Here is a 461,373-nt window from a genome sequence, read left to right as displayed (position 1 = left end):
TGCCCATCACACGAGCCAGTTCTTCTAGCCAGTGTGCTACCTGATATTTGTATTTCGATTCGAGAATACTGGTTTTTAGCCCTTTTGGTCCTGTCACTATAAAGATAATGGTAATGAGACCCAGTAGAACGATACCAAAAAATACGAAGAAGGGGTGGTATAGCGAAAGTAGCAGCATCCCAAATACGATCTGCAGTGTAGAACTGGATACATCGATCAGGATTTTAGATAGCCCTTTTTGAATATTTAAAGTATCAAAGAAGCGGTTCATCAACTCCGGCGCATAAAAACTGGAAATGGATTCCATTTTGAATCGTGGGATTCGATAAGCAAACTCGAAGGAGGAGCGAGTGAATATTCTTCGTTGCAAAAGTTCCGTTAATGACAATTGCAAAATTTGAATAATACCGGCAGCAGCTACCCCGACCACTACTATAAATATCAAAATACCTAATGACGCAGAGTATTCTGCACTTATCACAAAACCGATGATTGCCTGAACACCTAATGGCAGGGTCAGGTTGATGAGTCCATTGAAAATGGCATAGGCATAGATGATAAATATCTCACTCTTGTCTAGCGTAAGCATATTGAAAAGCCGCTTGAATGGGGTGAGTTTGCCTTCGTATATGGATTTGTTTCCGTTCATTTTTCTTATGCTTTCTCCGTTGGATTGGTTTTGCTGCTGAGTACTTTAAATGCCAAGTCTTCTATGAAATCACAAACCTGGGTGTTAAGACCTTCTTTTTTGTCCATGGACACATCTGTAATAGATGGTAAGTGCTGTGCAAAAAAAGCCTGTTGATGAGAGGCTTCCAAAATGCTACTGCCCAATGCATGTGGATATTTGTAATCTGGGTCCAATTCAGAAATCACCGTAGCGATTTTGTTACATAGCTTTTTGAACCCTCTGAATAACCCTTGATGATTGTTCTGGTCTACTTGTTTGTTGAGATAAGTCTTGTCGGACTCACTCATCACGATTCTTCGTAGGACTGAGGTTTCTGCACCTGGCAGATTCACTTGCTCTATTGCTGACTGTGATTGACTGATGATTTTTATGATGATTTTCAATTTTTCATCAGGATTGGACAAGTGATGTGTGTTGTAATCAATCTGATACTCCAGCCATGCCCAATACCAATTGGTGAGATAGAGTAGCAGTTTCAGTTTGTTGTCGAAGTAGCGATACACCGAGGCTTCCGTCGACTGAATTTTGGTCGCTAATTTCTTAAAAGTAAAATGTTCGAACCCCAACTCGTCCATCAGCTCGATGCTGGCAGATATAATACTCCTTCCTAGATCTGTTGATTGTGGATCTTTGTTGAAGTACTTTTCCTCTATGACTAGTGAGATATCTAACACATAGCAATACTACAACCGATTTCTCAATGATAGTAATACTATTGATGTTAAAAGTAATGGCTTTTTGACCAACCCGACAATTTTAATCTGGTTTTAATCTCGCTCTAATGCGGTTTTATTGAGAATGAAAAGCATATTAGAAGACTTGTCTGATTGAGGGTCGATACTCAATTCATAGCCATAGTCCTTCGCCCACGTCTCGATCGTCTCCTGACTGATGAAGTGCAGATCCCCATCAGTTTTGTTGAACTTGATGAGCTGAGTAGACCACTTTTCTGATTTTTTGGTCCATTCATGTTTGTCTTCTTGATCTAATACTCCGTCTCTGATCAAAATGAGTCCATTCTCTTTCAATCCCTGATGACAATTGCTCAATAACTGGAGTTGCTTTTCTGGATTTAAATAGTGAAGCACATCTGCCAAAACTATGGCGTCTGCATCTTTGATTTCCAATTCTTCTGCTTTGCCGCTGATGAAGTTGATTTGATCGTTTTTCAAATAACTGTTGGCTGCCAATGCGACTTTTTCTTCGTCATAGTCGAGTCCGATGATTTCTCTATCTTCATTTCTCAACCAGAGGAAATAGCTCAGGTAGCCATAGCCACAGCCGAGATCATAGATTTTTTTTGATCCCGTGCCTATGAGTTGGTGGTAGTTTTCGTAGTTTTTCTTCTCAAACTTCCATTTCACTCTAAAGTACCAGGGCAGAATTGGACTCTTATAATAGAAGCTATAGATCAGCGCTGCATAAGCATGCTGCATACAAAATTCACTTTCCTTGTATTTGTTGAATTCGGACTTGAAGTAAGCAGAAATCTTTTTGGTTCTCTGTCTGTAGCCTTCACCAAATGTCAAATCACCATATTTGATTCGAGGCAAGACGACCGTGTCGCATGGGGCACTTTTGAAGTAGTACTCATGCTTGGGCATTACATATCCATGACCGTAAAGGATGATAGGTGTTATGTCTAGTTTTAATTCTTCGGCCAGATAAAAGGCTCCTTTATGAAATCTTGTGAGCTTCCCGTCTACGGATCGCTTTCCTTCCGGGTAGATTGCGATGCTGTATCCCTTCTCCACCAGTTCCTTCATTTTAGGAATTTCTTCCTCCATGTTTTTGAAAGAGGGGATGTAATCTGCATATCGGATGGCAGGCCCAAAAAGCGGCGATTTGTAAACCCACTCGTTGACTACCAGTACGAGCTTAGGGTGAAGTCTGACAAGTGCCAAGATGTCAAAAAATGAGCTATGATTAGCAATGATGATTGAGGGAGAGGAAAAATCAAGATTTTCCATTCCCACATATCGCTTTTTGGTTTTCCAAAGAATATCTAATTGGAAGCCTGATACGACCTGCAGCACGCGATGGGTCAAATGCTTTTTTCTTTGAGTAGAAAGGGGGCTGATTCTAAGCAGGTAGTTGAGAAATACACTAAATAAACTTCCTAGTATGAACATACCATAACCCCAAGTACTAAAGAGAATATTGCCGATAGAGTAAGGAGGTTTCCCTTTTTCTGTCCTGTTAATAATCAGTAATCTGAACAGCACGGGCTGTATGAAAAAGGTAATCGGGACAATGATAATGATCCCTATCACACTTAATACCGCGATGGACTGCAGAGCCGGATGTTTAGCAAAGATCAGTACTCCTGTGCCTATCACAGTCGATATTGAGGAGAGTATGATTCCTGTTTTGTATTGTCCAATTACCTCCTTGCGGTACTTGTATCTATGAAGCAATCCATCAGTCACGAATATGCTAAAGTCGTCTCCTAAACCGAAGATGAAAGTAGTAAGGATAATATTGATGAAGTTGAATTTGATGTCCAACAAAGCCGCAGTACCCAGCACCCACACCCAACTAAGGATCATCGGGATGAATGAAATTAAAGTCAACTCCAGGTTGCCATATATCAATAGGAAGGCGATGAAAACCGCTGCGCTCGCATAAATCAGAAGGAAGTTGAAATCGTCTTTGACACTTTCTACAATTCGGGCCACTACGCTGGCATTATCTATCACTACTATGCCGGGAGTTTGTGCCAGTTGATCCTTGATGGAGCTACTCTCCTGAATAGGACAAATTAAAGTGCTGAGGATGTTGACTCCTTCGTCTGATCTGACCGTCAGATCACTGAGATTCTGACTTTGATCAATGAATGAATAAATGTCAGCTGAATCGGCATTCTCTTCGATCAGCTGATAGAAGTTTTTGAAATAACCTGGTTTCCAGTTTTGCTCGAGTGCTACTTTCTCAAAGCTGGAAAGGAAAGTGTCTCGTTTACCCTTCCAGTAATCATTCCAGCGTTCAATTCGTTTTTTCTGCTCTTCAGCTGAGATTAAAATAGGAGCAACAGAAAAGAAGTTTTTGATCTTTCCAGACGCATGTAGCGAATCGAGTTTTCGATTCAATCGCTCATTTACATGTTCTGCGCTTTTGTCTTTAGTAGCTCTTGCTAAAATAGTAATGCGCTGTTCTGTTTCTGGATCTATATTTTGGATGGATTGCTCTCTTTCTTGCAGCGATTCGGGATAGTAATTGATCTTACGCAGATCGTTTTCGAACTGTACATCCATACCGAAATAGAGCATCAATGCTGAAAGTGCCAAAAAGCCCAGCATGGTCCATTTGCCTGGAGTGGTTTTTCCAATCTTGATTTTATCAACCCATTTATCCAGTAGATTGTCCGAGGCAAAAGAGATTTTCTTTTCGAAAATTCGAAGGATATATGGCAATCCAGCCAAAATAAAAAACAAGGTGCCTGCTAAACTGAAAGAGGTGAAAAGGCCAAAATCCTTGAGTGTTTTAGAGTCTGCAAAATACAGGGATAGAAAAGCTACAATGGTTGTTCCTCCGCTGATCAAGAGCGGAAACATAATTTCGTTTCTACTTTTGATGGCATCCCCATTCTCCTTGAAATGGGTAAAAAAGTGGAAAGAGTAGTCAGCCACTATCCCAAAAACAATGGCGCTGGCAGCCAGTGCCAATCCAGAAATCTGCCCCTGCAGTAAATAAATAAGTAAAGCAGCTGTTAATACCCCGAACAAACCTGGGACGAGGAAAAAAGCCAAAATAACCCATCTGCGATAGTAATAAATCAAGAGAAGCAAAATGGCAGAGACAGCAATGGATACCGTTACACGTACGTCTTTTTGGATTTGCCGGGCATTGACATCTGCGATCAGGAATGTGCCAAAATAATCCAGTTCAGCATTCGATAGATTGTTGTTCCATTCATTTACAATCTGATCCATCTTTTCAGTAGCCATGCGATTGGCCTCACTGTTGGCAATATCGAAATTGACTCGGGCTTTGATCAACAATTTGCTGCGATCCTTTGATAAGAAATACCCGCCATTTTGAATGATCTCTTCGGTCATTTGCATTTTACTGAACCCCTTAAATGCGAGGTTCGAAAAGCCAAGTGGATCATCGAGGAGTCTTTTTCTCTGGCCAATACCCTCTGGTGAGAGCAGCGTTTTTTTGTTGGCCTGTAGCTTGCTGGCCATTGTTTCAGGCTTTAGCAAGCTGTCTAATTGATTATAGTCCTTCTCCTCCAGGTAGATGGGGAGGTTGTCATAGATCAGGTTGAAAAACTGCTGTGGATCTATGTCATTTTTATACTGAATTGATTCAACCAATTGGCTCTTCTGAAGGATTGATTTCAAAGAGTCAGCTTTCGTTTCTACCTCTTCCAATGAATTAGTAGGGTCTAGTTTCAATGAAAAAACAACCAGGTTCTTTTGTTTGTCCATCCAGGACTGAAGGGTAGAAAAACCTTTTTGATTGGGTAGAGTTTCGTCGAGGTTTTCATTAATTTTCACATTCAGCAATGCGTATAGACCTCCGAAAAAAATACCGAGGATCAAAACGAATATAGGGAGACGGTTGAAGCGCATGAATCTATGCTTGTTCTTAAGGTTTAATCTGTGGCAATATTAAAGGATCGCAGTGGAAATTTCAGAATTGGAAAGGTGAAACTAGGACCTGCCAATTAAATCATTAGATTTGTGGGTTGACAAAAAATATGTTCAAATCGTTGGTAAAATTTACGATAGTTGGGAAGACTTACAATTGAAAAAATAGAAGAAATATTCGATAGAAAAGATAGCTATCGTTTAAGTTCAGAGCAAAAAGAGAAAATTCAAAATTCTTACGATTTTCTTAAAGAGTTTTCTAAAAATAAAGTCATTTATGGGATTAACACAGGATTTGGGCCAATGGCTCAATATCGAATCTCTGATGATAAACTAGAAGAACTTCAATACAATCTGATACATAGCCACTGTAATGGCACGGGAGAATACATCTCCGAAGAGTATGCGCGAATCGTGATGGTTTGCCGCCTCAATACCTTGGCATTAGGGTATTCAGGCTCTAGTCTACAGTACCTGGAAACTTTGGAGAAGTTTTTGGAAAAAGACATCATCTCTTGTATTCCAACCCATGGTGGAGTAGGAGCCAGTGGTGACTTACTTCAATTGGCTCATGTGGCTCACACCTTGATTGGTCACGGGCAGGTTTATTACAAAGGCGAAGTGGTGGATACTGCTGTAGCCCTTAAGGCTGAAGGGATAGAGCCGGCCAAGCTGATGCTGAGAGATGGTCTGGGTGCGATCAATGGTACGTCATGTATGTCCGGGATTGCGGCAGTCAATTTGATCAAAGCGAAGAAGTTGATCGGTTGGGCCATTCATGCTTCCTCTATTATGAATGAGTTGACGTCTTCATACGATGACTCTTTCTCGTCAGAGCTCAACAACTCGAAGCTGCACAAAGGCCAACAAAAAGTGGCCAGTATCATGCGCGACTTGGTGAAGGATGGTAGTGTTCTAAAACAAAGAAATGCTCACCTGTTCAACGAAGAGCATATCGAGGGGCAGGAGTATTTTTCTGAAAAAGTTCAGGAGTACTACTCACTTAGATGTGTGCCGCAAGTGATAGGTCCAGTATTGGAAACCTATGAATATTGTAAGCAAATCGTAGAGGACGAAGTGAATTCAGCAAACGATAATCCTATCATTTGCATGGATACTAAAAATGTCTATCACGGTGGGAATTTCCATGGCGACTATATTGCTCTGGAAATGGATAAATTAAAAATCGCAGTGACCAAACTGACTATGTTGATGGAACGTCAATTGAACTTCCTGATGCATTCTAAATTGAATCAGATATTCCCTCCATTCCTGAATATGGAAAAGTTAGGGTTTAATTTTGGTCTTCAGGGTATGCAATTTACAGCTGTGTCGACAACAGCTGAGAACCAAACCTTGTCCATGCCAATGTATATCCATAGTATTCCAAACAATGGGGACAATCAGGATATCGTGAGTATGGGTACAAATGCGGCAGTGATGACTCAAAAGGTCATAGACAATGCATTTGAGGTGTTGACCATATTGACAATTTCAATTGCACAGGCCATTGATTTGAGCAATAAGATTGATCAAAAGGCCTCATCCACAAGAGAGTTTTACAACTTTGTAAGGGAGATCGTGCCAACTTTGAAACAAGACATTGCGCTTCATCCGCATCAGATGAAGTTGAAGAAAAAATTATTGAACGCAGAAAAGAATTTATTTTGAGAAAGTGTGCATTAGTAACCGGTGGTTCTAGAGGTATAGGTAGAGCAGTGGCTGTGACTTTAGCAGCTGATCTTGGCTTGCATATACTCATCAACTATGCCTCCAATGATAGCGCTGCAGAAGAAACCAAAAAGCAAATAGAAGAAGTAGGAGGTACAGCCGAATTGCTGAAGTTTCAGGTGCAGGATCATGCTGAAGTTGAAAAGACGTTGAGCGACTGGTTGGCCAACAATAAGGAGTCTAAAGTAGAGGTACTTGTAAATAATGCAGGTATTACGAGAGACAACCTCATGGTTTTCATGGAAGAAAAGGATTTTGATGACGTAGTACAGACTAGCCTAAAAGGTATGTATAATGTGACACGTCATTTGCTTCAGCATTTTGTGAGAAATCGCGCTGGGCGAATCATTAATATGGCTTCACTTTCAGGATTGAAAGGGGTGCCAGGTCAAGTCAATTATTCTGCTGCAAAAGGTGGAATGATAGCGGCAACTAAAGCATTGTCTCAAGAATTGGCCAAAAGAAAAATAACTGTTAATGCAGTAGCTCCTGGATTTATCACCAGTGATATGACTCAGGATTTGAATGAGGATGAATTGAAGAAATTGGTACCAATGAATCGTTTTGGTTCGGCTCAGGAAGTAGCCGATCTCGTTTCCTTTCTTGCCTCGCCTAAAGCTAGCTACATTACGGGTGAAGTAATCAATATCAACGGAGGATTGTATTCATAATAATATGAGAGTCGTAATAACAGGATACGGTGTTTATTCCTGCATTGGCAAAAATGTAGATGAAGTAACTGATTCCCTCAGGCAAGGAAAGAGTGGAATAGGACTTGATCTGGAAAGAAGAGAATTTGGCTATCGGTCTTGTTTGACAGGTATCGTGTCAGAACCAGATTTGAAAAAAGACTTACCTAGAAGAGCCCGTTTAGGCATGTCGGAAGAAGCCAAGTATGCCTATGTTTCTACCAAAGAAGCATTAGATATGGCAGGGGTAAGCCAGGATTATTTAGATCAAAATCGTGCGGGAATCCTTTTTGGTAATGATTCTACAGCAGGGGCTGTGATCGATGCAGTAGATGTGATTCGCGAAAAGAAAGATACCATGCTGGTGGGTTCTGGATCGATTTTTCAATCTATGAACTCGACTGTTAATATGAACCTGGCTACCATCTTCAGATTGCGCGGGATCAACTTTACGATTAGTGCTGCCTGTGCTTCAGGTTCGCATGCGATTGGTGTGGGGTATCATATGATTAAGTCTGGACTAGAAGACATGATTATCTGTGGAGGAGCTCAGGAAGTGAATATGTATGCTTTTGGTAGCTTCGATGGTTTGGGCGTGTTCTCTACTCGGGAAGATGATCCAGCTAAATCCTCACGTCCCTTTGATAAGGATAGAGATGGTTTGATCACCAGTGGAGGAGCTGCTACAGTAATCATTGAATCATTGGAATCGGCACAGCGCAGAGGCGCTACCATACTCGGTGAGATTACAGGGTATGGTTTTTCGTCCAACGGCGATCATATTTCTAATCCAAATACCGAAGGTCAGGTAGATTCTATTACCCGTGCACTCAAAATGGCGGGCATCAAGGCAAGCGAGGTGGATTATGTCAATGCGCATGCCACATCCACTCCTAAGGGGGATATGTTTGAGGCTCAGGCTATTCTCGACGTTTTTGGAGGGAAAACTCCAGTGAGTTCTACCAAATCTATGACTGGGCATGAATGCTGGATGGCAGGAGCTAGCGAAATAGTGTACAGTATGATCATGATGCGCAATTCCTTTATCGCTCCAAACATCAATTTTGAGAATCCCGATGAAGTATCCCGAAATCTTAATATTATTGCAGAATCAAAAAAGTCGAATTTGGATACGATAGCTTCTAACTCTTTTGGGTTTGGGGGCACGAATTCAACCCTTATCATTAAGAATTATGACTAGAGAAGAAGTAGTTGAAACGGTGAACGGATTTTTGGCGGAGGAATTTGAAGTGGAGGTGGAATCTCTCGATCCTAACGGTGTGCTTCATGAAACGCTGGATTTGGACAGTCTGGACTATGTGGATTTGGTGGTGGTAATCGAAAGTCATTTTGGTTTTAAAGTGACTGGAGAGGACTTTAAGTCTATTTCTACACTCAATGACTTTTACGATTTCATCGTCAATAAGCACGAGCATGCCTAATGAGCAAATGGACAGGACGTACTAGAGGTACCCTTTTGGGGTACCGTATTATTGTATGGACACTGAAATTTGTAAATATAAAAGCCGCCTACTTATTACTTAGAGGGGTATCTTATTATTACTATCTATTCGGGTCAGCCCCAAAGGAAGCTCTTATTTCATTCTACACAAAGGCATTGAAGTTGTCCAAAAAGGAAGCCAAGCCTATTGTCAGAAATAATTTCCTGAATTTAGCCCAATCCTTGCTAGACAAAATTGCCTTTTCGGCAGGGAACAAGTCTTTGTATAGCTATTCTAACAGTGGTGAAAGCAAACTCATAGAGTTGGCCAATGAAGGTAATGGGCTCATCTTGGTTTCGGGTCACTATGGCAATTGGGATATAGCAGGTCAGTTACTAGATGGGATCAACCGAAAGATCAACATTCTCATGTTTGACAATGAACATGAAAAGATCAAAGATTATCTGGCTAGCCAGGGAGTTCAGAATTACGAAATCATAACACAGAATAACGATCTGGGGCATTTGATCAAAATCTACAATGCGCTCAAAAATGGGGAGGTATTGTGCCTGCATGCAGATCGATTTTTGCCAGGAGCACCTACACTGGATTTAGACTTTTTTGGACAGAAGGCTCTGTTTCCATTAGGACCGTTTCAGTTGATTTCAAAATTGAAATCTCCATTTGCGTTTGTTTTTGCACACAAGAAAAGCGATTTTCACTACTTCTTTTCAGCTCACTTTACCGATGCGGATAGAAAGGACCCCCAAGCCATTGGGCAAAGCTTCGCCGACATTTTGGAACAAAAGGTGAGGGAAAAACCCGATCATTGGTTTAATTACTATAACTTTTTTCATCACGAATGAAAGCACTAATCGACCGAGAAAATATTACCGACTATATACCACAAAAAGCTCCGATCGTCATGATAGACGAGGTGATCAGCTGTGGAGAAAAAGAAATTGTTTCTCGTCTGGAGGTGAGCGAGAATAATATGTTTGTGCTGGATGGGAAATTGACTGAATCAGGACTGATCGAAAATATTGCCCAAACGGCTGCTGCCAAGGTCGGATATGAGTGTCATTTAAGGAATATCCCTGTGCCTGTTGGGTTCATCGGGGGTGTGAGCAAAGTAGAAGTAACTGACCTGCCACCAATCGGCGCACAAATAGAAACCACCGTAACCATAAAGAATGATGTGATGAATGTAACTATTATCTCAGGTAGTAGCAAAGTAGGAAATCAGGATTTGATTTCTTGCGAGATGAAAATCCTCATTCAGCAAGAAGACTAATGGAGTATCTGGAAGTAAGCATATCTGTAAGAGCGAGATTTTCTGAAGTGGATGCCATGGGTGTCGTTTGGCACGGCAACTATTTGAAGTATTTTGAAGATGGCAGAGAAAAACTAGGTGAGAGCATCGGGATGTCCTATATGGATATAGCAAACAATGGGTATTTTGTTCCGATTGTACATGCAGACATCAACTACAAGTCGCCACTTACATTTGGTGAGAACTTGGAGATTAGATGCAGATTGATCAAATCAAGATCCGCCAAACTGATCCATGAATATGAAGTAATCAATCTGGAAAACGGACAGGTAAGCTGTATTGGGAAAACTGAGCAGGTGTTTCTCCATGCCAAATCTAGAGAGTTGGAATTATCCTATCCGGAGTTTTATACCGAATGGATGAATCAAGCAGATTGGAAAGAAGGATGAGTTATATAGGAGCCGAACATATCATCTCTCCGCTGGGAGTAGGTGCCCATGTCAATTTTGCAAAGGCACAGCAGGGCATCTCCGGTTTGAAAAAGCATGAACACTACGATCATGCCCCTTCTAACATTCCTTTTGGTATAATAGAAGATTATAATCTTGAAAAAGGCCTTACCAAATTAGAGTCTCTGGTCCTTCAGAGTTGTCAATACTCCTTATCCAGAATGAATGATTTGGAAGGGAAGTGGTTGATGATATTTTGTACTACGAAAGGTGATGTCGATCGATTAGCAGCCGGATTAAGCAAGGAGGTAAGACCCCAGTTTGTAGCTGAAGTCGTGGCGTCCAAACTGGATATTCAGATGGATATCGAGGTGGTGTCCAATGCTTGTATATCTGGCTTGCTTGGGGTAGTTATGGCCCATGATTATATAGCGACCAACAATTATGACAAGGTAATGGTCATTGGGGCGGATGTGTTCTCTGAATTTACTTGTAGAGGATTCGAGTCCTTTATGGCATTGAGTGACAGGGAATGTAAGCCATTTGATGCCAATAGAAATGGGCTGTCTCTGGGTGAAGCGATTGCTACGGCAGTGGTGACAGGAGATAAAAAAGATTTTATGGCTTGCCCCAAAGAAGTATTAGGTGGAGCGAGTGCCAATGATGCCAACCACATCTCAGGACCCTCCCGTACTGGAGAAGGGCTTTATAGATCCATAACCAAGGCACTAAAGCAGTCGGCTCTGCAAGTGGGACAGATCGATGCGATCTCGGCCCATGGTACGGCTACTCGCTACAATGATGACATGGAGTCCATTGCTTTTCATCGAATGGGGCTAACCAAGCAGCCTGTCAACAGCATGAAAGGCTATTTTGGGCATACACTCGGAGCAGCAGGTCTGCTAGAGCTTGTGATGTGCATGCAATCCATGGATAACAACGAGATGTTGGCTACCAAGGGGTGTGAAAGCCCAGGTACTACAGAAAAAATCAATGTCTTAACAGAAAATAAAGCAATGCAGCTAAATACCATACTAAAGACCACTTCGGGATTTGGGGGATGTAATGCTGCTGCTGTGATAAGAAAGGTTGAATGTTGAAAGCAATTAGTTCTATAGTAATAAAGAAGGACCTCTTCGAAATCAATGGCAAGTCACAGCCATTGCCTGAGAATGATGGTACGCTCAAAGGATTGATGTCGGCATTCTATCATTCATTAAATATGAGCTATCCCAAGTTCCATAAAATGGATAATTTATCTAAGTTAGGAGTAATAGGGGTGGAGCTTCTGAAACAGGAGCACGATCTTGAATCCTATCAAGATGATGCGATCGCCCTTCACTTTCAGAATGCATCGGCCAGTTTGGATACGGACTGGGTTCATCAGCAAAATATCAATGAGGGAAAGGCTGCCAGCCCAGCGAATTTTGTCTACACTTTGCCTAATATTGTGTTGGGTGAAATAGCGATTCGCAACAAGTGGTATGGAGAAAATTTATTCACTCTGGCGGATCAGTTTGATCAGGATCGCTGGATGAAAACCAATCAAGTGCTAGTGGCACAAAATAAGGCTGAAGCCGTGCTGGGAGGCTGGGTGGAAGTCTTGGAAGAAGCGTTTGAGTTAGAGCTATATTTCGTAGCAAAGGAGTAAAAGAGAGCATAATGGAGTTAAAACAAGAATTAAAAGAAAAGCTGATCGAACAGCTAAACCTGGAAGAGGTAACCCCGGCGGACATCAAAGATGATGAGCCATTGTTTGGTGATGGTTTGGGACTTGACTCTATCGACGCGCTAGAGATCATCGTGATTCTGGACAACAACTATGGATTGAAAGTAGGCAATCCAGAAGAGGCAAGAGATATTTTTTATTCAATAGAAACACTAGCCAAATACATCGAGGCAAATAAGAATTGATGGAAGCATTCGTGACCGGTATGGGAGTGGTGACTGCCCTTGGGATAGGCGTAGAAGAAAATCTACGTGCCCTAAAGGCAGCCAAAACAGGTGTGACTCTTTTCAAAACAAACAAAGGGCCTAAGCTGAAAGGAGGACTACTCAAGTCTGACGAGGAGCTGAAGACTTTGCTTGGATTAGATGCAGAGGCGCAGGTGCCACGTACTGGCTTGATCGCGATGCTAGCCTGCAAGGAGGCCATAGCCGAAACGGACCTAGACCAAGATTTGCGAACTGGCTTCATCAATGGAACCACGACCGGAGGCATGGATTTGAGTGAAAGACATTTTCAATCCCTCTACATGCGTCAGGATCCCACTCAAATACGAAACTTATTAACTCATGATCTGGGGACAGTCACTGATATGGTGGCGCAGCTGCTGGGTATCACTCATTACGTGAATACCTTGAGCACGGCCTGTTCTTCGGCAGCCAATGCTATCATGCTTGGCGCTAGAATGATCAAGGCAGGTATGCTGGATCGAGTCGTGGTTGGAGGTACAGATGCATTGACAGATTTTACCGTCGATGGATTTGGGTCACTCATGATCTATGATACGGAGTATTGCAGACCATTTGATGAAAACCGGGTGGGACTGAATCTGGGTGAGGGTGCAGGGTTTCTACTGCTGGAAAATGAAAAAAGTCTGGCAGCTTCAGGGAATAAAAAAATGGGTGTCTGTAAAGGCTGGGCTAATACCAACGATGCCTACCATCAGACCGGCACTTCCCCAGAGGGGAATGGTGCCTATCTGGCGATGCAGGAGTCGCTAAAGCTAGCAGGTCTGCAAGCTGCAGATATCGACTATCTCAATGCCCATGGCACTGCCACGAAAAATAATGACAATTCGGAACTGAGTGCGATTGATCGTGTATTTGGTGATCTGGATCTTTCCTTTAGTTCTACCAAGGCTTATACAGGTCATACATTGGCAGCTGCTGGTGGAGTAGAAGCAGTCTACTCGATCATGAGTATTCAAAATGGTTGTGTGTTTCCTAATCTGCACTGGAAGGATAAAATGACCAGTAGCGAACGAACACCAACTACTGAATGGGAAAACAAAGAAATTAATGCGGTCATGTCTAACTCCTTCGGTTTCGGAGGCAATAGTACTTCTTTGATCTTTACAAAAGCATGAGAAAAGTATTCATCCAATCCGCGGTATCGATCACCTGTCAGCCAAGTTTTCTCAACGAAAATTTATATGAGCTGAAAATTGGGAAGGCCAATGATTTGGCACTTCTAGAACCCAATTACAAGGACTTTATCCCTCCAGCTATGATCAGAAGGGCTTCTAAAATGATGAAAATGTCTTTGGCTTCCAGTCAGGCATGCATGCAGCAGGCTGGAGTGGAAGATTTGGGAGCGATCATCGTAGGTTCTGGATTGGGCTGTTTGATGGATACTGAAAAGTTTTTGAAATCCTCAATTCTTGCCGAGGAGGGGAGTTTGATTCCTCCACTGTCTTTCATCCAATCGGGCCACAACTCAGTCTCTGGTCAGATTGCATTGCAACTGAAGAACCAGCGCTACAATATGACACACGTGCAGAAGGGACTGTCCTTCGAATATGCACTGATGGACGCTATGCTTCGAATCAAAGAAGGTGATCAGGCAGTAATGCTAGGCGGAGTAGACGAAAAAATAGATGTGCTAGACGAGCTGGCTAAAGCGGTAGATTGGCCTGAAGACATGCGAAACGAACTGGCTGAAGGTTGTAGTTTCTTCGTGCTGAAGGATGAGTCCGATGCAGGAATCGAAGTAGCTGATGTAAAGATTGTTTCTACTTCGAAGATTGAAGTAGAGCTGGAGGCCTTGCTACAGGCGCATGACCTGCGTGTCGATGACAGTATTGGTAATTTTGTAGGCTTGAACGAGGTACAAGAAGCAGATCTGGATATCAATCATCAGCTATATACGCAATGGATAGGCCGATACTTTAGTAGTTCGGCATTTGGATTTCACCTTGCCTACGACAAGTTGAAGAATGAGGGGAAAGCAGGTGATTTCTCAGTAGTGATCAACTTGAGCAATGCGCAATATACTGGACTGACCCTTCTCAGACGTGTCTAAATTTCATTGGAGCTTAATCATTTTTTTACTTCTTGAATTAGGACTTTGGATCATGGTGGCCAGAGGAATGAGCTCCTATGCCTCGCCATTCATCTTGATTTTCGTTTATTCCCTGTTTTTGTTCGCCATGTCTATGATGCCAGGGGTCAATTTTTTTGTGAAGGCACAAAATCATGTGGCTAGTGATCGGGTCATGTTGACCTTTGATGATGGGCCGCACCCAGAGCTCACTCCCTTGACTTTAGACATCCTAAAAGAGAAACAAGTCAAGGCCATGTTTTTCCTGATCGGTAAAAATGTAGAGGCTCATCCCGAGTTAGTCAAAAGAATCATCGCAGAAGGACATATGGTAGGTGGGCACACCTATCTGCACGAACCGGCATTTGGATTTAAGTTTGGGTCAGCCCTGGATAAAGATATTATGCGGGCACAAAATCTACTAACTGACTTGAGTGGAAAGGAGGAAGTCTATTTTAGACCTCCATTTGGTGTCACCAACCCGAATGTCGCTCAGGTGATCAAGAAGCGCGGGCTGCAAATGATTGGTTGGTCGCTACGTACCTATGATACAGCTTATGATTTTGATTCTTTGAAGGTGCAAAAGGTGATTACTCAAACGAAACCCGGGGATATCGTGCTGATGCACGAGCGAGTCAAGAGTACTTGTGAGGCTTTGCCAGAGTTGATTGATGGAATTCGAAAAAGAGGTATGGAATTTGGTGTTTTGTCTCAATAACAGAACGAATATGAAAAAGAGGATATACAGCTTGATGCTTGGGTTGGCAATCATTTGCCTGACAGTAGAGGTTGAAGCGCAGGATAGAGTAGAGAAGTTTCTTTCTCGATTGGAAGCTTTCAATGCGAAGACGACATCAATAGTGAGTGATTTTGATCAGGAACAGGAGTTTTCATTTCTAGATGAAACCATGGAAGCTAGTGGTCAATTTTACTTCATGAAACCTGGAGTGATGAAGTGGGATCAAAAGTCACCTGAAGCTTATGCTTTTGTGATCAAAAGTGATGAAGCCTATAAAATGGAAGGTGGAAAGAAAAAGAACATTCCACTCAATAGCCCGCAGATTGCAGGTTTTAAAAGGTTCTTGCTTACTACCATGGATGGTTCGATTTTGCAGAGTGGAGATTTTGATGTGAATATTGGGTTTGCTAATGGAGTAGTGGAGGTAGACCTGCTACCAACGAAGAAGACCATGAAACGCATGTTCGAAAAAGTAAGTCTGAAGTTTGATGAAGAGTCGCTCCTCTTGAAAGAATTGGTTTTCTTTGAGACAGAAACGGATTTTCGACGGATTCAATTTTCGAATCATCAGCTGAATACGCTGACAGATGCAACCGTTTTTACCGAATAATTATCGCCATGAATAAAGAAAATTTTGAAAAGCTAATATCCTTTGGAGAGTTGGTGGAGTCGGAAGGGCAGTATGAGATTGCTCTGACTATCGATTCAGCCCATGAAGTTTTCAAAGGACACTTTCCTCAGCAGCCGGTTTTACCGGGTGTGGTGACTATGGAGATTTTAAGACGAGCCATAGAAAAAGCTACTGGTAAGAAAGTGAAGCTGCAAAAAGCCGCCAATGTGAAGTTTCTCCGAATGATCGATCCTACTGCTACTCCTGAGCTGGTCTTGAGTTTCAACTGTGCAGAATCGGAAGAGGGGCTAAAAGTGAAGGCAAGTCTTAAAGCAAAAGAAGGCGAGGATATCATGTTCAAACAGCAAGCGACCTTCGATGCAGCCTGAGGTAGATACGCTGACATATTGCGTTTTAGTTCCTACCTACAACAATGGTCCGAAGATCCGACCGGTGCTCGAAAAGCTGAGTATGTACACCGATAATGTCATCGTGATCAACGATGGCGCTACGGATGATACGCCTGAGATATTAAAAGAATTTCCTGAGTTCGAAATCTTGACCCATGAGGTGAATCAGGGCAAAGGAGTGGCGTTAAGAAATGGCTTTGATCGAGCGATCGAACTGGGATATGACTATGCCATCACCATAGATTCGGATGGGCAGCACGATCCGGATGATCTACCTAAGTTACTGAAGGCCATTGGCGAGAATCCCGGTGCAGTGATCATGGGATCTAGAAATATGGCTCAGGCAGATGTGCCCAGCAAGAGTAGCTTCGGAAACAAATTCTCTAACTTTTGGTTTTGGGCGGAAACAGGGATCTCCTTACCTGATACCCAGACAGGCTACCGAGCTTACCCTCTAGAGCCAATCAGCAAAAAGAAATGGATCACTTCCAAATTTGAATTTGAGATAGAAGTGATTGTTCGCCTGGCATGGTCCAATGTACAGTTTGTGCCGGTGCCTGTCAGTGTGAAATATGAAGAGGATCGCATCACGCATTTTAGAATGGTGCGGGATTTTGCTAGAATCTCTGTGCTCAATACCTTTTTGGTCTTTTTGGCTTTGATTTTCTTTTTGCCAAGACTGATGATCATGCGCTTTTCGGTCAAGAACTCACGAAAGAAAATCAAAGAAGAGTTTAAGAAACACAAGGACAGTCCCGGCAAGATGGCCTTTTCTGTGGGGTTAGGATTGTTTTTTGGCATCTTTCCGGTTTGGGGTTTTCAGATGTTGGTGGCATTTGGGATTGCCAGTGTTTTCAAGTTGAACCGAATTATCGTGCTGTTCTTTTCCAATATCAGCATTCCCCCCATGGTGCCGATTATCATATTTGTTAGTTTCCTATGTGGAGCCCCCTTTGTCGCTGACCCAGTCAGGTTTGAGGATTTTAAGCACCTCAATATGGATTCGATCTACGAGCAATTGGTTCAATATGTGATTGGTTCAGTTTTGTTTTCTGTCCTCGCAGGAGGTCTTGGAACTTTGATCACCTATTTGATTTTAAAGCCATTTAAGAAGGGCTGATCATTACATAAGATTTCTCTTTCTGCTTTAGGAACATGGGATATCTTTGCGATCCATCAAAAAGGAAACCATGCAAAAATGCCCTTGTTGTTCTGGTAAAAGCTATGAAGAATGCTGTGAGTCTGTGATTGCGGAGCAGTCTGCGCCTACTGCGTTGGCTCTAATGAGATCGCGATATAGCGCCTATACATGCGTCGATGGCGAATACCTGATGGCTACCACTCACAGTCGCACGCGAAGCAAATACAACAAGGAGGACCTGGAGAACTGGGGGCGAGAGAATCAATGGACCCAGCTTGAGATCGTGAGTGTGGAGCATGGTCGCATCAACGATGACCGAGGGATCGTGGAGTTCAAGGCTTATTTTGAGGATGTGAAAGGTCAGAAGCATATTCATCACGAGCGATCTAATTTCATCAAAGAAAACGGAAAATGGTACTATGTCGATGGGCAGATCAATCCACAGGAGGTGCCATTGGTAAAGAAGGTTTCGCGCAACGATCCCTGTCCCTGTGGAAGTGGAAAAAAGTATAAGAAATGTTGTGGATGATCGGTTGATTTTATTCATTCGTAAATTGCCTGATTGCCTATGAAAGTTTGTATTGCAGAGAAACCCAGTGTAGCCAAGGAGATCGCCCAGGTCATCGGTGCGACGGATCGAAAGGATGGCTACTATGAGGGCAATGGCTATCAGGTGACCTGGACATTTGGGCATTTTTGCACGCTTTACCCTCCCGAAGATTACAAGCCTCACTGGAAATACTGGGACTTCAATACCCTACCTATGCTGCCGGAGCGATTCGAGACGAAGGTGATGGACGATGCGGGTGTGCAAAAGCAATATGCCATCATAGAAAAGCTCTTTGAGAATGCCTCGCTGGTGATCAACTGCGGGGATGCCGGGCAAGAGGGAGAACTAATCCAACGATGGGTCTTGAAACAAGCCAACTATCAAGGTGAAGTCAAGCGGCTTTGGATATCTTCACTGACTACCGAGGCGATCAAGGCAGGTTTTGATTCCCTAAAACCTGCAGAAGAATTTGATAATCTGTACTATGCCGGTAGCTCGCGGGCGATTGGTGACTGGTTGCTCGGGATGAACGCGACGCGGCTCTATACGCTGAAGTACGGCGCATCTAAGCAAGTGCTGTCCATCGGTCGGGTGCAGACGCCAACCTTAGCCATGCTGGTCAATCGCCATTTGGAGATCGTCAACTTCCAACCTCAGCCCTATTGGGAATTGCAGACGATCTATCGGGATACCAAATTCAATAGTTCGGAAGGAAAATTCTTGAAGAAGGAGGATGGCGAAAAGCTTCTGAATCAGGTGTTAGACAAAGATCTGCTGATCACTGATGTCCAGAAAAAGGAGGGAAAGGAATATGCGCCCAAGCTCTTTGACCTGACGGCTCTACAGGTGCATTGCAACAATAAATTTGGCTTCACGGCAGAGTCCACGCTCAAGTTGGTGCAGGGGCTGTACGAACGAAAAGTAGTGACCTATCCTCGTGTGGATACGACTTTCCTCCCTAATGATATGTATCCCAAAGTACCGGGTATTCTCAAGGGCATGGGGACCTATTCAAAATATACAGTGAGTATACTGGCAGGTAAAATTCCAAAATCCAAAAAGGTCTTTAATGACAACAAGGTGACGGATCACCATGCTATCATCCCTACAGGTGAGGAGCAGCACCTCAGTCCAGACGAGCAGCGTGTGTATGACGCCATTGCCAGACGGTTTTTGGCGGTTTTCTATCCCGACTGTGAAGTGGCCAAGACGCAAGTCAGTGCAGAAGTAGAGGGGGTAAAGTTTCATGCGAATGGAAAGGAAATACTGAAAGAAGGTTGGCGTGTGCTTTTCCCAAAGGAGAAGAAGAAAAAGGACGATGAGGAAAATAAAGAGGAGGAAGAAAGCATTCTGCCTTCATTTGAGATAGGGGAGCAGGGGCCGCACGAGCCGTCCTTTACGGAGAAAACAACCAAGCCACCCAAGAACTACACCGAGGCGACCCTACTGCGTGCCATGGAGACTGCTGGCAAGAATGTGGAGGACGAAGAGCTGCGCGATTTGATGAAAGCGAATGGTATCGGTCGTCCTTCTACTCGTGCGAACATCATCGAGACTTTGTTCAAGCGCAAGTATGCAGTCCGTCAAAAAAAGAATATCATACCCACAGACATGGGGATTCAGTTGATCGGTACGATCGAAAATCAACTGCTGAAATCAGCCGAGCTTACCGGACACTGGGAGAAGAAACTCAAGGAGATCGAAGATGGCGAATTTGGTGCTGGGCAGTTCATTCACAACATGAAAAAGATGGTGGATGATCTGGTGTATGAGGTGCGCAGTGAGACGGGCAAGCCCAGACTATCCTTGGGAGGTGCTCCTAAGCCTAAAAAAGCAGCGGCAACAAGCAAAACTCTGATCGGTCATGCCTGTCCCAAATGTCAAAAGGGCCGAATCCTCAAAGGCAAGGAGTTTTATGGCTGTAGCGACTGGAAGGCAGGATGTGATTTTCGTATGCCTTTTGTGATCCTGGAGAAGAAGCTGACCGAAAAGCAGTTGCTGCGACTGGTCGAGAAAGGAGCGACTACCAAGATCAAAGGCTTCATGATCAATGGTGAGAAAGGGGAGGGAATCGTCAAATTGAACGGCGATTGTGTCGTGGAGTTTGAGAGTAAATCCAAGCCGAAGAAGAAAGCCTCTGATATGCCGAATTGCCCCAAATGCAAAGAGGGCGAGTTGATCCGTGGCAAGACGGCCTATGGCTGTTCGCGCTGGAAGGAAGGCTGTGATTTCAAGTTTCCCTTCGATCAGATCAAGGCCCAGGCCAATGGCCAGAAGCTGACCAAGGAATTGGTTTTGGAGATCATATCGAGGTGAACCCACCCCTATGTCCCCTCCGAGGAGGGGATTACTGCGGATTGGATTTGCTGCATGGATTTTAAGCTGCAAATGTATCTGCTCAATCCTTCCCTCGGGAAGGTGCCGAAGGCGGAAGGGGTAAATTAGATTTAAAGAATTGAAGGTTTTCTTTATCTTGAAGTCAGCATATAGATTGATGTAATACTAGCCTAATGAATATTTTTTTAGAGAAGTTTAAGAACAAGTCAAACGCAGAACTACAGCAAATTCTTGATAACTCAGGACAATATTCTGATCAAGCCTTAGAGGCAGCACGCGAATTGCTTGGTAATGAGGCGCGAGAACCCAAACAATCAGTAGATACTGCAGTGAGCAAGCTAATATTTCCTACTGATGAAGACGAATTGCCCCAGCTGAGATATGTTGGGTATGCATGTTTGGCTGTTGGATTGTTTACCTTGACATCCAATTGGGTAGTTGGGTTGGTAGTTATAGTGGTTTCCCTCTCATTGATTCTTGTTTTTCGGCCGGTTCAAAGAAAACTTGATATCAGAAAAAGAACAGTAAGTAACATGTCTACCTTCTCTAAGGAAGTTGAAAGTTTTGATAGGGTTGAGAAATTAGAATTAAGTTCGACTCAAGTCAGTCAAAGGGTTAGCTCCAGGGGTTCATCGAGTGTCATAAGGTATGAACTTTACCGCGCATTTCTCATCTCGGGTGGTCAAAGAATATTACTAGGAGAATCCAAAAAGAGGGAAGAGCTTTTAACAAAACTGAATCAATTAGCCGTAATTGAAAAAGTGGAAGTGAATGAAGAAAAATAAATATTTATCGGTCAAAGTGATTCATCTCTTAATTCTTCTCTTATCCTTAGGTCGGTATTATGTCTCGGCTCAATTGAATCTGGATAGTCTTTTTCTGTCTTCAGACTCTCTGGTTTTTCTTCACAAGGGATTTTTTGAAGAGGAGTTGCCGAATGAGGGGATAGGGCCGGTATTCTGCTATGAATCCAATATGTATTTTTTTACAGAATCCAGAGAGCAGATCAATGGAGCCTTTGCTACTTTGAATTTTAGGCCTTCTGATGATGTGCTCTTTTGTGGTTATGACTTTGATATTCTTGGGTATAATCAGGGACGAGAGGTGTTTGATTTAAACTATAACTCAGAATGTAATTTCGCGAGTATAGGGATAGAACACTATTGGACAGATAGCTTAGATATGCAAAACTTGCTTCGAGATTTCATTCGTTTCAAAGCATTGAATTGTGAGTTTAGATCACAATTGATTGCTGACTGCTACACCGAATCGCTAATGCAAGATGAAAGTCTATTACTACTGCGACTGGAAAGAAAGCGTGAACTAGAGCTAAGGTATTGGCTGATGTTGAAGTGAACCTACTTCCACAACTCTAATCTTCCCTATATGCTCTGAAGAGGCGAAACCACAACTGAAGCACTCTTGACACCCCCTAGCAACCCCGCCGCAAATGGCAGCAACGGATTACATGTTCTAGCAAGGCCGCTGCAATTTGTGGCGAAGGATTTCATGCCGTAGCAAGGGCCCTACAAATTGCACGGGCCGATTTATCATAGCAGGCTTCCTGCAATTTGCAGGAGACTTGCTACATCCTAAATTGCTTCCTGCAATCTGCGTGAAGCTTGCTACACCATGCGATGGCTTGCTGCCGATTTTTTTCATTTGCCATCGCTTATAGAAATACCGCTAATATTGAGCGAAGAAATGATGCTGTCTAATGTTGCGATGATTCAATGGCTAGTAGATATCAACAGATTAAATACGAGTAATGAATGAAGACCTGGGTTTAATAAAAGAGAAAGTCTACGCCCCACTGCGGATGGAGGTGACAAACTATCAGGCAGAGACCGAAAGTCAGGACTATGAGGCTTGCCGTTATCAGCTGAATGGTAAGAAGATCATTAGCCGAAGTGCAAAGGAGACACCTAAGAAGCCAGGTCAGTTTGTGACCTTTTGGAAGCGTCCTGCTCCTGGGCCGATCGAGCCATTCCACGAAGCGGATGACTTTGACTATTATATCATAACCGTTCGGTCTGGAGATCGATTGGGGCAGTTTGTTTTTCCTAAGTCGGTGTTGATCGCTAAAGGTCTGGTGTCGACCCCTCGCAGGGAGGGCAAACGTGGATTTAGAGTCTATCCCGTATGGGATACAGCGACCAATCCTCAGGCCATAGGCACCCAGCGCTGGCAACTGAACTATTTCTTCGAAATGGGAGAGGACTTGAGTAGGGTGAGGGAGTTGTTTAAGGCCTGAGTAAAAAAAATCCAGCACCCGAGATGGATGCTGGATCACTTATTTATTCATTACGCCTGTTGGCTCATTACATGCTGATTGATGTCCTTGATCGCTCTCAGGGTAGGTATTGGGTTCCCCTCGACATCCAGAAATTTCACTTTCTTTTCTGAGATCAGGTGTACCCGATCCAGAGGTCTGATTTCCCGATATTTTTCAACGCTGATCAAGTTGTATCCGGTTTTTACTTTTATTGATATTTGGTGTACGGTCATAATACTTTGTCTTATTTCATTAACTCTAACAATTCGGCTTCTGACATGCCGATTTCCTCTTCTTCCTCTGCGGCTACTTCTCCGCCTATGATGATGCCTGTTTTTTCCTCTTCAGGAGAAACACGCAGTCCGACTGTTTTTTCCAAAACAGAGAACATCACATAAGAAACAATCGTGGTGAAGCCAAAGGCTACCCCACACCCAAGGAGTTGGATGCCAAACTGGGTCAATCGGGAAGTCTCAGGAGAGAGCTGCCCAAACAACGCGACACAGAGTGTGCCCCATACCCCACAAAAACCGTGGACAGGGATGGCACCTACTGGATCGTCCAGTTTGCATTTGTATAGAATTAAATCATAAGCATAGTTATGAATGAGTCCGGCAGTTAGCCCTACTGCCAGAGCACCGAGGTGACTGACCATCGAGCAACATGCCGTGATGGCGACTAGCCCTCCGATGATCCCACCCAAAAATTTAGGGTAGAGGTCTTCGCGTTTCTGAAACCAATAGCAGTGGAAAAAGGCCACAAGACCTGCCGCTGCTCCTGCTATGTTGGTGTTGAGGATGATCTCACCTACTGCACCGTCTAGAGCGAGTTGGCTACCGCCATTGAATCCCCACCAACCCAGCCATAGGATCAAAAGTCCCATTACGCTATAGGCATAGCTTGATGCTTTGAAAGCAACGGGGTTTCCATTTTCATCGAATCTGCCCAGTCTGGGGCCGATTTTCCAAATCCCTACCAGAGCCACCCAGGCACCGATAGAGTGTACCACCGTCGATCCGGCAAAATCGATGAATCCCAAATCTGCCAACCAGGCCGGATTGTCAGCATAAAACAAGTTGCCCCATGCCCAATGTCCAAACACCGGATAGATCAATAGTGCCACCAATGCTGAAGCAGTCATGTAGGGGATGAATCCCGTACGCTCCGACATGGCACCAGATACGATCGTCAATGCCGTAGTGGCAAAGGCAATCTGGAATAGGAAAAAGATCGATCCCAGTGGCGAGCCATCAGGGTTGTCCTGAATCCCCATCCCAAAGAATAGATCCGTACCGATGATGCCATACGATGACTTACCAAACATGACACCAAAGCCCAGAAAAAGGAAGATCAAACTTCCGATGATCCAGTCGATGATGTTTTTGATTGCCACGGCATTTCCATGTTCATGCCTGACCATCCCCACTTCAAATGCCTTGAATCCCGCCTGCATAAAAAATACCAATGCTGCGGATAACAATACCCAGACGTGATCGATGTTGATAGGAAATGAAAATGTGGGGTCGGGTGTGTCTGCTGCTACGCTCACAGTTGCCCACCCAAGCAACAGTGTCGTTACTACAATTTTTCTCTTCATTGTCAATAATATTCGTGAGTTACTACTTAGTTCACTGCGAATATTAGGATTAAATCGGTGTGTGCGAAAAAGAGAAATACTTATTCGCTGTTTCCTGATATAAGACAGAAATCAACGTGACAGTTGGTCAAAACTAACCGTGTCATTGCAACAGTTTTCGATACTAACAACTGTTAGGAAAGCGATTGTGATAATCCAGTTGCTAGAACTCCAGCAACTGCTCCACTTGTTCCTCGAGCAAGCCGTGATAGAGCTCTGAGAGTTTGTTTTCCGAGAGGTTCTTTTCGATGTGGTAGAGTTTGGGCTTTTGGGCCAGGACATGCATGCCACAGTAGTTGAAGATGTCTGTCAGGTGAGACAGGGCCAGACCTGCTCCCTGGATGCCAGAGGATAGACCTACCAGTGCCGCCTTTTTGTTTCGAAAGGCATGAGGATATTGCATCCCATCGATGAAGGCTTTGAGCACCCCAGGAAAGGAGCCATTGTACTCAGGTACCACAAAAACCATTTTCTTGGAATCTTTGATCTGCTGACGGTAGGGATTGAAGTCTTTGTTCTTTCCTGAATTTTCGTACAGGGCGGTTTCTATGAAGTCATGCGGCAGGTCTTCCAAATTCAATATCTCAGCTTCTTCTCCTTTTTCTCTTAGGATGCTCTGATAGATGTGAGCAATTTTGAGCGAAACTGCATTTTTTCTGTTGGTGCCGCTGATGATTGTGATCATAGATGTAATTCCTTTTGCCGCAAATAAACAAAGCTTTGCCTTTCGATTCCAAACCCTGTCATGATTCTTAGCTATTGCACCATTGTTTTTATCGATACCTGTCCAACTTTTCTGCAAGCATGGGTGTCTTAGCGTTGAACAAATGGAATAAATCATGAAAAGACTTCAACTGCTTTGGATTGCGCTGCCCTTGATATTTGCCTCGTGCGAGGAGGAAAATTTTCTCAGAGAAGAACAAGTGCGCATAGATCACTATCAAACCGTGGCTTCTGGAGAGGGCTTACAGTTGGTCTATAGGGTGCAGATAGATGAGCAGATAGGAAGTGACAACTGGAGCTATCGATACGACCCGATAGAAGGCCTTGATTATGAATGGGGCTATGTCTATGATGTAAAAGTGGAGGTGATCAAAGTAAATGACCCTCCAGCTGACGGTTCGAGCAGACGCTATAAATTGAAGGAATTGATTTCTAAAACACCGGTAGAATCCAATGTGTCATTTGAAATTGGGCTGAAGAATGTTGATTATTCATCTGAGAGCTTTGTTCAATTACATATTGAGGAGGGGTATCAACTTCTGTCTGAGGTGCCTATTGCCTGTGATGCTGAGGTGTGTAATGAGCTGTATCCTACATTGGAGTCTGAATCTTATGTTCAGGGCAAATTTCATCATGTAGGAGATGGTAGTATCTATCTGGATCAAATTATCGTGTCCGCTATGAAATGATATAAAGAAATGGACCTAATAAAGCGATTAGGTCCATCCTTACTATTATGAAAGACATTACTATTGACTATTCTGCATATACTTCCATCCCCAGGGCTTTTAGTTGATGGGGATTTTGTTTTAGGGCCTCACGTGCAGTTTCGATAAACTCAGTCATCCAATCTTGCAATTCGTCTATGGCGATATCTCGATCTTCAGATTCGTCTTGCATGGTTTCTGATTTGAACTTGTTTTCCAAATTACCGATTTCGCTTAGTATCTGTATGAGTTGATCCTGTCTCACCCCAAATCGAAACATCGAAAGGATGTACTTCTTGTCATTGAGTAGGGTGGTGTAGAAAGTCATGGCTTGTTTTAGCCAGGCTTTTTTGCTTTGCTTTCTCGCTCCATTGAGGCCTAGCTTGGCCCATGCGTTTTCATCAGTGATGAATATCATCCGGGCGAGCTTGGTATGACGGAGAAATAAATTGCGTAGGTGAGTCAGTTTGAGTTCTTCCTGAGTTTCTTTTACCTCACTGTTGAGTTTTTGGGCTTTTTCTATCAGTTTTTGCCCTTTAATGAGAGAGTCTTTTTGCAAACCAAAAGAAGTGAGTGCTTCAGTGATTTGAGGATTGTGCATGGCATTGATGACTGCCATCTCGCTAGTGGTCAGGAGATTGTTAATAGAGTGGTTCATAATTGGGTTATTAGTTTAGGTTAAAAACTAATTTCCTCGAATCTCCAACCTGTCCATCTGACAGGTTAATTACTGCTGCGTTATGAATCTACTCTATCTTTTTGATAGATCAAAGAAAATACGATTGTAATTAACTGAGATGTCCCAGTTAATTACATGTGATTTCTTGTTTGTTATTGGAATAGTGCCTGGAATTCGGCGTAAGTCATATTGTTGACATTGTCTGGACTCAAGCTAGTGCTACAACCTAGTTCACTTGCCTCGGCATTGATGTCGGCTATTCTATTTTCTGGAGAGGGGTGCGTACTCAAAAATTCCTCTAAACCTGAAGTAGTTCCCTGACCATCAGCTTCTAGTTTTTCGAAGAAAGAAGCAGCTCCATTGCAAGCGAATTCGGTGCCCGACAAATAAAGAACAGATTTATCATCTGATTCAGCCTCAAACTTCTTAGAGAACTGAAGTGCGCTTACGTTTCCTGCTAAATCAGCTGCTATTTGCTCTAATGTACCAGCATTGTCACCAAGTAAGATGGCCAAAAGCGTGCTGATCCCATATTGGTTTTGCATCTGACGGCTGGTATGTCTTAGGTCTGCATGAGCGATTTCGTGTCCCATCACACCTGCCAGGTCATCCACATTGTCCAGATATTTAATCAAACCGGTGTAGACATAGATATAACCACCCGGTGTACAAAAGGCATTCAAGACATCGTCCTCGATGATGTGCACTTCCCAGGCAAACTCGCTGCGATACTGAACCTCACCTGAATTCAGGATCTCATCCGTCATGGCCTGAATATAGGCGTAGGCCTGCTCGTTTCCAGCTTCTGGAAGCAAAGGGTAGTTGGCAGGATCAGAAGCGATTTCTGCAGCCACTTGAGCTCCAAGGGCTATATCATCCTGTACAGAAAAGAGTGAAATGTTATTGTTCTTGTCACAAGCTCCTAGGCCAATGAACAAAAGGGAAAATAGGGTGAGGGTAGCAGCTCTTTTCATCTTGATATACGTTTTAGGGTTTTATAACTTTAACAAATCTAACACTTCGCTGTAATTCGGCACATCATTGTAATGCCATTTTCCTTTGACAGTACCGTCTTGTAGCAACCAAAGTCCTGGATTTGACCTTGTGATCGTCTTTAAAACTGTCGCGTCTGTGTAGTAATAGGGAATCTCCAATTGGTTTTCTGCCGCAAACTGCTCATAAGTGGGGCCTGCAGATGCAGTGAGTGAATAGATCTCTAATTTTCCTCCCAGTGCCCGAATCAATTCATTGATGGCTCCCAGGCTTTCTGTATCGGATTTGCTCACATCGTACAATATCAAAAATAGTTTGTTGCCTGTTAGCACTTCCTGCGTATAGTCCCCCTCATCGTTCCATACGGCAAAGTCAGTAATCTTGGGACTCGCCTCTGGGTTGATGTGTGTCATAGAGACAAATTTGAATGACTTGTCGGTAGGATATTCATTGAAGGTGTATTCTTTCCCATCTTTTTCCACCACATATTCATAGATGAATTCTTCAGAGGGCTGCATATTCGTTTGGATGTTGTCGCCCACTTTGTAAGCGCGGAAGTCGATGAAAGGTAAATGATTGATGGCGGTGACCGAAAGGATCAAACTCAAAACGGAAGTCGCTCCGATTACTGCATGGCCCAGTGCTTTGGTCTGGTCTTCCTTGTTCTTGTCGATGATAATGATCGCTACGATCATCACTAATAGGATAATGTCCTTGGTGAAAGACTCCCATGGAGTCAGTTTGATGGCATCTCCAAAGCAACCACAGTCAGTAACTGTATTGGTGATGGCCGAATAGCCAGTTAGGAATGTGAAAAATACAATCAAGCCCAAAATGGTGTATTGTGTCCATTTGGGTTTGTAATCCATGATTAGCGCCACTCCTAATACGACCTCTAGTACCACTAAAAATACTGCCAGTGGCAGGGCTATAGGTACGAACAAATGAAAGAAAGAAGCAAACTCCACAGAGAATACCTCGAAGTATTCTTCCAGTTTGATGGAGGTACCTATTGGGTCATTGACCTTGATCAGTCCTGAGAAGATGAATAAGCCTCCGACTAAAACTCTTAAAACGGTATTGAGATGTTTGAGCATTTTCTTTGTGGTTTAAAATCCTAATTACGCCTTTCCAGTCTTCAGGTTATGATTGGGTAAAGCCCATAAGGATGAGGCAAAATACAGAATAATTGATCATGTCCTGATAGTTGGCATCTACGCCTTCAGAGATTAGGGTCTTGCCCTGATTGTCTTCGATCTGTTTAGTCCGTAGTATTTTCATCAAAATGATGTCGGTCATGGACGAAACTCTCATGTCGCGCCAAGCTTCGCCATAGTCATGATTCTTGTTCATCAGCAGCTCCATGGTATCGTGGGCGATTTTGTCATAGAGGGGTTCCAACTCGCTGTAAGGGATTTCTAGCTTGGTTTCATCTTTCCAATCCAATTGGATGATGGCCATGATGCAGTAGTTGATGATGGCTATGAATTCACCGCTGATGTCTTCTTCTACTTTTTGAGATCCCTTTTCCTGAATAGATCGAATCCTTTTGGCTTTGATAAAAATCTGGTCGGTAAGAGAAGAAGCCCTCAATATTCGCCAGGCAGTGCCATAGTCCTTGGTTTTCTTTTCGAAAATATCTTTACAAGCCTTAATAACTTCTCTATATTCGCTTACAGTTTTTTCTTCCAATGATTTGCTGTTTTCATCCGTGTTGAGCGGCTAAAATTAATCAATTTGATTGCAACACCTACTCCAAAGTTTATAAATGTAAAGGGTCGATTGATGGATTTGTCCATCCCTAAAATCATGGGTATTGTGAATGTAACGCAAGACTCATTTTATGATGGAGGTAAAATCAAGACTGACAGGGATTTGCTGCAAAAGGCCGAAAAAATGTTAAGCGAAGGAGCCGATATTTTGGATATTGGCGCTTACTCTAGCAGGCCGGGAGCCAAGGATATAGCACTGGAAGAAGAGCAACAGACTGCTGCTCAGGCAGTGGTACAAATCATGAAGGAGTTTCCAGAGGCAGTGATTTCGATTGATACTTTTCGATCTGAAGTCGCGGAGACTTGTGTTCAGGAAGGGGCAGCCATCATCAATGATATTTCGGCAGGTGAACTAGACGATGACATGTTCGATTTGGTGATTCGGCTCAATATCCCCTATATCATGATGCACATGCGAGGAAATCCACGCACTATGTCGCAAATGACCGATTATGGGGATTTGGTTTCCGATGTTATTGATTATTTTAACCTGAAGATCACGCAGCTCAGACGAAAGGGAGTAAAGGATCTGATCATCGATCCGGGTTTTGGTTTTGCTAAGACCCGAGAGCAAAATTTTGAGTTGATGGCCAAATTGGAGCTGCTATGGATGCTGGATGTGCCCATGTTGAGTGGGGTGTCGAGAAAGTCGATGATTTTCAAAACGCTGGATTGCACGCCTGATGAAGCACTCAATGGAACTACTGCTCTGAATATGGCGAGTCTGATGAAAGGGGCTTCAATTCTGCGCGTGCATGATGTGAAGGAGGCGAAAGAGACAGTGACACTGTTCGAACAATTAAAGAAAAAGGATTAAGTGATTTTAGGATTTCATATAGGATTTTTGGAAGTCGGTTGGGTGGATCTGATCGATATATTCTTCGTGACTATACTGCTGTATCAGGTGTACAAACTGATGCGCGGGAGTGTGGCAATCAAAATTTTCCTTGGTTTCTTATTGCTCTACTTGATCTATCTGGTGGTGCAGGCTGCCAATATGGAGTTGGTGAGTTTGATCCTTGGTCAGTTTATGGGCGTTGGGGTCATCGCAGTGATTATTCTGTTTCAGCAGGAGATCAGAAAGTTCCTGTTGCTGATTGGTCGTACCACGATCTTCGAGGAGGGGAATTTGTTCAACAACTTCAAGCAATTGTGGAGAGAGAAGTTTGACGAAAGTCACCTGACCATTCTTACTCCACTGATAGATGCAATCAAAACCATGAGTGGTGCCAATACTGGTGCCTTGATTGTTTTTTCTAAAGATTCAGAACTTAAATTTTTTGCCGATTCGGGCGATAGGATGGAAGCAATCGTATCCAAACGACTGATTCTAGCGATCTTCAACAAACTGTCGCCGCTCCACGATGGAGCCATTATCATCAATAACAACAAGATCGTGGCAGCTAGATGTATTCTACCCGTGTCAGAGCGAGATGATATCCCTGCCATGTTTGGGCTGAGACACCGTGCCGCGATTGGTATGTCTGAGAATACAGATTCTCTAGTCGTGATCGTGTCAGAAGAGACGGGTCAGCTGACCATCGCACGAAATGGCGGCTATGAGCATAACCTCTCGACCAAGGAAGTGAAAAGCCGCATCTATGACTACCTGATGTCGGATAACAAAAAAGCCAAGCGACGCAACGAGGAGGCCAAAAAGAAACTGATCAAAGAAGCTGAGGCTACCTCTAAGATCAGTTCTACTACAGATGCATAATTGGCTGGCATTGCCTAGATTTGCGCAAAATTTTTAGAGTCGATTATCATGATACAAAGAATACAATCTGTGTTTTTACTTTTTACTGCCATTTCTTTGGTGGTACTGGTGTTTTACCCACTATGGAACAAGGTAGATGCAGAAAAAAGTGAAGTACTAACCCTAACTGCTTTAGAAATGACCCATGTAAAAGTGGACATTGATACAGGTGAGGAACAAGTCATTGCCCAAAAGCCTACCTACTACATAGCAGCAGTAGCCTTATTGGCCGCATGTGTGGCTTTGTTTTCCATCTTCAAATTCAACAACCGTTTGCTTCAAATCAAATTGGGAGCATTGAATTCTCTTTTGATGGCGATCGCATTGGGACTGGCAGTTTATTTGATTTTTCAGGGAGAGAAGCAGATTTTACCAATGGAGCAGGGCAACTACCTTTTTGGCTTCTATATGTTCGTCTCTGCGATGATGTTCAACGCATTGGCTAATCGTTTTATCCGAAAGGATGAGCAACTCGTAAGGTCTGCCGATCGATTGAGATAAGCACTATGCTTTTTAAAGACTTATTTTAAGAAGCTGTCTCAAAAGGTTCAAAAAATAGAGTTTGTCACATTGAACCTTTTGAAACAGTCTCTTTTTCATGCTTTTACAGACCTAAACTAGGCAGTACGAATGATTGCGTATTGGGGTGCAGTCTGACCCATAGTCCAGGGTTAGCATTCAACTGTTGTTTGGCTTCTTCCACGTCAGTACTCAAAGTAGTATTCAGCACTTTGGCATAGGTCTTGATTTTGGCTGGAGCGGTATCTGCATCCACCACTGACTGTACGATCTTTTTGGCTTGCAAAATGGCTGCTGGTCCTAAGGTCAGAATGTACTCCGCTGATCGACATTCTTTTTCATCGCTTTCGCTCACTACACTTCCACCTGCTTTGAATTTGCTGATGTGGTGCTCTAAGATGCTACTGGATATCGGAATGATTCCGGCCAAATGATCATGCTGCGCTCCGGAGAAAGGCTTGATGTAAGCCAGGTGTGAAGCCTCATTTTCCTCAGGGCCATGACCGATGAAAAAGATATCCAAACCGCCCAGGGATTCTAGTTTAGTGAGATATTCAATCAATGCAGATTCCAAATCTTCGGTATCTGTCTGCATAGGGGTAAAGCTTTTGATCTTTTGGAAGAAGGCATCTCCTAAAATGCGCTCGAAATCTCTCACAAAGCTGAAGCCGTTGTTCATACCCATAGGGGCAAGTGCATCTTGGGTGAATACGTTCAATCGAGACAGTAATTCATCCTTTTCACCCGATTTTGCGAGTTCGCCTAATAATCGGTGCAGTTCTTGAGCGCCTCTTCCACCTAATAGTGCGATGTTGATATCACCTTCTTTTGCTTCAGCAGTTTTATAAAGCTCGTTGAGCATGGCTTTGCCTACTTCAGCTTCTGTCGCGAGTACAGTTGGGTTGATGCCCTGGTCCTTGATGCTGAGGGATGGACTGTTTTTTTGGGACAGCCAGATATTGTTGTTTTCTTCGGTTCTTGTGAATTGGGAATGCATGGTACTCATTTTGATTTTCAAGTTAAATTTAGCACTTGACTTATTTACTGAATGTGAAATTAGAATGAACCTGGTGAATTGGCTATTCTGATTCTCACATTTTCTTCTCCAATATGGTAAATTCAAGTTTCGAGGTAAATTAAGCTGGTTTTTCATCAATTAGTAGGGAGATGTTTTATTCAATTCTCCATTGATTTGATATAAATAAGCCTAGCTTTAGTTTTCTGAATCATTTAAATCAAATGACGCTATATGTGGTTAAGAACAAGCTGTTCACTTAGTTTTTATTTTGAAGTACAAACTGTATTGATATTCATGCTGAGGCCAAGGAGTGGTGCCCAGCAATGGGTGGCAAGAGAAGAGTACAACCTGTCTCCTATGGTGAATGTAGTGGAGTATGCAGATGCCTACGGCAACCTTTGCCAAAAGCTGATAGCTTCACCAGGACATTTTTCGATCACAACGAATGCAGATGTGAAGACGGATAATTTCGTGCGAAAAAATCCTGGGGCGCCCTTTGTAGAAATCCAGCATTTGCCTGAGACGATGCTCCATTTTTTATTGCCGAGTAGGTATTGCGAATCGGATCTGTTCAACCAAATGGCCATGTCGATTACGGCTGGTTGTCTCCCGGGATATGATCAGGTGGTGGCGATCGAGTCTTATCTACGCGATAATGTACAATACACGCCTGGGAGTAGTTCGTTTCCTATTTCGGCGGTAGAGGTGAATCAGCAGGGGCATGGGGTATGTAGAGATTTAGCACATTTAGGGATTGCACTGTGCAGGAGCATCAGTATCCCAGCTCGAATGGTGGTGGGATATCTGCATGGATTAGTGCCCATGGATATGCATGCCTGGTTTGAGGCCTATGTCGATGGCAAGTGGTACACCTTTGATGCTACTCAGCTCGAATCGAAAGGAGGCTATGTGGCCGTGGGTTATGGGAGAGATTCTTCTGACGTGGCAATTTATAATCAATTCGGGCCAGCCTCCTATCCTTTGGAGCAAAGTGTCAATGTAGTTTCTATAGAGGATAAGGTGTAGAAACAAGGATGCATTTTTGACCTTGATGCTTAATCTTGTAAGTGTTTAGGTCTTCTGACTCTTTAAAAGCTGTTTGATTTTTTTCGAAGGTTTTACCTTGTTGTTTTCATCTGCACAATAGTCCACTACCATGGTTTCAGACAGCTGATAAACTTCCGCGTTGGTCAACGAAGAACCATTGTTTTCTAAAACGACTTTCGACATGGAGGCTAAAAACAAGGATAATAGTTCTGTATTTCCTTTGGTTAATTCTGCCGCTTCTGGCCCTATTTCAAAAGTGTAGTCTGGTGTTCCTTCCATCCATTTTAGTATGAATTGAATAGCCAGTAATCTTTGGGGTTCTTGTTGGCTAGCTGGTGTCCCCAATAAGAATTCAGCGCATTGAATGATCGTAGGCTCTTGGGTTTTAAAGTCTTCAGCAGATTGAAATTTGTAATTAGCAATTTGGTTGAAATCCTGAGCTAAAGCCAATTGACAGCATGCGGCCAATGAAAGAGTTAGAATAAATTTTTGCATGAGTTGATTCTTATTTGATTAAGTCTATAAAGCCACATATTAACATATTTAGAATCAATCTCCTAAAATACTAATACTCAGTATGTGAGATTTTTTCTTTGATCTGTGTCCCATATTTCAAAGAAATAGTCTATTTTGAGGCACGTAAAACCGACTCATTCCATGTTTGATAATTTTCCTGAATGGTGGCAATCCCTTGAGCTCTTGGAGCAGATTTATTGGGGTATAGCCATCCCCTTTACCGTCTTCTTTGTCTTACAGCTTATTCTGACCATGTTCGGTGGTGATATCGATCACCATGGCAGTACGGATATGGAAATCGAGGCAGATGATGGGATTGGATTCCAGTTTTTTACCCTCAAAAACCTAATTGCCTTTTTTACCATTTTCGGATGGACAGGTATTGCCAGTCTGGATTCCGGAATGAGCAACGGCTTATCCATTGCCATCTCTATGGTATCAGGCATTATTATGATGCTGATTATGGGTAGCATCTTTTACTTCCTGGGTAGGGCCAATGAGAGTGGAACGCTAAAAATGAAAAATGCCATCGGTGGTATAGGTGAGGTATATATGCTCATCAAAGGAAGCCGTGGCAATATCGGTCAGGTGCAAATCCAGGTGCAGGGAACGCTGAGAACACTGGAAGCCATCACCGATGACGAAGAAGACTTAATCCCCGGCAATGTGATCACAGTAGTAGCCATAGCCAACAATAACATACTAATCGTAGAAAAATCAAAATCATGAGTGTTTTATTTTTACCAGCCCTCGCCATTGCGGCGCTCTTTGTATTTATCGTTTTAATTACCTTTTTCAGAAGGTACAAGAGGTGTCCTTCGGACAGAATCCTTGTGGTCTATGGTAAGGTCGGAGGAGGATCCGCTCGGTGTATCCATGGGGGAGCAGCCTTTATTTGGCCTGTATTCCAGAGTTATGAATTCCTGGATCTGACACCTAGCTCTATTGAAGTAATGCTGACCAACGCACTGAGTAAGCAGAACATCCGTGTAGATGTTCCTTCTCGTTTCACCGTCGGTATCTCTACCGAGCCGGGCATCATGAACAATGCTGCTGAGAGACTTTTGGGTCTGACTCAGGAAAATATCCATGATCTGGCCAAGGACATTATTTTCGGTCAGTTGAGATTGGTTGTAGCGACCATGGATATCGAAGAGATCAATAGCAACAGAGATAAATTTCTGGCCAATGTAGCATCCAACGTGGAGGCGGAATTGAAGAAGATTGGTCTCAAGCTGATCAACGTGAACGTAACGGATATCAAGGATGAATCTGGGTATATCGAGGCGCTAGGTAAGGAAGCAGCTGCGAAAGCCATCAACGACGCGAAGAAGTCAGTGGCAGAAAAAGACAGAGATGGAGCTATCGGTCAGGCCAATGCTCACCAGGATCAAAGGGTGCAGGTGGCAGATGCTGATGCACGCGCAGTAGAAGGGGAAAACACGGCGAAGATCAAAGTCGCTATGTCTGATGCTTCGAGGAATGAAAAAGAAGCGGAGGCTTTGAAAATATCTACAGTAGCTGAGAAAGTACAAGCAGCCAAGGCGCTAGAAGAGGCCTATGCTGCAGAGCAAATTGCGGAAAATGCAAGAGCAACCAGAGACAAGGCGGCTCAAACAGCAGATATCATTGTGCCCGCGCAGATCGATAAAGAAAAAGTGGAGATCGCTGCAGAGGCGGAAGCGGAAATGACCCGTAGAAAAGCAAAAGGGGATGCAGATGCGATCCTATTCAAAAAGCAAGCGGAAGCACAAGGTCTCTATGAAGTATTGACCAAGCAAGCACAAGGTCTGAAGCAGATTGTGGATGCTGCGGGTAATAACTCCAAAGACGCTGTCTTGCTACTGGTAGCAGACAAACTGCCTGAATTGGTAAGACTGCAAACAGAAGCCATCAAAAACATCAAAATTGATAAAGTCACCGTTTGGGATGGAGGCAATGGTGCTGGTGAAAAAACTTCTACAGCTAACTTCATTTCCGGATTGTACAAATCTGTGCCTCCGTTGCAAGAGATGTTCAACATGGCGGGGATGGATCTGCCAGAATATCTGAAGGGTAAATCCTCAGAGGAAATCACCCAAATGGCTGAAGAGGTGATGGAGGAAAGTAAATCAGATGAACCAACAGAAGAGACTGGTTCAGACGAAAAAGGGAATAAAGGAAAGAAGTAAGCAATACTGAAAATAGTTAAAAGGCTTCCTTGGATTAACGCTTTTGTTTTTCTGAGGAAGCTTTTTTTGTGAAGGAGAGGAAAGTAAGAGCCAATTAGTGTTCTGTTATTTTCATAATGAATAGTCCCATTAGTGGGCGAGAAAGTCTTGTTTGCCCAAATAGAGCATGGATTGCTCTCTGCCTACTTTATCATTGGGAAGCTCACATTAACCCGGGTTCCTTGCCCTACTTCCGAATCGATTTTTAGTTTGCCATTTTGAGATTGAATGATTGATAAGGTGATTGAAAGCCCAAGACCAGTACCAATGCCCGCCTCCTTTGTTGTGAAAAATGGATCAGTAACCTTGGGAAGATTATCTTTGACGATTCCACATCCATTGTCTATTATTTCTATTTCAGCCATTTTTTTGTGGACTCTTGTGCTAATTTGAATTAAGCCCTTTTTGTCAATGGCTTGAATGGCATTGGTGAAAATGTTGATGAATACTTGATGCATCTGACCTACATTGGACTTGAAAAAAATGGGTTCGCTGGCGAATCTTTTTTCTACTATTATTGAATGCTTCAATTGATTTTGCATCATGATCAGACAGTTGTCCAGAATGGTGTGTAAATCGCACTGTTCGTCGTGGGAGTCATTGCTTCTGCTAAATTGGTTTAGACCTTTGACTATACCCGTCGCTCTATCTACGCCCGTTCCAATACATTCTAGCATCTTGTTGATCGTTTCATCCTTATGATAAACGTCCAATTCTTTTTTTAACCCAAGATATCCACCTCTAATAAAATTGAGTGGATTGTTGATTTCATGGGCTACCCCTGAGGTTAAAACACCCAGAGAAGCCATCTTTTCGGATTGAACTAGCTGGGTTTGGGCACTTTTTAGTTGCTGGAGCGTAAACTTTAATTCTTCATTGGCTTTTTGAAGCGCATCATTCTTTTTTTTCAGTTCTTTAGTTCTTTCAAAAACCTTCTTTTCAAGCTCTTTTTTGTTTTGTTCTAATTCGCCAAACAATTTCATGTGTTCTAGTTCAGCTCCAGCTCGAGAGGCGAAAATCATTAAAATAGATTCCTTTGCATAGACTTCCTCTATTGGTTTTTTATAAAGGCAGACTATGATGCCAGTGGGGTTAGATTTAGAATCATATAGTGGAACCCCAACATATCCTTCGATACCCATATCAATAAGCAATTGATCCTTAGGGAATAAAGTAGTAATTCCTTCTGGGTAGGAACATGGAGTTTGACCTACTACGTTTTCGCAAGGTGTATCGTGTAGCAAGTAGGTGAAATTATCAAGTAATTGATCTTTGCCGGTAATGGCGATGGTTTCAATGGCAATTCTAGCTGGATCTACCTTTCCGATGAAGGTATAATCTGCATCTAAAGAAGAATTTAACTTTTTTACTGTGGTTTCAAAGAAGCGATCTCCTAGATTATAGGTGTCTGACGAAACAATCTCATTGATCATTTTGATCTGATTGCGCAATTTTATGAGCTCAGAATCCTTCTTGCTTTTGGTCTCGGACATTGGGTCATGCTTGTGTTTAATTGGGCTAGGCCTCTTATAATAAGACTCTATTAAGTTCTTGGATTTTTTCCAGAATGCCAAGAGAAATACGGAGGAAATAGGCCGTATGCATTTGACCTTCGAGGCTTTCTTAGTAATCCTGTTAGGAGACTCTTAGGAAGTTTTTTTAAGCTACAGAAAGAATCACTTGTTCATCTTATTTTTTGGATGCGAGGAGCGGACTACTGAATGTAGAAGCCTAAAAGAATAAGGCTGGTTGCTATATATAACAAGCTCATGCCACCATTCATGAGGCTAAATTCTTTTACTCGTTTGATGCTCCGATATCCTTTTATCAAAATGATGAAACCTAATATGATTAATATACCTCCTGTAAATGATGTCATGGTTTGAATGATTAAAAGTTTAAGTTGAGTTTGATTTAATATACTAATGTAATGAAAAAATAGGGGTTTTGTAGCTTTTCAATGGTTATAGTTGGGATTCAACTGGATACATTCAGATCTATTATGAAGCGTTTCTCATATTATGATTAATATTATAATTGTAAAACCTAAGCCAGGAACTAATTGAAAAAGAATATAAAGAAGCACGAAGAGAAAGTAGGATTCACACTCCGTGGATTGGAGAACACCAGAATAGAATCTCTTAGTGATGGCATTTTTGCTATAGCCATCGGTCTACTCTTGATGTCCTCAGACCCTCCGAGTAATTTCAGTGAGCTGATGGAGTTTACTCGTGATCTACTTCCCTTCGCTGGTACGATTGCGATTCTCATGTGGATTTGGTACCAGCATTACTTGTTTTTTATCCGGTTTGGATTGCGTGATGCGGGGACCACTGCCATCAATACCATGCTGATGTTTTTGGTGCTTTTCTATGCTTACCCGCTCAAGTTTATGTTCAGATTGCTCATCAATTTGTATCAAGCCTTATTGACTCAGGATCAGGCCATGTTGAATCATATTTTTACAGACACAATCGCCCCACAGGATACGCCGACACTGATGGTAATCTATGGTCTGGGAGCAAGTGCGATTTTCTTTGTCTTTGTATGGCTCAACAAGAGAGCTTTGAATAGAGCAGAAATACTCGACCTCTCCGAATTGGAAATTCGCCTGACCAAAAATTCAATCATCATGAATGTTACGTCGGGTGTCATTCCCTTCCTATCGGTACTCATTGCCCTTTTTCGAGTAGGAGGGAAATACACCTTCATGATCTCGGGTTTCGTTTATATTCTCTACACCATCGCCATGCCATTGGCCAGTCGCTATGGTCGAAAGAAACTGGCGGAGTTGAAAGCGGATTGATAAGGGTACTACAATTTGAAAAGGGGGTAGAATTCATTCGTCAAGCCAATTCCAGTGACTGCTGATCTTTGTTCTTTTCTATGGCCTCAGTGATGCCGTCCCAGAGGGCGATTCTTTTTTGCAGGGATTCTCTGGCGACCGCTAGTGTTTCAGACCATTTCTGCTCGTCATCACCGCAAAGCTCGGAGATCATTTGAAGTGAAAGGGGGCCATGCTCATCACCATCTAATTCGATATGCCTCTCGAGGTAATAGGCCAGTTTGTTGTATTGTTGATTGTCTGAATCGGCACTTTTCAGAATCTCGATGAACATATCTGGAATCACATCTTCACGCCCGAAAGTGAATGCAGAGGCTATCTTGTGCACTTGGCCAGTAGCAATGATGTCAAAGGTGTATCGGACAAAATCGGTCGTTGCTTGATCAATAGAGATCATACTCAGCCCTTCTTCAATGCTTTTTCCTTCCCTCAGGTGTTGAAGGAAAGCTTGAATCTCGGAGGTGCTGGCTCCCATCTGTTGCATGGCATCCAGGTACATTTCGTAGTGACTTTTGGGCTCACCTCGTTCGTTGATGTCGCTTTCTTCACCATGTACGATTTCGTTGATGAAACGAGCCACCACCGGGCTGCTGGCGGGTATCCATGGGGTTTGCACACAGGTTAACTTTATCTGAAGCGCCTTGAGCAAAGACATGAAATCCCAAACGGCAAAGACGTGGTTTTCCATGAAGACTTTGATGTCCTCTACATCGTCCAGGATTTGATAAAGCTTATGGTTGCTTAGTGTAGTTCTTAATTCAGCAATTTCGCTCTCAATCTGTGCAGGGGTGTTGATCATGGTCTTTCTATGTTGCGGTTTTTTCGAGGCGCAAAGTTGAATAATCTATTAATTATATGGGTTGGGGAATGCTAAATTATTGAAGGGAATTGGCTGCTGGGTGACCAATGAATGGGTTTGGCTTCAATTTTCTATTCTTCTTTGACGCCTTAGTCGCCAATGGAAATGGCTATGAAAGATAAATCCACCCTCATCCCAAAAGGGACAAGGGAGGGGAAATATTATTGCTGGCCAGCCATGAGTTGTTTCATCAATTCACTAAAATCAAATGTAGCCGCCTTTTGGACAGGTGGGTATTCGATCAGGGATTGAATGTGTTCGCCTAGCAGTTCTTGAATCGGCTCGTTCAAAAATTGCTTGCGCTGTATGATATCAGATCGATCTGTGATATTGTCAAAGCTTTCGTAAGGATCGAAATGCAAGTTGTACATGATTGGGAATTTCTGCTTGACATAGGTTGCGTAGTAGTTTTCACTCGTTTGAAAATGCAACTTCCATTGATTAATTCTAACGGCTCTAATATCCGACTCATGATAGTAGATGAAGTTGTTTCTGGCACTAACTTCTGTATCACCAGTCCAGTAATCCAGGTTGTTGACACCATCGATGTACTGCTTGCGCTCTTTGATCATCTTTTCTCCGACATTGTCTACTCCGGCCGCAGCAGCCAGTGTGGTGAATATATCCATATGTGCCTGAATACCACGCAGCGTTCTTCCTTCCGGGATTTGATCCTTCCACATGACCATCATTGGAACGCGAACACCTCCCTCGTAAGTGGTCATCTTTTCGCCCCTGAATGGGGTCGTGCCACCATGGGTGCGAGCGCTATGTTCGGGTCCATTGTCCGTAGAGTAAATAACAATGGTATTGTCCAGCACGCCCATTTTTTCCAGTTCATCCAGGACCATTCCTACATGCTGATCGTGCTCCATCATCCCACTACCATAGAAGTCATGCTCAGTAGTGTATGGAGCTGCCAGGTAACGGTTTTCTTCCTTGAGATGCGTAAACATATGCATACGACTCGGGTTGAGCCATACGAAGAAAGGCTTGTCGTCATCTTTGGCTCGCTTCATGAAATCCAAAGAAGCTTCAATGAACTCTTCATCCACAGTTTTCATTCTTTCGCGAGACAGTTGACCTGTATCTTCTATCTTTTGTTTTCCTACTCGGCCAAATCTTGGATCAACAGTAGGGTCATCCTTTTTGGTCGCCCAGGTATGTAGTACGCCACGTGTTCCATATTTTTTGAAATACTCAGGGTCTTGTGGGTAATCTACTTGCTGGTATTCCTCCTGCGTGTTGAGGTGGTAAAGATTGCCGAAGAACTCGTCGAATCCATGGACGGTTGGCAAATGCTCGTTTCTGTCTCCGAGGTGGTTTTTGCCAAACTGTCCAGTGGCATAACCCTGTTCTTTTAGCACTTCAGCCAAAGTAGGAGATTCTTTTTTCAGCCCTAATTCACCTCCTGGTCTACCCACAGTAGTCATGCCACTTCGGATGGGGTATTGGCCAGTGATTAGTGCAGCCCGTCCTGCAGTACACGACGGTTGGGCATAGTGCTCGGTAAACATGACACCTTCTTTAGCGATGCGATCGATATTAGGAGTGGTATAGCCCATCACGCCATTGCCATAGGCGCTGACATTGCTCCAGCCTACATCGTCAGGGAATATGATCAGGATATTGGGTTTCTTTTGTGCCTGGGTATGAAATTGAAGAAGGATGGCTACTAAAAGTAGCACCATCCTGAGATTGGTCTTTTTTCTCATTTTTTTACGGGATTGATTGAATAACTAAGTTAAATGATTCAAAAGTATAGATCACAACCTGTGATGAAATTTATGTTTATTATTTTGTTAATTTTTATGAACATAAAATGGGTTATATGTTTCCAAACACTAATTGAATATGGGAGACTCAAACAGCCATCATATATAAAACCCATAGGGATCAAGTAGCGGCAGTTATTAAGTGCTACCTTTGGTGGGGAGAGATAGCCATTCTACTCCGCATCAATTCATTAACCATTCTGGTGAATTAGTGTTTGGTGACTCATTGATGTATGAGCTCACCAACTCTCCCCTGTTATCTACATCAAAAGGGATTCATAGCTCATTCTATTGGTGAGCAGGCCCGAAATTTATACTACTATTTTATGAACACTTTTGGTGTAATTGGAACTTCCAAAAAGGAAGGCGAACGAAGATTGCCTATTCATCCCGACCATTTGCTTAGGCTTCCTCAGGAGGTCAGAAAACATCTGATATTCGAAAAAGGATATGGAAAACCTTTCAATGTCGGAGATGATGAGATGAAAGGACTGTCTGGTGGAATCGCTTCCCGAGACGAAATACTGGAGGATATAGGAGCGGCGATCATAGCCAAACCGGTCCTCACAGATCTGGAGCAACTGAAGGTGAATGGGGTACTTTGGGGCTACCCTCACTGTGCGCAACAGCGGGCCATTACTCAGGCGGCTATCGACAGGAAGTTGACCCTCATTGCATTTGAGGATATGTTTGTTTGGTCGCCTGGTGGCGAACGCGGCAGACATACCTTCTACAAAAACAACGAAATGGCGGGCTATTGTGCGGTGATCCACGCGCTGCAACTGAAGGGCATAGATGGTCACTATGGCAATCAGCGAAAGGTGATCATTTTTAGTTTTGGTGCAGTGAGTAGAGGTGCTATCTACGCCCTGAAAGCTCATGGTTTTAGAGATATAACTATTTGCATCCAAAGGCCCGATCATGAGGTGAGGGAGGAAATATTGGATGTGCACTATGTACGTATCAGGAAAGGAAGTGCATCCGAGGCACGCTTGATAGTAGTAGAACACGATGGATCTGAAAGGCCCTTGACTGATTTAATTTCTGAATCTGAGATCATTATCAATGGAACCTATCAGGACACCAATGATCCCATCGATTTTGTGACCTACGACGAAAGGTCATGTTTGAAGAAAGGCGCCATCATCATAGATGTGAGCTGTGACGAAGGAATGGGCTTTTACTTTGCCAAGCCTACGACATTTAAAGCGCCCATGTTTTCGGTGGAACAGGTAGACTACTACGCGGTGGATCATACACCTAGCTACTTATGGGAAAGTGCAAGTAGGTCTATATCAGCCGCTTTGGTGGTGCACTTGCCGACCTTGCTCGAAGGCAAAGAGGCATGGAAGACTAATGCAACACTCCAGGAGGCCATCAATTTGGATCAGGGAGTCATACAAAAAAGTGAGATCCTGAAATTTCAAAATAGAGAGCCAGTCTATCCCCATGAGGCTCGATAAATGCGGGGGTGAGTTTTGAAATAAATTCTTGAATTACACAGGTTGGTTTACTCACTCATGTCTGAGTTGAGTTTGATTTTTAGGGAAGGGTGAATGGAATCACTCATCCCTAAAATTCAGTAGAATCTAAGTACTATAGTTAACAGCACTAGGAAAAGCACTTAGAGGGAATTACCCATTTTTAGTGTCTCGGCGATCATAGCTCTTTGATTAGCTGGTAATCCTTATATCTTTTCTTTCTTTTGTCCATGATTGACCATTCAGGTGAATGGACTTTAATCTATTAAATCAAACAGACTATGGTAAAAACAAAACCGATACTCGGTGGGGTAGTGGTGTTGTTCCTGTTGCTGGTGAGTTCGGGGCTTCAGGCCCAGAGCATCAAGCGCCAGACGATCAGTTCGGCCAGTGCGAGTACGCAGACTGGGGACTTAATCGTCAGGCAGACAGTAGGCCAACCCTATCAGACCCAAACTTCGACAGTCGATGGTTTGCATGTGAGGCCGGGCTTTGAGCAGCCCAATACTTTCAATGTGACCTACAAGGCCATCTCATCCGACTTTGAGTTCAATGTCTCTCTTTATCCTAACCCTGCTAGCAGTCAGATCACACTGGCCAGCGACAGAGGATTGGACTATGCAGATGTCCGTGTGTTGGATATCAATGGACACTTGATCTATCAGGAGGCTTTCGACGGCTTCAAAGGGGCAGAGATCAGCTGTAGCGAATGGCGACAAGGGGTGTATTTCCTCATCGTTCGCAACTCAAGTAATCAAAAACACACTTCTAAATTGATCATTACCAAATAAACAGACATGAAACATCTATACATAAAAACATTAATCATCTGCGCAATGGGCCTGTTGGCGAACAGCCCGCTGATGGCGCAGCAGAGTGTAACCATCGATGCATCACAGGTGGTTTCTACTTTTAGCTATCAGGATAGCAACTCATCCAAAAACTTTGACATGTTCGGTAGCTCGGACTACAATGCGATCAACTCGGGTGCTTACAGCCTCGGTTACAGACGCACGACGGACATGGGCTGGATCTTTAGAGGGAGTCTGGGGATGAGAAGAGCCGGTGCGACGACCATCATCGATGAGACCAACTACCGTTGGGATTTTCAGTACATGACCCTGCAAGTAGGAGCGGGATACGAATTTATTACTATGGACAAGTTGGGCGTGTATGCCACACTTTCGCCTTATGCCGCTTACATGCTAAAGGCCAACCAAAGACTGGACAATGAGGATTTTGACATCAAAAAATCTGGTGAGATCAATGCATGGGATTTTGGATTGCAGTTGACCCCTGGGGTGCAGTTTGTCGCTTCAGATTTCGTGACGCTTTACGGTGAGTTCAGCATGATTCAGGGATTGAAAAACCTGGAGTCAGAAGACAACGGGCAAAACTCCTACAATGTAGGATATGCTTTCACACTCGGACTAGCCTTTACCATTCAATAATCCTTAAACAGATACAAAGATGAAATTAAAGATATATACACTCATCCTTCTTTCTTTTTTTGCTCACAACCTGTTGGCACAAAGAATCGGAAACCTCGACGGAATCAACTATCAGGCAGTAGCACTCGCAGCTAATGCACAAGAGATCGTCGGCAAAGACATAGAAGCAAAACCGCTATTCGAAGAAGAAATCGAAGTGCGTTTTACCATCCAAAAAGGAGCTGCTGATGACGCAGTGATCGAATATCAGGAAACTGCCAATACCATCACAGATGCAGATGGTCTGTTCTCATTGGTGATCGGACAGGGGACGACTACAGGCGAGAGCACTTACACACGACTGTTGGATATTCCATGGATCGATGCAGATCAGTTCCTCAAAGTAGAGATTGCTTTGGTGGGAGAGGCTTTCAGAACAGTGAGCATTGAGAAGTTTCAGTCTGTACCTTACTCTTTCTACACAGATGATATCGCCGACGATGCGATCACTACTGAGAAGATTCTAAATGAGGAAATCCTGGCGGAGGACATCAGCACAGGTGCTGTAACTAGCGACGAGATCCTGGACGCTACCATCGACAATGTGGATATCGCTGACAATACCATCGATCTGACTACCAAAGTAACTAATCAATTGGGCGTAGCAAATGGCGGTACTGGACTAGATGCGTCGACAGTTACAGATGGTCAGGTGCTGGTAGGTGACGGTACCAACGGCAACTTTCAGTTGACTACTCTGACGGCTGGTACTGGTGTGGATATCACCAATACACCAGGAGGTATCGAAATCTCTTCTCCTCCGGTAGGAGTGGATTCTGATGGTAGCTTTACCATCCCGGTAGGTAGCAACGGTACGATCTCTGCAGGTGAGGCATGGTACTCGCCTAACAGCCTGAAAGTAACTCCATCGCCAGACAAGCCTTTCGTGATGGGAGATATCTTTCTGGTATCTGCTGACAAGGACCTGAAAGGAGTGATCCTGTCTGCTTACCTACAGAGTATCGATGGTAGCGGAGATGCCAACGTACAGGTGATCCTGTTCAACCCTAAAGGAACTGACGTGACATTGGAGACTCCAATGACCTTCAAATTCCTTTTGGTGAAGTAATCCTCACCAGACAAGAAATGACAAAGCCTCGGGGTATCCCGGGGCTTTTTTGATTTCAGTTGATTCTATCGAGTGTCGCTTTCTCAAGTTCGCGCCAGTAGAGTATTGAAACCATCCATTATCCCCTTATCTTTATATAGTTAGATGAAGTTACTTTTTGGAGCGCTTAGCGGAAACTGGAAAACAGTTTAGTCGTAGGAATAACAAACTGAAGGAATATGAAAATAACAGGAGTGATCATATCATGGGCGGTAGCCGTTCTGATGGTGTTCGATGCGGTGATGAAGTTCGTCAAGCATCCCATCATGGTGGAGTTGTTGAGCAATATTGGCTATCAAGAGAGTGACTACAATGCCATCGGGGTGTTGGGGCTGGCTGCTGGTTTGCTCTACCTTATCCCACGTACCACGGTGCTGGGCTTGTTTATGATGACGGGCTATCTCGGCGGTGCACTTGCTTCTAATTTTCGCACCGAGGCTTCACCCACCTCACATCTATGGTTTGCCTTGATCGTCCTGATGCTGGTGTGGATCGGGGCGTTGCTGCGTTTTCCTAAGCTGAAGGGGATTTTTAGTTTTCCTTTGAAGTGATCGTAGGCTTAGGTCTTAGCGGACGCTAAGACCAGATGGAGTTTCCTTTGAAGTAAAAACGGACGTACGGTTATCCGCAACAGTTGCTTTGCTGTTGGATGGGAGGGCACTTTGCAGAGCCATAGCTGCAGTACACACAGCAGTCTCCCTGCTTTGGTTTGAGCACCTCATGGCAGTTGGCACATTCATAAAAGTACTGACAAGCATCGGTGGGCATGGTTTCCGTTTTTTGGTGCCCACACTTAGGACATGTTATCGTCGATTCAAGAATTAATTGGCTCATGCTACTGCTGTTGCTTAATCAAAGATCGTACTATTGGGAGACTAATAAAATTATCAGATTGCAAATGTCTTCGTAGACTAGTCTTGATGCAGATAGGTGTGAGGTAGTTGATGCAACCTTATTTTAGTCAATCTGCTCCATAGCTATATCTGCAAGTGATGATATGCGCTGTTTGTGATATTCAAAATCTTCTGTATTTGTATTCATATACGTTCCGTCTGGCTGGATGCAGCGAATCATATTGTTGTTCCAAAAGTAGTAGCGATATTCCTCTTTTGTTGTTTTAGTGTGGTCATATTCAGGTTGAGTTGGAGGTGCGTTGTAGCGATAATTTTTGACAAAAGCGAAATACAGCTGACCCTCAGCGAAGTAATATTCGTTTTCGCTCTTACCGAGGTGGCCGTAATAGATTGTTTCGATCAACCTTATTCCATTGACATCTTTGAAAGCAGTAATCTCTCCACCTTCGGAGGAGTTTTCAAAATCATTTTGAGTCGTTCGAGAATAACTATCCTTATTAATCTGAGTTTCGTTATAGAGTTTCCTTATTTCAAGTATTGCTTGATCCTGGGCGGACAACCCGTTAAGAAGTGAAAGTGAGAGTAAAAATGTCAAAAGTAGTTTCATGAAGTTTGCTCTTTTTGTCTATCCCCGCTGTTTTAAGTGTTCCGAAGGGGCACTTAAAACTAACTGATAAATTCAAGTCTTCAGACTTGATGATCAAAAAACCATCTATCCCTTTCAGCAGACAGGCTGGGACTTCACCATGGCAAATGTTAGGTAATGTCTATCTTTCTGATTTCTTATTTGATAGCCAGATGTACTCATGCTTTAGATTGATGGTCAATCCTATGAATTTAGCAATTTTAACCCAACAAGTCTGGAGACTTGCCATCATCTATGCTTTCAAGTCACGCTTCGCTAAGACTTAAAAGAGCAGAGCAATCCTTTTGAATATTACAAAACGAAGTTAGATAGATGCGAGATTATAGACCCTAAAGCCATGAATCAGACCTGTTTTAACTTTCTATCTCTTTTTTTAATTGCTTCTTCAAGAAGTCTAAAACTTGAATGGTGTTGCCCAAATTACCCGACTCGGTAATTAAAGATTCAAGTTTGAAAGTAATGATATTCCATAATTCAAGATTGTTCAGCAAGTCTTCATATTGAGTTTCGGGCCCTCCCTGAATTAACCCTTTCGCATATCTTGGCAGAACGGTTTCACTGTAATTGATGTGTTGAATGAAAAACGGTTCGATGGTGTTGACATACTGCGAAATGTTATAATCGTTCAAGGTTTCAGAATGTTGAAATGAACTGTTCAGGAGTTCAAAACCTAGTTTTAATGAATCATTTTCAATTTTAGACAAATAATTCTGATTGATAAACTCTCGGGTGATCGGGAATTCGTAAATCAAACCCCAGGATGTAGCGGTAGCTCCCAGAAGTTTCTTTAGTGTCATTAAAGAATCAATATTATTGGAATCAATAATCTTAAGTGCCCTTTGGTTATAATCTATGAGTGAGTCTAATTTTTTCTTTTGATATTCGGCGTTATTGGCCTCTGATTCTAATTCTACTATGATGCGTTTGTAATAATTTTTGAGACTGTTTTTCTCTATTCTATCAGTATTCCACCCGTCGATCCCCAGTGCTATTAATATCCCTACGACCACCAAAAAGATTTCGCCTATTGCATATTTGAGATACTTTCCAGTTTTACCCGTAGCAAGCAAGTTTTGTCTGTTTTTTCGAAAGAATGATATCATTGGTCAAAAGTTGGTGGTGTAAAAATAAAAGCCCGTGCTGTTTTAAGTGTTCCGAAGGGGCACTTAAAACTAACTGATAAATTCAAGTCTTCAGACTTGATGATCAAAAAACCATCTATCCCTTTCAGCAGACAGGCTGGGACTTAACCATGGCAAATGTTAGGTAATGTCCATCTTCCTGATTTCTTATATGATATCCAGATACACTCATGCTTTAGATTGATGGTCAATCCTATGAATTTAGCAATTTTAACCCAACAAGTCTGGAGACTTGCCATCATCAATGCTTTCAAGTCACGCTGCGCTAAGACTTAAAAGAGCGGGATACAGTTTGACCTTAGACTGATTCGAACTTTCCATCTTTAATTTTCGTGTAGCTATCGGTGATACTCCACAGACAGAAATTTGAATACAAGGGCAGGGCCCTGATCGAGAAGATTCGGATTCAGGCTCCCTTTCGATACGAAGCGCTTTTCGAGGACGAGGGTTGCTTTTTGTATGTCAATGGATCGCCGGCTCATTTTCATGCGGCAGATCAGAAGATCACGCTCCCTTCCAATGAATCCGTTTTGCTCAAATGTGGGACATATTTCGTAGACTGGCTACAAGGTTCGGAGGCGGAGACTTGCGAGGTATTGGCTGTGCATCTGCCTACCGAGCTGTTGCGGGATATTTACCGAAACGAAGTGCCGTCTTTTTTGCGAGAGCGACAGGAGACGCCCTATATCCAAAAGATCCTTCCTGAACTGACGCTGTCCAAGTTCATCGAAAGTCTGGATTTCTATTTTGACACTCCGGCCCTGGTCACCGACGAGCTGTTGGAACTGAAAATCAAGGAGCTGATTTTGATCCTGGTGCAGACCCGAAATGCCGAATCTATTTTGGAGTTGTTTTCTGCGCTATTCGCTCCGCGCAAGGTTACCATGCAGGAGGTCATCCAGACGCATCTCTATTCAGACTTGACAGTTAGCCAGTTGGCAGAGCTGTGTCACATGAGTCTCTCTTCCTTCAAGAGGGAGTTTGTGAAGCACTATGGGGACAGCCCGAAAAACTACCTCAATGGCCAGAAGCTGGAGCGTGCCAGGGAGCTACTACAAGTATCCGAAGAGGGCATTGCCAGAGTGGCCTATCAGGTAGGCTACTCCGACCCGGCCTATTTCTCCCGCCTGTTCAAGAGCAAATTTGGTTACTCTCCCTCTGAGGTCCGCCAGTCCTGAGCCAATCCTCCAAGGCTTTGAGCTTTTACTCCAAGTCCTTGCCCTTCCGTAATTCTAGCTTTGTTTCCATCAAACAAATCACAGACAAGATGAAAATTAAATCAAGCAGATCGATCACAGTATTTCTAGCTGTGTCGATGTTTATGGTAGGGTTTTTAAAGTTTTTCGATCCCTTCAAAGGATGGTATGCCGAGCAAATCTCGAGCAGTGGATTTGGAGAGCTGGAGTATGCCATGGGGATAGCAGGAGAGCTAGCAGTGGGACTCGCACTTCTTGCTGTTTTGTTTATTCAGAGGGGCTTTTCGCCGATGGCCATTTACTGGACGAAGATGGCTGCCTCGGCTCTGGTAGTGATCATGATGGCTGTGGGTATCTTTGTACACCTGCACCCAGATGTGCCGGCTGCTGTGCTACCGCTGAAGATCAAACCTCCATACATCCCTGGATTTTTCCTGCTGCTGGCGGTGATCCACGCACGCTTGATTACAAAGGAGCTTTCGTCTACTCAAGGTCTGGCCACCGCAGATCATGATTAGAGTGTTCACATGGATTGTGCTGGGCAGCTTACCTGTATTAGGGCTGGCTCAGGACTGGCAATATGCCAAAACAGAAGATGGGATCAAGGTATATACGCGTTCTTCGGAGCTCTCTCCGGTCAAGGAGTTTCGTGCCACGGGATGGGTTCAGGCTGATCCGGGGGAGGTGCTAAAGGCACTTTTGGATTTTGAACATTATCGGCAGTGGTACGACCATTGCGAAAAGGCTGAGCTGCTGGAGAAGCAGTCGGATAGTACTATGACCTACTATCTGGAGTTGGCCATGCCTTTTCCCTTTAGCAATCGCGATGCAGTGCTGGATTTGACGATTCAAAGAACAGAGGAGGAGATTCGCCTGAGCTATATGCGGAATGCCACAGCACGCGAAGAAATAGATGGGGTCGTACGGATGCCGGTATCAGAGGGGATTTGGATATTGAAACCTAAGGAACAGGGAACAGAAGTGCTACATCAGTTCAAAGGAGATCCTGCTGGGAATGTGCCTCCCAGTATGGCCAATCTGTTCGTAGTGGCAGGGCCTATTAGTACCCTGACGGAGTTGGGGGAGTATTTGGATCGGATGGAGTGATGACAATGAATCTGTCTCAAAAGCATCGTATTGTCATGTTGAGACCTAACATTTGGTACCCAACCGCACAAAATGGAATGACGAAAGCTGATGGGGTCATAGGTGGTAGCAATTCAAAAGCTAAAACTGTTGTGTCATCTCGACCAGAGGGAGAGATCTATAAGCGATCCTCAGATCAAGAAACGCAAATTATTTTAGTGTCTTTAAAAAACTGTCGGATTTGCATTTGTCGCATAGATTCCTCCTGCGTCGGAATGACACAACGACTGTGGCATATGCTAGCATTTGCGATAGAAAAAACTAAACAGTTCTGTTCTTCCAACGAAAGGAGGAACCTGAGGTGATCCACAGATCAAAAAACACAAGTTTTACTAACACGTCATTGGTAGCACCGTCGAAACATTGATTCTACCTTTCAAAGGTACATTTCCTGACCGTCCGGCAGGCGGGCGACTTGGCTCAATGTGACAAATTCAATTAATTGAACCTTTTGAGACAGATTCGTTGAACGATTTACTCTAAATCCCAGAAAACAACTCCGCCAGTTTTGCTGCCAATTCCTCTCCGTGTAGGTCTTTACCTATGATGATGCCGTTTTCGTCCACCAGGAAGTTTTTGGGTAGGGAGGTGATGGAGTACTCCTTCGAGACCTCATTCTTGTATCCGTCTAGCGTGGACACGTTGATCCAGTTCCTGTTGTCTTTTTGGATGGCCTGCGCCCATTTGTCTTTTCTAGTTTCTACCCCAAAGCCAAAGATTTCGAATCCAGCATCGTGGTATTGACTGTACATTTCGTTGAGAGATTGGCTTTCGGCTCGGCAAGGCGCACACCAGCTGCCCCAAAAGTCAATCAAGGTGTATTTACCCAGGTTGGAATAGAGTGTCAGTTCTGTGCCTGTGCTGTCCTGAGCCACGATATCGCTCACCTTGCCTCCGATAGATACCTGCTTCAATACACGGACCTTTTCGTTGATCTCTTCAGCTACTTTTAGGCCGTCGTATTTTTGGGAAAGCTCTGAAGCCAGTTGGTCATAGTAGGCCATGTCTTTGTCGCCATTCCAACGGACCGTGGTAGGATAGACCGCGATAGAGGGGCCCATTTTCTTTACGGCATGGATCAGCGTGTCCCGGTATTTTGCTTCTGCTGCCTCTAATCTCTGTCCCAGTTCACCGATTTGGGGTCCAAGGTTGGGATCGTTCTGACCGAGCATGGAGTAGAGCTGTCCACGGAGAGGATAGACCGTTTGTTTTAGGATGTCATTCCTGAATTTTTCGTACTGTTCGAAGCGTTCGGTGTCTGGCGAACCTGAGACAATGGCTCTTCCGTCAGTCGGGAACTCTATCTTGATCTGCTGACCTGAATCTGCTATGAAAGGGACTTTTAGAGAGTCATAAAAATTTAAAACATAGTAATGAGGCTCCAGGTTGTAGCTGGCCTGAAAGCTGCTGTCAGGGGCAATGGATAGGGTGTCTATTACCTCGAACTCCTTTTGGTTGATGTCCGTGGCTTGGGTCAAAAGTACCTGGCCTGGATAGAGGTTTGGCACTTTGCCTTCAATAGAAAAGACGTACTGTGGCTCTTCGGGCTGACAGGCAATTAAGGAAAATAAAACAATGACGAGGAGGCAAGGGAAGACTTTGTATTTCATGGCTGTTGTTTTGGGTGAATCTGTGTTTGTGCAATTTGTTTTCATGCACGATACGTCAATTAAAGGTAGGGAGTTCGGTTGGGGAAAGCAAAAGTGGGGAATGGTGATGATAGTTAGTAATGAGAATCAGGTTGGTTTATTAGTTTTCTGAATAGTTCATACGATATCCAAACCAATAGGGAGCAAAGCAAAGGGTGCCATAGCCATTCCCAATCACCGAGATTTATATTTATCATAAAGACGAAAACTATGATTGAAATACCTGAAATAGGTGCATGAATTAGTGTGGATAGGATAGAACTTATTCGATAATTTTTGATGGCTATGAAATAGAAAAGTACGGTCGAAAAGAAGATGACAGGAACAAGGTGATATTCATGAGGGATTTTCGAAATGACGGTTTCTTTTAAATTCTCAATGTGAAACTCAGAGTAAAGCTGGAGGAAGAACACCACCATTAATCCAATAATAATTCTGTTTCTGTGGTTGAAAAAGGCCATATCAGTTTTAACTATGGTTAGGTTGTTTTAAGCCCAAAACTTCCAAAGATTAGAAAAAGGCAGGATTATTTCGATTAGGGCGAGAATAAGGGAGATGAGTATATGAATCCTTTTTTCCTTTCGAATCATTGAAATGACAGAGAATATCAAAGCAAAAAGCCCAAACCAAAGCCATTGGCTTCCCATTAAAAAAACCTTTACTCCATAGAGTGCCTGGGTTTTACCATCGGCATATTGATAGGCTAGCCCTAACTTGTATTGGCCTATGATGATGAAGATGATTCCAATTAGGCTTAATAGCAAGGAAAGTACAATAGACCAAGAATGTACTTTATGACTAGTCATCCTAGTATTTGCTCCGATACTAATAGAATAAAGGCAACAACAAGCATAATGGGTATAGCTCTATAAAGCACTAAGGCTGTCTCTTCTAGATATCTGGTTCCCGAAACTTTCAATAACAGCAGTACAATTGATCCAATCAATAGGGAGGTCCCTCCAATCGTCAGCATATTGAGGTAGCCCGGTAAATCTAGGGTGTAAAACATGATCCCAACTGTTGAGACTGAGGCGCTCATCCAAAGTACTTTTGGTATGACAGTAGTGCCGAGCAGTTCGGCTAGACTCGAGGTTTCGTCTTTTGGTCGCTCTAGATCCAAAGGTTTGTAGGCATGGAGAAAAAACGTGGCTGCCAGTCCTGTCAGTCCGATACTTAAAATCATCGGGAAGTTCAGTCCAATGAGCAGATTGATATACCCCACTGCCGTGATTGCCAAAAATGCCTTTTCGAAGTAGGGCAGTAATTGGAAGATTTTTTGTTTAGTCATAGTGTGCTAAAACTAGGCCCTTCCATTGAGCTATGCAAATAGAGAACGGATGGAGAAACAAGGTGTTCATTGGCTAAAAATGTCCAATTAATAAAACTTGATCAACCTTTTTGTTACAGCATTGTGAACAACCCCATCATTTTGACAGGTCTAGGTGTAACCAGAGTTTCAACTTGCTAAATCTTAAAAGCAGGCTTCCATGTTGGATGAATGGGAAATAGTTATGAGATCAGAATAATTTATATTTGAATATTTAATTAATACTGAGTGGACTATTATTCATTAGTTAGAGCGTCACCCCATATTTATCCTCAGGCAATATTCCTCAACCAGGAGTTTGCACATCAAATTAGCAATGAGATAGTTCTTACTGGCTCAGAGAAACTCAAGATGAGAATGGAGGGTGGGGCAGAAGAAACGGATTGTTTGTCTCAGACAACAATTTCTGCAACTGGGCTATTGGTTAGCCAAAGATTGCTCAAGGTACTTTCCAATTATAAATTGATGGAAAAGCAAATTATCCCTGTAGAATCAGATTCAAAGACTCCATATTACTGGCTGAGCTTTCTTGGTAGCATTGAAGAAGTAGATTGGTTGAATTATAGTCAATCTTCTTTCTATTACAGACAGTTTGGAGTTAGGAAGGGGTGGTTTACTTGTGGTTCTTCTGAGGAACTCATTCAATTCAAGAAGAATGTAGTTGGGAATATGGGGAGTGTACATGTTGAAGAAAAAATTCTAACTTCAGATTTTAACTTGGACATGTTTTTTATTCCCTATCTAGACTCGGCTATTTATGTGTCTAATAAATTGAAAAATGCATTAGAGGAAAATGGAATATCAGGTTTAGCATTCAAAGAGGCAGCTTTTAGAGTAGAAGGCTAGATCTACCAATTAAATAATCATCACTGAAACCCTCATGGCATTGGAGTTCCGTCGATGATTGATGTAAAGCTTTTGTACTGTCATTAATTGCCATCAGGCAGTGCCTCAAATTCTTTCTTTTTGCTCTCAAACCACGCCTGCATGGCTTCAGGGTTTTGCATCAATTCCTGCATCTCTCCCATAGCGGCAAGATGTTTAGGATCTTTCTTTTGATACATGTCCATGCCATGTTGTTTGCTCAATTCGGCCATTTGCTCGAAGGATTCGGCGTGAAATTCCAGATCACAGGCACCGCCTAGTTGTTTGCAAGTCATTGTTTTCATAGTTGATATTGGCTATCGGGTCTAGTATATACCTCTAAATATAGCGGAAAGAACTCGGTACTGCTATATCTACCGAAATGGCATCCCGATTAGTGGATGCTAATTTCCCCTCACTTAATTTCAATTTTGTCTCCGAGAAATTTGGGTTCAACGCCCAGGCAGATATCCAGAACAGCCTTGGCACGTGCCAGATATTCTCTCAGGTGAGTTTTGCGTCCATAGTTGGAGGACAAGTCCCGAGCATTGAACCCGACGGCCGATAGTCCGTTTTGTTCGGCCAGAAAGATGGCTCTTTCGTTATGGAATTTTTGTGAAATCACTGTGATGCTGCTTTGCCTCCACTAGTTGTAGATTGCAAATACAATTCAATATATCCTGCCAGCAGTTAGGTTGATTTGCAGTTGTTTTAAGTCTTCCGAAGGGAGAATTTAAACAGGGAGATTGCTGCTTGGGCTCTGACCCGGTTGGCTATCTTCTTCTCTCACCCGAGTTAGAGACCCTGCCTTGGTTGAGCTTAAAGAACAGGGAAATGCGACCGAGTGGAAATGATGCTAAAGTAATCAGGTTACTTCAAGTAACCTGATTACTGGATTCTCGATTATTAACTGTTCTTGGTCACTACTGAGACCCCGATTCGCCACCAGGTGATTATTTCCAGTATTTGCACATTGAGCTCAGAATTCTACACAAAGCGCCCCTCGCCGTACATAGCATACTCGATAGACGGCACAAAGCCCTCGACTCCATGCATAGAATGCATCCAGGTCTGCAAACTATTCTCGATGATTTGCACAAAGCACTCCACGCCTTGCACAAAACCCTCGGTACTCTGTATAGAGGTCTCGATAGTCTACACGGGCATCTCCTCGGTTTGCATGGAGGCGTACTAGGTCTATTCAGTGTACTAGAGTAATCCGATTACTCCGAGTAATCCGATTACTCCGAGTAATCGGATTACTGGCATCAGGATCGACTAGCATTTCCTGATTTTTACTCCTGATTTTACCACCGTTTCACCCTTTTCTGCTTAGGTCTTTCACCTTCTCCCACCTTGCCCCACTTTTCTTTCGAGTACTGGATTTTCCTCCTTTTTCAGGCTAGTACGCCAGAAGAGGTGGGGAATTGTAGTCGTTTTTTAGTTCCGAAATGGCTGGATTTGGGGTTTTTTGGTAGTTTGTGGTGAAAAGTGTAGAAAAGTGGTGATTTGTGGAAAATATGTTTTAGGTTTGTAGTGGTGGTTTATATTTTTCTATAACTCTATGGCTTTTTTTACAAGCGAATATGAGTGTAAGTTGGATGCTAAGGGTAGATTGGCCTTGCCTGCGAAGATCAAGGCTAATCTACCCGAGGTGTCTGGCAATGAGCTAGTTGTAATGAAGGGGTTCGATCCGAACCTCGTCGTTTACACCATGATGGAGTTCAAGAAAATCCAAAGCAAATTCGCTTCGCTAAGTGATTTTGATGCCGCCCAAAGAAGATTGAAAAGAAACTTTTTCCGCAGTGTTGCTCCCGTAGAACTAGACAGTGCAGGACGTTTTTTGATACCGAAAGCCTGGATCGAACATGCCAAGCTCGAAAAGAACGTCATCGTGATAGGGACAGGCAGTACCGTGGAGATCTGGAATCCGAAATTGTACGACGAGTATTTGATCGAAGACAGTGAGGAGTATTCAGATTTGGCTAAAAAATTCCTAGATGAATGAGTGAGTATCATAACCCTGTCATGTTACAAGAATGTATCGAAGGGTTGGATATTAAATCTGACGGAGTTTATGTGGATGTCACTTTCGGTGGCGGAGGACACAGCCAGGAGATTCTCAAACATCTGGATGAAAAAGGTCGCTTGTTTGGTTTTGATCAGGATGATGATGCCAAAGCAAACGCTAATAATATAGAGAGTCGTTCTTTCACTTTTGTTCAGGCCAACTTCAGATACCTAAAAAAATACCTCAGACTACATGGCGTCAAGAAAGTGGATGGGATATTGGCGGATCTGGGGATTTCGTCTCATCAGATCAATACGCCAGGTCGTGGGTTTTCTACCCGATTCGATGGTCCATTGGATATGCGAATGGATACTTCTCAAGCGATATCTGCTCGGGAGGTTCTCAATGATTATGATGAAAAGGCGCTTCACAAAATACTCGGGCAGTATGGTGAGGTGAAGAACGCAAAGACACTAGCGGCTGCTATCGTGACAGCCAGAGGGCAAAAGCCGCTGGAGACGATAGAGCAATTTTTGGACGCGATCCGAAAGCTGGCACCCAGAGGGAGAGAAAACAAGTATTTCGCTCAGGTGTTTCAGGCGATCCGAATCGAGGTAAACGAAGAGCTGAAAGCCCTCGAAGAGTTTTTGGTCCAAAGTGCTGAGGTGCTGAAAGAGAATGGAAAATTGGTCGTGATGTCTTACCACTCGCTGGAGGACAGATTGGTCAAAAATTATATAAACAAAGGGAAGTTTTATGGTGAGGTAGAAAAGGACCTGTACGGCAATCAGATCAAGCCACTGCAGTCCATCACCAGAAAACCGATCATAGCAAGTGATGAAGAAATAAATGAAAACAACCGGGCACGCAGTGCCAAACTAAGAATAGCAGAAAAAATATAGCAATGGCTTCTAATACCTACAAAAATCCCGCTTCTTCCCGTACAGGAAAGAGAAGCTTTTTTTCGTTGCTAGAGAGTTTTATCAATGTAGAAAGACTCTTTGAGAATGGTCTGCCCATTCAGTTTTTGATGCCGATTCTATACGTGACGGTGCTTTGTATCATTTATATCGGCAACCTACACTTTGCTGAAAAGAACATCCGAAAAATATCTAAGTTGAGAGTACAGGTCGAGGACTTGCGTGCAGACTATACCACGCTCAAGGCCGACTATATGTATACCAGCAAACAATCCGAGGTGGCCAAGAAGGCGGCCAAACTGGGATTGAAAGAAACCATTGATCCACCCTACAAAATCGTCGTAAAAGCCAGTGAATAACCGATTGACCATATTATTGAGGGTCAGGTTGGCTTTTTTAGTCGTCCTGATTTTTTCGTTTGGGGTGCTCTACAAAATCGTCCGAATCCAGACTGTGGATGGGGGCAAGTGGAAGAAGAAGGCCGAAGCGATCGGTCTGCAGTACCGCAATGTCAAGGCGACCCGAGGCAATATCTATTCAGACAACGAGAGTTTGTTGGCTACTTCGCTGCCTTTTTACAAGTTGGCGATAGATCCAGCGATTGCTTCCGAAGACTTGTACAAGTCCAATATCGATAGTTTGTCCTATTTGCTTTCGCGCTATTTCAAAGACTTGTCGGCGAGGGATTACAAAAGGAAAATCAACAATGCCCGGCTGGAGGGCCGGCGCTATCTCCGGCTCAATAGGCAGAAGATCAATTACCTGGCAAAAAAGGAAATGAGCACTTGGCCACTCTTTAGGGAGGGTCGAATGGAAGGCGGGGTTTTGTTTGAGAAGGTGGATGAGAGGTTCCACCCTTTTTCGTATCTGGGCTATAGAACAATTGGTACGACTGACGAAGAGAACCGCGGTGTAGTAGGATTAGAGTACAGTTTCAATAATTATCTGCAAGGACGCAACGGAAAGGCACTTTATCAGAAGTTTTCTGGCGGTAGCTGGAAGCCTGTTTTTGACGGTACGGAGGTGAAACCGCAAAATGGTTTGGACATCGTGTCGACGATCAATGTCGATCTGCAGGATGTGGCTGAGTCAGCGCTGGTAAAGGCACTCTATGCCAACGACGCGGATTATGGCTGTGTGGTGGTGATGGAAGTGGCCACTGGAGAGATCAAAGCGATTTCGAATCTGAGCAAAAACAGCCGTGGCGAATATTATGAGAGCTACAACTACGCGGTAGGCAGTCAGGGATCACGAGAGCCTGGATCGACCTTCAAGCTGGCCAGTATGATAGCGCTTTTCGAGGAATCTCGCATCAGCTTGTTGGATAGCATCGATACGGGAGATGGCGAATATGCCTTTTACGATCAGGTGATGAAAGACCACAAGCCAGGCGGATATGGTATGCTGTCCGTTCAGCAGGTGTTCGAGAAATCATCCAACATCGGTACCGCCAAATTGATCGTGAATGAATTCGGAGATGACCCAAAAAGATTTACGGATCATCTGGAAAGAATGGGACTGACCAAACCATTGGGATTTCAAATGGTGGGAGAGGGTAAGCCTTACATCAAAACACCAGAGGATTCGACATGGTCGGGCGTTTCATTGCCCTGGATGTCACATGGGTATGAGTTGACCATGACACCCTTGCAAACCCTCGCGCTCTACAATGCGGTCGCCAACAATGGTAAAATGATTCAACCCATGATCGTGAAGCAAGTGAAGAATGCAGATGCGACAGTGAAGAAATTTGAAACCCGAGTGATCAATGAAAAAATCTGCTCGGACATCACACTGGTCAAGGTGAAGGAAATGCTGAAAGGGGTGGTGCAGCGTGGTACCGCCAGCAACATCAAGGATTCTTACTACCAGATCGCGGGTAAAACCGGGACTGCCAAACATGTGGTAAATGGTAAATACACCAACAAGTACTACACTTCTTTTGCGGGGTTCTTCCCAGCTGAGAAGCCTAAGTATAGCGCCATTGTGGTTATAGACAACCCGAAGAGATACCGTATCTATGGTAGCGATGTAGCGGCTCCAGTGTTCAAAAATATCGCGGACAAGATATATGCACTGGATATGGAGTTGAACAACCCATTTGAGGGCAAGGAAGTAATGGCAGGCATTTTTCCTGTGATTCAGGCGGGCAACCAGGACGAGTTGAAAGAAATCTGCAATGAGTTCGGGATCTCCAACTATGTGAAGGGTGAAACGACATGGACCAAAGCGAGCATTGCCAATAATTCCATCGCCTGGAAGCCAATGAAATTTCACGATATGGTGGTGCCAGATGTGAGAGGGATGACCCTGAGGGATGCCTTGTTCATTCTGGAAAACAAAAATATTAAAGTGAGCTACTCAGGATTGGGTAGAGTGAAGCAACAGTCGGTTTTGCCTGGTGTGAAAATCGACGGGCAATTGAAAATTGAATTAGATCTGGGATAAGTGAAGACACTCAAAGACATATTGTATAACGTAAAGCTGACCTCTGTTTCGGGCAACACCGGGATAGAAGTGGTAGACGTATGTTTTGATTCCAGAAAGGTTCAAAAAGGCAGCTTGTTCGTGGCGGTCAAAGGCACGCAGGTAGATGGACATGACTACATCGAGAAGGCCATCAAAAGTGGTGCAGTCGCTGTAGTCTGTGAGGAAATGCCGCTCTTGCCGGATATTCATGTGACTTTCGTTGAGACGGGAGATTCTGCTGCTGCTTTGGGTGTGATTGCTTCTAACTTTTTCGACAATCCATCTAAGAAAATCAAATTGGTAGGTATCACCGGTACCAATGGCAAGACGACCACAGTAACGCTGCTTTACAGCCTGTTCAGGTCTCTGGGCTACAATGTGGGCTTGCTTTCTACGGTGCAGAACAAGATCAACGATGAGGTGATTCCTTCTACGCATACGACTCCAGATCAGATCAGCCTCAATGCCTTGTTGAGCGAGATGGTCAAGCAGAAATGTGAGTATGCTTTCATGGAAGTGAGTTCTCATGCGATCGATCAGGGGAGAATCGCCGGGCTACAGTATACAGGTGCCGTGTTCATGAATATCAGCCACGATCACCTGGACTACCACGAGACCTTTGATAATTATATCAAGGCGAAAAAGAAATTATTTGACGGCTTGCCATCCTCAGCTTTTGCGCTGGTCAATATGGATGACAAAAGAGGTCAGGTCATGCTACAGAACACCAGGGCACGTCAGCTGGCTTTTGGGTTGAAGTTCATGACAGACTACAAGGCCAAGATCATTACCAATAGCTACCAGGGATTGGAGCTGGATATCAACGGACGCAGTGTTTGGTTCCGATTGATTGGAGCATTCAATGCATACAATCTGTTGGCTGCCTATGCAGTGGCAGATATCCTGGAGCAGGATGTAGAGGAGGTGCTGTTGATGCTCTCGGGGATAGAGACTGCTCCTGGACGCTTCGAGTCGGTCAATGCAGACAGTAATGTGCGAGCGATTGTGGACTATGCCCACACACCCGATGCGCTGGAAAACGTGCTGCAGACCATCGACAGTTTCCGGTCTGGAAATGAAAAAGTAATCACGGTAGTAGGCTGTGGTGGGGATCGCGACAAGGACAAGCGCCCAGTGATGGCTTCCATCGCGGCTAAGTGGAGCGACAAGGTGATATTCACCGACGACAATCCCAGAACAGAGAATCCAGATACGATCATCAAGGAGATGATGGGCGGGATCGGGCCAAGCATGGTCAAAAAGACTTTAATCATCAGAGACCGAAGAGAGGCAATTAAAACGGCCTGCTCATTGGCCAATGATGAGGATATAATTCTGGTGGCTGGAAAAGGCCATGAGACTTATCAGGAGATTAATGGAGTAAGACATGATTTTGATGATCGTGCCGTGCTCAAGGAGATGTTAGAATTATTCAAAGATTAGAGAATGCTGTATTATCTATTTGATTATCTGGAAAATGAATTCAACCTGGCAGGTGCGCAGGTCTTTCAGTACATATCGTTTCGTGCTGGATTGGCCATTGCATTGTCCTTGTTGATTACCATCTTTTTCGGAAAGCGAATCATCGAGATGCTACAGAGACAGCAGATGGGTGAGACCATTCGTGATTTGGGACTGCAGGGGCAGCTCGAAAAGAAAGGTACGCCTACGATGGGTGGGATCATGATCATAGCTGCGATTGTCATTCCTACTTTGCTTGTCGCTAAACTGGACAACGTCTATGTGATCCTGTTGGTGATTACTGCGATTTGGATGGCACTAATAGGATTTTTGGATGATTATCTCAAGATCAAAAAGAAGAATAAAGAAGGCCTTTCTGGCAAATTCAAGATTGTTGGGCAGGTAGCCATTGGATTGGTGGTAGGTGTCACTATGGTGACCAACGATGAGGTAGATGTGCGATATTTTCCGAACGCCAAAGACCACACCATGGAGTTTGAGCAGCGTTTTGCAGACTACGAAGACCAGCAAAGCACCATTACGACCATTCCATTTGTCAAGGACAATGAGTTCGATTACGAGTGGTTGCTACCAGATTTTCTCGATCAGTTCACAGATGTGCTTTATGTGCTGGTGGTGATTTTCATCGTGACAGCCGTATCGAATGGTGCCAATATCACCGACGGTCTGGATGGATTGGCGGCAGGTACCTCGGCGATTATCGGGATTACTCTGGCGATTTTGGCCTATGTATCGGGTAACGTCATCTTCGCGGATTACCTTAATATCATGTACATCCCAGGATCGGGTGAGACGGTAATTTTTGCTTTGGCCTTTGTGGGAGCTTGTATTGGCTTCCTCTGGTACAATTCTTATCCAGCCCAGGTTTTCATGGGAGACACGGGCAGTTTGGCACTGGGAGGTGTGATTGCCGTGATGGCCTTTTTGATCAGAAAAGAATTATTGATTCCGATTTTGTGCGGGGTCTTTGTGATAGAAAATCTCTCTGTCATCATACAGGTGAGCTATTTTAAATACACGAAGAAGAAATACGGTGAAGGCAAGCGCATCTTTTTGATGGCACCTCTTCACCACCATTACCAAAAGAAGGGGATTCACGAAACGAAAATTGTGACTCGATTTTGGACGACTGCCATTTTATTGGCGATTGTGACATTGGCAACATTGAAACTAAGATAATTGAGCAAGCAAGACTTACATAGCGTAGCAGTACTGGGAAGCGGCGAAAGCGGCATGGGTGCGGTGCGTCTGGCAGTAAAGCAGGGATTGTCTGTGTTTTTGTCTGACGGATCGGCTATTGCAGAGGCCAAAAAAGACGAGTTGACGAAACTAGGAGTAGCCTTCGAAGAGGGAGGTCATAGCCTGGACAAAATCGTAGCATATAAGGAAGTTGTGAAAAGCCCAGGAATTCCGAATAGCGCAGCGATTATCAAAGAAATCAAGGCAGCAAGTGTTCCCGTGATTTCTGAGATTGAATTCGCCAGTAGATATACAGGGGCGAAGTTGATCGGGATCACTGGATCTAATGGTAAAACGACTACCACACTTCTGACGACACATATTTTGAAGTCAGCTGGATTGAACGCTGCCTCAGCAGGCAATGTAGGCAATAGCCTATCCGACTTGTTGGCAAGTGGCGCTGCGCATGATATCATCGTTTTGGAATTGAGCAGTTTTCAGTTGGATGACATTGATACCTTCAAGCCAGATGTAGCTGTATTACTCAACATCACGCCAGATCATCTGGATCGCTACAACTACCAAATGGCTGAATATGCAGCTGCCAAGTATCGTCTGTTCGAAAATATGGGCGAGAGCGATTTGATTATCCTGAATCAGGACGACTCATGGGTAGTGAAAGGCGCACAATCTTCACCTGCTCGAATTCAACCTGTCTCTGTTCAGGGTAGAGTGCTGGGCCATGGTGCCTTTAGCGAGGCGGATTGTTTGATCCTCGATACAGAAAAAGAAATAGAAGTGATACCGACAGGCTACTTGCCTTTGATTGGAAAGCATAACCACTACAATCAGATGGCGGCCATCCTGGCTGCTCTGGAAGTAGGCGTTTCCTTCCCTGAAATCATCAATGCACTCGGGTCATTTAAAAATGCCGCTCACCGGCTGGAAAATGCCGGTGTGGTTAATGATATCACCTTTATCAACGACTCCAAGGCCACTAATGTGGATGCTGTATTCTATGCTTTGGATGCCATCGAGGCACCTATCGTTTGGATCGCAGGAGGAGTGAATAAGGGCAACGATTATAGTCAAATTAAAGCACTGGTACAGCAGAAAGTTCATACGCTCATTTGTATGGGCAAGGATAACGCACATCTGAAGGATGAGTTTTCCGGAGATGTATCAGTGCTTACTGAAACCCTGTCAGCAGCGGAAGCAGTGAAGGCTGCTTTTGAACATGCGCAGGAAGGCGATGTGGTTTTACTTTCACCGGCCTGTGCCAGTTTCGATCTATTCAAGAACTACGAGGACCGAGGGGATCAGTTCAAGGCGGCAGTGAAGGAATTAAAGGATGTTCAACCTAAAATGAAGCAGATATGAATGGAATAAAGCTTTGGTTGAATAAAAATCTGAAGGGCGATCCGGTAATCTGGACGATCGTTATCATTTTGTCTGTGTTAAGTATTATGGTGGTTTACAGCGCTACTGGTACTTTGGCTTATAACAATATGAAGGGAGATACAGAGCATTATCTGTTGAAGCATTCTTCCTTGGTACTTCTAAGTTGGGGAGCGATGTGGGTAGCGCATAAGATCGATTACCGGTACTATGCAAAATTGAGCCGTTTGGCCCTCTTCATCTCCGTGCCTTTGCTTTTCGTGACCTGGAAATTCGGGATGAACATCAATGAGGCCTCACGATGGATCACTGTCCCATTCATCAATCAGGCCTTCCAGCCTTCTGATTTGGCCAAGTTTGCCTTGATCGTTACACTGGCTGCTATGCTGGCTAAGAGACAGGAAAACATTGAAGACATTAAGGAATCGCTGATTCCTATGCTGTTGTGGATCGGAGTGATCTGTGGTTTGATTGCCATGACCAACCTATCCAGTGCAGCTTTGATTTTTACTACTTGTATGGTGGTGATGTTCATCGGTCGTGTGCCGGTGAAGTACCTCGCTATGTTGGTGCTGGTAGGGATATTGGCGGGAGCCACAGCCCTGGCCATTGGACAAAGGGGAAGTACGGCGGTCAGTCGTATCGAATCATTCCTTTCGGAGGATGACATTCCCTTCCAGGCAGAGCAGTCTTATATCGCCATAGCGAATGGTGGCTTGGTTCGCTTTGCGCCTGGTAAGAGTCAACAAAAGAATTTTCTTCCTCATCCCTATTCGGATTTCATCTTCGCCATCATCGTGGAGGAGTATGGGATGCTAGGAGGGGCACTTGTACTGTTTTTGTATCTGGCCTTGCTCTATAGAGGCATGCGGATAGTAGCGACAAGTGAGCGAACCTATGGAGGCCTACTGGCGGCTGGACTCAGTTTCGCACTGGTACTGCAAGCACTGGTCAATATGGGAGTGGCAGTGGGATTGGTGCCGATTACAGGTTTGACACTTCCTCTGGTAAGTATGGGGGGGACATCTCAGCTTTTTGTAGGAGTGGCCATTGGAATCATACTGAGTGTGAGCAGAGGAGAAATAGAAGAAATAGGAACGCCGCAAGGCAATCAAGTGAGAGAGGATAAGCTGGAACTAGCACAATGAGTGAGAAGAAAAGAACATATCGTATCATGATCAGTGGTGGAGGAACCGGAGGACATATCTATCCGGCGATATCCATTGCCAACGCACTGAAGGAAATGCATCCGGATACGGAGTTTTTGTTCGTCGGAGCGAAGGGGAAAATGGAGATGGAAAAAGTGCCTGAGGCAGGTTATAAGATCGTAGGTCTCAGAATCAGCGGTCTGCAAAGAAGCCTAAAGCTGAGCAACCTCATGTTTCCTTTTAAAGTGCTTTTCAGTGTGGCGAAGGCTTTCAAACTACTGAAGCAGTTCAAGCCAGATGTAGTGATCGGTGTGGGTGGCTATGCGAGTGGACCGCTGCTTCATGCGGCGACCAAAAAAGGCATTCCGACTTTGATTCAGGAGCAAAATGGATTTGCAGGTCTGACCAACAGACTGCTAGCCAAGAAAGTAGATAAGGTCTGTGTGGCCTACGAAAATATGGAGCGTTTCTTCCCTAAAGATAGAATCGTGATGACGGGTAACCCGGTTAGAACGGATATTCTGTCTACAGAGGGCAAGCGTACAGAGGCACTGAAGCATTTTGGTTTGAGTGCTGATAAGAAAACGCTTTTGATCATAGGAGGTAGTCTCGGTGCTCGCACCATCAACAATGCGATTGCCGAAGGAGCTGAGAGATTGGTCAACGAAGGCATACAAGTCCTGTGGCAAACCGGAAAATTCTACATCGATGAGATGATGGAGCGCACCAAGGACATTGATTCGAAGAGTCTAAAAGTATTACCATTCATCAAGGAGATGGATCTGGCTTATGCAGCTGCGGACGTGATCATTTCGAGAGCGGGCGCTTCCTCAATCTCTGAATTGAGTCTGGTGGGCAAGCCAGTGATTTTTGTTCCGTCACCGAATGTGGCCGAGGATCACCAAACGAAAAATGCCATGGCGATGGTGTCCAAAGAGGCGGCTGAGCATGTGTCTGATTCAGAAGCACCGGAGCATCTGGTGAAGGAATCAATCCTGCTGCTCATGGACGGGCAGCGTCAGGAATTATTGAAAGAGAATTTGAAGCCATTGGGGAAACCCAATGCGGCTAAAGATATAGCTAACGAAGTGATAGCACTGATCGAAAAATGAGATTAGAAGAAGTACATAGCGTTTATTTCCTCGGTATCGGGGGCATCGGTATGAGCGCCATTGCGAGATGGTTTCATGCCAATGGCTATGCCGTGTCTGGCTATGACCGCACTTCGACCGTCCTTACCAGGCGATTGGAAGAGGAAGGAATTGCGATTCATTATCAGGATGATGTGTCACTGATATCTGATCGTGTGCAGGAGGATAAGCAAGGCAGTTTGATCATCTACACCCCTGCTGTCCCAAAAGACTTGAAGGAGCTGAATTATTTTCAGTCCGAAGGCTATGAGATATACAAGCGCTCGCAGGTGCTGGGGATGTTGACCCAATCGAAATTCACCATCGCAGTGGCGGGTACGCACGGCAAGACGACTACTTCATCTATGGTTGCGCATTTGCTCAAGGCCATGGGAGTGGATTGTTCTGCTTTTGTCGGTGGTATCATGAGCAACTACGACTCTAATCTTTTGATTGGGCAGAATGATGATGTGATGGTCGTAGAAGCTGATGAATTCGACCGCTCATTCCTGACTTTGCATCCAGATGTGGCGATCATCACCGCGACAGATGCAGATCACTTGGATATCTATGGCGACAGGGATGCCCTGAAAGATTCTTTCAAGGCTTTCATTCAGAATATCAAGAAAGATGGCAAACTGTTCTTGGAAGATAAAGTCGCAAAAGACCTGGACCTGAAAGAACAAGAGGGTTTGACCATCCAGACTTATGGATTGAAAACCGGAGACATACAGGCGAGCAATCTAACGATAGATCAGGGAGACTTTTGCTTCGACTATATCAGCGAGGATCGAAAAGTGGATGGGCTCAAGCTATCCATGTCGGGCTTTCACAATGTTTCGAATGCCATTGCTGCTTTGTCCACGGTGTTGCCATTCGAAAAGGAAAATGAAAAAGTACAGCAGGCTTTGGCCAGCTACAAAGGGGTGAAGCGAAGATTCGAATACATCATCAAGTCGGAGGACATGGTGTTTATCGATGATTATGCGCACCACCCAGAGGAAATCAATGCCCTGCTGAAATCGGTAAGGGCGATCTATCCTGAGAAGGAAATGACAGTGATTTTTCAACCGCATTTGTTCAGCAGGACGAGGGACTTTATGGATGGATTTGCAGAGAGTCTGTCTTTGGCAGATCGTGTGTTGCTATTGGATATCTATCCAGCACGGGAGCTGCCGATCGAGGGAGTGACTTCAGCAGTCATAAAGGAGAAAATTGAAAACACAGAAGTACTTTCTTATGTGAAGGACGATGTGTTGCAATACTTTGATAACAAGCGCCCAGAGCTGTTGTTGACAGTAGGGGCGGGAGATATAGATACTTTGGTTCAACCTATTAAAGAGAAGTTGTTGGCATGAAGTGGATCTTGAAAATATGGAAATCATTTAAGTATGGCCTGATCGGAATGGGGCTGTTGGTCATCATTGGCTTCAGTTCTGCACGTCATCAGGACAGGTACATCAGCGATGTGATCATCTCTGTCGACAACCAGTTTCACAACTACTTCATCGATCAGCAGGATGTGCTGGATCTGATCAACGAACGTGGTAAGGACTATTTGCTAGCCAGTGACATGGGAGCTTTGGATCTGAAAGAGCTAGAGCAGCGTATCGAGAGCCATCAGTTTGTGGAGGATGCTCAGGCTTATCTTGACCTGAATGGCAAGTTGTCGATCGACGTGAAGCAGAATCGTCCGATTGCGCGTGTGATCAATCCCAATGGAAAGGATCTCTACATCGGGACCAAAGGAGATGTGCTGCCTGAGTCGGAGCACTATACGGCACGTGTGGTGTTGATCGAGCTGGAAGATGAGTTTTGGCTGCCAGAGTACGATATCAAAGATGCCAAAGGTGGCGAGCAGGTATTCGAGCTGCTCAGCTTCATCGTGGAGGATAAATTTTGGCAATCCCAAATCGCGGGAATGCGCATCAAAAAGGATATGGACATAGAACTATTCCCTCAAGTGACAAAGCAGTTGGTGGAGTTCGGTCCGGCGGAAAATATTGAAAGTAAGTTCATGAGACTGAAGACCTTTTACAAGGAGATTTTGCCTTACAAGGGTTGGAATACTTATGAAACTGTGAATTTGAAATACAAAGATCAAATAGTCTGTAAATAATAAATGGTATGGAAAACAACGACATTATCGTAGGTCTTGACATTGGTACAACTAAGATTTGTGCCATTGTAGGACGAAAAAATGAGTTCGGCAAGCTCGAGGTTTTGGGCATGGGCAAGGCAGTCTCTGATGGAGTGATCCGCGGGATTGTGACCAACATCGACAAGACCATCAATGCGATCCGAAAGGCAGTATCTGAGGCTGAGGAGCAATCAGGTATTGATATCCGCGTGGTAAACGTGGGGATAGCAGGTCAGCATATCCGCAGCTCGGTACATCATGGGTCGATCATCAGACACACGTCTGACGATGAGATCACGATCGAGGATGTAAATAGACTGATCAATGACATGTACAAGATCGTGATTCCACCAGGGAGCGAGATCATCCATGTGATGCCGCAGGACTATATCGTAGACTATGAAGAAGGAATCAAAGACCCAGTAGGAATGTCTGGCGTTCGATTGGAGGCAGATTTTCATGTGATCACAGCGCAGACTAACGCGATCCAGAACATCAACAAGTGCGTGCAGAGAGCCGGACTGGAGATTGACAATCTGGTACTGGAGCCATTGGCATCTAGTCTATCTGTGCTAAGCGACGAAGAAAAAGAAGCCGGTGTTTGCCTGGTGGATATTGGAGGCGGTACTACAGACATCGCGATCTTCCACGAAAACATCATTCGCCATACCTCTGTGATACCATTCGGAGGCAACATCATTACGTCGGACATCAAGGATGGCTGCAATGTACTGAATCATCAGGCGGAGATCTTAAAGACAAAGTTTGGTCAAGCCCTGAGCGAAATGGCCAACGAAAATGAAGTGGTTTCTATCCCAGGTCTGAAAAACCGCGATCCAAAGGAGATCTCGGTTAAGAATCTGGCGCGCATCATCGAAGCGCGTATGGAAGAAATCATCGAGATGGTGCATACCAAGATTATTACCAGTGGCTATGAAAACAAACTGGCTGGCGGGATTGTGATCACCGGAGGTGGTTCGCAGCTCGTGTCTATCAAGCAGTTGTTCGAGTACATGACTGGATTGGATGCACGTATTGGCTTCCCTAACGAGCACTTAGGTAAGAGCAAGATCGAGAGCGTGAAAAGCCCAATGTATGCGACATCTGTTGGTCTCGTACTTTGCGGATACAAGGCGCTGGACGATAGAGACAATAGATTCCTGACCACTGAAGCTGGCATCAAGAACTATGACAAACGAGGTAAGCATCTGGGTGATGGCTCTGACAGTATTTTCAAGAAGATTCTTGAGAAGACGAAAGGCATCCTGATCGATGACTTTGAAGAAAGGAAATAAATGTCCCATTCGTCGAGAGACGAGAGCGCTGACAATAGGCTCAACATTTTGTCTTCGCTCTTTGGGTCAAATTGATAATTAATTTTTGACAGAATTAAACATAACAGACATGACAGAAGGTAGTATTAAATTTGATTTGCCTACGCATCACAAGTCGATCATCAAGGTGATCGGTGTAGGAGGGGGCGGTAGCAATGCCGTCAACCACATGTATAACCAGGGCATCACGGGAGTGGAGTTCATCGTATGTAATACGGACTCACAAGCGCTCAACGTTAGTGCCATTCCGAACAAACTCCAGATAGGAGTCAACCTCACAGAAGGTTTGGGAGCGGGGGCGAATCCTGAAAAAGGAAAGAACGCCGCACTGGAAAACAAAGAAGAAATTAGAAACATGCTGAATGAGGACACTAAGATGGTCTTCATCACTGCAGGTATGGGTGGAGGTACCGGTACAGGTGCGGCTCCAGTCATCGCTCAGGTAGCCAAAGAGCTGGGCATCCTGACAGTGGGCATCGTGACTGTTCCTTTCAAATTCGAAGGGAAGAAGAAAATGCGTCAGGCCATGGCCGGCGTAGAATCACTGAAAAACAACTGTGATACTGTACTGGTCATTCTCAACGACAAGTTGCTGGAGACTTTTGGTAATCTGTCCTTGAATCAGGCTTTCGCTCAGGCCGACAATGTATTGACCACTGCGGCCAAGGGTATCGCAGAGATCATCACTGTACCAGGCTATGTCAACGTCGATTTTGAGGATGTGAAGACAGTAATGAAGGACAGTGGTGGAGCTGTAATGGGCTCATCAGAGACCTCTGGAGAAAACAGAGCTATTCGTGCGATCGAAGAGGCGATCAACTCTCCATTGCTCAACAACCAAAATATTCAGGGTGCAGAAAAGATCCTCTTGTCTATCATTTCCGGCGATCAGGCCGAGTTGAAGATGGACGAGTTGAACGAGATTACCGAATTTATGCAGGACATCGCTGGCGATGATGCAGAAGTGATCTTTGGTCATGGTGTGGATTCTGAATTGGGTGAGGGTATCCGAGTTACGATCATCGCTACTGGTTTTGACAGAGCGGATGTTCAGGAGCCTGCCATCCCTAATACGGTAAAGGAAAACACCAACCCTAATACAGCCCCGATCAATCAGGCGCCTGTTCAGGAGGAAGAAGAGGATATAGACAAAAAAGTCTATGAACTCGAAAGAGATAAGACTCGCGCGCAGTTCGAATTGTTCTCACAAGAGGCAAGAGAAAAAAGCCGTGAGCAGAAGCTGGAAGAGGATTTTCAGTTGAAGATGAAATCTTTCCAATTTGAGAAGCCAGAGCCAAGAGAGAATGACCGGGAGACTTTCCATAAGTCATTTGATCGTCCTGCGGCAGATCACCACCAAAACGATGATTTTGATCTGGAGATGAGAAACATCTTTTTGGAATCACAAAAAAACAACGATCCACTGGATGAGCCGCTAGAAGAGCTGGATGGCATGGCGCATCCACCTTCACGCAAAATCATGTTGATGGAGCAGTCAGAGCAGCGCAGACAAAAGCTCAATAACCTCAACAGCGATTCGGATGGATATGATGCTTCTTCGTACAAAGAGAAGTTTGATGTGCCAGCTTATCAGCGCAAAAAGGTGGATTTGAAGAACGTTCCGCTTTCTTCAGAAAGCTTCGTGTCCAAGTACAATCTGAATGAAGATCAGCAACTGGGCGGGAACAAGTTTTTGCACGATAACGTGGACTAAGTCCAATCAATCGGGAGCAGGTTTGATAGTTTGTACCTGTATCCCTTCATTTATTTATGCTGGATGAAAATTCCAGAAACCCTGGTTGGTAGACTATGGGGTTGGTTTATATGATTCCAACTCCAGTAGACTTACTGACTATTGAACGAATAAATCCTGCTTGTCAAAAGCGGGTTAAAAGTAAATGCTTCGAGAGTTTGCTCTGAGCGATCTATGGTCAGTCTGTTATGGAATGGCTCATGAGCATGCGTCTGGAAGTTTATTTTCTGTCAAGTTTTCTTCTATGCGGGATGAGATGCCTTTGAGCGGGCGCTCTCATCCTGGCATAGTTGAAACTACTGTTGATGAAAGCACCCGATGAGGTGCTTTTTTGGTTTTACTCGAGGATTATTTTTTCGTATTTCGGGTACTTTACTTCATAGTTCAAATTCAACTTCCTTTGTTCCTGGGGTTGTAGTTCGAGTTGCCATGATACCTCTCCTGTTTTTTCTTCTAGGATTCCGTTTGAAAGTTCAGTGGGTGTTACTGAAATGTCGCTGATTGCTGAAACCGGAATCTGATCGAAAAGTGTCAAATTGATCCTTTGGCTTTTTTTGTTTCTAGCGATAATTCTATAGCCTCGGCTTTCCATTTTGTTAGTGGCCAAGGTTCTTCTTTTGCTAAATTCGTCAACTTTTTCACGACCAATTACGATGCTTTTGTCTCTGCCCAGGGAAATGTTTAAGGTGTCTTCCAAGGATCGAGCATCCAGAATAGACCGACCTACATAGGCGTCTTCAAAATATAAATTTGCTTCACCTTCAAGCAGATTGTATTGATCCCAATTGACTATCCTGGCTATTAGGAAAGCATCTTTATCGAGTTTGGGTACTGCATAATATTCGTATACTGTTTCAATTTCGAAACTGTTTAAGTCCACTGAAAGTGACTCACCATTTGACTTGATGGAGTAAGGTTCATCTACTTCAAATTCTACAGTGGTTTGGTTTTCTATAGTTGTAGTGGTGATGATTTTAGCTTCTTTGGACAAATTGGAGTTGCCTCCTATACCAACCCCTGCTATTTTTCCTCTTAATTTATTACTTGAGCCATAGCCTATGACAACCACTTCTTCTAATGACTGCAAATCGGGTTCGAGACGAGTAGTGATGTTTTGCGATGTTATCGGGATGACTTGACTTGAATATCCAAGGAATGAAACAGTCAAATGAGTTGCCCCATTCGGTAAGACTAAGGAGTAGTTGCCGTCAATATCCGAAATTGTTCCAATGGTAGTTCCCTTTACTTGAATGCTTGCACCAGGGAGAGCCTGGCCATTTTCATCTAGAATTTGGCCCGTCATATTTCTAACGGATTGGGTTATCTTTCCGTAATTACTACGGTTGACGATGGTATTACGTGCATAGTTTAGATACCAGGTTTCTAGTTCTGGAGCTAACCCGCTTTGATTAGGATCTCCATTCGATAGTTTCAACTTTACATTATTCCAATCGATCCCTGTGTTTTGGTAGATTTCTGCTTTGTAATTTATTACCAATGGTTTCTCCACATTCTCTACCCTAATATCGTATTTGGGATACCAACCTATATTGGCAACCAGATAGGTGATTTCAAACTTCCCATGGGTTTTGTTTTTACTATCGACTCTTATTTCAATTTGGCTAGTAGGTAGCTCATTTTTATCCCTAACAAGAGAGATTTCTTGTTCGATCCTCGATTTTTGCTCTTCCAGTTTCCTGATTTTTAGTCCAGTTTGAATCTCTTCCGTTTTGATTTGCGTAAGTTCCTGATCATAAAACTCGATAGCTTGTTTCATTTGAGATAAAGAAACACCGGCAGTTTCTCCACCCAAGTTTTTATTTGCATCAAGTAAACTCTGTTTTTCGCTAAGAATTTGAAGTCTGGATTCAGCTTTCGAAATTTTTAATTCTAGGTTTTCAATTTGGTTAATTAAACTGTCAATTTTCTTTTCCTTTTTTAGCGTATTGAGATAGTTCAACTTATGATTTACTGATAGAATCGTAAAGTCACCAATTGCTTTTACTTGTATACTCTTCTCATCAATGTGTGGGGAAAGGGATTTCGCAAGAAGAATTGATTTTCCTTTTGGGATATCTAGATTTCCGGTTCGAGTAACCTGACCACCTTGTACAAAAATGGTAACCTCTTCGATTTTTGTTTTGATATCTCTTTCGGTGAAAGATTGGGAGAAGGATGGATATGTGAATAAAAGTGCGATTAGTATAAGGTATTTCATGATCTTTTCTATTTGAGATGCATGAACCTCAATGATTCCATAAATGATTTGAAATTTTTTAGTTGCTAGGCTGTTCCATATTTGCAATCCCGAAGAGCAGAAGTGGTATTAGGTGGGTTGGTTGTCAGTGGAAAGAAAGCGGACAGAGTCCGTGGAATCATTGGTTCCACAGGTTCGCCCGCCTTCCGGAGGACAGGGAGAACCTGCGGGAGGAGTTATTATTGAATGAATTCTATCGGTATTGTGGGTGTTCCACCAGCATAGGCATCCGCGCTGGAATAAACGTAGTCTTCTGGCGATCTACAGATACCAGCCCGGACTGGGTTTAAGTGTATGTAATTTAGTTTTTGATCTTGTATTGAATTGCTATCTAGAATAACTGGATGGTTCTCATGTTGCCAAACTTTGAAATTTCGATTGCTATTGCTTTTTGCTCCTTGAGATTTGAATATCCAGAGAAGCCAATTTTTCCTGCTTTCATTTGAGTCCTTACTCAATTGTTCAAAAATCATTTTGGATGTATATCTTTTCAAATCACGGATGGTACTTGAAAGTTCTTCATTTTTAGATCGAACGATCAGATGAACATGATTGCTCATGATCACATAGGCATACAAAACCAATCCCTTTTCTTCAATGCAAAAACGAAGGCTATCCATTATGATTTCTTTGTATTTCTCTCTAGTGAAAAGGTCAACCCATTCTACCAATGTGAGGGTTAAGAAGTGAGGTCTGCTTTGGTCAGTGATTCGATAGTTGGTACTCATAGTCGATTGGCAATTATCTAAAGTTAATAATAACCTTAGGAACTATTGCAGGTTCTCCGAACCTGTAATGACTATGGGACGGAGGGCTGTGCCCGTAAATAGTGGTAGCTCGATAGGATGTCAGAGGAAAGAAAGCGGACAGAGTCCTTGGTGTCATTGGTTCCACAGGTTCGGAGAACCTGCGGGAGAGGGAGGTGTTATTGGTTCCATAGGGTTGCCTGCTTCAGGTGGAATATTCCAATTTATTCGCCAGAGAGTTGAAGGATTCTGCGCGACAATTCGCTAGCTTCCTTATATACATCTATTGAACTATATAATGTCATAAATAATACCAATCCACTTAAAATAAGTAATGCAATTATTTTTGTGTCCATAGAATTTTGATTCAAAATAAAGAGTGAAACTCCAAAGATTACGGAAAACAATGAGTGGAAAATAAATCTTAGATAGAAAATGATGGATACTTTTATTTTGCCTTCCAGACGGTTGTTATTTGTCACCCTACCGTTGAAAAAAGGAGGTCTATGGTACCTATAAGATGTATAGGAGTCTTTAATGTTTCGTAGAATAAAGCTTGAACCCTTATCGAATAAATTTTTATTCCTCCAAATACTTAAATCTTTTCTGAAGGGAAGGTTCTCAATTTCTTCGTTTGAAAATTCCATATCAATTAGAGAGTTTCTTTTTGATATTAATTCTTCGATCATACTGTTTGAAATAGGAATCGAGATTTCATATAGATCTCCAAAAAAGAACTTATTCAGAAAGTTGGTTATCATCTTAAATCTTACAATTATCCATTTTTTAAATGCAATATAATTAACAATTGCAGGTTCTCCGAACCTGTAATCACTATGGGACGGAGGCCTGTCCGCCGTAGATGGAGCTGTGCCGGTGAATGGTGGCAACTTGGCTAGTGCGAAGTACAAGTGATACGGACAAAGTCCTAGGTTTCACTGGTCCCACAGGTTAGGAGAACCTGCGGGAGGGATCGGATACCCCACCTCCGAAGTGGGTACCCCCACATACCTATGCCCCCTACCCACTTATATAAGTACCCCCTGCCACTTCAAAGATGAAAAGAGTCACCTTTTTGCTGACTGCAGTCGCCTCAGAACTGACTAGTCTCACCTTTGAAGTGACTCGACTCATGTTTTTGGTGACTCGACTCGTCTTTTTACCGACTGCAGTCATCTTTGAGGTGAGTGCAGTTAGCTCCGAACTGACATGATTCGTTTCGGAGGTGGGTCGGGTCGTGTTTTAGGTGGGGAATCGGATGATTGGGATGGCTGGGAAGAAAGTTGGATAAGCTGCGGAATCATAGTTCACAAAAATTGGATAAGTATTCCCCTCTGAATAATTTGCATCGGTCTGTCTATTTGGATTGAAGAAAACTACTAGTGTGAAAAGAAGCCTGATTTTAATTCCTGTATTGTTAGTGTTGGTAGGTGGGGGCATCTATTTCTATTTTCACTGGAAATACTCCAGCATCAACCGATGGTCTTTTGTTCCGCAGAGCTCGATCATGGTCTTTCAGCCTACCCAGTGGGCCCAATTGCTGTCTGGAGATGAGGAAAGAAAGATCCTCAAAAACCTCAAATCCCTACCTGAGCTGAAGCAAATCGGAGAGAGTCTCGATTCGCTGGACTCGCTGGTCGGTGGGGGTTTCAGTGTCAACCGCACCATCGAGGCAAATGACCTTTTGATCTCCGTCCATCAGGGCTCCAAAGAAGCCCTGGCCAACCTCTACATTCTGGAGGTGTCAGCACTGAAAAAGCACGACTTTCTGGCTCAGGTGGTCAAATATCTCAAGGACGTGGAGGGCTTTTCGGAGACCCAAAGAGTATACGAGGGCTACACGATCACGGAGTTCAACAAGGCCGGGACACGCATCGCCTACATCTTTTATCGCAACTATCTCATTTTTAGCTTTACTCCCTTTCTGGTGGATGATGCCATTAGAAGCCTGGAGAAGGGCAAGCAAAATCCCTATACCAAAAACCTGGCGATAGAGTCGACCAGTCAGCAAACTCCCGTGGGCGAGGGACGACTCTATGTCAATATGCCCGAGCTACAGAAGTTCATTCACCACTTTGTGGATCCGGTAGATGTCAAGGGGAGCAACCTGGAGCTGATTACTGACTTGATTCACATGGATCTGAACATAGGCAACGATGACATTAGCTTCAACGGCTTTTCCTACATCGATACGGCCAAGGTCAATTACCTGTCCTCTTTCATAGGAGTGAAGAGTGCGGGTTTTGAGATGAAAAATGTGATTCCGGATCATTCAGGTCTGGTGATTCATGCTTCTTTCGATGATGTGCGCAAGTGGCACGCAGGCCTGAAAGAATACTGGCGCGAGCATCAACCATCGCAGTTGACCCGTTTAGGGGAGATCGAAAACCGATATCGCTTTGATGTCGACAAATTCTACGATTTCGTGGGAGGGGAGATTGGCTTGTTTGTATTGGAGTCGAAGAGAAACCTGGATCGTGAGAAGATCTTTTGCATCCGGCACAAGGATGTGATCAGAGCCGAAAACTACATGGAAGAGCTGGCCCGTGATTCCAATCCTGATACGACATTCTATCACGAGACCTATGCCAATAGACGGATAGGCGAAATCCTACTGGACGAACTGCCCGGGAGAATCTTTGGCGATGTGTTCGATGGATTCGAGACCAGCTACTATTTTGTGAATCGAGATTTTGTTTTCATCGGCAATACCCAGCATGCACTGGAGGTGCTGATCGACGACATAGACACGGAAGATACCTGGCGCAAGTCCATCAAGACTTTCAACTTTCTGGAGTCGACCAACGATGATGCCAACCTGAGTGTCTACATCAAATCCGCAGGACTGTGGAGTCTGATTGGTCAGACCCTCAATAGCCACTGGAGCCAATACATCGAGGAGCACAAATCGGTGATGAAACAGCTCGAATATGGCGTTTTGCAGTTCACCGCAGTAGACAATAAGTTCTATACCAATCTGCATATAAGCCATCCGGGTAAACTCATGGAGGCTCAGAAGCCACAAAAACTGGCGAGTCAGGGGGAAGTCAATTTTGAACATGTGCTGTCTTCCAAGCCTTTTGCTGTCAAGAACCACAACGACCGAACCCTGGAAATGATGGTTCAGGACTCTTCGCATCAGTTGAGTTTGATTTCGTCTACCAATGAGGTCGTACTCAAGATTCCGCTGAAGGGTCAAATTGCGAGCCCGATCTATCAGGTGGATTATTACAAAAATGGGAAGTTGCAGTACCTCTTTGCTACGGATCATCAGGTGCACATCATCGACCGAACCGGTACCTACATCCCAGGCTATCCCCAAAAGGTGAAGACCAGCGAAAAGGTGAAGTTCTTGAGTCTGATCGACTATGACAACTCTAAGAATTACCGCATCATGGTAGCGGCAGAAAAGGGATTCTACTACATGACCAACAAGGCAGGCAAGGAGCTGAAAGGATGGAATCCTTTGAAGTTGAAAAATGAGCCTGCCATGGGTGGTCAGCACCTCAGGGTGAAGACCAACGACTATATGATCTTCTTGCAGGAGGATGGGATTGCCTATGGGCTACAGAGAAATGCCGAGCCTAGGAAAGGATTTCCTATCGATCTGAAGGCGTCCATTACCAGTCCGCTGCACATTGAGCGTGGTGCGACTCCACAGACCACCGAGCTGGCAGCCATGACCAGCAATGGCGAGTTGGTAGTTTTCAATCTACTCGGAGAGATCACACGCAAAAAGCAACTGCTAAAAGGAAGTCCCAACGAGAATTTCGAATTGGTAAGCTCTAACGACGGTGAAAACTTTGTCGTGGTAAGGAACAAAGAAGACAAAGTGGAATTCTTTGACGAGGATTTGGAGCCAATGTTCATAATAGACTCTGAAAGTCAGCAATTGACTTATCAATTCTATAGCTTTAGTGAGGACAATAAGATCATCATAGTGGTGGATCAGCAAAACTCCAGTGCCAATCTGTACCGCATGGACGGTACCAGGCTCAACAAGGAAGCGATCCCGACCAACCAGCAAATGGCTATGCTGTATCATGAGGCCAAAGAGGAGTTTGAGCTATTCGTAAGCTCAGGCCGATCATTCAAACGACTGAAACTGAAAAGATGAGCGAATTATTAAAACCCAAAGCTAATTTTGGGACCCTTCCGGTATTCTTTACCGCTATATCTACTATTCTGGGTGCAGTGATGTTTTTGCGATTCGGCTATGCTGTAGGCAGTGTAGGATTCTTGGGAACATTGGCCATTGTATTCATTGGCCATCTGGTCACGATACCCACCTCCATGTCCATCGCCGAGATCGCCACCAACCAAAAGGTAGAAGGAGGAGGAGAGTATTACATCATGTCCCGATCCTTTGGTATCAACATAGGAGCGGCGATTGGTGTGGCCTTGTATTTGTCTCAGGCCATCAGCGTGGCATTCTATGTCATCGCCTTTGCCGAGGCTTTTGATCCGGTGATTGCCTGGTTGGCAGACAGCCATGGGATTTACATTTCGGACAAGAGGATGATAAGTGTCCCCGCTATGATATTATTAAGCATACTCATGTTGACTAAGGGGGCTGACCTGGGGATGAAAGCACTCTATGTGGTGGTGTTCACTTTGTTCGTCTCACTGGTCATGTTTTTTATGGGCAGCACCGATTATCAGGCCAATTTGCAGGAGTTCGATATGCTGGCTCATGTGCCTTCTAATGATGATTTCTTTCTAGTGTTTGCGATTATTTTCCCGGCTTTTACGGGCATGACAGCAGGGGTGGGATTGTCAGGAGACCTAAAAGATCCCAAAAAATCTATCCCTATGGGGACGGTGTCTGCGACCTTGATTGGCATGGTGATCTATGTTTTTATCGCCTACAAGTTGGCCACCAATGCCAGTCCAGAGGATTTGGTCAGCAATCCGTTGATCATGTCTGATATTGCGCTATGGGGACCCATCATCCCGATAGGTTTGGCAGCAGCCACGATTTCATCTGCTTTGGGATCGATCATGGTAGCACCACGTACCTTGCAGGCGCTGGCTGGAGACAAAATATTCCCTTCTTTGAAATTGAACATGTTTCTGTCCAAAGGGAAAAAGAGTAGCAATGAACCGATCAATGCCACTTTGGTGACCATTGGTATTGCCTTGTTTTTTGTTTCGCTAGGAGATATTGACTCGGTAGCAAAGGTGATCTCCATGTTTTTCATGGTGACCTATGGGGCGATTTGTACAATCTCTTTCTTTCAGCATTTTGCGGCGGATCCTTCGTATCGTCCTGCTTTCAGGTCTAAGTGGTTCATCTCGCTGCTAGGCGCGATCATGTGTTTGTTTTTGGTCTTCAAGATGGATCCGGCTTATGCCTTTTTCTCTTTACTGATCATGGTGCTGATCTACTTCGGTCTGTCTCGCTACAACAAGGACAATGCAGGGATGGCCAATATCTTTCAGGGAGTGATCTTTCAGCTGATCCGACAGATTCAGGTCTTTATCCAAAAGGCGGAGAAGGATGATCAAAACTGGAGACCTTCGGTGATTTGTATTTCGGGTGATGCCTTTGAGCGTCCTGCGGCCTTCGAGCTCATGCGATGGATTTCGCATCGCTATGGTTTCGGTACTTATTTGCACTTCATCAAAGGCTATTTTTCCAAAGAAACTTACGAGCAGTCACGCAGCGAGCTGGAGAGACTGATTCGTGTTGCAGACATTTCCAATAGCAATGTGTATGTGGATACCCTGGTGTCGCCATCATATACCACTGCTATTGCTCAGACGCTGCAGTTGCCGAGTGTTTCGGGCAAGGATAACAACATGATCCTATTCGAATATTCTAAAGCCAAACCAGGCAATCTGGAAGAGATCATGGACAACTATTCCATGGTCAGAACTTCGGGATTTGATACCTGTATATTGGCGAGTAGCGATCGGGGACTAGAGGTGAAACGAGAAATCCATATCTGGATTACCCCATCGGATTTTTTGAATTCTAATTTGATGATCTTGCTAGGTTACGTGATTTTGGGGCACCCGCAGTGGAAGAAGGCTGAGATCAAGATCTCTGCCATCGTGCCAAAATCTGAAGTCCAGGAAGAGAAGAAAGAACTGTTGGATTTGATCAAATCTGGTCGTCTGCCCATCTCTGCCAACAACGTCAACATCATCGAAAGAGAAGAAGAGCGTAGCAACAAGCAGCTGATCAACGAATATTCAAAAGATGCCGATTTGACGATTATTGGGTTTAGATCAGAGGCTGTGAAGCAGCGTGGAGAGGAGTTGTTTGAAGGGTTTGACGAAGTAGGTGATATCCTGTTTGTCAATTCTACTCACACCAAAGTGATATCCTGATGCGCATAGGACTGATCTCTGATACGCATGGTTTTTTGGATCCTAAAGTCTTTGACTACTTCGCTGAGGTGGATCAGATCTGGCATGCAGGCGATGTAGGTACGGCCGCATTGATCGAGGAGTTGGGAGCTTTCAAACCCATCCTTGGCGTTTATGGAAATATTGATGGCCAGGATGTGCGTCAGTTGTTTCCTGAGGATCAACGTTTCGACTGTGAAGGAGTGAAGGTCTGGATGACGCATATCGGAGGTAAAGCGCCACGCTACAATCCGAGAGTGCGCCCCTTGATTCAGAAGCTGAGGCCCGATCTATTCATCTGTGGTCATTCTCACATCCTGACCGTGATGCACGACCCCAAACACAAAGGCACGCTCTTTATGAATCCGGGTGCTGCAGGCAGACATGGATTTCACAAGGAGCGAACCCTATTGCGTTTTACCATCGAAAAGGCCAAGATCAGCGATCTGGAGGTAGTCAAATTAGGACCTAGGGCCCAAAAGGCCTAATAATCCGCCAGATATACCACCCGATTATGTGAGTCTTGTATGGGACGATTGTCATCATAGAGGATGTTATGTATTTGAGCGATCTGAATCTCAGTGGCCTGAACAGGTTTTTCCATCACCACCCAGCTTACATTTTGAGAGCAGGGAGGGGTAGTCAGCGAGCCTTTGTAGTAAAAGAACTTGTGATTGTTGCGCGGCAATGCCTCCATGGGATCGGCTTTTTCGTGCGAGCGTCTTTCTTCGTGTACATGTGTGGGGAGCGATTTCATAAAGTGAGCCAGAAAAGGGTTGGCTCTAATACCGTATTCAACTAATACCGCTATGACAGCATAGTCTCCAGCCTGGTTTTGGTGCACAAAGTGAATCTCCATGGGATATTTCTTATGATCCACATGATGCTCCGACGGGGTGTGAAAATGAAACTGGAGCAGGGTGTAGGTTTCACCATCTAGCTCCAGCGCTTTTGGTTCCACTACCTTTTCGATGAGGGTATGACCGTTGTTGATGAGGTCTACGAAGAAGGGGTGGTAGTGAAACTGAATGTCTACTTTTTTGGCTTGGCAAACCGCATGAACCAAGTCTATAGGAGACTGTAAATCACCATTGCAATCACGGTATTCGGGATCCAGTTCGGCCCAGTGATCGGGTCCGTATTGGCCAGAGTAGGCCCAGTCATGGTGCCCAGAGTGGTTGTTGAACAGGGATTGGTCAGATTGTGCGCTCAGGTGAGTGACAGTCTTTGCGATCAGAATTAGGATAACAAAGTACTTCATGGCAGATATGTTTAGGTGGGCAAATATAGAAGCCCATCTAGTTTGATTGAAGACTCTGTACTCTTAATTGCAGTGCCCTGATGCAGATCATTTCGATTCCTGCTTTTTATTCAGGTTTTTGGCTATTTACCCTGGCATTCCAACAAGGCCTTTTCTGCTTTTCTAACGGCTTCCTCTGCTCTTCTGGCTTCTACCCGGGCTTCTGCCGCTTTCATTGTAGCCAACTCCTCCTGCTCTAGAGCCTTTTGTTCACTTTGTTTGGCTAATTTTAGATTGGCTTCTGCCATAGTTTTATACTTATCTGCTTCTTCTGCTTTGATATTAGAAAGGACAACAAAAAATACCGTAATGAGTGCAAGTAGGACTATAATGATGTTCTTTTTCATCTTAGGAAAGATTGGTTCTATTCAAATGTAACTATACAGTTAGTTGAATCCAAATTGTCGATAGGCTTACATTATTTTCCGGAATTGGGTATTTTGTGTGAGTGATCCTTTCTTCATTCATGAAAAACACATTTTGGTCAATCAATTTATTGCCTATTGTTATGTCTTGTCTTGTGATCAGGCTTTAGACCATAAGGGTTCCTATTGGTTCAGTGTCATTTAATAATATTGGAAACTGATACCTTCATACAAAAACAGTACAAGACTACTATTTGGTTTTGATCCCAATAACCTAGAAAAAATCACTATTTGGCAATTCACCAATCGTTTTTTCTCTCAGGTGAAAACGTTTAGGTCGTAATGGATTTTATTTCTGAGCTTACAATTTCAGAATTAAATGAATAGTCTTGAGTTTGGAAAACTAGTCTGAGCAGTAATTTTTCTTAAAAACCTTGTTATATGTATAAGCAAGTCCTTCAATACTTATTGGTCATCTTTTTAATCATGCAGACTGTAGTCACTCTGGCAAAAGATAGTATGCTGGCAAAAGATAGTATGGACTCGCCAGAGTTAGATAGCCTCTTGCATGAATTAGAGATTAATACAAAAAGGGATTCAACAAGAATAGAATTGCTGACGAACCTTTATAACTTCCATAGAACCAGAAACAATACGGAAGGTATTGCCTACCTCACTGAAGGCTTGGAAATATCGAAAGAAATCAATGATAAAAGAAGTGAGGCATTGATATTGAGGTATTTAGCCGTGTACCATAGATTGTCTGGTTTGTATCCGGAGGCGATATCTTATGCGCTCGATTCTGAGAAGATTTTGGACTCTTTAATGCTTCGGGATGAGCTATTATTAGTGAATAGTGAATTGGGACTGTTATACCAAAACATTGGGGAGATTGAAAAGGCACTGGAGGTACAATTGTCCAATATTGATATTGTTGAAGAAAATGAAGACTCTGGAAGTAAAGCCAGGTATTATTTCGTGGCTGGTTACTCCTACTCAGAATTAAAACAATTCAGCAAAGCAGAGCGACTATACAAGGAGGCTGTTAGGATTTCAAAACAAGCAGGTTTCGTACCAGGTGAAATGGTCATGATGGCAACAATGGCCAATCTGTATGTGGAAATGGGAAAGTATCCTGAAGCCAGAAGAATGTTAGAGGAAGTAACCCCATATTTTGAACAAAACAGTCAATTAAGATCACTTGCTGGCGTTTATTTTTCATTGGGTAAACTGGAAACGAGGGAGAAAAATTATAGGCTGGCGGTGGATTATTTGAACAAGGCACTCTCCTTGTACAAGGAAGTAGGTGCAGCAAGGTTAATATTAGAAACATATGAGCAATTGTATTTTAACTATAGCATTCTAGAAGAATATAATTACGCGGACAAGGCCTGGGGAAAATTTGACTCTTTGAATGAAGCCATACATTCTGAGGAAAGAGAAAAAATAACGGCAGAATTTCAAGCCAAATACGAAACAGAAAAAAAGGAAGCCGAGATTGAGTCTTTGGCTCAGCAAGCAGCAATACAAACCCTGGAATTGAAGCAAAAGAATCTAGCGATTTGGGTGGGAGGTATACTATTAGCAGTAATTGCATTGATCGTGTACCTGGTCTATAAAACCCAGGTACAACGAAGAGAAAGAGCGCAATCAGAGTTGCAGCAGCGTTTCCTTCGTTCTCAGCTCAACCCCCATTTTATCTCTAATGCCCTACTGGCGGTCCAAAATTTCGTATTGAAAAATGAAGCCCAGGCGGCCGCCTCTTACCTTTCTAAATTCTCCAAATTGATGAGGGAAATATTGGAAAATTCCAGGCAGGAGTTCATCACCGTAGAGGAAGAATTGGAAATGCTCAATAACTATATGGTCATACATCAGATGAGGCTGAATGGAAGTTTTGAATATGAAATCAACGTCGATGATGCAATCGATCCTGAGATTGATACGCTGCCTCCTATGTTTGTTCAGCCCTTTGTAGAAAACGCCATAGAACATGGGCTAATTAACAAATCCCAAAACGGAAAGATCATATTGGATCTGAAAAAATCTGGTGATTTCATACAGGTTACTCTCCGGGATAATGGAACGGGTTTTGAAGAATCGGGGGAGAGTTCTCGTCGATCTCTATCCACTCAGATTATCCAGGAGAGAATAGATACATTCAACCGATCCCTCAAAAACAAAATTCAATTGGTAGTAGGCAATGATGTCAATGAAAATGGAGAAATAGCGGGTGCCAAAATTGAATTGAAGCTACCGTTCAGTTATGTTTGAGCAGACAATCTTTAAGAGATGAGAGCGGTATTGATAGATGATGAATTAGCTGTTGTAGAGAACCTAAAAACCTTACTCTCTATTTATTTCCCTGAATTGGAGATAGTGGGGGTGGCCCATGGTGTGCATGAGGGTATTGCTTGTATCCGGAAGCATCAACCCGATTTGGTCTTGTTGGATGTGGAGATGCAGGACGGTACCGGTTTCGATCTACTGGCGATCTATGGTGAGTTAGATTTTCAACTCATTTTCGTGACAGGGCACAATGCCTTTGCTATCAAGGCCTTCAAATATAGCGCACTCGATTATGTACTGAAGCCTGTAGATCCTGACGATCTGGTGACTGCCATCAATAAGGCGAAGACCATAACAGACCGAACTGAAATTGGGATCAAGGTGAGTAGTTTGGTTCAGAATCAGGAAGTGCAAAATCAAGACAAAAAAATCGTGCTAAAGGATGCTGACAATGTCTACTTGGTTGCGCTTAGGGACATTGTACGATGCGAATCGGATGCGAACTATACGCAGTTTTATTTGGTAGATGGTCGCCGATTGATCATCTCTAAAACACTCAAAGAGTATGATGCTATGTTTAGGGAGCAATTGTTTTTTAGAGCGCATCAGTCGCACCTTATCAATTTGATGCACTTTGATCGATACGAAAAGAAAGAAGGGGGTACTGTCTATATGAAGGACGGTAGTGCTTTGCCTGTGGCAGTTCGTAAGAAAGATCAATTGTTAGCCGCTCTTAGTCAGCTCTGAAATACCCCGTTGCGAATATTCATTGATTCCAAACGAATATTCAGTCAGTCCCGACGTATTGTCATCCTTTCAAAATTTGGTTCATAGATCAGGTTCATTTGATTCTGAAATCAATTTGAACAATTATGAGAAAGATCTATTTAAACCTTTTCTTCTTGCTGTTGGCCTTTTCGGTCATGGGGCAAGTGCCTACAGCAGGCTTAGTAGGCGAATATCGTTTTAGCCAGGGGAGCTATGAGGATACCGCCGGAGATGCTGATCTGGTTGCGACCGGTACTACCTTGGCACCCACAGACAATCGAGCAGGTGGAGCCAACAAAGCTTTGAATTTAGCGGGAGATTATTTGCAGAGAAGTGGATTTAGCCATTTTGACAACACGGTCAGTTTTTGGATCAAAACGACGACCAATGATACCAATAAGCGAGTAATTATCGATCAGTCAGAACGAAGCTCTGAAGCAGAAACCAGCAGTCAGACTGGATATTATGTTTACCTCCAAAACGGGGTTGTTGGTGTGGCTGGAAACTTCCAGTGGAGAAAACAAGTGGTGAATATTGTGTCTGGATCGGTTTATGAACAAACAGGCTTTACAGGATATTTGAGTACAAGTGCTACTACTAATATTGCAGATGGCAATTGGCATCACGTGGCAGTTACCATCTTTACCAATGGAGGCGAACGTCAGAATGGAACTCAGATCAAGGCCACATACAAAGTATATGTAGACAACGTATTGGAGGCTACCCAAGATCAAATTTACAATGCCCCTGATCATTCCTGGTCTCAGGTCAAACGTTTTACCAATGCTGCCTATCCAGTGACTATTGCCAATAGCAAAGACGGTAATAGTACTTCCAACTACCGTGAGGTGATAGATGATGTTCGTTTTTATTCTTCTAGTCTGGATGCTACTGCTGTGGGGAATTTATTTGCAGAAACAGCCTGCGTCAGCAGCACGGGAGTAAATATGCTAGCTCAGGATATTACTGTTACCCTCAATGCTGAGGGAGCTGCTACTATCACTGCCGAAGAGGTGGACAATGGCTCTTCTGATACTTGCGGAGATCCCGTTTCACTTTCATTGGACATCAGCAGTTTTACCTGTGACAATTTGGGAGAAAATACGGTGACTCTGACCGGAGAGGATGCACAGGGCAATCTGGCCTCAACTACCGCGATAGTTACCATAGTGCCGCATATAGAAGCGGTGGACGTGACTCTGGCCCTGGACGAGACAGGCAATGCAACTCTATCGATTGAGAATGTAGATACGACTCCATTTTCTAACTGTAGCAGTATCAGTTATACTTTTTCTCAATCAGATTTTACTTGTACAGATATTGGGACTCAAAGTGTCACTATCACAGCCAATTTTGGATCAGGACAAACGGTAGATGCCAGCGTTAATCTAACGATTGAAGATCAGGCTGTACCACAGATAGTGGTGCAAAATGCAACCGTAACCCTGGACGCATCAACCAATTCGGCCAATATAGTCACTGCTGATGTGAGTACGTCTATTTCGGATAATTGTACCACTACCCCTCTCATTACTTTGTCCCAGAGCACTTTCGGTTGTAGCGAACTCGGTGAGAATACAGTGACCATCACGGTAACTGATGATCATGGGAACGTGGCTACAGCTGATGCTGTTGTGACTGTTTTGTCGCCGATCACGGATCAAGCACTCACTGCCAGTGCGACGGATGTATGTACAGACGGTAGCGATAGTGGTATTACTATCTCAACCGCTAGTTCGGAGACTGGATTCAATTATTTCTTGCGAAACAGCCTGGACAATAGTGTGATAGAGGGACCCATTGCAGGTACTGGAGCTGCCTTGGATTTTAATGTGGGTGCACTGACCGAAAGCACTACATTTAATGTTTTTGCTGAACCCAATGTAACATCAGATTATGCACTGGAGTTTGCGAAAGGCAATCAGCAGGTGGTGGCTGGTGAAGATGCAGCCTTCAATTATGATCAGGGATTCACGGTTGAGGCGTGGGTGAATGCCCCCTTTAATATAGCAAACTCTAATGGTATGGTTTCTTATGGGACGGCCAGTGCCAGCGATTTAGAAATTTATGTTCAGGGCACTACGGGCTATTTGACAATAGTATTCAATCGTACAACTTCACCTCAGACTTATTTTCAATATCCAAAGCCACCAAGCAACCGATGGACACACATAGCTGTCAGCTATGATGGCGGCACATCAGGTGTAAAAGTGTACTATGATGGAGTGGAGCAAAGCAATGTTTTTACTCATAACCCGGGTGGTTCATTGATTAAAAATACTGGGTCCACTTTGAACATCGGACGTGTGTTGGCCTGGGGAGATGGCAATGATAGCTTCGAAGGGAAAATGGATGAAGTCAGGATTTGGAATGACGTCAGAACAGCCTCAGAGATAAGCAGTCAAATGAACGCGGCACTAACGGGCGCAGAAACAGGGTTGCAGACTTACTATAATTTCAATGAAGGCAGTGGCACGACACTAGGGGATAGCAAGGGAACAAATGATGGCGCTTTGTCGAATATGGATCCCGCCACTGATTGGGTGGAAGGTGCCCTGGCTCAAACGGCCTGTGGATATCAAATGACTGATGAGATTACGATCGGAGATCAAACTGCACCTACAGCTGTCACTCAGGACATCACGATCAACTTGGATCAATCAGGGAATGGCACGATCACAGCAGATCAGATCAATTCAGGTTCATCAGACAATTGTACTTCCCCCGAAAACCTTGTGCTCTCATTGGATGTCAGTGCTTTTACCAGGGATAATGAAGGAGAGAATGTAGTTGTATTGACAGTAACGGATGATGCTGGCAACTCATCGACTGCCAATGCTACCGTGACCGTAATTGGTAAATTGAATCAAACCATTACTTTCCCGAGTATAGAGACGAAAAATTACGGGGTATCGGCTTTTGATTTGATGGCTATTACAGATGCATCAGGGCTTTCGGTTTCCTATGCGATTGTTTCAGGTCCTGCTACACTTTCGGGTTCGACCTTGACAGTGACTGGCGTAGGGACGATAATAGTAGAGGCGAGTCAGTCAGGAGATGATACATACAATGCAGCTACACCGGTACAGGTCAGCTTTGATGTTGTGCCCGCTGAGCTTACTGTTACAGCGAACAGTCAAGTCCATGAGTATTCTGGGGTTGTTCCTTCATTTACTTACTCGATTGCGGGATTTGTCAATGGTGAAACGGAAGAAAATTTGAATGTGCTACCCTCCGTCACTTCTAATGCCAATGCTGGGGTGGGTTCTTATGTGCTTTCCGTATCCGGTGCATCAGCAGATAATTATACTTTCGTCTATGTCGATGGTACTTTAGAAATAACTCCTGCACCACTGACGGCTACTGCTGATGATCAGGTGATGATTTATGGTTCAGCAATGCCAACCTTGACCATTACCTATACAGGATTTGTCAATGGGGAGGATGAGAGTCACTTGTCGAATGTTCCTTCTGTCAATGTGAATACTGATGGACAAGTAGGAGTCTATGATATCGTATTGTCAAATGGTATTGCTCTTAGTAGATCTTTAGCGGTGGCCACACAGAGCAACTACCAAATCACAATGGTCAATGGACAATTAACTATCAATCCAAGTGAGTTGAGTGTGACGGCTGATGATCAGAGCATGATTTATGGAGAAGAGGTACCAGTACTTACCTACTCTTATGCTGGTTTTGTCAATGGCGATAGCGAAGTGGATTTAATCACTCCACCAGTTGTCTCTACCACGGCTACTAGTGATAGCGATGTAGGTAGCTATCCTATCACTTTGTCAGGTGCTGAATCCAACAACTATAATATAACCTATACAGAGGCTAATCTGACGATTGGTAAAGCTACTGCCATTATAACTTTTGCTGATCTTGAACAACATGCTACGGGTGAAGCATTGATGCCCACAGTGACTACAGATCCTTCAGGACTTACGCTGAATATTACTTTCAATGGAGATGTCACTGTTCCGACGGAAGAAGGAAGCTATGAGGTAGTCGCCACTATTGATGATGTCAATTATGAAGGGCAAGCCACTGCTACTTTTATCATCCTTGAGGCGATTCTTTCAACCATTGATAAGCAAAACTTGGTAACAGTTTATCCAAATCCTGCCCGTGATTTCATTCGAGTGGCAGGAGTAGAAGGGGGTGAGTTAATGCTTTTTGATCTCCAGGGTCAGATGATGAAAAGAAGTCCATTGAGTTCTGCTGGTAATAGCCTTAACCTTACTGGACTGAACCCAGGATTGTATTTGCTACAAATTGTGGATGAAAATGCACGTCTGATAGCAAAACGAAAAATAATTGTTCGATAATTCAAGTGATTTCACAACAACATAAGCAGCCTCGAAAGGGGCTGCTTTTTTACTTGTTAATCAGACTTTCTAGGCCGTCACCTGCTCTGCTCGCCACAAATTCGGTGATCTCATAGTCGGCAAGCTCATGTTGATGAAAGGGATCCTTTGCGATTATTGTCTCTAATTCTTTCAGACTGTTGGCTTTAGCCAAAATGATTCCTCCTGTTCGGGGTTCTTTTCTTCCAGAAGCAAGGAAATTTCCAGCGGCATAGTTTTCATTTAAATAACTGACATGATCATGCAAATGCTGGTCTACAGTATCCAGAGGTACTTTGTAGCTTAGGTTGATTATAAACATATTCGATTATTATTTGTCCTCTAATATCTGGATTTGGTAGGAGGCATAGTAAGTATTGCCTGGCATCAATTTATGATTACCAATCTTCTTTTGCCATTCCTGATTGCTGTCTTCATAATCAGGTAGTCCGTCCCACGGCTCCAGACAAACGTAAGGAGCTTTAGGTTTCGACCATATTCCTAGAAACGGAAAATCTCCAAAGTTCATTTGGATTTTGGTTTTGCTCTTTTTGGACTTGATTGCTATTTCTGATGAATTTAGTTCCGTAAATATCAATGCATCATTGTCAAAAAGGCTTTCGTTCAGAAACAGATCTTTTTGGTCTTTGAGAAAGGGGATTTCTTTCTTTTTTAACAGACCATTATCTCCCAGTTGAGCGATTGAGGCAGTTTCCGCTTTGGCAAATTCGATGAAGTAGTCGGATAGCTTTTCGCCTTCTTCCCAAAGACAATTAAAGGCAGGATGGCCACCTAGTGAAAAGATCATAGGGTCTTTGCCTGTATTTACTACTTCATGAAAAACCTGAAGTCTGTTGCCATTGAGAAGAAAATTGATTTTGAATTCAAACTCGAAAGGAAAGATCTTCAAACTTTCTTCGTCATGACCCAGACTAAAGGAAATTCTGCTTTGAGACTTGTTGATCAACGACACCTTGGGATTGTTACGAACAATACCATGTTTGGGAAGTTGATATTTTTGGCCATTGAAGAGATACTCTCCTCCTTTCAAATTGCCTATGTTAGGAAATAGTACAGGTGCTGAGCTACCCCAAATTTCTGGGTCAGCCTGCCAGATGTACTCTCTACCTGTTTTCTTCGATTGCATGCTACAAAGTTCAGCTCCCTGTTCCTTGACCTCAACTTTGAATAACTCGTTCTCAATGCTGTATTTCACTCTGTTGCCTTATGTTGACCGATAAAATTAATGATTTGAATGAATTGAAGTTACACTTTTCGTTTTAATGCAGCGTAAATTTCTTTTTTATAATCAATCCAAAAAAAGGTCCTGAAGTATTGTTTAGAGTTGAGGTCATTTTTAGAGGTTTTATTCCCACAAAAAGCATTTTAGAATTTTCAGCAAGAAACTAATTTTGCGATTCAAAAATATAACGTGATGGAATTGACAGCAGACAACAAGTTGAAGAATCTAATAGTAGTAGGGGATCGCGTACTCATCCGACCTAAGAAGGCAGCGGAAAAAACCGATAGTGGGTTGCTATTGCCTCCAGGTGTGAGAGAAAAAGAAAAAATTCAGAGTGGGTATATAGTAAAAGCAGGTCCCGGCTATCCAATTCCAATGGCCGCAGAAGAAGAGGATTGGAAACCAGAAGAAGAAAAGGTGAAGTACATTCCATTGCAGGCAAGGGAAGGTGACCTGGCGATCTTTTTACAGAAGGAATCTTTTGAGGTAATGTATGAAAAAGAGAAATATTTCATCGTACCGCAGTCTTCTATCTTGATGTTAGAGCGAGAAGAAGAATTATTCTAGTTTGGCAGGATTTTAAAGCTTTTTGTCAGGATTTTGTCGAATATTCAGCTTTCAAGGCTGGTTTTTAGACAAACTACCCGGTGGGGTAGGACAGAACTATCCCATAAGGATAGGTAAAAACATTAGGTTTCGTAGGAATTTGCACTAAGTATTTCCCGGTGTCCCAAGGGAGAAGTGTAAAACCTTAATGAACCTAATTGATGAAAATTCAAATCTTTACTCGAGCTTTGGTGATTCTAGTTTTTTGTTGCCTTAACCATCTGGTCAATGCCCAGTCGGTAGGTATCGGCACTGAATCACCCAATCCTAATGCTGTTTTAGAATTGGTAAGCCCTGGAAACAATCAGGGCTTATTGATTCCAAAAATGTCCACCAGCCAACGTACTGCCAATTCATTTATTTCCCAATTGGGGAATGCTGAAAATGGATTGATGGTATATGATAGTGACGAAAATGCCTTTTACTATTGGCTGAATGGCGCATGGCAGTCTATCGCTTCCAATGTAGTTCTGACTGCTGGTGATGGTATATCGGTAAGTGGTAGTCAGATTACCAACACAGGAGATTTAGATGCTACTAACGAAATTCAGGATATTTCTTTATCAGGAACTGAGCTTACTTTAAGTTCTGGTTCTACTATCGATCTGGCCACTATCGATACGGATACTAAGTTAACAGATGAGGAGATAGCTGCATTTGGCTATATCAAATTGTCCGATTTGACATTATCCGATGATCAAACTTTGAGTTTGTCAGGAACTATTCTAAGCATTGATGCGGGCAATAGTGTAGATCTTGCAGTATTGGATACCGATACCAAGCTGTCCGATGTAGAGATTGCAGCGATGGGCTATGTCAAAAGTGCCGATGATGCAGACGCAGATGCCAGCAACGAGATTCAGGATCTAACCTTCAATGCAGGTGTGATAACCCTAAGCAACGACCCAGATGCAACTGCCATAGATTTGAGTGGCTATGATGCTGATGCCAGTGATGATTTTGATGGAGACTTTACCAGTCTGACTAATGTGCCTGCAGGTTTGGCTGATGGAGATGATGATACACAGCTGACCGAAACAGAAGTGGATGCCTTTGTAGCTAACAATGGGTTTCTTACAGTAGAAACTGACCCCAGCGTACCAGCGAATATCAAAGATGGGATTGATTGGACAGAAGTCAGTTCCATTCCTGCGGATATAGCCGATGGTGATGACGATACGCAATTGACCGAGAGCGAGGTAGATGCCTTTGTTTCCAATAATGGCTATATCACCTCGGCAGACGATGCTGATGCAGATGCCAGCAATGAGATTCAGGATTTAAGTTTCAGTGCTGGTGTGATTACCCTTTCAGGAGATCCAGATGCTACCTCTATCGATTTGAGTGGCTATGATACTGATGCCAGTGATGATTTTGACGGAGACTTCACCAGTCTGACCAATGTGCCTGCAGGTTTGGCTGATGGAGATGACGATACACAGCTGACCGAAACAGAGGTAGACGCGTTTGTTTCAAACAATGGCTTCCTAATAACTGAAACTGACCCCAGCGTACCAGCGAATATCAAAGATGGGATTGATTGGACAGAAGTCAGTTCCATTCCTGCGGATATAGCCGATGGTGATGACAATACGCAATTGACCGAGAGCGAAGTAGATGCCTTTGTGGCTAACAATGGCTATATCACCTCGGCAGACGATGCTGATGCGGATGCCAGCAACGAGATTCAGGATTTAAGTTTCAGTGCTGGTGTGATTACCCTTTCAGGAGATCCAGATGCTACATCTATCGATTTGAGTGGCTATGATACTGATGCTTCGGATGATTTTGACGGAGACTTTTCCAGTCTGACCAATATCCCAGCGGATTTGGCCGATGGAGATGATGATACTCAGTTGACAGAGGCAGAAGTAGATGCGTTTGTGGCTAACAATGGATTTATCACCTCAGCAGACGATGCGGATGCGGATGCTACAAATGAGATTCAGGATTTGAGTTTGAATGAAAACACGCTGTCTCTAAGTGATGATGCAACAAGTGTTGATTTATCTGTTTATCTCGATAACACAGACAATCAGACTGCAACTCAAGTACCGGTTACTCCTCGGGGCAATTTGGCTTCCAGTGATGTACAGGCAGCGCTAGAAGAGTTGCAAAGTGAAATAACGGAGGCCGCCTCTGCGGCAATTGCTGATGGATCGGTTACCAATGCCAAATTGAGCAATGGTGCAGTCACAGATGCGAAAGTAACAGACGTTTCCTTCTCCAAATTGACATCAGTTCCTGCAGGGTTGGCCGATGGTGATGATGATACTCAGTTGACTGAAGCACAAGTTGTTGCTTTTGTAACAGATAACGGGTTTATCACTTCTCCAAATGATGCAGATGCAGATGCCAGCAATGAGATTCAGGACTTGACCTTTACAGACGGAGTGATCGCCTTGAGCAATGACCCGGGAGCAACCACGATAGACTTGAGCGGATATGATGCTAATGCCAGTGATGATTTTAACGGAGACTTTGCTAGCCTAACCAATGTTCCTGCAGATTTAGCTGATGGGGATAACGACACTCAACTAACCGAAGCGCAAGTAATTACTTTTGTAACCGATAATGGGTTTATCACTTCTCCAAATGATGCAGATGCAGATGCGAGCAACGAGATTCAGGATTTGACCTTTACAGACGGAGTGATCGCCTTGAGCAATGACCCGGGAGCAACCACGATAGACTTGAGTGGCTATGATACTGATGCCTCAGACGATTTTGACGGAGACTTTGCCAACTTGACCAATGTTCCAGCTGGATTAGCAGATGGAGATGACGATACTCAGTTGACAGAAGCAGAAGTAGTCACTTTCGTAACAAACAATGGATTTATAACCTCGGCAGACGATGCGGATGCAGATGCCACTAATGAAATTCAGGATTTAAGTTTCAGTGCAGGTGTGATCACGCTATCTGGTGATCCGGATGCGACCTCCATAGATCTAAGCGGCTATGATACTGATGCTTCGGATGACTTTGATGGAGACTTTACCAGTCTTACTAATGTTCCAGCGGATTTGGCCGATGGAGATGATGATACTCAGTTGACTGAGGCCGAAGTAGTCACTTTCGTAACAAACAATGGATTTATCACCTCAGCAGACGATGCGGATGCGGATGCCACTAATGAAATTCAAGATCTGTCCTTGTCAGGAACAACACTTTCATTAAGTAATGATGCAACTTCGGTAGACCTAAGTGCTTTTATGGATGATACAGATGATCAAAACGCCAGTGAGGTAGCGGTATCTCCCACAGGAAATTTGACTTCTAATACGGTTCAGCAGGCCTTAGAGGAATTGCAAAGTGAAATTACAGATGCTGCTTCAGCTGCAATTCCAGATGGTGCCGTTACCACTCCCAAATTGAGCAATGGTGCAGTCACTGATGCGAAAGTAACAGACGTTTCCTTCTCCAAGTTGACATCAGTTCCTGCAGGGTTAGCCGATGGGGATGATGATACTCAGTTGACCGAAGATGAAGTGGATGCTTTTGTTGCCAACAACGGATATTTATCTACAGAACTAGATCCTACGGTTCCTGCTTCCATCAAAGACGGAATTGATTGGACGGAATTAAGTTCCATTCCCTCGGACATAGCTGACGGAGACGCAGATACGCAGTTGACCGAAGATGAAGTGGATGCTTTTGTTGCCAACAATGGATATATATCTACAGAACTAGATCCTACGGTTCCTGCTTCCATCAAAGACGGAATTGATTGGACGGAAGTAAGCTCCATTCCGGCGGACATAGCAGACGGAGATGCAGATACTCAATTGACAGAGGATGAGGTTGATGCCTTTGTAGCCAACAATGGTTACTTGTCTACAGAATCAGACCCAAGCGTTCCTGCTTCCATCAAAGATGGAATCGACTGGACGGAAGTAAGCTCCATTCCCTCAGACATAGCAGACGGAGATGCAGATACTCAATTGACAGAGGATGAGGTTGATGCCTTTGTAGCCAACAATGGTTACTTGTCTACAGAATCAGACCCAAGCGTTCCTGCTTCCATCAAAGATGGAATCGACTGGACGGAAGTAAGCTCCATTCCCTCAGACATAGCAGACGGAGATGCAGATACTCAATTGACAGAGGATGAGGTTGATGCCTTTGTAGCCAACAATGGTTACTTGTCTACAGAATCAGACCCAAGCGTTCCTGCTTCCATCAAAGATGGAATTGATTGGACGGAAGTAAGCTCCATTCCCTCAGACATAGCAGACGGAGATGCAGATACTCAATTGACAGAGGATGAGGTGGATGCCTTTGTTGCCAACAATGGTTACTTGTCGACAGAACTAGACCCTACGGTTCCTGCTTCCATAAAAGACGGGATAGATTGGACGGAAGTAAGTTCCATTCCAACGGACATAGCAGATGGTGATGCAGATACTCAGTTGACTGAAGATGAGGTGGATGCCTTTGTAGCCAACAATGGTTACTTGTCGACAGAACTAGATCCTACGGTTCCTGCTTCCATCAAAGATGGAATCGACTGGACGGAAGTAAGCTCCATTCCCTCAGACATAGCAGACGGAGATGCAGATACTCAATTGACGAAGGATGAAATCGCTGCCTTTGGTTTTATTACTTCGCCCAACGATGCTGATGCCAGTGCAACGAATGAAATTCAGAATTTGACTTTTACCGAGGGAGTGATAGAATTGACTGGAGACCCAGATGCTACTAAGATTGATTTAAGCATGTATGATACAGATGTTACAGATGATTTTGATGGGAACTTTGCCAGCTTGACTAATGTCCCAGCCGGTTTAGCGGATGGTGATGATAATACACAATTGACTCAGGATGAGATTGCCGCTTTCGGTTTTATCACATCTCCAAATGATGCCGATTCGGATGCCTCCAATGAACTATTGACCACCGCTGAAATGTCAGGTGATATTCTGAGATTGTTCGAAGACAAAAACAATGTTAATGTGGACTTGAGTCAGTTTAGGGAAGTCCCAGATGTCACAGGGCAGGCGGGTAATTTTCTTACAACTGATGGGAAAGGATTGTCTTGGGGAGCTGTGCCTACAGGGGTCTGGTCAACTAATGGAGAGAATGCCTACTATACAGCTGGTAATGTAGGGATTGGAACAACTAACCCCGGTACAAAACTTGGTGTAATGAGTACAACTTCCAGTTCGACGAGTCCAATGGCATCCTTTTTAGATCAAACGGGAACTAGTGATGTCTCTATGAATTTTAGCTCACAAGCTGCTGGTAATTTCAGTATTGGTTTGGATGCAACGGATGATTATTTCAAGATTGCACCAGGCAGCGCATTGGGAGCCAATCAGGGTTTTAGAATGTATGCATCTGGTGCTGTAGGTTTTGGTTCTATCACCAGTCCTTTGACAACCTATCAGGTGGAGATAGAAAATACTACAACTGGATCAGTCTATATTGACAATAACGCAACCAGTGGAACCTATAATTATGGATTGGTGGTTAATATGAATACGAGTTCTACAGCTGTCAAAAGAGGACTTTACGTCTCTGGTGCGGATCAAAATTATTTAACAGGAGATTTGCAAATTGGAGGGACTATCATCACTCCTATAGCTAATGCTGTTCAAAACATTTCATCAACGAATTTTACTTTGACTGTTCCTGAAAAAACAAGAATTATTAAAGTTCAGAATAGCATGAGTAGCACATCGGAGGCGGAAGTAGCGAGAATCACCGGGATTTCTCCTGGAGTTGATGGTCAGGAACTTATAATTATCAACGTTGATCCGGATGGTGGGTTTAGAGGAAGGGTCTATTATGTGACCTCATTAGAATCTAATAGCAATAAGATTTATGTAGATCCGACCAACGGAAATATTCTACAGCTTTATGGCAACTCGATTATGAAATTAGTATACGTCGAGGATTTGGCTGCCTGGATGCAGGTATCCCTTTCAGATAACCTAAAAGGCGCAATATTCTAATCATGAGACAGTCATATTTAATGGAATGTCTCTTGATACCAGGTATTAGAGCATTCAATAAAATATTCACATCAACCCAACAACCAAAAAATAGGGAGGAGGTTTTTCAGTACAACCTGAAAGCGAAATTTAGATTCATTCGTGTGTTTTACAAAAACCTTGGGACAGAAGGAAAATACGCGAAAATAGCCTTGTCAGGGGCTTTGACGTACTCCTCCCTTATTTTTTCTTTTCAGGGATTGGGTCAGGGATTGGTCATAGATGGGGCCATCTTAAGCACCACCGAAGGGAGCTCAATTACTGTCAATGGTCATCTTTCCAATCAAGGCAGTTTCACCAACAAAGGACAGCTGTTTTTGACTGGTAGCATGTCTAATACGGGATCTTTCATAAATGATCAAGGTGATCTCATATTGATAGGGGAAGATCAGTTTTTGAGTTCAACTGAAGATGATTTGTCGAATCTTACTTTAGGACCAGGCACGATTACCAATATCAGTAGCGACATGCTGCTGGATGGAACTATAAATATGAACGGGGGTAAAATCCGTATCATGGAGGGAGTCCATGTCCTACTGGACTCCTCCATGGTATTGGTAGGTGCCAATGAGAGGAGCTATTTCATTGGTAATCTTTATCGGATGGGTCGAGGAGAGGTGTTTTTTCCCGTTGGTACGGACGATGAGTATTTGCCTGTTCGATTGCTTGAGGTAGATGGTATCAATCCTGTGATTGGGATAGAGGCATTTGATCAAGCGCCTATTTCGGAGATCGGAGATGATTTGGTTGAGATATCCCATGAGCGATATTGGCGGATGGACAGAGACGAGCGCTATAGTTCTGGCAAGATTGTTCTTCCTTATGCTGATGAGCCTTTCATCGAGTCTCAGGATATGTTAGTAGTGGCACAGGCGGCCGATTTGACTTCACCCTATCATTCCTTAGGTGTTTCAGATATCAAGGGAGGTGACTTTACAGGTTATCTGACGAGTGAAGGAATTGCAAATGGGGAATATTTCACCATCGGGTATATAGGAGAGGATAGCAAATTGCCCCCACTCAAAGTGATCAATGTACTGACGCCATACAAGGATGGTAAACATGATTTCTTGAGGATAGAGAATATCGAGCTTTATGAAGATAATGTGATTGAGATCTTTGACAGAAATGGATTAAAGGTATTTCATCTTAGTAATTATGATAATCAGGATCGGGTTTTTGAAGGAATCGCCAATGTCGGTAATCGACGCGACCTGGAAGATGGAAATTACTTTTATACGATTCGAAAGAGCGGAAAGAATGTGAGTTCGGGGTTTTTATTTTTAAAGAGATAAGCCATGAAGAAAGCAATAATCATATACCTGCTCTTGGTTTCAAGTCTTACAGCAAAAGGGCAACTGGATCCTTTGTATAAACAGTATCAGTTCAACAAAATGATGATCAACCCGGCCTATGCTGGGATATACAATCGATTTTCTGCCTCTTTTATTTCCAGTGTGCAATGGGTAGGGTTGGAAGGAGCACCAGTCACCAATACACTCATGATGCAGTCTGCCTTCAAGGAAGGTCAAATAGGTGTGGGAGCCATTTTGGTGAACGATCGCCTGGGCATCAACAATAACACGGAGATACAAATGGCAGCATCTTATAATCTCAGTTTTGGTGAGTCGAAATTGGGAATGGGAGTCCAGGGAGGTATGATCAACTATAGTTATGATATGGATTTGTTGACATTGGATTATGTGGACGATGAAAGGTTGTACATAGGATTAGATAATGTTACTCAGCCCAATTTTGGTGCAGGAATGATGCTGATGTCGGAGAATTATTATGTGGGATTTTCTGTCCCTCGAATTTTGGATGTGCATGTGGAGGACGGTGTGTCTACAAGTACTCGGTACAAAAGACACTATTATCTGGGAGCAGGGTATGTTCATAGAGCCTTCTTCTCCAGCTACTATAAGGTGTCAGGTATGGCAAGATTGGTAGACGGTGGCAAGCCATCTCTGGATCTGAGTGTGAGTACTTTTATGGAAGGCTACATCTGGTTTGGACTCAATGCCAGAGATTTCAAATATTTTGGTTTCTTCCTTTCGATGGAATTGACCAAAAACCTGAGGCTAGGGTACTCCTTCGAGTTGCCAAGCAACTCTTTGATTCAGAGTAACTATGGCACGCATGAAATAAGTATAGCATTTGATGCAGCACTCAGTAGAGGCCAGATACTTAAAAAGAAATTTTTCTGATAGAAACCATTCTAACTTAACCATATGAGGCAACCTTCGGGTTGCCTTTATTTTTCTGCCTGATCGACCTCATTGATGTGTCTATTGATCATCGTAAGGAGGTCTGAGGGGTTAAAGGGTTTGGAAATAAAATCATCAAAATGAGATTGCTGAATATTGGCTTTGACATTGTCGTAGCTGTCTGCGGAGATCGCAATGATTGGAATCAAACTGTATCTTGGATCATCAAAAGTTCTGATGGTATTGGCTGTTTGGTAGCCATCCATTTCAGGCATTTGCAGATCTAAAAGTATCAAATCAAAATCGTGGTTGAAAACCGCTTCAATTGCCTCATGACCGGATTGAACAGTTTCACATTTCATGCCCCATTTTTTAATGAATTTTTCGGCCATGAGCAGGTTGATCTCATTGTCATCTACGATCAGTATGTTTTTGTTCTTCAGTTTTGGAGTGAGGTCTTTGGGGTCTATGTCGATAATTTCTGGTTGAGAATGGGCTTCCATTAATTCCAGTGTGAAATAAAATTTGGTCCCTTTACCGTGCTGACTTTCTACGAATATCTGGCTGTTGAAAAGTGCAAGTAACCTCTTGGTAATGGCTAGTCCCAGGCCAGTTCCGCCAAATTTTCTGGAAATTTCCTCGTGAGCTTGAGTGAAACTCTCAAATATGACCTCAAGTTTGTCCTTTGATATCCCGATTCCAGTATCCTCTACGGTGAATTGAAGTCTTACTTTTCCATCGCTACGGTTGATTAAATTGATGAGCAGCCGGACTTCTCCCTTTGGCGTAAATTTAATGGCGTTACTGATTAGGTTGTTTAGAATTTGGGATATCCGTGCAGGATCTCCTTCTAGATAATCTGGGATTTTATGATCAATTAATATGTTAAAGTTGATGCCATTGTCTCTTGCTTTGATCTCATGTGCATTTCCGATTCCCTTGGTCAGTTCTCTTAAGTCGAATGAGATGTTTTCAAGCTGAATTTTTCCGGCTTCCGCTTTGCTGTAGTCCAGAATGTCATTGATTAGAATCAATAGGTTTTCAGCAGAGAATTTTAGAGTTTTCAAATTCTCCATTTGAGATTTTTTCGGATTCTCTGAGAGTAGGAGATGTATGGTCCCGATCACGGCGTTCATTGGCGTCCGAATCTCATGACTCATGATCGACAGAAATTCTGATTTGGCTCTTGCAGCTTCTTCTGCTTTTTTAAAAGCCTCCTTTAGAACCTCATTTTTTTGATTGATTTTTTCTGTTCTATTGTCAATGATCTTTTCTAGCTGAGATTTTTGCCATTTGGCGAGAGACTCATTGACCTTATACTGCTGTATTTGTTGGTTGAGTCTTTCTTCTTCTTCATTGTTTAGCATGACCCGTTTCCGATTCATCCCGATCATGAAAATGACAATTTCGAATAGAATCCCATATTTCACCAACTGCGCAGTGGAGGTGTTCGGGTCCCAGGTGATTGCTTCCACAAAGGCAAAAACAATCAGTAAGAAGGAACCATAAATAAAATACTTGTTCAGCGGATATTTAGACCCTCTAATGAGATAAACTACGCCTACAATAGCCAACACATTGATGATAACCTGATAGCGAATCACCTGTACAGGCAGATAGATATCCTTGCTGATGACCATATAGGCAAATAAGACCAATCCAAGTATGCCATTGCCTATCATAAAGGGTTGGAGATAAGTCAGCAGGCTGGGGAAGTTTCTTTTGAAATTGATAAAATTGATGATGTATCGCCAGTAGAAAAACATGGTCAGGCTGATCACTGGCATGAAATAGGGGGTTAGACTTGGTATGTCTACCAATATTTTTTCTCTAAGCAAGCCAGATAAAAACAAGTAGGAGACCGAGACAAAAAATAGATAGAGCGAATAATCCAGAAAAGATCGAATACGTGTGGTGAAAAACAAGAAGAGGTTGTAGCCTAATATGATCCAGAATATACCCTGAAAGATCAGATCAGAGAGTTGCTTGTTGATGATCTGTTTTGCCCAGTCCTCGGTAGAATACAAGTGGAAATCGAATTCAGGGTCTTTGTGTATTTTATCTTTGATACGAAGATAAATATCCAATTGACTCTCGGGGCCTATGTTGATGGGAACATAATAGGTGCCTTTTTGAAGCTGCTTTTCACTTCCCGCATACAGGTAACCCGCTTTGGTTTGGTCCACTACTTTGCCGTTTCTTACATAGTAGGCATCTATAAAGTCATTTTTTCCCACGTGCAGAAAATAGAACATGACTTTTTCTTTCTCGTTACTCACACTGATTTTGCCCCAATGAGTGAGATTGGGAGGGAGCGTATCAAGCTTTCGGAATTGCTGTTGGTAGATGGGTTTTAGAACCTGATCAATCTCCAACCCTATGCTGTCTTCATAGACAGTCACATAATCGTTCAGATTAATATTTTCTTCGAGTGCCTTATTCAGCTCAATAGGAGACTGAGCAGTCAGTTGGTTGGTAATTAGGAACAATATGAATACCAAATATAGTCGCTGGCCCAACATGAAAATTAAGTCTAATTTTGAATCGGCACTGAAGATAGTGATTATTAGTTAATATATGATCAGACCGCCTGAAATCCATTTTTGGATTGTCTGCTGTATGTTTAGTCAATATATTAGCAAAAAAACAACCTCATGCCATGAAAGTTCATAACGTAAAAAACTTCGTTCTTGTATTCAGTCTTCTTATGTTTTCGCAGATAGTTTATGCACAAGACGATTGGAAGCAATATACATGGCAACCTTTCGGCTTAGAATTCGAGTTGCCCTCATCCTATCAGGTGACGACCAATACCCCTGAGGCCCTGGAAGCTATTGGCGAAGGAATCGAGTTTGCGATCTACCCATATGAAGATGAGCAATTGACTGAGCAGGGTCTGTCTGGATTTCTGGTGAAAATGGCTGAAAGGGATTTGAATCTAAGTGAAATCGATGAATTAGAAATCCTGAGTGTTGATGGGATGGCCGCTGGTTTTATTTCAGGCCGAAAGGATGGATTGATGTATTTGGTTTTAGGATTGATCGAAAAAAAGAGCGGAGACAGTTTTTATGCCTATATAGCATTTGAACCTGATCAGGAGGAGGTTGTGGAGGATGCCCTTGCTGTTTTCGAAAGTTTTGGCATGCCAAATTGATTGAACGATTAAATGAAGCAGCTCACTCGCTACCTACGTACATACGTTTCTGAATATTATCACCCAGGACTATACCTTTCGGTTGCCCTCCTGCTTGTTGCCAGCATCGCTTTCAATTATGCTGTTAATTTCGAAAATAGTATCATAGATAGTTATTTCGGTTCTTGGTGGAGATGGCCCATGTATTTTGCTACGATGGCCTTCCCATTCCTGATTACCTGTGTTTTTCTGCACCTTTTCGGATTACAGACTACCTGGTGGCGATCCAAAGAATATTGGTTCTTATTTGTCATTGGTTTTGCCATCATTTCGTTCCAGCGATCTTTTTCCTTTTTTGATTTTATCGTTGGGGACATGCATAGATACGATAGACTTTTCACGCTCAAAGTGATATACAAGGCTCGTTCGATCCTATTTACTACACTACCACTTTTGTTGTTTTATTATTTCTACGAAAGAAAAAGAGATGAACAGCGCAGTTGGTATGGGTTGAATTTTAAGCCTTTTGATTTTCGTCCCTATGCCGTCCTGATTTTAGTGGTGTTTGTGGGGATTGCCATTGCTTCTTTCCTGGGAGACCTGACTAACTACTATCCACGTTACCTCCGAACGGGTGGAGAGCGTTTTGCCAGACTTCATGACTTGCCTTCATGGATTCCAGTTTTGACATATGAGTCGATCTATGGGTTGGGCTTTTTGGGAGTGGAGTTTTTCTTTCGTGGCTTTTTAGTCATTGGGTTCTCTAGAATTTTGGGTGGTCATGCGGTGATTGCCATGGTGGGATCTTATGTCTTTTTACATTTTGGGAAGCCCATTTCTGAATGTATTTCTTCGGCCTTTGGAGGTTATTTGATTGGGATATTAGCGTACTATTCTCGGCATATCTGGGGTGGGGTGGTGCTTCACGTTGCATTGGCGTGGTTCATGGAGCTTTTTGCATGGCTGCAGAAGGTGTTTAACGATTAGTTCTAAAAAAAATCAAAATTATGTGACCTGCCTTTCAAATGTTTGGTGTGTAGATAGGTGAAAGAAAAAAAACCTAATATGAAAACACGAAACATTTTGAAACAGAAAACATGGCTGTTGGTGATAGTCATGATCGTATTGAATAGTTGTGATCCTGATGACGAGAAAGTAGGAAACCCTCCTGTGGCTGATGCAGGGACAGACCTTAGCGCCTCGGTTGGTAGCACTGTCTCCGTAGACGGTAGCGGGTCTTCTGATCCGGATGGTGATCCACTAGAATATTTATGGGAGCTAACTCAAATGCCAGAGGGAAGTAATGCCAGCATGTCTGGAGCTACTATGGCGATTGCTACATTTGAGCCTGACATGGAAGGGGTATATGTGGCTACCCTAACAGTAAATGATGGGAATGATAATATGGATTCGGATGATCTCACTATTACTGTGACTGCTGCAGTAGGCAATCCTCCGGTGGCGGTAATTACCGATGGGGCTGGAGATGCCTTCTCAGATTCTAATGGAAACAATGTAGTAAGTATCAATCAGGAGGTTGTATTGTCTGGAGCGAGTTCTTCAGATCCTGATGGAGATGCGATTACTTACGAGTGGGCTTTAGCTGAGGTTCCATCAGGTAGTGCAGCCACTATCTCAGATATAGAAAGTGCCAACTCATCCTTTACTCCGGATGTAGAGGGTATCTATACCGTTAGTTTGACCATAGATGACGGTAATGGAAATACGCATACGAGTACAGCTGAAATAACTGCCGAGGTAACTCCTGTCATCATAGATAGCGACGTAACCGAAAACACTACCTGGGAAGATGTTTATGATGATCCATCATTGCCTGATTACAGAGTGATTGCCAGTATCGATGTGGATGCCGAACTAACGGTGGCAGCTGGGGTATATGTAGAGGTTGTCGATAATAGGAGCATCACTGTCACTGCCAATGGATATTTGAATGCTGTAGGTACTTCTGAGGACAGTATTAAATTTACCAGTGCCAATATCGATGGCGGAATCTATTGGAAAGGGCTGTTGATCAATTCCGGACATGCCATGAATGAGTTGAGTTTTGTTGAAGTATCTTATGCCGGAGACGAGGCAATCGATTATTTGAACAGCGGATGGAAAACAGCCAATATTGTAGTGGGAACTGATGGTAAATTGAGCATTAGTAACAGTAAGGTGTCCAACTGCAAGGAGGGTGAAGGTATCTACGTAGGAGGAACTCTAGGAGGCTTTGCCAGCAATGAGTTTATAGATAATGCCAGCAATGCCATGGCAATTCCAATTGATGAAATAGGAATGATCGATGGCGATACGGATGTCCAAAACAATGGTGGAGAAAATTATATCAGAATTTATGGTTCCAGTCTAACCGCAAATCAAGGCATGTCAGCTTTGAAAAATGAACAAAGCTATTTGTTAGATGGAGATGTCGAACTGGAGAGCGAGCTGAGTATAGCGGCTGGCGTCAAAATGAGTTTTAAGCAAAATGTTTTCTTACGTGTCTTGGCAGATGGTTCTATTATCGCTGAGGGAAGTGCCAGCGCGCCGATAGTCATGACATCAGCCAATATAGCTGGAGAGTTGCATTGGGGTGGGTTAGAGATCGCTTCGTCCTATGCAACTAATAAATTGGACTTTGTAGAGGTGGATTATGCCGGTGGTGAAGCCATCTTTTATGAAAACAGTTCCTGGAGAACTGCCAATATTGGTGTTCGTAATGCAGGTAAGATAGCGATAACCAACTCTTCGATCAGTAATAGTTCGGGAATGGGGATCTATGCAGGAGCTAACTCAATTATTGATTTTGCTGCCAATGATTTTGTGGACAATGTAGATCATGCCATTTACATGGAGTTCAATGAAGTAGGAACTGTTGATGCTAATACGACTTTTACCGGCAATGGAGTCAATGGAATAAGTGTATATGCTTCGACTATGACCGATGACCAAACTATGACCGCATTATCTGGATCGGCAGTATATCATGTCACGGGTGATATTGATGTAAGTAGTGCTCTGAACGTCTCTGAAGGTGTAAATATGGAGTTTGAAGAGGACGTTTTATTTACTATCAACAATACGGGGTCTATAGTAGCAGTAGGTACCGAGACGAACATGATCGTGATGACTAGTGCCAACCAGGCAGGTAATATCAGGTGGGCAGGCTTGTTACTCAATTCAGCATCATCTTTGAATGAACTAACTTATACCGAGGTGTCGTATGCAGGTTCGGATCATGCTCTGGACTACTTTGATTCAAGTTGGAGATATGCCAATGTCGGTTTGAATGATGCAGCACTGAAAATGAACAATTGTACGATTGCCAATAGTGGTAACGAAGGGTTGATCGTTGGGGCTGGATCTTCGGTCAATGGTCTTACTAATTTGGATTCTGGTGCTGAGACAAGTGTTCAGGCAGTCAATACATTTGAGTCCAATACGAGCATTGATGTTCTGTTTATCAATTGATTAGTAACCATTTGTCATTATAAAGGCTCAGGGCTAGGTGTTGCTAGTTTGAGCCTTTGATACTGCGCCTTGACCCGAATCATGTTTTGATACCAAGATTGACTAGTAGTTAGCTGAAAGGCGGTACTCAGTTAATACTAATGAATCTCTGACATGATTCGGGTTAAACAGGTGTTATTTGATTAGGTGCAGTCTTTCAAAAGCCACCCTTCAGCAGCATTAATGGGTGGCTTTTATTTTTTTGCTAGGAGCAAATTTTTCAACGAGTCTATATTACTCGTATCGATACCCAGTTCCTCTCTAATCTGCTTACACTTATCATAGTACTGAAAAGCTTTGATTGTGTCTTTCTTTCTTTGTTCGTTGTAGGCTTTTTTTAAGTAAGCATTGGAAATGTATTTTTTGGGCGCATTGGTTTCATTAAGCATTTTTAGGCCTTCATTTAGGTAATAGTCTGCAGAGTCCAGATGTCCAATCGAGCTATATGTTTGCCCCGTATTGACTAGTGAAATCCCATATTTATAGTTGGCTCTGTTGCCAAACACATGACGATATACCTGATTTGCCTGGCGACTATATGCTAAGGATTTGTCAAAATTATCCAGTTTATATAGAAGCATGGCATAATTGTCCAGACCCACAGCGTATTTAGAACTCTGATCTCCATAGAGTTTTGCATCGATGGATAATTTTTCTTCATAAGCTTGAATGGCCCGGTCAAATTGATCGATTCTTTGATATAATATGGCCAGGTTGTTCAGAATGCTGGCATATCCAGGGTGTATCTTTCCTTCCGTTTTTGCCACTATTTCAAGGGCGCTGGACAAGGTTTTGATAGCCGCTGAGTAGTTTTTCAAATCCTTTTCAATAGAACCTTTTATATAAAGCGTTTCAGCATATAAGATACTAATGGTGTCTTGCAGGATTTGACTTTCTAAATCTACAGTTTTGTTAATCAAGGAATAGGCCGAATCTAATAGCCCTCTGGTTTTTTGGATGTAGGCGATATTTCGAAGGTAGGAGGTGTAAACACTGTCTTTCTTTAGGTCTAAGGATTCAAATGTGCTAAACAAACGCTTATATATTTTGGCTGCTTTGTCATAGTCTCCATTGTCTCGGTGGTAGAGAGCCAGATTGTCGAGAAGGGTTATCACCGATTGATTGCCTTTAGTGTCTAAGGAATCGAAGATATTCAGGGCTTTTTCTAATGCGATTTCAGATCGATCAAAATCATCAAGTGATCGATATGAGCTAGCAATTACCGCATACATTTCTGCCTTGACTTCCTGGCTGCCCTGATAGGAGGAGATATTGTTATAGCTTTTGTCCAGTAGATCATAGATATTGGTCGTATCACCTTTCGTATTTGAGGGGTTGGCTTCTTCGAAGATTTTCAAGACAAAGTTTTTTGTGGAGTTAGCCAGTTCAGCTTGTCTTTCAGCCTTTTTCTTTTCCTCCAAGGCTTTTTCTTCGTTGGTTTTTGCTATATGAGCTTGATGGAGTGATATACTCGTGCCTACAATCATGGAGATGAATAACAAGCTCATAAGAACAACAGCCCCTAAATTTCTTTTGATGTATTTGGCGCTTTTGTAGCGCCAGTCAGTGGAGTAGGTGGAGATAGGCAGGCCCAAAAGATATTTATTGAGATCTGACCTTAGAGTATTCACGGAAGGGTATCGTTCTTCAGGCGAGCTTTTCAAGCATTTGCCAATGATGGCTTGCAATTCGTGGCTGAGCTGTCCCTTTGCTAACTTTAATTGTTTGTGAATGGTAGACGTCTCTTTATCATAAGGCAGGTCTCCAACAAGTAGTAAGTGTAATAACACCCCTAGTTGATAAATATCTGTGCTGACAGAAATTGGCTTTTGAGTTAACTGTTCTGGAGCTGCATAAGCTGGTGAAGCCATTATTTGTTGGCTAGCTGTATGATTGTCAATTCTTCTGGCTACTCCAAAGTCCAATAGTTTGATGACTCCTCGGTCGGATACCAACAAATTGTTTGGCTTTATATCTAAATGAAGAATGAGCTGATTGTGGGCATGTTGGATGGTGTCACATACAATTAAGAATATTTCTAAAGCTTTTCTCTCACTGGTCGTGTGGTATTGATCAATGGGAGTGCCATTGACATATTCCATGATAATATAGGGCACACCCTTTTTACTCACGCCCCCATCGTAGATTTGAGCAATGTTTTCATGTTTTAAGTTAGCCAGAAATTGTTGCTCCTGACGGAACCGGTCCAGTAGCGTGGCATCAAATGAAGTTTTGGTGAAGCACTTGATGGCGACTTGTTGCTCGAATTGACCATCGTTTCTTTCGGCCAGGTATACCTCGCCCATGCCTCCAGTGCCGATTAAGGATTGTATGAGATACTTGTCTATTTGATCACCTGATCGAAAAACAGGTTCTTGATTATTCTGCAGGCCTTCTGCAATACTACTTTGTAAACTATCAAAGAAAGCATCCGCATTTTCTCCTTCTTCCAGCATATCCAGAAGTGAAGATTTAAGTGATTCATTGTCTTTGCATTCCTCTTCAATGAAGTGTTTTCTTTGTTTTTCTGGTAGGGAGAGGGATGTATGATAGATTCTTTCGAGTTCGGTCCAGGTGAATTCCATGTTTATGTTTGGTGTTGCATTTGGCTATATAGCCAAGCTTTGGTGGTTTGCCAGTTTCTTTTGACTGTGGAGGGAGAAATATTAAGAATGTCGGCGGTTTCGTCCACACTCATGTTGGCGAAAAAGCGGCATTCTACGATTTTGACTTGTCTTTGGTCTTTTTGCTCTAGTTGTTTCAGTACTTCGTCTAGCAATATCAATTCTTTGGAACATTTTTCTGATAGATCGATTTGTTCTTGCCAGTCGTCGATGCATACATGCTCCGAAGAAGCACCCCTTTTGGCTGTGTTCTTTCCTCTTGCTGCATTGAGCAGTACCTGGCGCATAGCCTTGGCTGCTACTCCATAAAAGTGTGATCTGCTTTTCCAATCTGTATCGTTGCGAACTATTTTGAGATAAGCCTCATGAACAATGGCAGTGGTATTAAGGGTCTGAATCCCATAGAACTGAAACCTTATACGATGCGCTATATTTCTCAGCTCTGTATAGATTACAGGAAACACTTTATTGTATGCACTGATATTTCCTTGATTGGCTTCTGCCAACAACTGGGTTATTTCTCCTTGCTTTATCATTTAGGTTAAAATAGTATTTATCGTTGATTTTATAACACAAAGCTAAGATAGATATTGTAGTTGACATCAAATATTACTCAGGTCGACTCTGTATGATATACTTATTAAAGTTTTCCAAGGTATTTCTAATAATATAGACTCTTAGTTGTTTCGATGATTAAAGTTGACAGTATCATGAATTACCGTAATTAGTTCTGGCTCACTTTCTATTATCTAGTGTGAAATCTCGTAAATTCGATGTTTAAAATGATTGGATATTTATGAGCACAAAGACCCCTGATATTGAGAACATTGAGTTGGAGTATCTAAGTATGGATCACTACCAGGAACTGAAGGCAGCTATGATTACTGCCTATTCCGAAGTGGAGGACCCCTACTGGGAAGAGCATCAGATCGAGGCTTTGATTAGCAAGTTTCCTGAAGGGCAAGTAGTCATTATGATTAATGGACATTTGGCCGGCTGTGCTTTATCCATTATTGTAGATTCTAACGCATTTTCAGATTATCATACCTACAAAGAAGCAACTCAAAACTACACTTTTGATACTCATACCGATGAGGGAGATATTCTATACGGGATAGATATTTTCATTAAGCAGGAGTTTAGAGGCTTACGGTTAGGCAGAAGGCTTTATGACTACCGAAAGGAGCTTTGTGAAAAGTTGAACCTTAAGAGTATCACTTTCGGGGGTAGGATCCCCAATTACAGTAAGTATGCGGATAAACTGAGCCCGAAACAGTATATAGAAAAGGTGAAACGCAAGGAGATCAATGATCCTGTCTTGAATTTTCAAATTTCAAATGATTTCCATCCGTCCAAAATCTTACGTGGTTATCTGGAAGGGGATGAGGCTTCCAATGAATTTGCAGTGCTGCTAGAGTGGGACAATATTTACTATGAAAAGCCTACCAAGAAGGTAGTCCCCAATAAGACAGTAGTAAGGATAGGGTTGATCCAATGGCAAATGCGTCCCTACAAGGATATGGATGATTTGATGCAGCAGGCAGAATATTTTGTTGATGCTGTGTCGGGCTATCGCTCAGATTTTGCTTTGTTTCCTGAGTTTTTCAATGCACCATTGATGGCAGAGAACAACCATCTTTCTGAACCTGATGCGATTCGCGAATTGGCTGCCCATACCGAGGAAGTGGTTAGTCGTTTTTCGGAGTTATCCATTTCTTACAACATCAACATTATCACCGGTAGTATGCCGGAGATCAAGCGTGGCAAGCTTTACAATGTAGGCTACCTGTGTAAGCGAGACGGATCGATCGAACGCTATGAGAAGATACATGTGACGCCCGATGAAGAGAAAGTATGGGGTATGCAAGGCGGTAATGAGATTAGAGCCTTTGATACAGACTGTGGCAAAGTAGGAATTTTGATATGCTATGATACCGAGTTTCCAGAACTGGGCCGATTGTTAGCTGATGAGGGGATGGATATCCTATTTGTGCCGTTTCTGACGGATACCCAAAATGGTTATTCCAGGGTGAGGCATTGTGCTCAGGCACGTGCTATCGAAAACGAATGCTATGTAGCGATCGCTGGTAGTGTTGGGAATCTACCCAATGTTCATAATATGGATATTCAGTTTGCTCAGTCTATGGTTTTTACCCCTTGTGATTTTGCTTTCCCTACTAATGGCGTCAAAGCAGAAGCGACTCCAAATTCGGAAATGATTTTGATTGCGGATGTAGATATAGGCCTGCTCCGAGAGCTTAATCAATTCGGTAGTGTGAGAAACCTCAAAGACCGTAGAAAGGATCTCTATCAGGTTTGGAAAAAGAAGTGATGGGTATTATGATTCATAATTTTTCCTGTCACTGAAAATATTTTTGACTAATCATTGGACACTAAAAAAGAAGAGCCTTATAATTGATTAATTAAATGAGGTAGATATGGAAAATCAGAACAAAATCCGAGTAACGCAAGAGTATAGTAAGCTGAGTGAGGAAATCAAAGAGCAGCTTAAACTGGTTTATCCTGAGGGGTTTAGTCAGTTTCTTTTTCAGTTTACCAACAAGGAAGGTAAAAGGACGTCTGCTCTGAGGTTCGAAACAGATGAAAAAATCTACCTGATTCGAATGTCTGTATTGGAAGCACAGCAAATAATCGAAGATGATGATGACTATGATAGCGATGGGCAACTAAGAGAAGAGGTGAGAGATGACTATGAAGACAAGTATTCTGATGTAGACTACCTCTCTGAAAATGAAAATTATGATGGTTAGTATTTAACCGCTTACAATATTGATAACCCCTTGTTTTAACAAGGGGTTATTTTTTTGCCCAAAGAAATCCAATGAATACAAGGGTAAGTTTTTTAGCAATGGATTAGTATTCTCAAATAATTGGCCTTTTCTTAGTGTTAACAAGCGATTAGGGACTCCTAATCGGAATATTTTAAATCTAAAAATCAAAAAAATGCGAAAATTAACCAACCTGGTCTTGATGATGCTATTTGCTATTAGTACTCTTCATGCCCAGAAAACCGACTTATCTCTTAAACTAAAAGAAGGAGAATCCTACAGCCAGATTACTGAGTCCACGGTCAATATCGTTCAGGATATGAATGGTCAAAAAATGAATATGACTATGATCGTGAGTGGTAGCATGACATTCAAAGTCAAAAGCATCAGTAAAGAGGGCTTTTTGATGGATGCAGAATATGATAGTTTGGCTATGACCATGAAGATGCCTCAAGGCGCCATGAGTTATAGCTCTGAAAAGGAAGGAGAGGTTGATCTTCTTTCAGGTGTTTTTGCAGCGATGACTCATAAGCCTTTTGAAGTGCTGATGGCCAAAACTGGAAAAGTAAAAGAGGTGCGTAATATAGAGTCGCTTTGGGAGGATGCAATTGGGCAATTCGAAGGATTACCAGAAGCACAAAAAGAGCAAATCATATCTCAGGTAAGCAAATCCTATGGAGCAGATGCCCTTAAAGGGAATCTAGAAATGGTAACGGCTATTTATCCAGATAAGTCTGTCAAGGAGGGTGAAAGTTGGACCATAGAAACCAAGTTGGAAGCAGGCATGTCTGCCAATGTTACTACTGAGTATACATTTGCTGGAGTTACTTCCTCTTATGCCAATATCAAAGGTGAGGCGACAATCGTCTCTGTTGATTCTGATGAATACATAGAATCTAATGGGATGCAAGTCAAGAATCAAATGTCGGGAACTATGACATCTGATATTCAGGTGGACCTGGAATCAGGCTGGATCAAGGAAGCCAGTGTAAATCAAGATTTGAAAGGAAATACGATCATCAAAGAAAACCCTCAGATGCCCAATGGCATGACCATACCTATGACTATGAGTAGCGAAATGGTGATTCGTGATCAGCAGGTGATCATGATCAAATAAAATTTTGGCCCTCGGATGGAATTAAAAAGCCGGTGGCTTAATTTTATCTAATCCCTACATAACCTTTGGCTGAATCAAAGAGTTTGGGAGAGTTATAGCCCACTCCATTTTTGAACACGATCTTATCTTTTCTGATATTGGCTATGTCTTGACTCAAGTCTCCATTGATTATAATCAAATCGGCTTTCTTTCCTTTTTCGATACTTCCTATTTCACTTTCTTGTTCTAAATATTTGGCTCCATTCACTGTGCATATTTTTACTGCTTCAGGGACTGTAAAGCCCATTTCTACAAAAAGTTCAAGAAGTCTCATGTTGGCATAGCCAGCCACGATGCGGCCGTCATAGGTAGGATCTGTACCCGCTACTAACAGCCCGCCAGCATTATAAAATGCTTTTTCCCATATTTTTCCTTTATTGAAATTGATATAGTCCAGCGAATCGTTGCCTTGCTTTCGTGCCCAACGATTGTATACCTTTTCTTTAGAGCCACTGTAGAGCGCTTCTAATCCACCTCCTGGCAGCACTTCTCTATCGGTATAGGGCTCGAAAACGTTAATTGTGGAGGTTAATGCAACTTCTTTTTTGACGAGATGATCGATGAGAGAGGACATTTCTTTAGATTCTACCGGTAGGTTGAGGAGGGATTGGTGCAATTCAAAAGGTGCACATTGGTCTGTCTCTTTGTCTTTGATAAAGTCGCTGGCTGTAAAGAATCCATGCTCTAGATTGTCTATCCCTATATCTGCAGCTTCACGATAAGTAATAGAACATAGATGCCCTGTTACCTTCATTCCTCTTGCATGTGCAGTTTCTACAATTGCTTTTAAGTCCTCTCTTGTTATGAAATTGTAGACTTTGAATGAAGTGACGCCCATGTCTGCATAGAAATTGACTGCATCGACAAACTGCTGAGTTGTTTCTAGAGTAGGCAGCTCCAGGATTGAGACTCCTTCTCGATCCAGATGAGGGCTAGTCACATCCATATTTGGGCCAGGAATTTTTCCCTGATTGATGGCCTTTTTCAGGTTGATGTCTGATTGAGGCATGATACTTCCAGCAGTTCGTATTGTGGTAGCTCCACCAGCCAGATACAGTCTAGGGAAGGAAAAGCTCATTTGGTCCACTCCATACGTTTTTTCTGGAGTGGATTTTGGGTAGAACATATGCTCATGCAGCATCACCATACCAGGCATGGCACTTTTGCCAGTCATGTCAATCACTGTGGCGCCTTTTGGTGTTTTTAAATCCTGCCCAATGCGTGTGATTAGATCTCCAGAGATTAGTATGTCATGATTTTCTTTTACTTCAGAGCCGGTTCCATCTATTATAGTCAAATTCTTAAGGTGATAGTTCCCCGCTTGATAGGTTACAAATTCAAGGGTTTCATCAGAGAGCTTTTCTTGCGCTACAGTAGGCAATGATGAAAGCAAGGAACAAAGGACTAGTAGGATATTGCCAATGGATTTCATGTATAGAAGGGATTAGGGTTTCTAAGTAATATAACCAATGCAGTTGGGAAGAGGAAATGGGGTTTGCTAGTGGTTCTATTGCGAATGATTCAAATTGGATTGATAAAATAGATTTGGGACTATCAGGCTAGTGGGCTATTATTGAAGTTGACTTGTGTTTTTCGATTGATCTACTATCCTGAAGTCATCATCTTGTTTTAATTAGAACTATTTAATATGAAACTAATCACATTTATTGCCGCATTTATTCTTATCCCCATTTTTTCATTTGCTCAAGCCAATAAGGTAGAGGATTTGGATACTACCTACCTCAACTGGTACAACCAAGATTATGAAGCCACAGGCGTGTTGGGGGCTAGTGTCGATTATGCTTATGATTATTTGGAAAAGGAGCAGCTGGTATCAACTACCGTAGTAGTGGCTGTGATTGATGGGGGAGTGGATATTGATCACGAGGATCTGAAGGAAAGAATTTGGGTCAATGAGGATGAAATTGCTGACAATGGAATCGATGATGATGAAAATGGATACATCGATGATATGCATGGCTGGAACTTCATTGGCAATGCAGATGGGGAAAATGTAAAATATGAAAACCTGGAGTATACACGTCTGGTCAGAGAGAATGATGCCAATAATCCTCTTCTCCCCAGGGCCCAGGAAATGTATGATAATGAGTTAGAGAAAAGAAGGAAGGAAAGAGAGAGCCTCGATGGTTTTATACAGGTGGTGGAAAAAACCTTTTGGATCATCAAAACTAAAACTGGCGTAGAAATAAAAACTGCTGAAGACCTAAAGCGAGTACAGTCAGAAGACCCACAAGTGCTGGCAGCCAAGAAATTTCTTCAGGGAAGGTTTGATGCGGGATTTACTATGGAACTTTTGGACCAGCTAGTCGAACAAAATAGAGATTATTTGGACTATCATTTGAATCAAAATTTTAGGCCTAGAGAGATAGTTGGTGATAATCCTAATGACTGGAAAGATCGTGGGTATGGCAACCCCGACGTGAAGGGTCCAAGAGCAGATCATGGTACTTCAGTAGCAGGAGTGATTGCTGCGGTCAGAGACAATGAAATTGGAATCAATGGGATAGCCAGCGATGTGGAAATCATGGTGGTGAGATCAACGCCTAAAGGAGATGAGAGAGACAAGGATGTCGCACTGGCGATCTACTATGCAGTAGACAATGGAGCAGATATCATTAACATGAGTTTTGGAAAGGAGTTTTCACCTCAGAAGCAATTTGTAGATGAGGCCGTGCGCTATGCAGAACAAAAAGGAGTACTACTTATTCATACCGCAGGTAACAATGGGTTAAATATTGATCAAGAGCCACGCTACCCAACGGATGAATTCCTAGAGGGTGGATATGCAAGCAATTGGTTAAATGTAGGGGCCAGTACTCTGGAGTTAAACAAGGAATTAGTTGCCCAGTTTTCTAATTACGGAGCGGAAGACGTGGATATTTTTGCACCAGGGGTTAACATACTCTCAACTGATACATTGAATACTTACAGCTTGCACGATGGTACGAGTTTAGCCGCTCCGGTTGTTAGCGGAGTAGCAGCATTGGTTTTGTCTTACTATCCAGATCTGCAACCTCTTGAGCTAATAGATATCTTGCTCAGTAGTTCTTTTCAATTCAAGAAACCTAAAAAGGTTTATCTTCCGAATCTTGAAGCAGAAAAACCCAGTAAAGTCAAATTCGATGAATTGTCTACTTCAGGAGGGGTCGTCAATGCCTATTTAGCATTGAAGGAAGCGCAAAAAAGAAATATGGAGGCCTCACTCAAAGGAGGTTGAAAAGGGTCTAGAGACTGTCGCAGTATTTTTTAAAATTGTCCAATATCCCCTGCCAACCTTGCTGTTGCATTTCAATTGGATTTTCTGCTTCTGGTTCGAACATGACAGTCACCAAAGTACCCTCTTTTTGGTCGCTTAATTCTACCGTGACTTCTCGACCATCTTCCATTTGAAAGGAATAGCCTTTGCCATGATCGATCTGCGAATAAGTAGCGATTAAATCAAAGCCAAAGCTTCCATCTTTGGCTTCCATCCGGGCTTGATATTTTCCTCCTACTGCTAGATTGTTGCTGGCAGAGGGGCAGCACCAGTCGTCACTTGCAAAATTCCACTGAGTGATATGCTCTGGTGAGGTATAGCAGTCCCAAACCGTGGACGGGTCTTTTGCTACCCATGCCTCAATATGTATGGCGTTGTCTTTCATTTTTTTATTCTAAAAGTATGCTTTTTCATGAAATCAATCAAGCTGAATTTCTTGTTTGAAAGCAAAAACGAATTTGGTTTGGACTATAAGGATATCGATCTAAATTTGAGTTCAGATCGGTGGTAAGAATTGATCTAGTCCATCAAGTGGTTAAAGATGGAATCATAAAATGAATGAACGGAATGTCTAAATTATTCGCTCTTAAGGGGCAAATCCAGAATTATGCATGGGGAGGTCAATCTTATATTCCTGACCTATTGAATTTCGAAAGTGATGAACATAAATATGCCGAATATTGGTTAGGAGCGCATGTCAATGCACCTGCTCAATTAGAAACAGGAAAAAGTCTGGATGCATTCGTTTCTGAGCAAGGCGCAGAGGCTTTAGGAGAAGAGATCTTTGACAAATTTGGTCGATTGCCCTACTTGTTCAAGGTGCTGGACGTACATGATATGCTCTCGATACAGGTCCATCCTACTAAAGCGGAGGCAGAAAAAGGCTATGCAAGAGAAAATGAAGAGGGTATTCCTCTAACTGCTAAGAACAGGAACTATAAGGATGATAACCACAAGCCAGAAATCATGGTTGCACTTAGCGAATTTTGGTTGCTTCATGGTTTTTTGCCTGAGGAGCAGTTGAAATCTAGTTTGAAAAGCACTTCGGAGTTGAATCATCTGCTAGAGGTGTTCGAGCAGTCGGGGTACAAAGGTTTGTATCAACATGTGATGGAGGAATCTGTTGAACGAACCAATGAAGTATTGAGACCTTTGATCGATCGTATCTTACCCAAATATGAAGCTGGAGAATTACAGAAGGAAAGTGCAGATTATTGGGCTGCCAAAGCTTATTTGACTTTCTGTCCTGAGGGGGATATTGACAAGGGGATTTATTCGATCTATTTTTTCAATATCGTCAAGGTGATGCCTGGGCAGGCCGTTTTTCAAGATGCAGGTATTCCACATGCCTATATGGAAGGTCAAAATATGGAACTCATGGCGAATTCGGATAATGTGCTAAGGGGAGGACTTACTCCTAAGCATGTAGATGTGCCAGAACTACTGAAGCATGTGGCTTTTGAGGAGACCATTCCAAATGTAATGGAGGGCGATCTTCAGGCCGATGGACTGGAGAGAATCTATAAGAGTCCTGCACCTGATTTCGAACTGAGTAAGATAAGTGTGCAATCTGGCGAAAGTTATTTGAAGACAGCTGCTACTGCTGAAATCCTGATTGTATTACAGGGTGAGGTTCAGGCGATTGAAGGAGAAAAAGAAATTCCTTTGAAAAGAGGGGAGGCAGTATTTGCCGCAGCAGCGTGTCAATATAAGATAGAGGCAGATTCATCTGCTGTGCTATACAAGGCGAGCGCCCCAGTTTAAAATCCAAGAAAAAGAGAAAGGAGCTGGTACTAAACGTCCAGCTCTGTTAATGCTTCATCGACTGCTTGCTGAATCTCAGTGATATCAAAAGGCTTGGTGAAAAATCTATGGATCAGTTTGTTTTCCAATGCATCTTCGATTTGCTCATTGTAGTCAAATGCCGTTAAGATGAAGTAGGCAATATTCTTGAACTTGGACTTTGCTTTGGTGATGAACTCGATACCATTCATAGACGGCATACGCATGTCACTGATCACAACTATGATTTCATCATGGTGATTTTCCAGCTTTTCTAAACCTTCGGTACCCGATAGGGCAGTTACTACTTTGTATACCGACTCAAAGCTTTTTTCGAAGAGAAATAAATTCAGCTCTTCATCATCAACATAGAGTACGGTTATCTCTTTTTTATCAGTCATAATTAGTTTTAAGCACCTTTTTTACTGCTGGTTGGGCGTTTTAAACTGTAATAGTTGTGTGTTTGGAGACACAATATTAACACGTTTCATCTAAAGTTAAGGTTTAATTTTCAATAACACACGTATCCTGTCATTTTTGGATACGCATGTCATTACATCAATTGTACATCAACTGATTTGCGATCCGTTCTGTACTACTTCATTGGGCTGAAGCAGTTTCAAACTACCATCTCCGTCCTCTGCCATTAAGATCATACCCTGAGATTCTACTCCCATGATTTTTCTTGGCGCTAGATTTACCAGTACAGTCACCTGTTTGCCAATCATTTCCTCAGGAGAATAATGCTTTGCAATACCGCTCAAAATAGTTCTTTGATCGATTCCAGTATCTACTTTGAATTTGAGGAGTTTGTTTGATTTAGGAACTGTCTCCGCCTCCAAAATTTTACCGACTCTTAGATCCATTTTCATGAAATCGTTGAAGTCAATGGTTTCTTTTTGTTCTTCGATATTTTCAGCTGTTTGTGTCACAGGTTTTGAGTTTTGAAGTTTTTCGATTTGCGCCTCGATTACATCGTCTTCGATCTTTTCGAATAGCAACTCGGCTTTTTCTATATTCTGTCCATTGAAAAGGAGATCAGCTTTGCCAGCCTTGTCCCATTCTTGAGTATCCAGATTCAGAAGTGTTGCCAGTTTTTCGGCAGTTCTTGGTAAAAATGGTACTGATAAAATGGACAAATTAGCAGCTACCTGAAGCGAAATATTCAAAATCGTAGCAGTACGTTCCTGATTCGTCTTGATTAGCTTCCAGGGCTCAGTGTCTGCCAGATATTTATTACCCAATCGGGCAAGGTCCATTAGGTGAGCCAATGCCTCGCGGAATCTGAACTTTTCAATGCTTTCCGAAATTCGTGCTGGGAAGGATTCTATCTCTTTGATCACTTCTTTGTCCAGTGCTTCCAGCTTGCCTAGTTTGGGCAGTTTGCCATCAAAATATTTGTGGGTAAGTACAATCGCTCGATTGACGAAGTTGCCATAGATAGCAACCAGCTCACTATTGTTTCTGGTTTGGAAATCCTTCCAGGTAAAATCGTTGTCCTTAGACTCAGGCGCATTGGCACAGAGTACATAGCGAAGGACATCTTCTTTCCCCGCAAAATCTTCAAGGTACTCATGCAGCCAAACGGCCCAATTTCTTGAGGTTGAAATTTTCTCTCCTTCCAGATTCAAAAATTCATTTGCAGGTACATTTTGAGGAAGGATGTAATCTCCATGAGCATGCAGGATGGCTGGGAATATGATACAATGGAATACGATGTTGTCTTTTCCAATGAAATGGATCAAACAAGATTCATCTTCTTTTTTCTTATTCGCTTTCCAGTAGTCTTCCCAGTTTTTACCATTTTGCGCTGCCCATTCCTTGGTAGCAGAGATGTAGCCAATAGGCGCATCCAACCAAACATACAATTTTTTTCCTTCCGCATCTGGTAGAGGCACATCCACACCCCAGTCGAGATCTCTGGTCATGGCTCGAGGTTGTAGACCTTCTTTGAGCCATGAGCTGCACTGGCCGTATACGTTAGGCTTCCATTGCCCTTTCTTTCCTTCGATCAACCATCTTTCTAGCCAGGGTTGATATTTGTCTAGCGGTAGATACCAATGCTTAGTCGTTTTTAATATCGGCCTTTTACCACTGAGCGTTGAGACAGGATTGATCAAATCTGTGGAATTGTGTGACGTGCCACACTTTTCACATTGATCCCCATAGGCCCCATCAAATCCGCAGTTGGGACAGGTTCCGGTGATGTAGCGATCTGCTAGAAACTGGTTGTAATCTTCGTCGTAGTATTGCTCCGACGGCTTCTCGATGAATTCACCTTTGTCATACAGATTAGTGAAAAACTCCTGAGAAGTTTCGTGATGAATAGGAGCAGATGTACGATGATAGATGTCAAAATCAATTCCGAACTTTTCGAATGTGTCCTTATTGATTTGGTGGTACTTGTCGATGATCTCCTGTGGAGTAATGCCCTCCTTTTTGGCTCGCAAAGTGATCGCGGCACCATGCTCATCGCTACCACATACATAAGTTACGTCCTTGCCTTTGTTTCGCAAAAATCTAACATATATATCAGCAGGCAAATAGGCTCCTGCTATATGGCCAATGTGTAATGGCCCGTTGGCATAGGGCAGGGCCGAGGTAATCGTATATCTTTTGTATTCTTTTTGCACGTATCCGTTTTTTCGGCAAAGATAGAAAGATTAGAAAGTTAGTCGACCTAAAAATCAAGAAGATGTCAGAATGTTGAGCTCTGAAAAACCCACTATGATGTAAACCCGTTTTGGCGGTTATTTTTTTAACTCCAGATTCTTTTTGCTGAGCATTAGCATCAGTTCCCCGGCATCCGGTCCACTACATTCTATCAGTAAGAAACTATCTCCTTGCGGGATGGCCAAAAAGGTGGATGATTCGTTTGTGGCCTCATAGCTGATATTTGGCAAATAGCTATTGAGACTCACGGTGCTGCTACCAGAAAGCGCTTGAAGATAATTGATCATAAGAGCTTCGTTCAAAAATGGTGGCGTGATATAATCCATCTGGATATGGTTTTGGCCATCGGATAGCAAAAGGAAGTTTGATCCTAATTGCGTGCTATCCGTTTGGTTGACGAAGTTTTTTGGAATATTGAAACTAAGACCTAATCCTCTAATGAAATAATCGCCTTTGGCCTTGGTTGATTTGACAGGTTTGCCATTTCTTAGATAATTGATAACCTCGATTTTTTTTAGTTCAGGTTGAGCAAAGAATTCTAAAACTCCATTCTTTAAACCGCTTTTGGCAATAGGGAGGTAGAGACTGGAGTTTATTGGGCTGTATTGGATAGGGTGAAAGATTTGCCACTCGTCACCGATACCAATTTCTGTCCAATAGCCGCTGATCCATTTGCCATGCTGATAGTAGTAGCCATAAACCAACTGAGAAGGCAAATCTATATTTCGAGCCAGTTTGAGCAATTGAAAGGCAGGATTGTTCAAATCTTGCTCGCGGCAATATTTCGTCAATTCTACGGCCATTTCCAGTTGTAAAATTAAATCCATGGTGAGCGAATCGGCTATGCTGAATAGATCGAGATCATCGCTGTTGACCCATAGATTAGAAGCCGTTAATTCTGCCAGAGCAGAGCTGTCCCTTGGTAAGGGATGGAACATGTTGTCTGTAAGAGTCACGGTCTGACTTTCACCATTTTCATATGTAGTTTTCAACTCCACTGCATTGATGTTTTTAGGATCGGGCAAGAGTAGGTTGGAAGCAATGGTTTTTTGCTGTGATTTCAAATCGATCAGGGAAATAAGGCTATCACGAGCTTGAACCTCCCTGATTTCCAGGTAGCCCATAGCGCTTTCTTGCGCCGCACTTAGCAGTTCGAAATTCCTATCCATCAGACTGATGATGGGGCCTAACCCTGAGATGGAATCTTTGACAACCCAGAGTTTTTTTGCATTTAGTATCTTTTGATCCAAAAGGACTCTATTGAGTCTTTTGATTTGGTTATGTTCTGTAGAGTAGCTCCAGAACTGCAAACTATCTCCAGTCTCCTGAAGAGAATCTGAACTCACCCTCCGAATACCCTGAGGGCCCAAGGTTTGCATTTCAATAGGATTGTCCAAAGAGTACTGTGGGTTGAAGAATCTTTGGTAGCTAGGATTTCCATCTTGCAGTTTCATTTCACGATCCACGTAAATCAATTGACCATCGCTGTCTTCGACGAATTGAGTTTTTACTGAATAAGTGTTGCTGTCCTGGAGGGTGATAAACTCGAGTTGGATCTGACTGGTAGTGACAATGCTATCACTGAAGTATTCGGTTTTTTCTTCCAGGCTGCCTGCATTTACATGATTGATGTCAATGGAATAGCGCGAAATCTGACCATAGGACAAACTGCTGATAAGGGAAGTAAGAAGTAGCAAAGAGAAGTTTCTCATTGTTGATGGATTGGTATCGGGGGGTAAGATAAGAAAAGATGCTTTTTTGGAGAATTTCGTTTGAAAGTATCCTCCTTTTATAAGTATTTATATATTTGAAAGAAAAACCAATGACAAAATTTACATCTTTATTATTACTACTAGCACTACTATACAGTTGTACACCAAAAGAAGCTCAAAATACCGAAACTGCTGAGACAGAGGAAGCAGAGGTTGAGGCTTCAGAACTGATCGCTGTATGTGTATGGGATGGGGTATCTGTGCGAGAAACTCCAGGCCCAAAGAAAAAATACATCACCGCATTGAGCGTGGGAGAATCTCTAACCTACCTGGGAGAAGACACACTTATAGACGAAAGAACCTATTCTAAAGTGAAGCTGAATGACGAAAAAACAGGTTGGACCATGAAAGATTTTTTGGTTTTGGAGGCGACACCTGCCGTTGTTCTTCGAGAAACGAGCATCTATTCCAGACCTGATCTATTGACCAAGAAGGATGAATCATTTGCCAAAATGGACATAGTGGCCAGTACAGAGACAGAAGGGGATTGGATCAAAATCCGTGGAAAAAGAACAGGTGGCAAATGGATGGATGATGGTTGGATTAAGAAGGAGAATCTTTCTTATGATCAAATAGATATTGCGACTGCTAAATTTGCCCAAGAAGCATTGAGTCTCGAGGATAAAGAGTCCAAAATAGGGAGCTTGAAAGAAATTATCGAAAACACGGATCTGAATGGTTCGAAGTTTATTGCTGGTTTGGTTGTAGAGTTAACGAAGCTAACGGAAGAGGATGAAGTAATGGAAGAAGATATTCCAGAAACGGATTCCCTGGCAATGGATGAGGAATGATTCTCAAAGCATCACAATGAAAAAGCCTTGCACAAAAGTGTGAGGCTTTTTTATTGTCCTAGTAAAAGGTCTTTGACCTCCTTTTGATAATTGCGACCTATAGGCAGTAGCTTATCGCCAACTTCCACCTGATTGCCATCAATGACTTTAACTTTTTTGATGGCGATGATGTACGAACGGTGTATTCGGATGAAATCGTCCGGTGGCAAGAGATCTGCTACACTCACCAGATTATTGTGATTGATCAGGTTTTGATCGTAAGTTTTGATGCGGATGTAGTCTTTCAGGCTTTCGATATATAGGATGTCATCCAGGTATACTTTCACCATTTTTTTATCCACCTTGAAAAAGACATGAGCCTTTTCGCCCTCGACAGGAGCACTTTCTGTTTTATTGATCTTTTTCTCTTCCAATCGTTGTTCGATGCGATTGATGGTTTTCATGAATCGCTGGAGTGCAAACGGCTTAACCAAATAATCCACCACGTCCAATTCAAAGCTTTCCACCGCATATTCTCTGTAGGCAGTGGTGATGACGACCATTGGTGGATTTTTCAGACTCTTTAGAAAATCTAAACCTGTCATTTTGGGCATGTTGATGTCCAAAAAGATAACGTCTACTTCCTTTTTGGAGAGCAGGTTGAAACCTTCGACTGCATCCTGCGCAGTGCCTACCAATTCAAAGTTCTTGAAGTTAATGAGGAAATTTTTGATGACATTGATCGCCAACGGCTCGTCATCTATGATCAGACATTTGATGCTCATAATTACTCAATCGGAATTTTCAAGATAATTTTATACTTATCATCAGACTCTTCGATATCGAGCTGATGCTTTTCTCCATAGACCAGGTTCAAACGTCGGCGAGTGTTGGCCATACCTACGCCATGTTTGTAGTTTTCCAGCCCATTGTCAACTTCTTCGTGTTTAGGCTTCAAGTTTTCGGTGGAAAAGGTCAGTATATTATCCGTCACATCCAAAGAAATGGTAATCGGGATCGTGTCGCTATCGACTTTAGTGCCATGCTTAAAGCTGTTTTCAATAAAAGGAAGAAGTAAAACAGGGGGGATGATATGTCCTTCGATATCTCCTGAGATTTGCAGGTCTACTTCCAGTCTTTCGCCATAGCGGAGCATTTCCAGATCCAGATAGTTTTGTATGTGCTGGATCTCATTGATCAGTGGTACACGTTTTTGTTTCGCATCGTAGATCACATAGCTCATGAGCTCCGATAGCTTTAGGACTGTATAGGGTGCTTTTTCAGATTTGTCCAGAGTCAGTGAATAAAGGTTGTTCAGTGTATTGAAAAAGAAGTGAGGCTGAATTTGAGATTTCAAAAAGGCCAGTTCAGTTTCCAGGTTGGTTTTTTCTAGCTCGTTGGTTCTGTTTTTGGCACTGATCCAATCTATGGTGATCTTGACAGAAACCGCCACTGCTACCACATAAAGCTCTCCAATAAATACATCTGCCACATAGACAAAATCGAATAGTCCGATATCTGTCCGATTGGCCTCCTTATATATATCAGTCGTTACCGCGAAGAAGGTAATGATAATCTTGATATAGGAGATGAAAAGAGTAACTCCAATGAGAGCCACTATAAACCAACCGATTTTTTCCGGAAGCAATCGCGGCATCAGGAAGTAGACGGTAAAGTAAACCAGTGCAATGTGCAAGGGGAATTCTACCAAATTGGATTTGAATGAATAAACGTAATCATCGAAGAAGCTACCCCAACGAATCCAGTTAAAGGCAAAGTATATGGTCCAAAACAGCACATGCTGAACTATCGGGTTTCGAAGAAATCCCAGATAGGAGGGCATATTTAGCGATTGATCGTTCAATATATAAATGTTAGAAGTAGCCAAATTACGAAATTATGGTTCAACGAATTCTTCTCTCATGCATAATAATTACTTAAAATATGTTTTGTGATAGAAATCGCTAATTGGCTTGTTTTCATCGATTAATAACAAATCAGAGTGCTGAAATTGCGGGTAAGAGAAGAATTATTGCATTCGGGTGAGATTTGGTGTCGTTGAGCTAAATAATTGTAGACTTCATGATTTAGTAACGAACATTAGATTGTTAAAATCAAAAACGATTACTAAATCAAATTTATTTATCTATGATTAAAAGGTTACTAATATTGAGTTTGGCGATCTGCACGGTGTTCTTCGTGCAAGCCCAGACTCGTACGGTATCTGGTACTGTGACCGACTCAGCAGATGGGTCTCCACTACCAGGAGTAAATGTACTAGTGAAGGGAACTTCGACTGGTACTGTGACAGACATCAATGGTGCTTATTCAGTAGAAGCATCGGCTAGTGATGTACTTGTATTTTCATTTATTGGTTATGCTTCTTCAGAGCAAACTGTAGGTGCAAAATCTACTATTGATTTTGCTATGTCAGCTGATGTATCTGAACTAGACGAAGTGGTGGTAACTGCTTTGGGTATATCTAGAGAGAAAAAATCCTTGGGTTATGCTGTGACAGAAGTAGGTGGAGATGAAGTGACTGAGGCGAAAGAGGCCAACTTCGTTAATTCATTGAGTGGTAAAGTAGCTGGTCTGCAAGTTTCGCAAAATGCTGCTGGAATGGCTGGATCAAGTAGAGTGGTTCTTAGAGGTAACTCATCGCTTACCGGTAATAACAACGTACTTTATGTTGTAGACGGTTTGCCAATTGATAATACAAGTAATGGTGATCAGGCTGATGAATATGGTAATGGATTGGACCTGGGTAACGGTGTGTCTGATATTAACCCTGAGGACATTGAGTCAATTTCAGTACTTAAAGGTGCTACTGCAGCAGCTCTTTACGGTTCTAGAGCCACTAATGGTGTGATTTTGATTACCACAAAAAAAGGACGTTCTGGTAAAGGTCTTGGAGTATCTTATACTTCCAACTTTGTAATGGATGAAGCTGCATACTTTCCGGAACTGCAAGACGAATACGGTCAAGGATATGATGGGACCATCCCAACGGATATCAACGTGTTAAGAACTAATGGATCTTGGGGAGAAAAGCTGCAAGGTCAAAATGCTTTGTTATGGACAGGAGAAGAAGGTGCTTATAGTGCGCAACCAGACAATATGAAGGATTTCTTCGATCTGGGTACTACTTGGACTAATACGGTTGCAATCGATGGTGGATCAGATGCCGCTACCTATCGCTTGGCCTATACTAATGTTTCAAACAAAGGTATTGTTCCTAATTCTGAGTTGAAGAGAAACTCTCTGACATTGAGAGGAACTGCAAAACTATCTTCAAAGCTATCTGCTGATACTAAGGTGACTTATGTGAATCAGGAGGCTACTAATCGTCCAAGCATGTCAGGATGGGGTGATAACGTTATGTTGAATTTGGTAAATATGCCAAGAAACACAAGCCTTAGCGATTTAGAAAATTACATGAATGAAGATGGATCTGTAAGTGTGCCTGTTAGCGCATATGGAAACAACCCATATCATACCGTCAATGAAAATGGAAACAGCGATACTCGCAATAGAGTGTTTGGTGTGGCTTCATTGAACTACAATTTGACGGATTGGATGAAACTAATGGTTCGTGGTGGTACTGATTATACGGCCCAGCAGTTCAAATCATATACAGCATCATCTCACCCATTTTATGCTGAAAGATTAGAGGACGTACTTTATACTTCTCAAGAGTCTAATTATGACTTCTTAGTTTCTATCAATAAGGATATCAGCTCTAACTTCAGCGTTGGAGTGAATCTTGGGGGTAACATCAGAAAAAACAAAAGAACAGTAACAGGCTATGTAGGTTCTGGATATGTGTTTGATGGAATCTATAACATTTTGAATACCAAAACTAAAACGGTAAAAGAAACTGCAGGTATCTACGAAAAAGAAGTTCAGTCTCTTTATGCAAGTGGTCAGTTTGGATTTTTGAATGCGATTTTTGTTGATTGGACAGCTAGAAACGATTGGTCTTCAACATTGCCAGAGGATAACAATTCTTACTTCTACCCATCGATATCTACAAGTATTGTAGTATCTGATTTGGTGCCTGGATTGAGTAACAATGTTCTTTCAATGCTTAAAGTAAGAGCTTCATTTGCTCAAACTGGTAACGATACTGATCCTTACAATCTGTCTAGCAATTATGTAGTTGATTCTAATCCATATTTGGGATTGAATACAGCACATACTCCTACTACATTGAATAATGCCAATTTGAAGCCTGAGTTGACTAATTCAATTGAAGGAGGGATCGATGCACAATTTCTTGGAGGTAAAATTGGCTTAGATTTGACTTTTTATCAGAGTACAACGAGTGATCAGATCATTCCAATAGGTACGGCGACTGAGTCGGGGTATTCGAATAAAATCATCAATGCTGGTGAGGTTGAAAACAAAGGTTTCGAATTAGGGTTGACCGCAACTATCATAGACCGTACAGATTTTACATGGAAATCTAGGTTGAATCTTTCTTCTAACGAGACATCAGTAATTGAACTAGATCCTGCAAACGGTATTGAAGTATTGCCAATGGCACCAGGAGGTGGAGGAGGAGTATTCTTCGTCAATGCAACTGCCGGTGGAGGATATGGTGAAATTGTTGGTTTCGGATACAAAAGAAATGAACAAGGACAAATTGTTGTAGATTCTGAGGGGCTACCATTAGCTGCAGATGAGAGACAATCTTTTGGCGATTTTAACCCAGATCTATTGGGTGGATGGTCCAACACTTTAACATATAAGAATATTTCTTTGGACTTTCTGATCAACTTTAGACAAGGTGGTAAGATCATGTCAGTAACTGCGGCAACTCTTGATGGACAAGGTAATAGTGCCAGATCTTTGGAAGGAAGAGATGGTGGTATTATTGTTCCAAATAGTGTGACTGAAGCAGGAGATCCTAATACTACTTCTGTTTCTGCTCAGAGATACTGGGGATCTAGCTATGGTTCTAGACAGATCATTGAAGACTATGTGAAGGACGGCGATTTTATCAAGTTTAAAGAATTGACTCTTTCATATAGACTACCTAACTCATTGACTGATAAGACTCCATTTAGTAATGTGAAATTAGGAGTAATGGGAAGAAACCTATTCTTCATCTCAAGAGAGATCAAAGATTTCGATCCAGAGGCCTACTCCTATACCAGCGGCAATGCTCAAGGTATTGAGGCTTATGCCTTGCCTGCCACCAGAAGCTACGGATTCAATCTATCTGTTAATTTCTAAGACATTAAAAGAATTTAAAGATGAAAAGAATATTAATAATAATACTTACAGGCATTGTCATTGCGTCATGTACCAATGATTTGTCTGAGCTGAATGTAAACCCTAATCAACCAGGAACAGGGGCAAGTACAGATCTAGCACCTTTGTTGACCTACCTGGAGCGCCATACATTTGCAGAAAGCAGATACAACACCTGGAGAGGGAACTTGATTTTCGGTTCTAGATTTGGAGATCAGTGGTCATTTGGGTTTTCAGGTACTTGGTTTGGCAATGCAGCTGGTTTTGGATACAATGCGGGTTGGACTGATGCTGCATGGGATGATCCATATAGCAAAGTTCCGGCTACTTTGAAGTCATTAATAGATGGCACTTCTGAAGGAGCTTCTGCAGAAAACCCAGCAGTGAATGCGGTAGCTAGAATCATTAGTGGATTCTTCTTTCAGAGAATGACTGACCAATTTGGTTCTATCCCTTATACGGAAGCAGGGACAGGAATACCAACACCAGCATTCGAGTCTCAGCAGGCTATTTATTCAGCTATTATGACTGATTTGGGGGATGCGATCGAAGTGTTGAAAAATGCAGGGCCTACTCACGATTATGCAGGTCAGGATATAGTATATAATGGAGATGTGTCTAAATGGATCAAGGCAGCCAATACATTAAGATTGAGAATGGCATTGAGAAGTAAGGATGCTCCTGGCAATATATCTGATCAGGTAATCGCGGCAGCAATGGCAGAAGGTGAGTTCTTGAGCGATGCTGAGGATATCTTCCAGGTTAGTCGTGATTATAAGAATGCGGATGTATTGTTCAATGGTTACAGCGATATTTGGCATACGTTTGCTGGATGTTGTGGACCTGCTGCTCAATGGGTGCTATCTAATACCTTGGTGGATAAATTGAAAGCGGATAACGACCCAAGATTGTTTGTTTATGCGCAACCAATCGAAGGAGGTACCGAAGGTGTGGTTGATGATTATGTAGGATCTGTAGTGGCTTCTAATGCAGATTATTCTAACGCTGTGACCTTTGATAGCTTCTCTAAACCAAATGCTAGAGTTTACTCAGAAGGCGAAGATGTATTACCATCTATCATCATGACGCCAGCAGAGGCTGAATTGTTGCAAGCAGAAGTGGCTCTTGATAATGGGAATATGGCTTTGGCTGCTACTCACTTCCAAAATGGTATCAGAGCTTCAATGGTTCAGTGGGAGGTGCCAACTGCTGATATTGACGCTTATCTTGCTGCTACTACACTTAGCACTGACGCAGCGACAGCATTTGATCAAATTGCTATTCAAAGATGGTTAGCCGCTTATACATATGGATATGAAGTTTGGTCAATTGCAAGAAGAATGAAAGTAGCAGAGCAACTAGGGTTTGAAGAAAAGCCATTTACTGAAGGTGGAGTTTACGGTAACTCTGCCGGAGGAGCAGAAAATGTCCTGCCAAAGAGATTGAAGTATGCTACCAACACAGTAAACCTTAACTCTCAAGGAGTGGCTCAAGGTAATGAGTTCAATGGCGGACCTGATATGATGACTACCAAGGTCTGGTGGGATGTTGATTGATGATACCCCTATTAGTTATTACTAATATTTATTAGAGTTTATAAAAAGAGTCGTGTTTCGCGACTCTTTTTTTGTATACTTGCATGTAATTGTGTGCGGACACAAATGGTTTAATGGCTAATTATTGGTCCGTTTAGCTTTAAAAGCTCACACTTTAGCTAATAATTTTCGCTGAGATGTAGCGTCGAACTACTTTAGAGTACATGATAGCAATACATGCTTAGTTAATAGTAATAGTGAGAAAAGCAGGGCCGGGTTTGAGCGTGAGTTAGTTCAATCAATAGTCAAAATTGTCAACTTGAATCCGGCTCGTTTTTCGTACATTTAATTCGGTTTGAAAACATGATTACATTAGAAGAGAAGCCTAAAATGAAAAGAATCAGTAAAAAGGAGTGGAGTACGATCGAAGCGACCAAGTTCGAAAAGATTCACTCAGAGGTCTTTGGTGATGCCGAAGAAGCTTCAAAAATCGTAGCGCATGAAATTGCTGCCTTGATTCGATACAAAACAGAGAAGAATGAAAAATGTGTGCTTGGCCTAGCCACTGGTTCCTCTCCCATCAAAGTATATAAAGAGCTGGTTCGCCTTCACAAAGAAGAAGGATTGAGCTTCAGAAATGTGGTTTCTTTCAATTTGGATGAATACTACGGTCTGGACAAAAGTGATGTGCAGAGTTATATCTACTTCATGCACTATCATCTTTTTGATCATGTAGATATCCTGCCAGAAAATATCAACATCCCTAATGGCAAGGTGCCATATGAGCACATGTCTGAGGCTTGTTTGCAATACGAAGAGAAAATTGAAAGCTACGGTGGTCTGGATTTTCAGCTATTGGGGATTGGACGTACTGGTCACATTGGTTTCAACGAGCCGGGATCTAAAATCAACTCCTTGACCCGAATGATCACCCTGGATCATTTGACTATTCAGGACAATGCTTTTGCGTTTGATAGCATGGCGGATGTGCCGACCAAAGCAGTGACCATGGGAGTGGGAACGATCTTGAAGGCCAAGAGAATTGTCATTCTTGCCTGGGGTATGAAAAAGGCTGAAATCGTAAAGAAGACTATCGAAGGAGAGATGTCGACTGATGTTCCTGCGACTTTCCTTCAGGAGCACAAAGATGTGTCTTTTGTTATGGATGTATCGGCTTCTACGGATCTGACCCGTTTCAAGACGCCATGGTTGGTGGGTGAATGCGAGTGGACCGAGGAGTTAAAGAAGAAGGCGGTCGTTTGGTTGAGCCAAAAGGTAAATAAGCCGATCTTGAAACTAACTGACAGAGATTACAATGACAATGGAATGTCCAACATCCTGGGTGAAGGGGGCTCTTATGCTGTCAATATCAAAATGTTCAACCACTTTCAGCATACCATCACAGGATGGCCTGGAGGGAAGCCGAATGCCGATGATACCAATCGTCCAGAACGAGCTACGCCAGCCAAAAAACGAATTATTATTTTCTCTCCACACCCTGATGACGATGTGATCTCAATGGGAGGAACCTTCCTCCGTTTGGTAGATCAGGGACATGAAGTGCACGTGGCTTATCAGACATCTGGAAATATCGCCGTGGCTGATCACGAGGCGTATCGTTTTGCTGAGTTTGCCAAGAATCTCTATGAGTATGTGGCAGGAGATAAAGCGGATGATAAAGTTTTCGATAAGCTGTTCAAGCAAATGAATGCGGGAGCTAAAAAAGAAGTGCTACCTGTAGAAGTTCGTAAAGTGAAAGGGCTCATCCGAAGAGGAGAAGCGATCAGTGCATGTAGATACTATGGTATCCCTGATAATCAGGTGCATTATTTGGATCTTCCTTTCTACGAAACTGGCAAGGTGGAGAAAAACCCATTAGGTAAAGCGGATGTGAAAATTATCAAGGATTTGATCGAAGAAATCAAGCCTCACCAGATTTACGCTGCAGGAGATTTGGCTGATCCGCATGGTACACACGAGGTTTGTCTCAAAGGGATATTTGCCGCTGTTGAGGAGTTGAAGAAAGAGAAATTCATGAAAGATTGCTGGATGTGGTTATATCGTGGGGCATGGCACGAATTTCCAATCGACGAAATTGAGATGGCCGTACCTATTAGTCCAGAGGAGCTGATGAAGAAGAGAGTCGCGATCTGGAGACACCAGTCTCAAAAAGACGGAGTGGTATTTCAGGGAGATGATGACAGAGAATTTTGGCAGAGATCCGAGGACAGAAATCGCCAAACTGCTCGGGAATACGATAAACTAGGCTTGGCTGAATACGAAGCGATAGAAGGGTTCGTTCGCTATCATTTCTAATTGGAGCATTTCCACAAAAAATGAGCGAAGCATCCACCTGTTTGGATTAGGTTTGAAGCAATTAATATTGAAGAAAATAGTATGTTATTACAAACGATAGATTGGGTTATCATTGGGATATTTTTTGTGATCGTGCTTGGGATTGGCTGGGTAGCCTCCCGTACAGCAGGTCAGAGTTCAAGTGAGTTTTTTCTGGGAGGTCGTGGGATGCCCTGGTGGTTACTAGGTATTTCTATGGTAGCTTGTACTTTTTCAGCAGATACCCCCAACCTTGTCACTGGATTTGTTCGCGAGAATGGAGTGGTTAAAAACTGGGCATGGTGGGCTTTTCTGATTACAGGTATGGTGACTGTGTTCATCTATGCCAGACTTTGGAGAAAGTCCTCCGTCAATACTGATCTCGAGTTTTACGAAATCCGATATGGAGGTAAATTGGCCTCCTTTCTAAGAGGCTTTCGTGCGATCTATCTCGGTATCTTCTTCAACTGCCTCATCATGGGATCAGTGACGCTTGCTGCCATCAAAATTGGTGGCGTCATGCTTGGTCTTGAGCCTTGGGTGGTAGTGGTAGGCGCTTCTATCGTCGTAGTGGTTTATTCTGCTCTAGGTGGAATCAAAGGCGTAGTTTGGGCTGACTTTTTTCAATATGGAATAGCAATGTTCGGTGCAGTATATGCCGCATATGTTGCATTGGATCAGCCAGAGGTGAATGGATTGACTAATTTGATCACTCACCCAGCTGTAGTAGACAAGTTAAACGTAATTCCGGATTTTTCAGATCCTTCTGTTTGGGTGCCTCTTTTATTGTTCCCTATTGCTGTGCAGTGGTGGGCTGTTTGGTATCCGGGTGCAGAGCCTGGTGGGGGAGGTTATATTGCCCAGCGTATGCTTTCAGCGAAAGATGAAAAAAATGCAGTAGGGGCTACCTTGCTTTTCAACTTTGCACACTATGCGTTGAGACCTTGGCCCTGGATCATTGTGGCACTCGCTTCGATTATCATTTATCCAGATATGGCTTCTATCCAAGCGGAATTCCCAAATATTGATCCTACCTACCTGAAAGATGATATTGCTTATCCTGTGATGCTTTCTAAGTTGGGTACCGGTTGGTTAGGGCTTGTGGTAGCTTCTATAATTGCCGCCTATATGTCTACCATTGGTACGCATTTGAATTGGGGCTCTTCATATTTTGTGAATGATTTTTATAAGCGATTCGTTAAACCTGAAGCGACTGATAAGGAAATGGTGGCCATGGGCAGAATTACTACAGTGGTACTGATGATTTTTGCAGGTACCTTGTCGCTGACTATTCTTGATAATGCAACTGATGCTTTCAACATATTGCTGTTGTCAGGTGCAGGTTCGGGAGCTATTTATTTGTTGAGGTGGTTCTGGTGGAGAATCAATGCCCTCACTGAAATAGTGGCGATGATCGTTGCTACGGTATTGGCCGTGATTCTTACACTTTTTGTAGAGGATGCAACTGTTGCGACTGATATTCTGGATGGAATGACCATGAAGATTCTTATCACAACTGGCGTGGTGACTGTGGCTTGGTTGATGACTGCTCTGCTTACTCCTCCAGAGGATAAGGACGTTTTAAGGGCTTTTTACAAATTGACGAAACCAGGAGGTCCAGGATGGAAAAAAGTAGTGGAACAGGCCAAAGCAGATGGGCAGCCATGTGATGATGACGAGGGAGTGACCTGGCAAATGCCGAGACAAGTCTTGTTGATATTCCTAGGTTGTACGGTTATTTATTCTTCCTTGTTTGCCATCGGAGGTTTCGTTTATTCCAACTATACGCAGGGTATTTCTTTAGGAATTGTTGCAGCACTTGGGACTTTCGCTTTACTCAAAACAGTTAATAAACTAAAGCTGAATTAGAAGGATGGTGAAGGTAGTAGCTGGAGTCGATATAGGCGGAACAGGAACAAAGTTCGGTCTAGTCGACCCTAATGGGGAAGTTCTGTCTGAGAGCAAGATGCCTACCGCTGTGGGAGGAACTTTTGAATGCTTCGTGGAGAAGCTAGCCGAAGAAATTCAAATGATGCTTGCTGATACAGGTTTTGAGTTAGAAGGAATAGGTATAGGTGCTCCAAGTGGTAATTATTACACCGGTAATATTTCAGGTGCATCTAACCTTCCATGGAAAGGAGATTTGCCCATGGTGGATGAAATGCTGAAGCATTTCGAGGTACCTATTGTTCTTAGCAATGACGCCAATGCCACCGCCATGGGTGAGATGGTTTTTGGTGGCGCGAAAGGAATGAGGGACTTTGTCATGATTACCTTAGGTACTGGATTGGGGAGCGGAATCGTGTCAGGTGGTCAATTGATCATTGGTAGTCAGAGTATGGCTGCAGAGCTTGGGCATGTTTTGGTTCATTCGGATGGAAAGGGTAGAGCTTGCAACTGTGGAAGGAAGGGGTGTTTGGAGACTTATGCTTCAGCCACAGGTATCAAGAAAACCATGATCGAATTATTAGAAAGCAGTAGAGAGGAGAGTCTACTAAGAAATGTTCCTATAAATGAGATCAGTTCAAGAATGATTGCCTCTGCTGCACAGAAAGGAGATAAGTTGGCACTTGAAGCTTTTGACTATACGGGGAGATTGTTGGGCGTGCAGTTGGCCAATATCGTATCTGTAATGAATCCAGAAGCCATTTTTCTTTTCGGTGGGTTGTCTCTTTCGGGGGATTTGATCTTTGATACAACCAGGAAATACATGGAGCAGAATCTGCTTAGTATTTACAAAGGATCGGTTAAGTTGTTGCCTTCACAGCTTGGAGCTCAAGGAGCTGCTATAGTTGGTGCTGCTAGTCTGGCACACCAACAGAAGGATTATTTACACTTTGAAATTAGTTAGTTTTATATGAGAGTTGAGTGAAGGTGGTCTATATGGCCACCTTACTTAATTGATAAGCCTCTTTTCTTTCGTTCAGCATCCGCTCCAATTCTTCGTAGTGCAGCTGGTTGTGATATTCCGCTTGATTGGTTTTGCCTAATTTGAATTGCACATCACTCAAATCCTTGAAAACGTTTACAGATTTTTTATTTCGCTTGTTATTATGGTAGTAAATTAGGGCTCTTTTTAGATTGTTCTCTGCCTCGATTAAATCATCTGTATCACGGTATATTCTTCCCAATAGATAATAGCTGGTAAAGAGATGTTCCTCTATATTATTTTCTCTTTTTAATTTTAAAACTTCTAATGCATGGATTTTAGCACTCGAATAATCTTTTAAAAAATACTCCGTTTCTCCCAAGCCTTGAAGAGCAAAGGCTTTTCTTCTAGGGTTGTTTTTAGCATATTCATTGTCTAAAGATTCTACGAAATATTCCTTTGCCGCTTCAAAATTTTTAGTTTCTAGCATTAGATTGCCTAGATCGGCTAGACAGTAAGATTCATATTTTAAATCTTCGAATTTAGAAGCATACTCTAAGGCTTTGTAGTATGATTTGATGCAATCTATATTGTCGGATTGACTTTGATTGTAAGCTAAATTGTAATAGACAACAGGAAGTCGCTTACTATTTGCTTTCTCATAAATATCGATAGCTTCTTTGAAATATTTGATTGCGGCTCCATGAGTTTGTTTTTTTTCAAAAATTAGACCTACCATATTATAGGCTCCTGCAATCAAAGAGGGATTTGACTTCTCTTTATTTTCGATTGCCTTTGTATAATAAAAGTATGAGGAGTCTAAATTTTCTAATTCAAACCAACTGTAACCAATTATGCTATTAGCGTAGGATAGGTTAACAGGGTTTTTGGAAATTTCAATTATCCTTTTAGCAAAGAATATAGCGGAATCATATTGTCCTTTGTTAAGGAGTTCTTTTGATGCATTTAAACTTTCAGGAAGATTAGCTTGTGGGGAAAATGGGCTTAACTTAAAAGTCACCATACCTATCCCAACTATTATTAACAGTAATGGAAGTATAAGTAAAAATCTTCTTCTCATAACAATAAAGATAAACCAAGTTAAGCATAGTTGCTAACCTAATTTATCTTTAATGTCATCTATTTCAATAGCGTTTTATTCGCCCAATTCTGGTGGGGTTTTTCCTTGGTCTCTATCTCCAGCAGAATATTCAGCTTCCTCTATATCGATTTGAGGAGCAATAATGTCTTCTTCCTGGCTACAAGCTGATACTAATGTTAATAATGAGAATGCTACGAATAATGCTTTGATAAATTTCATCTGATTGACTTTTAGTTAGTTAATAAGCAAATATGTGTATTAAAATTGAAAATCACACACAACGGTAATAAAAAGTTTCAATTTTTTAATGATTTTTTTGGTCTATTGGATGATAGTTTGCGTTTGCGCATAAAAAAACCGGCCATAAGCCGGTTTGGTGGTCGATAACATGTTTTTTACACCTTAATTCAAGGATGGAGCCAATGCGTTGATGATTTCCTGCATTTTACGATCGGTATATTCGCCACTGGTGGCATGGATGATTTTCCCTTCCGGATCTACGACATAGAAGTATGGTCGTTTTGCATCATCGAACTCCAATTTTGTGCGGTACTCAACTAATGTACCTTCATAGAATAATACATGCGGCTGGATTCTTGGGTCTACCGTTTCTTGTACTTTTTTCATCACTTTTTTATAGGCAGGTCTTTTTGCTCCGGTAAACATGGGTATGAAGAACGCATTGATGTCATAGTTGAAGCTAAACAAATCCTGAGGCTCGCTGATGAAGTGGTTGTAAATGGGGCTGAACCAATGTGTAAGGTCCTCTTCCGCCTTCTTCGAATAAGCCAGACACAACAGTGAATATTTGCCTTTGATGTCTTCAGGAATACTGATGATATTATGGGTGAGTGATTCGGTTTCCATGTCAGGAAATGCGTCCCCTACTTGCGCAAAGGTTGTGAAAGAGGTAAGTAGTAAGAATAAAACTATAAGTCTCATAGCTGCATATTTTTTATGTATAAAGACCAAAAATATAAAAAGTTTTACGATGCTTCGATTTTATTAGAATTTACTGAGGCTAAGTTCTACTTTTGGCGTCCTGAAAAATGTTTAATCAACAAAAGAAAGAAGAGAATGAAAATCTGGTATTCATGTAAAGTGAAGTATGGTAAGGTTAATGATGAAGGTATCATGAAGCAAACTACGGACGTGTTTTTGGTGGATGCCATGAGCTACACAGAGGCCGAATCACGTATATACGAGGCGATGGAACGGGATATCAGTGGGGAATTTGCTGTCAATAGCATTACCAAAACCAATATTGGTGAATTGGTACATCTCGAGGAGGCGGATTACTGGTACAAGGCCAAAGTGACTTATTCCACAGTAGATGGTGATAGTGAAAAGGAGGTGAAAGTAAATACTTACTTTTTGGTAAATGCAGAAGATGTGAAACAGGCTTTTGATAGGGTAAGTGAAAGCCTGAACTCCATGCTTGTACCTTTTGAAATCCCTTCGATTGCTAAAACTAACATAGTGGAAGTATACCCATATGATGAGCAAGAAGAGAAAATTCCTGACAACCTAAAGCCCTTGGCTGAAGTGGAAGAGGAAGAAGAAATGGAATCTTAAGGTTTCAAAAGAAGCCTATTAAACATCAGCTCTTCTTGCTTGCATTGAAGAGCTTTTGTTTTTCCTCCTTGCTTAAACTTTCGTAACCTGACTGAGAAATCTTATCCAATATTGCGTCGATCTCGGCTTGATCAGCTATGTTTTGAGCTGTGCCGGTATTGCTACTGGTTTTGCTGGATGAATTTCGGCTTGATTTATTGCTCCTCTTGTGCGTGACTTTAATTTTAGGCTGCTTGATGAAAAGGCTTTTAAAGAAGCGCATTATCCCTCCAATCCATAGGCCCCAGTCATTGCCAGATTGTAGTTGTTTGATATAGAGGTAGCCCATGAATGCACCACCTAGGTGGGCTATGTTTCCTCCTGCATTTCCTCCTACGGTTCCCAAAAAAGAGATAAGAATGTAGAACCCTGCGATGTATTTAATTTTTACTGGTCCTAAAAACATTAAGTAAAAAGTGTAATTAGGAAGTAAGGTTGCTGCTGCTACGGTGATGGCATAGACTGCAGCTGATGCTCCCACCATACCTGGGAAGTTGGATCTTTCTATATAATAAGGAATCAAATTGTATACGAAAAGGTACAGCAGCCCTCCAGCTAATGCACCCATGACGTAAAGATTGATCAGTTTTTGATTGCCTAAATATTCTACGATCAATTTACCAAACCAGTATAAAACCAGCATGTTGAATAGGATATGGAAAATGCTATGAAGGCTATGGGCAAAAGCATAAGTGATGAGTGTCCAGGGACGCATCAAAAAATCACTAAATAGAGGAGGGATGGTGAATTGATCGTAAACGAAGTTAGATACCACTTCTACTCCCATGATCTTGCCGAAGATGTTGAGTACGGCTAGAACCAGAAAGATTACAATATTGATAATAATAATCTGAGGTAGCGCATTATTAGGGCGCTTCCAGGCATTCTTAAAATCATCTAGCAAATTGTCCATAGATTTTTTCTTACTACTTAATAAAAATCGCGGCCCTTTCTGGCCCAATACTTCAGGATGATAAACGCAATGAGCATACCACTGAGGTGTGCCAAATGGGCTACATTGTCTGTTCCGCTACGATTTATCTCCGAATATAGTTCATATGCGCCATAGAAAAACACCAAATACTTCGCTTTGATAGGGATAGGAGGGAAAAGCAGCATCAGCTGGGTGTTAGGGAATAGCATCCCGAAGGCCATTAGAATTCCGAATACAGCACCCGAAGCACCTACCATTGGGATGTTACTCATGCGTTCGTAGATAGAACTTACGATGTTTACAGCCTCACTTTGATAAGAAAGGTTGTTAGGGTTGTCATAATACTCATCTGCAAAGTCTCCAAGTTTCACCAAATTGTATCCCACATCATAATTGTGTACATAGATGTAAAAATCTTCAGGGTTCGGTTCATTCATGAATTGCTCAGTGTCTGCACTCAGGCTTCCTTTTTCGATGGTGTCAGCCACACCGTATAGCAGTCCTGCACCTATCCCTGTGATCAAATAGAAAATGAGAAACTTCTTTGATCCCCAGACTCGCTCGAGCATCGGACCAAATATCAGTACAGCAAACATGTTGCCGAATAGGTGTATGAAACTGGCATGCAGCCACATGTAGGTCACATACTGAAAGATGAAAAAATGATCAGAAAATATATAGTGAACCCCAAAGAGTTGGGATAAGTTAATATTCAAAAACGAACCGATTAAGAAAATTCCGGCATTGATGACCAGAATGTTTTTAACCATTGGCGTAAGATTAAACATCTATTTGTATTTAAAAAATTCGACTATTTTTTCGAGCCCCAAGATAACAAAAGTAGGTGTACCATTAGGCGCATAATTAGGCTGGTTGCAAGCAAACAAACGATCGATCAAGGTATTGAGTTCGAAGGTTTCTTTAGAAATTTTGCTTCTGCTGGCAGCACGTTTCGCCATCGAACGGGCGATATTTTCCTGTTTGTCTAAAGAAAGCTCCGATTTATTGAATTTGAATTGCTCAATTAGCCCCTCGAAAAGCTCTTTTTCATTGATGTTGTGAACATCTGCAGGCACTCCATTGATTGCAATGCATTTGTCACCAAAGACTTCAAATTCAAAGCCCAGTGCAGCTATTTCTTCTTCCAGTTCCATGACCAGTGAAAAATCTCCCGGGCTTAGCTCCAACTGAACGGGAAACAAGCTTTTTTGTGTGACGCCTGCTTTGTTTTCTACTGACCCTAAATATTTTTCGTACAAAATCCGCTCATGAGCTATCACTGCATCTAGAATCATCACCCCGGATTTGACCTGTTTCATGATGTACTTTTCGTGCATCAGTACTGGTTGCGAAGTGCTTTTGTTTTCTGCATTTGGAGAGGACAGATCAGATTTGATTTCGATCTGTACTTTTTCCGTTTGCTCATCAGGGGTGCTCTGGTCAAAACCTGCCATTTCTTCCTGCCTGATCTCGGCGGGGCTTAGGGATGATTCGTTGATGGCACTTTCGTAGAGGTTATCCCAACGTACAGATTTACCCTCCTGCTTGTCCAGGGATTTGAAACTGCTGTAGTTACTGTCCTTTTTGTGATTTTGAGGATTGAAACGCTCTGTATGAACGGCGAAGTTTTCGAAGTTTACGTCCATGTCAAAATCCAGCGATGGCGTGACATTGTGTGTGCCCAGGGCTTGTTTTACAGCAGATTTGATGATCCCATATACACTTCTCTCGTCCTCAAATTTGATTTCTGTCTTGGTAGGGTGTACGTTGATATCAATTTTGGAAGGATCCATTTCGATAAAAAGCGTGTAAAAGGGATGGCAGTCATCCTTCAGCAGCCCTTCGAATGCACCCTGAACGGCATGGTTTAAATATCCACTTTTGATAAAGCGATTATTTACAAAAAAGAACTGCTCTCCACGTGTCTTTTTGGCATGCTCTGGTTTGCCGATATAGCCAGAAACTTTGAACCATTCGGTTTCTTCCTGACAAGTGATTAATTGACTTTGGTAGTTTTTGCCAAACAGATGGACAATGCGCTGACTTAACTTACCCGCTGGTGCATTGTAGATTTCTTTGTCATTTTGGGTCAGACTAAAGGCAATCTGAGGATTGGCCAATGCCACACGATGAAACTCGTCCAAAATGTGTCTCATCTCGACCGGGTTACTTTTTAGGAAATTTCGACGAGCAGGTACGTTATAGAAAAGGTTTTTTACGGCAATAGAGGTTCCCTGCGGTACTGCATCTGGTCCCTGGCTTTTAATCTCAGAGGCTTCAATCAAAATAGAAGTCCCCAGCTCCGCTTCGGGTCTTTTGGACTTGAGTTCTACTCTGGCTACTGCTGCTATTGATGCCAATGCTTCGCCTCTGAAGCCCATGGTTCGAATGTTGAACAGGTCATCGGAGTTGGTGATTTTAGAGGTAGCGTGTCGTTCGAAGCTCATGCGAGCGTCGGTTTCAGACATGCCTTTGCCATCGTCTATGACTTGAATCAAGTTTTTCCCAGCTTCGGATAAGATCAGCTGAATCTTTTTGCTATCAGCATCTACACTGTTTTCCAGCAATTCTTTGACCACAGAGGCGGGTCGCTGCACGACTTCTCCGGCAGCTATTTGGTTGGCTATCGCATCGGGCAGTAAGTGGATGATATCTGACATTAATCTCTAGGCGCGTTTCTTTTTCTGAGGCGAAAATAGAAATATAATGGGGAGAGTAGTAGGAAAATATAGAATACATCATTGCCCAAAAACCACCATCCCAAAAGCAGTGCAAACAGGCCAACCGCGATACCTAGTTGAAGTACAGAAGTTTGGCTGGACTTTCTCTCTCTCTTTCTAAATGCAGCGGAAATACTGGATTGGTAAAAAGTAGGATCTTCGCCAGAATCTTTTTGGTTTTGTCGCTCCCTGGCAGCTTTTAATTTGCCCTGAATTTCTTCTTTGATTGGATCGTAGTATCTGGGCTCGAAATGAAAACGGCTGTATTTTGAGGTTTTTATGAATGAAGGAAATTTCATGCGTCAATATTTAATGTCTTTCCAATTATGCCTAAATAATTAGATGCTAGCTCAAAAATAATCAAAAACTGTGCTAGGTGTCTCTATCAAAAATATTGAATTAACCCAAGCGGTTCCATAATTTGAAGACTTGAATTACGTTAAAGACAGAAATGGCATTGTTTGTGCAAGTAATGAGAAAGATAGCTTGATTTTGAAACAAATTGTCTTTCTTTACTTCCAACCCACCTGTAGTAGATTCTTATTTTTAGTATGCAAACTTACTTAGAATATAATTTATTACGATCATTCAAATCTCGGGTTGGATTGATTCTCCTGCTTTTGATTTCGTGTGCTCGATTCTCTTCGGCCTCTGAAGCCGAGGTGGATTCTTTGTATGCCAATTGGAATCACAACTCTTCTACTGTCCCTCTAGTCTCATTTGACTTGAATCGATTCAAGGATGAAGAACTCCGTCAATCCATTTTAGGTTTGGCGATCAATTATGAGGCCGGACTGGTCTTTATAGAAGATGGGGAGGTCGATTTGGTTAAGGATTGGGTAGATCAGCTGCATTATGGTAGTCCAGTCACCCTGGTGGCAGCAAAGTCTCCTAAAGTTTTTGAGCTTCCATTTGAAGGAGGGAAGGAACTGCCGAGCCAGCTGATGGTGGAGAGTCTGACGGATATGTCTTTGATCGAAAGTCTGGCCTATTATCACGCAGACCTACTTCATGCTATGCAAATTCAGGTTCTTCATTATGATTACTTGCCGGAGTATTATGGAGCATCCGAATGGCAGAAACTGAAATTGTATTGGAGTGTGCTGGACCAGGAGGGAATCAAGCTTTCCTTGGGGAATGGAGCTGCAGCATTTGTAAGTCAGTATCAAAAGGAATTGCCCTGGCAGAATATGGCGTTTTTAGAATCTTCGGTATTAGCAGATGAGCAACTTACCAAAAAAAGACCCTCCCGAAAATTTAGAAAAGAATCGGGCTTCAACGGTTTGGTTGTTGAAAGGTATAATAGGTCAAGTCTGACAGATAGCAAGACGAATCAGTGGGACAGTGGGATCGATATTTTGCGATTTGATAATTTCACCAATCATCACAAGGCTATTAATCAGATTTTGGCTAGTGGTATTGTCAAAAAGTCCTATTTCAAGAACCGTCTTAAAAAATATTACAAGCTTTGGGTGCAGTTCGATCGTTTGGAAGGCTCAGCTATTCCACTATTGCCCCATCAATTGCATTACCAATTCCAGTCTCAATCTATTGCGCTAGTCAAAGACGAACTTGATTATTACCCTATCCGAGACTTAAATCATCAGTCTTTTTACATTTTTTCTTCTAGTCAAAATCGTCAGGTTTTGCATCAAATGGTGAATAAATACAAAAGGAGTCAGATGTCTGAGCTGGAACCGCTGTTGTTGCCAGTTGATAGTTTTTCGCAATATATCCCTTTGAAAAGTCATCTGATTATTGATTTGTCCTCCGTGGTTCAATTGGACCTGATGCAAGAATATGTTGAGCAAATTCGAGCTTTGAGTCAAAGCTATAAAGTAGGTGTTTTGTATCAAGGCACTCCGTCTAATCTGAAGATGCTGTCTCAGTTGTCAACCTTGCTATGGACTTCCGAATTAGGAGCTAATAGTATGAGTTTGATGGTTCAGAAGGTGTTTGGAGCTGAGGATGTTCACGGAAAAATCCCAGGTTATCTCATAGGGCAAGGAGAGCCTGTTGGAGTTTCAAAAAGGGCTCTCGGTAGGTTGAAGTATTTGTCTCCGCAAGTGATGGATTTGGACGTGGCTTCCTTATCAAAGATAGATAGTATTGTCAATCGCGGTATTGTGGAGCAGATGTTTCCTGGATGCCAAATTATAATGGTTAAGAATGGGGCAGTGGTATACGATAAGTCTTTTGGCTATTTGACTTATGATAGTCTAGAGGCGGTCCAATGGGACCATCTATACGACATTGCTTCAGTCACTAAAACTACCGCAACTGTCCCAATGGTCATGCAAGAAGTGGCAGTTGGGAATTTTGAAATTGAGGGATTAGTAGGGGATTACTCTGGCATTTATGGAGATACGGATAAGTCTAAATTGGTTTTGCGCGACCTGTTGGCTCATCAGGCTGGGTTACGATCTTATGTCCCATTTTGGAAGTATTCTTCTTTTTTATCCGATAGCGGGGATTTCTACTACAAAAAGCAAATCGAGAGAAGGCGCTTCGAATACCTTTCCATCGATTGGCAGGATTCTGTCAGTCAATGGATCGCCAATTCGACCTTCAATAGCCTGCAACAACCTGATAGTTCATACAAATACCTCTATAGTGATTTAGGTTTTATGATGATGAAGGATTTGGTGGAGGAGAACGAGAAGCAAAGTATCGACCTGTTGGTGGATAGTCTATTCTACCAGCCTTTAGCCATGGATTTTACTGGATTCAACCCGCTCGATAGGTTCCCGGAATGGCAAATAGCCCCAACTGAATTGGATTTGAGTTTTAGAAACCGATTGCTACGTGGAGAGGTGCATGACCGAAATGCCGCTCTGCTGGGAGGGGTGAGTGGTCATGCGGGTTTGTTTTCGAATAGCAATGACCTGGCCAAGTATATGCAAATGATGCTACAGAAGGGGAGTTATGGAGGTACGCAGTATTTCGATGGCGAATTGGTAGAGCTATTTACCCAGGAATCAAACGATCGCTATAAGAGAGCATTAGGTTGGGACAAACCCAGGGAGGAAGTGCACAATGCTTCGCAGTATGCTTCGGATCAGTCTTTTGGACACTCCGGTTTTACGGGTACTTTAGTTTGGGCAGATCCAGAGTATGATCTGATTTACATCTTTTTGTCCAATAGAGTTTATCCTGATTCAAGAAATACCAAACTCATTAAGAGTAATACTCGTACTAAGATTCATGATCTGATGTATGAGGCGATTTTATCCGAAGAGAAGATTGTGAATCAGAAAATGTAAGTACAATTTTGGTTCTGAATTATATAGAGATTGTCCCGAGCATCGGCTTACTGGACTAATATTTAAAATATGAAAATAGGAATAGTGTGCTATCCTACCTACGGTGGATCAGGGGTAGTTGCAACTGAATTAGGGAAGGCTTTGGCGCAAGAAGGGCATGAGGTTCATTTCATTACTTATTCCCAACCCACCCGGTTAAACTTCTTCAATGAGAATCTTTTCTATCACGAAGTAGATATCAAGCCTTACCCATTGTTCCAGTATCCTCCTTACGAAATCGCTTTGGCAAGTAAGATGGTAGATGTGGCTAAACATGAAGGATTGGATATATTTCATGTACACTATGCTGTACCGCACGCCTCGGCGGCTTATATGGCTAGAGAGATTCTGAAAACTGAAGGATTGCACATTCCTTTTATCACGACACTTCATGGAACGGATATTACCATCGTAGGTAAGGATGCGTCTCTTGAGCCTGTTGTTACCTTTTCAATCAATCAGTCCAACGGCATTACCTCGGTATCTGACGACCTAAGACAAGATACTCTCGATCATTTTAATATTCAGAAGGAAATTAAGGTCATCCCCAACTTCATAGATCTGAAACGATTCAAGAAGCAAAAGAAGGACCATTTCAAAAAGGCGATTTGTCAGAATGACGAAAAGTTGATCGTCCATACTTCTAACTTTAGAAAAGTGAAGCGTGTGGATGATGTGGTAAAAGTTTTCTGTAAAATCAGAGAAAAGATACCTGCCAAGCTGCTGCTAGTAGGGGATGGACCTGAGCGCTCGCATATAGAAAGTCTGGCACGTGAATCAGTTTGTCAGGGAGATGATGTGAGGTTCCTGGGAAAATTAGAGGCAGTAGAGGAAGTGTTGAGTGTGAGTGATTTGTTCTTGATGACTTCAGAAAAGGAGAGCTTTGGTTTGGCAGCACTAGAGGCTATGGCCTGCGAAGTTCCCTTGATTAGTACCAACGCAGGTGGTTTGCCGGAATTGAATAAGAATGGCGATTCGGGATATATCTGTGATGTAGGAGATGTAGATGCCATGGCCGAGGCAGCCCTCAAAGTTCTGGCAGATGAAAATTTACCTGGATTTAAGAAAAGAGCATTGGCCAGGGCAAAGCTGTTTGATATTGAAAAGATCTTGCCTGAATATGAGAATTTTTATGTGCAGATCATTGAAGAATTCAAAGAATTAAGCCACTGATAGAAAATAATGAGGATTTTCAAATCCTCTTTGGAATTAAAACGTATTGGCTCATATATTTGGTTTAACTAATCACTTAATGATTTTTCACTATGCTTAAAGAAAGTAGTAGCGGGAGGATTTTTAAGAACCCTATACTTGAGAAACTAACCAGGACACACATTTCAGCCCCATTGATTGTATTTGGTGGGATCTCATTTTATTTACTATATGCGGCGATAGCTGTAAAGGGTTTGTCCTTCATTATCACTGTTATGTTATTTGTGTCGGGCTGGTTGCTCTATTCGTTGATCGAATACATGATGCATAGGTATTTGTTTCATATGGAGGAGAGTACCCCGGTGAGAAAACGTCTGGTCTACACCTTTCATGGAGTCCATCACCAGCATCCACGTGACAAGGATCGATTGGCTATGCCGATTCCGGTGAGTCTGGCACTTTCTGCCATCCTTTTTTTTGCCTTTCAGTTTGTTATTGGTGATTATGTCTATGCTTTTTTACCCGGTATTTTGATCGGCTATGCATCATATCTTTGGGTGCATTATATGGTCCATACTTTTCAGCCGCCTAAGAAAGGGATATTTAAGATTTGGTGGATTCATCACGGAATACACCACTACAAGCAGCCTGAAAGAGCCTTTGGGGTGAGCTCACCGTTATGGGACATGATTTTTAGAACCATGCCAGATCGATAAAATATTGTAATTGAATGAGCCCGAGTTGCCGGGCTTATTTGTTGGTGTTCTTTTTTAGATCGTCGATGTTATCAGTCTTCTTCTTAGGTTTACCCTGTTTGGGTTCCAGGATCATTTTGAACGTATGATCCCTGATAAACATGTAAGTGTCATGTACGAGTGAAGCGAATATGGGGCGTCTTCCTGCCATCTTTTCTCAAAAAGTGCTTTTATTTTTTTCAAATTAATGAATAAATGTCATAACCCTAAACAATAATATTAGTTTTATTGTTAGTAAAGGTTGATCATTATGCAAGGATATCGTTTTACAGAATTTATACCAAGAGATAAGGAAAAGGAAAGCACCTTCGATAGCTTGTGGAATATATTTCGTGAATTACTCCTGATCACCTCTGGAGACCCAAATGAAGCCTTGAGTTGGCTCACAAATCTGGATAAACAATACAATATCTCAACTGACCAGTATGGTATTGGAGATTTTATCGAGGATTTGAAGAAAAAAGGATATTTAGATGATAACCCGGGTGATGGCAAACTGGAAATAACGGCTAAAACGGAAAGCGATTTTAGAAAAAGTGCACTTGAAGAAATCTTTGGGAAACTCAGGAAATCAGGGCAGGGAAGTCACAAAACATTCATCAGTGGCCAGGGCGAAGAGAAGGGAGTGGATATCCGCAACTTTGAATTTGGAGACTCCCCGGACAATATCTCTATGACCGATAGTATCCGAAATGCGCAGGTCAATCATGGTTTTGGGGGAGATTTTACCTTGACAGAAGATGACCTGGAGGTGGTAGAAAATGAATTCAGAACTCAAACCTCCACTGTGCTGATGATCGATATCAGTCACTCGATGATTCTCTATGGTGAAGATCGAATCACACCCGCCAAAAAGGTGGCCATGGCTTTGTCAGAATTGATTCTGAATAAGTATAAAAAAGATACCCTGGATGTTATCGTATTTGGTAATGACGCCTGGCAGATACAGATTAAAGATTTGCCTTATTTGAGCGTAGGGCCTTATCACACCAATACCATTGCCGGACTAGAGCTGGCCATGGATATTTTGCGTAAGCGTAAGAACCAGAACAAGCAAATCTTCATGATTACGGATGGGAAACCTACCTGTATGAAACAGGGCATCAAGTACTATAAGAACAGCTTTGGACTGGATCCAAAAATTGTCAACAAAACATTGAATTTGGCAGCAAGCTGTCGAAAAATAAATATTCCAATCACTACCTTTATGATCGCCTCCGATCCATATTTGAAGCAGTTCGTTAAGGAATTTACTGCAGCGAATAATGGAAATGCTTATTACAGTGACTTGCAGGGGTTAGGTCATATTGTTTTCGAAGATTTTAAGAAAAACAGAAGGAAAAACTACAGATGGTAAAATCATATAAGAAGCTGGATTCGGCTTCCAAATTAGCAATCAATACTTTAGGGGAATTAAAAGCGAGTGGCTATGAGGCTCTTTCCGTCAAAGACGAATTGAGACAAAACCTCATTCAATCTCTGCAGGAGGAAGTGAATGTGTTCGAAGGGATCTTAGGGTATGAAGATACGGTGATTCCAGATGTAGAGCGTGCGATTCTTTCTAAGCATAATATTAACTTTTTGGGTCTGAGGGGTCAGGCCAAAACACGTATGGCTCGCATGATGGTGCGATTGCTGGATGAGTATGTGCCAGTGGTAGCAGGTAGTGAGTTGAATGATGACCCATTGAATCCTCTGTCGCGCTATGCCAAAGATCTGATCAAGGAAAAAGGCGATGACACTCCTGTAGAGTGGCTGCATAGAGACGAAAGGTTTACAGAAAAATTGGCTACTCCTGACGTGTCGATTGCAGATTTGATTGGCGATGTAGACCCGATCAAGGCGGCTTCTTTGAAATTGCCTTATTCTGACGAAAGGGTGATTCACTATGGATTGGTGCCCAGGTCGCACCGAGGCATTTTTGTGATTAATGAAATCCCTGATTTGCAGCCGCGTATTCAAGTTGCGCTATTCAATATCCTTCAGGAAGGGGATATCCAGATCAGAGGCTTCAAGCTAAGGTTGCCTCTTGATATTCAATTTGTATTTACGGCCAACCCAGAGGATTATACCAATCGCGGTAGTATCGTGACACCACTCAAGGATCGATTGGGTAGTCAGATCATTACCCACTATCCTAAATCCATTCATACTGGGATTAAAATCACAGAGCAGGAGGCAAAATCTGCCAACCTGCCCAATGTGCATGTGAATGAAATTGCCAAGTTGCTGATCGAGCAGGTAGCAGTAGAAGCTAGAAGTAGTGAATATGTGGATGTGAACAGTGGTGTATCCGCTCGATTGACCATTTCTTCTTATGAGAACCTGGTTTCAAGTATAGAGAGACGTTTGCTGATCAATAAAGAAAAAGAGGGGACGGTTCGGATCACAGACTTCATTGGGGTGATTCCATCTATTACTGGTAAAGTCGAATTGGTCTACGAAGGAGAGCAGGAAGGTCCTGGGATCGTTGCACACAATTTGATCGGGAAGGCCATTAGGACCTTATTCACAGATTATTTTGAAGATCCTGATGAAGCAAGAAAGAATAAAGAAAAGAAAGATCCATACAAGGATATAGCCAATTGGTTTGGCAATGAGAATGTGATCGATATCCTACATGATTATCCAACCAAGCAATACCGCAAAGAACTAGACAAGGTTCCAGGACTTGCCGATTTGGTCAAATCCCAGATCAAAGGCCTGAAAGATGAATCCTTGCGTTATTTCTTGATGGAGTTCGTGCTTTTTGCTCTGGTGGAATACAGCTACCTCAGCAAGCATACCTTAGAGAATGGCATGCGCATCGATGACCTAATCGGTAGTATGTTTTCGGGCTTTGAAGAAAATGAGGGTGATTTTTGATTTAGTTTCCTCTCAGTTATTCATTGTTGTATTTAATTTTTAGCTTTGCGCTCCATTCAAGTGAATGGGGTTCGCTCAGGCGAATAATGTACAACAAAATGATGCAAGAATGGCCCGTGATTGCATTGTATTGATAGGGCACCATTAAAATGGCAGAAGAAAATAAAGAAGTTGCTAACGAAGAGGTAGCAAACGCACCAGAAGTAGCAGCTGAAGAGCCGAAAAAAGCTGCTCCGGTTAAAGAAGAAGAATTTGACTGGGACAATATCCAGCCAAAAGGATTCGGAGACGGTTATTCTAAATCAAAAAGAGAAGAACTAGAAGCACTTTACGGTGATTCTTTGAACACTATTGAAGAAAAAGAGGTAGTTCAGGGAACAGTAGTAAGTGTATCGTCTAGAGATGTAATCATCAACATTGGATTCAAATCTGATGGTTTGGTATCTGCTTCAGAATTCAGAGATATGCCTGATCTGAAAGCAGGAGACACTGTTGAGGTATTCATCGAGGAGCAGGAAGATAACAACGGTCAGTTGGTTCTTTCTCGCAAGAAGGCGAAGATCGTAAGTGCTTGGGAAAATATTCAAAAGTCTTTCGATCAGGATTTGGTTATCGATGGTATGGTGAAGAGAAGAACCAAAGGTGGTTTGATCGTAGACATCTTCGGAGTAGAGGCGTTCTTGCCTGGATCTCAGATCGATGTGAAGCCAATCAGAGATTTCGATATCTTCGTTGATAAGAAGATGGAAGTGAAAGTTGTGAAAATCAACTACACTAATGATAACGTAGTAGTATCACACAAAGTACTGATCGAGAAAGATCTAGAGAAGCAAAAAGCTCAGATCCTCGAGAACCTGGAGAAAGGTCAAGTACTAGAAGGTGTAATCAAAAACATGACCAACTTCGGTGTATTCATCGACTTGGGTGGTGTAGATGGTCTACTTCACATTACAGATATTTCATGGGGTAGAGTGAATCACCCAGAAGAAGTATTGAACCTGGATGAGAAAGTGAACGTGGTAGTTCTTGACTTTGACGATGACAAGAAGAGAATCTCTCTTGGTATGAAGCAATTGTCAGAGCACCCATGGGATTCTCTAGATGCATCTGTTGAGATCGGAAGCAAAGTAAAAGGTAAGATTGTAAATGTTGCTGATTACGGTGCGTTCTTAGAAATTCAGCCAGGTGTTGAAGGTTTGATCCACGTATCTGAAATGTCTTGGTCTCAGCACTTGAGAAATCCACAGGATTTCATCAACATCGGTGATGAGCTAGAGGCTGTAGTATTGACGATCGACAGAGACGATAGAAAAATGTCTTTGGGTATCAAACAATTGACTGAAGATCCTTGGACTAAGCAAGATGTATTGACTAAGTATGCTGTAGGTACTGATCACAAAGGAGTGGTGAGAAACTTGACAAACTTCGGTCTATTCATCGAGTTGGAAGAAGGTATCGACGGTTTGGTACACGTATCTGATTTGTCTTGGACTAAGAAGATCAAGCACCCTTCTGAATTTGTAAATGTGAATGAAGAGCTGGATGTAAGAGTACTAGAGCTTGACGTTGACAACAGAAGATTGGCATTGGGTCACAAGCAATTGGAGGAGAATCCTTGGGATACATTCGAAACTGTATTCGAAAAAGGAACAACTCACAAGTGTACAGTAAATACAATTATCGATAAAGGTGCGATCCTTGAGCTTCCTTACGGACTAGAAGGATTTGTTTCTACTCGTAACCTGAAGAAAGAAGATGGTTCAACTCCAGTAGTTGGAGATAGCTTAGACTTCATGGTGATCGACTTCTCTAAAGATGAGAGAAGAATTGCACTTTCTCACGTAGCGACTTACAACAAAGAAGCGAGCGAGAAGCCTGCAAGACCTGCTGCTAAGAAAGGCGGAAAAGGTGGCGGAAGCAAAGTCATCGATAAATTGAATTCTGAATCAGAGAAGTCTACTTTGGGAGATCTAGCTGCCTTGACTGCTCTAAAAGAGCAAATGGAAGGTGGAGAGAAGCCTGCTAAAAAAGCAGCTCCAAAGAAAGAAGAAGGCGATTCTAAAGAAGAATCTGCTGAATAAATATTAAGTAAAAAGGTGTGCCGATAGGCACACCTTTTTCTTCCCTATCTCGTAAGAGATATTAGTTGTAATAGATGATAAAATGTTTGCTGGATGAGCAAATAATTCTATTTTTGCAACATCAAAATGGTCCTGTGGCCGAGTGGCTAGGCAGAGCTCTGCAAAAGCTCGTACAGCGGTTCGAATCCGCTCGGGACCTCTTCAAAAGACTGTTCATTTTATGGACAGTCTTTTTTGTTTTTAGGGGCTTTTCTTTTTGAGATCATTCCATTAGTAAGATCAATCTGGATTTCTGGGGATTGAAAATATTAGGGATCAGTCTGTAAAGTGAGGGGTAAGTAGATCCATACATTTCTATATATAAGAGTTGCTAACCTTAACCATTAACATTAATGGAAATCATCCAATAAGATTAACAGGAGCGATTTTGGGTTAATGATTGGTGTTATGGTAATAAGTATTCGTCAGATGTTAAGGGGAGTATAAATTCTTAATTTTTCATCTATTCCTCAGAAGAACTGACTGATCCACTATTAGACCTTGAGTAGGTGTTTGAATTGTAGTTACTACTCGTGTAATTATGGACCTATGCTTCCATCATTTAGTTAGTTACTACTCTGTTGATTATGGATCGACCGATCCATAATGAATGGATCCATTGATCCACACTCATTGGATCGGTCGATCCATTGAAAGGTGAGTTATACCTAACCGAAATGCAAATGGGCTAATTCGTTTTGAATACTATTATTGACACAATAATATATCGTTTGGTTAGTGGGAACCCTATATAATTAGGGCATAAAAAAGCCGTGCAATCAATGATCACACGGCTATACTAAGTATAATGTAGCTTGTTGTATTATTTCAAATTCAATTGAGCTGATACTGGCGCTGCTGCTCCTAGATCGGCTGCTCTGTCACTAGGTAGAGATGAAGCGATAGATACTTTAAAGCTTCCTTTTTCTAAAACTGACTGTCCCTTCAGATTGATCAGTTCCAGCATTTCACTATCGATTTCAAAACTGATGGTTTTGCTTTCTCCAGCCTTCAATGCTACTCTCTGAGTTCCTTCTAAAGAGAATAGAGGAGTACGAACACTGGCTTTTTCATCAGTGATATAGAGCTGTACTACCTCTTCAGTATCTACTGATCCTGAATTAGTGATCGTGCAACTGGCAGTGATTGTTTGTCCTTTTTTGATGCTCTTTTTACTCAACTCAAGATTAGAAAAGTTGATGTCTGTATATGTCAATCCAAATCCGAAAGGGTACATGGGTTCTTCGGTCATGTACTTGTAGGTACGACCTTCCATGGTGTAGTCCTCATAGGCTGGTAGTTGATCCAGCGACTTAGGAAAAGTGATTGGAAGCTTACCAGAGGGAGAAGCATTACCAAAGATGATGTCAGCTGCTGCGTTTCCACCTTCCTGACCTGGATACCAAATCAAAAGAACCGCATCGGCAATTTCGTGCACCTCTTGAAGATTCATCGGGCTACCACCAGTCACTACAGCCACTACAGGCTTGCCATGGCTTTTGATCTTTTTCAAATAGTCGATTTGGTTAGCGGGGATGTTGTAGTCCAGTCTGTCCCCGAAGTGAGGAGAGGAGATAGATTCACCTTCTTCACCTTCAAGATGACGAGTCAAGCCCATTACCATGATCGTTACATCCGAATTGGCTGCCTCTGGAGAGGACCAGTCGATAGGGTTTTTGTTTGGCGCATCCAGCGTAGTTCCAGGGCTGTATTGGATTTGGCTTCCCATTTCGATTCTCGAAGCGATACCTTCTAGTACAGTTACCAGGTTCGGGTTCATTCCAAAGTAGTTGCCCAAAAGTGCGTCGATAGAGGCTGCATTCGGTCCTACTACATAGTATCTATTCAGGTTGTTTTTTAATGGCAGCACATTGTCGTTCTTCAACAGGACAGCAGACTTCAGAGCTACTTCATAGGCCAGTTCTCTGTGTTTTTGACTTCCTACTACCTCTGGACTGATGCTGTTGTATGGATTGGCATCTACAGGGTCAAACAAGCCTAGTTTGAAACGAGTTTCGAGCAACTTGTGTAGACGTTCATCAACCATTTGCTCAGAAACAAGCCCTTCTCTTACTGCATCTGCCAGTACTTCGTAAGTGTCACCACAGTTGAGATCCACTCCACTAGTCAATGCCAATGCAGCGGCCTCTGTTTTCGATTCTGAAGCGCCATGACCAGGGGTGGCGTAAAAGTCCTTGATGGCCCAGCAGTCGCTCACGATGTGGCCCTGATAGTTCCACTTGCCTCTTAAGATTTCATCGATAAGGTAGTTGTTCGCACAGCAAGGTTCGCCATTGGTGCTGTTGTAGGCACACATGACAGACTCTACACCAGCATCAACCAAAGCCTCAAATGCGGGTAAATAGGTTTCATGAACGTCCTTGTCGCTGGCTATAGCATTGAATTCGTGTCTGAGCTTCTCTGGTCCACTGTGAACGGCAAAGTGCTTAGCGCAGGCAGCTGTTTTTAGATAGTTGGGATCATCGCCCTGCAATCCACGTACGAATGCAGCACCTAGCTTACCTGTTAAATAAGGATCTTCTCCGTAGGTCTCTTGTCCTCGACCCCAACGTGGGTCTCTAAAGATGTTGATGTTGGGAGTCCAGAAAGTCAATCCGCTGTAGCGCATATAGTTGCCAGCAGCCTGAGAGGCGTTGAACATCGCTCGCGCTTCGTCAGAGATGGCAGACGATACTCGTAGCGCCAAGTCATCGTCAAATGTCGCACCCAATCCAATGGCTTGTGGAAAGACTGTAGCATTACCAGATCTACCTACGCCGTGCAGGGCCTCGTTCCAATAATCATAAGGTGGGATATCCAGTCTGTCGATAGCCGGTGTGCTGTTGAGCATTTGAGCGGCTTTTTCGTCTAATGTCAGTCGACCAATCAGGTCATCGATACGTTCGTCTAAGGATAATTCAGGATTTCTAAATGGGTAGTTTTGTGATAGTCCCTGTGTCCAGGCACACAGGGTTACTGCAATTGTCAGTAGGTATTTCGTTTTCATTGATTCGATGCTTTTTAATCTGCTACAAAAGTAAAAAAGAAATTTAATAACGCAATCGATTGCGTTTCTTGTTGTGTTACTTTTTTTTTGTCTTACTGATTTGGGTTCAGTTGGGTACCAATTTAGTATAGAACTTGAAAGAAAATGCGTTGATTATGAAAAAGATAGGTTTAGCAGTTTTGTTCTTCTTAATGATGGGACAATTATTGGCCGATGATGGTCATCAGCTTTGGTTGAGGTATGATCCAGTGGAGGAGGAAGCCTTGAGAGCTGACTATATATCTCAAATCCAGAATTTTAATGTGCCAGGTGAAGGTGCAACTTTCGATTTGATAAGAGAGGAGTTAGGATTAGGACTCGAAAAAATGTTGTTATCGGAGATAGCTGAAAGTCAAACGGAGGAAGCTTCTTTGTTAGTTGTCCTATCAGATCACACTCGGGTCAGTAGGTCGGATATTTCTAAAGAGACCCTTTCAAGTCTTGGAGAGGAGGGGTATTTGATCCGTAGCAATGAACAAAATCAAATCCTTCTCACAGCAAATACTCCCCTTGGACTTTATTATGGGACTTTTCATTTCTTAAGACGCTTACAAACTAGACAATCCATCAATGATTTGGACATAGTGTCCGTCCCTAAGGTGGAAACACGTATGTTGAATCACTGGGACAATTTGGATCGTACCTCTGAGCGTGGCTATGCCGGTTTTGCTATTTGGGATTGGCATAGGTTGCCGGACTATCTGGATCCGATCTATGCTGAATATGCCCGAGCCAATGCTTCTCTGGGAATCAATGCAACTGTCCCTATCAATGTCAATTCTAATGCGCTGATACTAACGCCGATGTACCTCGAAAAGGTAAAGGCACTGGCTGATGTATTCAGACCCTATGGAATCAAAATGTATTTAACTGCTCGTTTCAGTGCGCCAGTCCAGATTGGAGGATTGAAAACTGCTGACCCTTTAGATCCTGCAGTAGCCAATTGGTGGAAGGAAAAAGTGGATGAAATCTATGAGTATGTACCAGACTTTGGAGGTTTCCTGGTCAAGGCCAATTCAGAGGGCCAACCTGGACCACATGACTATGGTCGCAATCACGCAGATGGAGCCAATATGATGGCCAAAGCCCTGGCTCCTCATGGCGGTAAGGTGATTTGGCGAGCTTTCGTCTATAGTGAAGAAAACCCAGAGGATCGTCACAAGCAGGCCAATGATCAATTCGTTCCATTGGATGGTCAGTTTGAAGATAATGTGCTGATACAGGTGAAGAATGGGGCCATTGATTTTCAACCCAGAGAGCCATTTCATCCACTTTTTGGCGCGATGAATAAGACCAATCTGGCGATGGAGTTTCAGATCACACAAGAGTACTTAGGCCAGGCTACTCAGTTGGTTTTTATGGGGCCTTACTACAAAGAATGTTTGGATTCAGATACGGGTATCAAAAATAAGAACTCATTGGTGAGTGATGTGATCGACGGGAGTGCTTACCAACAAAAACATACATTGATGGCGGGTGTAGCCAATATTGGTACGGATCGAAATTGGACGGGGCACTTGTTTGGTCAATCCAACTGGTATGCCTTTGGTCGTCTCGCCTGGGATCCAGATATCAGTGCTCAGCAAATTGCCGACGAGTGGGTTAAAATGACCTTTGGGGCAGATAAGAAGGTAGAGGAGACCATAAAAAGTATCATGATGGAATCACGGGAAGCAGCGGTCAACTATATGACTCCCTTAGGATTGCATCATCTGATGGCGACTGGTCATCACTACGGTCCCGGGCCGTGGGTTAGCAATTTGGGGCGTCCCGAATGGAACCCGGTTTATTACCACAGAGCCGACAAAGAAGGAATTGGGTTTGATCGAACGGAAAGTGGAAGTAACGCAATAGGTCAGTATAATAAATCTGTAGCAAAGAGATTTTCAAGTCTGAAAACCTGCCCAGAGAAGTATTTGCTTTGGTTTCATCATGTCTCCTGGGACTATCAGATGCAATCTGGCAACATTCTTTGGGATGAATTGGCGCTTCGCTACCAGCAAGGTGTAAATCAGGTTCGGGATTTTAAATCTCAATGGGCGACTCTGGAAGGAAAGGTTGATGATGGACGTTTTGAACATGTACGTATGTTGCTGAATATTCAAGAAAAGGAAGCCATTTGGTGGAAGGATTCTAGTTTGCTTTATTTCCAGACATTTTCGGAGAGAGCCTTTCCTGATGGAATCGAAAAGCCCAAGGGCACATTGGATTATTATAAAAATTTAAGATTTCCCCTTGCACCGGGGATTAGACCACAGTGGTAATGGAAACAAAGTATATAATGCAGCAAATGATGAGGTGGTATGGCCCTGACGATACGGTCAGCCTCAGAGATATATTACAGTCTGGTTGTAGTGGGGTGGTTACCGCCCTGCACCAGATACCCGTAGGGGATGTATGGACTGTAGAAGCGATCAATGAGCGTAAAGCCATGATCGAAGCGGAAGGACTGAAGTGGACTGTGGTAGAAAGCTTGCCAGTGAGCGAAGCGATTAAAACCCAGTCCGAAGATTGTGCGCTGCACATCGAAAACTATAAGGAAAGCTTGAAGAATCTGGCAGAATGTGGGATCAAGGTAGTGACTTACAACTTTATGCCGATTCTGGACTGGTTGAGGACTGATCCTTTTCATGTTCGCCCCGATGGTACCAAGACGCTTCGTTTCGAATGGTTGGACTTTGTGATTGCAGATTGGCTGCTGTTGCAGCGACCTGGGTCGGAAAAGGCCTATAGTGACGAGGACAAGGTGCGTGCCCAAAAGAAGTATGATGAAATGCCTCAAGAGCAACGTGACCAATTGTTTCGCAACATTCTATTGGGCTTGCCAGGGAGTAAGGAGGCATTCACACCTGAAGGAATATTGGAGGCATTGAAGGCTTATGTGGATATAGATGCGAAAAAATTGAAAGAGCACCTTCTTCATTTCTTGCAGGAAGTTTCGCCAGTGGCCGAGTCTAGCGGAGTGCAGTTGGCGATCCATCCAGATGACCCGCCTTATTCGGTTTTAGGTCTGCCAAGAATTGTGAGTACTGAAGATGATGTAAAAGATATTTTGTCTTTCTCTCCAGAGTCGGCTAATGGATTGTGCTTTTGTACAGGATCCTTTGGGGCCAGAGCCGACAATGATATACCCGGCATGATCAGTCGCTATGGTGACCGGATTCATTTCGTACATCTCCGCAATACCGTGAGAGATGAGGAGGGGAATTTCGAAGAAGGAGAGCATCTCAATGGTGATACAGACATGGTCGAAGTGGTCAGTCGCTTACTAGATCTGATGAAGCAGCGCCAAGTTCGTCTTCCAATGCGTCCCGATCATGGATTCCAAATGATGGATGATCTGAATAAGGATACCTATCCGGGATATACTGGAATTGGTAGAATGAAAGGACTTGCCGAATTGCGCGGTTTGGAGTTGGGGCTCGCTTACAATAAGAAATAGTATTATGGTTTGGATAGCTTGCTACCAAACCATTTTAGTACTTTTCTCAACGTATCGTAGTATAAGGTCATGTAGGCGATGATGGTCATGAGCCAGATCACAATCAAGTTGAAATAGAAAGTGGGGATTTTCCAATTGCCCACTATCTTTTCTGCTGCATAAAATTGGGCATTGCCAAATTTAGAATCTGGGGTCAGGTACAGCGGGTCTTTCTTTCTGATCAGTTCGTCCTCGCCTTCATATACTTTGTTGATTTCGTCTCGGTTTAGGACCAGTGCGTGCAAGGCATCATTGTGATAGTTGCGTTTGAGCTCGACCAGACCGTCTTTACCTATTTCTTTTACGAGTGTTCGGTAGACAGAGTCTCTTTGGGCAGCTACTCTCTGCTTTTCCTCTTTGTACTTGTCTCTGAGCTCGCGTAGGTATTTGGAGCCTTGTTCGAACAGGGCAGAGTCCAATTGCTCAAAATAAAGATCATCCAACCTGCTGAATTTGGAGTTGTTGTCTACTTCTTGAAGTTTGCGGATCTCATTGCGACATATTTTTAATTCATAAATCGCTCGTTGGTTGTGGTCTTGATTGACAGCTGAACGGTAGGCATTGCGTAGCTTTCCTGACAGGTCGGGGATCAGGTAGGCGAAAGTATAACTGGCGTCACTCATTTTCTTGTCATACTCGAAGAAGTGCTGGCGATACTTGTTTTCGGAGGCCTGGGTCACAGCCAGTGCTTCATAGGCCCAGCGAGATACCATCAGGTCTCCGATGAAGGGCACGTTTTTCTTGTCCCCCACACTGTAATTCAAGTCGTCGAATTTAATCATGGCTCCACCCAGCAAGAGTTGAGGAACTAAAATCAATGGGATAAGGATGTAAATCGTAACGATGGAATTGAATCCTGAGGAGATGTTTAACCCTACCATGTTGGCAAAGCAAGCCGTGGAGAAAAGCACAAGCCAATAGTGCCAATTCAAGCCTTTGATCTCCAAAAGGTAATTGCCAAATAGCGTGAATATCAGCACCTGAGCTGCGGAGAGACCAAAGAGATAAATGATCTTCGAATTCAAATAGCTGAAGCGGCTCAAGTTCAGGAAGGATTCCCTTTCCAGTATTTTTCGATCTTTAAATATCTCCTCAGCGCTGACGGTAAGCCCCGTGAAGAGGGAAACCACGATCGTCATGAAAAGGTAGATCGGTATGTTTTTGTTGTCACTAAAAATGTATTGATCAGTCTCCGAATACTTGGCCAAGAATCCCAGAATCAAGGCCAAAAGCGGAGGCTCCAGAATATTGAGCAGTATGTACTGGACATTACTTCTTTTGGATAGTAAAATTCTTTTCAAGTAAATCGAGGACTGCTCGAATAGGCTCGGAATAGAGAAGTTGGAAGGAGGAAGCGCCGTTTCATATTTAATCTTGGAGATTTTGGACATGATGTTCTCCTTATACTTCTGATACCATTCTTCTGGTGAGGTTTTGCGATGCTTAGTCGCATGGCCTTTTTCATCGATTTCTTTGGTTTCGATGATGTGCAGGATTTGTTCCGGATCTACATTCCCACAGGTCCTGCATTCACTTTCAGCGGCATTGACCTGGGTGTTCATGGTTTTGAAATAGACGACTGCATCTATAGGGTTGCCCGTATAAATGGGGTATCCACCCTTGTCTAGAATCCACATTTTGTCAAACAACTTATAAATGTCTGACGAAGGTTGGTGAATGATTGCAAAAACCAGTTTGCCATTTCTAGCTTGCTCCTTTAGCAAGTGCATCACTTTTTCTGAATCCATGGATGACAAACCTGAGGTTGGCTCATCTATGAATAGAACAGAGGGCTCTCGGAGCAACTCAAGGGCAATATTAAGTCGCTTTCTTTGCCCTCCACTGATGGTTTTGTTCAGTGGGTCACCGACTTTCAGATGCTGAATCTCTTCTATGTCCAGGTCTTCCAGAACCTTATTGACCTCATGCTTGATGCGTCCTTCAGGCAGATCACCAAAACACAGTTTGGCGTTGAAATAGAGGTTTTCGTAAACAGTCAGCTCTTCAAAGAGTAAGTCGTCCTGAGGTACATAACCAATCACCCCTTCCTTGACACATCTAGGGACACTATAGCCGTTGATTTTTACTTCGCCAGATATCGGTTCCAGTTTTCCGTTCAGCAGGTTCATCAGAGTGGACTTGCCAGTACCACTGCCCCCCATGATACCAATCAGCTGGCCAGACTCCTCACCGAAGCTGAAGGGCTTGATGCCATTGTCACTGTTTTTGAAATTGTAGGCCATTTCATCGGCCTGCAATACCAGCTTCGTTTTACGGACATCCAGTTGAAATTTTTTACTGATCTTGGATTCATAGATCGGTTTAATCGTACTGCCTTTGATGATGGCACCAGGCTTCAGGATGTAGATCTTATTATTTTGAATCTTCTTACCTTCAAGGAAGAGGCTCAAAGGACCGTTGTATCGAAAGACGAACATCTTGACGCTTTCGATGTATAGAATCACAATGGTGCCGAAGAGGTTTTCTACCTGAATGTGTCTGAAGTCGGTAATACCTGGTTCGGTTTTTCGCTTCATCATCCAGGCAATTTCCTTAGGCCACTCTGTCACCTTGTTGTCGATGATCATGCCATTGCCCTTATGGACATTTTTGATGTCCTGATCCAGGATGAAGGAGCAAATGTCATCTGTCTCTTGCTTGGGAAGGTTGAAATTGAGCGCGACGAGTTGCATGAAATCGTTTTCGCGAGTAGAGACTTTCTTGTCAGTATTGATCAGTTCTACCAGTTCTATGAACACCAGTACGCGTTCATGCTGCAGCAGTTCTTTGTTCAGTTGTTGGCAGATCTTGGTGACCTGAATGATGTTTTTGGTTTCATTTTCTATCTCTGGAGTAGCTGATGACGCTTCCCTGCGATAGAATTCCACATAGTCTTGAAAGAGATTGAGATATTGTTCGGATAGTTCCTGATTGAGCTGCTCTTCGAGATAGGGCTTTACGATCATCTGGCCCGAGTCTACGACTTCATCTTTTACACTTTCGATGATGGCAAAAAGGCGCATCAAGGCATTGATAATTGATTCACTCATGCTATGTCGTAGACTTTGTATTTACTTCTCCTATTGATCCCGAATAATACTATTAATATTCAGAAATTCTAAGTGATAAGTTGAAAAAATGCAATTTCCTGTTCTGGATTGTAACGCGAAAGTAGACATAAAAAAAGGCATATTGTCGGAACAATATGCCTTCTTATAGGGGATAATGAAATTATCCTGTGATTTTGTTTCTTGTCATGGATACATTGTCCATAATGTCGTCCAACTGTCCTTCAGTGATGCCAACTGCAGGATCGACTCCTTCATAGGTCAATTTCATGAAGTTGATCAACGGCGCAACGGCGTTTACATCTTCATCATCCTGATATTTAGCAGCAGTTTCTGCTAAAATATTAGCTGCAGTTTTTTGCTCTGCCACAATCGCCATCAGTCGCTTGTCATAATTACTGGAGATAGCCAATTGGGTAGTGATATAAAGTCCCTCAATCCAGCTAGCTGCTACCACCAAAAATGAGATTTTCTCCTGACCTGTCTGGTTCAGTTTCTCGTAGGTGTTGTAGAAAGACTCTGTGATGATCAAAATAAGAGAATCCTGGTTGTCCAGGTTTTCATTTACTCTTTTCAGCATTTTCTCGTTGAATACTCCTGGTACATCCAGACCATCAATCAGTTTTTTAGAAGCCTCAAGGATTGCCAGCGTTTCTTCGTGCATGTTGTAAGTACTGGCGTAGCTCAAATCTGCTCCATAGATACCTAGATTCAAGGCTTTGGATCTTTGCGTTTCGTACTTGTCTACATTCTCTACTGGATTAGTAATATTCAATACATAAGCAGCATCTGCATCCTGTAAAAGAGAAGTCACCTCAAATGAAGTTGGGATTGGATAGTCAAATTCTCTTTCTACCACTTCTTTTACATTGGCAGTCGTTACCTGGCTTTCTTCACCAGATTTTTTACCACCACAGCTGATCACTGTCAGGGAAAGAAGCACTACAGATAAAAGGTTTAATAAATTTCTCATAATCTAAATTTGATGATTGGAATATTGATCGAAGGCAATTTAGTGAATGATGGACTAATATATTATTTGATCCAAAAAATAATCATTCATCCCACAAATTCTCATAGGTGTAGCTGGAGTTAGGTAGTGTGATCCATTTGCCACTTTCGTAGCGGTACCCACTATCCAGTGCGTTGATTTGGTTCATTTCCTCTTCGCTGAGGGATATTTGTGCAGCATTTAGATTCTCCTTTAATCTTACGGGATTGGAAGATTTTGGAATGACGGAGGTGCCTCGCTGGATTCCCCATGCCAGCAAAACCTGGGCGAAGGAGCATTGATGAGTCTTTGCTATTTCATGTATGACTGGATTTTCAGCAAGAAAGGGCTTCTCATGGTTTTGGTATAGGCTCGCTCGTTCTGGTGGGCCTAAGGGGGCATAGGCTGTCACGATGATATTTTCCTTTTGACAAAATTTGAGCAGTTCATTTTGTTGTAGATAGGGGTGGACTTCTATTTGATTGAACTCAACAGGGATTTTAGCTACTTTCTGAATGCCTTTGATTTTCTTCTTGCTGAAATTGGAAACGCCAATGTGTTTGGTCAAACCTGCAAGTACACATTCTTCCATGCCACCCCAGGTTTCTTCCAGAGTCAGCTGACTCAAATCAATCAGATCATCTTTGGATTTGGGGAATAAGACGCCCTTTTTTTGCGCGACTGGCCAGTGAATCAGGTATAAGTCTAAGTGCTGAAGTTGAAGTGAAGCCAGTGTGTGCTTCAGCTCCACGATTACATCCTCTGCACGGTGATGGGTGTTCCAGAGTTTGGATGTGATCCAAAGTTCTTTTCTGGTGACTTCTCCTGCCTTCATCGCATCGGCCAGCGCTTGTCCTATTTCTTTCTGATTGTTGTAGATATAGGCACAATCAAAATGTCGATACCCCAGACGTATGGCTTCACGTATTGCGTCATAGGCTTCACCTTTCTCTGATTTCCAGGTTCCAAGGCCAAGTGCTGGAAATTGATCGCCATTCTTTAATGGGTAATGTCTCATCATGCTGTTATGGTTCGGGTTTGTTGATTTCCGATTCTAGTAATTTCAGGAATTTAATAGGATAAAAAAAGAAAAGCCTCTGATTGATTTCAATCAGAGGCTTTCGAATATTGTGATATTTCTAAGGCTTATGCACCAATGGCTTTAGCGATGGTTTCTCCAATGTCAGCTGGAGATTTAACCACGTGAAGTCCACATTCAGCCATGATTTTCATTTTAGCTTCTGCTGTATCGTCAGCACCACCTATGATCGCACCAGCGTGCCCCATTCTTTTACCTTTAGGAGCAGTTTGTCCGGCGATGAATCCTACTACAGGCTTTGGATTGCCTTGTTCTTTGATCCATCTAGCCGCTTCAGCTTCGTAGTTACCACCGATCTCACCGATCATAACGATCGCATCAGTATCAGGGTCGTTCATCAGCATTTCTACCGCTTTTTTAGTAGAAGTTCCGATGATAGGATCACCACCGATACCGATAGCTGTAGAGATTCCTAGTTCAGCTTTTACTACTTGATCGGCTGCTTCGTAAGTCAAGGTACCTGATTTAGATACGATACCAATTTTACCTGGTTTGAATACGAAACCTGGCATGATACCTACTTTTGCTTCTCCTGGAGTGATGACACCAGGGCAGTTAGGTCCGATCAAAGTCAAGTCTTTGTCAGAGATGTATTCTTTTACTGCGATCATGTCCTTCACAGGAATACCTTCTGTGATAGTGATGATCACCTTGATGCCAGCGTCGGCAGCTTCCATGATGGCGTCAGCAGCAAATGCTGGTGGTACAAATATGATAGATACATTAGCGCCGGCTTTGTCTACCGCCTCCTGTACCGTGTTGAATACCGGCTTTTCCAAATGCGTCTGTCCGCCTTTTCCTGGAGTAACACCTCCTACGACATTGCTGCCATATTCGATCATTTGTGATGCGTGAAATGTTCCTTCAGAACCTGTAAAGCCTTGTACTATTATCTTAGAATCCTTATTTACTAATACACTCATGCGATTTCAATTTTGTGCAAAAATAGGATAATAATGCTCTAAAGCAAGAGGTTTTGGCACTTGTTAGGTACCAATAAACAGATGGAGAGGAAAGTGTTATTTAATGGATGAAGATGTGTGCCCAAACTGCCCAGTGGGCATGGCGACTAGAGGGCCATTCTTTGGTAGGTGACGGCCATATGTTTGTCTATAAATTCGCGTACGCAACCATCACCACCTTTTGATTCCAGTACGACATCCACATAGTCGATTACGTCCTTTGAAGAGTCTGACGGACAAGCCGAAAAACCTACTTTACGCATCACAGGAAGATCGTTTAAGTCATCGCCTATAAAAGCTATTTCGTCTAAAGGGATTTTTAGGTCTTCGAGCCACTGATCCAGGATCACATCCTTTTCTTCATGGCCTGCATACACATGTTTGATGCCTAGCATTTTAGCTCTGGCCTCAATGGCTTCCGCAGTAGAGCTGTGACTGATGATCGCTACTACGATACCTTGTTGGATCAACATTTTGATTCCCAATCCGTCTTTGGCACTGAATTTTTTGAATTGGCTCCCATCATCCATCACGTTGATGCTACCATCTGTCATGGTGCCATCCACGTCTAGTACGAGCATTTTGATATTGCGAAGACTTAACATAGCTACAATAATAGGAGAATTGCATGAAAGAAGACAATGCTAAATCAATTATTGACCACTCATGGATAAAGTACTTATCTTTTCATAGCAATTGATTTACTTGACCCTGAATTATCTCAAACGACAAACTATGAAAAAGCCTTTTTTAATTTTTTTAGGGGCACTCACCGCTGTATCCATATTGGCAACATCATGTAGTAAACCCGAAACTGATAATACTGAGGAATCAGAACCTGCATTGGATCTGTCTTTCTTAGATACCAAAGCCAATCCTGGCGATAACTTCTTTCGCTATACTAATGGCGTTTGGTTGGACTCGACAGAGATTCCTTCTGACCGATCTGGATGGGGGAGTTTTTACGAATTGCTGGAAAGCAATGAAGAAGTACTGGAATTTGTTTTGAAGCAAGCTAGCAAAGGTGAAATCTACGATGCGAATAGCAACGAGATGAAAGCAGCCAATTACTTTGCTTCGGGAATGGATTCTTTGGGAATTGAAAAGCAAGGAGCCAAGCCATTAGAAGAAATGCTAACTCAAATTGAAGCCATTAAGGATGCCGAAGGACTTCAGGATATGTTAGTGAAATTGCACAGACGCGGCATCAATCCTTTTTTTGGTGAATATGTATCAATCGACGACAAGCAATCTGATCAGTACCTTCTAAGTGTTGTGCAATCAGGATTGGGTCTGCCTGATCGTGATTACTATTTCAAAGAGGACGCAAGCGGCAAGGATATTATCGAAGCTTACAAGCAATACTTGACCAAACTACTGTCCTTAGTAGGGGAGGATTCTGCAGTGGCCAGAGAAAAAGCTGAAGCGGTGTATGGACTGGAATATGCGCTAGCCGAAAAATCCATGACCAGATTGGAAAGAAGAGATCCGGACTTGACATACAACAAAATGTCTATGGCTGAATTTCAAGAGGTCTGTGATTGGATCGATTGGGCGAGTTTTTATGAAGATATGCAGGCCAAGAATGCGACTGAAATCAATGTGAATCAGCTGGAGTATATGAAGAGTCTGCCGGAGATCGTGGCTGCTGCTGATATGCAGACTATCAAAGATTATTTGAAAGTACGAATGATCAGTTCTAGTGCTTCCCATTTGTCCCATGATTTTGTGAAAGCCTCTTTTGAATTCTACAACAAGAAATTGTCTGGTCAGGATGAAATGCGTCCAAGATTAAAGCGAATCGTTAATGCGACCAATGATGATCTTGGGGATGCCTTGAGCAAGCTTTATGTCAATGAAGTCTTTCCTCCAGAGGCTAAAGACAAATGCATGGAGATGGTCAATAACATCAAGGCGGCTCTACATGTTCGAATCGATAGCCTTGACTGGATGGGACCAGAAACAAAAGAAGAAGCGCATAAAAAGCTGACCGCACTGAAGGTTAAAATTGGTTATCCTGATAGCTGGGATGATTATAGTTCGATTGATATTGCACCAGATAGCTATCTGGAAAATCACTGGAATGCTGCGATGTGGTCCAACGATGATAACCTGGGCCGAATAGGTAAGCCTATCGATCAGGATGAATGGTTGATGCCAGCATCTATTGTGAACGCCTACTACTATCCTCCGGCCAATGAAATTGTGTTCCCAGCTGGGATTTTACAACCTCCATTCTATAATTATAAAGCCGATGATGCTGTCAACTATGGCGGAATTGGTTCGGTAATCGGACACGAGATCACTCATGGATTTGATGATTCCGGTAGAAAATATAATGCAGACGGAGAGCTAAAGGATTGGTGGACTCCAGAGGATGCAGCCAGATTTGAGGCGCGTGCTAAAGTACTGGAAGAGCAATTCAACAATCTGACTGTGCAGGATACACTCAACGTGAATGGGAAATTGACATTGGGAGAGAATATTGCTGACCTGGGTGGTGTGAACATCGCATTTGATGCCTTGATGATGCAATACGAGAAAAATGGAAGACCTGAATCTATCGATGGTTTGACTCCTGAGCAGCGTTTCTTTCTATCGTATGGTACCATTTGGAGATCAAAATATAAGCCTCAACTAGAACAGCAGCTTTTGATCAGAGATACACATGCACCTGCCATTCATAGAGTAAATGGCCCACTTTCCAATTTGGAAATTTTTTATGACGCATTTGAAATCAAAGAAGGGGATGTATTGTACAAGGATGTGGAAGAAAGAGCTCAGATTTGGTAGGAACTTGATTAATGGTTAAATTTTCACCTGAACTAAAATCTAATTTTTATGGGAAAAGGTGATAAAAAAACCAAGAAAGGGAAAATCAGTGCAGGTTCATATGGGGTAAGACGGCCTCATAAAAAGAAGACCTCAACTGAGAGCTCTGACAAGAAAAGTAAGTAGTGTAACTACAAAAGAAAAGCCCAGACAAGTGTCTGGGCTTTTTTTGTGTCGGGATGACTGGATTCGAACCAGCGACCCCTCGCACCCCATGCGAGTACTCTACCGGACTGAGCCACATCCCGAACTATTTTAGGGTGTGCGAAATTAATGCCTCCTAGAGACTCTTCAAAGTATTGGCTATGAGTTATTCTAAATTTCGTAAAAGAATGGAATGACCAGAGTCGCTACCAGCCAGAAAAGGATACCTAATCCCAGACCTACTTTGGTAAAGTCTCTGAATCTATAACCACCGGCACCATAGATCATCGTATTGGTTTGATAGCCCACTGGCGTCATGAAGCTGGCAGAAGCACCGAGTGTAATGGCTACTAAAAAAGGCATGGCATTGACATCTAGCTGGTGTGCGGTTGCTATGGCGATAGGGGCCAGCAATGCTGCGCTGGCATTGTTGGACATCACTTCTGTCAGTAGCATAGTCAGTAAGAAAAGGCTGGAAATAATAGCTATAGGTCCGAACGGCCCTACAATTCCTATTACCCTGTCTGCTATCATGTTGCTCAAACCCGTCTTTTCCATGGCGATACCTAAGCTAAGAGCACCTGCCAAAAGAAAAACCACCTTCCAGTCTATCACATCATAGATGTTTTTAACGGGGATACACTTGGTCAAAATAAGTACTGCAGATGCAATCACCGTGCCCCCCAAAACATGTAGAATGTTGAAGGTAGACAGTAAAACTACTCCAGCTAGACAAGCCATTACTATACTGAAGTTTTTCCAATTGATGGGGTGATTAGGGTGCTCAGTTAATAAAAGAAAAGGCTGATTTTGTTGATTTTCTTCTTCTTTGAGTTTGTTGAGTCGGTTGTTCTTGATTTCAACTAATACAATATCCCCGGCCTTTAGTGGTGTATTCATCAGACGCTCATGGATAATGTCTTCCCGATGTTTGATGGCCAGAGGAATGGCTCTGTATCGCTGACGGAAATTAACCTCCTGCATGGTTTTGCCTTCAAATCTTGAGTTGGAAGTGATGATCAGCTCTACCAGTGAAGTTTCATCTGAGGTAAATTCATGATCACTAATTTTCAGAACTGGATTTAAACGTATCTGAAGCTTATCTTTCAGTTTTTTAAGTTTTTCTACATTGCATCTTGCCTTCAGTACATCCCCTGCTTTCAGGATGAAGTCTCCGGTAGGAAGGGAAAAGACCTCTTTTCCTCTCATCACTTCCAGGATATCCATTCCGTATTCCTTTACTAAAGGTGCATTCACAATTTTTTGCCCAACAGATCTTGCCTCTTCAAACAGCTCGATTTCCATCAAATACTCTCTCAAGTGGTAACCATTGTTCTCTCCTTTGGCTTCACGATTAGGTAAGAGTTTTTTGCCAAAAATCAACATATAAAGCATGCCCACTACCAAAAGAGTACCACCTGCAGGGGCCAGCGTAAACATGTCAAAGCCTTCTAAACCGTTTTGACGTGCAATTCCGTCCACTAGCACGTTAGTTGAGGTACCTATCAAGGTGCACATACCTCCGAATATCGATGCGAAAGAGAGGGGGATTAGTAATTTGCCAGGAGAAATATTGATTTCCTTGGCGGTTTGAACCACGATGGGGATGAATAGAGCAACTACAGGAGTATTGTTGATGAATGCAGATACAATGGCCACAAAAATCATCATCGTAAATAAACCTAAGGTATGATTTCTTTGAAAGGTCTTGGCAAAAAAGACTCCTAATTGATTGAGCGCTCCCGTATTGAGAAGAGCGGCACTTAGCATAAACATAAAAAGCACCGTGACGGTGGCGGCATTACTGAAGCCCAGGATGGCCTCTTTCGGAGATAGTATGCCAGTAGCGATCAAAGCACTCATGATCAGTAGGGCCACCACATCTACACGAACCTTCTCACTAATGAACAGCAATAGTGAAACCCCAATAATACCTGCTAAAATAAGTGCGTCCATGTACTCGTGTAAATAATCAAACGGTAAAGATGTGTAACTGAGCAATTACAACATAAGGTCTAGCAAAGAAATCTTAAACTTTCTTTTTGATAAAAGGAGAAATGTTCGACGATCTAGAAAATTGGTGCAGCTCGAATACTGATAATTTGTTATTTTGGCTGATTCGAAACCAACCCTTATTTGATTTTAAATGAGTTTCATTTCTTTATTTATCCTTTTGGCATTATTGGCCATGATGGTCTACATAGTTGGAGGGGAAGTGGTCGGTGCGGTCAGGGGTACCAGATATGTATTGAACTATCTCTTTCGTCAGCCTATCAATCGTTATTTGATCATCAGAAATCTGAACCCAGAGTATAAGAAAATACTGGAAGGGGCATTCCTTTATTATCATACCTTAAATGTCAAGAATAAACGATTATTCGAGAAGCGAGTTCAAAAGTTCATAGACTCGAAGAATTTCTATCCAGCAGGAGAACTCTTGCAAGTAGAACCTGAGATGAAGGTGCTAATAGCTGCTTCTGCGATTCAGTTGACTTTTGGTTTGCCAGGAGTGTATTTTGCACATTTTAAGGATATCTATGTTTACCCGGACTTTTACTTCTCCGAGGGGATGCAACAGTTCAATGCTGGAGAAGTGCATAAAGCGGGTAGAATTCTCTTGAGTTGGAAAGACTTTGTAGAAGGGTATGTCCATCACGACAATGGGCGAAACCTGGGGCTACACGAAATGGCGCATGCCCTACGACTAGAAAATATGATCAAAAATGAGGAATACTCTTATTTTGACTGGGAGGATATCCAGATTTTCAATCACTATACGGTGGAAGAATCCAATAAAATCAATCAGGGATTAGAGTCCATATTTCGTCCCTATGCGGCGGTGCATTATCAAGAGTTTTTCGCAGTATTGATTGAGGTGTTTTTTGAGCAGCCAAAAAAGCTAAAAGAGTATCATCCGAATTTGTATCTGGTAACAAGTCGTTTACTGAGACAGGATCCTATGCGGCCCAATGAACGGGTAGCATGATCTTCGAAAGAAGAATAGTTAACATTGGAATTTCAACAAATAGAGAATTGAAACGTTAAAATTTAAGGGTTTGAATGAACATGATGGACGAAAATCCATTTTTTGACGTTATTAGCTTAGACGACATTAGACTTGAAGGAGTATGAAAATAGTATCGACAAATCTCGCTAAACCTCAACTGATCCATTGGAAAGGGAAGGAGGAAATGACGGGAATATACAAAGTACCCACGATGGGTGCTATCCAACTAGGTAAGGAAGATGTGAATAGTGATACCGTAGTGGATCGTCGCTATCACGGAGGGGTTGATAAAGCTTGCTATCTCTATTCAGCAGATCATTACGATTTTTGGAAGGCGCAATATCCTGATTTGGAGATGCCCTATGGTATGTTTGGAGAGAATCTGACCGTCGAGGGAATGGACGAAACGAAGCTAATCGTAGGCGAAGTGTACCAGGTGGGAAATGCCAAAGTGCAAATTTCTGAGCCTCGCGAGCCCTGTTACAAACTGGGTGTGAAGTTTGGAGACCAGGGGATACTGAAGAAGTTTATTCAAACCACCTATTCGGGATCGTATCTTAGAGTGTTGGAGGAAGGCGAGGTAAAAGTCGGCGATACGTTTGAGCTCATCGAACCGATCAAAAATGGCCTATCCATAGCCGATGTGTTCTATCTGCTATACGCTAAAAGTGCTGAGCCAGAATTCCTCAGAATGCTTTTGGCTGATGATTATTTACCTAAGAAGTTACGAGAAAAGCTGTTGAAAAAGTATACGGTCCATCAAGACTAATAGACCGCTTTGTTGACATTGTTGCATTTTTTGATGTGCATGTCAATCTTCAATATGTGATTGACCAGCCAGGTTTCCAGCGCTTCTCTTAGTTTGCGAATGAGCAATTCTTTATTGTTGGTAGTTCTATACTTGTCCTGAAACTCAGAATAGAAAGACAAGAATTTGTCGTGCGCCTTTTTATTCTTTTCCTGAACGGGACAGGCTCTTTGTCTCATGCATACTTCTTCCAGACAAAAGTGGGTTGCACAAAACATCTGTAGGAAATTGAGAATGATCTCTATTCTGGCTCCTTCATATTCTTCGTCTCGGATACATTGATCTAGTTGATTGATATAGTCGAATAGGTCCTGATGTTGCTCGTCGATCTCTTGTACGCCAGTGTTGTAGTCTTCTTTCCAGGTGATCATTTTGAATTGTTTCTTATGAAAAGCGTACAAAAGTAGATTGACTGGTGTCAGTGTGAAATGTTCTAAATCAGCCCGAACAATGAGATAGATCATGTATGAGGAAAATACAATATAAACCCCTCCACTGTAATAATAATTCTAATACTCCAGCAGAGAGGTTAAGGATTTGGGGTTTGGTTGATTTAGGGGTTGAAAAAAAGGATTTCGATGAGTTACACCTTGACCTTACATCGTATTCAGTTGCTCGATCAAATCGGTATTCAGGCTTGTCAACCGAACCGAAGGTCGAGGTGCATTCGTGCTCTGTACCTTGCCATTGGAGTCGATGATCATGTACTGTGGGAAGCCGCGCAGCTCAAATTTTTTGGCCAGTTGATCATATTGTTCATCGGTTAAGAAGTAGTGATCCCCATTCAATTGGTATTCAGCGATGGAGGTTTTCCAGTTATTTTCTTTACTTCTTGCAGCCAAGTACACGACACTTACTTTTTCCTCATCCAGGCCTTTATGGAAATCTTCTGCATAAGCGAACTCTGCCTTGCAGGGACCACACCATGTAGCCCAGATGTCTACATAGATGTTTTTTCCTTTGTGTTTTTCTACAATCTGACTCATCAAACTATCAGCTGAAGATAACTCATTTGCAGTTAGTTCCGCACCGGTTGGGATCACTAAAGTCTCGAAATAGGCCATTTTTTGATCTTTATACGATGTTACGGTTTCGACTAACCACGACTTGTCGGTATGCTGCGAAAGATAAACCAAATCTTTATCGAGCTGCTCATAGGCGTTGTTTGACATGCTTTCCAGACATTTGGTAATAGCCAATTTCTCCTTGTAGGCAGGATCTTCTGCGATTTTGAAATCAAGGCCTTTATCAGTCATTACTTGGTTTATTAAACTAGTGGTTAGTGCCAGTTCTCCCGTAATCATGAGGGTATCATTGATTAAGGCTGGGTCATTCAAAAACTGAAAGTAGTCTTTTGAGAAATTGACTTTTTCTTTCTCTTCTGGAGCTACAAAGTATTTCTTCATCATTTCAGCCTGAGCCTTCATCCGCAGCAGTTGGATGTCTAGACTGGCTTGCAAGTAAATGGCCAATGGTTTCGAAAGTTGATTCATTTTTAGATACTTGCTTAGTTCTTGTTGGGCTGATGCATACCTCTTATCTAGTTCTTTTTTTATTTCGTCTTCAGACATAGATGTTACTTCCTCACCCGTTATATATTTAGGGGCAAATCTGATATTTGAATAAGCCATCTCTGCGAGCCTCTTGTTCTCCTTGGCCCCTTGACCGATATAGTAAAACAGGTCATCCATGATTATACTCAATGCTGCTCCAGGAGAAACGATCATTTGAGAAAATTGATTACCCGCTGAAATGGTGATGGTTCTAGTATAAAGTGGATTGAACGAAAAGTCGAAGTTGCCCTCTTCATTTACATCAATTGTTTCTTGACCTTTGAAGGCCAGACCACTGATGTAAATATTGACCTTTTTTATACCTGTGTTCAGCACCTTGCCCTTTAAGGTGAAAGGGGCATCATTGTATTCCGCTCCGAATTTTATGAACTCTAATGGTTCAGTTGGAGTTTGGGTACGATATTCTTCGATTAGCGAGTGAAAGGCCAGGTTGGCCGAATCTAATTCCGGTTTAGGGTTGGCTTTTAGCTCTTTGAAGATGCGATCCGATTCGTCTGCTATCATCCAGTTCTTCAGCCGATCCCTTCTGATATAGGTCATGTGCCTTTCGTCCAGGTTCTCTTTCGCCCACTGGTATTTTTCATAGGGGTCGCTTATGGTTGCAGTGCGGTTGTCTATATATCTAACTATGATGTTTCTACTCCAGCCTTGATAGAAATGCCCCTCTAGATCGTTGAGATCAATTTGATTCAGTGCTTCTTCAACAGATGGAGAAGATTCGTTTTGATTGAGATATTCGACGATTAGATTGAGTTTCTCGGCCTGCATGACATCTCGCTCGTCATAGTAATATTTGTCCTTTTGGGCAGATCCATATACAGAGTCGAGCAGCGCTAATCTGTCATCAAAGAGGTCGTTAAGAGAGCTAAGAAACGCTTCTGAATCGAGATCACTTAGGTATCTAAAGTTGATACCTTCTTGACTGTCCTCATACCGTAGAAACTTCGTCGCTTTATAATTGCACTTTGCTGCTCCTATGCCCGAGTACTTCAAGGTCTCGTCAAAGGCTCTGGCGTCCAGTTCGACATAGAGACTGTCTCCTGGTGCTATACCCAATTGGGTCACTTCATTTCCAATGGTCAACCATGCGTCTATGGTAGGTTCGGTAATCTCATCTGTTTTGATTTTGAAATAACCAGTAGAATCGATATCTGCGCTGAATCTTAATTTGGTATTGGCACCGTTGTCGATATCGAAGAACCAAAGGGTGAATATGCAATCACCTTCTGATAGGTTCTCAATTCTACCGTTTAATACGGTTGTCTTTTTTTGATTTTGGCATGAGATGGCCAGGGCTCCCGCAACAACGAGAGCGATTAGGCCGGTTTTTAAGTCTTTCATATGTCAGGATTTAATTTATTCTTTGGTTACGATTGCTCCGTATTTTCCGTCTTTGTATTTGATCACACCCTCGTCTTTTTCCTCCTCTTCAGTCTTATCTGGACATTTGCATTTAGCAGGTTTTTGTATCTCAGTTTTCCTCTCAGCTTCGAGATAGAAGGAGGTAAAGGCCGTCACATTAAAAGTGACGATCAAGAATGAGGCGATGGTCAGCAAGGGGATGAATATTTTTTTGAAATAGAAGTTGGAGGATAATTGATACACTCGGTTTTTTAGCGAATTGCCGGCAAACTGCCCGGTCAGGGAAAATCCTCGCGCTACATGAAAATTCATCAATAGATGTACATATTCTTTTTTAGAAATGCTCTTGCAAACTTCTCGATCCGTTATAAACTCCAGGTTCAGTTCTATTTCCCTTTTCAAAAAATACATGATAGGATTGAACCAATGAATGATCTGAAAGAGTCTCACGAATAAGATGTCCACAGAATGATTTTGTTGGATATGCACTTGCTCATGCTTGATGATCGTCTGGGTACTCTTGTCGTTGTAGGAGATGTTCTTTGGCATAAACAGCCATTTCAAAAAGGAGAAAGGTCCTTGTTTACCTCCATGAAATATAACTCTTTGACCTGATATATCAGTCTTGTCGTTTTGGTAGATCATCCGCACTATCTGGGTCAGAGAGATAAGGGTCAATATCGTAAGTAAGCCCACGACGATCAGATAAGAGGTTTGCAGCGCATCGTTCACTTGCGGATAGGAATAGACCTGACGAGCGATAGGGTAGAGGAGTTGTTCCTCACTGACCTGAAGTGGTAATAGGCGCTCTCCAATGGCCTGATAGCGTGAGGGAATTTCGATATGGATAAAGGGTAGCGTATGGCTGATGATCAGAATAGCCATCAGGTAAAACCTTCTCAATCCAAAGTCTGATATCCGCTTCACCACCAGTAGGTAGAATATGAAGCAAATGGTGAGACAAAGGCTAGATTTGATAAGTATGATGAACCATCCCATAATTAATCCATCTTTTTAAGTAATTCTTTGATTTCCTGGACGTCCTTCTCCTTGAGCTCTTTGTTTTCTACCATGAAACTCAACAGCTCTTCGTGCGAGTTGTCAAAGTAGTTTTGGAAAAGCTGCATGAAGCTGAACTTGCGGTATTTGTTTTTTGAGACAAGAGGGAAGTACTCATGCGTACGGCCATAAGCCTTGGCATCTACGAAACCTTTGTCCTTCAATAATCGCACGACGGAAGACACCGTATTGTATGGAGGTTTCGGATCCTCCATCTCTGAAATGATGTCTTTGACAAACCCTTTTTTGATCTTCCAAAGGATCCGCATGATCTTTTCTTCAGCCTTGGTGAGTTGTTCCATAAGTGTAAGTTTACAACTGAAAAATCAGTTATACAACTGAAGTTTCAGTTTTTGTGATTTTTTGGTTGAAAAAAGTTGTTTAATATCCGTGAGTTACGATTCTCGTGTTGCTTTAATACGTATGGAGATCAGTGAATCGTACTCCCCCTCACTTAATTTCTATTTTGTCTCCGAGAAATTTGGGTTCTACGCCCAGGCAGATATCCAGAACAGCCCTGGTACGTGCCAGATATTCTCTCAGGTGAGTTTTGAGTCCATAGCTGGAGGACACGTCCCGAGCATTGAACCCGACGGCCGATAGTCCGTTTTGTTCGGCCAGAAAGATGGCTCTTTCGTTATGGAATTTTTGTGAAATCACTGTGATGCTGCTTTGCCCAAAGATCTCCTTGGCGCGAACGACAGAGTCGAGTGTTCGGAAGCCGGCATAGTCCAGGTATATTTTTTCCTCCGGGATACCTCTTTCGATCAGTTCGTTTTTGAAATCGGTGGGCTCATCGTAGCGCTTGCTGCCATTGTCTCCGCTGATCAGGATGAAATTGACTTTGCCCGCTTCGTACAGAGCCACTGCTGCATTGATTCGATATTGAAAGTAAAGGTTGATCCTGCCGCTGTTCACATATTTGGAAGTGCCCAGTACTAGCCCGACTCGATTCTCCTGAATCTGAGCAGGGTCAGAAAAAGTCTTGTTTTCTGCCTGTCTTTCTATCCACAGGTTAGATAGGATCAATAGCAAAAAAGGCGAGAGGAGTAGGAGGGGGATGAGCGCTTTTCTCTTTGTCATGGATTAGTCTTTTATTAATTCTATGTCGGGGTTGATGGTCTGTAGCTCTTTGATGAACTGTTGCTTGTTTTCAGGTGAGATTATCACGCTGTCCCATCTGCCGTATTTGAGTTTGATTCGATCCAGTGAGGCTGCCGGGGCAGAGATGATGGATCTGCTCGGGCGGATGGAATGGATACTTTTGATGTCTATGGCTGAGTGATAGAGAAATCCGCAGGTGATGAGCAGCTGCTTGTCGTCCTTGATCTGATAGCTAGTATTAAAGAAAAGGTGCAATACAAATGCCGAGACTGGAATCAATACAGCTATGATACTAACAATCGTTCCCTCAGGCTCTCCGGAATAGATCGGCAGCAGCGTGATGCCGACTAGCAGCACGAGCACCGGTATCAGTATCCCATAGCTCACTTTGGATTTATATTCTTTCATGCATTTAAATATACGGTGACAACTGTATATCTCAGGCAATTTTTTGGTCTGAATAAACCCAACTTGCGCAATCCCCAAAAAGTCTGTAATCTTGGGTGCCGAGCGATGGCCCTTGGCTATTGCTTTCCTTCACCACGATTAAACCCAAAAAAACATGAAAAACAGTAAGTACATCCTGTCTGTAGCGCTCTTTGCTACCTCCCTTCTTTTGTCTAACTGCCAACCTCAGACCCAGCCCGAAGGCCAGGAAAATCCGCAGGCCGAATTGGATATAGAAGATACCAAAGTCATCAAACAGCTCTTTGATGAAGCACTGACGACAAGAGAAACCTACCAATTGCTCGATCATCTGTGCAACCAGATAGGCACACGCTTGAGCGGATCGGAGGGAGCTGCGCAGGCGGTGGATTGGACCGAAAAGGTAATGTCCGACTATGGATTTGACAAAGTCTACAAGCAGGACCTTTTTGTTCCTAACTGGAAGCGAGGGGACAAGGAAGTGGCGAAGATCCTGGGCTCTCAGGATGAGTTGACCGTGCTGGCGCTGGGTATGTCTGTTGCTACCCCAGAGGAGGGGCTGACCGCACCCGTGGTGCAAGTGCAAGGACTGGAAGATGTGAAAGAAATGGGGCGTGAGGCCATCGAAGGAAAGATTGTGTTTTATAATCGACCGACGGATCAGAGGCTGATCCGAACGGGTGCTGCCTATGGTGGCGCTGTGGACCAGCGAGTGACTGGCCCTGCTGTGGCTGCCCAGTATGGTGCAGTGGCTGTGGTGATCCGATCGGTAGGTACTGCCTACGATGATGTGCCGCACACTGGTACCACCCTTTACATGGACAGCATTCCGAAGATACCTGCGGCAGCACTAGGATTCCAATCTGCAGATCGCCTGGCAAAGGCACTAGAGCAAAACCCTGATACACAGCTTTTCCTCAAGATGAATTGCCAGACGCTGGAGGATGCCCCCTCGCACAACGTGATCGGAGAGCTTACCGGAACGGAGTTTCCTGATCAGATCATCACCATAGGTGGGCATCTGGACTCCTGGGATGTCGGACAGGGTGCGCACGATGATGGGGCGGGATGCATGCAATCCATTCAGGTCCTGCGCCTGTTTCAGAAGCTGGGGATCCAACCCAAGCATACCATTAGGGCGGTGATGTTTATGAACGAAGAAAATGGAACCCGAGGAGGTAAAAAGTATGCGGAGCTGGCAGAAAAGAACAACGAACAGCACCTGATTGCACTCGAAAGTGATGCAGGGGCATTCACCCCAAGAGGCTTTGGCGTCACGGCAGAGGATTCGACCCTTACCAAATTCCAGTCATGGCTACCGCATTTTGATCAAAACACCATCGGCTATATCAAAAAAGGAGGAGGAGGTGTGGACATCGGGCCATTGCACCAGACGCTGGGTACGCCTACCATAGGCTTTATGCCCGATTCGCAGCGCATGTTCGATGTACACCATTCGGCCAACGATGTCTTCTCCTCGGTACACCCTCGTGAGCTAGAGCTAGGCACGGCCTCTATGGCTGGCTTCATCTACCTGATAGACAAATATGGCCTATAAGCGGAGCTACCACTGGAGCAGGAAGCTGGCATTGACTCTGCTGATGCTGGTGGTGTTTTCCGCTGGGCTGATGGCGCATCAGTTTTACCTGAGCATCACGACCCTGCAGCATCATCCGGAGAGCCAAAAGCTGACGCTTAGTGTCAAGCTGTTTCTCAATGATCTGGAGGAGGCCATCTATCAGCAGGAAGGAGTCCGTCTGGGACTGTGGAGGGACGCACCGATCGATGGGGCGCTGGACCATGTCGCACGATATGTGAGGGCCAACCTTTCCATTCGTATCAACGGCGCCCCTGTTTCGCTAAAGTATATAGATGAGCAAATGGAAGCCGCCGAAGTGATCGAGGACAACGTGATCATCTGTCAACTAGAGGTGGAGGATATACCGGAGATCACTACCATCACCGTGCACAACAGCCTGCTCATCGAGGCATTCGACTCGCAAACCAATCTCGTAAAAGTACGAGCCAACGGCACCCGAAAGTCCCTCAACCTGGACAAACGACTCCCAGAAGGTGAGCTTTCTTTTGATTGATTTTAGTTTGGTAGAAGGCCGATGCTTAGGTGCTGCTTGTCTGATGCTTCCTGCCTGTAGGCAGAAAAGGGGATTACAGGGGTGTTTGTCCTGCGATTTGGCAGGATTTTAAAGAAAAATGGCAGGATTTTAAAGTCGGGGCTGTCTAGTTTGGCGACTGTAGAATTATTTTTTAAAACTAAAACTTAACTTTATGGAAGTACTTAAAATGCCCAGATTGCGAATGGCACAACTCCAGACCCTGACCAATGGAGTACTCAAAACCACAGAAGATCTAAAGGAAGTCGCTGCACCGGTGGCCGAAGTACAGTCCCGATTTCTCGTCTTCAAAGACGGGATGACCCGATCGGATGCCTCCTCTGACAAAGAGACCCTGGATCGTACCCGCGACAATCTGAACACCGGGTTTTTCAACGGTGTTTTGTCCGAACAATTTTTTACGCATGAACCTGCTGTAGCCAAGGTGCTGGATCAGGTAGTAAAGATCACCAACGACTATGGTTTTGGGCTGAGTCGTTTGAGCTACGACGAACAGACCGCCCAGACCGACAACATGCTGAAGAAACTCGAAGCATTGGATCTTTCTGCCTTGCCGAGCCTCTCGCGCTGGCTGGAGCCGATCAAGACAGCCAACGAAAACTTCAAGCAAGTAACGGATGAGTATCTGGGAGAGCTGAATAGTGCTGGAGAGACGACTGCCGCCTACAAGGCAGCCGAACCACTAGCCGAGGCACTCAATCAACTGTTTACCCTGCTGTTTGCTCATGCGCAGGTATCGGGATCTCCCGAACTGACCAAGGCCTACAAGGAGCTGGTTACACTCGTTGATACCTACAAGTAAGGCTGCCAGATCACATTTGGCCCAAGTAGGCAACTTGAAAATCAACTAGAAGCCCCAAACCAGCGTGTTTGGGGCTTTTTCGTGCCGCAGAGATAGAAAAATGCATTTTTGGAGCTTCCGCGAAGCTGCGAGAGGTAGAAAAATGCATTTTTGGACCTCCTGCAGGCTGGAGAAAGCAGAAAAACCCATTTTTGGAGCTCTCCACAAGTTGCGGGAAGCAGAAAAATCAATTTTTGGGGCTCCCGCAAGTTGGGGGATGGAAAAAAACCGATTTTTCTGGTTCCTGCAAGTTTGAAAAAGTAGAAAAATCAATTTTTCTTGGTTGGGAGTATAGCGTATGCGTTGCAAATGGGCCCGATCAGAGATTTTACATGGCAAAGTAGATGTAGCAGGCTAGAAAAAAGCATGACAGAGAAGCCACTGAAAGAATCTGGTATTTGGGAATCCTCAAAGAAGCATACCATAGGACAAGGCACAGTAGGGTTAAAACATTGGTCAGAATAAAGTTGTTCGTATATTTCTTCGAATCATCAGAAATGTTGATGGCTTTTGGAGTGTTGAGGATTGGAGTTGCACTATAAATAACTGAATCGGATTTGAAGGAGTTAGCATCTGAGCCGTACAAAATAAGCTTGTGTTCATCTAATTCGGCATACAGGAAGGATTTTGAGCTAACTCCACTTCTAATCCAACTGCTAGAATGACCTTCCCTGATTCTAAAATGTTTGGAAGTTGATATGCTCGGACTAAGAATGGAGTCTAAGAAGAGCACTGCTGTTACCAGCGTTGAAATAATATAGAAAAATTTGAGTTGGTTCATGATTGTTCTCTACGTCCAGCTATCGGGCGTATGTCCGCAGCTAGTGAATAGCACTAAAGTAGCGAAATCTGCCGAAGCTCACAACGGTTCCAAATGGCACTGCGTTCCGAAAGTCTAAAAATCCTGCGAGCAAAAGATGGTACAAAGCACTGCCGTATCTCAGCGGCAGATATCACGGTCGAGTTGCACTGAAATTAGCCAGAAAGCACTAAGACATATGCCCGATCAGCGACTGTTATCAGCTTTTTTTACCCTCTTTTCTCTTGTTATCTTTTTCAGTCGTTATCGAAATTATTGAGTTCAATCGTTTCTCACGTTCATGTCGGGTTACATACCAATCTTCGATCAATTGTTCAATTAGTTGTAAAAGAATTCCAGCCTCGTTTGGGTCAACATCAACAATTAAATTGATGTCTTTTTCCATGTGAGCACCTATGTTTCCTATTTTTCTAACGCCATCAATTGACTGCCAAGTTAGAGAGTCTACCTTATCCTTTATTGCCTCGATTTCATCAACTAGTCTTCCTTTCTTGATACCCCAAAAATCTCGAATCATTCCCTGTAGACATCTTCTTGAAAGAGTTGCTGATGCTTTTGGACTCAGGTTCATAATAGAACAAGCCTCTTCATAATCTGAAATGATGGCCTTTGGCACATAGGTAGGAAGCACCTTAGCATTTGATTGAGGAATTAAATCCCAACGTTTTCTCAAAGTTCCCGTTTTTCTGTCCCAACGTCCGCGCGTACTATCGAATTTGTTCGATGAATCAAAAAGTAAAACACTCAATGAATACTTTTTACATTCTTCGTTCGGACAGACAATAAAATAGGAATACAGTTCTTTGTCGCCTTCAAAATTTGGAATGCTTAAGACCGTCATTCCTTCATGTACACTTTGATCAGTTATTGTGGCGTTCTGATTACAAAATGGACATTTCCAACTAAATGGTTTCATATTCTAGATTATTGCTGATAACAACCGGATAACAGCCATGCACTTTATCTACCTTATGAATAGTGCACTTTATACCCGTTTGTAATTGTTTATAAACGTTTAAAAAATACTTTTCTTCTTCTCGAACTATGCTGCGGGAAGCCGACTGCTGATCGACTTGGTGTCCGAAGCTAGTTTTTTCCTCTCTCAATTCCCAAGGTAGGGGGCAATCCCTTCGAATATTACAAAACGGTATTGGGTAGATGCTAGATTGATTAGTTGGGAGTCAGGAGTCAGTAGACGATAATCTATAGTTGAATGGATTTCTCTCCTTGATCGACCTGGCAGAGAGTAGCGCTTTGTCCTGTCACCCTGAGGCCCTCGAAGGGGTAAACAGGCAGTGCAGAAGTTGCTCTGTTAGCAGTAACTGTAGGCGCGTGGTTGTTTTGCAGAATGCCGATGCTTCGGGACTGCTTGTCTTATGCTTCGATGAACTCAGCATGACAAGGAGAGGAGTTGCATGAAACTATGTTAAGTAGTGGAATTTATAGAAATAAGTAACTGAGGGGATTATAGGGTTGTTTTCCTCAATATTGATTGATGTTTACCCTTTGTCACCTATCCCTGTCACCGTGAGGCCCTCGAAGGGGTGAACAGGCAGTGCAGAAGTTGCTCTGTTAGCAGTAACTGTAGGCGCGTGGTTGTTTTGTAGTAGGCCGATACTTCGGGGCTGCTTGCTTATGCTTCGATAAACTCAGCATGACAAGGAGAGGAGCTGCAAAACTATCCCCTTCAGGGGATTATAGGGGTGTAAACCCTACAGCAGAGCCTGCCGAACCGGATTGTCACGTCGCTCGTGCCTCGCTCCTCACAATGACGCTGTTTAAATGAACGTCACCTCGAATGAATAGACAAGAACGGGAGTTCTGGACTAAAAGGAGACCTGCACGCCGGTAGGCGAGAGTCTGGTGATCTGCTAGCAGTAAGTGAATTTTTGGTATGGTAGAAGGCCGAATACTCGGATCTGCTTGTCTTGCTTCGACGGTGCTCAGCCCGCTTGCAGCGTGCAGGCATGACAAGGAGCGGTGAATCGAAATCCCGCTTCCGCTGGCTCATATTTGAAATGTGTGACTTGTTTTATTTAGTAAATACAATATCAGATTTCTGCTACATATACGTATAGGACGAAGCGTTGCAAACGCGCTCGATCGGGGGTTTCTCCGCTGGTGCAAGCTCGCACTAGCGGGGGTCGAGAATTACTTACATAAAAACATCAAGTTTGCATTCGTGATTCAAGACTTTTAAATCTAATACCTTATTGTTATTGGTAATCGTAAATATATAAATCAAAAAGTCCTTTCGAAAAATCAGGATATTAGGATCCTGTAAATCAATGATTTCTTTTAATTCTTCAATACTTGAGAGTAAGGCTGTTTTGCATTCATCTGTACTCAAATATGTGTCGGATGCATGTAGTTTATAGAATGATTCAATAATACAAATTTCAGGGCCACTGAACTGAGTCATACCATCTAAGTGCATAATGGATTGGATCACTTCACGGGTCGTAAGGAGTAGATTATTATTATTTGAAAGTGTGAGAACCAATTGTCTGATATTCGATTCAAAAGATAAATTCTCAAGGTAATTAGTGCTTGTGTTATTTCGATGACTGTGGGCGTTTTTCCAGTAGTAAAAATTATCCCAAAACGGCATGATGATGGATATGGAATCATTATAAACACGTAATAATTTGAAATCCCAACATGCTGAACAAGAATCTGCAATAGAGTAAGTTGAATATTTTAAATCTAAAAAGTTAGTGGCCAGAGTTCTGTTGTGTTTACAATATTCTTCTGGATTGCCTGTACCTATGATATGTTCCAGTTCATTTGGAGGAGACTTCAGCTTTAGGAAAAATCCTTTGAAATTGGCTTCATTCTCTTGACCATTATCGATTAAAGGGAGAGTGCAGAAAGAAAGTGCAATTAGGGTAATGAACGTGGAAATTCGGATGGTCCATGACATGCTTTCAGATTCTTATTACAATTGAATAATACTAAGCTACTGAAATCTGCAGAAACCAACAGTTACTAAATATAATTCGCTCGTGTATTATTCTCTTAAATGGCCGATTGTACAGAGCTGCTTGTCTTATGCTTCGATAAACTCAGCATGACAAGGAGAGGAGCTGCAAAACTATCCCCTTGAGGGGATCATAGGGGTGTAAGCCCTACAGCAGAGCCTGCCGAACCGGATTGTCACGTCGCTCGTGCCTCGCTCCTCACAATGACGCTGTTTAAATGAACGTCACCTCGAATGAATAGACAAGAACGGGAGTTCTGGACTAAAAGGAGACCTGCACGCCGGTAGGCGAGAGTCTGGTGATCTGCTAGCAGTAAGTGAATTTTTGGTATGGTAGAAGGCCGAATACTCGGATCTGCTTGTCTTGCTTCGACGGTGCTCAGCCCGCTTGCAGCGTGCAGGCATGACAAGGAGCGGTGAATCGAAATCCCGCTTCCGCTGGCTGGTATTTGTAATGTGTGACTCATCTTCTGGGTTACTAGAACTGCGACAGATCAGCTGGCTGTTTTTTGGCAAACCACCATCCAGTGCTTTTCTGTGGGCTTGTCCTCTGGCTCATTGATTGCTTTCCTATCTATGATGTTGTAATTCCCAAACGCGTCTTCGATTGCAGCCTCGTCATAAAAATACAACTGCAACCCATGGGGAGATAGGTAGGTATGGGGGGCTATTTCGTCTCCTACACCATAGCGCACATCTCGGGTCGACAGGGCCACAAAGACCATCAGTCCATCGGGCAGCAGTTGGGAGTAGCTATCTGCGATTAGTTTGGCTCTGCCCGCCGGGTCCAAAAGATGAATGAGAGAATAGCAGTAGATCGCGTCGAATCGCGCCTCGTCAAAAGGCATATCCGCCACCGACCCGTGGTGTAGGATCACTTCCTCCCCAAAATATTTTCTGGCTCTTGCGATAGCGGTTTGGGATATTTCTATGCCCGATACCTCCATTCCTGCTTCATAAAAGACCTTGGCATTTCTGCCATATCCAAAACCCGGGATCAAGACACTCCGGACAGGATGTTTCCTAAACAACTCTAGCACCTTCCTGGAGTTGTCCGTTGGGTTTTCGCCCCACATTTTTTCATTGCTACTAAAAGCCGCTTCCCAAAATTCGCTCATCTTTTTTTATGATTGTTATTATGTTCTAGTTGGTTTGTGTTTGACATTGTAGTCTTATTTTCTTTGGTAGAGTTTATTACCTATTTTAATTTGTCCTCTATTTCAGTAAAACATTTCTTGGATTGTAAATAAGTTCACAAGTCTTGGAAGTCAAATCAATCACAATAAAGTTGAATCGCTAATGAAATTTTGCCAATCAATTATAATTCTATTTCTTCTTTTCATCCCTAAGAAAATTTATGCTCAATTTGGCCCCTCAGTGGATTTAACTACAGATCTTTATCAAGAAGCAATAATTTCTTTCACTAATAATGAATCAATAAAATGTGATATTCAAGTTTATAGATTGGATACGTTGCATCATTCAGATAGGATAAAATATCGTGTATCAGGGAAAAAAAGAAGAGTTGGAATACACAAGATAAAATCTATAGAATTAGGTGATAGCTTTTATACATGTTCTTATGTAGAAAAATATCCAAGACTATGTTCTCTGATAGTTAAAGGAAATACTCCTGTCTATGTTTCTTTTCAATTGAATTTAGGGTTAAATACAAGAATACATAATAATGTTTCACCGGACTATTCAAACACCAACCGAATGTTGGTCAAGGATAAAGGGGATCATATTTTGTCTGATTTTTATGTTCATAAAAGAGGGATATACTATAAAATCGAGGATCACCGCTATGACTATGCCCAAGAAGGGATAGAAGCCGCCCTGTTTAAACCTGAAAGAAGAGAGCATAAATATGTCCTTAAATCACTAAGGAGAATTTATCCGGATTGCAGTTTGTTGGATATTGATGCTGATGACCAACCAGTTTTTTATAAAGATATTCCTCAGCTAGTATTGCAGGCCGAAGAAGCTTGCGGTGGTGAATAACATAACCCTAACTATTGCTGGTTCTGATGGCAGTAAGCAAGTGGCAATTGTGGGTGCGTTTGGACCTTGCAGAAGGCCGATGCTTGGGTACTGCTTGTTTTATGCTTCGATGAACTCAGCATGACAAGGAGAGGAGCTGCAATACTATCCCCTTGATAGGGGTGTAATCCGTACAGCAGATCCTGCCGAACCGGATTGTCACGTCGCTCGTGCCTCGCTCCTCACAATGACGCTGTTTAAATGAACGTCACTTCTAGAGGGCTAAGGCTCCAGATTGATCTTAATTGTAAAAGTTCTATTTTCACTGCTTCAAATTTTCCCCTTATTTTCGTGTCCAAACTATAGATGATATGGCCTCAGGAATAATTGCACTACTGGATGATATAGGAACATTGATGGACGATGTGGCGGCTATGAGCAAAGTGGCTGGCCAAAAGACCGCCGGTATTTTGGGAGATGACCTGGCAGTGAATGCGGAGAAAGCTTCAGGCTTTGTCTCGACGCGCGAGCTGCCGGTGCTATGGGCCATCACCAAAGGCTCCCTGCTGAACAAGGCGATCATTCTGCCTATTGCGTTTCTGCTTAGCGCCTTCTTGCCCTCTGCTGTTACCGTTATCTTGATCATCGGTGGGTTCTATTTGGCCTACGAAGGAGCGGAGAAAATCTACGAGTTTTTCGTGCCACATGCGCATCAGGGCGAGCGTGTATCCGCCATCGATATCAGCAAAGAAGACCAAAGGGTCCTGGAGAAGAAGAAGGTGAAGTCGGCAATTGTTACTGACTTTATCTTATCGGTGGAGATCATCATCATTGCCCTGGGTTCTGTGCCTGAGGAGCCTTTGCAGATTCAAATCCCCGTGGTTACTGCTATTGCTTTGCTGGCCACTGTGGGTGTATATGGTATAGTAGCTCTGATCGTACGCATGGATGATTTCGGCCTTCACCTGATCAATCTCAATGAGGAGACCGATAGCTTTTCTGACAAGGTGGGACGGTTTTTTGTCAGTGCCTTGCCCAAAGTAGTCAAGAGCTTGTCTGTGATCGGTACCATCGCCTTGATGCTCGTGTCTGGCGGTCTCTTTGTTCACAATCTGGGCTTTGTACATCACTGGGAGGAGTTGCTGCCGCTTCCAGGTATTGCCTTCGAGTTTTTAGTTGGACTATTGTTTGGTTTTGTTGTGCTCTTCGTGGTGATGGGCGGACAAAAATTATGGACGGCCATCCGTCGATAAGGACTGCAAAACTATCCCCTTGAGGGGATTATTGGGGTGTAATCTTACTGGTGCACATTTGCAATGCGTGCCGATCTACCTTAGCATTTGCAATGCGAAGATGTCTACTCAATCAAGTAATGTTTTCAAAACACATCCCCTTAGCCCCCTTCAAAGGGGATTTTTTTAATCTTGAATCCTGTCCCTTCCTCTATTGTGAAAAGCGTCGTAAGTTTGGGCAAACATTACTCAAACAATCATATGCGAATCAAAAGCTTCTCTTTCCTTCTTACATTTCTTGTTTCTTATGCGCTTCAGGCCCAGGATATTTTGCCTCCTGTGATTGACTGGTCAGGCAAAAGTGAAGCGCTGATGGTAGACAAAAATCATCCCTGGGTCACACCCAGCGAGCTGAGCGATCTGTCCGAAACCCCTGACTATGAAGAGACCAAGGCCTGGCTCGAGAAGCTGTGTGCGGCCTCTCCCTGGATGAAAATGATTTCTCTGGGCAAAAGCGAACAGAACCGCGAATTGCTGATGGTGATTGCCAGCAAGGAAGAAAATACCAGTGCGGAGGCATTGAGATCCAGTAAGAAGGCCATCCTATTGGCTCAGGCGGGGATTCATGCCGGAGAGATCGATGGCAAAGATGCCGGTCTGATGCTGCTCAGAGACATAGCTTTTGGCGACAAAGGAAAGCTGCTCGACAAAGTCAATCTGCTTTTTATCCCCATGCTGAATGTGGATGGGCACGAGCGTATCTCTCCCTACAACCGAGTGAACCAGCGCGGACCGGTCAACATGGGCTGGCGTACCAATGCTCAAAACCTGAATCTGAATCGTGACTATGCGAAGCTGGAGACGGCTGGCGTGCAGGCGGTAGTGTCCGTAATCAACGACTATGATCCTGACCTTTACCTCGATTTACATGTGACGGATGGGGCCGATTACCAGTTCGATATCACTTATGGATGGGCCGAGGGCTATTCGCCAGCTAGCTCGCAGTGGCTCAGCGAAGTGTTTCAGCCGGCCATGGATCAGGCCCTGACAGACATGGGACATATACCGGGACCTCTGATGTTCTCTTTCAACAACCGTGACTTCAGCGAAGGAAATACCGAATTCGAATTCAGTCCGCGCTTCTCCGAGACCTATGGCAACTCGAGAAACACGCCGAGTATCCTCGTAGAGAATCATTCGCTGAAGCCCTACAAGCAGCGGGTGCTGGGTACCTATGTGTTTCTGGAGCAGTCGATGCGCGCCCTGGCCCAGAGCAACAAACAACTCACCAAAGCCATGGATCAAGACCGAGCGGCGAGAAGGGACTCTATCGTGCTGGCCTATACCCTGAGTGAATCCATGGCTGACTCCATGCTACTAAAGGGAATCAAGCCCGAAATGAAGCCTTCGCAGATCAGAGCAGGGGAGTACATCAGCTGGACCGCCGAGCCTTATGAAGAAAAGATCGTGATCCGCCGCATGAACGATCCCCTCAAGAAAGTGGCCTTGCCCAAAGCCTATTGGGTGCCAGCAGAATGGAAGACTATCATCGCCAAATTGAAGGCTCACGGCATAGAGATGGAGGAGATCACAGAGACCAAAGAAATAGCAGTAGATCAATACTACATCGAATCTTTTGAGATGGCGGCTATGCCCTACGAGGGGCATGTGAGATGTGGCAGCTTCGAGCTGGAGACCTTGCAGCAAAACATCGTCTATCAGCCGGGCTCCGTTCGTGTACCGATGGATCAGTACAAGGCTGCTTTGATTGCACTGCTGCTGGAGCCAGATTCTCCGGATAGTTTCTTGCAGTGGGGATTCATGCACAGCATATTCTCCCGTACAGAGTACATCGAGGAGTATGTGATCGAACCATTGGCCGAAAAGATGCTGGCGGAGGATGCCGAGTTGAAGAAGAAATTCGAAGCGAAGAAGGCCGCTGATCCGGCATTTGCTCAGTCTCAGGAGCAGATCTACCGTTGGTTTTACGAGCAATCACCCTATTTCGATCAGGCCTGGAAGAAATACCCCATCGCCCGAGAGATGTGACGAACGAACTGAGGGTTTCAGTCACCGGATGATACGCTCTGTGAAGACATTGCGATTAGAAATTAGACAAAGAGCTGTATTGCTACTTGTCCATACTTTATTTTAGTTGTGAAGAAAAAACGTAATTATGAAAACACTTGTATTGACATTGATGTTCAGCGCGATAATTGGCGCAGGCTCTTCTCCATTTTATGATTTCAAAGTACGAGCTTTGGATAGCGAGGAGGTGATCGACTTTTCGAGTTTCAAAGGCAAAAAAGTGCTGGTAGTGAATGTGGCCTCCAAGTGTGGCTATACGCCGCAGTACGAAGATCTGCAGGCTCTGTCAGAGAAGTATGCCGATCAATTGGTGGTTTTGGGTATGCCTTGCGATCAGTTTGCCGGGCAGGAGCTAGATGTAGAGTCAGCAATCAAAAACTTCTGTACTGAGGAGTTTCAGGTGACCTTCCCGATGACCACTGTGATCGAGGTAAAAGGAAATAACCAACATCCTGTTTACTCTTTCCTGACTCAGAAAGACAAGAATGGCCTGGATGATTTCAAGGTGAAGTGGAATTTCAACAAATTCCTTTTGGATGAAAATGGTAAGTTGATTGCCTATTTTCCATCAGGTGTAGAGCCTATGAGCGAAGAAATAACCAAGTATCTGAAATAATCCTATTTCTGATATAGTCTATCTGTTAAAGCAGGTAATGATGTGGTTTTGAGATTATTTTCTCAGAATGTGTGACATTGTTGCCTGCTTTATTCATTTTTGGGGGTGTCCATTTACCTTTGCGTAAACTTGACTGCTACGAGAAGGGAAATAGACCGCTAACTTAAGACCTAATAACTCAATAACAGATAACTATTAACTCCTGCTTTGCAGGGAAAACATTCAGCAGCTAGTCATGAGTAACCAGAAGTCTCCTTTTAAGTCCTATTTCGTCATCTTTTTAGGGATATGTACGATCATTTCTATTCTCATAGGATTTGTGATTATCTATTATGCTTTCACTCAGGTAAAAAACCTGGATTTGACGGCTCAGCAGGACCTCAGTACCCTAAGTATGATAGGGGAGTTCTTTGGTGGGGCAGTAGGGCCTATCTGGTCGTTGGCAGGGGTGATTCTATTCTACCTGGCCTTGATCTACCAAAGAAAAGAGCTTGAGCTACAGCGCGAGGAACTTTACGAGTCACGCAAGATCATGGACAGCCAGTCCAAGACCATTGAGATTCAGCAGTTCGAAAACACTTTCTTTCAGTTGCTGGAGTTTCATCTTTCAGCTTCTAAGCGGATAGAGATGCGTGAGGATGGCAATGGCTTTGCACAGATGTACAAGGACTTTACCAAGGCTGTGAATGATACCAAGAAACGCAGGAAGAAAGACGGAAGCTCAGAGATACTGGATGCTGATGCCTTTGAGACGAGTTTCAGACAGGTCTACGACAGTTATCGAAATACCATGTCACACTACATGGAGAGCTACAAATCTTTGCTCTTCCTGGTGGAGCAGAAAAGCGGTGATCCATCCTTTTATATCAACATCATCAAGCCACACTTGACTGAACAAGAGGTTTTGGTACAGTTCTACTACCTCATTACATTCGATAAAGATCCGAAGTTCATGGAAGTGGTAGAGAAATACGGCTTGTTCGAGCGATTGAATTTCCGATCTGTACAGGCCATCGACAAACTACACATCGAAGAGCTAAAAGACACGGCATATCAGCCTACACACAAGGCGATAGTTGCGGGGCAGGAAGCGAAAAATATAGAAGAAAAATAAGGAGAGAATAAATAAATATTTTGATCAACTAAGGAAGGATGTTATATATGTCTTTTCTAAAAGCTACTCTGGCAAACTGAATAATGGATTTTTCTTCCGATATAAATATCCCAACTCTAAGTTGTCCCACTCTAATTCTATAAGCATCTTGGAATCCCGCAAGCTTTTTAATACTGGGTATATCTCTGAGGGACTCTGCAGCCTTAACATCCTTTATTAAGTTTAATAAAGCAGTTTTGTCCTTTGGTTGTTTAATCTTGTCGAGGTCCTTACTGAATTTGTTGAGAAACTGAACCTCCATTAACCTGCAAGCTTGCCCAGGATTTCATTTTCGTCTACCAGGTCAGCACGATCTACATCCTTCATGATCAAACTTAAACCGAGGTCTTCTTTCTCTTCTTCTGTCAATATCTTTGAAGGAACTCCTAATTTTTGGAGTAATTCTGCAATGAACTGCAGCTCTTGATCATTTTTGGGGTTTATTACAATCGAACTCATATAGTAAATATACGAAAGATGATCAGAACATGATGCATAAAGAGTAACGACCTTCTATTTGAGTAAAATCCTATTGAAGTGACTTTTTTTAACTCAATTCTCAGATTTTTTAGCCTAATCAAAGATCAATATTGAACCTTGAATATATCACTGAAAGTGATTACCAATCCGGCTTGCCATTGTCCTGCTTTTGGGTAGGCTTGCGACGGTTTTGTTGGATGTATTGAATCTCGCTGTTTTTCAATGCCTCAAGGATCATTTGGGCTTTTTCTTCGGAGATATTCATCTCCTCTAGTTTCTGAGAAGTACTGGACATGTTTTGTCCCTTTTCATCTTCCTCGCCTTTCTCACCATCCTGCTGCTGGCTCTGTTGTTGCTCTTTGGCTTCTTCTTTTTCGCCCTGCTCACCTTGTTGCTGTTGCTGTTCCTTTTGTTCTCCCTCTTCTCCTTGTTCTCCTTCTTGCTGTTGTTCCTGCTGATCTTCGCCCTCTTTACCTTCCTGGTCCTGTTTGCTTTTTTGATCCTGCTGGTCCTGATTTTCTTGATTCTCCTGGTTTTCCTGACCTTCCTGGTTCTCTTGCTTCTGATCGTCTCCTTGTTGTTGGTCTTCCTGATCCTGTTGATCTTGATCTTCCTTGTTTTCGTCTTCGTTTTGCTGATCTTGGTTGTCCTGATTCTGATCCTGGTTTTGATCTTTTTGTTGATCCAGTTTCTTTTTGATCAGCTCGTAGTTATAGCGCGCATCTTCGTTAGTTGGATCTGCTTTTAAGGCAGATTTGAAGAAACTCAATGCCTTTTCTAGCGTGTTAGGGTTATTAGATAGTGCACCTAATTGCTGATAAGCGATGGATTGGGTTTGTTTGTCCTTGGATAGGATCAGTTTCTGATAATGGCGTTCTGCTTTGTCTTTCTGATCGATTCGGGCATAGCAGTGGGCCAGGTTCATGATCACACCCTCATCTTCTACGCCCATGGAGTCAACCAGCATAGAAAATGTCATCAATGCATCGACATATTTTTTTGCTTTGTATGCCTCTTCACCCTGTTTTTTCAGGCTGTTGATTTTGGAGATGTCATTGTCACCAGTACCTAGTCCGAGCAAGAGCCATATCGTGAGTAGCTTTATCATATCGTCATGGTTTTGGTTTTGATCAATGCATCCACCAGCATCAGGATGAGTGCCAGTCCGAGAAAGTAGAAGTACTTGTTAGAAGACACGTCCACCTGTTTGGCGTCACGAAGTTCTCCTTCTATATCCCCGATGGTATTGATGAGTTTTTCTACATCATTTTGTTTATCGTTGATCTCAAAGTACTTGCCATTGGTGCTTTTAGCCAACTGCATAAGCGAGGTTGGATTAAGACGCGAAATCACATCTTTGCCTTGATTGTCTTTTTTGAAACCTCGCTGGGTCATGATTTTACTTCCATGAGATGTTCCGATACCCAGAGTAAACAACTTAATGCCTTCTTCTTCCACCTTTTTGGCGATAGACTCAGTATTCTCTCCAAAGTCCTCCCCGTCACTGATCAAAATGATGATTTTGGACTTTTGTCGAGTTACTGAGCTTTCTTCATCGGTGATTTTTTCGAGTGCCATCCCTAGTGCAGGACCAAAGTCCGTGCCTGTATTTGGAACCAAAGAAGTATTCAGTGTTTCGATGAAGAGATTCAGTGCACTTTTGTCATAAGTCAGAGGACATTGTACATAGGCCTCATTCGAAAACATGATGAGGCCGATACGATCCGAGTTAAATTCTTTTACGATTTCTTTGAGCTCGAATTTGATCTTTTCCAAGCGTGAGGGTTGGATATCAAAGGCATTCATGGATTGAGATAGGTCCACGCAGATCATGATATCCTTACCTACTGATTTGATTTCTTTTTTGGACTGTCCGAAAGAAGGCCCCATCAGCGCTACGATGAAAAGACCGAAATAGGTGGTTCTGAGCAGTACTTTGTAAAAGACACGGCGATAACTACTTCGCAATGCTCGGGCAGCACGAATGGCTCGTATCATGTAGCCTATGTAGAATAGGCTGAAAAGAAAGATGAAAATGATCTCGAGAGTACCCAGGGTTCCGCTCCACACCATACGTTGCTGCTCTTTTTAGATTCGAACAAATATAGTCTTCCAGCAAGCAAGGGCAAATCGCACCTGCCTTATTTAACAATTTTTAGCATTTGATTGTCCGGCTATATTTTAGTCAGATCGAGAAATAGCAGTCCTTCCGGTTCGCGTCCTTCTTCCATGGCCTTTCTACGTGCCTTTTGCGTGGCTTTTTTGACGTAGTTCAGCGTTTTGTAGCGACTGTAGTAGCTTTTGAAGTTGAGCTTGTCCTGTACCATCCACTGCTCGTAAGTCGACAGATTGTCTCTGAATTCCTTGTTTTCCAGATTAGGACTATTGGGGCCTTCTATCTTGTATTCATTGAGTAAGGCCAGGATGTACATCAGCTTTTGCTGCATGATGAAAGTCTGCTCCCTTAGAGATCCGTATTTGTTTAGATCGTTGAAACCGAATGCGTTCACACCCCCAGCGATGGCGGCCATGATACCGACGAAAGGAACAAGTTCTTTGGCTGCTGATCCATCGTCAAATACATTACCACTGGCAGTGTAGACCGAGAAGAAGATGGTAGCGACGGATAGTCCCTTTTTCATGCGTTGGCCTTTGTCTTCTCTGTCTTCCATTTGGTTGTGGATTTGGGAGAGGTACTCTACCAAATGCACCGCGTCATTGCGGTATTGCATATAGGTTTCATAGGTTACGACCGTATTTTCTCTATGCTCCACCGTGATGGTGAAGGCTCGCTGGTCTACATAGCCGTGTGGATCTCTAACCACGAGCAGCATATCGAATTTTTTCGGTTGCATCTCGACTCCCACTACATCGAAACCAGGAGTCCACTGAATAGACAGCAGGTTGTTTTCGAAATGCCAAACCATATCTTCTGGTGCGCCGATGATGTCTATTTCTAATTCCGAAAATTGATCATTTCCATCCTGAATGAAAACTTTTTTGTTGAGGGTGATTCCCTCCCTGATGTGCTCATTCTGGAGATTTAGGATTTTTGGAGGTTCGTTTCTGATACTTTTTCGTATCAGGAAAGTTTTAGATATGGTGTTAGGATTTTCTGGCCCTTTTTCTGTTACCTCTACGGTCACTTCCATTGGGAAATAGCTTCTGAGTCTATGCAATTCGTCATTGTTGACCTTCCAGGTGAATAGGCCTTTTTCAGATAGACGAGGGTTGCCTATTTTGCTAGGGATGACCAGTCTGTAGAGCAAGGAGTCGTGATCCAGATCGTCTGCTGATAAATCTATGGACAACTGCTCACCATCAGTAATGTAATATTCATCCAATACTGGAAACTTGAAGTAGGGGATGTGATTGTTGCTGCTGAGAGCAAAAACGAGAACTTCTGTAGATTCACCTCCAGCAGCATCGGTGGCTTTCAGTGTCAGTCGGAAATATTTTTCTTTGATTTGATCCCGATTGGGAGTCCAAACTATATCGATCGAGTTTTGCCGCAGGTCGATGTCCACCTGGTCTATTTCTTTCAGGTCTGGATTGTCATTGAAATAGTAATCAAGCATAACATCGCTGCTATCAGTGCTGTAGACTGTAGAAGCATGTGCTTCTAAATGAAAATCGAAGGTAGGGTTGATGCGGTATACCCCATTTTTAAGCACTGCATTGCTCTTTACCTGAATCTTAGGAGGAGTGTGCAATTGATGGACAATAATGAAAATGGATTGGGCGTCCAACAACCTGTCATCGTCCATATATTGAAAACTAATTACTTCATTGCCTTTGTCGTAATACTCCGGTACAGCCCATGAGAAGGTTTTGCCATCGAAACGAGCCTGCTTGGGTGCTTTGACCATTTTGATTTGGCCGTGTTTCTGCGATTTTTCTACTGAGAAGGTGATGACAGCTCCTCGATCTACCTCAATGAAATTTTGATCAATGATAAGCCTTAGACTATCATTGGCTTGACCAAAAACTATATGTGATAGGAGGTAGATTGGGACGAATAATATTATTCTCAGTTTTGACATGCTATGCTTTTGCAATGATTCGATTTCCAGTTTTTTTGTCCGGCTTTTACAAGAAAAAATGATGCCATCTTTGCTCAGCCGGGGCAATTATTTAATTTAACGGTATAGGTCGATTCAATCCAATATTAACGCTTGATTCTATTGAGGAATCAAGTGTTGAGCCACTTCCAAAAACGTTTGATAGGGTTGGTGTCTTTCGGGGTAGTTGTATGTGACGTTTTTTTATTCTTTTTTGGTTTGGCTGGTTGCGTCTGCACTTTGGCCTGCACTTTAGTCTCGTAGTACTGTTTTTTTGCTTCCTTCTCTTTTCTCTCCTTTTGAGCCTTTCTTCTCTTCTCTTCTTTTTCCTTTTTTCTTCGCTCCAGTTCTACCGTATTGACTCTAGGTTTTCTTTTCTTAAAAGGTTTTTTATTGCTCTTAGCTTTAGGCTTTCTGTCTGGACCGCTCGTATAGATGATCTCATTCGGGTCTAGCGGTTTTTCCTTTTTCTTCTCTTCTTTAGACCTTGGTTCAGGTAGCTCTATTTTGCCTTTGATTTTCAATCCTTGAAGTGGGGCAGCCTTAGGTGCTTTTATGATCTTGACTGAGCTATCTCTGGCGGCCAATTCTGCATAGGATTCGATCAGTTCGCCATCCTCTGTGGTGATGGGTTCATAGCTGGGGTATTCGGTTTCTTCGGCCTCTGGAGATTCTTCTACTTCTACTTCTTCTTCGGCCTGAGGTCGATCTGTTTCCACGACCGCCTCCTCTTCTTCAGCATCAGCTACCAACTCCTCTTCCGTTGATTGGATTAATTCTTCTTCCTCGCTTTCCTCTTTTTGCTCAGTAGGTTCTGAGATTTTTTCAGGTTCTTCTAGGTCTGATTTTTCTACTGCGATTTCGAGTGTCTCCCCTTCATCCTCTATGATGACTTTTTTGACCACTTCTTCCTCTTCGACTGATTCGTCATACATGTATGCCTCATACACCATTTCAATCACCTCCTGATCCAGTTTGGTGTTGGCACCCTGAGATGTATCTATTCCCTGATCAGAGAGATACTCCGTCAACTGTTTCGGTGTAATTTTGATTTTTCTGGCTAAGGAACTCAGTCTCATGGTCTAAACATAGGCGTGTTCAAAACGCAAATATAACAGTCAAACAAAAATATCAATGGAAAAAGCTAGGTAGTATCAAAAGATGACTGAAATGAAGGGGAGTTTTTTATGTGATTCCATTGATAATCGCTGAATTGGTTACCTTTTGCGATTACAGAGATAGAAACTGGCTTTTTAATTTTGCCGACAATACCATGGTCGATTCTTTTGAGGGTTTGATGTAGACTAGATTCCGCGTCTGCCAAAACCATCGCTGTGCTGAGAGAGAAGTGAGCCAATAGAGATTCGATTAATTGACTTAGGGTTTCTTCCTGTCCTGGTTGGCAATAGAGATAATCCAGTGCTAAAAATTGATAGTTCGGTCGAATCAAGCGATTGGTAATTGGTAGTTTGCTAGCTACATGTAGAAGCATTTTGCCGGACCAGCCAGGGAGGTCATGGATCTTCCAATTTTCGGGGTTGGCCTGAATGCCCACCAGTACTTTTCCGTTCTCGTCACGAACCATGAAATACTGATCTCTATAAAATAGATTGTCCTCGGTATAGAAAGTATAGTCACTGTAAAAGTTCCTGAGTAGTTCGCTTAGCTCTGCTTTGGAGGCCGAAGCGATCTTTTCAAAGGCAATTCTTTTTCGAGGGAAGAGATAGCCTAGACTGTAGGTTTTGAATGTACGTATAGTTTGAAACCCAAATTCGTTGCATAGTACTGCAGATCGCTCGTTATTAGGATCTACAAAAGCATAGAAGATATTAGGAGTAGATCTTTTGAGAAGCTCATGTCCTTCAAGTAGTTGATGTACCTCATTTTTGATCGCATTTCGTTTGTTTTGAGAACGAGAGTGGCTCTTTTGGGACCGAAAAGCATCTTTGAATGAAAAATAGCGAACATAGAAGCTTACGATTTCTTCTCCGTTCAGATAAAATGACCTTTGGCAGAAGCAGCATAAGCCCAGGAGCTTTTCTCTCTGAAGACAGGCGAAATGGGGATTGGGTAGTTGTTTGAGCTTCTCATGCGTATTCAATTGTTGATATACGGCAGATTGCCCAGGTGTACCGATAATGTTGTCTGCTAGAAAGGATTGAATCTCCTTGTTGGCTTGATAGATGATTTTTAGTATCCGAAAACCCATGTTAGCCGTTGGCAATTTTGAGCATCGAAGTTAAGGGCCTTCTTTTAATTAAACAGGAATATCAATCACAAACTCAGCACCCTCTTTGTATTCGGTGTTGAGATAGATGTTGCCTCTTAGGCGTTCTACCAATGACTGGACTATATAGAGTCCAAGTCCGGTGGAGGGCTCGTTGGCGGTAGGCTTCACGGAGGTTTTACCGAAGCGCTTAAATAGTTGATTCCTTTCAGATTCAGGTATGCCTGGTCCTGTATCTCTCACTGAAACATGCAGCTTGTTTTGTTTGAGGTCAGCTGAAACATGGATTCTGCTTTTTGGATTACAAAATTTGATTGCATTCGATAGTATGTTTTCTATTACTCGTTGTAGAATACCTCTGTCGGATTCTATGGTTTCCTTATCGAAATTCCAATCGGTCGAAACTTCAATTAGCTTACTCTTTGCTGCCTGGTCCTGATGGTAGACGATTTCATCAAAAAAGGCTTTAATATCAATTTTAGATTTTTTGGTTTTGAATTTACCAGATTCGATTCGGTTGATTTCCAGAAGTTCATCCGTCAATGTTTTGCTTTCGATTGTCATCGATTCAATTAAACCAATCAAATAGGCTTCCTCATCTTGAGGTTTTTTGTTTTTAAGCAATTGGGTGAGCCCAAGAATTTTATTCATCGGAGACCTCAAGTCATGTGCAATCATACCCATTAATAGGTCTTTCTCTTTATTGCTGGCGTCCAATTGATCGTTCAATTGCCTTAATTCAATATTGCTTTTGGCTCGTAATCTTGAAAGTTTCATGATGAAAGCCAGAATAAGAAGGACAAAGGTGATACCAATGATACTGATAAGGATGATATAGTTTTTTTCCTGAATCCGAAGTTCTGCCGCTTCCAATTCCAATTTCAGTTGGTCATATTCTCGTTCAGCTCCTAGCTTTTGGTTGGCATCAAGCAGTCCTGTAATCAATTCGTTTTTTTGATTGAGATGCAAACTGTCACTCAATTTTTTTCTTTTGTCCAGATATAACTGTGCCTTGCTTATTTCTTCTGTCTGGGTGTAGTTTCGTACCATTAGGTCGTAGCATTCCAATAATTTTTCGTGCTTTTTTAGCTTTTCTGCCAGCGACTCAGCCATTTCTGCAGCCTGAATAGACATGTTGTATTTGCCTGTTTTTCTATATTGGTGACTGAGATAAATATGAGAATTCAACATTTCTATATCCCAATCCAATTGCCCTGTGATTTGAATTGCCTCCAGTAAGTAATAAGTAGCGCTATCTTGATTAATGATTGGAAGTTGTCCCATCAAAACAAACGAATAGTACATGGCTCGACTATTGTCTAGTTTTTTTGCGGCTTCATTAGACTTTTTCAGGAAGTATAGTGCAGAATCATATTGCTCTTTGTTGTAATAAAGTTGCCCAAGGTTGAGATCTACATAGACTTTACTAGTAGGGTGATCTATTTCTTCATGGATTTTTGCGGCGATATGATAGTATTCTTTAGCCTTGTCTGGGGCACCTTTCAAGAGATACGCTAATCCAATGTTGCTACAGGCATCTGCTAACAGATAATTGTTATCGTTTTTGGTCGCAATGTCAATGAGTTTTAGCATTTCATTGATCCCAGCATCAAATTCTTTGATTTGAATATAAGTCAGCCCAAGGTAGTTGTAAGAGTTACTAACATCGAATCTATCCCCATTGGCATTGTTAAGCTCTATGGCTTTTTTGCATGCCTTGATAGCATCCTCATTTTCTCCACGGATATAGCAGGCAAAACACAGGTTGTTGAGTGCCTGGATTTCCCCATTGATGTACCCAATGTCTTTACTAAATTGGAGGGCTTGTTTGGCAATTTTAGAAATGTAATCAGGACTGCCTTCACTATTGTTTTCTGCCAATCGATTGAGTGAGTCGATTTGGCTAATCGTCTGAGCATGGGTATTTACAAGACCCATGCCTAGTGCCAATAGCAATAGAATACTTAACCTAATTAATCTCTCAAACATACGCTGTGGATATATGTATCCAATGACCGGAAAGTAACCGGCTATTTCATTATTTGGATTAATACAGGCGGGATCGAGGGTTGGTTTCGATGCAAATAACGCATGAAATTTACTTTAATTTTTAGTATATCAAAATTCTTTTCAAATTCATATCACTTCATTCATATTTTTAGGTGAAATACATATGATTTCAACTGGAACTTCCTAAATTTTCCTTTTAAGGAAATCATTAAAATATGAAAATTTCGGATTACCTCATATTGGTAGCAGTATTCATTTCTTTTCTGTTATCTGTTTATTTATGGTTCAATGGACAAAAAGACTCTGGTATGTTCGTTGGACTTTGGGTCCCATCCATTTTTGGAGCAGCACTATTTATGCGATCATTTCATCGTCAACCTAAAAATGATTAGTGATGGTGTTTGATGATCAATTGATATTCATTTGCGGCATTGTCGTGTTCAGCTTAGTGGTTTTGGCCTTTTTTAGTGATTATAAACAAGAGAAAAAAAGAACAAAAGCCAGAGTGGAGAATGAAGTAGAAATACATCGGGAGAGAACCAAAAGGTCTTCTTAGAATCACTAAAATTGCTTATTTAGCTGTTAAAAGGGTGGAAGTTGAAATTTACCGAACTAGTTAGCCTCGAATGGAGGATGGAAAATATTTATTTTTGGATGCCATCTCATGATCAAAGAAAATAGTTTTTCGAAACTATTGTACTATACTAAGTTCAGCCCCATGCGTGTATTCGCTGGGGCTAAATTAATGGCCGAATGACGCTATAAGGAATCGTGAAGAAGAATGTGGCGCCTTTTTTGATTTTTGACTCTACCCATATCGTCCCTCCTAATAATTCCACAAGGCCCTTGACAATGGATAATCCTAAGCCTGTTCCTTTAACGAAAGTGTGTTCTTGTCTGGCCTGTCCAAATCGATCGAAAATCAGCTCGTGATCTTTCGCATCGATTCCATGTCCGGTATCTTTTACATAAAATTGGAGCATGTTTGCCTTCAGTTCATAACCTATTTCCACCTCACCTTTTTGTGTGAATTTGATGGCGTTTTCTATTAGGTTGGATAGAATTTGAGTCAGTCTGGTTTTATCTGTTTTGATAACACATTCTCTAATAGAAAGCCCTTTTTTAGTGATTAGTTTAACATTTGGATTGATAGTGATACTGAACTGAGCCTTCAAATCATCTAGCAACTCATTGATGTTGCAGTTAGCCAATCGTATTTTGATTTGTCGAGAATCAATTTTAGAAATGTCGAGGATATCAGATATCAAATTGAGTAATCTTTGACCACCTTTGTCTATTAGTTCAAGGTATTTTTCCCTCTTTACGGCGTCCTGCGAATCTTTTTGGAGCAATTTAGCAAAGCCCAAAACGGCATTCATTGGAGTGCGTATTTCATGACTCATATTTGCAAGAAAAGCTGATTTGAGTTGATCGCTTTCTTCTGCTTTATCCTTCGCTTCTTTTAGTTCGATTTCTATCTTTTTTCGATCGGTAATATCCTGCACGGCTCCCCAGAGGCCAATTATGTTGATTTTGCTATCATAGACAGGTTCTCCGTGCGTCCACATCCAGCCGTTGCTTCCGTCCTTTCTTATCGTTTTTACTTCCAGTTCGTATGGGATCCCTTTTTCAGCTGTTAGATTCAGCGCCTTATTTAATACTTCCCAACTTTCAGGTGTGAACAGCTTAGATTGTTCGGGAAGGTCTGGTACTTCCTTATTGGGATCAAAGCCATACATAATAAAGAGCTGTTTGGACCAGCTTACTTTATTCGTTTCGATATCCAAATACCAACTCCCTGTTTTGGTTATATCTAGAACGTTTTTTAATTCCTGTTCACTCCTTACTAAGGCCTCTTCTGCTCTCTTGCGTTGGGTATAGTCAATAAAGCTAATTACGATTTCTGTTATGTTTCCAGATTCGTCCAAAACGGGAAAACCATTGACCAGGGCCCATACTTTTTCGCTGTTGTCCGGCTGATTCATTCCAATAAGTAAATTTCGAATGGGAGCTTTGGTTCTGGAAATAATGTTAACCGGATAGTCCTCATAAGCTATTTTATCATACTGCTCATTGATAAAATGCCACTGTGGATCGATAGCTGCTTTGCCTTTCATCTGGTCTTCGCTTAAGCCCAGGATTTCTGAGGCTTTTTCGTTGTTCATGATGATGGAGGTGTCTGCGGCATGGATGATAATTCCAGCACCAGTGTTAGCTAGAAGTCCACGGTACCTGATTTCACTTTCACGAATAGATTTCGCCGAAAGTCTGTGTTGAAGGATTTCTTGTCTAAGCTTCTCATTTTCTGCTAATAACTGTTCGTAAGTAGGCTTGTCCTTCATTTGTTAGACTTTTTCTAGGTTTTCTGGTGTTGAGACTGAACAGTTTTTCATTCCGCTCTAAAGAGATGCTTCATCGAATTAAATTATAGAAAAAACAGTCAGGAAACAAGCTCATATTTACTGCTATTTCAGATAGATAAATTCATCCAACGTGTGTTTGACTCTTAGGATGCTATAACTAGGTAGATTTTAATCACGGGATCAAATGTGTCGATTTGTCTATACTGGATGCCTTCTAGAGAGTTCAATAACCCAGCTGTATATCCTTTAGTTTGATAGTATCGAAAATTGGCATAATGGGGCGTGAATCGTTGATCCAGCCAAAGTAAGATTTTTTGTTTCCAGTTTTTTGGCTTGCTAAATCCACACACAATTGCAGTGTCAGCGTGGCTTATTTGATGTTTTAGCAGTTTTTTCGATTCTTTCCAGGGTAGAATATGTAAAAGTAGGCTGCTTATGGAGTAGTCTGTTTTGATATCGGTTTGAGGTGCTTTCAGCACATCAGCTATTTTGAAATCTAGGTTATCTATTGATTCAGAGTTCATTCGCTGGATGGCGTAAGAAATCAGTGGCTCGGAGAGGTCAATGCCTATTCCTTGTTGGATTTTACCTGACAGTTTGAAAAGTAAGTCTCCATTGCCACAGCCATACTCTACCACTGTGGAGTTCGGTTTGATCAATTCTACAATTTGATTGCGAATGGGGCTTAAATATCTATCAACTGTATTGGCCTTGATTTTTCCTTTCATGACGGAAGTTCAATTATTGATTTTTAACCTTTCCTGAATCGCTCCTGATACTTTTTGGGTGATGTGCCGAATTCGGATTTGAAGCAGCGCGAGAAGTAGGAGAGACTGTTGAAGCCTGTTTGGTAAACGATCTCTGTGATATTGCCTTCCTTGTTTTGTAGTAGGAGAGAAGCTTTCTTTAATCGATATTTTTGGATAATCTCCTTGGCAGAGTGATTAGTGATGGCCTTGAGTTTGCGGTAAAGGTGGGTGCTGCTCATGGCCATTTCCTCACTGATCATTTCTACACTGAGGTCAGAATTGGAAATGTTTGCCTCAATGATGTCCATGACACGCTTTACAAACACGTTGTCTTCATTTTTGGTCACATCTGATTCTACGGGTACAGATATCAATTCGTCTTTGAAGTAGCGGGTCAGCTCTTCCTTTCGCTGGATCAACTGGTCGATATGTGCTTCTAACAACTCGATCTCGAAGGGTTTAGTCAGATAGGCATCCGCACCGATTTTGATTCCCTCGATCTTATGAGCGGTTAGGCTTTTGGCGGTAAGTAATATCACAGCTGTTTGGCTGGTTTTGGGATTTTCTTTGATCTTCTTGCAAAATGTAATACCATCCATCACAGGCATCATGATGTCACTGATGATCACTTGAGGCATGAAACGATTGGCTTTGATCAGTCCTTCCTGTCCATTTTCTGCAATCACCAGATTGTATTTATGCCCCAGACTGCTGCGCACAAAGTCAATAATATCCGTATTGTCGTCGATGATAAGTACCATGGGTTTTTCTGATACTAAATCCAACTGATAGAGTTTAGATCCGTGCTGCCTACCGTGAACGGATGGTGTGGCTCGTAGTTCAATTTCTTCATTAGCCTGGATCGAATCGACGGGGAGATGGTCTTTGCCAAGTGGGATGTCTACTGTGAAAGCTGTTCCCTTTCCTGGTTCGCTTTCCACCTTGATATTTCCATGGTGTAGGTCTACAAACTCTGCCGCCAGTGTGAGTCCAATCCCACTCCCGGATTCCTTGCGTTTACCGTCTTCTGCCTGATAAAACCTTTCGAAAATTCTGTCTTGATCTTTTGGATCGATACCTACGCCTGTGTCGCAAACCTCGATTCTTAGTGCTCCATTTTTAAAATCCTCGTTGATGTCTAGTTTTGAGAGTTTTAAAGTAATTGTTCCTTTGTTGGATGTGAATTTGAAAGCATTGGATAGGAGATTGAAAAGTACCGTTTCCAATTTTTCAGTATCTATCCAAGCATTGATCTCCTCGATGTCTTTCTTCAGTTCAAATCGAATCTCGTGTCGTTTGGCCTTGTCACTGAACATCTCGAATACCTCGCGGCAGAAATGAACCATTTCTACTTCGTGCACTTTGATCTGCAGCGTGTCGTATTCTATCTTATTGAAATCGAGGATTTGATTGACCAGTTTAAGTAAGCGAACCGAATTTTTTTCGGCCAGATCGATGAGATTAGTGCTTTCTGGGTCCAGCTTGTGCTTTTTTTGAATCTGGTGTAGCGGAGGTAGAATCAAACTGATCGGTGTACGCAATTCGTGCGAAATATTGGTGAAGAAATTTTCCTTGGTGCGCTCGATCTCCTCTGCATGTTCCATTTCCAATCGGGCGATTTTGAGTTCATTTTTCAAGTTGACCCTAGCTGAGTAAGTTTTTAATCCATAGTATATCAGGGCAATGATGAGTATGACATAGAGTGCTATGAAGTAAGGCCTAAGAAGCAAAGGTGGGTGTACCACAATCGCCAGTTGAGTAGCCGAATCGCTATTTTGTCCATATTGATTGATCGCTCGGACATGGAAGGTGTATTTTCCAGGCACTACATTGGAATAGATGGCCAGGTTTTTAGTTCCAGATACCTGGTGCCATGCTTCTTCATACCCTTCCAATCGATACTTATAGAGGTTTTGGTCAGGTTGCCAGTAGTCGAGGCTGGAAAACTGAAGTGTAAAGGAGCGTTCGTTGTAGTCTAGTTCCAGTGATGGCACGAAGGATATGTCCTGATTCAGAAGTGTCCTTCCGCCTATATTTTCGCCAATTTGTACGGGACGGTTGTTGATTTCCAAGTCGGTGATATAAACGGCAGGTTGGGTAGGTTGAAGCTTGGCTTGATCAGGGGCGAACTGGATGAAGCCATTGTCACCTCCGAAAATGATCTCGCCCTGAGAAGTACGAGATACACAACCAAAGGAGAAGCTTTTAATAGGGATGTTATTGTCAAGCGGAAATATTTCTATCTGTCCGTCTTCTGGATTCAGTCGCTGTATGGAGGAGTTAGTTACACTCCAGATGCCTCCGTTCAGGTCTTCGGTGATGCTGGTAACGATCTCGTCATTTCCTGTCATGATAGGATGAAGCGTCACTTTATCATTAGTCAGGCTGAACTGGATTAGACCATTGAGTGTGCCGGCCCAGATTTCTTCATTTTGAGAGTAGTACAGGGTGTAAATCATTTTATTAGACACAGCCTGGTTGAAGGTACTCATGGGTTTGGTTTCCATAGTTTCCGGATGGATGCGATAGAGCTTGTCATACTCTACCACCCAGATATAGGGTGCTCCATAGACGTGTTTTTCAGGTCCTGATTCCAACGATTGTACGGAGGTAAAGGTGATGTTTTCAGGTTCGAGGGAGTTCCCTTCTATTCGATACAGTGCCCCTTGCCATGCACTCACCCATAGGGTGCCATCAGGCTCCTGACTGAAATTACCAATATAATTGGAGTTCAATCCATTTTTACTATTTGAGCGGATGGTTTTCATTATTTGTGTCTTGGGATTCCAAATGTTGATACCACCAGCCGTACCTATCCATATATTCCCATATTGATCTTCTTCCAGCGTAGACACATTGTCTAAAAGCAATCTGGGGATTGATTCAGTATTGAATATCCTTTTTTTACCATTTTTAGCGTTCATTTGTATCACGCCGTGTTGGGTGGCCATCCAGTAGTTGCCCTGACTGTCTGTTAATAAGTCTTTGATTTGATTACCGATGAATTGTCCATCAGATTCGTAAGAAATGTCATTAATCTGGTAAAAATTACCATATTTATTGACTCTGCTTAAACCGTTGGAGGTTGCAAACCATAGTACACCATTCTTATCTTCAAAGATTTGCCAGACGACATTGTTGGCTATGGAGTAAGGGAGCTGCGGGTTATGAAAATGTGTACTATTACTTTTCAGAATGGGATCGAAAATATTCAAGCCAAAATCTGTACCTAACCATAGCTTTCCTTCTTCGTCGGTATGGATATGTTTGATGACTGGGTTGCTAAAAGTGTCGTTGTAGTTTGTAAAGGGGTAGGATTTGAGATTGTTGGTGCTGACTCTGTACAGTCCCATCTCCGTACCTACCCATAGGTTGGGGTCATGATTGATGGAGGGTTTGATATCTAGTACCAGTTGGTTTTTTAGATCGCTATCTATAGGAGCGGGTAGTTCCATTGGGTGGAATTGTTCATGTCCTTTCTTTAGGTAGTTGAGTCCATCATATGTTCCGACCCATACGGTTCCATTTTCCTCTTCATAGATGCTTCGAACCATATTATGAGAAAGGCCGTTCTGTTCCTGATTGAATATTTTGAACTTACCATTTTCTAGTTGATATCTAACCAGGCCTTTGGCAGTACCTATCCAGAGTATACCGTTTTTCCCTTTGTGTATGACTCGAATGGTTTTGATATTGTCAATATCAACCCGGCTTGCTTCAAATGTCTTGATATTCACTTTGGCCAGTCCATCCCAACTACCCACGTAGAGGTAGTCTCCTACAGCTGCAATGGTGGTCAATTCGTTGTTTGGAAGGGACTTTTCACCTTCACCCTTTTTAAGGACAGTAAACTTATTGCCATCGTATCGTGCGAGTCCGCTTGATGTGCTGATCCAGATAAAATCATATTGATCTTGTTCTACTCCGGATATGATGTTGGAGGGTAGTCCATCTCTGATAGAAAGTGTAGAAAAATACAATTCTTGAGCTGATAAACTCAGTGAGAAGAATAGAAGATAACCTAAAAAGATTTTACTCATGCCGCCTTTCATGCTTTGATAATCTAAGATAGCCAAGGTAAGGAAATTCAAGCATATCATAATTGAAAATGTGCTTATATGGCTTTTTTAGGCGATTTATGGTCGGAAAGTACTGTTTTGTGTATGATTTGTAAAAGTGATGTGTAGGTAGGGTATCTACCTTTGGAAAAGGTTAAAAGACTACATTTTTAATTTTTAAAGCAAGTTTATGAAAAAGAAGTATTTACTATTGATTTTCGGGCTTTTGAGTGCTGCTAGTTTGTTGGCACAACAGAGAGTAACTGGAAAGGTGACTTCATCGGGTGATGGAGATAGTTTGCCTGGAGTGAGCATATTGCAGAAGGGAACGTCGAGTGGTACTGTGTCAGATGTTGATGGCAACTACAGTATCGAGGTGCCTGAAGGGGCTACTTTGATTTATAATTTTGTGGGATTCAAACCACAGGAAGTAGCAGTGAATGGCCGCTCTACTATTGATGTCCAACTGGAATTAGATGTAACTGAGCTGGACGAGGTAGTGGTGATGGGTTATGGAACTACGACCAAGAAGGATTTGACTACTTCAATTGCAAAAGTGGATCCAGGACAAGTGTCAAAAGCCGCGAATGCAAATATCAACGATCTGTTGGTTGGGCGAGCAGCGGGACTTAAAGTGACACAGCAAAGTGCACAACCGGGAGGTAATATTGACCTTACTATTAGAGGGCGTGTAGAAAACCCACTGATTGTAGTGGATGGTGTTCAGGTTCCCTACAGTGGATTGGAGCCAGGGGTTAACTTTTCTGAAATTGACAATGTGAACCGTGGTGGATTGGCAGGTTTGAATCCTAGCGATATCGAGTCTATCGAGATATTGAAGGATGGAGCCGCATCTATGTATGGTATCGGAGCAGCTGGTGGTGTGATATTGATCACTACTAAGAAAGGAAAGACTGGAGAGCGTATGACTGTGAACTACAGCGGTAACCATTCGGTCCAAAAGAACTACGATTACATAGAGCCATTAGGGCCAAGAGAGTACATGGAGCACTACAACCGTTATACTCAGGACTTGTATCTAGCAGATCCTGATAACGACATGCAGCCCTTCGGTCCAAATGCGCCTAGCAATGTGCCTACGCCATTTACCGAAGCTGATATAAGTGCAGCAGAAGCAGCAGGAGCTACCGATTGGTTAGGCTATATGCTTAGAGATGGAAGTATCGACAACCATAACGTGAGCATCAGCGGTGGAACTGAAAAAGCAACTTATTACTTTTCAGGAAACTATTTTCGTCAGGTAGGTACAGTACAGAACTCTGAGATGGAGAAGTTCAATGGACGTGCAGATCTGTCGTTTCAATTGGCTGATTGGCTCAAGTTGAGCACCAATTTTATTGCCAACAGAAACAATTTTGTGAATACAATTGCGGGCTGGCAAACAGGAGGAGCAGGAGCGAATGGGTTTACAGCCTTACAATCGGCACTGTCTTATCCTACCTATTTACCAGTTAGAGATCCAAACACAGGTGAGTACACTCAGTTTCAGTTGAGAGGTAATCCGCTTAGTTTGCTAGATATTGACGATGAGACCAAGTACAATTCATTGTATGCCAACTTTGCTTTGGACTTTACCATTATCCCAGAAAAGTTAACTGCCAAAGTGCTTTATGGAAATAATTTTGAGAGTTCATTCCGTGATTTCTTCATTCCATCTACAACCAACTGGTTTGATGCCAATCAGGCAAGAGCTTCTCTGGCTTCTAGTACAAGACAACAGCAGACTTTAGAAGCCTATGCTACCTATACAGATGATTTTGCTGATTTTCTTAACGTCAATATAGTAGGTGGAGTAGGCCAGTACATGTATGATAGTTTCGGGTACGGTCTTCAGGCTACTGACATGTTGGATGCGATCAATACGACCAGAGTACAGGCAGGTCAGGGGACACCCCTTGTGAATTCTAGTAAGAATAGTAACCTGAAGCGATCACTGTTTGTTAGAGGTACCTTCTCTTTATGGGATCGTTACATACTGTCAGGTTCTTACCGATACGATGGGTTTAATCAGTTCTTCCCTGATAATAAGTTCAATGCATTTCCTAGTGCTTCTTTGGCATGGAAAATCTCTAATGAGTCCTTTATGCAAGGCCTATCTTTCCTTGACCTGTTGAAAGTAAGAGGTAGTGTAGGAACCTTGGGTAACGCTAACTTCAATGCCTATGGAGCTTATGCACCAGATGGTGACCATGTGAGTTTTAATGGAGGTTCATCTAATTATGTTCCTTACCTACTTACACGATTGGATAATCCCAATTTGAACTGGCAGAAGACAGTGAATAAAACGGTAGGTTTGGATTTCGGACTTTTCGACAGGGTTTCTGGTTCTTTGGATTTATACCAGGAGAACGTTACCAGGATGCTCGTGGAAGTAAATACTCCTGCATTGTCATTTTTGAGTACTCAGTTTGTTAATGGACGTGAGCAGTTACGTAAAGGGATAGAGTTTAATATTGACGCAGACATCGTTAAGAACAGAGATTTCAACTGGAATGCTTCAGCTAACTTGTCTCACTTTACCCATACCTGGGAGAAGAGACATGAGGAAGACGATTTGTTTCCATGGCAAGGCGAAAAAGATCCAGTTAATGTGATTTATGCATTCGAAACTGATGGGATTTTGCAACTAGGGGAGACGGCTCCAGCATGGCAGCCAGCCAATGCAACAACAGCAGGTTCTCCGATATTTGTGGATCAAAACGGTGATGGTACTTTGGATTCAGCAGATGTGAAGAAGTACAATATATTGCCTAAGCTATCTTTCGGTTTTGGTAGTAATTTCCGATACAAGAATTTCGATCTTTCTTTATTCTTTTACGGACAGGTTGGAGCGAACAGAACCAATTTCAGCTTAGGTTGGTCTGATCCAAGAAACATGCTCAACTCAGAATCAGCGGGTACCTCGGATATGGACCTGATCTGGAGTTCAGAGAATCCTGATGGTACACTGCCAGGCATTACTTACAACGAATCTGCTTTAGGAGCGATTGGAAATGTAAGTGGCGTTGGTACAGATGTTCGCATCTCTCAAGCTAATTTCTTAAGAGCCAGAAATATTACGCTGGGTTACACATTTACTGCTCCAGCAGTAACAAGAGTCGTACGAGACCTCAGAGTTTATGTCGACTTCCAAAACCCATTCGTAATCACCAAATTCAAGGGTGTTGATCCAGAAGTGCAGCAAGGCAACGTAAAGGGTGCGCCAGCTCCTTATCCAATGATAAGAACTTATTCAATTGGTGTAAATGCTAATTTTTAATTGAAAACATTAAAGAATATCACAATGAAAAAGATAACATTAATGGGAGGATTCTTGATGGTATTACTTTCAGTATTTAGCTGTAAGGAAGGTCTTGAATCTGAGATATTTGGGGAATTGAACCCCACATCTTTTCCATCAACAGAAAGCGAATATGAACTATATACCATGGAGGTATATGTGCCTTTTTCTTCGAAATGGCCATATAATGATGGTGGGACAAAATACCATTTCTTTGCTTTGGAAGAAGGGCACGTTCAGCTCTATGATTTTCCTACCGATATTATGACAGTATTTACCGCCTGGGGCGGTGGTTGGGAAAACCCAAGCCGTGGCAATTTTGAGCCATATATTGGTGCACCTAGAAACCGTTCTCACTTTGAGAAAGTAAGGTTTGTGTCCAGAACGACCTCTATCATCGGAGAGTTGGAAGAGGCACCAGATGATGTGTTTACCAATTCCGCACTACAGCAACAGTTGCTAGGCGAGGCACATATGGCCAGAGGATGGACGATGTTTCGTATGTTGCAAATGTTTGGTCCTGTGCCTGTTATTTTGGATCCTGAGCTAATAGGGGATCCTGAAGCGGAGGCAGATGTGACTCGTCCAAGTAGAGCTAATTATGTAGCTGCTATCGAAGCTGATTTACAATTTGCGATAGATAACTTGCCAGAAGCACCCGAGCAGTATGGAAGGTTCAATCGAGGTTTGGCGCTTACCATCATGATGCGACTTCATATGCATGAGAAAAACTTTACCGATGCAGAAGCAGTAGGTAGAGAGATCCAGGGGATGGGCTATGCCTTGGTTAATGACTATGAGAGCCTTTTCAGAGAAGCAACTGATATAAACTCGGAAACCATATGGGCTGTGACCACCGATCCTGCATCTCAAGGAAGAGGGGGTAACGGTAACTTCAATGCCTACTCTTACTACTGTCGACCAGGTAACTTCCCTGGAAAAGGTGGTTGGTCGGATGTATTCTCGGCTCCATGGGATTTTTATGATTCATTTGATCCAGCTGATGCGCGAAGAACACTATTGGTTGATAGCTATGTAGATGGAGGAGGAACAACCCACGACAGAACTACAGGCCTAAGAGGAGCCATCTTCAATAAGTATGCGCCAGAAGGTGATGGAGGTTTTCAGGCTGCTGATATAGTGATCGCACGCTATGCAGATGTCCTATTGCTATTGGCAGAAGCGATCAACGAAAACAACGGTGGTCCTACACAAGAGGCAGTTGACCTGCTCAATGACGTGCGTGATAGAGCAGGAGTGTCTTTGTATGCTTTGGCTGATTTTGCATCACAGGATGCTTTCAATGACGCTATCCTACAGGAGCGTGCATGGGAGCTTTACTTCGAAGGATTGAGACTACCAGACTTGATCAGACATGGCAAGTGGCCATCAGCTGTGGGAACAGTTGCTGGGAAACAACCAGGTCCATCTGTTTGGCCAATCCCGCAGTATGCCGTAGAAGATGGCGTAGAGCAAAACGCTGAGTATGCGAACTAAATGATGAGAACCTGACCTCAAGTTCTCTAAAAGGTCTTTTTGATGGAGGCCATATGGAGGACTTTAGGTCTTAGGCATCATCGATTGATACAATATTTTATTTAAAACCGAGGATACGGAGTTGTAGCCTTTGGTGAAATTAATAGGGAGTGGATGTAACAATTGTTCACTCCCTATTTTATTATAAGCATATTATGAAAAATTACTTTAATGTTTTCTTCTTGCTGGCTATGATGTCCTTTCAAGCCAGCTGTTCAGAGGACGAAGGAACTCAGCCTAAAGAGGAGGAGAAGGTTGAAGAACCAACCTTACTTGATAAGTTTTATTTCGGGGCGGATCTTTCTTATGTCAATCAGATTCTAGATCAGGGGGGCACTTTTCAGGTAGAAGGGGTGACTCAGGATCCCTACCAGATTTTTGCAGATAAGGGAACCAATCTGGTGAGGCTTAGGCTTTGGCACAATCCAGTCTGGACAAAAGAAATATATGGAGAAGAGGCGACAGCCACTTACAACGATGTGGCTGACGTGGAACGTGCGATCGCTGCGGCCAAAGCTCAGGGTATGGAGGTGCTTTTAGATTTTCATTACTCTGACGACTGGGCTGATCCTGCCAAGCAATTCATACCTGCAGCCTGGCAAGAGATCACAGAGATCGCTGTACTGGGAGATTCTGTTTACAACTATACATACAAGGTGCTCAATCAACTCAATGAGAAGGGTTTGATGCCGGAGTTTGTACAATTGGGTAATGAAACCAACTGCGGCATGATGTATTCTGAGGCACCTGAGGCGTTTCCTGATTGTAATGTTTGCAATGGTGACTGGTCCAATATGAGGACGGTACTGAATAGAGGGATATCAGCAGTCAACGATGTGGAAGCCAATTCGGAGGTGGATACAAAGGTGATATTACATGTGGCAGATCCTAAGAATATAGACTGGTGGTTTAGTAATGTGGGTATTTCAGGTTATGATATTATTGGCTTTTCCTACTACCCGCTTTGGCATACTACTATCTCTATGGAGCAGTTGGAAGCGACCGTTAGAGGCTTCAAAGAAGATTTCGGTAAGGAGGTCATGATTCTGGAGACGGCTTACCCATGGACGACAGACGGCAATGACAATTACAACAATCTTTTTGGAGGTAATGATCCGATAGCGGGCTACCCATACACGCCAGATGGACAGTTGGCTTTGTTGAAAGCGATGACCCAAAGTGTAATTAATGGAGGAGGAATGGGGATAATCTATTGGGAACCTGCCTGGATATCTTCGGACATGAAGGATCAATGGGGTACGGGTTCCTCATGGGAAAACAATGCCTTCTTTGATTTTGATGGAAATGCTAATCAGGCATTTGAGTATATGAGCGTCGAGTATCAGGGTTTAGAATGATTTTCTGCAGAAACTGGCTGACCATTCTTGAACCATGATTCAATGGATAATTATAGCAATAAATTAAAATGAGTAGACTACTATTAGTACTGACCTTTCTCCTGTCTTCTTTTTCCTTATGGGCTCAGACTGGGGATGTGTATGTAGATGAAAAAGGGATCATGCGCTGGCCCAATGGTGAAGAGCTGCATGGTTTTGGAGTCAATTATACAGTTCCTTTTGCCCATGCCTATCGCTCTGCCCAGAAGTTGGGGATAGATCCTAAAGAGGCGATTGATCAGGATGTGTATCATTTTGCTCGTCTGGGCCTAGATGCCTATAGAGTACATGTCTGGGATACCGAAATCAGCGACACGTTGGGCAACCTGCTTGTCAATGAACATTTGGAACTCTTCGATTATCTGGTGATGAAACTGGAGGAAAGAGATATGAAACTTTTGATCACTCCTATCGCCTTTTGGGGCAATGGCTGGCCTGAAAGGGACGAGGAGACGCCCGGTTTTTCTCATAAATATGGAAAGGCCGGTTGTCTAACTGATCCAGATGCCATCAAGGCGCAGGCCAATTATCTGTTTCAGTTTTTGAATCATGTCAATGCCTATACAGGGCTGGCCTACAAGGACGATCCGTCTGTGGTAGCCTTTGAGGTTAGCAACGAGCCTAAGCATCTGGGATCCTCCGAAGAGGTACAAGCCTATGTGTCAAAGATGGTACAGTCGATGATGCGTACAGGGTGCAAAAAGCCGATACTATATAATGTCAGCCACCATATCAATCATGCCGAGGATTATTATGCCTCGGGTATCGATGGGGGGACTTTTCAGTGGTATCCGACCAATTTAGGTTCTCGAGAGGAACTGGGTGGCAACATGTTGCCTAATGTGGACCGGTATGAAATTCCTTTCAAGGATCTGGAAGGATTCAAGCAAGGAGCCAAAGTGGTATATGAGTTTGATGCTGCGGATGTAGGGCGATCTTATATTTATCCTGCCATGGCGCGAAGTTTCAGAACTGCCGGGATTCAATGGGCTACTCACTTTTCCTATGACCCGACCTATCTGGCCTATGCCAATACAGAGTACGATACGCATTATATGAATCTGGCCTATGCTCCACAAAAGGCTCTGAGTTTACGGATTTGTTCGGAGGTTTTTCATCGTATCCCGTTGTATTCTGACTTTGGTACCTTTCCGGATAACATGACTTTCGATGGTTTTAGAATCAGTTATGAAGAGGATCTGGCAGAGCTGATCACGGATGAGAAATTCATCTATACCAACAATACCAAAAGCCAGGTGCCAAACCCCAAGAAACTGAAAGAGATAGCAGGATTTGGTAATTCTGCTGTTGTGCGATACGAAGGTGGAGGTGCTTATTTTCTGGATCAGATAGAAAAGGGAGTTTGGAGGCTGGAAGTGATGCCCGATGCGGTTTGGACTAAAAACATCTTTGGCAAAAACAGTTTGGACAAGAAGGTGGCCGATATCGTATGGAATAGCTGGAAAATGTCAGTTCAATTGCCTGATTTAGGAAATGACTTTTCCATCAAGGGAGTAAACAAAGGGAATTCAATTGCTACTAAATCCAATGCAGCATCTTTCGAAATAAGTCCGGGCACTTATCTGCTCACCAAAAAAGGGAAGAAGCACGAATGGTCGTCAGAGGATGTATTTAAGAATATCAAGATTGGAGAGTTTGAAGCGCCTGTTACTACTGTCAAAGGAGTAGAACTCGTGCACACACTTACTTCTGAGTTGGATAAAGGTAAGCCACTAACAGTAAAAGCCACCGTCATCAGTGACAGCCCAATTGAGAAAGTGGAGATGTTAGCATACACAGGTTATCGGCCAGTGACCTACCAGTTAAAACCTGGTTCACAAAATCAATTTGAATTAGTGATACCTGCCGAAAAATTGCCGATCGGGGCTTTAAGATATTTCTTACTTGTAAAAACTAAGACTGCGAACTTTACTTATCCTGCCGGCATTGAGTCGAAACCTTCAGATTGGGACTTCCATGATTTCGATATGTACGAGACGAAAGTATTTCCAACTGGTACGCCTTTTTATCTTTTTGATGCGGCGCGAGATTTCGATCTGATCAATATGACATGGAATCCAGGAGTGACGTTGCGACCCCTTCCTGCTCCCAATCAGAGTGCCTTGGATGTACTAATGAAAGATATACCGGTAGATGAGGCTAATGATAGGCCTCACTATGCATGGAGAAAATATTTTGGGTCGAATGCAACAGGACGTTCGCTCTCTAATTACGAAAAATTAGTCGTATTAGGTAAAGCGCTCAATGAAAAGCCTCAGGTTATAGAACTGTCACTGATTGCGAAGGACGGAAGTATCTTCGGTGCTTTACTGGAACTGGGGCAACAAAGGGGAGAGTACAGCATCCTACTTAAGGATTTGAAGCCTACGAAAATGGTCACTTTACCAAGACCATATCCTGGATTCTTGCCATACTATTTCACCCCGGGAGAAGATGTGGCAAATCAATTGGACATGAGTCAGATAGAGGCGATTCAGGTGGCTGTTTCTGGTCAAGATGGCTGTCACTATAGTATTGAAAGTATACGCTTAGAATGATACGAGAATAAACATTTTGTCAAAGAACTATCGCCCCATTGATCCTATCAATGGGGCGATTTTGTTTTAGCCTAACATCCATTTTTTTTATCATGATTGAGGTTTGCGTATGATCCGTAGCAGTGTTTTAATATTCAAACCATTTGGCGACCGTTTATATAATTTGTAAAAATCACCTTGTTATTTGATGATTAGATGGCTAATTTCATGAATTGCAAAATATGATTTTGAAAGTCGTGCTATGGAACAAATACATTTTATTGAACATAGATAGAGGATAGCTTTTGTTAAATGAGGTTCGAAAGGCCTCTGATCAGTTTTTTCTATTCGTGTTCAGTCTGGATTTTAAACTTATTATACCCAAATAATCATGAAAGCGAATAGAAGAGATTGGCTAAAGACTAGTTTGATGACAATAGGAGGAATGGCTATAGCTCCTCATTTGTCCTACAGTGAAACCCCGCGTGTTTCGATATCACCTGATGCCAATGGTGATTTTCAATATAGCCCATTTTTCAAGGAATTTGTTCCACAAATAAAGATAGATCGTAATCTGGCATTGGCCAGGTTGATGGCCAATGAAAACCCATATGGCCCCTCACCGATGGGACTGGAAGCCTTTACCAAAGCGGCTGCTTCTGGTAATCGATATGCCTGGTCAGAATTGTTTGCTTTGATCGATAAGATAGCTGCAAAGGAGGGAGTGACAGCCGAAAATATCTTAATGGGCCCCGGCTCTTCTGATATTTTGGAGAAGGTGGGCATGGTATTCTTTCTGGAAGGGGGCAACATCGTATCGGCGGATCCCTCTTATATGTCGATGATGAAGGTGGCAGAAGCCATCGGAGCGACATGGAAAGGTGTCCCGCTGAAAAAAGACTGGTCGCATGATCTGAAGGCCATGGAAAAGGCCATCGATGCGGATACTAAGCTGGTTTATATCTGCAACCCAAACAACCCTACTGGTAGCTTAACCGATTTTGATGAGTTGAGAGATTTTTGTTCACGAGTTTCTGATAGAGTGCCGGTATTTGTGGATGAAGCTTACCTGGATTTTCTGGACGAACCCGAGAAGAAAAGCATGGTTGATCTGGTTGCAAGAGGTAAAAATGTAATAGTCGCAAGGACCTTTTCTAAAATCTATGGAATGGCTGGGCTACGTGTAGGATATGGCGTAGGACTGACTGAGACCATGGCCAGATTGTCTAAAATTACACGAGGAGGAATGGGCATCTCTTACCCATCCGTATATGCTGCTACCGCAGCACTTGACGATTCAGCCTTTATCAAAAAATCCAAAGATTTAAATACTGAAACCCGGGAATATGTCTGTGGTGAATTGAAGAAGATGGGGATCAAATATGTGCCATCCTATACCAGCTTCGTGATTTTTCCTATCGAAATGGATGGACAAGAGTATCTCAGTGCCATGCAGGCCGAGGGAGTTCTGGTGCGAGCTTTCGAATTCATGGGTCAAAAATGGTGCAGAGTCAGTATGGGTACCATGGACGAAATGAAGCAATTCGTAGGTGCATTCAAAAAGGTTACAGCCTAAGAGAAGGAAAGCCCCGATGTATTTCGGGGCCTATTTGATCAATTCTTAATTTTCAATTCGAGTAGATGGATTTAGTGATTCAGAAGACGATGGCTTTGTTGTCATTGATCATCATAGGGCTTCTGTTGCAAAAGAAGGTAGGGGAGAATGTAAAAGGTATCAAGATCCTGATTTTGAGTGTGGCATTACCTGCTACCATATTTGTTGCACTGCTGAAGATAGAGCTAACATTTGATCTGTTGCTGTTGCCTGTGATAGCATTGGGATTTAACCTCATCATGCTAGTGATGGCGCATTTCCTGCTGCCTATCATGGGGCTTCCGCAGCACAGTCCCACTCATCGAACCTTGCTGATGCTTTTACCTTCCTTAGCCCCCGGTTTGTCTTGCTTCCCTTTTATAGCAGAGTTTGCCGGAGATGATGTGCTGGCTTTGGCTGCCCTGGCCGATGTGGGCAATAAGTTTTTTGTGTTGATTTTCCTTTACGCATTGGCTTTGCACTGGTATACTAAAATGAATGCGTCTAAGGAGTCAAATAGTAAGAGGGGGCAATTCAAAAAGTTGGTCTTGACGATGCTCAATGAACCGATCAACTTGGTCATTGTTCTGGCGATCGTGCTCCTGAGTTTGGGAGTGACTTTAAGTTCATTTCCAGTGTTTTTGGAAAATACAATCCTAAGATTGAGTTCTTTGATGATGCCTTTGATATTGTTATTTATAGGATTGGCAGTAAAGATCAAGTGGAAGGAATTGCCACTCATCTTGTCCTTACTAGGTTGGCGATCTGGGATTACATTTTGTCTCTCTGCAGCAGTGATTTATTTCATGCCACAACTATCCTTGCCCATGATGCTTCTAGTTATCGTCTTTCCACAGAGTGCGGTTAGCTTTTGGCCATTTGCGCATATGACCGCATTGGATAGTCATCAGGAAGAGGAAAGCAAGAAGACCTTTGATATCAATTTGGCACTTTCTGTTTTGGCATGTTCACTACCTTTTTCGACACTGATTGTTTTGGCCGTTTTTACATTTGATCAAGTTTTTGTTAGCCCATTCTATCTTTTTGGTCTGGGTGTAGTTGTTCTATTCTTTTCTGCTCTTCTTTTTGTTTTCAAAGGATTTGCCAAAATCAAGGTAAAGCTCGCCTCTAAAGGATTGTGGTAGCAGAGCTTGATAAATTCATATTGCCACACATATAAAAATATCTCCACTGATATTTACAATCGTACCTTAGACCGTAAGTCCCTTTTTTTATTCGGTTGAAATAAACAAATTACCATTAAGGTCAAATATGTAGTTTGATTCAACCACAAATTATCCATTATGAAAAAACTAATCTTTGTGCTGTCGATGCTGGTTACTACCGCCGCGTTTGCACAGACTAAATTAATTGAGAAGGTAGAAAAGACTGGTGATGAGCTGGTCATTCCATATGCCAAATATGAACTAGACAATGGCTTGACATTGATCATTCATGAGGATCATTCCGATCCATTGGTACACGTAGATGTGACCTACCATGTAGGATCTGCGAGAGAGGAAATCAATAAGTCAGGTTTTGCACACTTTTTTGAGCATATGATGTTTCAGGGGTCTGAAAATGTGGCCGATGAGGAGCATTTTTCTATCGTAACAGAATCAGGAGGTACCCTAAACGGGACGACCAACCGAGACAGAACTAATTATTTCGAAACTGTGCCAAGTAATCAACTGGAAACCATGCTGTGGCTTGAAGCTGACCGTATGGGTTTTTTCCTTGATGCAGTGACACAAAAGAAATTCGAAGTACAACGTGCGACCGTAAAGAATGAAAAGGGACAAAACTACGATAACCGTCCGTATGGTCGATGGAGAGAAGTCAATGCGGGTGCATTGTACCCCTATGGCCACCCTTACTCATGGTTGACGATTGGTCGACTAGAAGATTTGGATCGTGTGAATGTAGATGATCTGAAGAAATTCTTCATGAGATGGTATGGTCCAAACAATGCTACTTTAACCGTAGGTGGTGATGTAGATTCAGAGCAAGTCATTGCCATGGTGGAGAAATACTTTGGTGTAATCCCCAGAGGACCAGAAGTAGAGCCTATGAAACTGGATCGCCCAGAACTAGAGGGAGATCGATACGTGTCTTATGTAGATACTAATATTCGCTTCCCTGCCTTGATGTTTACCTATCCTACGGTTCCGATTTTTCATCCAGATGAGGCAGCATTGGATTGTTTGTCAGAGATTTTGGGGACCGGAAGAAGTTCCTATTTCTATAAGAAGTTTGTGATGACACAGAAGGCGATTCAGGCTTCAGTATTTCATCCATGTAGCGAATTAGGAGGTGAATTTACCATGTTTGTATTACCATTTCCTGGTCAGACACTGGCAGGGTTCGAGGCTGAAATGAGAACCATTCTTGAAGAGTTTGCTGAAAATGGTGTGACAGATGCAGATATCCAAAAATTCAAGGCCAATCGTGAAGCGGATATGGTCAATGGTTTGGCAAGTGTAAGTGGTAAGGTAGGTCAATTGGCCAACTACGAAACTTTCAGAAATGATCCAAACGGCATCAAATATGATTTGGATCGTTATCTGAGCCTGACCAAAGAGGATGTCATGCGTGTGTTTAACAAATACATCAAGGACCAGCCATCTGTTATTTTGAGCGTGGTGCCGGATGAAAACACACCTACTGCAAAACCTGATAATTACGAAATACCAATGGAAGGGGATAATCCATTCCCGACTACAGATTATTCTGGTCTTAGCTATACGCGTCCAGAAGGGGATAAGTTTGACAGAAGCAAGCGTCCTCCATTAGGACCAAATCCTTCGATTAAGGTACCTGATTTTTGGAAAGAAAAATTGGATAACGGGATCGAGGTAATAGCTACTGAGTCCAATGAGATTCCAACGGTAACTTTCCAATTGACGATCAATGGCGGTCACAAGATGGATGCTTTCGCGCCTACTAAATCAGGATTGGCTCAGTTGACAGCAAGTATGATGAATGAGTCAACAGAGAATTATAGTTCAGAGCAGATTCAAGAAGAATTGAGGATGATTGGCTCTTCTGTCAATGTTTCTTGCGGCGATGAAGCGACTACCATGAGCATCAGTACTTTGACCAAGCATTTGCCAAGAACGCTGGAGTTGGCAGAGGAAATATTGAAGCGACCCGCTTTCACTGAATCAGATTTTGACAGAGTGAAGAATCAGCAATTGGAAAATATCAAGGCATCCAGAAAAGATCCTGGGGCGATTGCCGATCAGGTATTTGGCCGCTTACTATATGGAGATGAGCATATATTTTCTGTCCCTGCAAGTGGAATAGAAGAAACGGTGAGCAGTATTACCTTAGAAGACGTCAAAAACTTCTACAACAGTTATTACTCGCCATCTATATCGGAATTGGTTGTTGTCGGTGATGTGACTCAAAAAGAAGTTAATTCAAGTTTGTCTTTCCTTAAATCATGGGAGTCCAAAATGGTGAGGATGCCGGAATTGCCAAAGGCACCAGACACTGATAAAACTAAGATATATTTAGTAGACAAAAAGGATGCGCCCCAATCTGAAATCAGAGTGGGATATGTGACGGATATGACTTATGATGCGACAGGCGAATATTACAGAGCGTATCTGATGAACTACACTTTAGGAGGCGCTTTCAATAGCCGTATCAATTTGAACCTGAGAGAAGACAAAGGGTGGACCTATGGCGCCTGGTCCTATTTTGATAGCTCAGATGAGCCTGGACCATATCGCGCTCAGGCAGGAGTGAAGGCGGATGCTACGGATAGTGCTGTTTTTGAAATGATGAAAGAAATTTCAGGTTTCAAAGAAGGTGGGATTACAGAGGCTGAGTTGAATTTTATGAAAAAGGCAATCGGCCAGAGAGATGCCAGAAGCTATGAGACACCAAGTCAAAAAGCACGATTCTTACGACGCATCAATCACTATGATCTGGACAAGAGTTTTGTAGATGAGCAAAATGAAATCGTAGAGAAAATTACCAAGAAGGAAATTGATAAGTTGGCCAAGAAGCACTTGAAAGATGATTCGTTCTATATCCTGGTGGTAGGAGATGCAGCCAGTCATCGTTCCAATTTAGAAGCCCTGGGATATGAAGTAATAGATGTGGACGAAAAAGGAGCCATTATCGAGGACAACAAAATTGATATGAATAAGTAAGTTAAAGGTACCGTCTCAAATGCTCTAAAGTAGATTCAATTGAGACGGTACCAATTAAACTTACATTTCGGATTTGTCTATTTCCATCTTTTCTCCAATGTGTTTGTCCAAAAAGGTTTCCATGGCCTGATAAAATTCGAATCGGTTTTCTTCATTACTGAAACCGTGCCCTTCATTTTCTTTGACGATGTAGTCTACTTCTACCATGTTGTCTTTGAGTGCTTCGACAATCTGATCAGACTCAGCAATGTTGACTCTAGGATCCTTTGCTCCCTGTGCAATTAGCATGGGCACTTTGATACTGTCTGCCAAAAACACGGGAGAAACCTCTCTCAACATCACACTATCTTGTGCATCTGTGGGATCACCTACCATTTCGTAAAACATATCGCGGAAAGGTTCCCAATAGGGTGGGATGGTATTCATAAAGGTGAACATATTAGATACGCCCACATAATCGATACCTGCAGCGTACAGATCGGGCGTAAGAGTCACGCCAGCCAGTGTAGCATATCCTCCATAACTACCACCGTATATAGCTATTCGTTCGGGATCAGCGATTCCCTGATCGATTAAGTATTTTGTACCATCTGTGATGTCATTTTGCATGGTTCTACCCCATTGTTTGAATGACTTCATCCAGAACTCCTTGCCGTAACCTGTAGAACCCCTAAAGTTCATTTGTAGGACTGCATAGCCACGATTGGCGAGGAATTGAAGTTCTGGATTGTATCCCCAGCTGTCTCTGGCCCACGGGCCTCCATGTGGATGAACCACCACTGGTAGGTTCTTAGGCTCTATGCCTGTTGGAAGGGTTAGGTATCCATTGATTGTCAAACCGTCCCTAGATTGGTATTGGATAGGTTTGACTGATGCCATATTTTCAGGGTTGATCCAGGGCCTGGTGTTAGCAACTAGCTCTATCTGCTCATCAGCCATGTCATAAGTATAATAGATCGTTCCTGTTCGATCGGATTCAGTGACAAACATGAATTTATCTTCCGCTTTGGTGGAGGCCAAAACGTAGATGTCCAGATCTCCCTCAATTCCATTATTGATCGCTTCGTACATTTTTTTGGTTTGATCATCGAAAAAATAGTAACCGACCCTGTCTGCTTCGAACATTGCATTTGACAATACTTTTCGTTTTCTGGAATACGATAGATCGGTGACATCATAGTCGGGATTTTCATATAGGAGTGCTTTTTCTGTCTTGGTTTCAAGATCAAATTCTACTACAGCTGTTGTGTTCCGGCCCAGATTGGATAGAGCATATAGGTTTTTGTTGTCGAAGGTAAAGAACATCGGAGCAAATGTGTCTTTGAAGGTAATGGACATGATCTCTTCGAATTCATCCTCTTCTGTAGGTCTATAAAGAAAGGTTTGGTTGACTCCATCTGTCTTGATTGCGAGCCTGAGCTTACCTTCGTGATCCGTGAACCATTCCGTAATATCGCCAGGGTTTGCAGCTAGTTTTGTGAGTTCGCCAGTCACAATGTTAATTCTATAGGGATCAAAAACCTGAGGGTTTTCTTTGTTCATTTCAATGATTATTTCTTGGGGTAAGTCCGGTAGGTCGTCAATGAGCTGAGTTCTCACCCCTTCGAAATTGGTCAAAGCGGTAACATTGTCACCCGTCTTGTCCGCAGCAAAAAGCTGGAAATTTTCATCGCCTCCGGTATCTTGAAAATAGATGAGTTGATTATTGTTAGCCCAGGCATACATTCTGATGTCACGAGCTGTATCTGAAGTAACTCGAATGGTGTCTCCGGTTGCCAGATCCTTTACATGAATATTGAGACGCTTGTTGTAGGTTGTGAGAAAAGAAAGTGAAGTACCATCCGGGGACAACCGAAAGCGGTACGATTCAGGATTTTTAAAGAATTCCTCCATTGGAATTTCAGGAGGTCTTTGTGATTCGGGTTTTGGTTTTTCGCATCCAAGTAGGATCAGTAGCCCTAATATAAGGGCTAGGTTAAGGTGGGGTTTCATGATAGAATTTGTTTTAAGTTGTTGACAATCAATTTATAAAATTATTATCACTATTTCTAATTCTACGGATTGCTTCTTCCATGAGGGCATGGGAGGCAAATTAGCCTCTATTCTACTTGCAATCGATTGTGATTAATTCTTATCTTGTCGGTTGAACATGATTGTAAGGTTCAAAAAAAGCATGACTATGAAAGAACAACACAAGCAATACTGGAGGCAAAACCTTCGGTATTTGGCCATTCTTCTGGCCATTTGGTTTATCGTATCCTTTGGTTTTGGTATCATATGGGTGGACGAGCTCAATCAGATCAAATTTGGTGGATTCAAATTGGGATTTTGGTTTGCGCAGCAAGGCTCCATTTATGTGTTTGTGGTCCTCATCTTCACCTATGTGTGGTTGATGAACCGATTGGATAAAACTTCAGATCTGGACGAAAACTAAAGCTATGGATATTCAAACCTGGACATTTATTATTGTAGGGCTATCTTTTGCCTTATACATCGGTATTGCGATTTGGTCGCGAGCCGGATCAACCAAAGAATTTTATGTAGCGGGTGGTGGTGTTCACCCACTTACTAATGGCTTAGCTACTGCAGCAGACTGGATGTCAGCCGCATCTTTCATCTCCATGGCTGGATTGATTTCCTTCATGGGATATGATGGAGGTGTTTACCTCATGGGTTGGACTGGAGGCTATGTGCTATTGGCCTTGTTGCTCGCTCCGTATCTCCGCAAGTTTGGTAAGTTCACTGTTCCTGATTTCATTGGCGATCGGTACTATTCGGATATCGCCAGAACGGTGGCTGTGATTTGTGCCATTATCGTTTCATTTACCTACGTCGCTGGGCAGATGCGTGGAGTAGGCGTTGTGTTTGCGCGCTTTCTTGAAGTGCCTATCAATACTGGCGTCTTTATAGGTATGGGACTGGTGTTCTTTTATGCTGTTCTTGGCGGTATGAAAGGCATCACGTATACGCAGGTAGCCCAATATTGTATATTGATATTTGCCTTTATGGTTCCGGCAATTTTTATATCCATACAATTGACCGGTGAGTGGTTGCCACAGCTAGGTTTTGGAGGAAAACTAAACGATGGTTCTGGAGTTTACCTTTTGGATAAGTTGGATAACCTGCATGAGGAATTGGGGTTTCATGAATATACTACAGGATCGAAATCCCGATGGGATGTGGGCGCGATCACGCTGGCTCTGATGATGGGGACCGCGGGTCTGCCACACGTGATTGTACGTTTCTTCACTGTCCCTAAAGTGAAAGATGCCAGGATATCTGCGGGTTGGGCCTTATTGTTTATCGCAATTTTGTACACTACAGCTCCAGCTATTGCCGCCTTTGCTCGCACGAATCTGATTACAACTGTTTCGGAGCAGCCTTATTCTTCAGTTCCTGAGTGGTTTACCAATTGGGAGGAAACAGAATTGATTCAGTTCGAAGACAAAAACAATGACGGTTTGATTCAGTACGTTGCAGATCCAGCAGTCAATGAATTGACCATCGATCGAGACATCATGGTTCTGGCCAATCCTGAAATAGCTAGATTACCCAACTGGGTGATTGCATTAGTAGCTGCCGGAGGCTTAGCTGCAGCACTTTCTACCGCTGCTGGATTGCTATTGGTTATTTCAACCAGCGTTTCTCATGATCTCATCAAGAAGCAAATCAAACCGGATATTTCAGATAAGGAAGAGTTGATGTGGGCGCGAATCGGTGCTGCTGTGGCTGTCCTGGTAGCAGGCTATTTTGGGATTAATCCCCCGGGTTTTGTTGCTGCGACAGTTGCCCTGGCTTTTGGACTAGCTGCGGCATCCTTTTTTCCTGTGATTGTTCTGGGGATATTTGACAAGCGCATGAATAAGGAAGGTGCTGTTGCAGGTATGGTAGTGGGTATCTTATTGATGCTTTTCTATATGGTTAAATACAAACTAGGGTATCTAGGAGGCGGAACACAAGAAGATTGGTGGTTTGGAATTTCACCTGAAGGCTTTGGTTCTGTGGCTATGGTGGTGAACCTTATCGTTTCATTCAGTATTGCCAGATTCTATCCGGCTCCTCCTCAGGAAGTGCAAGATATGGTAGAGGACATTCGATATCCGAGAGGTTCAGGAGAGGCACAGTCGCATTGAGTTTGAATGTGGAATGTTAAAAGTATCACTTTCAGCTTTCACAATAAGGGTCATGAAGCTAGCTTTATGACCCTTATTGCTTTATTGATTAATCTGTGTTACAGCAGCTCTTTTAATTGATTGCTGTTGATCTCATAGCTGGGGTTAAATACCTCTGATTCCATGTAAGAGAGAATGGAATTGAACAATTGTCGCGCTTCAGGCTTGTCCTGAATTTTAAAGAGGTCAGCCGTGCATACCAATAATTTCCCCTTACCTACTTTGAATTCGAATATCATTCCCATCTTATAGTTTCTTTCCAGATTGTCGATTACTTGTACAATGGGGCGGTAGTCAATGGCTGTTTTATTCAGATAAAGCGACCGACTAGCCTTTATTATTGAGAACCACTGCCATTTAGTGTGAAAATCGGTCGGAAAACTGTTGAAAATCGGGTGCTCAGGGTCCATCAATAGACCTAAAGTGCCTGGAGATATGGGTTTCTTTGCCCATTCGCTGATTCCTTTGAACATCCCGTAATTCCAAAATTCAGGAGGGAAATGCCCCGCTACACTTTTATCTACAATGTCTTCTGTCATTGGGAAGAGGAGAACTTGGCCACCAGCATCCAATTCATTCCAAACTTCATTGTTGAGTTTTTTAGCAATGATAATGGCTTCACTGCCAGTGATCTCGTTAACTGGGTAAACCCAAATAGGGTATTGATTGCTGTAATTAGAATGAGGGATCTCCAAATGGAGTGTTAGTTGCTTCGCACTCTGGATAGATGCTAAATCTATATTTATTTCACCTGCCTCATTTAGTTGCCCCATGAACGCTTCGGATTCGATCGAACCTTGATCTATTACTTGTTCGTCGGCAGAAGTCAATTTCCAATTGAATGGTGAAGAAATATCATGATTGGAATAATTGGCTATTTTAATTGTAGCTTCTAAGGTTTCCTCATTGGTCCAAACGAATTTTGAGAATTCTCCGAGAATAACTACATCGTTGCAGGATTGCAGCCATTCTTCTTTGGAGACTACTCCCTTGTCATCCATAAAGGCATCCAGAATACCCACAAGAGCGGTGCCTTGTCCCGGGAAGTCCTGTAGATCCAGCAATTGGAAGCCAGCCATATCCTTAGTTCTGAGAGCGGTCTCCATTTCTGCTTTGTAGCAAAGGGCAGACCATGCACCTGAGGCCTTTTGAAAAATGCTGTCTAGGTCCAACATTCCAGCTTTTTCTAAACTGTCTTTAAATACCTCCAAATTCCAGGCTTTTAAAACACCAGTGTATTTATCGATTTCTCTGTAGTCTGGATAGACCTGATATTGACCGATTTCATGACTTACCAAAGGGACTTTTACATTGGAAATAGCAAAATCAAAGTTGACGGTGGTATTTGGAGTTTGCGTGTTTAATGTAGCGCCTTCCTCAGCATCGGCAAATGCATGAGTCAGTCGGGTGTGACCTAAAATACTGTCTCCGTGGATTGGGTTCCGAGCGGCCACAAAAAACTCTGAGCTCCTAGACGGGGGCTGATAACCGATACTGTTGTTGGACCCGAAGGTATATAGAGGACGATCATCATAGGCTTTCAGTGCCGCGATGTTTTCTTCCGTTCGATCATGACCTGACCATATTTCGTTACCGTGAGAAAACAAGACAAACGAAGGGTGATTGGCATAGGCTTTAAGCATTGCATAGCCTTCTTCACGTAAGGCCAAAGCGACTGTATCAGACTCAAGCCCACCCCAGAATGGCAACTCAGCTTGTATATAAATCCCGACTTGATCTGCGGCCGTAAAGGCTGCTTCAGGAGGGCAGTAGGAGTGGAACCGATAATGGTTGATGCCGTAGCTTTTGGCGATTTCATAGACTCTTACCCAGCTTTCTACGTCCATTGGGACATGTCCTGTCAGTGGAAAGACACCTGCTTCATGTTTACCTCTTAGGAAGGTTGTTCTATCATTGATTTTAAATTGTGTGCCTTTAGCTTCGAACTTTCGCATCCCAAAAGGTACGCTGTAGCTGTCTTGAGATTCCATTGAAGTCAGTATGGCAGTTAGTTCGTAGATCGGTTGCTCATATTCATCCCAAAGTGCCACCTCTTCGAAATCATAGCTCAATAGCACAGAATCTGAAGTGCCTGAAGTAAGATCATATGTCCTTGATGGAAGCACTATTGTTTCATCCTTAGAATATTGTTTAATCTGCAATTCTACCTTTAGTTTTTCACTAGCTTTTGATCGATTGACCGCCATCAGAATGTCTATCTCTTTCTGGTCGACATCAGGATAGACCTGAAGATTGGAAATGTACGTTTTGGATTTCGCCTCTATATATAGGTCGCCAAGTAGTCCATTCCAATTGGTTTGGGTATCGTCAGAATAAATGTGAACATGACCATAGGGCGTCAGTTTTAGACTATTATCGACTTTCACAGTTAAAGTGTGTTCTCCAGGTGTCAGGTATTGGGTTGCTTCAAATACTTGTGGGGATTGAAGAAGTTTGGATTCGCCAATCTTTAAATCATCAATCCAGACTTCCGAACATTTGCTTCTTTCAAAATGTATATGAATGCTTTGATCACGAAAGGATTCAGGAATCACTAGCTTTTTCTGGTACCAGGCTGCCTCTTCATATTTATAGATTCTGTTGAGATGCTTGGTGGTAGTGTCAGTGTTTAATAGGCCTTTTTGATTGGAGTCAGTTGTACCCGGGAGCTGAATACTATCTGTTAGATTTTGCCTATACCAACCTTCTTTTATTCCGATTTTGGCGGTATCCAGAGCAAATTGCCATGAACCTCGAAGGTTTATACGGTTTCGCAGATCAGAATTGTCCTCTGAACAAGAGATAAATAACAATAAAATGGCAAATGAGGGCAGGAATCTGAGTCTTTTTAGCATAATCGCCTCTATTAATTAGTAGTAAAATACCTCTATATTTAATTCTAGAGGTGTTTTTGTTCTTGCAGTGCATCAAATGTAATATAATGTGCAACATTTGTGTGAGAGGGATTTTGCACAGCCATCATAGACAAAATGCACGCAATTTGTTGCGCTTTTCAATCGGTTGCGCTGTTACATTTATTAATCTAAAAATACACATATCTCCACCCTACTAAAAGTTGCTTATTTCTAATATTGAAGTATCGTTGGTCATTGAAGCAGGCCTTCGATGAATAGATGGTCTATGATCATCTAGACATTAGAATTACTATTTTTTTTACTAAAAAAAGCATGTTTATGAAAGACGTTTACGAACGACGTAAAGCATGGGTGGTTAGTGGCATGAAAAAGCCCGCATTCGTGTTGATTATTTTCTGCATGGCATTGGTGGGGTCCTATCCCGCACTTGCGCAGGAGGTGACAGTTACTGGTAAAGTAACTGCTGGAGACACCGGCGATGATTTGCCTGGTGTGACTGTTGTACAAAAAGGTACAACCAAAGGTACGGTTACCGATATCAGTGGTAACTATTCAATCAAAGTAGATGAGGACGCAGTATTAGTATATTCTTTCTTGGGGTATAAAAGCAAGGAAATTTCTATTTCGGGAAGATCCACTATTGATGTGAGTATGGACATCAATGCTGAAGAGCTGGAAGAAGTCGTAGTAGTAGGTTATGGTGAAATGAGAAAAGCCGATCTTACTTCTGCTCAAACTTCAATTTCCTCAGAAGATATTGGTAAAACAATCAATACTACCATCGATCAGGCGATTGCAGGTAGATCTGCAGGAGTTTATGTAACTCAAAATACTGGTGCACCAGGTGGAGGTATTTCTGTAAATATCCGAGGTCTCAATACGATTGGCGGTAGCAACGAGCCACTTTACGTGATTGATGGAGTTCAAGTGACAGTTGATAATAGTGCAGCAGGAACCAATCCACTTTCTTCTTTAAACCCTTCGGATGTGGCGAGCATAGAGATCCTTCAAGGGCCATCGGCTATTGCTATCTACGGATCGAGAGGTACGAATGGTGTGGTTATGATCACAACCAAAAGAGGGAAAGTTGGTGAAGTAAAGATTTCGTATGGTTATACCTATAGTCTTCAAACAGCCCCGCAAAAATTGGAAGTGTTGGATATGAGACAATATGCTCAAATGGAGAACGAGTATAAAAATATTGTTGGTGGTGACGTAAGAGAGGATTTTTTGGACCCAACATTGCTAGGGGATGGTACAGATTGGCAACATGAGTTGTTCAAAGCTGCAGCCATGCAAAAACATCAATTAAGTTTAAGTGGTGGAGGTGAAAAAACAACTTATTACTTATCTGGAGAGCATTTTGATCAAGAAGGTGTAGCATTAGGTTCTGGATTTAAGAGAAATTCGCTTCGTTTGAATATTGACAACAAGCCTAGAGAATGGTTCAAGGTAGGGGCAAATATTAATATTTCTCAAACAGATGAGGAAATTTCTTCAACTCAATCTCAGTTGATTACGGACGCTATTAGATTGGCTCCTTATATCCCTGTAAAAAATATTGATGGCACCTATGGAGGAGGCAACATTCAGAACAGCAGTGCAGAACAATTTGCCCCACCTAACCCTATCGGGTTAGCAGAAATCATAACGAATGAGCGGATGCAAAGACGTCTGTTAGGAGGGTTGAACGCAGGGTTTAAAATTGTGGATGGGCTCGAGTTTAGAACAAGTTTTAATACCGATATTGGATTTTCTAGTTCAACCTACTACTTGCCTACATATAAGTTCGGTTATCAAGAGAACAATGAAGCACAACTGGACAAGACTCAGAATTTTAGTTCTTATTGGAATTGGAATCAAACCCTTCAATATATCAAGGAGTTTGGAAATCATAGATTGGATGTAATGGTAACGCACGAGGCGCAGGAGTCTCAATGGGAGCGCTTGTTTGCTCAGAGAAAAGGATTCTCTACTAACGAGGTACTAGATTTGAATGCGGGTGACCCAGAAACGGCTTCTAATGGTGGTGGTCAAGGTGATTGGGCAATGGAGTCCTATTTAGGACGTTTGAATTACAATTTTGGAGATAGGTATATTATAACTGCTGCTTTTAGAGCAGATGGGTCATCCAACTTTGCTAAGGAAAATAAATGGGGGTATTTCCCTTCAGTTTCTGCTGCATGGAGGTTGTCTGAAGAGAACTTTTTCAATGTTGGATTCATAAGTGATTTGAGATTTAGGTACGAAATAGGTTTAACTGGTAATCAGGGAGGAAGTGGTCCAATTTATGCAAGGATGTCTCAAGCCTTGCCTACTGACTTAGGTACTGCTTTTTATCCTGCCAATTACCCTAATCCGGATTACCAATGGGAACAAACCCAAACTGATAACTATGGTATTACTTTAGGTTTATTTGACAGTCGAATTCAAATTGATGCAGATTACTACATCAAGAGCACTGATAATTTAATTCTTCAAACAGAACTTCCGTGGTATATGGGGACTGACGGTAATGCGGCCGTAACTGCCCCAACAGTGAATATTGGTTCTCTAGGCAACAAAGGTTGGGGAGCTTCCCTAAATACAATTAATGTAGATAACGGCTCATTCAAATGGACAACTAATATCAATGTGTCCCAGTTTAAAACTGAAATTACAAGCTTGGCTTCAGGTGCTGAACACATTACAAGAGAAGGTGAAAGCTGGTTCTTAAACAATTTTGCACAGCGCTCTGTTGTTGGTATGGCTCCTTGGCAGTTCTTTGGGTTTGAAGAGGAAGGGATTTTTGAGTCTATTGAGGAAATAGAAGATAGCGCTTTGCCCGTTGATAACGAAGGGAATGAGTATCCAGTTGGTGAAAATAGTATTTGGGTAGGTGATGTGAAATATAAGGATCAAATCACTGAAGATACTGATGGAGATGGGATATTGGATTCTGGCGATGGAATCATTGATGAAAAGGATATGACATTCATTGGTAATCCATGGCCTAAACTTTACGGTGGTATTACGAATACATTTTCATATAAAGGGTTTGAGTTAAGTATTCTACTTCAGGGTAGTTATGGAAATGAAATCTATAATTACATGAGATATGAAAACGCAAACCCAAATAACATCAATCTAGGTAGAAACATGTTTTTAGAGGCATTTGATTATGCAAAAGTTGGAACAGATGAAACTGGTAATCCATACTTGGAAAATCCAGGTACGACTGTTTCGAGAATGTCGACTGCAACCAATAATGGAAATTATGATCGATTGACGGATAAGTACGTAGAAGATGGGTCTTACCTCAGAGTGAAGAATGTTTCATTAAGTTATCGTTTGCCAAGTTCCATTTTAGATAGACAAAATGTGGTGAGAGGGGTAACTATTACTGCAAGTGCACAAAATGTATACACATTCACCAATTATAGTGGCTATGATCCAGAAGTTGGTTCTTATGTAGGTCCTAATGCACAAGTAGCAGGAGGATTTGTGGGAGTAGACTATGGTCGTTACCCACTTACTCCAGTTTACTCATTTAGCGTTGGAATTGATTTTTAATCACTCAAAAAACGAACAAAATGAAAAATAATAATATAATATTCATCATTCTGCTGTCCCTATTAGGGTTATCAGTAGGATGTACCGAAGACTTTTTGGATAGACCACCAAAGGATACTTTGGTAGATGCTAACTTTTACAATTCAGATGAGCAGGTACTTGCAGGTACTGCTGTCTTATATAATGCAGCTTGGAAAACTTATGTAGATCAGTCTAACTTTCAGTTAGGTGATATTCGTGGGGGAAGTGTATATCGAGCTTGGGGCAATAGAGATGCCGTCACCTTTAATATTACACCGGTATCGGCCTCTAACGAACAAGCATATAGGTCTTTCTTTGTTACAATAGGCCAATCCAATTTGGCTATTAACAACATCAATGCTTTTGCTGGAGCCGAGGTTTCTGAGAATGTTAAGCAGCATGCTATAGCAGAAGCTCGATTCATGAGAGCGGTAGCTTATATGCATCTGGTAATGAATTATGGTGCTGTGCCAATTATTGAGAATAATTTGGATCATTTGGATAATCCTCAACTGAGAAGAAATACAGTTGAAAGTGTTTGGGAGTTTATACAGAAGGATTTTGAATTTGCAGCAGCTCATCTTTCAGTTGAATCCTTAGCACCTGGTAGATTGACCAAATGGTCTGCATTGGGTATGTTAGCTAGAACTCATTTGACATTGGCTGGCTTGGGTGCGACTCCAGGTAACAGGGATCAATCACATCTAGATGATGCAATGGCTTATGCAGATAGTGTCATTACCATGAGTGGAAAATCGCTAATGTCAAAATATGAGGATTTGTTCCTATATCCGTATGATAATAATAATGAATCCTTATTCGAATTACAGTGGGTTTTTTCATTAGCACCAAATGGGTATGATGCATCAAACACGATGGTTTCACAAATTACTTATAGTAATTCGATTGCTGCCAACGGAGATGGATGGGGAGGAGACTTAAGTGCCTCTTGGTGGATGTTAAGTTTGTATGACGGCTTGATTAGAGATAATGGAGCTACTCCGGGCTTTTCCAACGACGAAAGGTTAAAGGCTACTTTTATGTTGCCAGGGTTTACTTATCCTGAAATTGTACAGACCGTGACCGATGAAAACGGAGTGTCAACTGAACAAGATTTGGTTTTTGAAGATCCGGGAGATGTAGACTTTAGTTATGCTAGTATTAAAAAATATGTAGTAGGAAAAGCAGACGGTAATGCGGATCGTCAGCGCTACCCGAATAATACTTACATGATGCGACTTGCAGAGATGTATTTGATTTATGCAGAGGCTGCATTAGGAAATAATGCTTCCACCGCTGATGCTAAAGCATTGGAATATTTCAATGCAGTTCATAAAAGAGCAGGTTTGGGCGAATTCCCCCCTCAAACTAATCCAACAGCAGAGCTTACCTGGCAAATGATTTTTGAAGAGAGAATTAAGGAGTTTGCTATGGAGAGTATGGCATGGTATGATTTGGTGCGTTTGCATTATTACAACCCAAATGAAGCATATAATATCATTAATAATCAATATCGTGGCTTATTTGTAGTGAAACCAAATCAGTGGCCTGATCCAACTGCATGGACATTTGAACAAACTTCATGGTCAGAGTTCAGCTACCCCTCTGCTAATTCAGGGAATTTTCTTTTACCCATACCTGCTTCTGAAGCTAGTCAGGCGCCAAGTCTGGGATTGGATCCTATTCCTTACGAATTTGAGGGTGGAAGTGAATGATAAACTCGAGTTGTTTACTAACAACTTAATTGATTATTTAAAATATTAATCTTATGAAATTAAAATTAAGATATACATTAAACCTTCTTATGGCTATAGCCATTGGGAGTGCTGTGCTATCTGGCTGTACCGAGGAGGAAACAGGAGGAGCACCAAGCGTAAGTTACATTAGGGTTACCAATCCAGAATCAGCAGATTCATTGGTGGTTGCTGCCGGCCAAGGCCAAATGGTGGTCATTAAAGGAGATAACCTGGGTAATGTTCGTGAACTCTGGTTCAATGACCGTGAGGCAACTTTGAACCCTTCTTTTATCACAAATTCTTCAGTAATTACTCGCGTTCCAAGTAGGATTCCATCGAACATAAATAATTTGATGACGCTGGTGTTTTCCAATGGAGATTCTCTTCAATATGACTTTACTGTGGATATAGGAGAGCCATATGTCGAAAGGTTCAAGAGTGAATACGTGAATGAAGGTGAAATTGCTGTATTGTATGGTGATTATTTCTATGAGCCTTTGATGGTTACTTTTGAAGGAGGATTTGAAGCCGAGATAGTGTCAGTAGAGGACACTGAATTACAGGTCAGGGTTCCTGCTGGAGCACAAGTCGGACCTGTGACGATAACTTCTAATTTTGGGTCTTCTACTTCAGATGTCATTTTTAAAGATGACAGGAATATCATTGCAAGTTTTGATGGTTCATTTAATGGTATGTGGAGAGGAACTGATTTTGTAGTTTCGACTGATGGAGATATACCAAATATTTCTGGCGACTTTATCCGAATTAACAGAGGGGCACAAGGTCCATACCCTTATATGGAGATCTACGGTGGTCCGCAAGAAAGCGACACTAATTTGGAAACCAGAAACATCCCAGTGGATGCATTGGATAATCCTTCTAATTATGTTCTGAAGTTCGAAATAAACACACAAGAAACGTTTGAAGGTGCTGTGATGAGATTATATCTGGGAAATGCTGATGGAGGTGCTTTTGGTGCTGCCAGGAATGACTTCTTCTATCCTTGGGAATCAAATGTAGATACTGGAGGAGAATGGCAAACCATTAGTATTCCTTGGAAGGATGTGTATGAGTCAAATGACAATTTCTCCTATAACTCAGGTGGATATGGCATGTACATTTATTTTCATGGAGGAAGTCCTGCCATTTACAACATAGGAATGGACAACTTTCGAGTAGTTCCAAACTAATTCGTTTCATTAAATCGAAATACAATGAATTTTAAAAATATTAATTTAAAATACGCCTTTGCATTGATGCTGGTAGTGCTAGTAGCGCTATGGAGTGCATGTGAAGAAAAGGATAGCGAAAAGACGAGTGATGAAGTGGCCTTATTTAGTTTTGGTCCATCAGTACTGCGTGGAGATAAGCTTCATTTCATCGGAGAAAATTTGATGGATGTAGAAAGAATAGTTCTACCAGACAATATAGTGATTGAAGCTGCAGATTTTGATAGTCTGTCGGCTAAGCGAATTGTAATCACCGTACCTGATGAGGCCGTTGAAGGTAAAGTCGCTCTGGAAGTAAAGAATCAGGATGATCCAATAGTAACCAAAACTTCCTTGAGTATTTTGGAGCCAATAACCATCACTTCTTATCCAGAATCTGCTGTGAGACCAGGGGCTGTGATTACAATTAAAGGTACTTATCTCAACTTGATTGAGGAAGTGATCTTTGCTACTAACAAATCAGTTACTGAATTTGAAGAACAAAGCAGAGAGGTTTTGAAGGTTAGAGTACCAGCGGATGCTCAAACGGGTGTTCTGTTGCTGTATGACATGGAAGAAATTCCAAATGAGTTCAAAACTGAGACAGAGGTTCAGGTGAGTTTACCTGCTACGACGGAGCTTGCTCCTGCTACAGTAAAGGCACAGAATGATTTGACCATAACAGGAACTAATTTGGATTTGGTTACTGATTTGTTGTTCCCTGGTGGTGAGAGCGTTTCAAGTGAGAATTTTGTTAGTGTATCACAGACCTCAATTGTGGTGACCGTTCCTGCAGCAGGTCAGGATGGGGTATTGAATATGGTAGTCGCTTCAGGTTTAACTGTAGAATCAAATAGTAGCATTACCATGTTATTGCCTACAGTTTCTTCGGTAGCTCCTAACCCGGTGAAGCCTGGAAATGAGCTGACTGTTACAGGTGAAGACTTAGATTTGATTAGTGGAGTAGTATTTGGTGGCGATGTAGCTGGTACTGTACTTGGAGGTGGTACAGCTACTTCAATAACTGTTCAGGTGCCGATGGAAGCTCAAAGTGGAGATGTAACTTTCCAGACTTTGTCTAACAAGACTGTAACTTCATCATCTTTGGCTATGGTGGCTCCTACTATATCTACTATTGATGATACAGCTAAGAGAGGGGATGATATGCTGGTAACGGGTACTAATCTGGATTTGATCACGTACGTGGAATTCTCAGGCGGAACGATGGTAGAGGTTGTGTCTCCATCAGAGGCACAGTTCACTGTGACTGTGCCATCAGCGGCACTAACTGGGCCAGTTACTCTGATAGCTGCCAACGGAGATAGAATAGAGTCTAGTCAGGAATTAATTCTCCCCAATGTACCTGAAATTGGTGGAGTGCCATCATTGGCTGTTGTAGGTAAAATGGTTACCCTTACTGGTAGTAAATTGAACTTGACTCAGGATGTTATTTTCCCAGGTGGAGTGTATGCAACTGAGTTTGGAGATAGAACATCTACTACTTTAGAAGTAATGGTTCCCGCAGGAATTACTCCTGGCCCAGGTAAGATTAGTTTTACTACCTATGAAGGGGATATGACAGAATCTCCAGAGATTAACATGGTTGATTTATCTACTTATTCATCTATACTTTATGATGAAACCATTGGTGGAGGATATGGAAACTGGAGTTGGAGTACAAATGATGCAGCGAGCACAGATTTTGCAATTTCTGGTGATGTGTCATGGAAATCTGAACATACAGGTGGCTACTCTGGCTGGAGTATAGGAGGATCTACAGTTGATGTTTCTTCTTACGAAACCTTCTCAATATTCATCTATGGTGGACCTGGTTCTGATGGAAAAGAATTATGGTTAGTCGTTGATGAAAATTGGGCTGGCGATGGTGCCATTATCCTGAAAGAGGGAGAGTGGATTGAAGCCAAATTTAACATCGCAGATATCCAGGGAGGGCTATCCTCATGGGGAAGAATCATTCTACAAGACAGAGGTTGGACTGGAACTTATTATGTTGATCATATTGGGTTCAAATAATCAGTTTTAATCACAACCAAGTTTGATATTAATACTACCGGACGAACCCGTCCGGTAGTATTATTTAAGTAGTTGTTTGTAACATTAATAAGCACTATATGTTGCAACTGACACTTTGAAACTATCAGGAATTTCAAGAATCATTTTTGTGAGATAATACCCTTTCCTTATCTCTTGAATGGCCTGATATTGCCCTTGAAAATTTAAAAATAAACCCAATTAAGATTGATCTAATGATGAGTGACCAAAATGAAAAGGGCTACACCAGGAAGAGAGTTTACCTATTCATGGAAATCGCCATGGGGATACTTATAGTAGGATTGATCTATGTTTTATTAGACATATTGATAGGGTTTTAGCCTTTCTAACAAAATGGCGATTTCTCTAGAAACAAAACACATGAAACTAAGACTAATTTATATTCCGACAGCTTCCTTAGTGATGGTTTTACTTTTGTCTCTTTGTAAGCCGACAACTGCTAGTAAAACTGCTCCCATCGACAATACGCTAATCGATTCTCAAGCCACAAAAGAAACGATCAACCTATACAATAACCTGAAAAAAACTGCTGAGAATCATATTATGTTTGGCCATCAAGATGATATGGCCTATGGTGTGGGATGGAAAAAGATAGAAGGTAAATCTGACGTAAAGGATATCGTCGGATCCTTTCCGGCCGTTCATGGCTGGGATCTGGGGCACCGAAGAGAGGGTGTAAACCTGGATCAGATAGCCATAGACGACATCCGAAAATGGATGGTACAGATATATGAGCGAGGAGGCATTAATACCATTTCTTTGCATTGGGATAATTTCACATCGGGAGGCAACAGCTGGGATACTACCCAGACGGTAAAACATCTTTTACCTGGCGGAAAAGACCATGATAAATTTGTGGCAGAGCTCGATGATCTTGGAGATTTTCTAACTACAGTGAAATCGGGAGAAACGCTTGTTCCGATGATCTTTCGTCCCTTTCACGAACACAACGGTGATTGGTTTTGGTGGGGCAAAGGCATATGTAGCGAAGAGGAATATATAGCTATATGGAGATTTACGGTAAACTATATGAAGAATACGAAAGGACTTCATCATTTGATTTATTGTTTCTCACCTGATGCCAGCAGGATGAATAATAAGGATCTAAGATCAGAATACCTCTACGGCTACCCAGGGGATGAATATGTCGATATGCTGGGGATAGATGATTATTGGAACGTTGGGCGTGATATCAACCCTAGACCCGCGGCAGAGCAGGAAAGAATCTTCATTGAGACTTTGGAGGTTGTGACTCAACTAGCAGAGGAGAAAGGAATGGTTGCAGCCATTACCGAAACGGGATTAGAGTCTATAACCAATCCTACCTGGTTCAGCGATGAGATTTTGAATCCAATTAAAAAATCAGATAAAATCAAAATGGCCTACGTGCTGGTTTGGAGAAATGCCAATGAGAAACACCATTATGCTCCCTATCCAGGCCACAAGGCTGTTGCAGACTTCAAGGACTTTTGCTCAGACGAAAAAGTATGGGTAGAAGATGACCTCAAAGGGATGTATCAATAAATATAAAAACTCACTTTTCAATACATAGATTACTAAACAGAATGAGCGCACAGGTAGATAGAATCAAGAAAATGCTTGCAGATCATGAGGCATTTTTATCAATCCCTAACCAACCTAAGGAGGATAGTAATGGCGTAATCCAGCGCTATCAAAACCCAATAATTACCAACAAACATACGCCAGTCTATTGGCGCTATGATTTGAACCCCGAGACCAACCCACTGCTTATGGAACGTTTGGGAGTGAACGTCGCTTTCAACTCTGGTGCAATTGTTTTCAATGGCAAGATTTGCCTTGCTGTACGTGTGGAGGGAGATGACCGAAAGTCATTTTTCGCTATTGCAGAAAGTGAAAACGGAATCGATAATTTCCGTTTTTGGGATCATCCGATCACACTACCAGAAACTGACGAGCCTGACACCAATGTCTACGATATGCGTTTGATTGAGCATGAGGATGGCTGGATCTATGGCTTGTTCTGTACAGAGCGTCGTGCCAAAGGGGCACCAGATGCAGACCAGTCAGCTGCAGATGCCAAATGCGGAATTGCTCGCACTAAAGATTTGGTGAATTGGGAACGTCTGGCAGATTTGGACTCAGGTGAAAATCAACAAAGAAATGTGGTGCTACATCCCGAATTCATAGATGGAAAGTATGCACTCTACACTCGTCCACAGGATGGCTTCATCGAAGCTGGAAAAGGGGGAGGAATCGGCTGGTGCTTGATCGATAGCATGGAAAATGCTAAAACCGGTGCGGAGAAAATTATTGATCCCAAGGTCTATCACACCATCAAAGAAGTAAAGAACGGACAGGGTCCAGCTCCAATCAAAACAGAGGAAGGTTGGTTGCATTTGGCACATGGTGTGAGAAATACAGCTGCAGGTTTGAGGTATGTGCTGTACATGTTTATGACTTCATTAGAAGATCCATCTGAGGTGATTCACAGACCAGGTGGTCACTTTATGGGGCCGATTGATGAAGAGCGAGTGGGAGATGTATCCAATGTACTCTTTACCAACGGCTGGATCAAAAAGGACAATGGCGAAGTGCTGATATACTACGCATCATCCGATACCAGAATGCATGTGGCGACCTCAACAGTAGCGCAGCTGATTGACTACTGCAAGAATACACCGGAGGATGGTTTGCGCTCTGCCGCTAGTGTACAGACAAGAAATAAATTGATTGATAGAAATTTAGAATACCTAAAATCTATAGGTCTGAAATAGAAAAAGGGCTTTCGTCCATTTGTCATCTCGACGTAGGATAGATCTAAATGAGTAACTGAGAAACTTTCTGAACGCATTAGATTCCTCCTTCGTCGGAATGACAGAACTGGTGAAGAATAAAGATAAGAATGACAGAAACAAGCATGAAAGTAGGACTAAAGGAAAAGATGGCTTATGGGCTGGGGGATTTTGCATCCTCCATGTTTTGGAAGCTCTTTTCAATGTTTTTATTGTTTTTCTATACCGACATTTTCGGTATTTCTGCAGCTGCGGTGGGGACTATGTTTCTAGTCACTCGTGTATGGGATGCGGCTAACGATCCTTTGATGGGGATCATTTCGGATCGGACGACTACCAGGTGGGGGAAGTTTCGTCCTTTCTTGCTCTTTGGAGCGATTCCATTTGGGATCGTAGGAGTACTGACTTTTTCTACGCCTGATCTGGATAGTACGGGCAAACTGATCTACGCCTATGTGACCTATACGCTGATGATGATGGCCTACACAGCGGTCAATGTGCCCTATGGATCATTATTAGCAGTGATGAGTAGTAAAAGCACCGAGCGTACTTCTTTAGCATCCTGGCGTTTCATCGGGGCTTATTCTGGTGGGATGTTGGTGACCTCAACTGCTACGGTGTTGGTAGCTTATTTCAGTGAAGGAACATCGGAGGCAAAAGGCTATCAGACCACAATTGCCATTTATGCAATAGTGGCGGCAGTACTTTTTATCCTGACAGCATTGGGTACGAAAGAGCGTTTGATTCCAACTAAAGAACAACAAGGGAGCCTTAAAGATGATCTGAAAGACTTGGGTAAAAACAAGCCCTGGTTTATCATGCTGGCTGCCAATATTTGTATTTTGATTTTCATGTCTCTTAGGGATGGCTCGATCATGTTTTACTTCAAGTATGTGGTAAAAGACCAAAGTTTGGACCTTCTTGGAACTACCTACGAATTGACAACAGCTGTACTATCTTCGGCTTATATGTCGATTTGGTTAGGCTCGAACATCATTGGAGTAGTTTTGGCTAAACCGATTTCAGCCCTATTAGGGAAGAAAAAGACCTTTGGATGGGCAGCGTTGATATCTGCAGGTTTAAGTGTTCTATTCTTCTTTTTAAGCCCTTCTCAGATTCTCATTATTTTTCTTCTCAATGTTTTAATAGGAATTAGTGCGGGTTTGGTCATGCCACTGGGGTGGTCCATGTATGCGGATATTGCTGACTACTCCGAATGGAAAACTGGCCGTAGAGCCACAGGGTTAGTTTTTTCTTCCTCATCCATGTCGCAGAAATTTGGCTGGACCTTAGGTGGCGCCTTGTCAGGATGGATTTTGGCAGCTTATGGATTTGAGGCCAATACAGATCAGACGGAACTGTCTCTGTTGGGTATCAAACTGATGTTTAGCGTTTATGCAGGTATTGGAGCCCTGGTTTCTTATCTGGCGATTCAGTTTTACAAACTGGATGAAGGCTTCATGAGACAAGTAGAGCAAGACTTGAAAGATGGAACCAAAACGGCTGTCGAATGATAGAGCGTCACTTCGACAGAGTAGATCAGGGTGTGAACCCTGAACTGCGACGAGAAGTCTGGAGCCCTGATGGCAGGATGTTTGTAAAATCTCAGAGCTGGCCGAAGCAGATTTCTCGTCGTATTCTTGCCCAAAGGGCAATTATACTCTGTCGAAATGACGAGAACCTTTTAAGCGAGGCAAATTCATAACAAGAAAGAAAATGAAAAAACTAAAAATACTTATACTACTACTTACCGCAGCTATTTCAGTTAGCGCACAAGGATTTGAACACTTCGTGACGGCCAAAGGCAACCAACTGATGGACGGAGACGAGCCGATGCGTTTCTTCTCCTGGAACATCCCGAACCTCAATTATGTGGAGGATGAAATGGAGTTTGGAAGAACCAATCCATACGACCTGCCAACAGAGTTTGAAATGCGAGATGCCTTCGAAACTGTCAAAAGAATGGGTGGAACGGTCATTCGCATCTACACCATACCGGTTAGAAATACGGACTTTCCAGAAGATGCCGTAACCTTCGTAGAAGCCCCAGGCGAATTCAACGAAGAGGCCTTCAAAGTCAACGACATGATGTTGGCATTGGCAAATGAGTATGAAATACGAATCATTTTTTCTTTATTGAACAACTGGCCCTGGATGGGAGGTAGGCCGAATTATGCGGCTTTTAGAGGAAAGGATAAAGATGAGTTTTGGACGGATAAGCAGTTGATCAAGGATTTTAAAAAGACTGTTGAATTCACGGTTAACCGAACTAATACCATCACAGGAGTGAAATACAAGGATGACAAATCCATTCTCTGTTGGGAGACGGGTAATGAACTAGAATCTCCTTACTCATGGACGAAAGAGATCGCTGCTTACGTCAAAAGGCTGGACAAGAATCATTTGTTCATGGATGGCTTTTTTGCGATCGATGGCAGAACAACTGTAATGAGAGAATCGCTGGCCGACCCGAATATCGATATCGTTTCATCTCATCACTACGAACCCAACCCAATCAAAATGATGAAGCATATTGACAACAACTTGAGAGTGGTCAAAGGTCAAAAGCCCTACATAGTAGGAGAGTTTGGCTTTGCTTCGACCAAGGGTATGGAAGCGGTGATGCAAAAAATCATGGCTGAAAAAGATATTGTGGGAGGATTAACATGGAGTATTCGTTACCACCATAGAGATGGAGGGTTTTACCATCACTCCGAGCCATTAGGCAATGGGATTTACAAGTCCTTCCACTATCCTGGCTTTCATTCGGGGTTGGTATATGACGAGAAGGATTTTTTGGATATGTACCGCCGATATGCTTTCGAGATTAGAGGAATGGAAGCGGGTGTAGACGAGGCACCTAATGCGCCAAAATTGCTAGAAATCGTAGAGTCACACGATATCCGTTGGCAGGGAAGTGCGGGAGCTTCAGGTTATCATGTACAACGCAGTGAATCCGCAGAAGGCCCATGGGAAGTAATTGGATACAATGTGTCTGATGCTGCGATTCAGACTTTTGCCAATTTCCACGATGAGTCTGCTGAATTGGGTAAATCTTATTATTACCAGGTTTTAGCTACTAATCAAGGTGGAGAATCTGAGCCTTCTAATGTGGTAGGGCCAGTGGTCTACGAGTACCAGGCGTTGGTTGACAATTGGGTAAATTACGGTAAGGCATTTGACTCAAAGGATATCGAATTGGTGACGGGAGATGATCGTTCCTTCAAGGAAATCACCTCTCGTGCGAAAGGAAAAAAGGGAAGCGAGATGCTCTATCATGTAGAAGGTGAGCTCGTAGGATTCAAGGTCTATGCTTTTGAAGAAAATCCAGATACATCGTCACTGAAGATTGAAATATCGGGTGATGGTGAGCGATGGAATGAAGCCGATACCCAAACTGAAGTTTACGCATCCAAAGAAAAGAACTATGCCTATCAGGTACCCAAGTTTTATCAGGTGTCTGAAGGTGAAAATATTCGCTACATCCGAATTAGTTTTCAAGATGTAGCACAAATTGCCAGAGTAGAACTTTTGTATAAATAACCGTTATGTCATCTCTACGGTAGGAGACCTGCCTGCCGGACAGGCTGGGATCTATTTGCGTCGCGTATTTTCATAACGCTTATAGATTCCTCCTATCGTCGGAATGACAACATAAAGATTAATTCAAGATGAGTAGATTATTCCGAGTATTATTGTTGATCCTGCTGACTAGCACTTTGCAAGCAGCAGACCTAAGGCTACCTCGATTGTTTGCGGATCACATGGTCTTTCAACGCAATCAGCCTACGAAAATCTGGGGCTGGGCAGCGCCAGGTCAAAAAATCACCATCACTTTTGACGGTCAAAAGACTAAGGTCAAGGCAGATGCTGAGGGTAATTTTGAGGCCTTTTTGGAAGGGAAAACAGCAGGTGGGCCCTATGAAATGACGATCAAAGGGGATACGACTTATCAATTCTCGGACATCCTGATTGGAGACGTATGGATCGCTGGCGGCCAGTCCAACATGGAGTGGAAACTGAGCTGGAATGTGAACAACTGGAAGGAAGAGGTCAAGGATGCTGAATATCCGAACGTTCGATTCTTTCAAGTACCAAACGTATTTGCAGCGACCCCACAAAAAGACATAGAAGAAGGGGAGTGGTTAATTGCCAATGAGGCAAATGTGGCTAATTTCTCTGCTGTGGCCTGGTTCTTTGCCAAGCGCAATCATCTGGAGAAGGACATTCCAGTAGGAATTATCGAGAGCCACTGGGGTGGCACACCCGCTGAGGCCTGGGCTTCTGCTGAGACATTGGCCAAAACACCTGGCTATGAAGAGGCAGCGAAGAAAATATTGAACCCAGAAGTGCCATGGGATGAATTTGAAAAAGAAAATGAAGCGAAAGACGCACGCAAATGGGAGCTCATGCGCGATTCGGTGGGCGCAGTGACCAGTGGAGCACAAGCTTTAGATTTTGATGACAGTAAGTGGGAAGAGTTGGATTTGCCATGTAACTGCAAAATGACTGATCTAGCCTGGCTGAGAAGAGAGGTGCAATTGTCACCAGATAGCGTTGAGAAAGTTCAGCTTTATATCAGCAATGTAGTGCAGGAGGCTTTTGTCTTCTTCAATGGAGAGCTCCTTTGGATGAAAAAATGGAATGACGCGATCCAGCCTTTGGATATCCCGACAGAGCTGATCAGAGAAGGTAAGAATGTGATCACTTACCGTGTGGCCAACTCCTGGGACAACAATGTCTATTTCGGTCGTCCGGGTGAAATGTGGCTAGATGTAGATGGGGAAAAGCTGTCTTTAGAGGGTGATTGGAGATATTCTAATGATATCGAAGACAAAATCCCTATGGCCGTGAAGATGTTCCAGTTGCCTACTTTTCTTTATAACGCCAAGATAGCTCCGATAGGAGGGTATACAGCCAGAGGGGCCATTTGGTATCAGGGCGAATCTAATGCAGATAAACCACAGTACTATCACGAGTTGTTTTCCAATGTGATCAAAGATTGGCGCGAGTTATGGGGCGAGGATTTTGCTTTCTTGTATGTGCAGTTGGCCAATTTTATGGAGAGAAAGGATCAGCCTACAGACAGCGATTGGGCCAGATTGAGGGAAGCGCAAACGGCGACCCTGGATCAGCCAAAAACAGGTATGGCTATCACCATAGATATAGGAGATGCCAATGATATTCACCCAAGGAATAAACAGGATGTGGGTAAACGACTTTGGTTGGTTGCAGAGAAGGTGTCTTATGGAAAGGATATAGTCTATTCAGGGCCTACACTGGCAGGTCATCAGTTTGCTAATGGTCGTGCCTATCTGACGTTTGAAAATGTTGGTGGAGGATTGAAGTCCTCAACAGATAAAATCAAAGGCTTTGCCATTGCAGGAGAAGACAAGAAGTTCTACTGGGCAAAAGAAGTATGGATCGATGGTACTGGGGTGGTTTTGGAGTCCCCAGAAGTCCCCAATCCTGTAGCAGTTCGCTATGCCTGGGGTGATAATCCTGAGGCGACTTTGTACAACGAAGAAGGTCTACCGGCGGTACCTTTCCGCACCGATGATTGGGAGCGCGTGTACTAATACAAAGGTGGCTTGATTATAAAAATTGATTGTAAGAATCTAGGATAAAGTATTAAGCATGAAGAGAATTTTAGTTTTAATAATAGCACTTGTATTTGCCTCCGGAGCAAATGCGCAAAAGTTTGAAGGACTAGCAGAGACGCCACCGATGGGCTGGAATAGCTGGAACAAGTTTGCCTGTGATGTAGATGAAAATCTGATCAAAGAAACCGCTGATGCTATGGTGGCTAGTGGGATGAAAGATGCTGGCTATGAGTATATCGTGATTGATGATTGTTGGCATGGTGAGCGTGATAGCTTAGGTTTCATTCACCCAGATCCAGAGCGTTTTCCGTCAGGGATCAAAGCTTTGGCTGACTACATTCACTCCAAAGGTCTGAAGTTCGGAATCTACTCTGATGCAGGATGGGAGACCTGCGGAGGCAGACCAGGTAGTCGCGGACGTGAGTATCAGGATGCGATGACCTATGCGAGCTGGGGTGTCGATTACCTCAAATATGATTGGTGTAACACAGAAGGCTTGAAAGCCGAAGGTGCCTATCTGACGATGAGAGATGCACTGTATGAAGCAGGACGTCCTATTGTTTTCAGCATTTGCGAGTGGGGAGACAATGATCCCTGGGAGTGGGCTGGGCCGATTGGTCACCTATGGAGAACGACTGGTGATATCTACAACTGCTTTGACTGTGAAGAGGATCACGGTACCTGGTCATCCTGGGGTGTACTACAGATCATCGACATGAGACCGGGTATCCGTACTGCTGCTGGTCCAGGTCACTGGAACGATCCAGACATGATGGAGGTAGGCAATGGCATGTCTGTTAGCGAAGATAGAGCACACTTTGCGCTTTGGGCGATACAGGCAGCTCCATTGATAGCTGGTAATGACATCAGAAACATGTCGCCTGAGACAGTCGAGATCCTGACCAACAAAGACGTGATCGCGATAGATCAGGATACTTTGGGTGTACAAGGGTACAAGCATATCGATGAAGAAGACTATGAAGTATGGGTGAAGCCATTGGCTGGTGGAGAAGTGGCAGTGCTTTTCCTCAACAGAACGGAAGACCCGATGGATATCACCTTCGATTGGAAAGCCAATAAAATGACAGATCCAGATTTTGGTCACAGCTATGACTATGCAGCTGATCAATACTCGATCTACAATGTACATACGCACAAAAAGTCAGGTACTACCAAAAAGGCGCTAAAGGCCACAATCCCTGGTCATGATGTGCTAATGTATCGATTGACGAAGAAATAATATCGACTACCAACCCTACGAGGGTTCCAAACCCTCGTAGGGTTATGTTTTACCGCCTGAATAAAAGACTACTACTATGATCAAGTTATCCCGAACTACAGCTTTACTATGCCTAAGCATTTGTGCTTTTTGGGTGAATGCACAGGACCCAATCACAACTGTAGAAGCTGAAAAAGGCTCATTCAACGGCGTCCAAAGCGCAACATCCAATTCCGGGTTTTCTGGAGAAGGCTATGTGACCGGATTCGACAACAAGAGCGATTATGTAGAAGTGCAAGTGGCGATTACCCAGGGGGATTTGTATCGATTGGAGATAGGTTATAGCTCGTCAGGTACTAAAACCCAGCAAATTTATATCAATGGTGATGGTCCTCATCCTATTGTTTTTGAATCTACGGGTTCAGGGGTTTGGTCATCCCAAAAGGCCGGTAGCTATCGATTCAATAGTGGTCGGAATACGATTAGGCTTCAGAGCGATTGGGGGTATATGGATGTCGATAATTTCGTCATCTATCCTATCGAAGAAAAGACGTATGACATAGCCACAACACCTGTTGATCCACAGGCGAATGACGATGCGGTGGCTTTGTATGATTTTATGCTGGAGCATTTTGGGAAGCGCGTGATTTCTGGGCAGACGAATGACAGGTATGATGAACTGGTAAGTGAAGCTGGCTATCGCCCGCTGATGAGAGTTTATGACCTCAAATCTTATACACAAGGCTACCCCTATGCCTGGGACAATGAGACAGCCAGCCACACCTTTGGCGCAGTGGACGATGGTCAGGTAGATGATGCGATCGCCTGGCACAAAGAGACAGGAGGAGTCGGTATCGTCAACTGGCAGTGGCACTGGCATTCGCCTAGTGATGGAGTGCCTGGGGAAAACACTTTTTGGACTGAAGAAACTGATTTTGATGTGCGTGAAGCTGTCAAAGAAGGCACTGAAGAATACAACCTAATTATAGAGGATATTGATGCTATTGCTGTTCAACTAAAGAAAATGAGTGATGCAGGAGTGCCGATCATCTGGCGGCCTCTACATGAGGCTGGTGGTGGCTGGTTTTGGTGGGGAGCGCATGGTCCTGAGCCATGTCTCAAACTTTGGGATATCGTTTACGATCGCTTGCAAAACCATCACGGCATACATAACCTGATCTGGTCATGGTCTACGCCAGAACACGACTGGTACCCGGGCAATGAAAAAGTGGATTTTATCGGGTATGATTCCTATCCAGGAGACATGAACTACGTCTCCCAAACCCAGATGTACAATCAGGTTTATGAAATCACTGAGGGTAAGAAAATGATCGCTATGACGGAAAATGGACCCATACCTGATCTGAAAACCTCTTTTAGTCTGGATGCCCCCTGGTCCATGTTCATGTGCTGGAGCGAACTGACCTTTTCTCAAAACTCTACCCAGCACTTACAAGAAATTTATGCTTATTGGAGGGTATTGGTCTTTGACAGTCAGTATAATTTGATTCTGAGAGAAGAGGAAGACGAAACGATAGAGCCGCAAGAGCCAGTGTTACACAGTCCATCAAACCTAGACATGCTGGTGATCTATCCTAACCCGGCTCGCGAGCAGGTCCAAATCAAAGGTCTTGAATATCAATCAGTCGCGCTTCATGATATGACGGGAAGGCAGGTGTTGGCTCAGCAGTCAACCACTCAGGCCATAGACATCAGCTGGTTGAACCCAGGTCAGTATTTGTTGTTGATAAGAACAGACCAGGCCATTGTCAGAAGACAGCTCATTATCAATCGATGATGGATCAGGCTGTGATCGACTAGCTATGATGTTTGTATTTTGATCTGCCTTGATTTAACTTCCAACGGCCAATCTACCTTGCTATTGACTTTCGGATGCAGCCAAAATGAATAGAATATTAGTTACAGTTTTTTTGATGGGATGTCTGGTGCAGTTAGCTATTGCTCAGCCTGAATCTATCTTAACCAAGAATGTATATTTCGAACAGCCTCAGTTCGAATTGGGACTCTCGCAGCGTTCGATCAATTCTGTGATTCAGGATCATGAAGGCTATCTATGGGTGGCCACCTGGTCAGGGCTGATCAAGTATGACGGCTATTCGACCGAGATCTACCGTGCAGATAATACCACTGAAGGTAAACTGAAGAGTAACAAGATTGGTAGAGTTTTTGAAAGTTCGGATTCTACACTTTGGGTGGCGACTCGTAGCGGAGGGCTGTTTCGCAAGGATGCCGGTAGTGAGTATTTTCATCAGTACACCTATACCGATGGTTGTGACAATTGTTTGAGCAATCCACATGTATGGGATATGGTCGAGGACAGTCATGGCAATCTATGGATAGCAACAGAAAATGGCCTCAATTTTCTGGATCGAAGTACCGAACAATTTACTTCATTCTTTTTCGATGAGTCAGACATAAGCACGCTCAGTAATAGCTTCATCACACGATTGATGATTGATCCTTATGACCGTCTCTGGGTTGGTACCGAGTATGGGCTGAATCTGTTGGAGAATATGGATCCAGAAAATGCAGAATTTAGACGAATAGAGGTACAAAACGTAAGTGCTAGCAACTATGTCTATGATATCGCTTTTGTAGAGAATGCGACTGGGCTTCAAGTGTTTTGGGGAACCAAAAATGGACTGAATCGCTATTCTAATGGGGAGATAGAAAGCTTTGTATTGGAGGGCAAACCTTCTTCATTCAGTGTTTTTAGATCAATGGAGGTGGTCTCTTCCAAGAATCCTTTTTTGCTTTTAGGCTCAGATATGGGGTTGAGTGTTTTTGATATCAACAACAAAAGCTTTGATAGATTCTTTGGTGATTTTGATCGGGATGTAAACCTGAGTCAAAACACGATTCAATCTATTACACTGGATCAGAGTGGAGTGCTCTGGGCGGGAACCTTAAAAGGAATCAATAAATATGATACTTACGATAACAACATTGGCTTAGTCAAAACCAAAACTTTTGATCCCACTAATAGCATCATGACAGCCATCAAGCAAGATGGAAAAGGGGATATTTGGATGAGTACCCTGGGTGGTGGTTTTTTTCATGTCAACTTAAAGGATGGGTTTGTTAATGATATTCAAAAGTTCGATTGGAGGATTCCTGGAGAATTGGGCTTTACCGATTACATACAAAAATTTGAGATTGATAGAAATGATCGATTTTGGGTCGGGACTGCGGGTTCTGGACTTTTCGTGTTTGATAGAAGCGCCATTGATAGGAATAGTAAGAAAATAATGTCTTACGATCAATATTTTATGGGTTCTGAGGCAGCTCTGAGCGATGATTATGTGATGTCGCTGTGTGAAGCCAAAGGTGGAGGTATGTGGGTAGGTACCTGGAGTAAAGGGCTCAACCTGGTAACCCCGGAAGGAGAGGTGCTGGTTTTTGATGATCAGCGATTATCACCTATTCCATTGGTGACTATTTATGAGGATCCTTTGGGCTATCTATGGATTGGTACTCGTGGCGATGGTTTGATTAGGATCAAGATTCAGAATCAAAAGATAGTAGAACATAAAGTCTATGAATTTAGTCTAGATGGTTCAACGCTCAGCAACAATTTTGTAAATGCTATCCATCAAGACACCAAAAATCGCCTTTGGATTGGGACCGAGGATGGGCTCAACCTATATGATGCGGTATCAGATCATTTTGTGTTGATCAACAATTCGCAATCGCAGCTACCCAAAGATGTGGTGGGTATCATCGAAGATGAAAAAGGCCAGCTTTGGCTGACTGGTGATGAAGGGGTGACAGTGATAGATCCTGACGAAAAAGACATGTATGTCAATCATTTTGACAAGGAGGATCGTGTGCAAGGAGGTTTTTTTTACAATGAGGTGACACTCAAAACCAACAATGGTGAATTGATGATGGGCGGGTCGAATGGTTTCAATGTGATCAATACGAACAATATTTACCAGAATCCCCATTTACCCATGGTAGCACTCAAGGAAGTAGTGGTGTCTGATAAAGTGGTGCAGCCTGGGGTGGAAGTCAATGGACGGATACTCATGGATCGTCCTTTAGGGATGATGGATCGTCTAGAGCTGAAATACTTTGAGAATAGCATTTCCTTTGAATTTGCTGCATTGCATTATGCCAACCCTATGAAGAACCGCTATGCTTTTCGTCTAGAGGGTTTTGACGAAGAGTGGCATTACACCGATGCTTCCAGACGCTTTGCCAAGTATACCAACTTGAACCCTGGAGAGTATACTTTCACCGTGCGCGCTTCGAACGACGATGGACTCTGGCAAGAAAGAGGGACAAGTCTGTCAGTAGTGATAGCTCCGCCCTGGTACAAAACCCAATGGGCTGTTTTTCTTTATGTTATCGCTTCAATGCTCTTCTTAGTGGCTTTCAGAAAGTTAATCCTAATGAGAACTGCTTACGAACATGATCTAAAATTTGAGAGATTAGAAAAGGAGAATAATGAGAAACTGAACAAATCTCGATTGCAGTTTTTTACCAATATATCTCACGAATTTCGGACCCCTCTTACGCTAATATTGGGCCTGCTAGAGCAACTGATGAACTCGGGTGATGCCAACATCAAAGTGCAAAAGCAACTTAAGCTGATCTCTCAAAATGCCAACAGGTTGCAGCGATTGATCAATCAATTGCTCGATTTCAGAAAGGCGGAAGCTGGCAGTTTGCAATTGAAAGTAGCAGAAGGGAACTTTTACAAGTTTGTGAAAGAGGTGAAGCTGAGCTTTGATAGTTTGGCAGGGCAGAAAGGAGTTGAGTTCAATCTGCTCACTTCATCCAATGTGATTCAAGTTTTCTTCGATAGGGATCAGTTCGAAAAGATTCTTTTCAATTTATTGTCCAATGCCTTCAAACATACCGAGAGTGGTGACTCAGTGAATATTGAAATTGCTGAATTGCCTGATAGCATCGTACTAAGCGTGAATGATACCGGTCAGGGTATCGCTGAAGAGGCGATTCATAAGGTCTTCGATCGTTTTTATTCTGGTGATCAGGAGTCTGGAACAGGCAGTGGAATTGGTCTGGCGCTCTGCAAAAGCCTGGTGGAACTGCATCATGGTCAAATTTCGGTCAAGAGTGAATTAGGGAAGGGGACGCGTTTTGAGGTGAAAATTCCAAAGGGCTCCGATCATTTTGACGAATCACAGCTAATCAAAGATTTTAAGGACAGTGAAAATATAGACCTTTACAAGGAAGTAGTGTTTTCGGAATCTGATGAGGTGGTACTCGAGGCAGGTCAAATAGACAAGCCAGTAGCAGAGCTAAAGCGCATCCTGCTAGTAGAAGACAATGATCAGGTAAGGGCATTCCTCAAGTCTTTGTTTCAATATGAATATGCGGTCTTCGAAGCAGAAAATGGGAAAGATGCTTTGGCTGTGGCCGAAGAGGAGGAGTTGGACTTGGTGATTTCGGATGTGATGATGCCCGTGATGGATGGTTTTTCCTTCTGTCAGAAGATGAAGAATAACCTGGCTACTTCTCATATACCGATCATTTTGTTGACAGCTCGTACTTCTTACATATACAATGTGGAAGGATTGGAAAAAGGTGCGGATGATTATCTAACCAAACCTTTTCACATCGAAGTGCTGAAGCTGAAAGTACGAAACCTGATTAGTGCCAGAGAGCAAAGCCGACAGATGGTACAGGATAAGACTCAACTGGTGCTGGAGCCAAAGATGGTGACTGTAACGAGTGCAGACGAGATCTTCCTAAAAAAGTGCATGGAGATCATTGAAAACAATATGGATAACTCGGAGTATTCTGTCGTTGAGTTTGGTAAGGAAGTAGGGTTGAGTCGCATGCAGCTCTATCGTAAGTTGAAAGCATTGACAGGTAAGTCACCCAATGAGTTCATCCGGATGATGCGCATCAAGCGTGCTGCTCAGCTCTTCGAGCATGGGGATATGAATGTGTCTGAAGTGACCTATCAGGTAGGGTTTACGGATCCGGCCTATTTCAGAAAGTGCTTTAAGGATGAGTTTGGAGAGACACCAACCAACTATATCAAGAGTAAGAAGAAATGAGCCTAGCTAAGGGTCTTGAGCCATTCGTCGATGGCCTGGTTCATTTTTTTGGAGCTTTCAGAATCGATGTTTAGCTGATCCTTGACTTCATCCATGGTTCTTAGCAATTTAAAATCAATATTGATGCTACTGCTGATGGGTTCGGCATAGGAGGTAATCACATCCATGTCATCTCTTTCGTCTTCGCCAAGTACAAAGCATAATTCCAGAGGGAAACTAGCGGGGACGGTTCGGATAAAATTGGAAGCAAAGCGAGCGGCCTCTCCAGGAGCCACCTTACTAAAATTGGCCAACCTGACATCACTGATGAGTTTTACTTGATCAAATTCACTGAAGTCCACCAAATACTTTTCCGATAACTCCAGAAATTCAGTGGTGAAATCTCCTCTGAATTTTTCTAAAATTATCGTGTTATCATCTGAGTGCCATTTGAAGTAATTCATGAAAGAATAAAATGCTGTCTAAACTTTGAAATTAGCATGTTTTTTTGATTTGCAAATAAGTTTTTCAAATCAATAACTGCAGGAGTGGAGCGTTGATTTGAAATGATTGATGCATTAGGATTCTAACTCGTTGATTTTCAGTAATACAAAATTATAGGTTTATACATAAATATGCATTAGCTTGTATAGACTCTAACCTTATACCTAATCTTATGACTGCTGTTGATCTGAAGCCAACCACTCGCGCACAGCGCATCAGTTCCCTGGATACCATCCGTGGTGTCGCTTTGCTGGGGATATTACTCATGAATATAGCCGGTATGGGCCTGTCCCATGCTTATTCTGATCCTACCGTTTCGGGTGGATTCACGGGATGGAACCTCACTGCCTGGTGGGCTACTACCATGCTTTTCGAAGGGACGATGCGAGGGATGTTCTCCATGCTCTTTGGGGCGGGGGTGATCCTTTTTACTTCGCGGTCTGTCGGAGATATCAATGGGGTATCTGTCACAGATGCCTACTTCAGACGTGTGTCCTGGTTGGTCGTCTTTGGGATGGTCCATGCCTATCTTTTGCTTTGGATTGGGGATATTCTCTACGCCTATGGCCTGGTGGGATTTTTCGTCTATAGTTTTCGGAATCTGGATGCCAAAAAGCTGATCATCGTTGCCTTCTTCGCGCTGGTAGGTGCTTTCCTGATCAACTATACTGACTATGCTACCAACCGTAATATGTCACTTGCATCCCAGGAAGCGAAAGAAAAGAAGGAAGCAGGGCAGGAACTGACCGAGGAAGAAACAGGGGCAATCGAAGGATGGGAGGCCGTACTGGCAGAGGCCAAGCCACCGCAAGAGGTCATCGATAAAGACATTGCTTCGAGACACAAAGGCTACTTTAGTGTAGTGGCCTCTCAGTCCAAGGTGGCTCAATTCCTCGAGACCATGATCATGTATCGCTATTTCTTTTTTGACATTTTCGCGATGATGATCCTGGGTATGGCGTTTTTCAAGCTGGGGATTTTTCAGGCCGAAAGGAGCAATGGTTTTTACCTGATCATGCTACTGGTTGGGTATGGCGTAGGACTTACCATCAACTACTTCGAAACCGTCTATATCGTCGAACATGACTTTGAAATCGTGGCGACTGGCAAAGCAAGTCTTAGCTATGATGTAGGTAGGGTGGCGACCACTTTTGGGCATGTTGCTTTGATTATGCTGTTTGTGAAATCAGGGCTATTGGGCTTTCTGCAAAGGGCCCTGGCAGCTGTGGGGCAGATGGCATTGTCCAACTATATCTCACATACCCTGATCACTACGACCATATTTATCTTCTTCAAGCAGTTTGGGGCTTTCGAACGCTATGAGTTGTATTACATCGTATTCGGTATCTGGATTTTTCAGCTGATCATGAGTCCGATCTGGTTGAAATACTTTCGTTTTGGGCCGCTAGAGTGGGGGTGGAGGACGCTGACCTATTGGGAGAGACAGCCTTTTAGGAGAGATTAGAGAGTTAGACTCAAGAGCCAAGAACCAAGATTCAAGACTACATAAACGTCAAAGAGGTTCCCAACCTCTCCGACGTGATTTGATTTTCTACTCCTGGTACATGTAGCCGAGGGTGGCAGCTAGCATGGACTGGAGTCCGGTGATCATGCCTGCATCATCTACATAAAAGTCCGGCGTGTGATGTGGGGCTGCTTCGTTGGGGTCTGTGCCTTTGGGGCATCCCCCGACAAAGAAAAAGAAAGAAGGTACCTCGTTGGCGAAATAGGAGAAGTCCTCTGCGCCGGTCATGGCCTTTCTGATCACTACGTTTTCAGCTCCGATGGCATCAGAGATAAAGGGCACCAGCGTGCTGGTCAGTTCGGGATCGTTGTAGGTGACGGGGACCTGCTTGGTGATCTCCAGTTCTACCGTTGCGCCCATGCTTTCACCGATATTGATGGCGACACGGCGGAAGTCTTCGTGAAGTTTGTCCTGCATGTCCACATCTAGCGTGCGGATGGTGCCGATCATTTCTACTTCTTCGGGTATGATGTTGTTGCGAATGCCCCCGCGGATCAGTCCTACGGTGAGTACGGCGGCTTCTTTGGTGAGTTCGGCGTTTCGGCTGATCACGGTCTGCATGCCGTTGATGATCTGGGCAGCGGTGACGATCGGGTCGACGCTGGTCCAGGGTCTGGAGCCGTGCGATTGCTTGCCTTTGATCTTCATGACCCAGCGGTCTGCGGCAGCCATGGTACCGCCAGATTTGTATTTGATCTGACCGACGGGTGTGCTGGCATTGATATGCAGTCCGATCATCACATCTACGTCAGGGTGATGGAGTACCCCCTCTTTTACCATTAGTTGGGCGCCTCCTTCTTCTCCCGGAGGGGCTCCTTCTTCAGCGGGCTGGAAGACAAATTTGACCGTGCCTTTGAGGTCCTTTTTCATTTTGTTCAATACCTCGGCTGTGGCCATTAGGATCGCTACATGGGTGTCGTGACCGCAGGCATGCATCACTCCAGATTCTATGCCGTTGTAGCTGGCGGTGACTTGGGAGGCCCAGGGAATCTCGACACGTTCCGTTACCGGCAGGGCATCCATATCGGCACGCAGGCCAATGACCGGCCCGGGTTGGCCACCTTTCAGGATACCGATGACGCCTGTTTTGGCCACTCCCGTCTGCACCTCTATGCCGAGGCTTTTGAGGTGTTTTTCGATTTTCCTGGCGGTGTTGAATTCGCGATTCGATAGCTCTGGATTTTGGTGGAGGTCGTGCCTCCATTCGATCATTTTTTCTTCGATCTGGCTGGCCTGGTTTTGGGCTTGCTGGCTAAGATTGCCGGGTTGAGCCCAGGTGATCACTGCGGATGATAGAATCAAAAGGAGGGTTAAGTGTTTTTTCATATCGATAGGTTTAATGTGTCCTGAAGTTAAGCATTAAAGAAGAAATGTCAAGGGAAGGTTGCTGGGTCATAGATCGAAGTGGGACACTTGAACCAGCGGAAGCTACTTTTTCCTTGAAATCTGTGTAAAGTACAATGTGATATAGAGAATGTATAAATCAAGATAGGGAAAATACAAATAGGTATAAAGAAAGTGCAAATAGAGGATGAGAAATTAACTTTAGATATAGATAAAGTACAATCCTATATAAAGAAATTATAATTCTGTATAGAGAAATTACAAATAGGTATAAAGAAAGTACAATTCAGATTAGTGTGATAGAGGACTGAGGTGGATAAATTTTGGTTGGTCCTCAAATTAGTTGGCTTTATTAGGGTTCACCTAACTACTTCAGGTACTTCCAGGGGTCGAAGGGTTGGTTCATAAAGTCTTGTTTTTGGATGATGAGGACTTTTTGGGTGGGGTGGCCGGTTTGGGTTGAATTTTGGACGATGGGCATATAGCCATAGTCGTAGCAGAGGTAGTAAACGCCTTTTTGGGTGGGGTAGATGCTGGTGAATTGGTTGAAATCGAAATGTAAGGCTTCCAGGATGTCTCTTCGCACGGTGGCTTTGCCTTCTGGGCAGAGATCGCGTAGGATGCGGCGATTTTGGCGCAGACGGGAGTTGACCTCCTGCATGTATTTTTCGTCTGGTCTTTTGTGCTGGTTGTGGTAGCTATTGCGACACTGCGCATCACAAAATTTCTTTCCGATCCTACCGACTAGAGGTCGATTACAACTGAGGCATAGGGGGGTATTATCCATTTTTTTAAACGTTTATAAACGTATATAAGCATTTATTCCAATGCTTAAGTTACTTATTCTCTCGGTATTTGCTACATGAGACCTTCTACTCCAGACAAGTCTATTACGCTCAAACATCTAGTCATCAACAGTAGGCGCTATGGTGGGATCAAATTTTATCCTGACAAGGTGATCCAGTCGCTGGTAAAGAATTTGCCGGAGATAGGCTGGAGCAACAAGTATCAGATGGCGGTTTTGCCAAACAATCCCAGCCACCTTCAAAATATATATGATGCATTCAAAGGAGTGGCATGGATCAACACGCAATATTTTTTTGTGAATAGACCGGTCAATCATGGCAATGAACCTCTCTCGGTGGATGCCTACCGAAAGAGGCCGGCCAAAAAGGGGTGGAAATATTGTCCTGAGGAGTTTTATCAAAAGCTGGAGATCAGAAAATATTCCATTCACACGGCTAGGTCATACATAGGGATGTTTGAGCGATTCATCAATTACTACGCTCATGTCGAAGATTTGATGTCGCTCAGTGACAAGGAAATCAATGGCTATATTCAGCATATGGTTCAGCTGGGTAGGTCTGATAGCTATATCAATCAGGCTCTCAATGCCATCAAGTTTTATTATGAGGTAGTGATGGGGATGCCCAATCGTTTTTATGAAGTCAATCGGCCCATCCAACCGGAGGCCTTGCCCAAGGTGCTGAGTAAAAAGCAGGTTTTTAGGATGATTGAAAACTGTAGTAACCTTAAGCATCGCTGCATAGTCAGTTTGCTATACTCATCTGGCCTGCGGAGAGGGGAATTGATCGCGTTGAAAATAGAAGATATTAAAAGCGACCGGATGATGATCAGAGTCAATAGTGGCAAAGGCCGTAAGGATCGCTATACACTGCTGAGCGAAAGGATATTGGATGAATTGAGGGAGTATTTCAAAAAGTATAGACCCCAGCAATATTTGTTTGAATACAGTCCTGGTGTTCAATATTCGGGCAGCAGCGTGGGAAAGGTAGTGGCTAGAGCGGCCAAACGAGGCGGTATAATAGAACGTGTGACTCCACATATGCTAAGACATTCGTTTGCCACCCATCTGCTAGAGAGTGGAATAGATCTAAGGCAGATTCAAACGCTGCTGGGCCACAACTCTCTAAAAACAACGGAAGTTTACACACATGTAGCTGTAGAGGGGATGAACAAAATAAAAAATCCTTTAGATTTGGAATGACACTTAAGATATATCACGCACAGTGCGTGATTTAGAAATGTTAGCTGTCAGAGACTCAACATGAACAAAATATCGTCAAGGCATCACTATTTACCTCAGTTCTATTTGAAAGGTTTTACTGAGGATGACGGTAAGTTTTCAGTATTTGATCTAAAACAGGGAAGGTTAAAAAACAGACGACTATTTCCGAAACAAGTATTCTTTGAACAACATAGAAACACCTTTTTTTTAGGAGACGACGCAACAGACTTCTTGGAGTCTGAGATTTACCAAATGTTCGACAACAAAAACTCTAAGCATTTAGAGAAGATTGTACAAACAAGTCATCAATCTAAAATGGAACTGAATGACTTTCAATTTTTGCACTACTTCATAACAAATTTGTTCTGGAGAATCCCAAGAACAGATGAATTAGTCAAACAGATCTTCAAATCTTCAACACATAAAGATTTAGGTTTTCAATTAGTCGATAAGAAGACAGGGCAAGTTGATAAAGAAAAGTCTGATATTATCCTCGAATCTCCAGAGTTCAGAGAAACCTATAGATCCAGTATGGCGACGGTGGAATTTCACGATTGGGATATGAAAACGAACAGAAAAAACTGGGTAATTGGATATAGTGCAAAAAAGAATACTCCTCACATTTGCGCTGACAACCCGATTGTAACCAGAAATGATAATAGTACTAAATTGTTTGAAAGTGAACTGATATTCCCAATCAGTAAGGATAAGCTACTGTTTTATACAAACCACGAAATCAAACTAAGAGAAATAGCTCCAGAATTCAGACTTAAAGTGGACACAGTAATTATGGGACAATCTCAAATTATGGCGATTGGTACTAATTCGGATTATTTGAAGCAGCTATTTGAATTTACCAAAACGATTAAGCTCAAAGAGCTTAAGGAAGAGCTCTTTCAAATTTTCGAATAAAGACAGCTAACATGCTGTAATCAAATCATGGCGGTTCAGCTGTGAGTGAAAGATCTCTGCATTCTGGAAGTCTCGCCATATCTCAGATTGGCACTATGAAATCAAAAAGGGATAGCGCAAATCAGAGATTTGGCTATCTTGTAGCCGAAAATTTAAACTAAATCACACGCCACGATTGATACAGAGGCGTTACCAGCAATAAACCTTCATGGCACAGATGTCTACAACTGAAATAAAGTCAAAGAAGAGCTACCTGATATCTTACTTAGGTTTGACACTTGCAATGATGTTTGGTTCTCTTTATGTCCTTTTTCTGACCGACACTTTTCCGGAACGAACAACGAAAATTGGCGGCACAGTTGCAGCAGTCATTCTCCTGTGTGCAGCTTGGACGCTTCTGAACAAATTACGCACAAATCCCACCGAACTTCTGATAACAAATGAGAAGATTGCTTTTTACGAACAGCGTAATTGGAAGGAAGTTTCTTTGTCCTCCGTGGACTCATTTAATTTCAAGAACTTCTTTGACGGCTACAAAAGAGAGAGGCAACTCATTCTCCAATTAACGACTGGCGAACAGAAGGTAATCGAACTGAACGGACTGGATACAACTCAAGTCGAACTCGAAAGAATACTAAACGAAAAGAAAGCTGGTAACATGGCGTAGAGTGCATGTGCGAACTGAGCATTTAGCCAGTTTCGGCGGAACGAACCCGTGCATCTGCCGCGGGAAAAGACTTCTCTGCTTATAGTCAGGTCAGTTCGCCGCAGCGGAAGATCAGCAGAACGTAGCTCTCACCGATTCGCTAGTAGGTTCGGCAGATTTTCACTACTTTGGCTGTATTATCAAACGACACGCACACGCACCATACGCAGGCGTTAGGGGCCATGATTTGTGTTTGGGATCGGTGGCTCGGGCGAATGAAGGAACTTTCTGCTAGCTGACCCACATTTTCTCTCACCCCATCTCGGACGAACGGCCAACCTTGTCGTAACTTCAATTCAAGCCAACGGTTGAACCAACTGCCTAGTCCAGTCGCAGCACTCGGCCGAACGAATGAACTAAGTGCCACCTGCTGTCAGACTGCTAGATTTGATCATTTTCTGATTTTCTTACCTCGGATTAACAGATTAAGACGGTCCCTAACATGATGTATGCCTCATGCCTTTTTCGGTGCAAGTCCGAATCATTGCTTCTATCGGAACTGCCGTTCCGATCGGGAAGGGGAGTAAGTCCGTGGAAGCCGCAGGTCGTTCGAACTACGTCCCAAACTTGGGGTAACGGCTAAAAATGGCTTTGGCTGTGTAGATCGGATCGGCTATCTTCACTGCCATTAACAAACCGTCCGTGTAGGCACGCTGCATACATGGTCGTTAGCTGTAATAATCCTATAAAGAAAAAATCACGTAATGACCCCTAAGCAATTACTAACTTATGAAAAGATAATTGAATCCAAAAAATGGAACGAAAACCCTTTACACACATCCGTTAGAAACAAAATGCTTAGACTGTTAAGGAAGTTAAACATTGAAGAGATCGATATAGTTTTAGAATTATTGCAGAATTTCACTTGGATTAGTAGTAATCAGTACGATAAAAAGATACTTGATATTTTTAGACAAATAGACCCTGATATAATTTCGACAGCGAAGAAGTTCTATTTTTTTCCCATAGTTAAACCCAATGATAGTGGCAAATTGAAAAGTGGATTATCGCTAATTTATCCATTATTAGGAATTATTAATTATATCGAAGAGTTTGATAAAATTGATATTAAAAGTGAAAATGTAATAACGAGATATAAAAACCTGAATAAACTGTTGCTTGAAGAGAATGAATATTTAATTCTAGTAGATGACTTTATAGGTTCTGGTAAAACATTTGAATCATGCATTGAGGCAATTGAAAAATCTAATGTATCAACCGATAGAATAATACTGGTATCAATTGCAATTCAAAATGATGGTTTGAAACTAATAGAGAAAAAGAAAATTAGAGCTTATTACTCTCATATTGAGAAAAAAGGTATTACCGATTACTTCTACGATGAAGAACAAACTAAAAGAATTAGCCTAATGCGACTAATTGAAAGGAGATTAAAGTTCAAACCAAAATTCAGTTTAGGTTTTGAAGAATCACAAGCTCTAATTGCGCTGATAAGAACTCCTAATAACACTTTTCCAATATTTTGGCATGAATACAGTGAGAATGATAATCTTGTTAAAGCACCATTTCAAAGACGATAATAATGAACGAAAAACATATATACCTAGCCCTTTTGAAAGTAAAGAATAATACTAGTGTAAATGAACTAATACATCATGACCTTAATTATGATGAGATAATAAATTTAATAAAGTACGTAATGACAGAAAAGTACATTACAGAAACTGAAGACTCTTTAATTCTCTCGGCAAAAGGACTCCAAACTCTTATCAGACTAGAAAAAACTTATAAAAAAACAAATAAAAAGGATTGGATAAAACCTGATGAACGAAGCATCATCAAGAAAATCAAAAAAAATGATATATTTGTCCCAAGTAGTAATGAGTTGACTTTCAAATTAAAATTCAAAGAATAGTATGCTTCGGCATACTGGATTAGTGAATCATTAATCTGTATCAGAACTGAATTTCAAGCTCATCAACTTTTGAAAAGGTCTCCGTGACCTCCAACCTTTTCAAAAGTTTATTCCAAATTGAGCGAACTTCGGTTCGCTCAATTAAAGACACAATGGAATACGAACTTTATAAAGAAAAATTCACTTCTAAGGCCCATAGAAGTGGTTTAACAAAACAAGAGATTGAGGAATGCCTTTCCTATGCACGACCGCTTTTAGATAAAAACCTCCCTCTCATTTACAATACGTCCCATTTTTCAAGACTTGTTGGAATTAGAAAAATTTATATCAAAAGAGCTTCTATCTATACAAAATCGTATTATCGGAAATTTCTTATTGCAAAAAGACAAGGTAATCCTAGAGAAATCTCCGAACCTCTTCCAAACCTAAAACACATACAAACCTACATTCTAACTGAAATACTACAACATGTAAAAATTAGTGCCTTTGCTAAAGCATACAAAAAGAAAGCGAATATATTAGAAAACACTAGATACCATGTAAATCAAGAAAAAGTAGTCACTCTTGATATTAAAAACTTTTTTCCTTCTATCACTTTTAAGGCTATAGAAAACATCTTTTTTAAACTTGGCTATTCACCAATACTTTCAAATCTTTTTGCAAAACTATGTACACTTAATGGTTGTTTACCTCAAGGCTCTCCAACAAGTCCATATTTATCAAATATTTTCATGTATGATTTTGACTCGAAACTAGCCGACTTTTGTCTCGAAAGAAAAATTAGATATACACGATACGCTGACGACATTGCAATATCTGGTGATTTCGATGAAAAAGAAGCCATAGACTACATAACAGACTTACTCAAAGGTTTAGATCTCGAACTAAACCCTAGCAAAACTAAAATAATGTGTCAAAATCAAAGGCAAATTGTTACAGGAATTGTAGTAAATAAAAAAAATCAAATACCTAGAAAAGAACGTCTTAAACTTCGTCAAGAAGTTTTTCATATAAGAACAAAAGGACTTAAAGCTCATATAAAGCATAAAGGAATCACAAAGAGAAATTATCTTTATCATTTATATGGTAAAATTTCCTATGCCGTATTTATTAACCCTTATGACAAAGAATTCATAGAATACAAAAGGTTAATTAAAAGTCTAATGAAATAATGAAACACAGCTAACACGGTATATAGCCAATAGGGCACTCGGTGGATTAAGGAAGTTTGGTGGTTATTTGAAACACCGCCAAGCTAAAATTTTGATATTGAAAACGAATAAATTAAATATAAAAACGTTTAGCTCGGCTCAGGAGTAAACTGATACTTCATCCGTATCAAATGCCCTACTGCCCATATACTAAACGTTACAGCCCATAGATCAACTCGAACATGCTACTTTTTGGACTTATCATTTTACTTGTTGGAAGTGTTGGATTCCTTGTAACTCTGACATTTGTGATAATGGCCATATTCAAGAACTCCAAATATTGGAAACTGTCTGGAATTAGCCTGGCAACAACAACTTTGGCGGTAATCGCCCTAATTCTTATACAGGAGACTATTCTTTATCCACCTAACCCGAAGATTGACAAACTAGTTTTATCAGCCTACCGTGAAGCTCCAATCGGTGGAATTTGGCTTGGTGTTTACAACGATCGAACGTGGCAACTCGGCTACTCATCTGTAGAGATAACTTCTGAAGGAAAATACGAACTTGCTGGGGACACTTTAACTCTCTTTGCGAACGATGGCACAACAGTAATAGGTGATTCTAAACGAACATCCTTCTTGATCGAACCGAAGTATCTGGTCGAAGTTGAGAACTCTGGAATTCGCTCACTGGAAATCCAACTAAACAAACTGGAAACAAACGGGCTGTAACATGGCGTATAGATGCATGTGCGAACTGAGCATTTAGCCAGCTTCGGTGGAACAAACCCGTGCATCTGCCGCGGAAATTACTTCTCTGCTTATAGTGAGATCAGTTCGCCGCACCGGAAGATCGGCGGAACGTGGCTCTTACCGATTCACTAGTAGGTTCGGCAGATTTTCACTACTTTGGCTGTATTATCAAACGACACGCACACGCACCATACGCAGGCGTTAGAGGGCATAAATCCAACTAATCAAATGAGAATCCTGAAAATACTTACCATAATACTAACATTTACAGCCTGCGGTTCTGGTCCGAACACTTATGAGAGTAGGATCAACATGAACAGCTATTTTGAATCTTCTTTTTCATACATGCATGAAAAGAACTCGGTTACTCAATTAATGACAATACTTGAAGCCGATACTTTGAATAGTATTAGAATATCTGCGCTTCATGAATCGACTTTAGAAACATTGAAGTTCATAGATAATCTAAGGAAGCAACTGATTAGCTATACGGGAGGAGTAGATGAAAATGGAAACTACATCAATCCAAAGTCAGCTGAGCCCGTCCGTGAATTTATGATTACTCAACAGAATGCCTCGGAACTAAAGACAAAGATTGAAGCATACTCCAACCTATTAAGCGAATATGGTTTAGCGAACAGCCAAATTATCGTTGATCCTACAACTGACCCATGGCTAAGTAATGACCCCAAAATGAAAGGATCAACTTTTGGATCCATTCATTTTGGCAATTCCAACTTGGTCGAAGCGATAACAGCATTTGATATTTACTCAACTCGAATTCGCTTAATGGAAAGTACTACGATTAATATAATTCTGGCCAAAAAGCCCTCTAACATTTGATATGAGATGCATGGCGGTTTAGCAGAAATGGAGAGGTCAGCAGTTTTTACATGCCCCGCCGATTCTGCGCTACGCCTCAAGAGAAATCAAAAATGTATAAGTCGAATCGCAGATTCGGCTATATTAGTAACCGAAACAAAGAAAATATTAAGCGCCACGACACCATATCTTGGCGTTATGCTCAATATGTGCAAGTCGCAAAATCTGTAATGAGAACCATTGAACTTTTAAGCATATTTCTTCTGGTGGGGCTTCTGAACACGATGTGCAGAACTCAATCGACCACTCTAACTCCGTATTCCGAACTAACTGGATTCGAAAAAGGAAAAGTGCTCAGAAACGAAATAACTGGATACATGGACACAACTCTTGTCTACATTTCGGGTAAGATTTTTGACAACAACAACGAACAGATTCCAACAGCAGAGATTCTGATTTCAAGGGATGAACAGCAGCGAAGCGAACATTCCAACTTGAACGGGGAATATGGAAATTGGCTAGAACCCGGCAACTACGAGCTAACCTTTCAACTGGCTGGTATGGACACTATTAACGTTGGCGGACTGAACATGGACAGTGGTCAACGAAGAACCATTGATGTGAGCCTTGGTCTAGCTGGAACTTTAACACACTATTTACTGGAGAACAAGAAGTAAATGAAAGAGCATAACAGACGCTGATCGGGCATATGTCTACGTGCTTTCTGGCTGATTTTGGTGCAACTCGACCGTGATATCTGCCGCTGAGAATCGGCAGTGCTTTCTACAGACTTTTGCTCGCAGGATTTTTAGACTTTCAGAGCGCAGTGGGATTTGGAACCGTTGTGAGCTTCGGCAGATTTCACTACATTCGTGCTATTCACTAGCTGCGGACATACGCCCGATAGCTGTGCGTTGTATGCCATTTGTCTTCTAATCGCACATGGGAACATTTATCGCAGGAATATTTTTTTTCATTCTTCTTTTAGGTCTAACCTTCTTGATCACATCAATATTCACTCGTTTTATCAACGCTTCAAACGGATTAAAACTAGCTAGGCTTATAATTTCTGGAATTGTAGCGGGAACAATTGTTTTGTGGTTTTCAGTTTCGCCCACAACTAACGATGAAGTTGCAACAATCGAGCAAAGGCCTGAAGGACTTCTTATTACGCTAACTGGACAACGGTTGTTCATGGTTCATGATCCAATCTCAATGTTGAGCAGATCGACTTATGCAGACACTTTTAAGATTGAACTCCCAAGATCAAATGGTCAAATAAATGGAGAAGAAATACCAACTCGATCTGGGTCTTATTCCTATTCTGGAACAATCAATATCGAACAAGATTTACTGTTGATTGATTTGTATCGTAATAACACGGATGATGGAACTTTGGATGAACTCAGTTGGAATGGAACCTACAAAATCCATAGACAATCAAAGGAATAGACGGCATACAACAGTCGCTGATCGGGCATATGTCTGAGTGCTTTCTGGCTGGTTTCGGTGCAACTCGACCGTGAATCTGCCGCTGAGTAACGGCTGTGCTTTCTACTTACTTCCGCTCGCAGGAGATTTTGACTTTCGGAACGCAGTGCCATTTAGAACCGTTGTGAGCTTCGGCAGATTTCACTACTTTAGTGCTATTCACTAGCTGCGGACATACGCCCGATAGCTGGTCGTTATCGGTAATCTCTGCATGAACGTAAAATCCAAACAGTCAATAATCCTATATTTTGCAGTTTTCCTGCTTGCTTTTGGATCAGGAGTGCTACTTTTCATTGCGTGGATTATTATTCGAACCAACATAGAAGACCTGCTCAGACTTGACATAATTTCTGGAACGCTCTTTCTAATTTGGATCGGTTTGCTACCTCTAATTTTGGTCGGCGAACATCTAAGAGGAATTGTCATTAGGGAAGATCACCTAGAACTGTCTTACTTGTTTGGACTTTTTCGAACTAAGCACTACTTCACCAATCTGAAGCAAAACCAATATTGGTACCATAACGAAGGAGTTGTAGTTGAAACCGAATCTGGATACCAATTCACGCTTGGACAAAAACAATATCGAAACTATTCTGAACTACGGAACCTGATTGACGAGAAAATTGACAAATCAGACGAGCTGACATTAAGACGCTTTACTCGAACGTTGAAGATTTTAACGGTATCTGGAGTCATCATTCTAACTGCTTTTGTAATCTCCTTGAACGTATAAGAAAACCGATAACAAGCGATATAGCGAATGGCCAAACTGCCTATCTGATACTTCTCTGTAATTTGCCCGTGACCCTGCCCATTCTGCCAGCTTTTGTGCTTCTAGCCACTTTTTTCTTTCTGGATTTAAACTTTCACAACTCAGTTCTTCGTGGATACTGTTGTGGTGGTTGGGCAGTTTCACTACCTTTCTGCTTTTAAGAAAGGGTATGGCCACTCGCCATATCTGATCGTTACAGTGCATAGATGAAGAAGAGTATAGAGTTTGACATTTCCTTAAACCAAGCGCAGTTTTTTAGACTGACAAAGGATTATTTTACTAACCTAGGTTTTGACTTGAAGGATCAAACAGCAAGCTCAATAAACTTTAAGCGAGGGTCAACCCTGTTAAACTTTTTCACAATGAACCCTCTAGCGTGGAAGAGTACAATTGACATTTCCATCAATGATAATTTTGTTACTGCGAAGTTTAACATATCAACAATTGGTCAAACTGTCACTGACCGAGAAAACCAATTTTGGGTGGAATTAATTGAGAATTACCATCAAGGAATTCAAGAAGGAAAAGAACTTTCAAATCAAACTCAAAGTGACCTGAATGACACAAAGTCCAACACATACGGAATAATAAAAGCAGCTGTAATTGGAGCAATTGCTGTTGGAGTACCTGCAATGCTAATTGCATACTTTACTGGATACGATACAATTGCTCTTGTTGGTGTTGGTGCTGGTGCAACAGGAGGTATAACTTCAAAACTGAATAGAAAAGCACTGTAACAAGGTGTAGGCACGAATGCCCATGCGAGCTTTCCGAATCAATGCCAGAATCAGCACCACCGCTCCACGCGGAATCTTTAGAATACCGAGAACGCATTCGTGGTTTCCTTGGCGGTCTAAATTTGGGCTAATGGCTAAACTGACTTTTGTGGTTGTGCGCGGATCGGCTATCTTTCTGCCTTAATCAAACTGTGAGGGCACATCGTCCTACACAGGCGTTATGCTCCAGAAGTCCTAAGATGAAGACAAATATTATTGCCCTCATACTATTCATTATAGTGAGCCACAACTTGGTAGGTCAGAACCTGAACCAGGAGATAGTAATATATAAGCCCGATACAATTCTTCTAGAAACTGAGATATACGAACAGCTTTTAAGCATGCGCTCGAATATCGATGAGAAGCAGTCATGGAATGAAGTTGATATGAGAACGCTAGCAAAATCTGGAAGCGCTGGTTTTCCCGAAACTTACATTACCAAGAAATTATCTAAAATTGGCTATAACGTTGAGTGGAGGCAATCATCACTCAAGTCATCTGAACCACCTGAATCAACATACGGCGAATTGACAAAGAAGGTAGAAGTCTATAAAGACGGTGCTTTAGGAGTAATTTCTTATTTAACAATTTTCGGAACCGATGGAACAATCATCTCTGAGGGTGAGCCAGAAGAAGCAATAAAAATTATGGCAAAAAAAGGAGCATAACATGGCGTATAGATGCATGTGCGAACTGAGGTGTTAGTCAGCTTCGGCGGAATGAACTCGTGCATCTGCCGGCGGAAATGACTTTTCTACTTATAGTGAGGTCCGTTCGCCGCACCGGAAGATCGGTAGAACACAGCTCTCACCGATTCGTTAGTAGGTTCGGCAGATTTTCACTACTTTGGCTGTAATATCAAACGACACGCACACGCACCATACGCACAGGCGTTAGGGCCCATGATTTGTGTTTGGGATCGGTGGCTCGGGCTCGGGCGAATGAAGCAACTTTCTGCTAGCTGACCCACATTTTCTCTCACCCCATCTCGGGCGAATGGCCAACCTTGTCGCAATCCCAATTCGAGTCAACTGCTGAACCAACTGTCTAGATTGACCGCACTCGGTCGAACCAATGAACGAAGTGCCACCTACCGTCAGACTGCTAGATTTGATCGTTTTTGGTTTTTCATACTTCGGTTGAATGAATTAAGACGGCCCCTAACATGATGTATGCCTCATGCCTTTTTCGGTGCAAGTCCGAATCTATGCTGCTATCGGAACTGCCGTTCCGATCGGGAAGGGGAGTAAGTCCGTGGAAGCCGCATGTCGGTCGAACTACGTCCCAAACTTGGGGTAATGGCTAAAAATGGCTTTGGCTGTGTAGATCGGATCGGCTATCTTCACTGCCATTAACAAACCGTCCGTGTAGGCACGCTGCATACATGGTCGTTAGCATCAATGAGCAAAAAATTACGCACATCAACTGAACAACTCAGCTCTCTTAAGAGACGATTTCGAATCAAAGAGATGCGAAGTGCGTTAAAGGTTATGCTCGTGGTAATTCTTTTAAGCATTCCAAATATCATATATGATTATGGTCGAATACCGCTTTGGTTCAGTCTTCTAGCTATGCTGGTCGTTGGAACTTATTATTTTGCAATAGCGTACTTTAGTGTTCCTTCCAAAGTAAAATATTTTCATAAAAATTTCGAAATAGAGATTGATCAAAACATATTAATTACACGGTATCAAGCCAATATTTCTCACAGCATTTTCGACCTCACTAAATGCAGTTTCTCAATTAACAATTATGGTGAAATCATAGTTAAAGCAAAGGATAGAAAATGGTGGAGATTTCAAAACCCACTCCTAATTCCTCCAGAAATCAATGATTTCAACTACCTCAAATCAGAAATAGAGAAGTTTACAACTGGAAACTACAATTCTAGCATTCACGTAATTGAAGAATGATGCTAACATGGTGTAGGTACGAATGCCCTTGATTTCTCACCGAATCAATGCCAGAAACAGCACCACCGATCCTCGCGGAATCTCTAGAATACCGATAACGCATTCGTGGTTTCCTTGGCTGTCTAAATCTAGTTTAATGGCTAAACAGACTTTTGTGGTTGTGCGCGGATCGGTTATCTTTCTGCTTTAATCAAACTGTGAGGGCACATCGTCCTACACAGACGTTATGCACCACGATCTACAATACTCAGATGCAGCCAACAGAAGAACATGTCAAGGAGATAGCGGAACTTTTGGATTGTGGTCAACTCTGCTTCTTTCACGAACCAACTGGTACGATTGAACATTATCCAGACCCTGACAACCCATACGCTGAATTGGATGAATGGCAGGATGCTTTAGATCGCATTGACGCTGATTGGGACAACTACATACGATTTGAGAAGATGGATTCTAGCCAAGCATTTCGAGTTATGGAAAACTTTGCTAACTCTCTGTCAGACGAGAACTTCAGAACTCGGTTGATTCAACAGCTTTCTCAACGGCAACCTTTCAGCAAATTCAAGAACATTATTGACAACTCTGAATATCGGCAAAACTGGTTTGACTTCAAGGGACAGGCATACATCAGCTGGGTCCGTGAACAGCTTGAATAACGAAAAGGTGCATAACATGGCGTCATAGTGCATGTGCGAACTGAGTATTTAGCCAGCTTCGGCGGAACGAACCCGTGCATCTGCCGGCGGAATTTTCTTTTCTGCTTATAGTGTGATCAGTTCGCCGCAGCGGAAGATCGGCGGAATGCAGCTCTCACCGATTCATTGGTAGATTCGGCAGATTTTCACTACTTTGGCTGTATTATCAAACGGCACGCACACGCACCATACGCAGGCGTTATGCATTACAAGTATTTCCCATGAAACATACCGAAGATATAGTAAAAATCATTCAGGCTATTGGAGGAATATGGCCTCTTTTACTTAGTATTTGTTTCATCATAGCAATTATTAAAAAATGGAATTGGATTTGGGATCGATTTGATAATGTTAAAAAAATCAAAGTCAAAAGCGGTAATAATGAATTTGAAGTTGAGACCAATGGAAGTTCGAACAAAAAAGAGTCTTTACCTGAAATTGAGAAGGTTACTGAAGAATTAGATGAAAATGAGTCTAAAGAAGAAGAACAGACTTTATTCGATTGTTACACATCTCTAAAGCAAGGAGAACGAAAAAAAGCAGAAGAAATATTTTCCCAAGTTCAAAAGAAAGCCTCAAAGGAAGTTTTATACAAAAACGAAATTGTTTTTCTTTTTTACAAACACCTTTCAGGGGATCCTACTGTAATTGATAATTTAAAGAAGAGATTGGATGATTCAAATTTAGGCAACTCAGACCGATTGGTTGTTCTAAAATTCATAGCTAAATGTTACAGCGATCTTAACAATGTGCAAGAATTATCAACATATTTCGATAAAGCTTTAGAGCTTGCACAAAGCGATTCGGAAAAATCATCTATTGTTTTAGATAAATTTTACGGGCTCAAAGAGGCAAATGAAATAGAAAAAGGACGAACAATACTAATAAACTTCCTACCATCTTTAAATGACAATAACGAAAAAGCCAAGTTATTACACGCATTAAGCGATACTTACGAAGGAGAAGAAGAAATAATATTGAGACTTTCGACTCTAGAAAAGGCAGTTTCGTTAGTTCCAAATAATGTTCATTTATTATTTAGTCTAGCATTTGACTTGGCTAAATACGAATACAAGAAAGAGAGTATCAATTCTTACTTGAAACTTCTTCAATATACCCCTAAAAATGCTAATGCGTTAAACAACATTGGATCTGGGTTTAAATCAGTTGAAATGAATAATTATGCGGTTGAATACTACAAAAGAGCAAAAGAAGAAAATCATACTCTTGCGATTGGCAATCTTTGTTTTCAGTTCATTAATGCTGGATTTTTAGATGAGGCTCAGGAAATAATTGATTATCACAAAACGGCTGAATCATCTGAACATATGATAATTAAAGCTCAAGATGAGATATTAAATATCAAACGACGAAGAAAAGAAGATTTTAATAATATCGCTGAAAAAGGGAGATCATTCTCTGAATTCTTACTTGATTATTCTAACCAACAATTCGAAAATAATATTCCTGTAAAATATGATTCCAATGACTGGAGAACTGATCATGACGAACAAGTTACTATATCAATAGATAGGGAGATTTTAACTATTGTTTGGAAGGATAAACACCACTTCAATAGAGGAACTGATGATCATACAATTAACGCTAAAATAAATAATCGATCAATTTCGGGTAATTATAGATTCCCTCAGTCTTATCTATTTAAAAAATCAACCTCATTAACGGTTGAAGATAAGAAATATCAAGAAGTCAATGGTCATATTAGTTTAAATATAGACAATGGGACTATCCGCTTTTTAAATACTTCCAATGACGACTTCCAACTAAAGGTGTTCAATTTGAAAAATGCATAACAAAGTATATAGCAAATAGGGCGTTTAGTGGGTTAGGAAAGTTCTGTGGTTATTTGAAACACCGCCAAATCGTTGATTTGGCTTTTAAGAATGAATAAATTAAAAACAAAATAAACGATTTGGCTCGGAGCAACTCGAAAGTTCAGTGCTTTCTACTGCCCTACATGCCATATACAAATCGTTATGAGCAACGATGAAATTTCAAGCACAACTTTTTAGGCCTTATGATTCGTTTGTCTGGAAACTAACACCTGGACGACTAATTATCTCTTGCTTATTCTTATTGACAATTTCTTCTATCATCGCAAGTATTACCGAACCAACCAACTTAACGATCTGGAGACTATCTGTTTTGCTAAGCATTGGCGGACTAATAATTGGAGGTCGCTGGCGATATAATTATAGAGAAGCTGTCTTCGGAACACTGACTGAAACTTTAAAAATCTCTGAACAATCAATCACCACTGATAAAGAAATCTACAATTGGGACAGCATTTCAAACTTCACATTCAACGTGAGAGATTATGAAGACAAAGAATTATTCATAGAAGGAATGATCTATCATCGAATATACAGCGACCCATTTTCAGCTGGAATTAACAACTTCATATCTTTTGAATACAACAGCGCAACAATTGAGTTACAATTCAAAATTGACAACATCAAACATTTGGAACAGTTCAAAAGAACAATAGAGCCAGCTTTTTTCAATGACCATATAACCCCACTAAATTTCCAGGGAGGCTTAGGCCTGAGCTATGAAGAGTTACAGGAGTATAAAAAGAAAGCTCATAACATGGTGTAGGCACGAATGCCCTTGTGAGCTTACCGAATCAATGCTAGAATCAGCACCACCGCTCCTCGCGGAATCTCTAGAATACCGAGAACGCATTCGTGGTTTCCTTGGCGGTCTAAACTTGAGTAAATGGCTAAACAGACTTTTGCTGTTGTGCTCGGATCGGTTATCTTTCTGCCTTAATCAAACTGTGAGGGCACATCGTCCTACACAGGCGTTAGTGGTAATTTAAAGAAAACATACAAATACATTAAAGTATGAGAAAGTTAAATCTTTTAATCGTTGCTCTTCTTCTTACTTCAGGCCTTGCGGCACAAGAGGTAAAGCACAATGATCTATCTCTAAATTGGGGAGTGGGTTCAATTATGCGACAAGATCAAACGGTGTCACCGTTTATTCATCAAAAATGGTCTCCTGTTAATATTATGTTGAGATATAGCCGATCACAGAAGCTAGATCAATTAGCAGATATAAAGTTTAGTCTTTATAACCCTAGTATTGTTAAACCATACAACTTCAACTCATATTATAGCGGTGCTCAAACCGGGTTAGCCCATAGTTTTAAACTTATTGATTTCAATTATGCAATCGGCAAACCTATTTTAAATAAAAATGAGTGGAGGTTTGTGATCGGAGGCAAATCAAGGAATCACATTTATTTTTCAGATTACAATTTTGGCCCAACAACAACTCCATCTCCAATGTTTATATCATTTGGACTCGATCTTTGGTTAAACCTTCAGTATCGCATAAATGAAAAGCAATATATCAAATCCAATTTTTCATTACCTCTATTTTCTTATATTTATCGCGCTCCTTACTTAGCGCAGAATGATGAGTATTTTGAAAATATATATTCACACAAAGGATTAAAAGAGTTTACCAGTCGGCTAAGTGATGGTCAAATTCAATCATGGGGAGCATCCCAAAGGGTTGACTTTGATTTACAATACGGATATATACTAAATGAAAAATGGGATATTGGCTTGACCTACCTCTTCGCTATGAATTTAAACCAATCACCAACGAAATATTCGCAGATTGAAAGTGTATTTTATTTATGTGGGAAGTTAAAATTTTAGAATTATGAAAAAGTATAAATACGCCATTTTATTCTTCGCTTTCTTGACCATAGTGAGTTGCAAAAAGGTAATATTCGAACCAGAGCCAGAAAACAATCCTGAAGCCATTTTTGAAAACTTATGGACTACCTTTAATACAGATTATGCGCCATTTGAAGAAAGAGGAGTGGATTGGAATCAACAATACGACATTTATCGCCCTCAAGTTAATGCTTCAACCACAGATGAAGAACTTATAATCATCATTAAAAACATGCTTCGATCATTGGATGATGGACACGTATCATTTACTACACCAAATGCAGATGTTTATTATTCCAACTATATAATTGATCAAAGAATAGACGATGAACTGTTCGATCTAGAACTTATTAAAAGCAATTACTTGCAAAATGATTATCAGCAAAGTGAGAACAATTTAAATACGTATGGTTGGCTCGGAACAATTGGTTATTGGCATATTGGAGCTATAGGGTTGAATATGTTCGATATTAATAGCATCCTTGATTTTTTTTCTATTGCAGACGGGCTAATTGTTGATCTAAGACATAGTAAGGGAGGAAATTTCACCTATGCATTTTCAGAATTTGGTAGATTTACCAAAGAAGATCGCCTAGTTTTCAAATCAAAAACCAAAAATGGGCCTGGACCAAATGATTATACTGACTTATACGATTGGTATATCTCTCCAGCAGGATCTTATTTTAACAAACCGATTGTTCTAATAACAGACCGATACACTATTAGTGCAAGCGAAAGAACAGCAATGGCTTTTAAATCACTTCCAAATGTTACAACGGTTGGAGATACTACCAATGGTGCAATTGCCACTAAAATCGGAAAGGAATTGGCAAATGGATGGTTTTACTCTATAGTAACCCAAAAAACATATTATAAAGATGGTAATACTTTCGAAGGTGTTGGAATACCACCAGACATTTTTATTAAAAATACAACTGCTGAAATGGCTGCTGGACAAGATAAAACACTTGAAGAAGCTTTAGCGCAATTTTAGAACTACCACTAACAATGTATAAAAATAATATCCGATATAGTAGTAAATTAAGGGGTTGTAGCCCGTTTCAACTTTCTTGTAACTTGACAGGAATGGAGCCCGAAATCGGCTACTATTCTTATACGAGCCGTTATCTAGCATTACATGAATCCTGACAGACCATATTTTCATTACATAACCTTTGTGAACATTCTACTAGTAGCTGGGATGCTTTTCAGGGTCTATGTAATTAACTCTGACAAGGGGATTCTTATTCTAATTTTCTACTTTCCTGCACTAATGATATTGAATGGGATAATCTGGGGTATTACTGAAGCTTCCAAAAGAAAACTTGCGAAGGTCCTTAGGTTTAATTTGCTCCTGTTGGCTGCACTTCTAATACCAGTTATAATGTTCGGAATAACTCTATGACAACATTCTAGCTATTAATTCGAGGAATTGCGGCCATAATAGGAACTGCATGGTCATTTCTAACTTTGATTGTAATTTTCTTCCTTTTTGATCGATTCAACAACCCAGGATACAAGAGCATATCTAACGTAGATATCAAACAATATATAATTACTGTCGTAACTCTGCCAATAGTTATCGGATTGTGGTGGCTAAGTCGAACGCATAAAGAAACAGGTAGCTAACAGTCGCTTCCATGAATAACCCTCTGCAGCATAAATTTAGTTAAACTTCTTCATAATGTTTCTTTTGGCCGTTTTGGAATCGAATCTTTGATCCAATAGGTGGATGAAAGTAAGTCAAGGATGGCCATAGTTCTCCTGTGTGGGCTCTGATGTAGCTCCCACTCCTTTACTTACTTTTGGCAGCCTATTAACTTTGACCGAGATTCAAAAACAACCCATGCTTCCATTAGTGGTACCGTTAAAGTCCACAGCTTCCCGTCAGATGTTTAAAAATGGCACCCCGCCCCATACTAAGATAGTGTTCGGGACACAGCGAGTGTTAAGAGGTCAGGGTGCTCAACTGTCGTTAGGGGCTGATTTTAAGTCTTTGGTCTTTTTACTATTTTACTAATCCTATCTCATATTCTTCTCCTGTTTTGAGTACATGATATATCCTTGAGACCAGTTTCCTGGCTATAATTACTATTGATCTTTTCTTGGTATGCGACTTGGTTAGTTCCTCGTATCTCATCAACATAGCGGGATCTTTCTGCACACAACTCCAGGCACATTCGATCAATGCACTACGCAGGGCTTTGTGCCGGCGGTTAGTCATGTAGCCTTTCACGTCTCTTTCTCCACTGGAATGACTGGTTGGTTTGAGACCAATAAAGCTATTGAAGTGTTTGAAGCTGGGAAAACGATCTATGCTCTCCAGTTCTATGAGTAGTTGTACAGTGGTCAATGGGCCGATCCCAGGGATGCCTCTGAGTAATTTTGCCTGTTGCTTGTACTTAGCTAATCGTTGGATTTTCCTGACCTGTATCGCCACTTTAAGCAAATGACGATATGTAAAATGATAATGCTCCAGCAAGAAGTTGACAGTCAGTTTTGTGTTTTTGGATTCAAACTGAACTTGCGAGATCCAAACCAAGAAGGCTTTGCTCCAATAGGCATTGTCAAACTCAGTTGGTATAGGTATGCCGGCAAACAGTAATTTATCCTTGATACGGTTTTTGATCCTGACCAACTCTGCCCACAATTTCTTGCGGTAACGAAACAGTTGCCTATGACCTTCTACTTCGATACTGGGAACATGAATGCCCCGAAGTAATCCAGCTCTAAGAGCTTTGGCTATCTTTCGACTATCAATTGGGTCGGTTTTTTCGGTGGTTTCCTTGTGAGTGGTGGGGATGTCTGCTGCATTGACTACCAAACAGCGATAGCCATAACTCTCCAAATCTCTACAGATCCAGAAACCAATCTTGCAGGCCTCATAGGCACAGATCACCTTGGCAGTAGGGAAATGCTTGTCGAGGTAGGATTTGAGTGCGATTGGTTCAGGTGGCTGGGTGAAAGTTCGATGGTGAATATGGCCAGCAAAGATGCTAACCGACCAGCTGCGCTTGTGTACGTCCAAGCCAATGAATAAATTGTAAGTGCTTAAATCTTCCATGATATAAATCCTTTGGTTTATACTTCATACGCCATTGGGTTATATCATGGGAACTAAGAAATCATAGCCGCGCAATGCCATCGCACAAACCAAAGCTACGATTCTTACATTGACGTTAGGGGCCATGATTTGTGTTTGGGATCGGTGGCTCGGGCGAATGAAGGAACTTTCTGCCAGCTGACCCACATTTTCTCTCACTCCATCTCGGACGAACGGCCAATCTTGTCGCAACATCAACTCGAACCAACGGTTGAACCAACTGCCTTGTCCAGTCGCAGCACTCGGTCGAACTAATGAACTAAATGCCACCTGCTCTCGGGCTGCTAGATTAGATCGTTTTCTGATTTTCTTACCTCGGTTTAACGGAACAAGACGGCCCCTAACATGATGTATGCCGCATGCCTTTTTCGGTGCAAGTCCGAATCCTAGCTGCTATCGGAACTGCCGTTCCGATCGGGAAGGGGAGTAAGGCCGTGGAAGCCGCAGGTCGGTCTAACTACGTCCCCAACTTGGGTTAATGGCTAAAAATGGCTTTGGCTGTGTAGATCGGATCGGCTATCTTCACTGCCATTAACAAACCGTCCGTGTAGGCACGCTGCATACATGGTCGTTGGTGGTAATAAAAAATGATAAAGAGAAAAGACAGTATATTACTATTCGATTATCCATTGTTCACCATTGTGAATTTGGAAACACCTTCAGAAGCAAATTTGGATTTGCCTTCTGATGCTTGTGTAGCGTATATCATTGAAGGAGATGAACAAGTATTTTCTGAATCTGAAAACATTATTGCTAAAACTAATCACACCATTGTCTCTTTATGTGGACTTACATTAGGAGGTATGCTCTCAAATCAACCAAATGGTAGTATCAATTCTATTGTCGTTCATTTCAATAGACAAGTTTTGAATAAGGTATTTAAAGGAGAAAAACCAGAACTGTGGGAGGAATTGGAAAAACCGGTAACCCACTTTGTTGTTCAGTCTGCTGCCTCCGAAATGGTAAAGTACTATTTTGACACTATCATTAAGTTCTTTGAAAATAAAGAGGCAATTACTGAATCAATACTTAAAATTAAATTAAAGGAAATTATACTTTTTCTACTTCAAACTGATAACTCCGACTATGTTAGGAACATCATAAAAAGCCTATTCTCAGAAAGAAAGTTTTCTTTCCAAGAATTGGTTGAGGCTCATATAGAGAACACGGACTCAGTTGAAAACCTTGCCATAGCTACTAATTGCTCAATTTCTACCTTTAAAAGAAAATTTAAGGACATATTTAATACAACTCCCGCCAAATATCGACTTGAACTAAAACTAAGCCAAGTGGCAGAACTGCTGAAAACAAGTGACGATTCAATTAGTAACATAGGTTATACATGTGGGTTTGAGTCTCCAGAACACCTCAGTCGTGCATTTAAGAAACAATACGGCATTTCACCTTCCCAATACAGATTGAACTTTTTAGTCAAGTAATTGACTATCGGCATCAAGTGTCTCACCTGAAATTTCAAGAATTTTGTTTCATAAACAATTTAAAACTCAAATTATGGAACAAATCACACTTAGTTGGAAAAATGAAAGACTAAAACTTTTCTCTTTATGGCTATTTATCCTTTTTAATATCATTTTTAGAGATATTCATCAGATGACTTTAAAGTCGCATCTTGAAATGTTACTCACGGGCTACTACAATGGAATGGAAGTTACGGAAGCTATTATGCTTTTTGGAGCTTTTGTTGTTAACATCCCTATAAGTATGTTATTGGTATCTCTATTCACCAAACAAACTGTAAATAGAACAATCAACATGATTGCAGGTAGTGTCATGCCTTTAATTCTGCTCACCTCCCCTCCAACGGATATGGACGATTATTTTCATCTCACAATTGAGATTTTAGCACTTATATCTATCGTTACAACAAGTTTTAAGTGGAACAGAGAAACAAAAGCTGAATTACCGTGAAGTCTTTAATCAGTAATGAAAAAGTAGTACTGTCTACACTTTGGGTGTTTGTATTGATGAATATGATCTATGCAGATATACTAAATACCTTGAAACCAGAATACTTAAAAGAGCTCGAGTATGTCGGTGATAATATCTCGGAAGAAACCGTATTGCTTTTTGCCCTTTTGATGGAAGTGCCAATTGCAATGATTTTGCTTTCAAGAACTCTAAAGAGAAAGTGCAATCGAATACTTAATTTAATTGCAGCACCAATTTCTATCTTATGGGTTATTGTTCCTTCAATAGTTTTGAATGAAGGGAATACTTCTTTGTCCTATATCTTCTTTGCATCAATTGAAACCATTGCTATGTTGTTCATAATTTGGTACTCATATCGTTGGGGAAAAGAATAAATACTACCACCAACATTGTATAAAAGCAATAGCGGTTTGAGTGGAAACTCAAACCGTTTTTCTGCTTAATTAAGTATCTTGCTAGCCGAAAGTAAGTGCATTAAATCCGCTACTGCTTTTATACCAACCGTTACCAGCAATTCTCTGCATGAAGATTCAAAAACTCTTAAATATTATAAAACCACGATATCGAAGAAAATTCACTTATCACGGAACTTTCCAACAACTAAGTGACGAACTAAGAAATATCAAAGGACACATGTGGTCTAAAAAATTCATCTACTACAAAGTCAAGGGTAACGGAGTATTTAAGGTTTATGCTACTATTTCTCTAGGAACTCTAACGGGAATGGGATTTGGCCCTGGAATCAACGCTAAAATCACGGTCGAAGAAGCTGAGCCGATGAATCAGAAGGTTACATTTACAACACCGGTGAGAATTGAACACTTTTTCACTACTGGCTTATTTTTCATTCTTCCTGCGGTCATGCATTATGAACGACTGAACTTCGAACTACTTTTTTCAAACTTCAAAGATTGGGCAATAATTACAGGTTGGTTTCACTTTGTTTACAGAGCCCAAGAACTAATTCTTATTGATAAAATCAAATCATTTTTTAAAACAGAATCTACTGATGCGGTTCAAAGCTTGGAAGTTAACAATTGAACTCCAGCGAACCTGAACGGAAACAAAAGCTGGTAACAGGCGATATAGCGAATGGCCTAGCCGGCCGCACCAAACTGCCTATCTGATATTTCAGTACAACTCGCCCGTGAAGCTGCCCATTCTGCAACCTTTGTGCTTCTAGCTACTTTTTTCTTTCTGGATTTTGACTTGCTAAACGTAGTGCTTCGTAGTTGCCGTTGTGGTGTTGGGCAGTTTCACTACTTAGTGCTATTCACTAGCTTCAGACATACGCCCGATAGCTGGTCATTGTGAGGCGTCACTTCTTACCCTATATTTCAACGGGAAATTGCAAAACTGTATCCAAGTGAATACATTTGTCGTATGTATGCTATTGAAAAGACTGAGGTATTTGACAAGTGGCTTAGGAAACTAAAAGACCAACGGGCAAGAGCCAAAATCCTTTTCAGAATTCAACGCATTCAGGAACATGGAAATTTTGGTGATTGTGAACCTGTCGGCTTAGGAATCAGCGAACTAAGAATCCACTATGCCAAAGGGTACCGAGTCTACCTCAAAGAGCAAAATGGCACCATTGTCCTACTTCTGAACGGAGGAACTAAATCTACCCAACAAAAGGACATTGAGAGAGCCAGAGAATTATGGTCTAACTATAAAAACAACTGAAATGGGAACTACAGTAACTAAATTTGACATTGCAGAATACCTTGAAGACGATGCAATGATTGTGGAATATCTAAACACCGTTTTAGAAGAGGGAGATGCAGAAGACATTATTACAGCCCTTGGACATGTAGCAAAAGCACGAGGAATGTCTAAGATTGCAGAAGAAACCGGACTTAGCAGGCCTAGCCTATACAAGGCTCTATCTCATGGAGCTAAACCTCAATTTGATACAATTCTTAAGGTTCTACGTGCGGTTGGTGGTAGTTTGAACATACCAACTGCATAATGAAAACATGCCTCACAACTTGGCGTATATATGTATGTGCGAACGGAGTATTTGGCTAGCCTCGGCGGAACGAACTCGTGCATCAGCCACTAGGAAAGTTTTGTGCTCTCTACCGGGTTCATTTCACAGGAGTTTTTATCGTTCTGAACGAACTACCCTTAGATACTTTGGAAGCACTGGCAGATTTCACTATTTTGCTGCTATTAGCCAGCGTAGCGTTCACATGGCCATACTCAGGTGTTTGGAGTATTTCAGCATGAACAAAGTATCAGAACTTAAAAAGCAATTCGAATCAAATGATTTTCAGACTAAACTTAGTACTTCTGATCAGCTTGCAAATATTGGATCTGATGAATCGCTAAGCTTTCTGCTTGAACAACTAAAATCTGAGAACAACAGGATTCGGAACGCAGCAGTACTCGGTCTAATGGAAACTCGTAATCAGAAATTTTTCAAACCTATACTTGACCGCATCACCGAACTAGGATTTAATGAGGAGATTGGAACATTAGTTTACGCATTGGAAAACTTCAATTGTAGTAATGTACTTAAACTAATCTGTGAATTGTACTTATATGGGAACGCAGAGGTTCAAATGTCAACATCATCAATTTTGGCAGATCAGAAATTCAAGGAAATTCAAGGGGAGCTTTCGAATGTGAAGCAGCTTCTGAATGAGCACGGACGAAAGATCGAGGACTTCAAAATCCAGTTTGAAATAACTGAATAATGACGAAACACCAAATCTGCTATGAATGGGTTTTTATCGTCCAGGAAATTTTTGGTGAATGATGAAGTATTTGGCTTTTTAATCAAAACATTGTTTCGAATACTTGGAACCTGTATTGAATATCCCGAAATAAAAATGATCATACCCCAAAAAATGGGACAGTGGGTTTAGTTCAGAAATGACGATTAAATTTACTGATATGACACGCAAGAAGTACACATCAAAATTCAAGACGAAGGTGGTATTAGAGGCCATCAAAGAGCAATCAAGTGTAGCAGAACTAGCACAGAAATATGAACTAGCCCCTCAGCAAATCAACCTCTGGAAAAGAGAGTTTTTGGCCAATGCAGAGGGTGTTTTTGAGAAAAAAGGCAAGAGCAAGAAGTCCCAAATTGAAGATGAACGTGATCAGCTGCTTAAGGTAATTGGGCAACTTAAAGTTGAGAATGATTTTTTAAACGACGCCTTGCGGTAAGACCTCTTGCTGAACGGCGATCATTGATAAGCAAGGGTCAATTGAGTATGGCAAAGCAGTGCAAACTACTTTCCCTACACCGTTCGGGAATATATTATAAGCCCAGAGGAGAATCTGAATTGAACTTAAAACTCATGCGTATGATGGACGAGCATTATCTCCACCATTCTTTTAAGGGGGCACGCAGCATGCATACCTGGCTGACCAAAGACAAGGGACTGCAGGTGAGCAAAAATCGGGTTGAACGACTCTACTATCGGGTGATGGGGCTTAGAGCTACCCAGCCTGGAAAACATACTTCCAGACGGCACAAGGCTCATAAAGTGTACCCTTATCTGCTTCGTAATCTGACCGTGAAACGTCCCAATCAGGTCTGGGCAATAGACATCACCTACATCCCAATGAAGAAGGGTTTTATGTATTTGATAGCCATTATTGACCTCTACAGCAGGTATGTAGTCAATTGGTCAGTATCTAACTCAATGGATGCGGACTGGTGCCTAAACTGCCTAGAAGAGGCTATAGAAACACATGGAAAGCCAGAGATCCTCAATACCGATCAAGGCTCACAGTTTACATCAGAAGTCTTCGCCAACTTCGTCTTGAGTCAAGACATCAAATTGAGTATGGACGGAAAAGGAAGGGCTATTGACAATGCCTTTATTGAGCGGTTGTGGAGAAGTGTAAAGTATGAAAAACTGTACCTCAATCCACCTAAGGACGGTATGGATCTGTACCTACTAGTGGCAGAGTACTTCAACTACTACAACATGGAAAGAAGGCATACAAGTATCGAGAATCAGAGACCGATTGATCTCTATCAAACCACCCAAAAACAGGCCGCCTAATGAGCAGATTATTTTTGGGTTTTATTGTTAATGAAAGGATTATTAAACACTATTGTAGAACTTAAAACCGAACAATCCCTGTCCTAACTATTGGGGTATGATCAAAAAGCCGGCAAGGAAAAACTCCCTACCGGCCCGATCTGATTAGCTTTTTTTTGTTATCAATCTTCCAGCACATCCATACCGGCATGTACCAGGTAGATGTAGATAGCACCCATGTTGACTACATATTCGTTTTCGCCCCAGAGGAAAGGCCAGTCGTCTTTGTTTTCTGGGAAATCCGGTGGGATCACCAGCGTACCTGGTACCACACCGCCTGCGATGAAGGAGTAGTCGGCCCGGTTCATGCCATAGGCTACTTTCTTCGATTGCGTACCCACTGCGGAGACAAATGACAGGTTGGATTCTGGATGTGTTCCGTAGAGGTAGTTGAGGCTTTTGAGCACATCTTCCTTGTCGAATAGGTCTGGGAAGGCCTTGTACAGCGCATAGTTATTGATGCCCATTTGGATGATGGTGCCATTGCCAGCCCAGCCTCCTGTGGTGATCAATACGCCGTAAGGGTTCTGTTGGTAGAGCGAGTCAGACCATGCCTTGTAGCCTTCGGCTAGCTTTTTCAGCTTAGCTTTTTCTGTCTCTCCCAGGTCCGGTAGCACCTTTATAATGTGCGCAGCAGATCGGTTGAAAGATGCTTCGATTGTAGGCCATAATTCTACGATACGGTTCAGGTAGCCTTCTTCCTTGGTGGTAAGGTAAAGCTCTATGGCTGCTTTTAATTCCTCGTTTTCAAGACGTCCACCGGTGGTGTTCCCATGTCGGAAGATAAGGGGCTCCTCACGGGCATGCTCTGTTGTCCATACCTGACGAGCTGTCTCTAGGCATTCCTCTGCCAGCGCATCGTTGTGTCCCTTTAGCACTCTGCTGGCTGCTGCCAGTGTGGCGATCGATCCATAGTCCAGTGCCGTGGACTTGCTGGTAAAGGCCCAGCGATCGTCGAAAGTACCACTTTTGTTGCCTTTTACCTCCAGACTATCCAGTGATGGATCATAGATCAAATTGTCCGTCATGGTCAGCCCATCTCCCAGATGCGTGTACTGTGCGATGCTCGGTACGATAATGCCCGGGATGGCATGACCTACCGCTCTATATTGTGCGATCAGAGCCAGAGTCCCATGCTCGATTTGTTGCAAGATGTCGTTTTTGCCATCAGGGTGATGTAGGTCCACATAGCTGATGCCCTGATCAATCTGGGTCTGATCTCTTTCGATCCCAAAGTCCTCGTAGGCTTGCACCAGTGTCAGCACAGTAGCGTACTGCGTCTGGGTGCGGATGTCATAGTCTCCTGCATCGTACCAGCCCCCGAGGTTCAGACCTGGGATGTGCTGGCCGGGTTGATACTCCGTATCGGTCGTTTCGCCCATGGCATAGAGGTCGAAATGCGTGATGTCCGTTGGGGCTTGCAGGGCGTCATCCATGTGGGATTGGCCGTGCCACACGCGATAAGCTTCATTGATGAACATGTGATCCATCTGTACCGGGAAGTAGATGTCGTTGGTGGCGTGCCATGCGGTACTGAGATGCTTCTCGCTGATGACGAATGATTTGGTCTCCTGGCCTTTGTAGGATATACTATATACACCTGGGGCTTGTACAGAGCTGAAATCGAAGGTCACATAGTCGTAGCGCAGGTATTGTCCCCATTCTTCCAGTCCGGTTTCTTTGGCTACTTTTTGTTCTCCATTGGGCAGATGCTGAATCAGACGAGCAAACGGGGCTGCTTGGTCATTGCGATCCAGTTCTATTACTGCCTTCTTTTCCTGATTAGGATGGTAGCCTGCTTGAGAATAGGCGATGATGGGCTTTCTTACCCAATTTTCAAGCGTATTTGCTTTCAAGGTCCATTCCAGTACAGTTCCTGTCTTTTCTGATGGGATAAGGCTCTTGAGAACTAACCAGCCATTTTGCGCTTTGTTGCGTCCATCGAAGAGCATGATCTCGGTACCATTGCCATCGACGGTTACTCTTCGCTCTGGATCTTCAGGCGCCAGGGTGATTTGCTGACCAGCAGCTATGGCTTTAGGAGTCGTTTTGCCATTGACGTCAAATTCCATGTTGCTACTCGGGTAGAGGGGCAATGTCCCTACCTGGCCATCTGCGATGAAGGATTTTTCGAAGTAGGAGGCGGGTAGAAATTCTAAATTGAGACCTACACGACCTTCCAGTTCTTTGGGGACAGCCTTGTCGATATTGAGTTGGATTATTACGTCTTTACCTTCCGTACTAACCTTGATGGAGTAGTCGAAGTTGTATTTGGGATAGCCCAAAAAAGCTTCAATGCTTTGGTTCTCCTGGTCCACCACTTTCTCTTTGAAGGTAGGGATTTCATCCCATTGTTCGGGGGTGTTGTCTATGCGCACATCACCATTGGTCACTGTACGAACACCGTGATGGATGATTTCGATCCCACTCTTTTTTTCATCACCAAAGAGGCCATTATACCAGCTGTTGAATACCAGTACGCTTAAGCCTCGGGTCTCGAAGTATTCTTTGTCGTTGAGTATCAGTTGATCAGATGAGGGGTCTTTTTCCTGCTGGCATGATGGGATCAGTAGAGCGATAAGGCAGATCCCAAGTAGGATCTGCCTGTAGTTGTTTTTTTTCATTTGCTTTAGTCTTTCGGTTGTGATTGCTTAGAGGGATTTGAAAACCTGATCGTCTCCCTGGTATTCGTAATAGTCGAATTGGGCCTGGTTGTCAGTTCCCTCTTTACCAAAGGCATACATACCAATCGTGGAGCCTACAAAACCTCCTGCTACTTGGGTACTGAGGAAGGTGCCGTCTACTTGATCTTTTATTAGGGTCCATTCTCCTGCTCCTTCTTTGTAGTAGAAGCTGTAGTTTTCTTTGTCAAAATTGATTTTCAGATCCAAAGTCGCCTCTTCGCTGGTTAGTGGGGCACTGGCGATGGCTTGCATGCTGGAGTCATTCGACTGATACAATGCTACAGCTGATTTTCCATCGATCATGGTCTTGGCGAGCAGGTAGTAGTTTTTGGCGCTTTGGAAAGCGGCCAAACCTGCCATTTCTCCCTCTTGGATTGGTTCGAAAGTCAGACCAACAGACGCACTGCCTTCGTGGTGCTGCTGACGGTGAGCGATGTAGCTAGGGTTAGAAAGACTGGAAAGATCAGCATTGCGCAATTGTAAACTCAATTGTCCATCTTTGATATGATACCATTTTTCTTCTGGTGTTCTCAAGAACAAATAGTGCATGTCCAGTTGCTCTCCCTCAAACTCATCTTTGAAGCTAAAAATTCCGCTATAGCTGAATGCAGATGCTTCTACTTCATTGCCTAGAGGGGTAGGGTATTGATATTGTATTTCTTCAAAGTCGGGATTGATGACTGGCCAGCCATCGGTCCAGCTGACGGGTGTCATGAACGTCTCACGGCCGATATTGTAGAAATTGTCTCCATAGGGACGACACGCTAGGAATACAGCCCACCATTCTCCATCTTTTACTTCTACTATATCTGCATGACCAGAGGTAGTCACTGGGTTAGGGCGTGCAGGATTCAGGTGTCTTTGTGTTAGGATGGGGTTCTGATCCCAGGGCTCGAAAGGGCCGTCCACATTCTTGCTTCTGAATATTACTTCTGAATGATCGTAGGCGGTCCCTCCTTCAGCACACATCAGATAATAGTAGTCATTGATGTGGTACAGGTGAGGCGCTTCGATCCAAACCGGTTTTTTACTCAGGTCTACACCACCATTGACAAGCAGCTTTTCTTCTCCTAAGGTCTCGAAGGTATTGATGTCCAGTTCGAACATACGGATGGTGCGGTGACCTTCATAAAGGGATTCGTTGTTGGGTGGGATGCTGTTGTACACGATAAAGAGTTTGTCACCTTCGAAGTAGAGAGAAGGATCGATACCGTTCAGTTTAGGTAGGTAAGTAGGTTGAGACCAGGGACCCGCTGGATTGTCGGCTGTGATGATGAAGTTGCCACCCTTGTCGACATGGGTACAGACGATGTAGTATTTGCCCTGGTGGTAACTAATGGCAGGAGCAAACAAGCCTCTACTAGTGCCTTGACCATTAAAGTTCATTTGTTCGGGTCGGTCGATCGCATGACCGATTTGTTTCCAGTTGACCAAATCGTCGCTTTCAAAAATCGGAATACCGGGGTAGTAGGCAAAGGAAGAAGTGATGAGGTAGAATTTGTCTTCTGCTTTGCAAATGCTCGGGTCGGGGTAGAAACCTGCCAATATGGGATTGGTAAAGGTGTTTGTTGTCGTGCTTTCGACCACTTCGGCTTTTTTTTGCTGGCAATTGGTGAATATCACTGCAAATAGGATCAATGCTATTAAGTAGTTGATGTTTTTAGTCATTTCTCTAGAATTATCTATTTAATCAATCGATTGCGTAAGTTAATAAATTCTATTCATTGAAAATAGGACGACAGGCTATTGACTTGCTGAGATAGTCTTTAGTTTTTGCAGGGAAAAATGATTAAAATTAGACAAGGGATGCAGTCGACATGCGTCCTTACATAACCCAAAACATCAGAAAATGCCGATTTATCATAGACTTGGACAGATTCCGCCCAAGCGACATACACAGTTTAGGAAGCCCAATGGGGATCTCTATTATGAGCAACTTTTTGGAACCATTGGATTCGATGGGATGTCTTCATTGCTCTATCACCAGCACAGACCGACTATGATCAGTGACATAGGGGAGAGCATAGACGTAAGTCCTAAAATCGCAGTAGAAAAGAACATTCATTCCAAAAAACTTATCAGTTTTGATGTAGAACCCAAGGCTGATTTTTTGGATGCCAGAGAGCCCTTGCTGGTCAATAATGATATTATCATAGGGGTGGCAGCACCTAAGGATTCCCTTTCAGGCTACTTTTATAAGAACGCCACGGCAGACGAAATGCTCTTCATCCATAGAGGCTCAGGCACACTCAAAACACTCGTGGGCAATATACCATTCGAGTATGGCGATTACCTGATCATTCCCAGAGGGATGATCTATCAGATCGAGTTTGACACAGAGGAGAATCGTGTCCTCTATGCCGAATCCTTTACGCCGATCTATACGCCTAAGCGCTATCGCAACTGGTTCGGTCAGATGCTGGAGCATTCGCCCTATTGTGAGCGAGATTACAAACTGCCGCAGGATCTGGAAACTCATGACGAAAAAGGAGACTTCCTCGTAAAGGTCAAGAAGCAGGATATGTTGCATCATCTTCACTATGATTCGCATCCTTTTGATGTGGTCGGGTGGGATGGTTACAATTACCCTTATGGCTTTTCGATCCATAACTTCGAGCCGATCACAGGTCGGGTACATCAGCCGCCTCCGGTGCATCAGACTTTTGAAACCTCTGCTTTTGTGGTCTGTTCATTTTGTCCTCGATTGTATGATTATCACCCGGATTCGATCCCGGCTCCTTACAATCATTCGAATATCGATTCGGACGAAATGCTGTACTATGTGGATGGGGATTTTATGAGTAGGAATGACGTGGCGCCTGGCAATATCAGTTTGCATCCGGCAGGAATACCACACGGGCCTCACCCAGGTGCCTATGAGCGCAGCATCGGGCAAACCGAAACCAAAGAGCTGGCTGTGATGATTGATACATTCAGGCCCTTGATGATAACTGAAAATGCACTTAAGATCGATGACGGGAAGTACTATCGGTCTTGGGTTGAGTAAAATATGATTTTTGGATTGACTAAAAGACTATGAATAAAACTGTAAAGAATGCGCAAGAAGCCATCGTAGGAATCGAAGACAACATGACTTTGATGCTGGGTGGATTTGGATTGTGCGGCATACCAGAAAACTGCATACAGGCACTGGTAGAAGCTAATATCAAAGACCTGACTTGCATATCCAACAATGCAGGTGTCGACGATTTTGGTCTGGGCCTTTTGCTTCAGAAGAAACAGATCAGAAAAATGATTTCCTCCTATGTAGGAGAAAATGCGGAGTTCGAACGACAGATGCTCAGTGGCGAGCTGGAGGTGGATCTCATTCCTCAAGGCTCTTTGGCAGAGAGGTGTCGAGCAGGAGGCGCCGGAATTCCGGCTTTCTTTACGCCTGCAGGATATGGGACTGAAGTGGGAGAGGGGAAGGAAGTTCGTGTTTTCAATGGTAAGCCACATATTTTGGAGGCTGCTTTGACTGCCGATTTTGCCATTGTCAAGGCCTGGAAGGGAGACACTCAGGGCAACCTGATCTATAAGGGAACAGCTCGGAACTTCAATCCAGCAATGGCTATGGCAGGTAAAATCACTATAGCAGAAGTGGAAGAGCTAGTAGAGCCTGGGCAGTTGGATCCCAATTACGTTCATACGCCGGGCATATTTGTGCAGCGTATTTTCCAGGGAGAGAAATACGAAAAGAGAATCGAACAACGAACCGTCAGACCCAAATAAATATGTTAGACAAACACGGAATTGCTAAAAGAATTGCGCAGGAATTGCAGGATGGTTGGTATGTCAATCTTGGGATTGGGATTCCTACCCTGGTGGCCAATTATGTGCCAGACGATATGGAGGTAGAGTTCCAGTCCGAAAATGGAATTTTGGGGATGGGCGCCTTTCCCTATGAGGGAGAGGAGGATGCAGATATGATCAATGCTGGCAAGCAAACGGTGACTTTAAGACCGGGAGCAGTCATTTTTGACTCTGCTACTTCCTTTGCCATGATTCGCGGGCAGCATGTTCAGCTAACCGTACTGGGTGCGATGGAGGTCTCTGAGACCGGAGATATTGCCAATTGGAAGATCCCCGGTAAGTTGGTGAAAGGAATGGGGGGTGCGATGGACCTGGTGGCTTCTGCACAAAATATCATTGTCGCCATGATGCATACCAGCAAGTCTGGTGATTCTAAGCTGTTACCTGAATGCACTTTGCCGTTGACAGGAGTAGGCTGTGTGACCCGCATCATCACCAACATGGCAGTATTGGATGTAAGGGACAAAGCCTTTCATCTGGTCGAACGTGCACCCGGAGTGACCGTCGATGAAATCAAAGAAGCCACGGAGGGAAAATTGGTGGTACCCGCTGATGTACCGGAAATGAAATTATAACAACACAAATACGCTGAAAAGCAATAATCCATGAATGAATTGAAAAGTTGGTTGTCGATAGCAGACGACTCAGATTTTAGTATATACAATTTGCCATTTGGTATTTATTCCATCAAAGGAGGACGCAAACAGGCCGGAATAGCCATTGGAGACCAGGTGGTTGACTTGGTAGGTTTGGCAGAGAATCAGATGATAGACTTAGCCCCTTGCTTTTTTGAGCATGAGTACCTCAATGAATTTATCAATCTGGGCAAGGGAGTGACCAGCAAGCTAAGACTGGAGGTGCAGAAACTTCTGTCAGATGAAAATTCTCCATTACGTAATCATCCGGAGTTGCTGATTGATCAAAAGGATGTGACGATGCATATGCCCGTTCGGGTGGGAGATTATACAGATTTCTACAGCAGTATCGAGCATGCTACCAATGTGGGCAAGATGTTTCGCGATCCGGAAAATGCCCTATTGCCCAATTGGAAGCATATTCCTGTGGGCTATCATGGTCGTGCTTCCTCCATCGTGGTGAGTGGCGTGCCCATTCATCGCCCGATGGGGCAGGTCTTGCCCAAAGAGGCTGAAGTGCCCGTCTTCGAAGCGTCATCCAGAGTAGATTTTGAACTGGAGATGGGTTTTGTGATTGGCAAGAATACGGCTCTTGGTGATAGGATAGCTGCTGACCAAGCGGAGGATTATATCTTCGGAAAAGTACTGTTCAACGATTGGTCTGCCCGAGATATTCAAAAATGGGAATATGTGCCGCTGGGTCCGTTTTTGGCCAAGAATTTTGGCTCATCGATTTCTCCCTGGGTGGTGACTATGGAAGCTTTAGAGCCTTTCAGAGTGGCGGGACCTAAACAGGATCCTGAAGTTTTGTCGTATCTAAAAACGAAGGGTGAAAGGAACATTGATATTAATTTGGAAGTAGCCATTGCGCCTGAAGGTGTAGAAGAGCAGATCGTCAGTCGATCCAATTTCAAATACATGTATTGGAACATGGCCCAGCAGCTGGCCCATCATACGGTCAACGGCTGTGATGTACATGTGGGTGACATGATGGCTTCTGGTACTATTTCCGGACCTAATCCGGATAGTTATGGTTCGATGCTGGAGCTGGCCTGGGCTGGTACTCAGCCTCTGAAAATGAAGGATGGCTCAGAAAGAAAATTTATTCATGATGGTGATACGGTGATCATGCGAGGTTTCGCAAAGAAGGAAGGGAAGCGTGTAGGGTTCGGTGAAGTGCGATCACAGATACTGCCTGCAAAAAAGTAAGATATGGAGTACAAAAGTTTTGACCCTAAGGAGTTGTCACAGCCGGAGCTGCATGGCTACATGCTGTCTGCTGTGGCGCCCCGGCCGATATGTTTCGCCAGTACGATAGACAAGGCAGGTAATGTAAATCTGAGCCCTTTTAGCTTTTTCAATGTCTTCAGTTCCAATCCGCCCATTATGATTTTCTCTCCTTCTCGACGGGGAAGAGATAACACAACCAAGCACAGTTTTGAAAATGTGACGGAGGTCCCTGAGGTGGTGATTAATATCGTCAATCACCCAATCGTAGAGCAGATGTCTCTATCCAGTACCGAATATGATAAGGGAGTCAATGAGTTTGTGAAGACAGGTTTGACTCCAATAAAAAGTGAAATGGTGAAGCCTCCCAGAGTGGGGGAGTCTCCAGTTTCCTTTGAGTGCAAGGTGATAGAGGTGAAACCGCTGGGCGATGGGCCTGGAGCGGGCAATTTGGTAGTCTCCGAAGTGCTTCGTGTCCATATTCGACCCGAATACCTGGGTGCTGATGGAAAACTGGATTCTCACAAGTTGGATTTAGTGGCTCGCATGGGTGGCAGTTGGTATTGCCGTGCGACTCGGGACGCCATGTTCGAAATACCCAAACCCTTGCAGAAAAAAGGAATAGGAGTGGATGCATTGCCAGAGTCTGCGAGAAATAGCACAGTGCTAACTGGAAACAATCTTGGAAGACTCGGAAATGTGGAGTCCCTCCCAAGTGAGCAGGAAGTGAATGAATTGAGCTATTTGAACGAAATCAAGGTCATAGTGGGAAGTGAACTAGATAGAGATCATCTCATAGAACTGCTCCATCAAAAAGCCCAGCAGTGGCTCAATGAGGGAGAAGTGAAAAAGGCTCTTTCCTTAGTTCTATTTGCCGAACAATGGGTTTAGTTTAAAACTCTGCTCTCTCGACAAAGAACCCAAATTCTGACTTTCTATTTTTCTGATAGTCAGCATCATCGCAGTTGACCCCATCTATACAGTCGTTTTCAGGCACATGCTCTCCGAAGAAAAGCATCTTGAGACGGTCCTGATCGATACCACCTTGTACCAGATAATCGTAGGCTGCCTGGGCTCTTTTTTCAGACAACATTAGGTTGTATTCTTTTGATCCGCGGCTGTCGGCATGTGAGTTGACGAACAGTTTGAGTTCATCATAGGCCTTCATTACATCTATGAATTCATCCAGTACTTTTTCGTCTTGTGGCCGAAGCTCATAGAAGTTAGTAGCGTAATATATATTGTCCACTACCAATGGGGTTTTTAGCTTGAAGCCTTCTTGAATCAGCTTACTTGGGAGTTTGTTTCTTTCATCCTCATATAAGGAGAATCCTAAAGGGATCGAATGAAGGCCATCCGAAATCGACACATTGGTTCCATAACTAGGGATGTATACGTTTCCATTAAAGGCCATAAAAATTTGTTTGCCATTCATGATCAATTGAACGGAATCTTCCATGACCATGGGCTTTCTTTTCACAGCTATATCGAATTCACGAACATCTCTCGGGTTATTCATGCCCATTTCAATTTTTACCTCTCTTTCGAAATACTTATCAGAGGTAATTATGACGCGATGATTTCTATTCAATACAGAGCCAAGCTTGATTTTTCTTCCATCATAATCCCAGGTTTTTGATTCGTTTTCGTTCAGGTTGATGGCGACTTTTGCCTTGTCTATTTTCTCTCCTGTGCGAGAGTCCACAATGTTGATGTAAGCACTTACTGGTACTCTGCTGAATGCGTAGATGTCGTCGTTCAGGGGATCGGCTCGGTTGGAGCTGAAGTATCCTTTGTTGCCAGTTGGATCGATGGTGATCCCAAAATCATCCCCCGGAGAATTGATCGGCACACCTAGATTCTCTATTTCGTTGGAGGTTTCAAAATCAAACTTAGCCTTGTAGATATCCAGCCCTCCTAGTCCGGGATGTCCATCAGAAGCGAAGTAAAGCACATTTCTGTCCAGGGTAGGGAAGAGCTCATTGCCTTCGGTATTGATACCGGGGCCCAGGTTGGTTGGTTTGGACCAGGTGCTGTCGGCCTCCATAGTACAATAATAAAGGTCTGATCCTCCATAGCCTCCGGGTCTGCTAGATGCATATACCAATAAACTCCCTGCATTGTCCAATGTGGGATGTGCGCTGGAGTAGTTCTCATTGTTGTTGGAGAAGCCAACTATATCGTCCCAATGATCGTGTTCGTTTTTGGTAGCAAAGAATATTTCCAGCATATTGACACCATTTCCATCACTGTTGATTCTTCTCTTGAGGTAATTGTTTCTAGTGAAGGCAATTTTATTGTCATTGCTGTAGGGAGCCACTGGCCCTTCGTGAAAGTTGGTGTTGACACTTGAACCCAAAATTTCAGGTTCTTCAAAATAACCCTCAATTCGGTACTCTGCATAATACAGGTCTGAGTAGTTCAGTTTCTCGTATTTGGGTTCTTTGTTACTGGTTTTGAAAAGCAGGGTATTGGGTCTTTCTGATACAAAAAGAATTCCTCGTTTGTAGTATACGGGGCTATAGTCCCTGTAGGGAGAGTTGATCTCCAGTCTTTTCACTTCTACGGTGTTTTTAGAAGCAAAGAAGTCGTCATATTGTTCAATACCAATGATTCTGTTTTCAGTTTGTCTTAGGGTGTCTCCTTTGTGGTGCTCGTGATACCAATAATCAGCTTTCTTGACACGATCTATGGCCATCAGAGATTGTGCATAGCGCAGTTTGTAGACATTGGCTACTTCTATCTGAGGGTTTTCCAGCACCGCGCCGTACCATTTCGAGGCATTTTTGTAGTCACTTTCTTTGTAATAGGATTCGGCCAGCTTCAGCTGTAGGTTCTGGTTGGCAGAGTCCAGCTGCAGGGCTTGCTGATAGAAGTGTGCTGCTTCTTCATAGTTGAAAACTTCGAAGGCTTCATCTCCACGCACTTCAGGGTTGGTCAGTTTTAGCAAAAACTGAGCATTCAGTTCAGCCGAAATGAATAGAAGGGTAAATACAGTTAGGTTTAGGGCAAGGGTCAATTTTCTCATACTAAAAATATCTTGGTGAAATCGCGCTTGATTGCGTCAGTCTGAATACATAGTTTAACATGATTTCATGTGATCCAGAGTTGACACTTCGTAGCTCGTTTGAGGTTGATATATCATAAGCATAGCCGATTTGCAGTTTGGGTGTGATCTGAATCTGTGCCAGCAAATCTATACTGTCAAAAGATCGATAGGATACACCCGCCCAAATAATTTCTTTGATTAAAAGGTTGAGGTTGAGGTCTACTTGTGGAGCTACTCCTTCCACGTATTTGAACAACACATTGGGTTTTAGTTTAAAATTAGAATTTAGATCCACCACTATTCCAGAAGTGAAAAAGTAATGTCTTTTGAGTTGGGCCTCTGCAGTGGAGTTGGTTGGATCAAAGTTTTGTTCAATAATCTGTGGAATTGAAAATCCTGCATAGAATTTATCACTATGATACAGAAGTCCAAAACCAAAATTGACCAAAAAATCACTGACATTTCCTTCAGCCAGAGATGGGTCCAATCCATTGGTAGTATCGATGTATTCCGCGCTATAGTTATTGATACCTGCTTGTAGACCAAAACTAAGCTTGGCCTTATTTCGGAAGTAAATCCTGAAGGCAGTACTGCCATAAACTCCAATTTGCTCAGTCAGGCCGATTTTGTCCCGAATGGCCATCATACCTGCTGATAGAGGGGTACGTCCGAGTGGACCGTGTAGCGCCAAAGTCTGTGTGCTGGGGGCTCCTTCGAATCCCATCCATTGTTCTCTCCAGAGCAAGGTGGCAGATAAAGCATCATGTACGCCTGCATAGGCGGGGTTGATTGACAAGCCATTGAACATGTATTGGGTAAAGGTGACCTGCTGTTGAGCCTTTGCAGTCACCATCGTCAATGCAAAAAGTATTAGGAGTAGAGGTTTTTTCATAATTATCTTTTGATGACCACAAACTTGTTTTGACGCTGTGCACTATTCCCCAAATCAATGACTATAAAGTAAGTCCCATCATTGAGGTCTCCTCCTGCAAAGGCTGTGTTGCCTCTGCCTCCAAAACCCATTTCATTGTTGCGATAGCTATCGGTTTCCCAAACTAGGTTGCCCCAGCGGTTAAAAATACTGACATGGTTAGTCGGAAAATCTTCTATTCCTTCGATTTCCATAAAGTCATTGTATCCATCACCATTAGGAGTGATTACGGGTGTGTTGTATAGGTCCACTCCACAAATGAAAGAGACCGGTTCTTCTATCAGGTTGGATGCACATTCTAATCTCTCGAATTGAAATTGGGAGTAGATTCCATTTTTCAATTCTGTGAGTGAATGTCTTCCTTGCTCGTCAGCGACTATGCTTTCTGAAAGAAATTGTTCATCCAACATGTAATTGAAACTGTATGTCTGGCTGGCTTCTAATCCATCAATGACTATGAAACCATCTCTACCTAAACAGTTGGTAGGTTCAGCCTGGTCTACGACTGAGATTAATGCGGAATTAGGGTTCTCAGGGTGACAGCTTCTACCAATTTGTTGGATGTACAGCCTGCTTGAGTGACCTGGAAATTCTTGTAAGATCCGCTGGTTAGATTAGCAAAGTCATAAATCCCATTGCCAGCAGACTGTATCGCAGGGATGCTTTGAGGGTTTCCGTTCAGGTCGTAGTTGAGCGTATAGAAGCGTGCAGGATCTAATCCTCCGATCTGGATGAGGCCATCTTCACCAGAACAGGTCGATGGGGATTCTATTTGCTCAAAGGAAATCACATCGTTGATGATTCTGAAATCCAGAGCATATTCTACGCTCGTACAGGTAGCACTCTCATTATTCGAGATGGTTAGTACTGCAGAGTAGCTTCCTGCTGGCACTGCGTTTGGAATACTGAAGCTTAAGTCACTAGCAAAGGATGCATCAATCACATCTGCCAGGCCCTGGCTTTCGGCAAAATCATCAAAATCGAAACTATAGTTCAGGAATGGACCATTGATTGGATCTGAATAGGTAGCAGCAATGCTAGATTGACTTTTACAGATTACAATGTCATTTTCCAGTAAGGTGATGCCCGGTACGCCACGTACCGCTATCGTAAAGCTGGTAGTGAAGATATGCGAACAACCTACTGAAGATCGAGTACCTTTTACATACAAGTTGGTAATGCTAGTCGATAATGGATCAGTTACCAGTGCGATTTCTCCTCCATTGCCTGTTACCGGATCTCCTGTTAGATTAGTGCAAGTAGCGTCTGTACATAGTTGATATACAACCCCGGCATCAGAATTTTGACCGGTGATGGTGATGCTTTCATTTACGCAGACTTCTGTGTCGCCTATCAAGGTGATATTGTTCAAGGTCAGTGGTTTACACGCAACAGGAGCATCTGCTTCAATGGTGGCCACTTCACATCCTGAGCCTAAAGTTGCGGTGACGCTTACGACTGCTCCTGGTAGTAAAATATCAGAAAGTCCATCTAAGCTCCATACGCCATCAGCGACAGTCGTAGAGAATCCAGCTGCCTTCACATGGTCAATGTATAATTCGATCAAACTACCATCTGTACCTGTTCCGTTGATACTTGGGTCACCTTCGGTTATGGTTGTGTTGCTGATGGTCACTGCTGGTGCCAGTGGTGCCGTTAGCCTCTGGGCCTCTGTTAATGTGTTTGAACTACAGCCCGATTCTGTTACTACAAAATTGCTATAGATTCCGCTACCTATGTTGTCGAGTGTCAATGTACCCTCTGCTGTGGAGGTCAAGGCACCAAAGTTGACCGGGTTACCGCTGATCTGATATTCCAATTGGTAAACCGTTGAGGCTTTCATGCCGGTGATTTCAATACTTCCGTCCGTGTTGAGACAGGATGGATTGACCACTTCGCCATAGGAAATGATGTCTTTGTTCAGATCAAAAGTAAAGTTGTAGTTGCTTGTACATGAGCTACTAGAACTATTAGCTATGGACAGCACTCCTGCAAAACTTCCTCCATTGGCATCTGCTGGGATATCTATGGTAATAACCGATGAAATGGTTTCATTCACAATGTCCGTAAATCCTTCAGCTTCTGCTGCGCTATTGAAGTCAATACTATAGGTAGTCAAGGGGCCATTGACTACACTGTTGTATTCCAGATTGAAACTCGTGACATCTGAGCACAATGAAAAGCTATTGTTGACAAGCGAAAGGCCAGGAGCTTCTTTAACGCTAACACTAAAACTGGTTGAAAAAACTTGATTACAACTTGAAAAACCCGCTCTAGAGGCTCTCAAATAAATCTTGGTGATGCTCGTGCCCAAAGGCCCTGAAGTTAAGGTAATATCAGAACCAGTACCGGCCACAATGCTTCCTGTAGAGGTAGTGCCAGCCGCATCAGTGAATAGTTGATAATTCACCCCAGTCTCAGAACTGGCAAAGGTGACGGATAAAGTTTCGTTGACACAGTATTCCGTTCCAGTAGTCAGAGTGATGGTGTTTTCAGCATATGGAATACAGGCTACATTCGAGCTGGCTACTACTTCTACTTCCGTACAACCTTCGGCTAGATATGTTTTGATACTTACCTTGTCTCCAGGAGTGAGGACATCGCTACCTGCACTGGCAGCATCGAGTCCGCTTATCGTCCATACCCCGCTTGCTACAGTGGTTGAGAAGTCAGATTTTACGTCATTGATATAGAGGTCAATCGTTGCACCGTTTGTGCCTGCACCTGTCAGTTCCGCATCTCCTGCGGTGATGTCTGTACTGGTGATCGTGGCGGTGGGTGCTGCTGGAGCAGTTAATGTTTTGGTTCCACTCAGGACATTAGAGGTACAAGAGTTTTTAGTCACGAAGAAGTTGCTGTAAGTTCCAGTTCCTAAATTATCTAGTAAATAGTTTCCGTCTGAATCGGGAGTGATAGAGGCCACAGATACTGCTGTACTTCCTTTTTCGTAATCCAATTGATAGGTTTCTCCAGTGGTCAGTCCTGTGATCTGGATACTTCCGTCAGTTGCCAGACAGCTGGGTTGGGTGGTAGTTCCATAGGCAATTACATCTTTGTTGAGTTCGAAGGTGAAATTGTAATCACTAGAACATGTTCCACTTGCACTATTCGAAACACTCAGTACGCCACCATAGCTTCCTCCTGCTGCGTCAGTGGGGATATTTATTGTCACCACAGAAGCAATGGTTGCATTGCTGACATCCGTAAAACCTTGTGGCTCAGCGGCAGCATTGAAATCGATGCTGTAGACGCTCAAAGGTCCATTGGTCACGCTGTTGTACTCCAGATTGAAGCTGGTTTCATCAGAACAGATAGAGAGGCTATTATCAACCAAGCTCAGGGTTGGAATCTCTTTGACTGTGATACTGAAGCTGGTAGAAAATACTTTGTTGCAATAAGAGACGCCTGTTCTCGATGCTCTTAAGTAGATCTGCGTGTTGCTCGTACTCAAAGGGCCTGAAGTTAAGGTGATATCAGAACCAGTACCGGCCACAACGCTTCCTGTCGAGGTAGTGCCAGCCGCATCAGTGAATAGTTGATAGTTTACCCCAGTCTCAGAACTGGCAAAAGTGACGGATAAAGTTTCGTTGACACAGTATTCCGTTCCTGTGGTTAGTGTGATGGTGTTTTCTGCATAGGCCGTACAGGCCACAGCTGAAGCGGTACTGACGGTTACTGCAGTACACCCATCTGCCAGATAAGTTTTGATGCTGACCTGAGCGCCAGGAGTGAGGACATCACTGCCTGCACTGGCTGCATCTAGTCCACTGATGGTCCAAACGCCACCGGAAACGGTAGTTGAAAAACTGGTTTTCACATCATCGATGTACAGATCAACCGTAGCACCGTTGGTACCCGTACCCGTCAAAGACGCATCTCCTTCAGTGATATCGGTACTGGTAATGGTTGCTGTAGGATCGGCTGGAGCAGTTAATGTTTTGGTTCCACTCAGCACATTAGAAGTACAAGAGTTTTTAGTCACGGAGAAGTTGCTGTAAGTTCCAGTTCCTAAATTATCTAGTAAATAGTTTCCGTCTGAATCGGGAGTGATAGAGGCCACAGATACTGCTGTACTTCCTTTTTCGTAATCCAATTGATAGGTTTCTCCAGTGGTCAGTCCAGTGATCTCGATACTACCGTCAGTTCCCAGACAGCTGGGTTGGGTGGTAGTCCCATAGGCAATTACATCCTTGTTGAGTTCGAAGGTGAAATTGTAATCACTAGAACATGTTCCACTTGCACTATTCGAAACACTCAGCACGCCACCATAGCTTCCTCCTGCTGCGTCAGTGGGGATGTTGATTGTCACCACTGAGGCGATGGTTGCATTGCTGACATCCGTAAAACCTTGTGCCTCAGCGGCAGCATTGAAATCGATGCTGTAGACGCTCAAAGGTCCATTGGTCACGCTGTTGTATTCCAGATTGAAACTGGTTTCGTCAGAACAGATAGATAAGCTATTATCAACCAAGCTCAGGGTTGGAATCTCTTTGACTGTGATACTGAAGCTGGTAGAAAATACTTTGTTGCAATAAGAGACGCCTGTTCTCGATGCTCTTAAGTAGATCTGCGTGTTGCTCGTACTCAAAGGGCCTGAAGTTAAGGTGATATCAGAACCAGTACCGGCCACAACGCTTCCGGTCGAAGTAGTGCCAGCCGCATCAGTGAATAGTTGATAGTTTACCCCAGTCTCAGAACTGGCAAAAGTGACGGATAAAGTTTCGTTGACACAGTATTCCGTTCCTGTGGTTAGTGTGATGGTGTTTTCTGCATAGGCCGTACAGGCCACAGCTGAAGCGGCACTGACGGTTACTACAGTACACCCATCTGCCAGATAAGTTTTGATGCTGACCTGAGCGCCAGGAGTGAGGACATCGCTACCCGCACTAGCTGCATCCAGTCCACTGATGGTCCAAACGCCACTGGAAACGGTAGTTGAAAAACTGGATTTCACATCATCGATGTACAGATCAACCGTAGCGCCATTTGTACCCGTACCGGTCAGCGATGCATCTCCTTCAGTGATGTCGGTACTGGTAATGGTTGCTGTAGGATCGGCTGGAGCAGTTAGTGTTTTCGTTGCAGTTAAGGTATTGGAGGTGCAGCCTGATTCTGTGACCACAAAATCTTTGTAAGCGCCAGCACTGATGTTGTCAAGAAGGTAGTTGCCATCTGCATCAGGCGTAATGGAGGCTATATTCATAGGGTTCCCATCTTTGTTATAATCCAGAGAATAGGTTTTTCCTGTCCTTAGACCTGTGATTTGGATGCTTCCATCATTATTAAGACAGCTCGGATTGGTGACAGTTCCATAAGAGATGATGTCCTCTATGATTTCAAAACTGAAGCTGTAGTTGGTACTGCTACAAGTACCCGAGCTCGTGTTAGATACAGATACCGTACCTGCAAAGCTTCCAACAGCATCAGCTGGGATATTAAAATCAAGATTGGAAGAAATGGAGGCATCGTTGATGTCAACAAAGCCTGCTGTCTCTGCTGCGGCATTGAAGTCTATGTCATAGCTCAACAATGGGCCATTGGTGACCCCAGAATAAGTCAAACTCCCAGTAGCGTCATCGTCACAGATTTTGAGCGAATTACTTCCGAGTGTCATAGACGGTGTTTCTTTGATAGTTACATTGAAGCTAGAAGAAAAAATGTCATCGCATTCTACTCCAATACGTGAGACTCCCAGATATAACTTGGTCACGCTCGAGGCTAGAGGGTCTGTAGTCAAAGTGATGGTACTTCCATCTCCGATTACTTCAGATCCTGTAGGTGCGGTACCCGCTGCATCCGTGTACAATTGATATACATATAAATTCTCTGAGGAAGCGAAATCTACACTTACTGTTTCATTGACGCAATAAGTAGAAGTGCTTGGGTAGGTAGGAGCTCCTACATAGGCTTTACACTGTATAACATCAGCAGCATTAGTTGCATCACTTTCACATTTGCCTGATCCTTCTGAGCTGATCGAAACTTGCCCCCCAGGAAACAATACATCATATCCAGCACTGGCTTCATTCAATCCGGTAATTTCCCAGTTTCCATCACCATCTACGGTAGTCGAAAATTCGTCTATCAGTACATCATCAATGTATAATCTAATTGTGTTGCCCGCTGTGCCTTGGCCTGATATACTTGCATCTCCTTCAGTAATGGCTCCTGCATTTATGGATAAGGATGCGTCTGAAGTTTTGGCCAGAATTTCTACTTCGTTGGATAGATCACTTTCCAGTTCGTCGGTGGCTGTATTGGTTACTGCCATATGGGTGCCAGGGATGAGTCCAGCTCCTGTTAAATCAATAGTCCATCGTCCATTGGCATCCACTGTTCCGGTTACTGGATTTTTAGAGTCAGAGGTGGTCACCCCTGCGCTGGATTTCGTGTATAAAGTGACGAGAGTCCCGATATTCTCAGAGGATACACCGGAGATTAAAGTAATTTCTCCATCAGTACAATAGGTGCCCGTGATCAATGGAGCGATTGAGAAGCCTTTTACAGTAGTAGTGTCAGAGGATACTGGACAATCTCCAGGTTCTGTAGCAATTACAACTATTTCTTGACCTACCTCCACAGTCGGTAAGCTTAAGGACCATGTAGTTACTCCAGTAGCGGTTGTGCTTACCCCCTGATATACTCCATCAATCGCCAATTCGATGAAAGCATCAAAACCACAGGTTCCTTCTAAAGTAGTTGTTTCAGGAGATACAGGATCAGTAGTAATTATTGGTTTAGTCGTACTACCCGCCAGATTACAGACTACCACTGAGTCTGACCTACATTCTCCTTCTGCAGTGTTTTGTTGAGTGACATAATACAACCCGTCGGTTAGACTGTTGGAGGCTCCAGTGATTTGCCATTCCCCTGTGGTTGCCGTGCTACCAGTTGTGCCCACGATTCCTGGATTGACATGGGGAGAACTAGCACCTGTCCATAGAGTGGTTAGGTCTGAATCGGTCCAAATGGAAACAGAAGCCCCTTCTTCATCGGATGTTCCAGAGATCCCTTTTCCACTTCCTCCGGGTTCTATTGTAGTTGATGTTACAGGGTCAGAACATATCTGATTGACCGTGATGGGACTACAGTTGCTGTATGAAGTACTTTTGACACTAGTAATAGATGCCGTGGCAGTGACCACCTCACCACCACTAAAGGAAGTAAACCCGGTGAGTTCCCAAGTGCCTGAGCTCACTGTTGTGGTTCCGATAGAAGAATCATCTGCAAATACTTCAATAATGGCTCCATCCGCTTCAGTAGAGGTACCCGTGATGGAAGTAGCATCCAGTGCAATAGGGGAGTCGATGGTTGGACAAGCTGCTCTTGGAAGAATTGGGTTTCCTAAGGCTATGTCATTTCCCGAAACAGGAGGGAAAAATTCGATCATTTCATCCAAAAGGTCATTGATGTTGCCACTGTCGTCATCGGCACCTCCCAGATCTGAACCAGAAGTTGAGCCAATCAGCGGGTTGGCACTGATTCCCGATTGGGCGACCATTCTCATTTTGGTGTTAGCATCTATGCCTGCCAGGGCCAAATCAGCAAATGATACGTAGAAGTCATAAAAGAAGTCATCGTCACCACATACTTCGGTTAGTGCGACTGACCTTTGCGAGTGCACTTCTTCAGGTCTATCTGTCTTATGTGAGCCTATTTCATTGTTGGATGGGGCTATATTCCCATCAACATTATAGATTCCAATTCCGGAATTGGTGTGAAAGCTAAGTTCAACCTCGAAACCTGGGTTTCCTGTTATTGCGTTGGGGTCGGCATCATTGCCAGTGAAACCAAATTTTTCATCAGAATCAATGAATACGGAATAGGTTTTGGAGCTATTTGATGCTCCTCCGACTCTAAATCTGAAATACAAGTAGGTTCCTTCCGAATAAAAGTAAAGTGCTTCAGTGTCTGAAGTATTGACCAAATCGATGTAAGAACAATCTGAACCTTTGGCTACATCTCCGTCTGTTTCTGAACCTAAAGTAGGGATGGCGAGATAGGCGATTTCACTCTCGGTTTCATCATCAGTGGAAAATCCAGATGTAGTTTCAGAGGAATAACCGTCTTGATTGGGGTCTAGCAAAAGTTGTCCGGCACCAGTAGCAGGTTCATAAATGATCCCTTTGGTCTGGGCGTGTGTGAGAAGGGGAGTCAATCCCAATACTAATGTTGCAGCAATCCAATAGATTGGAGTTTTGAGTCTGCTTTCTATACCATAGCGTTTTTGCATCATTATAAGTTCTAGGTGAAACCTAAACTGTGGTTGGCCAAAGCGCTGGTTGATGCAATCGGGATAACTATAACGAGAGTAAATCCTAAAGTAATATAATAAAACTAAGATTTTACATCAACTAATATAGCTGATACTCAGCAATTTTAGTGTAGATACATTGAAGATTAGTGCTTTTATCGTTTATTCTTTTTGAATTTGAACCATGGATTTAGGCCTGAATCAACCTAATTTTTACTATGTTTAATGACTGCAACCAAATACAAAAGTATATGTCTATTAATGATCCGATTTCGAAAATCATGTCAAAAGATCTCATTACTGTGGATCTAACTGATCCTATTCAGGAGGTGATGAATGTTTTTGAGCAAATCAGAATCAAACATGTCCCAGTGATGGCCAATGGTACTTTAGTAGGCATTATTAGTCAATCAGATGTGTCTAGGCTGTCTTTTGGGAGCAAACTAATGGATGATCAAACGGAAACGGATACCTCCATTTTAGAAATGATTTCTGTTAACCAAGTGATGAAGCCTAATCCTGTTACTATAGGAGTGACTCACTCAATCAAAGAGGCGGCAGAGATATTTACGCGTAGCACGTTTCATGCTTTACCTGTGACCGAAAACAATGAATTGGTTGGAATAGTGACTACTACGGATCTGATCAAATACATGCTGAAACTGAGTGAATAGTTAAGCTTCGTTTTTGACCGATCTAAAATACAATCGGGAGACAGGTAAAATCAACAAACCCATTACTGCAAAAAACAGAAAAGAGATTTTCAATCCGAAAGCTTCAGAAATAAATCCAATCAAAGGAGGTCCAAAAAGCATGCCTACTACACTGTAAGTGGAGATGATAGAAATGGCCATGCCAGCTGAATATTTCTTAGAATCCCCTGCCAGTAAGAAGGTTGTAGGGATAACCACTGCAGTGCCCATCCCGACAATAGAAAACCCCGCCATAGCAGGAATCAAATAAGGAAGTGAGGTTGCTAGTAAAATACCGCCAGTGATCATAAGCGAACTGATCAAATACACATGCTCTTTTTTCATCCGGATGATGATGAATTTGTCAAGCATGATTCGTGAGAGCGTCATACAGATCATAAAGGTAAAGTACCCTGCGGTGTACAATTCTACATTCACGATGTCCTTGAAATAAACACCACTCCAGTCAAACATCCCCCCTTCGCAAAATGAGGCCAGGAGTATCAATACGCCTAAATAGAATAATGATTTGTCAGGTTTGCCGAGTTTGATTTTGGAGCCTTCCTCTGCGCGATCACCAGTGGGTAAATAGGGATAAGCCGCTATTGATATTATGGCAAGCATGATTGCTACACCTATAAGGTGAGGTAAGATGGTCACTTTCAAAGCTAATAGTAGGGAGGTCAAACCGACTCCCATGATGCCGCCGAAACTCCACATGGCATGAAACGAACCATTGATGGGTTTGGCATAAGATTTTTGAAGGATCACTGCCTGAGTATTCATGGCAATCCCGGTGATTCTGAAAGAAAGTGCCAGAAAGAAAAGGGCTGCACTTAGCGTATATAGATTGTCGCTCATTCCGATGGCAGCCAGGGATATACATTGAGCGATCATCCCCGTGATCAAAGGCGTTTTGTTGTCGAAGTTGCGTAAAATCCATCCCGCACTGACCAGTCCTAAAATGGAACTGATCGGCATCACCAAAAGAAGCGTACCCATCTCAGCATCGTTGATGTCCATGCGCTCCTTGATATCTGGGATGCGAGAGGCCCAGGAGGCCAGATTGATTCCATGTACGAGAAAGAAGGCACTAACAGCTAATCTTGATTTTCTTGGGCTCATTGGGCAATCTCAGAAATTAATTTTGGGCAAATTTAGTTCTAATGATCCCAGATTACAGTGAGTGATGTGCAGGATTTGGTGGGTAAATAGATCAAGGCCATTTTAATCTGTTTTGTCAATTAGAGAATCTCATGGTTTATGCACGCCTTGTAAGTGTTTTATATTCAGTTTGATAGTTAATGACTAAGGTCTTTCTGAGAGGTTTTTTGACAAAAGAGACTATTCATTGACTCATTATTTATCAAACTCTATTCCAAATTTATCATGGAATAGCCAAAAGTAGACTTTGAGCCTTTTCAATTCCATTCTTGTCTTACATTGTTTTTCGAAAGACAAACAAATTAAAACTAATTTCTAATGAAAAGACGATTACTATTAGCCGTGGTTTCACTGCTGGCACCCGCCATGCTTTGGGCCCAAACAGTTAACATCAATCAAGCTTCCGGCTGGCTTGAATCTGCCTATGTGACCTGGCAACCTGTATCGGGTGCAGATAGCTACAATGTCTACTATTCGGGTGCGGGTGTTACTGATCAAAAGATTGATGATCAGTTGATTCGGAGTTATGGCTCCTACATGAGAGCCGATATTCTTGGATTGAAAGCAGGAAGCTATACGATTAAAGTAGCACCTGTCATTGGTGGTTCGGAGGGGAGCGCTACTAGCACCGGAACCGTTAGTGTACAATCACATGATCGAAGTGGTTTTGCTTTCCACAATGGACGCGTGCCAGGAGCCTATAAAGCTGACGGTACACCAAAGAGTGGGGCAGTTATTCTTTACATCACAGAGAATACGAAGAACACCATATCTCTGGATGTGACAGGTGCTAATTCCAATCCATGTGTTGGCCTTCAAACCATTCTGGATGGATACAAAAAAGGGCAGGACAACCGACCCTTGATTATTCGATTTGTCGGACAAATCACGGACCTTTCTTATATGCTCAATGGGGATATTGTGGTAGAAAACAGTAACAATTCATCTGGTTATATCACACTCGAGGGAGTAGGAGAGGATGCTACTGCCGATGGCTGGGGTATCCGTGTCAAAAATGCCGCGAATATTGAGATTCGAAATCTGGGTACCATGAATTGCAATAGTGGTGAAGGAGATAATATTGGCTTGCAGCAAAATAACCAGCACGTCTGGGTGCACCATGTAGATTTCTTTTATGGAGATGCTGGAGGAGATTCTGATCAAGCCAAAGGTGATGGTGCTCTGGATACAAAAAAATCCACCTATGTGACTCATTCCTACAATCATTTCTGGGACAGTGGAAAATCTAACTTGTTGAGTAATGGAGGTGAGACTGAAGGGTACTTCTCTTATCACCACAATTGGTACGATCACTCGGATAGTAGACATCCACGGGTGAGAGACCATACTGTTCATGTATACAACAACTACTTCGATGGGATATCAAAGTATGGAATAGGAGCGACTACCTATTCTTCGATTTTTGCAGAGAACAATTACTTCAGAAACTGTAAATATCCCATGTTGATTTCTGAACAGGGATCAGATGTGTATGGCAGTAATGATGGTACATTTTCCAGCGATCCAGGGGGCATGATCAAAGCCTATGGAAATTACATCGAAGGAGCTACTCGATTTGTAGATCAGAATGAATTCCCTAATGATTTTGATGCTTATGTAACAAGCAGTAGGACACAGCAGATTCCCTCAAGTGTGACTGCCAATGCAGGAGGTCATGCCTATAACAATTTCGACACGAACGGAACCATGTATAGCAGCTACTTCCTAGAGTCAGCATCTGATGCTCGCAACACTGTGATGCAATATGCAGGTCGAATGAATGGAGGGGATTTCAGCTGGACTTTTGATAATTCGGTGGATGATACTTCGTATGCGGTGAATACAGCCTTGAAATCAGCACTTTCAAACTATTCAACAAGCCTTGTGTCAATTCAAGGTGACGGAGATGGTCCGGTGATAGATCCCAATGATCCTGATCCAACCGATCCGACCGAACCAACTGATCCAACTGATCCCACTACACCTGTGGATCCGGGTGATTATGATCACAATTTTACTTCCTCAGGTTTGAGCAGTACTTTCTACAGCATATCTGGAAATTTGTCTGATTCGAAAGGAACTGTGAATTATGGAGGGATGACTTTGACACAATGTCTGAAAATCGAATCCAGTACATCAGTTTCATTTACTACTACTTCAGAAGGGACGCTTACCCTGGTTTTCAATGAAGGTTGGAGTGGTAATTTCAAGATTGATGGTGGAGACAATGCTGTTTCATCTGGGAAACTGACTGTTACCTTAGCGGCAGGTAGTCACACCCTGACTAAAGGAGATACAGGTAATCTTTATTTTATGAGTTTGGATCTGGGAAGTGGCGGCACTACTCAATTCACCGTTTCTACTAGCGCTTCTGCCGGTGGCAGTGTCAGTGGAGGGGGAACTTTCGACGCGGGCTCGGTTATTTCTTTGACGGCTACAGCAGATTCTGGTTATCAGTTTGATGGCTGGTCCGGAGATGCTTCCGGATCTAATAATCCATTGTCTGTAACTGTAGACGCCAATAAAAGTATCACCGCAAGCTTTTCACCAGTTACTGCTTCGACTTACACTTTGACTACTTCTGCTAATGGTAACGGTACTGTTTCCGCAGGAGGAACGTATGATGCGGGTAGCACAGTGACAGTTACTGCTACTGCGGCCAGTGGCTACTACTTCAGTGGATGGACTGGTTCAGCCTCTGGTACCACCAACCCATTGTCAGTGACTATGGACGGTAACAAAAGCATTACGGCCAACTTTAGCGAGGAAGTGGTTGTTATCGGAGATGCATTTTATGTAGCGACCAATGGTAACGATAGCAATTCAGGAACCTCAGTTTCAGCACCATTTGCTACGCTACAAAAGGCCATTGAGTCTGTTTCAGCAGGAGGGTACATCTACCTGAGAGGCGGGACTTATCAGATGCCACAATCTTCTGTAGTGATTCAAAAAAATGGAGCAGCAGGTGCCTACATTCACGTGTTTGCCTATGGCGATGAGACGCCAATTTTGAGTTTTGATGATGTTGAACTTTCATCCAGTAGAGGTATCGTTCAGGATGGTGATTTCTGGCATTGGAAAGGTGTAACCATCGAGAAAGCCGGAGACAATGGAATGCTGCTTTCTGGAAACAACAATATAATTGAGGGCTGTGTATTCCGTGCTAATCACGACACAGGTCTGCAGCTGAGCAGATACAATACCAGCGCAGATCAAATCAGCGAATGGCCATCCAACAACCTGATCGTAGATTGCGAGGCATTTGACAATGCCGATAGCGATAGCGAAGATGCAGATGGATTTGCTGCAAAACTGACTTGCGGTACTGGAAATATTTTCCGTCGATGCGTGTCTCATCATAATATTGATGACGGTTGGGATTTATATACCAAATCAGAAACAGGGCCTATTGGTATCATCCTTTTCGAGGATTGTATCGCACACAACAATGGTACGCTGACTGACGGTGCTACCTCTGGTGGGGGAGACAAAAATGGATTCAAATTGGGTTCTTCGGCACATCAGGTAGATCATGAGTTGAGAAGATGTATCGCCTTTGGTAATGGCAAGCATGGATTTACCGACAATGGCAACATCGGAAATATCAAGTTCTACAACCTGACATCCTATGACAATGCGGACTATAACTATCACACCAGAGACAATGCATCGCATACTTTCATCAACTGTATTTCTTTGGATGGAAGCAGCTCGAATGACAGAATCGTGGGTAATGCGCCAGAAAGCTGCAATGCTTTAGTAGATTCAGATTTCAACTTCCAATTGGTGGCTTCTGCTTCCGATTTCGTAACGATGACCCCTGGTCCAGATGCTGACCCTACTTCTAATGGATTCCTGAATTTGGTTTCATCTAGTCCATTAGTAGATGCTGGATGTTCTGCGCCTGGAGTTTCAGGTAATGGTACTTTGGACGTAGGAGCGATTGAGTACGGTGGAGTGATCGAAACACAATATACAATTACAGCTTCTAGCAGTGGAAATGGTAGTGTAACTGGCGGAGGAACCTTTACAGAAGGTTCGGTCATCTCATTGACAGCCACAGCGAACTCAGGTTATGAGTTTGTAGGATGGAGTGGAGATGCTAGTGGATCCAATAATCCACTTTCTGTGACAGTAAATGGGAATAAATCCATTACAGCCAACTTCTCTGCCATATCTACGACTCAATATACTGTTTCGACTTCTTCTATTGGCAGTGGTAGTGTAAGTGGTGGAGGGACTTTCGATGAGGGTTCTACCATTCAATTGTCTGCTACGGCTGCTGCTGGTTATCAGTTTGCTGGCTGGTCAGGTGATGCATCTGGCAGTGCCAATCCATTGAGTATACTAGTTGATGGCAATAAGAGCATCTCTGCAAGCTTTAGTCCGATTACGGGTGGTTGTGTAAATGTCACATACCAAATGGAGGATGGAATCATTAGCAATGGTTCTGTAGATAGCAACCACGCTGGTTACAATGGAACTGGATTTGCTAATACCGCCAATGCGGTTGGTGAATATGTAGAAATCACAGTGGATGTCCCGACAGCCAGAACCTATGATGTGACTTTGAAATATGCGGCTACCTCTGATCGTCCCGCAGATGTAATCGTCAATGGTAGTTCACAAATTAGTAACTTAAGCCTACCAGCTACTGTTGCCTGGGATGCCTGGACTACAGTTGATTTTTCTCTGGATTTGGCATCTGGAACTAACACCATTAGGTTTATTGCGACTGGTGGCTCAGGTCTTCCAAATGTAGACGAAACGGTGATTTGTCAGGGAGGGGACGAGACCGTATTACCTTCTATTAGTCTGTCAGCAGCAGAGTCAAATGGGTCAATTGCGTTGAATTGGACAGTTACTGATGGTTCAGTTTACAATCAGCAGGTATATAGAGATACAGATAGCGATCCAGCCGGAAGAGTTAGAATTGCTCAATCTGTAGTTGGCAATAACTATACTGACAATACCGCTGTGGCAGGAACCACCTATTACTACTGGATCAAGGCTTCTGCAGATGCAGACGGTTCTACGGTTAGTTCCAATGCAGCTGGAGCATCAGTGAACATAGTGACTTACACACTGACGACTAACATCGTAGGCCAAGGAAGTGTCACTCCAAATGGTGGACAATTCGAGGCAGGCACTTCGGTTCAATTGACAGCTATGCCTGCAGCTGGTTGGGTATTTGATAGTTGGAGCGGAGGTTACACTGGTTCTACTGCCACCGTTTTGATGGATGCCGACAAATCTGTAACCGCTGTCTTCGTGGAAGAAGTAGTAGCTCCAGGTGATGAAGTTCATAATTATACAGAGTCTGGATTGAGCAGTAGCTTCTTCAGCATCTCAGGAAATCTTTCAGACTCTAAAGGAACAGTCAATTACAATGGCTTGACACTTACTCAGTGTTTGAAAATCGAATCTAGTACTTCTATCTCATTTAGTACTTCACAAGATGCGACTTTGACCTTAGTATTCAACGAAGGTTTTGGGGGTGCAATCCAAGTGGACGGAACTAGCTACAGTGTGAACAATGGTGTTTTGAACTTGCCGATTTCTGCAGGTAGTCATCAGATCACTAAGGATGATGTGGCGAACTTATACTATATGAGTGTGTCTTATGACATAGGAGCCAGATCGTTAGCAATTGAAAATGATTTTGAGGCGCCACAAATTTTGGTATATCCAAATCCAGTAGCCAATCAATTGAAGATTACTTCAAGCAGCTTGATTGAGCGGGTAGAGGTGTACAATTTGACGGGTACTATGGTCAATAGAATCAGTAGCCAGTTTGACCAGATAGATATGACTCGACTGAATAGTGGAGCCTACATTCTGCGAGTATTTACACTCGATGGGGTTTTTGTACATCGTGTGATCAAAAGGTAATTTTTTAATCTCCTATTTATAGAAAGGCAGTCCATAGTGACTGCCTTTTTTGTTTCCTATTTTCTTATCCTAGCATTAGGTGGGGAAAGAATAATTTTTCTATTCTTGAGAATTAGCAAAGAACTGGTAGCCAATGAAGCCATAAAGACACCAACTGAAATATTTAACGGCTAAGCCTGGAGTGACGACAGCCATTATCAACACTATGCCACAAGCTATGGCGAAAATTGACCCTACTTTTGTCAGCCGCTTTTTACTCCTTTCGAGCGTAGCGTTTTCGATAGAGCTAACTACTACCGTCAGGGCTATGCCTATACACAAAAGGTAAAAAGCCAGATTATACCATTGAATATCCTCTCTAAAAACATGAAGACCCATTGCTGACAAAAGTGACAACCCCAACAGAATAGCTGAGAGGGTAGCCGACTTCTTTTCTTCTTGAGAGAGCATATACTTCCCGAATGAGTGAAAGCGTAGAAAAATATTGGAGACTGGACCTATGATCCAGGTAGATATAGCAAAAACCATGTAAAGTACAATTATAGCACTTGCTATGGGTTTGAAACTTCCCATTGAACCAGAATACTCATTAAGGAATTGAATGAGTAGGTAGCCTACAATCACCACAGCCCATCTGACTTGTGGTTTTAGGCTCGACATCCAAAAAACATATTTTAAGAATAGATTGTAGACAAAGTTGGTAGACTTTATCGCTTGAATCATTCCTGATCTTGCAAATTCATTTGAGGGGTCGATTCTCAAAGCTTCTCGAAAGTGAGATTTGGCTTTTTCGGTTTCATTTCTATGAAGTGCATTGAAGCCTACTGTAGCATGGGTAGTAGGATTCATAGGATTATTTTTGAGGGCTTGTTCGTCAGCATTTAGCTGCTCATCTTCGTTTCCTATTTCCAACAATGCCATGCTTTTAAAGTTTAGGCATGTTTCATCATGAGGGTCAGAACTTAAACCCGTGTTGGCGGATTCTAAAGCTTTTTCAAATTCTGATTGTTGATAATAGATACTAGCTTTTAGGCCATGAATGATGGATAATGAAGGGTCAAAAGTCAAAGCACTGTTGGCAAACTTTAATGCGCTTTTTCTTTTACCTAATTGGGCTTGAATTACAGCCTTTAGGTATAGATTTTCTGGATCAGAGGGGTTTCTTTTCAAAAGCTGATCTGTCAATTCATCCGCCTTTTTATATTGTTTAATGGCTAGATGTATTCTGATCAATAATTGTAAGGCGGAAGTGTTTTCGGGGTCCGAGGCTAAAAATGAATTCACTTCCTTCTTAGCTTCATCATACCTTTCCTGATTCAAGTAATGTTCCGCTTTGTGTAGCGCTCTTTCTAAATCCATGTGGTAATTTCTTGTTACTTTATTTTTAAGTAGGTTAAAATATCGTCGTATAGACCCGAATCATTGGCATAAAGCGCATAGTTTTTTGCTGTTTGAAACCATTCCCTGGTACTTGGCTTTACTTTGTTAATAGCACTGAGGAGGTCTTTTGTCCTTAATAAGGATGGTTTTCCTACCTTCATTGCTTCTTGCAATTTCCCCTCTACTGCTATATCTATGGCCGCATTGATATCAGCACCAGAAAACTCTTTGGCATTTTTAGCAAGTTTAGCATAATCAATATCATCCAAAGGTTTTCCCTTTAGTGCTAGATTGAATATTTCTGTTCTGCTTTCAAGAGATGGCGGTTGCACAAATATCATCCGATCAAATCGACCAGGCCTTCTAAAGGCAGAATCTAAATGCCAGGGCGCATTGGTAGCCCCAATTACCAGAATGCCATCATTTTTACTATCAATACCATCCAACTCTGCTAAAAATTGATTGATCAGGTTTCTCCCTGCACTGCTTCTTAAGTCATTTCTGTTGGCTCCTAATGCATCGATTTCATCGAAAAATAGTACGCATGGAGACATGGCTCTCGCCTTTTCAAAGAGCAGATTTAGTTTCTTTTCGCTCTGTCCATGATACATGTCCAAAATATCATCAATTCCTACTGAAATGAAATCAGAGTCTATTTCACCGGCAGTGGCTTTAGCAAGAAAGGTTTTTCCACAACCTGGAGGGCCGTAAAAGAGAATTCCACCGCCTATTTTTTTTCCGTATGACTCATAGAGCTCTTTATGAGAGAGTGGATGAATGATTTTTAAACTGATTTCTTCCTTTTCGTATTCCATTCCACCTACATCCTGAAAGGTGGTTTTTTTCGATTTTCCGAAAATTCGAGTTTCTAAATCATCGGTAAGTTGATCATCCTTGGTATCAGGTTCTATTTCTTGATTGATTAGCAGTTTGCTTTCTATTTCCTGATCTTGAAAGTTTGGGTTAAGCGTTTTTATATGTTGGAAAGTATTGACGGCCTCTGATAGGTTGTTTTCGGCCATAAAGGTTTTACAAAGTAATACATAGGCATCCACATCCTTTGGATTTTGCTTGATTAGCTCTTCCAAAACTACAGCAGACGTACTAAAATTTCCTTTTCCAAAATAACTCTTCGCCAGCCCTAGTTTTGCCTGATGATTAGAAGGATCCTGGGCTAATAAATCAAGACATTCTCCTTGGAGTTCATCCCAGAATTCACCTTTGGTCAGTGCATCTAGAATCAATACTTGGAGATATTGATTGTCCGGTGAGGCAGCTAAAGCTTGCTTCAGTTTATTAATTTCTTCGTTCATATGTTAACGCGGTTGAAGCTCGTTGAATTACGTAGGGACAGTAGATAGAATTTCATTTCTTAAAAGTTCTTTAATCTGATAGTTCGGCATCATTGTTTGACCCATCCCTGTTTCATTTATTTAGATTCAAAAATTAATGATAATACAGCTAGCTTTAATATCAAAAAAAAAGCGACGTACATAGTGCACGTCGCTTTTTTGAATCTTTGTGTCCTTCGACTTAGCTATTTCCTTTTGCGTAATCTGCAAGGAATTGAGCCAACCCTTTGTCTGTCAATGGGTGGTTCAATAGACCAGTGATTGCACTCAATGGGCAAGTCACTACGTCAGCACCTACTTCAGCACATTTGATCAGGTGAAGCGGGTTTCTCACAGATGCAGCTAAGATTTCAGTTTCGAAACCAAAGTTGTCGTAGATACCTACGATCTGCTCGATTAGGTTCATACCATCAAACCCAATATCATCTAATCTACCGATGAAAGGAGAGATGTAAGAAGCACCAGCCTTAGCAGCCAAAATCGCCTGGCCTGGGCTAAAAATCAAAGTACAGTTCGTTCTGATACCTTTGTCGCTCAATGCCTTGATGGTTTTGATACCGTCTTTGATCATTGGGATTTTTACTACGATCTTTGGATCGATTGCAGCAAGCTCCAATCCTTCCTTCAACATCGCATCGTACTCGGTAGAGATTACCTCTGCACTTACTTTGTCGTCTACGATATCACAGATTTTCTTGTAGTGTGCTCTGATGTTTTCTTCACCAGTGATGCCTTCTTTGGCCATCAGTGATGGGTTGGTAGTTACACCATCCAAAACACCTAGGTCATATGCCTCCTTGATGTGATCAAGATTGGCTGTATCGATAAAAAATTTCATATCTCTTGTATTTATAGTCGTTTTATAATCCTAAGAATTCTACTACTTGGTTGTATACATTCTCTCCAGTGAAACCGAATTTTTCATCCAGTACGCCAGCAGGAGCAGAGTATCCAAAGTGACCCAAACCGAATACTTTTCCATTTGGTCCAGCTAGTGCCTCTAGGTTAACAGGCAATCCTGCAGTCAAACCAAAGATTGGCTTGTCAGTAGGGATTACAGATTCCTGATAGGCTTTGTCCTGAGATCTGAAGATACCTTCAGATGGGATAGAAGCAATATTGATCTTCAATCCTTTTTTCTCTTCTAGCAAAGCTGCTCCAGCTACCAAAGTAGAAACTTCTGATCCGTTTGCGATCAATACAATGTCTGGATTTTCTACTTCTTTCACCAGGTATCCACCTTTTTCTGCTTGAAGGGCATCTTCATATCTTGAAGCTCCTTTAGCAGGAAGGTCTTTGATGTTTTGTCTAGAAAGAATCAAACCAGTTGATACTTCTGTGTTTTCCAAAGCCATTTTCCATGCTACAGTAGTTTCTGCACCATCAGCTGGTCTCAAGGCTACAAAGCTGTTTTTGTGGCTGTGGTTTTGGATTTTTTCCATCAAACGAATCTGAGCTTCTTGCTCGATTGGCTGGTGAGTCGGTCCGTCTTCTCCTACGCGGAATGCATCGTGCGTCCACACATATTTGACAGGCAGTTCCTGAATGGCTCCCAATCTGATGGCTGGCTTCATGTAATCTGAGAATACAAAGAAGGTACCTACTACTGGAATCACGCCACCATGTAGTGCCATACCGTTGGCGATAGCTGCCATGGTCAATTCAGCCACACCTGCTTGTAAGAAAGATCCACCGAAATCTCCTTTTTGGATCGAACGGGTTTTCTTCAAGAAGCCGTCAGTTTTATCTGAGTTAGACAAGTCAGCAGAAGAAACGATCATGTTTTCTACTTTGTCAGCCAGGTAAGCCAATACTGCAGAACCAGCTGCTCTAGTTGCGACACCTTCTTTTTGCTCGATCGCAGAGAAGTCAATTCCTTCTGGCAATTTACCAGTCATGAATTGGTCTAGCTTAGCTGCCAATTCAGGATTTTCTTTTCTCCAGGCTTCTTCTTTCGCATAAGCTTCTTTTGCGGCAGCTGTTTTATCAGCCAATACTTTTGCATAGTGCGCTTGTACGTCTGGGAAGATTTGGAATGGATCCTCAGCGTTTGCACCCAGGTTTTCCAATGTTTTGGCATAATCAGCACCAGTAGCACCGATTGGCTGACCGTGTAGTTCGCAGTGTCCTTCGAACATTTCGCCTTCAGCAGTTACACAGCCTTTACCCATGATCGTCTTACCGATGATCAATACTGGCTTTTCGGTCTCTGCATTGGCTTCTGTCAATGCTTTTCTGATTTCGTCATGGTTGTGTGCATCGATCGTGATCACTTTCCATCCCCATGACTCATATTTCATGGCAGTGTCTTCTGTAGTTACCTCCTCGGTCATGGTAGATAGCTGCACATCGTTGCTATCGAAGAACATGATAAAGTTGTTCAAACCAAGGTGACCTGCTATACGTCCTGCGCCTTGAGAGATTTCTTCCTGAATACCACCGTCAGAAATGAAACCATAAATCTTTTGGTCCATCCAGTTGCCAAATTTGGCTTGAAGGAACTTAGCAGCAATGGCTGCTCCTACACCCATTACGTGTCCCTGACCTAAAGGTCCTGAAGTGTTTTCTACACCTCTTTCGATATCTACTTCAGGGTGTCCTGGAGTAACTGATCCCCACTGACGGAAGTTTGAAAGATCTTCCATCGAATATTTTCCTATCAGACTGTACTGCGCGTACATCAAAGAGGACAAGTGTCCAGCATCCATGAAGAACCTGTCTCTGGCATGCCAGGACATGTTTTCTGGGTCGAATCTTAAGAATTCTGAGTAAAGGATGTGCATGAAATCTGCACCTCCCATGGGGCCTCCTGGGTGTCCGGATTTAGCCTTTTCCACCATGGAAACGGCCAATGCTCTAATGTTGTCTGCTGCCTGTAAGTCTACTGTCTTCATTTTTAATGTTTCTAGAAATTAAAAATGCCTCGGAAATCTTCTAAATCCAAGGCATTTACTAAACCCAAAACTAATTTAAAATCTATTATTTTAATACCTCAAAGGTGGATATTAATCCGTTTCTGGTCATCAATCCGCATACTGCAAGCCCCCTTCACTTCCCTTTCACCTATACTTCACTTGGCGAAGGGTGGCGTAAGCCTAAAAATATGTCGGACTCTAGCGTATTTGCCCCGTGTTTTTATGTTGAATGAGGCACTTTGCCAAGTAATTCGTTTGCAAGGTAATAAATAAAGTGTTGTTTTTACACTTTATCAGTAAAAAAGTTTTTTCGCACCCTGTTTTATGAACCTGCCTGGCCTGGGATATGTTATTAAATAAGGAAAAAGCCTGTTTGAATTGGGTTAGCCAACAGAAAGATAAGCCTACAAATAGGTAGTGATTAGATTCGAAACATCAGAATAAAAAGAATGGTTATTCAATTAATTGTCTACAAAACCTTGCTGCCAGGATCTGATCTCACTGTGGTTTCGCAAGTCCACCCCAAAATCCACTGATGCCTTCATCGCCAACAGAACGGATACCCAGCCTGCAGTCATTTCTTCTTTTGCCTCCGTGTTGGTTACAAAGGCAAACATATTGAGAATGGTTCCGCCTTGGCGGGACTCTCTGAGGGTAAAGGTGACCTCTGTCCCGAAGTATTCAATTTTGAAGTATTCATTCTCTTTTCTGTCGATGATTTTAGCTTCATAGGTTGGGTAGTTTAGGATACTGAAATGAACATGTCCGTCTATCTCGGGAGCCGTTTCGGCCCAAAAACCACTGCGCCCTTCGTCAGTATTCAAAGCTTGATAGACTTTGTCAACTGTAGATGAAAAATGAAGTTTCCAATGAATTTGATTAGGTACGTCTTGAAAGGCCATATGATAATTAAAGTAATTAAAGAATTAATTTACTAGTGATTCTTTAAACCAGCCAATAAATTAATTCTTAATCTCCGATATCTGTTTAAATACAGCTTAGATAGGGTCTTTTAAGGTTTTTAGGATAAGGAATGATTCATTAATTTGAAAAAAAATGAGAGGGCTTGTCCAAATTTCGGTTTCCTCTTCGACTTAAGGGTGAAACAAATATTATTCACTTTAAAAATTTAGAAATTATGAATGAGTACATGATGATTATCAGAGGAGGTGACGAAGAGATGGCCCAACTGTCACCAGAAGAAATGGAAAAGCACATGCAGGATTGGCAAAAATGGATGGGAGCCATAGCTGAGAAAGGTCAGCTGATAGGTGGAGAACCTTTGAAAGCCGAGGCAATATCAATAATAGATGGGGGTAAAACGGTGATCGATCGCCCATTGGCCGAAGGAAAAGAAATGGTGGGTGGATACATTATGATCAAAGCCCAAACCCTAAAAGAGGCCGCTGAAATCGCCAAGGGATGTCCGGGTTTTGAACATAATTGTACGCTGGAAGTACGAGAAATTAGCCCAATGTAATCTGATTTGGGAACCACTCAACCAATCGATGATACATTAAACCATCTTTTCAGAGCTGAATCTGGGAAGATGGTTGCTGTATTGATCAAGATTTTTGGAATACAGAATATCGGACTGGCTGAGGATGTCGTTCAGGAAGCGCTATTGGCAGCAATGGAATCCTGGAAATTCAAAGGTCTCCCAGACAACCCAAGGGCATGGCTCTACCGAGTGGCCAAAAACAAGGCCATCGATCAGCTAAGAAAAAGGCGCCACGATCAGGTGTTTGATTTTACAGAGCCAGGTCGAATACTGTTAAGTTCTGAATATACTCTTCAGGTAACGATGGATGATTTTTTTGATGATCAGAAAATTCAGAATGACTTTCTGGCTATGATGTTTGCTTGTTGTCATCCAGAAATACATATCGATCACCAAATCACCTTTATTCTTAAGTCACTTTGTGGTTTTAGTACTCGAGAAGTAGCCCGAGCATTTCTGACTGAGGAAGCCACTATTTCAAAACGAATTTATAGAACGAAGACTTTCTTCAAAGAGGAAAGAATGAGGTTGGCGATTCCAGAAGGTCATGAGCTGGAGAATCGCTCGGCCTCAGTACTGCAGGCCATTTATCAAATATTCAACGAAGGATACAAAGCGACACATTCCGATCAATTGGTACGAAAAGACCTCATCGCTCAGGCTCTACAGTTGGGACAAGCATTGCTTCAGCATCCTCTTACTCGCTTGCCTGAAGTCTATGCTCTGATGGCCCTGATGTGCTACCATGCTGCCAGATCAGAAAGTAGAGTGGGGCAGGAGGGACAATTGGTTTTGCTCAAAGATCAGGATCGTTCTCAGTGGAATCAGGAGTTGATTCATAGCGGCCATGCTTTTCTGAACAAAGCTGCTTTTGGAGAGAGGGTATCTCGCTATCATATAGAAGCGGCTCTGGCTTATGAGCATTGTGCTGCCTCGTCCTACGATAACACCAATTGGCAAGCGATCTTAGGGTATTATGACTTGCTTCTCGATCAGGGATTTGATGCTGTGGTGTATGTCAATCGCTGTATGGCGCTACTAGAGGCATCTGGCGTGAAAGTGGCAAAAGACGCTTTGCAAAAAGTAGATGATATAAAGGTGTTACAGAAATATTATCTTTATCATGCGGCATGGGGAGAATTGTATTTGAAATCCCAAGAACCAACCAGAGCCAGGAGGGCATGGAAGAGGGCATTAGATTTGACTCAATCTCCCGCCGAACGCAAGCTGTTAGAAAACAAAATGCAACAACTTGAGGAGTAGTTAGGGGAGATGGGATGGCCAATTGTTATGCATAAAAATAATTCGATGAAACATACATTCTTTTTTGTCGCACTGCTTTTAATATTTCCTGCCTTATCTGAGGCTCAAGACTCTCCGTATCCATTTCTGGAAAATCGAGTGTCAGAATTTCCTAAAGTACGCGATTTGGCATTGACTCAGGATGGAGCCGAGGCATATTTTACGATTCAAAGTCCATTGGAGGAGGTCTCTCAGATTGTGAGAGTCACTAAGGAAAATGGTAGTTGGGGAGAGGCTGTTCTGATGCCTTTTTCTGGTAAATACAAAGACCTGGAGCCTTTTGTTTCGCCTGATCAAAAGCGACTCTATTTTGTGTCCAATAGACCGCTGGATGGAATGGGTGAACCAAAGGATTTTGATATTTGGTATGTAGAGCGAAAAAATAAAAAATCTGCCTGGTCATCGCCGGTCAATTTGGGGGCTCCCATCAACACCGAATATGGCGAGTTCTATCCATCTCTTGCTAAAAATGGTAATTTATATTTCACTCGCGATTCTCCTGAAACGAAAGGGAAGGATGATGTCTTTTTTGCGGAATGGAAGGACGAAAATTACCAAACCCCTATTTCTCTAGACACGACGATCAACAGTCAAGGATATGAGTACAATGCCTTCATAGCACCTGACGAGAGCTATCTGATTTTTGGGGCCTATCAGCGAGGTGATGGCTATGGAAGCGGAGATTTGTATATTTCCTATCGAAAAGATGGTCAGTGGCAATTGGCAGAAAACCTGGGAGAAAAAGTTAATTCTGCACAAATGGACTACTGCCCCTTTGTAGATCCCAAAACAGGTAAACTTTACTTTACCAGCCGTAGAAGCATGGTGGAAGCGGAGGATTTTGATTCGATGGAGAGTCTAAAAGAGGCAATTGGCCAATACAGTGATGGAACCAGTCGTTTGTATCAGGTGGATTTTAATCAGAAATGACAAGTCGGTATTTTTCGTCATAAGAATAAGAGAGCTTGCTTCGTATATCCCTTGATTTCCCTAATTTTGGCGCTCATGAAAAGCAAATTCATTTTCAGTCTGGCTTTGATGCTTGTCATCTATGCTCAATCTTTTGCACAGGATGAGAGAAGAACATACGTAGGCTTAAAGGGAGGCTATAATTCTTCGGGAGTCAATTGGTTCCATTCATTCTATAGAGGCTATGATATTCCTCAGGATATCCAGAATGGATATACGGGAGGAATCATCGTGATGAATTTCCTTAGAAACAACATAGGTATCCAGGGTGAACTGAACTATTCTCAAAAGGGCTACATCCAGCGCTTTGAAAATGCGGAGGACTACAGCGAGCAATTCAATTATGTAGAATTACCCTTCTTGTTTAACCTCCATACTGGAAAAGAAAAGTTTCACCTCTTTTTTAACGCAGGTTGTTTTTTCGAGTATTTGATTTCTGTTGAGACTTCTGATGCGGATTTTGACAATATCTTAGAAGAGGAAAAGTTTTTTCCTTACGATCCTGATCGAGATCCGAATTTCGGATATGGTTTTAGAGGGGGAGTAGGATCTTTTTATGATTCTCGAATTGGTACTTTTATGTTGGAGGCCAGTTTTAGTTATAGCCTCAGCAATCACATCGATCCGCCAAGTTTTGATTCTGGTGAGCCTACTTTGTCCAATCATATGGTCGTAGGAGTTACACTGGGTTATTTGGTCTCTTTTGGTACTTTCTGATCCACTTCTTTCTTTTTGAGATAGATTCGAAATCGTTTATCTTGGAAGACAGCATTGTCTTGAAAGATGAATTTTCGTTTTCTAAAATACCTGAGTGCCTTTAGCATTCCTCTTGTGGCTTTTTTCTCCATGACCTCTTCAGGGTGGTGGACATGGTCGGCCCTTCTATATTCCTATTTCATGATCCCGGCATTGGAATTTTTCTTCCCCTCTGATAGTCGCAATTTAGAGTCAGCAGAAGAGGAGGTCATCAAGCAAGATCGAATCTATGATTTTCTGGTTTACGCGATTGTCCCTGTTCAATATGGCTTGTTGATTTATTTCCTATCTAGGATGAGCGGATCATCCTTTACTACGATAGAGAACATAGGTCTAATTTCGGCGATGGGTATCTCCTGCGGGGTGTTAGGAATCAACGTGGGCCATGAGCTCGGTCACCGTGTCAAAAAAGGGGAGCGACTGCTGGCAAAACTGCTCTTGCTCACATCGCTTTACATGCATTTTTATATAGAGCACAATCGGGGACATCACAAAAATGTTTCAACTCCTGAGGATCCTTCGTCAGCCAGACAAGGTGAACCTGTTTATTTCTTTTGGGTTCGATCCATCAGTATGGCATATGTTTCTGCCTGGGGATTGGAAAGGAATCGGTTGAAGTCTAAAGGCCTGCCATTTTTTAGTCTACAAAATGAGATGTTAATTTTTCAGATGATACAATTGGCTCTGGTGTTGGCGATTTACTCTTTCTTTGGTTGGTGGGCTATGTTGGCTTTTCTGATGGCAGCTTTGATTGGGATACTGCAATTGGAGACTGTCAACTACATAGAGCACTATGGCCTGAGTCGCAACAAGAGTGACAGTGGTAGATACGAGCGTGTGATGCCCTGGCATTCCTGGAATTCCAATCATATGCTGGGGCGATTGATGTTATTTGAATTGTCGAGACATTCGGATCATCACTATTTGGCAAGTCGAAAGTACCAGATCCTGAGGCATCACGAAGGCAGTCCTCAGATGCCAACTGGCTATCCGGGAATGATGCTTCTGTCTCTTGTGCCTCCTTTGTGGTTTTGGGTGATGAACCCGAAGGTGGGCGCTATCAGTGCAGCGTCCACTCCGTCATAAAACTATCTATGAACTCGTGTGCCCGCTTGTCCATCCAGCTGTAGGTCTTGCCTCTGAGACTAAAGCCTACATGTCCTCCTGATTTTGGTGTTTCTAATGTGAGGTATTCGTTTTGTCTACAAGCTTCGTAGGGGTAGCACTTTTCGCCCAACATCGGATCGTTTAGCGCATTCACAATGAGCGATGGCACTTTGATGCTGTGGTAGTGTAGGTCAGAGGTGGAGGTCTTGTAGAAATGACGGGCATTTCTAAAACCGTGTAGAGGTGCGGTGTAGTTCTCATCAAACTGACCAAATGAAGTGATATCATCAATTCCCTCAATGCTGAATGATTTTGGGAACTGCTCATGTTTCTTTTTTACTTTTTCCTTCAGCTTCTTGAGAAATCGATTTTGATAAAACTTGTTTTCCCAAAAAGTCAACTGATGGGCACTGTCCCAAAGGTTGCATGGCACAGAAAATACTGCAGCTCCTACGATGTGCTTGGGCACGTTATATCCATTTTCTCCCAGATATTTCAAAGTAGTGCTGCCACCCATCGAGTAGCCAACCAGCCCGATTCGTTTATACTCTCGAGTGTCAATGGCATGATTAATCACAGACTCAAGATCGTCGGTCACACCATGATGATAGAGTCTTAGGTTTTTATTCATTTCCCCACTGCAGCTTCGATAGTTCCAGGCCAAAACATCGTATCCTTTTTGATTGAAATATTTGGCGGCACTTTTCATGTAGTGTCGCTCCGAACTGCCTTCTAGTCCATGAGACAGTATGATGAGCTTGTTAGATCCTCTTTTGAGCCAATCCAAGTCCAAAAAGTCACCATCTACGGTTTCGATGCGCTCTCTTTTGTACGTAACACCACGTACTTTTCGGTATAAACTAGGTAGGATGGTTTCGAGGTGCCCACTTCTTAAGGGATGAAGAAAATTGCCATAAGCAGAATGAGGAATAATGGGCATTTTTTAGGATGTAGGGGTTATAAATTTCCATACAGAGTTCCGTTTGTCTATCTGAAACTCTATTTTTGGCTTCTAAAAATAGGAAGAAAATGGCTGAATACGTACTAGGAATTGATATTGGGGGAACAAATACTAAATTTGGATTGGTCGACCGAGATGGAAACATCAAAAATGAGGGTAATTTCCCAACTCAGGCCGATGCTGATATCAATACTTTCTTGGATTTGCTCTACAGCCACGTGATCGAATTAATCCAGGATAACCATGTGATTGGCGCTGGAGTCGGAGCTCCAAACGGCAATTACTACAAGGGGACTATCGAACACGCACCGAACCTCAATTGGGGTGAGATAGTTGAATTCAGACAGCTGTTTCAAGATAAATTTAAGATACCTGTTGCCTTGACCAATGATGCCAATGCTGCGGCCTTGGGTGAGATGCTATTCGGGGGTGCCAAGGGGATGAAGGACTTCGTTCTTTTTACCTTAGGGACTGGACTAGGAAGTGGTATCGTCGTAGATGGTAAGTTGGTCTATGGATATTCAGGAATGGCCGGTGAGATTGGACATGTCAGCGTGAACCCTGATGGCCGCCATTGTGCTTGTGGACGCAAGGGTTGTCTCGAAACTTACGTGTCCGCTACAGGGATCAAAAGAACCGTTTCTAAGTTAATGGCCGACTACACGCGTCCAAGTGTATTGCGTGATGTTCCTTACAATCAAATTGACGGAAAGGTAATCACCGATGCAGCCAAAAACCACGATTATATAGCCATCAAGGCATTCGAATACACTGGGAAAATCCTTGGACAGAAATTAGCAGATACCGTATTGCATACTAGTCCAAAAACAATCTTTTTATTCGGTGGTTTAGTGAAAGCGGGAGAGTATCTCCTGGACCCAGCCAAACACTACATGGAAGAAAAGATGTTTAAGCCATTTAAGAATATGGTAGACCTTAGACCTTCTTCTCTAATGGATCGCAATGCTGCGGTACTGGGTGGGGCTGCCTTGGGCTGGACCGAGTTCGAGCAGAAAGTGTCTATCGCCTAAAGTCAAAGAAGTAAACTCTGCTGCCTGATATTTTGCAGCAGAGCTCAATCAGTTTATTCAATCATTTTTCTTGTCTAGCATCAGGACTTCACTGAGGTTGATTTCGGTGACGTATTTGGTGGCACCATCTTTTTCGTATTTGCGATTGACTAGTTTGCCTTGTATCGCTACTTCGCTGCCTTTCTTTAGATAGGTGTTGATGGTCTGGGCTTTCTTTCCCCATGCCACCACATGATGCCATTGTGTGTCGGTCACCTTCTCACCTTGATTGTTGGTGTAGCTCTCGTTGGTCGCCAGCGAAAATGTGGTCATTTGTTTTCCGCTATCGAAGTTTCTCAATTCTGGATCGTTGCCTAATCTACCAATTAGTTGTACGTGATTTTTTAAAGTATTCATGATGTTTAATAATTAAGTGATTAAAGATTTCACCTTTAGTGGTAGATGAAATTGTCGTTTGACAAAACAAAGGTGAGAAAGGGGTGCAAGTGGATTCGGTTGTTAAACGATTGTAGTCGATTTTATTCGATTGTAACCGTTTGTTGTTGTTTATGTTTCAGATATTCAGTAGTTTGTGATTATGACTGAAACGACCAACCCCCGGCTATGTCCCGAGTGTGAAAGACCTGTTTTTGGTAGAGCGGATAAGAAGTTCTGTTCGGATGCTTGCCGAAACGCCTATAACAACCGAAGCAATTCGGATGCTGTCAACCTCGTTAGAAACATCAATAATACCTTGAGGAAGAATCGCAGGATCCTGCTTGATTTGAACCCGGATGGTAAAACCAAATTACCGAAGAGTAAGCTCTTGCAAAAAGGATTCGATTTTGAATATCACACAAGTATATACACTACTAAATCAGGCCAACAATATAGGTATTGTTATGATCAGGGCTACTTGTTGTTAGACGATGACTTTGTCTTGCTGATTGTCAAAAAGGATTTTAATTAAATCATCCTTCCTTTCAAGTCGTTCAGGATGTCTGAAAGATCCATCTTTTCAGTCAATCCGTCTAGACGCTTCATCGCTTCTCTCAAAGTTTTTTGATAGTCTTTGCTTTGAGGGTTGTAGGGGGCGTGATGCATTTCGCTCAGCATGTCCTCGATGTACAAGATGTCCTCTTTGATATCTTTATGAAAATAAGCTTCAACGAATTTTTTGAAGATATAATCCGTAGCTAATTCATTTGGGTGGATCAGATCCTTTTGATAGAACTGATAGCCTCTCAGATCTCCAAGTAGGAATTCATAGGCAGGAAAGTACTTGACATAAGGAAATTCATTGACAATCATATGAGCTGCCAGTCGAAGTACTGATTTGCTGACGGCATTGAGTGTTAGGGTGTCTTTGGTATGTTGTACTGGGCTGACCACCAGGATGATGTTTTTAATTCCATTCAGGGACTTGTATATCTGTCTGAAACTATCAACGATCGTTTGTGGGGACAGCAATTCCTTGGAAAACAATTTCTGATCGGCCCTATGGCAATTTGCTACGATTTTTTTATTGCTGTTTAGCTTGTAGACAAATGCCGAACCCAGAGTAAGTATGAGGTAGTCGCTTTTTTTGAAATAGTCATGCGTTTCATCAACCTTCTCTTGAAGGCTGTTGATGAGCTCTGCACGAGTTTCATAGTTCTGCTTTGGGTGAAAATCAAAATGGTTCCAGTAGCCTTCTTTTTCGGTCACGAAATTTTGATTGATGTCAGTCCTTTCGGCAGTGAATCGAATCAAATTGAATAGCGAAACCGGGTTGTAAATCGTCCCATAGGGATTGCTAACAATGTTGAAGTTATACTTGGCCAAAGGATCGGACAGAGCTCGTGTAAAGCCAGAACCCATAGATAAGATTTTAGAGTCATACTCTATTTTATCGGGGTTTTCATCAATATATAGTTCGGTCCTGAAATGTGTCATTTGGGTAAGGATTTTTCCTAATTTAAAAGAAAATTATCACATTATACTGGATGTAAATCTATTTGTTTCAGTGCTTTGTGATCTAATATGGATTTTCTCCTTGTTTCAATTGATAACTCTGTCGTGCGATTTCGAATTCCTCGTTAGTTGGGATCACCAAAACCTTCACCTTTCCATTTTGAATTTCACGGAGTTCTTTGCTTCGAATTTGGTTTGCAGTCTCGTCGATGGAGATGCCAAATGCCTCAAGTCCCTGGCAGCTGTTGGCTCTAGTGGCAGCATCATTTTCTCCGACTCCCGCAGTGAATACGATCGCGTCCAGGCCGCCTAGAGCAGCTATATAAGAACCGATGTATTTTTTGATGCGGTAGCTGTACATGTCCAAAGCCGTTTGTGCTGCTGAGTCCCCGTTTGCGGCTCTTTCATTGATGTTGCGAAGGTCATTGTCTCCAGTGAGGCCTTTCATACCGCTCTTTTTGTTTAGGATGTTTTTGATCTCTTCGATTTCATATCCCTGCTCTAGGAGGTAGAATATGACCGAAGGGTCGATATCCCCAGATCGTGTGCCCATGATGAGGCCAGAGAGGGGGCCTAGTCCCATGGAGGTGTCGATGCACTTTCCATCTTTAATAGCCGCCATACTACAGCCATTGCCCAGATGAATGGTGATGATTTTACTCTCTTGATTGGCCAGTCCGAGATGCTCTATGGCCTGTCGCGACACGAATCGGTGAGAGGTGCCATGGAAGCCATAGACTCTGGTTCCGTACTTCTTGTACAGCTCCTCGGGTATAGCAAAGCGATAGGCCGATTCTGGAATCGTAGAATGAAAGGCTGTATCAAAGACTGCATATTGTTTTGCCGCTTCAAAGACTTTTTCTGCCACTTCGATACCTTGCAGGTTCGCTGGGTTGTGCAAAGGAGCAAGTGGGATCAGGTCTCTGATTTTGTTTTTCACTTCTTCGTCTATCAGTGTAGTAGCACTGAAGCTTTCCCCTCCATGAACAACACGGTGTCCAACCGCATCTATTTCTTCTGGAGAGGAGATAATGGCCAATTTAGGATCCATCAAACTTTTGGCGACCTGATTCAGGGCGTCTTTATGGTCTGAGAATGGAGCCTGAATAGCAATGGATTCTTCTCCAGCTGTTATTTCTAGATTCCCTTCCTTTTCCCCGATTTTTTCAACCAGTCCTGCACAGAGGACTTCCCCTTCAGGCATATTGAATAGTTGGAACTTCAGTGAAGAACTGCCGGAATTCAAAACCAATATTTTCATGCGTGTTCTATGTTTTAGTCTAAGTAGTAGGAGATCGTGAGTCTCTTGATAATTAATTCGTGTTTTGTGATTGGATGGCCGTGATGATTACCGTGTTGACGATATCCTCTACAGTACATCCTCTACTCAAGTCATTTACCGGTTTGTTGAGTCCTTGTAATACCGGTCCTATGGCTATGGCGCCAGTTTCCCGCTGTACAGCCTTATAAGTATTGTTGCCCGTATTCAGATCAGGGAAGATCAATACAGTGGCCTGACCCGCAACCTCAGAATCTGGCATTTTCTTCTTGCCTACCTCTGGATCCACCGCAGCATCATATTGGATCGGCCCTTCGATCATCATATGAGGTGCCAATTCCTTGGCAATGGCTGTGGCTTTTCTCACCTTTTCGACTTCCTCGCCTTTTCCAGATGATCCGGAAGAGTAAGATAGCATGGCTACTCTTGGTTCCACCCCAAAGGCTTTGGCTGTTTCGGCAGATGAAACCGCTATCTCAGCCAATTGTTCGGCTGTAGGATTAGGGTTGACTGCACAGTCACCATAGACCAAGACACGGTGCTCCAGGCACATGAAGAAGACTGAAGAGACCACTTTGATACCCGGTTTTGTTTTGACGAACTGGAGGGCAGGTCTGATGGTGTGCTGCGTCGTGTTGACTGCACCAGATACCATGCCATCAGCATCTCCCATTTGTACCATCATGGTGCCAAAATAGGATACATCGTTCATCAGGTCTTCTGCTATTTCCATAGTGATGCCTTTGGCCTTTCTGTATTCGAAAAGCTGATTGACATACTTCTTGAAGTTAGGGGAAGAGGCAGGAGCCATCACATGCACCTTGTCCAAATCCAGGTTGAGACCCATCGTTTTGATTTTGTTGATGACTTCCTCTGGATTTCTATATAGGAGCGTTAGTTCGACAATGTTCATGGCTTGAAGCTGCTCTGCTGCTCTCAATATGCGTTCGTCATTTCCCTCCGGTAAAACGATGTGCATCTTGTTAGAGTAAGCCATTTGGTTCAGGCTGTATTTGAACATCTTTGGTGTCATCCCTCTCGGTTTGACACTGATGATTTTGTTTTCCAGATTGGTCGCGTCGATCTGATCATTGAAATACTTCAGAGCCAATTTGATTTTGTCTGGGTTCTCGAGAGACAAATTGGATTTTACGTTGTTTAGATCGATCGCAGTTTGAAAGGTGTTAGGTGTCACCTTCAAAATAGGGACTGTAGTCTCCAGCCCTTTCAATAGATGATAAATCGGCTCAGGTAGATCAAATCCACCTGTCAGGATGATGGCAGAGATGTTGGGGAAGTTCTTAGACTGGTGAGCTTGCAAGGCTCCCATGATAATCTCTGCACGGTCAGCGGAAGCCACCACGGCACAATTTTCCGTCAGGAAGGTCAGGTAGTTAGAAAGCGTCATACCAGCTACAGAGTATCGACTGACGATCTGCTTGTGCATGTACTCCGTACCAAATAGTATTTTGGCGTTGATTTGCTCTGCAATCTCTGCAACACTTGGACTACTCAAGATGCTGTTGTCTGGGATAACGGACAGCTCTTTGTTTTTACCTGTTCCCCCTAGTTTCTTTTTCAAGGTAGCTTTAAAGGATTCGGCTGTCGTTTCTTCAACGCGGTTGATGATAGCACCTATTACCTCACACTCTTCTTCTTCGAAGGAATCCAGTGCAAATTTGAGTGCGCTCGTTGCTTCCTCAGGGCTTTTGTTTTGACCCGTACCTACGATGAGAATCGGGCTACCCAGGTTTTTGGCAATGGCCGCATTCAGTTCAAATTCAAAAGCTATGTTCTCACCAACAAAGTCGGTTCCCTCTACGAGGATGAAGTCATACTTTTGTTCTAGTTTTTTGTATTGCTCCAGTATCTGATCAATTACTTTTTCGAACTGACCTGATCCTAACATATTGTTGACCTGATCACCTGAAAAGACATAGGTGTCTTCATAATCTTGATCCAGATTGAAATAGGACAGAATTAGTTCGGTATGATAATCCCTTCTTTTTTGTTTGCCTTTGATGATGGGGCGGAAGTATCCAATTTTTGAAGTCTTTCTTAAAAGAAGCTCCATCAAGCCTAATGAAATGAGAGATTTACCTGTATTGGGTTCTATTGTCGAAATAAAAACAGAATTTGACATTTGTTATTTGGGGTTGTTTTCCTTGTTGGTTGCAAGGTTAGAGCGAAAATAATTAAGTTTAGGTGACGTAGATCACACCTTGGTCTAATGAATATCAGGAGCAAGATATTAACTAATTAGGAATAATTCTATGAAGAAAATAGTGGTTTTGACTGGTGCTGGGATTAGCGCCGAGAGCGGTATCCGTACCTTTAGAGATTCCAATGGGCTGTGGGAAGGACATGATGTAATGGAGGTGGCCTCTCCACAGGGCTGGGACAGGAACCCTGAGCTGGTATTGGATTTTTACAATCAAAGGAGAAAACAAGCCTTGACTGCCGAGCCTAATGAAGGCCATCTGGCTTTGGTAGACCTGGAGAAAGATTTTGAAGTTAGCATCGTGACTCAAAATGTAGATAACCTACATGAGAAAGCGGGTTCTAAGTACGTGATCCATCTTCATGGGGAGCTATTCAAGTCCCGAAGTACAGCGGACGAAAGGCTGGTGTATGATATGGAAGGATGGGAGCTCAACTGGGGCGATACCTGTGAGAAGGGCGCGCAACTCAGGCCTCATATTGTTTGGTTTGGCGAGATGGTACCTATGATGGAAGCAGGTATCAGGGAGGCTATGGATGCAGATATTTTTATGGTGGTCGGGACCTCTTTGGTAGTCTATCCTGCGGCTAGTCTGCTGCAGTATGCCAAGTTAAATATTCCCAAGTTTGTCATTGATCCGGCTATGCCGGAGTTGCCCAGTTATAAGCAACTTTATTGCTACGAAGAAAAGGCCAGCACAGGTGTGGTGAAGGCGATAGAGAAAATTCGCAAGGATTTTGGTTGAAAGTTCAAAAACGGGCAGGTTCTTCTGCCTTTTCGCAGTTAGCTGTTTGTGTTATAGTGTTTTTGCGTAAAATTATAGGATTTAGTACCTATAAATGCCTGATATTAAGGTGTTTCGTGTTGTGTTCTTGAATTAATTTTTTATATTCACAGTGAGAAAAATTATTACTACCTATAAAAGCAATTTTATAGACCTTAATCTACCATACAGCTATGTCGTCAAACTTAGAGTTACGCAGTACTTATTTCTACACAGAGGGATTGGGTTCGAGTTCAGTTTCGAGTCCATCTAATATCTATGGTCGGTCCTCAGCTGCGGATTCAACCATTGAAGAAAAGCCGTCTGAGAAAAATAAGTTCGCCGTGGCAACTCACATGAGTCAGGCCATTCATTTGGGTCTGGGTCGTGAGCTCTCTACACTCACCAGTAACTACAGTCAACAGAAGTTGGCTTCTAAAATCAATACTACTTTAGAAGCACTGGGCAAACTTTCTCTAGAGCACGCTGCTAACGAGGTAGTTGGTTTTGATCTGAATGAAAAGAGAAGTTTTGATGAATCGGTAAATACTAAGATTTGTATCCGATCAGGATCACACAAAGGACATGCCATCGTTCATATTCCTTCTTTCATTCCGAAAAACGACATCAAGGTTCCTGCTGAAGCAACTAACTTCAAAATCGAGGCGAGATTGGTAGCCGTTTCTGATTTTGTGAGAAAGTCGGAGGTGTTTGAAATGCTGGCGCCTAAATCGGATGGTAAGTTTGGTAGTTTTGAATCACAAATGCTTCCTATTTTGAAGACTTCTACGCAACCAATGACTGCTCATTTGAGATTGTTGGAAAGCGGCCCGATCTCTCAAAATGCTTCTACCGCATTGATATTGGCAGTGAAGTTTTACAAGTATGCGGACAAGAAATTTGAAAGTCTCGAAGAAGAGGCCTTGATATCTGTCAGAAACATATTCTGATTCGATCAACCTCCAATAGTTGACATAGATTCGGTGATGCCAGCATCGTTTTGGCGATTGGCTTCTGCTATGATTCCGTCTTTTTCTTTCTTTTTTACAGTGCTGATCAGTGTTTCTTTGATTTGATCATCAGATGTCCCCGATCTCATCAGCTCTTTTAGATCCAGTACCCCATTATCATAAAGACAATTTTTGATTGTACCGGTAGCGGTCAGTCGTATGCGGTTGCAACCGTGGCAGAAGCTTCGACTATAGGCTGCAATGATGCCTATGCTGCCGTTGAGCTCTGGCGAAGTATATTGAGTAGCTGGGGCATGCGGATCTCCCTGGATAGCTGTCAAATTGGGATAGTGTGATCGGAGCGTCTCGAGGATTTGGGGAGCACTCCAGATTTTTGACTGCTGTGTCTCACTACCGTTAAAGGGCATCTCCTCGATGAATCGTACTTCGATGTTTTTGTGACGGGCCAGTTCGGCCATGCTGATGATTTCACCTTCATTTTTACCATTCATCACTACCATGTTGATTTTGGTATGAATACCGTGCGAGAGTAGGGCGTCCAAGGTACTCATGACCTTTTGGTATTCGTTTCTCCTGGTGATCCGAAAGAAGTTTTCTGGATCCAGGCTGTCCAGACTCAAATTGACATGGTTAATCCCTAGCTCTTTCATCTCAGGTATAAACGACTCTGTCAATACCCCATTGGTGGTGATGTTGAGCGATTCGATACCTTCTATGGCTTTAATGCCCTTTAATAGATGCATCAGGTCTTTTCTAATGAAAGGTTCACCGCCTGTGATTCTGACTTTTTTGACTCCTAGTGACGAGAATATTTGCGTTAGCCTCAATATCTCCTCATAAGTGAGCAATTCCTTTTTAGGAAGGTAATGGATTCCCTCTTCGGGCATGCAATAGAAACAGCGCAGGTTGCAGCGATCGGTGATGGCTATCCTTAGGTAGTCCATCTGTCTGCCCCAGTTGTCGGTGAGTATGTGCTGCTGTTTTTGCAATTGCTTTAGTTTTGGATCGCCTGTGGGTTAGGAAAGCTGTCTGACTCATCTTCGTCGGGTCGCTTGTGAAGGCATTGAAAATCTTTCTCTACCAAGATTTTGAGATCCGAACCTTCCTCGTTTCTGAAACCAACATTCTCTGGATTTAACCAGGCTTTGGCCTCTGAAGTAGGAACGAAGATGATGATCTCATTGTTTTCAAAACTTGAGTCGATCTTAGAAATACCCTCCTTGATTGCAAGGGTGTATACTAAACTTTGGTTTCCAAAATCAGTGCGCCCCGAAACCTTTCCCGTTTGCTCAAACTGATCTACTTCACTTTGGCTCACTCTTAACCTGATGGAGTTGTTTAGTATTCTTAATTTCATGCTTAAAATTACTGTTTCTTTGAGCTTTCGTCTAAAGAAGCTGTCATTTTGTTGCCATTTTTCCTGATATATGACCATCCTATTAAAGATGATTATATATTTGACTTCAAATATTGCTTATGACCATTACCATTTTAGCTTTTGGGATTGCCCGGGATTTGTTTGGGGATAGGACGATCAAACTGGATCTGAAAGGAGGAGAGACTGTGGCTGAAGTTATGTCTTTGCTCAAGGACAGATATGAGGGGTTAAAGCAGCTCAAATCCGTGGTGCTGGCTGTCAATGAAGATTATGTAGAAGATGATTATCAAATCAAAAGTGGGGATGAACTGGCGATCATACCTCCGGTGAGTGGCGGATGATTCAGATTGTAAACCATAAGATAGATACGCTGGCCCTGATCGAATCGGTCAAAGACGATGGGGGAGGAGCCATAGATGTTTTCATAGGGACGACTCGCAACCAAACCAAAGGCAAAAAGGTACTGCGTCTGGACTTTGAAGCCTACGAACCCATGGCGATCAAGGAGCTGCAGAAGATTGCAGACCGTGCCTGTAGCCAATGGGGCATTTTGAATTATGCGATCGTGCATCGGGTAGGAACAGTAGAGATCGGTGAGGAGGCAGTGGTCATCGCCGTGTCGACTCCTCATCGGGAGCATGCCTTTCAGGCCTGTAAATTCATCATTGACGAACTTAAGAAAACAGTACCGATCTGGAAAAAGGAAATCTTCGAGGATGGAGAGGTCTGGGTAGCGGCGCACCCGTGAGAGTTCAAAGTTGAAAGTGAAAAGCAGAAAGAGGGCGTGTGATCCATCATACGAATTAGGGTTCTAGCTCTAGCGTCCGCTTGGGCTTATCTGGTAATGATTTATTTCCTTCAAGGTATTTGGTTTTGTCCAAAATGATACACTACTGGAAAGAGACCAGCTGTTGGTCAATTTGACATACACGGATATTAGTATATTTCTTGGTTTTAGGTGTATTGCGGAGGTAGGGAGGTGATTGGTGTCATCTGCATTTATAGTATAGTTCGGTTTAATTCTTATCTTAGGCTGGGAAAATTTTCAAGAAAGAAGAAATTGAACGGATTTAAAAAGGGATGATATGAAAATCATCATAGTCGCAGAGAATCTTATCAGCAAAGTTAATTCTATGATAAAATTTACCATTTTTATCAGTTAAGGATATGTAGCTAAGTGATTTATGAGTTTGGGTCGGAGTTGAATATAATTTGTAGAAGTCAGAAACCAATTTAACTTGGTCATAATTTTTGCACCAGATGAGAGGTTGAAGCGACATATTGCTCTTAAGAAGAATCTCTTTGGATTTTAATTTATCCATGACTTTCTTTTCAATCAATCTTTTTAGGAGGGGTTGGGTTAAACTCTTTCTTTGTTCTAAATGAATATTAACAACTTCAATTAAAAATTGATCATTTAATGATTCGGAACTGAAAAGGAAGTCTGCTGAGATGTTTTTATTGTCAAATACTTTTTCCTCAACTTTAATAAGTTTGAAATCTGTATTGATTTTGTAAAAGTATAAAACGGCTAATTCTCCGATAAAATTAAGGTAGTCTTTTTCAAGTTGAATCAAAATGCTTTTCAAAGTCCCACCTAGCATATTTCGTTCTTGATAAGACAACAAATGAAAAAGATCATTAAACAGTTGATCATAAAAGTCGAATTGTGCTGCACCCAGCCCATCTCCTGTAACTTGGCTCTTCATGATGCTAAAGAATGTGGCTTCACGAGTAATTAGAGTTTGAGTTTCAGCAAATTCTTCCTTGGCTTTCTGTATATACTCTTCAAAGATCTGATTTATTCTATTCCAAGAGATGTTGTTGTTTCCCAAAAGTTGTAGGAAACTTGGCATATGCTGCTCTAAAGCAGCTTTGATATTATAGGGTGATTGTGACAAAAAGTATTGATTCTGTATAGGCTAAATTATTTTTGTTTTTGATTACCCAATCTCCTTCACCGCTTGTTCATACTCCTCTGGGGTATTTACATTTCTGAGCACAGAGGCGTCTTCCAGCTTTACCAATTCGATATCCGTGTTGATTAGTACCTTTCTTGGGCAGGAGTATCCTTGACTCAAGAACTGTAGCAACAAGGGATAAGCTCTTGGTTCCCAGATTGTGATCAATGGCTCTGGAAAATCCGTCTCCGGATTGTAAAACGCTGTGGCTACTTTCGAGGGGTTACGCTTCGATATCAAAAGCTCCAGAACCGATTCGTCCAAAAAAGGTTGGTCGCTGGCAGTTACCAGCCAGGCGCGATTAGGGTTGCTGCGAAAGGCCGATAAGATGGCACCATACGGCCCCAATCCTACAAAGCTATCCTTGATGCAGGCCTCGTTTTCTTCCTGATCCTCCCTTATAGAATAGTAGGTCTCCTGGGATAATTGTGATAGCAGATCGTACATGTGTTCTTTCTGCGCCTTGCCATGGTATGCTATCAGGGTTTTGTCCTTTTGCATACGCTCACTTTTACCTCCGGCCAGTACCAGCCCATTGATAAGAGCCATACTAGAACTTAGGTAGTGTTTAACCCAGTCGATGAGTGCCTTCTCGTCTGCGAGAGAATGACATGGGACGTCTTCCTCTTGCTTTGATAGATGCTCTTTGAGATAATCAGGGATGGCTGTCTGGCTTTCGGTGGTCAGGATCAAAGCGACATGGGTCAGTTTGTGAAGCTTCTTCTCCAGTGGCTTTTTGGGATCCAAAACTACAATTTGCTGTTTAGCTGGGAAGTGATTGCCATTGACGATGACCAGATCCATCTGATCAAAATAAGGCCTGAACAACCAGGGATTCATCTCCCCCTGATGATCAAAACGATGGAAATCAATCTTGTCGACATATTCCATGGTATTGCCTTTAGCCAGTGTGCTGCCTGTCAAATTGCTTTGATCATCTGCACTTTTGTGGTCTGCATCCGCATAGGCGATTTTGTAATCTGAGGATAGTGATTGACTAATTATGTTCGCAATTTTCTTGATTTCTCCACATGGAGTGCCTAGGATGGAAAATTCGTTTCTGGCGAACTCTCCAAAATTTGGCTTGGCGATTTTGGCGTGCTTTTGATGTTTTTTAGTCATGATGAAAAAAGTCTTTTTTGCCTCCAGTTTTTTCTAATAGTCGTGTCTCCGAGATTACGATGTTGTGAGAGAGCGCTTTGCACATGTCGTAGATGGTAAGGGCAGCTACACTGGCCCCCGTCAGTGCTTCCATTTCCACACCAGTACGAGAGGCGATCCGGCAGGTACATTTGATGATGATCTCCTTCTCCTGAACCTGAATGTCTATATCGCAGGCATCCAGCCCAATAGGGTGGCATAGCGGGATCAATTCGCCGGTTTTTTTGGCTGCCATGGTACCCGCAATGATGGCTGTTTGAAAGACTGGTCCTTTTTTGGATTGAATGTCGCCGTCTTTGAACAAGGCCAGAATTTCATCGCTCACCTGCACCTTAGATCTGGCGGTTGCACTGCGTTTGGTGATGCTTTTGTCAGATACATCTACCATCGCTGGGTCATTGTTTTTGTCGATGTGAGAAAGTCCTTGTGGATTCGATTCAGCCATGCCTGTGAAAGTATTAATTTTATCCAAAATTATAAGATCAGGATATGATTAGTGTCGAAGAAGCCAGAAATATTATCCATTCGGTTGCGGTAGACTGGGGAAAAGAAGAAGTAGAACTCCATGAGAGCATAGGACGTGTCCTGGCTGAAGAGGTTGGTGCAGACAGAGATTTTCCGCCTTTTGATCGTGTGACCATGGATGGTGTTGCGATTCGATCTGAAGATTACAATCGGGGGCAGCGCAGGTTCGAATGTGTAGGCGAGCAATATGCTGGCGAGTCTGCTTTGGCCGTGCAGGAGGCCAATACCTGTATTGAAATCATGACAGGTGCAATCTTAGGGGAAGGTGTAGACGTGGTGGTGAGATACGAAGATGTTGAGTTCGTCGAGGAGGAAGGGAGGCGTTTCGCGGTTCTTCCGGAATTGGAGATACCTGCATATAAAAATGTTCACCTTCAGGGATCGGATCACCAAAAAGGGGAGGTGCTGCTGAAGGAGGGTGCCATCATACACGCAGGCACTGTAGCGATACTGGCGACTGTAGGCATGTCCCGAGTGCAAGTGAAAGCCTTGCCCAAAGTAGCCGTGATATCTACGGGGGATGAGTTGGTGGATGTAAACGAAACGCCAAAAGATTTCCAGATCAGAAAGTCCAATGTTGGGATGATTCAAGCATCACTAAAGGCGTTGAATGTGCCTTGTCAGGCGTTTCATTTGATGGATGATAAAGAAGAGTTGAGATTGGAACTCAGTAAAATACTGAGACAGTTTGACGTGGTTTTATTAAGTGGGGGCGTGTCTAAAGGTAAGGCAGATTATTTACCTGAAATTTTGGAGGAACTGGGAGTGGTCAAGCACTTTCACTGTGTGGCTCAGCGACCGGGTAAGCCCTTTTGGTTTGGCTCTATTGCAAACGAAACAGTCGTTTTTGCCTTTCCAGGTAATCCGATTTCTACTCTTGCCTGTTACCGTTATTATTTTTTAGAGTGGATGCAGTCGCAGTTGAAAGAGAGTAAGCAGATGATAGAAGCGGAGTTGACTGAGGATTTTTCTTTTAAACCTGATTTGGGGTATTTCTTGCAAGTAGAGGTGAGCTGTGTCGATGGTGTATTCCTCGCTACTCCAAAGCCAGGGAATGGTTCGGGGGATTTAGCTAATCTGGCTGAGATCAGTGGTTTTTTGTATTTGCCAGCTGGTAAGTCTGTTTATAAAAAAAGGGAAAGATATTTCTATTTTTCCCTTTAATCTCTTCTGTCATTTTCCTAGAGCAAATAACTGCGTCCCTTCGAAGGGATTGCTAGTAAGCACGTTTTCCTGGCAACCTAAAAAACTCAAAAAGAGAATATAGGCTAACAGGCTGAAAATGAACTTTAGTGACTTTTTGATCGATTTCATATATTATCCTATTGCTGATGAACGGTATGGTACAAATGCCATGCCTAAAAATAAAATAATAATCTGTCCCGATTTTCTCGCTGCTGTCAGCCATGCTTTACTGACTTTGCAAAAGTAAGCTAATTATGTAAACTCACCTATCTTCACTTGTGGATATATTTCTGCATAGGTCTTGATCTTGTCTTGGCTCACCCTTCTGTAGACATGGTGTCTCTTGATCTTGTGGGTATCGTCTACTCCTGTGGATCCCATAAACTCCACAAAGCTATGTACAGTTTCATTTTGGAATTTGGCCACTCGGTTGATTTTATCTTCTACATCCAGCCCCTTCATGAGATGATTTTTTTGAGTAGCAATGCCTGTAGGACAATTGTTGTTGTTGCATTCGAGGGCTTGTATACATCCTAGTGCAAGCATCATACCTCTGGCGCTATAGCATGCATCTGCTCCCAGCGCAAAGAGTCTAAACATATGGAATCCCGAGAGAATCTTGCCGGACGCAAAAAGCTTGATGTCCTTTCTTAGGTCATAGCCTCTCAATGTATCATGTACAAATGCCAGTCCGTCGCGTAGGGGCATACCGATGCTGTTTGAGAACTCAAGTGGAGCGGCTCCTGTTCCTCCTTCCCCACCATCTATGGTGATGAAATCAGGTTTGATGCCTGTATTTGTCATTGCGATACATAGGTCTATAAACTCCAGTTTGTTGCCTACGCAGAGCTTGAATCCTACGGGCTTTCCATCAGATAAGTCTCGCAATTTTTTGACGAAATCCATCATCTCGATGGGATTTTTGAATTCCTTGTGGGTAGGAGGCGAGTCCACGCGGGTGTGAGGCTTGACGTGTCTGATGGCCGCTATTTCTGGCGTGTTTTTTTCTGCTGGTAAAATTCCTCCATGACCGGGTTTTGCCCCTTGCGATAGTTTGATTTCGATCATTTTCACACTTTCTAACAGTGCTTTTTCTTTGAATTTTTCTCCATTGAAGGTTCCATCTTCATTTCTACACCCAAAGTACCCGGTGCCTATTTGCCAGATAAGGTCTCCTCCGTATTGAAGGTGGTAAGGGCTGATGCTCCCTTCGCCTGTGTTGTGAGCAAAGTTTCCCTTTTTTGCACCTCCATTGAGAGCCAGGATTGCATTTTTGCTCAGTGCTCCGAAACTCATAGCAGATACATTGAAGATACTGGCATTGTAGGGTCGCTTGCAATCAGGCCCGCCAACCAGGGTGCGAGGATGAGGATCCAGATCCTTTGCATCCAGTGCCATAATGGAGTGATTGGCCCATTCGTAACCCGTTCGGTACACGTCCATTTTGGTGCCAAAAGGATTGGTTGAGAGCACTCCTTTTGCTCTTTGGTAGACGATGGATCTAAACATCCTGTTGATGGGTGTGCCATCTGTTTCTGACTCTATGAAATACTGGTAGATCTTAGGTCTAAGGTCTTCCATTAGGTATCGACCGATGCCCAGGACAGGGAAGTTTCTTCTCAAGGTGTGTTTCTTTTGAAGCAAATCGACGACTCCCTGAAAGATAATCGGGACAATCAGGATCAATGACCATAAGATCGGAGGCCAAAAGAGATAGGTAACTCCTACACCAATTAATAATAAAATAGAACCAACAATGAACTTGCTACGCATAGGTATCGGATTTGATTTTTCTAAGATTGAAATTAATCAAAATTCGGGTCTCTTCATTTTTTTCGAAGAAAAATGAATGAAATGAGAAATTTCTCAAGAGAGATGCAACCCTGTATTAAATTGTTGGTCATTGGTATAGAATTTCGAAACTTAATTGAAACAGGCAACTAGTCATAAGGATATCCACTATGAATGGGTCGAATTGCTTCGGGTAAACGATCGAACAGCTCAGTATGAGATCTATCGATTGTATTCCAAAGCAATGTTGAACACCTCTTTTCGAATGCTCCAAGATTTGGCAGAGGCAGAAGATGTGGTTCAGGAGGCTTTTGTTAAGGCCTTTAATGGAATTGACAAGTTCAGAGGAGAATCCACTTTTGGTTCCTGGTTGAAAAGAATTGTAGTAAATGGAGCACTGAATGTCATCAAAAAGAGAAAAGAGATGGCGGATGTGGACGAAATCGAAGATAGGCCAGATGCTGACGAGTCTTTGGATTATTCGGAGGTGAGTGTGGATCAGGTGAAAGCAGCAGTAGCAGATCTGCCCGAGGGATTTAGAATGGTTTTTACGCTATATCTAATTGAAGGCTATGATCACAAAGAGATTGCAGAAATATTAGGAATAAGTGAGTCAACCAGCAAGTCGCAATTCAATCGGGCCAAGGCTAAGTTGAAAGTGATTTTAAAAAACAGGTACAACTATGAAAGATAGTATCGAAGATTTTGTAAAGAAGCACAGGTCAGAGTTTGATGACTTAGAACCCAGGGCCTCTATGTGGGATCAGATAGAATCCCAGCTGGATCAGAATAAGGAGATTCCGATTGAGCCAAAAAGGAATTACCTGTGGATGTGGAAAGCAGCGGCTGTGGTTTTTGTCTGTATGACGATCGGACTTCTAGTGGAGAGGAATTGGTATACTAATGATTCGACTGAAGTGGCAGAAGTGCAGAAGCAATCCGAAGATATTGAGCAAGTGGAAAGCTACTATTCCGGACTGATCGAAAAGAGGAAAGCTGAGATTCGACTGGCAATGGAACGAAAAGACATGGTAGACGAGGAGCTGCTAAGTGATTTGGATGGCCTGGATAGTATGTACCAGGACCTGAAAAATGAGCTAAAAAGAAACAAGAATAATGAAAAGGTGGTGAACGCAATGATTAGAAACCTTCAGTTAAGAGTCGAAATTCTAAACAAACAATTGGAGATTTTAGATCAATTAGTGAAATACGAAGAAGATGAAAAAATTAGCATATAGTATCATAGTGATGTTTTTGTTCGTCGGACTGACGGACCTGATCGCAAAGAATAATGTTGAGAAAAGGAAAACAATCCAGAAGTCCTATACGGTCAAGGAATTTGTAAAACTCAGTATTGACAACAGTTTTGGGAGGGTGCACATCAATACTACTAATAGTAACAAGATAGATGTGAAGATTGAAATCATTGCGAAAAGGAAAACCGAGGAAAGAGCTCTGGAGTTGCTGAAACTAATCAATGTCAATATTGAGGAAACTGGAAGCATGATCTCATTCGAGACGGATATCAATGGGAGTTTGAATAATAAGAACACCGAGAGCTTTGAGATCAACTATACGGTAAGTATGCCTATGAAAAACCCGCTTTACGTCAAGAATAGTTTTGGCGACACCTATCTGTCGGATTTGGATGGCGATGCAGAACTCAAGATTGCTTACGGAGATGTGAAAACAGAAACCTTGAATGGAACCAGTAAAATCAAGCTCTCTTTTGGAGATGGACACTTCAAATATGTGAAAACCGGCGAAGTGGAGGTGAAATATTCGGATGCTACCTTTGATAAAATGGGAATCGTAAAGTTTGAACAAGGCTTCAGTGACGTGGAGATCGGAATTGCCCAGACGCTGGATATGACTAGTAAATATGGTGATTTAGAAATCGGTAAAATCGATGGAATCAGGGGGTACATAGGGTATTCAGACCTATCGATTGGCTACCTCACTGTGGAGGCTGATTTGGAAGCGAGCTATGCTGGAGGATTCGAAATAGATCAGATTGCCAAAGGGTTCAAATCTGTAAAGATGGAAGGGAAGTTCAGTAGCTTCGAGCTAGAGTTCGAGTCTGGAACCAATGGGACTTTTGAAGCCAGAGTGAAATATGGTGATTTTGATTACTCAGACGACCAAATTGAGTTGAACTACAGAAATAAATCGGACAACAAAGCCGAATACCGTGGAACGATTGGTAATGGTCAAGGAGGACATGTAGAAATCATTACCAGCTACGGCAATATCGAATTGGATTGATCAGTAATGGCTGGACAAGTTGAATTCTACTTCAGCTGAGTCCAGCAATTTTCCTTCTTCACACTTCAATATCCTTTCTGGATGGTCTTCAATGAACTTGTGATTGTGAGTAGCCATCAGAATAGCCGTACCGCTTCTGTTGATTTCTTTGAAGAGGCTGAAGATTCCATTAGACACTTCAGGGTCGAGATTACCTGTTGGCTCATCTGCAAATAGAATCACAGGCTCATTGATCAAGGCACGGGCAATTACTACACGCTGCTGCTCTCCACCAGAAAGTTGGTGAGGCATCTTGTCAGCTGCAGCTCCCAGGCCTACTCTCATGAGGACTTCTGCCAATCTGGACTTTATTTTGGTGCGGTCTTTCCAGCCAGTAGCGCGCATCACGAAGGTGAGGTTTTCAGTTACCGTACGATCAGGAAAGAGTTGAAAGTCCTGGAAGATGATCCCAATCTTTCTACGAAGGAAAGGGATGTCTTTGTTCTTTATTTTTTTGAGGTTGTATCCTGCCACATCGATGGCTCCACTCGCTATGGGTAAGTCGGCATATAGGCATTTGAGCAAAGATGATTTTCCACTGCCTGTACGACCAACCAAAAAAACGAATTCTCCTTTTTCTATTCTGAAATTAATGTCGCTAAGAACTTTGTGATCCTCCTGATAGATATTGGCTTCACTTACTTCTACTACTGGGCGACTGTCTAATTCCATTTGCTAAAGATTTAAGGGCTGAATCTTACCATAGGGTAAGGAATCAATGATTTTTTTTAATTCTTCCTCTTTTCCATCCAAACCATATTTGTCAAGTTTCTTGAGTGGACGGTCTGCACGAAAATAGGCAATTAGAACAAAATCATCATCTCTGAGCTGAATATAATCAGGAATTTTGGCTTTTCCTTTGACTTTGATGATGTGCATGCGTAGCGGGGGATGCTTTAAAAGAAAAAGTGGCAAACCAATATCGCACCGCTACGACTATCTACCCTTGCTTCCTTCCAGACCTGGGGGAGTTCGATAGGAGCTGGTCGTATCGATTTGCCGCTGCAAAACTAGTTTGATTTTTTCTGTTTGCTAATATTCTTCGAAATATTTTCTGAATAAATATCAATATTGGCAACCTATCCGTTTAGCTGTTGTCTTTAGGACAAAATAATCGACTAACTAACAATTGAATGAAGTATCTACTGACTATAACCTTAGCCTTTATTTTTGTTTATGGCTCTACCGATGAGCTTTTAGCAGCAGATTTTAACCTGACACTTTTGCAGGATACTACTGTTAATCAAAAAGATTCCGTGATCATTCAAAAGGCTGACGTGCCTGAGGAAACGGAGGAACTGGAAGAATCCGAACCGGTAATTGTTTCTGTGGATACTTTGAAAAAAGACAGTACCAAACAGGAGGCGATTGTGGTGAAGTACTATCAGGCCGTAGATCCTCCGATAGTGGAAGAGCCACAACCTGTAGTAGAACCGGAACCAGAGCCAGCCGTAGTAGAAGAAGAGCCTAAAAAGGAAGAAAAGAAAAAGGGAGAGATTAGAACTTTGACAGGATCGTCTCATCATGGGGGCGGTTTTTTTGGGCTTGGAGTTAAAATGTCAGAATTTCAGAATAAGTCACTCGCCATGGGTGGAATCAGAGCCGCCTGGATAATCAACAGGACTTTAAGTTTTGGGGTGGACGCTTGGGGGGTCATCCCGAGTACAGAGTATACCGATATCCCAAACCCTAATAATTATGATTTGAATTTAGTAGGAGGCTATGGCGGTGTTTTCCTAGAACCTATTTTGTTTTCTAACCAGGTGATTCATTTGACCTTCCCTGTGTCTTCAGGTGCGGGTTGGTTGGGGTATATTCCTAATATTTATGGCGATCAATCTTCGGATCAGTTGATTGATCAGGATGTTTTCTGGTACGTGGAGCCGGGAGCCGCCGTAGAGTTGAACATTTCCAGAAATTTTCGACTGAATTTTGCTGTATCAAAACGATTTACGCAAGATTTGGATCTGATTGGAGCGGAGGATGCAGGATTCGATGAGTTGAATTATACCTTGTCCATGAAAATCGGACGCTTCTAAAAATATAGATGAGGCTGTCTCAAAAGTCTGACTTTGTCATGCCAGTCTGCCGACAAGCTCTATATGACAAGATTTAATAATTTGAATCTTTCGAGACAGCCTCTTTACTTTCTTAATCCCAAAGAGGAGAAGGGTATAACCCGTCTTTTACGTATTGCTGTATGGATTCTGCAGCAGTGAATTTGTCCTCCTGATAGGTCACGCCGAACCATTTAGCTGAAGAATGAAGTACATGCACCTCGATCATTCCTTTTTTGATCATTTGATCAATTACCGAAGGAATTTGAAACTCATCTACAGACAAATCTTTTGCACTCGTAAGGAAGTCTGAAAATTGTTTTTGCATTTCCTCAAATAGGTTGTTTTGAAACCCCCAGAAATTCATAGAAGCTAATCCTTCTGTGATTTCGTTGTTACTCTCATCTAATATTTTTCCGTCCTTCGAGTGAATCCCATGAGTCTCCTTGATGGATGCGAGTTTGCCATCCTTGTCGCTGATAGAGATGCCGCGCGATACGGTTCCGTTTTTCGAAAGCGTGTTCTCTAATTCGTATCCTACCATGCTATACTGATGTGGTTCAGTATGTGTGCTAAGGAAATCAGCCATCGTTTTGAAAGCTTCAGGTCCATAAAAGTCATCTGCATTGATCATGGCAAAGCTGCCTTTGATGAAATCCCCTGCACTCATGATGGCATGGGCAGTCCCCCAGGGTTTAGTTCTGGCAGATTGAATATGATGTGGAATCATATCGATGTATAGATCTTGATAGGCGTATGATACCCGGGTCTTTACTTCTGGCATTTTGTCTATCAAAGTCATGGTCTCTTCTTCCACTTCCTTGTTGATGACCAAAACAACCTCTTCAAAGCCATTTTTCAGGGCGTCATAAATACTGTATTCCATTATGGTCTCACCATTGGGTCCCATAGGGAATACCTGTTTGGCACCACCAAATCTGCTGCCTCTACCTGCAGCTAATATCAAGAGAGTAGGTTTCATTCTTATTTTTTAGAGTTCGAAGTTTGAAGAGCAAGTATAACAATTACTACAGCAAGATGGGAGTGATCTACTGAGAGATCAATTTTGGAGCTTTGGATAGGTCGTGATTTGACGAAGTTTTGCAACTATACTATCGATATCAGGATTCGGCACTAGTCCGGCATAATAATAGTTTAGAAATTCGTTACTTTGTTGTGATAAAAATGTTGTTATGCGAATATTAGTGGTAGGAATAGTTTTGGTGTTATGTATGATTTCCTGGGGTTCTCATGCCCAGTCGACCAGAGACTCCAAAGCAACTCCAGCACCTTCACAAGAGCAGTTTTCGAAAAAGAAACAAGCAGCCAAAAAAGCCTTTAGAAAAAAGGAAGATCAGGCACTCGTCGAGTACGAGCAGTTGATGAAGGACAATAAAAAGAAGTACAAGAAACAGGCCCGACAGATGAAAAAACCGCAATACTCCGATCCGAGCTATTTCGGTCACAAAAGGCCACCAAAGAAAAGAAAGAAAGGCAAACGGAAGTTTTGCAAAGAATGCGGAATCGTCCATTGACTTAAAGAATCCACCTGTAGTAATGAGTGAAAATATTGGTAAATCCATCATAGTAAGAGGGAAAGTACAAGGCGTGTTTTATAGAGCGTCAACCTTAGAAAAAGCGGAAGATTTAGGGCTAAAGGGTTGGGTTAAGAATCTGCCAGATGGTACGGTGCAACTAGAAGTTCATGGAGGGCTGCCAGAGGTTACGGAGCTTCATATCTGGTGCAGTACAGGTTCGGAGTTTTCTGAGGTGAAAGAAGTGGATGCAGTAGATATCCCTTTCAATCCTGACCTGAAAGATTTTAGGATTACTTATTAAGCAGCCTTCTTCTTTTTGGCTTTTCTGTTCTTTTTCTGAAGAACAACCACCTTTTTAACTCCTTTTCTTGTTACGATTTTGATTTCAAAGTGCTCGTTGATGATCGCTTTGACGGAGTTTCTAATGAATACCAAGTTCCTTTTTCCTTCATTGAAAACGGTCAACTGCAGGATTGCTTTTACGAAATTAGGATTGTTGGTTAGATCATCTACCCAAGCCAAAAATGTCTCTGACCATTCCTTTGCGTATTTTTCTTCCTGACTGCCCCCGTCCCAAATGATCTCGAGCTGGTTGTCAGAATTCTTGTAGCGATAGGTCACGCATAGGTTGTCATATATGCCTTTGACTTCATCTACATTGTTGTAAGGATAGTCGAGGATTTTTTGAAAAGTATCATCTACTAGCCCTAGTGGGTTGAAGAGGGTTCTGTACTTCTCAATGGTTCTTTTTACAAAAAGTTCTGCCAATTCAGAAAAGTGTACTTCCTGAGCAGCCTTAAGGATGATGTTTTTGTCCTTGTCAAAACTCTGTTGTAATAGCTCGTCTGTAATAATATAGTACACTAGCAGAATGTAATTTTTGAAAGCCCAAAAATATATACACTGATCACTAATTAAAAGTTAAGACCTCGTTAATTTCTTCTGATAAAGTTAACTCTTGGATAATCCAAACCTTGCGAAATCTCAGTTGACTCTCTGTAATATTGCGTTTGAAAGCAAATAGCTAATAATATGCTGCAGGCAGAGTATATTTAGTGCTAAAATTGCAACTTCAACAAACAAACTATTTACAACTATTCAAAAATCATGAGAAAAACACTACTACTTATTTTATGTTTATCGTCCTTGACGGCCTGGGCTCAAACGGGCAGTATCAAAGGTACGGTAATCGACAAAGAATCTAGTGAGCCTTTGATTGGGGCTACAGTTACAATCCAGGGTACCAGTGTGGGTGCCGTAGCAGATGTGCAGGGGAATTTTACTTTTAATGACCTTGATTATGGTACTTATACCGTAGTATTCAAATTCGTTGGATATGGAGAAGAAAAGAGGACGATTGATCTAAAAAGCGCTTTAGTAACTCTTGATCCTGTTGAGTTGTCAGAATCATCTATTGGCCTTGAAGAGGTTATGGTATTAGCTTCTGTAGCAGAAGATAGGAAAACCCCAGTAGCTGTATCTGTAGTTAAAAAGGATGTTATATTAGAAAGAGCTAGTAATCAAGAGTTTCCTGAGCTTTTGAAATCAACTCCTGGTGTCTATGCCACTAAGCAAGGAGGAGGTTACGGAGATTCAAGAATCAACTTAAGAGGGTTCAATTCTGAAAATGTTGCTGTTCTTATCAATGGTGTTCCTGTCAATGATATGGAGAATGGTCGTGTATATTGGTCCAACTGGGCTGGTTTGACAGATGTAACTACAATGATGCAGGTTCAAAGAGGACTTGGTGCTTCTAAGGTAGCCGTTCCCTCTATTGGTGGAACCATAAATATTCTAACAAACAGTACAGATGTCGAAAAAGGAGGAAATGTTTTTTATGGAATAGGTAATGACAATTATCAGAAAGCTTCCTTTTATGTTTCAACAGGTTTGACTGACAATGGTTGGGCAGTATCACTTTCTGGTGCTAAAATCACTGGTGATGGTTATGTAGATGGTACTGAGTTTCAAGGATACAACTATTTCTTTAATGTTTCAAAGGTGATCAATGAAAAGCACTCATTGTCCTTGACTGGATTTGGTGCTCCTCAGCGTCATGGGCAAAGACAGAATACTCATAGCTTACAGACGTTCAAAAATGAGGGATTGAAGTATAATACAGATTATGGCTATCTAGATGGCGAGGTATTACATGCGGAGGATAATTTCTATCACAAGCCTCAGTTTTCATTGAATCACTACTGGACAATCAATGAAAGAATGGATTTATCTACTGCTTTTTATGTGTCTACCGGAACCGGTGGAGGTGGAGGAACCGCGGGTAACTCTATGGCTAGAACATCTGAGGGGTTGTATGATTTTGAGACCGTTAGAGAGTTAAATGTAGAAAATAATGAAACTGGTTCTGGAGCTTTGTCCTATCTGAGAGCTTCTAGAAATGATCATAGATGGTATGGTGTCTTAAGTACTTTAAATGATCAGATCAGTGATAACCTTACAATTCAGGGAGGTTTGGATTTGAGATATTATAAAGGTATCCATTTTTCAGAGGTGACCAATTTGTTAGGGGCAGATTTTGCTGAGGATGATAATGATATCAATAATCCAAATAGAAGACTTCAGGTTGGTGATAAGAGAGATTATTACAACGATGGTATTGTACTTTGGGAAGGAGTTTTTGGTCAAGCAGAGTATACTGTGAATGATCTTTCTGCATTTGTCAATATTGCTGTGTCAAACACAAGTTATAAGAGAATTGATTATTATCAATATGTACCAGGTGAACAAGAGACTGATTTTCAAAACTTCTTAGGTTATCAAGCTAAGGGTGGTTTGAATTATAATTTGAGCCAAAAACACAATGTGTTTGTGAATGGAGGATATTTTACCAAGGCCCCAATTTTTGATGCTGTATTCCAGGATTTTCAGAATATCATCAATGAAGATGTAGAAATGCAGAAAATCTTGAGTGCTGAGGTTGGGTATGGTTTTAGAACATCCAAATTAAGCGCGAATTTGAATGTTTACTGGACTAACTGGAGAGACAGAACTTTAATTGAATCTATTTCCGATTCTACTTTTGCCAACTTGCAGGGAGTAAACGCAATCCACCAAGGTGTTGAATTAGATTTTCAATACAGACCAATCAGACAAGTTACATTAACGGGTATGGTTTCACTTGGAGACTGGACATGGCAAAACGATTTGACCGATGTGAATGTTTATGATGAGGATAGAAATTTGGTAGGTACTTATAACTATTATATTTCTGGTCTGAAAGTAGGAAACTCCGCTCAAACAACAGCTGCTTTAGGTGCTAGAATAGAAGTTTTAAAAGGATTCAAAGTGGGTGCGAATTTGAACTACTATGCCAACAACTATGCAGACTTTGAACCAACAGATATCACCTCACCAGAACTTAAAACCCAGTCTTGGGAAATTCCTGAATATTTCAATTTAGACTTGAATGCTAACTATACTTTCCAGATTGGTGAGATAGAAAGTATTCTTTATGGAAACGTAAATAATGCTCTTGATGCTGAATATGTGACAGATGCAAGAAGTGGTGGAATTAATGATGTCTATATGGGAACTGGACGTCAGTGGACATTAGGAATGAGAATTAAATTTTAATCCAGAAAGAATTTAGACATGAAGTTTTTAAAATATATTAATATTCTTTTTATCTCAGCCGTGATAGCGATGGGATGTGAACCTCTGGAAGAAGTCTACGATGAACTCGAAGAAAAGGAACTAGAGGAAGGAAGTGACCAAACTTTCATTTATACACTTACCAGTGATGATTATGCCACAGTTGCAGGAATAGCACTTGCAATGGAAACAAAGGAAGATTCTGCAGCAGCTGATTTTATCGAATCCAATGAAGCGTTTAGCCCTGATTATGAGGCCAAAAAATATCTTCCGACTTTCGTAGATGGCGCTTTCGCTTTTCATGGTAAAGGAACAGCTGTAAAAGTTAATTACAACTTGTTTACAGGAGATTCTGAAGCTTTTTCTGCTTATTTGACAGCTCCCAAATTCGAACTTGAGCAGGCGGACTATGAGTCTTATAGTGCTGAGTCAGGTAAGTTTGGATTCTTTGATAGTTCGGTTGATGCGGATAAGTTTTTGACAGAATGGTTGTTGACCAAAGTTCAAGATCCAGTTGAAGGTGATATCGTAAGCACAACTTATGATCGAATTGATCAGCGTTATAGCGAGCTGTCGGGAGAAGAAGTTTTTAGTGAAGACTTTGAGCTAGAGGAAAATGGTTTAGGTCAATTTACTGCCACAGACCTTTTAGGTGCCCAGGCTTGGGAATGGGATTCATTTAGTGGAGCAACTTGGGCAAAAATGTCTGGATATGCGAGCGGAGCACAGGATAATGATGATTGGTTGATTTCTTCTGAAATTGATCTTTCAGGTGCAACTGGTGATATAAATGTCACTATTACACAGATTTGGAATTACGCTTCTACAGAATGGGGTGAAGAAATTGATATACTTTATTCAACTGACTATGCAGGTGATGTGGCCGCAGCTACCTGGACAAGCGTAGATTTGGATGTAGTTCCTGAAGGTACAGGTTGGAGTGAGTTTGTAGGATCTGCAACACTGCCTGATGTTCAAGGAGGATCTTTATATCTAGGATTTCATTATACATCTTCCACTGCTGTAGGAGCATGTACTTGGGAGATTGTTGATGTGGTAGTAGAAGAAGGTGCAGCACCTGTAATCGATTATGTCAATGGTTTTTATGAATTTGATGGCGAGAAATGGGTGTCAATGGATGATGAAGTCGCTTACCTTGGCAGCAAAGATTATAATATGATGGGAGCTCCGGGTACTTATGACAATTTTAGTTCAAGTACTCCATCTTCTGATTATCTACCTACTTATTTGAGTCAAATGTTCCCATTTGCAGTTGAAGGTGATTCCTATGATGTTGTGTTTAGATACTACAACGGTAGAACGGTTACTCTGGCAGAGGAATATACCTTCACAGGTGGGGCTTGGATGGGTTCTTTTTATGAGGAGCAAGTAGAGCAGTATAAACATGACGGAACGTCATTTGTTTTTGATCCGTCGGTTGTTTTCACCATGACTAGTTCTGATTATCAAATCATTGTTGATGAGGTAGCTAAAACGCATCCTGATTTGGTGGATGGTTTTGGTACTGGAGAGTTCTACTACGGTGCAGGAGCCTATTATTCGAATTTTGATATCCGATTAGATAAGAGAACAACAGGAGATTTTGCACAAGCCGAATATGCAGAACTATCTGCAGATGATGGGAAGGCATTGATTATTGAAAGAATGGCCGAAGGTATACAGCTGCTATTGGAGAAGAAGTTTTCTGATGCTACTATGGTAAGTGGTGTAGACGTTTATTATACCGTGAAATGCGCTACCTATGATGGTTCTGATGCTAATTGGCAAACTGTCTTTATACTGATTGGTACAGGCGAATTTGAATTGTTCGAAGCACCAGTGATAATTGAGTAATAGAAATAATATAATATATAGAAAAGACTGTCCTCAAGGCAGTCTTTTCTTGTTTTAGCATATGAAACAATTAACAACATTATTGGTAGCCCTATTCTTTACTTTATCTGTTGGAGCACAAAATATTCCTTCGGGGTATTATGATGGAACAGACGGGTTGTCTGGTCAGGAGCTGAAAGTCAAGCTTCATCAAATCATACGTGGACATAAGGTTAGGACCTACGGTGAGTTTAGAGATACCATTTTGCCTACTTTGGATGAGGATCCTGATAACAGCGATAACATCATATTATTTTACAAAAACGCCTCTATTCCTAAAGCAAATTTTGCTTCGAATAATCAGCCTGATTACTGGAATAGAGAACATACCTGGGCCAAATCTCATGGGTTTCCGGATTTGGCTGATACGGCCTATACTGATGTGCACAATTTGAGACCTTCTGATGCTTCTGTTAATACTTCTAAAAGCAATAAGGATTTTAATGTAGTAGATCACACTGTAGCAAATGAAGAAGGGGAGGCACCGGATACTTATACCAATGGTGACTTTTGGGAACCAAGGGATGAAATCAAGGGAGATGTGGCTAGAATATTATTTTACATGTCTACAAGATACGAGAGTGATTTTCTAGATCTTGAGTTAGTCGATCGAATTTCCTATTCTGGTGATCCAGAATTTGGTGTTTTGTATACCATGCTTCAGTGGCATGAGAATGATCCAGTGGATCAGTATGAAATAGATAGACATGAGGGAGCGTATGGTTTTCAGGAAAATAGAAACCCATTTATCGATCATCCGGAATGGGTTGGAGAAATATGGGGGGTAAGTAGCAATCCAATATTATTGATAGATCACTTGTCTTTTAACCCTGATTTTGGAGCAGTTGAGCTGGGTAGCTCAGCCTCACAGCAGTATCAAATCAATTCTTACAACATTTCTGAATCGATAAACATCACTACAGGGTCACCTTTTTCTTTGTCTTCTGATGGTGTGGATTATTCGCAGAATTTGACTTTAACTAACACCACAGCCAATGAAGTCCATTCTGTCTGGATCAAATTTGAACCTTCAGCAGTTGATCAAAACGCATCAGTAAACATTGATCACTCAACTGGCAGTTTTATGACAGGTTTTAGCGTCTCTGGTAGAGAGGGTCAAGTCGAAGTGATCTCAATTGCCGATGCGAGAACAAAAGTGCTAGGTGAGGTAGTAAGTGTAACGGGTGTAGTAATCGATGCTGGGAATAACAGCGGGAATAGTCGAGTAATATATGATGGAACGGCTGGTATTGTTGTGAGGAGTTTTGATGTAGGGCACGAATCTGCAAATTTCTCTCAAGGGGATAGTATTTTGGTCAAGGGTGGGCTATCTGAGTATGGCGAGGCACTCCAAATTGAAGAATCTCCAATTACCATTGAATTGCTGAAATCAAATGCGCAGTTACCTGCTCCTAAATATTTGACCATAAGTGAAGTAGGAGAAAAATATGAGTCTCAATTGGTAACTATCGAGAATGTTTCTTTTGCAGATGTTGGGTCTACATTTGCTGGAGGAGGGACTTCAGGTAATTTCACAATTAGTGATGGGACAGGTGAAATGGTGTTCCGTATTGGGTCAGATTCTCATCCATTAGTAGGGACTGAAGTGCCTTCAGGTTATTTCGAGGTAACGGGTTTTATAGGTCAGTTTTTCGAGGATTATCAATTGTCAGTGAGAGATGCAGATGATTTGGTGCTGACAAGTGAATATCCTTCGGAAGTCAGTTTGATCACCATATCTGAAGCTCGCAATCGTCCTGAAGGAAGTGTTGTGATGGTCAAGGGTATAGTCATTGGTGGTGAAACTAATAACCCACATAACCGCTTGCTATATGATGGGACAGCTGGAATTGTAATAAGAAGCGAGGAAGTAGGGAATCTATCTTCCGAATTACAAGCCGGTGACAGTGTTGAAGTGATAGGTGGCCTATTGAATTATAATGGGTTATTAGAGATTGAGGAAAGTCCGGTTTCTATTTCACTATTGTCCTCAGGAAATGAATTGCCTTCACCTCAAGAAACTACCCTGGATCAAATTGGAGAAGAGCTTGAATCTGAAAGAATTCAGTTGACTAATCTGTCTTTTGTCGAAACAGGAACCTTCGCTAAAGGGGAATATACGCTTCAGGCAGGTGAAACTCAAATGACATTTACCGTTGGATTGGAGGATCATGATCTGGTCGGAACCAACATTCCTCTAGGGAGTTTTGATTTGATTGGGTATGTAGGTGAGACGGCCAATGGATATCATATCATGGTTCAAACAAAGGATGATATATTCAATATCGAACAAGTGTTATCCTCTGAAAATAAAGCTTTAAAAACTCTGATTTACCCCAACCCGACTCAGGGGAATATTCAATTGAAGTTGGGAGCAGTGGATACTGCTGGTTGGAAGATGTCTTTAGTTGATGTAAGTGGAAAATATGTTTTTCATTCTATAGCGTTCAGGAATGAATTGAACCTTTCAGATTTACGTCCAGGGATTTACTCCTTGATATTGACTTCTAAAGATCAAGTCATCAATAAGAAACTGATTAAACTATAGCTTGATTTCATTAGCATCAAAAAAGAGGCTGTCTCAAAAGTCTTTCTTTGTCATGTTGAGCCAAGTCGAAACATTAATTACACCTTTCTAAGGTACATTTCGACTAAGCTCAATGTGACAAACTCTATTTTTTGAACCTTTTGAGACAGCCTCTTTTTTATTCACGATGATTTACACCCAATCCACGCCCTTTTTCAGAAGAGAAAGTGTTTTCTCTTCCTTAGAACCAGGAGCTACTTCATAATTGTACTCCCAGTTAGCTTGTGGGGGTAGACTCATCAGTATCGATTCTGTTCGTCCATCGGTGTCCAGACCGAACTTAGTTCCTTTGTCGAGCACTAGATTGAATTCGACATATCTGCCACGCCTCAAGTATTGCCATTGCTTTTCATTTTCTCCATATTCGATATCCTTGTTTTTGGACATGAAATGAGTGTAAGTAGGGGCGAATAATTGTCCTACGTCTTTCACGAATTCCCAACGTTGCTCCATTGAGATCTCAGGAGTTGCGCTAAGTCTATCGAAGAATATGCCACCTATCCCTCTTGTTTCATTTCGATGCTTGATGTAGAAGTAATCATCAGCCCAATTTTTAAACTCAGGATAGTAGGAACCATGGTGGGCATCGCAAACTGACTTGATCTGAGAATGAAAGTATTGGGCATCTTCGTCATCCACATAATGTGGTGTCAGATCTATACCACCACCGAACCAGCTGATGCCATTGCTCATCTCAAAATAGCGCACATTCATATGAATGACAGGAACCATAGGAGATTGTGGATGCATCACTATAGATACGCCTGTGGCGTAAAAATCGGCTTTGTCTATTTTTAGAGCCTGAAGGATTTTGTCAGGAGTAGGGCCACTCACAGCAGAAAAATTAACCCCACCTTTTTCGATGATATTGCCACCTCTGATGATTCGTGTTCGTCCTCCACCTCCTTGTGGTCTTTGCCATAGGTCTTCTTCGAATTTGCCCTTTTCATCGGTTTTTTCGATTTCTTGACAGATGTTGTCCTGAAGGGATTTGAACCAGTTTTCTATAGTTTCTTTATTCATGATCTTAATTAAAATGGGTAGCCAATACCAATGTTCCAAATCAGTCGATTGTATCCTTCATAATCAGGTAAGTCAAATACTGAAGAACGATTGTTATCTGAAAACCTGGAAGTACTTGCAGGGTCGATAAGTTTCCAGGCGGCATCTAGTCTTAGTATCAAAAAAGAGAAATCAACACGGACTCCATAGCCACCTCCGACTGCAATTTCGGATAAAAAGTCTGATTCGAAATTTGCCCCAGGTCTGTCGTCTGATTCATTGAATGTCCAGCTATTACCCGCATCTATGAAGAAGGCGCCATGAATAGGCCCAAACAATTGATGCCTAAATTCAGCACTTAGTTCTAAGATGATTTCTGCCGGCTGCTCAAAATTGTTGCTGTAATTCCCCGCGCTATCCAGTGGGAGGTAGGTACCTGGCCCTAAACGTCTCGGTTCCCATGCACGAATGCTGTTACTACCACCTGCAAAAAAGAATTTTTCATAAGGTAGCGTCTTGTTATCTCCGTAGGGAATGGCCACACCTGCATGCGCTCTATATGCAAGGGTGATGATGGAGTTGACTGGAAGGGTTTGCCTAAAATCAACGTCGAGTTTGGCAAATTTGAAAAACTCCAGTTTGTTGTCACTGTCAATATCAGTATAGGGAAAGCTCTGGATAAAGTTTCCGCCAGTTTCTATTTGGTAGCGCAAAAAAGACGCCCTAGAAGTCTTGTTTCCATATTCATTGATATTGTAAATGGCGGTAAGGGAACTACCACTAATGAAAGAGGGCTCAAACGAACGGATAAGGTTGTTTCCTTGTGCTTCTAGATTTTCTAGTAATTCGCGATAAGCCGGGTCTGTAATGTCAGAATTGATATAGTTGACATCTATCATATTGACGGTATAGCTTCTTCGCTTGTTATAATTTTGCCAGGTATAGGCCCATACGGCATTGATGTTGTTACGTAGATACTCAGTCCTTGAATTGAAGTTGAGACCAAATAGGATTTTAGTTTTGGGGTTGAATCTACCCAGATTTGATTTGATGTTTTTGCCCAGTGGCATTACAAACTGAGGAAAGGTAAGTGATAGGTTGGCCCCATAGTCCAAACTGGAATAGGGGTTACCAGTTTCTGTTGCACCTGTCAGACCTTCGAATCCTACACGCCCACTCAATTCTGCCACTTCTAGTCCTTTGAAAATATTTCTGTTCTTGACTGACATGTTTAGAAAAGGTCCTGGAAGACCTTGACTCACACTTAGTCCAGCTTCTGTAGAGGTTTGGTATTTCTTCAGGGGACTTGTAAAGACATTGGCAATGAATTGCCCCCCAGTTGTGTCATAGTTTACATTGATGAATTTGAAAATATCCATGTTGGAGAGCTGTTTTTGAGTCTCCAGGGTGTTGGCTTTGCTATAAAGGCTATCTGGTTGTAGGAATAGGCGCCAATCCAATATTTTCTCGTTGTACCTACGTTGGTGAAACTGGTAGGTGACTCCATTGTATGTTTTGTGAGATCGCTTCTGAGACAGTCCCGTAATATCCGCATCCGTATTGAAAATAACTGAGTCCAATCTAAAGATCTTATGACTGTCCCTGTCAGGAGGATTGTTCACTACGATTCCAACCATTACCTTTCTATCGCCTAGAGTTGTGGTATCAACTCTAAAACCAATCAGTTTACGATTAAAATCATAATAGCCATTATTCAACATGATGTCGTTGATACGCTCTCTTTCTTTTGAGATGATGTCCTGGTCATAGTTTTCGCCTTTGATCAGCAAAGAATTGGCATCTTCTTTTTGAAGTATCTTCAGGACTAAAGAATCGGGTGCACGATAGAAAATAGAGTCTAGAAGATAGGCCTCTTTTCGATCAATGGTATAGGTGGAAGTGACCAGCTTTATGGTCTCTTCGGTATCTCTGCTCACCTCAGCATTAAAGTATCCCTTGGCGTGTAGGTACTTCTCTATTTTTTCAACTGTCTCGTTTTCTAGTGCCGTGTCATAGATAGCGAGTGGCTCACCGAGTCTCATGGCTTGGTTGCCTTCTTTTAGGTTCTTGTTTTGCTTGTTGATCTTTTTAGCCAGCTTCTGCTTGAGTTTTCTTTCACGATTTTCCCTGTCTTTTTCCTGAGCCCTGGCAATTTTCTTGTTATACTTTTTTCTAAGCTTTATTTTTTTGTTTTCATATTTAGATGAATCATAGGATTTCTTTCCTAGTTGATAGAGATCGACATAGGGAGACCATGGGATGAAAAGAATTTTTTCGTTCGGCTCATAAGCATACAAGGACTCGATTTCTTCTTTGTTCAGTTTTTGAGCACCTTCCAGATTTTGGTCCACGAGTAACTTTTGATCCCCTTTGAGGTATCTGCGCCCCATACATGAGTCCAGACCTCCCCACAGGGAAAGTAAAAGAGCGACCCTAATTACAGAGCGCATAGCTATATGAATCCTTGGATTTATGATGTGAGTACAGAATTTAGATCACTAGATTTAATGGAATTAATATCTCATATGTCTATCATCAAGAAACTGTGTAAGTTTGGCACCTGTACCTAACGCAATGTTACAATTCGCATGATCTCAAACAAAGAGTCAAAATTCATTAAATCCCTACAATTAAAAAAATTTAGGAAACTTGAAAACAAGTTCTTGGTTGAAGGTGCAAAAAATGTGCTGGAATTATTGAAATCAGACCTCAAGATTGATCAATTATTCGGGACAGAAGCATTTTTAAATCAATATTCTTCAGATACCCACTCTTACGACTTTCGAGAGGTGACTGAAAGGGAACTTTCGAAGGTCGGTAGCCTCACCACTAACAATGCCGCTTTGGCTGTAGTTGAGATACCTGATGTGGAAAAACCTGATTTGCAGCAATCCCTATTGGGGTTTGATCGAGTCAAAGATCCAGGCAATTTGGGAACGATCATTCGCATTGCTGATTGGTATGGCTTTCGTCATATCATTTGCTCGTCCGATTCTGTAGATTGTTACAATCCTAAGGTAGTTTCTGCTACCATGGGCTCTTTTGCACGCGTTCGTGTCATATATGACGATCTTTCTGATTGGATCGCTCAATTTCCAAATAGCTATGGAGCCACTCTTAATGGTGGAGATATTCATCAAGTTAAATTTGAGGAGCCGGCATTTTTGGTTTTTGGGAATGAATCGACCGGTATAAGCGAAGACCTGATTGACCAGTTGGGACAAGAGGTGAAAATTCCCGCCTACGGAGGTGCAGAATCTTTGAATGTAGCGGTGTCTACTGCCGTTTTTTGTGATAATTTTAAGAGATCACTGAAAGGCCAATAATTATGTCCAAGGGTAATGTTTTGATTACAGGAGTATCGACGGGTATCGGTTTTTATGCTACTCGTAGATTTATTGCTGAGGGCTATACTGTATATGGCAGTGTCCGAAAAAAGGAGGATGCTGAAAGGTTGGAAGCCAAATTTGGTGAGGCCTATCGCCCTTTGATTTTTGATGTGACGGACGAAGAGATGGTCCAACAAGCCGCTCGCGTAGTAGAAAGTGAAATTGCAGACGAGGGTTTACAATTGTTGGTCAATAATTCAGGGATGGCAGTCACTGGCCCATCTCAATGCTTGAGCACAGCGGATTTTAGGAAGCAATTTGAGGTCAATTTTCTTGGTTTAGTATCTGTTACGAATGCTTTTCTTCCCCTTTTGGGAGCAAAAGAAAATAGTTCGCTGCCTCCCGGTAAAATCATCAACATTAGTTCTGTCGCAGCTAAAAGCGGCATGCCATACATGACGCCATATGGTAGTTCTAAAGCAGCTGTTGATGCTTATTCTGAGGGGTTAAGGCGTGAATTGATGTTGTTCGGGATAGATGTAGTGGTTTTCAATCCGGGCCCGATCAAGACACCCATATGGGATAAGGTCGAAGAGCCTGAAGCATCCATGAAAGAATCTCCATACGGCCCATCCTTACTTCGCTTTTTGGATTTGTCCAAAAGAGAAGCTGCTAAAGCCATACCTGTAGAAGAGTTTTGCGATCAGCTTTTTGAAGTATTCCAAAAGAAAAAAGCTAAGACCTTTTATTTGGTGATTCGGGACAAGTGGACCAAATTTATCATTCCGAGATTGCTGTTTTCTGATCGAGCCATGGATCGACTAATGTTCAAAGTTTTAAAAATGAAAAGATGAGTCACATTGCAATAATAGAACAGTTTTATGGCGCTTTTGCCAATAAGGATTTGCCAAAGATGATAGATTGCTATCACCCTGATGTAGAATTTCAAGATCCTGTTTTTGGTCTTCTCGATTACGAGCACACATGTGCGATGTGGGATATGTTGATCAAAGCAGGTGCCGATTTGGAAATATACTTTGACAATGTACAGTCAGAGGGGGATAAAGGATCCGTAGAGTGGGGAGCCATCTATACCTTCTCTAAAACCGGCCGAAAAGTCCATAATCGCATAAAAGCCAACCTGCAATTCGCAGATGGTAAAATCATAAAGCACACTGACCAATTCGACTTATGGAGGTGGACTCAAATGGCTTTTGGTCCCATAGGATTCGTGATGGGATGGACGCCTTTTTTTAAGAGTAAACTGCGTGCACAGGTTCGAAGATCCTTGCTTTCCTTTATGAAGAAAAACCAAGCTTAGTTCACCTCTGCTTGTGGTTCTGATTGATCGACCAGTCCTATCTCCCCATTTTTAGAAAGTAATATTGCCAGGGCTTTAGTTTCATTAAATTGACTGAAAATAATAATGAAAGTAGCCGTAATAGGGACTGACAGGAGCATGCCGGTGACACCCCATATGAATCCCCATAGTGTTAATCCAATCAAAACAACCATCGGACTGATGTTGAGGCGGTTCCCCATGATTCGGGGCTCGATAAGGTTACCCACTAGAAGTTGAATGGCTCCCACACTAGTTAGTACCCACGCAAATTCATGAAAACCTCCAAATTGTACAATGGCAAATAGTGAAGGAAAGGCTGTAGCTATAATTGACCCCACTGTAGGAATGAAATTGAAGAGGAAAATAAGAAAAGCCCACAACCCAGCCAATTCTACTCCGATTATGAGCAAGACAAAATAGCTTAATACACCCGTGATGAAACTTGTGAATATTTTGACGGATAGATATTTGTCGAAAAGCAAAGTGATGGCTGCACCTACTTTATGGATGTTGCTTCCTTGAGGAGTGGTTTCCAACACCTTTTTAATTTTCTTTCCAAATAGGCTTTCTTCCATCAAAATAAAGACCACATATACCAAGACCATGATAGACTTTCCTATGGCCCCAGCGAAAGATCCTGCATAGGAGATGATTTCATTTTTGTATTGATCAAATAGAATGGAAAAGCTTTTCTCCAGATCGTCAATTCCTAAAGCCGATTCTATCTGTCTCAGCAGCGCCTTGATGTTATCACTATGCCTGGGTAGTTCTATCGCAAGTTTTTGAATGTTAGAAGAAATGATTTGAGTAATCAGGTAGATGATGAGAAAGATCACCACGGTGCTGGATATTGTAATCAGCCATTTGGGTGGGGCCACTTTTCCCCATTTTAATTTGGCAATCGAATCTCTTAACTTCTTGATTAGATACCAGATCAGAATGGCAATAACCAGAGATTTAAGAAAGTTTTCAAAGTACAAAAGTGAGGCAAGAACCGCAATGGTAATTAGTATCCAGTTGCTAATGCTGCTCAGGTGGTTGTTGGTAGAATTCATAGTGATCTAACGCATTTTACTTCTTTTGACCAGATAGGCCGATAATACATCATCAAAACCATTTTTAATATCGCAATCAACAAAATCGATTTTTAATTGTGAGCATTTCAGTTTCAATTCCTGAACGAAACTTTGCATTTGCTTTTGGTATTGATCCTTTACTTCCGATGGACTTAGTTTCACGATGGTTCCTGATTCTAGATCCTGAAATTTGTAAGGACGGTCCTCAAAGTTGAATTCTCGCTCGGTTTCACTGTCATTGATGTGAAAGACCAAAACTTCATGTTTGTTGTGCTTCAAGTGCTGAAGTGCGGCAAACACTTCGTCAGAATTGTCCGAACTGTGAAGCATGTCTGAGAAGAGAATCACCAGGGAACGTCTCGCAATTTTGTCTGCGATTTCATGCAGTACCTCTGGAACGGCTGTTGCCTGGTGTTCCGGTTTTTGATCAAATAGATTTTGAAACAACCCAAACAAATGGTGTAAATGAGAGGAGGTGGACCTTACTTCTGACTGGTGCGTAATTTGCTCGTCAAAAGTAAAAACGCCTACTGCATCACGTTGTTTGTGAAGGAGATAGGCCAAAGCTGCAGCAGCCATTACTGCAAATCTTATTTTGCCAAAAGAATCTGCGGGGTAGTACATGGAAGAAGAAGTGTCCAAAACCAGGTGACATCTTAGGTTGGTTTCTTCTTCGAATTTTTTAGTGTAAAGCCTATCAGTTTTGGCGTAGACTTTCCAGTCAATGTTTCTGGTACTTTCTCCGTAGTTGTAAAGACTGTGCTCAGCAAACTCAACAGAAAACCCATGGTATGGAGATTTGTGCAGTCCAGTCACGAATCCTTCCACCATTTGTTTAGCCAAAAGCTCAATGTTGGCAGACTCCTTTATCGTGTTGATATCTAGTTTGAGTTTCAAAGCAGAGAAATGTTAATGTATTAGCAAATTAAAAACTAATTAGTAATTTGATTTAAAAATTTCGAATTTGATAAAATAGGATAGGTTTTAATGTCGCAACCAAAGGTTATTCCAATGATTTTATATTCTGTCTTACATATTGGATTTGTTGGAAAAATTCTCGTATATTGGGTGTTTTAGTGAAACTAACTCAACTATCAATCCGACTTGTCGGCAACCAAAACGAACTGAAAAGTGGAAGATAATAAAGACAATGAAAGAACTGAGATTTTCTCAGAGAGAGTAAGGGCAGGGAAACGAACCTACTTTTTTGATGTAAAGGCGACCAGGTCAAATGACTATTATTTAACCATTACGGAAAGCAAAAGACGCTACAAGGATGACGGTTTTTTCTACGAAAAACATAAGATATTCCTTTACAAAGAAGATTTTAACAAATTCGTAAAAGCACTGAATGAGTCCATCGGTTATGTGAAAGACGAATTAATGCCAGATGTGGATTTTGAGGCATTTGACAATGAAGATGAAGATGCCAGAGACAATGCTTCACATGGGGTAGCCGCCAGCGCTAATAGCGAGCTCAACTGGGATTAATTTAATCTTTTGAAAGAAACTGAAAAGCTCTTGGATACCACCGAGGGCTTTTTTTATTTTAACTTATGATCAATCGCACACTTTTGACCCTGGTGGTCATACTGGGACTTTTTATTTTTGGAGCCTGGCTATTCATGGACATCTTTATGTATGTCTGTATTTCTATTGTATTGGCTACAATCCTCCGTCCTCTTACCAATTTTATCAGTCGTACCTATGTGTTTCAAGTTAAAGTCCCCAGAATTCTGGCCATTCTGTTCTCATTTGGTACTGTACTGGGCGTGCTTAGTTTGTTCATGTTGCTTTTTATTCCGCTGATTGTAGAGCAGGTCAATGTAATATCTACCATTAGTTTTGATGAGGTTTACAAACACCTGTCCCAGCCAGTTGTCAAAGCAGAAGATTTTTTGATAGAATATGGATTGGTCAATGAAGAAGATCATAGCTTGACTAAAACGATAAGGACCTCAACTATTGAGCTGGTTCGAGATATCAATTTTCAGAAAATCCTGAACAATGTGGTTTCTTTAACGGGAGGTGTTTTTGTTACTTTAATGGCTTTAGGATTCATTACGTTTTTCCTCTTGTTAGAGAATGGTATCATCAGTCGACTGTTGATTTCGGTAGTACCTAACCAGTATTTTGAACTTTTTATCACTGCTATTCACAAAATAGAACATTTGCTTTCTAATTACCTCATCGGCTTATTGTTGCAGATGTTGGCCATATTTTCCATTGCCGGTATAGGGTTGTCCATTTTTGGCGTCAATTATGCGCTTACCATCGCAGTGTTTGCTGCTTTGGCCAATTTGATTCCCTATCTTGGGCCTTTATTGGGGTCAGTATTTGGGATTTTGGTAGGGATCTCGACCAGCGGGCATTTTGCTATTGATGATGTGACGTTGATTCTGATCGTAAAGATCGTTTCGGTTTTTGCCGCGGTTCAGGTGACTGACAATGTGGTTTTGCAGCCTATGATTTTTTCTAAAAGTGTGAAAGCCCATCCATTAGAGATATTTGTTGTTATCTTTGCGGCCGCTACATTAGCGGGGATTCCTGGTATGATTGCAGCCATTCCTGTTTATACGATTATTCGTGTTTCGGTCATGGAGATCAGAAATGGATTCAACAGTTATCAAGTTTTTCAAGCATCAAAAAATTAAAGTAAATGGGGTTGAAATGTGGGATCGTAGGCTTGCCAAACGTAGGTAAATCTACACTCTTCAATGCGCTATCCAATGCCAAGGCTGAAGCAGCCAATTTTCCATTTTGTACGATAGAGCCCAATGTCGGAGTTATTACAGTTCCTGACGAGCGCTTAAAAATATTACAGGAATTAGTTAATCCACAGAAGGTATTGCCTACTGTGATCGAGTTCGTTGACATAGCCGGATTGGTAAAAGGTGCCAGCAAAGGCGAGGGTTTGGGGAATAAATTTCTCGCAAACATTAGAGAAGTTGACGCGATCGTTCACGTGACCCGTTGCTTCAATGACGATAATATCGTGCATGTGGATGGTAAGGTAGACCCTGTTTCTGACAAGGAAGTAATCGACACAGAGCTTCAATTGAAGGATTTGGAATCAATTGAGAAGCAGATTCAGAAAAACGAAAGAGCTGCAAAGTCTGGTGATGCCAAGTTGAAAACTTTGGTGGCCATTCTGACAGAGTATAAGGAGTTGCTGGAGTCAGGTAAGAATGCTCGTGAGCTGGAACTGACCGAAGAAAGAAAAGAAGCAGTAGGGCCACTACAGCTTCTCACAATCAAGCCAGTAATCTACGTGGCTAATGTGGAAGAATCAGCTATCCTGACTGGAAATGAGCATGTAGAGAAATTGAAAGCTGCTGTAGCCAATGAAGGAGCTATGGTAGTGATGGTGAGTGCGGCTATTGAGTCTCAGATTGCAGAATTCGAAGAGCCAGAAGAAAAAGAAATGTTTCTCGATGAGTACGGGTTGAAAGAATCGGGCTTGGACAAGTTGATTCGTTCTGCTTATGAACTTTTAGACCTCATTACTTATTTCACCGCTGGTGTCACAGAGGTGAGGGCATGGACGATCAAAAAGGGATGGAAAGCTCCTCAGGCTGCAGGTGTGATTCATACAGATTTTGAAAAGGGCTTCATCAAAGCGGAGGTGATCAAAATACCTGACTACCAAAAATACAAGACCGAAAACGGCTGTAAAGAAGCAGGTAAGTTATCAATTGAAGGAAAAGAGTATGTAGTGCAGGATGGAGATGTTATGCACTTTAGATTCAATGTCTAATCGATTTTGAATTGAAGAAATAAAGAAAAAGGGGCACTCGCCCCTTTTTTTATTGTCCGAAAATCTTTGCGTCTACAAAAAATGTTGACTTAATATCAATTGTATGGTCTTGACTGATGGTTTTGTCTGTACTGCTTTTCATTCTTAGAGAGAATTGATCTTTAAGCAGGTAGTCTTTCACATTGACTCCAGTTACTTCCATGTCAATAGAGTTGCCAATATCGTCAGGGATAGATTCTATGTAAGCAATTTCTACTTCATCCAATCCGTCAGCAGAGATTAGTAGCAATGCTGATTCCAAAAAACTAAATTCTCCATCTTGTGGTGAAGTAATTGTCAGCGTCATCGATTCTAAGCTAATTTCCTCTATTAGATCTTTGCTGGTATTGTTGCCTGCAAAGGTGGATTCTGAATTGGAAGGGATACTAGGAGTCGATAGGTCTATAGGGATGCCTATCACCGTAGAGGACTCAATCGTTACCGACTCAGTGTAGTTCATTCTAAACTGTGTCAGCTTGTCTATGTCATCGCACGAAAAAGTAAAGATGGCTAAAATTCCGATTGCAAATTGCGTAATTGTTTTTCTCATAACTGTTGTTTTTTGTATTCAACGTCTGCTTGTTTGATCTATTATGTTACAATAGTTGTGCCGGGATGCCCTAAGGGTTTGAAGTGAAATTCTAAGTGATCTTTTTACTGAAATCAGGAAATCAGTGGAGTCAATCCGTGTACGAACACTCTGAGTTTAATAAGCCAAATGGTAATTATGCGGGCAGGTTATTTAGAATCTTTCTATTTTAATAAGGACCGTTTGATCTACGTAGTTATTTGTAGGTAATTGGGAGCAAAAACTTTGATATTTTTTTAATTTTGCGTCCCTTAATCAGCAATTGATAACCCAATTATTTTAGAGGTTAATATTTAACGTAAAGCAGTGCTTTATGGTGTTTGATCTGGATGTGTATTACCAGCGCTATTATAGCTTGGTGAATCATATCGGGATAACTGCCGAAGGCATTGAATCTATTTGGACAGTCAGAATTACGAATTGGGTAACTGAAACAGAATTCTGTCTTTAACATAGAGAAGAAAGACAAGTATATGAACACTTACAACGATTACATCAAGGAGATTGAAGAGCGTAAAGCTCAGGGTTTGCATCCTAAGCCAATCGATGGCGCTGAATTATTGAGCGAAATCATTGAGCAAATCAAAGATACAAGCCATACTCACAGAGAGGATTCTCTCAAATTCTTTATTTACAATACTTTGCCTGGTACAACCAGTGCAGCAGGTGTAAAAGCCAAATTTTTAAAGGAAATCATCCTTGGAGAATCAGTTGTAGAAGAAATCACTCCTGCTTTTGCATTTGAACTGCTGTCTCATATGAAGGGTGGACCTTCTATTGAAGTCCTGTTGGATTTGGCATTAGGAGAGGATGCCTCTATTGCTGCAGAAGCAGCTAAGGTGCTTAAGACTCAGGTATTCCTTTACGATGCGGATTACGATCGTTTGAAAGCAGCTTATGAGGGTGGAAATGCAATAGCCAAGGAGCTATTAGAGAGCTATGCGAAAGCTGAGTTCTTCACGAAGTTGCCTGAAGTAGAAGAAGAGATTAAGATAGTGACTTTCATCGCGGGTGAGGGGGATATTTCTACAGATTTGCTTTCTCCGGGTGCTGACGCACACTCAAGATCAGATCGCGAGCTACATGGTCAGTGTATCTTCGAGCACAACAAGAAGATGCAGGAAGATTTGGCTGCATTGAAAGAGCAGCACCCTGACAAACGTGTGATGCTGATCGCAGAGAAGGGTACTATGGGAGTAGGTTCTTCTAGGATGTCAGGTGTAAATAACGTAGCGCTGTGGACGGGTATTCAGGCCAGTCCATATGTTCCTTTTATCAATATCGCGCCAATTATTGCAGGTACTAATGGTATATCTCCGATTTTCCTAACAACTGTAGGTGTAACCGGAGGGATCGGGATTGATCTGAAAAACTGGGTGAAGAAAAAGGATGCAGATGGAAATGTGGTAGTGAACGAAGAAGGGGAGCCAGTATTAGAGCAGGCTTACTCTGTGGAAACTGGTACAGTTCTGACGATCAATACTAAAGAGAAAAAATTATACAAAGGAGATCAGGAATTGATCGATATCTCCGCTTCATTGACTCCTCAAAAAGTTGAATTTATCAAAGCTGGCGGTTCTTATGCCGTAGTATTTGGTAAGAAACTGCAAACATTCGCAGCTCAGACCTTAGGTGTTGAAGCTCCGGTAGTTTTTGCTCCTTCTAAAGAAGTGTCAATTGATGGTCAGGGCCTAACTGCAGTAGAGAAAATCTTCAACAAGAATGCAGTTGGAACTACTCCTGGTAAAACTTTGCACGCCGGCTCTGATGTCCGTGTAGAAGTAAATATAGTAGGCTCACAGGATACGACGGGTTTGATGACTTCTCAGGAATTGGAAGCCATGGCTGCTACTACGATTTCTCCAATCGTGGATGGTGCTTACCAATCAGGTTGTCACACGGCATCAGTTTGGGATAAGAAAGCGCAAGCCAACATTCCTAAGCTGATGAAGTTTATGAATGATTTCGGTTTGATTACTGCACGTGACCCTAAAGGGGAATACCATGCGATGACCGACGTGATTCACAAAGTGTTGAATGATATTACGATCGATGACTGGGCGATCATCATTGGTGGTGACTCTCACACGAGAATGTCGAAAGGGGTGGCTTTTGGAGCAGACTCAGGTACGGTTGCTTTGGCACTGGCTACTGGTGAGGCTTCTATGCCGATTCCAGAATCTGTGAAAGTGACCTTCAAAGGAGAAATGAAGAGCTACATGGACTTCCGTGATGTAGTGCATGCTACGCAACAGCAAATGCTGAAGCAGTTTGGAGGTGAAAACGTATTCCAGGGAAGAGTGATCGAGGTGCACATTGGTACTTTGACTGCTGACCAGGCTTTTACCTTTACTGATTGGACTGCCGAGATGAAAGCGAAAGCGTCTATTTGTATCTCTGAGGACGAAACCTTAATCGAATCATTGGAGATTGCCAAAGGCAGAATCCAGATCATGATCGACAAGGGGATGGACAATGAGCAAAAGGTGCTTCAGGGCTTGATTGATAAGGCGAATAAGAGAATCGATGAGATCAGGTCTGGTGAAAAGCCAGCTTTGACTCCAGATGCTAGTGCTAAATATTATGCGGAGGTTGAAGTAGATCTAGATCAGATTGCAGAGCCGATGATTGCCGATCCGGATGTTAACAACGACGATGTTTCTAAGCGCTATACACACGATACGATTAGACCTCTTTCTTACTATGGAGGAACTAAGAAAGTAGACCTTGGATTTATCGGGTCTTGCATGGTTCACAAAGGTGATATGAAGATTTTGGCTCAAATGCTGAAAAATATCGAATCACAAAATGGAAAGGTTGAATTCAATGCTCCATTGGTGGTTGCTCCTCCGACTTACAACATCGTGGATGAACTAAAGGCAGAAGGCGATTGGGAAGTGCTGCAGAAGTACTCAGGTTTCGAGTTCGATGACGATGCGCCTAAGGGTGCGGCTCGTACCAAGTATGAGAACATTCTGTATCTAGAGCGCCCAGGTTGCAACCTTTGTATGGGTAACCAGGAGAAAGCTGAGCCAGGAGATACTGTGATGGCAACATCTACACGTTTGTTCCAGGGAAGAGTAGTAAAGGATTCTGATGAGAAAAAAGGAGAGTCATTGCTTTCTTCTACTCCAGTAGTTGTGCTTTCAACTGTATTAGGTAGAACGCCAAACCTCAATGAATATGAGGCGGCTGTTCAAGGAATTGATTTGACTAAGTTCAAGCCTTCTGGAAAAACGTTGGTTAAGTAAGCCATAAAATACTTTTAATATAGAAAGAGACTGCTCGATGGGGCAGTCTCTTTTTTTTGATGTTGTATTGCAACTATTTGTTAGTTGCATTGTATATTAGTGTATTGATGAGCAGGAAAGATAAATTATTAGATCGTCTAAAGAGAAAAGATAAGTCTTTTTCCTGGTCAGATTTGGTCACGCTTTTGAGCGGATTTGGTTATGAAGTTTTTAGGGGAAGTGGCTCGCGGAGAAAGTTTGTAAATCCAACTTCCAAAAGTATAATAAGCTTGCATGAACCGCATCCTCAGAAAACCTTGAAACCATATATGATGAAAATAGTTTTAGAGCATTTGAGAGAAAATAAGTTGATATGAAACCATTGCAGTATAGAGATTACTTGGGGTCCATAGATGTTGATCAAGAGAGTGGCGTTTTTTTTGGTAAAGTATTGTTTATCAATGATACAGTTACTTTTGAGGGAGCGAGCTATGCCGAGTTGGTTCAGGCATTTGAGGATTCAGTTGAAGATTATTTAGAAACTTGTAAATTGATTGGCAAAGAACCGGACAAAAGATTTACTGGTTCTTTGAATGTGAGGATAAAACCTCAGGTTCACCGAAATTTAGCACTAAAGGCGGCCAATAAAGGTGTTAGTATTAATTCTTTGATTGCGGATAGTTTGGAGGAGAAGTTTAATGTCTCCTAATACTCGTGAAAAAAGCGCCCTTATGATTGAAAGAATTAAAAGTGCATTAGACAAAATAGTGCCAATACTGATAGTTGTTTCAATCATCGACTTTTCGCTGAGTACATTGCCGGATTTGAATGAGGATATAAGAAACTCAATCAATCTCATCGAACAATTTATCGTTATTGTATTTTCGATAGAATACATTTTCAATCTAATGTATAGAGGACGGATTAAGTATGCCTTTTCTTTTTATGGGGTAATTGACTTGTTGGCCATTTTGCCATATTATCTAGCTCTAGGATTAGATCTGAGATCCATTAGGCTACTTCGTTTTTTTCGGGTTTTTAGACTTTTGAAGCTAACCAAATATACCAAAGCACTGAAAAGGTTGGCTATGGCTTTTGATTCATCCAAGGAAGAACTAATAATATTTTCAATTTCCACCTTAGTGTTGTTGTATCTGGCTGGTGTAGGGATCTATTATTTTGAAAATCCAGTTCAGCCTGAAATTTTTTCGTCAGTATTTGATGGGCTATGGTGGGCAGTGGCAACCCTTACTACCGTTGGGTATGGAGATGCATACCCAGTGACTGCTGGGGGGAAGTTTTTTACTTTTATAATCTTAATGTTAGGCCTTGGTATAGTTGCTGTGCCGACAGGGATTGTTTCTTCATCTCTTTCAAGTATAAAAAAGAAAGATTAGAGAATCTTTTAAACATGGTTAAGGACCTAAGGGACCTGATGTTTTCGTGCATTAAATAGATTATGGCTAACAGCTTATAGTATCTTTCAATACTAATTACCGAACAGCATTCATAAAATCTCGTTAATTACTTAAATTGGAATACAATTCATAAAGCAATAAAAAAACATTCTATGGCATTTGATATCGATATGATAAAAAAGGTCTATTCTCAAATGGGGGATAGAATCAACAAAGCGAAAGAACTGACAGGGAAACCATTGACGCTGTCTGAAAAAATACTTTACTCTCACCTATATGATGGGGATCCGAAGGAGGTCTACAAGAGGGGGGAGTCGTATGTTGATTTTGCGCCGGATAGAATTGCTTGTCAGGACGCTACCGCACAGATGGCCTTGCTGCAGTTTATGCAAGCAGGAAAGCCTCAAGTGGCCGTTCCGACTACTGTGCATTGTGATCACTTGATTCAGGCTAAGATAGGTGCTGCGGCAGATTTACAAAGTGCATTGAACACCTCTAATGAAGTATTTAACTTTCTGGATTCAGTTTCAAACAAATACGGTATTGGCTTCTGGAAACCGGGTGCAGGTATCATTCACCAGGTGGTATTGGAAAACTATGCGTTCCCTGGCGGTTTGATGATTGGTACTGATTCACACACTGTAAATGCAGGTGGACTAGGAATGGTCGCCGTAGGTGTAGGAGGTGCAGATGCCGTAGATGTGATGGCAGGTATGGCCTGGGAATTGAAATTCCCGAAGCTCATCGGTGTTAAATTGACTGGCGAAATGAATGGTTGGACTTCAGCCAAAGATGTGATTTTGAAAGTAGCAGGTATCCTGACTGTAAAAGGTGGTACTGGTGCCATTGTAGAGTATTTTGGCGAAGGAGCTAAGAGTCTGTCTTGTACTGGTAAAGGCACAATCTGTAATATGGGTGCTGAGATCGGTGCTACTACTTCGACCTTTGGATATGACGAGTCTATGGAAAGATATCTGAGAGCCACGGGCAGAGCAGAAGTTGCTGACATGGCCAACGGAATCAAAGAACATTTGACTGGAGATGATGAAGTATATGCCAATCCAGAGCAATACTTTGATCAAGTAATAGAGATTGATTTGTCCACTTTGTCTCCGCATGTCAATGGACCGTTTACGCCAGATTTGGCTACTCCAATTGCCGAAATGGGTGAGAAAGCCAAAGCCAATGATTGGCCAACTAAAATTGAATGGGGACTGATCGGTTCGTGTACCAACTCTTCGTATGAGGATATGTCCAGAGCGGTGTCTATTGTAGAGCAGGCGGTCGAAAAAGGAATTAAACCGAAAGCAGAATTTGGTATCAATCCAGGTTCTGAGCAAGTGAGATATACCATTGAGAGAGATGGAATCATCGATACTTTTGAAAAGTTGGGAACCCGAGTGTTTACCAATGCTTGTGGGCCTTGTATTGGTCAGTGGGACAGAGCAGGTGCAGAGAAAAAAGAGAAAAATACCATTGTTCACTCTTTCAATAGAAATTTTGCCAAAAGAGCGGACGGTAATCCAAATACTCATGCTTTTGTGACTTCACCGGAAATGGTGGCTGCCTTGGCGATTGCTGGAGATTTGAGTTTCAATCCGATCACTGATACACTGACAAGTGAGTCAGGTGAGCAGGTGAAACTGGATCCTCCGAAAGGACAGGAACTTCCAAGCAAGGGATTTGATGTGGAAGATCCAGGCTATAAAGCGCCCGCTGCAGATGGTTCGAGTGTAGATGTAGTAGTAGATCCAGAATCTAAAAGACTTCAATTGTTAGAACCTTTTGATCCGTGGGATGGGAAAAATATCACAGGAGCCAAATTGCTGATTAAAGCTCTTGGAAAGTGTACCACAGACCATATCTCTATGGCAGGGCCATGGTTGAGATTTAGAGGTCATTTGGACAATATTTCTAACAATACTTTGACAGGAGCAGTCAATGCCTTTAATGGGGAGACTGACAAGGTTAAAAATCAATTGGATGGTTCATTTGGTGCGGTTCCTGATGTACAGAGAGCGTACAAGGCAGCCGGTATACCTACTTTGGTAGTCGGTGATCACAACTATGGTGAAGGGTCGTCTAGAGAGCATGCAGCGATGCAGCCAAGGCATTTGGGAGTGAAGGCAGTATTGGTTAAGTCCTTTGCTCGTATCCATGAGACCAACCTGAAGAAGCAAGGTATGTTGGCTTTAACTTTTGCAGATGAATCTGATTATGACAAAATTCAAGAGGATGATACTTTTGACTTTCTGGATTTGACAGATTTTGCACCTGGTAAGCCTTTGACTATCGTGGCTAAGCATGCGGACGGTAGTGAAGATACCATCGTGACGAACCATACTTACAATGCTGGGCAAGTGAATTGGTTCAAAGCAGGTTCAGCTCTTAATTTGATCAAAGAACAAAACAAAGCGTAAGGGAATCTCTGCCGACCAATTGATGGATAGATTTGATTGGTGGCTGAATTTTTCCTATCATTGTAAATCATATAAGAAGAAAAAGCAAGAAACGGTTTCAGCAATGAGACCGTTCTTTTTTGTTTATAAACGACAATATAATGGCAGTATCATATTATACAGAAGAAGGGCTACAGAAGCTAAAAGATGAGTTGCGAGAGTTGCAAACTAAGGGTAGAGCAGATATCGCAAAGCAAATAGCAGAAGCCAGAGATAAAGGTGATTTGAGTGAGAATGCTGAATATGATGCAGCAAAGGATGCTCAAGGTCTTTTAGAATTGAAAATTGCTAAACTAGAGAAGGTAGTTGGTGATGCTCGAGTGATGGATGCTTCACAGATTGACTTGTCTAAGGTGTCCGTACTATCTACAGTTAAGATCAAAAATGTCAAAAATGGCATGGAAATGAAGTACACTTTAGTAGCTGAATCTGAGGCAGATTTGAAAGCGGGTAAAGTTTCTGTAGAATCACCAATTGGAAAAGGGCTTTTGGGTCACAAGATAGGTGAAATTGCTACTGTAGAAGCACCTGCAGGCAAAATTGACTTTGAGATCATGGATATCTCGATGTAAGATGGCTAGTATCTTCACTAAGATTATCAATAGAGAAATCCCTGCACATATTGTAGCAGAGACGGACGAATTCATCGCTTTTTTGGATATCAACCCATTGTCTGAAGGACATTGTTTGGCTGTGCCTAAGCAAGAGGTGGATTATATATACGATTTGGATGATGAGACTTTGATAGGTCTTCACCTATTTGCTAAGAAAGTGGCTTTGGGTTTAAAAAAAGCTGTGCCATGTGAGCGCATTGGTGTTACGGTAATCGGGTTAGAAGTGCCACATGCACATGTTCACTTGATCCCTATCAAAGTGATGGATGATATGAATTTTGCACGTCCAAAATTGTGTTTGAGTCAGGAAGAATTGTCCACTTTAGCTTCTAAGATTAAGCAGGAAGTCGAGCTATAATATGTGCGCACTCCCTAAAGTCAACATCAAGAAAGTTCATAGCTACACGGGTCATCAAGACGCTGTATACACGCTTGAATCTGGTTCGAGTCCGCAGTATTTCTTTTCAGCCGGAGGAGATGGGCAAGTCATCCTGTGGGATCTGGAAAATTTTGAAAATGGGAGACTGATTGCAAAGGTCTCCTCTTCTATTTACTCCCTTTGCTATATCCCTGAGATAGACGTTTTGATCGTGGGACAGAATTATGAGGGGCTGCATCTGATCAAGATAGAGGAGAAGAGTGCAGCAGGATCGCTGCAGCTCGGGAAGTTGGCTATATTTGACATCAAAGTACATCAAGGGCTCGTTCTCGTGGCATGTGCCAGTGGAGAGTTCTTTATTATTGACTTAAAAACGCTTAATATCCTGAAGCGATCTGTGATTTCTGACCAGAACTTGAGGAGAATCGAAATATTAAGAGATAATACCTGTGTGATAGCTGCCAGTGATGGTCAGTTGATTCGTGTGGATCTTAAGAGCTTCAACATAGTAGATCAGACCATGGCACATGACAATTCGGTGTTTGGTTTGGCTTACCATTCTGATCAGGAGGTCCTGCTAACGGGTAGCCGTGATGCAAGACTCAAATACTGGGATGTCAAGGATGGGGAAGAACTGATCGAAAGCATCAATGCTCATATGTATGCCATCAATGATATCGATTTTCACCCGAGTGAGAAGTACTTTGCGACTGCTAGCATGGATAAAACAGTCAAAGTATGGGAGTACGAAGAGCGACGATTGATCAAGGTAATAGACAAAGCCCGACATCAGGGGCATTTAACGTCTGTTAATCGTCTGATATGGACAGAACACCATGATTATCTCATATCTTGCAGTGATGATCGGTCTATATCGGTCTGGGACATAGATATTGTAAAATAATGCGTATTATTGCATTATTAAGCCGCCCTTAGATATATAAACTACCAGTTTTTACGTACTTAATATGTAATTTTAATTAATTGGAGATCAGTAAAATGATGGTTTTCGTTAATTATGCCCCCTTGTAGCAGGTTTGGGGGATGGTTAAAAGTTTAAAATATGAAAATTACTCCTCTAGAAATTAGGCAAAAGACTTTCGAAAAAGCTTTTCGCGGCATCAACAAAGAAGAAGTCAATGCTTTTTTGATATCCTTATCGCATGAATGGGAGCGAATGCTCGACGAAAACAAAGACTTAAAGTCGGATGTTAGTAAGTTGGAGCAGGAAGTTCAAAAACTTCGTGAGGTGGAAACTACGCTCTTCAAAACTTTGAAAACGGCTGAAGATACGGGAGCTAATGTGATAGATCAGGCTAATCGTACTGCTGAGCTGCACCTCAAAGAAACACAAATCAACGCGGATGCTTTGATCAACGAAGCGAAGAACAGAGCTCGTGCCATTATTGATCGTGCAGAGGATCAAGCCAAAGAGATCATCGAAGGTATGGCTGGTGAGGTCAAAGAACTAGAAGAGAACTATCGCATCATCGAGAATCAAAGAGATAATGTGGTTTCGCAGCTCAAGATACTTTCTGGCGATGTGATGAGTAAGGTGGAGAAGATCAAGTATCAAGAATCTGGTCTCGAAACTCACCTGAAAAAAGTGAAGCAAATGCTGCGCGAAAGTAGCGAAAGGGTAGAGAGTAAGGCAGAAGAATTCAATTTGGAAGCTGAAGAGTTTCAAAAGCCAGAACCTGTTAAAATCCCGAAAGCCAAATTAGAAACACCACAAAGAGGAGAGGGGTTCGAGTATTCTGAAGATGATCAGATGCAAGTCAAGAAAAACTACATTTCTGAAAAGAACCCTATTACAAGAGAAGAATTGGCCAAACCAAAGCCCAAGGCTCCAGAAAAAAAGAACACAAACAAAGACCTATCTTTTTTTGATCAACTAGAGGATTAAGCAAACATGTTAGTAAAGCTGGAGGGGTTAGATTTCTTTTCTCACCATGGTTATTATGAGCAGGAGAGAGAAATCGGGAATAAATACACTGTTGATGTAGAGGTAGAGCTGGCAGATCCGGTGGAGTTAGATGACGGAGATTTAGCGGCTACAGTTAACTATGAGATCATTTATAGTTTAGTGGAAAACATCATGAAGGTGCCTACCAAGCTATTGGAGACCTTGTCCATGAGTATCAATCAAAAGATTGCTTCTAGATTTCCGAAAATTTATTCTGTCAAAACTACTGTAAGCAAACACAACCCGCCGATCAAAGGAGTTTGTCACAAGGCTTCTGTGACTTTGAAATTGGATAATCGTTCCTAAAGTTTATTCTGATTTGTTGAAGCTGAAGCCTCTTGCTTCTGCATCTTCAATAAAATCCACTTCCAACCCCACGAGGTACATGACATGTTTCTTGTCAATGACAATCGGTACGCTGTCTTGAGAATAGGAGATGTCGGCATCATTTTTTTTGTCAAAACCGATGACATAGCCCATGGCGCCACAACCTCCGCCTTTGATACCTATTCGTAGAGAATAGTCCTCAGGAATCCCTTTGTTGTTCATGATGTTTTTGACTTCTGCCAAAGCTTTGGTGGTGATAATGACTGGTTCTAAATCCATAAATCGAATGATGCTATCGCTTGCGCAAAATTACTTAATTTTGAATGACACGATAAAGAAAACTTAATTTGGAAGCACTGATAGAATTCGGAAAAATTATCCTGCCAGCAGGAGCGGTTTTATATGCCATGTATTTAATGGTTAGACTTTTCATACGAAAAGAATATGATAGTCGACTCATAGATATTAAACTGAAAAATACGGATGTGGTTTTACCGATTCGTCTACAGGCTTACGAAAGGATTTGTTTGTTTCTTGAGCGAATCGCACCTAAAAACCTGGTTGTCAGATTGAATCAGGGGGAATTGACTGCAGTGGAGTTTCATCAAGTATTGCTGCATGAGGTGCGCGAAGAATTCAATCATAACTTGTCGCAGCAGGTGTATATGAGTATCCAGGCATGGGAGGTAGTCAACTCTGCCATGGAAGAAATCGTAATGATAATCAATGAGGCTGCAGGAAGCCTGGAAGAATCGGCCAAGGGAATTGATCTGGCTAGAAGAATCTTCGAACGAGTGATGGATAGAGAGTACCTGCAAATTGATCATGCCTTGATGTATATCAAGGAAGAAATCCAACAGAACTTTTAGCCCCAATCTTATGAACAAGGAAAAAGTATTCAAAAAGTATAAGGAAAAAGCCAAAGATATTTTGAGTGACAATGAACGATTCTCTCGTTTAATGGACACTACCAGCAATAAACTTCAGGGCATTGTCAATAACAATGATAAGCTCAAGGAGCTGGTAGATAAGTTGTCTGTGTTTTTGAGAATGGTCAAGGCACAATTCACCGGTCAGTATAGGGAGTTGCCATGGCGCACATTATTGCTTGTGGCTGGAGGGATGCTTTATTTTGTCACGCCTCTGGATTTGATTCCTGATTTTCTGCCTGCTCTTGGCTTTACCGATGATTTGGCGATTATTTTTTGGATTTATAACAGTATACAGGAAGACATTGAAAGATTTCAATCCTGGGAAAATACTTTGGAATTAGAGGTAGAAGATGAATCCTAGATTATTGCAAAGAATAGGAGTCGTTGGTGGATTCCTTTTGATTTTCCTGGCAACAAGTGAGTTTTTGAGATCTTATAGATTGGGAGAACCCAAATGGATGTATTTGGTGATGATCTTTGGAATGGCCATTGTTTTAACTTCCACTCTTTTCCGAAAAAGAAGAAAGTAATTCTCCTTCTCAGACTGCCTTATTTTCTTAATTTTACGGCTTGTTTTATCCGCAGCTAAAAAGCTTATTTATACATGAAGATTTCACTGAATTGGTTAAAGGATTACATTGATCTAAATGAAAGCATCGATGAGATATCACAGACACTGACCAACACCGGTTTAGAAGTAGAAGGAGTAGAGGAAGTAGAAGAAATCAAAGGAAGTCTCGAAGGGCTTGTGATTGGTGAAGTCAAAACTTGTGGTAAGCATCCGGGTGCTGATAAGCTAAGTTTGACCACTGTGGATATTGGAGAGGCAGAACTGTCACCTATCGTATGTGGTGCACCCAATGTGGCTGCTGGGCAGAAGGTAGTCGTAGCAACAGTTGGCGCGACATTGTATCCTTCCGAAGGCGAACCGTTCAAAATCAAGAAAGCGAAAATCAGAGGAGAGGTTTCTCTAGGGATGATTTGTGCTGAGGATGAGATTGGATTGGGAGCCTCCCATGCTGGTATCATGATATTGGATACAGATTTGCCAAATGGTACACCAGCTGCTGATTATTTTAAGCCAACTAAGGATACTGTTTTCGAGATAGGGCTAACTCCTAATCGTGCTGATGCGGCATCTCACTTTGGTGTGGCTCGTGATTTGAAAGCAGCATTCGAGAGAGATACGAAATTTCCAGACCTTAGTGCTTTCCAAATAGACAACAATTCGCGACCTGTAGAGGTTGTGGTAGAAAATACGGAGGCATGCCCCAGGTATTCGGGCTTGACGATCTCCAATGTGAAAGTAGAGGAGTCGCCTAAATGGTTGAAAGCAAAACTGAATAGTATCGGATTGGCACCTATCAACAATGTGGTAGATGTCACTAACTACGTGCTTCACTCTTTGGGACAGCCGATGCATGCTTTTGATTTGAATGAAATCAAAGGAGATAAAGTGGTAGTGAAAACCTTAGAAGAAGGGAGTCTATTCACCACCTTGGATGAGAAAGAAAGAAAACTGTCCTCAAAAGATCTGATGATCTGCAATGCTGAGGAAGGCATGTGTATCGCCGGAGTATTTGGTGGTGTACATTCGGGAGTAAAGGAAAGTACCACCGATGTGTTTTTGGAATCAGCCTACTTTTCTTCTGACTTTGTAAGGAATACGGCTACTCGCCATGCATTGAAAACTGATGCTTCTTTTAGATACGAAAGGGGAACTGACCCAAGAATGACTGTAGATGCCTTGAAATGGGCCGCACTGTTGATCAAAGAAGTTGCCGGAGGTGAGATCACTTCCGAGATTGTTGATATTTACCCATCTGAGATAGAAGATGTATCTATTCAGATGTCATATAAGAATATCAATAGATTGATAGGAGAGGCTCTGCCTATAGAAAAGATCCATGGTATTTTAAATGCTCTGGATATTCAAGTGTCAGAGCCGACAGAGGAAGGCTTTAAAGTCTCTGTGCCACCTTATAGATTTGATGTGACTCGTGAGGCAGATGTGATCGAAGAGATTTTGAGAATCTATGGGTATAACAATATTGCGCTGAGCGAATACTCAAGTGCTGAGTTTTTGGCTAATTTCACAACTCCTGACAAGGATAAAATTCAAGAGAAAACTTCTTTGTTTTTGTCTGCATTAGGGATGAATGAAATCATGAGCAACTCGTTGACCAATCCTGAATACCTAAGTAAAGCGGGATACTGGAAGGCGGATGAAAATGTTCAGATCCTAAATAAGTTAAGCGAGGAATTAGGAGTGATGCGTCAGACCATCATTTTTTCTGGCTTAGAGGCACTTAAGTATAACATAAACAGGAAGCAGCCCAATCTTAAATTCTTCGAATTTGGAAGAGTGTACAAAAAGGAGGGCGACAAGTATTCGGAGCAGCAACAGCTTTGCTTGTTTATGACCGGGAATCGATCTGATGAAAGCTGGTATTTGGAACAAAAACCTATCGATTTTCATGACCTTTCAGCGGTGGTTCACAAAATATTAGATAAATTTAGTGTGGCGGATATGGATTCTGTCCCGACTCAAAGTGAGGTCTTTGAATATGGATTAGATATATCTGTCAATGGAGTATTGTTGGCCTCTTTTGGTAAGTTGAAAAAGAAAGTGACCAAAGTAATCGGAGTAAATCAGGATGTCTTCTTTGCAGAATTGAATTGGCCAAAATTGCTGAAGAAGTATGGAAAGATTCCGATGTATAAGGCAGTTTCTAAATTTCCAGAAGTGCGAAGAGATTTGTCTCTCGTACTGGACAAGAAAGTACAGTTTAGCGAAATCATGGATATTGCTAAATCTGAAAGTAAAAAACTAGTCAAACGAATAAATGTATTCAGCGTTTATGAGGGAGACAGCATTGGCGAAGGGAAAAAATCCTATGCATTGAGTTTTATTCTTCAGGATGAGAATAAAACCTTGAATGACAAGGTGATTGATAAAACGATGAGTGCCCTGATGTCAAGCTTTGAAAATAATTTGAACGCTATAATTAGAAAATAAAAATGGCCGAAAATCGCTTGCGAACCGAGCTGAATCATCTGGAAAGAAAACTGGTTTTGTTGTTGAATGACTACAAAAAAAAGGAATCTGAAATAGAGGTTTTGAGAGCGGAGAATGATCGGTTGAGGGCCAAAATAGAGGATAAAGACCAGCAGTTGGCTGGTTTTCAAAATCAAGATAAAATTAGTAAACTTGTGAACGGCATGGTGGTGGACGATAATGACACAGAAGCGTTGTGCAACTTGCTGAGTGAATATATAAATGAAGTTGATAAGTGCATAGCTCACTTGAGCGAATAGAAGTCTGAATGACAGAATTATCAATAAAAATAAGGATTGGAAACAGAGAGTACCCAATGAAGGTCGCACCTGAAGAGGAGGCGAACGTACGTGCGGCGGGTAAAAAAATAAATGAAAAGCTAAGGTTCTATCAGGATCAGTTTCAGATCGATGATAAACAGGATCTCTTGGCGATGGTGGCTATGGACAGTTTTATTCAACTGCTACAGAGCTCCGAAAACCGACAAATGACGGACGAAATCGCCATGGAACATATAAGCAAACTCAATCAGCTCATCTCTGAAGCCCTCTAAATATATTTACTCAACATAGTGTCTTTACGATCATCTCCATGATTAACTATATATATACATCATGGATAGTACAATTATTATTGTTGTAGGACTGATTGGACTCATTATTGGGTTTGGAATCAGTCGATTTTTGGCCAAAAGAGCTGAGGCTAAAAGGATAAATGAAGCCAATGACAAAGCAGAAATTATCATCAAAGAAGCGACAATTACTGCAGAGAATGTCAAGAAGGAAAAGGAGATAGAGGCGAAAGAGCACTTTCTGAAACTGAAGTCAGAATTCGAAGAAGAAAGTAATCGCAAGAAGAACCAAATCATCTCTAACGAGAATAAGTTAAAGCAAAGAGAGGGAAACCTGTCCAAGCAGATAGAACAAAACAAAAGAGCCGAAGCTGAGCTGGAAAGTCAGAAGGAAAATCTGGAGGCTCAGATGGAAATTGTCAAACGAAGAAAAGAGGAACTTGACAAGCGTAAGGAAGAACAAACCGTAGCGCTAGAGAAGATTTCTAATCTATCTGCTTCTGAAGCAATCGAACAGCTGAAGGAAACCTTAAAGGATGAGGCTCGAACCAAAGCTTCTTCTCACATCAAGGATATCATAGAAGAGGCAAAATTGACTGCTACCAAGGAGGCCAAAAAGATTGTGATCCAAACAATCCAACGTACGGCTACCGAGCATGCTATAGAGAACTGTGTGTCGATCTTTAATATCGAAAGTGATGATATCAAAGGTAAGATCATCGGTAGAGAAGGAAGAAACATTCGCGCACTGGAGGCTGCCACAGGAGTGGAGATCATCGTGGATGATACACCAGAGGCCATCATTATTTCTGGTTTCGATCCAGTGAGAAGAGAAGTGGCAAGATTGTCCCTTCATAGATTGGTGACCGATGGTAGGATACACCCGGCACGCATTGAGGAGATCGTGTCCAAGACGACTAAGAATATAGAGGAAGAGATCGTGGAGATCGGTGAGAGAACTGTGATCGATCTAGGGATTCATGGTCTGCACCCTGAATTAATCAAGATGGTAGGGCGTATGCGTTTCCGTTCGTCTTATGGTCAGAACTTGCTACAGCACTCTAGGGAAGTAGCGAAGCTTTGTGCTACGCTGGCATCAGAGTTGGGATTAAACGCGAAATTAGCGAAGCGCGCAGGATTGCTTCATGATATTGGAAAGGTATGGCCTGAGGAACCAGAGCAGCCACACGCGATTCTGGGTATGGAGCTGGCTAAGAAATACAAGGAGAATAAAGAAGTATGTAACGCTATCGGTGCTCACCATGATGAGATAGAAATGACTTCCTTGATATCTCCGATTGTTCAGACCTGTGATGCGATCTCAGGTTCTAGACCAGGTGCCCGTCGTGAAGTGATGGAATCTTATATCAAGAGATTGAAAGATTTGGAAGCTTTGGCCTTGAGTTTTGAGGGTGTGCACAAGTGCTACGCGATTCAGGCTGGTAGAGAGCTAAGGGTACTCGTAGATGCGGATAACGTATCGGATAAGAGAGCTGGAGAGTTGTCTTTTGATATCTCTTCTAAAATCGAAAATGATATGCAATATCCCGGGCAAATCAAGGTGACGGTGATTCGTGAAATGAGATCTGTGAGCTACGCCAAGTAAGGGAACTAAAAAAGGATATGTAAAGCCCTTCTCACATTAGTGGGAAGGGCTTTTTTTATTTCTTGATCTGTTTCAAAGCCTGTGAAACCTCTTGGGCTGGAAGCTGGCAGGACTTGTTCTGGCAAACGTAGATGAAGGTGTTGCCTTCCGAATATTTGCCTTCTAACAAGGCCAGAGAACCTTCGTTTTCCCCTCCTAAAAGGATCTTGTTTGGGATGTAATGGCTTGATAATTCTGCCGCCTTTTCAAGCGCCTCTGAGCCAACTATCGCTACTTCAAAGTGCTTTTCTCCTAACAAGGAATAAAGCCGTGCCCAGTTGCTGTAATAGAAAGGGTAGGCGCTGAAGTTGGGCTGACTGCTGGCAATCATGTGCTGTGCTCGCTCGATATCTTCTTCCTGATAGAAGTATTGTCCCAGTTTGATCAGTGCTTCTGCCATGGCAGAGTTAGAGGCAGGGATCACATTGTCTGACAATTCCATTTTTCTGGCAATCAATTCCTTGTCAGTATCAGAAGTGTAGAAGTACATTTTTGATTCTACGTCCAGAAAATGCGCATCGGCAAACTCCTTAAGGCTTTTGGCTTGCAGCAGCCATTTTTCGTCGAAGGTGGCTTCATACAGTTTGATGAAGGCCAAAATGCTAAATGCATAATCATCCAAAAATCCATGGATGTTGGATTGACCTGCTTTGTGATTTCTGAAGATCTGATTCTGGTTGAAGATTTGATTGTGCAATAAGAAATTGCCAGTCTCTATCGCCTGATTGAGATAACTGCTGTCTTGTAGAGCGAAATAGGCATCGATCAGCCCAGTGATCATCAGAGCGTTCCAGGAGCTAAGAATTTTGTCGTCCAGACCGGGTCTTACCCTTTGTGCTCTCAGTTTGAATAGCTTTTCTTTGGCTTCATTAATCTTATTTTGGGCTTCTTCCGGGCTAAGGCTAAATTCTTCTGCTAAGGTTGAAACAGGTGCTTTTCGCTCCAGGATGTTTTTGCTTTCGAAGTTTCCCTCAGCACTGATGCCATAATGACTTTTGAAAAGCTCTGCTTCCGAACCAAGCGCAGAATCGATCTCCTCTTCCGACCAAACATAAAATTTGCCTTCCTCTCCTTCACTGTCTGCGTCGAGTGATGAGTAGTACCCATCCGATGCATCTTTCAATTCTCGATTGCAAAAATCAATGGTTTCGATAATGGTCTGCTTGTATTTGTCTCGTTTGAAATGCTGGTATGCTTTGCTATAAAGGCTGATGAGTTGAGCATTATCGTAGAGCATTTTCTCGAAATGCGGGACAGTCCATGTGGAGTCTACCGAATAGCGTGCAAATCCCCCACCCAGGTGATCGTAAATACCTCCATCAGCCATACGGTCTAGAGTAGTCATCAGTGCCTGATTGACAGAAGAATCCTCTCGATAATAACTTTCTGATAGGAGGTATTCATATACGGTAGGCATGGGAAACTTGGGTGCTCCTTTTTTACCACCAAAGATCTCGTCGATATTGCTGACTAGCCTGGAGGCGATTTCTACAGCTGTGTCGGCGCTATAGGTTTTTGCTGTCTGATCCAAATCAGGCAGCATGTTTTGAGAGATGCCTTCTGTTACTTTTTCGGCGTGCTGTCTTAGTTTTTCTGGTTCTTTCTGATAGATATCCGCAAAATGATCTAATACTTTTTCCCAATTGTCTCGAGGGAAATAGGTACCTGCAAATACAGGTCGGCCATCAGGTAGGGCGATCACGTTGAGGGGCCAGCCTCCCTGACCTGTCATCAGCTGGGCGGCTTCCATATAGATCTGATCGATGTCTGGCCTCTCTTCTCTATCTACTTTAATTGAAACGTAGTTGGCGTTCATTTTAGCTGCGATGGTGCTGTCCTCAAAGGACTCATGTTCCATCACATGGCACCAGTGGCAGGCAGCATAGCCAATACTGATGATGAGCAATTTATCCTCTTCGCTTGCCGAGCTCAGAGCTTCGTCACCCCATGGATTCCAGTTGACCGGGTTGTGGGCGTGTTGTAGAAGATAGGGGCTGGTTTCATTGATCAATGCATTGCTATGTTCGTGTTCTTGTCCCATGTTAGTGCATGAATAGATGGAAAGCAGGGAGAGAATCCCTGCCCAAATAATTTTTTTCATAATCAATGATTTTTGCCTCCCAATAGGCCTCAATTTACCATCATTCGACGATAATCAGGAAGTAATTCTTTTTGCCTTTCTGAGCAAGCAAATATTTGTCACTCAGCAGACTGAATTCTACCGTTTGGTTTGGATCGCTCAATTTTGATTTATTGATGCTAACGCCACCTCCTTTAATCATTCGTCTGGCTTCTCCTTTGGATGGAAAAACAATGCCATTGCTACCCTCAGACAATAAATCTGTCACGTTTTCCATGGCCTCATACTCAGCTTTGCTAATGGTAGTTTGAGGTACTCCTTCGAATACTGATAAGAAAGTGTTTTCATCCAAAGATGCCAAATCTTCGGCAGTTGATTTACCGAAAAGAATGCCCGAAGCTTTGACAGCCATTTCGTAATCCTCCTTAGAGTGTACGCGAATGGTGATGTCTTCTCCCAGCGCTTTTTGAAGTTTTCTTTCATGAGGCGCTTCTTTGTGCTCTGCGATCAATTGGTCAATTTCTTCTTTGCTGAAGAGTGTGAAAATCTTGATATAGTTCTCTGCATCTTCATCCGATGAGTTCAGCCAGTATTGGTAGAATTTGTACGGTGAAGTTCGATCTTTGTCCAACCATACGCTACCTCCAGCAGTTTTGCCAAACTTGGTACCGTCTGCTTTTTTGATCAACGGAGTGGTGATTGCCCAGGCTTCTCCTTGTGCTTTTCTTCTGATTAGCTCAGTACCCGTTACGATGTTGCCCCACTGATCCGAACCACCTAACTGTACTTTACAGTTTTTGTTTTGGTTGAGCCAGTAGAAGTCATAGCCCTGCACCAATTGGTAACTGAATTCGGTAAAGGACATACCTGTTTCCAATCTTGATTTTACAGAATCCTTGGCCATCATGTAGTTGACGGAAATATGTTTTCCTACGTCTCTGATGAACTCTAAAAATCCAAATTCTTTGAACCAGTCGTAATTGTTGACCATTTCAGCTGAATTCTCCCCACAATCAAAATCCAGAAAGTTCTCCAATTGACCTTTCACAGCGTTTAGGTTGTGGTTCAGGGTTTCCTCATCGAGCAGGTTTCTTTCGGCAGATTTACCCGAAGGATCGCCTACCATGCCGGTGGCACCACCCACTAGCGCCAATGGCTTGTGACCTGTTCTTTGTAGATGAACCAGCGTCATGATTTGTACAAGGTGACCGATGTGTAGTGAGTCTGCTGTAGGGTCGAATCCGATATAAGCAGTCACCACTTCTTTGTTCATTAACTCTTGTACTCCAGGCATCATGTCGTGAATCATGCCCCTCCATTTCATTTCTTCTACAAAGTCTTTTGTCATTATTCCAATAATATTCTGTACCTAATCTTGAGATTTTGAGGGGGCAAAGATAGAAGTAAAAAATATGATAGGATAGTGAATTTTAATTAAGCCCAAAAAATATATCTTTATAGGAGATTTGCACCTTGGAGTCACCAAAATGCATGAATCCCCAGCTATGAGACTAACAATGAACTTATGTATAGGACTATTTTTTCTATTTGTTTACTCGTCTCTCATTTCCGCCTATTAGCGCAGAATCCTGCTGACTATGATAGCAAGAGTGAAATGCTAGAGGCAGCTTCTGCTTATTACGAAAAAGGCAATGATGCCGTGACCAATACCCAATATGAATTAGGGGTGATTTATTACGATAGTGCGATCAATTTGGTGAGTGACAATGCGGATTATTACATCTCGCGTGGACAGGCCAAAGAATTGGAAGGAGATGCGGTAGGTGCCTTGATAGATTACGAATATGCTTACAATGTGGATCAATCGAACCATGCTTCTATTTTCAAAAGAGCCTTGATTTATTACAATCAGGAGCAATATAAGAAAGCCGCCCAAGACTTTACTTTCCTAATCAACAATACTGAGACATACGAAACGAAGGCATTAATTTTTAAGGGAGTTTCTTACAATGAGGATGGTGCGGCTAAGCTTTCAGGGATTACAACCATACATGAGATGAAGGCTGATGTCTATATCCATCGAGGTATGACTTATGAAAAACTCGGCTATAATACGCCGGCCATGCTGGATTATGATAAGGCAATAGATTTGAATCCATATGACCCCAATTACTATGTATATAGAGGCATGTTCAGACTGGATAGAGGGGATAAGGATGGAGCTGTGCTGGACTATAGAAAGGCTCTAAAGATTAACCCTCACCATAGAAATGCACTATATAACTTGAGCTTTTTGGTTGATGAGGAGGAAAGAGATCAGATCAATCAAATCTTATTTGGTCAGGGGGATTTCGCCAAAGCCTATTCTAAACGAGCATTTGAGAACTTTCAAAAAGGCGCCTATGAAGAGGCTCTTTTGGATTACGATTCTGCACTCATGATCAAAGCTGACAATGGCAGTGATCTGATGAATCGTGGGATTGTTAAGTCAAAAATGGAAAACTATAAGTCTGCGATCGATGATTTTAATAGCTCGATCTATGTCGACAATACTTTGCTAAGAAACTATGTGTTGATTGGCAATGCATATCAGGAACTGGGTGATTATGGATATGCTATTAAATACTACAACCGCTACATAGACAATGCGGGTCCTGACGGTTCTGTATACTACAACCTTGGGTTGGCCCTGATGAAATACAATGATGATGAAGAAGCATGCCTTACCTTCAGAAAAGCCATTGAATATGGAGAGGAGCGAGCAGAAAAACCCATGGATAAAGTTTGTTTCAGCTCCGAGTCAGTTAAATAGTTTTGGGTTGTTTAAGTATTAATTTATCTTTTATATTCGCCTATCTTATTTAAGCGTAGCTACTACGTTAATCAACTATTGCAAGCATGTACGAAGTAAAGCATTCCCCATTAGGGAGATTTGAGGCCTATCGATTGACTAATACAAAGACCAATGAATACCTGGAAATCTTAACGGGTTTTGGTGCGGGAATAAATGCACTAGAGGTATTGAACGGTAAGGGGGAATTGATTTCTGTAGTCGATGGTTATCGCTCGGAGGAGGAAGTGATGAAAACGCATCATTCTGCTTTCAAAGGCTCAAAGTTATCACCATTTCCTAATCGTTTGACAGCTGGAAAGTTCACCTTCGATGGAGAGGATTATCAAATGTTTGTCAACGAAATTGATAGAAATAACAACCTCCATGGCTTGCTACATTTCAGACCTTTCGAAGTGATCGAAACAGTAGATGGGGAATCAGAGTGCAAACTCATCATCGGATATAATTATTTAGGAACCGATCAAGGTTTTCCTTTTGCCTATGAGTTGATTTTGGATATCAGCTTTGGTGAAGGTGGTGTGAAAATAGAAACTCAGATAGAAAATACTGGAAGCTCAAATATGCCAATAGGAGATGGTTGGCACCCTTATTTCCAATTTGAAAATGGAGTAGATCAAATTGAATTAAAGATGGGAGCGGCTAAACGCATATCTTCTTTGGCGGGAAATGAAGTGTCTGATACTCATGGATTCGAAGCAGGTAAAGTATTTGGGAATACGGCATTGGATGACTGTTTTGAGGTCAAATCTTCTGAGGAGGCTTTTGTGATTTCTATGACGGATCCTTCTAATGAGTTGGAGCTTCAGCTTTGGCAAGATCAGGCTTACGGCTATTATCAGATCTATTCACCGGATACCAGAAAAACTTTGGCAGTGGAACCTGTCACTTGTCCACCTAATGCTTTCAATACTGGTGTGGGAGTGGTGACCTTAAAACCAGGGGGAAAACACCAACTCAGTTGCGGTATTAAAGCCATCAAATAATTACTGTGTGAAAGCGTAGCTGATGATGTTGGCTCCCATGCGTAGAGCTTCCTGACGTTTGCTCTGTGGGTCGTTGTAGATGATTTGATCTTCCCAGCCGTTGCCCAGATCGGACTCGTAGGAGTAAAAGCAGACGAGACGACCTTCGTATATCAGTCCAAAGCCTTGTGCAGGCTTGCCATCATGTTCATGAATTTTGGGTAGACCATTGGGGAATTTGAATTGCTGATGATAGATCGGGTGATCGAAAGGCAATTCTACAAATTCCAGCTCTGGAAACACCTTTTTCATCTCCAGTCTGATGAATTGATCTAAACCATAGTTGTCATCGATATGTAAGAACCCACCAGCGATCAAGTAGTTTCTTAGATTTTGCGCATCGTTTTGAGAGAAGACTACATTGCCATGACCTGTGAGATAGACATACGGATACAAAAACAAATCGGGGCTACCAACCTCCACCACTTCATCATCCGTATCTAGATTGGTTCGCATGTATTGATTGCAGAATTGTGCCAAATTGGGCAGCGCAGTTTTATTGCCGTACCAGTCACCCCCTCCATCATATTTCATTTTGGCTATTTTGATCTGGCCTTGAGCCATAGTCTCAAGTGAGATCAATACTAGTATAGCTACCGTAACAAAGGTTCTCATTCTCATCAGTAAGCGCCAGGTTTTCCTATGATTTTGCCTTTTCTGCCTCTTCCTTTTTTGGACCGAAATATGTCTTTGGGAAGGTAGAGTTCGATGTTGATGTTGGCCATGAAATAATGATCATTCTTGCCATTTCCACGTTTTTTTCCTGGTACCAATTGGTCAAATGCCTCTTGATTTATGATATATACGCTTTCTTCAAATTTTCTATTGCTCAATTTTGACTCGATAGTTTCATCGGGATAGGCTGAGCCGTCTCCGTTAGGATCGGCGTAGTAGCCATATACGTCATCCAGATGGCCTGTAAAGGTAAAACGGTAGCCCAGATCTACTCCCAGATTTAAGAATTCGTTGACTACCAATTTAACGCCAAAACTTACCGGAACCATCCAGGCAGAATTGCCATAGCTTTTCGTTTCCGTATTAAGGTCTCTTAGGGCATAGCTGTTTGTTTCGCCTTCTACATTGGTCAGTTTGGCTTCAGGATTGTAAAAGGTCTGCCCAATGCCCAGAGCGAAATAAGGCTCATAAGTTCTGCGCTTATAGTATTTGCCGCTGTAGTCGAAGAAATAGTAAACCAGCTGAACGCTCCATTCATGATTTCTTGACTCAAAGCTGAGGTTTCTCTGTCGGTAAAAGGAGCTATCGGCAGCATTTTTGTCTGAGCCCTCGATGATGTAGTAGGCATATTGAGCGCGCGCTGCAATTTTGGAATAGAGGCGTGCTTCGACTCCTATATTGAAGTGGGAGAGCCCTTTAGTAAAGGGCTTGTCGTGTGTGAGATCACCTACATATCCAGTCCAGCCCGTGCCAGTATAGACCGAAAAGTATCGATCATGATACTGCCAGTCGAAGAAATTCTGCGCTTGAGCACAGAAAGAAAAGGTACTGAAAAGGATTAATAATGTTTTTCGAAGCATAACACGCACTTACTCACTGATCAAAAGTATGCAATACCGATCAGTTTCCCCTTTTTATAACTTGGAATTATTTGGGATTAGTGTATTCGAACTTACAGTTTTAAGCGGTTTTTCTTAGAACCAAAGTGGTCATGCTTCTTTTTCCATCTACCCAGACCGACTTGAGGGGTTCCATGAGTTCGAAGTGATATTCTTCACACATTTGATCTAATATTTGTTGGGTTAGTAGAAAGCGCAAACTTCCATCAGGCAGTAGATATTGTTCGCCTTGTTTTTCCAATGTGGCCTGATCCAGCCCAAATTCACCTGTCATGCGAATGAATAGGCCTCCACCTATCTTCAACACGCGGGTCATTTCTTTGATTCCCTTCCAGAAATCAAACTCCGTGGTACTAAAGTGGAGTACAGCACTACTGATCACCCAATCAAAAGCCTGATCAGGGTAGAGCATTTTATCTATTGGACTTATCTGAAATCTTTCCTTTTCGACAGTTGGGAAGTTGGATTGCACGATGAATTGAAGCATGCGAATGGCATCTGGATTCATATCTACTCCATGCACATCATAGCCTTGATTGAGAAAGTAGATGAGATTGCGTCCCTCGCCACATCCTGCGTCGAGGATGCGGCTATTTTCGGCTATGCGACCTTTCAATATTTGATCCAGGAGATAGATGTCTATGTTGCCAAGAAGGCGGTTCAATTCTTGTATACTCATGGTAGGAAATTTGGCTCAAATGTAATGCGCTCATAACTGGCTCAATTATAATCCTAGAGTAAATATGAATTGTTTATTTTCGCATGAGATCAACTGGTATATTTTGAAGAAAAAATATTTCATTTTTATTATCCTGACGAGTTTGGTAACTCTGGCTTATGCTGATAAATCCAAGCAAGCCTTGCGGGCCATCGAAAAAGAGGACTATGAAAAAGCGGAAGAATTTCTGGAACGCTCTTATAAAGCGGACAGTCTCAATCCGTTGGTTTCCTATGCTTATGCCCTCTATTACGTTTCGGGAACAAACCCCGAATATGATCTGGATCGCTCTCACAAATACATGAAGCAGGGCTTGCAGCTGCTACCGGATCGAACAGAAGATCATATCGATGAGATGGATAAGGTGGATGTGCTCCTTGAGCATTTCGACACCTTGCAATCCTATATCCATGGTTTGGCCTATCAAAGAGCGACTCAACTGGATGAAGTTTCGGCCTATCAATATTTCCTTTCTGCTTATGACGATGCGTCAGAGGTTCTGCTGGCCGAAACCCGAAGAAATGAATTGGTATTTGCTGAGGTAGAGAAGGAGGGAACTTGGGAAGCCTACCAGTCCTTCATCGAGCAATACCCCAGATCTTTGCAGTATGCCACTGCGAAGAAGCGCTTTGATCAACTGATATTCGAGGAGCGTACGGGAACTAATCAATTGGATGAGTTGAAGGATTTTTTAATTGAGTATCCTAACTCTCCCTATCGAGCGGAAGTAGAAGCCATGATTTATACCAAGATGGTGACAGGACTCGTGGAAGAAAAAATCGTAGAATTCATCAATTCATATAACAATGCCCGGCTGACTCAAAAGGCATTAGGACTACTTTATCATTCGTCTGGGATAGACGAGTCAAAATTGAAATCTTTTAATCGATCGGCTTTTCAGCACTTTATGGATTCCATGAGCGTACTCGAAAACCTCAATAATCGAGTGTTATACCCCTTTTACAAAGATCAGGAGTATACTTTTTACGATTTAGATGGAGAAAAATTTGAACAAGGGCCTTTTGAGCAAATCAGCTCGGCGTATAGGTGTGGCAATGTGCAGGAAAATATCCTGGATGTACAGCAAGATGGAGTGCACAAGATGATCAATCGAGCCGGTACCATCATATATGAGGGAGAATGGGATTCTTTCATTGATCTGGGGAATGGAGTTCTCGTAGTAACCAAAGGGGATAGAAAAGGAGCCATAACCGTAACGGGGGAGGTTGTTTTGGATGTTCAGTTTGAGGAAATATCGCTTTTGGATCACAGGCTATTGGCTTTTCAGCAAGGGGGAAAGGTAGGTCTTGCCGGAGTGACCGGGCAGATTATTTTGGAACCCGCATACGATGACATCTTTCTAGAAGGGAGTTTTTGGATTGTGGAGCAGGATGGAGTATTTGGCGTAGCGAACCTAGATGAATTGCTCAAGGACAATCCTAATATACCGCTGGAATATGAAGAGGTGGAGCTGATCAATAAGGAATATATCGTAGGCTATACCCCTGAATTTGAGTCGCTGATTAACAAAAGCCTGAAGGTAGTCACGCCTGATTCTACCATCAGCATCAACACCATGTACGATACCTGGACTTTCAAAACCTCACAGGGTTATCATGTGTTTGACAAGAAAAACCAGCAATATTCAGACTTAGTGTATCACGATATCTTACAGAACTACGAATGGATGGGGCTGAAGCGTGAACAAACCTGGGTCGTCTATAGTAAAAACATGGATGAAGAGCCTATTCTTGGGGTTGACTCTGTCAAGATGATAGGAGATGATATTGCAATCTTATTTACCCAGGATAGAGGAATGGCGCTCTTTCCTAATCGAGAAGTGGTAGAGATTCAGGAGGGACAATATATCAAGGCATTGAGTTCATCACGAAGAACGCAAATTCATTACCTGGTCATAGAGGAAGCCAGAAAGCTTTCGCTCTATCGAGATGGGAAAAAGCTTTTTTCCACTCCTCATGATGAGATAGGTTTTATCAGCGATTCGATATTTTCAGTCAAAGATGATGGGGTGTATGGTGCAGTGGATATCAAAGGTCGCCTGGTATTGAAGGTGAGGTATGACGCCATTGCAGAGGCTAAAAATGGAGTGTCTGATGTCTTGTATGACGGGGCGTTTGGGGCGTACAATTTCAATAACCGTACTTTGTTGAACATTGATTATCGAGAGCGTTTTGCCACTTACAACGATCGACTCTTTATTGTGAAAGGAGATGACGGCTATGGGCTACTCAGTGGTGACAATAAGCAATGGTTGGAAGGCGCCTATGACAAAATCGAGTATTGGAGCGACAGTGCTTTCATAGGCCTAAGAGATGATCAATGGGAAATTCGAAAGATCTATGAAGATGAAGTATTGATCGATGGGATTGATGGCTATAGGTATTTGAGTGATTCGACTACTGCCAAAACCATTGAGATTAGGAAAGGCAATGCTTATGGCGTGTACCACGAAGACCTGGGTTTGATAGTGCCCGTGGTTTTCAATGATGTATACAATTTGGGAGGTCCTCAAAAGAACTTATACATGGCTGAGAAAGTTTTTCCAGAAGGGGACTATTACGTAGTAGTATACTATGATGACAAGGGAGAGAAAACGCGATCGGAAGCTTATAGAGGAAGTGAGTATGAATTAATCGTCTGTGATGATTAACCCAACTCAAATTCCTTTCCTCTAATAAAAACTGCTGGTTGTAATCCAAGAAAAGATCTTGCTTATTCGTGAAAGTTTCACGGAACCTTCTGAATTACAATCACAATACTTTTGATAAGCATTGCAGCCTTAAAATAATACTTTTTTCTTAATTGAAAAGCTTTTTTGTAGCAGCTCTTTATAATGCAGCCATTGCAGCTTCGTAGTTCGGCTCATTTACGGTTTCAGCTACTTGTTCTGTGTGCTTCACCTTGTGGTTTTCGTCTAAAACAACGATGCATCTAGAATCCAGTCCTTTCAAGGGACCATCAACGATATCCAGACCATAAGCTTTACCAAAGCTACCATCTACAAAATCAGAAAGGGTTTCTACATTTTCAATTCCTTCTGCTCCACAGAATCTTCCATGAGCGAAAGGCAAATCTCTGGAAATACAAAGTACCTTGGTGTTGTCTAGCTTGGCAGCTTCCTCATTGAATTTTCTAACAGAAGCAGCACATGTGCCAGTATCGATACTTGGGAAGATATTCAGGATAACTTTTTGTCCCTTGTAATCAGACAAAGAAGCTTCTGATAGGTCGCTTTTTACCAATTTGAAATCTGGAGCCTGGCTTCCTACTGCGGGTAATTCGCCAGAGGTATGAATCTCATTTCCTTTTAGTGTAATTGTTGACATGTCTTATAGTTAAAGTGATAAATAGTAAATCTATTAATGCCTAGAGCCAAAGGAAAAAGTTGGTTTTTCGCTGTTGCGCTGAAGACTTTCTTCTCAATTATTCCGGCTTCTGTATTTTAGTTTTTCTTATCTTAGGCCTGTCAAACCGAGGCTCCCGTATTCCCACCCTCTTCAAATGGAGTCAAAATATCGGTTGAGAAATCTTTTTATTTAAATAATGATTATGATCAAATGGATTAGCTGTGCACTATTGTGTGCACTGACTCAAACTCTTGTTGGGCAAGGGTTGAGTATTAATGACAAAGACTATTTTGAAATGCAAGGGTTGAATGTGACAGTATTCAGTGACATCTACCCGGATGGACACCAAACAGGTGTGACGATCATCCAACATGGTAGTAGGGTGGCTGCCAATGGGGATTTGCGATTGGAAGTATCTCCAGGTCAATGGTCCCCAGTACCGAAAGGGGGCAAACTGACTGTGGATCGAGACAATCAAAGTATCAGCCAGCGTCTTTGGTACCCAGATTCCTCCAAAAACCGCAAAGGTTTTAATCCTATCATTTATCCTGACTTGACTTTCGCCTATTCAGTGGAAGTAAAAGCTTTAGAAGCCAATGCTTTTCAGATTGCAGTGCATTTAGATGAAGCACTTCCGGAGCAGTGGATTGGAAAAGTACACTTCAATTTTGAGCTCTTTTCCCAACCGCTTTTTGGAAAATCATGGGTGATGGATGAGCAGCAGGGACTGTTTCCCATACAGGCCAATGGTCCGGTTGAATCAGTGAATGGTGAAGATGTGCCCGCTACTATGGCTCAAGGCAAACAATTGACTGTAGCCCCGGAAGCTGACTTGCAGCGAATCTATATACAATCGGAGACTGGTACCCTACAGCTGCGAGACGGCCGTGGCAACCACAACAACGGCTGGTTTATCGTAAATGAAGTAGTACCAGCAGGCGCTACTAAAAATGCCATCATTTGGACCGTGAAACCGAATGTAGTGGAGGGGTGGAAATATCAGCCAGTGATTCAGGTGTCGCAGCTGGGCTACCATCCTGATCAGCCCAAGCAGGCTGTGATCGAATTGGATCCCAAGGATAAAGATCAAAAAGAGGTGTCTCTTTACCGTTTAGGTAAGGAAGGTCGCCTACTCGTGAAGAATGGGGAGGCAAAGACCTGGGGCAGTTTTCTGCGTTATCAATATTTGACTTTTGACTTCAGCGAAGTGAAGGAAGAAGGGATGTATATGCTGCAGTATGGGCATTTAGAAACGCATGCCTTTAAGGTAGGAAAGGATGTTTATGACAGAGGAGCATGGCAGCCTGTATTGGAGTATTACCTACCCGTACAAATGTGCCACATGCGAGTAAATGAAAAGTATCGGGTTTGGCATGACTACTGCCATCTGGATGATGCGCTGATGGCGCCTGTTGATACCAATCATTTTGATGGCTATGTGCAGGGGAGTTCGACGCTCACAGAGTATCAACCCATGGATCCGGTGCCAGGATTGAATAAGGGAGGCTGGCACGATGCGGGAGATTATGATCTCCGAGTCGAGTCACAGATAGGTACGATTCGGAATTTGGCCTGGATGATAGAAGAATTCGGTTTGGACTATGACGCCACCATGGTAGATGCAGATCAGCGATTGGTAGAGATCCATCAGCCGGATGGTCGATCTGATGTCATTCAGCAGATCGAACATGGCTTAGAGACGGTACTTGGAGGCTACCGAAGTTTAGGTCGGTTGTACAGGGGGATTATTTGTCCAACTCTACGACAATATGTGATGCTGGGTGATGCGTCTTCTATGACGGATAATTTGGTGTATGCTGATGGGTTGCCTGCGGATGATCGTTGGGTGTTTACTGAAGAGAACCCCAGAAGAGAACTTCATGTGATCAGCGGTCTGGCTGCTGCCAGTCGAGTCCTGGAGAATAGCAATCCTGCACTGGCTAAAGAATCTCTTGAAGCTGCTGAGGCATTGTATGCTTTGTTCCCGGCAAACGACAAATTGGCGAGTGCCCGAGTAATTGCTTTGTCGGAATTGATTTTGACAACAGATAAGAGCGCTTATAAGAAAGAAATGATCGCACTACAATCCGCCATAGTGGCTCAAATTGATCGCTGTGGCTGGGCTGTGGGTCGAGTATTGGATCAGTCGGGAAGTAAGAAATTCGCAAAGGCAGTGGAAGCAGCAGTTCGTGAGTACCATGCCAAACTACTAGAAGAGCAGCGAGTTGATTCTCCGTATGGAGTGCCTTATAAGCCCAATATTTGGGGTGCGGGATGGTCGATTCAGCACTTTGGGGTTGAACAGTATTTTTTCTACAAAGGTTGGCCTGAGATCTGTTCCAGAGACTTTACTCTCAACTCTCTCAATTTCGTTCTAGGAGTTCACCCTGGTGAGAATACCGCCTCTTTTGCCTCTGGGGTGGGAGCGAACTCAGTAACGACTGCCTATGGCGTGAATCGAGCCGATTGGTCATTTATTCCAGGTGGTGTGGCCTCTGGGACTGCACTGATCCGTCCTGATTTACCAGAGTTGAAGGAGTGGCCTTTCTTTTGGCAGCAGACGGAATATGTCATGGGTGGAGGGTCTACCAATTACATGTTTTTGGTGCTGGCAGCTCAGGATATGTTGAAATAAAATAGCCGATGAGGAATCACTGATTTACTTTTTTTCGAATCGGTGATTCCTTTTTTTTATACACAGGAAGGGTGAACCAAAAGGTACTGCCTTTTCCTTCTTCACTTTCTATCCAGAAAGTGCCTTTGTTCTGCAAAATAAAATCTTTGCAAAGCTTGAGTCCCAATCCCGTTCCTTTTTCATCTGCCGTTCCCGGTCTTGGTTGGTTGTGATCTGAGCCCATGATGTTTTCGATGATTTTGTTACTCATTCCTATTCCTTTGTCCTCGATTCCGATGGTACAGAATTTCTTGTTGGAGACTGTGGACAAGACTCGTATGCTTCCCTTTTGCTGACTGAATTTCAGCGCATTGTTGATCAGGTTTCGAATGATGGTATCGACCATTTCTGGGTCACCATAGGGTACCAGATCTTCTGTGATTTCATTGATTAAAACCACTTCTTTGTCTTGTGCGCGTGATTCATAGAAGTCCAGGATCTCGTCTACCATATATTTGAATGGCAGGGGTTCGGGTTTGAAAACCATTAAACCAGCATTGGAGCTGGCCCACTTCAGGAGGTTGTCCAATAGACGGGAGGCATCTCGGGCACTTTTGTACACCGACTGGGTCATTTGATGGTAATGTTCCTGATCTTGTTTTTCCTTCTCATCGTTTAGAAAGTAGCCCAGTTGTTTAAGGTTATTGAGCGGGGCGCGTAGATCGTGGGCGATGATGGAGTAGAAGCGATCCTTGCTTTTATTCAGTTCGGTCAGTTTCTGATTGTCTTCTTCTCTTAGGATGAGCAACAGAGCAATGGCCAGTGGACTGCTGACCAGGAAGTGGACAATATAGCTCAATACCTGTAAGGTGTGATTGGTGAAAATGGCCGCATTGTTGTCTGATACGGATGCCCATGAAGCACGAAAAAAGAAAACGATCGAAACGAACAGAAATAGAAAACCAATGAAGTGCTGCAGTTTCGATACTTTTTTAGAGAAGAGTAAATGCAAGCTTCCGATCAGGAAAAAGGTCATGACGATCAAGGAGACCAAAATTACCCTTTGGTATTCAATGCCATTGTTTAGGATGAAGAAAAGTCCGGACGCAATCACAGGAATGATGCTTAGCTTGAATAGGTGTCTAATGTTGAATTTTCTGGTCGCGTAGTTGATACAATAGATCTCAAGAAACATCGAAAAGATATTCGAGAGGTTGGCAATATAGATCGTATAGAGGTCGGGCATCACCCCTCGATTGGCAAAGAAAATCCACTGGATGCAGGCGATGGCTTTGGTGAAAATAAAGAGAAGCAAAATCTCGTGACCATCTCGATAAATGATCATATATGCCGTAAAGAACAACAAAATGAAAAAGTTGCCTGCCGAAAATAAGAGAAATAAGGTTTTTACATCCAGTTCCATTTTGGCTTTCTTTCGAGCTATTTGTTTGATGGTTGGGATCTATGTAGCTGGATGATTTGCGTTGATGAAGCGCAGATTATCAATAATTTAATCAAAAAAGAAGCTCTAATAGTCAATTGAGTCGGAAAACTTTCTAAAAAAGTGCATTAGATATGAAAAAAGCCGTATCCCAATCGCCTATCGGAATACGGCTTAGCAAAAACTGAATAAGTTGTGTTGAAAGTTAAAAGTAGAAAGTTCTTAAAGTGAAAAGATATAAGAAGGGCCGTCCCAAGCTTTCTACTTTATGAACTTTAATCTTTACAAACTTTAGACTTTCAACTATATCTTAATCTGATACTGAATCACATACATGTTCATGCGATCGCAGATTTCTATTTTTTCATTGGCCTTTTGTTCGTATATCGGGCGATTTTGGATACCGAATGTCAATTTAGATTTGTGTCCATTGAACAGTAGGTTGATCCCATAGTCATATACGATCATCTGCTCATCTAATCCATCGTACTCGGCATATTGAATCGCTGCGAATGCCTGCAGCGCAGGTATCTGGCTATGGTTGGCAAAGGCCATTCGATACCCTGCCTGGCCATAGAAAATCTCCCCAGTACCTATTGCAGGGAATTTGTTGCCAGCCTTATTGTATGTACCGCCCGCTACTCCGTTGGCAGTATTGTTGACGCCAACCAAGCGGATATAGTCCTTGCCATAGTCGTAATTGAAGTAACCGGCGTAGGCTGTTACAGAACGAGTATTACTGGCATTAAGCGGCATGTCCAAAAAGAAGTCTAGCGCAAAATGCTTCATGTTGTAGCTCACAGTATCTAGATTTTCCAATCCCGCCAGAGCGTCTTCCTGATACATAAATCCGCCGCCTATGCTCATGAGTTTTTTGGCTCCATGATAAGTAGCAACTCTAAACGCACTTGTTTGGCTTTCTCTGTCAAAGAATTGATAACTCACATACCCAGAGTATTGAGGGCTAGGGAAGTTGTCCTGAAAGCTGGCTTGTTCGCCAAGCGCTGGGGCATTTTGCACGGCCATAGGTCGGGCCACTACTGCACGATAAGCTATCGGTCCGATTTCACCTTTGGCATAGACGCTAAACTTGCGCAGAATGTCGTCGGTGATGCCCACAGTAGGCATGGCAAAGAAAGCCAGATCAAAACCCAATGCAGAAGAACTAGCAGGTGCTGCATATCGAGACAATCCGACATAGGCATTTTTTCCTCCCCCAAGCTCAAAAGCATCCGCAAAGCGATAAGAAGCCTCCAAATCCAGAATCTTCAACGTAGAATTGTTGTTGAGGTAGTTGAGGTTGTTGGCTCCCAGTTGGAATTTGACATACCATCTCTCGGTCACTTGTCCGCATACATAGGCTCTGAATCTGCGAATAGATACATCGCTGACATGATCCATGGCTTCTCCCTGGATGGTACTGCCAGGGTTTAGTTCAGTGTAGCGTGCCCACATTTGAGCAGAGGCTCCAAATTTAAGTTGACCCTGCTGACCGACCTTGAGAGGTGCGATGGTAGGTTGTCCAAAAATCAATGTCGGAGCAAAAAGGCATAGCGCCATGATGAGTATAGTAAGTAGTCTTCCTTTATTGATTTTGGCAAGCGTTTTCATTGGTTTCCGATTTATGTTTCGTTTGATTTATGGAATGTCTCAAGGACATTCCATCCTTAAAGTTTCAATAGGTTAAATAGCTTTTCGCTATCCAGTATGTCGACGTAGCTTTCGTAGTTGAGCCCTTTTTTGACGACATATTGAGTCAGAAGCGAACTGGTCTTTTTGATCAGATCGTCTGCCTTCCAGGGCTTTTCGATGTAGTAGTCGATCCCAGCCATATTGATGGCCTTGATGGTGTCCATATGGGTGGCCTGACCAGTCAATAGTATTTTTTTCGTATCCTTGAACCGATCGTCTTGATGTAGGGTGGTTAGCAATTCCACACCGCTCTTGCCAGGCATCACATGGTCAGATATGACGATGGCCACAAAATCTCCCTTCGCATCGATCTCTTCGATGAGCTCTTCTGCTTCACCAGCAGATTCACACTCCTCGACGATCACGTGTTTTTCAAACTCAGCCAACTGGGATGAGATGGTATTGAGAACCTCTCTCTGGTCTTCAACACACAGGATATAAATCTTTTCCATAATCTTATACTTTAGGTAGTTCTATTTTAAATTCAGTCTTTCCGGGTTCTGATTCGACACTGATGTGTCCGCCATAGCTAGTGATGAGCTTTTGTACGATCGAAAGCCCTAGCCCCAATCCAAAGGATAGCCCGGTGACTTTGGTTGTTACATTCGGTTGGAAGATGTGTGGCAAAAGTTTGGCTGGTATGCCTGGTCCAGTGTCGCAGATGTATAGAATGTATCGGTCACTTAGGTTTTTAGATTTTAAATAAATCGTTGGATTTTCTGTCTTAGCATGGATCATGCTTTCTATGGCATTTTTGATCAGGTTGACCCAAACCTGAATCAAGTCTCCCTCTCGGGCCATCAGTTTCATTTCTCTTTCGAGATCGAGATCTACAGTGACTTGTTTGGCCATGTTGGACAGCAGAGATAGAGATTTTTTGAAGGTCAGTCTGATGTCGCATTCGGCCATGTCACTTTGGTTTTGTGATCCTAAATCCTTGATGGATCGAATCACATGGGTGGTATGAGTAGCAGCAATTAACATGTCATGAAGGGCTAAACCGGTTTCCCAGTAGTCGTCTAGGTTTTCTATAAACTGCCCTCTGTCTTGTCGGGATAGGAAATCAAGGTCCTCCTTAGATAGATCAATACGCGCCAGTTTTTTGGCTAGCCGATCATCGATTTTGAGTTGACTTTTTAGCACCTCTTTTCGCTTTCTGATTTCAGTAGTGGAGCTAATTTGTCCTTGTTCCAGTCCTTTCAAGAAGAAGGGATAAAACGACTTTTTGTCTTTCTGATTAAAGAAAGATTTGAGTCGTTCGGTCATCCATAGGGTTTTGTTTTGCAATACGCCTATGGCATTGTTTAGCTCATGGGCCAGCCCAGCGGCCAGTTGGCCGAGCGTGGCTAGTTTTTCACTTTGAATCAGTTTTTTCATCGCCTGCTCTTTTTCGCAGGCGTTTTTTACTACCAGGTTTTGACGCAGGTATATTTCGTTGACCACTACCGGTAGGATGTTCTCAGAAAACATCACATAGTTGGGGCTGTCTTTTTCGGGTAGATCTTCGCGACTGGCATAGTAGACTACCGTATCCTGATCGGCCGTTACCGTGGTGTAACTGAGGCTATCAGGAGAGAAGAAACTGTAGATACCTACCACCTGGTCTGCCCCAGCGCTGAAGATTTTCAGTGGGCTACCCTGGCTGGTTTTGTGGCATCCTGTCAAACGTCCGCTCTCTATATAGTATAGTCGATCGTTTCTCTCGCCCTGTTGCTGTACGACTTCACCTTTTTGGAAGGTGAGCATACGATCTGGGTTAGAAAAATAGGTTTCCTTTAACCAATGAATATCCGCTATGGTCATTTCTTTCTCTAACATGACTAGAAGAAGTTAACCAGGTTGAGTATGTACATCGTGGCGAAAATCAAGACCAATCCTATGATGCCTATTATTACACCAGTCTTGGACATGTCTTTGGACTGAATCAGGCCAGTGGCATGTGCCAGCGCATTAGGAGGGGTGCTGATCGGCAGTGCCATACCGAGTGAAGCAGCCATAGCAGTAGCAAGGATCAACATCTTGGCTCCACCGAAAGGCTCCAGACTGACTACAGATACGCCTACCGCTGTAATGATGGGTAGCAATAAGTTGGCAGTCGCTGTATTAGACATGAAGTTGGCCATCACGGTAGAGAGCACAGCTGCCAGAGCCACAATCAAGAATGGAGAGTAGCTGTTGAAAGGAATGCTGTTCACTACATGTCCAGCGAGACCACTTTTGTCGAGAGCCAGACCTAGTGCAATACCGCCAGATACGAGCCAAAGTACATCCCAGCTCATTTTCTTGAGGTCTTCTTTGGTGATGATGCTGAATGCCAGGAATATGGCAACAGGGATCATAGCCACGGTGTAGCTATTCATGCCGTGCACAAAGTCGAACAACCAAAGAAGGATGGTAAGGGCAAAAGTCACATATACGATGATGGCTTTGCTTGTTGTTAAGAACTTACCTTTGATTTCTATGTTGATATTCTCCGCCTTAGGAGGGAAGAATTTGAGTAGCAACAACCAGGCAATGGTTAATAGTACGATCACAAATGGAACCCCAAAAGCCATCCATTCGCCAAAGCTGATACTGTCGGCTCCATTGAGATACTTAAGGGCAAGTGCATTTGGGGGTGTACCTATAGGTGTACCCAGGCCACCGATGTTAGCAGCTACTGGTATACTTAGGGCAAAGGCGATTCTGCCGGGATCCTTCTCGTCGAAGTAGCCCAGTACGGGCGCCAATATAGATAGCATCATAGCGGTAGTCGCCGTATTACTCATGAACATGCTAAAGATGGCAGTGATAATCATCAGGCCGAGCATGATCATTTTGGGGCGAGTCCCGAATGGTTTCAATAGTACTTTAGCGAGGCTTTGATCCAGGCGATACTTCGTAGAAGCCATCGCCAGGAAAAAGCCTCCTAGAAAAAGCAGTATGATGGGGGAAGCAAATGTTCCCATGATGTCTTTGTAATTGATCAGGCTGCCAAAACTCTCGGCAGGGTTGTCAATCAGTACATTGATACCTGAGGTAGATATGCTCAGGAGTTCGATCACGATGATCAGAATAGAGGTAGCATATATAGGAATCGGTTCCAGTATCCAAAGCATGGCGGCAAACACAAATAGGGCCATCACGCGGTGTTCTACAATACTGAGATCTTTGATAGGGATAACATCTGTAGGTATCAATAAGATCAATACTGCTACAGCTAAGCTAAGGGCGAATTTTGTGGCTTTAGGATTCACTTGATGCGGTTATTATGGTGATCAATAGTGTAGCAAATGTAGAGGTGCTATGAGGCCCTATCGATGATCGGAAACATGATAAAAGATGATCTTCATCAGTTTATGATACAAGTGTATTTATTCACTTTGTTACGCAATCCGGAAGCCAAACACCTAAACCCTTCCCCTTTGCTTGCCCTGAAAATCGGGACAATACCTATAGTGACAACAAACACTTGTATAATGAAAAACACAAACCTTAAATCTCTCATGGAAGACATGATCGAGTTAGGACTCGACCATGTGAAAGGGGTTCTCTGGAACCTAACTCCCGCAGAACTCATCACAGAAGCAGTTAAGAAAGATGAAGGCGTCCTCACCGATACTGGCGCCCTGATGTGTAGGACTGGTAAGTTTACCGGTAGGTCTCCTAAAGATCGCTACATCGTAAAAGATGACATTACCAAAGACAAAGTATGGTGGGGTGATATCAACATCTCCTTTGATGAGGACAAGTTCGATAAGCTCTACAACAAGATGGTGGCCTCTCTCGGAGACAAAATCCTCTATGTAAGAGATGCCTATGCTGGTGCTGACCCTAATCATCGACTGAAAGTTCGTGTGATTGATACCCAGGCCTGGCACAACCTTTTCTGCTACAACATGTTCATCCAGCCTCAAAACGAGGATCTGACCAATTTCCACCCTGATTTTACTGTACTGGCTGTTCCAGAATTTTACGCTGATCCGGAAGTGGATGGCACACGTCAGAAAAACTTCGCTATCGTCAACTTCACTAAAAAAGTAATCATCGTAGGAGGTACCGGCTACACAGGAGAAACTAAGAAGGGTATCTTCTCTGTACTGAACTTCATATTGCCAGAAAAAGAGCACGTACTGTCTATGCACTGTAGTGCCAACATCGGCAAGGAAAGAGGCGATAGTGCTGTATTCTTTGGACTGTCTGGTACGGGAAAAACTACCCTGTCTGCTGATCCGGATCGTTTGCTGATCGGGGATGATGAGCACGGCTGGACCGACGATGGTATCTTCAACTTCGAGGGAGGCTGCTATGCCAAGACCATCGATCTGACTCAGGAAAAAGAACCGGAAATCTGGGATGCCATCAAGTTTGGGGCGATTTTGGAAAATACCAAGTTCTACCCAGGTACCAACACAGTGGACTATACCGACTGTAGCATTACCGAAAACACAAGGGTTTCTTATCCATTGAAAAACGTGAAGAATGCGGTGTTCCCATCTGTGGGTGGTACACCCGAAAATATTTTCTTCCTGACCTGTGATGCCAGCGGGGTACTGCCTCCGATCTCTAAGTTGACCGTAGGACAGGCCATGTATCACTTTATCTCTGGTTTTACCGCTAAGGTGGCGGGTACAGAGGCAGGTATCACCGAGCCAGTGAGTGTATTCTCTGCTTGTTTTGGTGCGCCATTCATGCCGCTACACCCTACCAAGTATGCGGAACTTCTGGGAGAGAAAATCAAAGAGCATAAAGTGAATATCTGGCTGGTGAACACAGGCTGGTCTGGTGGTGAGTATGGTGTGGGACAGCGCATCAAACTCAAATACACCAGAGCCATGATCAAAGCAGCGCTCGAAGGCAAACTGGTCGATGTGGAATATGTGAAGCATCCGGTGTTTGGGCTGGCAGTACCACAGGCTGTAGAAGGCGTGCCTGCTGAGATCCTAAATCCACGTGATACCTGGGCAAACAAAGTGGCCTACGACGAAAAAGCCGAAAAACTGGCTGGACAGTTCGTGGAGAACTTCAAGAAGTTTGAAGAGTATGCCAACGAGGAAATCCTATCTGGAGCTCCCGTAGTGCAAGATGATTCTATGTTAGTCTGAATGACTAGATGGTGATTCGTGAGTAACCACCCCTGGGAGCAGGGGTGGTATTTTTTTGTCTATACTTTTTTGGGTCTAGGTGGATGCTTGAATTAGGGGGGATTTGCATTCATCGCTTAGATTCCTCCTACGTCGGAATGACACAACCTTAATAGGCTCTGCTAACAATTACTATCGATAAATCTTAGTAGTTCTGTCATTTCGAGACCTAACATTTGGTACCCAACCGCACAAAAAGGAATGACGAAAACTGATGGGGTTATAGGTATTGGCAATTGAAAAGCTAAAACTGTTGTGTCATCTCGACGGTAGGAGAGATCTAAAAAAGAGCCCTAAATCGAAGTTAGAAGGCTGATGCTTCAGAGCTGCTTGTCTGGTGGTTCGATAAGCTCACCATGACAAGGAGGTGTGCTGGGATGACAAGGAATGGGACTGCATGATACGATGTAGGTATTGCCATCCGTTCGGTCTACCTGCATAGTAACTATCCCCTTGAGGGGATTATAGGGGTGTCAATATCCTACGGCAGAGCTTGCCCAACCGGATTGTTACGTCGCTCGTGCCTCGCTTCCTGTGCGCCGACAGGCGGGCTCACAATGACGCTGTTTATATGGAAGTCACTTCGAACGAATAGACAAGAACGCGAGTTCTGGTTGTAGTGAGCGGGTCGTAGCAATTATCCCTGTCATCCTGAGCTTGTCGAAGGAGGGACAGGCAGAGCTGATGATGATCTGCTAGCAGCCATTATAGGAGCGTTTTGGTTTAGTAGAAGGCCGGGTCTTTAGAGCTGCTTGTCTGATGCTTTTACCTGAATTCAGAATAACAAGGAAGACAGTTTAGTCCCCTTGCTCATACCTCACTTTAGACCCAATAATCCTGTCAATTGGGATCTGTAGGTTTTGCCAATAGGCACGGTTTGATCCTTGATCCAGATGCGGTTGCCTTCGATACTTTGAATATCCTTCTTTGACACTACGAAGGATTTGTGCACTTGAATCAGGTTGTCGCTGTTGAAGGTGAGGAGGAGATCAGATATTTTTTCTCTAACCATAATGAGTGATCCACCGCTCAGGATTTTGGTGTAATTGCCAGCCGCTTCGAGTATTGCTATTTCTGCAGTCCTAATTTGGATATACTTTTTGTCACTCTTGAGAAATATGCTCTGCTCTTCTTCGGTAGTGGGAGAATGGGGAAGGGCAGGTTGCGAAGTGGCTTTGTTGACCGCCTTAAGAAATCTACTGAAGTCGAAAGGTTTGAGCAAGTAGTCAATCACGTCAAGTTCAAAGCCTTCTATGGCATATTCCTGATAGGCGGAGGTTACTATTACTTTAGGAGCGTGAGACAGCGATCTCAAAAAATCAAAGCCTTTCAACTTGGGCATGTTTAAATCCAGGAACATGAGATCTACCTTTTGCTTTTGTAATATCTCGATGGCTTGTAGGGCATCATAGCAGTTGCCTACTAGCCTCATGTTGGGCAGCAGCTGGCTGTAGTCCTGAATGATGTCATGTGCTACTGGTTCGTCATCGACTATAAGGTATTTGATCATGCGAGTGAAAGCCTGAATTGGACGGTAAAGGTGGTGTCTGATTTTTCAATATCCAACTGATGCTTTTTAGGATAGACCAGTTCTAGCCTTCTTCTCAAATTGGCAAGACCTACTCCGCCGTTTGCGCTTGGTTCGTCCGGATCAAAATTGTTGCTGATGCTAAAGTAAACTTCCGAGTCGGTGCTCTTCATGTTGATGTCTACAAAGGCCTGTTCAGTTAGTTTTTCTACGCCATGTTTGAATGCGTTTTCCACCAGAATGATGAAAAGCAATGGAGTAATCTTACTTTGTTCGTCGGCCAGGTCTGCTTCAAAATTGATTCGAATCGTTTTGCGATATCTGGAAAGGTTGAGATGAATGAATTTCTCTATGAAGGTCTTTTCTTCCAACAAGGTCACTTCATCCTTTTGCCCTTCGTAGATGCTATAGCGCATCATATCCGACAGGGTTAAGACCATTTCTTTGGCTTTTTGAGGCTGCTTTTCTATCAGGCCGTAGAGGTTGTTGAGCACGTTGAAAAAGAAGTGGGGGCTAATCTGATTTTGCAGATGTTGCTGTTCCATTCGCAACTTTTCATTTCTTAGACTCAGCAGGGAACGGACCCTCATCATCAGTCGATAGCCGAGCACCGATAGCATGAATAGGGCCAGCAAAATGTACAATACGAAAAGTAAAGTCTCAAAGGGCGTTTCGATGACCAGAGTCAAGTGATTTTCTGTTGATACTATGATCCACACTCCCAAGACCATAAGTGGAATAGCCAATAGCGCTGCACCGGCGATGTAGAGCTTCCTTAGTGATTTTTGAGTGATAGTTAATTTCATGCAACAAGGTTAAACATAGCTCGAAATGCATCAAAAACTCAGTGACCAACTGATTTTTTATGAGGATGAAAGGAGCGAAACTGGGGGCAAGCGCATTTATGCCCTGTCAGCAATTCGATTGTCTTCATCTGAGGTCTGTTCATCACTATTATTTATGGAGGTCGGGAGCTGGGTCTACTTTAGAATCCGAAATCAAAAATATTATTAATATGAAAAAACGGATATTAAGATACTTTAGACATGTAGGTATTACCCTACTGGTACTCTTTGTCCTTGCTGTTTTTGTAGGACTGCAGGTGCGGGCGATACTCAGATATGGAGAGCATCCTGCCAGACTGAACCTGAACAATGAGGGACCTTATGTATTTGCTCAGAATGATAGCACCTGGGTTGTCAACTACATTCACGGAGATAAAGAAGCGGGATTTTACCTCAAAAAGAAACCGTGGAATGGATCTGGTTCTATTTTGGCGAGCTGCTATTTTGCTCTCGACTCTACTCGGTTCGAATTCAGTATCGATACACAGATAACAAGTCATCCATCAATATATGAAGATAATAATCCGATTGTCGCTATATCGGATATCGAAGGAGGCTTTCAGGCATTTCGTGATTTTCTGATTGGCAATGGAGTGATCAACGAGGAGTTAAAATGGATATTTGGAAAAGGACATTTGGTGTTGGTGGGGGATTTTGTCGATCGGGGTTGGTCGGTGACGCAGGTGCTCTGGCTGATCTACAAACTGGACCAGGAGGCCAGGCAAGCGGGCGGTCGAGTGCACTTCATCATTGGAAATCATGAGCTGAAGAACATGCAGGGTTTTTACGAATCAGCTGCAGATAAGTACTATGCTGCATCAGCAATCATGGGGAGGCAGCACCACCAGTTGTATGATAGTTCGTCTTTTTTAGGACGATGGATGTCCAGAAAAAACTCGATTGAAAAGATCAACGGCTATCTGTTCGTTCATGGTGGCTTGCATCCCGACCTGAAGGATTCCCATTTGAGTTTGGACGAAATCAATAACATGAGTCGGTCCAATTATCGCAAGACCTACTATCCCAGACCCCATATGGGATATGATGAGCTGGTATTGTCTAACCGAAAGGGAATATGCTGGTATCGAGGATACTTCGAAGATGGGCTGACTCAAGAGGAGGTGGATGGACCGCTTGATTATTTTGAGGCAGATGCCGTGGTAGTGGGACATACAGTGCAGACGGAAGTAACTAGCCTTTATAATGATAGAGTCATAGCCATAGATGTCAGGCACCCAAAGGATTACTTACATCTCTGGCCATTTGGAGAGACCCAGGGGCTATTGATTAAGGACCAGCAGCGCTTTAGGATTTTTGCTGATGGTAGTCGGGAGCTGTTGCCATAGCCTGCCTTTCTTATGAACTTCGACCAGGCTACAGTTCCACTCTACCTCTCCACTACATCTCCGCGTGCATTCTGGCGATGGGTTTGCTCAGTTGTTTGAGGATGAAGTTGGGGAAAAAGCGGCCCATGAACTTGAGCTGTGAGGCCTGGCCGGGGCATATTTCCAATTTGTCTTTGGAGAGTCCCTCGATGAACTTGGCTACCAATGCTTCGACTGTCATGGGAGTCACACCTTCCATGTCTTCTTCCTCAAAGCCTGCTAGTAATTCCGTTTTCGTGGCAGGAGGGGCTAGCTCGAATACTTTGATGCTGGTGTTTTTGAGTTGCTCTCGGAGAGACAGTGAGTAGGAGTGGAGGGCCGCCTTGGTGGCGCAGTAGATCGGGGTGATCGGCAGTGGGGCAAAGGCCAAACCTGAAGAAACGGTCACGGTAGCAGAGTGGCTGTTTTTGCCCAGCAAGGGGAGAAAGGCATCGTTCATCCAGATGGTGCCTTTTACGTTGATGTCAAACTCTTGAGTCAGGTCCCGTTCGGATAGCTTGTGTGCCTGCAAGTTGATGGTAAGCATGACGCCCGCATTGTTGATCAGGATGTTGAGATCGGGGTGTTCCTTTTCGATTTGCTGGTAGAGCTGCTGGATCTGATCAGGCTGGCTCACATCGCAAGCGATACCTATTGCGCCCTTGAGTTCTTGCACTGCTTTTTGTAGCTTTTGTTCGTTTCGGCCAGTGATGATGACCTTGTTGTCTCGCTTCAGAAATTCTTTGGCCATTTCGTACCCAATGCCACTTGTGCCACCGGTGACCAGGATTGTGTTTTCGCTTAGGTTCATAGTGTTGGAGTTTATCGTTTGGTGATTCGAATCGGGTTTCGATTCCATATCTATACAAGATACGGTTTTATCTGCTGCCGTACTAGTGTATGGGGTAGGGATGAAAAGGAATGGGGCTGCATGATACGATGTCCACTGCCCATGTTCCATTAATCCTTCCCCACGGGAAGGTGCCGATAGGCGGAAGCCTGCCTGACGGCAGTCAGTGGGTTTTTTGGTACTTTGTATCATCCATGAGTCCAAGCGGACGTTTGAACTCACTGAAGAATTCCAGACACCAACTAGTCTTTCCGGTTATATTCTTTGAACATGAATTCAATGGAGCTGTAGGTGTGAAAGCCTTGCTTCAATTTGTTTACGATGAATTGATGATCTCCGAAATACTCAATGAAAAAATCTCGGTAAGCCCCTTCGTTGGATTGTATGTCAGGAATAGAAGAATTGACAAGCGACTGATAGGCTTGCTCTGCAACTAAGGGGCCAGGCACGGCAGTATTCGATCTGACGATGGATTCTGATTGGCTATCTAGTTCGTAATAGTACCGCTCGTTGCGCTTTTTGAAGTAGTACTTTCCTCCAAAGACATCTGAATAGTAGAGCACCACTTTTCCAGTGGTTATTTGCCTGGCGAAGAAGGTCGTATCCAGTGAGCCAGGTTTGAAGCTTTTGTAGAAGGTGTCTCCCTTTTTGTATCCTAAAAGATCCGCGGAGGTGAGTCGCACCAGAGAATCACCCGAAATGATTTCGGTGAAATGTAGGTTGTTGCCTTGGTCTACCTTCTTCTTTCTGGCCACTGTGAAAAGGGATTCTACCGTATCTCTGGAATTAGTGATGATGTATCCACCCACGTTGGATTGCGCTTCCACAGACTGAATCAAAGCGATCAATAACAAAGCCAATAAGTACCCGAACTGTTTCATATTAGAATTATACCTGATAGGCAATGTGCCTCCCCAATAAGGCGACAAACCTAATGTAGATTTTAGGAATCAAAAAGGTAGCTTTTAACTTCTTGCAATTCTCTCCCGGCAAGACTACTCACCAACTGGTGGGGAGGCGGCAGAGCTTGCCCAACCGGATTGTCACGTCGCTCGTGCCTCGCTTCCTGTGCACCGACAGGCGGGCTCACAATGACGCTGTATAAATGAACGTCACTTCGAACGAATAGACAAGAATGCGAGTTCTGGTTGTAGTGAGCGGGTCGTAGCTCTTCTCCCTGTCATCCTGAGCTTGTCGAAGGAGGGGACAGGCCGAGCTGATGATAATCTGCTAGCAGCAAATGTCGGCACGTTTTGGTTTGGTAGAAGGCCGGGTCTTCAGAGCTGCTTGTCTGATGGTTTACCATTCGTCGCGTTACAAACGCTATTCTCAGCCATCCTCGTTACAAACGAGGACGAGTGGTAGTGCATCATCAATGAGTCCAAGCGGACGCTTGAACTAGTGCGGCGGATTTCAATGAAAGGCGATCCGCAGTAATATCCCCTTGAGGGGATTATAGGGGTGTTTTCAGTGCTCAAACCTTGTTTTCACCTGTATTTTGGCAGGATTTTAAAGAAAAATGGCAGGATTTTAAAGTCGGGGCTGGCTAGTTTGGGACTTCAAAAATTAATTTGATTATGCAAATTATTGTAGTGCCTGAACTTCGAGTGGCACAGTTTCAAACTTTTAGCAACAAAGCACTAGACATCACCAAAGACCTGAAGGAGCTTGCTCCGCAGGTAGCGGAGGCAAAGGCTCTCTACGATATTTTCGTAGCAGGGATGACTCGCGATCAGGCTTCTTCTGACAAGAAGCTCCTGGATCGCACCCGTGACAAGTTGAATACCGGCTTTTTTAATGCTGTGATGTCTGAGCAAATTTTTCCACATGAGTCTGAAACCGCCAAAGTGCTGGATCAGCTGGTGAAGATCACCGACGAGTATGGTTTTGAGCTAAGTCGTCTGACCTACGACGAACAGACCGCCCAGACCGACAACATGCTGAAAAAAATCGAGGCACTGGACCTGTCTGCTTTGCCGAGTCTCTCGCGATGGATTGAGCCACTCAAGACGGCCAATGACAACTTCAAGGCGGTATCGGACGAGTACTTTCAGCAGCTCAATGCCTCTAAGGATACCAAAGCAGCTACTGAGGCAGCAGAACCGCTGGTCGATGCACTCAATAAACTGTTCACCCTGTTGTTTTCGCATGCGAATGTCACAGGATCGGCCGAACTGATCAAAGCCTACAAGGAACTAACTACGCTGGTTAGTACCTATAAGTAGAGACAGAAAGTCGTTTGCCTAAGCGAAAAGGCAAGCCAAACACACAAAAAGCCTCAAATTTCACGATTTGGGGCTTTTTTATGGCCAGGAGGCTGAAACATGGATGTTTCGACCCTTCCGACTATCCGGAAATGCTGAAACATGGATGTTTTGACCTTTCCGACACTCCGGAAACGCTGAAACACGCATGTTTCGACCTTTCCGACATCCCGGAAATGCTGAAACATGGATGTTTCTGGTCGCGTCTTTTCGACAGAGCGGCATTGCCTGATAAGGCCAAGCTGCGATGAGACCTGTCCGTCGATTTGGAGGAAATCCGGTGGAGGAAGGGGCTGTAAATGGGCTGATTGGGGATGCTGCGTGATTCCCTGTCATCCTGAGTTTATCGCCCGCCTGCCGGACGGCAAGAATGCCTTTTAAGGTTTTAGTTGTATTTGGAAATGCGACCGAGCGGGGAGTTATTGCGTTTGCACGTAAGCAAATGACTGAGGTGGCTTAATTCCAAAAGTCTCTTTGATGCAGACTGGCTCGTCATAGAGTTCAGCTTTCTTAACTGCTATTGCAAATCCCATTTCTGTTCCCTTGAAATAGTCGAAATAATAATCACGAGATATTCCTGAGAGTTCACTAGTTGTTTGCCACAAAGAATTCAATTCGTCATAAATTACCTCTTCAATTTCAAATTCGCCAATAACCTTGCTGATTGGAGATGAAGCATAAACGACAATAGTTTTTATTTGCTTATTTTTATATAGCCTTCTCCGAAACTCGAATTTCTTCGATCCATTAAATATCTTTTCTGCAAATTCAGGTTTAATCGACAAAATAACTTTCATTAGCTCTAGCTTCTTTTAAAAATATTTCAAATTTACTATTCTCTATTTGTACAAACCCTCTTGGGGCATCATTTATTGATGGAATTACACCTATTTCAATTAACCTCTTCAAATTAACCTTTGGTTTGGGAAAGGAATCTACATAAAGAAAGTTCACAATGAATGGTCTATTTGACTTTCTGTAATTCCACCAGTATCTCAGTTCCTTGTCGTTAAAAATGCTTCTTTTTCTACATAATCTTACAAAATCATCCTCACTTTGAATGTTTGTAATTACGTTCTCGACAATACCAATTGTTGAAATAACACTTTCGTGATAACCTCCCGTCCTATAGAAAAGAATTATATCGCCACAAACCAAGTTACTGAAATGAGAACGTGAAATATATATTTTCTTTAGTGCATTACGGTGTGGTTCGTTTTCCACGTAATCATGAGGTGATTCATTATTTAGTATAGAATCGGGAAATAATTCTGTATGATATGATGGCCAAATTGGATTTAAAAAGACCCTGGCATTTCTTTTAAGGTAAGGGAAGGACGCTCTTGGATTTTCTAGAACTTTCTTGGAAAAGTCTCGAACGTAAACATTTTCAGTACCATTACTAGTTTCTTTTGTTCCCCAATATTCAAAGCCCCAATCTTCTAAAAGTAGAACTAATCTTTGTTGTTCCTCTCTCTTATCAAAAATTGTCACATAAATTTCATCTACCTGGTTTGAGATTGCATTGTCAAAAATAATTTTCAGAAATCGTTCACCCAATTTGTATCCAGTTGATACAACTTTGAACGTTCCAATTTTCAGTCGCTTTTTCGGAGTGAATGGTGGAGTTATGTCTGAGTAGTTTTCTTCTTTGTCTTCAACCTTGATATATAAGAAAGCCTTGACTGTTCGATCGGTAATACAGACGTATGATTCCGAATCAGATTTCTTATTGAACCAAGATTCGAATTCTTTGTAATCTTCTTTAAACGAGTCAAAAAAAGGATCGTTGATATTAATGTTGCCAATATAGGCCTTCTTTGCTGCAAGGACTTTATAATCCTTTAAAGCTGGATTTTCTGCCAGAACTTTTTCAAGGAAAGAGTCAATTGTGAAAATCCGTTCACTTATCTGAAGTATTGCTGCTTTTCGGTGGATACCCCGATCTTCTGTAATTAAGAAGTCAACCCGACCATTAAAAACCTCTTTAACCAAGCTAGTATCAATGAAATCATTTCGAGTATTATCATTTGCTCGAATTGAGGTGATTTCATCTGATTCAGGGGATTCCGTTTTAAGTTGATCGTAATTTTTGATTTTAATCGCCATAGTCTTGACGACATCCTCATTTTGATGTTTTGAAATCTCCTCAAGAGTAAGAGGATGCACACACTTCTCATAATGAAGCCTGTCAAGCCAATTAAATAAAGAGCCTATGTCCTCGTTAATTACCCTGCTGGCTTCTCTGTGAATTATTATGTTGGTATCAAGTAGTACTCTCATTTTACTAATTGAAAAAGGATTTTACTTTGATCCACCTTCTCCGAATAGCTGAAAGAATAGGCGGAATAAAAAAATAGAAAACCAGCCCGAATGCTAGAAATGCTGCTAAGTAGAATTCTAGCGGAGGTGATTTTAATATTCCACTTAAATTTTCCGATTTAGGGAATGCTTCTCTAATGGCTGGAAAAGCGAACAAAAACCCGCAAATGATATTTATCAATATTGCGATTGCAAATTGACTTGCACCAATGCGTTCTTTCGAAAAAATGGTAAAAAAGGAATAACTCTCTGAGCCGCTTTTTTTACTGAACACCACCATCAGTTCATTCCTTTTAAGTCTTTTGTCATCCAAGTAATTCTTAAATGGTTTGAATTCCAAAGTCCGAACATTCTTTAAATGTTCAGATTCGAAAAAGGTGATATTGTAACTATTCGGTACAATATGGAAGCAAAAGCACGTCTTTAGCTTACAAGATTTTGTTTTTTTAAACTCGGCTAAAAGATGATCAGGAATATTCCTGCTTTCATTCATCTTTATATCATATATTATGGTGGACTTACCTATTCCTTTCTTTCTAGTTGCAATTGATTCAGTTGTAGGCTCAATTCCGATCCTTACGTAGATGTTAGCTTTTATGTCAGTCCTTTTTCGATATTCTGTTAAGTCAATATGTAAGGTAACTTTTCCAAGCTCATAATTGTGGTCGAACTGAACCGGTAACAGACAAAGTTTATTTCTGCCGCTAAACTCGTGAATAACACCTTGACGATTTTGTCCATCATCCAAATAGGAAGTCTTGTAAACTGAATCATTGAATATAAATCGACTGTTGTCAGAGTTTTTGAGCTTATCGTAGTAGTCAGAAATATATGTGCTTTTGTTCGCCCAAGGGACGTATAAGTCCATTGAAAGTTTTTTGAGATTTACAATCGAACTGGAATCTATTTCTAATCCAAATTCGACTAAGGAACTTGAAGTGAACTCCCAACTACAAATATGAAAGCGCTCTATTTTGAGATTTTCTTGATCACTCCGAATGAAAAATGAGTTATCCATTATTTGTTAATTTGATAAGAATTTGATCAATTCACCAATGCTCTCATTGTTGATTTCAAAAAACGGAACATTCAATTCTTTCGCCACTGCAATTGCATGACTTTTCTCGATACCTTGCATTTCATTCAAAAGTGTTTGATTATAGTCTTTACCGTCTCTTTTTTTTAGACGATTCGCAACCATGCCTATGTCTGCTTTTACAACAGCAAGGACAATTGGTGCTATTCTTTGAAAAGTGTTAATTGAAACTTTTTGCGGGATTCCATTAGAATCAAAAAGACAAAAATGACCATCAAGAAGATACTTCACATCAGGTTTAATTAGCTTCTCAAGCCCGCTAATTAGTCTATCCTGAGTGTCTGCAATATCTTTAACAAATTTATTGCTTGTGTCTGGACTAACTTCGGACCACTTCAATACTTCACTTGCGGATAAATGCTTCAAGTTAAGTTCATTAGCAATTTTGGAGCATATAGTTCCTTTTCCGACTCCATGAATTCCGCCAATAAATATAAGGTTATGGTGCATTAATAGTGAGTTAGTGCATTACATACAGCCGAAAATAAGTAATGCACCTAAATTATTTATGTAGAGTGCACTTTTTATCCTCTTGTCAGTGTTTAACAACGATTTAAAAAATATTTCCTTCTTCTCAAACAAATGCTGCGGGAAGCCGACTGCTGATCGGCTTGGTGACCGAAGCTAGTTTTTTCCTCTCTAAGTTCCCAAGCCCGGGGGCAATCCCTTCGAATATTACAAAATGGTATTGGGTAGGTGCTAGAAATTAGATGTTAGATTCTAGACTTTTAGATATTAGACTTTAGATTCAATAGGCACCTCGTCTCGTTTAGCGCAGCGCAACGAGGATGTGGGTGGTTGAGCGTTTGTAACGCGATTTGGACCCGTCGCATTTCAAATGCTATTCTCTAGTCATCCTCTTTGCAAACGAGGACGAGTGGGGTTGTTTTTATATACTCAGGTCTCGTTTTTTCTTGCTGATAAGTAAATTCATTTGAGTTTCGAAAGTGGGAGTAAACTGGTTATTGAATTTCATGTTGGGCTTGTCCGAAAAGAAATAGAGGCGCTTTTGATTTTTGGGTTTAAGCTTGAAAATAGTTCCCTTCCATAACCAGTTTACAGGTTCAATCGATTCAATATCACTCCAGTTATATTTTTGTTTGTTTTTCCCTAAGACTTGAATGACTTCCTCATCCATATACACTCTGAAATAATTCCCAAAGAGCCAAATGCCGAAAAATAACATGGGTAATCCGATAACCAGCGCAGGCAAGGCTGTAAGGAAAGTGGTTTCGACTTCTTCACCGTTTACGATTGTTGTTATTTCATCAGGGCTAATAATGCTTAGGATGACCATTCTAAGTAAGAACACTCCGATCGCTAAAGGTAAGATTCGATGGAAATAATAACTGGCTTTGTGTGTTTTCATATGGTGGATATCATTATTTACCGTGCTCTCTGCCGCCTACTCCACTCGTCCTCGTTTAGCGCAGCAAAGTGAGGATGTGGGTGGTTGAGCGTTTGTAACGCGATTTACTGGTTTGAACCTGCAACATGTGACTGAGTGTAGTGTTCGATTTTCTTAATTATTTCCTCGTCTAATCTCTTTTGCACCCTGCTTTTTTCATGGTCGCTGCAGCTACTTTCAAGAGTCCAGCTTTCTGTCTCATTTCGGTAGGCCCTGAGTGCAAGGCTTGTCCTGGGGGTGTCTGCCTGTATGCTATCATTTGCATCTGCTATCCATGTCACATAGTACATTTCTCGCGGTTCCTCATCAAAGTAAAATATCCTGCTATCCAGGAAATCATAACCTCTTTCGCTCCAATCATCATAGGATTCCCATGATTTGGGTAATAGGTATTCGGGATGATTGGAATAGAGCGAGTCTATTCCTCGTACCAGCGTTTGTTTTGAAATGGGAAAGGTCCTCACCTCAAAGGCTCCCAGCGTACCTGGGCTAAAGATTCGAAACTCATGTACTACATATCCGATCATACCCACCAGTAGGACTAAAATCAAGGATAGTATTATGGATATATTTCTATTCATTTATTCCTTACATTGGCCTGCTTTCATCGCGTTTTTAATTGTTGGATATGAGTGCTGTGTATTTTTCTATTGAGTCCTCAAAGGCCTTGGCGTCAGTCGATAGGTAGATGAACCTGTGACTGTCCGCTTTGACGATTCGATCATAGATCTTCTCGTTGATGAGGTCCTGGTTATTGATTATCCCTTCTATTTCGGTTAGAAGCTGATCTGTCAGTACCTGATCGGACAGGGTGGCTTCTTTAATAATCAACCGAGGGTATAAGTCTGTTCCTTTGACAGCCAATAGCGACTTAGCCTTAATCGTTCTTACTTTTAAAGCTTGTAGCTTTATTGAGTCCAGCGCTTCTAATGCTAAGTCATCGCTGTATCTAATAAAAGCAATGGTGCTTTGATAGGTGGTGTCTACTTTCAGTTTGTACTTATCATCGATCAAGGTATTGACCAGGCGATCAAATGCATCTATACTTAGCGTTTGTGCTTGGCTACTAGGTTTACTTACATTATTCTGTTTCGCTGACGGTTGGCCCTCACCACAAGAATAGAAGAGGCCGAATAGAATCAAAAACAACAGGTGTTTCATACAAATTGCTGGTTCCAGAGCTATTTTACTTCTGGACTTTTAGTTTTCTCTAAAGTACCTGATCGCACGAGTCTTTGCAAATTGTCAGAACCGCATTTCAAATGCTATTCTCAGTCATCCTCGTTGCAAACGAGGACGAGTGGGGGCATTCTCTCTCGATTGCGCAACAGCTCAAGCTTCCGAAAGACCGTTTATTTCCTTTTTCAAAATCCCAGCGATGATCAGCCCTTCGACCAGCGAGCCGGCGAGTAGTATGGTCAACTCTAGTAGGTTGAGGATCAGGGGTTCTTCGAGCAAGGTGTGGTAGATGAACCACTCCTGAAATACCCAGTACATCAGCCAAATGGTGAAGCCCCAAAACAGCCCTTTCTTGATCCAGCTATTGCCAGGGATAGAGGGAGCGAACAGCGCAAAGAACCATGCATGTGCGACACTCAGTACCACCATGCCTGCGATGGATTTGAATAGATCTCGCCCTGGCGTGATGTCGATAAACAAGGCACTCTGGATCGCTGGATCGTAGAGTACAGACTGGATCGGAGGACTCATGAACAAGCCTCCCATGACGCCCTCGCCTACAAATCCACCGAGTAGGCCCGCCAATATGATTTTGATGTATTTGTTCATAATTGATTTGAATCTATGGTCAATTTAATCCAAGAGCGCGCTTTTGCCAAGTGTGTCTATCTATTTTGGCATTCATCTCTCGGTATCCTGGTTGCAAACGTGGACGAGTAAAAGTAAATCAACACGCTTCGCCAATCGAAACCGACATTCAATTTTTATCATCGCTCATGCTCTTTATTTGAATGCCATTGAGCTATTGAGATTTCGATTATCTTAGTACATATGATTGCAACACTTGGAGAAATACTATTGAGACTGACCCCACCGGACAACGGCATGATCCAGCAGATGGGGAGCTATGATGCGAATTTTGGGGGATCTGAAGCCAATGTGGCCATCTCCCTGGCCAACTACAAGATACCGACTCGTTTTATCTCGGCTCTGCCGGACAATGAACTCGGCAAAGCGGCCATTTTCGAACTGTCCAAATACAAGGTAGATACCCGCCACGTCAATATCAAAGGCAACAAAATGGGGATATACTTTGTAGAGAAGGGCTCGTCGATCCGAGGCAGCAAGGTGATCTACGATCGGGAGCATTCTGCTTTTGCCCGAATGACCCTGGAGGATATCGATTGGGATCATGTCTTTGATGGCATCAATTGGTTTCACTGGTCGGGGATCGCGCCGGCCGTTTCGCAAAACTGTGCGGATGTGACGCTACAGGCAGTGCAAAGAGCCGCAGCTGCCGATATTCCAATCTCTGCCGATTTGAACTACCGCGCTTCTCTCTGGACCTATGGTAAACCATCCAGCGAGGTGATGCCCGAGCTGCTCGATCATACCACCCTGATGCTGGGAGATCCCAAATCGCTGGAGATCATGACCGGAATCAAAAATCCTTTTAGCGGAGATATCAAAGAGCAGCTGGATGATCTGCCGGCCTATTACGATACGGTGTTTGCCCGCTTTCCGAAGCTCAAGTACATCGCTACTTCCCTGCGCACCATCGTCAACGATACGCATCACAGGTGGATGGGCGTGATCTATGACGGACAAAAACTGTACTGCTCTACCGAATACGATTTGTATCCTTTGGTGGATCGAGTAGGCGGAGGAGATGCCTTCATGGCAGGTCTGATCTATGGCTGTGTGCAATACGACGACCCACAGAAAACCATCGATTTTGCCACAGCAGCCTCAGGCATCAAACATACAATCTCAGGAGATTTCAATCTGGTATCTGTTCAGGATGTCAATGATCTGCTAGCCAGAGGTGGGGCAGGGAATATTAGTAGGTAGGTGTGGAATGAGTCGTCTTTTAATTGCTCATGATGCTGTATGGAGTCGTGCATATTCAATCGGATATGCTCTTCATTTTTGGCATGGCCCAAAAACGAAGCAAAAAGGCCTAGGCTGTGAATAAATTCCTAAAATTCAGCTTTGTATACGTAATAAATCCAAACTCGCTTTGCTCAAACAGTGGATTTAACCTCGATATCCATAAACCTGAATTTTTTAACGGAATTAATTCAAGGCCAAATAAATCTTGAAAGTATTGTTAAAAGCCCTTCTATTTAGATTTGGTGTATTGAAAACAAAAGTTACTAGCTAGCCTTTTCGCTTTTTGAGTATTCTCACCACTCGATTGTAGGCAATCTCAGCTAGACTCCAGGTATACCCTTCGAAATGAGCCGTGTTGACAAATTGGATGACAACCGTGTCAATGTCGCGATGGTATTTGGCAATGCTCTGATACCCTGCGATCAACCCCGTATGTTCATAGACATAGATCGAGGAGTAGATTTTTTGCTCTTCCTCACTTAACAGGCTGCCGTCGTTCAATGCACGGAGGAAAACGCCAACATCTTCAGCACTGGCCACCATCGAGCCATAGTCGACTGATTTGATGTCTTCGTCGACCCCCACATAGTAGCCGCTCATCAGGCGATCCATTTCGATCTCATGGATCGAACCATAGGTGTTGTGCAATCCCAGAGGTGTCAATATGCTTTCGGTAATGAATTCGTGTTTGCTCATGCCTGTGGTTTTTTCGATGAGCAATGTCAGCAATAGATAGTTGGTGTTAGAGTAGGCATAGGCTTCTCCGGGCTCGAATTGCGCAGGCAAATCAAGGGCCAGAGCCAGGGTTTCCTGACTGCCCTGAGGAGGATCGATCCAGAAGCTGGGATCGTCAGTAAAGTTGGGTATGCCGCTGCGATGCTGAACCAGCATACGCAGGGTGATCCTATCGGTATTTTCTATTCTACCGACCAGCTCAGGAAAGTAAGAAGCCAGGGTACCCTCTAGTGATAGCCTTCCCTCATATACCAATCGTGTGATGGCCACCGCGTCATACAGTTTGCTGATGCTTGCGATTTTGAATAGTGCCTTGGGGTCGGCGGGGATCTTTTTGTCTCTGTCGTGCCAGCCCGCTGCGTAAAATTCGGGCTCCTTTCCTGCCTGATCCACATAGACTATGATGCCATCAAAGCCATAGTCGATGGCTTCAGTGGTTTGTTGTTGGACACTATCTGGTAGAGGTTGTATCCAGGCCCAAATGATGGTCCATGGGACAAAAAACATGGAGAGAATGGTTCCCGAAAAGAGCAGCATTTGGATGATACGTTTGAGGGTTGTTGCTTTCATTGATTGAAGATTCTAAGGTATGCGCATGGCAAATGGGTTGATGCTACAAAGTTGGCCTATAGCGCCCATGCAGAGCTAACAAATATGCCGCTAATGGTGTCAATTTTGATTTAAGGGATAGTAATATTCAATCATCCATGATAAAAATGAAGCAAATGTATGATTGAGGGAGGGAAAACAGTCTGGCTGTGTAGGGATTAAATCGGTTGAATACACCTTAGCTTTCTAAAGACTAGTTGCGATATACCAAACCAAGACAGCTCCTGTAATACAGGAAAGAATAAAGGCTGAAGTGTTTTTTCCTCTATCCTTAGTTACTCTTTTGGATATTTCTTCGGAGTGATAGACGCTGTATTTGTCTTCCATCAGTGCAAAGTCTGAAGAAGTAATTTGATAGAACTCAGCTTTGCATCGGTAGCAGGAACTCCACATGTTAGGCCGTCTTTCTTCGGTAATCACGATCAGATTGGCTTGCAACGAACAGGCATCCTCTTTCAGGATATTGATGGCTTCTACTTCATTACAGACTATGGTAAATCCAGTATCTTTTAATTCTACCTCGCCAACCTTATATGCAATGGAATCAGGAATAGTGGTATTCTTCTGGATGACAATATCGCATGGAGGGTAGTTCGAATTGCCCTCTTGATATCCATGACGAGTGATCTTGTAAGAACAACTTGAGAGAAGAAGAGCAGTCAGAAGGATTTGAAATAGCTTATTCATTTTATCATTTATTCAATACCAGGGATCTGATCCAGTTGGCTCTTTTCCCAAATTTTATTCATCATGGAGGGATCTACATTGCCGCCTGTGAGGATCACCATCACTTTTTGTTTTTGCTGTTGGCTTTTCAACCATTGGATCACTGCACCCATGGACATGGCGCTGGTGGGTTCTACCTGTACTTTCAGCAGGTGATTGAGCCATTGGGTCCAATAGATGAGGTCGGATTCTTCTACCTCAAATAGCCCATCTAGTTGTTTCAAGTACTCGAAAGTGATGTCTCCTACAGCCATCGTCATGGCGCCATCTGCCAGGGTATCCGGAATGGCTTTTAGCCTTTGGATGCTGTTTTTTCTCAAAGATTCTGCCGCGTCATTGGCATTGAGTGGTTCCGCTCCGAAAACCAAAGTCTCTGGGGAGAGGGCTTTGGTAGCTATATAAGTTCCGGACATCAGACCACCCCCGCCGCAAGGTGCGAATATGGCATTAATTCCTTTCATGGATTGGAAAATATCAAAAGCCACAGTTCCCTGACCTGCTATGACCTGCTCATGGTTAAAGGGAGGGAGCCAATAGGTTCCTTTTTCTGTAGCAGCAGCTTTTACCAATTCGTCGCTTTCGTCTCTGGTGTCGCTTAGTACCACTTTGGCGCCATAGGATTGAGTTGCCTGTATTTTGATAGGAGAGGAGTAGCGAGGCATAAAGATAGTAGTGGGAATACCAAAACGGCTGGCAGCCCATGCCACGGATTGGGCATGGTTGCCAGAGCTGTTAGCCACGATGTGATCGGGTTTTTCTCCCTTTTCGATCAACCATGAAATCGAATTGCAAGCCCCTCTGGCTTTGAAGGCGCCTACCTTTTGGAAACACTCCAGTTTGAAATGAATCTCGTGTCCCAACCAATCGTTGAGCAGATGAGATGAGACAATAGGCGTGTCGTTGATGTGGTTTTTGATTCTTTGGCTGGCGTTTTCTATCTCCTGTATGTTCGGCATGGTCGGATTTTTTGGCCAAATTAGGAAGAAAGATGATTGATGAAAAAGGTCTGGCTCTAATTATGATCAGTTGTGTTCAATAGAAATCCTATTATCTTGTAGTTGCTAACTTATCTACCTGCCATGTCAACCTGTACGAGATTCAATTGTTTTCAAAGTTTCACTGCTTTTTTCCTGTTTCTTTCTCTAATCTCTTGCCAAAAGAAAAGTGGAATAGAGGGGAAGTCTGCTGTTGCGGTAGATCAGGTATCTGTCATTAATAGACTGGATGGGTCCCAGATTGATTCTGCAGAGCTGAGTCAGAGGATTGCCTTTCTAATGGGGGAGGCGGAGGTTACCGGATTGGCCATAGCTGTTTTCAATGAGGGCAAGGTTGCATACCAACGGGCTTTTGGCTATGCCAATTTTGAAGAAAAAGAACGTCTAAGGGTGGATCATGGATTTTATGCTGCTTCCTTTAGCAAGGCGGTGTTTGGATATGTGGTAGCGAGACTCGTAGACGAGGGTCAGCTTGATTTGGATCAACCTCTGCAGGATTATTTGGATTACCCGCTATATGAAATCAAAACCGACAGGGAATGGCGAGGGTTTCAGGATTTGAAAGGGGATGATCGATACCAAAGGATTACCCTGAGAATGTGCCTGTCTCATCGCACGGGATTCCAAAACTGGCGATGGATACCTAGTCCCATGGATCCGGAAAACTATGGCGAAAAAGGGCAGCTCAAGATTTATTTCGAGCCGGGAACGAGCTATTTCTATTCGGGCGAAGGATTGTATCTGGCTCAGCGGGTCATTGAGGAGGTGACGGGACAAGGACTGGAAGAATTGGCTCAAAGCTATGTTTTCCAGCCTTTGAATATGAATTATACGAGCTACCTCTGGCATGAACGATTCGATGATCGGTTCTGTCTGGGGCATACAGCCGATCAAAAGACTGTAGATAAGGACTTTCCTGATCAGGTGATTTCAGCAGGCTCTATGGAAACTACATTGATCGACTATTCACGTTTCATGGCGCATGTGCTGCAGTCCTATACGGATAGTTCTGCGGCAGTGAAGGAGATGTTTCGGCCCAATTTTGCGATTCGTACTGAGGCGCAGTTTGGTCTTGGTGCTTTGAGATCATCTGATGAAAATGACGACATTGCGCTGAACTATGGGTTGGGCTGGGGCTTACTTCAGACTCCATACGGTTTTGGGGCCTTCAAAGAAGGGCATGACGCAGGATTTCAGCATTATAGTATTCTATTTCCCGAAAGTCAGATGGGCGTGCTGATACTCACCAATAGCGACAATGGGGAGAGCATTTTCAAAGCCCTATTAGAACATAGCATCGCTGATCGATATACTCCCTGGAAATGGCAGAATTACATACCCTATGATCAGCCCTCCAATCAGTAGTTGAAGATTATTTGGCAAATAAACTGTCCAGATTGTTGAAGGCTTTGAACTCCAGGGCATTGCCAGATGGGTCTCTGAAGAACATGGTCGCTTGCTCACCTGGTTCTCCTTCGAATCGGATGTAAGGCTCGATGATGAACTCGATTGCTGCCTTTTTCAAACGGTCCGCTAGCTCTTTCCAGTCTTCCATGGTTAGCACCACGCCAAAATGTGGAATGGGAACCGCATGACCATCTACCGGGTTGTGATTTTCGGCCTGAGCCTGATCCGAGATGTGCAAGACCAGCTGATGTCCATAAAAATCCAGATCCACCCAATGATCCGAAGATCGACCTTCACTGCAGTTGAGGGTGGTATTGTAGAATGTTCTGGTTTCTTCCAGTTCTTTGACTGGGATGGCTAGATGAAAAGGGCGCAATTGGCTCATGTTGTTTTTGGGCTTTGAATGATCACTAGTTGAGCAGCAAAATTGCTTGCTTTTTCCTTCTTAACCAAGTAGGCCGTGCTCAAGCAATCACTTGCTCTCACACGGCCGTTCACTAAAACTCACTCTATGACAAAAATGGGGTTAGGCAGTTTGGAAGGCTTCCACTCTTTCGATAGGTAGCTTCAGTAGCTTCCAAAGCGTCATGCCACCAGCTACATTGTTCAAATTCCTGAAACCATTATTCTCCAGGATTTTGGTGGCCAGATAGCCTCTAAGGCCTTTGGCGCAGTAGATGTATTTAGGCAGATTGTCGGATATCTTGTCCAGATTGTCCCTCAGTTCATCTAGCGGGATGTTGATGGCTCCTATCACCTTTCCTAGTTTCTCCAATTCATCTGGATTTCGCACATCTATGATTTGTATGTCTTTTCCTGAAAGGATCTGAGCTTCTAGCTCAGTTGGTAGAGCGGTATCGAAACCACTCATTTCCACATTGTCCGCAGCAAACCCGGCCACAATCACCGGATCCTTAGCTGGACTGAAGGATGGGGCATAAGCCAAATCCAGATTTTGCAAATCATGTAGGGTGAGTTGGGCATAGATGGCGGTTGAGAGCACATCGATTCTTTTGTCCACGCCTTTCTTTCCGAAGACTTCTGCACCTACCAGTACTTTGGTGTCTGGCTCGTAGTAGAGTGAGACATAAACATCCGAGGGATCCGGATAAAAGCCTGCGGTATTGCCAGCGATAATCAGACTGCTATTATATGGGAAGGCCTCTTGCTCCTTGCATGGTGTGAGACCCGTCTTGGCCATGGCATAGTCGAATACCTGCACGATGGCCGTACCATAGGCCCCATCGAAGGTAATGTCGGAGTTGCCGGCAGCATGAGCACCGGCTGCTCTTCCCCCTTTGTTGGAGTGGGTGCCCATGGGGAAAAATCCTTTGTGTCCTGTGATCAGGTGATCCATCACTACACAATCACCTGCTGCATATATATTGGGCAGGGAGGTACGCATGTGCGCATCCACGATCAGGGCTCCATTGCCCGCTTTGTCTGCCTCTGGTAGTAGCTGCGTGTTGGGGCGGATGCCGATACCGATGATGAGGTAATCTGCCTGGATGACCGAGCCGTCCTCCATGATCAGCCTTTGGTTTTGCAGGTCCAGTTCTTGTGCAGTAGTGCCCAGGTGCAATTGGATGCCCTCATCTTCCAGCACTCCTTTGATCACTCTGGAGGACATCGGACTCAGGATAGGGAGCACGCGTTCACTCTTCTCGATGATGTGTACTGTTTTGCCAATTTTCTGCAAGTTTTCGGCGGCTTCTAGTCCGATCAGCCCGGCACCAATGATGGCGACATACTTCTTGTCATCCAGGACCTTGTCTTTCACGATCTTGTCAAAATCCTCGATGGTCTTGCAGGTAGTCCATAGATCGCAGCTGTCCAGGTTCTTGATGGGAGGAATCAGTGGCGAACCGCCAGTAGCATAGATCAATTTGTCATAGGGATAGATCCCCAGATGTGTGCTTACTTCTTGTTTCTTGGGATCAATCGCCAATACCGCTTCCTCCAGTCGCACGTCTATCTTGAATCTTTTTCTGAGGAGATCAGGCTTGACCACCATCAGTTTGTCTCTGGATCTGATCTTGCCAGACAGGGCATAGGGTATGCCACATGTGGCATAGCTGATATTGGCTGTTTTTTCGAATAAGATGATTTCTGCTTCTTCATTTTCTCTACGCGCTTTGGCAGCAGCTGATGGGCCCGCAGACAGGCCTCCGATGATAATGATACGCTTACCCATATTGTGAGATACTTTAGTGAAAGGAGCTATGATTGCTCCCGATTTACTCTGGCAAGGTAGGGCGAACCATAATCCGGAAATGTAACTTCTGTCACATCAAATAGACCTCTGGGGCTAAATAGAGATGATCTTCATCAGGTTTTGAATCGATGAATGAAAAAAAGTGAAATTTAATTGTAACATTTGTTGTTACAATAAGTATACGCTATCATATTAATTATTAAAGATGAACAACACACGATTTGCAACGGCGCTTCACATACTCGCACTCCTGGCGGACAGCGAGGAGGAATGGATGCGTTCGGAATGGATCGCGGGTAGTATCAACGTCAACCCGGTGATTGTTCGCAAGGAACTGAGCCTGCTGAATGAAGCAGGTCTGGTAGACAGCCGAAAAGGCAAAGTAGGAGGTTTTAAACTCAAAAAGAACAGTGAAGACATCTCGCTGGCAGAGATTTATCATGTGGTGAAGAATTCGGAAGTACTGGGCAAGAAAAATTTGAATCCCAACCCAAAATGTCCGATCGGGAAAGAAATCAATCAGCAGTTGGACGGATTGTTTGTGGAGATGAACGACCTGTTGAATCGAAATTTAGAACGTAAATCGTTGAAAAAATTCGTGGAGCAGTTCCGCTGATATTTTTTTGCTCTTTAATGTAACAAAAACTATTACAATTAAAATAATATAAACAGACACATCATGAAAATTGGAATTACAGGCGCTACGGGCCAATTAGGATCATTGGTAGTAGAACAATTGAAAACAAGAACAGAAGCAGCTAATCTGGTAGCATTAGTTAGATCACCTGAGAAGGTGGAGGGGATAGAAGCCAGAGCTTTTGACTATGATCAACCTGAGACGCTAGCAGGAGCCCTGGAGGGAGTCGATCGCTTGTTGCTGATCTCGGGCAATGAGATTGGTCAGCGCGCCAGACAACACGAAAACATCATCAACGCAGCGAAGGAGGCTGGAGTGAAGTCGATTGTCTACACCAGCATTTTGAGAGCCGACAGCTCTACGATTAGTTTGGCAGGAGAGCACCTGATTACAGAAAACTTATTGAAAGATTCGGGGATTCCCTTTACGTTGTTGAGAAATGGATGGTATACCGAAAACTACACAGCCTCTGTAGCTGGTGTAGTGGAAGCAGGCGCATTGGTGGGTAGCTCAGGAGAGGGCAAAATCTCTTCTGCTGCAAGAGTGGATTTTGCTGAGGCTGCAGCGGTTGTATTGACGAGCGACGGACAGGAAGGGAAGGTGTATGAGTTGGCAGGGGATGAAGCCTATACCAAGGTAGAGTTGGCCGCTGAGATCTCCAAGCAGTCAGGCAAAGATATCCCTTATCAGGAATTGGCAGAGGCCGATTATGCCAGTGCACTGGCAGAGATGGGATTGCCAGAGCCGATCGCAGCAGCCATCGCCAGCTGGGATGTGAGTGCATCGAAAGGAGATCTATACGATGATTCTAAGACCTTGTCACAGTTGATCGGACGTCCTACGACTCCACTCGCAGATACGGTTAAGGCTGCCTTAAGCTAAAAAGAATAGATTTCAGGTTAGGAAGCCACCTCGTGACGGGGTGGCTTTTTCTCTCTCCTTGAATGTATGAATGATATTACGATTACGGGGTTTCGACCAATTATACTATCAGAATTATTCAGAAAAATACGCCCAATCGATGGACGCGTCTGATGCCAATAGAACCAAAAGAAAATCACTGCTCCAACCACTGGCCCAGGGGCTAAAGGTCTGATTCCCTTGATTGTTGAAAGAACCTATGCTTTGGATACTGCCACTTCTGGGGTTGAACCAAAAGGCTTGCAGCTTGTTGGCTTTTAGCTTTGACAAGTCTGCCTGAACCGGGCGGCCTGTTGGGCTGTAGATCATGGCTACCGTTCTGTCTGCACTCAAGGAGGCTATTTGATAGTTTTCATCTTTGGGGTTGTCTCCCATGATCAGGGATTGATCCATGGTCATTTGTTGCCAGGGTAGTTTTTCGAACAGATCTTTCATGTATCCCATCTGATAGGAGCCGGGCAAGTGAATGGCCTGATCCCAATCGGTGCGGGCCTGGATGATAGGTGCTCGACGCTCGTCATACATCTGCCAAATGTCGTTGCATCCGTAGGTGTAGCCTGATGCCCCAGCCATCATGCTGTAGTAGGCCGAGACGCGTACATCTGCATCGTCCAACCATCCATGTGACTGCTCCTCCCAAAAACGGTCGGGGATATTTTCATAGCGCGCCTCAGCGTTGATAATCGGTCGAGGGGTAGCTGCTTTGCGGCTTTCGATTACATAGTCGTATTCTCTCGCGAGACGACTATGCCCGCTCTGGTACATGTCGAAATCCAGCCATTGGTCGGTGAAAAAGTCAGTGGCCTTTTTAGCGCCCAGCGGATGATAGCTCATCAAATGAATCGAGTCGACCTCCCGGATACCTGCTGCCATGGCGCGAATGATCTGGTAATGAGTGTCAGTCTCTGGCGCCCGATCTCCACCGAGTACCCAGATCAGGTTGCTTTGCTGCTGGTATCTATTGGCTAGCCATTGGCCGTATGATTTGGCATTTTCGGGAGTGAAAATCTCGGGTCCCGTTCCCCAGCGCTTGTTGAACTTGTCGCCCCAGGTCGGTAGTAGTGCGACATACAGTCCTAACGCTTCTGCTTTGCGGAGAACATAGTCTACATGTTCGAAATAGGCCTCATTGGGTTGGGTCGGATCCAGGTCGGTCAGTGGTAAGTCACCATAGGCGTTAGGTGTTCTTAGTCCGTCTAATTCGGCAAGCACTACTGTCTGTATCACCGTAAATCCTTTGCTGGCTCGGTCGCTTAAATACAAATCGACTTCTTCTCGTGTCAGTCGATGGATCAGTTCCCAGGCGGTACCCCCCAGCCAAAAGAAAGGCTGCCCCTCGGTAGTCACAAGATGCCTTTGATCGTCACTTATTTTTAGCCCAGGTAGCTCTTGGGCTTCAGTATTAGGGAGGAGAAATAGAAAGAAAAAGCAAATAAGTAGCCCTTTCAAAATGCACTTGTCTTTCATCACATGCTGTTTGGTTTATCGATCCAAATATAGCTTTTCTTTCTTCTACCCTGACACTTCTAGTGTCAACTTAAGTTAGGACGCCTTTGGGGATCAAAAGCCCCATTGAATAGACTGCTTTTTCAATAGTTAAGACTGTTTTTTGAAATGCTTAGACTACTCTTTTAATTGTTTAGACTGCTTTTTGAATTGCATAGACTGATTATTCAATAATATAGACTGTCTATTAATTTGTACGGATTGTTTATTCATTTGTACATATGTCAACTTTAAATACTAGGCATAACTATTTATATGATCATATGTGATTTTTAATATATCGAATGAAAAACTTAAATCCACGGATGTAAAATTGAAATGTTGGGATGTTTTTACTTGGCCTGTTTCTGGCTAAAACCCGATGCGGGGATGGCAATGTCCTCAGCCTGAGGGCTGGGGTTATTATTTGATTGGCGATTCTGATTTCTCTGTAGGTCTGGCTTGCCCCAGGCTTCAGCCTGGGATAATCGATCCATCAGTTGAGGCTTTAGCCATGACCTGATTCATCGTCCTCGTTTAGCATAGCGCAACGAGGATGAATTCTGTCTTGCGTTTGCAACGCGGAGATTATAGATGATCCAATCTATCCTGCCAGTTTCGCAATGCAAATGCTTCAACACAGCATCCAAATCATAGACTAGGACGAGTAGCATCTAGGTCAGTTTAAAGGTGATTGGCAGTATTACTTTTTCAACTATCGGCTGACCTCTCATTTGGCCGGGGTTCCACTTTGGAGAATTTTTAATGATGCGAACAGATTCAGCATCGCAATCTTTCCCGATTCCTTTCAATAATTCTATATTAATGATGTTCCCTTCCTCATCCACTTCAAACTGAACATAAACCCTGCCTTCGATGCCTTTTTTATGGGCTGATTCTGGGTATTTGAGTGCGTTATCTAAGTAGATAGAAAAGCGCTTATATCCTATTTTTGGTTCTGCTCGCACTTCTAATTCTTTGTATCTATATTGATTGCCCTCTTCGTCCCAGCTTAGACCAGATACATTGTTCTTTCTATAGGTTTCCCGATATGATAATTGTCCCTCTTTAGTATATCCCTCCCAGGTACCATTTTTGAATCCATCTTGATAGGCACCTTTGGAAGATGGATGGTTAGATTTATCATAATAATAAACAACCTCACCATTGCCATTGGATACCAACTGGGTACCCGTACTATCCCAATAGCTGATTAATTTACTACTTAAGTAAGAAGGGGAATAATTCCCTTCAAATGATTCATTTTCGGATTGAATTTGTCCGTTTTGATACCAGGTTTTCCAAATACCTACTTTTCCTCCTCGGATGTAACTACTACTCTCTTTGAGCTGGCCATTTTCATACCATCGGTTCCATTTTCCTGATTTTGAACCTTTAACTCGATGACCTTCTTCTTTTTTGTTTCCATTTTCATAATAGGATATGTAATAGCCTTCTTTTCTAATACAAAGAGAGGTATAGCATGTGGCATTGGACTGAATCTTACCGCTAGAATAATAAGTTTGCACAAATAACTTGTCAGTTCCGTCGGGATGGGGTTGCGACAAACGATAATAGGAAGCCTCACTCTTCTCTACCTCCCTGAAGTCTTCATCCAAATAGGTGATGTCATTTTTTTGAGCGATGACTTTCAAGGTGAAAAGTAGGGAGGTCGATAGACAGAAAATAAAAAATCTGATGTTCATTTTATCTAGTTGGTTTATTGATTATAAATCCTCCTTTCGTACAAAGTGCGAATCCAGCGAAATTGAATTGTGAAGCTAAGATATCTTCTCGGAGAAGGTTTTCCAAATGGATTTTTAAGCTAAGAGAATAGTTGATTCTAGTTACAGTCTAGGATCAGTGAGATATTGCAAAAACTCATTTATCAACTCGTCTCCCTAATCACCAGCTCCTGATGGATCACGATCTTTTCGGATTGCAGGGCTTGTTCTTCTTTTACAATAGCCAACAATTTTTGTAGGGCGAGGCTGGCCATGCGTGGGGCGACTTGCTCTACGGAGCTGAGCTGAGGACTCATGCGTGAAGCTATGGGTTCGTCGGAGAAGCCGAACACAGAGATTTCTTCTGGTATTTTCTTTCCCATTTTAAGCAGCGCATTCACCACGGCATTGGCGACATAGTCGTTGAAGACTGTAACCCCGTCCAGATTGGGGTGTTTTTGTAGGGCTCTGTCCAGAAAGTGCTCGATGCTGTCGGGCTGCATTTCGTAGTAGTAGATCAGTTCTTCATTTACTTTCAGTCCATTTTCTTTCAGTGCATCCATGTAGCCATAGAGGCGATTGTTGGAGTTGTTGAGGTGGATGCTGGCGGTGATGTGGGCGATGTGTCGCCTACCCTGATCGATCAGATGCTGGGTCGCTTGATAGGAGGCCCGGTAGTCGTCTGCGATCACCTTGGGCACGGGCAGAAAGTTGAGCACCCGATCGAAGAAGACCAGAGGGATCTCGTAGTGCAGTAGCTTCTCGAAATGATCGGCTTTTTCCGTCTGCATGCTGATGGCTGCTAGTACCCCTGCTACCCTCAGTTGGATGCAACGGTCGATGGCTTCTCGTTCTTGAGTTTCTGATTCCTGGGTATTGAATAGTAGGAGGGTGTAGTCAGATGCGGCCAGCTCATTTTGCAGGGTCTCGAAGATTTTGCCATAAAAGTAGACGGTAATATCCGGCACGATGAGGGAGATGAAGTCACTAGTGCCCATGTTCTGAGCATGAGGGTTGTGGATATAGCCACGGGCACTGGCCAACTCTTGCACTTTCTCTCGGGTGTTAGGGCTGATTTTGGGATGGTTCTTCAGCGCCCGTGATACGGTGCTATGTGAGAGCCCTAGCTCCCGTGCCAGTTCCTTGATTGTAACGAATTTGCCCATCCTCAAATATAGCGTGCACACGTGTGCACTGCAATTACAGGGTGATATAATTGTGGGGGCTGGGCTTTTCTTGTAATTATGTGAAAAGGACAATAGTGGTCCATTATCACTGTTGACAGTAAGCATGAATCAAATGAAGGAAATTCTAATCATAGACCCCACGGACAATGTTGCAGTTGCACTGCGCGATCATGCCGGTGGTCTGGTTCAGATCGAGGGGCAAAGCCTCAATATCGAGCCAGTCAGGCAAAAGCATAAGGTGCTATTGCAATCCCTAAAGAAAGGGGAGAAGGTAATGATGTATGGCGTACCTGTTGCTACGGCCAATCAGGATTTGGCACAGGGAGCTGTGATTACCACAGAGAATATCACTCACTTTGCCGATCCCATTTCCCTCGACAACAAGAAGAAATACGAATGGCAGCCGCTGGATGTCAGCCGCTGGCAGGACAGGACTTTTATGGGCTATCATCGGGCAGATGGTAAGGTAGGTACGGCCAATTACTGGCTTTTTATCCCGCTGGTTTTTTGTGAGAATAGAAACCTGAAAGTAATCGAAGAAACCCTCCTAACGACTCTAGGGTACAAAAAGCCCAATGACTACATGCAGTTTGCCCAGTCGCTATTGGGAGGAGTGTCTCAAAGTCAATCAGTGAAAGAAGATCGGGCATTTGAGAATATCGATGGGGTCAAATTTCTCTATCACGATGGGGGGTGTGGAGGTACACGAGCTGACTCAGAGACATTGTTGAGATTGCTAGCTGGCTACCTCAATCATCCGAATGTGGCAGGTGCTACGGTGTTGAGTTTGGGCTGCCAACATGCGCAGGTGGATTGGTTCAAGGAGGTACAGCAGCAGCTCTATCCGCAGGGTGACAAGCCAGTGATCTACCTGGAGCAGCAAGTGATCCAGTCTGAAGAGAAGCTGATCAAGACCGCCATATCAGAAACCATAGAGCAACTGAAGATCGCCAATCAAAACGAAAGAAAACCCGCTCCATTGACTAAATTGGTCGTCGGGCTGGAGTGTGGAGGGTCTGATGGATTCTCTGGTATTTCTGCCAACCCTGCTGTGGGTTATGCTTCGGATTTGCTGGTTTCGCTGGGGGGATCTACGATGCTCAGTGAGTTTCCAGAACTGAATGGTGTAGAGCAGGATATCGTAGATCGCTGTGTCAGTCGCGAAGTGGCTGAGAAGTTCGTTCGCATTCAGAGAGCCTACGAGGCGCAAGCCAGGGCTTCTGGCTCAGGCTTTGACATGAACCCCTCTCCTGGTAATATCAAGGATGGTTTGATCACTGATGCGATCAAGTCGGCCGGAGCAGCGAAAAAGGGAGGTAGAGCACCGGTCAGTGGAGTCTTGGACTATACCGAGCCATTGACTCAGGCCGGACTGAATCTGCTTTGTACACCGGGCAATGATGTGGAGTCTACCACGGGACTGGCAGGATCAGGTGCGCAGATTACGCTTTTTACGACGGGTTTGGGCACGCCTACAGGCAATCCTTTGTCCTCTGTCATCAAGATCTCCACCAATACGGAATTGCAGGAAAGGATGCCGGATATTATAGATCTGGATGCAGGTCCGATCACACGAGGAGAGAAAAGCATCGCTGAAGTGGGCGAGGAGATATTAGAAAAGATAATAACTGTGGCCAGTGGCGAAAGCACTAAGGCCATGGATTTAGAACAAAATGATTTTATCCTCTGGAAAAGAGGCGTATCGCTATGAGTAAAAAATTTGATCTAACAGGAAAAAAAGCCATCGTGACCGGAGGCGGTAGTGGCATAGGCAAGGCCATTGCCATCGCTTTGGCAGGTAATGGTGCAGAGGTATCCATCCTGGAGCTGAACGAAGAGGGAGGCCAGGAAGTCGTAAAAGAAATAACCGCTTCAGGCGGAAGCGCAAAGGCTGTGGCCTGTGATGTGTCCCAATGGGAAAGTGTAGAAGCGGCCTTTGGTCAGGCACTAGATGGCGCTGAGTTGGATATCCTGGTCAACAATGCCGGGATCGCCCATGTAGGCAATGTGGGCAACACCAGTCCCGAGGATTTGGATCGTCTCTACAGTGTCAATGTGAAGGGTGTCTTCCATTGTTTGAAAGCGGGAGTGGAGCAGATGAAATCCGGTGGTGCCATAGTGAACTTATCGTCTATCGCGGCACATGTGGGGATTTCGGACCGTTTTGCCTACTCTATGACCAAGGGGGCAGTGCATACCATGACACTATCAGTAGCTAAGGACTATCTGGATCAGGGCATTCGCTGCAATTGCATCGCGCCAGCTCGAGTGCATACGCCATTTGTAGACGGGTTTATCTCCAAAAACTATCCTGGCAAAGAAGAAGAAATGTTTGAGGCACTATCCCAAACGCAGCCCATCGGACGGATGGGGATGCCCAAAGAGATAGGAGACTTGGTGCTCTACCTCTGTTCGGATGAGGCTTCCTTCATTACAGGGAGTAGTTTCCCGATCGATGGTGGGTTTATTACTTTGAATGGGTAACACCCCCCTGCGCCCCCCTCAAGGGGGGATTTTTACTGCAGTGGTTATTCTCCCCTTGTGGGGAGATACAGAGGGGTGTCAAATAAGAATTTTAACAAGAACAAAAAAGCAGAAAATAAAAAATGAAATTTTTCAGATACAGAAAAGACAATCAAGTACTACCGGGCGTGAGCGAAGGGGATGCCCATTTCAGCTTAGTAGGGCATGTCAGTGACATAGACAGAGACTTCTTCGAATCATCAGATGCGATTGCCAAGGTGGAAGCTTTGCTGAAGGAAGGTAAGTTGGAAAGCATCGATGCGCCTGTGTTTGATGCACCCATTTATCGACCGGGTAAAATCATTTGCATTGGACTGAACTACCTGAAGCACGCCAAGGAAAGTGGTATGGAAGTACCGAAGGAGCCTGTGGTGTTCTTCAAGGCAACCTCTAGTCTTTGCGGCCCTAACGACGATGTGATCATCCCAAAAGGCAGCCAGAAGAGTGACTGGGAAGTAGAGCTGGCTGTAGTGATAGGTAAGAAGGCCAGCTATGTGAGCAAAGAGGAGGCGATGGACTATGTGGTGGGATATGCGCTGCACAACGATATCTCTGAGCGCGAATACCAACTGGAGCGTGGCGGACAGTGGGTGAAGGGAAAGAGCTGCGATACTTTCGCACCACTAGGGCCCTACATCGTGACTGCTGACGTAGTATCTGATCCTCATGATCTCAACCTTTGGCTCAAACTGAATGGCGAGAAAATCCAGGATGGCAACACGTCTGATTTCGTCTTTGATATCCCAACAGTGATTAGTTATCTGTCTGAGTTCATGACCTTAGAGCCGGGAGATATTATTTCCACAGGTACACCAGAGGGAGTAGGATTGGGCTTCAAACCTCCAAGATTCCTTCAACCTGGTGACGTGATGGAGCTGGGAATCGATGGATTAGGCACTTCTAAACAAAAGGCAGTCGCCTATCCGGGAAAATGAGGATAGACGCTCACCAGCACTTTTGGCAATTCGATCCGGTCAGAGATGCCTGGATCGATGATAGCATGCAGGTGATCCGCAGGGACTTTTTGCCCGCGGATCTGGCGCCTTTGCTGGAGGAGAAAGGTGTAGATGGCTGTGTGGCTGTTCAGGCCGATCAGTCCCTTGACGAAACACGCTTTCTCCTAAATCTGGCAGAGGAAAATGATTGGATCAAAGCGGTGGTGGGTTGGTTTGACTTGAAAGCGGAGGATTTAGAGGCACAGCTGGATCATTTTTTGGATCACAAAAAACTGGTAGGGGCCAGACATATTCTGGAGGCAGAACCGCATGGTTTCATGTCCTCACCCGATTTTGTGTCGGGAGTGAAAAAATTGGCCAGAAGAGGGATGACTTATGATATTTTAAGCCGCGAATCGCAGCTGGAGGAAGTTAATTTACTCTTGCACAAATTGCCAGAGATGAAACTGGTCGTCGATCATATGAGCAAACCCAAAATTAAGGAAGCCTCTTTCGATCACTGGGCCAAACAAATGATAGAAGTAGCTGCTCATGATCACGTGACATTGAAGCTTTCAGGTTTAGTGACAGAGGCGGATTGGAGCAACTGGAAAAAGGAGGACTTCATTCCTTACCTGGACTTCTGTTTGGATCATTTCGGGCCCGATCGACTGATGTATGGTTCGGATTGGCCGGTATGTCTCCTGGCGGGCAGCTATGCTCAGGTCCATGATTTGATTCAGGGTTACATTTCTACTCTTTCAGAATCAGAGCAGGCAAAGATCATGGGAGGCACGGCTGCTCAATTCTACGGTCTGTCTCTATACTAACTACTCAATACTCAGTACTAAAAACATGGATTTAAGACTAAAGGACAAAGTATATATCGTGACCGGTGGAGCGAAGGGAATCGGTGAAGCCATCACACTCGAACTCGTGGCAGAAGGAGCTATCCCCGTGATCGTAGGTCGCTCGAAAGATGCATCAGAAAAATTGATGAAGAAAATCGAAGGCATGGGGGGGAAATGTCACAACATCATCGCCGAACTGGGAGAAGCCACGGTGTGTGCGGAGGTGGTAAGCCAGACGGTGCGCACCTTTGGACGCATAGATGGTGTGGTCAACAATGCAGGCGTAAATGATGGAATAGGACTAGAATTGGGCAATCCGTCTACCTTTCGTCGGTCGGTTATGACTAATTTGATGCACTATTATGACATGGTGCATTACGCCTTGCCCTACCTCAAAGAGAGTGTAGGCTCGGTAGTGAACATCAGCTCCAAGACCGCCGTGACAGGTCAGGGCGGAACCAGTGGTTATGCAGCCAGCAAAGGAGCGCAGTTGGCTCTGACTCGTGAGTGGGCTGTCGAGTTGGCACCCCATGGCGTTAGAGTTAATGCAGTGATTCCAGCTGAGGTGATGACGCCACTCTATGAGAGCTGGTTGAGCACTTTTGACAATCCCGAGGAGAAGCTTCAGGGCATCGTGAGTAAGGTCCCACTAGGTAGGCGCATGACAGAGTCTGAAGAAATAGCTGCTATGACGGTCTTTTTACTCTCCGAGCGCAGCGCCCATACCACAGGTCAATGGCTCTTTGTGGATGGGGGTTATGTGCATATGGATCGAGCGGTGACGTGAGTGGACGGTTTATAAAGTTTAAAGTTCATAAAGTTGAAAGTGAAAAGTTTTTAATCGGCCAGTATAAGCAATTCCTTTATCAAAGGGGGCTAGGGGGATTTGATAACAGATCACTTTCAGGGTAATATGTCACCATGAAGTAATAGAAAAGAATTGATAATGTAATGAGCAAATGCGTCAAGCGTTTAGCGAATTGCGTAAAGCGAATTAAGCATGATAAAGAAAACTGAATCTGTGGTATCCCGTCAGGTAATACTGCCTTTTGTATTGATTACCTCCTTGTTTGCCCTCTGGGGATTTGCCAATGCGGTGACCGATCCCATGGTCAGTGCATTTAAGAAGGTACTGGAACTCAATAATACCCAGGCCTCTTTGGTGCAATTGGCCTTCTATGGAGGATATTTTACCATGGCTCTGCCAGCCTCCATGTTCATCCGAAAATATTCTTATAAGGTGGGCGTGCTCATCGGCTTGGGCTTATACGCATTTGGAGCTTTGCTTTTCTATCCCGCAGCGGTTACCGAGCAATTTGGCTTCTTTTTGGTGGGACTTTATGTCCTCACCTTTGGATTGGCCTTTTTGGAGACTACCGCTAATCCATACATCCTGTCCATGGGTAGTGCAGAGACAGCTACACGCCGCTTGAATTTGGCACAGGCTTTCAATCCATTGGGTTTGATTGGTGGTCTATTGGTCGCGCAGAAGTTCGTATTGGCCAGACTACAATCCGATGATGTCAATTTTGCAAATCTTGACGAATCAACTAAAATATTGATCCGTCAGTCGGATCTGATGGTGATCCGAGACCCCTATGTGATTCTTGGTTTGGTGGTGATTGCTATTTTCGTGTTGATCGCTATCAACAAAATGCCGGAGAGCAAAGATGAAGATATGCAGACCAGCACCTGGGATATTATTGTGAACTTGTTCAAGAAGTCCTATTATGCCCATGGGGTGACCGCTCAGGCTTTCTACGTGGGAGCGCAGATCATGTGTTGGACCTATATCTATCAGTATGCAGAGTCGATCGGTATAGATGGTGAGACTGCCGGCAACTATCAGTTTCTGGCTTTTATCCTGTTCTTTGTTGGACGTTTTGTATGCACTTTCTTGCTCCGATATTTGGATTCTGGCAAGCTGTTGACATTTCTGTCCGTACTGGCTATCATTTTTGCACTCGGAACCATGTTTATCCAGGGCATCTTTGGGCTGTATAGTTTGGTTGCTATTTCTTTCTGCATGTCTTTGATGTTCCCTACGATTTATGGGATTGCTTTGGAAGGCTTGTCGGAAGATGAATCCAAAATAGGAGCTGCAGGTCTGGTCATGGCGATTGTGGGCGGAGCACTGATGCCTGCGCTGCAAGGAAAGATACTTGATATCGGTGGAGATGGCTATACAGATGCAATGATCATGGGTGTACCTGAGGTGAATTTCTCTTTCATACTACCCCTGTTGTGCTTTTTATTTATCGCAGTATATGGAGTGAGAGTTTTTATGACTCATAAAAAAATGAATTGAGATGCCAAAGTGGAACTACAATAGCAATTACCCATCGATAGAGGACTTAATTGAAAGGGCCAAGCAGAAGGTGCCTCGATTTGCTTTTGAGTACCTGGATGGGGGCTGCAACGAGGATGTGAACCTGATGAAGAATACCCGTGAGATACGAGAGGTAGAATTGATTCCTCAGTATCTGACGCGTCACATAAAGTCCGATATGAGTACCGAGCTCTTTGGTCATACTTATGATGCGCCTTTTGGGATTGCACCTGTGGGACTACAAGGATTGATGTGGCCCAATGCGCCAGAGATTTTGGCCAAGGCTGCTTTGAAGCATAATATCCCTTTCATCCTGAGTACGGTCACGACTATGAGCATCGAGCGTGCGAGTGAACTGACAGAGGGAAGGGCCTGGTTTCAACTTTATCATCCTGCCAAGGAAGAAGTGCGAGACGACATCCTGAAGCGTGCAGAAGCAGCCGAATGCCCCGTGCTGGTTTTGCTCTCAGATGTACCGACTTTTGGTTTCCGTCCCAGAGATATCCGCAACGGACTGGCCATGCCACCTAAGATGACATTGAAAAACATTATGCAGATCATGGGTAGACCCGATTGGGCGCTGCGTACCCTTGTTCATGGTCAGCCCAATTTTGAGACCTTAAAACCTTATATGCCAAAAGGTCTTGATTTGAAGCAGCTGGGTCTGTTTATGGATCAGACCTTTTCTGGTCGATTGAATGAATATAAGGTAGCCGCTATCCGTGATAAGTGGAAAGGTAAGATTGTCCTGAAAGGAGTGGCCAGTGAAGAGGATACCGAAAAAGCCATCAAGCTGGGGCTAGATGGAATTATTGTTTCGAATCATGGTGGCAGACAGTTGGATGCAGGGGAGTCCACGATCGCTCCTTGTACCCGCATTGCAGAAAAGTATCAGGGAAAGATCAAAATCATGATGGATAGTGGCTTGCGATCCGGGCCGGATATCGCCAGAACTTTGGCCAGAGGAGCAGAGTTCACTTTTATGGGTCGGAGTTTCATGTATAGCGTAGCAGCCTTGGGTAATCAGGGTGGAGATCATATCATCGGGATGCTAAAAACTCAATTGCAACAGGTGATGGAACAGATCTGTTGTGAGAGGGTAGAGGATTTTCCAAAATTTGATATCAGGAAATAGGCAATCGTGAGACTTTTGAGTAGCCAATTAAGATTTACTTGCTGATCAGAACACTATCATTAACTTTAAGGGGCTTGGAAAATTTTCAAGACTATAAAAGGATGATACTATTATGAACTTATATATGAAAAGACTGGCTATATTCTTTGCGATGGTGGTTTTGGCTGCCTGCAGTTCAAAAAAAGAGGAGGCGCCTGTTTCAGATGTAGAAGAAGCTCCTACTGTCTTGTTGGAAAAGAACATTCCGATTGCGATTGAGCATTACAAAAACATGATGGAAACTCTGGAAGGAGAGGAGTTTCCAAAAACCTATGTCGATGGGGAATTCAAGACTAGTAATTCGGGCTGGTGGTGCAGTGGTTTTTATCCTGGTACCTTACTTTATTTATTTCAGGAAAGTGGTGATTCGACGCTACTCACAGAGGCTGAGCGTATGCTCAAATTGTTGGAGATAGAGCAATACAATAAGTACACGCATGATTTGGGATTCATGATGTATTGTAGTTTTGGCAATGCCTTGAAAATTGCACCAAAAGAGGAGTACAAGAGGATTCTGGTGAATAGTGCAGAATCGCTTTCCAGTCGGTTTTCTGAGGAGGTCGGAGCGATCAAATCCTGGGATTCTTTGCCTGAAGACTATCTGGTGATTATTGACAATATGATGAATCTGGAACTTTTGTTTTGGGCCACTAGGGAGACAGGTGATAGTACCTTTTATGATATAGCTGTGACCCACGCCAACACCACCCTGGAGAATCACTTCAGAGAAGACAACAGCAGTTATCATGTGGTGAACTATGACCCGAATGGGGGTGGGATTCAGGAGAAAAAAACTGCACAGGGGCTAAGTGATTCTTCTGCATGGGCCAGAGGTCAGGCTTGGGGTCTTTATGGTTTTACGGTGATGTTCAGAGAGACAAGAGATTCCGTTTACCTGGATCAGGCTGACAAGATTGCTCAGTTTTTTGTTAACCATCCGAATCTACCAAAAGACAAGATTCCTCTTTGGGACTTTGATGCCAAAGCTGATGAAGAGCGAGATGCTTCTGCTGCTGCCATTGCTGCATCTGGTTTGTTAGAGCTGGATGAGTACCATCCCGATCGCGGTTATGCAAAGATCGCTAAAGAGATGTTGGCTGTTTTGTCTGGATATTATACTGCCGAGGTAGGAACCAACGGAAATTTTTTAATCATGCATAATGTGGGACACAAACCAGAAAATAGTGAAGTAGATGTGCCGTTGACCTATGCGGATTATTATTTCATCGAAGGTTTGATTCGATTGTCTAATAAATAAAATTTAAATGAAAAGACTGAAAATTACTTTAGGACTCCTTGCTTATTCGACTGTCCTTTTTGCTCAAAAAAAGAATGAAATCGACCTTTATTACCTTGGTGGACAATCCAATATGGATGGTTATGGATATATAAAGGATTTACCAGACTCGCTGAAAAATGTGCAGGATGGTGTGTATATCTTTCATGGTAATACTGTAGCAGACGATGAAATAGGCGGAGGTGTAGGTAGCTGGCAAGTATTAAAACCCGGACATGGTGTAGGTTTTGGTGCTACTACAAAAAAGAACAACTACTCTGATCGATTTGGGGTGGAGTTGAGTTTTGCTAAAAGAATTCAAGAATTGCGTCCGGGTCGAAGCATTGCCATCATCAAGTATTCAAGAGGGGGTACTGCCATAGACAGTGCGGCTATCAATCATTTTGGCTGTTGGGACCCTGACTACAATGGAAAGACTGGGATCAATCAATATGATCAGTTTTTAGCCACAGTTAAAAATGCCATGGCAGATGGTGACATAGATGATGATCGAGTTCAAGATGTTTTGATTCCTCGCGGGATTTTATGGATGCAGGGAGAGAGTGATGCGAATCCAGAAGCCGTGGCTTTGAGATATGAGGAAAACCTGAAGCGATTGATGGATTTGGTTCGAGCAACATTTTGGACTGATGATTTGCCTGTGGTGATTGGTAAAATTTCAGATTCCCATCACGAGAGATATGATGGTCTGGTATGGAAATATGGCGATTATGTGAGGCAGGCTCAAGAGAATTATGTGAAAAAGGACGGTCGTGCTGCCATCGTAAGACAAACTGAGACTTATCAGTATTCTGATCCCTGGCATTATCAAAGTGATAATTACGTGCAGTTAGGGATTGCCTTTGCAGAGGCGCTTGATGGAATAGAATAAACAATAAAGGCTACTCGAAGAGTAGCCTTTATTGTTTAAAAAAAGAATATTTTAATCCAATATATGGGTTTTGGTGATTTTAAGGCCAATTGATTGATGTATGTGGTTTGAATACTCACTTACATATTCTATTCCTTCGCCATCTTTGTATATTTCATATACGTATTCATAATTGTTGTTTTCACAGCCGCCACAATCTGCATTGAAGCCTTCCATTTTTATTTCAACTCCTTTTTTATAATAAGGATTGAGATCTAAAAGAATATCTTTTGTCTGGCCATGCTTTTTACTGTCGTAGATGAGTTTGTCGTCAGCATATACCATGACATAATCGTCAATTCTAAAGAAGATCATGGAATAACCCTTGCTTAGTGGTTCTTGTGTTGTTTCTTCCTTGTCCTTGTTCAGTTTGTTAGGATTAGGAACGCATGAAGATAATACGTATATAAGAGAGAATGATAAGAAAAGGTATCTCATGTTTTTAATATTCATATTGCTACTGGTTAAACAGTCTTGTTAAGTTGAGTCCAACGAAAATATTGGTCTTATTGTTGTTTTCGATGAAATATTGGTTTTCTCGGATACAAACTCCAAAATCTATGCCAAGCATATAGTCTCCAATGAATCTTGAATATTTTGACTCGAGGGTCCATTCATGGTCGTGATTGTAGAAGGTTTGAATATTAGAGTAAAAGTAGTCATCATCAAATCTTATTCTTTGTGCTGTTAAGTTTAGTCGACCTTTTTTGAAAAAATATTGTGCATCAAAAAAATCAGTAGTTGATCCAACTCCAATACCAGCACCAATAATTTGGCCATCTTGTGTATAGCCCTGACGTACTATACTATGGGAATACCAAGAATTATTAAATCTATAGATATAATTTTTAGGTTTGTCGACGGAGGTATGTTCGTAAGTTAACTTAAGCACATTATTGGTTTTGATGTCAATATATTTGCTGAAACCTAAGGTGTACCCCCTACCATGTTCTGGTTCTGTATCAATTAATTTAGATCCATAATCGTTAAGACCATATTCGAAATAAGTTTCAAACCCTACTTTTTCAAATTTCCAACGTATGGTTAATGAACCCAGTTGATCGTATTCGTCATTTCCATTGGCCCCACCGTCTGTGTCATCAAATTTTCCAATAAAAACGATTAGGTCAGATGCCTCAAAATCGTCAAGTTTTTTATAGAAAGCTCTGTTGAAACCAATGTAAAGCGAGGGTAGAAATGATGGATTATAGCCAATGTTAAGGCCAGACCAATATCTATAATTCCATTGATTGTCACTACTGAAGTAGTCAGACTTATTTAGGACACCATAATATACTTTTGCTTCAATTCTTCCGATTTTTGTATTAATGGGTTTGTGAGTCCCAATATCAAAATGAGGAAAACCACCTGCATTATTACTCATGATTATGGGATTTCTTTGAGCTGGTCCCCAAACCATATTTTGGGTTGAAATACCAATTGTCATGTTTTTATACACGGCACGAATTTCTGTTTGCCCCCAATCTATTTGGGTAAATGACGAATCACCATAGCGTTGTACATAGTCTATTCGTTGATTACGAAATTGGTAGTTATAAATATGGTTGTTACCCTGAATTGGTGCTAGTTCAAAATCAGCATTTTGAGAATAGAAAATAATTGGTGCTAATGTGAATTCCAATATTCCGTATTTGCCTGTTAAACCACCCTGAAGTGAGCTAGTTAAGCCTTTTCCCTTCCAAAGAGCTCCGTCATTGTAACCACGAGCGTAGGTTGAATTATAATGATTGGCAAACCGAATCGGGAGTATGGATATGTACTTGTTGTTTTTATTTCTTGGGATTTGAGAAGACCAAATATCCCATGAAAGAGAGTCTCTATCGTATTGATTAATTATTGATGCGAATATATTTATTCTATTTTCTATTTTTTCATTTTTAATTTCTAGAACCCTATAATATTCCAACCATTCACTTTCTGGATATAACACTTGTGAAAATATGGAGCCAGACAAGCTGGTGGCAAGACCAAATATTAGTATGAATTTATTTTGGAACCTTTTGATATTGGTATTGTTTAGAGTCAAAACACGGTACTTAAAATTTGAAGATGCCTAGCTTGTAAAGCATTATTTTAATCTTAGTTTTAAAAAGCAAGGATTTCAAGTTGCTTAGTGATATTACAATGTCGTACGTGTTTACAGGGCTGTTAAGATTGAGAAATTTCAGAGAGTCTCCTAAATAACTTTTGATAATTTGATTTTTTTCTTCCAGAGAAAATTTTGGGTCTTTCATGAGCCTTCTGACATCATGGACTAAGCTCTTAAGTACACGTTTTTCAAAAAAAATATAATCCCTTTTAAAGATCTTTCGTTCCTCCATGAAATCCTTTATAGTATTAAAAACAATGGGATTTGTGGCGAATACATTTTTGTAATTGGCAGTAACAGAGTTTTTTAGTTCAATTCTATAATAATAGAGCGGTATTCGTACTAGTGAAATTTTGTTTACAAAATATAAGAGCCTTGGCATTGTCGCTAGATCATCCAATGGAATATGAACTGGGAAAAGAATGTTGTTGTCTGTAAAAAGTGTTTTTCTAAACAACTTATTCCAAAGTAATACATTACTAGAATTAATCTTGTCTTTTGATTTTTGAAAGGATTTTAACTTTCTGATTTTTAGTTCTTTGTTTTGAAAATCGTAAAAATAACACTGTGAAATACAAGAGTTGTTTTTAGTAATATTTGTATAAAGTTTTTCAAACATTTCAGCTTTCACCCAGTCATCACTATCCACCCAACCGATATAATCTGCTGAGGCATTACTGATTCCTGTATTTCTAGCCCCACCAACTCCAGTATTTTTACTGTGTTTGAAATACTTGAAACGATTGTCTTTTTTTTTGAATTCAAGACATATCTCTTCATCCAATTGATCTGGCGAGGCATCATTTACCATAATAACCTCTATTTGATTGAGTGTTTGGTTCTCAATGCTCTCTAAACACTGCCTGAGATGCGTGGATGCATTGTATATAGGAACAATAATTGAAACCAGAGGATTTGAGTTTTTCATGTCAGGGGGTTTTAGAATTAATCATTCCTTCCTGTAATTCTATAATCTCGTCAGCTACCTCAAAGTACTTTTCGTCATGAGAAATTACGATGATAGTTTTTCCTATTTCTTTGAGGTAAGGTAGAATTTTGTGATAGAAAATCCCCTTGAAATAAGGGTCTTGGTTAGCTGCCCATTCATCAAAAACATAGATATCCTTATTATCGAGCATATTGGCTATAAGTGCCAACCTGGACCGTTGTCCGTAGGAAAGTGAGATTGTACTGAAGGTGTCTCCCTCAATTTCAACTTTGCTTTCCATTTCTAGCATATTGATGAAATTATCTGCTTTTTCTTCCAAATAGGAAGCTTCAATATGGGATAAATGCTCGAATACATGTGAATCTGCATAGTAGGCCGAAAATAAATTTCGGTAACTAATGAGATTCTCCATTTTCACTTCTTCGTCATAGTATTGGATACTTCCACTAATTGGGATGTAGAGCCCTGTGAGGATTTTTGAAAATGTAGTCTTTCCACTTCCATTACCACCAATTATAAAGGTGATGTTATTCTTTTTAAAAGCTATATCCAATGGGCCAAAGGTGATTGGATTTTCATGCTGCTGGGTTTGATACTGAAATTTGATTTTACTAAACTTTAATATGGGGACGTTTGACTCGTGATTGGGTTTTAACTGCTCAGAGGACTCGATTTTTCTTTTGTCCACGTCTAAACCCAATTTGTGAATCTGTTCTAAAGAAACCATTGCCCCACTCTTAAGCCTGAAAAAACTTGCTATTTTGGTGGTAAATGGAATTAAGAAAAGGATAGTGGGAAGAATTACCTTGAATTGATAAAAATCTATTGGTAGTATGGTCGCACCTGCGTACATGAGTAGTCCTGAGAAGATAAAAACCAAGAGATCAGAAAGTCGATCATTAGTTTCTAAAAGGACTTTTCTACGGACCTCTGATTTGTTCCAAAATTTCAGGTTCTCTGAAATTACCAGAGAGATATAATCGTTTCTTCTTGCTTCATTTAGTGAAAGCTCTTTTAAACCAGATACAAGGTTTGATAAGTCCCTATATAAATAATTGTTGTATTTGGTTGAATTGCGAGTAAGCTTTCTCACTAAAGGCAAAGTGGACGCCACCATTATGATCTGGAGAACAAATGCGATCATAAAGAATGATGTCAATTTCCAGTCCGATAAAAACATGACATAAAGGGTTGCCACGACGGTGGTGACAGATACTAGAAATTGAGGAATTCTATTGATGAACTCTGAAAGCATAGTAATGTCTCTAGTGAGAACAGGAACGATTCTCGATGAAGCCGATTCAATGTACTCGTAATTCGCTTTTAGAATTTTTTCAGATAGATTTTGGGTGAGTTGCCTTATAACAATGGAGGTTATTTTTGCTATAAAATAACCAGAACCTATCCCCAATATTGTTGCAATAATGCTATATCCAATGATCTGAAAAATGAAATTTTCATTGATATTATCTACTGAATCCAGCCCCGTTTTGATCATAGTAATCACTCTGGACGTACAAAATCCTGAGGCGACACCTGTAATGGCTCCAATAATAAATAGGCCCAGTCTGTTTTTAATAAGAGGGAACAGTTTTTTCATTCTTCGTTTGTATTGGATTAAGAATAGGACTGATTAAAATATTTTGTCGTATTCCACTTTGATAGCTTCCGCGATTTGTTCTTTTGTCATGGCAGAAAGATGTCTGCAGAATTTAGTATTCCTTTTACTAACGATTTTAGAAGGTAAATAGCCTATGAGTTTATCTAATTCTGGGTCTTGCATGACACCATGAAGCAGCACATTTTGTGTTCTTGGATGCACATCGGCTAAATGTCTAAGTTTTCCTTGTCCTAGCTCCAGCCATGTGTCAATAAACTGATGGACCTCAGGGCAATTCCTCATGATGTTGAAACCTGCATTTGGCAAAGCCCAACGGCCGACCTTGAAACTCAAGGCCCAGTTGTGTGAGAAGTAAATGCCCATTCGGTCGGAACCATCTTTTTGAAATAAAATTCTTTTATCGCCGATCATATATTTGTCTATGAGCTCTTCTAATTTCTGGTCTAATCGATCATGATATAGAAAAGTGTCTGCATCTACCATCATGACATATTCCGCATTGCTTTTTTTGAAATGATCCTGGATCATTTTGATTCGACTCCATGTGAAGGCCATGTCTGGGATGAGTTTTTCACCATAGTGATGAAAGGAGTAACCATGTTGTTCGCAGTATTTTTTCCAAATCGGAATAGAGTATTGAGTATATATATCTATGTGCTCTGTTGAGAGCATTAATATGTCTATCATTTTATTGAATTTTTATAACTCACGCGTTTGGCGTATTCTTCTAACAATAATTTCTGAACTTGTATATCATTTTTATCATCTAGAAACTGTGCCATGTATTTTTTTCCGTTTTCTGCAATCTGTTCGCATTTTTCATCGTTTTCGGATGCCCATTTTAAAACTTCTTCTAGATTAGATAAGTCTTTGTTGAGTTCCAAATAATGCACAAATGGCTCCAGTTTTTCTTCCATAATCCAGGATTGCCAGTAAGGCTTAGGCATAATCGGTACTGAATTAGATGATAAAACCCATCTTAGGTTGCTGGCGACATCATTCCCTTCCAGGCTGATTACAAATTTGTATTCCAATTGTTTTTTAATTGAAACTTTTGCCTTCTTGAGGTGTGCGAGGTGTGGTTTTTGTTTGGTGGTAGCAAAGGCAACATCATATTTGTTGAAGTACTTCTCTACAAAGGTTACTCTCTGTTCTTGACCAGTAGTAGCTCCGCGCCATATGACACTATTTTTTTTGTCTCGCCAGGGGATGTCGTTTTTTTGTGCGGACTCACAGGGTTGAGTAAGCCTTAAGGTTCTGAAATTAAAGATGACACTTTCCTCATCATCACCTCTCCTAGATTTTTTAAGACAAGGTATTCCGTCAGTATAACCTGTTTCTCCATAGAATAGAGGGTACTTGAATGCTTTGTATTTCAGGCCTAGTTTATCAAAAGGAATAAAGAAATTCATTAAAGAATGTAAGTCTTTGTAGGCTTTGTAGTAGGGTAAAACTCTGATGTTTCTTATTCGAGGCAGATGTACGATGTATTTGCAATACCAATGTGTGAAAGTGTTTTCATACTGTTCAAAGGATACCAAGTGAAGCTCTTTTTGATTCCATTCGTTACTGTTTTTGATTTTTTTGAAGACTTCTAGGTCTATTTCAAAAGAATCTAGTCCGTTTAGGTAAAAATCAACTCGTTCTTGTGGGGAAAACCAGAATTCTTTTTCAATATCGTTTTTAGACATCTGTATTAAGTGAATTGCATGCAAAACTAAAGAATTATATTTTCTCTAAAACCAATAGTTGTAAATCTTCAAGCTATACAAGGAAAAGCAACATCACATTGATAATTATGGAAGTCTCTGCGGTAATATTCTTTATGAAGCGCTTATGTTTGCGTCAAAATTGAATGCTTAAACATGAGGAGATTTGTTTCAGAAATATTGAGGTTGTTTCAAGTCAGAATTACACAACCATCGTATTGGGTCAAAAAGATTCAAGAAAAAGAGAGGTCTAATGCAGTAATCTCCCTATCGATTTTACCCACACGATTTAAGGGGCTGACACCTACACTTAATTCTTTGACAGATCAATCCGTACTTCCCGAAAAAATTATTCTCAACTTACCTAAGGCTTTCGAAAGAGATAAGGCAGAGTACGACATACCGGATTATGTTTTAAATCACCCTTTGGTTGAAATTAATTGGATTGAGAAGGATTTAGGCCCGGCAACTAAACTATTGCCAACTTTGGATCTGTATAAAGAGGAGCCGGACAAGTTAATTATTGTCTTAGATGATGATCAGATTTACCCAAGAGGAATGGTAGAGAATTACATCGCTAATTCGAAACAATTACCGGATGCAGCGATGACTTTATCTGGGTGGACTGTGCCGAAAAGTTTTGATCACAAAGATAAGGAGCAGCTATATGGTGGAATAGTGCGCTTTTATAGAAAGGATAACTCAGTCACTAAGCCAGTGCGAGTTGATTGTCTGCAAGGGGCGGCCAGTTTTGCAGTAAAGCCAAAATTATTTGATGCGCGAGTCTTTGATTTTGCTAATGCGCCACGGGAGGCCTTTTTTGTGGATGATATCTGGGTAAGTGGAAACCTTTCGCGAAATCAATCTCCAGTATATGTAGTGCCTGCACCGTTTAGATTTGGACGTTTTGTGTCGCTGCGGCAATCGACTAAAATGGGTCTGTCTAGCACAGTGAATTCAGACAATACCAACAATAATACCCTTTACAAGTATTTCGATAATGTCTGGTGGTCTTTGAATAAATAAAAATTATTTGTTGTTAACGACTTGCTTTTAGTGGTTTAGGAGGAAATCTTGTCGTTATTGTAACAACAATTTTAGATCTCAAATGTAAATAAGATCCTTCTATGGAGAAGAAAATATTAGTTACAGGAGCTGCGGGCTTTATTGGTTTTCATGTGGTAAAATCTCTGGTGGCAGATCAAGCATACAAAATCATTGGATTGGATAATATAAACGATTATTATCCGATGACTTTGAAGTTTGAAAGGTTAAAAGCTCTTGGCATTCATCCCGATTTTATTCGCTATGGCAAGGCGACTAAAAGCAAAACCTTTGATCGTTTTGAGTTTATCCGAATGGATATAACTGATGAAAAATCTTTAACGAATTTATTTGAAGAGTCAGGATTTGATTATGTAATTCATTTGGCTGCTCAGGCAGGTGTGAGGTACAGTATTGATAATCCTAATGCCTACATTCAATCTAATATAGTTGGTTTTAATAATATTCTGGAGGCATGCAGGGAAAACCCCGTTAAGCATTTAGTTTATGCAAGTAGCTCTAGTGTTTATGGTCTGAATAGTGAACAGCCTTTTTCTATACATCATAAGGTGGATGAGCCAGCTAGTCTTTATGCTGCCACAAAAAAGAGTAATGAGCTAATGGCTCATACCTACAGCCACCTTTTTGGAGTACCTACTACAGGGTTAAGGTTTTTTACAGTATATGGACCTTGGGGTCGTCCTGATATGGCGCCAATGCTATTTGCTAAAGCTATCTCAAACGGTGAACCAATTAAGGTGTTTAATAACGGTCAAATGGAGAGAGATTTTACTTACGTGGATGATATTGTGACTGGTGTTTGTCGAGTGATGGAGAATGCACCTCGGGAAAATCACCATGGCATTCCCTATCGAATATTTAATATTGGAAATAGCAAACCAGTTCAGCTCATGGATTTTATTGAGGTAATTGGTAAAGCATTAGGCAAGGAGGTGAAAAAGAATTTCCTGCCAATGCAGGAAGGGGATGTAGTGAGTACTTATGCAGATACAAGTGAACTCAAAAAAGAAATTGGCTATCAACCTAAGGTAAGTATAGAAGAAGGTGTAAGTAATTTCGTGGACTGGTATAAAAAATTCTATAAATAGGATGTTTACACTTCTAGATTGTAATAATTTTTGGAGTCCGTCGGGTGGTGGAGTTAGGAGGTATCATTTGGAAAAGATGGAGTACTTCAAAGATAGAAGTGATGTGAAATATGTTTTTATCATGCATGATGATAGAACATATACGGAGCAGATAGGCCCCTGCGCTTTTATTGAACATCTTGAGGTTCCTAAAGTATTAGGGAATTGGGAATATCGATATCTGCTTAAGGCTTCTAAAATAGCCCCTTTGATTGTAAAACATAATCCGGACGTGATAGAAGTAGGTTCTCCTTATTTTATGCCAGGGATAGTGAATTCTGTGGTAAATAAGTATGCTCTGAAAGCCAAAGTATTTGGTTTTTGGCATGCAGATTTTCCGGTAACATATGTTAAAAGATTTTTAAAAGGGGCACCTTTTTCTCTTTCAGTGAAAGGAGAGAAGGTAGCCTGGGCTTATGCCCGAAAAAATTATAATCGAATGGCTGGTGTTGTTGCATCAAGTCAGATTATAATCGATCGAATGATTAAAAACGGGATCAAAAACACTCATTTTGTTCCTTTAGGGGTGAATGAAAACCTCTTTAATCCCAATAAAAGAAATGTAAACTTAGTTTCTGAATTGAAAGCAGGAACAGATGAACGTTTGATTATGTTTTTTCCTCATCGTTTTTGCAAAGAGAAGGGGTTACATATTTTATTAAAAGCCTATCCCATATTGTGCGAAAAGCTGAGCGTTGAACCAGCGTTGATATTGGCTGGAATGGGGCCTGATCAAGATTCTGTGGAGCAAATGGCTGAACAGTTTGAGCATGTACATTTCAAAGGGTTTATAAAGAGTAAAGAAGAAATGGCCGAGTACTATGCTAGTGCGGATTTGGGCTTTGCACTGAGCGCCTGGGAGACTTTTGGTCTATCCCTAGTCGAGTCGTTAAGTGCGGGACTCCCATTGGTTGCTGCTAGTGATGGTGCCGCGAAGGAGCATATAGATCGGTCCGGAGCAGGTATTGTGCTTGATCAAGTCAATGTTGAGGAACTAGTAAATGCAATTATAGCGTTTAACAATGATTCCAATCGCGATGGTTTGAAAATGAAGGCGAGAGATTATGCCAAGGAGCTTAGCTGGGAGAATTGCTTCGATAAACAGTTGGCGGTTTATCAATCTACATCAGACTCTATTGTATGACTCATATTAATTTTGACAAATTAATTCTGTTTTAATATAGGGGTAAAGCAGTGTTAGTGTGACATTATAATAGTAAAGAAAGGAAAGACCTAAAACTTTACCGAAATTGGTTAGGATTATAATATCCTACATTGTTTTATTTCGTAGAAGAATTCTAATGCAGAATAATAAGAAAAAAGTAGTTCTTTTTGCCGACGTTTTAGAGGAGGATTTCGATGGCGTTAGTATTACTTTAAATAAGATAATTGCTGATTTTCCCAAGGATCGTTTCGATTTGATGATCGTAACGCCTCATCCACCTAAGGATAAGTCCAATATTGAGTTTCCTATGATTGAGATTCCTTATTTGAAATTTCCACTTCAGGTTGGATATAGACTAGGGTTACCAATAAAAGCAAAAGGCTTAAAGAAGGCAATCAATGAGTTTCGACCAGATTTATTACATTTTACTTCACCTACGCTAATGGGAAGATTTGCCATAAATTATGGCAGAAAAAACAATATCCCCGTAATGACTGTTTATCATACTCATTACCCGTCATATTTAAAATTTTACGCGGGTAGATTGGGAGCTAAGATTCTCGGTTGGCCTTTGAGTCAAGGTATGGCTTGGTATTATAAAAATGCGGACTTGACATTGGTGCCAACAAGCCCTGTCAAGAGAGACCTGGAGAGGTTGGGCATAGATAGTAATAAGATGGTGATCTGGGGTAGGGCTATTCATGCCAATCGATTTAACCCAAGGTTTAAGCAAACCGATTATTTTGAAGGAAAGATTCCAAAAGGAAACAAGACGGTCTTATTTGTAAGTAGGTTAATTAAGGAGAAGAACGTGAATATGTTGGCAGAGATGTATGAACGTTTTGAAAGAAAAAATAAGAAAATAACCATGGTCATAACAGGTGATGGGCCTGAACTTGAGTGGTTAAAGGAAAAGATGCCCAATGCACTTTTTACTGGGAAACTTAGAGGGAAAGAATTGTCTACTGTATATGCATCAGCTGATTTGTTCTTCTTCCCTTCAGCATCTGAGACATTTGGTAATGTAGTTTTAGAGGCAATGGCTTCTGGTTTGCCAGTGGTGGCCGCAGATGCAAATGGACCTTCTGATATTGTGAAGGATGGAATTACTGGTTTTTTGGCTAAACCAGGATACCATAATGGATTTTATAAGAGAATTCTTGCATTGACTCAAGACGATCATTTAAGACTTCAAATGGGCAAAGCGGCGTTTGACTATGCTAATGCTAAGACCATTGATAACTTGCATGCAGAGCTTTGGGGGCATTATGAAAGAGTTATCAAAAGCCATGAGATGCGTTCAAATGATGAGCTACAGTCCATTGGTGAAGTAGCTTTGAGCTACAAAGAATCTTAATTAAAGATAAAGGAGATGGAGGGTCAATCCTCCATCTCTTCTATTTGCATAACCAATTCTTCCCATTTGTCATTATGACCTTCCAGGTCTGATTTTACTGTCTGATATTTTTCATCAATCTCGCTTAGCTTATCTGCATTATTGAAAATATCCGGTTTAGCCATGTCAGCCTCTAGTTGTGTTTTTTCTATTTCTAGCTTTTCTATTTTGCTTTCTATTGCGTTCAATTCCTTTTTGAGCTTAGACAAAATGTTCTGATCTACATCTTTGACCTTTTCTTTCTTCGGCTTGTTTTCTTTCGCCTTTACGGGAGCTTGTTTTTTTTCTGTTTTCTTTTGGGCTTGCTGAGAAGCCCACCATTTGTACTCGTCGTATGTGCCCGGGTATTCTTTGATCTGTTGGTCTTCGAGCCACCAGATTTTGTTAGCAACTTTCCTTACGAAATACCTATCGTGAGAGACCAGAATAAACGAACCTTCGTATTGTTCTAATGCCTGAATTAGGATGTTTACAGATTGAATGTCAAGGTGGTTGGTGGGCTCATCTAATAACAGGAAGTTGGCTTCTGAAATCAGCGTTTTAGCCAATGCTACACGAGATTTTTCCCCTCCAGAAAGCACCTTGATTTTTTTGAATACCTCTTCGTCTGAGAATAAAAAACAGCCCAATACACCACGTAGCTCTTGTTCACTTTTTCCTGTTCCGGCTTGTTTCAGTTCTTCCAGAATCTCATTATCAATGTTGAGTGATTCTAATTGATGCTGAGCAAAAAAAGCGGGGTTTACATTGAATCCCATTTTAGCGGAACCTTCCACATTCTCATCTCCATCTATGATTCTTAATAGTGTTGATTTACCCTTTCCATTTGCTCCTATCAGTGCAATTTTGTCTCCTCTTTCTATTCCGGCACTCGCTTTTTTTAGGATGTCAATACCTGGGTATGATTTAGAAACCTCATCGATAGTGACTACATGTCGGCCCGATTGCTTACCGAAGTTGAATTTAAAATTGATCGCCACGTTATCTTCGATCACATCTTCTACTTTGTCCATTCGTTCCAGAGCTTTCACCCTGGATTGAACTTGTTTGGCTTTGGTAGCTTTGGCTCGAAATCGCTCAACAAACCTTTCTGTTTGTTTGATTTGCTGCTGTTGGTTCAGGAAAGCGTTCTTTTGAAGCTCGTTTCGCATTTCCTTTTCTTGCAGATAATTGTCGTAGTTGCCAGGGTACATAGTCAGGTTTTGCTGACTGACTTCAACTATGGTGTTAATAGTATTGTTGAGGAACTCACGGTCGTGAGATACCACAATCACTGCACCTTCATAATTCCGGAGGTAATTTTCTATCCACTGAATCGACGGTAGATCTAGGTGGTTGGTAGGCTCATCCAGCATCAAAAGGGAAGGGGATTCTAGAAGCAATTTGGCCAGAATTACACGCATACGCCATCCTCCACTAAATTCCCTCAAGGGTCTTTGGAGGTCGCTCGTCTGGAAGCCTATCCCTTCCAGTACTTCCTCGGCCTTGCTTTGCAAAGTGTAACCATCCTTCGATTCAAACTCTTCTTGTAGTCGAGCCAGTCTATCTACCAATTTATCTTCATAGTTGGTTTCCATCTGCTTCAGTACTTTGTCGATCTGATGCTGGATATCTATCACATCCTGAAAAGCCTCCATAACGACCGATAGAATAGAATCGTCTGATTGAAAAGAAAGCATGTCTTGATTCAAGAAACCGATACTGCAATCCTTTGACATGCTGATTTCTCCACCATCTTTGGTCAACTGGCCAATGATCAGTTTTAAAAGCGTGGATTTACCGGTTCCATTTAAGCCAATGAGACCTATTTTGTCTTTGGGTTTGATATGAAGAGAAGCTTCCTCGAAAAGGGCACGACTGCCTAGATAATAAGATAAATTGTTGATAGAAATCATGCCGCAAAGATGATAAAGATGTTTGATCCTGTGGCTATGTGCCAAATAGTTTTTAGTCAGAATGGTATCTATAATAGAAAAGCCCTGATGCATGGCACCAGGGCTAAAATTCTAAGAGAGTAGTAAGTTGGGTTTTATTTTATTATGATCGTCTTCTTTACGCTGTACACATCATTTGATACAGAGTAAGCGTATTTTCCAGCTGGATAAGCTGAAAGATCGAAGGCTTTCGCATATTTTGAACTCTTCACGTCTTTGTCAGAAAAAATCAAAGTGCCGTAAGTATCATAGATTTTTACTTTAACTTCTTCTCCAGCTAATTTTTCAAAGATAACGGCAACTTTCGCGTCTGCCATTGCTTTGATTTGTACGTTCAATTCTGGGCTAATTACTTTTTCTGCTTTCTCAGCATTTTCTCCTGCGTATGCTACGCTAGTCAAGGCTACAAATAATGTAAGGGCGATTGCTTTAATTGTCGTTTTCATCTTCTTAGTATTTTGTTTTTTTGAAATTGATTACGATGCAATGATAGAACAGCCCGGATAGGTTCTAAAGTGAATTTCGGTGAGTTTAAACTTTTTTCAGGTGAATTTAAGATTATTTTCTTTGGGTGTATGACAGGTTTTTTAATGATTCCACCAGAAGTTTAGAAAATGACTTTAAATCAAAATAGGCTATGTTTTCGTCAGTTGAAACAATAGGAGAAGTTAAATATGCTTTGAAATTGAATGGTAAATGTGTCTGATGTGACAGGTTTTATTCGGTCATTGATTCCTGAAATATCAGCTTTACTGTTCTGATGTTTTTCTCTTTTTGATTAGCCCGCTGATCATCATTCCAACACCGCAACCTAACATCACTCCTTGTACGAAACTCTGCTGATGGGTATAATGGTTGATTATTTGTGAACCTGCAAGAAGTAAGATGCCGCCAAGCATCATGAAGGCTTTCTTTTTTGAGTTATACATGAAAAGTACGCTTTGGTGTTTTCGGTACAAAGAAAGCAAAATCTTGACAAGGACGTTTTCGCTTTACATACTCCTCCTTAACTTGGGCTTTCATTATCCAAAAGAAAAAATGAAAAACAGCATATTGATTATTCTCTTGAGCATGTCATTGCTGGCATGTAACCCCTCAAATGGTGAAGGCGAAGTAAAACAAGTAGAGGCTGAAACCACTTTTGGGGATAGCTTGTCAGACTTGAACTTACCCGATGGCTTTGAAATAGCTGTGTATGCAGATGATGTGCCAAATGCTCGCTCTATGGCTATGAGCTCTGGTGGTGTGCTTTATATTGGTACCCGAAATGAAGGAAAAGTCTATGCAGTAAAAGATTCGGATGGGGATAATGTGGCTGAACAAAAGTATGTTTTGGCTAAGGATTTGAAAATGCCCAATGGAGTGGCCTACAGGGACGGCAGCCTTTATGTTGCAGAAATCAGTAGGTTGACTAGGTTTGATAATATTGATAACCAACTAGAAAATCCCGGGCAAGGTGTAGAGATTTATGACGACTATCCTACTGACCAGCATCATGGTTGGAAATACATTGCTTTTGGACCAGATGGTAAGTTATATGTGCCTGTGGGGGCTCCTTGCAACATCTGTGAAAGTAAGGATGAGCGATTTGCCTCTATCACTCGAATGAATGCTGATGGAAGTGATAGAGAAATTTTTGCGTCTGGTGTTCGAAATACCGTTGGGTTTACTTGGGACTCAGAGGGTAATATGTGGTTCACCGATAATGGTCGAGATCTTCTTGGAGACAATATGCCTCCTTGTGAACTAAATAAAGCAACTAAAGCAGGTAATCACTATGGCTATCCATATTGTCACGGTGGAGATATCGCAGACCCTGAGTTTGGATCAAAATATCCATGTTCAGATTTTGAAGCGCCTGCTCGTAAGTTGGGTCCTCATGTAGCTCCACTTGGATTGAAATTTTATACCGGAGATATGTTTCCTCCCGAGTATAATGGATCCTTGATCATTGCAGAACATGGTTCATGGAATCGATCTCGAAAAATTGGTTATCGATTGATGCAGGTTAAGGTTGAAAATGGCAGGGCAGTATCCTATGATGTGTTCGTAGATGGTTGGCTAGATGAAAAGGCACAGGAAGCCTGGGGTAGACCAGTGGATGTGTTGGTGATGAAGGATGGGTCCATTTTGGTCTCAGATGACAAGGCAGGAAAGATTTATCGCATTAGTTACAAAGGAGCATGATAAAAGGTCATAGCGTAAAGCTGAAAATAGAAGCTCCCTATCATTCCCTATTCGAGTTAACTCCTGAAACACAGCATATTTGGATCGTTTGTCATGGGTATGGACAGCTGTCCAAGCGGTTTATTGCTAATTTCGATCATATAGATTCAGCTAAAAATTACGTCATTGCTTTGCAAGGGCTTTCAAAGTTCTATTTGGCCAACTTTAGGCATGTAGGGGCTAGTTGGATGACCAGAGAGGATCGTGAGGTCGACCTCCAGAATCAAAAGAATTATTTTGAAGCCATCTATGAGCGATTCAATAATGGGGCTGAATGGGAAGGGAAAAAAGTACATCTTCTTGGTTTTTCACAAGGAGCTTCCGCCATTTGCCGCTTTGCTGCGCATTTGAAAGTCGATTTCCATAGTCTCGTTCTTTGGGCGGGGAGTTTTCCCCCTGAACTGACTGCAGTAGATTTTGAATACCTGACGGTCGAGGCTCAGACTTATGCAATATTAGCCGATCAGGATGAATACTTTTCTCAGGAGCTTTTTGATATGGAAATTGAAAAAATGGAATTGGCTATGGACACTTCTGCTAAGAGGATTGGGTATACAGGCACACATCAATTAGATCGAAAGGTGATTGATGAATTGGTTTATTCTAATATTTAATCATCTGTTATACGTGTTTGTAATTCATCTGAATACGATATTTGACTATTTACTTCAAGTTTTATATCCAATATTTCTGAATCAATTATATTAGCCTCCCAATCCAAGTATACCTGATTCTCAATTGTATTTAACTTCTAGTTCTAATTGAATATGTTGAAGGCCATTTTTAAGATATGGGTATTCTTGTGGTTTATCCCTCAAGCTTGGGCCATTGACTCCAATGATTTGGTGAACAAAGGAGATTCATGCTTTGTTCAGGTTGATTATGATTGCGCACTGGAATCTTATCAAGCCGCCTTGAGTTTTGAAGATGGAGATAGTAGTGTGATCCTATACGTGCAAATCCGAAACAAAATTGCAGATGTTTACTACCAGTCTGGAGAGTTTAGAGAGGCATATGCAGACTATAAGGAGGGTTTGTCTTTAGCTGATCGTTATACCTTACTTCCAGAAAAAGCCAAAGCACTTGAAGGCCTTGCTCACATTTTATGGAGATATGGGGATAATGTTAAATCTATAAGCTCCATTCTTGAAGCAATTCAAATCTTCAAAGAACTGAAAGATACTAGTTCGCTAGTCAGCTCATCTAATATTCTTGCTGGAATATATATGAGTACCGGGGAAATCGATAAGGCCGGAGAAATATATTCTGAGACTCTTTCTTTGGCTATTGCTGGTAAAGACTCATTGGGTATGGCTAGCTCTTATGAGTACAAAGGAGTGACCAATTTTTTTAAGGAGGATTTTAAGAAGGCTATTCAGTTCTATGAAAAATCTTTGCTAATCAACAAACAACTCGGCAATAGTCTAGAGGCTGGGATAAACAATGCCAATATAGGTGAGGCGTATAATTCATTGGGTGATTTTCAATTGGCTTTGGAGTATTTTGAAGAGGCTGAGAACTTGATGAAGAAGCATGATTTCAAATCAGGGCTCATTTTTGTCAATTATAGTACTGGCGTGAGTCACTGTGGTCTGAAAAATTTTTCTGAAGCCTTTAAAAGATACCAAAGGAGCTTAGAATTGATTGAAATTACGGGTGAAGAGAGAGAAAAACCTCAAGTATTGAAGTTGCTGTCTGACTGCTATGCGCAATCTGGTGATTACAAAAATGCATTTAATACGCATCTGCAATACGTTTTTACGAAGGATTCTTTGGAGCATATTAATAGAAATATCGAACTCATGGATATAATGGCTCGATATGAAGTGGACAAGAAGGAACAGGAAAATTTGTTGCTTTCTAAAGAAAATGAGAATAAAGCTCAAGAATTAGAAAATAAAGAAACAATTATTTTTCAGCAGAAAGTTTTTGGGATCGTTCTTTTTGGGTTTTTACTTCTATCATTCTATCTGTATTACAAATTGAGCCAAAATAGAACTCAGTTGCTGTTAGCAAATCAGACAAAAGATAAATTATTTGGCTTTGTAGCACATGATTTGAAAGCCCCCATGGCCAATATTCAGATGTTGATTGATCTATTAAAATCTGATGTTTCTGATGAAAATGTTGAGGTTGTCCAGACTGTTGCAGAACTCAATAATGCTTCTCATTCTGTTAGTTTGTTGTTGAACGATTTGTTGTCCTGGTCTATTTCACAACAACGAGGCTTTGTTTTTGCTCCAAAACCAATTGATCTTAAATTGACGATTGATGGCTGTATTGAATTGTTTCAAGAGCAGCTTGAATATAAGGAACTGGAAGTAGTGAACGAAGTTCAAGAAGAACCTAAAGTTTGGGTTGATGAGAAGGCCATTCAGGCAATCATCAGGAACTTGATTTCCAATGCAATCAAATTCTCTCACAGAAATGGCATCATTCAGTTTAAGTCAGCGAGTGAAGGTAAGGAACTAACCTTCACGATTATTGATGCTGGAGTTGGGATGTCGCAAGAACAAGTGGATGGAATAATGAATTCGAATGCCTTTGTCACGAATCGTGGTACTGCTAATGAAAAAGGGAGTGGTATGGGCATGAACCTTATTAAGGATTTTGTTGTCAAGTCGAAAGGTAAATTGTTAATCCATAGTCAAGAAAATAAAGGGACTCAGGTCTATATAACATTACCATTGGCCTAATAATTACATTTAGGAATTTCCAATATCCTTCCATTTATTAGAAATTGTTACTCCTGCCTACTATACGCGACTTTTTGTGCAATATGCGCTGCTTCTATGAAAGATTTGTAACCCTCACTTTAAAGCAATAGAGCCAACTTGCATTTAGAAATAATAGACAAGAAACGCATGAAAAAGTATTATTGGATGTGGGTGTTGGCGATAGTATTTGCTGCCTGCAGTCAAAATAAGAAGAGTAACGATACAGTTGACGTTGATCAACAAACAGAAATTGAAAAAGATGGCTTTGTAAAAGTCAATGGTCTGAGTTTTGAGATCGATGGAGAACCTTATAGATACATTGGAACCAACTTTTGGTATGGTATGAATTTGGGCTCTCCGGGAGAAGGAGGAGATCGGGAAAGATTGGTTCGTGAACTAGACAGATTGCAAGCTCTGGGCCTAAAGAACCTCCGAGTAATGGCCGCAAGTGAAGGTGCAGAGGATAGCCCCTATCAAAACAAACCTATTCTACAAACGGCTCCTGGTGAATACAATCAGGAATTGTTAGAAGGATTAGATTTCTTCTTTGTGGAGTTGGCCAAAAGAGACATGAAGGCAGTCGTTTGCTTAGGTAACTTCTGGATGTGGAGTGGAGGTTTTCCACAGTATGTTTCTTGGGCAGAGGGATCAGAAATTCCTTATCCTGATGTGATGGGTGGAGGTTCCTGGGATGATTTTATTTCCTACTCTGAATCTTTTTACAGCAATGAAAAGGCTCAGCAATACTATTTCGACTTTTTGAAATTTATCATCAACCGCACCAATAGCCTGACAGGACAAAAATACAAAGAGGATCCAACAGTGATGGCCTGGCAGTTGGCTAACGAACCACGTGGCTACAATCATGTGGAGGAATACAGAGTATGGCTGAATAAGGCTGCTGCGTTGATCAAAGAACAAGATCAAAGGCATTTGGTCTGTACGGGTACAGAAGGGGATACTTCTACACCTATTTCTGGAACGGAGCTATACGAAGACAATCTTTCTCCGGATATAGATTATGCAACTACTCACGTCTGGATTCAAAACTGGGGATGGTACAATCCTGAAAATGAAGATAGCTATGCTCAGGCATTGCAAAAGAGCAAGGATTATCTAAAAGGACAGGAAGAAAAGGCGAAGCGTTTGGGTAAGCCATTGGTGATTGAGGAATTTGGAGTGTCTCGCAATGGAGGTAATTTCTATGACTCAGCAAGTGTATCAGTCAGAAATGATTACTATGAGTTTCTTTTCGATTATACCGTCAGCAATATCAAGCAAAACGGAATCATTCAGGGTTGTAATTTCTGGTCTTGGGGTGGAGAAGGACGTCCCGCCAATCCCGGTATGCTATGGGAACCAGGGGATGACCTGATAGGTGATCCTGCCCATGAACGTCAGGGTTGGTATTCGGTCTACGAGACGGATAGCAGTACCATAGAATTGATTAAATCTTATACTTCAAAGATATAAATGGACAGAGGTCGGTGAGGGTCTTGCCCTCACTGACTTTAATTTCTTCTATTAATAAATCAATTCGAAAGCGCTGCGATAAGCATCTATTTCATTGATGTAATCGATGAATTTCTCATAAAAAGGGTGCTGACCAATGGTCGCACTGTCCCCGATGACTACCAGTTTTTTTCTAGCTCTTGTCAGTGCTACATTCATTCTCCTGGTGTCAGATAAAAATCCGATTTGAGCTTCTTCATTAGATCTGACCAAACTAATGTAGATGACATCTCTCTCCTGTCCCTGAAAGGAATCTACCGTGTTGATTTGTAGTTTTTTGAGTTTGTCAACGTCTAAGCCTTGTTCTAGAATTTTTTCGTTGAGCAGTGCTGTTTGAGCTTTGTAGGGGGAGATAATTCCTATGCTTTCCAATTCGTCCAGTTGCTCCATACTCTCTAGCTGACCA

383 protein-coding genes, 2 tRNA genes and 1 other RNA gene (2 of these 386 running past the window's edge) are annotated in these 461,373 nt (G+C 42.5%); 227 read left to right on the top strand and 159 right to left on the bottom strand.

All coding sequences use genetic code 11. The annotated features are described in order from the left end of the window. The 3 genes from N7U62_RS11010 to N7U62_RS11000 form a co-directional block, all read right to left on the bottom strand. Positions 1–649 carry the start of a peptidase domain-containing ABC transporter gene (locus N7U62_RS11010; protein WP_264138023.1) on the bottom strand. The gene continues 1,073 nt to the left of window position 1, outside the view, so the window shows 649 of its 1,722 coding nt (coding positions 1–649); the start codon lies at positions 647–649; the stop codon falls past the left edge of the window. 5 nt (positions 650–654) lie between these two features. Then, complete coding sequence (locus N7U62_RS11005; RefSeq protein WP_264138022.1) at positions 655–1,365, bottom strand: TetR/AcrR family transcriptional regulator; 711 nt, start codon at positions 1,363–1,365, stop codon at positions 655–657. Between the two features lie 93 nt (positions 1,366–1,458). Further along, positions 1,459–5,268, bottom strand: coding sequence for a 1-acyl-sn-glycerol-3-phosphate acyltransferase (locus tag N7U62_RS11000; protein WP_264138021.1), 3,810 nt, complete (start codon positions 5,266–5,268; stop codon positions 1,459–1,461). Positions 5,269–5,427: 159 nt separating this feature from the next. On the opposite strand from N7U62_RS11000, the gene flxA reads away from it, so the two are divergent. From flxA to N7U62_RS10895, 21 genes are all read left to right on the top strand, one after another. After that, positions 5,428–6,957: a flexirubin biosynthesis tyrosine ammonia-lyase FlxA gene (gene flxA / locus N7U62_RS10995; protein WP_264138020.1), complete on the top strand. Its 1,530-nt coding sequence runs from the start codon at positions 5,428–5,430 to the stop codon at positions 6,955–6,957. Continuing rightward, positions 6,954–7,688: a flexirubin biosynthesis SDR family reductase FlxB gene (flxB, locus tag N7U62_RS10990; protein ID WP_264138019.1), complete on the top strand. Its 735-nt coding sequence runs from the start codon at positions 6,954–6,956 to the stop codon at positions 7,686–7,688. The genes flxA and flxB overlap by 4 nt, the downstream gene beginning before the upstream one ends. Positions 7,689–7,692: 4 nt before the next feature. Then, positions 7,693–8,907 (top strand): beta-ketoacyl-[acyl-carrier-protein] synthase family protein, encoded by a 1,215-nt coding sequence (locus N7U62_RS10985; RefSeq protein WP_264138018.1) that lies wholly within the window; start codon positions 7,693–7,695, stop codon positions 8,905–8,907. Continuing rightward, positions 8,900–9,148: an acyl carrier protein gene (locus N7U62_RS10980; RefSeq protein ID WP_264138017.1), complete on the top strand. Its 249-nt coding sequence runs from the start codon at positions 8,900–8,902 to the stop codon at positions 9,146–9,148. The genes N7U62_RS10985 and N7U62_RS10980 overlap by 8 nt, the downstream gene beginning before the upstream one ends. Further along, a complete protein-coding gene (locus N7U62_RS10975; protein WP_264138016.1) occupies positions 9,148–10,014 on the top strand; it encodes a lysophospholipid acyltransferase family protein in 867 nt (288 codons plus the stop codon). The genes N7U62_RS10980 and N7U62_RS10975 overlap by 1 nt, the downstream gene beginning before the upstream one ends. Then, positions 10,011–10,442, top strand: a complete 432-nt coding sequence (locus N7U62_RS10970; RefSeq protein ID WP_264138015.1) for a hotdog family protein — start codon at positions 10,011–10,013, stop codon at positions 10,440–10,442. Before N7U62_RS10975 ends, N7U62_RS10970 begins: the two co-directional genes overlap by 4 nt. Continuing rightward, entirely contained in the window at positions 10,442–10,870 is a 429-nt protein-coding gene (locus N7U62_RS10965) for an acyl-CoA thioesterase (RefSeq protein ID WP_264138014.1), read from the top strand. The genes N7U62_RS10970 and N7U62_RS10965 overlap by 1 nt, the downstream gene beginning before the upstream one ends. Continuing rightward, positions 10,867–11,970, top strand: a complete 1,104-nt coding sequence (locus tag N7U62_RS10960; RefSeq protein WP_264138013.1) for a beta-ketoacyl synthase N-terminal-like domain-containing protein — start codon at positions 10,867–10,869, stop codon at positions 11,968–11,970. The genes N7U62_RS10965 and N7U62_RS10960 overlap by 4 nt, the downstream gene beginning before the upstream one ends. After that, entirely contained in the window at positions 11,964–12,521 is a 558-nt protein-coding gene (locus tag N7U62_RS10955; RefSeq protein WP_264138012.1) for a 3-oxoacyl-ACP synthase, read from the top strand. Before N7U62_RS10960 ends, N7U62_RS10955 begins: the two co-directional genes overlap by 7 nt. Before the next feature lie 11 nt (positions 12,522–12,532). Then, positions 12,533–12,784, top strand: a complete 252-nt coding sequence (locus tag N7U62_RS10950) for a phosphopantetheine-binding protein (RefSeq protein WP_264138011.1) — start codon at positions 12,533–12,535, stop codon at positions 12,782–12,784. Then, entirely contained in the window at positions 12,784–13,962 is a 1,179-nt protein-coding gene (locus N7U62_RS10945) for a beta-ketoacyl-[acyl-carrier-protein] synthase family protein (protein ID WP_264138010.1), read from the top strand. Before N7U62_RS10950 ends, N7U62_RS10945 begins: the two co-directional genes overlap by 1 nt. Continuing rightward, a complete protein-coding gene (locus tag N7U62_RS10940) occupies positions 13,959–14,897 on the top strand; it encodes a beta-ketoacyl synthase chain length factor (RefSeq protein ID WP_264138009.1) in 939 nt (312 codons plus the stop codon). The genes N7U62_RS10945 and N7U62_RS10940 overlap by 4 nt, the downstream gene beginning before the upstream one ends. After that, on the top strand, positions 14,890–15,633 hold the full coding sequence (locus N7U62_RS10935) for a polysaccharide deacetylase family protein (RefSeq protein ID WP_264138008.1): 744 nt from the start codon (positions 14,890–14,892) through the stop codon (positions 15,631–15,633). Before N7U62_RS10940 ends, N7U62_RS10935 begins: the two co-directional genes overlap by 8 nt. A gap of 10 nt (positions 15,634–15,643) precedes the next feature. After that, entirely contained in the window at positions 15,644–16,264 is a 621-nt protein-coding gene (gene lolA2 / locus N7U62_RS10930; RefSeq protein ID WP_264138007.1) for a flexirubin biosynthesis/transport protein LolA2, read from the top strand. 8 nt (positions 16,265–16,272) lie between these two features. After that, positions 16,273–16,653, top strand: a complete 381-nt coding sequence (locus N7U62_RS10925) for an ApeI family dehydratase (RefSeq protein WP_264138006.1) — start codon at positions 16,273–16,275, stop codon at positions 16,651–16,653. Next, entirely contained in the window at positions 16,643–17,794 is a 1,152-nt protein-coding gene (locus tag N7U62_RS10920) for a DUF2062 domain-containing protein (protein WP_264138005.1), read from the top strand. Before N7U62_RS10925 ends, N7U62_RS10920 begins: the two co-directional genes overlap by 11 nt. Before the next feature lie 70 nt (positions 17,795–17,864). Continuing rightward, positions 17,865–18,344, top strand: a complete 480-nt coding sequence (locus N7U62_RS10915) for a YchJ family protein (protein ID WP_264138004.1) — start codon at positions 17,865–17,867, stop codon at positions 18,342–18,344. A 39-nt stretch (positions 18,345–18,383) separates the two neighbouring features. Beyond that, positions 18,384–20,681 carry a type IA DNA topoisomerase gene (locus tag N7U62_RS10910; RefSeq protein ID WP_264138003.1) on the top strand — a complete coding sequence of 766 codons (2,298 nt, stop codon included), beginning with the start codon at positions 18,384–18,386 and terminating at the stop codon, positions 20,679–20,681. Positions 20,682–20,875: 194 nt separating this feature from the next. Beyond that, complete coding sequence (locus N7U62_RS10905; RefSeq protein ID WP_264138002.1) at positions 20,876–21,487, top strand: hypothetical protein; 612 nt, start codon at positions 20,876–20,878, stop codon at positions 21,485–21,487. After that, a complete protein-coding gene (locus N7U62_RS10900) occupies positions 21,474–22,058 on the top strand; it encodes a hypothetical protein (RefSeq protein ID WP_264138001.1) in 585 nt (194 codons plus the stop codon). Before N7U62_RS10905 ends, N7U62_RS10900 begins: the two co-directional genes overlap by 14 nt. A 412-nt stretch (positions 22,059–22,470) precedes the next feature. Further along, on the top strand, positions 22,471–22,956 hold the full coding sequence (locus N7U62_RS10895) for a MepB family protein (protein ID WP_264138000.1): 486 nt from the start codon (positions 22,471–22,473) through the stop codon (positions 22,954–22,956). A gap of 50 nt (positions 22,957–23,006) precedes the next feature. Here the strand turns inward: N7U62_RS10895 and N7U62_RS10890 are convergent, their stop codons facing one another. The 3 genes from N7U62_RS10890 to N7U62_RS10880 form a co-directional block, all read right to left on the bottom strand. Then, on the bottom strand, positions 23,007–23,210 hold the full coding sequence (locus tag N7U62_RS10890; protein WP_264137999.1) for a hypothetical protein: 204 nt from the start codon (positions 23,208–23,210) through the stop codon (positions 23,007–23,009). 11 nt (positions 23,211–23,221) lie between these two features. Continuing rightward, entirely contained in the window at positions 23,222–24,574 is a 1,353-nt protein-coding gene (locus N7U62_RS10885) for an ammonium transporter (RefSeq protein ID WP_264137998.1), read from the bottom strand. Positions 24,575–24,776: 202 nt separating this feature from the next. Further along, on the bottom strand, positions 24,777–25,298 hold the full coding sequence (locus N7U62_RS10880) for an NADPH-dependent FMN reductase (RefSeq protein WP_264137997.1): 522 nt from the start codon (positions 25,296–25,298) through the stop codon (positions 24,777–24,779). 154 nt (positions 25,299–25,452) lie between these two features. Between N7U62_RS10880 and N7U62_RS10875 the strand changes: the two genes are divergently transcribed. Beyond that, complete coding sequence (locus N7U62_RS10875) at positions 25,453–26,025, top strand: DUF4377 domain-containing protein (protein WP_264137996.1); 573 nt, start codon at positions 25,453–25,455, stop codon at positions 26,023–26,025. 67 nt (positions 26,026–26,092) lie between these two features. Here the strand turns inward: N7U62_RS10875 and N7U62_RS10870 are convergent, their stop codons facing one another. From N7U62_RS10870 to N7U62_RS10855, 4 genes are all read right to left on the bottom strand, one after another. Then, positions 26,093–26,701: a PQLLE family protein gene (locus N7U62_RS10870; protein ID WP_264137995.1), complete on the bottom strand. Its 609-nt coding sequence runs from the start codon at positions 26,699–26,701 to the stop codon at positions 26,093–26,095. Positions 26,702–26,874: 173 nt separating this feature from the next. Then, positions 26,875–27,696: a M48 family metalloprotease gene (locus tag N7U62_RS10865; RefSeq protein WP_264137994.1), complete on the bottom strand. Its 822-nt coding sequence runs from the start codon at positions 27,694–27,696 to the stop codon at positions 26,875–26,877. Between the two features lie 21 nt (positions 27,697–27,717). Then, the gene (locus N7U62_RS10860) at positions 27,718–28,812 is read right to left on the bottom strand and encodes a BT_3928 family protein (protein ID WP_264137993.1); all 1,095 of its coding nucleotides are present in this window, start codon (positions 28,810–28,812) and stop codon (positions 27,718–27,720) included. Positions 28,813–28,858: 46 nt separating this feature from the next. Next, positions 28,859–29,407, bottom strand: coding sequence for a DUF1599 domain-containing protein (locus tag N7U62_RS10855; protein ID WP_264137992.1), 549 nt, complete (start codon positions 29,405–29,407; stop codon positions 28,859–28,861). Between the two features lie 93 nt (positions 29,408–29,500). Here N7U62_RS10855 and folP point away from each other — a divergent pair, with 93 nt between their 5' ends. Genes folP through N7U62_RS10840 form a run of 3 tightly spaced genes read left to right on the top strand, consistent with a single transcriptional unit; the run spans position 29,501 to position 31,744 of the window. Further along, positions 29,501–30,304, top strand: coding sequence for a dihydropteroate synthase (folP, locus tag N7U62_RS10850; protein ID WP_264137991.1), 804 nt, complete (start codon positions 29,501–29,503; stop codon positions 30,302–30,304). After that, positions 30,305–31,204, top strand: a complete 900-nt coding sequence (cdaA, locus tag N7U62_RS10845) for a diadenylate cyclase CdaA (RefSeq protein ID WP_264137990.1) — start codon at positions 30,305–30,307, stop codon at positions 31,202–31,204. It abuts the gene before it with no gap. Positions 31,205–31,252: 48 nt separating this feature from the next. Then, complete coding sequence (locus tag N7U62_RS10840) at positions 31,253–31,744, top strand: DUF4293 domain-containing protein (protein ID WP_264137989.1); 492 nt, start codon at positions 31,253–31,255, stop codon at positions 31,742–31,744. A 103-nt stretch (positions 31,745–31,847) separates the two neighbouring features. Here the strand turns inward: N7U62_RS10840 and N7U62_RS10835 are convergent, their stop codons facing one another. Beyond that, positions 31,848–32,759 (bottom strand): 6-phosphogluconolactonase, encoded by a 912-nt coding sequence (locus tag N7U62_RS10835; protein ID WP_264137988.1) that lies wholly within the window; start codon positions 32,757–32,759, stop codon positions 31,848–31,850. A gap of 252 nt (positions 32,760–33,011) precedes the next feature. Here N7U62_RS10835 and N7U62_RS10830 point away from each other — a divergent pair, with 252 nt between their 5' ends. Beyond that, positions 33,012–33,806, top strand: a complete 795-nt coding sequence (locus N7U62_RS10830) for a transglutaminase-like domain-containing protein (protein WP_264137987.1) — start codon at positions 33,012–33,014, stop codon at positions 33,804–33,806. Between the two features lie 45 nt (positions 33,807–33,851). Here N7U62_RS10830 and N7U62_RS10825 read toward each other — a convergent pair whose 3' ends face one another. Next, positions 33,852–34,322: a hypothetical protein gene (locus tag N7U62_RS10825; protein ID WP_264137986.1), complete on the bottom strand. Its 471-nt coding sequence runs from the start codon at positions 34,320–34,322 to the stop codon at positions 33,852–33,854. Between the two features lie 162 nt (positions 34,323–34,484). On the opposite strand from N7U62_RS10825, the gene N7U62_RS10820 reads away from it, so the two are divergent. Further along, entirely contained in the window at positions 34,485–35,072 is a 588-nt protein-coding gene (locus N7U62_RS10820; protein ID WP_264137985.1) for a hypothetical protein, read from the top strand. Beyond that, entirely contained in the window at positions 35,069–36,514 is a 1,446-nt protein-coding gene (locus tag N7U62_RS10815; protein ID WP_264137984.1) for a flotillin family protein, read from the top strand. The genes N7U62_RS10820 and N7U62_RS10815 overlap by 4 nt, the downstream gene beginning before the upstream one ends. A gap of 182 nt (positions 36,515–36,696) precedes the next feature. On the opposite strand, the gene N7U62_RS10810 is transcribed toward N7U62_RS10815, so the two are convergent. Beyond that, positions 36,697–38,046, bottom strand: coding sequence for a GAF domain-containing sensor histidine kinase (locus N7U62_RS10810; protein ID WP_264137983.1), 1,350 nt, complete (start codon positions 38,044–38,046; stop codon positions 36,697–36,699). A 569-nt stretch (positions 38,047–38,615) separates the two neighbouring features. On the opposite strand from N7U62_RS10810, the gene N7U62_RS10805 reads away from it, so the two are divergent. Then, positions 38,616–39,359: a TMEM175 family protein gene (locus N7U62_RS10805; protein ID WP_264137982.1), complete on the top strand. Its 744-nt coding sequence runs from the start codon at positions 38,616–38,618 to the stop codon at positions 39,357–39,359. A gap of 40 nt (positions 39,360–39,399) precedes the next feature. Here N7U62_RS10805 and N7U62_RS10800 read toward each other — a convergent pair whose 3' ends face one another. Together N7U62_RS10800 and N7U62_RS10795 are read right to left on the bottom strand one after the other, a co-directional pair. Beyond that, entirely contained in the window at positions 39,400–40,197 is a 798-nt protein-coding gene (locus N7U62_RS10800; RefSeq protein WP_264137981.1) for a DUF3050 domain-containing protein, read from the bottom strand. 221 nt (positions 40,198–40,418) lie between these two features. Then, the gene (locus tag N7U62_RS10795; protein ID WP_264137980.1) at positions 40,419–41,972 is read right to left on the bottom strand and encodes an arylsulfatase; all 1,554 of its coding nucleotides are present in this window, start codon (positions 41,970–41,972) and stop codon (positions 40,419–40,421) included. A 386-nt stretch (positions 41,973–42,358) separates the two neighbouring features. Here N7U62_RS10795 and N7U62_RS10790 point away from each other — a divergent pair, with 386 nt between their 5' ends. The 5 genes from N7U62_RS10790 to N7U62_RS10770 all read left to right on the top strand — a co-directional run bounded on the left by N7U62_RS10790 (position 42,359) and on the right by N7U62_RS10770 (position 46,662). Then, entirely contained in the window at positions 42,359–43,495 is a 1,137-nt protein-coding gene (locus tag N7U62_RS10790) for a N(5)-(carboxyethyl)ornithine synthase (protein WP_264137979.1), read from the top strand. Between the two features lie 299 nt (positions 43,496–43,794). Beyond that, positions 43,795–44,304 (top strand): T9SS type A sorting domain-containing protein, encoded by a 510-nt coding sequence (locus N7U62_RS10785; protein WP_264137978.1) that lies wholly within the window; start codon positions 43,795–43,797, stop codon positions 44,302–44,304. A gap of 6 nt (positions 44,305–44,310) precedes the next feature. Continuing rightward, the gene (locus N7U62_RS10780) at positions 44,311–44,964 is read left to right on the top strand and encodes a putative outer membrane beta-barrel protein (protein ID WP_264137977.1); all 654 of its coding nucleotides are present in this window, start codon (positions 44,311–44,313) and stop codon (positions 44,962–44,964) included. Between the two features lie 19 nt (positions 44,965–44,983). Further along, entirely contained in the window at positions 44,984–46,072 is a 1,089-nt protein-coding gene (locus N7U62_RS10775) for a hypothetical protein (RefSeq protein WP_264137976.1), read from the top strand. A 218-nt stretch (positions 46,073–46,290) separates the two neighbouring features. Then, positions 46,291–46,662, top strand: coding sequence for a DoxX family protein (locus N7U62_RS10770; RefSeq protein WP_264137975.1), 372 nt, complete (start codon positions 46,291–46,293; stop codon positions 46,660–46,662). A gap of 70 nt (positions 46,663–46,732) precedes the next feature. Here N7U62_RS10770 and N7U62_RS10765 read toward each other — a convergent pair whose 3' ends face one another. The 3 genes from N7U62_RS10765 to N7U62_RS10755 all read right to left on the bottom strand — a co-directional run bounded on the left by N7U62_RS10765 (position 46,733) and on the right by N7U62_RS10755 (position 48,714). Further along, complete coding sequence (locus N7U62_RS10765) at positions 46,733–46,945, bottom strand: GDCCVxC domain-containing (seleno)protein (protein WP_264137974.1); 213 nt, start codon at positions 46,943–46,945, stop codon at positions 46,733–46,735. A 123-nt stretch (positions 46,946–47,068) separates the two neighbouring features. After that, a complete protein-coding gene (locus N7U62_RS10760; protein WP_264137973.1) occupies positions 47,069–47,572 on the bottom strand; it encodes a hypothetical protein in 504 nt (167 codons plus the stop codon). A gap of 392 nt (positions 47,573–47,964) precedes the next feature. Beyond that, entirely contained in the window at positions 47,965–48,714 is a 750-nt protein-coding gene (locus tag N7U62_RS10755) for a hypothetical protein (protein WP_264137972.1), read from the bottom strand. A 383-nt stretch (positions 48,715–49,097) separates the two neighbouring features. Here N7U62_RS10755 and N7U62_RS10750 point away from each other — a divergent pair, with 383 nt between their 5' ends. From N7U62_RS10750 to N7U62_RS10740, 3 genes are all read left to right on the top strand, one after another. Next, positions 49,098–49,931, top strand: coding sequence for a helix-turn-helix domain-containing protein (locus N7U62_RS10750; protein WP_264137971.1), 834 nt, complete (start codon positions 49,098–49,100; stop codon positions 49,929–49,931). 89 nt (positions 49,932–50,020) lie between these two features. Beyond that, positions 50,021–50,467 carry a hypothetical protein gene (locus tag N7U62_RS10745; RefSeq protein ID WP_264137970.1) on the top strand — a complete coding sequence of 149 codons (447 nt, stop codon included), beginning with the start codon at positions 50,021–50,023 and terminating at the stop codon, positions 50,465–50,467. Then, the gene (locus N7U62_RS10740; RefSeq protein ID WP_264137969.1) at positions 50,460–51,056 is read left to right on the top strand and encodes an START domain-containing protein; all 597 of its coding nucleotides are present in this window, start codon (positions 50,460–50,462) and stop codon (positions 51,054–51,056) included. The genes N7U62_RS10745 and N7U62_RS10740 overlap by 8 nt, the downstream gene beginning before the upstream one ends. A 518-nt stretch (positions 51,057–51,574) precedes the next feature. Here the strand turns inward: N7U62_RS10740 and N7U62_RS10735 are convergent. The 3 genes from N7U62_RS10735 to N7U62_RS10725 form a co-directional block, all read right to left on the bottom strand. Then, positions 51,575–52,705 carry a TlpA disulfide reductase family protein gene (locus N7U62_RS10735; protein ID WP_264137968.1) on the bottom strand — a complete coding sequence of 377 codons (1,131 nt, stop codon included), beginning with the start codon at positions 52,703–52,705 and terminating at the stop codon, positions 51,575–51,577. A gap of 527 nt (positions 52,706–53,232) precedes the next feature. Next, the gene (locus N7U62_RS10730) at positions 53,233–53,550 is read right to left on the bottom strand and encodes a hypothetical protein (protein ID WP_264137967.1); all 318 of its coding nucleotides are present in this window, start codon (positions 53,548–53,550) and stop codon (positions 53,233–53,235) included. Continuing rightward, complete coding sequence (locus tag N7U62_RS10725) at positions 53,547–54,032, bottom strand: hypothetical protein (protein ID WP_264137966.1); 486 nt, start codon at positions 54,030–54,032, stop codon at positions 53,547–53,549. Before N7U62_RS10725 ends, N7U62_RS10730 begins: the two co-directional genes overlap by 4 nt. A gap of 267 nt (positions 54,033–54,299) precedes the next feature. Between N7U62_RS10725 and N7U62_RS10720 the strand changes: the two genes are divergently transcribed. After that, positions 54,300–54,917 (top strand): hypothetical protein, encoded by a 618-nt coding sequence (locus N7U62_RS10720; protein ID WP_264137965.1) that lies wholly within the window; start codon positions 54,300–54,302, stop codon positions 54,915–54,917. Between the two features lie 83 nt (positions 54,918–55,000). Here N7U62_RS10720 and N7U62_RS10715 read toward each other — a convergent pair whose 3' ends face one another. Both N7U62_RS10715 and N7U62_RS10710 read right to left on the bottom strand, forming a co-directional pair. Continuing rightward, positions 55,001–55,240, bottom strand: coding sequence for a DUF1059 domain-containing protein (locus tag N7U62_RS10715; RefSeq protein WP_264137964.1), 240 nt, complete (start codon positions 55,238–55,240; stop codon positions 55,001–55,003). 110 nt (positions 55,241–55,350) lie between these two features. Further along, entirely contained in the window at positions 55,351–55,560 is a 210-nt protein-coding gene (locus N7U62_RS10710) for a hypothetical protein (RefSeq protein ID WP_264137963.1), read from the bottom strand. A gap of 939 nt (positions 55,561–56,499) precedes the next feature. Here N7U62_RS10710 and mraZ point away from each other — a divergent pair. From mraZ to ftsZ, 13 genes are all read left to right on the top strand, one after another. Further along, the gene (mraZ, locus tag N7U62_RS10705; RefSeq protein ID WP_264137962.1) at positions 56,500–56,943 is read left to right on the top strand and encodes a division/cell wall cluster transcriptional repressor MraZ; all 444 of its coding nucleotides are present in this window, start codon (positions 56,500–56,502) and stop codon (positions 56,941–56,943) included. After that, positions 56,940–57,848 carry a 16S rRNA (cytosine(1402)-N(4))-methyltransferase RsmH gene (rsmH, locus tag N7U62_RS10700; RefSeq protein WP_264137961.1) on the top strand — a complete coding sequence of 303 codons (909 nt, stop codon included), beginning with the start codon at positions 56,940–56,942 and terminating at the stop codon, positions 57,846–57,848. Before mraZ ends, rsmH begins: the two co-directional genes overlap by 4 nt. Positions 57,849–57,850: 2 nt before the next feature. Continuing rightward, complete coding sequence (locus N7U62_RS10695; protein ID WP_264137960.1) at positions 57,851–58,225, top strand: FtsL-like putative cell division protein; 375 nt, start codon at positions 57,851–57,853, stop codon at positions 58,223–58,225. A 4-nt stretch (positions 58,226–58,229) separates the two neighbouring features. Continuing rightward, positions 58,230–60,314, top strand: a complete 2,085-nt coding sequence (locus N7U62_RS10690) for a PASTA domain-containing penicillin-binding protein (RefSeq protein WP_318840673.1) — start codon at positions 58,230–58,232, stop codon at positions 60,312–60,314. Further along, a complete protein-coding gene (locus tag N7U62_RS10685; RefSeq protein ID WP_264137958.1) occupies positions 60,315–61,778 on the top strand; it encodes a UDP-N-acetylmuramoyl-L-alanyl-D-glutamate--2,6-diaminopimelate ligase in 1,464 nt (487 codons plus the stop codon). It abuts the gene before it with no gap. 3 nt (positions 61,779–61,781) lie between these two features. Beyond that, positions 61,782–62,996 carry a phospho-N-acetylmuramoyl-pentapeptide-transferase gene (gene mraY / locus N7U62_RS10680; RefSeq protein ID WP_264137957.1) on the top strand — a complete coding sequence of 405 codons (1,215 nt, stop codon included), beginning with the start codon at positions 61,782–61,784 and terminating at the stop codon, positions 62,994–62,996. Continuing rightward, on the top strand, positions 62,997–64,376 hold the full coding sequence (murD, locus tag N7U62_RS10675) for a UDP-N-acetylmuramoyl-L-alanine--D-glutamate ligase (protein ID WP_264137956.1): 1,380 nt from the start codon (positions 62,997–62,999) through the stop codon (positions 64,374–64,376). Further along, on the top strand, positions 64,373–65,542 hold the full coding sequence (locus tag N7U62_RS10670; protein WP_264137955.1) for an FtsW/RodA/SpoVE family cell cycle protein: 1,170 nt from the start codon (positions 64,373–64,375) through the stop codon (positions 65,540–65,542). The genes murD and N7U62_RS10670 overlap by 4 nt, the downstream gene beginning before the upstream one ends. Further along, complete coding sequence (gene murG, locus N7U62_RS10665) at positions 65,539–66,654, top strand: undecaprenyldiphospho-muramoylpentapeptide beta-N-acetylglucosaminyltransferase (RefSeq protein ID WP_264137954.1); 1,116 nt, start codon at positions 65,539–65,541, stop codon at positions 66,652–66,654. The genes N7U62_RS10670 and murG overlap by 4 nt, the downstream gene beginning before the upstream one ends. Continuing rightward, entirely contained in the window at positions 66,651–68,030 is a 1,380-nt protein-coding gene (gene murC, locus N7U62_RS10660) for a UDP-N-acetylmuramate--L-alanine ligase (RefSeq protein WP_264137953.1), read from the top strand. The genes murG and murC overlap by 4 nt, the downstream gene beginning before the upstream one ends. Next, the gene (locus tag N7U62_RS10655; RefSeq protein WP_264137952.1) at positions 68,027–68,791 is read left to right on the top strand and encodes a cell division protein FtsQ/DivIB; all 765 of its coding nucleotides are present in this window, start codon (positions 68,027–68,029) and stop codon (positions 68,789–68,791) included. The genes murC and N7U62_RS10655 overlap by 4 nt, the downstream gene beginning before the upstream one ends. An 8-nt stretch (positions 68,792–68,799) precedes the next feature. Next, positions 68,800–70,107: a cell division protein FtsA gene (gene ftsA, locus N7U62_RS10650; RefSeq protein ID WP_264137951.1), complete on the top strand. Its 1,308-nt coding sequence runs from the start codon at positions 68,800–68,802 to the stop codon at positions 70,105–70,107. Between the two features lie 109 nt (positions 70,108–70,216). Next, entirely contained in the window at positions 70,217–71,860 is a 1,644-nt protein-coding gene (gene ftsZ / locus N7U62_RS10645; RefSeq protein ID WP_264137950.1) for a cell division protein FtsZ, read from the top strand. Between the two features lie 376 nt (positions 71,861–72,236). Here ftsZ and N7U62_RS10640 read toward each other — a convergent pair whose 3' ends face one another. The 3 genes from N7U62_RS10640 to N7U62_RS10630 all read right to left on the bottom strand — a co-directional run bounded on the left by N7U62_RS10640 (position 72,237) and on the right by N7U62_RS10630 (position 75,792). Beyond that, on the bottom strand, positions 72,237–74,117 hold the full coding sequence (locus N7U62_RS10640) for a DUF4139 domain-containing protein (protein ID WP_264137949.1): 1,881 nt from the start codon (positions 74,115–74,117) through the stop codon (positions 72,237–72,239). A gap of 218 nt (positions 74,118–74,335) precedes the next feature. Beyond that, a complete protein-coding gene (locus tag N7U62_RS10635) occupies positions 74,336–74,884 on the bottom strand; it encodes an REP-associated tyrosine transposase (RefSeq protein ID WP_264137948.1) in 549 nt (182 codons plus the stop codon). Between the two features lie 242 nt (positions 74,885–75,126). Further along, on the bottom strand, positions 75,127–75,792 hold the full coding sequence (locus N7U62_RS10630; protein WP_264137947.1) for a hypothetical protein: 666 nt from the start codon (positions 75,790–75,792) through the stop codon (positions 75,127–75,129). Positions 75,793–75,959: 167 nt separating this feature from the next. Between N7U62_RS10630 and N7U62_RS10625 the strand changes: the two genes are divergently transcribed. From N7U62_RS10625 to N7U62_RS10610, 4 genes are all read left to right on the top strand, one after another. Further along, positions 75,960–76,115: a hypothetical protein gene (locus N7U62_RS10625; RefSeq protein WP_264137946.1), complete on the top strand. Its 156-nt coding sequence runs from the start codon at positions 75,960–75,962 to the stop codon at positions 76,113–76,115. Between the two features lie 171 nt (positions 76,116–76,286). Then, a complete protein-coding gene (locus N7U62_RS10620; RefSeq protein WP_264137945.1) occupies positions 76,287–79,019 on the top strand; it encodes a hypothetical protein in 2,733 nt (910 codons plus the stop codon). Beyond that, positions 79,016–81,238 (top strand): APC family permease, encoded by a 2,223-nt coding sequence (locus N7U62_RS10615; protein WP_264137944.1) that lies wholly within the window; start codon positions 79,016–79,018, stop codon positions 81,236–81,238. The genes N7U62_RS10620 and N7U62_RS10615 overlap by 4 nt, the downstream gene beginning before the upstream one ends. Beyond that, positions 81,238–81,744, top strand: coding sequence for a metallophosphoesterase family protein (locus N7U62_RS10610; RefSeq protein WP_264137943.1), 507 nt, complete (start codon positions 81,238–81,240; stop codon positions 81,742–81,744). Before N7U62_RS10615 ends, N7U62_RS10610 begins: the two co-directional genes overlap by 1 nt. Here the strand turns inward: N7U62_RS10610 and N7U62_RS10605 are convergent. Together N7U62_RS10605 and N7U62_RS10600 are read right to left on the bottom strand one after the other, a co-directional pair. Next, positions 81,741–82,517, bottom strand: coding sequence for a carbonic anhydrase (locus N7U62_RS10605; RefSeq protein ID WP_264137942.1), 777 nt, complete (start codon positions 82,515–82,517; stop codon positions 81,741–81,743). The genes N7U62_RS10610 and N7U62_RS10605 overlap by 4 nt on opposite strands. Before the next feature lie 122 nt (positions 82,518–82,639). Further along, positions 82,640–82,903 carry a hypothetical protein gene (locus tag N7U62_RS10600; RefSeq protein ID WP_264137941.1) on the bottom strand — a complete coding sequence of 88 codons (264 nt, stop codon included), beginning with the start codon at positions 82,901–82,903 and terminating at the stop codon, positions 82,640–82,642. Between the two features lie 459 nt (positions 82,904–83,362). Here N7U62_RS10600 and N7U62_RS10595 point away from each other — a divergent pair, with 459 nt between their 5' ends. From N7U62_RS10595 to N7U62_RS10585, 3 genes are all read left to right on the top strand, one after another. After that, a complete protein-coding gene (locus N7U62_RS10595; RefSeq protein ID WP_264137940.1) occupies positions 83,363–85,195 on the top strand; it encodes a tetratricopeptide repeat-containing sensor histidine kinase in 1,833 nt (610 codons plus the stop codon). Positions 85,196–85,213: 18 nt separating this feature from the next. Beyond that, positions 85,214–85,957 (top strand): LytR/AlgR family response regulator transcription factor, encoded by a 744-nt coding sequence (locus N7U62_RS10590; protein WP_264137939.1) that lies wholly within the window; start codon positions 85,214–85,216, stop codon positions 85,955–85,957. A 125-nt stretch (positions 85,958–86,082) separates the two neighbouring features. Next, entirely contained in the window at positions 86,083–90,309 is a 4,227-nt protein-coding gene (locus tag N7U62_RS10585) for an MBG domain-containing protein (protein WP_264137938.1), read from the top strand. A gap of 49 nt (positions 90,310–90,358) precedes the next feature. On the opposite strand, the gene N7U62_RS10580 is transcribed toward N7U62_RS10585, so the two are convergent. Continuing rightward, positions 90,359–90,649 carry a YciI family protein gene (locus tag N7U62_RS10580; protein WP_264137937.1) on the bottom strand — a complete coding sequence of 97 codons (291 nt, stop codon included), beginning with the start codon at positions 90,647–90,649 and terminating at the stop codon, positions 90,359–90,361. 9 nt (positions 90,650–90,658) lie between these two features. Next, a complete protein-coding gene (locus tag N7U62_RS10575) occupies positions 90,659–91,543 on the bottom strand; it encodes an aldose 1-epimerase family protein (RefSeq protein WP_264137936.1) in 885 nt (294 codons plus the stop codon). 219 nt (positions 91,544–91,762) lie between these two features. On the opposite strand from N7U62_RS10575, the gene N7U62_RS10570 reads away from it, so the two are divergent. The 4 genes from N7U62_RS10570 to N7U62_RS10555 all read left to right on the top strand — a co-directional run bounded on the left by N7U62_RS10570 (position 91,763) and on the right by N7U62_RS10555 (position 100,379). After that, the gene (locus N7U62_RS10570) at positions 91,763–92,137 is read left to right on the top strand and encodes a co-chaperone GroES (RefSeq protein WP_264137935.1); all 375 of its coding nucleotides are present in this window, start codon (positions 91,763–91,765) and stop codon (positions 92,135–92,137) included. A 200-nt stretch (positions 92,138–92,337) separates the two neighbouring features. Further along, on the top strand, positions 92,338–98,133 hold the full coding sequence (locus tag N7U62_RS10565; protein WP_264137934.1) for a beta strand repeat-containing protein: 5,796 nt from the start codon (positions 92,338–92,340) through the stop codon (positions 98,131–98,133). Positions 98,134–98,135: 2 nt separating this feature from the next. Next, positions 98,136–99,467 carry a T9SS type B sorting domain-containing protein gene (locus tag N7U62_RS10560; RefSeq protein WP_264137933.1) on the top strand — a complete coding sequence of 444 codons (1,332 nt, stop codon included), beginning with the start codon at positions 98,136–98,138 and terminating at the stop codon, positions 99,465–99,467. Between the two features lie 3 nt (positions 99,468–99,470). Beyond that, positions 99,471–100,379: a PorP/SprF family type IX secretion system membrane protein gene (locus N7U62_RS10555; protein WP_264137932.1), complete on the top strand. Its 909-nt coding sequence runs from the start codon at positions 99,471–99,473 to the stop codon at positions 100,377–100,379. Positions 100,380–100,426: 47 nt separating this feature from the next. Here the strand turns inward: N7U62_RS10555 and N7U62_RS10550 are convergent, their stop codons facing one another. Then, positions 100,427–102,901 (bottom strand): hybrid sensor histidine kinase/response regulator, encoded by a 2,475-nt coding sequence (locus N7U62_RS10550; protein ID WP_264137931.1) that lies wholly within the window; start codon positions 102,899–102,901, stop codon positions 100,427–100,429. A gap of 137 nt (positions 102,902–103,038) precedes the next feature. On the opposite strand from N7U62_RS10550, the gene N7U62_RS10545 reads away from it, so the two are divergent. From N7U62_RS10545 to N7U62_RS10535, 3 genes are all read left to right on the top strand, one after another. Further along, positions 103,039–103,533 (top strand): hypothetical protein, encoded by a 495-nt coding sequence (locus N7U62_RS10545; RefSeq protein WP_264137930.1) that lies wholly within the window; start codon positions 103,039–103,041, stop codon positions 103,531–103,533. A 12-nt stretch (positions 103,534–103,545) separates the two neighbouring features. Continuing rightward, positions 103,546–104,499, top strand: coding sequence for a CPBP family intramembrane glutamic endopeptidase (locus N7U62_RS10540; RefSeq protein WP_264137929.1), 954 nt, complete (start codon positions 103,546–103,548; stop codon positions 104,497–104,499). 78 nt (positions 104,500–104,577) lie between these two features. Further along, on the top strand, positions 104,578–106,983 hold the full coding sequence (locus N7U62_RS10535) for a PKD domain-containing protein (protein ID WP_264137928.1): 2,406 nt from the start codon (positions 104,578–104,580) through the stop codon (positions 106,981–106,983). A 233-nt stretch (positions 106,984–107,216) separates the two neighbouring features. On the opposite strand, the gene N7U62_RS10530 is transcribed toward N7U62_RS10535, so the two are convergent. Beyond that, positions 107,217–109,607: a serine/threonine-protein kinase gene (locus tag N7U62_RS10530; RefSeq protein ID WP_264137927.1), complete on the bottom strand. Its 2,391-nt coding sequence runs from the start codon at positions 109,605–109,607 to the stop codon at positions 107,217–107,219. Between the two features lie 2 nt (positions 109,608–109,609). Beyond that, positions 109,610–110,182, bottom strand: coding sequence for an ECF-type sigma factor (locus N7U62_RS10525; RefSeq protein WP_264137926.1), 573 nt, complete (start codon positions 110,180–110,182; stop codon positions 109,610–109,612). Positions 110,183–110,442: 260 nt separating this feature from the next. On the opposite strand from N7U62_RS10525, the gene N7U62_RS10520 reads away from it, so the two are divergent. The 3 genes from N7U62_RS10520 (at position 110,443) to N7U62_RS10510 (ending at position 113,552) form a co-directional block, all read left to right on the top strand. Further along, entirely contained in the window at positions 110,443–111,978 is a 1,536-nt protein-coding gene (locus N7U62_RS10520; protein WP_264137925.1) for a carbon-nitrogen hydrolase family protein, read from the top strand. Positions 111,979–112,084: 106 nt separating this feature from the next. Continuing rightward, on the top strand, positions 112,085–112,417 hold the full coding sequence (locus N7U62_RS10515) for a hypothetical protein (RefSeq protein WP_264137924.1): 333 nt from the start codon (positions 112,085–112,087) through the stop codon (positions 112,415–112,417). Between the two features lie 193 nt (positions 112,418–112,610). Beyond that, complete coding sequence (locus N7U62_RS10510; RefSeq protein ID WP_264137923.1) at positions 112,611–113,552, top strand: DUF6263 family protein; 942 nt, start codon at positions 112,611–112,613, stop codon at positions 113,550–113,552. A gap of 43 nt (positions 113,553–113,595) precedes the next feature. Here the strand turns inward: N7U62_RS10510 and N7U62_RS10505 are convergent, their stop codons facing one another. Then, a complete protein-coding gene (locus N7U62_RS10505; RefSeq protein ID WP_264137922.1) occupies positions 113,596–115,023 on the bottom strand; it encodes an amidohydrolase family protein in 1,428 nt (475 codons plus the stop codon). Between the two features lie 216 nt (positions 115,024–115,239). Between N7U62_RS10505 and N7U62_RS10500 the strand changes: the two genes are divergently transcribed. Beyond that, positions 115,240–116,829 carry a S8 family peptidase gene (locus tag N7U62_RS10500; RefSeq protein ID WP_264137921.1) on the top strand — a complete coding sequence of 530 codons (1,590 nt, stop codon included), beginning with the start codon at positions 115,240–115,242 and terminating at the stop codon, positions 116,827–116,829. Positions 116,830–116,836: 7 nt separating this feature from the next. Here the strand turns inward: N7U62_RS10500 and N7U62_RS10495 are convergent, their stop codons facing one another. After that, the gene (locus N7U62_RS10495; RefSeq protein ID WP_264137920.1) at positions 116,837–117,253 is read right to left on the bottom strand and encodes an SRPBCC domain-containing protein; all 417 of its coding nucleotides are present in this window, start codon (positions 117,251–117,253) and stop codon (positions 116,837–116,839) included. Between the two features lie 182 nt (positions 117,254–117,435). On the opposite strand from N7U62_RS10495, the gene manA reads away from it, so the two are divergent. Next, entirely contained in the window at positions 117,436–118,632 is a 1,197-nt protein-coding gene (manA, locus tag N7U62_RS10490) for a mannose-6-phosphate isomerase, class I (protein ID WP_264137919.1), read from the top strand. Positions 118,633–118,661: 29 nt separating this feature from the next. Here the strand turns inward: manA and N7U62_RS10485 are convergent, their stop codons facing one another. The 3 genes from N7U62_RS10485 to N7U62_RS10475 all read right to left on the bottom strand — a co-directional run bounded on the left by N7U62_RS10485 (position 118,662) and on the right by N7U62_RS10475 (position 123,035). Next, the gene (locus N7U62_RS10485) at positions 118,662–119,051 is read right to left on the bottom strand and encodes a response regulator (protein WP_264137918.1); all 390 of its coding nucleotides are present in this window, start codon (positions 119,049–119,051) and stop codon (positions 118,662–118,664) included. Positions 119,052–119,219: 168 nt separating this feature from the next. Next, positions 119,220–121,283 (bottom strand): methionine--tRNA ligase, encoded by a 2,064-nt coding sequence (metG, locus tag N7U62_RS10480; protein ID WP_264137917.1) that lies wholly within the window; start codon positions 121,281–121,283, stop codon positions 119,220–119,222. A 117-nt stretch (positions 121,284–121,400) separates the two neighbouring features. Continuing rightward, the gene (locus N7U62_RS10475; protein ID WP_264137916.1) at positions 121,401–123,035 is read right to left on the bottom strand and encodes a hypothetical protein; all 1,635 of its coding nucleotides are present in this window, start codon (positions 123,033–123,035) and stop codon (positions 121,401–121,403) included. Positions 123,036–123,145: 110 nt separating this feature from the next. Here N7U62_RS10475 and N7U62_RS10470 point away from each other — a divergent pair, with 110 nt between their 5' ends. Continuing rightward, positions 123,146–123,886, top strand: coding sequence for an SH3 domain-containing protein (locus tag N7U62_RS10470; RefSeq protein WP_264137915.1), 741 nt, complete (start codon positions 123,146–123,148; stop codon positions 123,884–123,886). 50 nt (positions 123,887–123,936) lie between these two features. On the opposite strand, the gene N7U62_RS10465 is transcribed toward N7U62_RS10470, so the two are convergent. Both N7U62_RS10465 and N7U62_RS10460 read right to left on the bottom strand, forming a co-directional pair. Continuing rightward, positions 123,937–124,650 (bottom strand): LytR/AlgR family response regulator transcription factor, encoded by a 714-nt coding sequence (locus N7U62_RS10465; protein WP_264137914.1) that lies wholly within the window; start codon positions 124,648–124,650, stop codon positions 123,937–123,939. 2 nt (positions 124,651–124,652) lie between these two features. Then, a complete protein-coding gene (locus N7U62_RS10460) occupies positions 124,653–125,729 on the bottom strand; it encodes a sensor histidine kinase (RefSeq protein WP_264137913.1) in 1,077 nt (358 codons plus the stop codon). A 284-nt stretch (positions 125,730–126,013) separates the two neighbouring features. On the opposite strand from N7U62_RS10460, the gene N7U62_RS10455 reads away from it, so the two are divergent. The 5 genes from N7U62_RS10455 (at position 126,014) to N7U62_RS10435 (ending at position 135,841) form a co-directional block, all read left to right on the top strand. Beyond that, positions 126,014–129,103 carry a SusC/RagA family TonB-linked outer membrane protein gene (locus N7U62_RS10455; protein WP_264137912.1) on the top strand — a complete coding sequence of 1,030 codons (3,090 nt, stop codon included), beginning with the start codon at positions 126,014–126,016 and terminating at the stop codon, positions 129,101–129,103. A gap of 20 nt (positions 129,104–129,123) precedes the next feature. Beyond that, positions 129,124–130,677, top strand: coding sequence for a SusD/RagB family nutrient-binding outer membrane lipoprotein (locus N7U62_RS10450; RefSeq protein ID WP_264137911.1), 1,554 nt, complete (start codon positions 129,124–129,126; stop codon positions 130,675–130,677). A 342-nt stretch (positions 130,678–131,019) separates the two neighbouring features. Then, entirely contained in the window at positions 131,020–132,972 is a 1,953-nt protein-coding gene (gene nagB / locus N7U62_RS10445) for a glucosamine-6-phosphate deaminase (RefSeq protein ID WP_264137910.1), read from the top strand. 81 nt (positions 132,973–133,053) lie between these two features. Next, positions 133,054–134,859: a sodium:solute symporter family protein gene (locus tag N7U62_RS10440; RefSeq protein WP_264137909.1), complete on the top strand. Its 1,806-nt coding sequence runs from the start codon at positions 133,054–133,056 to the stop codon at positions 134,857–134,859. Positions 134,860–134,863: 4 nt separating this feature from the next. After that, positions 134,864–135,841 carry an ROK family protein gene (locus N7U62_RS10435; RefSeq protein WP_264137908.1) on the top strand — a complete coding sequence of 326 codons (978 nt, stop codon included), beginning with the start codon at positions 134,864–134,866 and terminating at the stop codon, positions 135,839–135,841. Between the two features lie 28 nt (positions 135,842–135,869). Here N7U62_RS10435 and N7U62_RS10430 read toward each other — a convergent pair whose 3' ends face one another. The 3 genes from N7U62_RS10430 to N7U62_RS10420 form a co-directional block, all read right to left on the bottom strand. Next, entirely contained in the window at positions 135,870–136,940 is a 1,071-nt protein-coding gene (locus N7U62_RS10430; RefSeq protein ID WP_264137907.1) for a tetratricopeptide repeat protein, read from the bottom strand. A 75-nt stretch (positions 136,941–137,015) separates the two neighbouring features. Continuing rightward, complete coding sequence (locus N7U62_RS10425) at positions 137,016–137,180, bottom strand: hypothetical protein (RefSeq protein ID WP_264137906.1); 165 nt, start codon at positions 137,178–137,180, stop codon at positions 137,016–137,018. A 183-nt stretch (positions 137,181–137,363) separates the two neighbouring features. Then, the gene (locus N7U62_RS10420) at positions 137,364–137,903 is read right to left on the bottom strand and encodes a mitochondrial ATPase complex subunit ATP10 (protein ID WP_264137905.1); all 540 of its coding nucleotides are present in this window, start codon (positions 137,901–137,903) and stop codon (positions 137,364–137,366) included. 135 nt (positions 137,904–138,038) lie between these two features. Here N7U62_RS10420 and N7U62_RS10415 point away from each other — a divergent pair, with 135 nt between their 5' ends. Further along, complete coding sequence (locus N7U62_RS10415; RefSeq protein WP_264137904.1) at positions 138,039–138,536, top strand: DUF4494 domain-containing protein; 498 nt, start codon at positions 138,039–138,041, stop codon at positions 138,534–138,536. A gap of 25 nt (positions 138,537–138,561) precedes the next feature. Here N7U62_RS10415 and N7U62_RS10410 read toward each other — a convergent pair whose 3' ends face one another. From N7U62_RS10410 to N7U62_RS10395, 4 genes are read right to left on the bottom strand one after another with little or no spacing between them, the layout of a single operon-like run. Then, complete coding sequence (locus N7U62_RS10410; protein WP_264137903.1) at positions 138,562–139,488, bottom strand: rhomboid family protein; 927 nt, start codon at positions 139,486–139,488, stop codon at positions 138,562–138,564. A gap of 17 nt (positions 139,489–139,505) precedes the next feature. Beyond that, positions 139,506–140,279: a rhomboid family intramembrane serine protease gene (locus N7U62_RS10405; RefSeq protein ID WP_264137902.1), complete on the bottom strand. Its 774-nt coding sequence runs from the start codon at positions 140,277–140,279 to the stop codon at positions 139,506–139,508. Positions 140,280–140,297: 18 nt separating this feature from the next. Next, a complete protein-coding gene (mutL, locus tag N7U62_RS10400; RefSeq protein ID WP_264137901.1) occupies positions 140,298–142,169 on the bottom strand; it encodes a DNA mismatch repair endonuclease MutL in 1,872 nt (623 codons plus the stop codon). Next, positions 142,169–142,528, bottom strand: coding sequence for a hypothetical protein (locus tag N7U62_RS10395; RefSeq protein ID WP_264137900.1), 360 nt, complete (start codon positions 142,526–142,528; stop codon positions 142,169–142,171). Before N7U62_RS10395 ends, mutL begins: the two co-directional genes overlap by 1 nt. Before the next feature lie 306 nt (positions 142,529–142,834). Between N7U62_RS10395 and N7U62_RS10390 the strand changes: the two genes are divergently transcribed. From N7U62_RS10390 to N7U62_RS10380, 3 genes are all read left to right on the top strand, one after another. Next, complete coding sequence (locus N7U62_RS10390) at positions 142,835–145,492, top strand: serine hydrolase domain-containing protein (protein ID WP_264137899.1); 2,658 nt, start codon at positions 142,835–142,837, stop codon at positions 145,490–145,492. Positions 145,493–145,561: 69 nt separating this feature from the next. Continuing rightward, positions 145,562–146,704, top strand: coding sequence for an N-acetyl-alpha-D-glucosaminyl L-malate synthase BshA (gene bshA, locus N7U62_RS10385; RefSeq protein WP_264137898.1), 1,143 nt, complete (start codon positions 145,562–145,564; stop codon positions 146,702–146,704). 92 nt (positions 146,705–146,796) lie between these two features. Continuing rightward, positions 146,797–147,399, top strand: coding sequence for a sterol desaturase family protein (locus N7U62_RS10380; protein ID WP_264137897.1), 603 nt, complete (start codon positions 146,797–146,799; stop codon positions 147,397–147,399). Positions 147,400–147,433: 34 nt separating this feature from the next. Here the strand turns inward: N7U62_RS10380 and N7U62_RS10375 are convergent, their stop codons facing one another. After that, complete coding sequence (locus N7U62_RS10375; protein ID WP_264137896.1) at positions 147,434–147,589, bottom strand: hypothetical protein; 156 nt, start codon at positions 147,587–147,589, stop codon at positions 147,434–147,436. A gap of 99 nt (positions 147,590–147,688) precedes the next feature. Between N7U62_RS10375 and N7U62_RS10370 the strand changes: the two genes are divergently transcribed. The 4 genes from N7U62_RS10370 to N7U62_RS10355 all read left to right on the top strand — a co-directional run bounded on the left by N7U62_RS10370 (position 147,689) and on the right by N7U62_RS10355 (position 152,583). Next, entirely contained in the window at positions 147,689–148,795 is a 1,107-nt protein-coding gene (locus N7U62_RS10370; protein WP_264137895.1) for a vWA domain-containing protein, read from the top strand. After that, entirely contained in the window at positions 148,789–150,303 is a 1,515-nt protein-coding gene (locus N7U62_RS10365) for a sigma 54-interacting transcriptional regulator (RefSeq protein WP_264137894.1), read from the top strand. The genes N7U62_RS10370 and N7U62_RS10365 overlap by 7 nt, the downstream gene beginning before the upstream one ends. A 149-nt stretch (positions 150,304–150,452) precedes the next feature. After that, positions 150,453–152,384 carry a 30S ribosomal protein S1 gene (rpsA, locus tag N7U62_RS10360; protein ID WP_264137893.1) on the top strand — a complete coding sequence of 644 codons (1,932 nt, stop codon included), beginning with the start codon at positions 150,453–150,455 and terminating at the stop codon, positions 152,382–152,384. A 128-nt stretch (positions 152,385–152,512) separates the two neighbouring features. Next, a tRNA-Cys gene (locus tag N7U62_RS10355) sits at positions 152,513–152,583 on the top strand. A 663-nt stretch (positions 152,584–153,246) separates the two neighbouring features. Here the strand turns inward: N7U62_RS10355 and N7U62_RS10350 are convergent. Beyond that, positions 153,247–155,430: a glycoside hydrolase family 3 C-terminal domain-containing protein gene (locus N7U62_RS10350; RefSeq protein ID WP_264137892.1), complete on the bottom strand. Its 2,184-nt coding sequence runs from the start codon at positions 155,428–155,430 to the stop codon at positions 153,247–153,249. Between the two features lie 155 nt (positions 155,431–155,585). On the opposite strand from N7U62_RS10350, the gene N7U62_RS10345 reads away from it, so the two are divergent. Both N7U62_RS10345 and uxuA read left to right on the top strand, forming a co-directional pair. Next, entirely contained in the window at positions 155,586–157,733 is a 2,148-nt protein-coding gene (locus N7U62_RS10345) for an alpha-glucuronidase family glycosyl hydrolase (RefSeq protein ID WP_264137891.1), read from the top strand. Then, positions 157,733–158,911: a mannonate dehydratase gene (uxuA, locus tag N7U62_RS10340; RefSeq protein ID WP_264137890.1), complete on the top strand. Its 1,179-nt coding sequence runs from the start codon at positions 157,733–157,735 to the stop codon at positions 158,909–158,911. The genes N7U62_RS10345 and uxuA overlap by 1 nt, the downstream gene beginning before the upstream one ends. 2 nt (positions 158,912–158,913) lie before the next feature. Here the strand turns inward: uxuA and N7U62_RS10335 are convergent, their stop codons facing one another. The 5 genes from N7U62_RS10335 to N7U62_RS10315 form a co-directional block, all read right to left on the bottom strand. Next, positions 158,914–162,000 (bottom strand): ATP-binding cassette domain-containing protein, encoded by a 3,087-nt coding sequence (locus N7U62_RS10335; protein ID WP_264137889.1) that lies wholly within the window; start codon positions 161,998–162,000, stop codon positions 158,914–158,916. 181 nt (positions 162,001–162,181) lie between these two features. Next, entirely contained in the window at positions 162,182–162,991 is an 810-nt protein-coding gene (locus N7U62_RS10330) for a hypothetical protein (protein WP_264137888.1), read from the bottom strand. Positions 162,992–163,073: 82 nt separating this feature from the next. Continuing rightward, positions 163,074–164,030, bottom strand: coding sequence for an aldo/keto reductase (locus tag N7U62_RS10325; RefSeq protein ID WP_264137887.1), 957 nt, complete (start codon positions 164,028–164,030; stop codon positions 163,074–163,076). A 125-nt stretch (positions 164,031–164,155) separates the two neighbouring features. After that, positions 164,156–165,031, bottom strand: coding sequence for a succinate--CoA ligase subunit alpha (sucD, locus tag N7U62_RS10320; protein WP_264137886.1), 876 nt, complete (start codon positions 165,029–165,031; stop codon positions 164,156–164,158). Positions 165,032–165,177: 146 nt separating this feature from the next. Then, entirely contained in the window at positions 165,178–165,675 is a 498-nt protein-coding gene (locus tag N7U62_RS10315) for a KdsC family phosphatase (protein ID WP_264137885.1), read from the bottom strand. Between the two features lie 130 nt (positions 165,676–165,805). Here N7U62_RS10315 and N7U62_RS10310 point away from each other — a divergent pair, with 130 nt between their 5' ends. Then, positions 165,806–167,863: a M13 family metallopeptidase gene (locus N7U62_RS10310; RefSeq protein ID WP_264137884.1), complete on the top strand. Its 2,058-nt coding sequence runs from the start codon at positions 165,806–165,808 to the stop codon at positions 167,861–167,863. A 48-nt stretch (positions 167,864–167,911) separates the two neighbouring features. Further along, positions 167,912–168,028 carry a 30S ribosomal protein THX gene (locus N7U62_RS10305; RefSeq protein WP_264137883.1) on the top strand — a complete coding sequence of 39 codons (117 nt, stop codon included), beginning with the start codon at positions 167,912–167,914 and terminating at the stop codon, positions 168,026–168,028. A gap of 48 nt (positions 168,029–168,076) precedes the next feature. On the opposite strand, the gene N7U62_RS10300 is transcribed toward N7U62_RS10305, so the two are convergent. Continuing rightward, positions 168,077–168,150, bottom strand: a tRNA-Pro gene (locus N7U62_RS10300). 67 nt (positions 168,151–168,217) lie between these two features. Next, positions 168,218–170,002: an SLC13 family permease gene (locus N7U62_RS10295; protein WP_264137882.1), complete on the bottom strand. Its 1,785-nt coding sequence runs from the start codon at positions 170,000–170,002 to the stop codon at positions 168,218–168,220. 190 nt (positions 170,003–170,192) lie between these two features. Between N7U62_RS10295 and N7U62_RS10290 the strand changes: the two genes are divergently transcribed. Together N7U62_RS10290 and N7U62_RS10285 are read left to right on the top strand one after the other, a co-directional pair. Further along, positions 170,193–171,032: a zinc-dependent peptidase gene (locus N7U62_RS10290; RefSeq protein WP_264137881.1), complete on the top strand. Its 840-nt coding sequence runs from the start codon at positions 170,193–170,195 to the stop codon at positions 171,030–171,032. A gap of 142 nt (positions 171,033–171,174) precedes the next feature. Then, complete coding sequence (locus N7U62_RS10285) at positions 171,175–171,822, top strand: MOSC domain-containing protein (protein ID WP_264137880.1); 648 nt, start codon at positions 171,175–171,177, stop codon at positions 171,820–171,822. Here N7U62_RS10285 and N7U62_RS10280 read toward each other — a convergent pair. From N7U62_RS10280 to N7U62_RS10255, 6 genes are all read right to left on the bottom strand, one after another. After that, on the bottom strand, positions 171,819–172,232 hold the full coding sequence (locus N7U62_RS10280) for a bacteriohemerythrin (RefSeq protein WP_264137879.1): 414 nt from the start codon (positions 172,230–172,232) through the stop codon (positions 171,819–171,821). The two genes, N7U62_RS10285 and N7U62_RS10280, sit on opposite strands and share 4 nt — an antisense overlap. A 225-nt stretch (positions 172,233–172,457) precedes the next feature. Next, on the bottom strand, positions 172,458–174,776 hold the full coding sequence (locus N7U62_RS10275) for a TlpA family protein disulfide reductase (RefSeq protein WP_264137878.1): 2,319 nt from the start codon (positions 174,774–174,776) through the stop codon (positions 172,458–172,460). A gap of 15 nt (positions 174,777–174,791) precedes the next feature. Further along, entirely contained in the window at positions 174,792–175,796 is a 1,005-nt protein-coding gene (locus N7U62_RS10270) for a M56 family metallopeptidase (RefSeq protein ID WP_264137877.1), read from the bottom strand. Between the two features lie 2 nt (positions 175,797–175,798). Next, positions 175,799–176,158 (bottom strand): BlaI/MecI/CopY family transcriptional regulator, encoded by a 360-nt coding sequence (locus N7U62_RS10265; protein WP_264137876.1) that lies wholly within the window; start codon positions 176,156–176,158, stop codon positions 175,799–175,801. 148 nt (positions 176,159–176,306) lie between these two features. Beyond that, positions 176,307–176,939: a SanA/YdcF family protein gene (locus tag N7U62_RS10260; protein WP_264137875.1), complete on the bottom strand. Its 633-nt coding sequence runs from the start codon at positions 176,937–176,939 to the stop codon at positions 176,307–176,309. 3 nt (positions 176,940–176,942) lie between these two features. Continuing rightward, positions 176,943–177,368: a PH domain-containing protein gene (locus N7U62_RS10255; protein WP_264137874.1), complete on the bottom strand. Its 426-nt coding sequence runs from the start codon at positions 177,366–177,368 to the stop codon at positions 176,943–176,945. A gap of 154 nt (positions 177,369–177,522) precedes the next feature. Between N7U62_RS10255 and N7U62_RS10250 the strand changes: the two genes are divergently transcribed. The 3 genes from N7U62_RS10250 (at position 177,523) to N7U62_RS10240 (ending at position 180,320) form a co-directional block, all read left to right on the top strand. Next, positions 177,523–178,944 carry a M20/M25/M40 family metallo-hydrolase gene (locus tag N7U62_RS10250; RefSeq protein ID WP_264137873.1) on the top strand — a complete coding sequence of 474 codons (1,422 nt, stop codon included), beginning with the start codon at positions 177,523–177,525 and terminating at the stop codon, positions 178,942–178,944. After that, positions 178,934–179,479 (top strand): DUF6702 family protein, encoded by a 546-nt coding sequence (locus N7U62_RS10245; protein WP_264137872.1) that lies wholly within the window; start codon positions 178,934–178,936, stop codon positions 179,477–179,479. The genes N7U62_RS10250 and N7U62_RS10245 overlap by 11 nt, the downstream gene beginning before the upstream one ends. Positions 179,480–179,672: 193 nt before the next feature. Next, the gene (locus N7U62_RS10240) at positions 179,673–180,320 is read left to right on the top strand and encodes a DUF6261 family protein (RefSeq protein ID WP_264137871.1); all 648 of its coding nucleotides are present in this window, start codon (positions 179,673–179,675) and stop codon (positions 180,318–180,320) included. Positions 180,321–181,378: 1,058 nt separating this feature from the next. Here N7U62_RS10240 and N7U62_RS10235 read toward each other — a convergent pair. From N7U62_RS10235 to N7U62_RS10225, 3 genes are all read right to left on the bottom strand, one after another. After that, positions 181,379–182,095: a DUF4145 domain-containing protein gene (locus N7U62_RS10235; protein WP_264137870.1), complete on the bottom strand. Its 717-nt coding sequence runs from the start codon at positions 182,093–182,095 to the stop codon at positions 181,379–181,381. 1,239 nt (positions 182,096–183,334) lie between these two features. Next, positions 183,335–184,102, bottom strand: a complete 768-nt coding sequence (locus tag N7U62_RS10230; protein ID WP_264137869.1) for a hypothetical protein — start codon at positions 184,100–184,102, stop codon at positions 183,335–183,337. A 551-nt stretch (positions 184,103–184,653) separates the two neighbouring features. After that, a complete protein-coding gene (locus N7U62_RS10225) occupies positions 184,654–185,277 on the bottom strand; it encodes a class I SAM-dependent methyltransferase (RefSeq protein WP_264137868.1) in 624 nt (207 codons plus the stop codon). Between the two features lie 181 nt (positions 185,278–185,458). Between N7U62_RS10225 and N7U62_RS10220 the strand changes: the two genes are divergently transcribed. The 5 genes from N7U62_RS10220 (at position 185,459) to N7U62_RS10200 (ending at position 191,192) form a co-directional block, all read left to right on the top strand. After that, complete coding sequence (locus N7U62_RS10220) at positions 185,459–186,163, top strand: hypothetical protein (protein WP_264137867.1); 705 nt, start codon at positions 185,459–185,461, stop codon at positions 186,161–186,163. 350 nt (positions 186,164–186,513) lie between these two features. Beyond that, the gene (locus N7U62_RS10215) at positions 186,514–187,395 is read left to right on the top strand and encodes a DUF808 domain-containing protein (protein WP_264137866.1); all 882 of its coding nucleotides are present in this window, start codon (positions 186,514–186,516) and stop codon (positions 187,393–187,395) included. Positions 187,396–187,635: 240 nt separating this feature from the next. Continuing rightward, positions 187,636–189,423, top strand: coding sequence for a M14 family metallopeptidase (locus N7U62_RS10210; RefSeq protein ID WP_264137865.1), 1,788 nt, complete (start codon positions 187,636–187,638; stop codon positions 189,421–189,423). A 127-nt stretch (positions 189,424–189,550) separates the two neighbouring features. After that, positions 189,551–190,078, top strand: a complete 528-nt coding sequence (locus N7U62_RS10205) for a glutathione peroxidase (RefSeq protein ID WP_264137864.1) — start codon at positions 189,551–189,553, stop codon at positions 190,076–190,078. A 235-nt stretch (positions 190,079–190,313) separates the two neighbouring features. After that, a complete protein-coding gene (locus N7U62_RS10200; RefSeq protein WP_264137863.1) occupies positions 190,314–191,192 on the top strand; it encodes a putative phage abortive infection protein in 879 nt (292 codons plus the stop codon). Positions 191,193–191,220: 28 nt separating this feature from the next. Here the strand turns inward: N7U62_RS10200 and N7U62_RS10195 are convergent, their stop codons facing one another. From N7U62_RS10195 to N7U62_RS10145, 11 genes are all read right to left on the bottom strand, one after another. Continuing rightward, positions 191,221–191,493 carry a type II toxin-antitoxin system RelE family toxin gene (locus tag N7U62_RS10195; RefSeq protein WP_264137862.1) on the bottom strand — a complete coding sequence of 91 codons (273 nt, stop codon included), beginning with the start codon at positions 191,491–191,493 and terminating at the stop codon, positions 191,221–191,223. Next, on the bottom strand, positions 191,493–191,690 hold the full coding sequence (locus N7U62_RS10190; RefSeq protein ID WP_264137861.1) for a hypothetical protein: 198 nt from the start codon (positions 191,688–191,690) through the stop codon (positions 191,493–191,495). The genes N7U62_RS10195 and N7U62_RS10190 overlap by 1 nt, the downstream gene beginning before the upstream one ends. A 160-nt stretch (positions 191,691–191,850) precedes the next feature. After that, positions 191,851–192,819 (bottom strand): tetratricopeptide repeat protein, encoded by a 969-nt coding sequence (locus N7U62_RS10185; RefSeq protein ID WP_264137860.1) that lies wholly within the window; start codon positions 192,817–192,819, stop codon positions 191,851–191,853. Beyond that, on the bottom strand, positions 192,816–193,784 hold the full coding sequence (locus N7U62_RS10180; RefSeq protein WP_264137859.1) for a vWA domain-containing protein: 969 nt from the start codon (positions 193,782–193,784) through the stop codon (positions 192,816–192,818). The genes N7U62_RS10185 and N7U62_RS10180 overlap by 4 nt, the downstream gene beginning before the upstream one ends. A gap of 101 nt (positions 193,785–193,885) precedes the next feature. After that, positions 193,886–195,754, bottom strand: a complete 1,869-nt coding sequence (locus tag N7U62_RS10175; RefSeq protein ID WP_264137858.1) for a hypothetical protein — start codon at positions 195,752–195,754, stop codon at positions 193,886–193,888. 149 nt (positions 195,755–195,903) lie between these two features. Continuing rightward, the gene (locus tag N7U62_RS10170) at positions 195,904–196,851 is read right to left on the bottom strand and encodes a translation initiation factor IF-2 N-terminal domain-containing protein (RefSeq protein WP_264137857.1); all 948 of its coding nucleotides are present in this window, start codon (positions 196,849–196,851) and stop codon (positions 195,904–195,906) included. 65 nt (positions 196,852–196,916) lie between these two features. Continuing rightward, positions 196,917–197,981, bottom strand: coding sequence for a hypothetical protein (locus N7U62_RS10165; protein WP_264137856.1), 1,065 nt, complete (start codon positions 197,979–197,981; stop codon positions 196,917–196,919). 48 nt (positions 197,982–198,029) lie between these two features. Beyond that, positions 198,030–199,988: a tetratricopeptide repeat-containing sensor histidine kinase gene (locus N7U62_RS10160; protein WP_264137855.1), complete on the bottom strand. Its 1,959-nt coding sequence runs from the start codon at positions 199,986–199,988 to the stop codon at positions 198,030–198,032. A 758-nt stretch (positions 199,989–200,746) separates the two neighbouring features. Continuing rightward, complete coding sequence (locus N7U62_RS10155) at positions 200,747–202,351, bottom strand: sensor histidine kinase (protein ID WP_264137854.1); 1,605 nt, start codon at positions 202,349–202,351, stop codon at positions 200,747–200,749. Between the two features lie 164 nt (positions 202,352–202,515). Continuing rightward, on the bottom strand, positions 202,516–203,100 hold the full coding sequence (locus N7U62_RS10150; protein WP_264137853.1) for a class I SAM-dependent methyltransferase: 585 nt from the start codon (positions 203,098–203,100) through the stop codon (positions 202,516–202,518). A 23-nt stretch (positions 203,101–203,123) separates the two neighbouring features. Next, positions 203,124–207,161: a hybrid sensor histidine kinase/response regulator transcription factor gene (locus tag N7U62_RS10145; RefSeq protein WP_264137852.1), complete on the bottom strand. Its 4,038-nt coding sequence runs from the start codon at positions 207,159–207,161 to the stop codon at positions 203,124–203,126. A 208-nt stretch (positions 207,162–207,369) separates the two neighbouring features. Here N7U62_RS10145 and N7U62_RS10140 point away from each other — a divergent pair, with 208 nt between their 5' ends. The 7 genes from N7U62_RS10140 to N7U62_RS10110 all read left to right on the top strand — a co-directional run bounded on the left by N7U62_RS10140 (position 207,370) and on the right by N7U62_RS10110 (position 221,707). After that, positions 207,370–210,459, top strand: coding sequence for a SusC/RagA family TonB-linked outer membrane protein (locus tag N7U62_RS10140; protein ID WP_264137851.1), 3,090 nt, complete (start codon positions 207,370–207,372; stop codon positions 210,457–210,459). A gap of 24 nt (positions 210,460–210,483) precedes the next feature. Continuing rightward, a complete protein-coding gene (locus tag N7U62_RS10135; RefSeq protein WP_264137850.1) occupies positions 210,484–211,977 on the top strand; it encodes a RagB/SusD family nutrient uptake outer membrane protein in 1,494 nt (497 codons plus the stop codon). Positions 211,978–212,171: 194 nt separating this feature from the next. After that, positions 212,172–213,374 (top strand): glycoside hydrolase family 53 protein, encoded by a 1,203-nt coding sequence (locus N7U62_RS10130; protein ID WP_264137849.1) that lies wholly within the window; start codon positions 212,172–212,174, stop codon positions 213,372–213,374. Positions 213,375–213,442: 68 nt separating this feature from the next. Continuing rightward, positions 213,443–215,971, top strand: a complete 2,529-nt coding sequence (locus N7U62_RS10125) for a glycoside hydrolase 5 family protein (protein ID WP_264137848.1) — start codon at positions 213,443–213,445, stop codon at positions 215,969–215,971. A 370-nt stretch (positions 215,972–216,341) separates the two neighbouring features. Then, positions 216,342–217,526 (top strand): pyridoxal phosphate-dependent aminotransferase, encoded by a 1,185-nt coding sequence (locus N7U62_RS10120; RefSeq protein WP_318840671.1) that lies wholly within the window; start codon positions 216,342–216,344, stop codon positions 217,524–217,526. 65 nt (positions 217,527–217,591) lie between these two features. After that, positions 217,592–218,689 (top strand): AEC family transporter, encoded by a 1,098-nt coding sequence (locus N7U62_RS10115; RefSeq protein WP_264137847.1) that lies wholly within the window; start codon positions 217,592–217,594, stop codon positions 218,687–218,689. A gap of 159 nt (positions 218,690–218,848) precedes the next feature. Next, a complete protein-coding gene (locus N7U62_RS10110) occupies positions 218,849–221,707 on the top strand; it encodes a M16 family metallopeptidase (protein ID WP_264137846.1) in 2,859 nt (952 codons plus the stop codon). Between the two features lie 60 nt (positions 221,708–221,767). Here N7U62_RS10110 and N7U62_RS10105 read toward each other — a convergent pair whose 3' ends face one another. Beyond that, the gene (locus N7U62_RS10105; RefSeq protein WP_264137845.1) at positions 221,768–223,699 is read right to left on the bottom strand and encodes a S9 family peptidase; all 1,932 of its coding nucleotides are present in this window, start codon (positions 223,697–223,699) and stop codon (positions 221,768–221,770) included. A 181-nt stretch (positions 223,700–223,880) separates the two neighbouring features. On the opposite strand from N7U62_RS10105, the gene N7U62_RS10100 reads away from it, so the two are divergent. Together N7U62_RS10100 and N7U62_RS10095 are read left to right on the top strand one after the other, a co-directional pair. Then, positions 223,881–224,141: a DUF4212 domain-containing protein gene (locus N7U62_RS10100; protein ID WP_264137844.1), complete on the top strand. Its 261-nt coding sequence runs from the start codon at positions 223,881–223,883 to the stop codon at positions 224,139–224,141. Positions 224,142–224,145: 4 nt separating this feature from the next. After that, the gene (locus tag N7U62_RS10095) at positions 224,146–225,840 is read left to right on the top strand and encodes a sodium:solute symporter family protein (protein ID WP_264137843.1); all 1,695 of its coding nucleotides are present in this window, start codon (positions 224,146–224,148) and stop codon (positions 225,838–225,840) included. Between the two features lie 98 nt (positions 225,841–225,938). On the opposite strand, the gene N7U62_RS10090 is transcribed toward N7U62_RS10095, so the two are convergent. Beyond that, positions 225,939–228,734: a DUF8487 domain-containing protein gene (locus tag N7U62_RS10090; protein ID WP_264137842.1), complete on the bottom strand. Its 2,796-nt coding sequence runs from the start codon at positions 228,732–228,734 to the stop codon at positions 225,939–225,941. 339 nt (positions 228,735–229,073) lie between these two features. Here N7U62_RS10090 and N7U62_RS10085 point away from each other — a divergent pair, with 339 nt between their 5' ends. The 12 genes from N7U62_RS10085 to N7U62_RS10030 all read left to right on the top strand — a co-directional run bounded on the left by N7U62_RS10085 (position 229,074) and on the right by N7U62_RS10030 (position 252,994). Next, positions 229,074–232,307, top strand: a complete 3,234-nt coding sequence (locus tag N7U62_RS10085; RefSeq protein ID WP_264137841.1) for a SusC/RagA family TonB-linked outer membrane protein — start codon at positions 229,074–229,076, stop codon at positions 232,305–232,307. Between the two features lie 20 nt (positions 232,308–232,327). Further along, positions 232,328–234,043 (top strand): RagB/SusD family nutrient uptake outer membrane protein, encoded by a 1,716-nt coding sequence (locus N7U62_RS10080; RefSeq protein WP_264137840.1) that lies wholly within the window; start codon positions 232,328–232,330, stop codon positions 234,041–234,043. 53 nt (positions 234,044–234,096) lie between these two features. Continuing rightward, entirely contained in the window at positions 234,097–235,254 is a 1,158-nt protein-coding gene (locus tag N7U62_RS10075; protein WP_264137839.1) for a glycan-binding surface protein, read from the top strand. A gap of 24 nt (positions 235,255–235,278) precedes the next feature. After that, positions 235,279–237,306: an IPT/TIG domain-containing protein gene (locus N7U62_RS10070; RefSeq protein WP_264137838.1), complete on the top strand. Its 2,028-nt coding sequence runs from the start codon at positions 235,279–235,281 to the stop codon at positions 237,304–237,306. 399 nt (positions 237,307–237,705) lie between these two features. After that, complete coding sequence (locus tag N7U62_RS10065) at positions 237,706–238,869, top strand: glycoside hydrolase family 26 protein (RefSeq protein ID WP_264137837.1); 1,164 nt, start codon at positions 237,706–237,708, stop codon at positions 238,867–238,869. A 41-nt stretch (positions 238,870–238,910) separates the two neighbouring features. Then, entirely contained in the window at positions 238,911–240,101 is a 1,191-nt protein-coding gene (locus N7U62_RS10060) for a glycoside hydrolase family 130 protein (RefSeq protein WP_264137836.1), read from the top strand. A 143-nt stretch (positions 240,102–240,244) separates the two neighbouring features. Next, entirely contained in the window at positions 240,245–241,633 is a 1,389-nt protein-coding gene (locus tag N7U62_RS10055) for an MFS transporter (protein ID WP_264137835.1), read from the top strand. A gap of 202 nt (positions 241,634–241,835) precedes the next feature. Beyond that, complete coding sequence (locus tag N7U62_RS10050) at positions 241,836–243,662, top strand: glycoside hydrolase 5 family protein (protein WP_264137834.1); 1,827 nt, start codon at positions 241,836–241,838, stop codon at positions 243,660–243,662. Positions 243,663–243,790: 128 nt separating this feature from the next. Further along, positions 243,791–245,698: a sialate O-acetylesterase gene (locus N7U62_RS10045; protein ID WP_264137833.1), complete on the top strand. Its 1,908-nt coding sequence runs from the start codon at positions 243,791–243,793 to the stop codon at positions 245,696–245,698. A gap of 58 nt (positions 245,699–245,756) precedes the next feature. After that, on the top strand, positions 245,757–246,962 hold the full coding sequence (locus N7U62_RS10040) for a glycoside hydrolase family 27 protein (protein WP_264137832.1): 1,206 nt from the start codon (positions 245,757–245,759) through the stop codon (positions 246,960–246,962). 76 nt (positions 246,963–247,038) lie between these two features. Next, positions 247,039–248,739, top strand: coding sequence for a glycosyl hydrolase (locus N7U62_RS10035; protein ID WP_264137831.1), 1,701 nt, complete (start codon positions 247,039–247,041; stop codon positions 248,737–248,739). A 106-nt stretch (positions 248,740–248,845) separates the two neighbouring features. Next, positions 248,846–252,994 (top strand): hybrid sensor histidine kinase/response regulator transcription factor, encoded by a 4,149-nt coding sequence (locus N7U62_RS10030; RefSeq protein ID WP_264137830.1) that lies wholly within the window; start codon positions 248,846–248,848, stop codon positions 252,992–252,994. A gap of 2 nt (positions 252,995–252,996) precedes the next feature. Here N7U62_RS10030 and N7U62_RS10025 read toward each other — a convergent pair whose 3' ends face one another. Further along, positions 252,997–253,437 (bottom strand): hypothetical protein, encoded by a 441-nt coding sequence (locus tag N7U62_RS10025; RefSeq protein WP_264137829.1) that lies wholly within the window; start codon positions 253,435–253,437, stop codon positions 252,997–252,999. A 212-nt stretch (positions 253,438–253,649) separates the two neighbouring features. Between N7U62_RS10025 and N7U62_RS10020 the strand changes: the two genes are divergently transcribed. Beyond that, positions 253,650–254,942: a DUF418 domain-containing protein gene (locus tag N7U62_RS10020; protein WP_264137828.1), complete on the top strand. Its 1,293-nt coding sequence runs from the start codon at positions 253,650–253,652 to the stop codon at positions 254,940–254,942. A gap of 87 nt (positions 254,943–255,029) precedes the next feature. Here N7U62_RS10020 and N7U62_RS10015 read toward each other — a convergent pair whose 3' ends face one another. Further along, complete coding sequence (locus N7U62_RS10015; protein WP_264137827.1) at positions 255,030–256,328, bottom strand: amidohydrolase; 1,299 nt, start codon at positions 256,326–256,328, stop codon at positions 255,030–255,032. A gap of 385 nt (positions 256,329–256,713) precedes the next feature. Next, positions 256,714–257,133: a hypothetical protein gene (locus N7U62_RS10010; RefSeq protein WP_264137826.1), complete on the bottom strand. Its 420-nt coding sequence runs from the start codon at positions 257,131–257,133 to the stop codon at positions 256,714–256,716. Between the two features lie 75 nt (positions 257,134–257,208). Between N7U62_RS10010 and xerA the strand changes: the two genes are divergently transcribed. The 19 genes from xerA to N7U62_RS09915 all read left to right on the top strand — a co-directional run bounded on the left by xerA (position 257,209) and on the right by N7U62_RS09915 (position 274,951). Then, a complete protein-coding gene (gene xerA / locus N7U62_RS10005) occupies positions 257,209–258,354 on the top strand; it encodes a site-specific tyrosine recombinase/integron integrase (RefSeq protein ID WP_264137825.1) in 1,146 nt (381 codons plus the stop codon). A 60-nt stretch (positions 258,355–258,414) separates the two neighbouring features. Beyond that, positions 258,415–259,287 (top strand): DUF4238 domain-containing protein, encoded by an 873-nt coding sequence (locus N7U62_RS10000; RefSeq protein ID WP_264137824.1) that lies wholly within the window; start codon positions 258,415–258,417, stop codon positions 259,285–259,287. A 208-nt stretch (positions 259,288–259,495) separates the two neighbouring features. Next, the gene (locus tag N7U62_RS09995) at positions 259,496–259,954 is read left to right on the top strand and encodes a hypothetical protein (protein ID WP_264137823.1); all 459 of its coding nucleotides are present in this window, start codon (positions 259,496–259,498) and stop codon (positions 259,952–259,954) included. Between the two features lie 743 nt (positions 259,955–260,697). Continuing rightward, positions 260,698–261,534 (top strand): phosphoribosyltransferase, encoded by an 837-nt coding sequence (locus tag N7U62_RS09990; protein ID WP_264137822.1) that lies wholly within the window; start codon positions 260,698–260,700, stop codon positions 261,532–261,534. Positions 261,535–261,536: 2 nt separating this feature from the next. Then, positions 261,537–261,869, top strand: a complete 333-nt coding sequence (locus tag N7U62_RS09985) for a hypothetical protein (protein ID WP_264137821.1) — start codon at positions 261,537–261,539, stop codon at positions 261,867–261,869. A gap of 152 nt (positions 261,870–262,021) precedes the next feature. After that, entirely contained in the window at positions 262,022–263,041 is a 1,020-nt protein-coding gene (locus tag N7U62_RS09980; RefSeq protein ID WP_264137820.1) for a reverse transcriptase family protein, read from the top strand. 221 nt (positions 263,042–263,262) lie between these two features. After that, positions 263,263–263,754, top strand: coding sequence for a hypothetical protein (locus tag N7U62_RS09975; RefSeq protein ID WP_264137819.1), 492 nt, complete (start codon positions 263,263–263,265; stop codon positions 263,752–263,754). 333 nt (positions 263,755–264,087) lie between these two features. Further along, a complete protein-coding gene (locus tag N7U62_RS09970) occupies positions 264,088–264,618 on the top strand; it encodes a hypothetical protein (RefSeq protein ID WP_264137818.1) in 531 nt (176 codons plus the stop codon). Between the two features lie 209 nt (positions 264,619–264,827). Continuing rightward, positions 264,828–265,274, top strand: a complete 447-nt coding sequence (locus N7U62_RS09965; protein ID WP_264137817.1) for a carboxypeptidase-like regulatory domain-containing protein — start codon at positions 264,828–264,830, stop codon at positions 265,272–265,274. A gap of 265 nt (positions 265,275–265,539) precedes the next feature. Continuing rightward, positions 265,540–266,049 (top strand): hypothetical protein, encoded by a 510-nt coding sequence (locus tag N7U62_RS09960; protein WP_264137816.1) that lies wholly within the window; start codon positions 265,540–265,542, stop codon positions 266,047–266,049. Between the two features lie 250 nt (positions 266,050–266,299). Further along, positions 266,300–266,821, top strand: coding sequence for a hypothetical protein (locus tag N7U62_RS09955; RefSeq protein ID WP_264137815.1), 522 nt, complete (start codon positions 266,300–266,302; stop codon positions 266,819–266,821). 245 nt (positions 266,822–267,066) lie between these two features. Then, a complete protein-coding gene (locus N7U62_RS09950; protein ID WP_264137814.1) occupies positions 267,067–267,597 on the top strand; it encodes a hypothetical protein in 531 nt (176 codons plus the stop codon). Positions 267,598–267,836: 239 nt separating this feature from the next. Beyond that, on the top strand, positions 267,837–268,304 hold the full coding sequence (locus N7U62_RS09945) for a hypothetical protein (RefSeq protein ID WP_264137813.1): 468 nt from the start codon (positions 267,837–267,839) through the stop codon (positions 268,302–268,304). An 801-nt stretch (positions 268,305–269,105) separates the two neighbouring features. Then, a complete protein-coding gene (locus tag N7U62_RS09940; protein ID WP_264137812.1) occupies positions 269,106–269,549 on the top strand; it encodes a hypothetical protein in 444 nt (147 codons plus the stop codon). 197 nt (positions 269,550–269,746) lie between these two features. Further along, entirely contained in the window at positions 269,747–270,205 is a 459-nt protein-coding gene (locus tag N7U62_RS09935; protein WP_264137811.1) for a UPF0158 family protein, read from the top strand. A 260-nt stretch (positions 270,206–270,465) separates the two neighbouring features. Beyond that, positions 270,466–272,058: a tetratricopeptide repeat protein gene (locus N7U62_RS09930; protein WP_264137810.1), complete on the top strand. Its 1,593-nt coding sequence runs from the start codon at positions 270,466–270,468 to the stop codon at positions 272,056–272,058. Between the two features lie 193 nt (positions 272,059–272,251). Further along, the gene (locus N7U62_RS09925; protein ID WP_264137809.1) at positions 272,252–272,863 is read left to right on the top strand and encodes a hypothetical protein; all 612 of its coding nucleotides are present in this window, start codon (positions 272,252–272,254) and stop codon (positions 272,861–272,863) included. Positions 272,864–273,111: 248 nt separating this feature from the next. Then, complete coding sequence (locus N7U62_RS09920; RefSeq protein WP_264137808.1) at positions 273,112–273,936, top strand: hypothetical protein; 825 nt, start codon at positions 273,112–273,114, stop codon at positions 273,934–273,936. Positions 273,937–273,940: 4 nt separating this feature from the next. Beyond that, positions 273,941–274,951 carry a S41 family peptidase gene (locus N7U62_RS09915; RefSeq protein ID WP_264137807.1) on the top strand — a complete coding sequence of 337 codons (1,011 nt, stop codon included), beginning with the start codon at positions 273,941–273,943 and terminating at the stop codon, positions 274,949–274,951. Positions 274,952–275,965: 1,014 nt separating this feature from the next. Here N7U62_RS09915 and N7U62_RS09910 read toward each other — a convergent pair. Both N7U62_RS09910 and N7U62_RS09905 read right to left on the bottom strand, forming a co-directional pair. Next, positions 275,966–277,021 carry an IS110 family RNA-guided transposase gene (locus N7U62_RS09910; RefSeq protein ID WP_264136247.1) on the bottom strand — a complete coding sequence of 352 codons (1,056 nt, stop codon included), beginning with the start codon at positions 277,019–277,021 and terminating at the stop codon, positions 275,966–275,968. 39 nt (positions 277,022–277,060) lie between these two features. Then, the gene (locus tag N7U62_RS09905; RefSeq protein ID WP_264137806.1) at positions 277,061–277,330 is read right to left on the bottom strand and encodes a hypothetical protein; all 270 of its coding nucleotides are present in this window, start codon (positions 277,328–277,330) and stop codon (positions 277,061–277,063) included. A 317-nt stretch (positions 277,331–277,647) separates the two neighbouring features. Between N7U62_RS09905 and N7U62_RS09900 the strand changes: the two genes are divergently transcribed. From N7U62_RS09900 to N7U62_RS09860, 9 genes are all read left to right on the top strand, one after another. Further along, positions 277,648–278,499, top strand: a complete 852-nt coding sequence (locus N7U62_RS09900; protein ID WP_264137805.1) for a helix-turn-helix domain-containing protein — start codon at positions 277,648–277,650, stop codon at positions 278,497–278,499. A 73-nt stretch (positions 278,500–278,572) separates the two neighbouring features. After that, positions 278,573–278,989, top strand: a complete 417-nt coding sequence (locus N7U62_RS09895) for a DUF6326 family protein (RefSeq protein ID WP_264137804.1) — start codon at positions 278,573–278,575, stop codon at positions 278,987–278,989. Next, positions 278,986–279,384 carry a DUF6326 family protein gene (locus N7U62_RS09890; RefSeq protein ID WP_264137803.1) on the top strand — a complete coding sequence of 133 codons (399 nt, stop codon included), beginning with the start codon at positions 278,986–278,988 and terminating at the stop codon, positions 279,382–279,384. The genes N7U62_RS09895 and N7U62_RS09890 overlap by 4 nt, the downstream gene beginning before the upstream one ends. 148 nt (positions 279,385–279,532) lie before the next feature. Next, the gene (locus N7U62_RS09885; protein WP_264137802.1) at positions 279,533–280,051 is read left to right on the top strand and encodes a hypothetical protein; all 519 of its coding nucleotides are present in this window, start codon (positions 279,533–279,535) and stop codon (positions 280,049–280,051) included. A gap of 342 nt (positions 280,052–280,393) precedes the next feature. Beyond that, positions 280,394–280,696, top strand: coding sequence for a type II toxin-antitoxin system RelE/ParE family toxin (locus tag N7U62_RS09880; RefSeq protein WP_264137801.1), 303 nt, complete (start codon positions 280,394–280,396; stop codon positions 280,694–280,696). 1 nt (position 280,697) lies between these two features. Continuing rightward, positions 280,698–280,982: an addiction module antidote protein gene (locus tag N7U62_RS09875; RefSeq protein ID WP_264137800.1), complete on the top strand. Its 285-nt coding sequence runs from the start codon at positions 280,698–280,700 to the stop codon at positions 280,980–280,982. 256 nt (positions 280,983–281,238) lie between these two features. Beyond that, positions 281,239–281,712 carry a HEAT repeat domain-containing protein gene (locus N7U62_RS09870; protein WP_264137799.1) on the top strand — a complete coding sequence of 158 codons (474 nt, stop codon included), beginning with the start codon at positions 281,239–281,241 and terminating at the stop codon, positions 281,710–281,712. A 199-nt stretch (positions 281,713–281,911) separates the two neighbouring features. After that, positions 281,912–282,187, top strand: coding sequence for a transposase (locus N7U62_RS09865; protein WP_264136081.1), 276 nt, complete (start codon positions 281,912–281,914; stop codon positions 282,185–282,187). A 23-nt stretch (positions 282,188–282,210) separates the two neighbouring features. Continuing rightward, positions 282,211–283,035 carry an IS3 family transposase gene (locus N7U62_RS09860; RefSeq protein ID WP_318840670.1) on the top strand — a complete coding sequence of 275 codons (825 nt, stop codon included), beginning with the start codon at positions 282,211–282,213 and terminating at the stop codon, positions 283,033–283,035. A 161-nt stretch (positions 283,036–283,196) separates the two neighbouring features. On the opposite strand, the gene N7U62_RS09855 is transcribed toward N7U62_RS09860, so the two are convergent. Both N7U62_RS09855 and N7U62_RS09850 read right to left on the bottom strand, forming a co-directional pair. Next, positions 283,197–285,698: a glycoside hydrolase family 9 protein gene (locus tag N7U62_RS09855; protein WP_264137798.1), complete on the bottom strand. Its 2,502-nt coding sequence runs from the start codon at positions 285,696–285,698 to the stop codon at positions 283,197–283,199. A 27-nt stretch (positions 285,699–285,725) separates the two neighbouring features. Next, on the bottom strand, positions 285,726–287,426 hold the full coding sequence (locus N7U62_RS09850) for a glycoside hydrolase family 43 protein (RefSeq protein ID WP_264137797.1): 1,701 nt from the start codon (positions 287,424–287,426) through the stop codon (positions 285,726–285,728). Positions 287,427–287,607: 181 nt separating this feature from the next. On the opposite strand from N7U62_RS09850, the gene N7U62_RS09845 reads away from it, so the two are divergent. Genes N7U62_RS09845 through N7U62_RS09825 form a run of 5 tightly spaced genes read left to right on the top strand, consistent with a single transcriptional unit; the run spans position 287,608 to position 292,324 of the window. Then, positions 287,608–288,765: a homogentisate 1,2-dioxygenase gene (locus N7U62_RS09845; RefSeq protein WP_264137796.1), complete on the top strand. Its 1,158-nt coding sequence runs from the start codon at positions 287,608–287,610 to the stop codon at positions 288,763–288,765. A 29-nt stretch (positions 288,766–288,794) separates the two neighbouring features. Then, on the top strand, positions 288,795–289,490 hold the full coding sequence (locus N7U62_RS09840; protein ID WP_264137795.1) for a CoA transferase subunit A: 696 nt from the start codon (positions 288,795–288,797) through the stop codon (positions 289,488–289,490). A gap of 2 nt (positions 289,491–289,492) precedes the next feature. Beyond that, a complete protein-coding gene (locus N7U62_RS09835) occupies positions 289,493–290,146 on the top strand; it encodes a CoA transferase subunit B (protein ID WP_264137794.1) in 654 nt (217 codons plus the stop codon). A gap of 30 nt (positions 290,147–290,176) precedes the next feature. After that, entirely contained in the window at positions 290,177–291,415 is a 1,239-nt protein-coding gene (fahA, locus tag N7U62_RS09830) for a fumarylacetoacetase (protein WP_264137793.1), read from the top strand. 3 nt (positions 291,416–291,418) lie between these two features. After that, the gene (locus tag N7U62_RS09825; protein WP_264137792.1) at positions 291,419–292,324 is read left to right on the top strand and encodes a flavin reductase family protein; all 906 of its coding nucleotides are present in this window, start codon (positions 291,419–291,421) and stop codon (positions 292,322–292,324) included. Between the two features lies 1 nt (position 292,325). On the opposite strand, the gene N7U62_RS09820 is transcribed toward N7U62_RS09825, so the two are convergent. The 4 genes from N7U62_RS09820 to N7U62_RS09805 all read right to left on the bottom strand — a co-directional run bounded on the left by N7U62_RS09820 (position 292,326) and on the right by N7U62_RS09805 (position 303,649). Next, on the bottom strand, positions 292,326–294,461 hold the full coding sequence (locus N7U62_RS09820) for an OmpA family protein (RefSeq protein WP_264137791.1): 2,136 nt from the start codon (positions 294,459–294,461) through the stop codon (positions 292,326–292,328). Between the two features lies 1 nt (position 294,462). Next, positions 294,463–295,374 (bottom strand): PorP/SprF family type IX secretion system membrane protein, encoded by a 912-nt coding sequence (locus N7U62_RS09815; RefSeq protein WP_264137790.1) that lies wholly within the window; start codon positions 295,372–295,374, stop codon positions 294,463–294,465. 2 nt (positions 295,375–295,376) lie between these two features. Further along, complete coding sequence (locus N7U62_RS09810) at positions 295,377–295,823, bottom strand: T9SS type B sorting domain-containing protein (RefSeq protein ID WP_264137789.1); 447 nt, start codon at positions 295,821–295,823, stop codon at positions 295,377–295,379. Positions 295,824–295,924: 101 nt separating this feature from the next. Beyond that, the gene (locus N7U62_RS09805) at positions 295,925–303,649 is read right to left on the bottom strand and encodes a beta strand repeat-containing protein (protein WP_264137788.1); all 7,725 of its coding nucleotides are present in this window, start codon (positions 303,647–303,649) and stop codon (positions 295,925–295,927) included. A 299-nt stretch (positions 303,650–303,948) separates the two neighbouring features. On the opposite strand from N7U62_RS09805, the gene N7U62_RS09800 reads away from it, so the two are divergent. Further along, on the top strand, positions 303,949–304,341 hold the full coding sequence (locus tag N7U62_RS09800) for a CBS domain-containing protein (protein WP_264137787.1): 393 nt from the start codon (positions 303,949–303,951) through the stop codon (positions 304,339–304,341). Here the strand turns inward: N7U62_RS09800 and N7U62_RS09795 are convergent, their stop codons facing one another. Then, positions 304,342–305,484 (bottom strand): MFS transporter, encoded by a 1,143-nt coding sequence (locus tag N7U62_RS09795; protein ID WP_264137786.1) that lies wholly within the window; start codon positions 305,482–305,484, stop codon positions 304,342–304,344. Positions 305,485–305,841: 357 nt separating this feature from the next. Between N7U62_RS09795 and N7U62_RS09790 the strand changes: the two genes are divergently transcribed. Beyond that, the gene (locus N7U62_RS09790) at positions 305,842–311,415 is read left to right on the top strand and encodes a right-handed parallel beta-helix repeat-containing protein (RefSeq protein ID WP_264137785.1); all 5,574 of its coding nucleotides are present in this window, start codon (positions 305,842–305,844) and stop codon (positions 311,413–311,415) included. A gap of 99 nt (positions 311,416–311,514) precedes the next feature. Here N7U62_RS09790 and N7U62_RS09785 read toward each other — a convergent pair whose 3' ends face one another. The 5 genes from N7U62_RS09785 to N7U62_RS09765 all read right to left on the bottom strand — a co-directional run bounded on the left by N7U62_RS09785 (position 311,515) and on the right by N7U62_RS09765 (position 317,964). Further along, positions 311,515–312,774 carry a tetratricopeptide repeat protein gene (locus N7U62_RS09785; protein ID WP_264137784.1) on the bottom strand — a complete coding sequence of 420 codons (1,260 nt, stop codon included), beginning with the start codon at positions 312,772–312,774 and terminating at the stop codon, positions 311,515–311,517. A gap of 14 nt (positions 312,775–312,788) precedes the next feature. Next, positions 312,789–314,108, bottom strand: coding sequence for an AAA family ATPase (locus N7U62_RS09780; RefSeq protein WP_264137783.1), 1,320 nt, complete (start codon positions 314,106–314,108; stop codon positions 312,789–312,791). A 220-nt stretch (positions 314,109–314,328) separates the two neighbouring features. After that, positions 314,329–314,985 (bottom strand): fructose-6-phosphate aldolase, encoded by a 657-nt coding sequence (gene fsa, locus N7U62_RS09775; protein ID WP_264137782.1) that lies wholly within the window; start codon positions 314,983–314,985, stop codon positions 314,329–314,331. A gap of 22 nt (positions 314,986–315,007) precedes the next feature. After that, complete coding sequence (locus tag N7U62_RS09770; protein ID WP_264137781.1) at positions 315,008–317,041, bottom strand: transketolase family protein; 2,034 nt, start codon at positions 317,039–317,041, stop codon at positions 315,008–315,010. Between the two features lie 482 nt (positions 317,042–317,523). Then, a complete protein-coding gene (locus tag N7U62_RS09765; RefSeq protein WP_264137780.1) occupies positions 317,524–317,964 on the bottom strand; it encodes an SRPBCC family protein in 441 nt (146 codons plus the stop codon). A 236-nt stretch (positions 317,965–318,200) separates the two neighbouring features. On the opposite strand from N7U62_RS09765, the gene N7U62_RS09760 reads away from it, so the two are divergent. From N7U62_RS09760 to N7U62_RS09740, 5 genes are all read left to right on the top strand, one after another. Continuing rightward, complete coding sequence (locus N7U62_RS09760; RefSeq protein WP_264137779.1) at positions 318,201–318,542, top strand: YciI family protein; 342 nt, start codon at positions 318,201–318,203, stop codon at positions 318,540–318,542. Between the two features lie 6 nt (positions 318,543–318,548). Then, on the top strand, positions 318,549–319,826 hold the full coding sequence (locus N7U62_RS09755; protein ID WP_264137778.1) for an RNA polymerase sigma factor: 1,278 nt from the start codon (positions 318,549–318,551) through the stop codon (positions 319,824–319,826). A 45-nt stretch (positions 319,827–319,871) separates the two neighbouring features. After that, positions 319,872–320,795 carry a TolB-like translocation protein gene (locus tag N7U62_RS09750; RefSeq protein ID WP_264137777.1) on the top strand — a complete coding sequence of 308 codons (924 nt, stop codon included), beginning with the start codon at positions 319,872–319,874 and terminating at the stop codon, positions 320,793–320,795. A gap of 75 nt (positions 320,796–320,870) precedes the next feature. Next, on the top strand, positions 320,871–321,551 hold the full coding sequence (locus tag N7U62_RS09745) for a porin family protein (RefSeq protein ID WP_264137776.1): 681 nt from the start codon (positions 320,871–320,873) through the stop codon (positions 321,549–321,551). Between the two features lie 66 nt (positions 321,552–321,617). Further along, positions 321,618–322,676, top strand: coding sequence for an alkane 1-monooxygenase (locus tag N7U62_RS09740; RefSeq protein WP_264137775.1), 1,059 nt, complete (start codon positions 321,618–321,620; stop codon positions 322,674–322,676). On the opposite strand, the gene N7U62_RS09735 is transcribed toward N7U62_RS09740, so the two are convergent. Then, positions 322,651–323,637, bottom strand: a complete 987-nt coding sequence (locus N7U62_RS09735; protein ID WP_264137774.1) for a YheT family hydrolase — start codon at positions 323,635–323,637, stop codon at positions 322,651–322,653. The genes N7U62_RS09740 and N7U62_RS09735 overlap by 26 nt on opposite strands. Positions 323,638–323,726: 89 nt before the next feature. On the opposite strand from N7U62_RS09735, the gene N7U62_RS09730 reads away from it, so the two are divergent. Further along, on the top strand, positions 323,727–324,689 hold the full coding sequence (locus N7U62_RS09730) for an ROK family protein (protein WP_264137773.1): 963 nt from the start codon (positions 323,727–323,729) through the stop codon (positions 324,687–324,689). A 57-nt stretch (positions 324,690–324,746) separates the two neighbouring features. Here the strand turns inward: N7U62_RS09730 and N7U62_RS09725 are convergent, their stop codons facing one another. Next, the gene (locus N7U62_RS09725; protein ID WP_264137772.1) at positions 324,747–325,085 is read right to left on the bottom strand and encodes a single-stranded DNA-binding protein; all 339 of its coding nucleotides are present in this window, start codon (positions 325,083–325,085) and stop codon (positions 324,747–324,749) included. A gap of 181 nt (positions 325,086–325,266) precedes the next feature. Here N7U62_RS09725 and N7U62_RS09720 point away from each other — a divergent pair, with 181 nt between their 5' ends. Beyond that, entirely contained in the window at positions 325,267–325,638 is a 372-nt protein-coding gene (locus N7U62_RS09720) for a DNA gyrase inhibitor YacG (protein ID WP_264137771.1), read from the top strand. Here N7U62_RS09720 and N7U62_RS09715 read toward each other — a convergent pair. The 3 genes from N7U62_RS09715 to pta all read right to left on the bottom strand — a co-directional run bounded on the left by N7U62_RS09715 (position 325,635) and on the right by pta (position 330,043). Further along, positions 325,635–326,603, bottom strand: a complete 969-nt coding sequence (locus N7U62_RS09715; protein ID WP_264137770.1) for a GSCFA domain-containing protein — start codon at positions 326,601–326,603, stop codon at positions 325,635–325,637. The two genes, N7U62_RS09720 and N7U62_RS09715, sit on opposite strands and share 4 nt — an antisense overlap. A gap of 82 nt (positions 326,604–326,685) precedes the next feature. Beyond that, a complete protein-coding gene (locus N7U62_RS09710; protein WP_264137769.1) occupies positions 326,686–327,882 on the bottom strand; it encodes an acetate/propionate family kinase in 1,197 nt (398 codons plus the stop codon). A gap of 52 nt (positions 327,883–327,934) precedes the next feature. Next, complete coding sequence (gene pta / locus N7U62_RS09705) at positions 327,935–330,043, bottom strand: phosphate acetyltransferase (RefSeq protein ID WP_264137768.1); 2,109 nt, start codon at positions 330,041–330,043, stop codon at positions 327,935–327,937. A 130-nt stretch (positions 330,044–330,173) separates the two neighbouring features. Between pta and N7U62_RS09700 the strand changes: the two genes are divergently transcribed. Continuing rightward, entirely contained in the window at positions 330,174–330,866 is a 693-nt protein-coding gene (locus N7U62_RS09700; protein WP_264137767.1) for an SIR2 family NAD-dependent protein deacylase, read from the top strand. 212 nt (positions 330,867–331,078) lie between these two features. After that, complete coding sequence (locus N7U62_RS09695) at positions 331,079–331,834, top strand: hypothetical protein (RefSeq protein WP_264137766.1); 756 nt, start codon at positions 331,079–331,081, stop codon at positions 331,832–331,834. A 5-nt stretch (positions 331,835–331,839) separates the two neighbouring features. Here N7U62_RS09695 and moaA read toward each other — a convergent pair whose 3' ends face one another. Continuing rightward, positions 331,840–332,844: a GTP 3',8-cyclase MoaA gene (gene moaA / locus N7U62_RS09690; protein WP_264137765.1), complete on the bottom strand. Its 1,005-nt coding sequence runs from the start codon at positions 332,842–332,844 to the stop codon at positions 331,840–331,842. 5 nt (positions 332,845–332,849) lie between these two features. Beyond that, positions 332,850–333,212 (bottom strand): DUF7009 family protein, encoded by a 363-nt coding sequence (locus N7U62_RS09685; RefSeq protein WP_264137764.1) that lies wholly within the window; start codon positions 333,210–333,212, stop codon positions 332,850–332,852. A 119-nt stretch (positions 333,213–333,331) separates the two neighbouring features. Between N7U62_RS09685 and moaD the strand changes: the two genes are divergently transcribed. Together moaD and N7U62_RS09675 are read left to right on the top strand one after the other, a co-directional pair. Next, a complete protein-coding gene (gene moaD, locus N7U62_RS09680; RefSeq protein ID WP_264137763.1) occupies positions 333,332–333,574 on the top strand; it encodes a molybdopterin converting factor subunit 1 in 243 nt (80 codons plus the stop codon). Then, on the top strand, positions 333,571–333,981 hold the full coding sequence (locus tag N7U62_RS09675) for a molybdenum cofactor biosynthesis protein MoaE (RefSeq protein ID WP_264137762.1): 411 nt from the start codon (positions 333,571–333,573) through the stop codon (positions 333,979–333,981). The genes moaD and N7U62_RS09675 overlap by 4 nt, the downstream gene beginning before the upstream one ends. 322 nt (positions 333,982–334,303) lie before the next feature. Here N7U62_RS09675 and N7U62_RS09670 read toward each other — a convergent pair whose 3' ends face one another. From N7U62_RS09670 to moaC, 3 genes are read right to left on the bottom strand one after another with little or no spacing between them, the layout of a single operon-like run. Then, positions 334,304–335,134 (bottom strand): hypothetical protein, encoded by an 831-nt coding sequence (locus tag N7U62_RS09670; protein ID WP_264137761.1) that lies wholly within the window; start codon positions 335,132–335,134, stop codon positions 334,304–334,306. A gap of 42 nt (positions 335,135–335,176) precedes the next feature. Then, entirely contained in the window at positions 335,177–336,316 is a 1,140-nt protein-coding gene (locus N7U62_RS09665; protein WP_264137760.1) for an NTP transferase domain-containing protein, read from the bottom strand. Beyond that, a complete protein-coding gene (moaC, locus tag N7U62_RS09660) occupies positions 336,309–336,800 on the bottom strand; it encodes a cyclic pyranopterin monophosphate synthase MoaC (protein WP_264137759.1) in 492 nt (163 codons plus the stop codon). The genes N7U62_RS09665 and moaC overlap by 8 nt, the downstream gene beginning before the upstream one ends. Positions 336,801–336,844: 44 nt before the next feature. Between moaC and N7U62_RS09655 the strand changes: the two genes are divergently transcribed. After that, positions 336,845–338,044, top strand: a complete 1,200-nt coding sequence (locus N7U62_RS09655; protein WP_264137758.1) for a molybdopterin molybdotransferase MoeA — start codon at positions 336,845–336,847, stop codon at positions 338,042–338,044. Between the two features lie 273 nt (positions 338,045–338,317). Here the strand turns inward: N7U62_RS09655 and N7U62_RS09650 are convergent, their stop codons facing one another. Further along, positions 338,318–339,838, bottom strand: a complete 1,521-nt coding sequence (locus tag N7U62_RS09650) for an FMN-binding glutamate synthase family protein (RefSeq protein WP_264137757.1) — start codon at positions 339,836–339,838, stop codon at positions 338,318–338,320. Positions 339,839–339,992: 154 nt separating this feature from the next. Between N7U62_RS09650 and N7U62_RS09645 the strand changes: the two genes are divergently transcribed. From N7U62_RS09645 to N7U62_RS09635, 3 genes are read left to right on the top strand one after another with little or no spacing between them, the layout of a single operon-like run. After that, on the top strand, positions 339,993–340,550 hold the full coding sequence (locus N7U62_RS09645) for an RNA polymerase sigma factor (RefSeq protein WP_264137756.1): 558 nt from the start codon (positions 339,993–339,995) through the stop codon (positions 340,548–340,550). Then, the gene (locus N7U62_RS09640) at positions 340,540–341,094 is read left to right on the top strand and encodes a hypothetical protein (RefSeq protein ID WP_264137755.1); all 555 of its coding nucleotides are present in this window, start codon (positions 340,540–340,542) and stop codon (positions 341,092–341,094) included. The genes N7U62_RS09645 and N7U62_RS09640 overlap by 11 nt, the downstream gene beginning before the upstream one ends. Beyond that, on the top strand, positions 341,075–342,121 hold the full coding sequence (locus N7U62_RS09635; protein WP_264137754.1) for a DUF4097 family beta strand repeat-containing protein: 1,047 nt from the start codon (positions 341,075–341,077) through the stop codon (positions 342,119–342,121). The genes N7U62_RS09640 and N7U62_RS09635 overlap by 20 nt, the downstream gene beginning before the upstream one ends. Here the strand turns inward: N7U62_RS09635 and N7U62_RS09630 are convergent, their stop codons facing one another. The 3 genes from N7U62_RS09630 to ffs form a co-directional block, all read right to left on the bottom strand. After that, positions 342,122–342,832, bottom strand: coding sequence for a cell division ATP-binding protein FtsE (locus tag N7U62_RS09630; RefSeq protein ID WP_264137753.1), 711 nt, complete (start codon positions 342,830–342,832; stop codon positions 342,122–342,124). It lies immediately after the preceding gene. Between the two features lie 3 nt (positions 342,833–342,835). Next, positions 342,836–343,039 carry a fructose-6-phosphate aldolase gene (locus tag N7U62_RS09625; RefSeq protein WP_264137752.1) on the bottom strand — a complete coding sequence of 68 codons (204 nt, stop codon included), beginning with the start codon at positions 343,037–343,039 and terminating at the stop codon, positions 342,836–342,838. A gap of 26 nt (positions 343,040–343,065) precedes the next feature. After that, positions 343,066–343,163: signal recognition particle sRNA small type (ffs, locus tag N7U62_RS09620), an RNA gene on the bottom strand. Positions 343,164–343,293: 130 nt separating this feature from the next. On the opposite strand from ffs, the gene N7U62_RS09615 reads away from it, so the two are divergent. Next, positions 343,294–344,199: a hypothetical protein gene (locus N7U62_RS09615; protein ID WP_264137751.1), complete on the top strand. Its 906-nt coding sequence runs from the start codon at positions 343,294–343,296 to the stop codon at positions 344,197–344,199. Positions 344,200–344,311: 112 nt separating this feature from the next. Here N7U62_RS09615 and N7U62_RS09610 read toward each other — a convergent pair whose 3' ends face one another. Then, complete coding sequence (locus N7U62_RS09610) at positions 344,312–345,199, bottom strand: nucleotidyltransferase family protein (protein ID WP_264137750.1); 888 nt, start codon at positions 345,197–345,199, stop codon at positions 344,312–344,314. A 211-nt stretch (positions 345,200–345,410) separates the two neighbouring features. Here N7U62_RS09610 and N7U62_RS09605 point away from each other — a divergent pair, with 211 nt between their 5' ends. Then, a complete protein-coding gene (locus N7U62_RS09605; protein WP_264137749.1) occupies positions 345,411–345,752 on the top strand; it encodes a hypothetical protein in 342 nt (113 codons plus the stop codon). A 22-nt stretch (positions 345,753–345,774) separates the two neighbouring features. Further along, the gene (locus N7U62_RS09600) at positions 345,775–346,056 is read left to right on the top strand and encodes an acylphosphatase (RefSeq protein WP_264137748.1); all 282 of its coding nucleotides are present in this window, start codon (positions 345,775–345,777) and stop codon (positions 346,054–346,056) included. Here N7U62_RS09600 and N7U62_RS09595 read toward each other — a convergent pair. Then, the gene (locus tag N7U62_RS09595) at positions 346,053–346,619 is read right to left on the bottom strand and encodes a hypothetical protein (RefSeq protein WP_264137747.1); all 567 of its coding nucleotides are present in this window, start codon (positions 346,617–346,619) and stop codon (positions 346,053–346,055) included. The genes N7U62_RS09600 and N7U62_RS09595 overlap by 4 nt on opposite strands. Positions 346,620–346,862: 243 nt before the next feature. Between N7U62_RS09595 and N7U62_RS09590 the strand changes: the two genes are divergently transcribed. The 3 genes from N7U62_RS09590 (at position 346,863) to N7U62_RS09580 (ending at position 353,808) form a co-directional block, all read left to right on the top strand. Beyond that, positions 346,863–349,349, top strand: a complete 2,487-nt coding sequence (locus tag N7U62_RS09590) for a TonB-dependent receptor (protein WP_264137746.1) — start codon at positions 346,863–346,865, stop codon at positions 349,347–349,349. A gap of 18 nt (positions 349,350–349,367) precedes the next feature. After that, on the top strand, positions 349,368–351,221 hold the full coding sequence (locus N7U62_RS09585) for a choice-of-anchor J domain-containing protein (RefSeq protein WP_264137745.1): 1,854 nt from the start codon (positions 349,368–349,370) through the stop codon (positions 351,219–351,221). Positions 351,222–351,282: 61 nt separating this feature from the next. Further along, positions 351,283–353,808 carry an endonuclease gene (locus N7U62_RS09580; protein WP_264137744.1) on the top strand — a complete coding sequence of 842 codons (2,526 nt, stop codon included), beginning with the start codon at positions 351,283–351,285 and terminating at the stop codon, positions 353,806–353,808. A 171-nt stretch (positions 353,809–353,979) separates the two neighbouring features. Here the strand turns inward: N7U62_RS09580 and hemF are convergent, their stop codons facing one another. Both hemF and tamL read right to left on the bottom strand, forming a co-directional pair. After that, a complete protein-coding gene (hemF, locus tag N7U62_RS09575; RefSeq protein WP_264137743.1) occupies positions 353,980–354,870 on the bottom strand; it encodes an oxygen-dependent coproporphyrinogen oxidase in 891 nt (296 codons plus the stop codon). Between the two features lie 8 nt (positions 354,871–354,878). Then, on the bottom strand, positions 354,879–357,299 hold the full coding sequence (tamL, locus tag N7U62_RS09570) for a translocation and assembly module lipoprotein TamL (protein WP_264137742.1): 2,421 nt from the start codon (positions 357,297–357,299) through the stop codon (positions 354,879–354,881). Between the two features lie 138 nt (positions 357,300–357,437). Here tamL and N7U62_RS09565 point away from each other — a divergent pair, with 138 nt between their 5' ends. The 3 genes from N7U62_RS09565 to N7U62_RS09555 are packed head-to-tail and all read left to right on the top strand — an operon-like array spanning position 357,438 to position 359,499. Further along, positions 357,438–358,175 (top strand): TrmH family RNA methyltransferase, encoded by a 738-nt coding sequence (locus N7U62_RS09565; protein ID WP_404818018.1) that lies wholly within the window; start codon positions 357,438–357,440, stop codon positions 358,173–358,175. A gap of 2 nt (positions 358,176–358,177) precedes the next feature. After that, a complete protein-coding gene (locus tag N7U62_RS09560) occupies positions 358,178–359,032 on the top strand; it encodes an SDR family NAD(P)-dependent oxidoreductase (protein ID WP_264137740.1) in 855 nt (284 codons plus the stop codon). Continuing rightward, positions 359,029–359,499: a nuclear transport factor 2 family protein gene (locus tag N7U62_RS09555; RefSeq protein ID WP_264137739.1), complete on the top strand. Its 471-nt coding sequence runs from the start codon at positions 359,029–359,031 to the stop codon at positions 359,497–359,499. The genes N7U62_RS09560 and N7U62_RS09555 overlap by 4 nt, the downstream gene beginning before the upstream one ends. Here N7U62_RS09555 and N7U62_RS09550 read toward each other — a convergent pair. Both N7U62_RS09550 and N7U62_RS09545 read right to left on the bottom strand, forming a co-directional pair. Next, positions 359,496–360,575 (bottom strand): AI-2E family transporter, encoded by a 1,080-nt coding sequence (locus tag N7U62_RS09550; protein WP_264137738.1) that lies wholly within the window; start codon positions 360,573–360,575, stop codon positions 359,496–359,498. The two genes, N7U62_RS09555 and N7U62_RS09550, sit on opposite strands and share 4 nt — an antisense overlap. Positions 360,576–360,581: 6 nt before the next feature. Beyond that, positions 360,582–361,493, bottom strand: a complete 912-nt coding sequence (locus N7U62_RS09545) for a DUF58 domain-containing protein (protein WP_264137737.1) — start codon at positions 361,491–361,493, stop codon at positions 360,582–360,584. Between the two features lie 234 nt (positions 361,494–361,727). Between N7U62_RS09545 and N7U62_RS09540 the strand changes: the two genes are divergently transcribed. The 3 genes from N7U62_RS09540 to ychF all read left to right on the top strand — a co-directional run bounded on the left by N7U62_RS09540 (position 361,728) and on the right by ychF (position 364,353). Beyond that, positions 361,728–362,087: a DUF3276 family protein gene (locus N7U62_RS09540; RefSeq protein ID WP_264137736.1), complete on the top strand. Its 360-nt coding sequence runs from the start codon at positions 361,728–361,730 to the stop codon at positions 362,085–362,087. Positions 362,088–362,152: 65 nt separating this feature from the next. After that, complete coding sequence (locus N7U62_RS09535; RefSeq protein WP_264137735.1) at positions 362,153–363,250, top strand: AI-2E family transporter; 1,098 nt, start codon at positions 362,153–362,155, stop codon at positions 363,248–363,250. A 5-nt stretch (positions 363,251–363,255) separates the two neighbouring features. Beyond that, entirely contained in the window at positions 363,256–364,353 is a 1,098-nt protein-coding gene (gene ychF / locus N7U62_RS09530) for a redox-regulated ATPase YchF (protein WP_264137734.1), read from the top strand. 49 nt (positions 364,354–364,402) lie between these two features. On the opposite strand, the gene N7U62_RS09525 is transcribed toward ychF, so the two are convergent. Further along, positions 364,403–364,942, bottom strand: coding sequence for a hypothetical protein (locus N7U62_RS09525; RefSeq protein WP_264137733.1), 540 nt, complete (start codon positions 364,940–364,942; stop codon positions 364,403–364,405). A 512-nt stretch (positions 364,943–365,454) separates the two neighbouring features. Between N7U62_RS09525 and N7U62_RS09520 the strand changes: the two genes are divergently transcribed. The 10 genes from N7U62_RS09520 to folB all read left to right on the top strand — a co-directional run bounded on the left by N7U62_RS09520 (position 365,455) and on the right by folB (position 375,353). Continuing rightward, on the top strand, positions 365,455–368,232 hold the full coding sequence (locus N7U62_RS09520; protein WP_264137732.1) for a bifunctional aconitate hydratase 2/2-methylisocitrate dehydratase: 2,778 nt from the start codon (positions 365,455–365,457) through the stop codon (positions 368,230–368,232). Between the two features lie 59 nt (positions 368,233–368,291). Further along, positions 368,292–368,588, top strand: coding sequence for a type II toxin-antitoxin system HicA family toxin (locus N7U62_RS23230; protein WP_404818017.1), 297 nt, complete (start codon positions 368,292–368,294; stop codon positions 368,586–368,588). Beyond that, entirely contained in the window at positions 368,585–368,920 is a 336-nt protein-coding gene (locus N7U62_RS09515) for a type II toxin-antitoxin system HicB family antitoxin (RefSeq protein WP_264137731.1), read from the top strand. Before N7U62_RS23230 ends, N7U62_RS09515 begins: the two co-directional genes overlap by 4 nt. Continuing rightward, entirely contained in the window at positions 368,910–369,608 is a 699-nt protein-coding gene (locus N7U62_RS09510) for an ion transporter (protein WP_264137730.1), read from the top strand. The genes N7U62_RS09515 and N7U62_RS09510 overlap by 11 nt, the downstream gene beginning before the upstream one ends. A gap of 173 nt (positions 369,609–369,781) precedes the next feature. Then, complete coding sequence (locus N7U62_RS09505) at positions 369,782–372,049, top strand: aconitate hydratase (protein ID WP_264137729.1); 2,268 nt, start codon at positions 369,782–369,784, stop codon at positions 372,047–372,049. Between the two features lie 140 nt (positions 372,050–372,189). Continuing rightward, entirely contained in the window at positions 372,190–372,660 is a 471-nt protein-coding gene (greA, locus tag N7U62_RS09500; protein ID WP_404818016.1) for a transcription elongation factor GreA, read from the top strand. A gap of 1 nt (position 372,661) precedes the next feature. Further along, positions 372,662–373,060 carry an HIT family protein gene (locus N7U62_RS09495; protein ID WP_264137728.1) on the top strand — a complete coding sequence of 133 codons (399 nt, stop codon included), beginning with the start codon at positions 372,662–372,664 and terminating at the stop codon, positions 373,058–373,060. Position 373,061: 1 nt separating this feature from the next. Then, the gene (locus N7U62_RS09490) at positions 373,062–373,985 is read left to right on the top strand and encodes a WD40 repeat domain-containing protein (RefSeq protein WP_264137727.1); all 924 of its coding nucleotides are present in this window, start codon (positions 373,062–373,064) and stop codon (positions 373,983–373,985) included. A 159-nt stretch (positions 373,986–374,144) separates the two neighbouring features. Continuing rightward, positions 374,145–374,987 (top strand): DivIVA domain-containing protein, encoded by an 843-nt coding sequence (locus N7U62_RS09485; RefSeq protein ID WP_264137726.1) that lies wholly within the window; start codon positions 374,145–374,147, stop codon positions 374,985–374,987. 6 nt (positions 374,988–374,993) lie between these two features. After that, entirely contained in the window at positions 374,994–375,353 is a 360-nt protein-coding gene (gene folB / locus N7U62_RS09480) for a dihydroneopterin aldolase (protein WP_264137725.1), read from the top strand. Between the two features lie 3 nt (positions 375,354–375,356). On the opposite strand, the gene N7U62_RS09475 is transcribed toward folB, so the two are convergent. Beyond that, positions 375,357–375,653 carry a HesB/IscA family protein gene (locus N7U62_RS09475; protein ID WP_264137724.1) on the bottom strand — a complete coding sequence of 99 codons (297 nt, stop codon included), beginning with the start codon at positions 375,651–375,653 and terminating at the stop codon, positions 375,357–375,359. A gap of 68 nt (positions 375,654–375,721) precedes the next feature. On the opposite strand from N7U62_RS09475, the gene N7U62_RS09470 reads away from it, so the two are divergent. The 7 genes from N7U62_RS09470 to rny all read left to right on the top strand — a co-directional run bounded on the left by N7U62_RS09470 (position 375,722) and on the right by rny (position 381,541). Then, positions 375,722–376,243, top strand: a complete 522-nt coding sequence (locus N7U62_RS09470) for a DUF7935 family protein (protein ID WP_264137723.1) — start codon at positions 375,722–375,724, stop codon at positions 376,241–376,243. A 10-nt stretch (positions 376,244–376,253) separates the two neighbouring features. Beyond that, the gene (locus tag N7U62_RS09465) at positions 376,254–376,667 is read left to right on the top strand and encodes a YkvA family protein (RefSeq protein WP_264137722.1); all 414 of its coding nucleotides are present in this window, start codon (positions 376,254–376,256) and stop codon (positions 376,665–376,667) included. Next, entirely contained in the window at positions 376,657–376,836 is a 180-nt protein-coding gene (locus N7U62_RS09460; RefSeq protein WP_264137721.1) for a hypothetical protein, read from the top strand. The genes N7U62_RS09465 and N7U62_RS09460 overlap by 11 nt, the downstream gene beginning before the upstream one ends. Positions 376,837–376,910: 74 nt before the next feature. After that, positions 376,911–379,325, top strand: a complete 2,415-nt coding sequence (pheT, locus tag N7U62_RS09455) for a phenylalanine--tRNA ligase subunit beta (protein WP_264137720.1) — start codon at positions 376,911–376,913, stop codon at positions 379,323–379,325. Positions 379,326–379,327: 2 nt separating this feature from the next. Further along, a complete protein-coding gene (locus N7U62_RS09450) occupies positions 379,328–379,624 on the top strand; it encodes a coiled-coil domain-containing protein (protein WP_264137719.1) in 297 nt (98 codons plus the stop codon). A gap of 8 nt (positions 379,625–379,632) precedes the next feature. After that, on the top strand, positions 379,633–379,917 hold the full coding sequence (locus N7U62_RS09445; protein WP_264137718.1) for a cell division protein ZapA: 285 nt from the start codon (positions 379,633–379,635) through the stop codon (positions 379,915–379,917). Between the two features lie 61 nt (positions 379,918–379,978). After that, positions 379,979–381,541: a ribonuclease Y gene (gene rny, locus N7U62_RS09440; RefSeq protein ID WP_264137717.1), complete on the top strand. Its 1,563-nt coding sequence runs from the start codon at positions 379,979–379,981 to the stop codon at positions 381,539–381,541. 55 nt (positions 381,542–381,596) lie between these two features. Here the strand turns inward: rny and N7U62_RS09435 are convergent, their stop codons facing one another. Both N7U62_RS09435 and tyrS read right to left on the bottom strand, forming a co-directional pair. Beyond that, positions 381,597–383,681, bottom strand: a complete 2,085-nt coding sequence (locus tag N7U62_RS09435; protein WP_264137716.1) for a thioredoxin domain-containing protein — start codon at positions 383,679–383,681, stop codon at positions 381,597–381,599. 40 nt (positions 383,682–383,721) lie between these two features. Further along, complete coding sequence (gene tyrS / locus N7U62_RS09430; RefSeq protein ID WP_264137715.1) at positions 383,722–385,008, bottom strand: tyrosine--tRNA ligase; 1,287 nt, start codon at positions 385,006–385,008, stop codon at positions 383,722–383,724. A gap of 177 nt (positions 385,009–385,185) precedes the next feature. Here tyrS and N7U62_RS09425 point away from each other — a divergent pair, with 177 nt between their 5' ends. Together N7U62_RS09425 and N7U62_RS09420 are read left to right on the top strand one after the other, a co-directional pair. Further along, positions 385,186–386,433: a tetratricopeptide repeat protein gene (locus N7U62_RS09425; protein ID WP_264137714.1), complete on the top strand. Its 1,248-nt coding sequence runs from the start codon at positions 385,186–385,188 to the stop codon at positions 386,431–386,433. 86 nt (positions 386,434–386,519) lie between these two features. Beyond that, on the top strand, positions 386,520–387,458 hold the full coding sequence (locus N7U62_RS09420) for an aldose 1-epimerase (RefSeq protein WP_264137713.1): 939 nt from the start codon (positions 386,520–386,522) through the stop codon (positions 387,456–387,458). On the opposite strand, the gene N7U62_RS09415 is transcribed toward N7U62_RS09420, so the two are convergent. From N7U62_RS09415 to N7U62_RS09405, 3 genes are all read right to left on the bottom strand, one after another. After that, positions 387,459–388,061, bottom strand: a complete 603-nt coding sequence (locus tag N7U62_RS09415; RefSeq protein WP_404818032.1) for a DUF4159 domain-containing protein — start codon at positions 388,059–388,061, stop codon at positions 387,459–387,461. A 56-nt stretch (positions 388,062–388,117) separates the two neighbouring features. Beyond that, complete coding sequence (locus tag N7U62_RS09410) at positions 388,118–389,032, bottom strand: DUF6089 family protein (protein ID WP_264137712.1); 915 nt, start codon at positions 389,030–389,032, stop codon at positions 388,118–388,120. A gap of 100 nt (positions 389,033–389,132) precedes the next feature. Further along, positions 389,133–389,750 carry a class I SAM-dependent methyltransferase gene (locus tag N7U62_RS09405; RefSeq protein ID WP_264137711.1) on the bottom strand — a complete coding sequence of 206 codons (618 nt, stop codon included), beginning with the start codon at positions 389,748–389,750 and terminating at the stop codon, positions 389,133–389,135. 103 nt (positions 389,751–389,853) lie between these two features. On the opposite strand from N7U62_RS09405, the gene N7U62_RS09400 reads away from it, so the two are divergent. After that, positions 389,854–392,460 (top strand): WG repeat-containing protein, encoded by a 2,607-nt coding sequence (locus N7U62_RS09400; RefSeq protein WP_264137710.1) that lies wholly within the window; start codon positions 389,854–389,856, stop codon positions 392,458–392,460. 178 nt (positions 392,461–392,638) lie between these two features. Here N7U62_RS09400 and tpx read toward each other — a convergent pair whose 3' ends face one another. Then, a complete protein-coding gene (gene tpx, locus N7U62_RS09395; protein ID WP_264137709.1) occupies positions 392,639–393,136 on the bottom strand; it encodes a thiol peroxidase in 498 nt (165 codons plus the stop codon). 223 nt (positions 393,137–393,359) lie between these two features. Here tpx and N7U62_RS09390 point away from each other — a divergent pair, with 223 nt between their 5' ends. Continuing rightward, positions 393,360–395,792, top strand: a complete 2,433-nt coding sequence (locus tag N7U62_RS09390; RefSeq protein ID WP_264137708.1) for a glycoside hydrolase family 9 protein — start codon at positions 393,360–393,362, stop codon at positions 395,790–395,792. 16 nt (positions 395,793–395,808) lie between these two features. Here the strand turns inward: N7U62_RS09390 and N7U62_RS09385 are convergent, their stop codons facing one another. From N7U62_RS09385 to N7U62_RS09365, 5 genes are all read right to left on the bottom strand, one after another. Beyond that, complete coding sequence (locus N7U62_RS09385; RefSeq protein WP_264137707.1) at positions 395,809–397,194, bottom strand: sensor histidine kinase; 1,386 nt, start codon at positions 397,192–397,194, stop codon at positions 395,809–395,811. Between the two features lie 321 nt (positions 397,195–397,515). Further along, positions 397,516–398,823 (bottom strand): hypothetical protein, encoded by a 1,308-nt coding sequence (locus N7U62_RS09380; RefSeq protein ID WP_264137706.1) that lies wholly within the window; start codon positions 398,821–398,823, stop codon positions 397,516–397,518. A gap of 56 nt (positions 398,824–398,879) precedes the next feature. Next, on the bottom strand, positions 398,880–399,356 hold the full coding sequence (locus tag N7U62_RS09375; RefSeq protein WP_264137705.1) for a response regulator: 477 nt from the start codon (positions 399,354–399,356) through the stop codon (positions 398,880–398,882). A gap of 4 nt (positions 399,357–399,360) precedes the next feature. Continuing rightward, positions 399,361–400,722 carry an ATP-binding protein gene (locus N7U62_RS09370; protein ID WP_264137704.1) on the bottom strand — a complete coding sequence of 454 codons (1,362 nt, stop codon included), beginning with the start codon at positions 400,720–400,722 and terminating at the stop codon, positions 399,361–399,363. A 2-nt stretch (positions 400,723–400,724) separates the two neighbouring features. After that, the gene (locus tag N7U62_RS09365; protein ID WP_264137703.1) at positions 400,725–402,140 is read right to left on the bottom strand and encodes an SLC13 family permease; all 1,416 of its coding nucleotides are present in this window, start codon (positions 402,138–402,140) and stop codon (positions 400,725–400,727) included. A gap of 222 nt (positions 402,141–402,362) precedes the next feature. On the opposite strand from N7U62_RS09365, the gene pckA reads away from it, so the two are divergent. After that, positions 402,363–403,988, top strand: a complete 1,626-nt coding sequence (pckA, locus tag N7U62_RS09360; RefSeq protein ID WP_264137702.1) for a phosphoenolpyruvate carboxykinase (ATP) — start codon at positions 402,363–402,365, stop codon at positions 403,986–403,988. Positions 403,989–404,844: 856 nt separating this feature from the next. Here the strand turns inward: pckA and N7U62_RS09355 are convergent. Continuing rightward, complete coding sequence (locus N7U62_RS09355) at positions 404,845–405,537, bottom strand: LytR/AlgR family response regulator transcription factor (protein WP_264137701.1); 693 nt, start codon at positions 405,535–405,537, stop codon at positions 404,845–404,847. Beyond that, positions 405,534–406,361, bottom strand: a complete 828-nt coding sequence (locus N7U62_RS09350; protein ID WP_264137700.1) for a sensor histidine kinase — start codon at positions 406,359–406,361, stop codon at positions 405,534–405,536. Before N7U62_RS09350 ends, N7U62_RS09355 begins: the two co-directional genes overlap by 4 nt. Before the next feature lie 209 nt (positions 406,362–406,570). Here N7U62_RS09350 and N7U62_RS09345 point away from each other — a divergent pair, with 209 nt between their 5' ends. After that, entirely contained in the window at positions 406,571–407,746 is a 1,176-nt protein-coding gene (locus tag N7U62_RS09345) for a metallophosphoesterase (RefSeq protein ID WP_264137699.1), read from the top strand. 52 nt (positions 407,747–407,798) lie between these two features. Here N7U62_RS09345 and N7U62_RS09340 read toward each other — a convergent pair whose 3' ends face one another. Both N7U62_RS09340 and N7U62_RS09335 read right to left on the bottom strand, forming a co-directional pair. Next, complete coding sequence (locus N7U62_RS09340; RefSeq protein ID WP_264137698.1) at positions 407,799–408,575, bottom strand: SDR family oxidoreductase; 777 nt, start codon at positions 408,573–408,575, stop codon at positions 407,799–407,801. Between the two features lie 281 nt (positions 408,576–408,856). Then, the gene (locus N7U62_RS09335) at positions 408,857–409,495 is read right to left on the bottom strand and encodes a hypothetical protein (RefSeq protein WP_264137697.1); all 639 of its coding nucleotides are present in this window, start codon (positions 409,493–409,495) and stop codon (positions 408,857–408,859) included. Between the two features lie 696 nt (positions 409,496–410,191). Between N7U62_RS09335 and N7U62_RS09330 the strand changes: the two genes are divergently transcribed. Further along, positions 410,192–410,839 carry a DUF6261 family protein gene (locus N7U62_RS09330; protein WP_264137696.1) on the top strand — a complete coding sequence of 216 codons (648 nt, stop codon included), beginning with the start codon at positions 410,192–410,194 and terminating at the stop codon, positions 410,837–410,839. Between the two features lie 458 nt (positions 410,840–411,297). Here N7U62_RS09330 and N7U62_RS09325 read toward each other — a convergent pair whose 3' ends face one another. From N7U62_RS09325 to N7U62_RS09290, 8 genes are all read right to left on the bottom strand, one after another. Next, positions 411,298–411,675, bottom strand: coding sequence for an ASCH domain-containing protein (locus N7U62_RS09325; protein WP_264137695.1), 378 nt, complete (start codon positions 411,673–411,675; stop codon positions 411,298–411,300). After that, entirely contained in the window at positions 411,653–413,161 is a 1,509-nt protein-coding gene (locus tag N7U62_RS09320; protein ID WP_264137694.1) for a PIN domain-containing protein, read from the bottom strand. Before N7U62_RS09320 ends, N7U62_RS09325 begins: the two co-directional genes overlap by 23 nt. 4 nt (positions 413,162–413,165) lie before the next feature. Next, complete coding sequence (locus N7U62_RS09315; protein ID WP_264137693.1) at positions 413,166–414,218, bottom strand: hypothetical protein; 1,053 nt, start codon at positions 414,216–414,218, stop codon at positions 413,166–413,168. Positions 414,219–414,224: 6 nt separating this feature from the next. Then, positions 414,225–414,746, bottom strand: a complete 522-nt coding sequence (locus N7U62_RS09310; protein WP_264137692.1) for an ATP-binding protein — start codon at positions 414,744–414,746, stop codon at positions 414,225–414,227. A gap of 439 nt (positions 414,747–415,185) precedes the next feature. Further along, on the bottom strand, positions 415,186–415,665 hold the full coding sequence (locus N7U62_RS09305; protein WP_264137691.1) for a hypothetical protein: 480 nt from the start codon (positions 415,663–415,665) through the stop codon (positions 415,186–415,188). Between the two features lie 104 nt (positions 415,666–415,769). After that, on the bottom strand, positions 415,770–416,285 hold the full coding sequence (locus N7U62_RS09300; RefSeq protein ID WP_264137690.1) for a hypothetical protein: 516 nt from the start codon (positions 416,283–416,285) through the stop codon (positions 415,770–415,772). Positions 416,286–416,319: 34 nt separating this feature from the next. Next, entirely contained in the window at positions 416,320–416,865 is a 546-nt protein-coding gene (locus N7U62_RS09295; protein WP_264137689.1) for a hypothetical protein, read from the bottom strand. 171 nt (positions 416,866–417,036) lie between these two features. Then, a complete protein-coding gene (locus N7U62_RS09290; RefSeq protein WP_264137688.1) occupies positions 417,037–417,492 on the bottom strand; it encodes a hypothetical protein in 456 nt (151 codons plus the stop codon). A gap of 222 nt (positions 417,493–417,714) precedes the next feature. On the opposite strand from N7U62_RS09290, the gene N7U62_RS09285 reads away from it, so the two are divergent. Next, complete coding sequence (locus N7U62_RS09285; protein ID WP_264137687.1) at positions 417,715–418,734, top strand: sugar kinase; 1,020 nt, start codon at positions 417,715–417,717, stop codon at positions 418,732–418,734. A 309-nt stretch (positions 418,735–419,043) separates the two neighbouring features. Here the strand turns inward: N7U62_RS09285 and N7U62_RS09280 are convergent, their stop codons facing one another. The 3 genes from N7U62_RS09280 to N7U62_RS09270 all read right to left on the bottom strand — a co-directional run bounded on the left by N7U62_RS09280 (position 419,044) and on the right by N7U62_RS09270 (position 421,802). After that, on the bottom strand, positions 419,044–420,081 hold the full coding sequence (locus N7U62_RS09280; protein ID WP_264137686.1) for a serine hydrolase domain-containing protein: 1,038 nt from the start codon (positions 420,079–420,081) through the stop codon (positions 419,044–419,046). Between the two features lie 225 nt (positions 420,082–420,306). Next, positions 420,307–420,807, bottom strand: coding sequence for a hypothetical protein (locus N7U62_RS09275; RefSeq protein ID WP_264137685.1), 501 nt, complete (start codon positions 420,805–420,807; stop codon positions 420,307–420,309). Positions 420,808–420,815: 8 nt separating this feature from the next. Further along, complete coding sequence (locus N7U62_RS09270; RefSeq protein ID WP_264137684.1) at positions 420,816–421,802, bottom strand: serine/threonine dehydratase; 987 nt, start codon at positions 421,800–421,802, stop codon at positions 420,816–420,818. Between the two features lie 123 nt (positions 421,803–421,925). On the opposite strand from N7U62_RS09270, the gene N7U62_RS09265 reads away from it, so the two are divergent. Beyond that, positions 421,926–423,206, top strand: coding sequence for a serine hydrolase domain-containing protein (locus N7U62_RS09265; protein WP_264137683.1), 1,281 nt, complete (start codon positions 421,926–421,928; stop codon positions 423,204–423,206). 7 nt (positions 423,207–423,213) lie between these two features. On the opposite strand, the gene N7U62_RS09260 is transcribed toward N7U62_RS09265, so the two are convergent. Together N7U62_RS09260 and N7U62_RS09255 are read right to left on the bottom strand one after the other, a co-directional pair. Further along, positions 423,214–423,633 carry a VOC family protein gene (locus tag N7U62_RS09260; protein WP_264137682.1) on the bottom strand — a complete coding sequence of 140 codons (420 nt, stop codon included), beginning with the start codon at positions 423,631–423,633 and terminating at the stop codon, positions 423,214–423,216. A gap of 141 nt (positions 423,634–423,774) precedes the next feature. After that, a complete protein-coding gene (locus N7U62_RS09255) occupies positions 423,775–425,442 on the bottom strand; it encodes an FAD-dependent oxidoreductase (protein WP_264137681.1) in 1,668 nt (555 codons plus the stop codon). Positions 425,443–425,668: 226 nt separating this feature from the next. Between N7U62_RS09255 and N7U62_RS09250 the strand changes: the two genes are divergently transcribed. After that, entirely contained in the window at positions 425,669–426,079 is a 411-nt protein-coding gene (locus tag N7U62_RS09250; RefSeq protein ID WP_264137680.1) for an Rrf2 family transcriptional regulator, read from the top strand. Positions 426,080–426,142: 63 nt separating this feature from the next. Next, entirely contained in the window at positions 426,143–426,982 is an 840-nt protein-coding gene (locus N7U62_RS09245; RefSeq protein WP_264137679.1) for an SDR family oxidoreductase, read from the top strand. Between the two features lie 114 nt (positions 426,983–427,096). Here the strand turns inward: N7U62_RS09245 and N7U62_RS09240 are convergent, their stop codons facing one another. The 4 genes from N7U62_RS09240 to N7U62_RS09225 all read right to left on the bottom strand — a co-directional run bounded on the left by N7U62_RS09240 (position 427,097) and on the right by N7U62_RS09225 (position 431,396). Beyond that, entirely contained in the window at positions 427,097–428,488 is a 1,392-nt protein-coding gene (locus tag N7U62_RS09240; RefSeq protein WP_264137678.1) for a glycoside hydrolase family 140 protein, read from the bottom strand. A gap of 371 nt (positions 428,489–428,859) precedes the next feature. Beyond that, positions 428,860–429,003 (bottom strand): hypothetical protein, encoded by a 144-nt coding sequence (locus N7U62_RS09235; protein WP_264137677.1) that lies wholly within the window; start codon positions 429,001–429,003, stop codon positions 428,860–428,862. A gap of 177 nt (positions 429,004–429,180) precedes the next feature. After that, positions 429,181–430,212 (bottom strand): energy transducer TonB, encoded by a 1,032-nt coding sequence (locus N7U62_RS09230; protein ID WP_264137676.1) that lies wholly within the window; start codon positions 430,210–430,212, stop codon positions 429,181–429,183. A 182-nt stretch (positions 430,213–430,394) separates the two neighbouring features. Next, positions 430,395–431,396, bottom strand: a complete 1,002-nt coding sequence (locus N7U62_RS09225; RefSeq protein ID WP_264137675.1) for a LacI family DNA-binding transcriptional regulator — start codon at positions 431,394–431,396, stop codon at positions 430,395–430,397. A gap of 133 nt (positions 431,397–431,529) precedes the next feature. Here N7U62_RS09225 and N7U62_RS09220 point away from each other — a divergent pair, with 133 nt between their 5' ends. The 9 genes from N7U62_RS09220 (at position 431,530) to N7U62_RS09180 (ending at position 441,397) form a co-directional block, all read left to right on the top strand. Then, on the top strand, positions 431,530–433,128 hold the full coding sequence (locus N7U62_RS09220) for a UxaA family hydrolase (protein WP_264137674.1): 1,599 nt from the start codon (positions 431,530–431,532) through the stop codon (positions 433,126–433,128). Beyond that, the gene (locus N7U62_RS09215) at positions 433,125–433,901 is read left to right on the top strand and encodes an SDR family NAD(P)-dependent oxidoreductase (RefSeq protein WP_264137673.1); all 777 of its coding nucleotides are present in this window, start codon (positions 433,125–433,127) and stop codon (positions 433,899–433,901) included. Before N7U62_RS09220 ends, N7U62_RS09215 begins: the two co-directional genes overlap by 4 nt. Positions 433,902–434,023: 122 nt before the next feature. Next, positions 434,024–434,875, top strand: a complete 852-nt coding sequence (locus N7U62_RS09210) for a fumarylacetoacetate hydrolase family protein (RefSeq protein WP_264137672.1) — start codon at positions 434,024–434,026, stop codon at positions 434,873–434,875. After that, positions 434,872–435,705 (top strand): amidohydrolase family protein, encoded by an 834-nt coding sequence (locus tag N7U62_RS09205; RefSeq protein WP_264137671.1) that lies wholly within the window; start codon positions 434,872–434,874, stop codon positions 435,703–435,705. Before N7U62_RS09210 ends, N7U62_RS09205 begins: the two co-directional genes overlap by 4 nt. 25 nt (positions 435,706–435,730) lie before the next feature. Further along, positions 435,731–436,513 carry an L-fucose dehydrogenase gene (locus tag N7U62_RS09200; protein ID WP_264137670.1) on the top strand — a complete coding sequence of 261 codons (783 nt, stop codon included), beginning with the start codon at positions 435,731–435,733 and terminating at the stop codon, positions 436,511–436,513. A 213-nt stretch (positions 436,514–436,726) separates the two neighbouring features. After that, the gene (fucP, locus tag N7U62_RS09195; RefSeq protein WP_264137669.1) at positions 436,727–438,034 is read left to right on the top strand and encodes an L-fucose:H+ symporter permease; all 1,308 of its coding nucleotides are present in this window, start codon (positions 436,727–436,729) and stop codon (positions 438,032–438,034) included. Between the two features lies 1 nt (position 438,035). Continuing rightward, positions 438,036–439,190: an alpha-hydroxy acid oxidase gene (locus tag N7U62_RS09190; protein ID WP_264137668.1), complete on the top strand. Its 1,155-nt coding sequence runs from the start codon at positions 438,036–438,038 to the stop codon at positions 439,188–439,190. Between the two features lie 112 nt (positions 439,191–439,302). Next, positions 439,303–440,487, top strand: a complete 1,185-nt coding sequence (locus N7U62_RS09185; RefSeq protein WP_264137667.1) for a glycoside hydrolase family 88 protein — start codon at positions 439,303–439,305, stop codon at positions 440,485–440,487. 7 nt (positions 440,488–440,494) lie between these two features. Then, positions 440,495–441,397 (top strand): sialate O-acetylesterase, encoded by a 903-nt coding sequence (locus N7U62_RS09180; protein ID WP_264137666.1) that lies wholly within the window; start codon positions 440,495–440,497, stop codon positions 441,395–441,397. Between the two features lie 51 nt (positions 441,398–441,448). On the opposite strand, the gene N7U62_RS09175 is transcribed toward N7U62_RS09180, so the two are convergent. Genes N7U62_RS09175 through N7U62_RS09150 form a run of 6 tightly spaced genes read right to left on the bottom strand, consistent with a single transcriptional unit; the run spans position 441,449 to position 447,807 of the window. Continuing rightward, positions 441,449–441,889, bottom strand: coding sequence for a hypothetical protein (locus N7U62_RS09175; RefSeq protein ID WP_264137665.1), 441 nt, complete (start codon positions 441,887–441,889; stop codon positions 441,449–441,451). A gap of 4 nt (positions 441,890–441,893) precedes the next feature. Then, complete coding sequence (locus N7U62_RS09170; RefSeq protein ID WP_264137664.1) at positions 441,894–443,483, bottom strand: capsule assembly Wzi family protein; 1,590 nt, start codon at positions 443,481–443,483, stop codon at positions 441,894–441,896. 10 nt (positions 443,484–443,493) lie between these two features. After that, on the bottom strand, positions 443,494–444,474 hold the full coding sequence (locus N7U62_RS09165; RefSeq protein ID WP_264137663.1) for a glycosyltransferase family 2 protein: 981 nt from the start codon (positions 444,472–444,474) through the stop codon (positions 443,494–443,496). A 1-nt stretch (position 444,475) separates the two neighbouring features. Continuing rightward, positions 444,476–446,095, bottom strand: a complete 1,620-nt coding sequence (locus N7U62_RS09160; RefSeq protein WP_264137662.1) for a cyclic peptide export ABC transporter — start codon at positions 446,093–446,095, stop codon at positions 444,476–444,478. A 33-nt stretch (positions 446,096–446,128) separates the two neighbouring features. Beyond that, positions 446,129–446,803, bottom strand: coding sequence for a glycosyltransferase family protein (locus N7U62_RS09155; protein WP_264137661.1), 675 nt, complete (start codon positions 446,801–446,803; stop codon positions 446,129–446,131). Then, on the bottom strand, positions 446,800–447,807 hold the full coding sequence (locus N7U62_RS09150; protein ID WP_264137660.1) for a glycosyl transferase family 90: 1,008 nt from the start codon (positions 447,805–447,807) through the stop codon (positions 446,800–446,802). The genes N7U62_RS09155 and N7U62_RS09150 overlap by 4 nt, the downstream gene beginning before the upstream one ends. 174 nt (positions 447,808–447,981) lie before the next feature. Between N7U62_RS09150 and N7U62_RS09145 the strand changes: the two genes are divergently transcribed. The 4 genes from N7U62_RS09145 (at position 447,982) to N7U62_RS09130 (ending at position 452,539) form a co-directional block, all read left to right on the top strand. Then, on the top strand, positions 447,982–448,851 hold the full coding sequence (locus N7U62_RS09145; protein WP_264137659.1) for a hypothetical protein: 870 nt from the start codon (positions 447,982–447,984) through the stop codon (positions 448,849–448,851). Between the two features lie 101 nt (positions 448,852–448,952). Further along, a complete protein-coding gene (locus N7U62_RS09140; RefSeq protein WP_264137658.1) occupies positions 448,953–449,978 on the top strand; it encodes an NAD-dependent epimerase in 1,026 nt (341 codons plus the stop codon). Between the two features lies 1 nt (position 449,979). After that, positions 449,980–451,161, top strand: a complete 1,182-nt coding sequence (locus tag N7U62_RS09135) for a glycosyltransferase (RefSeq protein ID WP_264137657.1) — start codon at positions 449,980–449,982, stop codon at positions 451,159–451,161. Positions 451,162–451,318: 157 nt separating this feature from the next. Next, a complete protein-coding gene (locus tag N7U62_RS09130) occupies positions 451,319–452,539 on the top strand; it encodes a glycosyltransferase family 4 protein (RefSeq protein ID WP_264137656.1) in 1,221 nt (406 codons plus the stop codon). 23 nt (positions 452,540–452,562) lie between these two features. On the opposite strand, the gene N7U62_RS09125 is transcribed toward N7U62_RS09130, so the two are convergent. From N7U62_RS09125 to N7U62_RS09115, 3 genes are all read right to left on the bottom strand, one after another. Beyond that, a complete protein-coding gene (locus N7U62_RS09125) occupies positions 452,563–454,473 on the bottom strand; it encodes an ABC-F family ATP-binding cassette domain-containing protein (RefSeq protein ID WP_264140425.1) in 1,911 nt (636 codons plus the stop codon). 134 nt (positions 454,474–454,607) lie between these two features. Further along, positions 454,608–454,958, bottom strand: coding sequence for a T9SS type A sorting domain-containing protein (locus N7U62_RS09120; RefSeq protein WP_264137655.1), 351 nt, complete (start codon positions 454,956–454,958; stop codon positions 454,608–454,610). A 303-nt stretch (positions 454,959–455,261) separates the two neighbouring features. After that, positions 455,262–455,441, bottom strand: a complete 180-nt coding sequence (locus N7U62_RS09115; RefSeq protein ID WP_264137654.1) for a hypothetical protein — start codon at positions 455,439–455,441, stop codon at positions 455,262–455,264. A gap of 109 nt (positions 455,442–455,550) precedes the next feature. Here N7U62_RS09115 and N7U62_RS09110 point away from each other — a divergent pair, with 109 nt between their 5' ends. From N7U62_RS09110 to N7U62_RS09095, 4 genes are all read left to right on the top strand, one after another. After that, positions 455,551–456,699 (top strand): PQQ-dependent sugar dehydrogenase, encoded by a 1,149-nt coding sequence (locus N7U62_RS09110; RefSeq protein WP_264137653.1) that lies wholly within the window; start codon positions 455,551–455,553, stop codon positions 456,697–456,699. Beyond that, positions 456,696–457,352: an alpha/beta hydrolase gene (locus tag N7U62_RS09105; RefSeq protein ID WP_264137652.1), complete on the top strand. Its 657-nt coding sequence runs from the start codon at positions 456,696–456,698 to the stop codon at positions 457,350–457,352. Before N7U62_RS09110 ends, N7U62_RS09105 begins: the two co-directional genes overlap by 4 nt. 153 nt (positions 457,353–457,505) lie before the next feature. Then, the gene (locus tag N7U62_RS09100; protein WP_264137651.1) at positions 457,506–459,434 is read left to right on the top strand and encodes an ATP-binding protein; all 1,929 of its coding nucleotides are present in this window, start codon (positions 457,506–457,508) and stop codon (positions 459,432–459,434) included. Positions 459,435–459,602: 168 nt separating this feature from the next. Further along, positions 459,603–460,928, top strand: coding sequence for a glycoside hydrolase 5 family protein (locus tag N7U62_RS09095; RefSeq protein ID WP_264137650.1), 1,326 nt, complete (start codon positions 459,603–459,605; stop codon positions 460,926–460,928). 51 nt (positions 460,929–460,979) lie between these two features. Here the strand turns inward: N7U62_RS09095 and N7U62_RS09090 are convergent, their stop codons facing one another. Beyond that, positions 460,980–461,373 carry the end of an AAA domain-containing protein gene (locus N7U62_RS09090; protein WP_264137649.1) on the bottom strand. It continues 1,532 nt past the right edge of the window, so the window shows 394 of its 1,926 coding nt (coding positions 1,533–1,926); its start codon lies beyond the right edge, outside the window; its stop codon occupies positions 460,980–460,982.

The organism is Reichenbachiella ulvae, assembly GCF_025833875.1.
GTDB lineage: Bacteria > Bacteroidota > Bacteroidia > Cytophagales > Cyclobacteriaceae > Reichenbachiella > Reichenbachiella ulvae.
This window is presented reverse-complemented; position numbering and strand designations above follow the sequence as displayed.

What these genes read in the sequence shown, in the direction of transcription:
- N7U62_RS09930 (WP_264137810.1), top strand. Translation starts at nt 270,466, where the DNA reads ATGAAACATACCGAAGATATAGTAAAAATCATTCAGGCTATTGGAGGA.
- N7U62_RS09115 (WP_264137654.1), bottom strand. Translation starts at nt 455,441, where the DNA reads ATGTATAACTCAAAAAAGAAAGCCTTCATGATGCTTGGCGGCATCTTA.
- N7U62_RS10900 (WP_264138001.1), top strand. Translation starts at nt 21,474, where the DNA reads ATGAAGAAAAATAAATATTTATCGGTCAAAGTGATTCATCTCTTAATT.
- N7U62_RS09605 (WP_264137749.1), top strand. Translation starts at nt 345,411, where the DNA reads ATGCGAATATTAGTGGTAGGAATAGTTTTGGTGTTATGTATGATTTCC.
- N7U62_RS10525 (WP_264137926.1), bottom strand. Translation starts at nt 110,182, where the DNA reads ATGATAAAGCAAGGAGAAATAACCCAGTTGTTGGCAGAAGCCAATCAA.
- N7U62_RS09375 (WP_264137705.1), bottom strand. Translation starts at nt 399,356, where the DNA reads ATGGAAAAGATTTATATCCTGTGTGTTGAAGACCAGAGAGAGGTTCTC.
- N7U62_RS10215 (WP_264137866.1), top strand. Translation starts at nt 186,514, where the DNA reads ATGGCCTCAGGAATAATTGCACTACTGGATGATATAGGAACATTGATG.
- N7U62_RS10230 (WP_264137869.1), bottom strand. Translation starts at nt 184,102, where the DNA reads ATGTCATGGACCATCCGAATTTCCACGTTCATTACCCTAATTGCACTT.
- N7U62_RS23230 (WP_404818017.1), top strand. Translation starts at nt 368,292, where the DNA reads ATGTTGTATTGCAACTATTTGTTAGTTGCATTGTATATTAGTGTATTG.
- N7U62_RS10275 (WP_264137878.1), bottom strand. Translation starts at nt 174,776, where the DNA reads ATGAAAGACTTAAAAACCGGCCTAATCGCTCTCGTTGTTGCGGGAGCC.
- N7U62_RS09505 (WP_264137729.1), top strand. Translation starts at nt 369,782, where the DNA reads ATGGCATTTGATATCGATATGATAAAAAAGGTCTATTCTCAAATGGGG.
- N7U62_RS09425 (WP_264137714.1), top strand. Translation starts at nt 385,186, where the DNA reads ATGTATAGGACTATTTTTTCTATTTGTTTACTCGTCTCTCATTTCCGC.
- N7U62_RS10955 (WP_264138012.1), top strand. Translation starts at nt 11,964, where the DNA reads ATGTTGAAAGCAATTAGTTCTATAGTAATAAAGAAGGACCTCTTCGAA.
- N7U62_RS10175 (WP_264137858.1), bottom strand. Translation starts at nt 195,754, where the DNA reads ATGTCAAAACTGAGAATAATATTATTCGTCCCAATCTACCTCCTATCA.
- N7U62_RS10595 (WP_264137940.1), top strand. Translation starts at nt 83,363, where the DNA reads ATGTATAAGCAAGTCCTTCAATACTTATTGGTCATCTTTTTAATCATG.
- N7U62_RS10180 (WP_264137859.1), bottom strand. Translation starts at nt 193,784, where the DNA reads ATGGTGTGGAGCGGAACCCTGGGTACTCTCGAGATCATTTTCATCTTT.
- N7U62_RS10560 (WP_264137933.1), top strand. Translation starts at nt 98,136, where the DNA reads ATGAGACAGTCATATTTAATGGAATGTCTCTTGATACCAGGTATTAGA.
- N7U62_RS09610 (WP_264137750.1), bottom strand. Translation starts at nt 345,199, where the DNA reads ATGAAACCTACTCTCTTGATATTAGCTGCAGGTAGAGGCAGCAGATTT.
- N7U62_RS09225 (WP_264137675.1), bottom strand. Translation starts at nt 431,396, where the DNA reads ATGGGCAAATTCGTTACAATCAAGGAACTGGCACGGGAGCTAGGGCTC.
- N7U62_RS10050 (WP_264137834.1), top strand. Translation starts at nt 241,836, where the DNA reads ATGAAAAAACTAAAAATACTTATACTACTACTTACCGCAGCTATTTCA.
- moaD (WP_264137763.1), top strand. Translation starts at nt 333,332, where the DNA reads ATGACCATTACCATTTTAGCTTTTGGGATTGCCCGGGATTTGTTTGGG.
- N7U62_RS09765 (WP_264137780.1), bottom strand. Translation starts at nt 317,964, where the DNA reads ATGGCCTTTCAAGACGTACCTAATCAAATTCATTGGAAACTTCATTTT.
- moaC (WP_264137759.1), bottom strand. Translation starts at nt 336,800, where the DNA reads ATGGCTGAATCGAATCCACAAGGACTTTCTCACATCGACAAAAACAAT.
- N7U62_RS09990 (WP_264137822.1), top strand. Translation starts at nt 260,698, where the DNA reads ATGACCCCTAAGCAATTACTAACTTATGAAAAGATAATTGAATCCAAA.
- N7U62_RS09615 (WP_264137751.1), top strand. Translation starts at nt 343,294, where the DNA reads ATGAAGTATCTACTGACTATAACCTTAGCCTTTATTTTTGTTTATGGC.
- N7U62_RS10280 (WP_264137879.1), bottom strand. Translation starts at nt 172,232, where the DNA reads ATGATCACCTGGAAAGAAGACTACAACACTGGCGTACAAGAGATCGAC.
- greA (WP_404818016.1), top strand. Translation starts at nt 372,190, where the DNA reads ATGGCAGTATCATATTATACAGAAGAAGGGCTACAGAAGCTAAAAGAT.
- N7U62_RS10785 (WP_264137978.1), top strand. Translation starts at nt 43,795, where the DNA reads ATGGTAAAAACAAAACCGATACTCGGTGGGGTAGTGGTGTTGTTCCTG.
- N7U62_RS09155 (WP_264137661.1), bottom strand. Translation starts at nt 446,803, where the DNA reads ATGATAGACATATTAATGCTCTCAACAGAGCACATAGATATATATACT.
- N7U62_RS10585 (WP_264137938.1), top strand. Translation starts at nt 86,083, where the DNA reads ATGAGAAAGATCTATTTAAACCTTTTCTTCTTGCTGTTGGCCTTTTCG.
- N7U62_RS10605 (WP_264137942.1), bottom strand. Translation starts at nt 82,517, where the DNA reads ATGAAGTACTTTGTTATCCTAATTCTGATCGCAAAGACTGTCACTCAC.
- N7U62_RS09840 (WP_264137795.1), top strand. Translation starts at nt 288,795, where the DNA reads ATGAATAAAACTGTAAAGAATGCGCAAGAAGCCATCGTAGGAATCGAA.
- N7U62_RS10435 (WP_264137908.1), top strand. Translation starts at nt 134,864, where the DNA reads ATGGTGAAGGTAGTAGCTGGAGTCGATATAGGCGGAACAGGAACAAAG.
- N7U62_RS09485 (WP_264137726.1), top strand. Translation starts at nt 374,145, where the DNA reads ATGAAAATTACTCCTCTAGAAATTAGGCAAAAGACTTTCGAAAAAGCT.
- N7U62_RS09235 (WP_264137677.1), bottom strand. Translation starts at nt 429,003, where the DNA reads ATGGATCGATTATCCCAGGCTGAAGCCTGGGGCAAGCCAGACCTACAG.
- N7U62_RS10025 (WP_264137829.1), bottom strand. Translation starts at nt 253,437, where the DNA reads ATGAATTACTTCAAATGGCACTCAGATGATAACACGATAATTTTAGAA.
- N7U62_RS10225 (WP_264137868.1), bottom strand. Translation starts at nt 185,277, where the DNA reads ATGAGCGAATTTTGGGAAGCGGCTTTTAGTAGCAATGAAAAAATGTGG.
- fucP (WP_264137669.1), top strand. Translation starts at nt 436,727, where the DNA reads ATGATAAAGAAAACTGAATCTGTGGTATCCCGTCAGGTAATACTGCCT.
- N7U62_RS10540 (WP_264137929.1), top strand. Translation starts at nt 103,546, where the DNA reads ATGAAGCAGCTCACTCGCTACCTACGTACATACGTTTCTGAATATTAT.
- hemF (WP_264137743.1), bottom strand. Translation starts at nt 354,870, where the DNA reads ATGAATAAAGAAACTATAGAAAACTGGTTCAAATCCCTTCAGGACAAC.
- N7U62_RS10505 (WP_264137922.1), bottom strand. Translation starts at nt 115,023, where the DNA reads ATGAAATCCATTGGCAATATCCTACTAGTCCTTTGTTCCTTGCTTTCA.
- N7U62_RS10170 (WP_264137857.1), bottom strand. Translation starts at nt 196,851, where the DNA reads ATGAGACTGAGTTCCTTAGCCAGAAAAATCAAAATTACACCGAAACAG.
- N7U62_RS10055 (WP_264137835.1), top strand. Translation starts at nt 240,245, where the DNA reads ATGAAAGTAGGACTAAAGGAAAAGATGGCTTATGGGCTGGGGGATTTT.
- N7U62_RS09625 (WP_264137752.1), bottom strand. Translation starts at nt 343,039, where the DNA reads ATGCACATCATCAAAGTCAAAGGAAAAGCCAAAATTCCTGATTATATT.
- N7U62_RS09260 (WP_264137682.1), bottom strand. Translation starts at nt 423,633, where the DNA reads ATGAGCCAATTGCGCCCTTTTCATCTAGCCATCCCAGTCAAAGAACTG.
- N7U62_RS09460 (WP_264137721.1), top strand. Translation starts at nt 376,657, where the DNA reads ATGAATCCTAGATTATTGCAAAGAATAGGAGTCGTTGGTGGATTCCTT.
- N7U62_RS09435 (WP_264137716.1), bottom strand. Translation starts at nt 383,681, where the DNA reads ATGAAAAAAATTATTTGGGCAGGGATTCTCTCCCTGCTTTCCATCTAT.
- N7U62_RS09730 (WP_264137773.1), top strand. Translation starts at nt 323,727, where the DNA reads ATGGCTGAATACGTACTAGGAATTGATATTGGGGGAACAAATACTAAA.
- N7U62_RS09735 (WP_264137774.1), bottom strand. Translation starts at nt 323,637, where the DNA reads ATGCCCATTATTCCTCATTCTGCTTATGGCAATTTTCTTCATCCCTTA.
- N7U62_RS10670 (WP_264137955.1), top strand. Translation starts at nt 64,373, where the DNA reads ATGAATGGAATAAAGCTTTGGTTGAATAAAAATCTGAAGGGCGATCCG.
- N7U62_RS10500 (WP_264137921.1), top strand. Translation starts at nt 115,240, where the DNA reads ATGAAACTAATCACATTTATTGCCGCATTTATTCTTATCCCCATTTTT.
- N7U62_RS09305 (WP_264137691.1), bottom strand. Translation starts at nt 415,665, where the DNA reads ATGAAAACACACAAAGCCAGTTATTATTTCCATCGAATCTTACCTTTA.
- N7U62_RS10200 (WP_264137863.1), top strand. Translation starts at nt 190,314, where the DNA reads ATGAGTAACCAGAAGTCTCCTTTTAAGTCCTATTTCGTCATCTTTTTA.
- N7U62_RS09590 (WP_264137746.1), top strand. Translation starts at nt 346,863, where the DNA reads ATGAGAAAAACACTACTACTTATTTTATGTTTATCGTCCTTGACGGCC.
- N7U62_RS10285 (WP_264137880.1), top strand. Translation starts at nt 171,175, where the DNA reads ATGAAAATAGTATCGACAAATCTCGCTAAACCTCAACTGATCCATTGG.
- N7U62_RS10580 (WP_264137937.1), bottom strand. Translation starts at nt 90,649, where the DNA reads ATGTTTATAATCAACCTAAGCTACAAAGTACCTCTGGATACTGTAGAC.
- N7U62_RS09600 (WP_264137748.1), top strand. Translation starts at nt 345,775, where the DNA reads ATGAGTGAAAATATTGGTAAATCCATCATAGTAAGAGGGAAAGTACAA.
- N7U62_RS10635 (WP_264137948.1), bottom strand. Translation starts at nt 74,884, where the DNA reads ATGAGTACCAACTATCGAATCACTGACCAAAGCAGACCTCACTTCTTA.
- N7U62_RS09565 (WP_404818018.1), top strand. Translation starts at nt 357,438, where the DNA reads ATGATCTCAAACAAAGAGTCAAAATTCATTAAATCCCTACAATTAAAA.
- N7U62_RS09310 (WP_264137692.1), bottom strand. Translation starts at nt 414,746, where the DNA reads ATGCACCATAACCTTATATTTATTGGCGGAATTCATGGAGTCGGAAAA.
- N7U62_RS10205 (WP_264137864.1), top strand. Translation starts at nt 189,551, where the DNA reads ATGAAAACACTTGTATTGACATTGATGTTCAGCGCGATAATTGGCGCA.
- N7U62_RS09420 (WP_264137713.1), top strand. Translation starts at nt 386,520, where the DNA reads ATGTACGAAGTAAAGCATTCCCCATTAGGGAGATTTGAGGCCTATCGA.
- N7U62_RS09410 (WP_264137712.1), bottom strand. Translation starts at nt 389,032, where the DNA reads ATGCTTCGAAAAACATTATTAATCCTTTTCAGTACCTTTTCTTTCTGT.
- N7U62_RS09190 (WP_264137668.1), top strand. Translation starts at nt 438,036, where the DNA reads ATGCCAAAGTGGAACTACAATAGCAATTACCCATCGATAGAGGACTTA.
- N7U62_RS09785 (WP_264137784.1), bottom strand. Translation starts at nt 312,774, where the DNA reads ATGGATTTAGAAAGAGCGCTACACAAAGCGGAACATTACTTGAATCAG.
- sucD (WP_264137886.1), bottom strand. Translation starts at nt 165,031, where the DNA reads ATGAGTGTATTAGTAAATAAGGATTCTAAGATAATAGTACAAGGCTTT.
- N7U62_RS10365 (WP_264137894.1), top strand. Translation starts at nt 148,789, where the DNA reads ATGGTAAAATCATATAAGAAGCTGGATTCGGCTTCCAAATTAGCAATC.
- N7U62_RS09550 (WP_264137738.1), bottom strand. Translation starts at nt 360,575, where the DNA reads ATGAATTCTACCAACAACCACCTGAGCAGCATTAGCAACTGGATACTA.
- N7U62_RS10345 (WP_264137891.1), top strand. Translation starts at nt 155,586, where the DNA reads ATGAAAAAGATAGGTTTAGCAGTTTTGTTCTTCTTAATGATGGGACAA.
- N7U62_RS10330 (WP_264137888.1), bottom strand. Translation starts at nt 162,991, where the DNA reads ATGAGAAATTTATTAAACCTTTTATCTGTAGTGCTTCTTTCCCTGACA.
- N7U62_RS10095 (WP_264137843.1), top strand. Translation starts at nt 224,146, where the DNA reads ATGGATATTCAAACCTGGACATTTATTATTGTAGGGCTATCTTTTGCC.
- N7U62_RS09740 (WP_264137775.1), top strand. Translation starts at nt 321,618, where the DNA reads ATGAATTTTCGTTTTCTAAAATACCTGAGTGCCTTTAGCATTCCTCTT.
- N7U62_RS10875 (WP_264137996.1), top strand. Translation starts at nt 25,453, where the DNA reads ATGAAAAGACTTCAACTGCTTTGGATTGCGCTGCCCTTGATATTTGCC.
- N7U62_RS09295 (WP_264137689.1), bottom strand. Translation starts at nt 416,865, where the DNA reads ATGAAACACCTGTTGTTTTTGATTCTATTCGGCCTCTTCTATTCTTGT.
- N7U62_RS10655 (WP_264137952.1), top strand. Translation starts at nt 68,027, where the DNA reads ATGAAGTGGATCTTGAAAATATGGAAATCATTTAAGTATGGCCTGATC.
- N7U62_RS10090 (WP_264137842.1), bottom strand. Translation starts at nt 228,734, where the DNA reads ATGCTAAAAAGACTCAGATTCCTGCCCTCATTTGCCATTTTATTGTTA.
- N7U62_RS09340 (WP_264137698.1), bottom strand. Translation starts at nt 408,575, where the DNA reads ATGAACCTAAGCGAAAACACAATCCTGGTCACCGGTGGCACAAGTGGC.
- N7U62_RS10375 (WP_264137896.1), bottom strand. Translation starts at nt 147,589, where the DNA reads ATGGCAGGAAGACGCCCCATATTCGCTTCACTCGTACATGACACTTAC.
- N7U62_RS10695 (WP_264137960.1), top strand. Translation starts at nt 57,851, where the DNA reads ATGGCTTCTAATACCTACAAAAATCCCGCTTCTTCCCGTACAGGAAAG.
- N7U62_RS09940 (WP_264137812.1), top strand. Translation starts at nt 269,106, where the DNA reads ATGCGAAGTGCGTTAAAGGTTATGCTCGTGGTAATTCTTTTAAGCATT.
- N7U62_RS09255 (WP_264137681.1), bottom strand. Translation starts at nt 425,442, where the DNA reads ATGGGTAAGCGTATCATTATCATCGGAGGCCTGTCTGCGGGCCCATCA.
- N7U62_RS10410 (WP_264137903.1), bottom strand. Translation starts at nt 139,488, where the DNA reads ATGGACAATTTGCTAGATGATTTTAAGAATGCCTGGAAGCGCCCTAAT.
- N7U62_RS10155 (WP_264137854.1), bottom strand. Translation starts at nt 202,351, where the DNA reads ATGAAGGACAAGCCTACTTACGAACAGTTATTAGCAGAAAATGAGAAG.
- N7U62_RS09805 (WP_264137788.1), bottom strand. Translation starts at nt 303,649, where the DNA reads ATGATGCAAAAACGCTATGGTATAGAAAGCAGACTCAAAACTCCAATC.
- N7U62_RS09950 (WP_264137814.1), top strand. Translation starts at nt 267,067, where the DNA reads ATGAAGAAGAGTATAGAGTTTGACATTTCCTTAAACCAAGCGCAGTTT.
- N7U62_RS09535 (WP_264137735.1), top strand. Translation starts at nt 362,153, where the DNA reads ATGATCAATCGCACACTTTTGACCCTGGTGGTCATACTGGGACTTTTT.
- N7U62_RS09900 (WP_264137805.1), top strand. Translation starts at nt 277,648, where the DNA reads ATGATAAAGAGAAAAGACAGTATATTACTATTCGATTATCCATTGTTC.
- nagB (WP_264137910.1), top strand. Translation starts at nt 131,020, where the DNA reads ATGATTACATTAGAAGAGAAGCCTAAAATGAAAAGAATCAGTAAAAAG.
- N7U62_RS09135 (WP_264137657.1), top strand. Translation starts at nt 449,980, where the DNA reads ATGTTTACACTTCTAGATTGTAATAATTTTTGGAGTCCGTCGGGTGGT.
- N7U62_RS10315 (WP_264137885.1), bottom strand. Translation starts at nt 165,675, where the DNA reads ATGTTAAGTCTTCGCAATATCAAAATGCTCGTACTAGACGTGGATGGC.
- N7U62_RS09760 (WP_264137779.1), top strand. Translation starts at nt 318,201, where the DNA reads ATGAATGAGTACATGATGATTATCAGAGGAGGTGACGAAGAGATGGCC.
- N7U62_RS09980 (WP_264137820.1), top strand. Translation starts at nt 262,022, where the DNA reads ATGGAATACGAACTTTATAAAGAAAAATTCACTTCTAAGGCCCATAGA.
- N7U62_RS10615 (WP_264137944.1), top strand. Translation starts at nt 79,016, where the DNA reads ATGAGCGAATTATTAAAACCCAAAGCTAATTTTGGGACCCTTCCGGTA.
- N7U62_RS09100 (WP_264137651.1), top strand. Translation starts at nt 457,506, where the DNA reads ATGTTGAAGGCCATTTTTAAGATATGGGTATTCTTGTGGTTTATCCCT.
- N7U62_RS09390 (WP_264137708.1), top strand. Translation starts at nt 393,360, where the DNA reads ATGATCAAATGGATTAGCTGTGCACTATTGTGTGCACTGACTCAAACT.
- N7U62_RS10125 (WP_264137848.1), top strand. Translation starts at nt 213,443, where the DNA reads ATGAGTAGACTACTATTAGTACTGACCTTTCTCCTGTCTTCTTTTTCC.
- N7U62_RS09160 (WP_264137662.1), bottom strand. Translation starts at nt 446,095, where the DNA reads ATGAAAAAACTGTTCCCTCTTATTAAAAACAGACTGGGCCTATTTATT.
- tyrS (WP_264137715.1), bottom strand. Translation starts at nt 385,008, where the DNA reads ATGACAAAAGACTTTGTAGAAGAAATGAAATGGAGGGGCATGATTCAC.
- N7U62_RS10730 (WP_264137967.1), bottom strand. Translation starts at nt 53,550, where the DNA reads ATGACTAGTCATAAAGTACATTCTTGGTCTATTGTACTTTCCTTGCTA.
- N7U62_RS09110 (WP_264137653.1), top strand. Translation starts at nt 455,551, where the DNA reads ATGAAAAACAGCATATTGATTATTCTCTTGAGCATGTCATTGCTGGCA.
- N7U62_RS09970 (WP_264137818.1), top strand. Translation starts at nt 264,088, where the DNA reads ATGAACAGCTATTTTGAATCTTCTTTTTCATACATGCATGAAAAGAAC.
- N7U62_RS09465 (WP_264137722.1), top strand. Translation starts at nt 376,254, where the DNA reads ATGAACAAGGAAAAAGTATTCAAAAAGTATAAGGAAAAAGCCAAAGAT.
- murG (WP_264137954.1), top strand. Translation starts at nt 65,539, where the DNA reads ATGAGTGAGAAGAAAAGAACATATCGTATCATGATCAGTGGTGGAGGA.
- fahA (WP_264137793.1), top strand. Translation starts at nt 290,177, where the DNA reads ATGAATGAATTGAAAAGTTGGTTGTCGATAGCAGACGACTCAGATTTT.
- N7U62_RS09695 (WP_264137766.1), top strand. Translation starts at nt 331,079, where the DNA reads ATGTCGTCAAACTTAGAGTTACGCAGTACTTATTTCTACACAGAGGGA.
- N7U62_RS10010 (WP_264137826.1), bottom strand. Translation starts at nt 257,133, where the DNA reads ATGGATAATACCCCCCTATGCCTCAGTTGTAATCGACCTCTAGTCGGT.
- pheT (WP_264137720.1), top strand. Translation starts at nt 376,911, where the DNA reads ATGAAGATTTCACTGAATTGGTTAAAGGATTACATTGATCTAAATGAA.
- N7U62_RS10640 (WP_264137949.1), bottom strand. Translation starts at nt 74,117, where the DNA reads ATGAAATACCTTATACTAATCGCACTTTTATTCACATATCCATCCTTC.
- N7U62_RS10795 (WP_264137980.1), bottom strand. Translation starts at nt 41,972, where the DNA reads ATGAGAAAAAAGACCAATCTCAGGATGGTGCTACTTTTAGTAGCCATC.
- N7U62_RS10220 (WP_264137867.1), top strand. Translation starts at nt 185,459, where the DNA reads ATGAAATTTTGCCAATCAATTATAATTCTATTTCTTCTTTTCATCCCT.
- N7U62_RS09510 (WP_264137730.1), top strand. Translation starts at nt 368,910, where the DNA reads ATGTCTCCTAATACTCGTGAAAAAAGCGCCCTTATGATTGAAAGAATT.
- N7U62_RS10130 (WP_264137849.1), top strand. Translation starts at nt 212,172, where the DNA reads ATGAAAAATTACTTTAATGTTTTCTTCTTGCTGGCTATGATGTCCTTT.
- N7U62_RS09445 (WP_264137718.1), top strand. Translation starts at nt 379,633, where the DNA reads ATGACAGAATTATCAATAAAAATAAGGATTGGAAACAGAGAGTACCCA.
- N7U62_RS10065 (WP_264137837.1), top strand. Translation starts at nt 237,706, where the DNA reads ATGAAACTAAGACTAATTTATATTCCGACAGCTTCCTTAGTGATGGTT.
- N7U62_RS10105 (WP_264137845.1), bottom strand. Translation starts at nt 223,699, where the DNA reads ATGAAACCCCACCTTAACCTAGCCCTTATATTAGGGCTACTGATCCTA.
- N7U62_RS10265 (WP_264137876.1), bottom strand. Translation starts at nt 176,158, where the DNA reads ATGGAACAACTCACCAAGGCTGAAGAAAAGATCATGCGGATCCTTTGG.
- N7U62_RS09920 (WP_264137808.1), top strand. Translation starts at nt 273,112, where the DNA reads ATGAGAAAGTTAAATCTTTTAATCGTTGCTCTTCTTCTTACTTCAGGC.
- N7U62_RS09130 (WP_264137656.1), top strand. Translation starts at nt 451,319, where the DNA reads ATGCAGAATAATAAGAAAAAAGTAGTTCTTTTTGCCGACGTTTTAGAG.
- N7U62_RS09200 (WP_264137670.1), top strand. Translation starts at nt 435,731, where the DNA reads ATGGATTTAAGACTAAAGGACAAAGTATATATCGTGACCGGTGGAGCG.
- N7U62_RS09725 (WP_264137772.1), bottom strand. Translation starts at nt 325,085, where the DNA reads ATGAATACTTTAAAAAATCACGTACAACTAATTGGTAGATTAGGCAAC.
- N7U62_RS09720 (WP_264137771.1), top strand. Translation starts at nt 325,267, where the DNA reads ATGACTGAAACGACCAACCCCCGGCTATGTCCCGAGTGTGAAAGACCT.
- N7U62_RS09355 (WP_264137701.1), bottom strand. Translation starts at nt 405,537, where the DNA reads ATGATCAAATACCTTATAGTCGATGACGAACCAGTAGCACATGACATC.
- N7U62_RS09120 (WP_264137655.1), bottom strand. Translation starts at nt 454,958, where the DNA reads ATGAAAACGACAATTAAAGCAATCGCCCTTACATTATTTGTAGCCTTG.
- lolA2 (WP_264138007.1), top strand. Translation starts at nt 15,644, where the DNA reads ATGAAAAAGAGGATATACAGCTTGATGCTTGGGTTGGCAATCATTTGC.
- N7U62_RS10770 (WP_264137975.1), top strand. Translation starts at nt 46,291, where the DNA reads ATGAAAATAACAGGAGTGATCATATCATGGGCGGTAGCCGTTCTGATG.
- N7U62_RS09415 (WP_404818032.1), bottom strand. Translation starts at nt 388,061, where the DNA reads ATGGCTCAAGGCCAGATCAAAATAGCCAAAATGAAATATGATGGAGGG.
- N7U62_RS09800 (WP_264137787.1), top strand. Translation starts at nt 303,949, where the DNA reads ATGTCAAAAGATCTCATTACTGTGGATCTAACTGATCCTATTCAGGAG.
- N7U62_RS10765 (WP_264137974.1), bottom strand. Translation starts at nt 46,945, where the DNA reads ATGAGCCAATTAATTCTTGAATCGACGATAACATGTCCTAAGTGTGGG.
- N7U62_RS09245 (WP_264137679.1), top strand. Translation starts at nt 426,143, where the DNA reads ATGAAAATTGGAATTACAGGCGCTACGGGCCAATTAGGATCATTGGTA.
- N7U62_RS10145 (WP_264137852.1), bottom strand. Translation starts at nt 207,161, where the DNA reads ATGAGTAAAATCTTTTTAGGTTATCTTCTATTCTTCTCACTGAGTTTA.
- rny (WP_264137717.1), top strand. Translation starts at nt 379,979, where the DNA reads ATGGATAGTACAATTATTATTGTTGTAGGACTGATTGGACTCATTATT.
- N7U62_RS10815 (WP_264137984.1), top strand. Translation starts at nt 35,069, where the DNA reads ATGAGTGTTTTATTTTTACCAGCCCTCGCCATTGCGGCGCTCTTTGTA.
- N7U62_RS10905 (WP_264138002.1), top strand. Translation starts at nt 20,876, where the DNA reads ATGAATATTTTTTTAGAGAAGTTTAAGAACAAGTCAAACGCAGAACTA.
- N7U62_RS09280 (WP_264137686.1), bottom strand. Translation starts at nt 420,081, where the DNA reads ATGAAAGCAACAACCCTCAAACGTATCATCCAAATGCTGCTCTTTTCG.
- N7U62_RS10965 (WP_264138014.1), top strand. Translation starts at nt 10,442, where the DNA reads ATGGAGTATCTGGAAGTAAGCATATCTGTAAGAGCGAGATTTTCTGAA.
- N7U62_RS10160 (WP_264137855.1), bottom strand. Translation starts at nt 199,988, where the DNA reads ATGTTTGAGAGATTAATTAGGTTAAGTATTCTATTGCTATTGGCACTA.
- N7U62_RS09985 (WP_264137821.1), top strand. Translation starts at nt 261,537, where the DNA reads ATGAACGAAAAACATATATACCTAGCCCTTTTGAAAGTAAAGAATAAT.
- N7U62_RS09945 (WP_264137813.1), top strand. Translation starts at nt 267,837, where the DNA reads ATGAAGACAAATATTATTGCCCTCATACTATTCATTATAGTGAGCCAC.
- N7U62_RS10910 (WP_264138003.1), top strand. Translation starts at nt 18,384, where the DNA reads ATGAAAGTTTGTATTGCAGAGAAACCCAGTGTAGCCAAGGAGATCGCC.
- N7U62_RS10550 (WP_264137931.1), bottom strand. Translation starts at nt 102,901, where the DNA reads ATGTTGGGCCAGCGACTATATTTGGTATTCATATTGTTCCTAATTACC.
- N7U62_RS09275 (WP_264137685.1), bottom strand. Translation starts at nt 420,807, where the DNA reads ATGAATAAGCTATTTCAAATCCTTCTGACTGCTCTTCTTCTCTCAAGT.
- N7U62_RS09995 (WP_264137823.1), top strand. Translation starts at nt 259,496, where the DNA reads ATGGCACAGATGTCTACAACTGAAATAAAGTCAAAGAAGAGCTACCTG.
- N7U62_RS09560 (WP_264137740.1), top strand. Translation starts at nt 358,178, where the DNA reads ATGTCCAAGGGTAATGTTTTGATTACAGGAGTATCGACGGGTATCGGT.
- N7U62_RS10820 (WP_264137985.1), top strand. Translation starts at nt 34,485, where the DNA reads ATGTTTGATAATTTTCCTGAATGGTGGCAATCCCTTGAGCTCTTGGAG.
- rsmH (WP_264137961.1), top strand. Translation starts at nt 56,940, where the DNA reads ATGAGTGAGTATCATAACCCTGTCATGTTACAAGAATGTATCGAAGGG.
- N7U62_RS09770 (WP_264137781.1), bottom strand. Translation starts at nt 317,041, where the DNA reads ATGAAGACAGTAGACTTACAGGCAGCAGACAACATTAGAGCATTGGCC.
- N7U62_RS10515 (WP_264137924.1), top strand. Translation starts at nt 112,085, where the DNA reads ATGGAAAATCAGAACAAAATCCGAGTAACGCAAGAGTATAGTAAGCTG.
- N7U62_RS10440 (WP_264137909.1), top strand. Translation starts at nt 133,054, where the DNA reads ATGTTATTACAAACGATAGATTGGGTTATCATTGGGATATTTTTTGTG.
- N7U62_RS09270 (WP_264137684.1), bottom strand. Translation starts at nt 421,802, where the DNA reads ATGCCGAACATACAGGAGATAGAAAACGCCAGCCAAAGAATCAAAAAC.
- N7U62_RS09140 (WP_264137658.1), top strand. Translation starts at nt 448,953, where the DNA reads ATGGAGAAGAAAATATTAGTTACAGGAGCTGCGGGCTTTATTGGTTTT.
- N7U62_RS09250 (WP_264137680.1), top strand. Translation starts at nt 425,669, where the DNA reads ATGAACAACACACGATTTGCAACGGCGCTTCACATACTCGCACTCCTG.
- N7U62_RS10350 (WP_264137892.1), bottom strand. Translation starts at nt 155,430, where the DNA reads ATGAAAACGAAATACCTACTGACAATTGCAGTAACCCTGTGTGCCTGG.
- N7U62_RS10290 (WP_264137881.1), top strand. Translation starts at nt 170,193, where the DNA reads ATGAGTTTCATTTCTTTATTTATCCTTTTGGCATTATTGGCCATGATG.
- N7U62_RS09865 (WP_264136081.1), top strand. Translation starts at nt 281,912, where the DNA reads ATGACACGCAAGAAGTACACATCAAAATTCAAGACGAAGGTGGTATTA.
- N7U62_RS10260 (WP_264137875.1), bottom strand. Translation starts at nt 176,939, where the DNA reads ATGACAAAGAGAAAAGCGCTCATCCCCCTCCTACTCCTCTCGCCTTTT.
- N7U62_RS10240 (WP_264137871.1), top strand. Translation starts at nt 179,673, where the DNA reads ATGGAAGTACTTAAAATGCCCAGATTGCGAATGGCACAACTCCAGACC.
- N7U62_RS10245 (WP_264137872.1), top strand. Translation starts at nt 178,934, where the DNA reads ATGGCCTATAAGCGGAGCTACCACTGGAGCAGGAAGCTGGCATTGACT.
- N7U62_RS10865 (WP_264137994.1), bottom strand. Translation starts at nt 27,696, where the DNA reads ATGAAAAGAGCTGCTACCCTCACCCTATTTTCCCTTTTGTTCATTGGC.
- N7U62_RS09965 (WP_264137817.1), top strand. Translation starts at nt 264,828, where the DNA reads ATGAGAACCATTGAACTTTTAAGCATATTTCTTCTGGTGGGGCTTCTG.
- N7U62_RS10895 (WP_264138000.1), top strand. Translation starts at nt 22,471, where the DNA reads ATGAATGAAGACCTGGGTTTAATAAAAGAGAAAGTCTACGCCCCACTG.
- N7U62_RS10120 (WP_318840671.1), top strand. Translation starts at nt 216,342, where the DNA reads ATGAAAGCGAATAGAAGAGATTGGCTAAAGACTAGTTTGATGACAATA.
- N7U62_RS09630 (WP_264137753.1), bottom strand. Translation starts at nt 342,832, where the DNA reads ATGGAATTAGACAGTCGCCCAGTAGTAGAAGTAAGTGAAGCCAATATC.
- N7U62_RS10590 (WP_264137939.1), top strand. Translation starts at nt 85,214, where the DNA reads ATGAGAGCGGTATTGATAGATGATGAATTAGCTGTTGTAGAGAACCTA.
- N7U62_RS10625 (WP_264137946.1), top strand. Translation starts at nt 75,960, where the DNA reads ATGAAAAGAGTCACCTTTTTGCTGACTGCAGTCGCCTCAGAACTGACT.
- pckA (WP_264137702.1), top strand. Translation starts at nt 402,363, where the DNA reads ATGAAAAACACAAACCTTAAATCTCTCATGGAAGACATGATCGAGTTA.
- N7U62_RS09240 (WP_264137678.1), bottom strand. Translation starts at nt 428,488, where the DNA reads ATGAAAGACAAGTGCATTTTGAAAGGGCTACTTATTTGCTTTTTCTTT.
- N7U62_RS10925 (WP_264138006.1), top strand. Translation starts at nt 16,273, where the DNA reads ATGAATAAAGAAAATTTTGAAAAGCTAATATCCTTTGGAGAGTTGGTG.
- N7U62_RS10190 (WP_264137861.1), bottom strand. Translation starts at nt 191,690, where the DNA reads ATGAGTTCGATTGTAATAAACCCCAAAAATGATCAAGAGCTGCAGTTC.
- murC (WP_264137953.1), top strand. Translation starts at nt 66,651, where the DNA reads ATGAGATTAGAAGAAGTACATAGCGTTTATTTCCTCGGTATCGGGGGC.
- N7U62_RS09910 (WP_264136247.1), bottom strand. Translation starts at nt 277,021, where the DNA reads ATGGAAGATTTAAGCACTTACAATTTATTCATTGGCTTGGACGTACAC.
- N7U62_RS10060 (WP_264137836.1), top strand. Translation starts at nt 238,911, where the DNA reads ATGAGCGCACAGGTAGATAGAATCAAGAAAATGCTTGCAGATCATGAG.
- N7U62_RS10305 (WP_264137883.1), top strand. Translation starts at nt 167,912, where the DNA reads ATGGGAAAAGGTGATAAAAAAACCAAGAAAGGGAAAATCAGTGCAGGT.
- N7U62_RS09700 (WP_264137767.1), top strand. Translation starts at nt 330,174, where the DNA reads ATGAAGAAAATAGTGGTTTTGACTGGTGCTGGGATTAGCGCCGAGAGC.
- N7U62_RS10140 (WP_264137851.1), top strand. Translation starts at nt 207,370, where the DNA reads ATGAAAAAGAAGTATTTACTATTGATTTTCGGGCTTTTGAGTGCTGCT.
- N7U62_RS10020 (WP_264137828.1), top strand. Translation starts at nt 253,650, where the DNA reads ATGACTGCTGTTGATCTGAAGCCAACCACTCGCGCACAGCGCATCAGT.
- N7U62_RS09870 (WP_264137799.1), top strand. Translation starts at nt 281,239, where the DNA reads ATGAACAAAGTATCAGAACTTAAAAAGCAATTCGAATCAAATGATTTT.
- N7U62_RS10030 (WP_264137830.1), top strand. Translation starts at nt 248,846, where the DNA reads ATGAATAGAATATTAGTTACAGTTTTTTTGATGGGATGTCTGGTGCAG.
- mraZ (WP_264137962.1), top strand. Translation starts at nt 56,500, where the DNA reads ATGGCTTTTTTTACAAGCGAATATGAGTGTAAGTTGGATGCTAAGGGT.
- N7U62_RS10880 (WP_264137997.1), bottom strand. Translation starts at nt 25,298, where the DNA reads ATGATCACAATCATCAGCGGCACCAACAGAAAAAATGCAGTTTCGCTC.
- N7U62_RS09265 (WP_264137683.1), top strand. Translation starts at nt 421,926, where the DNA reads ATGTCAACCTGTACGAGATTCAATTGTTTTCAAAGTTTCACTGCTTTT.
- N7U62_RS10870 (WP_264137995.1), bottom strand. Translation starts at nt 26,701, where the DNA reads ATGAACCACTCTATTAACAATCTCCTGACCACTAGCGAGATGGCAGTC.
- mutL (WP_264137901.1), bottom strand. Translation starts at nt 142,169, where the DNA reads ATGTCAGATATCATCCACTTACTGCCCGATGCGATAGCCAACCAAATA.
- N7U62_RS10420 (WP_264137905.1), bottom strand. Translation starts at nt 137,903, where the DNA reads ATGAGACTTATAGTTTTATTCTTACTACTTACCTCTTTCACAACCTTT.
- N7U62_RS10100 (WP_264137844.1), top strand. Translation starts at nt 223,881, where the DNA reads ATGACTATGAAAGAACAACACAAGCAATACTGGAGGCAAAACCTTCGG.
- N7U62_RS09655 (WP_264137758.1), top strand. Translation starts at nt 336,845, where the DNA reads ATGATTAGTGTCGAAGAAGCCAGAAATATTATCCATTCGGTTGCGGTA.
- N7U62_RS09145 (WP_264137659.1), top strand. Translation starts at nt 447,982, where the DNA reads ATGAGGAGATTTGTTTCAGAAATATTGAGGTTGTTTCAAGTCAGAATT.
- N7U62_RS10015 (WP_264137827.1), bottom strand. Translation starts at nt 256,328, where the DNA reads ATGAAAAAACACTTAACCCTCCTTTTGATTCTATCATCCGCAGTGATC.
- bshA (WP_264137898.1), top strand. Translation starts at nt 145,562, where the DNA reads ATGAAAATAGGAATAGTGTGCTATCCTACCTACGGTGGATCAGGGGTA.
- N7U62_RS10570 (WP_264137935.1), top strand. Translation starts at nt 91,763, where the DNA reads ATGGAATTGACAGCAGACAACAAGTTGAAGAATCTAATAGTAGTAGGG.
- N7U62_RS09205 (WP_264137671.1), top strand. Translation starts at nt 434,872, where the DNA reads ATGAGGATAGACGCTCACCAGCACTTTTGGCAATTCGATCCGGTCAGA.
- N7U62_RS10425 (WP_264137906.1), bottom strand. Translation starts at nt 137,180, where the DNA reads ATGAAATTTATCAAAGCATTATTCGTAGCATTCTCATTATTAACATTA.
- fsa (WP_264137782.1), bottom strand. Translation starts at nt 314,985, where the DNA reads ATGAAATTTTTTATCGATACAGCCAATCTTGATCACATCAAGGAGGCA.
- uxuA (WP_264137890.1), top strand. Translation starts at nt 157,733, where the DNA reads ATGGAAACAAAGTATATAATGCAGCAAATGATGAGGTGGTATGGCCCT.
- N7U62_RS10405 (WP_264137902.1), bottom strand. Translation starts at nt 140,279, where the DNA reads ATGGTTAAAAACATTCTGGTCATCAATGCCGGAATTTTCTTAATCGGT.
- N7U62_RS10110 (WP_264137846.1), top strand. Translation starts at nt 218,849, where the DNA reads ATGAAAAAACTAATCTTTGTGCTGTCGATGCTGGTTACTACCGCCGCG.
- N7U62_RS09875 (WP_264137800.1), top strand. Translation starts at nt 280,698, where the DNA reads ATGGGAACTACAGTAACTAAATTTGACATTGCAGAATACCTTGAAGAC.
- N7U62_RS10380 (WP_264137897.1), top strand. Translation starts at nt 146,797, where the DNA reads ATGCTTAAAGAAAGTAGTAGCGGGAGGATTTTTAAGAACCCTATACTT.
- N7U62_RS10455 (WP_264137912.1), top strand. Translation starts at nt 126,014, where the DNA reads ATGATTAAAAGGTTACTAATATTGAGTTTGGCGATCTGCACGGTGTTC.
- N7U62_RS10535 (WP_264137928.1), top strand. Translation starts at nt 104,578, where the DNA reads ATGAAAACACGAAACATTTTGAAACAGAAAACATGGCTGTTGGTGATA.
- N7U62_RS09640 (WP_264137755.1), top strand. Translation starts at nt 340,540, where the DNA reads ATGAAAGATAGTATCGAAGATTTTGTAAAGAAGCACAGGTCAGAGTTT.
- N7U62_RS09150 (WP_264137660.1), bottom strand. Translation starts at nt 447,807, where the DNA reads ATGTCTAAAAACGATATTGAAAAAGAATTCTGGTTTTCCCCACAAGAA.
- ftsA (WP_264137951.1), top strand. Translation starts at nt 68,800, where the DNA reads ATGGAAAACAACGACATTATCGTAGGTCTTGACATTGGTACAACTAAG.
- N7U62_RS10520 (WP_264137925.1), top strand. Translation starts at nt 110,443, where the DNA reads ATGAGCACAAAGACCCCTGATATTGAGAACATTGAGTTGGAGTATCTA.
- N7U62_RS10195 (WP_264137862.1), bottom strand. Translation starts at nt 191,493, where the DNA reads ATGGAGGTTCAGTTTCTCAACAAATTCAGTAAGGACCTCGACAAGATT.
- N7U62_RS10080 (WP_264137840.1), top strand. Translation starts at nt 232,328, where the DNA reads ATGAAAAATAATAATATAATATTCATCATTCTGCTGTCCCTATTAGGG.
- N7U62_RS10790 (WP_264137979.1), top strand. Translation starts at nt 42,359, where the DNA reads ATGAACACTTTTGGTGTAATTGGAACTTCCAAAAAGGAAGGCGAACGA.
- N7U62_RS10085 (WP_264137841.1), top strand. Translation starts at nt 229,074, where the DNA reads ATGAAAGACGTTTACGAACGACGTAAAGCATGGGTGGTTAGTGGCATG.
- N7U62_RS10940 (WP_264138009.1), top strand. Translation starts at nt 13,959, where the DNA reads ATGAGAAAAGTATTCATCCAATCCGCGGTATCGATCACCTGTCAGCCA.
- N7U62_RS10715 (WP_264137964.1), bottom strand. Translation starts at nt 55,240, where the DNA reads ATGAAAACAATGACTTGCAAACAACTAGGCGGTGCCTGTGATCTGGAA.
- N7U62_RS09515 (WP_264137731.1), top strand. Translation starts at nt 368,585, where the DNA reads ATGAAACCATTGCAGTATAGAGATTACTTGGGGTCCATAGATGTTGAT.
- N7U62_RS10780 (WP_264137977.1), top strand. Translation starts at nt 44,311, where the DNA reads ATGAAACATCTATACATAAAAACATTAATCATCTGCGCAATGGGCCTG.
- N7U62_RS10920 (WP_264138005.1), top strand. Translation starts at nt 16,643, where the DNA reads ATGCAGCCTGAGGTAGATACGCTGACATATTGCGTTTTAGTTCCTACC.
- N7U62_RS09955 (WP_264137815.1), top strand. Translation starts at nt 266,300, where the DNA reads ATGAACGTAAAATCCAAACAGTCAATAATCCTATATTTTGCAGTTTTC.
- N7U62_RS10760 (WP_264137973.1), bottom strand. Translation starts at nt 47,572, where the DNA reads ATGAAACTACTTTTGACATTTTTACTCTCACTTTCACTTCTTAACGGG.
- manA (WP_264137919.1), top strand. Translation starts at nt 117,436, where the DNA reads ATGTCTAAATTATTCGCTCTTAAGGGGCAAATCCAGAATTATGCATGG.
- N7U62_RS09520 (WP_264137732.1), top strand. Translation starts at nt 365,455, where the DNA reads ATGAACACTTACAACGATTACATCAAGGAGATTGAAGAGCGTAAAGCT.
- N7U62_RS10810 (WP_264137983.1), bottom strand. Translation starts at nt 38,046, where the DNA reads ATGTCCGAGACCAAAAGCAAGAAGGATTCTGAGCTCATAAAATTGCGC.
- N7U62_RS10890 (WP_264137999.1), bottom strand. Translation starts at nt 23,210, where the DNA reads ATGACCGTACACCAAATATCAATAAAAGTAAAAACCGGATACAACTTG.
- N7U62_RS10510 (WP_264137923.1), top strand. Translation starts at nt 112,611, where the DNA reads ATGCGAAAATTAACCAACCTGGTCTTGATGATGCTATTTGCTATTAGT.
- N7U62_RS09370 (WP_264137704.1), bottom strand. Translation starts at nt 400,722, where the DNA reads ATGTTAGAGAAAGAAATGACCATAGCGGATATTCATTGGTTAAAGGAA.
- N7U62_RS09925 (WP_264137809.1), top strand. Translation starts at nt 272,252, where the DNA reads ATGAAATTTCAAGCACAACTTTTTAGGCCTTATGATTCGTTTGTCTGG.
- N7U62_RS10335 (WP_264137889.1), bottom strand. Translation starts at nt 162,000, where the DNA reads ATGAGTGAATCAATTATCAATGCCTTGATGCGCCTTTTTGCCATCATC.
- N7U62_RS09475 (WP_264137724.1), bottom strand. Translation starts at nt 375,653, where the DNA reads ATGGATTTAGAACCAGTCATTATCACCACCAAAGCTTTGGCAGAAGTC.
- N7U62_RS09380 (WP_264137706.1), bottom strand. Translation starts at nt 398,823, where the DNA reads ATGAAAACGCTTGCCAAAATCAATAAAGGAAGACTACTTACTATACTC.
- N7U62_RS09810 (WP_264137789.1), bottom strand. Translation starts at nt 295,823, where the DNA reads ATGTTGGATGAACAATTTCTTTCAGAAAGCATAGTCGCTGACGAGCAA.
- N7U62_RS09125 (WP_264140425.1), bottom strand. Translation starts at nt 454,473, where the DNA reads ATGATTTCTATCAACAATTTATCTTATTATCTAGGCAGTCGTGCCCTT.
- N7U62_RS10950 (WP_264138011.1), top strand. Translation starts at nt 12,533, where the DNA reads ATGGAGTTAAAACAAGAATTAAAAGAAAAGCTGATCGAACAGCTAAAC.
- N7U62_RS10250 (WP_264137873.1), top strand. Translation starts at nt 177,523, where the DNA reads ATGAAAAACAGTAAGTACATCCTGTCTGTAGCGCTCTTTGCTACCTCC.
- tpx (WP_264137709.1), bottom strand. Translation starts at nt 393,136, where the DNA reads ATGTCAACAATTACACTAAAAGGAAATGAGATTCATACCTCTGGCGAA.
- N7U62_RS10295 (WP_264137882.1), bottom strand. Translation starts at nt 170,002, where the DNA reads ATGGACGCACTTATTTTAGCAGGTATTATTGGGGTTTCACTATTGCTG.
- N7U62_RS09975 (WP_264137819.1), top strand. Translation starts at nt 263,263, where the DNA reads ATGCTACTTTTTGGACTTATCATTTTACTTGTTGGAAGTGTTGGATTC.
- N7U62_RS11000 (WP_264138021.1), bottom strand. Translation starts at nt 5,268, where the DNA reads ATGCGCTTCAACCGTCTCCCTATATTCGTTTTGATCCTCGGTATTTTT.
- N7U62_RS10745 (WP_264137970.1), top strand. Translation starts at nt 50,021, where the DNA reads ATGAAAATTAAATCAAGCAGATCGATCACAGTATTTCTAGCTGTGTCG.
- N7U62_RS10035 (WP_264137831.1), top strand. Translation starts at nt 247,039, where the DNA reads ATGATCAAGTTATCCCGAACTACAGCTTTACTATGCCTAAGCATTTGT.
- N7U62_RS09230 (WP_264137676.1), bottom strand. Translation starts at nt 430,212, where the DNA reads ATGAACATCAGATTTTTTATTTTCTGTCTATCGACCTCCCTACTTTTC.
- N7U62_RS10915 (WP_264138004.1), top strand. Translation starts at nt 17,865, where the DNA reads ATGCAAAAATGCCCTTGTTGTTCTGGTAAAAGCTATGAAGAATGCTGT.
- N7U62_RS10040 (WP_264137832.1), top strand. Translation starts at nt 245,757, where the DNA reads ATGAAGAGAATTTTAGTTTTAATAATAGCACTTGTATTTGCCTCCGGA.
- N7U62_RS10975 (WP_264138016.1), top strand. Translation starts at nt 9,148, where the DNA reads ATGAGCAAATGGACAGGACGTACTAGAGGTACCCTTTTGGGGTACCGT.
- tamL (WP_264137742.1), bottom strand. Translation starts at nt 357,299, where the DNA reads ATGCGCTCTGTAATTAGGGTCGCTCTTTTACTTTCCCTGTGGGGAGGT.
- N7U62_RS09490 (WP_264137727.1), top strand. Translation starts at nt 373,062, where the DNA reads ATGTGCGCACTCCCTAAAGTCAACATCAAGAAAGTTCATAGCTACACG.
- N7U62_RS09790 (WP_264137785.1), top strand. Translation starts at nt 305,842, where the DNA reads ATGAAAAGACGATTACTATTAGCCGTGGTTTCACTGCTGGCACCCGCC.
- N7U62_RS09105 (WP_264137652.1), top strand. Translation starts at nt 456,696, where the DNA reads ATGATAAAAGGTCATAGCGTAAAGCTGAAAATAGAAGCTCCCTATCAT.
- N7U62_RS10735 (WP_264137968.1), bottom strand. Translation starts at nt 52,705, where the DNA reads ATGAAATACAAAGTCTTCCCTTGCCTCCTCGTCATTGTTTTATTTTCC.
- N7U62_RS09675 (WP_264137762.1), top strand. Translation starts at nt 333,571, where the DNA reads ATGATTCAGATTGTAAACCATAAGATAGATACGCTGGCCCTGATCGAA.
- pta (WP_264137768.1), bottom strand. Translation starts at nt 330,043, where the DNA reads ATGTCAAATTCTGTTTTTATTTCGACAATAGAACCCAATACAGGTAAA.
- N7U62_RS09175 (WP_264137665.1), bottom strand. Translation starts at nt 441,889, where the DNA reads ATGAATATTAAAAACATGAGATACCTTTTCTTATCATTCTCTCTTATA.
- N7U62_RS10270 (WP_264137877.1), bottom strand. Translation starts at nt 175,796, where the DNA reads ATGGGATGGTTCATCATACTTATCAAATCTAGCCTTTGTCTCACCATT.
- N7U62_RS09185 (WP_264137667.1), top strand. Translation starts at nt 439,303, where the DNA reads ATGAACTTATATATGAAAAGACTGGCTATATTCTTTGCGATGGTGGTT.
- folP (WP_264137991.1), top strand. Translation starts at nt 29,501, where the DNA reads ATGGATTTGTCCATCCCTAAAATCATGGGTATTGTGAATGTAACGCAA.
- N7U62_RS09220 (WP_264137674.1), top strand. Translation starts at nt 431,530, where the DNA reads ATGAAGGAAATTCTAATCATAGACCCCACGGACAATGTTGCAGTTGCA.
- N7U62_RS10310 (WP_264137884.1), top strand. Translation starts at nt 165,806, where the DNA reads ATGAAAAAGCCTTTTTTAATTTTTTTAGGGGCACTCACCGCTGTATCC.
- N7U62_RS09450 (WP_264137719.1), top strand. Translation starts at nt 379,328, where the DNA reads ATGGCCGAAAATCGCTTGCGAACCGAGCTGAATCATCTGGAAAGAAAA.
- N7U62_RS10755 (WP_264137972.1), bottom strand. Translation starts at nt 48,714, where the DNA reads ATGATATCATTCTTTCGAAAAAACAGACAAAACTTGCTTGCTACGGGT.
- N7U62_RS09180 (WP_264137666.1), top strand. Translation starts at nt 440,495, where the DNA reads ATGAAAAGACTGAAAATTACTTTAGGACTCCTTGCTTATTCGACTGTC.
- N7U62_RS09525 (WP_264137733.1), bottom strand. Translation starts at nt 364,942, where the DNA reads ATGAGAAAAACAATTACGCAATTTGCAATCGGAATTTTAGCCATCTTT.
- folB (WP_264137725.1), top strand. Translation starts at nt 374,994, where the DNA reads ATGTTAGTAAAGCTGGAGGGGTTAGATTTCTTTTCTCACCATGGTTAT.
- N7U62_RS10395 (WP_264137900.1), bottom strand. Translation starts at nt 142,528, where the DNA reads ATGAAATTTCCTTCATTCATAAAAACCTCAAAATACAGCCGTTTTCAT.
- N7U62_RS09750 (WP_264137777.1), top strand. Translation starts at nt 319,872, where the DNA reads ATGAAACATACATTCTTTTTTGTCGCACTGCTTTTAATATTTCCTGCC.
- N7U62_RS10970 (WP_264138015.1), top strand. Translation starts at nt 10,011, where the DNA reads ATGAAAGCACTAATCGACCGAGAAAATATTACCGACTATATACCACAA.
- rpsA (WP_264137893.1), top strand. Translation starts at nt 150,453, where the DNA reads ATGGCAGAAGAAAATAAAGAAGTTGCTAACGAAGAGGTAGCAAACGCA.
- N7U62_RS10115 (WP_264137847.1), top strand. Translation starts at nt 217,592, where the DNA reads ATGGATTTAGTGATTCAGAAGACGATGGCTTTGTTGTCATTGATCATC.
- N7U62_RS09555 (WP_264137739.1), top strand. Translation starts at nt 359,029, where the DNA reads ATGAGTCACATTGCAATAATAGAACAGTTTTATGGCGCTTTTGCCAAT.
- N7U62_RS10775 (WP_264137976.1), top strand. Translation starts at nt 44,984, where the DNA reads ATGAAATTAAAGATATATACACTCATCCTTCTTTCTTTTTTTGCTCAC.
- N7U62_RS10555 (WP_264137932.1), top strand. Translation starts at nt 99,471, where the DNA reads ATGAAGAAAGCAATAATCATATACCTGCTCTTGGTTTCAAGTCTTACA.
- N7U62_RS10495 (WP_264137920.1), bottom strand. Translation starts at nt 117,253, where the DNA reads ATGAAAGACAACGCCATACATATTGAGGCATGGGTAGCAAAAGACCCG.
- N7U62_RS09855 (WP_264137798.1), bottom strand. Translation starts at nt 285,698, where the DNA reads ATGAAAAAAAACAACTACAGGCAGATCCTACTTGGGATCTGCCTTATC.
- N7U62_RS09405 (WP_264137711.1), bottom strand. Translation starts at nt 389,750, where the DNA reads ATGAGTATACAAGAATTGAACCGCCTTCTTGGCAACATAGACATCTAT.
- N7U62_RS10860 (WP_264137993.1), bottom strand. Translation starts at nt 28,812, where the DNA reads ATGCTCAAACATCTCAATACCGTTTTAAGAGTTTTAGTCGGAGGCTTA.
- N7U62_RS09915 (WP_264137807.1), top strand. Translation starts at nt 273,941, where the DNA reads ATGAAAAAGTATAAATACGCCATTTTATTCTTCGCTTTCTTGACCATA.
- N7U62_RS10835 (WP_264137988.1), bottom strand. Translation starts at nt 32,759, where the DNA reads ATGCATTCCCAATTCACAAGAACCGAAGAAAACAACAATATCTGGCTG.
- N7U62_RS10530 (WP_264137927.1), bottom strand. Translation starts at nt 109,607, where the DNA reads ATGGAATTCACCTGGACCGAACTCGAAAGAATCTATCATACATCCCTC.
- N7U62_RS09685 (WP_264137764.1), bottom strand. Translation starts at nt 333,212, where the DNA reads ATGAAATTAAGAATACTAAACAACTCCATCAGGTTAAGAGTGAGCCAA.
- N7U62_RS09320 (WP_264137694.1), bottom strand. Translation starts at nt 413,161, where the DNA reads ATGAGAGTACTACTTGATACCAACATAATAATTCACAGAGAAGCCAGC.
- N7U62_RS10945 (WP_264138010.1), top strand. Translation starts at nt 12,784, where the DNA reads ATGGAAGCATTCGTGACCGGTATGGGAGTGGTGACTGCCCTTGGGATA.
- N7U62_RS10045 (WP_264137833.1), top strand. Translation starts at nt 243,791, where the DNA reads ATGAGTAGATTATTCCGAGTATTATTGTTGATCCTGCTGACTAGCACT.
- N7U62_RS09745 (WP_264137776.1), top strand. Translation starts at nt 320,871, where the DNA reads ATGAAAAGCAAATTCATTTTCAGTCTGGCTTTGATGCTTGTCATCTAT.
- N7U62_RS09885 (WP_264137802.1), top strand. Translation starts at nt 279,533, where the DNA reads ATGAAGATTCAAAAACTCTTAAATATTATAAAACCACGATATCGAAGA.
- N7U62_RS09960 (WP_264137816.1), top strand. Translation starts at nt 265,540, where the DNA reads ATGGGAACATTTATCGCAGGAATATTTTTTTTCATTCTTCTTTTAGGT.
- N7U62_RS09165 (WP_264137663.1), bottom strand. Translation starts at nt 444,474, where the DNA reads ATGAAAAACTCAAATCCTCTGGTTTCAATTATTGTTCCTATATACAAT.
- N7U62_RS10800 (WP_264137981.1), bottom strand. Translation starts at nt 40,197, where the DNA reads ATGATCAACACCCCTGCACAGATTGAGAGCGAAATTGCTGAATTAAGA.
- N7U62_RS09385 (WP_264137707.1), bottom strand. Translation starts at nt 397,194, where the DNA reads ATGGAACTGGATGTAAAAACCTTATTTCTCTTATTTTCGGCAGGCAAC.
- N7U62_RS10185 (WP_264137860.1), bottom strand. Translation starts at nt 192,819, where the DNA reads ATGATAAAGCTACTCACGATATGGCTCTTGCTCGGACTAGGTACTGGT.
- N7U62_RS09290 (WP_264137688.1), bottom strand. Translation starts at nt 417,492, where the DNA reads ATGAACAAATACATCAAAATCATATTGGCGGGCCTACTCGGTGGATTT.
- N7U62_RS09895 (WP_264137804.1), top strand. Translation starts at nt 278,573, where the DNA reads ATGGAACAAATCACACTTAGTTGGAAAAATGAAAGACTAAAACTTTTC.
- N7U62_RS09330 (WP_264137696.1), top strand. Translation starts at nt 410,192, where the DNA reads ATGCAAATTATTGTAGTGCCTGAACTTCGAGTGGCACAGTTTCAAACT.
- N7U62_RS10840 (WP_264137989.1), top strand. Translation starts at nt 31,253, where the DNA reads ATGATACAAAGAATACAATCTGTGTTTTTACTTTTTACTGCCATTTCT.
- N7U62_RS10165 (WP_264137856.1), bottom strand. Translation starts at nt 197,981, where the DNA reads ATGGGTTTTCGGATACTAAAAATCATCTATCAAGCCAACAAGGAGATT.
- N7U62_RS09210 (WP_264137672.1), top strand. Translation starts at nt 434,024, where the DNA reads ATGAAATTTTTCAGATACAGAAAAGACAATCAAGTACTACCGGGCGTG.
- N7U62_RS09325 (WP_264137695.1), bottom strand. Translation starts at nt 411,675, where the DNA reads ATGAAAGTTATTTTGTCGATTAAACCTGAATTTGCAGAAAAGATATTT.
- N7U62_RS09715 (WP_264137770.1), bottom strand. Translation starts at nt 326,603, where the DNA reads ATGACACATTTCAGGACCGAACTATATATTGATGAAAACCCCGATAAA.
- N7U62_RS09335 (WP_264137697.1), bottom strand. Translation starts at nt 409,495, where the DNA reads ATGAAACAGTTCGGGTACTTATTGGCTTTGTTATTGATCGCTTTGATT.
- N7U62_RS09315 (WP_264137693.1), bottom strand. Translation starts at nt 414,218, where the DNA reads ATGGATAACTCATTTTTCATTCGGAGTGATCAAGAAAATCTCAAAATA.
- N7U62_RS10470 (WP_264137915.1), top strand. Translation starts at nt 123,146, where the DNA reads ATGACAAAATTTACATCTTTATTATTACTACTAGCACTACTATACAGT.
- mraY (WP_264137957.1), top strand. Translation starts at nt 61,782, where the DNA reads ATGCTGTATTATCTATTTGATTATCTGGAAAATGAATTCAACCTGGCA.
- N7U62_RS10610 (WP_264137943.1), top strand. Translation starts at nt 81,238, where the DNA reads ATGCGCATAGGACTGATCTCTGATACGCATGGTTTTTTGGATCCTAAA.
- N7U62_RS09880 (WP_264137801.1), top strand. Translation starts at nt 280,394, where the DNA reads ATGTATGCTATTGAAAAGACTGAGGTATTTGACAAGTGGCTTAGGAAA.
- N7U62_RS10960 (WP_264138013.1), top strand. Translation starts at nt 10,867, where the DNA reads ATGAGTTATATAGGAGCCGAACATATCATCTCTCCGCTGGGAGTAGGT.
- N7U62_RS09350 (WP_264137700.1), bottom strand. Translation starts at nt 406,361, where the DNA reads ATGAAATTAACTATCACTCAAAAATCACTAAGGAAGCTCTACATCGCC.
- N7U62_RS10465 (WP_264137914.1), bottom strand. Translation starts at nt 124,650, where the DNA reads ATGAGCATCAAATGTCTGATCATAGATGACGAGCCGTTGGCGATCAAT.
- N7U62_RS09495 (WP_264137728.1), top strand. Translation starts at nt 372,662, where the DNA reads ATGGCTAGTATCTTCACTAAGATTATCAATAGAGAAATCCCTGCACAT.
- N7U62_RS10075 (WP_264137839.1), top strand. Translation starts at nt 234,097, where the DNA reads ATGAAATTAAAATTAAGATATACATTAAACCTTCTTATGGCTATAGCC.
- N7U62_RS09825 (WP_264137792.1), top strand. Translation starts at nt 291,419, where the DNA reads ATGGAGTACAAAAGTTTTGACCCTAAGGAGTTGTCACAGCCGGAGCTG.
- N7U62_RS10565 (WP_264137934.1), top strand. Translation starts at nt 92,338, where the DNA reads ATGAAAATTCAAATCTTTACTCGAGCTTTGGTGATTCTAGTTTTTTGT.
- N7U62_RS09300 (WP_264137690.1), bottom strand. Translation starts at nt 416,285, where the DNA reads ATGAATAGAAATATATCCATAATACTATCCTTGATTTTAGTCCTACTG.
- N7U62_RS09285 (WP_264137687.1), top strand. Translation starts at nt 417,715, where the DNA reads ATGATTGCAACACTTGGAGAAATACTATTGAGACTGACCCCACCGGAC.
- N7U62_RS09585 (WP_264137745.1), top strand. Translation starts at nt 349,368, where the DNA reads ATGAAGTTTTTAAAATATATTAATATTCTTTTTATCTCAGCCGTGATA.
- N7U62_RS09850 (WP_264137797.1), bottom strand. Translation starts at nt 287,426, where the DNA reads ATGACTAAAAACATCAACTACTTAATAGCATTGATCCTATTTGCAGTG.
- N7U62_RS09835 (WP_264137794.1), top strand. Translation starts at nt 289,493, where the DNA reads ATGTTAGACAAACACGGAATTGCTAAAAGAATTGCGCAGGAATTGCAG.
- N7U62_RS10740 (WP_264137969.1), top strand. Translation starts at nt 50,460, where the DNA reads ATGATTAGAGTGTTCACATGGATTGTGCTGGGCAGCTTACCTGTATTA.
- N7U62_RS09095 (WP_264137650.1), top strand. Translation starts at nt 459,603, where the DNA reads ATGAAAAAGTATTATTGGATGTGGGTGTTGGCGATAGTATTTGCTGCC.
- N7U62_RS10985 (WP_264138018.1), top strand. Translation starts at nt 7,693, where the DNA reads ATGAGAGTCGTAATAACAGGATACGGTGTTTATTCCTGCATTGGCAAA.
- N7U62_RS10725 (WP_264137966.1), bottom strand. Translation starts at nt 54,032, where the DNA reads ATGACTAAACAAAAAATCTTCCAATTACTGCCCTACTTCGAAAAGGCA.
- N7U62_RS09820 (WP_264137791.1), bottom strand. Translation starts at nt 294,461, where the DNA reads ATGAGAAAATTGACCCTTGCCCTAAACCTAACTGTATTTACCCTTCTA.
- N7U62_RS10825 (WP_264137986.1), bottom strand. Translation starts at nt 34,322, where the DNA reads ATGCAAAAATTTATTCTAACTCTTTCATTGGCCGCATGCTGTCAATTG.
- N7U62_RS10475 (WP_264137916.1), bottom strand. Translation starts at nt 123,035, where the DNA reads ATGAGAAACTTCTCTTTGCTACTTCTTACTTCCCTTATCAGCAGTTTG.
- N7U62_RS10235 (WP_264137870.1), bottom strand. Translation starts at nt 182,095, where the DNA reads ATGAAACCATTTAGTTGGAAATGTCCATTTTGTAATCAGAACGCCACA.
- N7U62_RS09635 (WP_264137754.1), top strand. Translation starts at nt 341,075, where the DNA reads ATGAAAAAATTAGCATATAGTATCATAGTGATGTTTTTGTTCGTCGGA.
- N7U62_RS10485 (WP_264137918.1), bottom strand. Translation starts at nt 119,051, where the DNA reads ATGACTGATAAAAAAGAGATAACCGTACTCTATGTTGATGATGAAGAG.
- N7U62_RS10430 (WP_264137907.1), bottom strand. Translation starts at nt 136,940, where the DNA reads ATGAGAAGAAGATTTTTACTTATACTTCCATTACTGTTAATAATAGTT.
- ychF (WP_264137734.1), top strand. Translation starts at nt 363,256, where the DNA reads ATGGGGTTGAAATGTGGGATCGTAGGCTTGCCAAACGTAGGTAAATCT.
- N7U62_RS09845 (WP_264137796.1), top strand. Translation starts at nt 287,608, where the DNA reads ATGCCGATTTATCATAGACTTGGACAGATTCCGCCCAAGCGACATACA.
- N7U62_RS10830 (WP_264137987.1), top strand. Translation starts at nt 33,012, where the DNA reads ATGTGGTTAAGAACAAGCTGTTCACTTAGTTTTTATTTTGAAGTACAA.
- N7U62_RS09795 (WP_264137786.1), bottom strand. Translation starts at nt 305,484, where the DNA reads ATGAGCCCAAGAAAATCAAGATTAGCTGTTAGTGCCTTCTTTCTCGTA.
- N7U62_RS09815 (WP_264137790.1), bottom strand. Translation starts at nt 295,374, where the DNA reads ATGAAAAAACCTCTACTCCTAATACTTTTTGCATTGACGATGGTGACT.
- N7U62_RS09650 (WP_264137757.1), bottom strand. Translation starts at nt 339,838, where the DNA reads ATGCGTAGCAAGTTCATTGTTGGTTCTATTTTATTATTAATTGGTGTA.
- N7U62_RS10600 (WP_264137941.1), bottom strand. Translation starts at nt 82,903, where the DNA reads ATGAAAAAGAACATCATTATAGTCCTACTTGCACTCATTACGGTATTT.
- N7U62_RS10000 (WP_264137824.1), top strand. Translation starts at nt 258,415, where the DNA reads ATGAACAAAATATCGTCAAGGCATCACTATTTACCTCAGTTCTATTTG.
- N7U62_RS10980 (WP_264138017.1), top strand. Translation starts at nt 8,900, where the DNA reads ATGACTAGAGAAGAAGTAGTTGAAACGGTGAACGGATTTTTGGCGGAG.
- xerA (WP_264137825.1), top strand. Translation starts at nt 257,209, where the DNA reads ATGAGACCTTCTACTCCAGACAAGTCTATTACGCTCAAACATCTAGTC.
- N7U62_RS10885 (WP_264137998.1), bottom strand. Translation starts at nt 24,574, where the DNA reads ATGAAGAGAAAAATTGTAGTAACGACACTGTTGCTTGGGTGGGCAACT.
- N7U62_RS10545 (WP_264137930.1), top strand. Translation starts at nt 103,039, where the DNA reads ATGAAAGTTCATAACGTAAAAAACTTCGTTCTTGTATTCAGTCTTCTT.
- N7U62_RS10070 (WP_264137838.1), top strand. Translation starts at nt 235,279, where the DNA reads ATGAATTTTAAAAATATTAATTTAAAATACGCCTTTGCATTGATGCTG.
- N7U62_RS10135 (WP_264137850.1), top strand. Translation starts at nt 210,484, where the DNA reads ATGAAAAAGATAACATTAATGGGAGGATTCTTGATGGTATTACTTTCA.
- N7U62_RS09710 (WP_264137769.1), bottom strand. Translation starts at nt 327,882, where the DNA reads ATGAAAATATTGGTTTTGAATTCCGGCAGTTCTTCACTGAAGTTCCAA.
- N7U62_RS09215 (WP_264137673.1), top strand. Translation starts at nt 433,125, where the DNA reads ATGAGTAAAAAATTTGATCTAACAGGAAAAAAAGCCATCGTGACCGGA.
- N7U62_RS09580 (WP_264137744.1), top strand. Translation starts at nt 351,283, where the DNA reads ATGAAACAATTAACAACATTATTGGTAGCCCTATTCTTTACTTTATCT.
- N7U62_RS10255 (WP_264137874.1), bottom strand. Translation starts at nt 177,368, where the DNA reads ATGAAAGAATATAAATCCAAAGTGAGCTATGGGATACTGATACCGGTG.
- N7U62_RS10150 (WP_264137853.1), bottom strand. Translation starts at nt 203,100, where the DNA reads ATGAAAGGAAAAATCAAGGCCAATACAGTTGATAGATATTTAAGCCCC.
- N7U62_RS10210 (WP_264137865.1), top strand. Translation starts at nt 187,636, where the DNA reads ATGCGAATCAAAAGCTTCTCTTTCCTTCTTACATTTCTTGTTTCTTAT.
- ftsZ (WP_264137950.1), top strand. Translation starts at nt 70,217, where the DNA reads ATGACAGAAGGTAGTATTAAATTTGATTTGCCTACGCATCACAAGTCG.
- N7U62_RS10370 (WP_264137895.1), top strand. Translation starts at nt 147,689, where the DNA reads ATGCAAGGATATCGTTTTACAGAATTTATACCAAGAGATAAGGAAAAG.
- N7U62_RS10325 (WP_264137887.1), bottom strand. Translation starts at nt 164,030, where the DNA reads ATGATGAGACATTACCCATTAAAGAATGGCGATCAATTTCCAGCACTT.
- N7U62_RS10415 (WP_264137904.1), top strand. Translation starts at nt 138,039, where the DNA reads ATGAAAATCTGGTATTCATGTAAAGTGAAGTATGGTAAGGTTAATGAT.
- N7U62_RS09780 (WP_264137783.1), bottom strand. Translation starts at nt 314,108, where the DNA reads ATGAACGAAGAAATTAATAAACTGAAGCAAGCTTTAGCTGCCTCACCG.
- N7U62_RS10450 (WP_264137911.1), top strand. Translation starts at nt 129,124, where the DNA reads ATGAAAAGAATATTAATAATAATACTTACAGGCATTGTCATTGCGTCA.
- N7U62_RS09665 (WP_264137760.1), bottom strand. Translation starts at nt 336,316, where the DNA reads ATGACTAAAAAACATCAAAAGCACGCCAAAATCGCCAAGCCAAATTTT.
- N7U62_RS09345 (WP_264137699.1), top strand. Translation starts at nt 406,571, where the DNA reads ATGAAAAAACGGATATTAAGATACTTTAGACATGTAGGTATTACCCTA.